This is a genomic window from Pseudomonas sp. S2_A10, assembly GCF_054668465.1.
Window position 1 is genome coordinate 343713 of the sequence record NZ_CP162773.1, and the last position, 461373, is coordinate 805085.

At 59.6% G+C, this 461373-nt stretch carries 398 protein-coding genes, 6 tRNA genes, 5 pseudogenes and 1 riboswitch (1 of these 410 cut by a window edge); of the genes and pseudogenes, 180 read left to right on the top strand and 229 right to left on the bottom strand.

The annotated features are described in order from the left end of the window. Positions 1–239: 239 nt before the first annotated feature. Positions 240–428, top strand: coding sequence for a hypothetical protein (locus tag AB4N41_RS01580; RefSeq protein ID WP_042607160.1), 189 nt, complete (start codon positions 240–242; stop codon positions 426–428). A gap of 68 nt (positions 429–496) precedes the next feature. Here the strand turns inward: AB4N41_RS01580 and AB4N41_RS01585 are convergent, their stop codons facing one another. The 7 genes and pseudogenes from AB4N41_RS01585 to AB4N41_RS01615 all read right to left on the bottom strand — a co-directional run bounded on the left by AB4N41_RS01585 (position 497) and on the right by AB4N41_RS01615 (position 8998). Then, on the bottom strand, positions 497–1039 hold the full coding sequence (locus tag AB4N41_RS01585) for a DUF2058 domain-containing protein (protein WP_016773645.1): 543 nt from the start codon (positions 1037–1039) through the stop codon (positions 497–499). Positions 1040–1065: 26 nt separating this feature from the next. Continuing rightward, positions 1066–1899 (bottom strand): nucleoside triphosphate pyrophosphohydrolase, encoded by an 834-nt coding sequence (gene mazG, locus AB4N41_RS01590; protein ID WP_024013963.1) that lies wholly within the window; start codon positions 1897–1899, stop codon positions 1066–1068. Positions 1900–2032: 133 nt separating this feature from the next. Beyond that, positions 2033–4276, bottom strand: a complete 2244-nt coding sequence (relA, locus tag AB4N41_RS01595; protein ID WP_041479585.1) for a GTP diphosphokinase — start codon at positions 4274–4276, stop codon at positions 2033–2035. Positions 4277–4377: 101 nt separating this feature from the next. Then, a pseudogene (gene rlmD / locus AB4N41_RS01600) lies at positions 4378–5753 on the bottom strand (23S rRNA (uracil(1939)-C(5))-methyltransferase RlmD). Then, positions 5753–6655 (bottom strand): cysteine synthase CysM, encoded by a 903-nt coding sequence (gene cysM, locus AB4N41_RS01605; protein WP_041479583.1) that lies wholly within the window; start codon positions 6653–6655, stop codon positions 5753–5755. The pseudogene rlmD and the gene cysM overlap by 1 nt, the downstream one beginning before the upstream one ends. Before the next feature lie 209 nt (positions 6656–6864). Then, the gene (locus AB4N41_RS01610) at positions 6865–8289 is read right to left on the bottom strand and encodes a sensor histidine kinase (protein ID WP_252876740.1); all 1425 of its coding nucleotides are present in this window, start codon (positions 8287–8289) and stop codon (positions 6865–6867) included. Further along, positions 8276–8998, bottom strand: a complete 723-nt coding sequence (locus tag AB4N41_RS01615) for a response regulator transcription factor (protein ID WP_095181586.1) — start codon at positions 8996–8998, stop codon at positions 8276–8278. Before AB4N41_RS01615 ends, AB4N41_RS01610 begins: the two co-directional genes overlap by 14 nt. A gap of 206 nt (positions 8999–9204) precedes the next feature. Between AB4N41_RS01615 and AB4N41_RS01620 the strand changes: the two genes are divergently transcribed. Beyond that, positions 9205–11958 carry a response regulator gene (locus AB4N41_RS01620; RefSeq protein WP_056788622.1) on the top strand — a complete coding sequence of 918 codons (2754 nt, stop codon included), beginning with the start codon at positions 9205–9207 and terminating at the stop codon, positions 11956–11958. 81 nt (positions 11959–12039) lie between these two features. Next, positions 12040–13029 (top strand): 2-hydroxyacid dehydrogenase, encoded by a 990-nt coding sequence (locus tag AB4N41_RS01625; RefSeq protein WP_252876741.1) that lies wholly within the window; start codon positions 12040–12042, stop codon positions 13027–13029. A 6-nt stretch (positions 13030–13035) separates the two neighbouring features. Here AB4N41_RS01625 and AB4N41_RS01630 read toward each other — a convergent pair whose 3' ends face one another. Then, positions 13036–13494: a hypothetical protein gene (locus AB4N41_RS01630; protein WP_217851845.1), complete on the bottom strand. Its 459-nt coding sequence runs from the start codon at positions 13492–13494 to the stop codon at positions 13036–13038. A gap of 134 nt (positions 13495–13628) precedes the next feature. Here AB4N41_RS01630 and AB4N41_RS01635 point away from each other — a divergent pair, with 134 nt between their 5' ends. Further along, a complete protein-coding gene (locus AB4N41_RS01635) occupies positions 13629–14063 on the top strand; it encodes a hypothetical protein (RefSeq protein ID WP_039757838.1) in 435 nt (144 codons plus the stop codon). Beyond that, positions 14063–14467 (top strand): META domain-containing protein, encoded by a 405-nt coding sequence (locus AB4N41_RS01640; RefSeq protein ID WP_041479578.1) that lies wholly within the window; start codon positions 14063–14065, stop codon positions 14465–14467. Before AB4N41_RS01635 ends, AB4N41_RS01640 begins: the two co-directional genes overlap by 1 nt. A gap of 144 nt (positions 14468–14611) precedes the next feature. On the opposite strand, the gene AB4N41_RS01645 is transcribed toward AB4N41_RS01640, so the two are convergent. Next, positions 14612–15076, bottom strand: coding sequence for a TlpA disulfide reductase family protein (locus AB4N41_RS01645; RefSeq protein ID WP_073472190.1), 465 nt, complete (start codon positions 15074–15076; stop codon positions 14612–14614). A 113-nt stretch (positions 15077–15189) separates the two neighbouring features. On the opposite strand from AB4N41_RS01645, the gene arsC reads away from it, so the two are divergent. The 3 genes from arsC to AB4N41_RS01660 are packed head-to-tail and all read left to right on the top strand — an operon-like array spanning position 15190 to position 16561. Beyond that, positions 15190–15543 carry an arsenate reductase (glutaredoxin) gene (gene arsC / locus AB4N41_RS01650; RefSeq protein WP_150637577.1) on the top strand — a complete coding sequence of 118 codons (354 nt, stop codon included), beginning with the start codon at positions 15190–15192 and terminating at the stop codon, positions 15541–15543. Beyond that, positions 15540–16136: an NAD(P)H:quinone oxidoreductase gene (gene wrbA, locus AB4N41_RS01655; RefSeq protein ID WP_076563848.1), complete on the top strand. Its 597-nt coding sequence runs from the start codon at positions 15540–15542 to the stop codon at positions 16134–16136. Before arsC ends, wrbA begins: the two co-directional genes overlap by 4 nt. Further along, complete coding sequence (locus AB4N41_RS01660) at positions 16136–16561, top strand: DUF2069 domain-containing protein (RefSeq protein ID WP_073472188.1); 426 nt, start codon at positions 16136–16138, stop codon at positions 16559–16561. The genes wrbA and AB4N41_RS01660 overlap by 1 nt, the downstream gene beginning before the upstream one ends. Positions 16562–16649: 88 nt before the next feature. On the opposite strand, the gene AB4N41_RS01665 is transcribed toward AB4N41_RS01660, so the two are convergent. Together AB4N41_RS01665 and ttcA are read right to left on the bottom strand one after the other, a co-directional pair. Then, the gene (locus AB4N41_RS01665; protein ID WP_056788117.1) at positions 16650–17324 is read right to left on the bottom strand and encodes a DNA-3-methyladenine glycosylase I; all 675 of its coding nucleotides are present in this window, start codon (positions 17322–17324) and stop codon (positions 16650–16652) included. A gap of 134 nt (positions 17325–17458) precedes the next feature. Further along, positions 17459–18283, bottom strand: a complete 825-nt coding sequence (ttcA, locus tag AB4N41_RS01670; RefSeq protein WP_056788114.1) for a tRNA 2-thiocytidine(32) synthetase TtcA — start codon at positions 18281–18283, stop codon at positions 17459–17461. A gap of 425 nt (positions 18284–18708) precedes the next feature. On the opposite strand from ttcA, the gene AB4N41_RS01675 reads away from it, so the two are divergent. Both AB4N41_RS01675 and AB4N41_RS01680 read left to right on the top strand, forming a co-directional pair. Continuing rightward, entirely contained in the window at positions 18709–19311 is a 603-nt protein-coding gene (locus AB4N41_RS01675; protein WP_016773629.1) for a Yip1 family protein, read from the top strand. 148 nt (positions 19312–19459) lie between these two features. Then, a complete protein-coding gene (locus AB4N41_RS01680; protein WP_024013976.1) occupies positions 19460–19954 on the top strand; it encodes a SprT family zinc-dependent metalloprotease in 495 nt (164 codons plus the stop codon). Between the two features lie 116 nt (positions 19955–20070). Here the strand turns inward: AB4N41_RS01680 and AB4N41_RS01685 are convergent, their stop codons facing one another. Together AB4N41_RS01685 and AB4N41_RS01690 are read right to left on the bottom strand one after the other, a co-directional pair. Continuing rightward, on the bottom strand, positions 20071–21252 hold the full coding sequence (locus AB4N41_RS01685; protein ID WP_252876742.1) for a CaiB/BaiF CoA transferase family protein: 1182 nt from the start codon (positions 21250–21252) through the stop codon (positions 20071–20073). Positions 21253–21397: 145 nt separating this feature from the next. Further along, positions 21398–22732, bottom strand: coding sequence for a dicarboxylate/amino acid:cation symporter (locus AB4N41_RS01690; RefSeq protein ID WP_024013978.1), 1335 nt, complete (start codon positions 22730–22732; stop codon positions 21398–21400). Between the two features lie 347 nt (positions 22733–23079). Between AB4N41_RS01690 and AB4N41_RS01695 the strand changes: the two genes are divergently transcribed. Next, positions 23080–24078 (top strand): AraC family transcriptional regulator, encoded by a 999-nt coding sequence (locus AB4N41_RS01695; protein WP_252876743.1) that lies wholly within the window; start codon positions 23080–23082, stop codon positions 24076–24078. 205 nt (positions 24079–24283) lie between these two features. Here AB4N41_RS01695 and AB4N41_RS01700 read toward each other — a convergent pair whose 3' ends face one another. The 3 genes from AB4N41_RS01700 to AB4N41_RS01710 all read right to left on the bottom strand — a co-directional run bounded on the left by AB4N41_RS01700 (position 24284) and on the right by AB4N41_RS01710 (position 27058). Then, on the bottom strand, positions 24284–25630 hold the full coding sequence (locus tag AB4N41_RS01700; protein WP_252876744.1) for an ATP-binding protein: 1347 nt from the start codon (positions 25628–25630) through the stop codon (positions 24284–24286). Next, on the bottom strand, positions 25627–26304 hold the full coding sequence (locus AB4N41_RS01705) for a response regulator transcription factor (protein WP_016773623.1): 678 nt from the start codon (positions 26302–26304) through the stop codon (positions 25627–25629). The genes AB4N41_RS01700 and AB4N41_RS01705 overlap by 4 nt, the downstream gene beginning before the upstream one ends. A gap of 148 nt (positions 26305–26452) precedes the next feature. Continuing rightward, complete coding sequence (locus tag AB4N41_RS01710; protein ID WP_252876745.1) at positions 26453–27058, bottom strand: porin family protein; 606 nt, start codon at positions 27056–27058, stop codon at positions 26453–26455. Positions 27059–27201: 143 nt separating this feature from the next. Here AB4N41_RS01710 and AB4N41_RS01715 point away from each other — a divergent pair, with 143 nt between their 5' ends. Together AB4N41_RS01715 and AB4N41_RS01720 are read left to right on the top strand one after the other, a co-directional pair. Then, positions 27202–27993, top strand: coding sequence for a dienelactone hydrolase family protein (locus AB4N41_RS01715; RefSeq protein WP_095181575.1), 792 nt, complete (start codon positions 27202–27204; stop codon positions 27991–27993). Between the two features lie 151 nt (positions 27994–28144). Beyond that, positions 28145–28870: a 4'-phosphopantetheinyl transferase family protein gene (locus AB4N41_RS01720; protein WP_252876746.1), complete on the top strand. Its 726-nt coding sequence runs from the start codon at positions 28145–28147 to the stop codon at positions 28868–28870. Between the two features lie 107 nt (positions 28871–28977). Here the strand turns inward: AB4N41_RS01720 and AB4N41_RS01725 are convergent, their stop codons facing one another. Further along, entirely contained in the window at positions 28978–30588 is a 1611-nt protein-coding gene (locus tag AB4N41_RS01725) for an ATP-binding protein (protein WP_252876747.1), read from the bottom strand. After that, positions 30585–31307: a response regulator gene (locus AB4N41_RS01730; protein WP_056788095.1), complete on the bottom strand. Its 723-nt coding sequence runs from the start codon at positions 31305–31307 to the stop codon at positions 30585–30587. Before AB4N41_RS01730 ends, AB4N41_RS01725 begins: the two co-directional genes overlap by 4 nt. Positions 31308–32166: 859 nt before the next feature. On the opposite strand from AB4N41_RS01730, the gene AB4N41_RS01735 reads away from it, so the two are divergent. Continuing rightward, positions 32167–35061, top strand: a complete 2895-nt coding sequence (locus tag AB4N41_RS01735) for a ribonucleoside-diphosphate reductase subunit alpha (RefSeq protein ID WP_024013986.1) — start codon at positions 32167–32169, stop codon at positions 35059–35061. Positions 35062–36079: 1018 nt separating this feature from the next. On the opposite strand, the gene flgE is transcribed toward AB4N41_RS01735, so the two are convergent. From flgE to AB4N41_RS01765, 6 genes are all read right to left on the bottom strand, one after another. Next, a complete protein-coding gene (gene flgE, locus AB4N41_RS01740; protein WP_041479563.1) occupies positions 36080–37414 on the bottom strand; it encodes a flagellar hook protein FlgE in 1335 nt (444 codons plus the stop codon). Between the two features lie 31 nt (positions 37415–37445). Next, on the bottom strand, positions 37446–38174 hold the full coding sequence (flgD, locus tag AB4N41_RS01745; protein ID WP_016773615.1) for a flagellar hook assembly protein FlgD: 729 nt from the start codon (positions 38172–38174) through the stop codon (positions 37446–37448). Positions 38175–38189: 15 nt separating this feature from the next. Beyond that, complete coding sequence (flgC, locus tag AB4N41_RS01750) at positions 38190–38633, bottom strand: flagellar basal body rod protein FlgC (RefSeq protein WP_016773614.1); 444 nt, start codon at positions 38631–38633, stop codon at positions 38190–38192. Positions 38634–38636: 3 nt separating this feature from the next. Next, positions 38637–39047, bottom strand: a complete 411-nt coding sequence (flgB, locus tag AB4N41_RS01755; RefSeq protein WP_016773613.1) for a flagellar basal body rod protein FlgB — start codon at positions 39045–39047, stop codon at positions 38637–38639. 359 nt (positions 39048–39406) lie between these two features. Then, entirely contained in the window at positions 39407–40234 is an 828-nt protein-coding gene (cheR, locus tag AB4N41_RS01760; protein WP_016773612.1) for a protein-glutamate O-methyltransferase CheR, read from the bottom strand. Between the two features lie 46 nt (positions 40235–40280). Then, positions 40281–41213, bottom strand: a complete 933-nt coding sequence (locus AB4N41_RS01765; RefSeq protein ID WP_016773611.1) for a chemotaxis protein CheV — start codon at positions 41211–41213, stop codon at positions 40281–40283. 82 nt (positions 41214–41295) lie between these two features. Between AB4N41_RS01765 and flgA the strand changes: the two genes are divergently transcribed. The 4 genes from flgA to AB4N41_RS01785 all read left to right on the top strand — a co-directional run bounded on the left by flgA (position 41296) and on the right by AB4N41_RS01785 (position 43901). Continuing rightward, positions 41296–42057: a flagellar basal body P-ring formation chaperone FlgA gene (gene flgA / locus AB4N41_RS01770; protein WP_073472167.1), complete on the top strand. Its 762-nt coding sequence runs from the start codon at positions 41296–41298 to the stop codon at positions 42055–42057. A gap of 162 nt (positions 42058–42219) precedes the next feature. Beyond that, positions 42220–42546, top strand: a complete 327-nt coding sequence (gene flgM, locus AB4N41_RS01775) for a flagellar biosynthesis anti-sigma factor FlgM (protein ID WP_016773609.1) — start codon at positions 42220–42222, stop codon at positions 42544–42546. Positions 42547–42594: 48 nt separating this feature from the next. Continuing rightward, on the top strand, positions 42595–43062 hold the full coding sequence (locus tag AB4N41_RS01780) for a flagella synthesis protein FlgN (protein WP_041479278.1): 468 nt from the start codon (positions 42595–42597) through the stop codon (positions 43060–43062). Between the two features lie 92 nt (positions 43063–43154). Further along, a complete protein-coding gene (locus tag AB4N41_RS01785; protein WP_041479276.1) occupies positions 43155–43901 on the top strand; it encodes a flagellar brake protein in 747 nt (248 codons plus the stop codon). Positions 43902–43974: 73 nt separating this feature from the next. On the opposite strand, the gene AB4N41_RS01790 is transcribed toward AB4N41_RS01785, so the two are convergent. The 4 genes from AB4N41_RS01790 to AB4N41_RS01805 all read right to left on the bottom strand — a co-directional run bounded on the left by AB4N41_RS01790 (position 43975) and on the right by AB4N41_RS01805 (position 49269). After that, positions 43975–45357, bottom strand: a complete 1383-nt coding sequence (locus AB4N41_RS01790) for an MFS transporter (protein WP_252876748.1) — start codon at positions 45355–45357, stop codon at positions 43975–43977. 69 nt (positions 45358–45426) lie between these two features. Continuing rightward, the gene (locus AB4N41_RS01795; RefSeq protein WP_172834031.1) at positions 45427–46668 is read right to left on the bottom strand and encodes a glutamine synthetase family protein; all 1242 of its coding nucleotides are present in this window, start codon (positions 46666–46668) and stop codon (positions 45427–45429) included. A 307-nt stretch (positions 46669–46975) separates the two neighbouring features. Then, the gene (locus AB4N41_RS01800) at positions 46976–47668 is read right to left on the bottom strand and encodes a sensor histidine kinase (protein WP_016773604.1); all 693 of its coding nucleotides are present in this window, start codon (positions 47666–47668) and stop codon (positions 46976–46978) included. Further along, a complete protein-coding gene (locus AB4N41_RS01805; RefSeq protein WP_252876749.1) occupies positions 47665–49269 on the bottom strand; it encodes a response regulator in 1605 nt (534 codons plus the stop codon). Before AB4N41_RS01805 ends, AB4N41_RS01800 begins: the two co-directional genes overlap by 4 nt. 217 nt (positions 49270–49486) lie before the next feature. Between AB4N41_RS01805 and AB4N41_RS01810 the strand changes: the two genes are divergently transcribed. Next, positions 49487–50839 (top strand): lysozyme inhibitor LprI family protein, encoded by a 1353-nt coding sequence (locus AB4N41_RS01810; RefSeq protein WP_252876750.1) that lies wholly within the window; start codon positions 49487–49489, stop codon positions 50837–50839. Positions 50840–50988: 149 nt separating this feature from the next. Here AB4N41_RS01810 and AB4N41_RS01815 read toward each other — a convergent pair. After that, positions 50989–51065 (bottom strand) — tRNA-Arg (locus tag AB4N41_RS01815). A 298-nt stretch (positions 51066–51363) separates the two neighbouring features. Here AB4N41_RS01815 and AB4N41_RS01820 point away from each other — a divergent pair. Together AB4N41_RS01820 and AB4N41_RS01825 are read left to right on the top strand one after the other, a co-directional pair. Next, entirely contained in the window at positions 51364–51597 is a 234-nt protein-coding gene (locus AB4N41_RS01820) for a hypothetical protein (RefSeq protein WP_252876751.1), read from the top strand. A 20-nt stretch (positions 51598–51617) separates the two neighbouring features. Then, positions 51618–51797 (top strand): PA3371 family protein, encoded by a 180-nt coding sequence (locus AB4N41_RS01825; RefSeq protein ID WP_016773599.1) that lies wholly within the window; start codon positions 51618–51620, stop codon positions 51795–51797. Here AB4N41_RS01825 and phnN read toward each other — a convergent pair. Next, positions 51772–52341, bottom strand: coding sequence for a phosphonate metabolism protein/1,5-bisphosphokinase (PRPP-forming) PhnN (gene phnN / locus AB4N41_RS01830; protein ID WP_252876752.1), 570 nt, complete (start codon positions 52339–52341; stop codon positions 51772–51774). The two genes, AB4N41_RS01825 and phnN, sit on opposite strands and share 26 nt — an antisense overlap. Positions 52342–52729: 388 nt before the next feature. Between phnN and AB4N41_RS01835 the strand changes: the two genes are divergently transcribed. Continuing rightward, positions 52730–53056 carry an Arc family DNA-binding protein gene (locus AB4N41_RS01835; protein ID WP_003178899.1) on the top strand — a complete coding sequence of 109 codons (327 nt, stop codon included), beginning with the start codon at positions 52730–52732 and terminating at the stop codon, positions 53054–53056. A gap of 256 nt (positions 53057–53312) precedes the next feature. Here the strand turns inward: AB4N41_RS01835 and mgtE are convergent, their stop codons facing one another. Continuing rightward, positions 53313–54755: a magnesium transporter gene (gene mgtE / locus AB4N41_RS01840; protein ID WP_016773597.1), complete on the bottom strand. Its 1443-nt coding sequence runs from the start codon at positions 54753–54755 to the stop codon at positions 53313–53315. Positions 54756–55076: 321 nt separating this feature from the next. On the opposite strand from mgtE, the gene AB4N41_RS01845 reads away from it, so the two are divergent. After that, positions 55077–55589, top strand: a complete 513-nt coding sequence (locus tag AB4N41_RS01845; protein WP_252876753.1) for a cell envelope protein SmpA — start codon at positions 55077–55079, stop codon at positions 55587–55589. Positions 55590–55608: 19 nt separating this feature from the next. On the opposite strand, the gene AB4N41_RS01850 is transcribed toward AB4N41_RS01845, so the two are convergent. The 7 genes from AB4N41_RS01850 to ltaE form a co-directional block, all read right to left on the bottom strand. Continuing rightward, positions 55609–55685 (bottom strand) — tRNA-Arg (locus tag AB4N41_RS01850). A 72-nt stretch (positions 55686–55757) separates the two neighbouring features. Continuing rightward, positions 55758–55834: transfer RNA gene (locus AB4N41_RS01855), tRNA-Arg, on the bottom strand. Between the two features lie 107 nt (positions 55835–55941). After that, a tRNA-Ser gene (locus AB4N41_RS01860) sits at positions 55942–56032 on the bottom strand. Between the two features lie 62 nt (positions 56033–56094). After that, positions 56095–56283, bottom strand: coding sequence for a carbon storage regulator CsrA (gene csrA, locus AB4N41_RS01865; protein WP_002554426.1), 189 nt, complete (start codon positions 56281–56283; stop codon positions 56095–56097). Between the two features lie 187 nt (positions 56284–56470). Beyond that, the gene (locus tag AB4N41_RS01870; protein WP_016773595.1) at positions 56471–57712 is read right to left on the bottom strand and encodes an aspartate kinase; all 1242 of its coding nucleotides are present in this window, start codon (positions 57710–57712) and stop codon (positions 56471–56473) included. A 90-nt stretch (positions 57713–57802) separates the two neighbouring features. Then, the gene (gene alaS / locus AB4N41_RS01875; RefSeq protein WP_056788068.1) at positions 57803–60418 is read right to left on the bottom strand and encodes an alanine--tRNA ligase; all 2616 of its coding nucleotides are present in this window, start codon (positions 60416–60418) and stop codon (positions 57803–57805) included. Between the two features lie 146 nt (positions 60419–60564). After that, positions 60565–61569, bottom strand: coding sequence for a low-specificity L-threonine aldolase (ltaE, locus tag AB4N41_RS01880; RefSeq protein ID WP_150637551.1), 1005 nt, complete (start codon positions 61567–61569; stop codon positions 60565–60567). 276 nt (positions 61570–61845) lie between these two features. After that, a riboswitch (FMN riboswitch) is annotated at positions 61846–62017 on the top strand. Between the two features lie 103 nt (positions 62018–62120). On the opposite strand from ltaE, the gene AB4N41_RS01885 reads away from it, so the two are divergent. Beyond that, complete coding sequence (locus tag AB4N41_RS01885) at positions 62121–62630, top strand: 6,7-dimethyl-8-ribityllumazine synthase (protein ID WP_252876754.1); 510 nt, start codon at positions 62121–62123, stop codon at positions 62628–62630. Positions 62631–62782: 152 nt separating this feature from the next. Here the strand turns inward: AB4N41_RS01885 and astE are convergent, their stop codons facing one another. The 7 genes from astE to AB4N41_RS01920 form a co-directional block, all read right to left on the bottom strand. Beyond that, a complete protein-coding gene (gene astE, locus AB4N41_RS01890) occupies positions 62783–63790 on the bottom strand; it encodes a succinylglutamate desuccinylase (protein WP_095181526.1) in 1008 nt (335 codons plus the stop codon). 12 nt (positions 63791–63802) lie between these two features. Then, the gene (locus AB4N41_RS01895; protein ID WP_016773591.1) at positions 63803–64093 is read right to left on the bottom strand and encodes a hypothetical protein; all 291 of its coding nucleotides are present in this window, start codon (positions 64091–64093) and stop codon (positions 63803–63805) included. 57 nt (positions 64094–64150) lie between these two features. Then, positions 64151–65497: an N-succinylarginine dihydrolase gene (gene astB / locus AB4N41_RS01900; RefSeq protein ID WP_252876755.1), complete on the bottom strand. Its 1347-nt coding sequence runs from the start codon at positions 65495–65497 to the stop codon at positions 64151–64153. A gap of 163 nt (positions 65498–65660) precedes the next feature. Beyond that, positions 65661–67130, bottom strand: coding sequence for a succinylglutamate-semialdehyde dehydrogenase (gene astD, locus AB4N41_RS01905; RefSeq protein ID WP_236168387.1), 1470 nt, complete (start codon positions 67128–67130; stop codon positions 65661–65663). Further along, positions 67127–68152, bottom strand: coding sequence for an arginine N-succinyltransferase (astA, locus tag AB4N41_RS01910; RefSeq protein WP_024014014.1), 1026 nt, complete (start codon positions 68150–68152; stop codon positions 67127–67129). The genes astD and astA overlap by 4 nt, the downstream gene beginning before the upstream one ends. A gap of 51 nt (positions 68153–68203) precedes the next feature. Beyond that, positions 68204–69223, bottom strand: a complete 1020-nt coding sequence (aruF, locus tag AB4N41_RS01915; protein WP_252876756.1) for an arginine/ornithine succinyltransferase subunit alpha — start codon at positions 69221–69223, stop codon at positions 68204–68206. Between the two features lie 246 nt (positions 69224–69469). Continuing rightward, positions 69470–70690, bottom strand: coding sequence for an aspartate aminotransferase family protein (locus tag AB4N41_RS01920; protein ID WP_150743490.1), 1221 nt, complete (start codon positions 70688–70690; stop codon positions 69470–69472). Between the two features lie 304 nt (positions 70691–70994). Between AB4N41_RS01920 and AB4N41_RS01925 the strand changes: the two genes are divergently transcribed. Continuing rightward, positions 70995–72626, top strand: a complete 1632-nt coding sequence (locus tag AB4N41_RS01925; protein WP_460138323.1) for a dermonecrotic toxin domain-containing protein — start codon at positions 70995–70997, stop codon at positions 72624–72626. Continuing rightward, complete coding sequence (locus tag AB4N41_RS01930) at positions 72541–78756, top strand: leucine-rich repeat domain-containing protein (RefSeq protein ID WP_460138324.1); 6216 nt, start codon at positions 72541–72543, stop codon at positions 78754–78756. The genes AB4N41_RS01925 and AB4N41_RS01930 overlap by 86 nt, the downstream gene beginning before the upstream one ends. Before the next feature lie 14 nt (positions 78757–78770). On the opposite strand, the gene argR is transcribed toward AB4N41_RS01930, so the two are convergent. The 7 genes from argR to acs form a co-directional block, all read right to left on the bottom strand. Then, positions 78771–79751, bottom strand: coding sequence for a transcriptional regulator ArgR (argR, locus tag AB4N41_RS01935; protein WP_041479242.1), 981 nt, complete (start codon positions 79749–79751; stop codon positions 78771–78773). Positions 79752–80000: 249 nt separating this feature from the next. Continuing rightward, entirely contained in the window at positions 80001–80765 is a 765-nt protein-coding gene (locus tag AB4N41_RS01940; protein ID WP_007912705.1) for an ABC transporter ATP-binding protein, read from the bottom strand. Between the two features lie 27 nt (positions 80766–80792). Then, positions 80793–81905 carry a succinylglutamate desuccinylase/aspartoacylase family protein gene (locus AB4N41_RS01945; protein WP_252876758.1) on the bottom strand — a complete coding sequence of 371 codons (1113 nt, stop codon included), beginning with the start codon at positions 81903–81905 and terminating at the stop codon, positions 80793–80795. Between the two features lies 1 nt (position 81906). Continuing rightward, entirely contained in the window at positions 81907–82605 is a 699-nt protein-coding gene (locus tag AB4N41_RS01950) for an ABC transporter permease (protein ID WP_122507650.1), read from the bottom strand. Then, entirely contained in the window at positions 82602–83291 is a 690-nt protein-coding gene (locus AB4N41_RS01955) for an ABC transporter permease (RefSeq protein ID WP_016773583.1), read from the bottom strand. Before AB4N41_RS01955 ends, AB4N41_RS01950 begins: the two co-directional genes overlap by 4 nt. Before the next feature lie 91 nt (positions 83292–83382). Then, positions 83383–84156: an ABC transporter substrate-binding protein gene (locus AB4N41_RS01960; RefSeq protein WP_041479236.1), complete on the bottom strand. Its 774-nt coding sequence runs from the start codon at positions 84154–84156 to the stop codon at positions 83383–83385. A 694-nt stretch (positions 84157–84850) separates the two neighbouring features. Further along, positions 84851–86806 (bottom strand): acetate--CoA ligase, encoded by a 1956-nt coding sequence (gene acs, locus AB4N41_RS01965; protein ID WP_056788049.1) that lies wholly within the window; start codon positions 86804–86806, stop codon positions 84851–84853. 442 nt (positions 86807–87248) lie between these two features. On the opposite strand from acs, the gene AB4N41_RS01970 reads away from it, so the two are divergent. From AB4N41_RS01970 to AB4N41_RS02000, 7 genes are all read left to right on the top strand, one after another. Further along, entirely contained in the window at positions 87249–87509 is a 261-nt protein-coding gene (locus AB4N41_RS01970) for a DUF2790 domain-containing protein (protein WP_024014021.1), read from the top strand. Between the two features lie 550 nt (positions 87510–88059). After that, a complete protein-coding gene (locus AB4N41_RS01975; RefSeq protein WP_016773579.1) occupies positions 88060–89310 on the top strand; it encodes a ribonucleotide-diphosphate reductase subunit beta in 1251 nt (416 codons plus the stop codon). Positions 89311–89467: 157 nt separating this feature from the next. Next, positions 89468–90325, top strand: coding sequence for a sce7726 family protein (locus AB4N41_RS01980; RefSeq protein WP_143497988.1), 858 nt, complete (start codon positions 89468–89470; stop codon positions 90323–90325). A gap of 28 nt (positions 90326–90353) precedes the next feature. After that, positions 90354–91310 carry a sce7725 family protein gene (locus AB4N41_RS01985; protein WP_252876759.1) on the top strand — a complete coding sequence of 319 codons (957 nt, stop codon included), beginning with the start codon at positions 90354–90356 and terminating at the stop codon, positions 91308–91310. A gap of 418 nt (positions 91311–91728) precedes the next feature. Then, entirely contained in the window at positions 91729–92262 is a 534-nt protein-coding gene (locus AB4N41_RS01990; RefSeq protein ID WP_095181519.1) for a BRO-N domain-containing protein, read from the top strand. 113 nt (positions 92263–92375) lie between these two features. Further along, positions 92376–93110, top strand: a complete 735-nt coding sequence (locus AB4N41_RS01995; protein WP_095181518.1) for an HNH endonuclease — start codon at positions 92376–92378, stop codon at positions 93108–93110. 162 nt (positions 93111–93272) lie between these two features. Then, complete coding sequence (locus tag AB4N41_RS02000) at positions 93273–94259, top strand: hypothetical protein (RefSeq protein ID WP_252876760.1); 987 nt, start codon at positions 93273–93275, stop codon at positions 94257–94259. Between the two features lie 3 nt (positions 94260–94262). Here AB4N41_RS02000 and AB4N41_RS02005 read toward each other — a convergent pair whose 3' ends face one another. Beyond that, positions 94263–94952, bottom strand: coding sequence for a DUF6933 domain-containing protein (locus AB4N41_RS02005; protein ID WP_252876761.1), 690 nt, complete (start codon positions 94950–94952; stop codon positions 94263–94265). 77 nt (positions 94953–95029) lie between these two features. Continuing rightward, positions 95030–95851, bottom strand: coding sequence for a sulfite exporter TauE/SafE family protein (locus tag AB4N41_RS02010; protein ID WP_252876762.1), 822 nt, complete (start codon positions 95849–95851; stop codon positions 95030–95032). Positions 95852–95963: 112 nt separating this feature from the next. Between AB4N41_RS02010 and AB4N41_RS02015 the strand changes: the two genes are divergently transcribed. Then, complete coding sequence (locus tag AB4N41_RS02015) at positions 95964–96731, top strand: AraC family transcriptional regulator (RefSeq protein ID WP_056788036.1); 768 nt, start codon at positions 95964–95966, stop codon at positions 96729–96731. A 93-nt stretch (positions 96732–96824) separates the two neighbouring features. Continuing rightward, entirely contained in the window at positions 96825–97142 is a 318-nt protein-coding gene (locus AB4N41_RS02020) for a helix-turn-helix domain-containing protein (RefSeq protein WP_056788034.1), read from the top strand. A 37-nt stretch (positions 97143–97179) separates the two neighbouring features. Here AB4N41_RS02020 and AB4N41_RS02025 read toward each other — a convergent pair whose 3' ends face one another. Then, entirely contained in the window at positions 97180–98235 is a 1056-nt protein-coding gene (locus tag AB4N41_RS02025) for an MBL fold metallo-hydrolase (protein WP_252868128.1), read from the bottom strand. Between the two features lie 210 nt (positions 98236–98445). Between AB4N41_RS02025 and AB4N41_RS02030 the strand changes: the two genes are divergently transcribed. The 3 genes from AB4N41_RS02030 (at position 98446) to AB4N41_RS02040 (ending at position 101242) form a co-directional block, all read left to right on the top strand. After that, the gene (locus tag AB4N41_RS02030; protein WP_252868129.1) at positions 98446–99054 is read left to right on the top strand and encodes a TetR/AcrR family transcriptional regulator; all 609 of its coding nucleotides are present in this window, start codon (positions 98446–98448) and stop codon (positions 99052–99054) included. 232 nt (positions 99055–99286) lie between these two features. Then, the gene (locus tag AB4N41_RS02035) at positions 99287–100606 is read left to right on the top strand and encodes a methyl-accepting chemotaxis protein (RefSeq protein ID WP_122704239.1); all 1320 of its coding nucleotides are present in this window, start codon (positions 99287–99289) and stop codon (positions 100604–100606) included. A 114-nt stretch (positions 100607–100720) separates the two neighbouring features. Beyond that, a complete protein-coding gene (locus tag AB4N41_RS02040) occupies positions 100721–101242 on the top strand; it encodes a DUF1003 domain-containing protein (protein WP_252876764.1) in 522 nt (173 codons plus the stop codon). A 108-nt stretch (positions 101243–101350) separates the two neighbouring features. On the opposite strand, the gene AB4N41_RS02045 is transcribed toward AB4N41_RS02040, so the two are convergent. After that, positions 101351–101677 carry a DUF2025 family protein gene (locus AB4N41_RS02045; protein ID WP_460138325.1) on the bottom strand — a complete coding sequence of 109 codons (327 nt, stop codon included), beginning with the start codon at positions 101675–101677 and terminating at the stop codon, positions 101351–101353. 219 nt (positions 101678–101896) lie between these two features. On the opposite strand from AB4N41_RS02045, the gene AB4N41_RS02050 reads away from it, so the two are divergent. Beyond that, positions 101897–103024 carry a glycerophosphodiester phosphodiesterase gene (locus AB4N41_RS02050; protein ID WP_041479218.1) on the top strand — a complete coding sequence of 376 codons (1128 nt, stop codon included), beginning with the start codon at positions 101897–101899 and terminating at the stop codon, positions 103022–103024. A 156-nt stretch (positions 103025–103180) separates the two neighbouring features. Next, entirely contained in the window at positions 103181–103486 is a 306-nt protein-coding gene (locus AB4N41_RS02055) for a PepSY domain-containing protein (protein WP_016773566.1), read from the top strand. A gap of 321 nt (positions 103487–103807) precedes the next feature. Here AB4N41_RS02055 and AB4N41_RS02060 read toward each other — a convergent pair whose 3' ends face one another. Next, on the bottom strand, positions 103808–105430 hold the full coding sequence (locus AB4N41_RS02060; RefSeq protein WP_252876765.1) for a methyl-accepting chemotaxis protein: 1623 nt from the start codon (positions 105428–105430) through the stop codon (positions 103808–103810). A gap of 276 nt (positions 105431–105706) precedes the next feature. On the opposite strand from AB4N41_RS02060, the gene AB4N41_RS02065 reads away from it, so the two are divergent. After that, the gene (locus AB4N41_RS02065; protein WP_039758494.1) at positions 105707–106729 is read left to right on the top strand and encodes a transporter; all 1023 of its coding nucleotides are present in this window, start codon (positions 105707–105709) and stop codon (positions 106727–106729) included. A 140-nt stretch (positions 106730–106869) separates the two neighbouring features. On the opposite strand, the gene AB4N41_RS02070 is transcribed toward AB4N41_RS02065, so the two are convergent. Continuing rightward, positions 106870–107766 carry a LysR family transcriptional regulator gene (locus AB4N41_RS02070; RefSeq protein WP_252876766.1) on the bottom strand — a complete coding sequence of 299 codons (897 nt, stop codon included), beginning with the start codon at positions 107764–107766 and terminating at the stop codon, positions 106870–106872. 121 nt (positions 107767–107887) lie between these two features. Between AB4N41_RS02070 and AB4N41_RS02075 the strand changes: the two genes are divergently transcribed. Then, positions 107888–108646, top strand: a complete 759-nt coding sequence (locus tag AB4N41_RS02075; protein WP_252876767.1) for an SDR family NAD(P)-dependent oxidoreductase — start codon at positions 107888–107890, stop codon at positions 108644–108646. Between the two features lie 61 nt (positions 108647–108707). On the opposite strand, the gene AB4N41_RS02080 is transcribed toward AB4N41_RS02075, so the two are convergent. Beyond that, positions 108708–109145: a multidrug/biocide efflux PACE transporter gene (locus AB4N41_RS02080; protein ID WP_252876768.1), complete on the bottom strand. Its 438-nt coding sequence runs from the start codon at positions 109143–109145 to the stop codon at positions 108708–108710. Positions 109146–109234: 89 nt separating this feature from the next. Between AB4N41_RS02080 and AB4N41_RS02085 the strand changes: the two genes are divergently transcribed. Further along, complete coding sequence (locus AB4N41_RS02085) at positions 109235–110089, top strand: LysR family transcriptional regulator (protein WP_056788010.1); 855 nt, start codon at positions 109235–109237, stop codon at positions 110087–110089. A 749-nt stretch (positions 110090–110838) separates the two neighbouring features. Here AB4N41_RS02085 and AB4N41_RS02090 read toward each other — a convergent pair. From AB4N41_RS02090 to AB4N41_RS02100, 3 genes are read right to left on the bottom strand one after another with little or no spacing between them, the layout of a single operon-like run. Further along, a complete protein-coding gene (locus AB4N41_RS02090) occupies positions 110839–112074 on the bottom strand; it encodes an RNA polymerase sigma factor (protein WP_252876769.1) in 1236 nt (411 codons plus the stop codon). Continuing rightward, positions 112067–112411 carry a YciI family protein gene (locus AB4N41_RS02095; RefSeq protein WP_039758054.1) on the bottom strand — a complete coding sequence of 115 codons (345 nt, stop codon included), beginning with the start codon at positions 112409–112411 and terminating at the stop codon, positions 112067–112069. The genes AB4N41_RS02090 and AB4N41_RS02095 overlap by 8 nt, the downstream gene beginning before the upstream one ends. A gap of 40 nt (positions 112412–112451) precedes the next feature. Beyond that, positions 112452–112877 carry a YybH family protein gene (locus AB4N41_RS02100; RefSeq protein ID WP_056788004.1) on the bottom strand — a complete coding sequence of 142 codons (426 nt, stop codon included), beginning with the start codon at positions 112875–112877 and terminating at the stop codon, positions 112452–112454. Between the two features lie 142 nt (positions 112878–113019). On the opposite strand from AB4N41_RS02100, the gene AB4N41_RS02105 reads away from it, so the two are divergent. Continuing rightward, a complete protein-coding gene (locus AB4N41_RS02105; RefSeq protein ID WP_150637515.1) occupies positions 113020–113505 on the top strand; it encodes a GNAT family N-acetyltransferase in 486 nt (161 codons plus the stop codon). A 142-nt stretch (positions 113506–113647) separates the two neighbouring features. On the opposite strand, the gene AB4N41_RS02110 is transcribed toward AB4N41_RS02105, so the two are convergent. From AB4N41_RS02110 to AB4N41_RS02120, 3 genes are all read right to left on the bottom strand, one after another. Further along, complete coding sequence (locus AB4N41_RS02110; RefSeq protein ID WP_150741966.1) at positions 113648–114136, bottom strand: GNAT family N-acetyltransferase; 489 nt, start codon at positions 114134–114136, stop codon at positions 113648–113650. 88 nt (positions 114137–114224) lie between these two features. Then, entirely contained in the window at positions 114225–114710 is a 486-nt protein-coding gene (locus AB4N41_RS02115) for a GyrI-like domain-containing protein (protein WP_252876770.1), read from the bottom strand. 69 nt (positions 114711–114779) lie between these two features. After that, on the bottom strand, positions 114780–115442 hold the full coding sequence (locus tag AB4N41_RS02120; protein ID WP_041479200.1) for a LysE family translocator: 663 nt from the start codon (positions 115440–115442) through the stop codon (positions 114780–114782). A gap of 138 nt (positions 115443–115580) precedes the next feature. Here AB4N41_RS02120 and alaC point away from each other — a divergent pair, with 138 nt between their 5' ends. Then, positions 115581–116798 (top strand): alanine transaminase, encoded by a 1218-nt coding sequence (alaC, locus tag AB4N41_RS02125; RefSeq protein ID WP_122507677.1) that lies wholly within the window; start codon positions 115581–115583, stop codon positions 116796–116798. A 179-nt stretch (positions 116799–116977) separates the two neighbouring features. On the opposite strand, the gene AB4N41_RS02130 is transcribed toward alaC, so the two are convergent. Both AB4N41_RS02130 and AB4N41_RS02135 read right to left on the bottom strand, forming a co-directional pair. Continuing rightward, entirely contained in the window at positions 116978–118330 is a 1353-nt protein-coding gene (locus AB4N41_RS02130; RefSeq protein ID WP_016773551.1) for a GntP family permease, read from the bottom strand. Positions 118331–118412: 82 nt separating this feature from the next. Then, complete coding sequence (locus tag AB4N41_RS02135) at positions 118413–118946, bottom strand: gluconokinase (protein WP_071173330.1); 534 nt, start codon at positions 118944–118946, stop codon at positions 118413–118415. A 216-nt stretch (positions 118947–119162) separates the two neighbouring features. On the opposite strand from AB4N41_RS02135, the gene gntR reads away from it, so the two are divergent. Further along, the gene (gene gntR / locus AB4N41_RS02140; RefSeq protein WP_252876771.1) at positions 119163–120194 is read left to right on the top strand and encodes an HTH-type transcriptional regulator GntR; all 1032 of its coding nucleotides are present in this window, start codon (positions 119163–119165) and stop codon (positions 120192–120194) included. Positions 120195–120333: 139 nt separating this feature from the next. Here gntR and AB4N41_RS02145 read toward each other — a convergent pair whose 3' ends face one another. After that, on the bottom strand, positions 120334–121206 hold the full coding sequence (locus tag AB4N41_RS02145; RefSeq protein WP_252876772.1) for a LysR family transcriptional regulator: 873 nt from the start codon (positions 121204–121206) through the stop codon (positions 120334–120336). A 128-nt stretch (positions 121207–121334) separates the two neighbouring features. On the opposite strand from AB4N41_RS02145, the gene AB4N41_RS02150 reads away from it, so the two are divergent. Continuing rightward, on the top strand, positions 121335–121775 hold the full coding sequence (locus tag AB4N41_RS02150) for a PACE efflux transporter (RefSeq protein ID WP_076563910.1): 441 nt from the start codon (positions 121335–121337) through the stop codon (positions 121773–121775). 125 nt (positions 121776–121900) lie between these two features. Continuing rightward, positions 121901–123325, top strand: a complete 1425-nt coding sequence (locus tag AB4N41_RS02155) for an MFS transporter (RefSeq protein ID WP_236168338.1) — start codon at positions 121901–121903, stop codon at positions 123323–123325. A 135-nt stretch (positions 123326–123460) separates the two neighbouring features. Here the strand turns inward: AB4N41_RS02155 and AB4N41_RS02160 are convergent, their stop codons facing one another. Both AB4N41_RS02160 and AB4N41_RS02165 read right to left on the bottom strand, forming a co-directional pair. After that, positions 123461–124000: a methyl-accepting chemotaxis protein gene (locus AB4N41_RS02160; RefSeq protein WP_223259141.1), complete on the bottom strand. Its 540-nt coding sequence runs from the start codon at positions 123998–124000 to the stop codon at positions 123461–123463. A 54-nt stretch (positions 124001–124054) separates the two neighbouring features. Then, positions 124055–124780: pseudogene (locus AB4N41_RS02165) on the bottom strand (PAS domain-containing protein); the annotation flags it as partial. Positions 124781–125499: 719 nt separating this feature from the next. Here AB4N41_RS02165 and AB4N41_RS02170 point away from each other — a divergent pair. Next, positions 125500–125922: a GNAT family N-acetyltransferase gene (locus AB4N41_RS02170; RefSeq protein WP_252876773.1), complete on the top strand. Its 423-nt coding sequence runs from the start codon at positions 125500–125502 to the stop codon at positions 125920–125922. A gap of 115 nt (positions 125923–126037) precedes the next feature. Here AB4N41_RS02170 and def read toward each other — a convergent pair whose 3' ends face one another. The 3 genes from def to AB4N41_RS02185 form a co-directional block, all read right to left on the bottom strand. Beyond that, positions 126038–126577: a peptide deformylase gene (gene def, locus AB4N41_RS02175; RefSeq protein WP_076563914.1), complete on the bottom strand. Its 540-nt coding sequence runs from the start codon at positions 126575–126577 to the stop codon at positions 126038–126040. Further along, a complete protein-coding gene (locus AB4N41_RS02180; protein ID WP_041479188.1) occupies positions 126574–127530 on the bottom strand; it encodes a YihY/virulence factor BrkB family protein in 957 nt (318 codons plus the stop codon). Before AB4N41_RS02180 ends, def begins: the two co-directional genes overlap by 4 nt. A gap of 163 nt (positions 127531–127693) precedes the next feature. Continuing rightward, positions 127694–127885, bottom strand: a complete 192-nt coding sequence (locus AB4N41_RS02185; protein ID WP_041479186.1) for a CsbD family protein — start codon at positions 127883–127885, stop codon at positions 127694–127696. Between the two features lie 194 nt (positions 127886–128079). Here AB4N41_RS02185 and AB4N41_RS02190 point away from each other — a divergent pair, with 194 nt between their 5' ends. After that, positions 128080–128457 carry a hypothetical protein gene (locus AB4N41_RS02190; RefSeq protein ID WP_016775519.1) on the top strand — a complete coding sequence of 126 codons (378 nt, stop codon included), beginning with the start codon at positions 128080–128082 and terminating at the stop codon, positions 128455–128457. Positions 128458–128711: 254 nt separating this feature from the next. Here AB4N41_RS02190 and fadD1 read toward each other — a convergent pair whose 3' ends face one another. Both fadD1 and fadD2 read right to left on the bottom strand, forming a co-directional pair. After that, positions 128712–130409 carry a long-chain-fatty-acid--CoA ligase FadD1 gene (gene fadD1, locus AB4N41_RS02195; protein WP_024014053.1) on the bottom strand — a complete coding sequence of 566 codons (1698 nt, stop codon included), beginning with the start codon at positions 130407–130409 and terminating at the stop codon, positions 128712–128714. A 348-nt stretch (positions 130410–130757) separates the two neighbouring features. Beyond that, entirely contained in the window at positions 130758–132446 is a 1689-nt protein-coding gene (gene fadD2, locus AB4N41_RS02200) for a long-chain-fatty-acid--CoA ligase FadD2 (RefSeq protein WP_024014054.1), read from the bottom strand. A gap of 225 nt (positions 132447–132671) precedes the next feature. Here fadD2 and AB4N41_RS02205 point away from each other — a divergent pair, with 225 nt between their 5' ends. Next, a complete protein-coding gene (locus AB4N41_RS02205; RefSeq protein ID WP_252876774.1) occupies positions 132672–133616 on the top strand; it encodes an alpha/beta hydrolase in 945 nt (314 codons plus the stop codon). A gap of 44 nt (positions 133617–133660) precedes the next feature. Then, on the top strand, positions 133661–134131 hold the full coding sequence (locus tag AB4N41_RS02210) for a MaoC family dehydratase (RefSeq protein WP_003227420.1): 471 nt from the start codon (positions 133661–133663) through the stop codon (positions 134129–134131). Positions 134132–134268: 137 nt separating this feature from the next. Here the strand turns inward: AB4N41_RS02210 and AB4N41_RS02215 are convergent, their stop codons facing one another. Then, a complete protein-coding gene (locus AB4N41_RS02215; protein ID WP_252876775.1) occupies positions 134269–134736 on the bottom strand; it encodes a ferritin-like domain-containing protein in 468 nt (155 codons plus the stop codon). Between the two features lie 206 nt (positions 134737–134942). Here AB4N41_RS02215 and AB4N41_RS02220 point away from each other — a divergent pair, with 206 nt between their 5' ends. Both AB4N41_RS02220 and AB4N41_RS02225 read left to right on the top strand, forming a co-directional pair. After that, positions 134943–135179: a DUF3820 family protein gene (locus tag AB4N41_RS02220; RefSeq protein WP_003227425.1), complete on the top strand. Its 237-nt coding sequence runs from the start codon at positions 134943–134945 to the stop codon at positions 135177–135179. 30 nt (positions 135180–135209) lie between these two features. Further along, positions 135210–136391 (top strand): aminotransferase class V-fold PLP-dependent enzyme, encoded by a 1182-nt coding sequence (locus tag AB4N41_RS02225; protein ID WP_252876776.1) that lies wholly within the window; start codon positions 135210–135212, stop codon positions 136389–136391. Here the strand turns inward: AB4N41_RS02225 and AB4N41_RS02230 are convergent. The 4 genes from AB4N41_RS02230 to zwf all read right to left on the bottom strand — a co-directional run bounded on the left by AB4N41_RS02230 (position 136388) and on the right by zwf (position 139981). Continuing rightward, positions 136388–136960 (bottom strand): peptidase associated/transthyretin-like domain-containing protein, encoded by a 573-nt coding sequence (locus tag AB4N41_RS02230; protein ID WP_150637501.1) that lies wholly within the window; start codon positions 136958–136960, stop codon positions 136388–136390. The genes AB4N41_RS02225 and AB4N41_RS02230 overlap by 4 nt on opposite strands. A gap of 171 nt (positions 136961–137131) precedes the next feature. Next, on the bottom strand, positions 137132–137797 hold the full coding sequence (locus tag AB4N41_RS02235) for a bifunctional 4-hydroxy-2-oxoglutarate aldolase/2-dehydro-3-deoxy-phosphogluconate aldolase (RefSeq protein WP_252876777.1): 666 nt from the start codon (positions 137795–137797) through the stop codon (positions 137132–137134). 17 nt (positions 137798–137814) lie between these two features. Then, positions 137815–138528, bottom strand: coding sequence for a 6-phosphogluconolactonase (gene pgl / locus AB4N41_RS02240; RefSeq protein ID WP_252876778.1), 714 nt, complete (start codon positions 138526–138528; stop codon positions 137815–137817). Then, positions 138515–139981: a glucose-6-phosphate dehydrogenase gene (zwf, locus tag AB4N41_RS02245; RefSeq protein ID WP_016773537.1), complete on the bottom strand. Its 1467-nt coding sequence runs from the start codon at positions 139979–139981 to the stop codon at positions 138515–138517. Before zwf ends, pgl begins: the two co-directional genes overlap by 14 nt. A 226-nt stretch (positions 139982–140207) precedes the next feature. Here zwf and AB4N41_RS02250 point away from each other — a divergent pair, with 226 nt between their 5' ends. Continuing rightward, positions 140208–141068 carry a MurR/RpiR family transcriptional regulator gene (locus AB4N41_RS02250; protein WP_169842436.1) on the top strand — a complete coding sequence of 287 codons (861 nt, stop codon included), beginning with the start codon at positions 140208–140210 and terminating at the stop codon, positions 141066–141068. A 208-nt stretch (positions 141069–141276) separates the two neighbouring features. Here AB4N41_RS02250 and AB4N41_RS02255 read toward each other — a convergent pair whose 3' ends face one another. The 11 genes from AB4N41_RS02255 to edd all read right to left on the bottom strand — a co-directional run bounded on the left by AB4N41_RS02255 (position 141277) and on the right by edd (position 155290). Further along, positions 141277–142131 carry a D-hexose-6-phosphate mutarotase gene (locus AB4N41_RS02255; protein ID WP_252876779.1) on the bottom strand — a complete coding sequence of 285 codons (855 nt, stop codon included), beginning with the start codon at positions 142129–142131 and terminating at the stop codon, positions 141277–141279. A gap of 323 nt (positions 142132–142454) precedes the next feature. Then, entirely contained in the window at positions 142455–143804 is a 1350-nt protein-coding gene (locus AB4N41_RS02260) for a carbohydrate porin (RefSeq protein WP_016773536.1), read from the bottom strand. A gap of 193 nt (positions 143805–143997) precedes the next feature. Further along, positions 143998–145158: an ABC transporter ATP-binding protein gene (locus AB4N41_RS02265; protein ID WP_041479770.1), complete on the bottom strand. Its 1161-nt coding sequence runs from the start codon at positions 145156–145158 to the stop codon at positions 143998–144000. 2 nt (positions 145159–145160) lie between these two features. Then, positions 145161–146006 carry a carbohydrate ABC transporter permease gene (locus AB4N41_RS02270; protein ID WP_039758116.1) on the bottom strand — a complete coding sequence of 282 codons (846 nt, stop codon included), beginning with the start codon at positions 146004–146006 and terminating at the stop codon, positions 145161–145163. After that, positions 145999–146907 (bottom strand): carbohydrate ABC transporter permease, encoded by a 909-nt coding sequence (locus AB4N41_RS02275; protein ID WP_016773533.1) that lies wholly within the window; start codon positions 146905–146907, stop codon positions 145999–146001. Before AB4N41_RS02275 ends, AB4N41_RS02270 begins: the two co-directional genes overlap by 8 nt. Positions 146908–147121: 214 nt before the next feature. After that, complete coding sequence (locus tag AB4N41_RS02280) at positions 147122–148423, bottom strand: ABC transporter substrate-binding protein (RefSeq protein WP_024014061.1); 1302 nt, start codon at positions 148421–148423, stop codon at positions 147122–147124. Positions 148424–148541: 118 nt separating this feature from the next. Continuing rightward, entirely contained in the window at positions 148542–149801 is a 1260-nt protein-coding gene (locus AB4N41_RS02285) for a D-mannose isomerase (protein WP_252876780.1), read from the bottom strand. A 335-nt stretch (positions 149802–150136) separates the two neighbouring features. Continuing rightward, the gene (locus AB4N41_RS02290) at positions 150137–151606 is read right to left on the bottom strand and encodes an ATP-binding protein (RefSeq protein ID WP_056787959.1); all 1470 of its coding nucleotides are present in this window, start codon (positions 151604–151606) and stop codon (positions 150137–150139) included. Then, entirely contained in the window at positions 151596–152327 is a 732-nt protein-coding gene (locus tag AB4N41_RS02295) for a response regulator (RefSeq protein WP_236168331.1), read from the bottom strand. The genes AB4N41_RS02290 and AB4N41_RS02295 overlap by 11 nt, the downstream gene beginning before the upstream one ends. Before the next feature lie 180 nt (positions 152328–152507). Beyond that, entirely contained in the window at positions 152508–153467 is a 960-nt protein-coding gene (locus AB4N41_RS02300; protein ID WP_056787957.1) for a glucokinase, read from the bottom strand. Next, the gene (gene edd, locus AB4N41_RS02305; protein WP_252876781.1) at positions 153464–155290 is read right to left on the bottom strand and encodes a phosphogluconate dehydratase; all 1827 of its coding nucleotides are present in this window, start codon (positions 155288–155290) and stop codon (positions 153464–153466) included. The genes AB4N41_RS02300 and edd overlap by 4 nt, the downstream gene beginning before the upstream one ends. A 220-nt stretch (positions 155291–155510) precedes the next feature. On the opposite strand from edd, the gene gap reads away from it, so the two are divergent. From gap to AB4N41_RS02350, 9 genes and pseudogenes are all read left to right on the top strand, one after another. Further along, complete coding sequence (gene gap / locus AB4N41_RS02310) at positions 155511–156512, top strand: type I glyceraldehyde-3-phosphate dehydrogenase (protein ID WP_016773526.1); 1002 nt, start codon at positions 155511–155513, stop codon at positions 156510–156512. A 199-nt stretch (positions 156513–156711) separates the two neighbouring features. Then, positions 156712–157239, top strand: a complete 528-nt coding sequence (locus AB4N41_RS02315; protein WP_095181483.1) for an RNA polymerase sigma factor — start codon at positions 156712–156714, stop codon at positions 157237–157239. A 101-nt stretch (positions 157240–157340) separates the two neighbouring features. Then, positions 157341–158306, top strand: coding sequence for a FecR family protein (locus AB4N41_RS02320; protein ID WP_150637495.1), 966 nt, complete (start codon positions 157341–157343; stop codon positions 158304–158306). Between the two features lie 122 nt (positions 158307–158428). Then, the gene (locus tag AB4N41_RS02325) at positions 158429–161014 is read left to right on the top strand and encodes a TonB-dependent receptor (RefSeq protein ID WP_252876782.1); all 2586 of its coding nucleotides are present in this window, start codon (positions 158429–158431) and stop codon (positions 161012–161014) included. 109 nt (positions 161015–161123) lie between these two features. Next, the gene (locus AB4N41_RS02330; RefSeq protein ID WP_252876783.1) at positions 161124–161720 is read left to right on the top strand and encodes a biliverdin-producing heme oxygenase; all 597 of its coding nucleotides are present in this window, start codon (positions 161124–161126) and stop codon (positions 161718–161720) included. Positions 161721–161882: 162 nt separating this feature from the next. Continuing rightward, positions 161883–162293, top strand: a complete 411-nt coding sequence (locus AB4N41_RS02335) for a YbaN family protein (protein ID WP_071173352.1) — start codon at positions 161883–161885, stop codon at positions 162291–162293. A 441-nt stretch (positions 162294–162734) separates the two neighbouring features. Then, a pseudogene (locus AB4N41_RS02340) lies at positions 162735–163694 on the top strand (methyl-accepting chemotaxis protein); the annotation flags it as partial. Between the two features lie 378 nt (positions 163695–164072). Further along, a pseudogene (locus AB4N41_RS02345) lies at positions 164073–164600 on the top strand (methyl-accepting chemotaxis protein); the annotation flags it as partial. Between the two features lie 191 nt (positions 164601–164791). Beyond that, a complete protein-coding gene (locus tag AB4N41_RS02350; RefSeq protein WP_252876784.1) occupies positions 164792–166141 on the top strand; it encodes a CoA transferase in 1350 nt (449 codons plus the stop codon). 195 nt (positions 166142–166336) lie between these two features. On the opposite strand, the gene arcD (AB4N41_RS02355) is transcribed toward AB4N41_RS02350, so the two are convergent. Next, a complete protein-coding gene (gene arcD / locus AB4N41_RS02355) occupies positions 166337–167764 on the bottom strand; it encodes an arginine-ornithine antiporter (protein ID WP_150637483.1) in 1428 nt (475 codons plus the stop codon). Positions 167765–168201: 437 nt separating this feature from the next. On the opposite strand from arcD (AB4N41_RS02355), the gene arcD (AB4N41_RS02360) reads away from it, so the two are divergent. The 12 genes from arcD (AB4N41_RS02360) (at position 168202) to AB4N41_RS02415 (ending at position 183022) form a co-directional block, all read left to right on the top strand. Then, positions 168202–169629 (top strand): arginine-ornithine antiporter, encoded by a 1428-nt coding sequence (arcD, locus tag AB4N41_RS02360; RefSeq protein WP_252876785.1) that lies wholly within the window; start codon positions 168202–168204, stop codon positions 169627–169629. 35 nt (positions 169630–169664) lie between these two features. Further along, on the top strand, positions 169665–170921 hold the full coding sequence (arcA, locus tag AB4N41_RS02365; RefSeq protein WP_016773516.1) for an arginine deiminase: 1257 nt from the start codon (positions 169665–169667) through the stop codon (positions 170919–170921). Positions 170922–170989: 68 nt separating this feature from the next. Further along, positions 170990–172000 carry an ornithine carbamoyltransferase gene (locus tag AB4N41_RS02370; RefSeq protein ID WP_041479782.1) on the top strand — a complete coding sequence of 337 codons (1011 nt, stop codon included), beginning with the start codon at positions 170990–170992 and terminating at the stop codon, positions 171998–172000. Between the two features lie 191 nt (positions 172001–172191). Continuing rightward, a complete protein-coding gene (arcC, locus tag AB4N41_RS02375; protein ID WP_056787936.1) occupies positions 172192–173121 on the top strand; it encodes a carbamate kinase in 930 nt (309 codons plus the stop codon). Between the two features lie 62 nt (positions 173122–173183). After that, positions 173184–173546: a DUF5064 family protein gene (locus AB4N41_RS02380; RefSeq protein ID WP_041479784.1), complete on the top strand. Its 363-nt coding sequence runs from the start codon at positions 173184–173186 to the stop codon at positions 173544–173546. 248 nt (positions 173547–173794) lie between these two features. Next, entirely contained in the window at positions 173795–175303 is a 1509-nt protein-coding gene (locus tag AB4N41_RS02385) for a sigma-54-dependent transcriptional regulator (protein WP_095181474.1), read from the top strand. 451 nt (positions 175304–175754) lie between these two features. Continuing rightward, positions 175755–176138, top strand: coding sequence for a glycine cleavage system protein GcvH (gene gcvH, locus AB4N41_RS02390; RefSeq protein ID WP_039758162.1), 384 nt, complete (start codon positions 175755–175757; stop codon positions 176136–176138). An 11-nt stretch (positions 176139–176149) separates the two neighbouring features. After that, positions 176150–179002, top strand: a complete 2853-nt coding sequence (gcvP, locus tag AB4N41_RS02395) for an aminomethyl-transferring glycine dehydrogenase (RefSeq protein ID WP_252876786.1) — start codon at positions 176150–176152, stop codon at positions 179000–179002. Positions 179003–179208: 206 nt separating this feature from the next. After that, positions 179209–180585, top strand: a complete 1377-nt coding sequence (locus tag AB4N41_RS02400) for an L-serine ammonia-lyase (RefSeq protein WP_016773512.1) — start codon at positions 179209–179211, stop codon at positions 180583–180585. Between the two features lie 110 nt (positions 180586–180695). Further along, positions 180696–181820: a glycine cleavage system aminomethyltransferase GcvT gene (gene gcvT / locus AB4N41_RS02405; protein WP_252876787.1), complete on the top strand. Its 1125-nt coding sequence runs from the start codon at positions 180696–180698 to the stop codon at positions 181818–181820. Positions 181821–182223: 403 nt separating this feature from the next. Beyond that, positions 182224–182436 carry a cold-shock protein gene (locus AB4N41_RS02410; protein ID WP_003227496.1) on the top strand — a complete coding sequence of 71 codons (213 nt, stop codon included), beginning with the start codon at positions 182224–182226 and terminating at the stop codon, positions 182434–182436. A 97-nt stretch (positions 182437–182533) separates the two neighbouring features. Beyond that, positions 182534–183022, top strand: coding sequence for an RDD family protein (locus AB4N41_RS02415; RefSeq protein ID WP_016773510.1), 489 nt, complete (start codon positions 182534–182536; stop codon positions 183020–183022). Positions 183023–183200: 178 nt separating this feature from the next. On the opposite strand, the gene nadA is transcribed toward AB4N41_RS02415, so the two are convergent. From nadA to AB4N41_RS02510, 19 genes are all read right to left on the bottom strand, one after another. Next, on the bottom strand, positions 183201–184259 hold the full coding sequence (gene nadA / locus AB4N41_RS02420; protein ID WP_016773509.1) for a quinolinate synthase NadA: 1059 nt from the start codon (positions 184257–184259) through the stop codon (positions 183201–183203). A gap of 271 nt (positions 184260–184530) precedes the next feature. Further along, a tRNA-Lys gene (locus AB4N41_RS02425) sits at positions 184531–184606 on the bottom strand. Between the two features lie 63 nt (positions 184607–184669). Then, positions 184670–185362: a 7-cyano-7-deazaguanine synthase QueC gene (gene queC / locus AB4N41_RS02430; protein WP_056787919.1), complete on the bottom strand. Its 693-nt coding sequence runs from the start codon at positions 185360–185362 to the stop codon at positions 184670–184672. Between the two features lies 1 nt (position 185363). After that, positions 185364–186011 (bottom strand): 7-carboxy-7-deazaguanine synthase QueE, encoded by a 648-nt coding sequence (gene queE, locus AB4N41_RS02435; protein ID WP_041479789.1) that lies wholly within the window; start codon positions 186009–186011, stop codon positions 185364–185366. 167 nt (positions 186012–186178) lie between these two features. After that, a complete protein-coding gene (gene ybgF / locus AB4N41_RS02440) occupies positions 186179–187018 on the bottom strand; it encodes a tol-pal system protein YbgF (RefSeq protein ID WP_024014085.1) in 840 nt (279 codons plus the stop codon). Positions 187019–187024: 6 nt separating this feature from the next. Further along, positions 187025–187522: a peptidoglycan-associated lipoprotein Pal gene (gene pal / locus AB4N41_RS02445; RefSeq protein WP_003178634.1), complete on the bottom strand. Its 498-nt coding sequence runs from the start codon at positions 187520–187522 to the stop codon at positions 187025–187027. A gap of 52 nt (positions 187523–187574) precedes the next feature. Beyond that, on the bottom strand, positions 187575–188855 hold the full coding sequence (gene tolB, locus AB4N41_RS02450; protein WP_164488347.1) for a Tol-Pal system beta propeller repeat protein TolB: 1281 nt from the start codon (positions 188853–188855) through the stop codon (positions 187575–187577). Positions 188856–188872: 17 nt separating this feature from the next. Next, entirely contained in the window at positions 188873–189931 is a 1059-nt protein-coding gene (tolA, locus tag AB4N41_RS02455) for a cell envelope integrity protein TolA (protein ID WP_252876788.1), read from the bottom strand. Continuing rightward, on the bottom strand, positions 189931–190383 hold the full coding sequence (gene tolR, locus AB4N41_RS02460; RefSeq protein WP_160767866.1) for a protein TolR: 453 nt from the start codon (positions 190381–190383) through the stop codon (positions 189931–189933). Before tolR ends, tolA begins: the two co-directional genes overlap by 1 nt. Positions 190384–190406: 23 nt before the next feature. Continuing rightward, the gene (gene tolQ / locus AB4N41_RS02465) at positions 190407–191102 is read right to left on the bottom strand and encodes a protein TolQ (RefSeq protein WP_008080223.1); all 696 of its coding nucleotides are present in this window, start codon (positions 191100–191102) and stop codon (positions 190407–190409) included. Continuing rightward, positions 191092–191559, bottom strand: coding sequence for a tol-pal system-associated acyl-CoA thioesterase (ybgC, locus tag AB4N41_RS02470; RefSeq protein WP_252876789.1), 468 nt, complete (start codon positions 191557–191559; stop codon positions 191092–191094). Before ybgC ends, tolQ begins: the two co-directional genes overlap by 11 nt. A gap of 127 nt (positions 191560–191686) precedes the next feature. After that, the gene (gene ruvB / locus AB4N41_RS02475; protein WP_024014087.1) at positions 191687–192748 is read right to left on the bottom strand and encodes a Holliday junction branch migration DNA helicase RuvB; all 1062 of its coding nucleotides are present in this window, start codon (positions 192746–192748) and stop codon (positions 191687–191689) included. Next, a complete protein-coding gene (gene ruvA / locus AB4N41_RS02480) occupies positions 192749–193357 on the bottom strand; it encodes a Holliday junction branch migration protein RuvA (RefSeq protein ID WP_024014088.1) in 609 nt (202 codons plus the stop codon). 114 nt (positions 193358–193471) lie between these two features. After that, a complete protein-coding gene (gene ruvC, locus AB4N41_RS02485) occupies positions 193472–193999 on the bottom strand; it encodes a crossover junction endodeoxyribonuclease RuvC (RefSeq protein WP_016773501.1) in 528 nt (175 codons plus the stop codon). 155 nt (positions 194000–194154) lie between these two features. Then, positions 194155–194901 carry a YebC/PmpR family DNA-binding transcriptional regulator gene (locus tag AB4N41_RS02490; protein WP_024014089.1) on the bottom strand — a complete coding sequence of 249 codons (747 nt, stop codon included), beginning with the start codon at positions 194899–194901 and terminating at the stop codon, positions 194155–194157. A gap of 119 nt (positions 194902–195020) precedes the next feature. Further along, positions 195021–196796, bottom strand: coding sequence for an aspartate--tRNA ligase (aspS, locus tag AB4N41_RS02495; protein ID WP_041479793.1), 1776 nt, complete (start codon positions 196794–196796; stop codon positions 195021–195023). A 98-nt stretch (positions 196797–196894) separates the two neighbouring features. Then, positions 196895–197116 carry an FmdB family zinc ribbon protein gene (locus AB4N41_RS02500; RefSeq protein ID WP_016773499.1) on the bottom strand — a complete coding sequence of 74 codons (222 nt, stop codon included), beginning with the start codon at positions 197114–197116 and terminating at the stop codon, positions 196895–196897. Positions 197117–197245: 129 nt separating this feature from the next. Then, complete coding sequence (locus AB4N41_RS02505; protein WP_024014091.1) at positions 197246–197584, bottom strand: ribbon-helix-helix domain-containing protein; 339 nt, start codon at positions 197582–197584, stop codon at positions 197246–197248. Positions 197585–197765: 181 nt separating this feature from the next. Beyond that, on the bottom strand, positions 197766–198236 hold the full coding sequence (locus AB4N41_RS02510; protein WP_041479794.1) for a Dps family protein: 471 nt from the start codon (positions 198234–198236) through the stop codon (positions 197766–197768). 311 nt (positions 198237–198547) lie between these two features. Between AB4N41_RS02510 and AB4N41_RS02515 the strand changes: the two genes are divergently transcribed. Next, positions 198548–199150, top strand: coding sequence for a cold-shock protein (locus tag AB4N41_RS02515; protein WP_016773496.1), 603 nt, complete (start codon positions 198548–198550; stop codon positions 199148–199150). 65 nt (positions 199151–199215) lie between these two features. Here the strand turns inward: AB4N41_RS02515 and AB4N41_RS02520 are convergent, their stop codons facing one another. Both AB4N41_RS02520 and AB4N41_RS02525 read right to left on the bottom strand, forming a co-directional pair. Continuing rightward, positions 199216–199422, bottom strand: a complete 207-nt coding sequence (locus tag AB4N41_RS02520; RefSeq protein ID WP_041479795.1) for a SlyX family protein — start codon at positions 199420–199422, stop codon at positions 199216–199218. A gap of 3 nt (positions 199423–199425) precedes the next feature. Next, the gene (locus AB4N41_RS02525) at positions 199426–199851 is read right to left on the bottom strand and encodes an HIT family protein (protein ID WP_056787907.1); all 426 of its coding nucleotides are present in this window, start codon (positions 199849–199851) and stop codon (positions 199426–199428) included. Between the two features lie 892 nt (positions 199852–200743). Here AB4N41_RS02525 and AB4N41_RS02530 point away from each other — a divergent pair. Beyond that, positions 200744–202096 (top strand): OprD family porin, encoded by a 1353-nt coding sequence (locus AB4N41_RS02530; protein ID WP_056787902.1) that lies wholly within the window; start codon positions 200744–200746, stop codon positions 202094–202096. A gap of 225 nt (positions 202097–202321) precedes the next feature. Here the strand turns inward: AB4N41_RS02530 and AB4N41_RS02535 are convergent, their stop codons facing one another. Beyond that, entirely contained in the window at positions 202322–203164 is an 843-nt protein-coding gene (locus tag AB4N41_RS02535; RefSeq protein WP_016773492.1) for a mechanosensitive ion channel family protein, read from the bottom strand. 152 nt (positions 203165–203316) lie between these two features. Further along, on the bottom strand, positions 203317–203802 hold the full coding sequence (locus AB4N41_RS02540; RefSeq protein WP_056787899.1) for a YajQ family cyclic di-GMP-binding protein: 486 nt from the start codon (positions 203800–203802) through the stop codon (positions 203317–203319). A 140-nt stretch (positions 203803–203942) separates the two neighbouring features. Here AB4N41_RS02540 and AB4N41_RS02545 point away from each other — a divergent pair, with 140 nt between their 5' ends. From AB4N41_RS02545 to AB4N41_RS02555, 3 genes are read left to right on the top strand one after another with little or no spacing between them, the layout of a single operon-like run. After that, positions 203943–204860: a putative 2-dehydropantoate 2-reductase gene (locus tag AB4N41_RS02545; RefSeq protein ID WP_252876790.1), complete on the top strand. Its 918-nt coding sequence runs from the start codon at positions 203943–203945 to the stop codon at positions 204858–204860. A 45-nt stretch (positions 204861–204905) separates the two neighbouring features. Further along, positions 204906–206942, top strand: coding sequence for a sensor histidine kinase (locus tag AB4N41_RS02550; RefSeq protein WP_076563949.1), 2037 nt, complete (start codon positions 204906–204908; stop codon positions 206940–206942). Between the two features lie 3 nt (positions 206943–206945). Beyond that, positions 206946–207530, top strand: coding sequence for a cob(I)yrinic acid a,c-diamide adenosyltransferase (locus tag AB4N41_RS02555; RefSeq protein WP_122746771.1), 585 nt, complete (start codon positions 206946–206948; stop codon positions 207528–207530). Between the two features lie 113 nt (positions 207531–207643). Here AB4N41_RS02555 and AB4N41_RS02560 read toward each other — a convergent pair whose 3' ends face one another. The 4 genes from AB4N41_RS02560 to secA form a co-directional block, all read right to left on the bottom strand. Next, complete coding sequence (locus tag AB4N41_RS02560) at positions 207644–208591, bottom strand: Nudix family hydrolase (RefSeq protein WP_252876791.1); 948 nt, start codon at positions 208589–208591, stop codon at positions 207644–207646. After that, complete coding sequence (locus tag AB4N41_RS02565; RefSeq protein ID WP_024014096.1) at positions 208588–209220, bottom strand: glutathione S-transferase family protein; 633 nt, start codon at positions 209218–209220, stop codon at positions 208588–208590. The genes AB4N41_RS02560 and AB4N41_RS02565 overlap by 4 nt, the downstream gene beginning before the upstream one ends. Positions 209221–209379: 159 nt before the next feature. Further along, positions 209380–210597 carry a bifunctional glutamate N-acetyltransferase/amino-acid acetyltransferase ArgJ gene (gene argJ / locus AB4N41_RS02570; RefSeq protein WP_041479803.1) on the bottom strand — a complete coding sequence of 406 codons (1218 nt, stop codon included), beginning with the start codon at positions 210595–210597 and terminating at the stop codon, positions 209380–209382. Positions 210598–210719: 122 nt separating this feature from the next. Next, positions 210720–213461 carry a preprotein translocase subunit SecA gene (secA, locus tag AB4N41_RS02575; RefSeq protein WP_460138326.1) on the bottom strand — a complete coding sequence of 914 codons (2742 nt, stop codon included), beginning with the start codon at positions 213459–213461 and terminating at the stop codon, positions 210720–210722. Between the two features lie 309 nt (positions 213462–213770). On the opposite strand from secA, the gene AB4N41_RS02580 reads away from it, so the two are divergent. Further along, positions 213771–214226 carry a DUF721 domain-containing protein gene (locus AB4N41_RS02580; RefSeq protein ID WP_095181464.1) on the top strand — a complete coding sequence of 152 codons (456 nt, stop codon included), beginning with the start codon at positions 213771–213773 and terminating at the stop codon, positions 214224–214226. 90 nt (positions 214227–214316) lie between these two features. Here the strand turns inward: AB4N41_RS02580 and AB4N41_RS02585 are convergent, their stop codons facing one another. Continuing rightward, positions 214317–215804 (bottom strand): helicase HerA-like domain-containing protein, encoded by a 1488-nt coding sequence (locus tag AB4N41_RS02585; RefSeq protein WP_252876792.1) that lies wholly within the window; start codon positions 215802–215804, stop codon positions 214317–214319. 330 nt (positions 215805–216134) lie between these two features. Here AB4N41_RS02585 and AB4N41_RS02590 point away from each other — a divergent pair. The 5 genes and pseudogenes from AB4N41_RS02590 to AB4N41_RS02610 form a co-directional block, all read left to right on the top strand. Next, positions 216135–216974, top strand: a pseudogene (locus AB4N41_RS02590) (HAMP domain-containing protein); the annotation flags it as partial. A gap of 141 nt (positions 216975–217115) precedes the next feature. Continuing rightward, the gene (locus AB4N41_RS02595) at positions 217116–217880 is read left to right on the top strand and encodes a methyl-accepting chemotaxis protein (RefSeq protein WP_425375757.1); all 765 of its coding nucleotides are present in this window, start codon (positions 217116–217118) and stop codon (positions 217878–217880) included. Positions 217881–218096: 216 nt separating this feature from the next. After that, entirely contained in the window at positions 218097–219188 is a 1092-nt protein-coding gene (locus AB4N41_RS02600; protein ID WP_172834033.1) for a glycosyltransferase family 4 protein, read from the top strand. Then, positions 219181–219951: a DUF2334 domain-containing protein gene (locus AB4N41_RS02605; protein WP_460138327.1), complete on the top strand. Its 771-nt coding sequence runs from the start codon at positions 219181–219183 to the stop codon at positions 219949–219951. The genes AB4N41_RS02600 and AB4N41_RS02605 overlap by 8 nt, the downstream gene beginning before the upstream one ends. Then, positions 219948–220946, top strand: coding sequence for a lysylphosphatidylglycerol synthase transmembrane domain-containing protein (locus tag AB4N41_RS02610; RefSeq protein ID WP_076563957.1), 999 nt, complete (start codon positions 219948–219950; stop codon positions 220944–220946). The genes AB4N41_RS02605 and AB4N41_RS02610 overlap by 4 nt, the downstream gene beginning before the upstream one ends. Here the strand turns inward: AB4N41_RS02610 and AB4N41_RS02615 are convergent. Together AB4N41_RS02615 and purU are read right to left on the bottom strand one after the other, a co-directional pair. Continuing rightward, positions 220930–221106 (bottom strand): hypothetical protein, encoded by a 177-nt coding sequence (locus AB4N41_RS02615; protein WP_016773478.1) that lies wholly within the window; start codon positions 221104–221106, stop codon positions 220930–220932. The two genes, AB4N41_RS02610 and AB4N41_RS02615, sit on opposite strands and share 17 nt — an antisense overlap. Positions 221107–221187: 81 nt before the next feature. Then, positions 221188–222036, bottom strand: a complete 849-nt coding sequence (gene purU, locus AB4N41_RS02620; protein WP_041479808.1) for a formyltetrahydrofolate deformylase — start codon at positions 222034–222036, stop codon at positions 221188–221190. A 337-nt stretch (positions 222037–222373) separates the two neighbouring features. Between purU and mvaT the strand changes: the two genes are divergently transcribed. Then, positions 222374–222751, top strand: a complete 378-nt coding sequence (gene mvaT / locus AB4N41_RS02625; protein ID WP_150637448.1) for a histone-like nucleoid-structuring protein MvaT — start codon at positions 222374–222376, stop codon at positions 222749–222751. Positions 222752–222849: 98 nt separating this feature from the next. Here the strand turns inward: mvaT and sbcB are convergent, their stop codons facing one another. Then, positions 222850–224280 (bottom strand): exodeoxyribonuclease I, encoded by a 1431-nt coding sequence (gene sbcB / locus AB4N41_RS02630; RefSeq protein ID WP_252876795.1) that lies wholly within the window; start codon positions 224278–224280, stop codon positions 222850–222852. Between the two features lie 267 nt (positions 224281–224547). On the opposite strand from sbcB, the gene AB4N41_RS02635 reads away from it, so the two are divergent. From AB4N41_RS02635 to AB4N41_RS02660, 6 genes are read left to right on the top strand one after another with little or no spacing between them, the layout of a single operon-like run. Next, the gene (locus tag AB4N41_RS02635) at positions 224548–225264 is read left to right on the top strand and encodes an RDD family protein (RefSeq protein WP_150741936.1); all 717 of its coding nucleotides are present in this window, start codon (positions 224548–224550) and stop codon (positions 225262–225264) included. Next, entirely contained in the window at positions 225261–226238 is a 978-nt protein-coding gene (locus AB4N41_RS02640; RefSeq protein ID WP_252876796.1) for a stage II sporulation protein M, read from the top strand. Before AB4N41_RS02635 ends, AB4N41_RS02640 begins: the two co-directional genes overlap by 4 nt. Next, positions 226225–227763 (top strand): DUF4129 domain-containing protein, encoded by a 1539-nt coding sequence (locus AB4N41_RS02645; RefSeq protein WP_252876797.1) that lies wholly within the window; start codon positions 226225–226227, stop codon positions 227761–227763. Before AB4N41_RS02640 ends, AB4N41_RS02645 begins: the two co-directional genes overlap by 14 nt. Beyond that, positions 227760–228923: a DUF4350 domain-containing protein gene (locus AB4N41_RS02650; protein ID WP_460138328.1), complete on the top strand. Its 1164-nt coding sequence runs from the start codon at positions 227760–227762 to the stop codon at positions 228921–228923. The genes AB4N41_RS02645 and AB4N41_RS02650 overlap by 4 nt, the downstream gene beginning before the upstream one ends. Next, the gene (locus AB4N41_RS02655; RefSeq protein ID WP_041479813.1) at positions 228920–229921 is read left to right on the top strand and encodes an AAA family ATPase; all 1002 of its coding nucleotides are present in this window, start codon (positions 228920–228922) and stop codon (positions 229919–229921) included. Before AB4N41_RS02650 ends, AB4N41_RS02655 begins: the two co-directional genes overlap by 4 nt. Then, positions 229918–231246, top strand: coding sequence for a DUF58 domain-containing protein (locus AB4N41_RS02660; protein WP_460138329.1), 1329 nt, complete (start codon positions 229918–229920; stop codon positions 231244–231246). Before AB4N41_RS02655 ends, AB4N41_RS02660 begins: the two co-directional genes overlap by 4 nt. A 9-nt stretch (positions 231247–231255) precedes the next feature. On the opposite strand, the gene AB4N41_RS02665 is transcribed toward AB4N41_RS02660, so the two are convergent. The 7 genes from AB4N41_RS02665 to AB4N41_RS02695 form a co-directional block, all read right to left on the bottom strand. Then, entirely contained in the window at positions 231256–235317 is a 4062-nt protein-coding gene (locus AB4N41_RS02665) for an Ig-like domain-containing protein (protein WP_460138330.1), read from the bottom strand. Further along, positions 235310–239407 carry a Tc toxin subunit A-related protein gene (locus AB4N41_RS02670; protein WP_252876801.1) on the bottom strand — a complete coding sequence of 1366 codons (4098 nt, stop codon included), beginning with the start codon at positions 239405–239407 and terminating at the stop codon, positions 235310–235312. The genes AB4N41_RS02665 and AB4N41_RS02670 overlap by 8 nt, the downstream gene beginning before the upstream one ends. Before the next feature lie 65 nt (positions 239408–239472). Then, entirely contained in the window at positions 239473–243117 is a 3645-nt protein-coding gene (locus AB4N41_RS02675) for a Tc toxin subunit A (protein WP_252876802.1), read from the bottom strand. A gap of 150 nt (positions 243118–243267) precedes the next feature. Beyond that, a complete protein-coding gene (locus tag AB4N41_RS02680; RefSeq protein ID WP_460138331.1) occupies positions 243268–245178 on the bottom strand; it encodes a hypothetical protein in 1911 nt (636 codons plus the stop codon). 32 nt (positions 245179–245210) lie between these two features. Continuing rightward, positions 245211–246476, bottom strand: a complete 1266-nt coding sequence (locus tag AB4N41_RS02685) for a hypothetical protein (RefSeq protein WP_460138332.1) — start codon at positions 246474–246476, stop codon at positions 245211–245213. Between the two features lie 192 nt (positions 246477–246668). Then, the gene (locus tag AB4N41_RS02690; RefSeq protein WP_252876804.1) at positions 246669–248885 is read right to left on the bottom strand and encodes a hypothetical protein; all 2217 of its coding nucleotides are present in this window, start codon (positions 248883–248885) and stop codon (positions 246669–246671) included. 110 nt (positions 248886–248995) lie between these two features. Then, entirely contained in the window at positions 248996–249868 is an 873-nt protein-coding gene (locus AB4N41_RS02695; RefSeq protein ID WP_252876805.1) for a hypothetical protein, read from the bottom strand. Positions 249869–250325: 457 nt separating this feature from the next. Between AB4N41_RS02695 and AB4N41_RS02700 the strand changes: the two genes are divergently transcribed. Beyond that, a complete protein-coding gene (locus AB4N41_RS02700) occupies positions 250326–250703 on the top strand; it encodes a DUF6124 family protein (RefSeq protein WP_252876806.1) in 378 nt (125 codons plus the stop codon). 93 nt (positions 250704–250796) lie between these two features. Here AB4N41_RS02700 and AB4N41_RS02705 read toward each other — a convergent pair whose 3' ends face one another. Further along, positions 250797–251156 carry a PilZ domain-containing protein gene (locus AB4N41_RS02705; RefSeq protein ID WP_236168306.1) on the bottom strand — a complete coding sequence of 120 codons (360 nt, stop codon included), beginning with the start codon at positions 251154–251156 and terminating at the stop codon, positions 250797–250799. A gap of 230 nt (positions 251157–251386) precedes the next feature. Next, the gene (locus tag AB4N41_RS02710; RefSeq protein ID WP_095181453.1) at positions 251387–251773 is read right to left on the bottom strand and encodes a tetratricopeptide repeat protein; all 387 of its coding nucleotides are present in this window, start codon (positions 251771–251773) and stop codon (positions 251387–251389) included. Positions 251774–251945: 172 nt separating this feature from the next. Here AB4N41_RS02710 and pyk point away from each other — a divergent pair, with 172 nt between their 5' ends. Next, positions 251946–253397 (top strand): pyruvate kinase, encoded by a 1452-nt coding sequence (pyk, locus tag AB4N41_RS02715; RefSeq protein ID WP_024014116.1) that lies wholly within the window; start codon positions 251946–251948, stop codon positions 253395–253397. Between the two features lie 170 nt (positions 253398–253567). Here pyk and AB4N41_RS02720 read toward each other — a convergent pair whose 3' ends face one another. Genes AB4N41_RS02720 through AB4N41_RS02730 form a run of 3 tightly spaced genes read right to left on the bottom strand, consistent with a single transcriptional unit; the run spans position 253568 to position 256374 of the window. Further along, positions 253568–254311, bottom strand: coding sequence for an enoyl-CoA hydratase-related protein (locus AB4N41_RS02720; protein ID WP_056787833.1), 744 nt, complete (start codon positions 254309–254311; stop codon positions 253568–253570). Positions 254312–254339: 28 nt separating this feature from the next. Next, the gene (locus tag AB4N41_RS02725; RefSeq protein ID WP_252876807.1) at positions 254340–255275 is read right to left on the bottom strand and encodes an iron-sulfur-binding ferredoxin reductase; all 936 of its coding nucleotides are present in this window, start codon (positions 255273–255275) and stop codon (positions 254340–254342) included. Continuing rightward, positions 255268–256374 (bottom strand): GGDEF domain-containing protein, encoded by a 1107-nt coding sequence (locus tag AB4N41_RS02730; RefSeq protein ID WP_252876808.1) that lies wholly within the window; start codon positions 256372–256374, stop codon positions 255268–255270. Before AB4N41_RS02730 ends, AB4N41_RS02725 begins: the two co-directional genes overlap by 8 nt. Before the next feature lie 572 nt (positions 256375–256946). Here AB4N41_RS02730 and AB4N41_RS02735 point away from each other — a divergent pair. The 8 genes from AB4N41_RS02735 (at position 256947) to AB4N41_RS02770 (ending at position 274221) form a co-directional block, all read left to right on the top strand. Next, positions 256947–258470, top strand: a complete 1524-nt coding sequence (locus tag AB4N41_RS02735; protein WP_016773454.1) for a fumarate hydratase — start codon at positions 256947–256949, stop codon at positions 258468–258470. A gap of 199 nt (positions 258471–258669) precedes the next feature. Then, positions 258670–263151 carry a SpvB/TcaC N-terminal domain-containing protein gene (locus tag AB4N41_RS02740; RefSeq protein ID WP_252876809.1) on the top strand — a complete coding sequence of 1494 codons (4482 nt, stop codon included), beginning with the start codon at positions 258670–258672 and terminating at the stop codon, positions 263149–263151. 26 nt (positions 263152–263177) lie between these two features. Beyond that, positions 263178–265874, top strand: coding sequence for an RHS repeat domain-containing protein (locus AB4N41_RS02745; RefSeq protein ID WP_252876810.1), 2697 nt, complete (start codon positions 263178–263180; stop codon positions 265872–265874). A gap of 54 nt (positions 265875–265928) precedes the next feature. Further along, positions 265929–268544 carry an RHS repeat domain-containing protein gene (locus AB4N41_RS02750; RefSeq protein ID WP_460138333.1) on the top strand — a complete coding sequence of 872 codons (2616 nt, stop codon included), beginning with the start codon at positions 265929–265931 and terminating at the stop codon, positions 268542–268544. 125 nt (positions 268545–268669) lie between these two features. After that, on the top strand, positions 268670–270430 hold the full coding sequence (locus tag AB4N41_RS02755) for an ATP-binding protein (RefSeq protein ID WP_252876812.1): 1761 nt from the start codon (positions 268670–268672) through the stop codon (positions 270428–270430). After that, positions 270430–271758: a sigma-54-dependent transcriptional regulator gene (locus AB4N41_RS02760; RefSeq protein WP_252868184.1), complete on the top strand. Its 1329-nt coding sequence runs from the start codon at positions 270430–270432 to the stop codon at positions 271756–271758. The genes AB4N41_RS02755 and AB4N41_RS02760 overlap by 1 nt, the downstream gene beginning before the upstream one ends. Before the next feature lie 378 nt (positions 271759–272136). Beyond that, positions 272137–273456 carry an MFS transporter gene (locus tag AB4N41_RS02765; RefSeq protein WP_024014128.1) on the top strand — a complete coding sequence of 440 codons (1320 nt, stop codon included), beginning with the start codon at positions 272137–272139 and terminating at the stop codon, positions 273454–273456. 135 nt (positions 273457–273591) lie between these two features. After that, entirely contained in the window at positions 273592–274221 is a 630-nt protein-coding gene (locus tag AB4N41_RS02770) for a flavin reductase family protein (RefSeq protein WP_252876813.1), read from the top strand. Here AB4N41_RS02770 and AB4N41_RS02775 read toward each other — a convergent pair whose 3' ends face one another. Both AB4N41_RS02775 and AB4N41_RS02780 read right to left on the bottom strand, forming a co-directional pair. Further along, complete coding sequence (locus tag AB4N41_RS02775) at positions 274222–274464, bottom strand: hypothetical protein (protein WP_041479831.1); 243 nt, start codon at positions 274462–274464, stop codon at positions 274222–274224. It lies immediately after the preceding gene. Positions 274465–274507: 43 nt separating this feature from the next. Next, positions 274508–274861 (bottom strand): putative quinol monooxygenase, encoded by a 354-nt coding sequence (locus tag AB4N41_RS02780; RefSeq protein WP_041479832.1) that lies wholly within the window; start codon positions 274859–274861, stop codon positions 274508–274510. A 397-nt stretch (positions 274862–275258) separates the two neighbouring features. Between AB4N41_RS02780 and AB4N41_RS02785 the strand changes: the two genes are divergently transcribed. Then, positions 275259–276188: an AraC family transcriptional regulator gene (locus AB4N41_RS02785; RefSeq protein WP_016773445.1), complete on the top strand. Its 930-nt coding sequence runs from the start codon at positions 275259–275261 to the stop codon at positions 276186–276188. 431 nt (positions 276189–276619) lie between these two features. Here AB4N41_RS02785 and AB4N41_RS02790 read toward each other — a convergent pair whose 3' ends face one another. Together AB4N41_RS02790 and AB4N41_RS02795 are read right to left on the bottom strand one after the other, a co-directional pair. Continuing rightward, positions 276620–278068: an aldehyde dehydrogenase family protein gene (locus AB4N41_RS02790; protein ID WP_252878189.1), complete on the bottom strand. Its 1449-nt coding sequence runs from the start codon at positions 278066–278068 to the stop codon at positions 276620–276622. Beyond that, entirely contained in the window at positions 278068–279705 is a 1638-nt protein-coding gene (locus AB4N41_RS02795) for a 5-guanidino-2-oxopentanoate decarboxylase (protein ID WP_252876814.1), read from the bottom strand. The genes AB4N41_RS02790 and AB4N41_RS02795 overlap by 1 nt, the downstream gene beginning before the upstream one ends. Before the next feature lie 218 nt (positions 279706–279923). On the opposite strand from AB4N41_RS02795, the gene AB4N41_RS02800 reads away from it, so the two are divergent. Continuing rightward, positions 279924–280805: a LysR substrate-binding domain-containing protein gene (locus AB4N41_RS02800; RefSeq protein WP_252876815.1), complete on the top strand. Its 882-nt coding sequence runs from the start codon at positions 279924–279926 to the stop codon at positions 280803–280805. A 452-nt stretch (positions 280806–281257) separates the two neighbouring features. Here AB4N41_RS02800 and AB4N41_RS02805 read toward each other — a convergent pair whose 3' ends face one another. Continuing rightward, positions 281258–281872 carry an NAD(P)-dependent oxidoreductase gene (locus AB4N41_RS02805; RefSeq protein WP_252876816.1) on the bottom strand — a complete coding sequence of 205 codons (615 nt, stop codon included), beginning with the start codon at positions 281870–281872 and terminating at the stop codon, positions 281258–281260. 45 nt (positions 281873–281917) lie between these two features. Further along, entirely contained in the window at positions 281918–282796 is an 879-nt protein-coding gene (locus AB4N41_RS02810) for an MBL fold metallo-hydrolase (RefSeq protein WP_056789950.1), read from the bottom strand. Positions 282797–282909: 113 nt separating this feature from the next. Between AB4N41_RS02810 and AB4N41_RS02815 the strand changes: the two genes are divergently transcribed. Then, positions 282910–283815, top strand: a complete 906-nt coding sequence (locus tag AB4N41_RS02815; RefSeq protein WP_218192304.1) for a LysR family transcriptional regulator — start codon at positions 282910–282912, stop codon at positions 283813–283815. A gap of 218 nt (positions 283816–284033) precedes the next feature. Next, positions 284034–284210, top strand: coding sequence for a hypothetical protein (locus tag AB4N41_RS02820; RefSeq protein ID WP_016773438.1), 177 nt, complete (start codon positions 284034–284036; stop codon positions 284208–284210). A gap of 130 nt (positions 284211–284340) precedes the next feature. Here AB4N41_RS02820 and AB4N41_RS02825 read toward each other — a convergent pair whose 3' ends face one another. Then, positions 284341–285231: a helix-turn-helix domain-containing protein gene (locus tag AB4N41_RS02825; protein ID WP_024014136.1), complete on the bottom strand. Its 891-nt coding sequence runs from the start codon at positions 285229–285231 to the stop codon at positions 284341–284343. 175 nt (positions 285232–285406) lie between these two features. On the opposite strand from AB4N41_RS02825, the gene pobA reads away from it, so the two are divergent. Both pobA and AB4N41_RS02835 read left to right on the top strand, forming a co-directional pair. Then, the gene (gene pobA, locus AB4N41_RS02830; protein ID WP_252876817.1) at positions 285407–286600 is read left to right on the top strand and encodes a 4-hydroxybenzoate 3-monooxygenase; all 1194 of its coding nucleotides are present in this window, start codon (positions 285407–285409) and stop codon (positions 286598–286600) included. A 78-nt stretch (positions 286601–286678) separates the two neighbouring features. Further along, complete coding sequence (locus AB4N41_RS02835) at positions 286679–288196, top strand: MDR family MFS transporter (protein ID WP_252876818.1); 1518 nt, start codon at positions 286679–286681, stop codon at positions 288194–288196. Positions 288197–288319: 123 nt separating this feature from the next. Here the strand turns inward: AB4N41_RS02835 and AB4N41_RS02840 are convergent, their stop codons facing one another. The 4 genes from AB4N41_RS02840 to AB4N41_RS02855 all read right to left on the bottom strand — a co-directional run bounded on the left by AB4N41_RS02840 (position 288320) and on the right by AB4N41_RS02855 (position 292256). Next, a complete protein-coding gene (locus tag AB4N41_RS02840) occupies positions 288320–289168 on the bottom strand; it encodes a cache domain-containing protein (RefSeq protein ID WP_095181439.1) in 849 nt (282 codons plus the stop codon). Between the two features lie 134 nt (positions 289169–289302). Further along, positions 289303–290160, bottom strand: coding sequence for an ATPase (locus AB4N41_RS02845; protein WP_236168291.1), 858 nt, complete (start codon positions 290158–290160; stop codon positions 289303–289305). A 116-nt stretch (positions 290161–290276) separates the two neighbouring features. Beyond that, positions 290277–291269 (bottom strand): NAD-dependent epimerase/dehydratase family protein, encoded by a 993-nt coding sequence (locus AB4N41_RS02850; RefSeq protein WP_252876819.1) that lies wholly within the window; start codon positions 291267–291269, stop codon positions 290277–290279. Between the two features lie 99 nt (positions 291270–291368). Continuing rightward, complete coding sequence (locus AB4N41_RS02855; protein WP_150637405.1) at positions 291369–292256, bottom strand: LysR family transcriptional regulator ArgP; 888 nt, start codon at positions 292254–292256, stop codon at positions 291369–291371. Positions 292257–292352: 96 nt separating this feature from the next. Between AB4N41_RS02855 and AB4N41_RS02860 the strand changes: the two genes are divergently transcribed. The 9 genes from AB4N41_RS02860 (at position 292353) to AB4N41_RS02900 (ending at position 306028) form a co-directional block, all read left to right on the top strand. Further along, on the top strand, positions 292353–292955 hold the full coding sequence (locus tag AB4N41_RS02860) for a LysE/ArgO family amino acid transporter (protein ID WP_016773432.1): 603 nt from the start codon (positions 292353–292355) through the stop codon (positions 292953–292955). Between the two features lie 176 nt (positions 292956–293131). After that, complete coding sequence (locus AB4N41_RS02865) at positions 293132–293728, top strand: superoxide dismutase (RefSeq protein ID WP_016773431.1); 597 nt, start codon at positions 293132–293134, stop codon at positions 293726–293728. 329 nt (positions 293729–294057) lie between these two features. Beyond that, positions 294058–296109, top strand: coding sequence for a putative bifunctional diguanylate cyclase/phosphodiesterase (locus tag AB4N41_RS02870; RefSeq protein WP_016773430.1), 2052 nt, complete (start codon positions 294058–294060; stop codon positions 296107–296109). Positions 296110–296319: 210 nt separating this feature from the next. Then, positions 296320–297672, top strand: coding sequence for an imelysin family protein (locus AB4N41_RS02875; protein WP_252876820.1), 1353 nt, complete (start codon positions 296320–296322; stop codon positions 297670–297672). 277 nt (positions 297673–297949) lie between these two features. After that, positions 297950–299377, top strand: coding sequence for a di-heme oxidoreductase family protein (locus AB4N41_RS02880; RefSeq protein ID WP_252876821.1), 1428 nt, complete (start codon positions 297950–297952; stop codon positions 299375–299377). Positions 299378–299404: 27 nt separating this feature from the next. Continuing rightward, positions 299405–300469 carry an imelysin family protein gene (locus AB4N41_RS02885; RefSeq protein ID WP_252876822.1) on the top strand — a complete coding sequence of 355 codons (1065 nt, stop codon included), beginning with the start codon at positions 299405–299407 and terminating at the stop codon, positions 300467–300469. A 14-nt stretch (positions 300470–300483) separates the two neighbouring features. Then, on the top strand, positions 300484–301584 hold the full coding sequence (locus AB4N41_RS02890; protein WP_056789981.1) for a DUF1513 domain-containing protein: 1101 nt from the start codon (positions 300484–300486) through the stop codon (positions 301582–301584). Positions 301585–301839: 255 nt separating this feature from the next. Further along, entirely contained in the window at positions 301840–302988 is a 1149-nt protein-coding gene (locus AB4N41_RS02895) for an efflux RND transporter periplasmic adaptor subunit (RefSeq protein WP_252876823.1), read from the top strand. A 13-nt stretch (positions 302989–303001) separates the two neighbouring features. After that, positions 303002–306028 carry a multidrug efflux RND transporter permease subunit gene (locus tag AB4N41_RS02900; protein WP_236168287.1) on the top strand — a complete coding sequence of 1009 codons (3027 nt, stop codon included), beginning with the start codon at positions 303002–303004 and terminating at the stop codon, positions 306026–306028. Between the two features lie 177 nt (positions 306029–306205). On the opposite strand, the gene AB4N41_RS02905 is transcribed toward AB4N41_RS02900, so the two are convergent. The 5 genes from AB4N41_RS02905 to colR form a co-directional block, all read right to left on the bottom strand. Then, the gene (locus AB4N41_RS02905) at positions 306206–306433 is read right to left on the bottom strand and encodes a hypothetical protein (protein WP_041479852.1); all 228 of its coding nucleotides are present in this window, start codon (positions 306431–306433) and stop codon (positions 306206–306208) included. A gap of 2 nt (positions 306434–306435) precedes the next feature. Continuing rightward, the gene (locus tag AB4N41_RS02910; protein WP_252876824.1) at positions 306436–307152 is read right to left on the bottom strand and encodes a lipopolysaccharide kinase InaA family protein; all 717 of its coding nucleotides are present in this window, start codon (positions 307150–307152) and stop codon (positions 306436–306438) included. Positions 307153–307155: 3 nt separating this feature from the next. Further along, positions 307156–307824 (bottom strand): class I SAM-dependent methyltransferase, encoded by a 669-nt coding sequence (locus tag AB4N41_RS02915; protein WP_041480029.1) that lies wholly within the window; start codon positions 307822–307824, stop codon positions 307156–307158. 149 nt (positions 307825–307973) lie between these two features. Then, complete coding sequence (locus AB4N41_RS02920) at positions 307974–309257, bottom strand: sensor histidine kinase (protein ID WP_041479854.1); 1284 nt, start codon at positions 309255–309257, stop codon at positions 307974–307976. Continuing rightward, positions 309247–309930: a two-component system response regulator ColR gene (gene colR, locus AB4N41_RS02925; protein ID WP_041479855.1), complete on the bottom strand. Its 684-nt coding sequence runs from the start codon at positions 309928–309930 to the stop codon at positions 309247–309249. Before colR ends, AB4N41_RS02920 begins: the two co-directional genes overlap by 11 nt. A gap of 207 nt (positions 309931–310137) precedes the next feature. Here colR and AB4N41_RS02930 point away from each other — a divergent pair, with 207 nt between their 5' ends. After that, on the top strand, positions 310138–310881 hold the full coding sequence (locus AB4N41_RS02930) for a phosphatase PAP2 family protein (RefSeq protein WP_236168285.1): 744 nt from the start codon (positions 310138–310140) through the stop codon (positions 310879–310881). A 189-nt stretch (positions 310882–311070) separates the two neighbouring features. On the opposite strand, the gene groL is transcribed toward AB4N41_RS02930, so the two are convergent. From groL to AB4N41_RS02950, 4 genes are all read right to left on the bottom strand, one after another. Beyond that, positions 311071–312717 (bottom strand): chaperonin GroEL, encoded by a 1647-nt coding sequence (gene groL / locus AB4N41_RS02935; protein ID WP_016773419.1) that lies wholly within the window; start codon positions 312715–312717, stop codon positions 311071–311073. Positions 312718–312767: 50 nt separating this feature from the next. Further along, positions 312768–313061, bottom strand: a complete 294-nt coding sequence (locus AB4N41_RS02940) for a co-chaperone GroES (protein WP_007916610.1) — start codon at positions 313059–313061, stop codon at positions 312768–312770. Between the two features lie 259 nt (positions 313062–313320). Beyond that, positions 313321–313797: an FxsA family protein gene (locus AB4N41_RS02945; protein ID WP_016773418.1), complete on the bottom strand. Its 477-nt coding sequence runs from the start codon at positions 313795–313797 to the stop codon at positions 313321–313323. Positions 313798–313868: 71 nt separating this feature from the next. Continuing rightward, positions 313869–314594 (bottom strand): HugZ family pyridoxamine 5'-phosphate oxidase, encoded by a 726-nt coding sequence (locus AB4N41_RS02950; protein WP_122880719.1) that lies wholly within the window; start codon positions 314592–314594, stop codon positions 313869–313871. Between the two features lie 163 nt (positions 314595–314757). Between AB4N41_RS02950 and AB4N41_RS02955 the strand changes: the two genes are divergently transcribed. Further along, positions 314758–315516: an SDR family oxidoreductase gene (locus AB4N41_RS02955; protein ID WP_053123391.1), complete on the top strand. Its 759-nt coding sequence runs from the start codon at positions 314758–314760 to the stop codon at positions 315514–315516. A gap of 132 nt (positions 315517–315648) precedes the next feature. On the opposite strand, the gene apbC is transcribed toward AB4N41_RS02955, so the two are convergent. Next, positions 315649–316743, bottom strand: coding sequence for an iron-sulfur cluster carrier protein ApbC (gene apbC / locus AB4N41_RS02960; protein WP_024014150.1), 1095 nt, complete (start codon positions 316741–316743; stop codon positions 315649–315651). 319 nt (positions 316744–317062) lie between these two features. Here apbC and metG point away from each other — a divergent pair, with 319 nt between their 5' ends. The 8 genes from metG (at position 317063) to AB4N41_RS03000 (ending at position 323862) form a co-directional block, all read left to right on the top strand. Beyond that, positions 317063–319114, top strand: coding sequence for a methionine--tRNA ligase (metG, locus tag AB4N41_RS02965; protein WP_252876825.1), 2052 nt, complete (start codon positions 317063–317065; stop codon positions 319112–319114). A 114-nt stretch (positions 319115–319228) separates the two neighbouring features. After that, positions 319229–319798: an Rnf-Nqr domain containing protein gene (locus AB4N41_RS02970; RefSeq protein ID WP_150637387.1), complete on the top strand. Its 570-nt coding sequence runs from the start codon at positions 319229–319231 to the stop codon at positions 319796–319798. Then, complete coding sequence (gene rsxB / locus AB4N41_RS02975) at positions 319795–320799, top strand: electron transport complex subunit RsxB (RefSeq protein ID WP_252876826.1); 1005 nt, start codon at positions 319795–319797, stop codon at positions 320797–320799. Before AB4N41_RS02970 ends, rsxB begins: the two co-directional genes overlap by 4 nt. Beyond that, positions 320786–321769 (top strand): RnfABCDGE type electron transport complex subunit D, encoded by a 984-nt coding sequence (locus tag AB4N41_RS02980; protein ID WP_252876827.1) that lies wholly within the window; start codon positions 320786–320788, stop codon positions 321767–321769. Before rsxB ends, AB4N41_RS02980 begins: the two co-directional genes overlap by 14 nt. Continuing rightward, on the top strand, positions 321766–322371 hold the full coding sequence (locus AB4N41_RS02985) for an RnfABCDGE type electron transport complex subunit G (RefSeq protein ID WP_252876828.1): 606 nt from the start codon (positions 321766–321768) through the stop codon (positions 322369–322371). Before AB4N41_RS02980 ends, AB4N41_RS02985 begins: the two co-directional genes overlap by 4 nt. Then, entirely contained in the window at positions 322368–322940 is a 573-nt protein-coding gene (locus AB4N41_RS02990; RefSeq protein WP_252876829.1) for an Rnf-Nqr domain containing protein, read from the top strand. The genes AB4N41_RS02985 and AB4N41_RS02990 overlap by 4 nt, the downstream gene beginning before the upstream one ends. Then, the gene (gene nth, locus AB4N41_RS02995; protein WP_016773410.1) at positions 322937–323575 is read left to right on the top strand and encodes an endonuclease III; all 639 of its coding nucleotides are present in this window, start codon (positions 322937–322939) and stop codon (positions 323573–323575) included. Before AB4N41_RS02990 ends, nth begins: the two co-directional genes overlap by 4 nt. A gap of 107 nt (positions 323576–323682) precedes the next feature. Continuing rightward, a complete protein-coding gene (locus AB4N41_RS03000; RefSeq protein ID WP_041479865.1) occupies positions 323683–323862 on the top strand; it encodes a PA3496 family putative envelope integrity protein in 180 nt (59 codons plus the stop codon). A gap of 88 nt (positions 323863–323950) precedes the next feature. Here AB4N41_RS03000 and AB4N41_RS03005 read toward each other — a convergent pair whose 3' ends face one another. Then, positions 323951–324577 (bottom strand): response regulator transcription factor, encoded by a 627-nt coding sequence (locus tag AB4N41_RS03005; RefSeq protein WP_016773408.1) that lies wholly within the window; start codon positions 324575–324577, stop codon positions 323951–323953. Between the two features lie 466 nt (positions 324578–325043). Here AB4N41_RS03005 and AB4N41_RS03010 point away from each other — a divergent pair, with 466 nt between their 5' ends. After that, a complete protein-coding gene (locus AB4N41_RS03010) occupies positions 325044–325745 on the top strand; it encodes a hypothetical protein (RefSeq protein WP_150741897.1) in 702 nt (233 codons plus the stop codon). Between the two features lie 115 nt (positions 325746–325860). On the opposite strand, the gene AB4N41_RS03015 is transcribed toward AB4N41_RS03010, so the two are convergent. Together AB4N41_RS03015 and AB4N41_RS03020 are read right to left on the bottom strand one after the other, a co-directional pair. Beyond that, a complete protein-coding gene (locus tag AB4N41_RS03015) occupies positions 325861–327078 on the bottom strand; it encodes an argininosuccinate synthase (protein ID WP_007953201.1) in 1218 nt (405 codons plus the stop codon). A 129-nt stretch (positions 327079–327207) separates the two neighbouring features. Continuing rightward, a complete protein-coding gene (locus AB4N41_RS03020) occupies positions 327208–328122 on the bottom strand; it encodes a flagellar protein MotY (RefSeq protein ID WP_236168279.1) in 915 nt (304 codons plus the stop codon). A gap of 160 nt (positions 328123–328282) precedes the next feature. Here AB4N41_RS03020 and pyrC point away from each other — a divergent pair, with 160 nt between their 5' ends. Both pyrC and rnt read left to right on the top strand, forming a co-directional pair. Continuing rightward, positions 328283–329329: a dihydroorotase gene (gene pyrC, locus AB4N41_RS03025; protein ID WP_016773405.1), complete on the top strand. Its 1047-nt coding sequence runs from the start codon at positions 328283–328285 to the stop codon at positions 329327–329329. Next, a complete protein-coding gene (rnt, locus tag AB4N41_RS03030) occupies positions 329326–330003 on the top strand; it encodes a ribonuclease T (protein WP_041479868.1) in 678 nt (225 codons plus the stop codon). Before pyrC ends, rnt begins: the two co-directional genes overlap by 4 nt. A gap of 74 nt (positions 330004–330077) precedes the next feature. Here rnt and AB4N41_RS03035 read toward each other — a convergent pair whose 3' ends face one another. Beyond that, a complete protein-coding gene (locus tag AB4N41_RS03035; protein WP_003227723.1) occupies positions 330078–330680 on the bottom strand; it encodes a peroxiredoxin in 603 nt (200 codons plus the stop codon). 312 nt (positions 330681–330992) lie between these two features. Between AB4N41_RS03035 and AB4N41_RS03040 the strand changes: the two genes are divergently transcribed. Together AB4N41_RS03040 and bfr are read left to right on the top strand one after the other, a co-directional pair. Continuing rightward, complete coding sequence (locus AB4N41_RS03040; RefSeq protein WP_003227725.1) at positions 330993–331211, top strand: bacterioferritin-associated ferredoxin; 219 nt, start codon at positions 330993–330995, stop codon at positions 331209–331211. Between the two features lie 201 nt (positions 331212–331412). After that, positions 331413–331886, top strand: coding sequence for a bacterioferritin (bfr, locus tag AB4N41_RS03045; protein WP_016773403.1), 474 nt, complete (start codon positions 331413–331415; stop codon positions 331884–331886). A 201-nt stretch (positions 331887–332087) separates the two neighbouring features. Here bfr and grxD read toward each other — a convergent pair whose 3' ends face one another. The 3 genes from grxD to AB4N41_RS03060 form a co-directional block, all read right to left on the bottom strand. Next, the gene (grxD, locus tag AB4N41_RS03050; protein WP_016773402.1) at positions 332088–332429 is read right to left on the bottom strand and encodes a Grx4 family monothiol glutaredoxin; all 342 of its coding nucleotides are present in this window, start codon (positions 332427–332429) and stop codon (positions 332088–332090) included. Positions 332430–332526: 97 nt separating this feature from the next. Beyond that, positions 332527–334632: a molybdopterin oxidoreductase family protein gene (locus AB4N41_RS03055; protein ID WP_252876830.1), complete on the bottom strand. Its 2106-nt coding sequence runs from the start codon at positions 334630–334632 to the stop codon at positions 332527–332529. Between the two features lie 135 nt (positions 334633–334767). Next, positions 334768–335058 carry a hypothetical protein gene (locus tag AB4N41_RS03060; protein ID WP_041479870.1) on the bottom strand — a complete coding sequence of 97 codons (291 nt, stop codon included), beginning with the start codon at positions 335056–335058 and terminating at the stop codon, positions 334768–334770. A 406-nt stretch (positions 335059–335464) separates the two neighbouring features. Between AB4N41_RS03060 and argF the strand changes: the two genes are divergently transcribed. Beyond that, entirely contained in the window at positions 335465–336385 is a 921-nt protein-coding gene (gene argF / locus AB4N41_RS03065; protein WP_252876831.1) for an ornithine carbamoyltransferase, read from the top strand. After that, a complete protein-coding gene (locus AB4N41_RS03070) occupies positions 336382–337491 on the top strand; it encodes an ABC transporter ATP-binding protein (RefSeq protein WP_041479872.1) in 1110 nt (369 codons plus the stop codon). Before argF ends, AB4N41_RS03070 begins: the two co-directional genes overlap by 4 nt. A gap of 120 nt (positions 337492–337611) precedes the next feature. On the opposite strand, the gene AB4N41_RS03075 is transcribed toward AB4N41_RS03070, so the two are convergent. Further along, positions 337612–338394, bottom strand: a complete 783-nt coding sequence (locus AB4N41_RS03075; protein ID WP_252876832.1) for a PhzF family phenazine biosynthesis protein — start codon at positions 338392–338394, stop codon at positions 337612–337614. A 99-nt stretch (positions 338395–338493) separates the two neighbouring features. Further along, the gene (gene ybaK / locus AB4N41_RS03080; protein WP_095181783.1) at positions 338494–338964 is read right to left on the bottom strand and encodes a Cys-tRNA(Pro) deacylase; all 471 of its coding nucleotides are present in this window, start codon (positions 338962–338964) and stop codon (positions 338494–338496) included. A 351-nt stretch (positions 338965–339315) separates the two neighbouring features. Between ybaK and AB4N41_RS03085 the strand changes: the two genes are divergently transcribed. The 4 genes from AB4N41_RS03085 to glpD all read left to right on the top strand — a co-directional run bounded on the left by AB4N41_RS03085 (position 339316) and on the right by glpD (position 344381). Next, positions 339316–340167, top strand: coding sequence for an MIP/aquaporin family protein (locus tag AB4N41_RS03085; RefSeq protein WP_041479875.1), 852 nt, complete (start codon positions 339316–339318; stop codon positions 340165–340167). A 77-nt stretch (positions 340168–340244) separates the two neighbouring features. Further along, entirely contained in the window at positions 340245–341747 is a 1503-nt protein-coding gene (glpK, locus tag AB4N41_RS03090) for a glycerol kinase GlpK (protein ID WP_024014162.1), read from the top strand. A 95-nt stretch (positions 341748–341842) separates the two neighbouring features. Then, positions 341843–342598 (top strand): DeoR/GlpR family transcriptional regulator, encoded by a 756-nt coding sequence (locus tag AB4N41_RS03095; RefSeq protein ID WP_007953179.1) that lies wholly within the window; start codon positions 341843–341845, stop codon positions 342596–342598. 247 nt (positions 342599–342845) lie between these two features. Beyond that, complete coding sequence (glpD, locus tag AB4N41_RS03100) at positions 342846–344381, top strand: glycerol-3-phosphate dehydrogenase (RefSeq protein WP_076564008.1); 1536 nt, start codon at positions 342846–342848, stop codon at positions 344379–344381. 80 nt (positions 344382–344461) lie between these two features. On the opposite strand, the gene AB4N41_RS03105 is transcribed toward glpD, so the two are convergent. Next, complete coding sequence (locus AB4N41_RS03105; RefSeq protein ID WP_252878190.1) at positions 344462–345349, bottom strand: LysR family transcriptional regulator; 888 nt, start codon at positions 345347–345349, stop codon at positions 344462–344464. 105 nt (positions 345350–345454) lie between these two features. Here AB4N41_RS03105 and AB4N41_RS03110 point away from each other — a divergent pair, with 105 nt between their 5' ends. The 9 genes from AB4N41_RS03110 (at position 345455) to AB4N41_RS03150 (ending at position 354538) form a co-directional block, all read left to right on the top strand. Further along, the gene (locus AB4N41_RS03110; RefSeq protein ID WP_252876833.1) at positions 345455–346807 is read left to right on the top strand and encodes an MFS transporter; all 1353 of its coding nucleotides are present in this window, start codon (positions 345455–345457) and stop codon (positions 346805–346807) included. Beyond that, positions 346804–347214 (top strand): hypothetical protein, encoded by a 411-nt coding sequence (locus AB4N41_RS03115; RefSeq protein WP_056790039.1) that lies wholly within the window; start codon positions 346804–346806, stop codon positions 347212–347214. The genes AB4N41_RS03110 and AB4N41_RS03115 overlap by 4 nt, the downstream gene beginning before the upstream one ends. Before the next feature lie 271 nt (positions 347215–347485). After that, a complete protein-coding gene (locus tag AB4N41_RS03120; RefSeq protein WP_095181779.1) occupies positions 347486–348400 on the top strand; it encodes a glutamate/aspartate ABC transporter substrate-binding protein in 915 nt (304 codons plus the stop codon). A gap of 200 nt (positions 348401–348600) precedes the next feature. Next, a complete protein-coding gene (locus AB4N41_RS03125) occupies positions 348601–349347 on the top strand; it encodes an amino acid ABC transporter permease (RefSeq protein WP_056790046.1) in 747 nt (248 codons plus the stop codon). Further along, the gene (locus AB4N41_RS03130) at positions 349347–350069 is read left to right on the top strand and encodes an amino acid ABC transporter permease (protein ID WP_460059047.1); all 723 of its coding nucleotides are present in this window, start codon (positions 349347–349349) and stop codon (positions 350067–350069) included. Before AB4N41_RS03125 ends, AB4N41_RS03130 begins: the two co-directional genes overlap by 1 nt. Beyond that, positions 350014–350748, top strand: coding sequence for an amino acid ABC transporter ATP-binding protein (locus AB4N41_RS03135; protein ID WP_016773390.1), 735 nt, complete (start codon positions 350014–350016; stop codon positions 350746–350748). The genes AB4N41_RS03130 and AB4N41_RS03135 overlap by 56 nt, the downstream gene beginning before the upstream one ends. 228 nt (positions 350749–350976) lie before the next feature. Continuing rightward, positions 350977–352878 carry a two-component sensor histidine kinase AauS gene (aauS, locus tag AB4N41_RS03140; RefSeq protein ID WP_056790048.1) on the top strand — a complete coding sequence of 634 codons (1902 nt, stop codon included), beginning with the start codon at positions 350977–350979 and terminating at the stop codon, positions 352876–352878. 44 nt (positions 352879–352922) lie between these two features. After that, a complete protein-coding gene (gene aauR / locus AB4N41_RS03145) occupies positions 352923–354200 on the top strand; it encodes a two-component response regulator AauR (RefSeq protein ID WP_231507471.1) in 1278 nt (425 codons plus the stop codon). Between the two features lie 8 nt (positions 354201–354208). After that, a complete protein-coding gene (locus AB4N41_RS03150; protein ID WP_177327026.1) occupies positions 354209–354538 on the top strand; it encodes a GlpM family protein in 330 nt (109 codons plus the stop codon). 18 nt (positions 354539–354556) lie between these two features. On the opposite strand, the gene AB4N41_RS03155 is transcribed toward AB4N41_RS03150, so the two are convergent. The 3 genes from AB4N41_RS03155 to AB4N41_RS03165 form a co-directional block, all read right to left on the bottom strand. Beyond that, positions 354557–355465 carry a hypothetical protein gene (locus AB4N41_RS03155; protein ID WP_122507766.1) on the bottom strand — a complete coding sequence of 303 codons (909 nt, stop codon included), beginning with the start codon at positions 355463–355465 and terminating at the stop codon, positions 354557–354559. After that, the gene (locus AB4N41_RS03160; RefSeq protein WP_095181777.1) at positions 355462–356157 is read right to left on the bottom strand and encodes a hypothetical protein; all 696 of its coding nucleotides are present in this window, start codon (positions 356155–356157) and stop codon (positions 355462–355464) included. Before AB4N41_RS03160 ends, AB4N41_RS03155 begins: the two co-directional genes overlap by 4 nt. Before the next feature lie 107 nt (positions 356158–356264). Further along, positions 356265–357299, bottom strand: coding sequence for an alpha/beta fold hydrolase (locus tag AB4N41_RS03165; protein WP_056790057.1), 1035 nt, complete (start codon positions 357297–357299; stop codon positions 356265–356267). A 217-nt stretch (positions 357300–357516) separates the two neighbouring features. Between AB4N41_RS03165 and metR the strand changes: the two genes are divergently transcribed. Further along, the gene (gene metR / locus AB4N41_RS03170; RefSeq protein ID WP_016773382.1) at positions 357517–358434 is read left to right on the top strand and encodes a transcriptional regulator MetR; all 918 of its coding nucleotides are present in this window, start codon (positions 357517–357519) and stop codon (positions 358432–358434) included. Between the two features lie 130 nt (positions 358435–358564). Here metR and AB4N41_RS03175 read toward each other — a convergent pair whose 3' ends face one another. Genes AB4N41_RS03175 through AB4N41_RS03185 form a run of 3 tightly spaced genes read right to left on the bottom strand, consistent with a single transcriptional unit; the run spans position 358565 to position 360160 of the window. After that, positions 358565–359062, bottom strand: a complete 498-nt coding sequence (locus tag AB4N41_RS03175) for a GNAT family N-acetyltransferase (RefSeq protein ID WP_310218148.1) — start codon at positions 359060–359062, stop codon at positions 358565–358567. A 1-nt stretch (position 359063) separates the two neighbouring features. Next, the gene (locus tag AB4N41_RS03180; protein WP_252882610.1) at positions 359064–359702 is read right to left on the bottom strand and encodes a LysE family translocator; all 639 of its coding nucleotides are present in this window, start codon (positions 359700–359702) and stop codon (positions 359064–359066) included. Between the two features lie 23 nt (positions 359703–359725). Further along, complete coding sequence (locus AB4N41_RS03185; RefSeq protein ID WP_305381463.1) at positions 359726–360160, bottom strand: NUDIX hydrolase; 435 nt, start codon at positions 360158–360160, stop codon at positions 359726–359728. Between the two features lie 214 nt (positions 360161–360374). On the opposite strand from AB4N41_RS03185, the gene AB4N41_RS03190 reads away from it, so the two are divergent. Together AB4N41_RS03190 and AB4N41_RS03195 are read left to right on the top strand one after the other, a co-directional pair. After that, positions 360375–360845, top strand: coding sequence for a DUF4234 domain-containing protein (locus AB4N41_RS03190; RefSeq protein ID WP_056790069.1), 471 nt, complete (start codon positions 360375–360377; stop codon positions 360843–360845). A 275-nt stretch (positions 360846–361120) separates the two neighbouring features. After that, on the top strand, positions 361121–362740 hold the full coding sequence (locus AB4N41_RS03195; protein ID WP_252876838.1) for an FMN-binding glutamate synthase family protein: 1620 nt from the start codon (positions 361121–361123) through the stop codon (positions 362738–362740). A gap of 46 nt (positions 362741–362786) precedes the next feature. On the opposite strand, the gene AB4N41_RS03200 is transcribed toward AB4N41_RS03195, so the two are convergent. The 7 genes from AB4N41_RS03200 to AB4N41_RS03230 all read right to left on the bottom strand — a co-directional run bounded on the left by AB4N41_RS03200 (position 362787) and on the right by AB4N41_RS03230 (position 370722). After that, the gene (locus AB4N41_RS03200) at positions 362787–364205 is read right to left on the bottom strand and encodes a glycosyltransferase family 39 protein (RefSeq protein ID WP_056790075.1); all 1419 of its coding nucleotides are present in this window, start codon (positions 364203–364205) and stop codon (positions 362787–362789) included. Between the two features lie 21 nt (positions 364206–364226). Next, entirely contained in the window at positions 364227–365189 is a 963-nt protein-coding gene (locus AB4N41_RS03205; RefSeq protein WP_095181738.1) for a lysylphosphatidylglycerol synthase transmembrane domain-containing protein, read from the bottom strand. Continuing rightward, positions 365186–365926 carry an SDR family oxidoreductase gene (locus AB4N41_RS03210; protein WP_150638615.1) on the bottom strand — a complete coding sequence of 247 codons (741 nt, stop codon included), beginning with the start codon at positions 365924–365926 and terminating at the stop codon, positions 365186–365188. Before AB4N41_RS03210 ends, AB4N41_RS03205 begins: the two co-directional genes overlap by 4 nt. Beyond that, on the bottom strand, positions 365923–367239 hold the full coding sequence (locus AB4N41_RS03215; RefSeq protein ID WP_056790079.1) for an FAD-binding oxidoreductase: 1317 nt from the start codon (positions 367237–367239) through the stop codon (positions 365923–365925). Before AB4N41_RS03215 ends, AB4N41_RS03210 begins: the two co-directional genes overlap by 4 nt. Next, a complete protein-coding gene (locus AB4N41_RS03220; protein WP_224787300.1) occupies positions 367236–368705 on the bottom strand; it encodes a UbiA family prenyltransferase in 1470 nt (489 codons plus the stop codon). Before AB4N41_RS03220 ends, AB4N41_RS03215 begins: the two co-directional genes overlap by 4 nt. Then, on the bottom strand, positions 368702–369064 hold the full coding sequence (locus AB4N41_RS03225) for a GtrA family protein (protein WP_160768412.1): 363 nt from the start codon (positions 369062–369064) through the stop codon (positions 368702–368704). Before AB4N41_RS03225 ends, AB4N41_RS03220 begins: the two co-directional genes overlap by 4 nt. 236 nt (positions 369065–369300) lie before the next feature. Further along, positions 369301–370722, bottom strand: coding sequence for an amino acid permease (locus AB4N41_RS03230; RefSeq protein ID WP_071173458.1), 1422 nt, complete (start codon positions 370720–370722; stop codon positions 369301–369303). Between the two features lie 474 nt (positions 370723–371196). On the opposite strand from AB4N41_RS03230, the gene AB4N41_RS03235 reads away from it, so the two are divergent. From AB4N41_RS03235 to AB4N41_RS03245, 3 genes are all read left to right on the top strand, one after another. Continuing rightward, positions 371197–371655, top strand: coding sequence for an REP-associated tyrosine transposase (locus tag AB4N41_RS03235; protein ID WP_460138334.1), 459 nt, complete (start codon positions 371197–371199; stop codon positions 371653–371655). Between the two features lie 2051 nt (positions 371656–373706). Continuing rightward, positions 373707–376826 (top strand): biosynthetic peptidoglycan transglycosylase, encoded by a 3120-nt coding sequence (locus AB4N41_RS03240; RefSeq protein WP_460138335.1) that lies wholly within the window; start codon positions 373707–373709, stop codon positions 376824–376826. A gap of 186 nt (positions 376827–377012) precedes the next feature. Next, positions 377013–382004: a dermonecrotic toxin domain-containing protein gene (locus AB4N41_RS03245; RefSeq protein WP_460138336.1), complete on the top strand. Its 4992-nt coding sequence runs from the start codon at positions 377013–377015 to the stop codon at positions 382002–382004. A 91-nt stretch (positions 382005–382095) separates the two neighbouring features. On the opposite strand, the gene AB4N41_RS03250 is transcribed toward AB4N41_RS03245, so the two are convergent. The 5 genes from AB4N41_RS03250 to AB4N41_RS03270 form a co-directional block, all read right to left on the bottom strand. Then, complete coding sequence (locus tag AB4N41_RS03250; protein WP_056790095.1) at positions 382096–382611, bottom strand: CS1 type fimbrial major subunit; 516 nt, start codon at positions 382609–382611, stop codon at positions 382096–382098. 33 nt (positions 382612–382644) lie between these two features. After that, entirely contained in the window at positions 382645–383388 is a 744-nt protein-coding gene (locus AB4N41_RS03255; protein ID WP_460138337.1) for a molecular chaperone, read from the bottom strand. 44 nt (positions 383389–383432) lie between these two features. Continuing rightward, positions 383433–384650: a hypothetical protein gene (locus AB4N41_RS03260; protein WP_460138338.1), complete on the bottom strand. Its 1218-nt coding sequence runs from the start codon at positions 384648–384650 to the stop codon at positions 383433–383435. 4 nt (positions 384651–384654) lie between these two features. After that, entirely contained in the window at positions 384655–387177 is a 2523-nt protein-coding gene (locus AB4N41_RS03265; protein ID WP_056790099.1) for a TcfC E-set like domain-containing protein, read from the bottom strand. Between the two features lie 113 nt (positions 387178–387290). Beyond that, the gene (locus AB4N41_RS03270) at positions 387291–387779 is read right to left on the bottom strand and encodes a CS1 type fimbrial major subunit (protein ID WP_041479903.1); all 489 of its coding nucleotides are present in this window, start codon (positions 387777–387779) and stop codon (positions 387291–387293) included. Positions 387780–388274: 495 nt separating this feature from the next. Here AB4N41_RS03270 and AB4N41_RS03275 point away from each other — a divergent pair, with 495 nt between their 5' ends. Then, a complete protein-coding gene (locus tag AB4N41_RS03275) occupies positions 388275–388850 on the top strand; it encodes a PadR family transcriptional regulator (RefSeq protein ID WP_016773362.1) in 576 nt (191 codons plus the stop codon). Next, positions 388847–389632, top strand: coding sequence for a siderophore-interacting protein (locus tag AB4N41_RS03280; RefSeq protein WP_056790103.1), 786 nt, complete (start codon positions 388847–388849; stop codon positions 389630–389632). The genes AB4N41_RS03275 and AB4N41_RS03280 overlap by 4 nt, the downstream gene beginning before the upstream one ends. Positions 389633–389753: 121 nt before the next feature. Here the strand turns inward: AB4N41_RS03280 and AB4N41_RS03285 are convergent, their stop codons facing one another. Together AB4N41_RS03285 and AB4N41_RS03290 are read right to left on the bottom strand one after the other, a co-directional pair. Continuing rightward, positions 389754–390392 (bottom strand): Pr6Pr family membrane protein, encoded by a 639-nt coding sequence (locus AB4N41_RS03285; protein ID WP_056790104.1) that lies wholly within the window; start codon positions 390390–390392, stop codon positions 389754–389756. 1 nt (position 390393) lies between these two features. Beyond that, positions 390394–390624 (bottom strand): VF530 family protein, encoded by a 231-nt coding sequence (locus AB4N41_RS03290; protein WP_016773359.1) that lies wholly within the window; start codon positions 390622–390624, stop codon positions 390394–390396. 298 nt (positions 390625–390922) lie between these two features. Between AB4N41_RS03290 and AB4N41_RS03295 the strand changes: the two genes are divergently transcribed. Continuing rightward, a complete protein-coding gene (locus AB4N41_RS03295; RefSeq protein WP_460138339.1) occupies positions 390923–392290 on the top strand; it encodes a carbohydrate porin in 1368 nt (455 codons plus the stop codon). Positions 392291–392512: 222 nt separating this feature from the next. Next, positions 392513–394924, top strand: a complete 2412-nt coding sequence (locus AB4N41_RS03300; protein WP_095181723.1) for a glucose/quinate/shikimate family membrane-bound PQQ-dependent dehydrogenase — start codon at positions 392513–392515, stop codon at positions 394922–394924. A 205-nt stretch (positions 394925–395129) separates the two neighbouring features. On the opposite strand, the gene AB4N41_RS03305 is transcribed toward AB4N41_RS03300, so the two are convergent. Then, positions 395130–395318, bottom strand: a complete 189-nt coding sequence (locus tag AB4N41_RS03305) for a hypothetical protein (protein WP_041479908.1) — start codon at positions 395316–395318, stop codon at positions 395130–395132. Between the two features lie 396 nt (positions 395319–395714). Between AB4N41_RS03305 and lon the strand changes: the two genes are divergently transcribed. The 4 genes from lon to cmoB all read left to right on the top strand — a co-directional run bounded on the left by lon (position 395715) and on the right by cmoB (position 400630). After that, positions 395715–398129 carry an endopeptidase La gene (lon, locus tag AB4N41_RS03310; RefSeq protein ID WP_460138340.1) on the top strand — a complete coding sequence of 805 codons (2415 nt, stop codon included), beginning with the start codon at positions 395715–395717 and terminating at the stop codon, positions 398127–398129. Positions 398130–398345: 216 nt separating this feature from the next. Beyond that, entirely contained in the window at positions 398346–398738 is a 393-nt protein-coding gene (locus tag AB4N41_RS03315; RefSeq protein WP_024014192.1) for a protease inhibitor I42 family protein, read from the top strand. 195 nt (positions 398739–398933) lie between these two features. Continuing rightward, a complete protein-coding gene (gene cmoA, locus AB4N41_RS03320) occupies positions 398934–399677 on the top strand; it encodes a carboxy-S-adenosyl-L-methionine synthase CmoA (RefSeq protein WP_073473266.1) in 744 nt (247 codons plus the stop codon). Next, positions 399674–400630 (top strand): tRNA 5-methoxyuridine(34)/uridine 5-oxyacetic acid(34) synthase CmoB, encoded by a 957-nt coding sequence (gene cmoB / locus AB4N41_RS03325; protein ID WP_095181720.1) that lies wholly within the window; start codon positions 399674–399676, stop codon positions 400628–400630. Before cmoA ends, cmoB begins: the two co-directional genes overlap by 4 nt. A 166-nt stretch (positions 400631–400796) precedes the next feature. On the opposite strand, the gene tadA is transcribed toward cmoB, so the two are convergent. The 7 genes from tadA to treP all read right to left on the bottom strand — a co-directional run bounded on the left by tadA (position 400797) and on the right by treP (position 410202). Next, a complete protein-coding gene (gene tadA, locus AB4N41_RS03330; protein ID WP_056790123.1) occupies positions 400797–401297 on the bottom strand; it encodes a tRNA adenosine(34) deaminase TadA in 501 nt (166 codons plus the stop codon). Further along, positions 401297–402673: a multicopper oxidase family protein gene (locus AB4N41_RS03335; protein WP_065616645.1), complete on the bottom strand. Its 1377-nt coding sequence runs from the start codon at positions 402671–402673 to the stop codon at positions 401297–401299. Before AB4N41_RS03335 ends, tadA begins: the two co-directional genes overlap by 1 nt. Positions 402674–402791: 118 nt before the next feature. Then, entirely contained in the window at positions 402792–403082 is a 291-nt protein-coding gene (locus tag AB4N41_RS03340) for a PTS transporter subunit EIIB (RefSeq protein ID WP_460138341.1), read from the bottom strand. A 2-nt stretch (positions 403083–403084) separates the two neighbouring features. Next, positions 403085–405613 (bottom strand): phosphoenolpyruvate--protein phosphotransferase, encoded by a 2529-nt coding sequence (gene ptsP, locus AB4N41_RS03345; protein WP_460138342.1) that lies wholly within the window; start codon positions 405611–405613, stop codon positions 403085–403087. 50 nt (positions 405614–405663) lie between these two features. Continuing rightward, complete coding sequence (locus tag AB4N41_RS03350) at positions 405664–406887, bottom strand: maltoporin (protein ID WP_150741874.1); 1224 nt, start codon at positions 406885–406887, stop codon at positions 405664–405666. Between the two features lie 107 nt (positions 406888–406994). After that, positions 406995–408641 (bottom strand): alpha,alpha-phosphotrehalase, encoded by a 1647-nt coding sequence (gene treC, locus AB4N41_RS03355; RefSeq protein ID WP_056790136.1) that lies wholly within the window; start codon positions 408639–408641, stop codon positions 406995–406997. Positions 408642–408759: 118 nt separating this feature from the next. Next, on the bottom strand, positions 408760–410202 hold the full coding sequence (gene treP, locus AB4N41_RS03360) for a PTS system trehalose-specific EIIBC component (protein WP_460138343.1): 1443 nt from the start codon (positions 410200–410202) through the stop codon (positions 408760–408762). A 235-nt stretch (positions 410203–410437) separates the two neighbouring features. Between treP and treR the strand changes: the two genes are divergently transcribed. Continuing rightward, entirely contained in the window at positions 410438–411142 is a 705-nt protein-coding gene (gene treR / locus AB4N41_RS03365; protein WP_056790138.1) for a trehalose operon repressor, read from the top strand. 100 nt (positions 411143–411242) lie between these two features. Beyond that, the gene (locus tag AB4N41_RS03370) at positions 411243–414371 is read left to right on the top strand and encodes a membrane-targeted effector domain-containing toxin (protein ID WP_460138344.1); all 3129 of its coding nucleotides are present in this window, start codon (positions 411243–411245) and stop codon (positions 414369–414371) included. A gap of 77 nt (positions 414372–414448) precedes the next feature. Here the strand turns inward: AB4N41_RS03370 and guaA are convergent, their stop codons facing one another. The 4 genes from guaA to AB4N41_RS03390 form a co-directional block, all read right to left on the bottom strand. Beyond that, entirely contained in the window at positions 414449–416026 is a 1578-nt protein-coding gene (gene guaA / locus AB4N41_RS03375) for a glutamine-hydrolyzing GMP synthase (RefSeq protein WP_016773344.1), read from the bottom strand. Between the two features lie 80 nt (positions 416027–416106). Continuing rightward, positions 416107–417576: an IMP dehydrogenase gene (gene guaB, locus AB4N41_RS03380; RefSeq protein WP_016773343.1), complete on the bottom strand. Its 1470-nt coding sequence runs from the start codon at positions 417574–417576 to the stop codon at positions 416107–416109. 105 nt (positions 417577–417681) lie between these two features. Beyond that, a complete protein-coding gene (locus AB4N41_RS03385) occupies positions 417682–418230 on the bottom strand; it encodes a sugar ABC transporter ATPase (RefSeq protein ID WP_041479923.1) in 549 nt (182 codons plus the stop codon). Between the two features lie 163 nt (positions 418231–418393). After that, positions 418394–419161, bottom strand: a complete 768-nt coding sequence (locus tag AB4N41_RS03390) for a sulfite exporter TauE/SafE family protein (RefSeq protein WP_252876850.1) — start codon at positions 419159–419161, stop codon at positions 418394–418396. Between the two features lie 219 nt (positions 419162–419380). On the opposite strand from AB4N41_RS03390, the gene xseA reads away from it, so the two are divergent. The 3 genes from xseA (at position 419381) to leuA (ending at position 423728) form a co-directional block, all read left to right on the top strand. Beyond that, positions 419381–420760: an exodeoxyribonuclease VII large subunit gene (xseA, locus tag AB4N41_RS03395; protein WP_252876851.1), complete on the top strand. Its 1380-nt coding sequence runs from the start codon at positions 419381–419383 to the stop codon at positions 420758–420760. A 3-nt stretch (positions 420761–420763) separates the two neighbouring features. Further along, positions 420764–421585, top strand: coding sequence for a peptidoglycan DD-metalloendopeptidase family protein (locus tag AB4N41_RS03400; RefSeq protein WP_083353522.1), 822 nt, complete (start codon positions 420764–420766; stop codon positions 421583–421585). Between the two features lie 463 nt (positions 421586–422048). Next, on the top strand, positions 422049–423728 hold the full coding sequence (gene leuA / locus AB4N41_RS03405) for a 2-isopropylmalate synthase (RefSeq protein ID WP_016773339.1): 1680 nt from the start codon (positions 422049–422051) through the stop codon (positions 423726–423728). 177 nt (positions 423729–423905) lie between these two features. Here the strand turns inward: leuA and AB4N41_RS03410 are convergent, their stop codons facing one another. From AB4N41_RS03410 to trmJ, 21 genes are all read right to left on the bottom strand, one after another. Then, complete coding sequence (locus tag AB4N41_RS03410) at positions 423906–424697, bottom strand: amidohydrolase (protein ID WP_122507799.1); 792 nt, start codon at positions 424695–424697, stop codon at positions 423906–423908. After that, a complete protein-coding gene (locus tag AB4N41_RS03415; protein ID WP_252876852.1) occupies positions 424685–425833 on the bottom strand; it encodes a pyridoxal phosphate-dependent aminotransferase in 1149 nt (382 codons plus the stop codon). Before AB4N41_RS03415 ends, AB4N41_RS03410 begins: the two co-directional genes overlap by 13 nt. Positions 425834–426124: 291 nt before the next feature. Beyond that, positions 426125–427597 carry a ribosome biogenesis GTPase Der gene (gene der, locus AB4N41_RS03420; RefSeq protein ID WP_024014210.1) on the bottom strand — a complete coding sequence of 491 codons (1473 nt, stop codon included), beginning with the start codon at positions 427595–427597 and terminating at the stop codon, positions 426125–426127. Between the two features lie 135 nt (positions 427598–427732). Next, positions 427733–428884 carry an outer membrane protein assembly factor BamB gene (gene bamB, locus AB4N41_RS03425; RefSeq protein ID WP_252876853.1) on the bottom strand — a complete coding sequence of 384 codons (1152 nt, stop codon included), beginning with the start codon at positions 428882–428884 and terminating at the stop codon, positions 427733–427735. Continuing rightward, positions 428877–429518: a tetratricopeptide repeat protein gene (locus AB4N41_RS03430; protein ID WP_056790153.1), complete on the bottom strand. Its 642-nt coding sequence runs from the start codon at positions 429516–429518 to the stop codon at positions 428877–428879. Before AB4N41_RS03430 ends, bamB begins: the two co-directional genes overlap by 8 nt. A 41-nt stretch (positions 429519–429559) precedes the next feature. Continuing rightward, complete coding sequence (gene hisS, locus AB4N41_RS03435) at positions 429560–430849, bottom strand: histidine--tRNA ligase (protein ID WP_252876854.1); 1290 nt, start codon at positions 430847–430849, stop codon at positions 429560–429562. 22 nt (positions 430850–430871) lie between these two features. Continuing rightward, positions 430872–431981 carry a flavodoxin-dependent (E)-4-hydroxy-3-methylbut-2-enyl-diphosphate synthase gene (gene ispG / locus AB4N41_RS03440; protein WP_016773332.1) on the bottom strand — a complete coding sequence of 370 codons (1110 nt, stop codon included), beginning with the start codon at positions 431979–431981 and terminating at the stop codon, positions 430872–430874. Positions 431982–431984: 3 nt separating this feature from the next. Continuing rightward, positions 431985–433004 (bottom strand): RodZ domain-containing protein, encoded by a 1020-nt coding sequence (locus AB4N41_RS03445; RefSeq protein ID WP_236168945.1) that lies wholly within the window; start codon positions 433002–433004, stop codon positions 431985–431987. Next, a complete protein-coding gene (pilW, locus tag AB4N41_RS03450; protein WP_252876855.1) occupies positions 433004–433762 on the bottom strand; it encodes a type IV pilus biogenesis/stability protein PilW in 759 nt (252 codons plus the stop codon). Before pilW ends, AB4N41_RS03445 begins: the two co-directional genes overlap by 1 nt. A gap of 12 nt (positions 433763–433774) precedes the next feature. Beyond that, positions 433775–434923, bottom strand: coding sequence for a dual-specificity RNA methyltransferase RlmN (gene rlmN, locus AB4N41_RS03455; RefSeq protein ID WP_003227893.1), 1149 nt, complete (start codon positions 434921–434923; stop codon positions 433775–433777). Positions 434924–434951: 28 nt separating this feature from the next. Next, on the bottom strand, positions 434952–435377 hold the full coding sequence (gene ndk / locus AB4N41_RS03460) for a nucleoside-diphosphate kinase (RefSeq protein ID WP_024014216.1): 426 nt from the start codon (positions 435375–435377) through the stop codon (positions 434952–434954). Positions 435378–435465: 88 nt separating this feature from the next. After that, positions 435466–435666, bottom strand: coding sequence for a Fe-S cluster assembly protein IscX (iscX, locus tag AB4N41_RS03465; RefSeq protein ID WP_252876856.1), 201 nt, complete (start codon positions 435664–435666; stop codon positions 435466–435468). Between the two features lie 14 nt (positions 435667–435680). Continuing rightward, positions 435681–436022: an ISC system 2Fe-2S type ferredoxin gene (fdx, locus tag AB4N41_RS03470; RefSeq protein WP_016773327.1), complete on the bottom strand. Its 342-nt coding sequence runs from the start codon at positions 436020–436022 to the stop codon at positions 435681–435683. Further along, positions 436022–437887, bottom strand: a complete 1866-nt coding sequence (hscA, locus tag AB4N41_RS03475) for a Fe-S protein assembly chaperone HscA (RefSeq protein WP_039761433.1) — start codon at positions 437885–437887, stop codon at positions 436022–436024. Before hscA ends, fdx begins: the two co-directional genes overlap by 1 nt. Positions 437888–437937: 50 nt before the next feature. Next, the gene (gene hscB, locus AB4N41_RS03480; protein ID WP_056790165.1) at positions 437938–438459 is read right to left on the bottom strand and encodes a co-chaperone HscB; all 522 of its coding nucleotides are present in this window, start codon (positions 438457–438459) and stop codon (positions 437938–437940) included. A gap of 8 nt (positions 438460–438467) precedes the next feature. Continuing rightward, the gene (iscA, locus tag AB4N41_RS03485; RefSeq protein WP_003227904.1) at positions 438468–438791 is read right to left on the bottom strand and encodes an iron-sulfur cluster assembly protein IscA; all 324 of its coding nucleotides are present in this window, start codon (positions 438789–438791) and stop codon (positions 438468–438470) included. Between the two features lie 34 nt (positions 438792–438825). Further along, complete coding sequence (gene iscU / locus AB4N41_RS03490; RefSeq protein WP_003227907.1) at positions 438826–439212, bottom strand: Fe-S cluster assembly scaffold IscU; 387 nt, start codon at positions 439210–439212, stop codon at positions 438826–438828. Between the two features lie 101 nt (positions 439213–439313). Then, positions 439314–440528 (bottom strand): IscS subfamily cysteine desulfurase, encoded by a 1215-nt coding sequence (locus AB4N41_RS03495; protein WP_016773324.1) that lies wholly within the window; start codon positions 440526–440528, stop codon positions 439314–439316. Positions 440529–440578: 50 nt separating this feature from the next. After that, complete coding sequence (gene iscR, locus AB4N41_RS03500; RefSeq protein WP_016773323.1) at positions 440579–441070, bottom strand: Fe-S cluster assembly transcriptional regulator IscR; 492 nt, start codon at positions 441068–441070, stop codon at positions 440579–440581. A gap of 240 nt (positions 441071–441310) precedes the next feature. Further along, positions 441311–442087 carry a serine O-acetyltransferase gene (gene cysE, locus AB4N41_RS03505; protein ID WP_024014221.1) on the bottom strand — a complete coding sequence of 259 codons (777 nt, stop codon included), beginning with the start codon at positions 442085–442087 and terminating at the stop codon, positions 441311–441313. Between the two features lie 3 nt (positions 442088–442090). Continuing rightward, positions 442091–442861, bottom strand: a complete 771-nt coding sequence (gene trmJ / locus AB4N41_RS03510) for a tRNA (cytosine(32)/uridine(32)-2'-O)-methyltransferase TrmJ (protein WP_041479930.1) — start codon at positions 442859–442861, stop codon at positions 442091–442093. A 145-nt stretch (positions 442862–443006) separates the two neighbouring features. On the opposite strand from trmJ, the gene suhB reads away from it, so the two are divergent. Next, a complete protein-coding gene (suhB, locus tag AB4N41_RS03515; protein WP_016773320.1) occupies positions 443007–443825 on the top strand; it encodes a type III secretion system regulator SuhB in 819 nt (272 codons plus the stop codon). Positions 443826–444053: 228 nt separating this feature from the next. On the opposite strand, the gene AB4N41_RS03520 is transcribed toward suhB, so the two are convergent. From AB4N41_RS03520 to queA, 6 genes are all read right to left on the bottom strand, one after another. Further along, positions 444054–444602 carry a glycine zipper 2TM domain-containing protein gene (locus tag AB4N41_RS03520; protein WP_039761427.1) on the bottom strand — a complete coding sequence of 183 codons (549 nt, stop codon included), beginning with the start codon at positions 444600–444602 and terminating at the stop codon, positions 444054–444056. A gap of 121 nt (positions 444603–444723) precedes the next feature. Beyond that, positions 444724–445638, bottom strand: coding sequence for a protein translocase subunit SecF (gene secF, locus AB4N41_RS03525; protein WP_041479932.1), 915 nt, complete (start codon positions 445636–445638; stop codon positions 444724–444726). 9 nt (positions 445639–445647) lie between these two features. Continuing rightward, positions 445648–447516 carry a protein translocase subunit SecD gene (gene secD, locus AB4N41_RS03530; protein ID WP_016773318.1) on the bottom strand — a complete coding sequence of 623 codons (1869 nt, stop codon included), beginning with the start codon at positions 447514–447516 and terminating at the stop codon, positions 445648–445650. 65 nt (positions 447517–447581) lie between these two features. Next, positions 447582–447920: a preprotein translocase subunit YajC gene (gene yajC / locus AB4N41_RS03535; RefSeq protein ID WP_016773317.1), complete on the bottom strand. Its 339-nt coding sequence runs from the start codon at positions 447918–447920 to the stop codon at positions 447582–447584. Positions 447921–447963: 43 nt separating this feature from the next. Then, positions 447964–449079 carry a tRNA guanosine(34) transglycosylase Tgt gene (tgt, locus tag AB4N41_RS03540; RefSeq protein ID WP_160768392.1) on the bottom strand — a complete coding sequence of 372 codons (1116 nt, stop codon included), beginning with the start codon at positions 449077–449079 and terminating at the stop codon, positions 447964–447966. Positions 449080–449093: 14 nt separating this feature from the next. Continuing rightward, complete coding sequence (gene queA / locus AB4N41_RS03545; RefSeq protein ID WP_016773315.1) at positions 449094–450158, bottom strand: tRNA preQ1(34) S-adenosylmethionine ribosyltransferase-isomerase QueA; 1065 nt, start codon at positions 450156–450158, stop codon at positions 449094–449096. Positions 450159–450266: 108 nt separating this feature from the next. On the opposite strand from queA, the gene AB4N41_RS03550 reads away from it, so the two are divergent. From AB4N41_RS03550 to AB4N41_RS03580, 7 genes are all read left to right on the top strand, one after another. Then, positions 450267–450351 (top strand) — tRNA-Leu (locus AB4N41_RS03550). Between the two features lie 66 nt (positions 450352–450417). Further along, complete coding sequence (locus AB4N41_RS03555; RefSeq protein WP_252876857.1) at positions 450418–450984, top strand: hypothetical protein; 567 nt, start codon at positions 450418–450420, stop codon at positions 450982–450984. 609 nt (positions 450985–451593) lie between these two features. Next, entirely contained in the window at positions 451594–451800 is a 207-nt protein-coding gene (locus AB4N41_RS03560) for a hypothetical protein (RefSeq protein WP_252876858.1), read from the top strand. Then, a complete protein-coding gene (locus AB4N41_RS03565) occupies positions 451793–452959 on the top strand; it encodes a DNA adenine methylase (RefSeq protein ID WP_252876859.1) in 1167 nt (388 codons plus the stop codon). The genes AB4N41_RS03560 and AB4N41_RS03565 overlap by 8 nt, the downstream gene beginning before the upstream one ends. Then, a complete protein-coding gene (locus AB4N41_RS03570) occupies positions 452956–453678 on the top strand; it encodes a hypothetical protein (RefSeq protein WP_252876860.1) in 723 nt (240 codons plus the stop codon). The genes AB4N41_RS03565 and AB4N41_RS03570 overlap by 4 nt, the downstream gene beginning before the upstream one ends. Then, positions 453671–454654 carry a beta-ribofuranosylaminobenzene 5'-phosphate synthase family protein gene (locus AB4N41_RS03575; protein ID WP_252876861.1) on the top strand — a complete coding sequence of 328 codons (984 nt, stop codon included), beginning with the start codon at positions 453671–453673 and terminating at the stop codon, positions 454652–454654. The genes AB4N41_RS03570 and AB4N41_RS03575 overlap by 8 nt, the downstream gene beginning before the upstream one ends. Then, positions 454647–456314: a non-canonical purine NTP pyrophosphatase gene (locus tag AB4N41_RS03580; RefSeq protein WP_252876862.1), complete on the top strand. Its 1668-nt coding sequence runs from the start codon at positions 454647–454649 to the stop codon at positions 456312–456314. The genes AB4N41_RS03575 and AB4N41_RS03580 overlap by 8 nt, the downstream gene beginning before the upstream one ends. 26 nt (positions 456315–456340) lie before the next feature. Here the strand turns inward: AB4N41_RS03580 and AB4N41_RS03585 are convergent, their stop codons facing one another. Continuing rightward, complete coding sequence (locus AB4N41_RS03585; protein ID WP_252876863.1) at positions 456341–457048, bottom strand: restriction endonuclease; 708 nt, start codon at positions 457046–457048, stop codon at positions 456341–456343. Between the two features lie 214 nt (positions 457049–457262). On the opposite strand from AB4N41_RS03585, the gene AB4N41_RS03590 reads away from it, so the two are divergent. Further along, positions 457263–457850, top strand: a complete 588-nt coding sequence (locus AB4N41_RS03590) for a hypothetical protein (RefSeq protein ID WP_252876864.1) — start codon at positions 457263–457265, stop codon at positions 457848–457850. A gap of 293 nt (positions 457851–458143) precedes the next feature. On the opposite strand, the gene AB4N41_RS03595 is transcribed toward AB4N41_RS03590, so the two are convergent. Both AB4N41_RS03595 and AB4N41_RS03600 read right to left on the bottom strand, forming a co-directional pair. Next, positions 458144–458500, bottom strand: coding sequence for a DUF7079 family protein (locus AB4N41_RS03595; RefSeq protein WP_136493028.1), 357 nt, complete (start codon positions 458498–458500; stop codon positions 458144–458146). A gap of 171 nt (positions 458501–458671) precedes the next feature. After that, on the bottom strand, positions 458672–458890 hold the full coding sequence (locus AB4N41_RS03600) for a DUF6429 family protein (protein WP_224787299.1): 219 nt from the start codon (positions 458888–458890) through the stop codon (positions 458672–458674). Positions 458891–459110: 220 nt separating this feature from the next. Here AB4N41_RS03600 and AB4N41_RS03605 point away from each other — a divergent pair, with 220 nt between their 5' ends. Next, a complete protein-coding gene (locus tag AB4N41_RS03605; protein ID WP_016773313.1) occupies positions 459111–459440 on the top strand; it encodes a hypothetical protein in 330 nt (109 codons plus the stop codon). 34 nt (positions 459441–459474) lie between these two features. On the opposite strand, the gene AB4N41_RS03610 is transcribed toward AB4N41_RS03605, so the two are convergent. Next, positions 459475–460224 carry a hypothetical protein gene (locus tag AB4N41_RS03610; RefSeq protein WP_252876865.1) on the bottom strand — a complete coding sequence of 250 codons (750 nt, stop codon included), beginning with the start codon at positions 460222–460224 and terminating at the stop codon, positions 459475–459477. A 115-nt stretch (positions 460225–460339) separates the two neighbouring features. On the opposite strand from AB4N41_RS03610, the gene AB4N41_RS03615 reads away from it, so the two are divergent. Both AB4N41_RS03615 and AB4N41_RS03620 read left to right on the top strand, forming a co-directional pair. Continuing rightward, positions 460340–460705 carry a hypothetical protein gene (locus tag AB4N41_RS03615; RefSeq protein ID WP_252876866.1) on the top strand — a complete coding sequence of 122 codons (366 nt, stop codon included), beginning with the start codon at positions 460340–460342 and terminating at the stop codon, positions 460703–460705. Positions 460706–460805: 100 nt separating this feature from the next. Further along, positions 460806–461373, top strand: partial view of a hypothetical protein gene (locus tag AB4N41_RS03620; RefSeq protein ID WP_252876867.1) — the 5' portion only. It continues 167 nt past the right edge of the window; the window shows 568 of its 735 coding nt (coding positions 1–568); it begins with the start codon at positions 460806–460808; the stop codon falls past the right edge of the window.

Consider the following 461373-nt stretch of genomic DNA (forward strand, 5'->3'; position numbering starts at 1 on the left):
ACCGAATTCGCGAGCAGGCTCGCTCCCACAGTGGGTTTCCGGGTGTCGGGAGATGAAACTTCTGTCATGAAACTTACCGCCCTGCGACCGAATGTCGCGGTTTACGCGGCCTGCAGCTTTGTTGCGAAATTCGCAACAACACCTTGCGCCAATTGGCGGTTTACTTAGCTGGCTACCAAATCCTATAACAGAGTCCTGCACATGCCTTGGTGCAGTAACTTGAGATCTGGAGCTAGCAGATGACTGTAAAAGTAACTGAACGCGACGATTCACACATGTCCCACGAAGGCCTGGCCGCCGGCATCCGTATCTGGGATGTGCATCAACAAGACTTGCTGGTCGGCATGTTCCACAACGAGATCGATGCGCATAACTACAAGGCCGAGTTGGAAATGCAAGAACAGCAACGAGAGCTGAAGTCTGCCTGAGGCAACCACAGCATTGAAAACGACAAACCCCGCCATGAGCGGGGTTCGTCGTTGTTACAGCCGAGGCTTTACCACATCAGATCATCAGGGATCTGGTACGCCGCATACGGATCGTCCTCAGCGTTGACCTCTTCGGTCTGCACGTTGAGCTGGACAATGCGCTGCGGGTCGCGCTCCTGGATCTTCAGCGCCGCTTCACGGGGAATCACTTCATAGCCGCCATTGTGGTGCACGATCGCCAGCGAACCGCTGCTGAGCTTGTTGCGCATAAGCGTGTTGACCGAGATGCGCTTGACCTTCTTGTCGTCGACGAAGTTGTAGTAGTCCTCGGTGGTCAGCTTGGGCAGACGCGAGACTTCGATCAACTGCTTGACCTGCGCAGCGCGGGCCTTGGCCTCGGCCTTCTCCTGCTGCTGACGGTTAAGCTCCTGGTCGCGCTTGACCTTCTCGGCCATGGCTTCCTGGGCGGCGCGCTGCTGCGAATCGTCCAGCTCGGCCTGGCCTTTGTGAGCCAGGCGCTGTTGCTTCTGCTTGTCTTTGCTGACCTGCTTGGCCTGCTTTTGGTTGACCAGGCCTGCTTTGAGCAACTGGTCGCGAAGGGAAAGGCTCATCAATGCTTACTCACTTGGGCAACGGCTCAGCCGCAGCTGGGCTCATTCTTTTCCTGGCGTTTGGCTTCGCCCCACAGGGCGTCCAACTCTTCGAGGGTGCAATCTTCCATGGGACGGTGGGTGTCGCGCAATGCCTGTTCGATAAAACGGAAACGTCTTTCAAACTTGCCGTTGGCGCCGCGCAAGGCGGTTTCCGGATCGACCTTCAGATGCCGGGCCAGATTGACCACGGAAAACAGCAGATCGCCGATCTCGTCGGCCACCGCCACCGGATCGTTTTCGGACATGGCTTCGAGCACTTCATCGAGCTCTTCGCGAACCTTGTCGAGCACCGGCAAAGCGTCCGGCCAGTCGAAACCGACCTGCCCGGCGCGTTTTTGCAACTTGGCCGAGCGCGACAGTGCCGGTAAGGTGGCCGGCACGTCGTCGAGCAAGGACAACTGCTCGGGCGCCGAGGCTTTCTCGGCACGCTCTTCGGCCTTGATCTCTTCCCAGCGCTGCTTGACCTGCTCTTCGCTCAAGCGCGGCACGTCGAGCGGCGCGTACAGGTCGCCCGTCGGGAACACATGCGGATGACGGCGGATCAGTTTACGCGTGATGCTGTCGATCACCCCGGCAAATTCGAACCGCCCTTCTTCCTTGGCCAACTGGCTGTAATACACCACCTGAAACAACAGATCGCCCAACTCGCCTTGCAAATGGTCGAGATCGCCACGCTCGATGGCATCGGCCACTTCATAGGCTTCTTCGAGGGTGTGCGGGACGATGGTCGCGTAGGTTTGCTTGATGTCCCACGGACAACCGAACTGCGGATCGCGCAGACGGCTCATCAAGTGGAGCAGGTCTTCGAGGCTGTACATCATTTTTCTGTCTCACCACAAAACCATTGTGGGAGCGAGCCTGCTCGCGAAAGCGCTGTGTCTGCAACAAAGATGTCGACTGACACGCCCTCTTCGCGAGCAGGCTCGCTCCCACAGGGAACAATCAATTGCATCACGGGGTACGGTTACGCCGCGTTTCGATGATGTTCGGCAATTGCGAAATCCGCCCCAGCAACCGCCCCAGCGCATCCAGACCGGGGATCTCGATGGTCAGCGACATCAGCGCAGTGTTGTCTTCCTTGTTCGAGCGGGTGTTGACCGCCAGCACGTTGATGCGCTCGTTGAGCAGCACCTGCGAGACGTCACGCAGCAGCCCGGAACGGTCGTAGGCGCGAATGATGATGTCCACCGGATAGGTGAGCACCGGCACCGGGCCCCAGCTGACCTGGATGATCCGCTCCGGCTCGCGCCCGCCCAGTTGCAGCACCGAGGCGCAGTCCTGGCGGTGAATGCTCACACCACGGCCCTGGGTGATGTAACCGACAATCGCATCGCCCGGCAGTGGCTGGCAGCAACCGGCCATTTGCGTCATCAGGTTGCCGACGCCCTGGATCTGGATATCGCCGCGCTTGCCCGGCTTGTAACCGGTCGCCTTGCGCGGGATCAGTTCCAGTTGCTCGTTGCCGCGCTCAGGCTCGACCAGTTGCTGCGCAAGGTTGACCAGATGCGCCTGACGCAGGTCACCGGCACCGAGGGCGGCGAACATGTCTTCGGCGGTTTTCATGTTGGCCTTTTCGGCCAGCTTGTCGAAATCCACCGCCGGCAGGCCGAGGCGATTGAGTTCGCGCTCGATCAGGGTTTTACCGGCCGCAACGTTCTGATCGCGAGCCTGCAATTTGAACCAGTGAACGATCTTCGCCCGCGCGCGCGAGGTGGTGACGTAACCGAGGTTCGGGTTCAGCCAGTCGCGGCTCGGCGTGCCGTGCTTGCTGGTGATGATCTCGACCTGCTCGCCGGTCTGCAGGCTGTAGTTCAACGGCACGATGCGGCCGTTGATCTTCGCGCCCCGGCAGTTGTGGCCGATTTCGGTGTGTACCCGATAGGCGAAATCCAGCGGCGTTGCGCCTTTCGGCAAGTCGATGGCGTGACCGTCGGGAGTGAAGATGTAAACCCGATCGGGCTCGATATCGACGCGCAGTTGTTCGGCCAGACCGCCGATATCGCCCAGCTCTTCATGCCATTCGAGCACCTGACGCAGCCAGGAAATTTTCTCTTCGTAATGGTTCGAGCCGGATTTGACGTCGGTGCCCTTGTAGCGCCAGTGCGCGCAGACGCCGAGTTCGGCTTCTTCGTGCATGGAGTGGGTGCGGATCTGCACCTCGAGGACCTTGCCTTCCGGGCCGATCACCGCCGTGTGGAGCGAGCGGTAGCCGTTCTCTTTCGGGTTGGCGATGTAGTCGTCGAATTCTTTCGGGATGTGCCGCCACAGGGTGTGGACGATACCGAGCGCGGTGTAGCAGTCGCGCATTTCCGGCACCAGCACGCGCACGGCGCGAACGTCGTAGATCTGGCTGAATTCCAGACCCTTGCGCTGCATTTTGCGCCAGATCGAGTAGATGTGTTTCGCCCGGCCGCTGATGTCGGCATCGACACCAGTGGCCTGCAGTTCGTCCTTGAGCTGGGTCATCACGTCGCTGATGAAGCGCTCGCGATCCAGCCGCCGCTCGTGGAGCAACTTGGCGATCTGTTTGTATTGATCGGGTTCCAGATAACGGAAGGACAAGTCCTCCAGTTCCCATTTGATGTGACCGATGCCGAGGCGATGCGCCAGTGGCGCATAGATGTCGAAGACTTCGCGAGCGACGCGGTTGCGCTTTTCATCGTCAGCGGTTTTCACCGCACGGATGGCGCAGGTGCGTTCGGCCAGTTTGATCAGCGCAACGCGCACGTCATCGACCATGGCCACGAGCATCTTGCGCAGGTTCTCGACCTGCCCTTGGGTGCCCATGACCATCGATTGCCGTGGGCTGAGACTGGCGCTGATGGCCGCCATGCGCTGCACGCCGTCGATCAGCTTGGCCACCACCGGACCGAAGCGCTGGCCGATGGCCGCCAGCTCGATCTGGCCTTCGCGCACGCCGCGATACAAAACGGCGGCGACCAGCGAATCCTGGTCGAGCTTGAGGTCGGCGAGGATCTCGGCGATCTCAAGGCCAGTGCTGAAACTGCCGGAGCCTTCGGCCCACAGATTCTTCTTCGCATTGGACTGCTGTTCGGCCTCGCGAGCGAACTCGCAGGCTTCTTTCAAGGCCTCGCGATCCAGTGCCAGATCGACACTGACCGCGTGATCGAGCCAGGCCTCGAGATTGATACTGCCGTCGGTGTTGATCGGCTGGTGTGCTCTCACCTGTACCATGCTGCTTTACCTTCCCTACGACGCAGATTCAATGCGTCAAATCGCTGATCCTCAGTGTCCGTTCGCGCTCGCGGGGCTCAGGCGAGCGCTGCGCGGACAGATCAGACGGATTCAGACGAGCCGTCCTGGCTCGCTTCAAATAACGCCATGGCCTCGACATGTGCCGTCTGAGGAAACATATCGAGAATCCCGGCACGTTTTAACCGGTAGCCCTGCTTGATCAATTCCTGCGTGTCGCGCGCCAGCGTGGCCGGGTTGCACGACACATATACCAACCGCTTGGCACCCAGGGTCGCGAGCTTGCGCACCACCTCGAAAGCACCGTCACGCGGTGGGTCCAAGAGTACCGCAGAAAAGCCGTTTCCGATCCACTGGGCATCGCTCAAAGGCTGGGATAAATCGGCTTGAAAAAACTTTGTGTTATGCAAATTGTTACTGACGGCATTTGCAGCGGCACGCTCGACCATGGTCTGCACACCCTCCACCGCCACCACTTGACGGACGCTTTTGGCCAGCGGTAGCGCAAAATTTCCCAACCCGCAAAACAGGTCGAGCACGCGTTCTTCAGCCTTCGGTTTAAGCCAGTCCAGCGCCTGAGCGATCATCGCTTCGTTGACCCCGGCGTTGACCTGAACGAAGTCACCCGGCCGGTACGCCAGCTCGAGATCCCACTGTTCCAGGCGATAGCCGAGGCTCTGACCGGCTTCGACCGGTTGCGGTTCACCTTCGCCATGCAGCCACAACTGCGCTTCATGGAACTGGCAGAAATCCTTGAGAATGGTCAGATCCGCTTCGGACAACGGCGCCATGTGCCGCAGCAATAGCGCCAGAGATGAGCCGCTGAACAACTCGACATGGCCCAGCGCCTGCGGTTTGCTCAAGCGCCGCAGCATCTCTGGCAAGCGGGTCATGATCGGTTGCAAGGGCTGTACCAGCACCGGGCATTCGCTGATCGCGACGATGTCCTGACTGCCGGCAGCGCGGAAACCCACTTCGAGTTTTTTGCCTTCATGTCCCAGCGCACGGCGATGCGCGCGCGCCGACGGTAGCCGAATTCCGGGCCGCTCAGCGGCGCCGCCCACTCTTCAGGTTCGACACCGGCCACCCGCGACAATTGCTCGGCGAGCATGCGCTGTTTCAGGGCGAGTTGTTCAGCGTGGGGCAAGTGCTGAACGCTGCAACCGCCACAGCGGCCGAAGTGTGGGCATGCTGCCGGGCGCCGCAATTCGCTGGCCTTGAACACGCGCTCGGTACGAGCCTCGACCACTTTGCCGTGGGCGCCGAGCACCCGTGCTTCGACCTCTTCACCGGCAAGGGCGCCGAGGACGAACCAGGTTTTGCCTTCGAAAAACGCGATACCGCGACCGTCATTGGCCAGGCGCTCGATACTCAAGCGCTGCTTTTTGCCGGTCGGGATCTGTGGCGCCTTGCTGCCGCCGGTGGGCTGGAAGCGCAGGCCTCGTTCGTGCTTGGCCATCAGTTCGGCGCGTCGAAAATGCCGGTCGACAGATAACGGTCGCCACGGTCGCAGATGATCGCAACGATCACCGCGTTTTCAACTTCTCTGGACAGGCGCAGCATCGCTGCCACCGCACCGCCCGAGGACACGCCGCAGAAGATGCCTTCTTCGCGGGCCAGACGCCGGGTAACGTCTTCGGCTTCGCTTTGCGCCATATCGACGATGCGATCGACGCGGTCAGCCTGGTAAATCTTCGGCAGGTATTCCTGCGGCCAGCGGCGGATGCCGGGAATGGCCGAGCCTTCCATCGGTTGCAGGCCGACGATCTGTACGCTGTCGCTCTGTTCTTTGAGGTAGCGCGACACGCCCATGATGGTCCCGGTGGTGCCCATCGAACTGACGAAATGGGTGATGCTGCCCTGGGTCTGACGCCAGATTTCCGGACCGGTGGTGGTGTAGTGCGCTTCCGGGTTGTCGCCATTGGCGAACTGGTCGAGCACCTTGCCACGGCCTTCGGCTTCCATACGCTGGGCCAGATCGCGGGCGCCTTCCATGCCCTCTTCCTGAGTCACCAGAATCAGCTCGGCACCGTAAGCGGTCATCGCCGCTTTACGCTCGGCGCTGGAGTTGTCCGGCATGATCAGGATCATCTTGTAACCCTTGATCGCAGCGGCCATCGCCAGCGCGATGCCGGTGTTGCCGGAGGTCGCCTCGATCAGCGTATCGCCGGGATTGATCTGCCCGCGCAACTCGGCGCGAGTGATCATCGACAACGCCGGGCGGTCCTTGACCGAACCCGCCGGGTTGTTCCCTTCGAGCTTGAGCAAAAGGGTGTTGCTGGTGGCGCCGGGCAGGCGCTGCAAACGCACCAGCGGCGTGTTGCCGACGCAATCGGCGATGGTTGGGTACTGCAAGGTCATGGCGTATTCGCAATCCAGACGTGCGGGGGCGCCTATCATACCGGCAAACCCGCGCAGGCCATATCACGCAAAGTGCGGTGCTTATGGTTTATGGGAATAAGCAAATAAAAGTCGCGCCAGTGGTGCGACTTTTATTTGAGTAACACTCAGTTCTTGTGGTGATGCTTGAATTCGCGAGCAGGCTCGCTCCCACAGGGGATGAATTTTGCTTATGCGATCTGCGGTGAATGCACAGCCATTGTGGGAGCGAGCCTGCTCGCGAAGGCGTCCGCATGGGCGACGCCATCATCCGCCAGCAAGCGCAAATTCAACCGCAGCCCCGCCCCGGTGTTTTGCGCCCAGAGCAACCCGCCCTGGCGCTGCACCGCATTACGCGCAATGCTCAAGCCCAGGCCAAAGCCACCATCCCCGGGTCTCGATCCGTCCAATCGAATGAACGGCGAAAAGATCCGCTGCAGATCTTCGTCAGCCACGCCGCCGCCCTGATCCTCCAGCCACAAATGCCAATACTCGCCATCGCGCCGTGCATCGAGACGCACGATGCCGCCCTCGGGCGAGTGACGAATGGCGTTGCGCAGGATGTTTTCCAGCGCTTGCGCGAGGGTATTGAGGTTGCCGCGCACCCAACACGAAGCTTCGACCGAGCATTGCAATTGCAGGCTCGGCCAGCCGCTTTCATAACAGGCGTTGTCGGTGAGCATTTCCCACAGTGCCTGAATCTGGATCGCTTCATTTGGTAACGGCGAGCGGTCGGTGTCGAGCCAGGCCAGTTGCAGGGTGTCTTCGACCAGCCGCTGCATGCCGTCGACCTCGCGGCCGATGCGCTCGCGAAGCTGCGGCAGACCTTGTTCGCTTTCGCTGGCCACACGCAGACGGCTCAGCGGCGTGCGCAGTTCGTGGGACAAGTCGCGCAATAACTGCTGCTGCAAGGCGACGGTGGTTTGCAGGCGCTCGGACATGGAATCGAAGGCCCGCGCCAGTTCACCGAGTTCATCCGGGCGCTGGGTGATGCCGCTCGACAGGCGCACATTCAACTGGTCGGCGCGCCAGGCGTTGGCCTGTTCGCGCAGGTTGTTCAGCGGCACCACCAGCAGGCGATACAGGCCGACACAGAGCAACAGGGTGAACAGCCCGGGAATCACGCCGTTGGTGATCACCCGCCAGAACACCCGGTACTTGCCCGGAACAAAGCGCTCGGGCAACTCGATGACCAGAATGCCGGCGGCCGGATCCTGCGGGAACGGCACCCGCAGCCAAGGTCGGCCCTTCTTGTGGATCGGCCAGTCGAGGCCGCGCAGGAAGGTCAGGTGCTGCACCTCCGCGGCGTTCAACGGCTGATTGCTCAGCGACTGCAAATCAGCGCCGATCACCCCGACCCAACTGGCCTCGCGCAATTCCATGCTCTGCAACCAGTCATCGACGCCATTGCGCCCGCCGCGCTGCCACGCCTGTTCGGCTTGCGCGGCGTAACGGCTGAGGGTGCTGCGGGCGTCACTGGAGAGGAACTGATTGCGCTCCTCCATGTAGCGGCCCCACGACCAGCTCAACCAGATCATCAGCAGACAGAACGCCACCAGCAGGCACGCCAGTTTCCAGAACAGCGAATGCCGCCCCGGCAGTTCAGACAGTTTCATCGGCGCCGCTCAAGACATAGCCCTTGCCCCACACCGTGCGCACTTCGCGCTCGGTGTAACCGATGGCTTTGAGTTTGCGGCGGATCTGGCTGATGTGCATGTCGAGGCTGCGGTCGTGCGCCGCAAAGCCGCGTTGCAGGACGTGCTGATAAAGGAAGGCCTTGCTCAACACTTCCTCGGTGTTGCGGTGCAGGGTTTCCAGCAGACGGAATTCGCTGCGGGTCAACCCGGCCGCTTGCTCGCCGAAGAACACGTCGCAGTGTTCGTCATCGAAACGCAGGGTGCCGCTGACCACCGCAGCGGTAACCGCAGGCGGGCGCCGATCCAGCGCCACCCGGCGCAGGATCGCTTCGATGCGCACATGCAACTCGGCCATGCTGAACGGCTTGGGCAGATAGTCATCGGCACCGAGGCGGAAACCGCTGATGCGATCGGCCTCGGCACCCAGCGCCGACATCAGCAGCACCGGCGTCGAATGGCTCTGCCGCAATTGCGTCAACAACTGCAGACCATCGAGCCCCGGCAGCAGAATATCCATCAGCACCACGTCGAAAGGCTGACGCTGGGCGATGTTCAGACCTTCCTGGCCGTTCTGGCACCAGGTCACCTGAAAACCGCTGCGGCCCAGATGCTCGTGCACATACGCGCCGAGGACCGGGTCGTCTTCAATGGAAAGGATGCGTGGCTGGCCAACGGAAACAGGAGTCATGAGTATCTGCAAGTAATTCTCAGTTGGCGGATTATTCAAGATTGTCCGACAGCGGGCAACACAAGCTTGGCCTGTCGGACGAACGAGTGCGTCGGCGGCGCTGCATTTTCCGCAAGATTGCCCGCCTGCAAATCGCTACACTGCGCCCATGTCGCGTGCCGGATGCACGCATGTGTCAACAGATCAGCGGGATGCGGGAGATAGGCGTGCTCAAGAAACTGGGAATCAAAGGTCGCGTGCTGTTGCTGACCTTGTTGCCGACCAGCCTGATGGCGCTGGTGCTGGGTGGCTATTTCACCTGGACGCAGCAGACCGACCTGCACAGCCAATTGATGCAGCGCGGCGAAATGATCGCCGAGCAACTGGCGCCGCTGGTGGCGCCGGCGATGGGTCACGGCGACGCCGATCTGCTTGAACGCATCGCCACCCAGTCCCTTGAACAACCCGATGTGCGCGCGGTGACCTTCCTCGCGGCGGACCGCTCGCCACTGGCCCACGCCGGCCCGACCATGCTCAATCAGGCCCCGAGCGGCGACAGCGCGCTGTTGCAACGACGCAGCGGCAATGACGCGACGCGCTACCTGATGCCGGTGTTCGGCAAGCACCGCAACCTCGCCGGTGAAATCATTCCCGAAGAATCCGAACGCCTGCTCGGCTGGGTCGAGCTGGAGCTGTCGCACAACGGCATGTTGCTGCGCGGCTATCGCAGCCTGTTCGCCAGCCTGCTGCTGATCGCCGCCGGACTTGCCGGCGCCGCCCTCCTCGCGTTGCGCATGGGCCGCACCATCAACCGTCCGCTGAGCCAGATCAAACAGGCAGTCGCGCAGCTCAAGGACGGTCATCTGGAAACCCGCTTGCCGCCCCTCGGCAGCCAGGAGCTGGACGAACTGGCCTCGGGTATCAACCGCATGGCCGGCACCTTGCAAAACGCTCGCGAAGAATTGCAGCACAGCGTCGATCAGGCCACCGAAGACGTGCGGCAGAATCTGGAAACCATCGAGATCCAGAACATCGAACTGGACCTGGCACGCAAAGAAGCGCTGGAAGCCAGTCGGATCAAATCCGAATTCCTCGCCAACATGAGCCACGAGATCCGCACGCCGCTGAACGGCATTCTCGGCTTCACTCACCTGTTGCAGAAAAGCGAACTGACCCCGCGCCAGCTCGACTATCTGGGCACCATCGAAAAGTCTGCCGACAGCCTGTTGGGAATCATCAACGAGATTCTCGACTTCTCGAAGATCGAGGCCGGCAAACTGGTGCTCGATCACATTCCGTTCAACCTGCGCGACCTGCTGCAAGACACCCTGACCATTCTCGCCCCGGCCGCGCACGCCAAGCAGCTTGAGCTGGTCAGTCTGGTCTATCGCGACACGCCGCTGTCGCTGGTCGGCGATCCGTTGCGTCTGAAGCAGATCCTCACCAATCTGGTCAGCAACGCAATCAAGTTCACCCGCGAAGGCACCATCGTCGCCCGGGCGATGCTCGAAGACGAACACGAAGACAGCGTGCAACTGCGCATCAGCATTCAGGACACCGGCATCGGCCTGTCGAATCAGGATGTGCGCGCGCTGTTTCAGGCTTTCAGTCAGGCCGACAATTCGCTGTCGCGCCAACCCGGCGGCACCGGCCTGGGGCTGGTGATTTCCAAGCGCCTGATCGAGCAGATGGGCGGCGAGATCGGCGTCGACAGCACGCCGGGCGAAGGTTCGGAATTCTGGATCAGCCTGAGCCTGCCCAAGACTCGCGACGACGCCGAAGACCTGCCCGCCGCGCCATTGCTCGGACGCCGCGTGGCAGTACTGGAAAATCACGAACTGGCGCGTCAGGCCTTGCAACATCAGCTGGAAGACTGCGGACTGCAAGTTACGCCGTTCAATACCCTGGAAAGCCTGAGCAATGGCGTTACCGGCGCGCATCAGACCGATCAGGCGATCGATCTGGCGGTGATCGGCATCACCAGCAACGACATGCTCCCGGAACGTTTGAATCAGCACATCTGGGACCTTGAACATCTGGGCTGCAAAGTGCTGGTGCTGTGCCCGACCACCGAACAGACGCTGTTTCATCTGTCGGTGCCCAACCCGCACAGCCAGCTGCAAGCCAAACCGGCGTGTACGCGCAAGCTGCGCCGAGCGTTGTCCGATCTGGTCAATCCGCGCCAGACCCGCAGCGAACCGGGCGAGCCGCTGTCCAGCCGTGCGCCGCGCGTGCTGTGTGTCGACGACAACCCGGCCAATCTGTTGCTGGTGCAGACCCTGCTCGAAGACATGGGCGCTCGAGTGCTCGCGGTCGAAAGCGGTTACGCGGCCGTCAAAGCCGTGCAGAGCGAATCTTTCGACCTGGTGCTGATGGACGTGCAGATGCCGGGCATGGACGGTCGCCAGACCACTGAAACCATTCGCCAGTGGGAAAGCGAGCGGCATTGCACGCCGCTGCCGATCGTCGCCCTCACTGCCCACGCCATGGCCAACGAAAAACGCGCGCTGCTGCAAAGCGGCATGGACGACTATCTGACCAAACCGATCAGCGAGCGGCAACTGGCGCAGGTGGTGTTGAAGTGGACCGGGCTGGCCCTGCGCAATCAGGCGCCGGAGCGCAACGGCGACAGCGCGGCGAGTCAGCAGGAACTGCCGGTGCTCGATCACGAAGAAGGCTTGCGCCTGGCGGCGGGCAAAGCGGATCTGGCGGCAGACATGCTCGCCATGCTGCTGGCCTCGCTGGAAGCCGACCGCGAAGCGATTCGCGCCGCCCGTGACAGCCACGACCAGAATGCCCTGCTCGAACGCGTGCACCGTTTGCATGGCGCCACCCGTTATTGCGGCGTGCCACAACTGCGCGCCGCCTGCCAGCGCAGCGAAACCCTGCTCAAGCAGGACGATCCGAAAGCCGCCGCCGCGCTGGATGAACTGGAGCGCTCGATCAATCGACTCGCGGCGCAGGCGCGCATCAGCGCCTGATCCACGGCAAGGCGCTGCACGCGCAAAGCGCTACAGTTGTCGCGGGCCATTGCGGCCCGCGTCGATGTTCCAGGAGGATTCATGCGCACAATCTTTTTCAGCAGTCAGACCTACGATCGCGACAGCTTTCTCGGCGCCGACTGCCCGGCCGGGCTTGAATTGCATTTTCAAGCGGCGCGACTGAGCCTCGATACGGCGGCGCTGGCCGAGCAGCACGAAGTGGTCTGCGCGTTCATCAATGACGACCTCAGCGCCCCGGTGCTCGAACGCCTCGCGGCTGGCGGCACGCGGCTGATTGCCCTGCGTTCGGCCGGTTACAACCATGTCGACCTGCCGGCGGCGAAACGCCTCGGCCTGGCCGTGGTTCGTGTGCCGGCCTACTCGCCGCATGCCGTGGCCGAACATGCCGCGGCGCTGATCCTCGCCCTCAATCGTCGCTTGCACCGTGCCTACAACCGCACCCGCGAAGGCGATTTCAGCCTGCATGGCCTGACCGGTTTCGATCTGGTCGGCAAAACCGTCGGCATCGTCGGCACTGGGCAGATTGGTGCGACCTTCGCGAAAATCATGCACGGCTTCGGCTGTGAATTGCTGGCCTACGATCCGTATCCCAATCCCGAGGTGCTGGCCTTGGGCGCACGTTATCTGAGCCTGCCGGAATTGCTCGCGCAGTCGCGGATCATCAGCCTGCATTGCCCGCTCAACGAGCAGAGCAAGCACCTGATCAATCGCGACTCACTGGCGCACATGCAGGCGGGGGCGATGCTGATCAACACCGGGCGTGGCGGGCTGGTGGACACGCCGGCGCTGATCGACGCGCTGAAGGACGGTCAACTCGGGTATCTGGGGCTGGATGTTTACGAGGAAGAGGCGCAGCTGTTTTTCGAGGATCGCTCCGACCTGCCGTTGCAGGACGATGTGCTGGCGCGTCTGCTGACGTTTCCCAACGTGATCATCACCGCGCATCAGGCGTTTCTGACCCGCGAAGCATTGGGCGCGATTGCCGCGACCACCCTGCACAACATCGCGACCTGGGCGGCAGGTGCGCCGCAGAACCAGGTCGAGGGTTGAACGGTTTTACTTGGACAGCGAAGACGCCAGGATCAGCAAGCCCAGCCAGCCGAACCCGAGCAGGCGCTGCTTGCTGGAGTGGCCGTTGCGCAGCAGGAACCAGACGAAAAACGCCGGTAGCAGAAACACCATGATTTTCAGCCAGCCCTCCACCGGGCGGCTGCCATCGGCGTTGAGCGGTTGCTGCTCCTCGCGGGCCTGTTCTGCGGCCTGCTGACGACGGCGACGCCCTGCTGCTGCCGGCATCACTTTGGGTAAAGGCTCGGACACTGGCGGCGCAACCGCCTCGGGCACTGCGTTGTTGCGTGGCAGGCTGCCGAAGGAAATCGTCGCGGCTTGCACCGGTGCCGCCGTCGATTGCGCCTGCATGGCGGCGTGCTCGGCCATCGGCGCGCCGCAGTGAATGCACACCAGCGCTTCGGAACTGATGCTCCGCTTGCATTCATAACATTCGATCAGCGCCATGTTCCGTTCCTTCAGATTCGGGGGCCGGCAGTGTGCCATGACTGTCGGCGCATTTGAACCGGATCGAAGGTCGCACGCGTGCATCATTCTGCAATCGAGCCCGTGCTAGCATGTCGCGCATATTTGGAGGACCCATGGTCGAACACGATTTCCGCTACACCCTGATGAACCCGCAACACACCCTCACCGAATGCCGCGCCCTGGTTCCGGGCCGCTATCAGGTGACCGGTAACGGTGGCTCGATCCGCATCGGCGATGCCCTGTTGGTCACCCTCAAAGGCAGCAAGGATTTGTCCATGCGCCTGACCGTCGACACGGTCCGCCACTTGATCAATCCGCCAGGCCAATGGACCGCAATGACCACAGGCCCGGTGTTCGGCGAACTGGCCATTCACACCTGGCAGGTCAACTGCGACAGCTGCGCGAAAGAGCTGAGTTTCGAATTCGCTGTGGATGCCAAACTCGGCAAGACCGCCGAGAAACCCGCCGCCACCGCGCGCATCGCCGAGCTCGGCTGGAAAGCCGTCGGCGACAAGCACCTGTGCCCGAAATGCCAGGAGCCTGCATGATGAAACGCCTCGCCCTGACCGCACTGATCGGTGTCGGCCTGGCTGGTTGCGCCGCAGAGCCGGTGCAACTGCAGCACAACCGCAGCTACATTCTGGAATGGATCGGCGAGCGACCGCTGATGGATTACAGCCATCTGACCGTGACCCTCGGCGATGACGGCCGCGCCTACGGCAACGGCGGCTGCAACCATTGGTTCGCGCCGTACACGCAGGACGGCGACAAGCTGAGCTTCGGCAAGATCGGCAAGACCCGCAAGCTCTGCGCCCCGGCGCTGATGGAGCAGGAACAACGCTTCTTGCAGGCGCTGGAAAAAGTCGAGCGCTGGGACATTTCGCCCATCGAGCAGATACGCTTCTGGCCGGCTGAAGGCAAACCGTTGCGCTGGTGGCTCGAAGAGGGCTAAGCCCCTTCTGTGCCCACAGGGGTTACCTGTGGCGAGGGGATTCATCCCCGTTGGGCTGCGTAGCAGCCCTGAGTTTGCAGTTCGCCTGGAACTGCGCATGGGGCCGCTTCGCGACCCAACGGGGATGAATCCCCTCGCCACAGGTTACTTGTTCCGCAACGCCTCCAGCTTCGCCATCACCCCCGCCGCCGTCTGCTCACCCAGCAACTGCTCACGCACCTTGCCCTTGTCATCAATGATGAACGTCACCGGCAGCGCCTCACTGCGCGGCAGGTCGAACAGCTCGGCCGGATCCTGCGCCAGCACGGTGAACTTGATGCCGAGTTTCTCGCTTGCCTCTTTCAGCTCCGCGCCCTGCACGTTGTCGAAATTGACCCCGAACACCCCGACGTTCTTGCTCTTGAGCTCATCAGCCAAATGATTCAGCTCGGGAATTTCCGTGCGGCATGGGCCACACCATTCGGCCCAGTAATTGAGCACCACCCACTGCTTGTCCAGACGTTCGGACGCTACCTTCTGGCCGTTCTGGTCGATGCCGTAATCATTACCGCAGCCCCCCAGCATCAACGCCCCGATTATCGTCAATGCCGCTGCCAATCGCCGTGTCATGTCGTGTTCCTTGTGAAAATTCGAAAGCGCCTGCGACCCATCGCCTCTGACGGTTCTGGATTGCGCGCCGCACAGTTAGAATAGCCGCCACTTTACGCCAGAAGCGACCCGCCATGACCGATCTGACGCTTTATCACAATCCGCGCTGCTCGAAATCCCGCGGCGCGCTGGAACTGCTCGAAGCCCGCGGCTTGCATCCGAATGTCGTGCGCTACCTGGAAACGCCGCTCAGCGCCGCGCAGATCAAGGCCCTGCTCGGCAAGCTCGGGATCAGCGCGCGACAGCTGCTGCGCAGCGGTGAAGAGGAATACAAAACCCTGAATCTGGCCGACGCCAGCCTCAGCGAGCAGCAGCTGATCGACGCCATCGCCACGCACCCGAAACTCATGGAGCGGCCGATTCTCGAAGTCGGCGACAAGGCCGTCATCGGTCGCCCACCGGAAAACGTGCTGGAGTTGTTGCCATGAGCACGCCGTACATTCTGGTTCTCTATTACAGCCGCAACGGTTCGACCAACGAGATGGCCCGGCAGATCGCCCGTGGCGTCGAGCAGGCCGGAATGGAAGCGCGTCTGCGTACGGTGCCGGCGATTTCCACCGAGTGCGAAGCAGTGGCGGCGGACATTCCCGCTGAAGGCGCGCTCTACGCCAGCCTCGATGATCTGAAGAACTGCGCCGGCCTCGCCTTGGGCAGTCCGACGCGTTTCGGCAACATGGCCGCGCCGCTCAAGTACTTCCTCGACGGCACCAGCAACCTCTGGCTGACTGGCGCGCTGGTCGGCAAACCGGCCGGCGTGTTTACCTCCACCGCCAGCCTGCACGGCGGTCAGGAAACCACGCTGCTGTCGATGATGTTGCCGCTGTTGCATCACGGCATGTTGATCACCGGCCTGCCCTACAGCGAATCGGCCCTGCTCGAAACCGAAGGTGGCGGCACGCCTTACGGGGCCAGCCATCACGCCGGTGCCGACGGCAAGAACGGTCTTGATCAGCACGAAGTGGCGCTGTGTCGCGCACTCGGTCTGCGCCTGGCGAAAACCGCACAGAAGCTGGTGGGCTGATGGCGAAGAAGCCGAAAGTCCTGCCCTCGATAGAGTGGCTAGAGCCACGGGTGAAGGCGATGCGCGTGCTCAGCCTGCTGAGCTTTTTCGCCCTCGCCGGTTTGCTGGCGGCTTATTACCTGCTGTTCGCCGATCTGCATGGCGCGCGGCCTTGGGTGATTCTGCTGGTCGAGCTGATCCCGTGGCTGGTCCTCGCCCCGGCGATGATCATGGGCAGCGCCCGTGGCCATTCGTGGATGTGTTTTGTGGTGAACCTGTACTTCATCAAAGGCGCTCTGGCGGCGTACGACCCCAACCGGCAGTTGTTCGGCCTGCTGGAAATGGCCGCAAGCCTGGCGGTGTTCTGCTCGGCGCTGCTGTATGTGCGCTGGCGCTATCAGTTGAATCGCAAATTGGCTGGCGAAGGCGAGATCAGCGTCGCCTGACCAACCGCTTTCGCGAGCAGGCTCGCTCCCACAGGGAATGCATTCCAGAGGTGGGAGCGAGCCTGCTCGCGAATGCAGCGACGCGGTTTTAATGGTTGACGGTGTAGGCGAGCATCATCGAAATCTGGCTCATCGGCCGTCCGCCGCTCTGTTCGTGCCATTGGTTGAACGCGTTCTGCACCGTCGCCAGATCGCGCTGGCTGGTCGGCACTTTGTCGACGATCTTCTGCGCATTCAGCGCCGCGACCACGTCGTAGCTCGGCACGAACGTGTCCTTGCCGACCATGCGCAAAAAGCGTGGCGCCGACAGCCCGCCAAGTTGGTGGCCGTGCTTTTTCAGGTACGTCCACAGGCCGACGATATCGGTCACCGGCCAGTCGGCGATCAGCGCGCCGAAGCTGCCCTTGTCCTTTTCCACATCGAGAATGAACTGCGCATTGCGCGGCACACTTTTCAGCTTGCCCAGATGGCGGATGATCCGCGCATCCTGCATCAGCCGCTCAAGGTGCTCGGCGCTCATCAGCACGACTTTTTCCGGATCGAACTTGAAGAACACTTCTTCGAACGCCGGCCACTTGGCGTCGACCAGGCTGTGCTTGAGCCCGGCGCGAAAAACCCGCAAGGCCATGGTCGAGAGATAGCGGTCATCGCGGATCTTGCGCAGTTGCGTGGGGGTCTTGGGAACGGGCAGATGGGCTTCCAGTTCAGCCGCCGAACCGAAACGGTTCAGACAGTATTCGTGCAGCCACTTGTAATCGCGCATGCCCTCTCCTATTGAATGAAGCGAAGAAACCAATGTGGGAGCGAGCCTGCTCGCGAAGAGGGAGTCTCAGTCAACCAATCAGTTGAATGACACACCGCTTTCGCGAGCAGGCTCGCTCCCACATTTGAAGGTGTTTACAGATTGACGACATTGACGAAACGCGAAGCCGCGGTCTCGTCGATCTTCAGGCTGGTGAAGTCGAACAGGTTGCGGTCGGCCAGTTGCGACGGCACCACGTTCTGCAGGCTGCGGAAAATCGATTCGGTGCGGCCCGGGGTCTTGCGGTCCCAGTCCTGGAGCATTTCCTTGACCACCTGGCGCTGCAGGTTTTCCTGTGAGCCGCAGAGGTTGCACGGGATGATCGGGAATTGCTTGAGGTCCGAGTAGGCCTGAATGTCCTTCTCGTTGCAGTACGCCAGCGGGCGGATCACCACGTTGCGGCCATCGTCGGCGCGCAGCTTCGGCGGCATCGCTTTGAGGGTGCCGTTGAAGAACATGTTGAGGAAGAACGTTTCGACGATGTCGTCGCGGTGATGACCGAGGGCCATTTTCGTCGCGCCGATTTCGTCAGCGAAGGTGTACAGCGTGCCGCGACGCAGGCGCGAGCACAGCGAACAGGTGGTCTTGCCTTCCGGCACCAGTTCCTTGACCACCGAGTAAGTGTCCTTCTCGACGATGTGATACTCGATGCCCAGTTCTTTCAGGTAGGCCGGCAGCACGTGCTCGGGAAAGCCCGGCTGTTTCTGGTCCATGTTCACCGCGACGATGTCGAACTTGATCGGTGCAACCTTCTGCAGGTGCATCAGCACGTCAAGCATGGTGTAGCTGTCCTTGCCCCCGGACAGGCAGACCATGACCTTGTCGCCGTCTTCGATCATGTTGAAATCGGCGATCGCTTCGCCGGCCAGGCGGCGCAGGCGCTTTTGCAGTTTGTTCTGGTTGACCGTAAGAGTGCCCATGACGCGAAATCCGTGAGGTGTGACGAAAGGCCGGCATTTTACGCAAAAACCCCGGTAGCGCGAAGCATCTGTGGCGAGGGGATTTATCCCCGCTGGGTTGCGAAGCAGCCCCAAAACCTGAGAACTCGTATTGCCTGACACTGCGCGGTGTATGGCTTGGCGACTGCTGCGCAGCCGAACGGGGATAAATCCCCTCGCCACAAAAGTGTTTCAACCCCAAAAATGCCTTCCCCTCAAGACCCCGAGGCGATTACCTGCAATGTTTACAGCGCGATTTGCTCTAAGCCCGGCATACCGGTGCGCTGGACTCCTTTCTATACTGCGACATAAGGTCGCACACATCTGAAGACCTGTATTTGCTCGGCCATCTTGGCCCGTAGGCGCTCCGTTGGGGGGCGATGGCAATGACAAGAGGAGTGAATGGCATGATCCATCACGTAGTGGGACTGTTTACCCACCCCGATCAGGAATGGAAGGAGATCCGTGGCGACCAAGAGGAAAGCATCAGCCACATGTACCTGACGCATACGCTGATTCTAGCGGCGATCCCCGCTGTTTCGGCGTTCATCGGCACGACCCAGGTCGGCTGGGTGATCGGCAACCGCGCGCCGGTAATGCTCACGTTTGAAAGCGCTCTGTGGATGACCATCATGTCCTACCTGGCGATGCTCGGCGGGGTCGCGGTAATGGGCGCCTTCGTGCACTGGATGGCGCGCACCTATGACGCCAATCCAAGCCTGGCCCGCTGCGTGGCATTCGCCACTTACACGGCGACACCGTTGTTCGTCGGCGGTCTGGCGGCGCTGTATCCGCACATGTGGCTGGGGATGATCGTCGGTACGGCGGCCATCTGCTACACGGTCTATCTTTTGTATGTCGGCTTGCCGACGTTCATGAACATCCCTTCGGATGAAGGCTTTCTGTTTTCCAGCTCGGTGCTCGCGGTTGGGCTGGTGGTGCTGGTGGCGATCATGGCGTTCACTGTGATTGTCTGGGGCCTGGGTGTCGGGCCGGTCTATACCAACTGACCTGTTTCCTCCCTGAGAAAAACAACATCTGCCAATACAGGCCGCCGCAAGGCGGCCTTCTCGTTGGGGCGACGACCATTCGGCAGGTCGGCGATTCGCAAGTCGCCGGGGTTGCGGCATACTCGGCGTCTCTGGAGATCCATCAAGCATGCCCGAGCAACTCAATACCCGCGTCGAAGATTGTTACCAACTCGCTGAATCCTTTTTCAAACGTTCCTTCAAACGCCCCGTGGTCAGTCTCAAGCTGCGCGGGCAGAAAGCCGGTGTCGCGCATCTGCACGAGAACCTGCTGCGCTTCAACCCGCAGCTGTACCGGGAAAACACCGAACACTTCCTCAAGCAGACCGTGGCCCACGAAGTCGCCCACCTGATCGCTCATCAACTGTTCGGCGACCGCATCCAGCCCCATGGCGAGGAGTGGCAACTGATCATGCGCGGCGTCTACGAACTGCCGCCGGATCGCTGCCACACCTATGAAATCAAGCGGCGCAGCGTGACCCGCTATATCTACAAATGCCCGTGCCCCGACAGTGATTTCCCGTTTACCGCCCAGCGTCACGGTTTAGTGCGGCAAGGGCGGCGGTATCTGTGCCGGCGCTGCCGCAGTACGCTGGTGTTCAGTGGTGAAATGCGGGTGGAATAGTCAGTTTCTGCGGTGCCCTGACTGGCCCTTTCGCTGGCAAGCCAGCTCCCACAGGTTTTGTGAACACCTGGGAACCTGTGGGAGCTGGCTTGCCAGCGATGAGGCCGTTACAGGCGCTAAAGAATGACTTTGGCGCGACGCAGGTCTTCAATTTTCGAAGGGCTAAGTCCCAACTCCCCCAACACCTCATCCGTATGCTGCCCCAACCCCGCGCCAACATGCCTTGGCGCCGGCAACGCCTCGGAGAATTTCAACGGACAGGCCATCTGCGCCTGCGTCGTGCCATCGCCGCGCGGCACCTGGGTCACCAGCTCCCGCGCCTGTAACTGCGGATGGCGCAACGCCTCGCCCAAACTCAACACCGGCTCGACACAGGCGTCGACCCCGGCGAACAACTCACACAGTTCGGCAAAATCGTGCCGCTCGAATTCGATGCGCAACGCCTCTTTCAAGGCTTGTTGTTGCTCGGGCCTGGGCGATAACCCTTGCGCCGCCAGCTCCGGCCGGCCCAGCGCCGTGCACAATTGCTGCATGAACGCTGGCTCCAGACTGCCCACCGACATCCAGCGCCCATCCCGGGTGCGGTAATAGTCATAGAAACTGCCGCCGTTGAGCATCTGATCTTCGCGGCCCGGTTCCGCGCCGCAGGCCAGATAGCCAGCGCCGGCCATGGCGTTCAGGCTGAACGCGCAGTCGGTCATGCTCACATCCAGATGGGTGCCCTGCCCGGTTTGCTGACGGGCAATCACCGCTGCCAGCAAGCCGATCACGCCGTGTAGCGAGCCGCCCGCCACGTCTGCCACCTGCATGCCCAGCGGCAACGGCCCGCTGTCGGCGCGTCCGGTGTAACTGGCGAGCCCCGCCAGCGCCAGATAATTGATGTCATGTCCGGCGCGCTCCTTGTACGGCCCGCTCTGGCCGTAACCGCTGATCGACACATAAATCAGCTTTGGATTGATCGCTTTCAACGCTTCATAACCCAGGCCCAGACGCTCCATCACCCCGGGGCGAAACTGCTCGAGGACGATGTCGTATTCGCCCAGCAGTTGCTTGATGATCTGCAGCGCTTCGGGCTGTTTCAGGTCCAGCGCCAGACTGCGCTTGTTGCGGTTCAGATAGGCGTGGCTGGCTGAGACCCCGCCATCATGCGGCGGCAGCACCCGCAGCAGATCCATACGCGTCGGCGATTCGATGCGCAGCACCTCGGCGCCCATGTCCGCCAGCAGCAACGAGGCGAACGGCCCCGGCAGCAAGGTGGAGAAATCGAGAATCTTCAGTGAGGCCAGCGGTGCAGACATGGGTGAACTCCTTGGGCGATGTACTCAGCCTAGGCAGCCATTGCCGATGCGGCAATCACCGCAAATGTCAGCAGGTGTGACCGTTGCGCTCAAATTCCGGGCAAGAAAAAACCCGCCGAAGCGGGTTTTTCTGTGCAAGCGATGCTTACTTCACATTGCTCGGGGTTGGGCCTTCAGCCACACCCAGGTCGTCTTCTTCACGCTCATCGGAGATACCGCGACCGCCGGAAGCCAGCTCGGTCTGCAGTTGATCGGTGTCCAGCTCCTTGACCCACTTGGCCACTACGATGGTCGCTACAGCGTTACCGACCAGGTTGGTCAGTGCGCGGGCTTCGGACATGAAACGGTCGATACCGAGGATCAGCGCCAGACCGGCAACCGGCAGGTGACCTACTGCCGACAGTGTCGCGGCCAGGACGATGAAGCCCGAACCGGTCACACCTGCCGCGCCTTTGGAGGACAGCAGCAGCACCAGCAGCAGAGTGATCTGGTGGGTGATGTCCATGTGCGTATCAGTCGCCTGAGCGATGAACACGGCGGCCATGGTCAGGTAGATCGAAGTACCGTCGAGGTTGAACGAGTAACCGGTCGGGATCACCAGACCCACGACGGATTTCTTCGCGCCCAGACGCTCCATCTTGATCAGCATGCGTGGCAGTGCCGATTCCGACGAGGACGTACCCAGTACGATCAACAGCTCTTCACGGATGTAGCGCACCAGTTTGAACACGCTGAAACCGTGAGCCCGGCAGATCGCACCCAGCACCAGCACGACGAACAGGACGCAGGTGATGTAGAAGCAGATCATCAACTGGCCCAGTTGCACCAGCGAGCCGACACCGTAGGCACCGATGGTGAACGCCATGGCACCGAACGCACCCAGTGGCGCCAGTTTCATGATCATGTTGATGATGTTGAACATCACGTGGGCGAAGCGATCGATCATGTCCAGCAGCGGACGGCCGTACGAGCCGAGGCGATGCAGGGCGTAGCCGAAGATCACCGAGAACATCAGCACTTGCAGGATGTCACCGGTGGCGAACGCGCCGACGATGGTGTTCGGGATCACATTGAGGAGGAAACCGACAATGCTCTGGTCTTTACTGGCCGTCACGTAGGTGGCGATTTTCGAGGCGTCCAGGGTGGTGACGTCGATGTGCATGCCGGCGCCCGGTTGCACAACGTTGACCACGACCAGACCGATCAGCAGGGCAATGGTCGAAACGATTTCGAAGTACAGCAGCGCGTAGCCGCCGGTCTTGCCTACCGACTTCATGTTCTGCATGCCGGCGATGCCGCTGACAACAGTACAGAAGATGATCGGGGCGATGACCATTTTGATCAGCTTGATGAAGCCGTCACCCAGTGGCTTGAGGGCCACACCGGTCTGCGGATAGAAGTGACCGAGCAGGATGCCGATGGCGATGGCAACGATCACCTGGAAATACAGGGATTTGTACAGTGGCTGACGAGTCGTCATTGCAGGTTTCCTCAAGCGTCCAGCGGCAACATCCATCTGTCGAGCGCCGAACCTTAATTGCGAACCCTCCTGCACTGGAGGGATTTGTTGTTGGAACGGCATCCTCCCGGGCGGAAGAAGTGCACGCTTCTGTGGCTTGTATCGCAAACGTCGTGCCAGATTGGTGCAAATGGCAGCAAGCCTTTTGATATCAGGGCCTGCGGGAGTTCCCTGTCACCAATCAGCGACTTGAGGCATGGCGGATTTCCGCCAACTGAGCGTTCAGCGTCCTGCAATTTGGCGGAAATCCGCCTTGTGGCGTTGCCGGCCCGCCATTACGATCGGTGCCTGAACAAGGATTGCCGCTTATGCGCGAACGCACCATCGCCAGCCATTTCGCCCGTGCCGCCCTTGGCGGTGCGCGCCGGCGCGGCCTGGATTATTCAGGCCTGTTACAGCAACTGGGGATCAGCCCGGAGTTGCTCGACGAGCCCCGCGCGCGGATTGCCCCTGAGCAGTTCACCCGGCTGATTCAAGGGCTGTGGCTGGCGCTGGACGACGAATACCTGGGTTTCGGTAACGCCCCGAGCAAGCCCGGCAGCTTCGCCATGATGTGCCACGCCTCGATTCACTGCCGTAACCTGGAGAAAGCTCTGCAACGTGGCTTGTTGTTTTACAGCCTGTTCCCCGACGCTCCACGCCTGACCCTGCGTCGCGAAGACGAATGGGTGCGTTTGAGTCTGGACGACGCGCAGTGGTGGGACCCGGATCATTTTCTCAGCGAGAGTTTGTTGGTGATCTGGCACCGCCTCGGCAGTTGGCTGATCGGCCAGCGCATTCGCCTGGAGCAGGCAACCTTCAGCTATCCGCGCCCCGAGCACGGCAGCGAATATGACCTGCTGTTCCCCTGCCCGCTGACCTTTGATGCCGAGCAAAGCAGCCTGCTGTTTCACAGTCGCTATCTGGCCATGCCGCTGTTGCAGGACGAACGCACGCTCAAGCATTTTCTCGAACGCTCCCCCGCCGACCTACTCTCACGCCCGGACGACGGCGACAGCCTGAGCAGCCGTCTGCGCCGCTTGCTCAGTCGCGACGCTGCGAGTTGGCCGGATCTGGAAACCGTCGCCGCGCATCTGCATATCAGCCCGCAAACCTTGCGCCGGCATTTGCGCGAGGAAGGCAGCAGTTTTCAGGAACTCAAGGATCAGCTGCGGCGGGATATCGCCATCTACCATCTGGGTCGGGCGGAGCTGTCGTTGCAACAGATTGCCGAGCAGCTCGGGTTCTCTGAGCCTTCGGCGTTTCATCGGGCGTTCAAGAAATGGACGGGGCTGACACCGGGGGCTTATCGGGCGCAGGAGCAATGAGGCGCTAAATCAAAAGCCCCTCACCCTAACCCTCTCCCGGAGGGGAGAGGGGACTGATTGGGGGATGCTTGAGAAATACGCCGACCTGCAAGCTCTCTATTGAATCCATATTCGCTGCAAATCGCTCAGGTCGATAATTTTCCAAAGACACTTCGGTCAGTCCCCTCTACCTCTGGGAGAGGGTTAGGGTGAGGGCAGCTCGCAATCACACCGCAGGAAAATCAATCCTGAACGCCGCCCCGCCCATCGGTGAATCACCCAAGGCCAAACGGGCGTTGTAGCTTTCGATGATGTCCTTGACCACCGCCAGCCCGATGCCCTGCCCCGGATGCTGGGCATCCAGGCGTTCGCCGCGTTCGAGAATCCGCGCGCGCTGATCGAGTGGCACACCCGGCCCATCGTCCTCGACGCACAATTCGATCCCGGCCAAGGACTCGCGCACGCTGACCCGCACTTCGCCGAGGCACAGGCGATAGGCGTTTTCCAGCAGGTTGCCGAGCATTTCCAGCAAGGCGCCCTGCTCGATCGGCACGTAGCAGTGCTCCGGCAGATCAAAGGTCACGCGCACGTGTTTGTCGCGGTAGACCTTGTCCAGCGTATCGCACAGGCTTTTGAGCACCGGTCGCAGGCGCACCTGATGGCGGACCAGGCCGCTTTTGCGCAGGCTGGCCCGTTGCAGTTGGTAGCTGATCTGCTGGCTCATGCGTTCGATCTGGCTTTGCAGAACCCAGGCCTGGTCGCGGTCTGCGGGACGCTGGGCCATGTCTTCGCTGACGCCTTGCAGCACCGCCAACGGGGTTTTCAGGCTGTGGGCGAGGTCGTCGAGGGAGTCGCGGTAGCGGCTGCGTTGCTGGCGTTCGCTGAGCAGCAAGCGGTTGAGCGAGCCGGTCAGGCGCAGCAGTTCACGCGGGTGTTTTTCCGTCAGGCTTTCGCGGGTACCGCCTTCGATTTCGTCGAGTTCCTGGCTCAATCGGCGCAAGGCCTTGAGGCCCCAGGTCAAGCCGATCCATAGCAGCGCCAGCAATACCAGCAACGCCGCACCGAAGCCCAGATAGAGATTTTCGCGCAGGCCTTCCAGGGTGGTTTCGTATTCACGTACCGGTTGCAGAGCGACGATGCTGAACGCTGCGCTTTTGCCGCCGAGCAATTTGACTTCGACGTCGTAGACGAAGAATTCTTGACCGCTGGCTTCACGGATGCGCGCGAACTCATTGCCGAGGCCGTCGTAGCGCGGTTTGTAGTTGATCTGTTCTTCCTGGGTGGCTTTCGAACGCCACACCAACTTGCCGTCGCGGTCGTAGATATAGCCGAGCAAACGGAAGTCGGTGAGGTTGAAGCGTTCGTCCGGCAATTGCGACGGCATCACCAGCCGACCGTTTTCCACCCGGGCGGCGGAGATCAATGTGGTGACATCGGAGGCCAGACGTTGCTCGATCGAGTCCTGCAAGGCAAGGCTGAAGGCACCCTGCATCGCCGGCAGCAAGGCAAGCATGAACAACACCGCCAACGTGGTGGCGGCGAGCATCAAGCGAACGCGAAGGGAACGGATCAAGTGCAGCGCTCATTGAACAGGTAGCCGAGGCCGCGCACGGTGTCGATCGGCTTGAACCCGGCCGGGCCTTCGAGCTTGCGGCGCAGACGGCCGACCAGCACTTCAATGACATTAGGATCGCGCTCGTCGTCATCCGGATACAGCTGCTCCATCAAGCGATCCTTGGGCACCACCTGCTGATGGTGGCGCATGAGGTATTCGAGGATGCGGTATTCGTAAGCAGTCAGCGCCAGCGGTTGCTCATCGAGGCTGGCCTGTTTGCGATTGAGGTCGAGCAGCAACGGCCCGGCGACGATGGTCGACTGGGTGAAACCGCTGGAGCGGCGCAGCAATGCGTTCAGGCGTGCGTCGAGTTCTTCGAACTGGAACGGCTTGACCACGTAATCGTCGGCACCGGCGGCGAGGCCTTCGACCTTGTCCTGCCAGTTGCCGCGCGCGGTGAGTATCAGGATCGGGAAGGTCTTGCCGCCCGAGCGCAACTGGCGGATCAGGTCGAGCCCGCCCATGCCCGGCAGGCCGAGATCGATCACCGCGAGATCGAAGTTGTACTGGCCGGTCTGGTACAGCGCCTCCTCGGCATTGGCCACGGACTCGACCACATGACCGCTCTCCGTCAGACGGGTTTGCAGGTGATGACGCAACAGCGCCTCGTCTTCGACGACCAACAGTTTCATGCTTTTCTCCCTATCTCTTGAACTCTCCAGGCAACTACCTGTGGGAGCGAGCCTGCTCGCGAATACGGTGGATCAGCCAAGCAAGTGTCGGCCGATACACCCATTTCGCGAGCAGGCTCGCTCCCACACTTCAAACTGCGACAACCGCTTAGAAATAGTAGTTGGCCGACAGGTAGGTCTGCGCGCTGCTGGTCAAGTCCAGCGAGCCCTGTTTGCTGCCGCCGCTTTCTTTCATTTCGGTGCTGGCGTTGCTGCGCAGGTAACGGTAACCGAGTTCCACCGAGGTGTTCTGCGAAACTTGCTGCAACACACCGACCTGGCCACCGATGGCGTAACCGATGTCGCTGTCACGGCTGAAGCCGGGCGAATCCTGCGTCAGCTTGGTCAGACCGGCCGTGGCGCCGCCGAACAATTTGGTGCTGCCGCCCACTGGATAGAACAGGTCATAGCTGCCGAGCAGATTTTCCTGGCGCAGTTTAACGCCATTGTGCGAGCCGGAAACGTTGTCATAGGTGGCGTAGTAGCGGCCCTGGCTGTTTTGCTGACCGAGGCGCATGCCGTAGGTGTTGTTGCCGTCGATGGCCCCAGTGACGTTGGGGTTGCCGAGGTTGTTGTTGAGCGCGTGGGACTTGTCGATCTTGTCGCTGGTCTGGCCGAATGTCAGGCTGGCGAAGTTGCTGGTGTCGTCGGCATTCGCCGCGATGCTGGAGCCTAACAGGGTAAAAGCCAGCAGCAATTTGTTTAAACGAGTCATGGGTATTTCCTCTTTCACAGTGCTGTTTGGGTATGGCGCAAGGTTACTGAGCCGCCCCTGTACGGCCCCTGAACCGTCTCTGAACCTGACCTGAACCAGATCGACTAGGCTGTTCTGACCACTTTCAATAAGGACACCCGACCATGCGCCTGTTCCTCGCCCTCACTTTGCTGGCGGTCAGCAGCCTCACCCAGGCTGCGATCAAGACTGAAGAAATCCCCTACCAAAGCGCCGACGGCAGCAAACTGATCGGCTACTACGCCTACGACGACGCGATCAAAGGCCCACGCCCCGGCGTTGTCGTGGTCCACGAATGGTGGGGGCTGAACGATTACGCCAAGCGCCGCGCGCGGGATCTCGCCGAACTCGGCTACAGCGCGCTGGCCATCGACATGTATGGCGAAGGCAAGAACACCGAGCACCCGAAAGACGCCATGGCCTTCATGCAGGCGGCGACCAAGGATGCCGATGCCGCCAGTAAACGCTTCGCCGCCGGGCTCGATCTGTTGAAGAAGCAAAAGCAGACCGACCCGAACAAAATCGCCGCCATCGGCTATTGCTTCGGTGGCGCCGTGGTGCTCAATGCCGCGCGTCAGGGTGTGCCGCTGGCCGGTGTGGTGAGTTTCCACGGAGCGCTGGCGACCAAGACCCCGGCGACTCCGGGCAGCGTCAAGGCGAAAATCCTCGTCGAGCATGGGGCGCTGGACAGCATGGTCACTCAGGACAATGTCACCGCGTTCAAGGCAGAAATGGACAAGGCCGGGGCGGACTACAAGTTCGTCAGTCTGGATGGCGCCAAGCATGGTTTCAGCAATCCGGATGCCGATCGTTTGAGCCATGGCGAGCATGGCGGGCCGGACATTGGTTACAACAAGGCGGCGGATGAGAAGTCGTGGGCGGATATGCAGGCGTTCTTCAAGAAGATTTTCGGTTGAGTCAGTAACGCCGAGGCGCGGCTTTCGCGAGCAGGCTCGCTCCCACACTGGATATCTGTCGCGCAGAAGATCCCCTGTGGGAGCGAGCCTGCTCGCGAAGGCTTCACCGCCGATCTCGACCTCGCCCCGACTAACCGGCAAAATGCCCGCCATGCATACCACCCCCGCCCTGCCCGCCTGCTGCACTGCGCTCGACAGCCACTGGCCGTTGCCGACGGTCCTGGCCGATACCGTGCTGCTCAGTACTCACTTCGACCCGGCCCGACTGCTTGGCGATGACTTCCAGCGCAGCGCTGTGCTGGCGCCGCCGAGCATTCAGCGCTCGGTGGCCAAGCGTCAGGCCGAGTTTCTCGCTGGACGCATCTGCGCCCGGGCCGCGCTGCAACAACTCGAAGGTCTGTATATCGTCCCGCCGATCGGCGAAGACCGCGCCCCGGTGTGGCCGGCGCATATCTGCGGTTCGATCACTCACAGCACCGGCCGTGCGGCGGCGATTGTTGCCAACAAGCAGCACTGGCGCGGCTTGGGCATGGATCTGGAAAACCTGTTGAGCCATGAGCGCGCCGAACGCTTGGCCGGGGAAATTCTCACCCCGGCGGAATTGCAGCGCATGGCGGCGGGTTCTCAGGAGCAACTGGCGCTGCGGGTGACCCTGACGTTTTCGGTCAAAGAGAGTTTGTTCAAGGCGCTCTACCCGATCGTGCAGCAGCGCTTTTATTTCGAGCATGCCGAAGTGCTGGAATGGACTGAGGCGGGACAGGTCAGGCTGCGGTTGTTGACGGATCTGTCGAGCGAATGGCGCAATGGATCGGAGCTGGAGGCGCAGTTCGGCGTGCAGGATGGGCAGTTGTTGAGCCTGGTCAGTATTCCTGCCTGAAGTTTTGCATTGCCTGTAATGGCGCCTTCGCGAGCAGGCTCGCTCCCACAGGGGATTGCATTTCAAATGTGGGAGCGAGCCTGCTCGCGAAGGCGGTATACCGAATCTCAGCGGCGCTCCTGATTCCTCGGCCAACTCAGACTGAAACACGCCCCGCCCAGGCTCTTGCTCTTGCCAATGATCGCGCGGCCGTCGTGCCAGTGAATGATCCGCCGCACAATCGACAACCCCAGACCATGCCCGCCCGAGGCGCGCGTGCGGCTATCGTCGAGGCGCAGAAACGGCGTGAAGATCCGCTCCCAAGCCACTTCCGGCACGCCCGGCCCGTCATCCTCGACGTCGATCCGGCAGCGCAACTGGCCGACCTGATAACTCACCGTCACCTGCGAATGCGCATGGCGCATCGCGTTGCCCACCAGATTCTGCAGCGCTCGGTGCAGATAACGCGGTTCGGCCTCGACCCAGGCGCCGTCATTGTCGGCAGATGAAAGACACAAACCGCGCTGCACCGTGACCTCGGCGCGCAGCGGCGCCAATTCTTCGATCACCTGATTGACCAGCGCATCCAGATCGACTCGCTGGAAAGTCAGCGCCGGCGAGCCTTGCTCCAGTCGTGCGTAGGTGAGCATTTCGTCGACCAGCTTATCGAGGTCTTCAATGTCGTGATCCATGCCTTCACGGTATTTCTCCAGTGCCTGCGGGGTGGTGGCCGTGCCGATCATTTCCAGCCCGAAACGCAACCGTGCCACTGGGGTACGCAGTTCATGAGACACCGCGCGCACCAGTTCACGCTGGATCGCCAGCAACTGTTGCAAGTGCTCAGCCATGCCATTGAACGCCGACGCAAGCCGCCCGACAGAGTCAGCGCCGCGCGCCGGCACACGAGTTTCCAGGCTGCCCTTGGCAATGCGCGTGGCCGCTGCTTCGAGACCGCGCAAACGCCGCTCAAGCTGACGCACCAGCAGATAAACGATGAGACCGATCAGCGTCAGACCGAGCGCGGCAATCAATACCAGCCATTCCGGCGGGTAAGGATTCATCTGATACAGCGGGCCGATTTCCAGCACCCACGGCGTGCCGACCATGCCGGCAAACACGCGGATCGAATCGCCGCCCTTGCCCAGCGCCATCACCGTGTCGCCCTCGGCCACGCGACGACTCTGGTCTTCGTCCATGTCGGCGTCATTTACCGTGACCAGACGCAGATCGAAGCCGAAGCCCTTTTCCTGCTTTATCTGCGCCAGACGTTTGGGCTGCTCACCCACCGGCACCCGCACCAGTTCATCGGCCAGCAGGTAAATAGTCGCCCTAGCCAGTTGCTCGCTGATCTGCTGCACCTCTCCTACCAGTACAAGCTGCTCTTTTTCACTGATCAGCCGATAGACCTTGGCCGCGTGTGGCCCGGTCTGCTCGACCAGCGCCTGACCGCGCAGGACACGGGTGCGCTGGGCCAGATCGAGGTCGGTTTCGGCGAATTTCTTCAGTGTCAGCGGAATACCGAGCAGCCGCTCCCACACCAGAAGCGCGCGATGACGCTCGGTCTGGTTCATCGGTTGCAGGTTGTCGGCCATCAGCGAAAAGGTGCCGTGGGCCAGGCGTTCACGATATTGCTCGCTGCGCACCTGATTGAGCAGGTTCAGCGCCAGCACGCCGAGCACCGCCACCAGAATCAGCGCGGCGCACATGCCGCCGTAGATGCGCAGGAAGATCGAATTCACAGCGCCAGGTCTGCGCAGGCCTCAGGGACGAACAGGTAGCCTTTGCTGCGAATGGTCTTGATCAGGCGCGGATGATCGGGGTCGTCGCCGATTTTCGGGCGGATGCGCGAGATGCGCACGTCGATCGAGCGGTCCTGGCCGTCATAGCCGATGCCGCGTAATGCAGTGAAGATTTCTTCCCGGGAAAGAATCCGCCCGGCATTGGACACCAGCAGCCAGAGCAGGTCGAACTCGGCGCTGGTCAGCTCGATGCCGTTGTCGCTCAGCCAGGCTTCGCGCAATGCGTTGTCGACCACCAGTGGACCGAATTGCAACCGCCGGGATTTTTCCGCGACCGGCTCCGGTGTGTCACTGCGTCGCAGCAACGCCTGGATGCGCGCCAGCAACAAGCGCGGGCGCACCGGTTTGCACACATAGTCGTCGGCACCGAGGTCGAGGCCGTGGATCTGATCAGCGTCATCGGTGCGCGCGGTGAGCATCAGGATCGGCCCGTCGTACTGGCTGCGCACCTTGCGGCAGATGCTCAGGCCATCTTCGCCGGGCAGCATCAGATCGAGGATCACCAGATCCGGCTGCTCCTTGATGATCCGCGCCGCCGCCAGCGCACCGTTGCCTTCGATCTCGACGCGCAGGCCATTGGCTTGCAGGTAATCGCGGGTGAGCTCGGCCAGTCGCTGGTCATCCTCGACGATCAATACCTGCCAGGTTTGTTGCTCCACCGGTGACCTCTGCTTGCTGTTTTTATTAAAAGAAGAAAGACAATCGCCTGACACGGACAAAACCTGTGGGAGCGAGCCTGCTCGCGAAAGCGTCTGTTGCTTCAACCTGAATGCTCAGTGGTCAACCGATTCGCGAGCAGGCTCGCTCCCACAATCCTGCGTGTATCTCCCGATCATCTGTCATGTTTCAGGAGGATAAAAATGCCCGTGCACCCAGCGATTGTATAAACGCCGATCACCCGGAAAACAAGTCGGTAAATGCGTTCGGACAAGGCGGAATTCTGTGATAGGGTTCGCGCCCTTAAAAAACCGCTGAAGCGTTTTTCCAGGCAAAAAAACAGTGACAAACGGTCTGGCTCAGCAGGTTCGCGGCCTACACGCGTTTTACCTGTTTCTTACACAAATTACGCACAGGCTTATCCACAGGTAGTACGTTGCAATCCCCCCCTGAAACGCATTATCTTGTAGCACGGCGAAAACGGAGACCCTACATATAGGGTTTTCACCTAAAACGCCCAACCACATTTCAGACCTGAAACTCAAGCGCTTTATGGCCGGTTTCCGGTAGAACAAGCGAGTTTTTTCAAGCCCAAACCGCACTGGCGGATGGCACCGTTTTATTTGGTCCGAAACGGACAAAACGGTATGGGTGTTGCAGTCATGACTGCCACCCGCGAAGGAATCCGGTGGCGAGCTTCGGCTCGTAACCAAAACTTCGGCAAGGATGCGGCGTTGCAGCCTTTTTCCTACTGTTCCGAAGTTTGTAATGCCGACGCCCGTCGGTTGCAGTGCTTCGGTACAGAACGGTGAGCACCATGACGGTGCCAAACAAACATAGAGAATGTGGAGACCACCCCCCATGCAAACCGACACAACTCGCGAGAACCCGCAGGGCACCTTGCCGCAGGCCGCCGATTCGACTTCGGATCTGGCAGCCACCGCGCCTGGCCAGCTGCGCGTGATCAAGCGTAATGGCACTGTCGTTCCTTACACCGATGACAAGATCACCGTCGCTATCACCAAAGCGTTCCTCGCAGTTGAGGGCGGCACCGCTGCCGCTTCGTCGCGAATCCACGACACCGTTGCGCGCCTGACCGAACAGGTCACTGCGACCTTCAAGCGTCGCATGCCATCGGGCGGCACCATCCACATCGAAGAAATCCAGGACCAGGTCGAACTGGCCCTGATGCGTGCCGGCGAGCAGAAAGTTGCACGCGACTACGTGATCTACCGTGACGGCCGTTCGAAAGAGCGCGCAGCTCACGCTCCTGCCGAAGCAGCAGTCAACGCGCACCCGTCGATCCGCATCACCCGCGCCGACGGCAGCCTCGCGCCGCTGGACATGGGCCGCCTGAACACCATCGTTACCGAAGCCTGCGAAGGTCTGGAAGAAGTCGACGGCGACCTTATCCAGCGCGAAACCCTGAAGAACCTGTACGACGGCGTGGCCCTGACCGACGTCAACACCGCGCTGGTGATGACCGCCCGTACCCTGGTTGAGCGCGAGCCGAACTACTCGTTCGTTACCGCCCGCCTGCTGATGGACACCCTGCGTGCCGAAGGCCTGAACTTCCTCGAAGTCGCCGAAAGCGCCACCCATCACGAAATGGCCGACCTGTACGCCAAGGCACTGCCGGCCTACATCGCCAAAGGTATCGAGTTCGAACTGCTGAACCCTGTGCTGGCCACCTTCGACCTGGAAAAACTGGGCAAGGCGATCAACCACGAGCGCGATCAGCAATTCACCTACCTGGGCCTGCAGACCCTGTACGACCGCTACTTCATCCACAAGGATGGCGTGCGTTTCGAACTGCCGCAGATCTTCTTCATGCGCGTGGCCATGGGCCTTGCGATCGAAGAGAAGCAGAAAGAAGACCGTGCGATCGAGTTCTACAACCTGCTGTCCTCGTTCGACTACATGGCTTCGACCCCGACCCTGTTCAACGCCGGTACCCTGCGTCCACAGCTGTCGAGCTGCTACCTGACCACCGTGCCGGATGACCTGTCGGGCATCTATCACGCGATCCACGACAACGCCATGCTGTCGAAATTTGCCGGCGGTCTGGGCAACGACTGGACGCCTGTTCGTGCGCTGGGTTCGTACATCAAGGGCACCAACGGCAAGTCGCAAGGCGTTGTGCCGTTCCTCAAAGTAGTGAACGACACCGCTGTGGCCGTGAACCAGGGTGGCAAGCGCAAAGGCGCGGTGTGTGCCTACCTGGAAACCTGGCACATGGACATCGAAGAGTTCATCGAGCTGCGCAAGAACACCGGTGACGATCGTCGTCGTACCCACGACATGAACACCGCCAACTGGATCCCTGACCTGTTCATGAAGCGCGTCTTCGATGACGGCAAGTGGACCCTGTTCTCGCCATCCGAAGTACCGGACCTGCACGACCTGACCGGTAAAGCCTTCGAAGAGCGCTACGAGTACTACGAAGCGCTGACCGAGTACCCGGGCAAGGTCAAGCTGTTCAAGACCATCCAGGCCAAAGACCTGTGGCGCAAGATGCTGTCCATGCTGTTCGAAACCGGCCACCCATGGCTGACTTTCAAGGACCCGTGCAACCTGCGCAGCCCGCAGCAGCACGTCGGCGTGGTCCACAGCTCGAACCTGTGCACCGAGATCACCTTGAACACCAACAAGGACGAAATCGCCGTTTGCAACCTGGGCTCGATCAACCTGCCGAACCACATCGTCGACGGCAAGCTCGATACCGCCAAGCTGCAACGCACCGTGAACACCGCCGTGCGCATGCTCGATAACGTGATCGACATCAACTACTACTCGGTGCCGCAAGCGAAGAACTCCAACTTCCGCCACCGTCCGGTCGGTCTGGGCATCATGGGCTTCCAGGACGCTCTGTACCTGCAGCACATCGCCTACGGCTCCGACGCGGCCGTCGAGTTCGCCGACAAGTCGATGGAAGCGGTCAGCTACTACGCGATCCAGGCTTCCTGCGACCTGGCCGACGAGCGCGGCGCCTACGAGACGTTCAACGGTTCGCTGTGGTCCAAGGGCATCCTGCCGCTGGATTCGCAACAGATCCTGATCGAACAGCGTGGCGAGAAGTACATCGACGTCGACCTGAAGGAAACCCTCGACTGGGCACCGGTTCGCGCCCGTGTACAGAAAGGCATCCGTAACTCGAACATCATGGCCATCGCACCGACCGCGACCATCGCCAACATCACTGGCGTTTCGCAGTCGATCGAACCGACCTACCAGAACCTGTACGTGAAATCGAACCTGTCGGGCGAATTCACCGTGATCAACCCGTACCTGGTTCGCGACCTGAAGGCTCGCGGTCTGTGGGACTCGGTGATGATCAACGACCTGAAGTACTACGACGGTTCGGTGCAGCAGATCGAGCGCATTCCGCAAGAACTCAAAGAGCTCTATGCGACCGCGTTCGAAGTGGACACCAAGTGGATCGTTGACGCCGCCAGCCGTCGTCAGAAGTGGATCGACCAGGCCCAGTCGCTGAACCTGTACATCGCCGGCGCATCGGGCAAGAAGCTCGACGTGACCTACCGCATGGCCTGGTACCGTGGTCTGAAAACCACCTACTACCTCCGTGCCCTGGCCGCGACCAGCACCGAGAAGTCGACCATCAACACCGGTAAGCTGAACGCTGTTTCCAGCGGCGGCAACCACGGCGACGATTCGGTTCTGGCCGCTCCGGCAGGTCCGGCGCCAGTGCCAAAGGCCTGCGCGATCGACGAGCCGGATTGCGAAGCTTGCCAATAAGCTGAGCTGAGATCAGGCGTTGCGAGACGCCTGGGATCTCGAGACAAAAGAAAACCCCCGACAGACTTCAGGTTTGTTGGGGGTTTTGTTTTTTGGCGGCCTTGGCGGCCTCTGGGCCGACCAGGCTCTTGGGGTTTTGGGTGAATATCCGTTTTCTCGGTGCTGCGGCTGGCGGTTTCGCTCTTACAGCGAGTCACCTTTTTCAGACGCCAAAAAGGTAACCCAAAAGGCTTTGCCCCGGCGTACGGCCCGCTCGCTGGAGCTCGGGGTACCTTCGTTACGGGACCGTTCCGGGCGCAGCGGCTCCGGTTGGCTTCGCTGCACCTACACTCGCTGTGTACGACTGCGTCGTACGGTCGCTGCGCTCCCACCCCCGGATCGATCCCGTAACGAAGCCTGCCGAAGGGGCAAAAGATCAAAAGCCGGATCAAAAGCCAGAGCAAAAGCAAAAGCAAAAGCCAGATCAAAAGATCGCAGCCTTCGGCAGCTCCTACAGTTGGATTGGGTACCACTTCAAGAACAGGTCGGCTGACAGGCCGCCTTCGCGAGCAAGCTCGCTCCCACAAAAAGGCAAAAGCAGCGCAGCTGCCCGCGGCGAAGCCGCCCCACTCAACAATGAGCGCAAGCTCGAGTGCTCTTGATCTTGATCCACCGGCGACGTCGGAAGGCTGAGCGGAGGGATTGATCCGGGCGTGGGAGCGCAGCGACCGTCTGGCGCAGCCAGACACAGCGGAAGGAGGTGCAGCGAAGCAAACCGGAGCCGCTGCGACCGGATCGATCCCGCAGCGAAGGAACCCGAGCCTGCGAGGGCCGAACGCAGGAGCTAGCGTTTTTTGCTTACTTTTTTAGGCGCTTGTAAAAAAGTAAGTCGCCGTCAGGCGAAACCGCCAGCAGCCGCTACCGAAGCAACGGATATTCACCCAAAACCCAACAGCCTGGTCGGCCCAAAGGCCGCCACGGCCCCAAAAAAAAAGCCCCTCAAAACCGAGGGGCCCAAAAAACCAGTCAGAAACCCGAATCAGGTCATCTGAATAATGGTCTGCATAATCGTGCTCTGCGTCGAAATGGTCTTGGCGTTCGCCTGATAGTTGCTCTGACCCTTGATCAGATCAACCAGCTCATTGGTCAGGTTAACGTTCGACTCTTCCAGCGAGTTGGACACCACCTCACCCAACGTACCGGTCTTCGGCGCGTCGTAGCCTGGAATACCCGAAGCGAACGTCTCTTTCCAGCTAGTGCCACCGACAGCCTGCAAGCCCTGCTCGTTGGTGAAACTGGCCAGTGCAACCTGACCAATCGCCTTGCTCTGGTTGTTGCTGAAGTTGGCGAACAGCGTACCGGTGCCGTCGATGGTCAGGTTAGTGATCTGGCCAGTGGCGTAACCATCCTGAGTCGGGATCGTACGCGAGGTATCAGCGTTGTACTGAGTGGTGTTGGCCATCGAGATGGTCACGCCATTCGGGTTCGCTGCCGCGCCGTTAGGCGTAAACACGCCATTGGTCACAGTGCCCGGCACCCAGCCGGTCATCTTCAGATCGCTGCTGATGATCGGGTTGGCTGGATCCGCCGGGTTAGGCGTGCTCACCTGAACCAGCTTGCCGGAGCTGTCGAACGACAATGTCGAGGCAACCGGCGCAGTGGTCACAGGGTTGCTGCCGGTAGCGTCCGGGTTACGGCCATCGACCAGGGTGTAAACCTTCCAGGTGTTCCCGCCAGTCTTGACCATGTACTGGTCCATGACGTGGGCGTTGCCCTGGGTGTCATAGATCGGTGTGCTGAAGGACTTGGTGTAAGTCTCAGGCTTCGACGGATCAAACTTGACGGCGCTGGCGCCGGTATCAACGATCACTGGCGAAGACGAATTGAGGTTGATGCTCGAGGTCACCGCAGAAGACGACTTCGGCGCCAGGTTCGAAGTGTCGATCTTCAGATCGGTCAACACGCCGTTGATGATCTTGCCGTTGGCATCCACACCGTAACCCTGCAGACGCGAGGTGTAGTCGGTGTTGGTGATGTAACCGGCGTTGTCGACCTTGAACGTACCGGCACGGGTGTACGAAATCGAGCCGTTGTTGCTCATGGTGAAGAAACCGGAACCGTTGATGCCCATGTCCAGCACGTTGCCAGTGTTGTTGATGTCACCCTGGGTGAACTGCTGGGAAACGTTGGCCAGGCGCACGCCGTTGCCGATCACTTTGCTGCCGCTGCCCAGACGAGTCGACGAATAGACGTCTTCGAATTCTGCGCGCGAGGATTTGAAACCGGCGGTGGCGACGTTGGCGATGTTGTTGCCGGTTACGTCGAGTTGTTTGTTGGCGGCATAGAGACCGCTAAGGCCGATGTTAAAAGACATGTTCCACTCCTTCGTGCCGGGTTAGTCGGCTCTATATACCAATGGTTTGTACTTTGGACAGGGCAACGGTGCCCTTGCCGGCCAGGTTGAGCATCAGCTCGCCACCGGTCTGGCTGATCGTCACGCTGTTGACGGTCGCTGGCAGGTAAGTCGCCAGGTCGGTCGCGGTGCCGTTGATCGGTGCGTTGGCCTTGAACGTGTAAGTGCCGACCGGAACCACGGTGCCGGCGGTGTCCTTGCCGTCCCAAGTGAAGCTGGCATCGCCGGCAGCGCGGCTGCCCAGGTCGATGGTGCGCACGGTTTTGCCGTCCTTGTCGGTGATCGTCACGGTGCCGCCGGCAATCGACGAAGGCACGGTGACCGAACCGGTCAGGCCTTTGCTCGGGTCATCGAGCTGGGCGGTGTTGGTCTGCACGATCACGTTGCGACCGACCAGCGACGACGCTTGCAACGCCTGCGACGAGTTGTAGTTGCCGGCAAGGCCACTGACAGTGGAGTTCAGCGTGGTGATGCCTTCAAGGCTGCTGAACTGCGCCAACTGCGCGACGAAGGCGCTGTTGTCCTGCGGGTCGAGCGGATTCTGGTTTTTCAGCTGGGTGACCAGCAATTGCAGGAAAGCATCCTTGCCCAGCGCCTGGCCGCCGGTGGCACTGTTGGTCGCCGAAGCGATGCCGCCCGACGTCGTGCTGCTGGCCTTCTTCGACGAGTTGGCCAGGATGTCGTTCATGCTCAGGCTGCTGGTGGTATCCGTAACGCTCATGGCAGTCGCCCCTTATTACTGACCGAGGGTCAGTACCTTCTGCATCATGGTTTTGGCGGTGTTCATCATTTCCGCGTTGGTCTGGAACGAGCGGCTCGCGGAAATCATGTCAGCCATTTCTTCCACCACGTTGACGTTCGGGTAGTAGACGTAGCCCTTGGCGTCGGCGGCCGGATGGTTCGGCTCGTAGCGCGCTTCGAGGTTGCTCTGGTCTTCGACGACGCCGAGCACCTGCACGCCCTGCCCGGCCGCGTCCTGGTTCTGGAACAGCGAATTGCTGCCGCCGGCCTGGCCGCCCTGGAACATGGTGGCGAACACCGGATGACGGGCGCGGTAGGTCTGGTCGATGCTCGACGAAACGGTTTCGGCGTTGGCGATGTTCGAAGCCACGGTGTTCAGACGCGTGGTCTGCGCGCTCATGCCGCTGCCGGCAATGTTGAAAACGCTGGACAGGGACATGGATTATTCTCCGCGCAGGGCTGACACCAGCCCTTTGAATTTGCTGTTGAGCAAGGTGAAGCTGGCCTGGAAGCCGACAGCGTTTTCCGCGTAGTTCGACTGTTCCAGTTGAGCGTCGACGGTGTTCTGGTCGATCGAAGGCTGCATCGGCGTGCGATACATCAGCGACTCGTCGCCGTTGCCCAGCCCTTCAGCCTCGATGTGCCGGCTGTTGGTCATGTTCAGGGCAAAGTGGCCGCCGGTCTTGGTCTTCTCGGTCTGTGCTTCGAGCACTTTGGAGAAATCCAGATCCCGCGCTTTGTAGTTCGGGGTGTCGGCGTTGGCGATGTTGTTGGCCAGCACTTCGGCACGCTGGGCGCGGAAGCCCAATGCCTTTTCGTGAATGCCCAGCGCTTTGTCGAAGCTGATGCTCATGTCGGGAACCTTCAGGTGACCGGTTTTTCGTATCTGAGCTTTAGCAAGCGCCGTGCCAAATGAACAAAGCCCCGTATTCCGGGGCTTTGCGCCTGACAGGCAAAGCGGCAATGCCAGAAAAGCGGCAACCGGTTACCGCCGGATGCCGCTTTTCTGCCGCTTGCCGTCGTTGCCAGGTCAGCGCAGATCCCTGTGGGAGCGAGCCTGCTCGCGAAGGCGGCGTGTCAGGCGCCAACTGTCTTATGGACAGACCGCTTCCGCGAGCAGGCTCGCTCCCACAGGGGATTCGTGGAAAATAATTCGGGCATAAAAAAAGGAGGCCTTTGCGGGCCTCCCGTTTTTGTATCAGCGCAAACCGCTTATTTCGCCTTGTAAATAATCCCCGGGCTGCACTGAACCATCTGGTAATGATCCGGCAATCCGTTCAGCGCTTCCGAAGCGCCAAGGAACAGATACCCGCCCGGCTTCAACGTGCTGTGAATGCGCAACAGGATGTCCTTCTTCACTTCGGCAGAGAAGTAGATCAGCACGTTGCGGCAGAACACGATGTCGAACTTGCCCAGCGCCGCGTAGCTGTCGAGCAGGTTGAACGAGCGGAATTCCACCCGGCTCTTGATCGGCGCCTTGACCACCCAGCGCCCCGGCCCTTTCGGGTCGAAGTAGCGTTGCAGGCGTTCCGGCGACAGACCGCGACCGATCGCCAGGCTGTCGTACTCGCCGGTCTTGCAGTTGTTGAGCATCAGGCCCGACAGATCGGTGGCAACGATCTGCACACCCATCTTCAACTGACCCAGGTTGCTGCGCTCGAACTCGTCGATCGACATCGACAGCGAGTACGGTTCCTGTCCCGACGAGCAGGCCGCCGACCAGATCCGCAGACGCTGGTTGGGGCTGGCCTTGATCGCTTCCGGCAGTACCTTGTTCTTCAAGACTTCAAACGGATAGGTGTCGCGAAACCACAGGGTTTCGTTAGTCGTCATGGCATCGACCACCTGCTCGCGCAAACCGCTGCGCGGCTGGGTCTGGATGCGCTGCACCAGCTCACCCAGGGACTTGATGCCTTGCTGCTCCATCAGTTTGTTGAGACGGCTCGAGACCAGATACTGCTTGTTTTCACCGAGCAGAATGCCACAGGCTTTTTCCAGGAAGACCCGGAACTGTTCGAAATCCAAATTACCCGTAGACAATGATGCCGCCTCTTAAATCGTGTTGACCGCCAGGGACAGAAGGTCCCTAGCTGATATCTGCTGCTTTGATCCGGTCGACTACCCGGGATGCGAGGTCATCAGGACGGAATTTGGCCAGAAAGTCATCAGCACCGACTTTCTTCACCATCGCCTGATTGAATACCCCCGACAACGAAGTATGCAGGATGATATGGAGCTTTTGCATGCGTGCGTCGCCGCGGATTTCCGCCGTCAGGGTGTACCCGTCCATCTCCGGCATCTCGATGTCGGAAATCATCATCAGGAACTCTTCTTCCGGCTTCTTGCCCTCGTCGACCAGCTTGCGCAGGTAATCCAGCGCCTGCTTGCCGTCGTTCAGCGCCACCACTTCGACACCGATGGTCTGCAGACAACGCGTGACCTGCTTGCGCGCCACCGACGAGTCATCGACCGTCAGCACCCGCAGCGACAATGCCTTGGTCTGCGTCTCGACATCGACCACGCCCACCGAAATCGCTTCCGGCGTCGGCGCCACTTCGGCCAGCACCTTCTCGACGTCGATGATTTCGACCAACTGGTTGTCGACCCGCGTCACAGCGGTCAGGTAGTGATCGCGACCGGTACCCTTGGGTGGCGGATGGATCTCTTCCCAGTTCATGTTGACGATGCGCTCCACCGAGCGGACCAGGAAACCCTGGGTCTTGGTGTTGTACTCCGTGATGATCACGAACGGACTGTTCTTGTCTTTCAACGCACCGGAGCCCGTTGCCATTGCCAGATCCAGGATCGGAATGGTCGCTCCCCGTATATTCGCTACCCCGCACACGACAGGACTGGATTTGGGCATCAACGTCAGCGACGGGCATTGCAACACTTCCCGTACCTTGAACACGTTGATCCCATAGAGCTGCGGCCCGTCGAGACGGAACAACAGCAGCTCGAGGCGATTCTGCCCTACCAGTTGCGTGCGCTGGTTCACCGAATCCATTACACCAGCCATGCCCAGACTCCTACACCAACGCCAAGTGTTGTTGCGACGCACATTCATTGCTAAACGGCACGGCGCTTGCTTTTTAACTCGTATGAACGCTCAAACGACATTTTCCCGACGCCTGACATCTTCCCTTCGCAAAGGGCTTTGCGCGGTGTCCGCCGTTTGCTGCTTGCTTGCTGGCAGTCCTGCCCATGCAGATGCGGTTACCTTGCCTGATATGCTTATCGGCGTGACTCAGGGCTTTCTTGAATTCACCGTAGAAGACTATTTGGCTTCCAGTCAAACCGAAGGCCGCTACGAAATCGAAGTCAACCAGCTCGACCCGCGCATGCGCATGCCCATGTGCGACAAGGAATTGACAGCCACGCTGGAGAGCCCGGCACGCCCGCTGGGCCGCGTCACGGTGAAGGTTCGCTGCGAAGGCAGTTCGCCCTGGACGGTGTTCGTACCCGCTCAAGTCCGCCTGTTTCGCGAGATCGTGACGACCACTCGTCCGCTGAAACGCGCCGGCATTATCGAGCCGCAGGACGTGACCTTGCGCGAGCGCGACGTCAGCACGATCAACCAGGGTTTCCTGACCTCGGTCGACGAAGCGATCGGGCAGAAACTTACCCGACCAACGGTCGCCGATCAGGTCATCACACTGGTGCATCTGGAACAGGCCGAAGTGGTCCGCAAGGGTGATCAGGTGGTGATCACTGCGCGCAGCGGCACCCTTGCCGTACGCATGCCGGGGGAAGCGCTCTCCAATGGCGGGATGAAAGAACAGATTCGAGTAAAAAACCTTAATTCTCAGAGAGTTATCAAGGCGCAGGTGATTGCGCCGGGACAGGTCGAAGTGGCCATGTAAAAGCCTCGTGGAGAAAACTGGCGCCGATCCCGTCGCTTCCCTAAACTGTGCCGCAGCAGGTCTCGCAACGGCGCATGCAAGCTTATGGTTGATTGGGCCTAAAGTTTTTCAGGGGATAGCCGAAAACATGGCAAGCGTCCAAATTCCCAGAGGTTTTTTATCATGGTTATCGATTTCAACCGATTGAACAGTTCCTCGTCACTAACCGGCAGCACACGTACCAGCAACGCCAAGGAAAGCGCTGAAAACAGCCCCTCCGCGCCGCTGAATACCCAGGCCGAACAGGCCAATGTCGCCAAAAGCGGGGAGTCGGTACACCTCAGCAATGAGGCTCAACAGTTGCAGAAGGTCACTGACAAGCTGCGCGATCAGCCTGCTGTCGACAAAGCCCGTGTGGCCGAGTTGAAAGCCGCGATTGCCGATGGCAGCTATAAAGTCGACAGCAACCGTGTAGCCAGCAAACTGCTCAACTTCGAAGCCCAGCGCTAGGCTTTTGCCGGCGCCAGGCTTTTGGACGCTTAAACCCCAAGGCCAGCCATGCACGACACTAACTTATTGCAACTGATCAACGACGACTTTGCTCCAGCGCAACAATTGCTGGAGTTATTGCAAACCGAATCCCTCGCTTTGCATGGTCGCGACATGCCGTTGCTGGAAGAAATTCTGGCGACCAAGCAAGCGTTGATCATTCTGCTCGAGCAGCATGGCCGCAAGCGCAGCGAAATCCTCGCCAGCCTCAACCTGCCGACCGATCGCACAGGTCTTGAGCAACTGGCCAGCCAGTCGAGCATTGGCGACCAGTTGCTGACCCAGGGCGATGCCCTGACCGCGCTGATCGCCCAATGCCAGGCAGCCAACGTCAAGAATGGCCAGTCGATCCAGATCCAGCAGGCGACCACGGCCAACCAGCTGAAGATCCTCACCGGCGGTGAGCCGCCAGCGCTGTACGACGCCAGCGGCACCTTTGCCAAACCGGTCAAGCCGCGAACGCTCAGCCAGGCATGAGCCATTCGCTGACCCTGCACTATCCACTCGCGCAACATGCTGGCAAAATACTGGCCAGTCGTAGTCTTATTTTGTCTGGAGATTGAAGAACCGTGTCCAACACCCTAAGCGCGGATGATGCTCCGCAGCCTCCGAAGGTGCTCACCACGCCACTGGAAATCTCCAGCAACCTGCGCCAGCTGCAAGACAGCCACGATCCACTGATCATCACCTTCCATGAACGCAGCCAGCGTTTTCAGAGTTACCTGATCAAGGTCGACCGCGAAACCGCGACGATCGCCCTGGACGAAATGATCCCGCGCGATGGCGAGCGCTTCCTGCAAGCGGGCGAACCGTTCAAGGTCGAAGGCTTTCATGACGGCGTGCGCATCGCTTGGGAATGCAACGGCACGCTGAACATCGAAGAATCCGACGGCGACCGTTTTTACACCGGCGACCTGCCGAGCGAAGTGGTCTACCACCAGCGCCGCAACGCCTTCCGCGCTGCGTTGAAACTCACCGACCTGGTCAGCGTTGAACTGGGCGGCGAAAAGCTCAAGGTTCCTCTGCACGGCAAGCTGCTGGACATCTCCGCCACCGGCTGCAAATTCCGTTTCGAAGGCGACATCACTGATCGCCTGCAACTGGGCCAGGTCTACGACCGCCTGATCGCCCCGCCGCTGTTCGGCAATCAGCCAACATCGGTCGAGCTGCGCTACCTGCACTTCGAAGAAAAACTCAACATCACCTTCGCCGGTCTGCGCTTCCACAACATCAGTGGCCAGGCTGCGCGCAACGTCGAGCGTTTCGTTTACCAGTTGCAGCGTGAAGCACGGCGTTTCGACAAAGACGATCTCTGAGTCGCAGCGACAAATAAAAAGGGCAGTCGTGTGCGGGACTGCCCTTTTTTATGCGCCGGTGTTTATCTTCGGCTCAGGGCCTGCCACCACTGATATCCGGCGCAGGCTTGTCGTCATCGCCGCTGTCCTGCTCGGTTTCAACGACTGCATCCGGCTGCACTTCGGGCTCAGGCTCAGGATTGACCGGCGCCGGATCCTGCACCATCTGCTCCTGCACGACCTGCTCATCAACACGCGGATCGAGCGCCGCCACCAGCGGCGAACTCGACATGCTGTCCGGCATTGCCACGTGATGCAGCGGTGCGTCGTCGACCTGATGCAGGTTGGTCACTGCTTTCGGACGAATCCGCCAGACCAGCACCAGCGCGAAGAAACTGAAGAACGCATACAGGCTCTGACTGCCGAGAAACTTCATCAGCACACCCGCGAGCAGCGGCCCGATGCTCGCACCAACACCATAAGTCACCAGCAGCATGGCGGTCAGCGACACGCGGCGATCGCCTTCGACGTGGTCGTTGGAAAACGCCACCGCCAGCGGATACAGGCAGAATTGCACCAGCGAACAGAAGAAGCCAACGACGAACAGCACCTCCAGCGGCACCTGCGGCATGATCGCCAACGGCAACGCCGCCACCGCCAGAAACCCGGCAAAGCAGCGAATCAGCAATGCGCGGTCATAACGGTCGGACAACCAGCCCAACGGCCACTGCACCAGCAAGCCGGCAAAAATGCAGCTACCCATGAACAGACCGACCTGCTCGGTCGTCAGCCCCTGTTGCGAGGCGTACAGCGGCGCCAGACCGTAGAACGAACCGATGATCAAACCGGCGCCGAGCACCGTGCTCAGCGATTGCGGCACACGTTTGATAAAGAAGCGCGGCTCCATCGGCGCGGGGTGCAGAGGCGCCGGGTGAATCCGTCGAGTCAGCGTCACGGGCACCAGGCACAGGGCAAAGCACAGCGCCACCAGCATCAGCAGTTCCAGCCCGAGGCCGGGATGCATGACCAGAATCAGCTGGCCCAGCACCAGGCCCAGATAAGAGGCGATCATGTAACCGCTGAACACCAGGCCACGCTGATTGGCATCGGCCTGCTCGTTGAGCCAGCTCTCGATGACCATGTACTGACACATCATGCCCAGACCGACGATCGTCCGCAGCACCAGCCACGCCGGCAGCCAGTCCACCAGACCATGACCGAGCACCGCCGCGCCGACGATCCCCGCACACGCCGAGTAGGCACGGATATGCCCGACCCGGGCGATCAGGCGATGGCCGATCTTGCCGCCCAGCACCAGACCGAAATAGTTGGCCGCCATCAGCGCACCGACCCACAGCCCGTCGACATTGTCGGCGGCCAGACGCAAAGCCAGATAAGTAGAAAGAAGGCCTGAGCCGATCAACATCATCAGCGAGGCGAAATACAGCGCTCGAAAGGATTTCCAGATTTGGCGCATCGGCGTTCCGAGCGGCTCCTTGCAGTAAATACCGGGCGGTCAGATCGACAGCCCGGCAGCAGCGATACGTCAGGCCTGGGCGGCCAGCACACGGCGCTCCCAGGGAGTGATTTCATCAAAGAAGCTGGTCAACTCCATGGTCTTCGAAGCGATGTAGCCTTCGATGAACTCCGACCCGAACAGTTCCCTCGCCAACTGGCTACGTTTCAGACGCTCCAGCGCGGCGTGCAAGGTACACGGCAAGGCCAGATTATCCGGCACGGCGAACTCACCCTGGATTGCCGCGCTCGGCTCCAGTTCCTGTTCGATGCCATGCAAACCCGCAGCCAGACTGGCGGCGATCGCCAGATAAGGGTTGGCGTCGGCGCCCGGCAGACGATTTTCGACCCGACGTGCGACCGGCGAGCTGGCGGGAATACGCAAGCCGGCGGCGCGATTGTCATGGGACCAGCAGGCATTGTTGGGCGACGCGTACGGATGACACAGGCGCTGATAGGAATTCACGTTGGGCGCAAACAGTGCGGTGAAATCGGCGAGGCCTGCCTGTTGCCCGCCGATGAAGTGGCGGAACATCGACGTCGGCTCGCCGTTCGAGTCAGTGAAGACATTCTTGCCGCTGCCGATCTCAACGATGCTCTGGTGAATATGCATCGAACTGCCCGGCGTGTGCGCCAGCGGTTTGGCCATGCACACCACGCTCAGGCCATGCTTGAGCGCGACCTCCTTGAGCAGATGCTTGAACAGGAACGTCTGATCGGCCAGCAGCAGCGGATCGCCGTGCAGCAGATTGATCTCGAACTGGCTGACGCCCATTTCATGCATGAACGTGTCGCGCGGCAGGCCGAGGGCGGCCATGCATTTATACACTTCGCTGAAGAACGGCCGCAGGCCGTTGTTGGAACTGACGCTGAAGGCCGACTGGCCATCCTCGCGGCGGCCGTCGAGGCCCACCGGCGGACGGAACGGCTGAGTCGGATCGGTGTTCGGTGCGAAGACAAAAAATTCCAGTTCGGTCGCCACCACCGGCGCCAGACCGTGCGCGGCGTAACGGGCGATGACCGCTTTGAGCTGGCCACGGGTCGAGAGACTTGAGCTCCCCCCGCTCAGTTCGTCGGCGTCGCAAATCGCCATGGCACGTGGCTCGTCGCTCCAGGGCAAACGGTGAATCTGCGCAGGATCGGCGACCAGCGCCAGATCGCCGTCATCGCTGCCGTAGAACCGCGCCGGCGGATAGCCGCCCATGATGCATTGCAGCAGCACACCCCGCGCCAACTGCAAACGCCGCCCCTCGAGGAAACCCTCGGCGGTCATCACCTTGCCCCGTGGCACACCGTTCAGATCCGGGGTGACACATTCAATCTCATCAATGCCGGTCAATCGCTGCGCGAGTGAACCCTGGCCATCGGTTGTCATGACGCAATCCTTGTTGTTGTGCGAGCCGCGAACGGCGACCCGGACAAAATAGGCTGCGGCTGTTCGGAATATCAAGCAGCGCCCACAAAAATCCCGATCTTGTGCAGGAGACGTAGGAGCTGACGAGTGCAACGAGGCTGCGATCTTTTGATCTTGCTTTTTAAAATCAACAGATCGCAGCCTTCGGCAGCTCCTACACCAGACCTCAGGGCAAGTAGAGGCTGAACACCCCACCGCCCAACGGCCCGCCATTGCTGATTTCGGTGCGCCCTTCCACGCCGTTGCGCTGATGCAGCGCCGCGATGCGATTGGCGAAATACAGACCGAGGCCGGTGCTGCCGCTGCTGTGATTGATGCCCTGCACATAATCGGCCTGACGCTCGAGCATCTCTGCTGGATAGCCGTCGCCGTCGTCGTTGATGCTCAGCACCAATTGCCCGGCTTCGTCGCTGACGGTGATCAGCAGCGACTCGCGGGCGTAACGGATCGCATTGTTGATGCAGTTGCCGAGCACCGAGGCGATCAGCTCGCGATCGAAGAAACCCAGCGGGCTCAACGGGTCGACTTCATAAGTGGCGATGATGCCGCGACTGGCAAACACTTCCTGATGCGCGGCCAGTTGCGCCTCGATGAAATCGTCGAGTTCGTGATACGCCGGCTGCAGCGGCAACTGATTCACGCCAAGTTTGTACAGCCCCAGCAACTGCACGAGCATGCCGTTGAGGTGGGCGAACTCGAAGTCGATCACGCCCTGCTCCGAGCCGTCGCGCAGCTCTTTCGGCAGACGCGCCAGCCATTGGCTGTGCGCCTGCATCAGCATGGCCAGGGAGTTCTTCATGTCGTGAACGGTGGAGGCAATCACCGTGGAAAAATCCAGCGCCGGATCTATTGGGTTCATTCGCCAAACGCCTTGCTTTTCAGCTTCTGATAACGCGCAAACCGCGCGTCGGTGTCGGGCATCAGGCCCACCAGTTTCAGGCAGGCCCGACATTCTTCCAGCTCCGCCGACGGCACACTGGTGTCGGTGCCGTGCAGCAGCGACTGGGCCAGGTTCAGCGCGATACTGATGTTTTTCGGTTGCAGCTTGAGCGCCTTGCGGAACACTTCGCGGGCCTCGACCAGATTGCCGGTCTTGTACACGCGCACGCCCTGGCGGTTGAGGTCGGCCGCAGCGTTGCTCGAACTGAGAATCGTCGGATCGTCGGTGAGCTTGGCGATGTCTTTCATCACCGCCGGGTCATCACCGTAAATCTCCGCGCAGCTCTTGAGCATCGAAGTGCCCGCCTCGGCCTGACCGAGCATCTGCAACTGCTTGGCCACCAGCAACGCCGCCTCGGGACTCATGAATTGTTCCATGCCATCGAGGCGCATCAGTGCTTGTTCGGTGAGTTTGTCGGCGGTTTCGGCGTCGTTGAGCAACAGGCTGGTGGCTTTCATCAAACGCGCGCGAATTTGCAGGCCGGGATCGCTCGGGTTTTCTTTGGCCACGGCGCTGAGGGTGGTATTGATCTCCAGTCGCGTACGCGTGTCGAGCCCGCGATCGCTGCCCTTGCTGATCAGCGCGTGCGCCAGGCCGAGATTGCTTTCCGGGTCCTTGAAACGCGACTGCGCGCCCTGCGCCACGGCCTGACGATAAGCACGCGAGGCGGTTTCGAAATCTTCGTTGGCCATGGCCAATTTGCCGAGCAGCGCCTGGCGGCGCACCGCCAGCGGCGACAGACGGATCGCTTCTTCGAGCACCCGCTGCGCGCCTTTGCTGTCGCCTTCGGCCACCAGCACATCGGCCATGCCGTCATACAGCGCCGGCATCATCGGGAAGACTTTCAAGGCCTTTTCATAGACATCTTTGGCCTGCGAGACCTGCCCGCGCCTGAACAGCAACTTGCCCAATCCAGCGAAGGCCCACGGCAACGGCCGGTCGGCAATGATGCCGTCATAGAGCCGCTCCAGCGCTTCGTTCTGGTTCATGTCACGCAGGGCGTCGGCGCGGTAGCGCAGGCACAGCGGCGAATAGCGGATGTCCTGTTTGCACAACGCAATACAGGCATTGAGCACCTCGACCGGCTTACCGCGATCGAGGGCCTGCAGAATCGGTTTGAGCAACGTCTTGCGTTGCTCCAGACGCTCAAGCCGCTGGGCCAGCCCGGAACGGTTGAACGGCTTGGTCAGGTACGCATCCGGCTCGTGCTCCAGCGCGCTGAGCACCATCGCCTGACTGGTCTCAGCGGTGACCATGACGAAAACGGCTTCGTGACTGATGAGCTTTTCCGACATCAGGTCTTCGAGCACCTGCTGGCCGTTCTTCTTGCCGTCGCCGAGGTGGAAGTCCTGAAGAATGAAATCGTAGGACTTCTGCGAACACATCTTCAGCGCCTGCTCGCCAGTGTCGGCAGTATCGACATCCTTGACGCCGAGCTCACGCAACATCGAACGCACGGAACTGCGGAAATCGGAAAAATCATCGACGATCAGAAAGCTTTTTTGGTGATACGACGACATCGAAGATTTCCAGGCAATTGAAGAAAACGAACCGAGGCGATTTCAGGCGCGCAGATGATAGCTGGAGGCCATGCGCCATCAAGCGATTTCGCGCGAGCCTGAACTCACCGTTCGGGTTATCGGCCAAAAGTGCCGGGGCCTGAGGGTGGAGCTTCAAGAATGTTGCCTGGAGTATTACTCTGCGCGCCTGCTCAAGGATTTGCATAAGGACTGAATCGTGTACATCAAGGGACACTACATCCTGTCAGCGTGTTTGCTTGTCTTTATCCAGCAAGCGACAGCGGCGGCGATGGATTGCAAAAAAGCGGCGAACGACGTGGAAAACATGATTTGCGCGAATAAATCGCTGTATGAGCTAGACGCGCAGATGGGCACGCTGTATCGCCAACTGATGACAACTGCCACAGCGACGCAACCTGAGCTCAAGCGCACCCAGCGCGCCTGGCTAAAAACCCGCAATGCCTGCGCAGTCGATGTCGCTTGCCTGGATGGCAGCTACCGCCAGCGCCTGCAAGCATTGCAGGCACAGTGGACGCAAGCCGCAATGTGGCAGCCGGACGCCGTGGATGTTCAGGCGATGAACGATCTGCAGGAAAGCATTCGTGCCGAGAGCAAAAACCACCCGGAATTTGCCCTGGAACATGCCTTGGCCGCACGGGCTTTCGAGTCTTCGCAGACATCTTTCGCGGGCGATCCAGTCGACAGCTACGGCGAGCAAACCAGCTTCCCCAAGTCGCGTCCCAAAGGCGTGAGCGAGGACGAATGGAAAGCATTGAACGCCTCAAGCATCGACGGCGCCGCCGAGACCGGACGGTCTTCCTACGCACTGCTGGATCTGGACAATGATGGCCAGCGCGACCTTATCGTCGACACATACGCAGGCGGCACCGGCTTGTTCACCTACGTGGAAACCTGGCGCCGCACGGGCGAGCGGTTCGTCAAAAGATCGGTCGAGCCGGAAAGCTCGCTGTTCTACACCAACGACCGTGGCGCCAATCAGGCAATCAGCTGGATCAAGCTTCACGACAGAATCTATGCCGCCTACCGAAACGGCGCCTACGGTGTCGACAACCTGTATCTGCTCAATCCGCTGAAGGTCAACCGTCAGGTGCCGACGGTGTCCGTGCGTTACAGTTACGCCCTGCAGGTGCCCACGACTCAACATAAAGAGGATGGCACCAGCACCTACGAGCTTGACGCGGAACTGCACGGGGCACTCGAACACGCCATCACCCAGGCAATGAAAGTCGCATCGGAATCAACCGCTAACGCGCCCCTTTGCCCTATTCCTCCCACGGGTGCCGGAGACGACGATTACTACAGCTACGGTCCAGGGCACTACACCATCGAAAAGATCGCTGATTTGCCGGTAATGATCGGCGGCGAATGCTACATCGGAGCGCTGATTGACTGGTTCGGCAGTTACAGCGAAAAGACGGGGTTATTCGCTCAACTGGCCGTGCGCAAGCCGGGCGTCGAGGCGAGCGGGACTACTTACGAAGTCCACGGCCGTCGGCATGTCACCGACGTCAGCAGCACTCTCGGCAAAGTCGAACTGAACGGCGACTGATCGTCAGTCAGCACCGGCGCAAATGCCCCGATGCAACGGCAGAGGTGGGACCCCGGAGTTTGTAACAGTGCAAAACGCCTGTTCGTCGACCAAACCAAAAAGCCCCGTCGCAATGGATAAATGCGACGGGGCTTTTCGTTTTCAAGAAGTGGTGTCCCAGGCGGGGTTCGAACCTGCAACCTTCCCCTTAGGAGGGGGATGCTCTATCCAATTGAGCTACTGAGACACTGATTGAAGCGCGCTGTACGCGGGGCGACAGACGGCGTGCATGTTAACGGCCGGCCCCTGTTTTGTCATGTCGTCCGTAGGGCTTTTTAAGTGTAGGCAGGCGCCGTGCAAGATTGCGGGAACTTTTACCGGGCAATTTGCACTACGCGAAAAAGCGGTCATTGCAGTTTGCAATCAGTGCCGCCCGAAAAACCTTACCAAACCCTTGTTTTTAAAGGACTTATCAGCCGTTACACTGTTGGCACGGCGACTGCTATGGCTGTTCTATCAAAAAGAACAATTTGGAGCGTCGTGCCATGAACAGCACCCTCTTGCTTGCAAACGCAGCGGCATTGGCCTTCTTGCTCGGATCGCATTTTTTTCCCAAGGCGGACATCGAGCAGCCAGTGGCGCAGCGCATGCCGCATTACTTGCAGGTGCAGAAAGCGCCGCAGTGGGCGGTGCTGAGTGAGCGCAGCGACGCTTCTACACAAATGGTCAGCGAGCCTGAGCAAGCCTCGGCGCCAATCACCGAACGTCTGGTTTTTTGAAATATCTTCAGGAGTACAACATGTCCAAATCGGCGACAGGATTTCTCATCCTCGCTTTACTGAGTGGCGTTACCCACCTGGCGCTGTTCGAGGAGACAGAAGTCACCTTGCCTCTGGTTGGCTGTGGCGTGTTTGCGGTGCTGTTTGTGCTGGCGCTGATTGCAGGGCGCAAGATCAAGTTCGATCCGGTTCTGCGTTGAGCCGAACCAATTCCAATAGCGAAGAGACCGCGATAGCAAGGTCAACAGAGTTGTCGATCTGATGAACGGGGCTGTCGCTGGATCTTCGGTCTTTGAACAACGCATTGCGAGCCAGCCTCGCATCGATTTGCTCAGGGGTCTCCCGACCACGGCTGAGCAAGCGCTTGCGCAGGACCTCATCGTTGACTGTCAGCAGAATCGGCACCAGGGTTGGATATTTCTCCATTGCTTGACGCAGGTTCGCTCTCGACCCGTTAACCAATACGTGCCGGCCCGCTTGCAACCATTCATCCATTTCCCTTGGAATGCCGTAAGAGAGGCCGTTGGCTTGCCAGGCTAAGGAAAAAGCGCCAGCGTGCTGTCGCCGGTCGAACTCTTCAGGCGTCACGCCGATTGCATCTTCGCCGACTGACTCCGCCGATCGGGTAATCACCCGGCGCATCACTTCACAGTTCAACTCACGCAGTGGCTCACGCGCTGCTTCGATCAGGCTGTCCTTGCCCGAACCGGACGGCCCCATCAGGTAAAAAAGCTTGCCATCCATCCCGAAAACGCCCTCCGACGGGTCCTGCCTCTAGTAAATCGGCAAATTGCCACTATCCTGTACACATAGGGATCAAGAATAGCGAGCCGCATAGCATGCACGTTCTAAGGTCTTCGGACATCAACAGATGTGCATGCGAAAGCGGGCAGCGATACGGAAGGATGGAAAGTTTTCCAACCAGTCCGCATTTCTGACAACTGGTGCTGGCATTACGCCTTTACCCGGCTCAATATTTGTCACAGAATTGACGCCAATGATCTGGCAATTTTGAGGCATGATGCCGGCCTCTTAACAATTCAGGTTGAACCAATTGGTCCGGATGCTTGTCCTACCACACATCCTGCGGCCAATCCCGAGAACCGCTCCCCTGAACTAACCGGTTAAATATATGCGCCCATTGAAACAGGCAATTTATTCCAGCCGTACGGCTGACAAGTTTGTCGTACGTCTGCCAGACGGAATGCGTGAACGCATTGCCGAGGTGGCTCGCAATCATCATCGCAGCATGAACTCCGAAATCATTGCGCGCCTTGAGCAGAGTCTTATTCAGGAAGGCGCACTGGGCGAAGAGCTGAGCATGCGCCTGGACAGCCCGGAGCTGTCGCTGCACGAGCGCGAGCTGTTGCAGCGCTTCCGTCAGCTGTCGCACCGTCAGCAGAACGCCCTGGTGTCGCTGATCGCCCACGACGCTGAAATGGCCGCAGACGCGTCCTGAGTTATACCGAACATATTGAAGCCAGCATGATTGCTGGCTTTTTTTTGCCCGCGATATGACAGATGGCCGCTTGGCAATGGAGTGTGGCGAGGGGATTTATCCCCGCTGGGCTGCATGGCAGCCCCAAAAACAATGGGACTGCTGCGCAGTCCAGCGGGGATAAACCCCCTCGCCACCGTTACTTGTACTTGCGCCCGTATTTGTTTGGCAGGCACAAAAAAGCCCGTCGATTTGACGGGCTTTTCATTGCACAAGGTCAGAGCAGGAAGATTGTCGCCAACCCGAGGAAGATGAAGAAGCCACCGCTGTCGGTCATTGCGGTGATCATCACACTGGCACCCATCGCCGGATCGCGGCCCATCTTCGCCAGCGTCATCGGAATCAACACCCCCATCAACGCCGCCAGCAACAGGTTGAGTGTCATCGCCGCCGTCATTACCACGCCGAGTGACCAACTGCCGTAGAGCATGTACGCGACCACACCGATCACCCCGCCCCAGACCAGACCATTGATCAAACCGACCGCCAGCTCTTTGCGCATCAAGCGCGAAGTGTTGCCGGTGCTGACCTGATCCAGCGCCATGGCGCGCACGATCATGGTGATGGTCTGGTTACCGGAGTTGCCACCGATACCCGCCACGATCGGCATGAGCGCCGCCAGTGCCACCAATTTCTCGATCGAACCTTCGAACAGACCGATCACCCGCGATGCCACAAATGCAGTGATCAGGTTCACCGCCAGCCACGCCCAACGGTTACGCAGGGATTTCCACACCGAGGCGAAGATATCTTCCTCTTCGCGCAGACCGGCCATGTTGAGGACTTCGCTTTCGCTTTCCTCACGGATCAGGTCGACCATTTCATCGATGGTCAGACGCCCGATCAGCTTGCCGTTCTTGTCGACCACCGGCGCGGAGATCAAGTCGTAACGCTCGAACGCCTGAGCAGCGTCGTAGGCATCTTCGTCCGGGTGGAAGCTCACCGGATCGCTGGCCATCACTTCCGCGACCTGCTTCTCCGGATCGTTGACCAGCAGACGTTTGATAGGCAGCACGCCCTTGAGCACGCCGTCGTAATCGACCACGAACAATTTATCGGTATGACCGGGAAGCTCTTTGAGGCGACGCAGATAGCGCAGAACCACTTCAAGACTGACGTCCTCACGGATCGTCACCATCTCGAAGTCCATCAGCGCACCGACCTGATCCTCGTCATAGGACAGCGCCGAGCGCACGCGTTCGCGCTGCTGGTTATCCAGACTCTCCATCAACTCATGGACAACGTCTCGCGGCAGCTCGGAGGCCAGGTCAGCGAGTTCGTCGGCGTCCATGTCCTTGGCGGCAGCCAGGAGCTCGTGATCGTCCATGTCGGCGATCAGCGTTTCACGGACGGAATCGGATACTTCGAGAAGAATGTCGCCGTCGCGGTCGGCCTTGACCAGTTGCCAGAGCGTCAGACGATCGTCCAGCGGCAAGGCTTCGAGAATGTAGGCGACGTCGGCGGAGTGCAGATCATCGAGCTTGCGTTGCAGCTCGACGAGGTTTTGCCGGTGAACCAGGTTTTCCACGCGGTCGTGGTGCGGACCTTCCTGGCGATGAGTCAGGTCTTCAACGACACGCTGGCGCTGCAGCAACTCGACGACCTGAGCCAGGCGGTCCTGCAGGCTTTCCTGTGTTTTCTTTACTTCGATTTCGGACATAGGCGAACTCCACTCCCAGCAGCGGGGCACGCCGGAAGGATCAATCAGTCAATTCATGATTGGTGAAACGGTTTACTGAACAACTACTGGGTAAGTCCATGGAGGTTTTCCATAAGCCCCGGCGGGGCTGACGGGCGCAATGATACACGCCTGACGGTTTAAAACGTTGAAAAAATCACGGCTGAAACAAGCGCTTGCGAAACAAACCTGAGCGCCTGCCTGACCCGTGCAAATGCGACGACTCATCTTGAAAAGAAAACACACCGGCAATGCAAAAAGCAGCGACTACCCTTGAGCTTAGATCGTCATGGAGGACATCGAATGCCAGCAAAACCAGCGCTTTTTCTACTGACCGCCCTGCTCCACATCACGCCTGCCCACGCCACCACACTTCATCGCTGCCAGGCTGCTGACGGCAGCGTCACGTTTACGTCGATGAGCTGCGCAACTGGCGAGCAACTCTCAACTCAGGAGGTCCACCCGTATTCACCCGGCTGGGTCGCAATCATGCCGGAGTTCAATCACGAAGCTGTGACCGGCATGAAAGACAGCGGACGCGAACCGGGCATCGTCGGCGGCACTGAACATAAATGTGGAAACCTGATCGACAACAGACAGCGGCGCGAAGCGATCATCAACCGTCGAGTGATTGCCGGCATGAGTCAGCGGGACGTCGAAAGCGCACTGGGCAAGCCCGACAAGATCAACACCCGCACATCGACCACGAGCTATCGTTACGACCTCAAGCGAGGCCGCAGTGCTCAAATTGATTTTGATGAAAGAGGCTGCGTGAAGGGAAAAGCCAAATCCCGGACAGCAAAAAGCCCGCGTTAAACGCGGGCTTCTTGGTATATGGTGCACTCGACAGGATTCGAACCTGTGACCGCTCGGTTCGTAGCCGAGTACTCTATCCAGCTGAGCTACGAGTGCATTTTGTGTTTTTAAACCAGACCACAACTGGCTGAAGCCGAGTTACTCACCTTACAGCAAATAACTCTTAAATGGTGCACTCGACAGGATTCGAACCTGTGACCGCTCGGTTCGTAGCCGAGTACTCTATCCAGCTGAGCTACGAGTGCATTTGTTGCCGCGCATTATAGGCCGTCTAATCTCTATGTCAAACACTTTTTCTAGTAATTTCAACAACTTACAGAAGAAGCCAGATTACGACGTACTAAGCAAATAATGGCGGAGAACGGGGGATTCGAACCCCCGACACCCTTTTGAGGTGTACTCCCTTAGCAGGGGAGCGCCTTCGGCCACTCGGCCAGCTCTCCGCAACACGGGGCGTATATTAACCAGCTTCTTCCCCGTTTGCAAACATAAAAATCGATAAAAATTAATGGCTTGGTTCTTCGTCCTTCTCTTTCTTTATACGCAGGTAAATTTCCTCACGGTGCACCGCAACCTCTTTCGGAGCGTTGACGCCGATACGCACCTGGTTTCCTTTGACGCCGAGCACGGTCACGGTGATTTCGCCGTCACCGATAATCAGGCTTTCCGCGCACCGACGAGTCAGAATCAGCATACCTTTCTCCTTACGCCATTCATTTCAGGGACAACAGTCTGCAAAAAAAAGGCACCCGACCTACAACCGCAGCGATCGTAGCCCTACATGCCTGAGTATTGACCAGCGCGAGCAAAAGAACAGTTCCGGGGCTCGCGCCATTCAAAAATAAAGGGCGCGGTCAGACCGCGCCCTTCACAGAATCGGATTACTCGCCCTGACGGGCCGGAGCATCCAGTTCGAAAGCCGTGTGCAGCGCGCGCACGGCCAGTTCCAGGTACTTCTCTTCGATCACCACGGAAACCTTGATTTCCGAAGTCGAGATCATCTGGATGTTGATGCTTTCTTTCGCCAGGGATTCGAACATGCGGCTGGCCACGCCTGCGTGAGAACGCATGCCGACGCCGACGATCGAGACCTTGGCGATCTTGGTGTCGCCAACTACTTCACGGGCACCGATTTCGCGAGCGGTGTTTTCCAGCACGGTCTGTGCAGCCTGGTAGTCGTTGCGGTGCACGGTGAAGGTGAAGTCGGTGGTGTTATCGTGCGCGACGTTCTGCACGATCATGTCGACTTCGATGTTCGCGGCACTGATCGGGCCGAGAATCTTGAACGCCACGCCCGGGGTGTCTGGCACGCCACGGATGGTCAGCTTGGCTTCATCGCGGTTGAAAGCGATGCCGGAAATGATCGGCTGTTCCATGGTTTCCTCTTCATCAATAGTAATGAGGGTGCCCGGACCCTCCTTGAAGCTGTGCAGTACGCGCAGCGGAACGTTGTACTTGCCGGCGAATTCCACCGCACGGATCTGCAGGACCTTGGAACCGAGGCTGGCCATTTCCAGCATCTCTTCGAAGGTGATCTTATCCAGACGCTGAGCGACCGGCACCACACGCGGGTCGGTGGTGTAGACACCGTCGACATCGGTGTAGATCTGGCATTCATCCGCTTTCAAGGCCGCAGCCAGTGCCACGCCCGTGGTATCGGAACCGCCGCGACCGAGGGTGGTGATGTTGCCGTGCTCGTCGACGCCCTGGAAACCGGCGACAACCACCACACGGCCAGCCTTCAGATCACCGCGAATCTTCTGGTCATCAATCTGCAAGATACGCGCTTTATTGTGCGCACTGTCGGTCAGGATCCGTACCTGATTGCCGGTGTACGACACCGCCGGCACACCGCGCTTGATCAGCGCCATGGCCAACAGGGCAATCGTCACCTGCTCACCGGTGGAGACGATCACGTCCAGCTCGCGCGGAACCGGTTGCGCCTCGCCACTGATTTGCTTGGCCAGATCGATCAGACGGTTGGTTTCGCCGCTCATTGCAGACAGCACAACCACCAGGTCATCGCCGGCATCGCGGAATTTCTTAACCTTGTCGGCGACCTGCTCGATTCTCTCGACAGTGCCGACCGAGGTGCCTCCAAATTTCTGTACGATCAAAGCCATTTCAAAGCCGCCTCTGCCCATGAAGGGCGCCCAATAATCTTTCGAACAGTCGCCAGGCCCGCCACTAGACTGCGGGCCTGGCGAGCCGTCTTATAAAGCCTGCTCGACGAATGGAACGGTCAGCGCCAGTGCGCCATCCAGCGCAGCGGCATCGACACCACCGCCCTGCGCCATGTCCGGACGACCACCGCCCTTCCCGCCCACTGCCGCAGCAGCCTGTTTCATCAAATCACCGGCTTTGAGTTGGCCAGTCAGGTCCTTGGTTACGCCTGCAACCAGTACGACCTTTTCCTCATGGACACCGCCGAGCAGGATCACTGCGCGGCCGAGTTTGTTTTTCAGCTGATCGACCAGCGCCAGCAGCGCCTTGCCATCCTGACCGTCCAGACGGGCAGCCAGCACCTTCACATCCTTGACGTCCACCGCCGAGGCCGACAGATCGTCGCCCGCAGCGCTGGCTGCCTTGGCCTGCAACTGCTCGAGTTGTTTCTCCAGCAGACGGTTGCGCTCCAGTACCGCCGAGAGCTTGTCGATCAGGTTGTCGCGGCTGCCCTTGACCAGGCTGGCCGCTTCCTTGAGTTGTTCTTCCGCCGCGTTCAAGTAGGCCAGCGCCGCAGCACCGGTGACTGCCTCGATACGACGCACGCCCGATGCCACACCGCCTTCGCTGATGATTTTCAGCAGGCCGATGTCGCCGGTACGGTTGGCGTGGATACCGCCGCACAGTTCGACCGAGAAGTCGCCCATGCTCAGCACGCGCACGCTGTCGCCATACTTCTCGCCGAACAGCGCCATGGCGCCTTTGTTCTTCGCGGTTTCGATGTCGGTTTCTTCGGTTTCAACGGCGGAGTTCTTGCGAATCTCGGCGTTGACGATGTCTTCCAGCTGCTTGATCTGCTCTGGTTTGATTGCTTCAAAGTGGCTGAAGTCGAAACGCAGACGCTGACTGTCGACCAGCGAACCTTTCTGCTGTACGTGCTCACCGAGCACCTGACGCAGCGCGGCGTGCAGCAAGTGCGTAGCCGAGTGGTTCAGCGCGGTGGCGTGACGCACTTCGGCGTCGACGTGGGTTTCCACCGGCGCGCCGATGGTCAGGCTGCCCGAGGCCAGCACACCGTGGTGCAGGAATGCGCCGCCGGTCTTGGTGGTATCGCGCACGTCAAAACGGCTGCTGCCGGCCTGAATGAAACCGCAGTCGCCGATCTGGCCACCGGATTCGGCGTAGAACGGCGTCTGGTTGAGCACGATCACGCCTTCCTGACCTTCGCTCAGCACGTCGACCGACTGGCCATCCTTATAGATGGCAACGATTTTCGCCGAGCCGCTGGTGGCGGCATAGCCGGTGAACTCGGTGGCCACGTCGACCTTGACCAGGGTGTTGTAGTCCAGACCGAACGAGCTGGCCGAACGCGCGCGCACACGCTGCGCTTCCATCTCGCGCTCGAAGCCGGCTTCGTCGACGGTCAGGCCGCGTTCGCGAGCGATGTCGGCGGTCAGGTCCATCGGGAAGCCGTAGGTGTCGTAGAGTTTGAACACCACGTCGCCTGGCACCACGGTGCCTTTGAGTTCGGCCAGATCCTGCTCGAGGATTTTCAGGCCGTGTTCCAGGGTCTTGGAGAATTGCTCTTCTTCAGCCTTGAGCACGCGCTCGATGTTGCTCTGTTGCTTCTTCAGTTCCGGGAAGGCCTCGCCCATTTCGGCAACCAGTGCGGCAACAATTTTGTAGAAGAAGCTGCCGGTGGCGCCCAGCTTGTTACCGTGACGGCAGGCCCGACGGATGATCCGGCGCAGCACATAACCGCGACCTTCGTTGGACGGCAGCACGCCGTCGGCGATCAGGAAACCGCAGGAACGGATGTGGTCGGAAACGACTTTGAGCGACGACTGATCGCCGTTTTCGCAGCCGATCGCTTCAGCCGAAGCCTTGAGCAGGTTCTTGAACAGGTCGATGTCGTAGTTGGAGTTGACGTGCTGCATCACCGCACTGATCCGCTCCAGGCCCATGCCGGTGTCCACCGACGGCGCTGGCAACGGATGCAACACACCGTCGGCGGTGCGGTTGAACTGCATGAACACGTTGTTCCAGATTTCGATGTAGCGATCGCCATCTTCTTCCGGCGAGCCCGGCGGGCCGCCCCAGATGTGCTCGCCGTGATCGTAGAAAATCTCGGTGCACGGGCCGCACGGGCCGGTATCGCCCATGGTCCAGAAGTTGTCGGAAGCGTACGGCGCACCCTTGTTGTCGCCGATGCGGATCATGCGCTCGGCCGGCACACCGATTTTCTGTGTCCAGATGTCATACGCTTCGTCGTCGGTAGCGTAGACGGTGACCCAGAGCTTTTCCTTCGGCAGCTTGAGCACGCCAGTCAGGAAGGTCCAGGCGAAGGTGATCGCGTCGTGCTTGAAGTAGTCGCCGAAGCTGAAGTTACCGAGCATTTCGAAGAACGTGTGGTGACGCGCGGTATAACCGACGTTTTCCAGGTCACTGTTCTTGCCGCCGGCGCGCACGCATTTCTGGCTGCTGGTGGCACGGGTGTACGCACGTTTTTCCTGGCCCAGGAAGCAGTCCTTGAACTGGTTCATCCCCGCGTTGGTGAACAGCAGGGTTGGGTCGTTGCCCGGAATCAAAGAGCTGGAGGCTACACGGGTGTGGCCTTGCTCTTCGAAGAAGCGAAGGAAGGCTTCACGGATTTCTGCGCTTTTCATTAGGTTCTTCCACGGAGGCTGCGGCCAAAGGCCTGTTCGAAACGTCATGAGACGAAGCGACGGCAAAGGGCCGCATTATATCGGCCCTGCGCGCGGGGTACAGCGTGTTTATACGATAGAAACGGTCAATTGGACGGCTGACGCTGTCACTTGCGTGAAAACTCGACGAATGTCGCGATCACTTGCTCGATTTGCGCGCGGCTGACGTCCATGTGCGTGACCATGCGCAAGCGCGCAGCGGCGCTGAGCCTGATCCCGCGTTCGCCGGCAAAGTCCTTGAGTGCTGCGGCCCTGTCGCCCATTTGCACATAAACCATGTTGGTTTGCACTGGCTCGACGATGAAACCGGCTTCACGCAAGCCCTCGGCCAGCAACTGTGCGTTGGCATGGTCGTCCGCCAGCCGTTCGACGTGATGATCCAGTGCGTACAAGCCAGCCGCCGCGAGCAACCCGGCCTGACGCATGCCGCCACCGACCATTTTGCGCAAACGCCGAGCCTTGCCGATCAACTCGGCCGAACCGCACAACACCGAACCCACCGGCGCGCCAAGACCTTTGGACAGGCACACCGATACCGAATCAAAGTACTGAGTGATTTCCCGCGCATCAACCCCGAGCTTGACCACCGCGTTGTACAGCCGCGCGCCGTCGAGGTGCAATTGCAGGCCATGCTCCTGCGTAAAGCGTCGGGCGCGCGCCAGATATTCCAACGGCAGCACTTTACCCTGCATGGTGTTTTCCAGCGCCAGCAAACGCGTGCGGGCGAAATGGAAATCGTCCGGTTTGATCGCGGCGGCGACCTGATCCAGATCCAGCGAACCGTCGGCCTGCACCTCCAGCGGCTGCGGCTGAATCGAGCCGAGCACCGCCGCCCCGCCACCTTCGTACTTATAGGTGTGCGCCTGCTGACCGACGATGTATTCGTCGCCACGCTCGCAGTGCGCCATCAGGCCGAGCAGGTTGCTCATGGTCCCGGTCGGCACGAATAGCGCGGCGGCAAAGCCCAGACGCTTGGCCAGTTCGGCCTCGAGGCGATTGACCGTCGGATCTTCGCCGTACACATCGTCGCCGGTGTCCGCTGCGGTCATCGCGTCGAGCATGGCGGGAGTCGGTTGGGTGACGGTGTCGCTGCGAAGATCGATAACGCTCATGAACCTGGCCTCTGGTCAGATGGGAAATCCCTTTGTGAAGTGGGATTACTGCGGTCATCGCACAGATTAATCAACCCTAGAACGAGGAAAAATCCCATTCTTCCTCGAGAAGACAAAGCCCATGTGGGAGCGAGCCTGCTCGCGAAAGCGGAGTAACAGTCAGCATCTTCGTTGAATGTGAAGCCGCTTTCGCGAGCGGGCTCGCTCCCGCAGTGTCATGTGCATGGCCGGGAAATATGTGTTACAAACTTGCCGCCGCCCGCCTATGGGCGGCGAAAACGTTCTCAGGGCGGGGTGCAATTCCCCACCGGCGGTAATTGCGCGCAATGCGCATAGCCCGCGAGCGCTTGGCGCTGCACACGGCTTGGATCGGGTGCATCGGCAAGGTCAGCAGACCCGGTGTGATTCCGGGGCCGACGGTCATAGTCCGGATGAAGAGAGAACGGGATCGACGCCAAAGGGCCGTCCGCGTGCATCCGTGCCTGCGTTCGCACCCTTGCATCCCTTTCGATTCATAACGCCCTGTTTTTCACACAAACAGGAGTCAGAACATGCAACCCACCGCAATCGACAGCAAAAGCAAACACCCCCAGGGCGAGCGCGTCGCGTTCATCCAGGCCTGCTGGCACAAGGAAATCGTCGACCAGAGCCGTAAAGGCTTCGTCGCTGAAATGCTGGTGCAGGGTTATCAGGAATCGGACATCGACTTTTTTGAAGTCGGCGGCGCCTTTGAAATGCCGCTGCACGCAAAGCTGCTGGCCAAGTCAGGCCGTTACGCTGGTATTGTCGCCGCCGCTTTGGTGGTGGACGGCGGCATTTACCGTCACGAGTTCGTTGCGCAATCGGTGGTCAACGGCCTGATGCAGGTGCAGCTGGAAACCGAAGTGCCGGTGTTCTCGGTGTCGCTGACCCCGCATCACTTCCATTCGGGCGAAGAGCATCAGAAGTTCTTCTTCGAGCACTTTGTGCACAAGGGTCAGGAAGCGGCGCGGACTTGCGCGGATACGTTGCAGAAAGTTCGTGCGCTGCGTCGAACCGAGCCGCGTGCGGTAGCCGTGTAACGTCGAGTGAGTTTTTGACCTCACTCAAATCAAATGTGGGAGCGAGCCTGCTCGCGAAGAGGGACTGCCAGCCGACGACAAGTTGACTGGTAGACCGCTTTCGCGAGCAGGCTCGCTCCCACATTGGTTTTGTGCCGATTCAGATGTCGCTATCAGGCGAGGTTTTCGTCGGTAGTCGGGACGATCAGAATGCCGGCGCGCAGGCCGTTCTTGACCTTGGGGTTGGGGAAGATGATTCGTGCGCCCTGCTCTTCGATCACCCAGCGGGTATTGGCCAGATCCTCGGCCAGCACATAACCCGGCTCCAGCTCGGAAAAGTTTTCGATGTCCGCCGGCAGGTTCAGGCGGAACGCATCGCTGTGCTTGATGATTTCCCGCGCCACGCTGAACAGCTGCAAACCATCCAGCCCTTCTTCTGTCTCCGGCTCAGCGCCTTCGATGATCTGCTTCAGGCGGGTTTCCAGCAGTGAAACGTTAACGCCGTCGTTCTGCCCGAACGGCCGCGCCTTGCCCAGTTCCAGAGTGAAAGCCTCGGCGTCGAGTTTGTCGTAGGTGTACGAGCTGAAGACGATGGATGGCTTGTTCTGCAACAGCACTGCTTCCATGCCGGCGGCGCGCAGGCGCGCCAGTTCGCGACGGGAATGCTGGCGCCCTTCCTTCCACGGGTACAAGGCGAACTGTTCGATCTTCGACCCACGAATCGCCGTGTGCAGGTCGTAGTGCAGACGCTGGCGCTCGGGCTTGCTGAAGAAACTCGCCGCCAGCCGTTCCAGCTCACAGGCGCGCAACGCTTCCGAGCCGCTGCTTTGTTCGTGGCGACCGTTGAACAGTCGATTGACGTCCTGCTCGACGAAACGCTCGCCCTTGCGAATCGCTTCCGGGTTGCCGAACAGGAACAGAATGCGTGCGCGCGGCTTGAGATCGCCGCGCGCGATGTCGTGCAGCAGCCGATCGAGCAACTCGATCGGTGCCGTTTCATTGCCATGGATGCCTGCCGACAGCAGCAGGTCCAGGCCATTGTCGCGCGCTTCCGGGGGCCGCACTTCCAGCGCCCCTTCGCTCAACCAGCGCATGCGCACGCCTTCGACAGTCAGTTGAGTCTTCTCCGCCGGTTCGCGGCCGGCGAGGGTCAGTTCAAGCAGTTTGCCGAGGGCGAGCATAGAGCGGTTTCCTTAGTGGTCGTGGTTGCAATCCGGGCCGTGTACGTGATCCTCGTCAGCGCCGAGGTCAGCCGGTTCCATTTCCAGTTGCAGACTTACCAGATTAGTCGCCAATGGGCGCAGCAGCAGGTTGGCGTACTCTTCGTCACCTTCCTCGACGTCCACGCCGATCAGCAGCTGGCCACGGCCGTCCTGCTGGATCCACAGCTCTTTGCCTTGCCACATGACCGCAACGCGGGTGCACGAGGTTTGCAATTGCGTGCCGTCGGTGTCTTCAAGGATCAGCTGCAGGGAATCGCTCATGTTTTTACTCTCTTGGGGTGACACGCCGCGCGCCACGTTCAGGCAGCGCGCTGGCGATCAATTGATCTGGAAGGGATAAACCGCGCCCAGTTTAAGGATTTGCGTCAGTTCATCCAGTGCCGTCCGGCATTCAAGCAACAATTGCGGGTCCGCCAGATCGGTTTCGCTCAGGCGGTCGCGGTAGTGCTTTTCAACCCATGCGGTCAACGAACCGTACAACGGGGCCGTCATGATAACGCCTGGGTTGACCGCCGCCAGTTCGGTTTCATTCAGCGCCACGCGCAGACGCAGGCACGCCGGGCCACCGCCGTTCTGCATGCTTTGCTTGAGATCGAAGACTTTAACTTCGCGGATCATTCCGCCGGAGCTGGTCAGGCTTTGCAGATAAGCCCAGACGCGTTCGTTGGCCTGGCATTCCTGCGGCACGATCAGCAGCATCGAGCCATCGGCACGCGACAGCAACTGGCTGTTGAACAGGTAGGAACGCACCGCGTCATCCACGGTGACTGCCGAACGCGGCACGCAAACGGACTGGAAGTTACCGCCGACCTTGGCCAGTTTGCCTTGCAGTTCGGCGAGCATCTTGTCGGTCTCGAGGAACGCGTCCTCGTGATAGAACAGCACTTCACCGTTGCCCACGGCGATCACGTCGTTGTGGAACACACCCTGATCGATGACGTTGGGATTCTGCTGCGCGTAGACCACGCCTTCGTCACGCAGACCGTGCAAACGCGCGACGGCTTGCGAGGCTTCGAGGGTCTGGCGTGCAGGGTATTTCTGCGGCGCCGGGAAACGGTTGTCGAACGCACTGCGGCCGAACACGAAAAACTCGACGCCCGCCTCGCCGTACTCACGGCAGAAACGCGTGTGGTTGGCCGCGCCTTCGTCGCCGAACTGCGCCACCGCCGGCAATGCGGCGTGATGGGCGAAGTACTGTTGATTGGCGAACATCGCGCCGAGCACGCGGCTGGTGGTCGGGTGTTCGATGCTGCGGTGGTATTTGCAATTGAGGTTGGCAGCGGTGAAGTGCACGCGGCCGTCAGCGGTGTCGGCACTCGGGCTGACCGTGGCAGCGTTGGCCACCCACATGCTCGACGCCGAGCAACTGGCGACCAGCAGCGGCATCGCTTCTTTGGCGGCGCGCTCGATCACCTGCGCGTCAGTGCCACTGAAGCCCAGACGACGCAGCGCGGCCACGTCGGGACGCTCCTGCGGAGCCAGCACGCCTTGCTGAAAGCCCATGTCCATCAGCGCTTTCATTTTTGCCAGACCTTGCAGCGCCGCTTCCTTCGGGTTCGAGGATTGCTGACTATTGCTCTGCGAGGCGACGTTGCCGTAGGACAGACCACCGTAGTTATGGGTCGGCCCCACTAGACCGTCAAAATTGACTTCATAGGATTTCATCAGCGAGGCTCCACGAGAATCTGTTGTTATAGGCTTCAGTAACTATTCTTTGCGACCGCAGTGCGGCCTTCGCGAGCAGGCTCGCTCCCACAGGATTTAGGTTGGACACAAAATGTGTGAACACCACTGAACCTGTGGGAGCGAGCCTGCTCGCGAATGGGCGCTACGCCATTTTCACGCCAGGCGTCAGAGCCGATGGCAACACCAGGCTCGGGGTTTCCAGCGACGCCACCGGGTATGCGCAGTAGTCCGCTGCGTAATAGGCGCTGGCGCGGTGGTTGCCCGAGGCGCCGACACCGCCGAATGGCGCGCTGCTCGCGGCACCAGTCAGCTGTTTGTTCCAGTTGACGATGCCGGCGCGGCTTTCCAGCCAGAACTGCTGGTAACGCGCTTCGGAATCGGAGAGCAAACCGGCGGCCAGTCCATAAGCGGTGTTGTTGGCTTCAGTGATCGCCGCGCCGAAATCGGCATAGCGGATCACTTGCAGCAGCGGCCCGAACAGTTCTTCGTCCGGACGCTCAGCCACGGCCGTCACATCGACAATGCCCGGGGTCAGCAAAGCCGACTGCGCCTGTGGCTGAGTCATTTCCAGCAGCGCCACCGCGCCGTTGGCCAGCAATTGCTCTTGCGCATCCATCAGCGCTTTCGCCGCGCCGAGGGAAATCACCGAGCCCATGAACGGTGCCGGTTGCTGATCGAACGCACCGACTTCAATGGTCGAACTGACTTCCACCAGACGCTTGAGCAGGCTGTCGCCCCACGCGCCTTGCGGCACCAGCAGACGGCGGGCGCAGGTGCAGCGCTGGCCGGCGGAAATGAATGCCGACTGAATGATGGTGTACACCGCCGCGTCCAGATCAGCGACCTGATCGACCACCAGCGGGTTGTTGCCGCCCATCTCCAGCGCAAGAATCTTGTCCGGACGCCCGGCGAATTGCTGGTGCAGATGATTGCCGGTGCGGCTCGAACCGGTGAAGAACAGACCGTCGATGCCCGGATTCGCCGCCAGCGCGATACCGGTTTCCCGCGCGCCTTGCAGCAGGTTCAACACGCCTGCCGGCAAACCGGCTTCGATCCAGCACTTGACCGTCAACTCGGCGACTTTCGGCGTCAGTTCGCTGGGCTTGAACAGCACACTGTTACCGGCCAGCAGCGCCGGGACGATATGACCGTTAGGCAGGTGACCGGGGAAGTTGTAAGGACCAAACACCGCAACCACGCCGTGGGGCTTGTGGCGCAACACGGCGGTGGCGTCGCCCAATGGGCCGCTCTTTTCCCCGGTGCGCTCGCGGTAGCTCTGCACCGAAATCGCGATCTTGTTGACCATACTGGTGACTTCGGTCGCAGCTTCCCATAGCGGTTTGCCGGTTTCTTCGCCGATGGTGCGAGCCAGTTCGTCAGCGTGGTTTTTCAACGACGCGGCGAAAGCTTCGAGGACGCTGATGCGCTCTTCGAGCGTACGGCGCGCCCAGCCGGGAAAGGCCTGACGAGCGGCCTGCACCGCCGATTCGACCTGCGCGACAGTGGCGCCCTCGCCCGCCCACAGCACTTGCTGGGTCACCGGGTTCAAAGATTGAAAGGCCTCGCCCTGACCGGCCAGCCACTCACCTGCGATGTATAGCGAATTCATTATTTCGACTCCCGTGCAGCGGACAACGCCACGGCGCGAACCTGATCGCCGGCGCTGAGTTGAAGACGTTTCGCGGTCTGCGGATCGACCACCAGGGTGCCCGCAGCCAAGCGCGCTGGGGCAGCCGTGATGCGGCAATCCTCGCGCTTGCGGTTGTGGATGATGAACGGCGTGGCGTCATCGCCCGGCGTGCCGACGGCCAGCACCAGCGCTTCGCTGTCACGCACCGCGCGGATCTTGCTGGTTTCGCATTCGATGGCCGGCCCGGCGTCGAAGATGTCGACGTAACCCTGATAGCTGAAGCCTTCGCTCTTGAGCATGGCCAGTGCCGGCTCGGTGTCCGGGTGCACCTGGCCGATGACGTTGCGCGCGTCCGGCGAAAGGAAGCAGGTGTACAGCGGGAATTTCGGCATCAGTTCGGCGATGAACGCCTTGTTGCCGACGCCGGTCAGGTAATCGGCCTGGCTGAATTCCATCTTGAAGAAGTGCCGACCGAGGCTTTCCCAGAACGGCGAGCGCCCGGCGTCATCGGACACGCCACGCATTTCGGCGATGATCTTGTTACCGAACAGCTCCGGGAACTCAGCGATGAACAGCATGCGCGCCTTGGACAGCATCCGGCCGTTGAGGCCGTTGCGGTAATCAGCGTGCAGGAACAGCGAGCACAGCTCGGAATTGCCGGTCAGGTCGTTGGCCAGAAACAGCGTCGGGATTTCGCGGTAGATGTTCAGCTCTTGCGAAGCGCTGACCGTCAGACCGACGCGGAAGTTGTACCAGGGCTCACGCAGGCCGACCGCGCCGGCGATGGCGGAAATCCCCACCACGCGGCCGTCATCGTCTTCGAGCACGAACAGATAGTCCGCATCGCCACGCCCGGCTTCGCCGCGAAAGGTCTTCTCGGCCCAGCCGACCCGGTGGGTCAAGCGCTCTTCGTTGGCCGGCAATGTGGTCAGGCCGGTGCCGGTGCTGCGGGCCAGGTCGATCAGCGCGGATAAATCGCTGCTGCGTACGGGACGAACAATCATGCTATCTCCTCAAACGGGCCGCTCGCGCCACCCGTGAAACTCGCTAAGGCGTTAAACCGCCACCAGGCGCACGCTGGCACCTTCACCGACGCCCAGGGCTTCGGCCGCTTCCATATCCAGCGTCACCGGTTTGCCCGGCGCGTAGTCCAGCTCGAGCAACACCGCGCGGTAATCCTGCAACTGCGCATTGGCCACCAGGTACTGGCGCCCGGCACCTTTGCCCGGCTCGCCGATCTTCACCGGCACTACGCGGCTCTGGGCGATCGAACGGATCCCGGAAACCCGTGCATGCAGGGTCGGGCCGCCGTCGAAGATGTCGATGTAGTGATCGGTTTCGAAGCCTTCGCGCATCAGGATGTCGAAAGTGATCTGCGCACGCGGGTGCACCTGGCCCATCGCCTCTTGGGCGGAATCCGGCAGCAGCGGCACGTAGATCGGGTAATGCGGCATCAGCTCGGCGAGGAAGGTGCGGCTTTTCAGCCCGCACAGGCGCTCGGCCTCGGCGTAGTTGAGGTCGAAAAAGTTACGCCCGATCGCATCCCAGAACGGCGAGTCGCCATTCTCGTCGCTGTAACCGACGATCTCGGTCACCACCGAATCGGCAAAACGCTCTGGGTGGCTGGCGACGAACAGCAGACGGCCACGGGAATTGAGCTCGGCCCACGGCGATCCGACCAGCTCGCGCTGCACATAGAAACTGGTCAGCAGGCTGTTGCCGGTCAGGTCGTGGCACTGCGAGAGCACGTGGATCTTGTTGTGAATCTTCAGCTCGCGGGAGGCGTGGACGAAGGTCTCGTTGCGGAAGCTGTAGAACGGCTCCGAATAACCGGCGGAAGCGACGATGGCCGAGCAGCCGACCAGTTTGCCGGTGCTCGAGTCTTCGAGGACGAAGAAGTAGCTCTCTTCACCGTTGAAGCTCACTTCGGCGGCAAACGAAGCTTCGCTCGCGGCGATCTTGTCGCTCAGACGTTCCACGTCATCCGGCAAGGAAGTGACACCAATCGGGCTGTCCGCAGCCAGACGCTGTACCTCGCCCAGATCAGCCATTTGCGCGGGGCGCATCACCAGCATGGTGTCACTCCTTTCTCTTCAATATTCACAGAAAAAACCGGGCCCACATAAAGATCGATGCAGGAATGGGACTTGTGGCGAGGGGATTTATCCCCGCTGGGGGGCGAAGCACCCCCAAAAATCTGGGGCCGCTGCGCAGCCCATCGGGGATAAATCCCCTCACCACAGGTTCAATCCAACAGGTGGATGTGCCCGGTATCAAAAATTGGTTCGGCGCCGGAAAAACTCCAGGCGCCGAAAGGTCCATCAGGCTTGCGTCAACTTCGCTGCAGCACGTTCGAAGCGGTCGAGACCGGCGTCGATATCGGCGTCTTCCACCACCAGGCTCGGGGCGAAACGGATTACGTCCGGGCCAGCCTGGAGAATCATCAGGCCTTCCTGTTCGGCGGCGTTGAAGATGTCCTTGGCCTTGCCTTTCCACGCTTCGCTCAGCACGCAACCGATCAGCAGACCGAGACCACGCACCTGAGTGAACAGGCCGTATTTCTCGCCGATCTGTTGCAGGCGGGCCTTGAACTTGTCGTGCTTGGCGTTCACGCCGTTCAGCACCTCAGGGGTGTTGACCACGTCGATCACCGCTTCGGCGACGGCGCAGGCCAGCGGGTTGCCGCCGTAGGTGGTGCCGTGGGTGCCGACGACCAGATGTTTGGCCAGCGCTTCAGTGGTCATCATTGCCGCGATCGGGAAACCACCGCCCAGGCTCTTGGCGCTGGTGAGGATGTCCGGGGTCACGCCGTAATGCTGGTAGGCGAACAGCTTGCCGCTGCGGCCCATGCCGGTCTGCACTTCGTCGAACACCAGCAGCGCGTTGTTCGCGTCGCACAGTTCGCGGGCGCCTTGCAGGTAAGCCAGTTCGGCCGGCAGTACGCCGCCCTCGCCCTGGATCGGTTCCAGCACGACCGCGCAGGTCTTCTCGGACACCGCGGCTTTCAGCGCGGCCAGATCGTTGTAGGGAACGTGGGTGATGCCAGTGATTTTCGGGCCGAAACCGTCGGAGTACTTCGACTGGCCACCGACGTTGACGGTGAACAGGGTACGGCCGTGGAAGCTGTTCAGCGCGGCGATGATTTCGTATTTCTCGGTGCCGAAACGGTCAAATGCGACGCGACGGGCCAGCTTGAACGCGGCCTCGTTGGCTTCGGCGCCGGAGTTGCAGAAGAACACGCGCTCGGCAAACGTGGCGTCGATCAGCTTGTGCGCCAGACGCAGGGCCGGTTCGTTGGTGAACACGTTGGACACGTGCCACAGCTTGTTCGCCTGTTCGGTCAACGCGCCGACCAGCGCCGGATGCGCATGGCCCAATACGTTGACGGCAATCCCGCCGGCGAAGTCGATCAGCTCGCGGCCGGCCTGATCCCAGACCCGGGAACCGGCGCCACGCACCGGAATGAAAGCGGCAGGCGCGTAGTTGGGAACCATTACCTGGTCGAAATCGGCGCGTTGTACCGCAGCGTGCTCAACGGACATCGGAGTCTCCTGAAGAGGAACACCCGCCTGGAACTGGCGAGCGATGAGGGGATTGTAAGGACAGTTGGGTGCCCGGCCTTGTCGCCAAGCGACAACTTCTTATAGCGCAAACCCCGGATTTTCCCGGGTTTACGGCAATGCGACATATAGCGTCGCAAAGGCGCAGTTTACCGGGCGCGGCCGATTTGCGGCAGGCCGCGCAGGATACCAAGTCAGCCCCCACGGCAGAGACATAAATATCTACCGCACGGTGGTCGCTCGCCGCTGATTTGCTGAGGGTTCTTCCCAACGCCAAGGAATGGCCATGCATTTGTCTGAAGCACCCCCATCGGCAACCCCGGATGCCGCACATGACGCGCAACATGCGGACGAGCATTACCAACCACTGAAAAACGCGATTCCGGCCTGGCTGGGCGACACCTCAGCCACGCGGCGCGAAGCGCTGAAGAACAGCGTCCCGCAACAGCCGGCCGCGCTCCAGGTCGCGCCAGCCGAACAGCATGCGTTGATGAAAAGTCTTGGGGCGGCGCATATCACCGCGCAGAGCCGGGTCGACAAGAGCCTTGAGCACTTGCAGGACGCCGCGGCCTTCGCCGAGCCCCTGCTCAAGGCCGAGCTGAAAAGCTGCTTCGATCTGGAACTGGATGTCAGAAACACCTACGTGCGCCTGTACATTCCCGCCACCACCCCATGGTTTCCGATCCGCACCGGCGCCCGCGCCTGGTCCGTGTCACTGCTTGAGGCGGCGCTGCATAACTTCGAAGAAAGGGAAACCGAAGACGACGCCTTCGAAGCCGAGTCGACATTCACTAGCGCACCTTCGGCTACAGGACAGTTTGAAACCCTGCCCGAGATCAAGGCGAAACTGAGCATTTCCGCTTTCACAAAACTGTGCCGTCGACTGGATATCGGCGCGAAATACAAAGCCAGTCTGGAAGACAATCTGGGCTACTCCGATCCGATGGTCGCGTCGGTCTTGCGCGGCAAGATCGACGCCAGCCAGAAGGCCGCGATGAAGTCGGCCCTGCAATGGGCGCGGATGAACCGCGACGTGTCGGAAAACGCGGTGCGCCTGATCGAAGCCATGCTCGACGGTGTGAAAGGCCTGCATGTGTACGGCGCCCCGCTGCTGTGTCATGACATGACGATGCTTTGCGCACCGCTCACCGGCATCGTGGTATTCGCCCCGGACCTGTACATGACACGCAATGCAGCGCGCGTCGTCGCCTACGTCCCGGATGACCCCGAACATCCGTTCAAGGAGTACGCCTCGCCATTGGAAATGGTCGTGGAACTGACGCGCCAGTTGCGCTCCAGGGACTATCAGCAGTTCTTCAGCCGCTTCGTCAATCACGACCAGCGCGGCTTCTTCTTCAGCACCCTCAACAGCCGGCTGAGTGAAATCCGCTGGCACCCGCACGAACCCGGCGACCCTCGGCCGGCGTGGCGCGAAGCCGCAGTGGAGCGGCCCGATCTGCAGACTGCGCTGACGCCGTTTTACGACGATGTGTGGCAACACCTGTACCAGGCAAAACTGAACAAGATTTTCAATGACGCCCGAACCATTGCCGTACCGACTGCGTTAGTCGATCAAAGGGCGCGCTGGGCGTTCTGGGATTCGCTGCTCAACATCCTCTCTTCCATCGCCCAGACCGCCGCAATGATCGTCGCGCCGTTCGTGCCGGTGCTCGGTGAAGCGATGATGGCGTACATGGCCTATCAGATGCTCGATGAAGTATTCGAAGGCATTGTCGAGTGGGCGCAGGGGCGCACGACCGAGGCGGTCGAACACCTGATGGGAACCGTGGAATCGATGATCCAGTTGGGCATGTTCGCCGTCGGCGGTGCAATTGGCGCGGCCGAGTTCCGTAAGATATTGCCCAAGGAAATCGTGGCGTTCATCGACCGCTTCACCGGTACAACTGGCCAATGGTGACACCCGCTACTGGCAACCGGATCTCGAACGCTACAAACATCCGCAGCGCCCGAGTGCCGATTCGCAACCCGATGCCCTGGGTTTGCATGCGCATGAGGACAAGCTTCTGCTGCCCTTGGAGGACGCGCACTTTGCGGTCACGGAAAGTCAGGTGCCGGGGCAGTACCGCATCGAACATCCGAGTCGCCCCGACGCATACCAACCGGTGCTGCGCCACAATGGCGAAGGTGCCTGGCACACTGAACTCGAGCAACCGCTGGAATGGGATGGAGCAACCGCGCTGCGCCGTATCGGCCCTGCGGTCGAGAGCTTGTCCGCGAGCGAGCGCGAAACCGTGCTGCAGATCAGCGGAACCAGCGAAGACGCGTTGCGCAAAATGCATGTCGAGCAGGAAAAGGTCCCGCCTCTGCTGGCCGACAGCATCCAGCGCTTCAAGATTGATCAGCAGTTGCAACGCTTCATCGACCAGCTCGACAGCGCTGACGCTGAAGTTTTTTTGCGCGCCGACCCGGTCATGCAGCTGCAGGTGCTCAGCGAATACGGCCGCTGGCCAGGCGACCAGTGCCTGCGTCTGCTCGATCGCCAAGGCGAGCAACTGTGGCAATCGTCTGCCGACACAAGCCTGCCGGTAATCGAACTACGCCACGACACGCTGGCCGGTGGCGACGTGCTCAAAACCCTGCTCCAAGCCCTCGACGAGACGCAGATCAAAACCTTGCTGGACGAGCCCTTCGCGGGACCGACGCCGTCCATCGAGGTCCGCAGCCACAACCTGCGCAAACAAGTGGCCGACCTCGCCAGACGCAACACCAGCGCGCTGTTCGAGTCGCGCTATCAAGCCCTCCAGCACCTCGACGACCCGCTGGCTGCACGACTCAAGATTCACCCTCCGCAATTGCCGGCCAGCATTACCCGCGAACTGCTCGATACCGCGACCGGCAGCGAACTGTTGCAGATCAGCGAAGGACGATTGCCCCCGCGCCAGCAGGCACTCATGCAGATGGCCAGTGACGAGGTGCGCCTTACCCGCGCGTATGAAGGCCTTGAGCTGGCCTCGGTGAGCAATCCCGACTCTGATTCTCTGGCGCTGCACAGCCTCAAATTGTTGCCGGGCTGGAGCGGCGATGTACGCATCGAAATCCGTGACGGGCGCTACGAGGGCCGGTTACTGGACACGATCGGCCGTGACGATGCGCCCGAATACAAGGTGCTGGTTCGCCGCGACGATGGCCAATACCAACCTTATGACGATCGTGGGCAGCAGCTGCATTCGTTCGCTGATTTCTATTCCAGCCTGTTGTACGCATTGCCCGACAGCGAGCGCCAGAGCCTGGACATGCGGATCGGCCAGGGTCAGGCGCTGAAGGCGGCCATTCGTGAACGCACGCTCGAGCGCAACGAGTGGCGTCAGGTGATTACCGATACGCCGTCCCGAGCGCCGGCTGTCGACACCCTGCGCCTGCTCGGTACCGACGGTTACGCCCATGCTCCGCGTCCGCCACGCCCCGCTTACCAGCCGCACACCCTCGAAGAAGACATCCGGGTGCTCTATCCACGCATGTCGAACCATGAAGTGCGCTTCCTCGCCGAAAGCATGCGAAGCAGTCCCGCAGGCGCGCGCGCCGAAATGCTTCGTTTGCAAAATGACTACCTGCAATTGCAGAACGAACTGCATGTCTGGGCCAACAATCCGCCCGCCGTGCACCCGGAAACCGGCACGGCGCTCACCTCGCTGGAGAAGCGCGCCGAAATCCAGAATCGCAGGCTGCTCAGGGAGCAATTGCTCAAAGCCTGGAGACGGGAGCACGTCACGGGTATCAATCACCAGGGCTTTGCCGCCGGATACGCCTTGCGCCTTACACCTGCGGTGATGGGCGACTTGCCCGTGTTGTCAGCAGACTTCAGTCATATCACCTCGCTCGCCATTGATGGCAGCCCGATGACCACCTCCGTCGACAGCTTTCTGCAGTCCTTCAGCCAGTTGCAGAATATCGATGCGCGCAACCTCAATCTATCGAGCCTGCCGCAAGCACTGACTTCGATGCGCTCGCTGCGCGAATTGCGCTTACGCAATTGTCGGATCAGTCTGACGACGGTCACAGAGTCGGTGCTCGCAGCCATGCCGCAGCTCACCCTGCTCGATCTGCAAGGCAATGCGCTGGGCCTGCCTCCGGACCTGCATACACTGCCTTCGTTGCGCTACGTGAACCTGTCGGATACCGGCATTCACACGGTGCCCGACGATCTGCTGGATCATCCGCGCCTGATTTCGGCGCAATTCGATCGCAACCGCATCACGCGGATACCGGACAGTTTTTTCAACCTGGCAAGCTCCCTCAGCGATGGTTATACCTTCGCCGACAATCCGTTGACGGCGGCTTCTCGCGAGCGGGTAAAAGTGTTCTACGAGCACACCGGAAGGCACTTCGGCGTCCGGCCCGTGCAGGAGGATCTGCAACGCACCATCGCCTTGTTTCCATCCCTCGACACGGAAGGCGCAACACAGGTGTTGTACCGATTGCCCGGGCCATTGGCGGAGTGCGGCGCACAGTTGTCCCGCTGGGAAAACGAACTCGGCGTGCTGAATCTCGAACTCAGTCAATGGATCAACCAGGCCACCGTGACCGCCTCTGAGTCGGGGGAACGTCTTCCCCTCGAGGCACAGGCCCGCGAACTGGAGGCCCGGCGATCCTTTGCGCAACAGATCGAGCAATTCTGGCGCAGCCCGCCCCTGTACCCGCGCCTTGAAGAACTCAGGGCAACGGCGACGTTCAGTGGGGATATGCCGATACTCAGCGCCGGTCTCGAGCGCGCGACGCGGCTGAACCTCACCGGCACCGCCAATAGCACCGCCGCCCTGCGCTTCGTGGAGTGCTTCCCCAACCTTGCCAAGCTGAAAATGAACGGTTTCGAACTGGGACCGCTTGCGCTGGGCGAAGCAAAACTGCCTCAACTGAGCGATCTGGAGCTGAAAAATTGTGGCGTGGTCATGACCCCGGAAAACCAGGCTGCGCTGCTGTCACTTGGCAGCCTCGACTCACTGGACCTGAGCGACAATCCGTTGGGTACGTTCCCCGACCTGAATTTGTTGCCCGAATTGATCTATCTCGATCTGTCCAACTGCGGGCTGACCGTCGTGCCTGAAGGACTGGCCAGCCATCCGGGGTTGCGAACCGCAGTGCTCGCAGGCAACCGCATCACGCAACTGCCCGAGGCGCTGTTCGACCTCCCCGCCGAGCGCAGTGACGGCATTGACCTTGCCGACAATCCGCTATCGATCGCCACCCGCGACCAGATCAAAAACTACTACCGCCTCCATCGCAACGACTTCGACGTATTGGCGGCCGAGCCGGACGTGAGCCTCGCCCGGCAGTTGTTTCCCGGTTTGAACAAGCAAGAGGCCAGCGAGATGATTTACGACTTGCCCGGCGACCTGGCCGACGGTCGCCAACAGCTGCTTCGCTGGCAAGCAGAACAGCAACAGATGCGCGATGACCTGACCCGCTGGGCCTTGGCAACGCCGTCTGCGCACCCGGTTACCGGTCAGGCCTTGAGCGCAAGCGAGCGTTTGGCGCAACGATCCGCACGCTCGGACTTCAAGCAATTGATAAAGGATTTCTGGGGCGAAAGATCGATGGGAACCGGCAAGCGCGCTCGTTCTTTTGCGGCAGACCTTAAGTTCCTCGGCGAAATGCCGCGCCTGACGGTCAACTTCGATCACGTTACCAGCCTCAAGCTGGCGGGCAACGTGACGATCGCGGGACTGGAGCCGTTCGCTGCCTTGTTCCCGAATCTTCAGATGCTGGAACTGAAAGCTTTCACACTCTATGACATCCCTTCATTCGTCAGCCGTCTGCACTATCTCAAAGAGCTCAAACTCAATGACTGCGCGCTGACGCTTACCCCTGCCGGGCAGCAGGTTCTCGGCGCGCTGCCCGAGTTGCGGTTGCTCGATCTGAGCCATAACCCACTGACAAACGCGCCAGACCTGACAATCCTGCCCAAGGTGACGAACTTCTCACTCGGCCATAGCGAACTGACGAGCGTGCCGAAGGGCATCGCCGAGCATCCGCTGCTGCGAGAGCTCCATCTCAATAACAACCAGATAACCGTGCTGCCCGACGCTGTTTTCAGTTTGCATCCCGAGCGGGCCGACAGCGTCTATCTGAACGACAATCCTCTGTCCATGAATGCCCGCGAGCGCGTCAAGCGCTACTACGCCGCACAAGGGCGCAACTTCCGGATCAAGCCGGCATCGGCTGACATTGCCATGGCGCAGAGACTGTTCCCGCGACTGGGCGAAAACGCTGCGATCAACATGATTTATCGCCTGCCCGGGACATTACAGACCGGCACGGCGCAACTGATCAGATGGGAGGCGGAAATCGCCCGCATGATCATTGATCTCAATACATGGAGCGCGCGCCTGCCGGTCAACAACCCTTCGACAGAGCTGCGCTGGACTGCGCCGGAAAGATTTGCAGAACTCGCCGCCAGACAAAGATTCAGCAGCGACCTTGAGAAACTCTGGCGCGGCCGGCAAAACGAAAACTCAGCCCTGCGGTTCAATACTTTCGAAGCCGATGCGACATTCACCGGCGAATTGCCGGAACTGACCGCTGACTTCAGCCACATCACGCATCTCAACCTTCAGGGCAATCCGGGGCTGAACATTCCCGATGGTTTTTTCCGAAGCTTCAGCGGGCTGCGCGGACTGGAACTGCAGGATTTCGCCTTGGGCCGGATACCCCAATCGTTGCCAAGCCTGCCGTTGCTTGAGAGATTGATGCTGAGCAAGTGCCAGATCACTCTGGATCCTGCCGGACAAGCGATCCTGTCCACGATGACCCGATTGAAATCTCTGGACTTGTATAGCAACCCTCTGCAGGTGACGCCCGATCTATCGACCCTGCAGAACCTGACGTTCATCGACCTGATCAACACCGGCATCGATAGTGTTCCCGCCGGGCTGGAACAGCTGCCGCACCTGGAAGTCGCGTTGCTGAGCGACAACAACATCAGCGAATTGCCGGCGCAACTGACGCAGTACTCCGATCGCGGCATTGAACTGGGCGGCAACCCGTTGTCGGTTGCTTCCAGAGAACGGATCAAGGCCGCATTCCAGGCCAAGGCTGACAACTTCGGTGTCTGGGTCCAACAGCAAGACATCGATCTGGCGCAAAGCCTTTATCCATCGCTGTTCGGCTTCGATGCCAACGATCTGGTCTACAAGCTTGCGGGCACGCTGGCCGATGGACGTGTTGAGCTGATGCGCCGCAAAACCGAACTCACCAGCCTGCTCGAACGCCTGGATAGCTGGGCCAACGAGACTCCCAACGATACTGACACGCAGATGCCGCTTGCGACCGACGCGGCAGCCAGGGAAAGACTCAACCGCCAGCACTTCAGGCAAAACCTGGAAGACGAGCTGCGCCGCGCACCCTCGTACCTGACAGGGCCAAGGGTCAGCTGCGAATTGTCGTTTACCGGTGAGCTGCCGCCGCTGACCGCGCGTTTTGACCACATCGAGCAATTGGAACTGAGCACCACAGCATCCGCTGCGCCTCGGATCGATCGACTGCTGGAGCTGTTCCCGAAGCTCAAAGGCGTCGACATCCGCAATTGCCCGCTGGGCGAGATTCCCAACCCGATCTTCGCCATGGACAGGCTGCGCAGCCTCTATCTGCCTGACTGTGAGATCACGCTGACTGCGCAGACCGCGCAAGCATTCGCAACGCTGAGAAACCTGAGATCGGTGGACCTGAGCGACAATCCGCTCAACATCGCTCCGGATCTGAGTCATTTCCCGCAGATGACCGATGTGCGTCTGGGCAACTGTGCCTTGAGCAAGGTGCCTGACGGCCTGTTCGAACTGCCTCGATTGATGTACGCGGACTTGTCCGGAAACGCGATCACCGAGTTGCCGGGCGAGTTTCCTTTACAGCCCGGCGACGTGCTGACCGAATACGACTTCAGCGACAACCCGCTGACTGCCGAAAGTTTGCAGCGCCTGCAGCGGTATGAGGCGGCGTATCAATTGCGCCTGCTGGAGCAGCAGTCGAGCAACGACACCGCGTATCAGACGATTGAGGATTTCCATGATTTCTCCGGCGGCATGGAAATCGATTGAGGGTCGATCCGCGCTCAGCCACGCTCCGGCGGCACTGACGACAATTCGAACGGGCTGCTGCTGCGCCGCTGGTTGCGATCTTCGCGCGGCGTGGCACCGAAGAAATTGCGATAGGCGCTGGAGAAATGCGGCCCCGAGGAGAAGCCGCACGAGAGGCCGATCTGGATGATCGACTTGCTGGTCTGCATCAACATCTGCCGGGCCTTGTTCAGGCGCAATTCCAGGTAGTACTGGCTCGGCACGCGGTTGAGGTATTGCTTGAAGATCCGTTCCAGCTGCCGACGGGATACGCACACGTGCTGGGCGATTTCGTCGGTGGTCAGCGGCTCTTCGATGTTGGCTTCCATCAGCAACACCGCTTGGGTGAGCTTCGGATGACTGGAGCCGAGGCGATTCTGCAACGGGATGCGCTGACGTTCACCGCCCTCGCGGATGCGCTCAACGACAAGTTCTTCCGACACCGCACCGGCCAGTTCCGCACCGTGATCGCGAGCCAGCACCGCCAGCAACAGGTCGAGCACCGACATGCCACCGCAGGCGGTCAGACGATCGCGATCCCAGTCGAACAGATGACTGGTGGCGATGACTTTCGGGAAGCGCTCAGCGAAATCGTCCTGCCAGCGCCAGTGCACGGCGGCGCGATAACCGTCGAGCAAACCGAGCTGGGCCAGCGGATAGACACCGGCCGACAGACCACCGATCACGCAACCGGCACGCACCAGTTGCTTGAGCGCACTGCTCAGCGCCGGCGCCAGGGTGGTCGGCGGCTCGTCGGCGAGCAGGAACAGTTTCTGGAAATTCTCGAGCTTGCCGGCCCAGGGTTCGCCGGGCAATTGCCAGGCCCCTTCGGTCTGCGGCTCGGCCTGCAGGAACGACAGTTCGTAAACCACGTCCGGGTGCACCCGCTGCGCAACACGCAAGGCCTCCTCCGCCAGCGCCAGCGTCAACGCTTTAGTGCTGGGCCAAATCAGGAAACCAATTCGATGGGCAGTCATGGGCGGGCAATCCGAAACGAACAACGGTGATGAAGGCATGGGCCAATGCTAGCCCGGAAATGAACACAAATCCTGAAACCGGTGAAGATCAGAATGTGGGAGCGAGCCTGCTCGCGAAGGCGGTGTACCAGTCAACATAATTGCTGGCTGTTGTACCGCTTTCGCGAGCAGGCTCGCTCCCACAGGGATCTGAGCCAGCCAGAAGATCGCGAAGCATGACCTAATCTGGTGCACAACGGCAGCCCTGATTTATTTCAGGCTGCCCGACAGAAACTGCTGCAAGCGCTCCGACTGCGGGTTGACCAGCACTTCGCGCGGGTTGCCGCTTTCTTCGACGACGCCTTTGTGCAGGAACACCAACTGGTTCGACACTTCACGGGCGAAGCCCATTTCGTGGGTCACCACGACCATGGTGCGGCCTTCCTGCGCCAGCGCCTGCATGACTTTCAGCACGTCGCCGACCAGTTCCGGATCGAGGGCCGAGGTCGGTTCGTCGAACAGCATCACTTCCGGTTCCATCGCCAGCGCACGGGCGATCGCCACGCGCTGCTGTTCGCCGCCGGACATGTGCCCCGGGAACGCGTCTTTACGATGGGCCACGCCAACCTTGTTCAGGTAGTACTCGGCTTTTTCGCGCGCTTCGTACTTGGGTACGCCGAGCACGTGCACCGGTGCCTCCATGATGTTTTCAATCGCGGTCATGTGCGACCACAGATTGAAATGCTGGAACACCATCGACAGGCGCGAACGCATGCGTTGCAGCTGTTTTGGATCAGCGGCTTTCAGCGCGCCATCCTTGTTCGCCACCAGTTTCAGCTCTTCGTTGTTGAGCAGGATCTTGCCGGCGTGCGGCTGCTCGAGCAGGTTGATGCAACGCAGGAAAGTACTTTTGCCGGAGCCACTGGAGCCGATGATGCTGATCACATCGCCGGCGGCGGCTTTCAGGGACACGCCCTTGAGCACTTCGTGACTGCCATAGCGTTTATGCAGGTCTTGGACTTCAAGTTTGTACATGCGGTCGGTTCTCACAAAAACAGTCAGTCAGTCGTTGAGCAAGCGCCCGTGACGCAGCGCTTCGCGCCCCGCCACCTTGGCCAGCCAGAAACCGGGTTGGGCATAGCGCAGCCGTTCAATGGCAAACAGCACCCCGGACGTACCAGCACATACCGTGCTGACCCGATCGGACACAGGGTCGATCACTTGAAAAATCTCATCGCCCGCCTCGACCCATTCGCCAGGCCTGCGGGAAAAACTCACCACACCGGGGTGCGGTGCGAACAACAATTCGGTGCCTTCGAACGGCATGCCTTCGCACGGTTCGAAGGCCGGGTCCGGCCACTCGCCGGTGATCAGACCTTGCTCGGCAAGGAACGCCAGAATGCCTTCAGCATAAGCCTCGGCTTCGACGCGGCCGGTGTCGGCCTGCCCGCCCAGCTCGATCGTCGTCGCCAGACACGCCAGCGGAATCTGCGCCTCGGGGAACTGCCGCGACAGGCGCAGCCAAGGCAACGAGCAGGCTTCATCGAAGGAGCTGCCGCCGGAATCTTCCGCGAGCAAACCTACCTTGACGTTCAGGTGTGCCGACAGCGAACGCCACTGCGGCCAGTGCTGTGGCAGCGCATACATGTGCAGCGCGGCTTCGGCATCGCAGTGCAGATCCAGCACTACATCGGCGGTGCAGGCGTGGCTGAGCAGCACACGTTGCATGCCTTGCAACTGGCTGGTCGCTTCAGGCAATCCGGCCAGGTGGTCGGCCATTGCCTGACGGATCAGGCGCACATTGGCGTGCGGATCATCACCGAGTTTTTCGCCCAGCGCCGCCGCGACCGGCGCGCTGAGCTCGACGAAATCACGATTGAAATTCTTGCCGCTGCCCGCCTCGAAGCGGCCCTGGAAATTGCCTTGCAGCAATTGCCCGAGGCCGATCGGATTGGCCACCGGCACCAGCTCGATCACGCCGTTGAGCAAGCCTTGGGCTTCGAGTTCGCCGAGGCGCTTTTTCAGCTCCCAGGCGGTGCGCATGCCCGGCAGTTCATCGGCGTGCAGGCTGGCCTGGATGTAGGCCTTGCGCTCGCCCTCACCGAACCGGAAAACCGAAACCTTGCGCTCGCTGCCCAGGTGGCTCCACGGCAATACGTGGTCGATGCGTTGCATATCAGTGCTTCCGTGGCGCGAGGTAGCTCAACCAGCGACGCTCGGCCAGTTTGAACAGCTTGACCAGAATGAAGGTCAGGCACAGGTAGAACACGCCGGCAGTGATGTACGCCTCGAACGGCAGGTAGAACTGCGCGTTGACGGTACGTGCCGCGCCAGTGATGTCGATCAGGGTCACGATCGACGCCAGACTGGTGGTCTGCAGCATCATGATCACTTCGTTGCTGTACTGCGGCAGCGCCCGGCGCAGGGCCGACGGCAGCAGGATGCGCTTGTACAGCTTGAAGCGCGACATGCCCATGGCCTTGGCCGCTTCGATCTCACCGTTCGGCGTGGCCTTCAGGCTGCCGGCGATAATTTCCGCGGTATAGGCGCTGGTGTTCACGGCAAAAGCCAGGCAGGCACAGAACGTTGCGCTGGACAGCCACGGCCACAGGAAGCTTTCGCGTACCGCTTCGAACTGGGCCAGACCGTAGTAGATCAGGAACAGCTGCACCAGCATCGGCGTGCCGCGAATCACGTAGGTGTACAGCCACGCGGCGCCGTTGACGAACGGGTTTTTCGAGACGCGCATCAGCCCCAGCGGCAACGCCGCGAGCAAGCCGAAGAACAGCGACAGCGCGAGCAGTTTGAGGGTGGTCAGCAGGCCGCCGAAGTACAGCGGCAGTGCCTCCCAGATGACGTTGTAGTCGAAGATCATAGATCAGCCGCCCTTACGCCTACCGAGTAGCGCTTCTCAAGGTGACGCAATGCCAGCAACGAAACACTGGTGATCACCAGGTACATCGCCGCCACTGCGAGGAAGAAGGTGAAAGGCTCGCGCGTGGCATCCGCCGCCTGCTTGGCCTTGAACATCATGTCTTGCAGACCGACCACGGAAATCAGCGCGGTGGCCTTGGTCAGTACCAGCCAGTTGTTGGTGAAGCCGGGAATCGCCAGACGAATCATCTGCGGCACCATCACCCGGAAGAACACCTGAAAACTGCTCATGCCGTAGGCCATGCCCGCTTCGGCCTGGCCCTTAGGGATCGCCATGAACGCACCACGGAAGGTTTCCGAGAGGTACGCACCGAAGATGAAACCGAGGGTGCCGATACCGGCGGCCAGCGGGTTCAGGTCGATGTAGTCGTCATAGCCGAGCATCGGCGCGACGCGGTTGAGCAAGTCCTGACCGCCGTAGAAGATCAGCAGGATCAGCACCAGGTCGGGAATGCCGCGGATCACCGTCGAATACAGATCGCCCAGCCACGCCAGCCAGCGCACCGGCGACAGGCGCAACGCGACACCGATCAGCCCGAGAACGATGGCCAGAGCCATGGACGACAAGGCGAGCTGAAGCGTCAGCCATGCGCCATCGAGGATGACAGCCCCGTAGCCTTTCAACATGATTCAGGTCCTCGAAAGTTGGGATGAAAAAATGGCGCAAACCGCAGAGATTCTGTTGCTTGCGCCATTTCGGACTTGTCGCAGAGACGTCTTACTTGCCGTAGATGTCGAAGGCGAAGTACTTGTCCTGGATTGCTTTGTATTTGCCGTTTTCGCGGATGGCCGCGATGGCAGTGTTGATCTTGTCTTTCAGGGCGTCGCCCTTGCGCACTGCGATACCTACGCCGTCGCCGAAGTATTTGACGTCGGTGAAGGCCGGGCCAACGAATGCGAAGCCTTTGCCGGCGTCGGTTTTCAGGAAACCGTCGTCCAGCAGGGTGGCGTCAGCCACGGTACCGTCGAGGCGACCGGCAGCCACGTCGAGGTAGATTTCGTTCTGCGAGCCGTACGGCTTGATCTCGGCGCCCAATGGGGCCAGAACTTCGCGGGCGAAACGCTCGTGGATCGAGCCACGCTGTACGCCGATGTTCTTGCCTTTCAGCTCAGCCAGACCCTCGCTGACCTGAGTGCCGGCCTTCATGACCAGACGCGCCGGGGTGTTGTAGTACTTGTTGGTGAAGTCGACCGACTTCTTGCGATCTTCGGTGATCGACATCGACGACAGGATCGCGTCGATCTTGCGCACTTTGAGAGCCGGGATCAGACCGTCGAACTCTTGCTCGACCCACACGCACTTGACCTTCATCTCTTCGCACAGCGCGTTGCCGATGTCGTAGTCGAAACCGACGATGCTGCCGTCCGGTGCTTTCGAAGCGAATGGAGGGTAAGCCGCTTCGATGCCGATCTTCAGCGGTTTTTCGTCAGCGAAGGCATTCATCGACAGCACGGACAGTGCCAGGGCGCCAAGCAGCACAAGTTTCTTCATCTTGGGACTCCATCGGTAAAGGGCAAAAACGGCAGAGTGAGCGACAGCCCAATATGCGAATGGGTGAATCGGAAATCGGTTGCGCATCGGAGGAAATTTCCCATTGGAACCGCAGGCGATTTCAACGTCAGCCACGATGAGCGAGTGATCGGCATTCTAACGACAGGCCCGAAGCCGATATTTCTTCAATGCGACAACTAATTACAGATGCACCGAGAAAGCGGTTTGAGCTCATTGACAGCCCTGCAAATTCATGCAAGAGCGAAAGACAGTGAACCGATACATATTGCAAGTTGCGGGCCTATTATTCGTAAACCCTTCTAATCCGGCAAGCGCAGCGTTATGTCTTATTTTTCAGCAGGGCTTTGGAGGCTCTAAAACAGCGCACCGCGTTTCCCTTCGCCCCGGTTTGGCGCGGGCGGTTACACATTGGGTTGTGGCGGGTAACAGCGGGAAAGGTCTGACGGTGCAGATCGATAATTATTGGTTGGGGTGTTGCGGTTTCCTACAGCTGACTACTGCGGTGTCTGACAGATCGCCTTCGCGAGCAGGCTCGCTCCCACATTTGAAATGCGCCCGTTTCCTTGTGGGAGCGAGCCTGCTCGCGAAGAGGCCAGCCCGATCAACACAAATCCACTAGGCACAAAAAAGCCCCATCCGGCATTACCGGACAGGGCTCCTATGCTTCTAACGCTTAAGCAACATTCATGGTCTTGTGCGTATCAATCAAATGCTGCACCACACCCGGATCCGCCAGGGTCGAGATATCGCCCAGCCCGTCGTATTCCGCCGTGGCGATCTTGCGCAGGATGCGGCGCATGATCTTGCCCGAACGGGTCTTCGGCAGCCCCGGTGCCCACTGGATCACGTCCGGCGAAGCGATCGGGCCGATCTCCTTGCGCACCCAGTTCTTCAGCTCAAGGCGCAACTGCTCGGTCGGCTCCTCGCCGTTCTTCAAGGTCACATAGACATAGATGCCCTGCCCCTTGATGTCATGCGGCACACCCACCACCGCAGCTTCGGCAACCTTCGGATGCGCGACCATCGCGCTTTCGATTTCGGCGGTGCCCATGCGGTGGCCGGAGACGTTGAGCACGTCGTCTACGCGCCCGGTGATCCAGTAGTAACCGTCGGCATCGCGACGCGCGCCGTCACCGGTGAAGTACATGCCACGGAAGGTCTTGAAGTAGGTATCGACGAAACGATCATGATCGCCGTACAGCGTACGCGCCTGGCCTGGCCACGAATCGAGAATCACCAGATTGCCTTCAGCCTCGCCCTCAATGATGTTGCCGAGGTTGTCGACCAGCGCCGGCACCACACCGAAGAACGGACGCGCCGCCGAACCCGGCTTCAGCGCGTGAGCACCCGGCAGCGGGCTCATCATGTTGCCGCCGGTTTCGGTCTGCCACCAGGTATCGACGATCGGGCAACGCGACTTGCCGACATTCTTGTAGTACCAGTCCCAGGCTTCCGGGTTGATCGGCTCGCCCACCGAACCGAGCAGACGCAGGCTGCTGCCATCGGCGCCTTCAACCGCCGCCTGACCCGAAGCCATCATCGCGCGGATCGCGGTCGGCGCGGTGTAGAGGATGTTGACCTTGTGCTTGTCGATGATCTTCGCCACCCGGGTGATGTCCGGGTAGTTCGGCACACCTTCGAACAGCACGGTGGTCGCGCCATTGGCCAGCGGGCCGTAGACGATGTAACTGTGGCCGGTGACCCAGCCGACGTCGGCGGTGCACCAGTAGATTTCGCCCGGACGGTAGTCGAACACGCGCTCGTGGGTCATTGCCGCATAGAGCAGATAACCTCCGGTGGTGTGCTGCACGCCCTTCGGCTTGCCGGTGGAGCCGGAGGTATAAAGGATGAACAGCGCCTCTTCAGCGCCCATCTCTTTCGGCGCGCAAACGGTGCCCGCGACCTTCATCAGGTCTTCGTACCAGATGTCGCGATGCTGGTTCCACTTGATGTCGCCACCGGTGCGCTTGCACACGATGACCTTCTGGATGCTGCTGGTTTCCGGGTTGGTCAGCGCGTCGTCGACGTTGGCCTTGAGGGAAATCTTCTTGCCGGCGCGAATACCCTCGTCAGCGGTGATCACCACTTTCGATTTGCAGTCGATGATGCGACCGGCCAGGGCTTCCGGCGAGAAACCGCCGAACACCACCGAGTGAATCGCGCCGATCCGGGTGCAGGCCAGCATGGCGACCACGGCTTCGGGAATCATCGGCATGTAAATGGTCACCACATCGCCACGGTGCACGTCCTGACCGCGCAGGGCGTTGGCGAGTTTGCACACTTGTTCGTGCAGTTCGCGGTAAGTGATGTTGCGGCTCTCGGAAGGATCGTCGCCTTCCCAGATGATCGCGACTTGATCGCCGCGCTCGGCCAGATGACGGTCGAGGCAGTTGTAGGAAACGTTCAGGGTGCCGTCGGCAAACCACTTGATGTCGACATGGTGATCGTCGAACGAGGTCTGTTTCACCGTGGTGAAGGGCTTGATCCAGTCCAGACGCTTGGCTTGCTCGCGCCAGAAGCCGTCAGGGTTGACGACCGACTGCTGGTACATGGCTTTGTAGGTCGCCTCGTCAGTCAGCGTGTTTGCCAGAACCTCGGGACGAACGGGATACAGAGAAGCCGCACTCATCTTTCCTACCTCGGTGTAATAGTTGTTTTTGTATGACCCCGTTGTAGCCGGGTGGGCCCCATAGAACCATTCGACGATGGTAGTAACAACCCTCCCCCTGCGCACGCGCCCCTGTAGGAGCTGCCGAAGGCTGCGATCTTTTGATCTGTTTTCAAGATCAAAGTCAAAAGATCGCAGCCTTCGGCAGCTCCTACAGGGAATGGGGTGTTTGGGGGATTGTTACCAAATATGCCAAAAGTGTTTATCAAAACCCGCTCTGTTTACCCCGGCCCCACCGCCCTAAAATTCACCTCGCCAACAAGGCAACCGCGATTAACAACGTTACAGCCCCCACGAAGGCCGTTAATCCAGCGCTCCAAGTAACGCATCAACTACTCAAGCTCCACACGCAACCCTAAAAAGGTTGCGTGACCCCACTCGACCTCAAAAAGGTGAATTAGAAATGAAAGCTTTATTGGTTCTGGCCCTCAGCAGTCTGTGCGCAACCGCCATGGCAGATGAGGTCCCGACTGATGTCGCACAGCAACAACCGGTCATCGAGGAATACACTTACTCCACGCATCTGGACATCGCCAAAGTTGTATCGATGAGCGACGTTCCGAATGTCTGCGAAGTAGTACCGGCAAAAATGGAATACGACGACTCCAAAGGCCAACGCCACATCCTGCGCTACAGCATCATGGGCAACGGCTGCACGAACTGAACCAGACTGCACCGAATCGGATCGCTCAGCGCTACATTGAGGGTCGATTCCAGCCCGGCTACGGTCGGGCTCAGTTGTGTCTGGAGCCGTGAAAAACGCTTGCAAAACACTAGATATAGTGAAAAACCCGCTTTTCTGGCTATTTTTTAAACAAAAAACCACCTGGCAAAAAATTAACGAAAAAAAATCTGCCGGGGCCGATTCCGCGCAAAGCCCTGTAATCCCTCGGTCGGACCGAAATCCACCCCCTCCTCGGCCTCGCCATGAGCCGATTCGCCGCACCACGCCGGTAAAAATTTCCCTATAATGCCGCCCCATACGGGTCAGCAATATTCCCTTACAGGGAGCAAAAGCCATTCTGAAGCCCCGCAACAGTGCCAGACGCTGATTGCGCCCATCAGAGGCTCTCGGAACCCGTCAAAATTTCTGTTTATTTGCCTGCGTGCAGCGCTGCAAAAAACGACATCCAACGCGGCTTGTTTGGCCGTGTGAAAAACCAACCCTTCAGGTTTCACACGGGCACAAGCCCTCACGCAGGAGACGACACGTCATGCTGAGCTGGGACGAATTCGATAAAGAAGACAGTGAAGTCGCAACCGTGAAAGGCGCCAACGCCGGCCACGCAAGCGAAGCCAACATGGACCGCCTCGACAACGCTGGCGGCGCCGCAGCGCTGGAAGCCCGCGCCGTCACCGCCGACGACTCGGCCGCCGTGGCCCGCGCCAAGGCTGCACTGAACTCCCTCGACGTCGCCGAAGGCCTCGCCGAACTCGAAGGCGCCTCCGCTCGTGTCGCCGTTGACGAAAAGCGCATGATCAACTGCCGCGCCGACCTCAACCAACTCGTGCCATTCAAGTACGACTGGGCCTGGCAGAAGTATCTGGACGGTTGCGCAAACCACTGGATGCCGCAAGAAGTCAACATGACCGCCGACATCGCCCTCTGGAAAAACCCGGAAGGCCTGACCGACGACGAGCGCCGCATCGTCATGCGCAACCTCGGCTTCTTCTCCACCGCCGACTCCCTGGTTGCCAACAACCTGGTCCTGGCCGTGTACCGCCTGATCACCAACCCGGAATGCCGCCAGTACATCCTGCGCCAGGCTTTCGAAGAAGCGATCCACACCCACGCCTACCAGTACTGCATCGAATCGCTGGCCATGGATGAAGGCGAAATCTTCAACATGTACCACGAGATTCCATCGGTCGCGAAGAAAGCAGCCTGGGGCCTGAAGTACACCCGTTCGATCTCCGATCCAAAGTTCGAAACCGGCACCCCGGAAACCGACAAAGAGTTGCTGCGCAACCTGATCGCCTACTACTGCGTTCTGGAAGGCATCTTCTTCTACTGCGGCTTCACCCAAATCCTCTCCATGGGCCGCCGCAACAAAATGACCGGCGTCGCCGAGCAGTTCCAATACATCCTGCGCGACGAATCCATGCACCTGAACTTCGGCATCGACGTGATCAACCAGATCAAAATCGAAAACCCACACCTGTGGGATGCCGAAATGAAGGAAGAAGCGACCCAGATGATCCTGCAGGGTACGCAGCTGGAGATCGAATACGCGCGTGACACCATGCCTCGCGGGGTGTTGGGTATGAACGCGGCGATGATGGAGGATTATCTGAAGTTCATCGCTAACCGTCGTTTGTCGCAGATTGGTTTGAAAGAAGAGTACCCAGGGACCACCAACCCGTTCCCTTGGATGAGCGAGATCATGGACTTGAAGAAAGAGAAGAATTTCTTTGAGACGCGCGTGATCGAATACCAAACTGGTGGGGCGTTGAGCTGGGATTGATCCGCTGCTACGCTGAAACACCTCAAGGGCTACCACTGGTAGCCCTTTTTTTTAGATTTTCTATTCAGTACAACCAGCTCGTCGACTATGCCCTTATCTCTTCAATTCTCACCTGCTAGACTGCTCTCGCATCACCACCATTTTTTCGGAATTCGGCATGCAACCTGATATAGATCACGCACGATTCCTAGCAAGGATTCTCAATCGTACAACATTTACGTCGCTCGCCCGTGGAGAGGATCCACGCGACATTTTCAAACTTTATCTAGATAAAGTCGACCACACATACATTAGTACAGCTAATGAATTATACGCTTTTGCCTACAATTCAATTCAAAAAAATTACAGAAATGAATACATATACAAATCCGCCATTGCAGACCGCATAATTTTTGGCCGGCACAGCCCAAGCTCTTCAGCACTTTCTATAGAGCTGCCAGTAGGAAGCTCCATTGTAGACGCCGCCGTATTTAACGGAACGTCCACAGCATATGAGATAAAAACCGAGTTCGACAGCCCAAGAAGATTAACTTCCCAAACACCAGACTACACAAAAGCCTTTGATAAAATCTACATTGTCGCCCATCCACAGCAAGCAAGGCGTTATGCTGAAAAAGCCGACACACATATTGGAATATTATCACTGACATCAAAAGGAAGTCTTTCAGAAGTAAAGCCAGCGACTAGCAACATTTTAAACATCGACCAAAGAATCATATTTAGAATGCTGCGAAGAGATGAATACCTACCAGCCCTTGAAAAAATAACAGGCAAAAGAATTCAGCTGCCCAATGGCATCATCAGGAACCACTGTGAAAAAATATTCTTAGACATTGAAAAACAAACAGCACACAAAATCTATATTAATGCAATGCGTCAACGGACAACCAAACCTGAAATAGTTGATTTCATGAGGAGCCTCCCTAGCCATTTAAGAGTTCTCGGATACGCCACCCCTCTATCAAGACCTCAAAGAGCTCGATTACTTACAGCACTTGAGGAAAAATTTAATTAGCCACACCTATATCAGCAAGGAAAGCAATATGTATAGCCCGTATCTTTACGCACGCGCATCAGAGTTACTAGCTCTAAGATCCCTAATCAGTGAAAAGACAGACTTGACAGGACTGTTACCGGTCATAGAGCCGGTAATTTCTGATACTAGTGGTATACATCGCTGCATGGACGCTTTTGGAAACGATAAAAAACCCCTGATAGTCGTCACAAACCCAAACCAGCACCAATATTTAAACAACCTTGCAACGCAAGCAAATTTCGTAAAAGTTAGTCAAAACCTATTCAACAGTCATACAACGCTGTTACCAGGTTACTGTATAGGTTCCACGACCACGCAAAAAGATGTAGGTGCGTTTCTAAACCAGTATCCAGGTAAGAACGTCGTACTCCTCTACAACAATCCAGCTCTCAGCGAAGTAGAGATACAGACAAACGTCACTTTCAATCAAATTTTATTCCATGTTGTTCTTAACGACAAAATCTCCACCGCACAGCTATCCAAATTACCAAAAAACAAAACTATAATTACTCAAGATTTTTTCAACAAGCTTGATCGAAACGCAGACTATAGTGGAAAAGAGTTTTTTACGGACAAACACAAATCCGTAGGGAAAGACTTCTATGCAATTGGCGATTACACAATTACGGGAAAAAAACTTGAAATGGGTGGCGGTAAACCTGGTGCCGTGGCAAGCCATATAACCTATAAAAACTCAAACACTTCAGACATCTGGGTTGAGCACTTCGTATCCGATGAAACTGATAGAAACATCAGCGACGCAGAAACAAAATTCTTAGAGATGGCGCGCAAACTCGTCCGTCAAGTGAGAAGCTTGCCAGCTGAGTTTGGGTGGAACAGTAGTTTAAAAGCTTACGATGATCACGTGAACCAGAGCACATGGTCAGGACTACCAAAGAACAAAGAATATCAAATAAAACACCATATCAACCTCATGCTTGATGTTTTAAACAAAAGACTATAAACAAGAAGACCGAGCGATGAAAATCGTTCGGCCTACAAACCGTATGTTTATCCCTGTGTATTCAGTCATAAATCTAGCTCTTGACCACGAGAACAAATGCCCATAGGCTTTTGTTTCCGGTGCCTAAGAAACGCCTCAAGTAGCGGCCTGGCCGCTCCCGAAAGATGCGTCTTTTTTGTGCCTATGGATTTATCGTGGACACAAAACACCTCTGCCATGTCGGGAGTGGGCTAATACAAGACCCGTAAGGGGAATATGTCCGGCCTTCTACTTGGGGTTTCTTAACTCCCGGCGCCTTAGCCCTAAGAAAGCTATCAAGTAGAGGTAATGGATATGCCTACGTATTTTCCCTTCTATATGAAGGAAAACGCCTACAGCTTTACTGCTGAAATTATGCTTCCTGTTCGGGAGGCTGCTCATGTCTGAGTCACACACCCCCACAGTTTTTATCCGCCATAGCCTTTATCTTCACGGCCTCCTTCACGAAAGCGAACCATGGTTCAGCGTCCGCGACATCGGTCGCTTGATGGGCGTCCATCTCAGTGATCGCATGGTCGCCAAGCTGGACAAAGATCAACATCGTTTTTTGTGGATTGATTATTACCGGCAGCCTGAAAAGCTGTTGATGCTCAGCGAGTCCGGCGTATATGCGCTACTTGTGTATCACTATGTCCCGGAAAATCGGTTGTTACGTGAGTGGCTTACTCATCTGGTTGTGCCGACGTTGCGCGACGCGGAACGCTCGGTAAATACAGATCAGCCGATGTTGAGTTTGCTGAACTGGCCCGAAATGTCGCTTAGCCTGCTGCATTGGCAGGATGAGAGCTGGATTAGGCTTCGGGATATGCCCTACCTGTTGAACGATCAGTCCCAACGGCGCGCTACTGCATCGGTTCCTTGGTGGCGGAGGATTGCGCAGGTGTTTCAGTCTTCGAAGCATTCGATGGGTTAGCGACGTGGTTGTCGGATCTCGAGAGATTCTTCGCTATTAACTGTAAGAATTTTCCTAGACAGCCGTGATGGCCACTCAGTATCGTCCGAGGGTTTTCGACCCTCGGCGATTTTATGAGCGACAAGAAAAAAGACACTGACTGGACTGTTGCTGAGATTGAGGCAGCGGTTGATGCCTACCTGAAGATGTTTGAGCTTGAGCGAATCGGCCAAAAATTCAACAAGGCGCATGAGAATCGCGTGCTGCGTGCATCTGCGTTGCACAACCGCACTGAAGGCTCAGTTGAATTCCGCATGCAGAACATCTCTGCCGTTTTGCTGAGAATGCATAGGGAACACATCAAAGGGTACAAGCCAGCCAGAAACGTTGGGACTAACGTTGAGCCAGCCATCCGAGCAGTGTTGATTGCCAAAGGGGTGACGCTTGGGGATCCAACGGTTGCGACTGCGGATGAAGAAGCACTAGAGCAGAGAGCTCTGGCGCTAGAGAAACTGCCTCTTGAAGACGAACCTGCGGGGATTGTGAAGCCGAAGCGCGCTCCCGCCCAAAGCACTGCATTTATACGTGACCCGAAGGTTAGAGCCTGGGTCCGTAAGAAAGCCAAAGGGATATGTGAAGGGTGCGGTGAACCGGCTCCATTCACTAAAAATGACTCTCCTTACCTTGAAGTTCATCACGTGAGGCATTTGGCGAATAAGGGTTCTGATCGAATCAGCAACGCTGTAGCTCTTTGTCCGAACTGCCATCGGCGCTGCCATCACTCGAATGACAGCAAGGAGTTCACCGAGTCGCTCTATGACAGGGTTAAACGGTTGAAGCGTGAGTACCCGAACCGAAAAACGATGTGACGAGAGGGCTTGCCCTCGCTCGGCCGTGAAATCTGGTTGATGCCATCAATCGCCAGCAGGCTGACTCCCACAGATTCCGCATCATCCTGAAAACAATCAGTGCAACCCGCGCCGCCTCCCGCTATTAATACCCCTCCCCCACTCAAGGATCCGAGCCCCACCATGAAATTCGATCTCGCCTACTGCCTCAGCCTCGACGACAAGTTGTCGATCTATGATGTTCGCGATCTCAATTTCGATGAGACGGTGGCGTTTGATTCCGCGAAGGAACACTTCCAGTGCCCCAACGATGCCTGTCGTTCGGCGTTCGAAGCTTCCAACGAGCTGGGCACGTTCAACGCCAAGAACGTGAATTACGTGCGCACGCCGCACTTCAAGAATCTGCCCACTACGCAGCATGTGGCGGGTTGTCCGTATGTGAGTTTGAAGGCTTCAGCGTCTGGCGTTGAGACGGCGGATGGCGAGGTGGATGACGGGCGTGAGGAACACTTCCCATCGGAGTTGTTACTGACCCGGCGTGAGTATGTGCGCAAGCCTGTCGCGCCAGCGGGGGCGGCGGATGTGTTGCGGGATGATCCGGTGCGGGTGGCGGCGGACAGTGGTAAAGAGTCGGCGGGTCGTGAGTCGGCGCCGGATAAGACCAGTGTGTTTGCGCATCCGGTGGAGTGTTTTGTTTCGAACTTCGCCGACAAGGAGTTGCTCAAGCGCATGCCGTTGAAGATTGGTGAGCATACGGCGCCGTACAGTTCGTTCTTCAAGAAGATCGAATATCTGACGGACAACAAGGGGCTGATCTACTGGGGGCGGATCAAGAAGATCGAGGACTTCCACAGTGCCAGTTTTCGTATCGATTTCGAGGACAAGGTCTGGTTCAAGAAGCCCGAAGACAACAAGAAAAAGCCGTATCCGGTCAGCGTTTATCTGAACAAGAAGCTGATCGACAACTACCGCAAGCGCAAGGCGTTTCTGGAAGAGATCAAGCACGCGGTGGATAGCGACAAGGCGTTGTTCTGTTTCTTCTATGGCGTAACGCCGGAGTTGAAGCAGGTGCCCGGCAAGAAAAACCCCGAAAAGCCTTTCGAGGTCTTCAATGCCAATATCGAGAACTTGGATCACTTCATTATTCGTGAAGCGCCGGGGTTGGAATGACGCTCAGTTGATGCGTGCCCCTTCTTCAAACGCTCGAATCTCCCGCTCCGCCTCCCTGCGTCGCTCAACTGCAGCCTGAACGCCCAGATCTTCCACTCCGCAATACTGGCGCAGCCAATGAGCGAGCATTTCTTCATCGGGGCGAAAGTAATCTTCTCGGTCCTTGGTGTTTCGAATTTGCGAGTTCATCCGCGCATCGAAACCGATAGCTGCACGTTCGCCTTGGGGCAAACAGCCCCACTCTGCCGCGCAATCCTCGAAAAACCAGGCGACTTGTTCGATGTGCTTTTGTGCGCTGCGATGGCCACGGCGATAAAAACGATACTCGCGACTCAGCTCGAGACGATCGGTCATTGTCCCCGCATCAACCCATTGCATGAGGTCATGATTGATTGCATCGCGGATCAGACCTTCGCGCCAACGCTCGTTAAACCACGCTACAAACCCTTCGGCGTCGGCCTTTTTGGCATCAGCCAGGATCACGCAATAGCGGGTTTTGATGTGCAGGACCAACAACGCATGTTTGCGCTGCACAGTGATCGCATGAACCAACCACTGTTCGTCCGCGCCGTTCAGCTCATCATCCTCAATAACTGATGACGGCGGTTTGGTGTCCACCGGCGTGATCGTTTGGCCTTTATGAACACGGCTGAAAAACTTGCTGGCGGCTTCGGTGCAATTGAAGATCAACATCCTGGTTCTCTGCTGAAGACTGGAGGGCAACGCTCTGCCGCCGATTCTGATTTCTTTCACCCGCGTCAATCAACGATTCATTTGAGCGACATGCTCAGCAGCACCACGATGAGCAAAACAATATAGATCCAGGCATGCACCCGATCCGGTATCCGCCCAATCCACCGCGCAGCCAATCTGATCCCCAGCAACGAACCAACCGTCAGCAGCGCAAACGCCAGCACATCGACATACCCGATATACCAACCCCCCAGATCAGCCTCGGTGAAACCGGCCAGCGCCATGTACGTCAGCGTCCCGGCCAGCGCTACCGGCACGCTGAGCGGATTGGCCATGGACGTCGCTTGCGACATGCTCAGCCCGCAGCGGCGCAGCAGCGGAACGGTCATGATGCTTCCTCCTTCACCTAGGAAGGTCGCGATGGCGCCGATGCCTACGCCGCCGGCGGATGTTTCCGTCGTGGTCAGTCGCCGTGGGATTGTCGTCTGGGACTGGGTGAGAAATCCGCGACGCAGCAGGCAATCGACGATGGTCACGCCTAGGTAGGCGATGAAGGCGTAGCGGATCACTTGACCGCTGACCCACATCGCAGCGATGGCGATGGCGCCGACGACCGCGCCTACGCCGATAAACCCGCCCAATGGCCAGAGGTAGTCCCGGAGCAGATTGCCGGCGCGTTGGTGTTTGCGTGTGGCGATCAGGGCGTTGACGATCATCACGCAGGTCGAGGTGGCCACGGCGATGTGCATGGCCGATTGCGCGATGGGGTCGTCTGCTGCGTGGCTGGCGGTGAGCATGCGATAGAGCAGCGGCACGATTACGAAGCCGCCGCCGAAACCGAAGAGCACGGCGCTGATGCCGGTGAGGCAACCGAACAGCGTAAGCAGGAGGTAGAACATGGTGGGCGTCCAGGATCGGGGGAGCCCAGGACATTAGAGCGTGATGCACTGGCCGGCTTCAGTAGTTGGGCCAATAATGTTCGCGTTTACGCCAATCGCTGGAACACGCCTGATGCGCAATATTTCGATCAATCAGCTCGATGATACGCCTCGCCCGGTCGTGGCCATCGGTACCGATTATTCCCACGGCCACCTACTCCCGTTTCATACGCATCGCCGTGGGCAATTGCTCTACGGCGCCACCGGCGTGATGCAGGTCAGCACTCAGAACGGTAATTGGGTGGTTCCGCCGCAACGCGCAGTGTGGATTCCGCCGGGCGTGGCCCATGAGGTATTGATGCTCGGGGTGAGCACGCGCAGCGTGTATATCGAGCCGGGAAACGTGGAATTGGGGCCGGACTGCCAAGTGCTCAACGTGTCGCCGCTGCTGCGGCATTTGTTGATGGACGCGGTGGACGTGCCACTGATGTACGACCAGGGCGGACGCGACGGTGTGCTGATCAACTTACTGTTGCATGAACTGGCACGCAGCGCGCCCCTTGCCCTACACATTCCCATGCCCGCCGAAGGAAAGCTCCTCAGTCTGTGTCAGACCTTTCTGAACATGCCCAATACCCATCAATCCCCGCAGGATTGGGCCGATCAGTTACACATAAGCTTGCGTACCTTTAACAGATTGTTTCGGCAGCAGACCGGGCTCAGCTTTCGTCAGTGGCGCCAGCAGGCGTGCGTCGTGCAGGCGTTGGCACGGTTGGCGGCGGGGGAAGCGGTGACGCGGATTGCCCTGGACTTCGGCTACGAGAGCCCGGCGGCGTTTTCGACGATGTTTCGGCGTGTGCTGGGACAGGCACCGTCCGTCTGGTTGGAGCCGACGAACTAGGCAAATTTGAAAAATGCGTTTGATCCCGGCCGAAAACAACTGTACAAAAACACAGTACATTTTCAATCAGCACTTTTGAGCCCGGAGCACACCATGGCCTCTCTTGCGATGAACCACGTCCTCGAACGCATTGCCCTTTTCCAGTTCACCCCGACCCACTGCGTCCAGGCCCGCGCCATGCTGGGCTGGAGCGTTGAACAACTGTCGCGCGAGGCCGAGGTGGCGGTGGCAGATATCCAGCGGTTCGAAGCGCAGCAGGACGTAGCGGACGCCGCGAGACTGGCACTGGCTTATCGGTTTGAAGCGCAGGGGTTGGTGTTCTTTCCGGGGTTCGCACCGGGGCGCAGTGTCAGGGCGCAGGGTATGGCAGGGGAATCGGTGGGGCGTGGGGATTTTGCGATGGCTGATTAAGCTGGCGAGGGGGACGCCCCTCACCAACTGAACGGATTCATGCGTTCTGTACCACCGCATCACTCTCCTCTTCAACCGCCATCCACCACGCACTCCCCCGTTGTGGATGCGCAAGGTTGAATGCCTCCCCCATCCGCGGTGTGGTAATCGCAATACTGCGTTCCCATGCAAGCGCAAGGATGCGGTCAAAAGGTTCGTGCCAGGCGTGCATGGCCAGGTCGAAGGTGCCGTTGTGGATCGGGAAGAGCCAGCGGCCCTTGAGGTCGATGTGGGCTTGCAGGGTTTCTTCCGGTTGCATGTGCACGTGGGGCCATTCGACGTTGTAGGCGCCGGTTTCCATCAGGGTCAGGTCGAACGGGCCGTATTGTTCGCCGATGCGTTTGAAGCCGTCGAAGTAACCGCTGTCGCCGCTGAAAAAGATTCGTGTGTCGGCGTCGATCATCACCCACGACGCCCACAGCGTGCTGTTGCCGTCGAACAGGCCACGGCCGGAGAAGTGCTGCGATGGGGTTGCGATGAAGCGGACACCGGCGATTTCGGTGCCCTGCCACCAGTCGTACTGGCGCACCTTGCTGGCGTCGATGCCCCATTTGATCAGGGTGTCGCCCACGCCCAGCGGAGTCAGGAAGTAAGTGGTTTTGGCGGCGAGTTTGAGTACCGCTTCGTAGTCGAGATGGTCGTAATGGTTGTGCGAGAGGATCACCGCTTCGATCGGTGGCAGTTCGTCGATGCTGATCGGTGGCTGATGAAAACGTTTCGGACCCGCCCATTGCACCGGCGAGGCGCGCTCGGCGAAGACCGGGTCGGTGATCCAGAATTTGTCGCGCATCTTAAGCAACAGCGTCGAGTGCCCCAAGCGGTAAACGCTGTGATTGGGCGCTGCGAGCAGATCTTCACGGGTCAGCGGCTGCACAGGAATGGCGGCGGTCGGACGGGTGTTGCGCGGTTTGTGGAAAATCATGCTCCACATGATCCGCAGCATTTTGCGTAGCCCTTCGCGCTGCACCGGCGCATGATTGCGAAACAGCCCTTGATCCTGCCGCGAGGCTTCAGGTGTGGGAGTGTTATCCGGGAGAGAGACTGGATTGGCCATGACTGAACGACTCCGAAAAACCGTGTGCTGCACGGTATTCCACGGGAAATGAAAATGGCCAAGCTGCACGCTAGGGCCAAACGCTCTGGTTTGTAAGGTGCGAGGATTAACGCAACATTACACTGAGCGGTGTAGTTTCTAGGTTGCATCAAAGCCGACGCCAAGTAAACTGCCGAGTGTAATTTCATTCCTCTCTGCCGAAGCCCGCTCATGACCGCTCCACAACGCCTCACTGACCGCAAACGCGAAGCCATCATCCAGGCGGCGATCGCCGAATTCCGTGCCCACGGTTTCGAAATCACCAGCATGGACAAGATCGCCGCTACGGCCGGCGTGTCGAAGCGTACGGTGTACAACCACTTCCCCAGCAAGGAAGAGCTGTTCGCCGAGATCCTGAATCAGTTGTGGGCGCGGATCATCGCCGAGCCATCGGTGCGCTACGACCGCGAGCAACCGCTGCATGAGCAGCTGCGCCTGATGCTGCGAGAAAAAGTGCAGATGATGGCTGACGAGAATTTTCTCACCCTCGCCCGGGTGGCGATTGCCGCAACCATTCATTCCCCTGAACGTGCGCAGAATATGATCGAGCGCATGGGCGAGCGCGAGGAAGGCCTGACCGTCTGGATACGCGCGGCGCAAGCCGACGGACGGCTCAAACCGGTGGATCCGGAATTTGCCGCGCATCAAGTACAAGGTTTGCTCAAGGCATTCGCGTTCTGGCCGCAGATCTCGCTGGGTCGCGCGGCCCTTGATCCAGACGCGCAGAATGCAGTTGCCGAGTCGGCGCTGGAGATGTTCCTGGCACTGTATCAGCGGTGAATCACCGGCTCGTCGAGCCGTGTACAACTAATTTCGTAAAAAGTTATACAACCTCGCGAAAAATTCCTTTCTTGTACAACTTTATTAAGTTTTGTATAAGTAGCCATCTGCCAGTAACGGAACGTTGGCATTGAGCAGTCACCACCGAATGCCGCCTGTGCATTTCGGTTTGCCGGCGCAGGAATAGGGACTGAATCCTTTTGATTTTCCCCACTTCCCGAGTATCGCAAGCATGTTTTTCAATCGCCAGAAAGCCGCCCTCGCTGAACTGCAACACACCGTTTTTGACCAAGCTGCGATGCTCGAAGCGATCAACCGTTCGATGGCGGTGATCGAGTTCGATCTTGATGGCGTGGTGTTGCGTGCCAATGACAATTTCCTCAAGACCATGGGTTACACGGCTGCCCAGGCGATTGGCCAGCCGCACCGGCATTTCTGCACACCTGAGTTCGGTCGCAGTGCCCAATACACTGAGCTGTGGTCGCGCCTGAAAAACGGTCAGTTCCAGTCCGGCACCTTTGAACGGGTCGACAGCAAGGGCCAGCCGATCTGGCTGGAGGCCAGTTACAACCCGATCAAGGATGCGTCGGGACGGGTGATCAAAGTGGTCAAGTACGCGATGGATGTCACCGCCAAGGTGCAGCAGGAGAACGAGGCCAACGCCAAGCTGCAGGCGATCGATCGCGCGATGGCGGTGATCGAGTTCGATCTCGACGGCAACATTCTTACCGCCAACCAGAATTTTCTCACGCGCATGGGTTACAGCCTCGCAGAGCTCAAGGGCCAGCATCACCGCCTGTTCTGCACGCCGGCGCTGGTCAACAGCGGCGCCTATCAGGATTTCTGGCGCCGCCTGAATCAGGGCGAGTTCTTCCACGGGCAGTTCGAGCGCGTGGATAAACGCGGTCAGATCGTCTGGCTGGAGGCCAACTACAACCCGGTCTACGACGCTTCGGGGCGTTTGTACAAAGTCGTGAAGTTCGCGTCTGACGTTACCGCCCGTGTCGAGCAACACGAGCAGGACGCACGCAGTGCCAGCACCGCTTACCACATCTCGGTAGCGACGCGAAAAGTCGCCGAGCAAGGTACGCAGGTGATTCAACAGGCTGCCAGCGAAATGCGCGAAATCGCCGAGGACATCAGCCAGTCCTCAACGCTGATCGCACAACTGGGTGACCGCTCCGAGCAGATCACCGCCATCGTCAACACCATCCGCGCAATCGCCGATCAGACCAACCTGCTCGCCCTCAACGCCGCCATCGAAGCCGCGCGCGCCGGTGAACAGGGCCGCGGCTTTGCCGTGGTGGCCGATGAAGTACGGCAACTGGCCGCGCGCACCAGCGGTTCCACCGCCGAGATCTCCACCATGATCAGTCTGATCCAGAGCGAAACACGGCAGGCGATCAAGAGCATGCAAGGCACCCGCGACCGCGCCGCAGAAGGCGTGGAACTGGCCAATCAGGCCGGCACGGTGATTCTGCAGATTCGCGATGGCGCCAGTGAGGCGGTGGATGCGGTGAGCATGTTTGCCAATGAGCGGGTGCCGAATTGAGGTTTGTGCAGGGTCGATAGGACGAGTCGCAACCTTCGTGGGCAGCCCGCGAAGGTCGGCCGCCACCACGCAGAGCTATAGTGACGACACGTCCCAAGCCCCGCCGAGTGCCCCATGAATAACGAAAAACCCGGAATATCCAACGCTCCCATCGATCACCTGCGCTTCCACCGCCCCCACGCCCACCTGAATACGACCTTCGGCAACGATGCCTTCGCCCTGCGCGCCGAAGCCTTTGCGCGGTTCTTCGGCACGCCGCTGTTCCTTGGCGCGCAAACCTTGATCGTTGCGGTATGGATCGGCCTCAACGTATGGGGCGTGACTCAATTCGACGTCTACCCGTTCATCCTGCTGAACCTGGCCTTCAGCCTGCAGGCGGCCTACGCCGCGCCATTGATCCTGCTTGCACAAACCCGTCAGGCCGCGCGCGACAAAGCGCAGGCCGACGCCGATGCGCAGCACCGCGAAGCTCTGGCATTGGCCAATACCGAACGTCAGGCAGAGGCGGCGAAGAATTCCGCGCAATTGCTGGCATTGCTGGAACAAAACACCCGCCTTACCGAAATGACGAAAACCCTCACCGAACGCATCGAAAGCCTGACCAGCGAGTTGCACGCTCACGTGTGCCAGAACTAAGGCCGCCTTCGCGAGCAGGCTCGCTCCCACATTGGATCTGTGGCGTTCACGAAATCCCTGTGGGAGCGAGCCTGCTCGCGAAGAGGCCCGCAACCACACAGCAAAACCTCAACCGCGCACCAGACTCCGCACCGCCACAATCTCCGGCACTTCAACCTTGCTCATGTAAACCCGCAACGGCTCGGTGATGTTGATGCGGTCGTCGATGTGTTGATCGAGCAGCAACTGAATCAACTCGCGCTTGAGCGTCATGGTGGTTTCCGACGCGCTCGCCCAGACGAATTCACTGGCCGGGATGATGCCGTCGTCGGCCACGTCCATGCCGAACGAATCTTCGCTGAAGCGCACGATGTATTGGCCGGTCTTGCGATTGAGGCCGACGAAGCCTTTGAGATCGTCGGCGGCCTGGCAGATGAGTTGGGAGGTGATGCGCATGGTAAACCTCACGAAAGATGATGATGGTTTACACGCAGGGCAATGTAGCGGCGCGCCCTCTGCCGGGGCATATGCCGTGGGCAAGCGTACTGCAAACAGCGCCACAAAAGTGCAGGAAATTTCCGTTTTGCTCGCTTTATGTCGGTCTGGCGATAGCCCTGCGGCGCGTCAATTGTTAAAAGGTACGTCTCGAAAAAAACCTGCGAAAGGAACTCGACCATGCCTGCCACTTTTACCCGAAGCGCTCTGGTGCTGAGTCTGTTGTTCGGCCTCGGTCAGGCGCATGCCGCCAGCCACCCCGAGCCCAAGGCAATCGCTGCCGCCCATGGCATTCCGCATCCGGCGGTGATTGCCCACCGTGGCGCGTCGTTCGATGCCCCGGAATCCACCGCTGCGGCCTACAAACTGGCCCGTGACCTCGGCGCCGATTACCTGGAAATGGATTTGCAGCGCAGCAAGGACGGCGTGCTCTTCGCCCTGCACGACGACAACCTGCAACGCACCACCGACGTCGCCAGCAAATTCCCCGAGCGCAAGGACAGCCCGGCCACCGCGTTCACCATGGCCGAACTGAAAACCCTCGATGCCGGCAGCTGGTTCAACACTAAATACCCGGATCGCGCGCGACCTTCCTACGCCGGACTGAAAATTCTTACCCTCGATGAAATCATCGACATCGCCCGCGCCAACCCGCAGCACAAGCCGGGCCTGTACATCGAAACCAAAGAGCCGCAGCTGTTTCCCGGCATCGAACATGACCTGAAGGAAAAACTGCAGGATCGCGGCTGGCTCAGTCCGGCCGGCTCGAAACTGGCGAAAAGTGCGCTGGGCGTCGGTCAGGGCAAAGGCAAGGTGATCCTGCAGACCTTCGATAAGAACAGCCTGCAATTGCTGGAGAAGGAAATGCCGCAAGTGCCGAAGATCCTGCTGTTGTGGGTCGGCGAAGGCAGCATCGAGCCTAAATCTGCGGTGACGTTTGCCGCGTCCGGCGAGAAAGACAAAAACGTTTTCTACGGCAAGCAGGAACCGAAGTCAGAAGCGGAATTCAAGCAATGGGTCGATTACGCCAAAGCCCAGGGCGCGATCGGCACCGGCCCTTCGGCGAAGCTGACTCATGGTGGTGATCAGAGTTACTCCGACCTGGTGCAGCCATGGATGAATCAGTACACCCACGATCAGGGCATGCTGGTGCACGTTTATACGGTCGACGAGCCGGTGGACTACGAAAAAGTCATGGCAGCGGGTGTCGACGGCATCTTTACCAACCGCGCCAGTGAACTGTTGAAGTTTTATAAGCGTCCGGCGGCTGGCAGCATTGACGATGTTTTGAAGAAGAACGGTTTCTGACTTGTTATCGAGTCGCCTGCTTCACGATCAGGCTCGCTCCCACAAAGAGCAGTTTTATCGCGAAGCAGAGATTTAAGGGTGAATTAAGTTGCGCTGGTTAATCTGAACCCACTTACACAGATCAACCACTTCAACGCACTGCCAAGGAATGAACCGATGAAAACTTTGACTGCCCTGTTTACCGCCGCTGCCCTGACCCTCACCGCTGGCCTGGCTCAGGCTGATGTTCGCATCGACCAGATCCCGCAACTGGTCAAGGACGGCAAGATCAAGTCGCTGGAATCGATGAACGCCGAAGCACTGAAACTGCACCCGGGCGCAACGATTACCGACACCGACCTGGATAACCACTTCAATGGTTATGAGTATGAAGTTGAACTTAAAACTGCTGACGGCAAAGAGTTCGACGTGGACTTTGATGCCACCACCGGTAAAGTGCTGAGCGACAAGCAAGACACTTGATAGACCGCTGTTAAAGAGCCGCACGATTTAGGATCGTGCGGTTTTTTTATGATTTGCGTTTGGCTTTGTTGATGAGTTGTCAGTGAAAACTTTACCCCCTCACCCCAGCCCTCTCCCCAAGGGGGCGAGGGGGAAAGGGAGCAGATCGGGGAAATTTCGGAGCCTGAGTACGCCTCAAAATTAAAAAGCCATCACAAACGACTACCAGCCTGAGTACGCCTCGGCATTTCAGGTCGGCGAATCTCGAACAATCAACACGGTCAGTCCCCTCTCCCTCTGGGAGAAGGTTAGGGTGAGGGGCTGACAAACCGCCAGCCAAAATCAGGCACTGAGCCGCGCCGTCACCTCATTCAACTGCCCCGACAACCCATGCAAATTCTGACTGGCACTTTCGGTGCGCTGCACGTTGTCCAGGTTGGTGCTGGCAATCGCGGTGATTTCAGTCAGGTTGCGCGAGATATCCTCGGCCACTGAAGTCTGCTCTTCTGCCGCTGTGGCGATCTGACGGTTCATGTCGCGAATCGCCTCCACCGCCAAGGTGATGCGCTCCAGCATCGCGCCGGCCTGGGTGACTTGCTCGACACTTTCATCACTGCGCGCCTGACCGCTCTCGATAGCCTGCGCGGCATCGACAGCGCCGGTCTGCACGTTCTGAATGATCTGGTTGATCTCGATGATCGACTCCGCCGTGCGCTGAGCGAGGTTGCGCACCTCATCGGCGACGACGGCAAAACCACGCCCGGCCTCACCCGCCCGCGCCGCTTCGATGGCCGCGTTGAGCGCCAGCAGATTGGTCTGTTCGGCGATGCCACGAATCACTTCCAGCACCTTGCCGATACGACCGCTGTCGGCTTCCAGTCGACGGATCACCGTGGCGGTGTTGGCGATTTCGCCGCGCATCTGCGTGATCGAGTGAATGGTGGTTTGCATGACCTTTTCACCCTGCTGCGCCGACTGATCGGCATCGTCGGCAGCACGTGCGGCATCGGCGGCGTGACGGGCGACTTCCTGGGCCGTGGCGGACATTTCGTTCATCGCCGTGGCCACTTGATCAGTGCGGTTGAATTGCTCGCTGGTGCCGCCGGCCATGGTCGTGGCAATGGCGTTCAACTCGCCGCTGGCGCTGTCCAGATCACCGGCGCTGCGTTGCAAGCGAGTGAAGGTGTCCGCCAGAAAATCGCGCAGAGTGTTCGCTGCGGCAGCGAGGTTGCCCAGTTCATCGCGACGCTCGCTGACAACACGTTCGGCCAACTGGCCACGGCTCAAGCGGGTGACGTAATCGATGAGGTTGCGGATCGGCTCGATCAGGTTGCGGCTGACCAGCCACAGGCTCAGCAGACCGATCAACAAGCCTGACGCGAGCATCACCAACAGCCCCAGCCACACGGTGCGCTCAGCGCTGGCACTGATCAACGCCGATTGCGCGGTGCCCTGCTCGCGCAGCTCGGCAACCAATGCACTCATCTGCTCGCTGGTGGCGCGGTCGACGCCTTTGACAGCAGCGTCGCCGGCGCTCGGATCACCACCGGCAGCCACGTAGGCATCGCGGCCTTTCTGGTAGGCAGTACCCAACTGGCGATGCTCTTCGCGCAAGCGTTCGATGCGGGATTTGAGAGTTGCCTCGATGCCTTTCTGGCCGGCCAGTTCGCCGAGAATGTTCTGCACGTCGCGCTGACGCTCTTCGAACTGGCTCCAGTATTTCGCCAGGTCCGCTGGTTGCTTGCCGCGCAGCAAGACGTTTTTCCACTCTTGCACCTGCACCTTGAATTGCAGGTTGGCTTCATCGATCAGTTGCGAAGTGTGCAACGGGCCGGCGATCAACTGGCTATAGCTTTGCACGCCGTTGGAGAGGAAATGAAAGCAGGCCAGCGCGATCAACAATATCGCCAGCAGACTGCCGCTCAACAGGGCGAGAATTTGCGCTCTCAGGGATTTTTGCAGCATTGCAAGGTACTCGAAGCAGGGATGAGGCACGCCCGAACGGACGTGAAAAATGGCCGGACTTCCCTGTCGACGTACCATGGCCATAGGCCAATGGCGCGCAACCTAACTCACCTGAGATCGGCGCGCCAGAGCCTTCCTTGAGAAACTTCCGACAGCCGGTAACGCTTTGATTTGCCGTCATTTTGCTGTCACAAAACGGTCATGTGAGCTTGCGATGATGCCGCTCCGGTGAACCTGAAAATCCTGCCCCAGACACCCTCCTCGCAGCGAGCCGCCATGAACCACAGCCTCGATATCAGCCATCGCGACCCGGACCTGTTTGGCTTGCTCTACGGCTTTCGTTTTCTGCCCGGGGAGCGCGGTCGCGAGATCGATTCGGCGACGGCTTTGCGCTGTTTGCAGGACGACAGCGACAGTGGCGAATTCCTCTGGCTGCACCTGAACCTGGCCCATGCCGCGTGCGAGCGCTGGATGAAAAGTCATCTGCAATTGCCCGAGGAATTTTTCGAGGCGTTGCACGAAGGTTCGCGTTCGACACGCATCGAGCATGTCGATTCGGCGCTGCTGGCGGTGGTCAACGATGTGGTGTTCAACCTCAGCAGCATGGTCTCCTCCGACGTGTCGACGCTGTGGGTCTGCGTGCGCAGCAAACTGATCGTCAGCGCGCGCCTGCAACCGCTGCATTCGGTAGATAAATTGCGCTCGTCGGTAAAGGCCGGCGAGTGCTTTCGCTCGCCCTCGGAATTGCTCGTGCATCTGCTGCGCGATCAAGGTGAGGTGCTGACGCAGATCGTGCGCAAGACCAGCCTGAGTGTCGATCAGGTCGAAGACGAATTGTTGTCTTCACGCCTGTCGACCAACCGCGCCGAACTTGGCGCCAACCGTCGCGTGCTGGTGCGACTGCAACGGCTGCTGGCGTTGGAACCGGGGTCGTTGCTGCGCCTGCTCAATCGTCCGCCGCCGTGGTTGCAGAAGGAGGACGTCAAGGAGTTGCGCAAATCCACCGAGGAGTTTGCGCTGATCATCAACGACCTCACCGCCCTCGGCGAGCGGATCAAATTGCTGCAGGAAGAGATCGCCGCCAACCTCAACGAACAAAGCAACCGCACGCTGTTCACCCTGACGGTGGTAACGGTGCTGGCCTTGCCGATCAACATCATTGCCGGTTTTTTCGGCATGAATGTGGGGGGTGTACCGCTGTCGCAGGACCCGCATGGATTTTGGGTGCTGGTCGCGCTGGTGGCGACGTTCACCGTGATTGCCGGGCGTTGGGCGTTTCGCAAGCGTGGGGATTACTGAGCGCAAATCCCACACACAACACAGCCCTCACTGTGGGAGCGAGCCTGCTCGCGAAGTCGGTGTGTCAGATAAATCAATGTTGAATGACATGGCGCTTTCGCGAGCAGGCTCGCTCCCACAGTTCTGGCCAAGGTGAGAAGTCAGAGCGTTGAACGAACGACATCGCCGAGCCAATCCATAAACACCCGCACCCGCAGCGGCAAATGCCGTTGCCGTGCGTACAGCAAGGAAATCGCCATCGGCGGTGCGGTGTATTGCGCGAGCACTGTCACCAGTTCGCCATTTTCCAGATGCGGCTGCATGCCGGTACGTGGCACCTGGGTCAGCCCGAAGCCGCCCAGGCACGCCGCTTCATAGGCGTCGGTGCTGTTGACCGTGACACTGCCGGCCATCGCCACGCGCCGCACTTCGCCACCCTCCTCATAGACAAACCCTTCCGAACGCGAGCCCAGTACGCCGACGTAATGCACCAGCCGATGCTGCGCCAGATCCTCGATGGTCTGCGGCACGCCGTAACGTTGCAGGTAAGCCGGGCTGGCGCAGTTGACCATCGGGAAGTCGCCAAGATGCCGGGCGACCACCGACTGATCCGGCTGCGCGCCGATGCGTAACACGCAGTCGAAACCTTCGCTGAGCAGATCGACACGGCGATCGGTGCTGCTGATTTCCATCTGCAGATTCGGGTGGCGATCCATGAATTCCGGCAGGCGCGGCAGGATCAGCCGTCGCGCGAGGATGTTCGGCATGTCGACACGAATACGCCCGGTCAGCGACGCCTCGTCCTGACGAAACAGCCCCTCGATTTCATCCATGTGCGAGAGCAGATCCTTGCTGCGCTCATACAGCACCAGTCCATCCTGAGTGGCCTGCACCTTGCGCGTGGTGCGCTGCAACAGCCGCGTGCCGAGCAAGGCTTCGAGCGCCTGCACCTGTTCGGACACCGTGGAGCGCGGCAGGCCGAGGCTTTCACCGGCGAGAGTGAAACTCGACAGTTCGCTGACCCGGACGAAGGTGCGCAGCAGTTCCAGTTTGTTCATGACAAGCCCCGGTGATTGTTCGGCTGAGCCGATCAGTGATTCCGCTTTTGCCGTGTTTATCACCTCAGGGCGGATAAATAAACTTCTTCCATCCCCACTCAACGCAATCGAGGAAGTCAGCATGAACCGCAAAATCGCACTGATCACTGGCGCCAGTCGTGGCCTGGGCCGCAGCGCCGCCCTGCACCTCGCCGCGCAAGGCATCGACATCATCGGCACCTACAACAGCCGCGCCGACGAGGCGCAAACTCTGGTCAGCGAATTACAGGCACGCGGCGCGAACGCGGCGATGCTGCAACTGGACGTCGGCCGCAGCGAAAACTTCGCCGCGTTTGCCGAGCAGGTTGAACAAGCACTGGAACAGACTTTTCAGCGCCAGCGCTTTGACTTCCTTATCAACAACGCCGGGGTCGGCGTGCATGCGCTGTTCAGCGAGACCACCCCTGAGCAGTTCGATCTGCTGATGAACGTGCAGTTGAAAGGACCGTTCTTCCTGACTCAGCAACTGCTGCCGCTGATCAATGATGGTGGGCGCATCGTCAATATCTCCAGCGGCCTGACCCGCTTCAGCCTGCCGGGGTACGGCGCCTATGCGGCGATGAAAGGTGCGATGGAAGTGCTGACGCGTTATCAGGCGAAAGAGTTGGGTGCGCGGCAGATTGGCGTGAACGTTCTGGCGCCGGGCGCGATTGAAACCGATTTTGGCGGTGGCACGGTGCGCGATAACAGCGCGGTCAACGCGATGGTTGCCAGCAACACTGCGCTGGGTCGCGTCGGCCAACCAGATGATATTGGCGGTGCACTGGCGCTGCTGCTGTCAGAGGGTGGACAGTGGATCAATGGTCAGCGGGTCGAGGCATCCGGCGGCATGTTCCTCTGACTTTGTGTGCGATGACTCACCTTTGTGGTGAGGGAATTTATCCCCTCACCACAGGTTTACCTCAGCTTTCACATGTGCGGCGGGTCATGAAGCGCTCGCGCAGTACGTCATAACCCCAGTGATAGACATAGGTGTACGGCAGGAAGAACAGCAACACGCCAATGTCGAGCAACAACGCCTGCCACAGGCTGACCGACAGCCACCAGGCTATCAGCGGCACGCCCATCACGATCAGTCCACCTTCGAACAACAGCGCATGCACCACCCGCACCCAGGCGTTGTGCGGCAGATTCATCCGCGCCAGAGCACGGTCGAAAAAACGGTTGAACACCACGTTCCACGCCAGTGCCAATATCGCAATCAGCACGGTGACCGCGCCCATGTCGAGCAGCGGTTTTTGCATGATCCACGCGAGCAGCGGTGTGCAGATGAGGATGGCAAGAAACTCGAAACCAACAGCCTGGAAAACACGTTCGGTGAGCGACTTGTGGGCGGTCATGGCCTGACTCCTTGTTTGACGATGGTTGCCATGATCCAACTGAATACCGATACTTCATAACCAATAACCATCGATCAAGGCGATAGTTCATGGCTTCGCAGGAAGTGCTGTTGGCATTTGTCCAGGCAGCGACGCAAGGCTCGTTCTCAGCGGCGGCGCGCAAGTTGGGGCGCAGTCAGTCGACCATCAGCGCGGCAGTGGCAAGCCTGGAGATCGATCTGGATCTGCAGCTGTTCGACCGCAGCAGCCGCAAGCCCACGCTCACCCCCGCCGGCCACGTGATGCTGCAGAAAGCCGAGGCGATTCTGGCCGCCACCAGTCGCCTAGAGATGAGCGCACGGCAATTGGCGCAGGGCGTCGAGCCGAAGCTGACCGTGGCGATTTCCGACACTTATCAGTCGTATCGTTTCGAGGCGGCACTGGTGGGTTTCGAGCAGCGTTATCCGGAGCTTGAGCTGGAATGCCTGATTGCCGAATGCGAAGACCTGATCGAACTGGTCCAGCGTGGCCGGGCGCATCTGGCCTTCGCGGAAATGCAGGACAGCTACCCGCCGGACCTTGTGACCTCGACGGTGGCCGAGCGCACGGAGATTGCCTTGTTCGTCAGCCGTGAGCATGCGTTGGCGAAGCTTGAGCATGTCGATCAGCAGATTCTCGAGCAACATCGCGAGCTGCGCCTGGCAACCATCGTCAATCCGTATGACAGCCGTGGCAAAGGCCGGGTGTGGTCGGCGCCGAGTTATCTGATGCTGCTGGAAATGGCTGAAAAGGGTTTTGGCTGGGCACCGTTGCCACGGTGGCTGGTGCAGCGTTATGCCAATGATTTGCTGATAGAGCTCGACGTGCGCGGCTGGCCGAAACCGGTGTTTGTCGACGCCTTGTGGTCGCGCTTGTATCCGCCGGGGCCGGCGGGGAGCTGGTTGCTCAGCAAGATGCTCGAATAAGATCAAAAGCCCCTCACCCCAGCCCTCTCCCGGAGGGAGAGGGGGCCGACCGAAGTGTCTGGCGTTATGCATCGACCTGAAAAACCTTATCGATTATGGATTCAAGACAATTCGTTCAAGTCGGTAATCCCTCCAATATCCACCCAATCAGTCCCCTCTCCCTTTGGGAGAGGGGGCCGACCGAAGTGTCTGGCGTTATGCATCGACCTGAAAAACCTTATCGATTATGGATTCAAGACAATTCGTTCAAGTCGGTGAATCCCTCCAATATCCCCAATCAGCCCCCTCTCCCTTTGGGAGAGGGGGCCGACCGAAGTGTCTGGCGTTATGCATCGACCTGAAAAACCTTATCGATTATGGATTCAAGACAATTCGTTCAAGTCGGTGAATCCCTCCAATATCCCCCCAATCAGCCCCCTCTCCCTTTGGGAGAGGGGGCCGACCGAAGTGTCTGGCGTTATGCATCGACCTGAAAAACCTTATCGATTATGGATTCAAGACAATTCGGTCAATTCGGTGAATCCCTCCAATATCCCCCCAATCAGCCCCCTCTCCCTTTGGGAGAGGGGGCCGACCGAAGTGTCTGGCGTTATGCATCGACCTGAAAAACCTTATCGATTATGGATTCAAGACAATTCGTTCAAGTCGGTGAATCCCTCCAATATCCCCCGATCAGTCCCCTCTCCCTTTGGGAGAGGGTTAGGGTGAGGGCAATCCACAGACTGCCCCCAATCGCCAGAGCGCCAAGGTCAGAGCATTTCCAGCGCCATGATCCGTCCTCGAATAAACCGCCGCTCCGGCTCCTGCCGCGTCAGCTCCAGCGCCCGCTGATACGCTGCCCGCGCCTGCTCCACTCGGCCCAATTGCCGGCAAAACTCCGCCCGCGCCGAATGCGCCAAGTGGTAATCCTGCAACTCCCCTCGCGCTAAAATCCCTTCAATCAACAACAATCCCGCCAACGCCCCATCCCGCTTGGCCACCGCCACCGACCGGTTCAGCTCGATCACCGGCGACGGCACTGCACGCAGCAACACGTCGTACAGACCGACAATCTGCTGCCAGTCCGTTTCCGCCGCCGACGGCGCTTCCGCATGCACCGCTGCAATCGCCGCTTGCAGGCAATATGGCCCGAAGCGTCGCGTACTCAGGGCGCGCTCGACCAGCGCGCAGCCTTCGGCCATCAACCCGGCATCCCACAACGAGCGATCCTGATCGTCGAGCAATACCAGTTCACCGCTCGGCGAAGTGCGCGCCGGTCGACGTGATTCGTGCAGCAGCATCAGCGCCAGCAGACCCATGACTTCCGGCTCAGGCAGCAACTCCATCAACAAGCGCCCGAGGCGAATCGCTTCGCGCGTCAGATCCTCGCGGGTCAGCTCAGTGCCGACCGATGCCGAATAACCCTCGTTGAACACCAGATAAATCACCCGCAACACGCTGTCCAGGCGCTCGGGCAATTCGTTCAGCGTGGGTACTTGATAAGGGATTTTCGCGTCGCGGATCTTGGCTTTCGCGCGGACGATACGCTGGGCAATCGCCGCCGGCGCCGAGAGAAAAGCACGGGCGATTTCCTCGGTGGTGAGGTCGCAGACTTCACGCAAGGTAAGCGGCACCTGCGCATCCGCCGCCAGTGCCGGGTGGCAGCAGGTGAAGATCAGCCGCAAGCGATCGTCTTCCACGTCTTCGCCACTCCAGTCAGCCTGTTCCAGCTCATCGAGTTGTGCCAGCAGCAACGGTTGCGACGCCTTGAACCGGGCGCGCCGGCGCAGCACATCGATGGCTTTGAAACGTCCGGTCGAGACCAGCCAGGTGCGCGGGTTGTCCGGCACGCCGTCGCGCTGCCAGCGCTCGACCGCGACGAAGAACGCCTCGTGCAAGGCTTCTTCGGCGAGGTCGAAATCACCGAGCAGGCGGATCAGCGTGGCCAGAATCCGCCGCGAATCCTCGCGGTAGACCTGCTCGACCCGCGCCCTGACGTCAGACATTCAACTGCCGCACCGGGCGCACTTCAACGCTGCCCACCCGCGCTGCCGGAATATTGCCGGCGACCTGGATGGCTTCGTTGAGATCCTTGGCATCGATCAGGTAGAAACCGGCCAGTTGCTCCTTGGTTTCAGCGAAAGGCCCGTCGGTGATCGACACCTTGCCGTTGCGCATGCGTACCGTGGTGGCGGTCTCCACCGATTCCAGCGCTTCGGCGGCGATCATCCGCCCGCTGCCCTGAATCGACTCGGCGTAGGCCCAGCATTCGGCGTCCTCCGGGCTGTCGGGCGAGGTGTGCAGCAGGCGTTCATCGCTGTAGACCAGGCATAGATATTTCATGGCGATCTCCTGATTCGAACGGATCAACTATGGCTGAAGATCAGGGCTGCACATCGAACAGCGTCGCGCCGCTCATCGGATCGAACGGTGCCGACCAGTGCTCGTGGGCAATCTTCCACGCCCCGCCGATTTGCCGGTAACAGGCGGTGACACGCATCCAGCAACTCTGGGTTTCGCCTTTGTCATTGGTGCCGCCGCAGTTGGCTACCCAATGGGCGAAAGCGATGTTGTCGGCACTTTCGATGGCGATTTCATGGAACTCGAAGATGTGCGGGCCGGGGCACATTTCCATGCACTCGACCCAGTGCGCGCGGTACGCCGCTTTGCCTTTGAATTGCAGGGCCTTGATCGCATCGAACGAGACGATGTCGTCGGCGTACAGGGCCATGACTTTCTCGACGTCCTTGGCCATTACCGCTTCGCGATAGGTGTTGATCAGAGTCTGGATCTCGCTTTGTGCGCTCATGGTGTTCTCCGTGGTTTTTGTTGTGAAGACACCCTTAGTCGTTTGCCCAATGCGCGGATCGACAGGGCAAACAAAAAAATTTCGCCGACGACAATCTCGCTAGAATCCGAGGCTCACTCTTTGTAGGAAAAAGGAAATTCCCGTGTCAGCCCAACTCGTGCCTTACGACAGCCTCAGCCCTTTACAGCGTCAGCAAGTCGAGGCCATTGAAATCCACCCCGAGCAGATCAAATTCTCCGGCGACATCCACGGTGCCTTGCACACCCTGCTGTCGAAACCCGGCCCCGGCGTAAAGGGTTTTGCCCTCCTGGCGGACGACGTACCGGTAGCGTTTCTGCTGCTCAAGCGCCCGCCGGTGTTGCCCGACTGGGCCGACGAACACAGCGCCACGTTGCATGCGCTGCAGGTCGATCGCCGAGCGCAGGGCAAGGGTTACGGCAAGGCTTGCCTGCAAGCGCTGCCCGCTGTCGCCCGTGAAGCGTGGCCGGAAATCAAAGGACTGGAATTGTCGGTGGACGCTGATAACGAGGCGGCGATTGCGCTGTACGCCAAGCATGGCTATGTCGACAGCGGCGAAGCGTACAAGGGCCGGATCGGTTACGAGCGGCGGATGGGGCTGTTCTTCTGAGTATCCCCTGATCGTTCCCACGCTCCGCGTGGGAACGCCTCTTTGTGACGCTCTGCGTCACGCTTTTGGGACGCGGAGCGTCCCCGGCTGCATTACCACGCGGAGCGTGGGAACGATCAGGCAGTTTCGATAGGTGTTGGCTTCAGAGGGTCAGGATCATCTCGTGCCACGCCATGCCGCCGTGGTCGGACTCCGACGGTTTGATGTAAGCAAAGCCAAACCCGGCGTACAACGCAATGTGTTGCTCTTTGCACATCAGATGAATTGTCGCTTTGTCCATCGCACGCATGCGCTCGATGAATTCGCCGAGCAGGCGCTTGGCCAGGCCCTGCCCTTGGTAATCCGGGTGCACCACCACCGACATGATCACCACGTTCGGCCCTTTCGGGTCGTGGCCGATCAGCTCCTTGAAGGCCTCGTCGGACATCTGCACGTCGAACGCCGCGCCGGAATTGATGAAACCGGCGACCACACCGTCCACCTCTGCGACGATGAAGCCGTCCGGCCAGGTGGCGATGCGCGTGGCGATCTTTTCGCGGGTAGCGGCTTCGTCGCCTTCATAGGCGTCGGTTTCGATGGCGTAGCAGCGGTCGAGGTCGGCGGCGCTGACGTTGCGGATCACGGTGTTCATGGCAGCTCAAAAATCTGTGGAAACAAGGCCCGCCAGCATAAAGCAGAACCACCGGGGCGGACATGCTCCGCCTCGATTGTTACACCGCTCAAGCCTTGATCGGCAGCCAGATTTCCAGGGTGCCGGTATTGAGTTTCGGGTTGTAATCCTCGCTGTAGCGCTCGAATTCCGGCGCATCCGCCGCTTCGTAAGCGGACTGCGGCAGCCAGGTGTTCCAGATGTACTGGAAGGTGTCAGGGAGTTGCGCCAGTGACCCTTTGTGCTCGAACACCGCATATTTCTGCGGCTGGATTTCAACCCAGCGGTACTTTTCCGGCAGGTCGTCGAGCTTGTCGATCTGCACCCCGGCGATGTATTCGAAACCGCCCTCGCCGTCCGCGTTGCAGCAAACGCCGTAGGTCACTTCATTGACTTGCGCGGGGATTTTTCCCAAGTGCGGGATCAGTTTTTTCCACAACGCGGGAATGTTGTCGGTGGTCCCCTGAGTGAATCGCCCGCCGAAACCGGCAATCAGCAGAAATTGCCCGTGTTCGAAGCGCGGCCCAGCCAATTCGACGCGTGGTTGTTCATCCATGACGCGACTCCTCAGAACGCAAAAGTGGGTTCGGCTGGGAGTATAGAAAGCCCGATCCGTTTCGCACGTTTACAGCGCATGCAACTGCTCGACGGCGCCCGAGCCGACAAACTCGTTGTACCCGGAAACGATCACGTAGACCGCGAAATAGCAGAAGATCGCCGCCGATGCCAAGTAGGAGTAACGCAGCAGCTTGTCGCCCAGCAGCTTGCCGCCGTGGCTTGCCGCGAAGCACAGACCGGCCGACCACAGCAGCCCGGCGCAGAGAAAGCCGCCCAAAAACAGCGCCGAACTCAACGGACCACCGCCACCGGATCGCGCAATCAACGTGCCGCCAACCGCAGCAAACCAGAGAATCGCACTCGGCGACGACATGGCGAGGAAGATGCCGCGAAAGAATTCCTTGCGATGGGAGTTCTGCCCCACTTCCGCGGTTTCCGCCAGCAGCGCTTCGTGGTGAATTGCCGAATAAATCATCTTGGCCGCGAAGTAGATCAGCAGCGCCGAACCGCCAATCCATAGCACCCAGCGCACGGTTTCGTATTGCAGCAGAACGGTCATGCCGGCCAGTGCCAGCACCGCGTAGATCAGGTCGCCGACGCAGGTGCCCAGGCCCAGGGCGAAGCCCTGAAAGTAGCCGCGCTGCATGGCCAGGGTGATCATTGCGATGTTGGCTACGCCGATATCCAGGCACAGCGAAAGGCTCAGCAAGAAGCCGCTGGTGAATTCCATTGACCGATTTTCCTTGAAAAAAATGTTTACAACCGCGCTGGACAGTATGCCATCACTGCCCTTATCTTCCGCCACAGGTCACCGCAGTGACCAGCGTCGCTCGGACGGTTCCGGGCGCTTACGTTATCCGAGGCAACAATGGCCGAACAAGGTTCGCCGCGCCGCTTTGCGCGCATAGATCGACTCCCCCCTTACGTTTTCAACATCACCGCCGAGCTGAAGATGGCCGCTCGCCGCCGTGGTGAAGACATCATCGACCTGAGCATGGGCAATCCCGACGGCGCCACGCCGCCGCACATTGTCGAAAAACTGGTGCAGGTCGCCCAACGTGAGGACACCCACGGTTACTCGACGTCCAAAGGCATTCCACGCCTGCGCCGGGCGATTTCCAATTGGTACAAGCAGCGCTACGAAGTCGATATCGACCCGGAAAGCGAAGCCATTGTCACCATCGGCTCCAAGGAAGGCCTGGCGCATTTGATGCTGGCGACACTGGACCAGGGCGACACCGTGCTGGTGCCGAACCCGAGCTATCCGATCCACATTTACGGCGCAGTGATTGCCGGCGCTCAGGTGCGTTCGGTGCCGCTGGTGCCGGGGGTGGATTTCTTCGATGAGCTGGAGCGCGCCATTCGCGGTTCGATCCCCAAGCCAAAAATGATGATCCTCGGCTTCCCGTCGAACCCGACTGCACAGTGTGTGGAACTGGATTTCTTCGAGCGGGTGATCGCCCTGGCCAAGCAATACGACGTGTTGGTCATCCACGACCTGGCGTACGCCGACATCGTCTACGACGGCTGGAAAGCACCGTCGATCATGCAGGTGCCCGGGGCCAAGGACATTGCGGTGGAGTTTTTCACCCTGTCCAAGAGCTACAACATGGCCGGCTGGCGCATCGGTTTCATGGTCGGCAATCCAGAACTGGTCAACGCCTTGGCGCGGATCAAGAGCTACCACGACTACGGCACTTTCACCCCACTGCAAGTGGCGGCGATTGCCGCGCTGGAAGGCGATCAACAGTGCGTGCGCGACATCGCCGAGCAGTATCGTCAGCGCCGTAACGTGCTGGTCAAAGGCCTGCATGAGCTGGGCTGGATGGTCGAGAATCCGAAGGCTTCGATGTACGTCTGGGCGAAGATTCCCCAGGCGTATGCGCATCTGGGTTCGCTGGAGTTCGCCAAGAAACTGCTGGCCGAGGCCAAGGTCTGCGTCTCGCCGGGGGTGGGTTTTGGCGAGTACGGCGATGATCATGTGCGCTTTGCCCTGATCGAAAATCAGGACCGCATTCGTCAGGCCGTGCGCGGGATTCGCGGGATGTTCCGCGCGGATGGCTTCAATCCGAAATCTCCTGCCTGACACCTGCCCCCTGTGGGAGCGAGCCTGCTCGCGAAAGCGGTGGGTCAGTCAGCATATTGGCTGGCTGACCTGGCCCCTTCGCGAGCAGGCTCGCTCCCACATTGGTTTTGGGTGAACCACGAAATCCACCCACAAAAAAACCGCATCACTGCGGTTTTTTTGTGCCTGCAAACTGCCGTTTAAACGAACAGCGACAACAGCAGGATAAAGCCCAGGCCCACTACCGACAGAATGGTTTCCATCGCGGTCCAGGTCTTGAAGGTTTCGGCCACAGTCATGTTGAAGTACTGCTTGACCAGCCAGAAACCTGCGTCGTTGACGTGGGACAGAATCAGCGAACCGGCGCCGGTGGCCAGCACCAGCAGCTCACGGTTGACGCCCGGAATCATGCCGACAACCGGCACCACAATGCCGGCGCCAGTGATGGTCGCCACGGTCGCCGAACCGGTTGCGATACGGATCACCGCCGCCACCAGCCAGGCCAGCAGGATCGGCGAGATCTGTGCGCTGACCGCCATGTGGCCGATCACATCACCCACGCCACTGGTCACCAGCATCTGCTTGAAGCCACCGCCCGCACCAATGATCAGAATGATCGCAGCGGTAGGCGCCAGGCTTGCGTCGAGCCATTTGAGCATCTGGTTGGAACCGATGCCCTGCTTGTAGCCGAAGGTGTACAGCGACAGCAGCAATGCCAGCAGCAATGCGGAGATCGGGTGGCCGATCATGTCCATCCAGATGCGGAAGAAATTGCCGTCCGGCAGCGCTACGTCAGCGAAGGTTTTCAGCAGCATCAGGAACACCGGCAACAGCACGGTGACCAGAGTGATGCTGAAGCTCGGCAGGTTGGCCGAATCGTTTTCGCGGGCCAGTTGATCGACCAGCTCCTGATTCGGGTGGCCAGGAATGTGCTTGGCGATGAAGGTACCGAAGATCGGACCGGCAATGATGGCGGTCGGCAGCGCAACGATCAGACCGTAGAGAATGGTCTTGCCGATGTCAGCGCCGAACACACCGATGGCCAGCAGCGGGCCTGGGTGCGGCGGTACCAGACCGTGCACCGCAGAGAGGCCGGCGAGCAGCGGGATACCGATCTTGATGATCGATACGCCAGTGCGACGGGCGACGATGAACACCAGCGGAATCAGCAGCACGAAGCCGATTTCGAAGAACAGCGGGATACCCACCAGGAACGCAGCGAACATCATCGCCCACTGCACCTTGTCCTTGCCGAAGGCGCGGATCAGGGTCTGGGCGATCTGATCGGCGCCGCCGGATTCGGCCATCATTTTGCCGAGCATGGTGCCGAGGGCGAGGATGATGCCGACAAAACCGAGCACGCCACCGAAGCCGTCCTGGAACGCCTTGATGATGGTATTGATCGGCATGCCGGAAGTCAGGCCGAGGAAGGCGGCGGCGATGGTCAGGGCGATAAAAGGGTGAATCTTGAATTTGGTGATCAGGATAATCAGGCCGATTACCGTGACCACTGCATCGAGCAGCAGGAACGTCTCGTGGGACATGCCAAACATGGGGGGTGTCTCCTGGATTGTTGTTGTTATTAAAGCGGGTTGAACAGAAGTCGGGAGGACAGCGCTGTCTTTTTCAACATGCTCATATCGCCTGTTTCAGGCCGTTGGCCTGCCACCAGACGTGAGCCTGCAGGGCCAGCTCTTCAACGCTGTGAATCGAGGCATTGAGCGGCAGAGTCAGCGGCTCGCCCTTGGGCGATTCGAGGGTGGCGAACTGGCTTTCGATCAACGTCGCCGGCATGAAGTGGCCCGGGCGGTGCGATACGCGCTCGGCGGCGACTTCCGGAGTCAATTCAAGAAACACGAAACCCAGGCCCGGCAAGGCACTGCGCAGACGTTCGCGGTAACTGTGTTTAAGGGCCGAGCAGGTCAACACCGGGCGCTGGCCTTGGGCATCGACGCGACGCAGTTCATCGCACAGGCTGTCGAGCCAGCCGGCGCGGTCTTCGTCGTTCAGGGGGATCCCCGCGCTCATCTTTTCGATGTTCGCGGCCGGATGAAAAGTATCGCCTTCAATGGCAGTGGCGCCGCTCAATTGGCACAGGGCCTGGCTGACGCACGTCTTGCCGCAACCGGCAACGCCCATGATGACCAGGGCGGTGATGGGATGACTCATATAACACCTCAGCGCGCAGACAGCGCTACCTTTGCTAGCTATGACTCTAGTGCACAGGCAGAAGTTGCCGACGCCTTCTTGTCGTTTTTTTGGGTTGCAGCAGGTTTGTTCCCGACGCCAAAGAGCACAGATCAGGCAGGACCGCGCTCACGCATTTGCAGCTGCATCAGGACAGCGCTACCTTAGTGCCTTGATTTTTGTTTGGCAAGCCGCCCGATGACCTCCCCCAAGAACGATAAAAATACCCGCACCACCGGCCGTCCGACCCTCAACGAAGTAGCCCGCCTGGCCGGCGTCAGCCCGATCACTGCCTCGCGCGCCTTGCGCGGGGTAAGCACGGTGGCCACCGAACTGGTGGAAAAAGTGCAGAAAGCTGCGCTTGAACTCAACTATGTAGTCAACCCCGCCGCCCGCGCACTGGCCTCGGCGCAGAGCCATTCGGTGGTGGTGCTGGTGCCGTCACTGTCCAACCTGCTGTTCATCGACACGCTGGAAGCCATTCATCGGGTGCTGACGCCCAAAGGCTTCGAAGTGCTGATCGGCAACTTCCATTATTCGCGCGATGAAGAAGAAAACCTGCTGCGCAATTACATGGCTTATCAGCCGCGCGGGTTTCTGCTGACCGGTTTTGATCGCACGGAAAGTTCGCGGCGGATGATCGAGGCCAGCAACATTCCTTGCGTGTACATGATGGAGCTGGACAGTGCTGCCGGAGTCAATTGCGTGGGTTTCTCGCAGTTGAGCGCCGGGGAAACTGCCGCCGAACACCTTCTGTCTCGCGGACGCAAGCGTCTGGCGTACATCGGCGCGCAGCTGGACCAGCGCACCCTGCTGCGCGGTGAGGGTTTCCGCAAAGCATTGCAGAAGGCAGGCCGTTACGACCCGGATCTGGAAGTGCTGACGCCACGTGCTTCGTCGGTGGGCTTGGGCGGCGAGCTGTTCCTGCAATTGCTGGCGGCGCATCCGGATGTTGATGCGATTTTCTTCGGCAACGATGACCTGGCCCAGGGTGCGATGCTGGAAGCGTTGCGTAACGGCATCAAGATTCCCGAGCAGGTGGCGATCCTCGGTTTCAATGATTTGCCGATGTCCGAACACATGGTGCCGCGCCTGAGCAGCATCAACACCCCGCGCGAGGCGATCGGCCGGCGCGCGGCGGAGCAGATGCTCACGTTAATGGCGGGCAACAAAGTGGCGCGGCCGGTGGAGGATATGGGGTTTGAGCTGAAGGTGCGCGAGAGTACCTGACCCTTCACAAATGCTGAATTGAAACACAACCCTTGTGGGAGCGAGCCTGCTCGCGAAAGCGGTGGGTCAGTCAGCATTGATACAGCTGACACGACGCCTTCGCGAGCAGGCCCGCTCCCACAGGGGATCTCTACCAAACTCAATGGCTGAGCAGGTCGACCAACGCCTGGGCGCCCTTCTGCAAGGGCTGGCTCTTGAGCCACACCGCATGCACCGGCAGCACCAGGCCATTTTCGATGTTGCGAAAATTCAGCCGCTTCAAGCGTCCCGCGTCCAGCCACGGCTGCACCACCGACAGCGGAAAATTCCCCCAGCCCAATCCCGCTTCAACCATTTCCATCGCCGTCTCGAGATTGTCCGTACGCCAGTAGGATTCAGCCACCAATGGCCGCGTCTCGCTGATCGGCAAGTCGCGGCTGGCGACGATGATCTGCCGCACCTGCACCAGATCTTCGAGAAACACATCCCGCCCTTGCAACAACGGGCTGTCCGCCGCCAGCGTGGCGATCATGCGTTCGCTGCCGACAAACTGAAACCGCTCCAGCGCATTCACGCTCAAACCGGCGAACGCCAGACACACGCTGACCCGGCCACTCTGCAACATCGCCAGCACATCATCCTGCGGCGCAGTCAGCACTTCGATGTCGAGCAACGGATGCCGCTCGGCAATCACCTTGATCGCTGCCAGCAAGCGCCGCCGATCAATGTCCGCGACCACGCCGATCGACAACCTGCTTTCCAGCCCCAGCGACAGCTCCACCGCGTGCACCTGCAGCTGCTTGAGCTGCTCGGCGATCAGTCGCGCGTGCGGCACCAACGACTGCGCCATCGCCGTGGGTTGCGGCTCGCGATGACTGCGGTCGAACAGCGGGTAACCGAGTTCCGCTTCAAGATTGGCAATGCCCATGCTCACCGCCGACGGCACCTTGCCCAACTGCCGCGCGGCGGCGGAAAACGAGCCGCGCTCGATCACCGCGAGAAATAATTCGATGCTGTCGCTGTTGAAATTCAAATGCCTCACCTATCCCTATCAATAAAACTGAAAGCTACCGACTTTTTCTGTCAGGTCTATTGAAGCTATCTTTGCTCGCCTTCGCCAGCCCCGCTGGCCAACATTCGGCAAGAAAGAGGCAAATCTGCATGCAAGGCGTGAAACGCAAACTGGTCTACGTGTCGCTCTATGAAGTGATCGGCATGACCTTCTCGGCCCTCGGTCTGGCGTTGCTGTCGGGCACGTCGCCGGGCAGCACCGGGCCGCTGGCGGTGATCATCACCAGCATCGCCGTGACCTGGAATTTCATCTACACCTCGTTGTTCGAGCGCTGGGAAAGTCGCCAGGTCTCGCGCACCCGTACGGTCAAACGGCGCATCGCCCACGCCGTCGGCTTTCAACTGACGCTGATCGTGTTTCTGATTCCGTTGATCGCGTGGTGGATGAACATCAGTCTGGTGCAAGCGTTCCTGCTGGATCTGGCACTGATCATTTTCATCCCGTGCTACACCTTCGTGTTCAACTGGCTGTTCGACCGGATCTTCGGCCTGCCGAACTCGGCGCTGCCGGATTCTGCCGCTGCGGCATAAATCGCTAATTCGTAAGCAGATATTGCGAGAAATCAGCGGTTTGACCGGGTAAACCGCTGATATTCACAATCCATCAATTCCGATAGCAGGCTAAGCTTTTCCATCAATAAAAAATGGATCAGCTTATGACTGCTCACGCTTCCGCCGCCGCGCACAGTGACGGTATCGACCCGGTACGCGCCGCCGAGATTTCCGCCCGCATCGACCGTCTGCCCGCCGTCGCCACCATCTGGCGTCTGGTGGCGCTGCTGTCGATCGGTGGATTTTTCGAACTCTACGATCTGTTCCAGACCGCCTACATCAGTCCCGGGCTGATTCGCGACGGCCTGTTCGCCACTGGCAGTCAGGGGGTGTTCGGCTTCTCCGATCAGGCGGCGTTCGCCTCGGCGACGTTCCTCGGCCTGTTCCTCGGCGCCAGCCTGCTCAGTCCGTTGGCGGATCGCTTCGGTCGCCGGGCAATCTTCACCTTCGCGCTGATCTGGTACACGGTGGCGACAGTCCTGATGGGGATTCAGACCTCAGCACTGGGCATCATTGGCATGCGTTTTCTGGTCGGCATCGGCTTGGGTATCGAATTGGTGACGATCGATGCCTACCTCTCGGAACTGGTCCCTAAACGCATGCGCAGCTCGGCGTTCGCCTTTGCGTTTTTCGTGCAGTTCCTCTCGGTGCCGGCGGTGGCCTTGATGTCGTGGTGGCTGGTGCCGCAAGCGCCGTTCGGGGTGTCCGGCTGGCGTTGGGTGGTGCTGGCCAGCGCGGTGTTTGCGCTGTTTATCTGGTGGCTGCGCAAGCGTCTGCCGGAATCGCCGCGCTGGCTGGCGCAACACGGTCGCTTCGATGAGGCCAATCGGATCCTCGACCATCTCGAAGCGCGCTGCGCCAAGGATTACGGCAAAGCGCTGGATGCGCCGGAACCGGTGCCGGTCGATGTCGAAGGCAAGGGCCGTTTCGCCGATATCTGGCAGCCGCCCTACCGCCGCCGCGCGTTGATGCTGATCGTTTTTCATATCTTTCAGGCGATCGGTTTCTTCGGTTTCGGCAACTGGTTGCCGGCGCTGCTTTCGGGCCAAGGCGTGAGCATCACCCACAGTCTGATGTATGCGTTCATCATCACCCTCGCCTACCCGCTCGGGCCGTTGCTGTTTGTGAAGTTCGCCAACCGTTTCGAGAACAAATGGCAAATCGTCGGCTCGGCGCTCGGCGCGATGACCTTCGGCACCCTGTTCGCCCTGCAGACCAGCGCCTTCGGGCTGATTTTCTGCGGCGTAATGATCACCTTCTGCAACGCCTGGCTGAGCTTCAGTTATCACTCCTATCAAAGCGAGCTGTTCCCGACCAACATCCGCGCCCGCGCGGTCGGGTTCTGCTATTCGTTCAGTCGCTTGTCGACGGTGTTCAGCAGTCTGCTGATCGGCATGTTCCTGGATAACTTCGGCACGCCGGGGGTACTGGCGTTCATCGTCAGCAGCATGCTGATCGTGATGCTGACCATCGGCTGGTTCGGCCCGCGTACGCGTAATCTGGCGCTGGAGAACATTGCCCATCGCTGACGGCCAACACGGGACTCACCTGTGGGAGCGAGTCTGCTCGCGAAGGCGTCGTGTCAGAAAGGCATGTGCTGGCTGACATAACGCTTTCGCGAGCAGGCTCGCTCCCACATTGGTTATTGGTGACGTTGAAACAGCTCAGTTCAATTGCAGGGTTTCATTGAACTGGCTGATCGCATCCACCACATGCCGCGAGCCTTGCTGAATCTCGAGGATCACCTCGCCCGCCTCGTTCGCCAGCTCCACGCCCAACCCGGTTCGGCTCAGGCTCGACTGCATGCTCGACACTGCGCTCAGCGACAGGTCGTGGTTCTTGCGCACCACGTCGACAATTTCCAGAGTGGCCTGACTGGTCCGCGCGGCGAGGCTGCGCACCTCATCGGCGACAACCGCGAAACCGCGTCCATGTTCACCGGCGCGCGCCGCTTCGATCGCGGCGTTGAGCGCCAGCAGGTTGGTCTGATCGGCAATGCCGCGAATGGTCTGAACGATGGTGCCGATGATGTCCGACTGTTTGCTGACCGCATCGATGCTCACCGCCGCTTCGTTCAGATCGCGGGAAATGTCCTGAATGATCTGCACGGTCTGCTGCACCACCTGTGAACCTTTCTGCGCGCAGGCGTCGTTTTGCACCGAGGTACTGTGGGCCGATTCCGCAGCGTTCTGCAGAGTGGTCATCTGCCGGGTGATGTCGCTGGCGAACTTGACCACTTTGTACAAGCGGCCCTTGGCGTCGAACAGCGGGTTATACGAAGCCTCCAGATAAACCATCTGCCCGGACTTGTTCTTGCGCTCGAAACGGTGCGAGTGATATTCGCCGCGATTGAGCGAAGCCCAGAACGCCTTGTACTGCGCGGATTCGGCTTCGGCGCGGTGACAGAACAGGCTGTGGTGCTGGCCGACAATTTCAGGGTGCGCGTACTGCATGGTCTGCAAAAAGTTGTCGTTGGCGCGGATGACATTGCCTTCGGGGGTGAACTCGATCACCGCCATGGAACGGCCGATCGCCGCGAGCATGGCTTCTTCTTCATGTTCTTTGTTGATGCGTGCGGTGATGTCCGCCGCAACCTTGATCACACTTCTGACCTGTTTGTCGGGACCGAATACCGGCATGTAACTGGCTTCAAGCCAGATCTCCCGGCCACTCTTGTTCAGACGCAGGAAAGTGCCGCTGAGCGGTTCACCACGGGCCAGGTCGCGCCATAACTTCGCGTAGTCCTCGCTGCGATAAAAGCTTTCTTCGCAGAAGATCCGATGGTGTTTGCCGCGCACTTCTTCGGCGCTGTAGCCCATGGTCTTGCAGAAGTTCTCGTTGGCGTCGAGAACGATGCCGTCCGGAGTGAACTCGATCATCGCCATCGAGCGGCTGATCGCTTCGATTTTCGCGTTGGCCTCAGTCAGCGCACAGCTGAAGCGCTCGATTTCCCGCAGGTCAGCCTTGTGATGTAGGTTGAACATGGTTGTATCACCTTCCGCGCGTTCTTTTGATTTGATGAAAGTTCAGGTCTTGCAAGATCCATCACTACGTTCCACAGAACAGGCACACGTCTTCCCCCACGGGAGGAAGTTGTCAGGTGATAAATGATGATCAATCGGATGCGCCGTGCAGCGACGCTCTGATCAAGACATCCTTTTCTTGATAGCCCGCATGCGGGCCAGCCCTAACGCGTAGAAGAACTTCCATTTAAGTGACGCTCCTTGTTGGTTCAGTGTTGGTGCCTTGAATTGCGCACTCTGGCAGCATGAATCACGGACCAACCTGTGCCGTCGGCCTGGTGGCATGACGGTCGACATGGTTAGTTACCTGCAAGCATAGCCAGCCGAACGCCGGGCGCAAGGCCACTAGTCGGCCAGTATCTGGCATTTTTTGCACAAGAAACGGTTCAGCGCGGGAAACAGTGTGGTGAAAACGGACGTTTTCGCCAGCGAGGCGGGAGCCCGTGAACCGGGCTTCCGCATGGTTTGATCAATGGCCGAAAATATCGACCTTCTTGGCTTTCTTCTCTGCGCGTTTTTCAATCGCGGTCTTGGCCGGCTTCTTCTTCGCGGCTTTCTTTGAATCCATACCTTTGGACATGATCGGTACTCCACTCACAGGGGTGTGAGTTCAGGTATACACCTATCCCGAAGCGTGCGTTCTTTTATAATCGGCGCTTTTCGCAGCGACAGCCCGAACCATGTCCGATATCCACTACAGCCAGCTCGACGAATCGTTGTGGCCGCTGATGAACAAGTTCTACCGCAGCCACCAATCCTCGATGAAAGCCGTGCGTGAGGCGCAGTTGTGGGTGGCAAGGCGCGGCGAGATCGTTGCGGCGCTGTGTCTGCGGCCGGTATCCGGTGGGCACTGGCTGACGGGGTTGTTTGTCGATCCGCAGTGTCGGGAACAAGGTGTCGCTGCGCAGTTGATCGCAACGGCGGTTGCCCAGGTGGACGAGCCGGTGTGGCTGTTTTGCCATCCGGATTTGCGCGGGTTTTATGAGCGGCGTGGGTTCAGCTTCGATCCGCCGCTGCCGCAGGCGATGGCCGAGCGGTTGAGCCGGTATGCGCGGAGCAAGCCGATGATTGCGATGGGACTCAATCCCGCAGATTTACGCTGAAACCCTGTGGGAGCGAGCCTGCTCGCGAATGCGGTGTGTCAGCGCCGAATTTGGTTCTGATACTCCGCGTTCGCGAGCAGGCTCGCTCCCACAGGGGTTGATGGTGTTCTGACAATCAGTCGTCAGCGTTGGGATCAAGATCCGGAAACAGCACTTCGGTAAAGCCGAACTTGCTGAAATCGGTAATCCGCGACGGATACAGCCGGCCGATCAGGTGATCGCATTCATGCTGCACCACCCGTGCATGAAACCCCGAGGCCACACGCACGATCGGCTCGCCCTTCGGATCAAAGCCTTCGTAGCGAATCTGCTGATAACGCTCCACCGCGCCGCGCAGGCCCGGCACCGACAGACAACCTTCGAAGCCCTCTTCCATCAACGGATTCAACGGCGTGATCAGCGGATTGATCAGGATCGTCTGCGGCACTGCTTCGGCGTCCGGGTAACGCTCGCTGTGTTCGAAGCCGAAGATCACCAGTTGCAGGTCGACTCCGATCTGCGGCGCCGCGAGGCCAACGCCGCCGACGCTTTCCATGGTCTGGAACATGTCATCGATCAGTTGCCAGAGCTCGGCGCTGTTGAACATTTCCGGTGGTACCGGCGCGGCGATGCGCAGCAGGCGCTCGTCACCCATTTTGAGAATTTCACGAATCATGGTCGCGCTTCATCAGTGTCCGGCTTGAGCGAATGATCGCGGCCCAGGCCCGAGACGTGTTGTTTGGGGGATTCGTCAGGCTCGCCAGGGGCTTTTTCGCCCTTTTCCTTGCCTTCGGCGGACATGTGCTCGATCACTGCATTCATTTCCGCGCCGAGCAACAGGACTGCGGAGGAAATGTAGAAATACAGCAAGAGCACGATGATCGCCCCGATGCTGCCATACATCGCGTTGTAGTTGGCGAAGGTTTTCACGTAAAAGGCAAACCCCAACGAGGCGAGGATCCACACCACCACGGCCAGCACCGAACCCGGGGTGATGAAACGGAATTCCTGTTTGACGTCGGGCATCACGTAATAGATCAGCGCCACCGCGACCATCATCAGAATCACGATCACCGGCCAGCGGGCGATCGTCCACACCGTGACGATGAAGTATTCCAGCCCCACTTGTGCGGCAATCCAGCCCATCACCTGCGGCCCGAGCACCATCAGCGCAGCGGCGATCAGCAGCATGCCGGCGATGCCGACGGTGTAGACGATCGACAACGGGAAGCGCTTCCAGATCGGCCGGCCTTCGACCACGTCGTAGGCGGCATTCATTGCGCTCATCATCAGGCGCACGCCGGCGGACGCGGTGTACAGCGCAATAACGATACCGATGGACAGCAGGCCACCCTTGGATTGCTGCAACTGGTCGATCACCGGGTTGACCTGCTCCAGTGCCTGCGGTGGCAGCACCAGTTCAGATTGCAGACGCAGCCAGGAAAAGAAGTCCGGCAGGTGCAGGAAACCGATTAGGGCAATCAGGAAAAGAATGAACGGAAACAGCGAGAACAGCATCTGGTAAGCCAATGCCGAGGCATAGGTCGACATTTCGTCATCGACGAACTCAGTGACCGTGCGCACCATCACCCGGTGCAGGGGCAGACCTTTCATGTCCGGAAATATCATTCGCGTCTCCTTGCGCCGCAAAAGGTTGAAGTCGTGGCGACTCAGGGGCCGTTTTTTACCTCAAGGTAGCCTACTTGGCGATCCTTTGGCGGATGACCGCAGGGTTCTGATACAAAAACGGCCATCCTTGGATGGCCGCTCGTGTGATTCGTTCAAGGCTCGCTTACGCCTTGTCGACGCCTTTTTTCACCGCGTCCTTGGCGTTGCCAACCGCTTGCTGGGCTTCGCCTTTTTTCTCTTGAACCTTGCCTTCGGCGCGCAGCTTGTCGTTGTCAGTGACCTTGCCGACGCCTTGCTTGACGTTACCGACGGCTTCGTTGGCCATGCCTTTTACTTTATCGCCTGTGCTACTCATGGTGTTTCTCCGTGATGCATATAGGGAAGAAAAGTCATTACGTAACGATTGACCGGTGCGCTTTGCGCCGAGTTTCATTTATTTTGCCGGCATTTCGTCGTGGCGCGCAGGTTGCGCTTTATGTTTGCCGGCGTTGCCCCGAGAATGCTCAGCCTACGGGCGTCGCGCCCGGCACACCGATTCGCAGGAATGTCATGAAGCTCAATAAAACCCAGGCCATCGCCCGTCGCAACCAGGAACTGGGCGGCGCCGTGCTCGGCACCAACAACTGCCACTTCGCCGAACTGAACCGTAACCGCAATATCTGGTGGTTCGACCTGCCGGTGTCGCGCTTGGCCATCGGTCAGTACGAGTGGATTCACTTGCTGCTGCACACCCCGGCCACCGATGAGTTGCTGCACCTGAAAGTGCCAACGGTATTCCTGCGCGAAAAGCTCGAAGGGCTGGTGATTCGCAACGAAGGCAAGCGCAAGGCGGCGCTGAGCCTGGAATTGAGTGCGGACAAGGATTCTTATCTGCAGGACATGCGACCGGCGGGGACCAACGTGAATTTTGCGCCGTTTCGTCAGTAGGATTTGTGGCGTCAGCCCTTCCCCTCACCCTAGCCCTCTCCCCAGAGGGGAGAGGGGACCGACCGGGTTGTTCTTACGGAATACGCCGACCTGAAATATCGAGCCGAACTCAGGTTCTGAAAAGCTTGAAGATCGGCTCCCTTCCCCCTCGCCCCCTTGGGGGAGAGGGTTGGGGTGAGGGGGTAGAATTTACCAGACGCTGCAAATCACCAATCTTTCCCAACAAAAAGCCCCGCATCTGCGGGGCTTTTTATTTACGCGGCAGACTTGGCCTTGATCTTCTTCAGTTCTTCATCCCGCAATTCGCGGCGCAGGATCTTGCCGACGTTGGTGGTCGGCAGCGCATCGCGGAATTCCACCGAGCGCGGCACTTTGTAGCCGGTAACGTTGGCGCGCATGTGGTCCATGACCTGCTCTTTGGTCAGGGTCACGCCCGGTTTGGCGACGATGAAAATCTTGATCGCCTCACCCGATTTCTCGTCCGGCACACCGATCGCCGCGCACTGCAACACGCCGGGCAAAGTCGCCAGCACGTCTTCCAGTTCGTTTGGATAGACGTTGAAGCCAGACACCAGAATCATGTCTTTCTTGCGATCGACGATGCGCATGTAGCCGTCCGGCTGGATCAGCGCGATGTCACCGGTTTTCAACCAACCGTCGCTGTCGAGCATTTCATCGGTGGCTTCCTGACGCTGCCAATAGCCCTTCATCACTTGCGGGCCTTTGACGCACAGCTCGCCGATTTCGCCCAGCGGCTGCTCGACACCGGCATCGTCGATGACTTTGCACAGGGTCGACGGCACCGGAATGCCGATGGTGCCGATCTGGATGTGCTGGATCGGGTTGACCGTGGCCACCGGGCTGGTTTCGGTCATGCCGTAGCCTTCGCAGATGGCGCAACCGGTCACGGCTTTCCAGCGCTCGGCCGCCGCCAGTTGCAGGGCCATGCCGCCGGACAGGGTAACTTTCAGCGCGGAGAAATCCAGCTTGCGGAAACCTTCGTTGTTGCACAGCGCCACGAACAGCGTGTTCAGACCGACGAAACCGCTGAACTTCCACTTCGACAGTTCCTTGACCATCGCCGGCAGGTCGCGCGGGTTGCTGATCAGGATGTTGTGGTTGCCGATCAGCATCATCGCCATGCAATGAAAGGTGAACGCATAGATGTGATACAGCGGCAGCGGCGTGATCAGGATCTCGCAGCCTTCGTTGAGGTTGGAGCCCATCAGCGCCTTGCATTGCAGCATGTTGGCGACCAGGTTGCGGTGCGTGAGCATCGCGCCCTTGGCCACGCCGGTGGTGCCGCCGGTGTATTGCAGCACTGCGACATCGCCGCTGTCCGGATTGGCTTCGGCCACTGGCTGGCCGTGGCCTTTGCTCAGGACGTCGTTGAACTTGATGGCTTTGGGCAGGTGATAGGCCGGGACCATTTTCTTCACGTACTTGATGACGCTGTTGATCAGCAGGCGCTTGATCGGCGGCAGCAAGTCGGCGACTTCGGTGACGATGACGTGCTTGACGCCGGTCTTCGGCACCACGGCTTCGGCCAGGTGCGCCATGTTCGCCAGGCACACCAGGGCCTTGGCGCCGGAGTCGTTGAATTGGTGTTCCATTTCCCGCGCGGTGTACAGCGGGTTGGTGTTGACCACGATCAGCCCGGCGCGAATGGCACCGAAGACCGCGACCGGGTACTGCAGGACGTTGGGCAGTTGCACGGCGATTCGATCACCGGGCTGCAAGTCGGTATGCTGTTGCAGATACGCGGCAAAGGCACCGGACAGCTCGTACAGCTCACCGTAGGTGATTGTCTTGCCGAGGTTGCTGAAAGCCGGTTTGTTGGCGAAGCGTTGGCAGGATTGCTTCAACACTGCCTGAATGTTCGGATACTCGTCTGGATTGATCTCGGCTGCGATTCCAGCCGGGTACTTATCCTTCCAAAAGTCTTCGATCATGGAAGCCCACTCCTCAGCAACGCGAATTCTTCACCGCATTTGATGCGATTATTATTGGTGTGTGTTTTGTATTGGTGAATCCGGCGTTTTACAGGCCGAGAAGTCACAAAGCGCGCCGAGAGTAGCAGCTTTGCCAAGGGTCGACCAGAGCCAAAAGAGGCCCCTACAGTCATATTGATGACTCAAGACTTGCCAGCGGTCATTTTAGAGCAAAAATCCTATTACCCTGTGAAAGCCCCGTAGTCATGGGGTGTAAAAGCAAAAGAACGCAGCCTTCGGCAGCTCCTACATTTGGAATGCGTTTCCTGTAGGAGCTGCCGAAGGCTGCGATCTTTTCGCTCGTAACCTTTATGCGATATCCCGCAACTCGCGCCGCAGAATTTTCCCTACAGGCGTCATCGGCAACGACTCACGCAACACGATGTGTTTCGGCACCTTGTAGGCCGTGAAATTCTCTTTGCAGTAAGCCTTCAGCTCTTCCAGGCTGACCCCGCTCTCCCGCGCTACCACAAACAGCTTCACCGCCTCTCCCGAACGCTCGTCCGGCACGCCGATCACCGCGCAGTTGGCGACTTTCGGGTGGGCCATGACCACGTCTTCAATTTCGTTGGGGTACACGTTGAAGCCGGAGACAATGATCATGTCCTTCTTGCGATCGACGATGCGCACGAAACCGTCCGGGTCGATCACGGCGATGTCGCCGGACTTGAACCAGCCCTCGGCATCGAGCACTTCGGCGGTGGCCTCGGGTTTGTTCCAGTAGCCCTTCATGATCTGCGGGCCTTTGATGCACAGCTCGCCGCGTTCGCCCAGTGGCTGTTCGACGCCGTCATCGTTGATGATTTTCACCAGCGTGCCCGGCACCGGCAGGCCGACAGTGCCCAGGCGCGACTGATCGCCGTATGGGTTAGTGCAGGCCACCGGCGAGGTTTCGGTCAGGCCGTAGCCTTCGGTGATGCGGCAACCGGTCATCTGCTCCCAGCGCTCGGCGGTGGCTTTGACCAGCGCGGTGCCGCCGGAATTGGTCAGTTTCAGGCTGGAGAAATCCAGCGTCTTGAAGTCAGGGTGATCCATCAGCGCGACGAACAAGGTGTTCAAACCCAGCAGCGCCGAGAAGCGCCAGTTCTTCAGTTCCTTGATGAAGCCGGCGATGTCACGCGGATTGGAGATCAACACGTTGTGGTTGCCCGAGACCATCATGCACATGCAATTCGCGGTGAAGGCATAGATGTGGTACAGCGGCAGCGGCGCAATCATCACTTCCTGGCCTTCGCGCAACAGCGGCTGACCGTCCGGGCCGAGCTGAGCCAGACAGGCGCGCACCTGCTGCATGTTCGCCACCAGATTGCCGTGGGTGAGCATCGCGCCCTTGGCCAGGCCGGTGGTGCCGCCGGTGTATTGCAGCACGGCGATGTCATCGAGGCCGACGTTCAGCGGCTTGATGCCCAGACCACGCCCCATGCGCAGCGCACTTTTGAACGAAGTGGCTTGCGGCAGCGAATACTCGGGAACCAGTTTCTTCACTTTGCTGACCACGGTGTTGACCAGCCAGCCTTTGGCGGTGGGCATCAGGTCGCCCATCTTCGCTTCGATCAAATATTGGATGTCGGTGTCGGGCAGCACTTCCTGGACTTTCTGCCCGAACAGATTCAGGTAGACCAGTGCGCGTGCGCCGGAATCCTTGAACTGGTGGCGCATTTCCCGTGGCGTGTAGAGCGGGTTGGTGTTGACCACGATCAGCCCGGCGCGCAGCGCGCCGAACACGGCAATCGGATAATGCAGGACGTTGGGCATCTGCACCGCAATGCGATCCCCGGGCACCAGATCGGTATGGGCCTGCAGGTAACCGGCGAACGCCGCGCTCTGGCGTTCGAGTTCGGCGTAGGTCAGGGTGATGCCCATGCTGCTGAACGCCGGGCGGTCAGCGAACTTCTTGCAGGAACGCTCAAACACTTCGATGACCGACTTGAACTCGCCCATGTCGATGTCCAGCGGTACGCCGGCCGGGCGTTTGTCATTCCAGAAATCAGGTTGCATTGTTCTTGTCCTCTTTACCTGAGCCGATCCGGGAGCCGCTTTCTGTCGTTTCTGCTTCGTCCATGGAAGGCGAAAAGCACAAAGCGGAGCTTCACGGACACTAGCAGCTATGGCCATTGAGGCAAATATGACGCAAGCCCTCATTGATCCCGTGAATCTTCCTGCCGTGGCGTGAGCTGATCAGACGCGCTATACACTGTGGCGATGCTGAGCAAAGGAATCGCCATGACCCACGACACCTTCTGGCTGGACGCGAGTGACCGCAGCCGCCTGTACGTCAACCGCTGGCTGCCGGCCACGCCATTGAAAGCGGTGATTCTGCTGGCCCATGGCATGGCCGAACACAGCGCTCGCTACATGCGGCTCGCTGACACGTTTTGCGACAAAGACTATGGCGTCTACGCCCCGGATCTGCGCGGCCATGGTCGTACCGCCGACAACGGCACCCTCGGCCATTTCGCCGATGACGATGGCTGGTGCAAGGTGGTTGGCGATCTGGCCAGTCTCAACCAGCATATCGGCCAGCAACATCCCGGCGTGCCGATTATCCTGCTCGGCCACAGCATGGGCAGCTACATCGCCCAGGGCTATTTGTTGCACCACAGCGCCAGTCTGCACGGGGCGATTCTCAGCGGCTCGAATTATCAGCCAGTGACCCTCTATCGCATGGCTCGACAGATTGCCCGGCTGGAAAAACTGCGCCAGGGCGGCAAGGGCCGCAGCGCGTTGATCGAGTGGCTGTCGTTCGGCTCGTTCAACAATAAATTCAAACCGGTGCGCACCCGTTTCGACTGGCTGAGCCGTGATCCGGCCGAAGTCGACAAGTACGCCGCCGACCCGTTATGCGGCTTTCGCTGCACCAATCAGCTGTGGGTCGACCTGCTCGGCGGCTTGCAGCAAATCAGCAAAGCGTCCAATCTCGCGCAGATCGATCCGGGCCTGCCGCTGCTGGTGATTGGTGGCGAATGTGATCCGGTGAGCGAGGGCAAGCGTCTGACAGATCTGGCCAATGCCTTGCGCAGGGCCGGCAGCCAGCACCTGCAACTGAAGATCTACCCGCAGGCCCGGCACGAATTGTTCAATGAAAGTAATCGCGACGAAGTGACCACCGATGTGCTCGCCTGGATCGACCAAGCCCTGAGCCACCGGCGCCCGCAGCGCAGCGAATAAATTTTTTGTGGATTGACTGAAATCCGTCACAGGAATCGAAACCGATGACCCAGGTTACCAACATCCCTTACGAAGCCCTTGAAGTCGGCCAGACCGCCAGCTACAGCAAGACTGTCGAAGAGCGCGACATTCAGCTGTTCGCCGCGATGTCGGGCGACCACAACCCGGTGCATCTGGACGCCGAGTTTGCCGCCGCCAGCATGTTCAAGGAACGCATCGCCCACGGCATGTTCAGCGGTGCGCTGATCAGTGCAGCGGTGGCCTGTGAATTGCCTGGGCCGGGCACTATTTATATCGGTCAGCAGATGAGCTTTCAGAAGCCGGTGAAGATCGGCGACACGCTGACAGTGCGTCTGGAAATTCTCGAGAAACTGCCGAAATTTCGCGTGCGCATTGCCACTCGCGTATTCAATCAGCGTGATGAGTTGGTGGTGGATGGCGAGGCGGAGATTCTCGCGCCACGTAAACAGCAGACGGTGACGTTGCCGACATTGCCGGCGATCAGTATCGGTTGATCGAAAAGATCGCAGCCTGCGGCAGCTCCTACTTTATTCATTCCCCTGTAGGAGCTGCCGCAGGCTGCGATCTTTGCTTTCCAGACGCGCACAAAAAACGCCAGACAAGCTGGCGTTTTTTTTCAGCCGACTAACTCTTACGAGCTCGCACGAGCCTGGTTGCGCAGGGCTTTCACCTGGTCGTGGTTGCGTTGTACGCCGTGATATTGGCGTTCAACCAGATCACGAATACCCACCAGGTTGTGCTTGGTGATTTTCTCGAGGGCTTCTTTGTAGGCCTTCAGTGCGTGGTCTTCACCGCGCTCTGCTTCGTTCAGCACAGCCTCTTCGTCTTTACCGGTGAACATGGATTTGACGTCGACCCAGCGACGGTGCAGATCACCGGCAACGCTGGTCGAGGTTTCCGGATCGCCGCCCAGCGAACGTACCTGAGCCTGCAGCTCGGCTGCTGCGGTGGCGCAATCAGCGGAGCGAGTCACGAACAGGGTTTTCAGTTCTGGGTGCTTGATGTCTTCAGCGCAAGTCTTGAACCCTTCCTGACCGTCCTTGCAGGTTTCAATCAGGTCGTTGAGTACAGAAATGGCTTCTTTTTTCATGTCGGTCATTTTTCAATTCCTTGCGATGGGTTGAAGATGCAAGGGATATTGCAGTGTGCGTGCCAGCTTTTTGATCGGATAAAAAACCTTTATTTTCAACAACTTACAAAAGATTGAACCATCTGTATGCTGGTTTTTTGCATGATCTGTCATTTGGCCTGCATGCAGAATGCCTGTATTTTCCAGGCTGTGATGTGAATCGATGAAGCGTGCTGATGAATCCGGAAAAACTCGAACTGCTGATCACCCGCGAAATGCCCTTCGGCAAGTACAAAGGGCGGATCATTGCCGACCTGCCTGGCCCCTATCTGAACTGGTTTGCCCGTGAAGGCTTTCCCCACGGTGAACTCGGTGGCCTGCTGGCGCTGATGCAGGAGATCGACCATAACGGCCTGTCCGACCTGCTCGAGCCGCTGCGCGCAAAACACGGCAAACCCGCCCCGCGCCACTGACGCGCCCTTCCCTCTTGAGCCTTGCCGACCATGCCTGACAACACCCGCCGCGCCCGTGACGAAGCCTTCTGGCAAACCTTTGCCGATCGATACGATGTGCAGCCCGGTCCGGTCAATCTGGAAAACGGTTACTTCGGGCGCATGTCGCGCACAGTGATCGAGGAGTACCAGCGCAATATCGAGCTGATCAACGCCAGCAACTCGATTTATGCACGCCAGCGCTTTGAACAGCACGACAACCTTGAGATCCGCGCGCAACTGGCCGAACTGATTGGCGTGCGCGCGCAAAGCGTGGCGCTGACGCGCAATGCCACCGAAGGCCTGCAATCGCTGATCCGCAATTACAATCGTCTGCAACCGGGTGATCAGGTACTGATCTGCGACCTCGAGTACGACACGGTCAAGGGCGCCATGCGCTGGCTGGCGAAGCAGCGTGGCGTTGAGGTCATCGAAATTGCCCACCACCATCCCGCCAGTTTCGACAGCCTGCTGGAAAGCTACCGCGAGGCGTTCGTCCGCCATCCAAAACTCAAACTGATGGCCCTGACCCACGTCACCCATCGCACCGGTCTGGTTATGCCCGTGCAAGCCATCGCCGCGCTGGCCAAAGAGCATGGCGTCGACATCATCCTCGACGGTGCCCACGCCCTCGGCCAGATTGAATTCGACCTGCAAGCGTTGGGCATCGCTTTCGCCGGTTACAACCTGCACAAATGGATCGGCGCACCGCTGACCCTCGGCTTTATCTATATCGCCCCGCAGCGTCTCGCCGACATCGATCCGGACATGGGCGAGATGCATTACCCGGTCAGCGATATTCGCGCGCGGACCTCGTACAGCACGCCGAACATCCCGGCACTGATGACCTTGCCGCTGGTGTTCGAAGAGCACGACGCGCTCGGCGGCGCCGCAGCCAAAAGCCCACGCCTGAGTTACCTGCGCAACCTGTGGGTCAGCCGGGTCCGGCACCTGCCGGGCATCGAGGTGCTGACGCCGGACGACCCGCAACTGTATTGCGGGATCACCGCGCTGCGCTTCACCCGGCATGCCGATCAGCAGGCCATGGCCGAGCGTCTGCTCAGCGAATTCAACCTGTTCACCGTGGTGCGCACCGGCGCCGCGTGCGGGCCGTGCATTCGCATTACCCCGGGGCTGACCACCACGGCTGGCGAGATGGAGCAGTTGGTTCGGGCGCTGGACCAACTGCGCTAGAACGGCGCTCCGGAGTTTTTTTCGTAGCCTTCCAGGCCAAGCTGCGACGACACGGCGAAGGTGTCGATGCCGAGGGTCTGGCAGGCGAAGGCACCGTCTTCAAGATCGGCGCCGGCGATCGGCTGCAACACCAACCGCAAGGCGTCCTCGGCGGCACCTTCACAGCCGCAGCGGCCTGGGACGTGCAAGGTGCCGGCCCAAGCCTCGTGGTGAGCTTGCGCTCCTGCTTCGTCGCCGGGAATGAATACGTTCAGCTTCAGGCAAGCAGCGCCGTGCGCCAGTCGGTCCGGATAGACACTGGTGAAACGGACGATGCCATGGCTGTCGGTCGATTGACTGCCGCCCAGGCTGGTGTCGCCATCGACACGCTGTTGAATGCGCACCAGCGCGCCGATGACCGGCTCGCTGGTCATCGCATCGACCAGCGACAGACGCAGGACCAGCGGCAAGCCTTGGACACCTTGGCTGATATTGCGCACTTGAGATTCAGCTGCGGGCCGGCCGAGGGGAAGTTGCTTCGGTTGATAACGGGATTGTGGCGTAAGGGTCAGAGACTGAAGGTCGTCCATGAGGCGTTCTCTCTTCCATAAGATGGACGCAGATTAACCCCGTGAAAAAGTCAGCGTGCAGTAACTATGTATCGCCGCATGTACCGGCAATTTTTTTCAGCGCAAAAAAAAGGTGCGCCGACCAAGCGCACCATAAAGCCGTAAAGCACACAACGAAGTGTCGGGTAACGATCAGTCCAGCAGCGCCAAGGCTTCGGCAGTGCATTCCTGAATGCGGGACCAGTCGCCGTTCTTGATCCACTCCGGATCAAGCATCCAGCTACCGCCCACGCACATGACGTTTTTCAGCGCCATGTAGCTCTTGATATTGGCCGGGCCGACGCCGCCAGTCGGGCAGAATTTCACTTCGCCGAACGGGCCGCCGAGGGCCTTGATTGCCGCCACGCCACCGCTGACTTCCGCCGGGAACAGCTTGAAGCGGCGATAGCCCAGACCGTAGCCTTCCATGATCCCCGAGGCGTTGCTGATGCCCGGCAACAGCGGAATCCGGCTGTCGACGCTGGCTTCGAGCAGGTCGCGGGTGATGCCCGGGGTGACGATGAACTGCGAGCCTGCCGCTTCCGCCGCTGCGAGCATGTTGCGGTCGAGCACGGTGCCGGCACCGGTCATCAGTTCCGGGCGCTGTTCGCGCAGGATCTGAATGGCCTTGAGGCCGAACTGCGAACGCAGGGTCACTTCCAGCGCAGTCAGGCCACCGGCGGCGAGGGCGTCGGCCAGCGGCAGCACGTCCTGTTCGCGAGCGATGGTGATCACCGGCAGGATCCGCGCCTTGGCGCAGAGACTGTCGATCAGGGCAACTTTGTCCGCCATGGAAACGGTCGGGGATGGGGTTGTCATAGCGGCTGTTCCTTGGCTCATGGGCACCAGTAAATCTCTAACGTAGGTTGCAGAAACGCGCGCACCGGCATGGCCGCAACGTCATCGGATGCCAGCGCGGCATTCAGGGTGGTCAGTTTCGATTGACCGGAAATCGACAGAATCTTGTGCCGGGCCGAGGCCAGCAGCGCGCGGCTCATGGTCAGGCGCTGACGCGGCACGCTTGGCGCCAGCATCGGCCAGCAACGGCGCGTGCCATCGGCTTGCAGGGCTTCGGCGAGGTTCGGGCTGTCGGGGAACAGCGATGCGGTGTGACCGTCATCGCCCATGCCCAATACCAGCACGTCGATCGGCGGCAATTCCGCGAGCAAGCGATCAGCCTGTTCAGCAGCCTGCTCGACGTTGGCCGCCGCGCTGTAGAGGCTGAGGAACTGTGCCTTGGCTGCCGGGCCTTTGAGCAGATACTGCTTGAGCAGACCGGCATTGCTGTCGGCGTGTTCGACCGGCACCCAACGCTCGTCAGCGAGGGTCACAACGACCTTCGACCAGTCCAGCTCCTGCTTGGCCAGGTGCTGGAAAAACGCTACCGGGCTGCGCCCGCCGGACACCACCAGTACCGCGTTGCCGCGCGCGGCAATGGCCTCGCTCAATTGCTTGGCAACGTTCAGCGCCAGGCCTTCGGCGAGCAGCACCGGGCTGTTGAATTCGCGGGCAGTCACGCCCGTCGGCAGTTGCACATCAGATATCGCCATACCACGACCTCCCGTCCCGCGTGATCAAAGCAATGGAGCTCATCGGCCCCCACGACCCGGCCGCATACGGCTTGGGCGCGTCACCGGATTTCTTCCACCCGGCGATCAGCTGGTCACACCACTTCCACGCGGCTTCGATTTCATCTTTACGGACAAACAGGTTCTGATTGCCGTTCATCACTTCCAGCAACAACCGCTCGTAGGCATCGGGGATCCGCGCGCTACGCCAGGTGTCGGAGAAATTCAGTTGCAGCGGGCCGCTGCGCAGTTGCATGCCCTTGTCCAGGCCCTGCTCTTTGGTCATCACGCGCAAGGAAATGCCTTCGTCCGGTTGCAGGCGGATGATCAGTTTGTTGCTGATCTGCAGACGCTGCTCCGGGGCGAAGATGTAGTGCGAGGGTTCCTTGAAGTGGATGACGATCTGCGACAGCTTTTGCGGCATGCGCTTGCCGGTACGCAGGTAGAACGGCACGCCGGCCCAGCGCCAGTTGCGGATGTCGGCACGCAGGGCGACGAAGGTTTCGGTGTCGCTCTGGGTATTGGAATTCGGTTCTTCGAGGTAACCCGGAACGGATTTGCCTTCGCTGTGGCCGGCGATGTACTGGCCGCGCACCACTTGTGTGGTCAGGCCTTCCGGACTGATCGGCGCCAGCGCCTTGAGCACTTTTACCTTTTCGTCACGGATGCTGTCGGCGGACAGGTCGGCCGGCGGGTCCATGGCAATCAGGCAGAGCAGCTGCAACAGGTGATTCTGGATCATGTCGCGCAGCTGGCCGGCCTTGTCGAAATAGCCCCAGCGGCCTTCGATGCCGACCTTCTCGGCCACGGTGATTTCCACGTGGGAGATGTAATTCTGGTTCCACTGGGTTTCGAACAGGCTGTTGGCGAAACGCAGGGCGATCAGGTTCTGAACGGTCTCTTTGCCCAGATAGTGGTCGATGCGGTAGGTGCGGTCTTCCGGGAAGAACTGCGCTACTGCGTCGTTGACCTTGCGCGACGACTCCAGGTCAGAGCCGATCGGTTTTTCCAGCACCACGCGAGTATTTTCGGCCAGACCGACTTTCTCGAGGTTCTCGCAGATCGCGCCGTACACCGCCGCCGGGGTGGCGAAGTAGGCAATCATGCGCTGGCTGCTGCCGGCCAGTTCCGCCAGCGCCACGTAATCCTCAGCCTTGAGGAAGTCGACATGCAGATAGGTCAGGCGCGCGAGGAAGCGCTCGGCCACGGTTTCGTTCAGCTCTTTGCCGACATAACGGCGCAATTCGGCGGCGATGAACGCCATGTGCTGCTGCTCGCTGCCGGGCTCACGGGCCAGCGCGATGATGCGCGTGTCCTCGTGCAGCAGGTCGGCACCGTCAAGGTGATACAGGGCAGGAAACAGCTTGCGCAGGGCCAGATCGCCAAGCGCGCCGAACAAGGCAAAGGTGCACGGTTCAACCGTAATGGAAGGCATGATGTTTGTTCTTTTATCAAGTTAAGCTACAAATACCTTTTTTCAAGGCATCACTCAAGGGAAAATGTAGTAATAACCACAACATTTTCGCAGAATACTCAATCCGAGTGGTGGTCGCCCGGACGCATCAGTAGGATAGGCCACCGTCACGGGCCATATCAAAGGCCCAATTTGCATAGCCCGACGCAACTCTGCGTCGGTGAATCAGGAATTCCATATGGACCGCGTGCGAAATTTACTGGAACAGATCCAGAGTCGCCTTGAAGAGCTGAACAAGGCCGAACGTAAGGTCGCCGAGGTGATTCTGCTCAACCCGCAGCAGGCCACCCGCTTCAGCATCGCCGCCCTCGCCCAAGCCGCCTCGGTGAGCGAACCGACGGTCAACCGTTTCTGCCGCTCGTTCGGTGTCAGCGGCTACCCCGAACTCAAGCTGCAATTGGCCCAGAGCCTGGCCAGTGGCGCGGCGTATGTCAGCCGCGCGGTCGAGGCCGATGACAATCCCGAGGCGTACACGCAGAAGATCTTCGGCAGCGCCATCGCTTCCCTGGACAGTGCTTGCCAGGCGCTCGACCCGAACCTGATCAGCCGCGCCGTCGACCTGTTGATCCAGGCCCGGCAGATCCACTTCTTCGGCCTCGGCGCTTCGGCCCCGGTGGCGCTGGATGCGCAGCACAAGTTCTTCCGCTTCAACCTCGCTGTCACTGCCCACGCCGATGTGCTGATGCAGCGGATGATTGCCTCGGTGGCGCACACCGGCGAGCTGTTCGTGATCATTTCCTACACCGGGCGTACCCGCGAACTGGTGGAAGTGGCGCGAATCGCCCGGGAGAACGGTGCTTCGGTTTTGGGCCTGACAGCGGAGAATTCACCACTGGCCAAAGCCAGTACCCTGAGCCTGAACATTCCACTGCCGGAAGACACCGACATTTATATGCCGATGACCTCGCGGATCATTCAGTTGACCGTGCTGGATGTGCTGGCAACGGGAATGACCTTGCGCCGTGGCGTGGATTTCCAGCCGCATCTGCGCAAGATCAAAGAGAGTTTGAATGCCAGCCGGTATCCGGTTGGGGATGAATTCAACTAAAGATCAAAAGCCCCCTCACCCCAGCCCTCTCCCGGAGGGGAGAGGGAGCCGACCGAGGTGTCTTGCGCAGTACATTGACCTGAAATATCCAGTCGATTATGGATTCAGAACTGCACTTTCACGTCGGCGTAATTCTTGAGCATCCCCCATTCGGTCCCCTCTCCCTCTGGGAGAGGGCTAGGGTGAGGGTATCGGTGTACTTGACGCACTAAGCCGCCGCCCACGCCTGCAAACTCAAATGCGCCTTCTCCCCCGGCGCCAGGTGCAGACTGTCCGTGCCGCCCGCCGCTGCTTCCACGCAGACGAATTCGGAAATCTCGTCCCAACTCACCCCCAGCAACGGCCGCGCGCCGGGATGCCAGACGACGGTGTCGCCGCTGTCACCGGTATCGATGCACAACTCGCGCTGCCAGGCGTGATCCTTGAGCTGCAATTCGCCGTCATGCTGGAACACCCGCTGACAGCCGCCATCGACCCGCAACTCGCCTTCCTGCTGGCAAACCCGACGATTCAACTGGTCATAACCCTGAGCGCCTTCGAGCCCAGACAGCGCTATCTCACCAACATCGCCTATACGCCAGTAAGCGTGCAAAGCCTGGCTCAACTGGCACGGCATGTCGTCCTGATGCTCGGTGCTCAGCCGTAATTCCATGCGTTCGCCCAGGTGCGCGTGCAGGTCGACCTGCCAATCGCACAACTGCAATTGCCAGTGCAGGCGCACGCCGTCTTCGGCGCTGCTGCTGTCGAGCAGTTTCCAGTCGAGCAGTCGCGCCCAACCATGGGACGGCCAGGCGTTTTCGCTCGGATGACGGCCATACCACGGCCAGCACACCGGCACGCCACCGCGAATCGCGCCGACATGCGGCCACTTCGCCGCGCACCACAACCACGGCTTCTGCCCACGCGGCTGAAAGTGCAGCAACTGCGCACCCTGCCGACTGAACACCGCCTGACACAGCGGATGATCGATCACCAACACGTCGCGCATCTGATAGCGCTCCCAGGCGAACACCGGTCGCTCGCGCAGGGATTTGAAGAAGCGTTGCAGCGGATGCTCATGCATTGGCTACGGTCCTGAAAATCATGGGGGTACAATTACCTTTGTGACCCTTGAATACTGTGGCGAGGGGATTTATCCCCGTTCGACTGCGAAGCAGTCGCAAACCTGGAAAACGGCCTCTCGCTGATACACCTCAGTGGATGGTTTTGGGGCCGCTTCGCAGCCCAGCGGGGCGGTGCGACGTTTCGCTAAATCCCCTCGCCACAAAAAGCTCTCCAGCCACAAAAAATCATCAAGCAACACATCTGACCTGTGTCACAAAAAAAAGCGGACAGCCTGGGCTGTCCGCAAAATGCGCACATAGAGAGGAGCTTATCGCAGACGCGTTAGAACGTTGACTGAATTTTCAGGCCAGCGACCAAAGCGTTATCGACTTCATCCACACCGCCCGGATGGGTGATGTATTGCAGGTTGGGACGCACGGTCAGCCAGTTAGTGACGTGGATGCCGTAGTTGAGCTCGTAGTTGTACTCGGTCTCACGAATCGGCGAGAACGCGGCGTTGTCGTAGTCGGACACACCGTTGGCAGCGTTCAGCAGTTCAGCGTTGCGCTTGACATCCTTGTTGACGTGGATACGCGCCGCGCCGATACCGATGTCATCCTTCGGACGCGCGTCGAACGGGCCTTTGTAGACAAACATCACCGACTGGTAGTTGTCGATGAAGTTGGTGTCCTTGTCGTGGAAGGTCGCGTTGGCGGCGATGTTCAGACCACGAGTCGCATCACCGTTGTGGCTGGTGAGTTGCTGTTGCGCAACGAACCAGTAACCGCTTTTGCTGTTGTGCGACTTGTAGTCATCACCGGTGGTTGCCGCATCGAGACCGTTGACGTCTTCGCGAACGTCGTCGGCATCGGCCGTGCTCTTGTAGTAACCGACGCGGTATTCGCCCGGCAGGCTGTTGACCTTCGGCGACCAGACCAACTCAACCGGCAGCACGGTACCTTTGGTGCCGCTGCCGCTGAGCTTGAAGCCGTTGCCGTGTTCCAGTTGCGACGGGTTCTGGTTGTACGCACCGATCTGCGCGTAGAGCTCGTCGTTGATGTTGTACTTCACACGGATCGCGGCCTGGCTGACGGGCCAGTTGTACCAGATGTTGGTCGCCCAGTTACCCACTTGCGAACCGCAGAACGCCAGGTTCTGGAAGTCGCACGGGAAGGTGTTGAAGTCTTCGCCTTCGCCGAAGTAACCGGCCTTGACGTCGAGTTTGTTGTCGAAGAACTGGTGCTGAATCCACAGTTGGGTCAGACGCACCATGTGGCCACGGCCGTAGACTTCCTGCGAGGAGCTGAGGGTGCCGGCACGCGGATCGCCAACGCGGTCGTTGGAGATGTTGTAGCCGTTACGATTGGTCAGCTGGATCTTCGCCTGGGTGTTGTCCCAGCCCCACAGCTTCTGCAGGTCGAGGGCCACGCCCAGACCGAACTGGTCGGCATAACGCGCAGTCTTGTCGTCGTTGTAACCGCCGTTCAGGTTGGCGCCCATCTCGCCAACGTAGTCGGCCTTGATGTCGATACCCTGCTCGATCAGCTTGGTGCGCTCGCCGCCCCAGTCGCCGGTCATCCACTTGGAGTCGGAGCTGAACGCATCCGCCGCCATTGCATTACCGGCCAGCACCAGTGCAGCTGCCGCTGAAACCTGGCAGATCAACCGGGCATTGACGTGTTTCTTTTTCATCCCTACATCCTCGTCTTTATTGTTATTAACTGTTTTTATCTAACGCGGTTTACATAAAGTGCAGTGCTCGACAGGCCGGGCACTGCTTGCCCCCTGTGGGAGCGAGCCTGCTCGCGAATGCGGTGTATCAGGCGACATCAATGCTGGATGTCAGACCGCTTTCGCGAGCAGGCTCGCTCCCACATTTTGTACTTCAGCGGCCTTTGAACTGCGCCACATTCGCCGACCGGGTCTCTGTCTGCACCTGGCCCGCAACGCCCAGACGCTCGCCGGTATTGGCGTCGAACAACAACACTTTCGATGGATCGAACTGCAGCGTCAGGCTTTCGCCCACCTGCGGTGCCACGTCCGGCGCCAGTCGGCAGCAGACCTTGGTGTCATTCAGATTGACGAACACCAACGTGTCCGGACCGGTCGGTTCAGTGACCTGCACTTCGGCACGGATGCTCGGCAGACCATTGCCCTCGCCATTCGCCAGAACAATCTGCTCCGGGCGCAGGCCGAGGATCACTTCGCGGTCTTCGAGGCCGGCGTCCTGCATGCTCATCGGCAATTCGCAACGGGCCTGACCGCTGTCGAGCAGCGCCAGCAGGCGACCGTCCTTGCGCTGCAAACGCAGGGGGATGAAGTTCATCGGCGGCGAACCGATGAAGCTTGCGACGAACAGGTTGGCCGGGTCGTTGTAGATGTCTTTCGGCGTGCCGAACTGCTGAATGATGCCGTCCTTCATCACCGCCACCTTGTCGCCCAGGGTCATCGCTTCGATCTGGTCGTGGGTCACGTAGACCGTGGTGGTTTTCAGACGCTGGTGCATCAGTTTCATTTCGGTACGCATCTCGACGCGCAGCTTGGCGTCGAGGTTCGACAGCGGTTCGTCGAACAGGTAGATCTTCGGCCGCCGCGCCAGGGCACGGCCCATCGCCACGCGCTGTTGCTGACCACCGGAGAGCTGGCCCGGCTTGCGATTGAGCAGGTGTTCGATCTGCAACAGCTTGGCGACACGGGCGACTTCTTCGTCGATCGCTGCCTGCGGCATCTTGCGGATCTTCAGGCCGAACTCGATGTTCTCGCGCACGCTCATGGTCGGGTACAGCGCGTAGGACTGAAACACCATGGCGATGTCGCGATCCTTGGGGCTCATGCCGCTGACGTCCTGATCACCGATCATGATCGCGCCGCCGGTGATGGTTTCCAGACCGGCGATGCAGTTCATCAAGGTCGATTTGCCGCAGCCCGACGGGCCGACGAGGATCAGGAATTCACCGTCCTTGATCGACAGTTCGATGTTCTTCAGGGTGTCCGGCAGGCCGGCCCCGTAGGTCTTGTTTACGTTGCGAAGTTCAAGCGTAGCCATGATTACCCCTTGACCGCGCCGGCCGTCAGCCCGCGCACGAAATACTTGCCTGCGACCACATAGACCAGCAGGGTCGGCAGGCCGGCGATCATCGCCGCTGCCATATCCACGTTGTATTCCTTGGCGCCGGTGCTGGTGTTGACCAGGTTATTGAGCGCCACGGTGATCGGTTGCGAATCACCGCTGGAGAACACCACACCGAACAGGAAGTCGTTCCAGATCTGGGTGAACTGCCAGATCAGGCAGACCATGATGATCGGCGTCGACATCGGCAGAATGATGCGGCGGAAAATCGTGAAGAAACCCGCGCCATCCAGACGCGCAGCCTTGACCAGCGCATCGGGAATGCTCACGTAGTAGTTGCGGAAGAACAGTGTGGTGAACGCCAGACCGTAGACCACGTGCACGAACACCAGACCGGTGGTGGTGCTCGCCAGGCCCATCTTGCCGAGGGTGAACGAGGCCGGCAGCAGCACAGTCTGGAACGGCAGGAAGCAGCCGAACAGCAGCAGACCGAAGAACAACTGCGAACCACGGAAGCGCCACATCGACAGCACGTAACCGTTCAACGCACCGATGGCGGTGGAGATGATGACGGCCGGTACGGTGATCTTGATCGAGTTCCAGAAGTAGCCGTCAACCGTGGCCCAGGCCTTGACCCAGCCGATGCCGCTGACCACGGTCGGCCAGCTCAGCAGGTTGCCGGTGCTGATGTCTTCCGGGGTCTTGAAGCTGGTCAGCAACATCACCACCAGCGGCACCAGATACAGAAACACCGCAAGGATCAGCACCGCGTAGATCGCGATGCGGCTCAAGCTGATGGCGGGTTTGGCAGCAAGACTAGTCATGACGCTTGGTCCTCAGCTCGGAATACAGGTAAGGCACGATGATCGCGAGGATCGCACCGAGCATCAGAATCGCACTGGCCGAGCCCATGCCCATCTGGCCGCGACTGAAGGTGAAGGAATACATGAACATCGCTGGCAGGTCGGAGGAATAACCAGGACCGCCGGCGGTCATTGCCGCAACCAGGTCGAAGCTCTTGATCGCGATGTGCGCGAGGATCATCACCGCACTGAAGAACACCGGACGCAGGCTTGGCAGCACGACTTTCCAGTAGATGCGCGGCATGCTCGCGCCGTCGATCTGCGCGGCACGGATAATCGATTGATCAACGCCACGCAGGCCGGCGAGGAACATCGCCATGATGAAGCCCGAGGCTTGCCACACAGCGGCGATCACCAGGCAGTAGACCACGCGATCGGGGTCGATCAGCCAGTCCAGACGGAAGCCTTCCCAGCCCCAGTCACGCAACAATTTGTCCAGGCCCATGCCCGGGTTGAGCAGCCATTTCCATGCGGTACCGGTGACGATCATCGAGAGCGCCATCGGGTACAGGTAAATGGTGCGGATAAAGCCTTCGCGACGGATGCGCTGGTCGAGGAACACCGCCAGCAATACGCCGATCACCAGGGTAATGCCGATGAACATGCCGCCGAACACGGCGAGGTTCTTGCTCGCCACCCACCAGCGATCGTTGTCGAACAACCGCGCGTATTGCGCCAGACCGGCCCACTTGTAGTTGGGCAGGAAGGTCGAGGTGGTGAACGACAGAATGAACGTCCACAGGATGTAGCCATAGAAGCCCACCAGCACGATGAACATGCTCGGCGCCAGCACCAGTTTCGGTAGCCAGCGCTGCAATGCATCGAACGGCGAGGCCTTGCTGAACACAGCAACAGAACTCATGGGGAAATCCACAATAAGGGTTTACGAAAGCATTCCCTTGCAGGAGTGAGCCCTGTGGCGAGGGGATTTATCCCCGATCGACTGCGCAGCAGTCGCGAAATCATTACATGCGGTATTTCAGACACTGCACCGCTGCAACTTTCCGGGGTCGCTTCGCAACCCATCGGGGATGAATCCCCTCACCACAAAGGCTCACTCCTACAGGGGCCAAGCATTACTTGGCCGACTGAACCGCCGCGCCGAGTTTCTTCGCCGCATCGGCCGGGTCGGCTTTCGGGTCGTTGATGTAGTTGGTGACTACGTCAAAGAACGCGCCCTGCACCGCCAGCGTGGTCGCCATGTTGTGCGCCATGCTTGGTTGCAGGCCGCCGGACTTGGCGTCCGCGAGGAAGTCCTTGGCAGCGGTCTGCGCGCAGGAATCGAAGCCGAGCTTGTCCATGTTGTTCAACATGTCGTTGCGCACCGGAATCGAGCCTTTGTTGATGCTGAAGACTTTCTGGAAGTTCTCACCCAGCACGACTTTGGCGATGTCCTGCTGACCGGCCGCAGTGCCTGCGTCCTTCTGCTTGAACACGGCCAGCGAGTCGATGTTGTAGGTGAACGCCTTGTCGGTGCCCGGGAACGCTACGCACTCGTAGTCCTTGCCGGCGACTTTCTTGGCGGCGGTCCATTCGGACTTGGCCCAGTCACCCATGATCTGCATGCCGGCCTTGCCGTTGATGACCTTGGCCGCTTCGAGGTTCCAGTCCTGGCCTTTGCCGTCCGCGTCCATGTAGGTCGCGACTTTCTTGAGCTCAGTGAGCGCCTTGACCATTTCCGGGCCGGTCAGCGCTTTGTTGTCGAGATCAACCAGGGCTTTCTTGTAGCCATCCACGCCCATGACCGAGAGCACCACGGCTTCGAACACGGTGCTGTCCTGCCAAGGCTGACCGCCGTGGGCGAGCGGAATGAAACCCGCCGCTTTCAGCTTGTCGCCGGCCGCGTAGAACTCTTCGAGGGTGGTTGGATTCTTGGTGATGCCGGCTTTCTTGAAGACTTCCGGGTTGATCCACAGCCAGTTCACGCGGTGAATGTTCACCGGCACGGCCACGTAATCACCGTCGTACTTCACGGTATCGGAGACTTTCTTGTCGAGCAGGCTGTCCCACTTTTCCGACTTGGCGACGTCTTTCAAAACGTCGGTGTCGAGCAGGCCGGTCGACGCCCATTCCTGGATGTCCGGGCCTTTGATCTGCGCTACGCCTGGCGGGTTGCCGGCAACGGCACGGCTTTTCAGCACGGTCATGGCAGTCGCACCGCCACCACCGGCAACAGCGCCGTCCTTCCAGGTGAAACCGTCTTTTTCGACTTGGGCCTTGAGCACATCGACAGCGGCTTTTTCGCCACCGGAAGTCCACCAGTGCACGACTTCGACCGAACCTTTGGAATCGGCGGCGGAGACACTGAGCGGCAGGATTGCGAGCGGGAACAGGGAGGCGACAGAAATGACAGTAGCGAGGCGAGAAATCGCATTCATTCGAGATGTACCTTTCTTGTTGTTATGCATTGCAAGTCTGGTGCTTGCGCTGCACGGAGTTTAAACAGAGCGTTTCGCTTCGCAGGTAACGAAGGGACGCGTAAATGTCACGACATGGTTACACAGCAACAGGCCGGGACGACTGCGCCAAAGCCGTGGCCATGCTTGGCGCCAGCGGCAATCGTGGAATCAGCACAGCCTGCCAGGCGTGATACAGATCGGGCTTGCCCGGCCAGATATCGGCACTCGGCACATTCTGCGGATTGAGTTCGTGGTGCCAACTGCCGTTGCAACGATCGATGAAATTCGTCTCACAGAATTCCCAGAACAGTCGGTACCAGGTTTCGTATTGCGCATCGCCGGTGCGTTTGAGCAAGGCGCTGGCGGCGGCGCTGGCTTCGGCGTGCGTCCAGTGCAGGCGATGGCGAACCACGGCCTGGTTATCCCAGTCGAGGGTGTAGACGATGCCCGGCGCGCCATCGACATTCCAGCCGTGGCGGCAATTGTTTTCGAAGAGTTTTTGCGCATCGAGGGCCAGCCAGCCCGGCGTGAGCATGCCGGCCTGCACTCGCGCGGCTTCAAGATGCAGGAGCAAGCGCGCCCATTCGAAACCGTGGCCCGGCGTGGTGCCGTAAGGACGGAAACCGTCGGCGGGGTTGTCGTGGTTGTATTCGCGCAGCGGTTGCCAGTCGCGATCGAAGTGTTCGATGACCATGTAACCGTTGGCCGCAGCGTGGCCATGGATCACCCGCTCGACGATGCGCTGGGCGCGCACCAGCCAGCGCGGATCTTCAGTGACATCGGCCAGCGCGAGGAATGCTTCGGTCGCGTGCATGTTGCTGTTGGCGCCGCGATAGGCTTCTTCTTCGCTCCAGTCGCGGTTGAAGAATTCGCGCATGGCGCCCTCTTCTTCGCTCCAGAAATAAGTGTCGATGATGTCGATTGCGTCATCGAGCAAAGCCTGGGCGCCGGGCCGTTGCGCGACCACGGCAGAGCTGGCGGCGAGTGCGACAAAGGCGTGCAGATAGGCGTTCTTGCCGGTGTTGTCGTCACGATGCTGGGCAACCGCAAACCAGCCGCCATGCAGCGCATCACGCAGCGGCCCGCGCAACGCGGCGATACCGTGGTCGACCAGTTCGGCAAACCCCGGCAGGCCCTGAATGTGCGCCATGGCGAAGCTGTGGGTCATGCGCGCGGTGTTCATGGTTTCGGCTTGTGCGTGCGCAGGCAAATGGCCGCGTTCGTCGAGGTTGCCGAAGCCTTCGGGCAGTCGTGATGCCTTGGCAAAATCCAGCAGACGCAGGCCTTCGGCGGCTAGCCATTGCTGGTGGGCAGGGGCGTTCAGCCAACTGCTGAAGTCTGGGTGAAAGGTGTCCATGGCGTGACCCTTTTTTGTTGTTAGGACTGCGGGCAGTCTAAACAACGGGCCGGGGCGGGCTTGTAACGAAGGGGACGGGGTTTGTCACTGGCTCGTGACAAAAGAGAAGAGCAAAAGCACCCTCACCCCAACCCTCTCCCGGGGGGAGAGGGGGCCGACCGAGGTGTCTTGCGTCCTCCGTCGACCTGGAACCACTGAGTCGATTATGGATTGGGTAATGCCCCGAACCGATTTGGGATTCGATATTGCACGTTCAGGTCGGCGTATCTCTCAAGCATCCCCCAATCGGTCCCCTCTCCCTCTGGGAGAGGGCTAGGGTGAGGGGCTTTTCGGGGCTAATCCACAGACCGAGGCAACTGCAACGTCACCCGCAACCCGCCCTCACGCAGATTCTGCAACGTCACCTCGCCGCCATGGCTATGGGCAATGTTGCGCGCAATGCCAAGGCCCAAGCCATAACCCTGCTGCTGCCCCGCCAGGCGGAAGTGCGGCTCGAACACTTGCTCCAGCCGCTGCTGCGGCACACCCGGCCCTTCATCGTCGACGTGCAAAACGAACGCGCTGTCATCGTCATCGATGTGCAGATGCGCGTTCTGCCCGTACTTCAAGGCGTTGTCGATCAGGTTGCCGATGCAGCGCTTGAGCGCCAGTGGTTTGCCCGGATACGCCGACAGCGCGCGGCCATGCTGAGTGACGCGGCCATTGCCGTTCGGCGCCAGATATGGCTCGACCAGACAATCGAGGACATGATTGAGATCCACCGGCTCGATGTTCTCGTGGATGTCGGTGTCCTTGACACATTGCAGCGCGCCTTTGACCAGCAACTCCAGCTCATCCAGATCGCGGCCGAACTTGGCTTGCAGCTGTTCGTCCTCGAGCAGTTCGACGCGCAAGCGCAGGCGGGTGATCGGCGTGCGCAGGTCGTGGGAAATCGCGCTGAACAACTGGCTGCGTTCGGTCAGGTAACGGCTGATGCGTTCGCGCATGGTGTTGAACGCGCGGCCAACTTCGACCACTTCACTGCCACCGCCCTCCGCCACTGGCTCGACGTCCGCGCCCAGCGACAGATCCCGCGCCGCCCGCGCCAGACGCTTGAGCGGCCGGCTCTGCCAGTGCACCAGCAGGCCGATGAACAACAACAGAAAGCCGCTGGTGAGGACGATAAACCACACCTGCTGCGCCGGCAGGCCTTGTTCTTCGAGACTGGTATACGGCTCGGGCAGCAACGAGGCGATGTACAGCCATTCGCCCGGGGCCATTTGAATCTGCGTGACCAGCACCGGCGGATTCACCGGTTCAAGCGTCAACGCGTAGTGCGCCCAGGAGCGCGGCAATTCATCAAGTTTCAGCCCGGCGTTGAAAATGCGCAGGTCTTCGGGACTGACGAAGGTCACCGAAATATCCGTGTCATGGCCCAGAGACTGGCGCAGCACTTCGTCCACCGCTTGCATCACCGCAGCCTTGCGCGGCGTCACCGGCAGCACGTCCATGCCCAGCGGCTTGTCGTTCAGCGTCACGACAAACCGGGTGCCACCCATGCTGCGCAACTGATCGAGCACCAGCGGTCGATAGGCCACTGGCAAGGAACGGAAATAGCTGACGCTGGCAGTCATCGAATGCGCCAGGCTGCGGGCACTGGTGACGAGGCCTTCGAGTTGAGTGGCGCGCAACTGCGATACCCAGATCACGCTCGACAGCGTCTGCGCGAACAGCACCGCCAGCAGAGTCAGCAGCAGCATCCGCCCGAGCAGTGAGCGCGGCACCGGTATGCGACTGGCGAATTTGCGCAGCGACTCAGTGAGCATTGCCGGCAACCACATTGGCTGCCAACTGATAGCCGCTGCCGCGCACGGTGCGGATCAACCGTGGCGGTTTTTCGGTGTCGCGCAAGCGTTGGCGCAAACGGCTGACGGCCATGTCGACAATGCGATCGAGCGGCATCAGATCGCGGCCACGGGTGGCGTTGCCGATGGTGTCGCGGTCGAGGATTTGCTGCGGATGATCGAGGAACAGTTTCAGCAGAGCGAAATCGGCGCCGGAAAGGATCACTTCCTCGCCGTCAGTGTGGAACAGCCGATGGCTGACCGTGTCCAGGCGCCATTCGTCGAAGACCAGCACTTCGCTGCCGCTACGTTCGTGGGCGAACTGTGCGCGGCGCAGCAGGGCCTTGATCCGCGCTTGCAGTTCGCGCGGGCTGAACGGTTTGCCGAGGTAGTCATCAGCGCCAAGTTCGAGACCAATCACGCGGTCGGCTTCGTCGGAACTGGCAGTCAGCATGATGATTGGCACCTGTGCCTGACGCGGGTGCTGGCGTACCCAACGGCACAGGCTGAAGCCGTCTTCGTCGGGCAGCATGACATCGAGGATCACCAAATCGCTCGGCGCCTCGTTGAGCGCCTGACGAAAACCGGCACCATCGGCGGTGGCCCGCACCTGGAACCCGGCGCGGGTCAGGTAGGTTTCCAGCAACTCGCGTATTTCCTGGTCGTCATCGACCAACAATATCGACTTGTTGACTGAGCTCACTTCGAAGGCATCCTTGTTGTTGGAGTTGGGGCGGATTATGCCTTAAGCATCAAACTAACAGACACTACAGAAACCCTTGTGGGAGCGAGCCTGCTCGCGAATCGGTTTTAACATTCAACAGATCTGTTGACTGACACACCGCTTTCGCGAGCAGGCTCGCTCCCACAATTGGATTGCATTTCAGGTCGGGATTGATTGATCCAGCGCCACACCGGCACCAACGAGGCCGGAGTACGGCGCCGTCACCAGCCACACCGGGATGCCTTTGAAGTAATCGCTCATGCAGCCTTTGTCGGCGAAGCAGCGGGCGAAGCCGCTGGCGAGGAAGAAATCGGCGAAGCGTGGAATCACCCCGCCAACGATAAACACCCCGCCGCGCGCGCCGGTGGTGAGCACGTTGTTGCCGGCAACGCGGCCGAGCCAGCAGCAGAATTGCTCGAGCACTTCCAAAGCGATCGGGTCACCGGCAAGGCCAGCGGCGGTGATCGCTTCCGGCGTTTCAAGCGTAGGCTCATGACCATCCACCGCGCAGATCGCCCGGTACAGTCGAGGCAGGCCGCCGCCGCTCAACGCGGTTTCCGCGCTGACATGGCCGATTTCGTTGTAGATGTGTTGCCACAGTTGCGTTTCGCGTGGACTGCTCAGCGGCAGGTCGACATGGCCGCCCTCGCCCGGCAACGCCGCGAAGCGCCCTTCGCCGAGATCGAGCAAGGTGCCGACACCCAGGCCAGTGCCGGGGCCGATCACCACCGCCGGGCGCAACGGCTCCGGCGTGCCTTCGCAGACCACGCGGAATTCGCCCGGCTGCAAGCGGGTCATGCCCAGCGCCATCGCCGAGAAGTCGTTGGTCAGCAACAACTGCTCGACCTGCAAGGTCTTGCAAAACGCGCTGCGGCTGAGCCGCCAGTGGTTGTTGGTGAACTTGAATTCATCGCCACTCACCGGACCTGCCACCGACAGGCACACTGAACCGATCGAACCCGGCGCCAGGCCGAGCCCGCTCAGGTACAGAGCGATTGCCTCTTCCGGGCTGGCGAAGTCGGCCGTGGCCAGCACCTGAACCGATTGCAGTTGCTGGTTTTGCCACAACGCGAACCGCGCGTTGGTGCCTCCGATGTCGCCGACCAAAGCCAGTTTCAATTAAGCGTCTCCAGGGCAGAAGTGAAGGCGCTGGCGCCCTGCTCCGCCGAGCTGAAGGCCATGCGCATGAAGCCAAACAGCTCGCGGCCGCTGCCAATGTTGTTGCCCAACAGGCCCTTGGCAGGTTCGCGCGCTGCAAATTCGGCGGCGTCGACCTTCAGTTCCAAGGTGCCTTTGACGCCATCGACGCGGATGATATCGCCCTCTTGCACGCGCGCCAAAGCGCCACCGACATAAGCTTCCGGGCTGACGTGAATCGCTGCGGGGATTTTCCCCGACGCGCCGGACATGCGCCCGTCAGTCACCAATGCCACTTTGAAGCCGCGATCCTGCAGTACGCCGAGGAATGGCGTCATCTTGTGCAGCTCGGGCATGCCGTTGGAGCGCGGCCCTTGAAAGCGCATCACGGCGACAAAATCCTTCTCCAGCAGACCGGCCTTGAATGCGTCCGCCAGGTCTTGTTGATCCTGGAAGACCATCGCCGGTGCTTCGACGATCTGATTTTCCAGCGCAACCGCAGAAACCTTCATCACGCCGCGACCGAGGTTGCCTTCCATCACCCGCAAGCCGCCCTCCTGCGAGAACGCACGGGACACCGGACGCAGAATGTTTTCGTCGAGACTGTCAGTCGGGCCTTCGCGCCAGACCAGCTCACCGTTATCGAGGAACGGCTCCTTGGTGTACTGGCTCAGGCCATGGCCGAGCACGGTGTTGACGTCTTCATGCAGCAGGCCTGCGCCGAGCAGTTCGCGGATCAGGAACGACATGCCGCCCGCTGCCTGGAAGTGGTTGATGTCGGCTTTGCCGTTCGGGTAGACGTGGCTCAGGGTCGGGACGACTTCGGAAAGGTCGGCCATGTCCTGCCAGGTCAGTTGAATGCCAGCGGCCATGGCGATGGCCGGCATGTGCAGAGTGTGGTTGGTCGAGCCGCCGGTGGCGTGCAGGGCAACGATGGAGTTGACCAGCGCCTTTTCGTCGACGATTTCGCCGATCGGCATGAAGTTGCCGTTCTGCTTGGTCAGGCGCGTGACCTGATGCGCGGCTTCGCGGGTGAGCGCGTCGCGCAGCGGCATGTTCGGGTTGACGAAAGAGGCGCCCGGCAAATGCAGGCCCATGACTTCCATCAGCAACTGGTTGGTGTTGGCGGTGCCGTAGAAGGTGCAGGTGCCCGGGCTGTGGTAGGACTTCATCTCCGATTCCAGCAGCTCTTCGCGGGTCGCCTTGCCTTCGGCGTACTTCTGGCGGACGTCGGCTTTTTCCTTGTTGGAAATCCCCGACACCATCGGCCCGCCCGGTACGAAAATGGTCGGCAGATGACCGAAACGCAGCGAACCCATCATCAGGCCCGGAACGATCTTGTCGCAGATGCCGAGCATCAGCGCGCCGTCAAACATGTTGTGCGACAGCGCCACGGCGGTGGACATCGCGATCACTTCGCGGCTCGGCAGGCTCAGTTCCATGCCCGGCTCGCCTTGGGTCACACCGTCGCACATTGCCGGAGTGCCGCCGGCGAACTGACCGACCGAGCCGATTTCGCGCAGGGCGTTCTTGATCTGTTGGGGGAAAACTTCGTACGGCTGGTGCGCCGAGAGCATGTCGTTATACGAAGACACAATGGCGATGTTCGCCGAGTTCATCATCCGCAGGCTGTGCTTGTCTTCAGTGCCGCAACCGGCCACGCCGTGGGCGAAGTTGGCGCATTGCAGCTTGCCGCGCATCGGGCCGTCGGTGGCGGCGCCGCGAATCAATGCAAGGTAAGCCTGACGCGTGGCGCGGCTGCGGGCGATAAGCCGTTCGGTGACCTCAAGAACGCGGGGATGCATGTGTAGAACTCCAGGCTAACGGATGTGGCGACCTGATTGTCTATGCTGATCAAACGCCGTTGTTGTTGGAATGACAGACGGCTTTTTTGACCATTCGGACCAGTTGATTCAGGTCACTCGTTGTAGATAAAACAAAATATTGCCACTAAAAAGGCTTGTTTTCTATTTTTATGCGAATAATCTTGTAATTCCAACAACAAAACGACGGCGGCGCTGTTCCATGACTCTTCGAATCGCAATCAATGGTTTTGGCCGCATCGGCCGTAATGTCCTGCGCGCACTGTATACCCAAGGCTATCGTCAAGACCTGCAGATCGTCGCGATCAACGATCTGGGTGACAGTTCGATCAATGCCCATCTGCTCAAATACGACACCGTCCACGGCACTTTCGACGCCGAAGTGGCGCACGATAACGAAAGCCTGACGGTCAATGGCGACCGCATCGCGGTCAGCGCCATTCGCAACCCGGCCGACCTGCCGTGGGCCGCAGAAAAAATCGACGTAGTGTTCGAATGCACCGGGCTGTTCACCGACCGTGCCAAAGCCGCCGCGCATATCAGCGCCGGCGCCCGCAAGGTGATCATTTCTGCCCCGGCCAAAGGCGCGGACGCCACCGTCGTTTATGGCGTCAACCACGACATTCTGCGTCAGTCGCACCAGATCATTTCCAACGCTTCGTGCACCACCAACTGCCTCGCGCCAGTGGCGCAGGTGCTGCATCGCGAGTTGGGGATCGAAAGCGGCCTGATGACCACCATCCACGCCTACACCAACGACCAGAACCTCACCGACGTCTATCACAGCGACCCGTACCGCGCCCGTTCCGCCACGCAGAACATGATCCCGAGCAAGACCGGCGCAGCCGAAGCGGTAGGCCTGGTGCTGCCGGAACTGGCGGGCAAACTGACCGGCATGGCTGTGCGCGTACCGGTGATCAACGTGTCGCTGGTCGACCTCACCGTGCAACTGAAGAAAGAAGCCAGTGCCGACGAAGTCAACGCCCTGCTGAAAGCGGCGAGCCAGCATTCGAAAATTCTCGGTTACAACACCTTGCCGCTGGTTTCCAGCGACTTCAACCACAACCCGCTGTCGTCGATCTTCGACGCCAACCACACCAAAGTCAGCGGCAAGTTGCTGAAAGTGCTGGCCTGGTACGACAACGAATGGGGCTTCTCCAACCGCATGCTGGATAACTGCCTGGCGTTGTGTAACGCCGAATAAACCCGGCCGGTCCCCAATCCCTGTGGGAGCGAGCCTGCTCGCGAAAGCTGTCTGTCAGTCGATATGGAATTGACTGACACGACGCCTTCGCGAGCAGGCTCGCTCCCACAGGAGATCCGATTTCAATTCGAAATCAGCACTTGACCATTTAGCTGGATGATAAGCATTATCATTCGCTCGAAATGGATCAGGTCCTCCCGTGAGTCAATCGCGCTTCAACCACGTCTTCCTCGCCCAGCGCACTTCCCTGCTGCGCACGCTGGAACGGATGGTCAACAATCACAGCACCGCTGAAGACCTGTTGCAGGAGACCTACCTGCGCGTCACCCGAGCGTTGAGCGAACGGGCCATCGATCACCTTGAACCCTTTGTCTTCCAGACCGCGCGCAATCTGGCGCTGGATCATTTGCGTGCGCGCAAGATTCATGCGCGGACCATGGTCGACGACGTGCCGCAAGATGTCGTGCAGAGCATCGCCGCGCCGGCCAGCAGCGCCGAAGACGCCGCCCACGCCGAACAACTGCTGGAGCGTTTGAACGTGAGCCTCAGCCAACTCAGCCCGCGCCAGCAACAGATCTTCATCCTCAGCCGCCTGCACGGGCACAGCTATCAGGAAATCGCTGATGAACTTAATGTTTCGCTGAGCACCGTGCAGAAAGAACTGAAACTGATCATGTCGATCTGCATCGGTGTTGCCGAACGACATAACGGCAGCGGCAAGCTTTGAGCTGCAAGCTACAAGTAAAAACAAAAAGCGGTAACGCATCCGGCTTGCAGCTTGCAGCTTGAAGCTAGAAACTGCTTCGCCAGAAGCCCTGAGGAACCACCGTGACGGACACCCACCGCTCGCCTTCGCCCGATTCGGCGCGGGACGCTGCAGCTGCAATGGACCAGGCGCTGGACTGGCTCATCGTGCTCGGCAGCCCGGATGAGGAACAGACCCGGCAATTTCATGCCTGGCTGGCGGCTGATCCGTTGAATGCCGAGGCGTTCGCCAAGGCCCAGGCCATCTGGGACGGCCCGCAAGTCGCACTGTGCGCCGAGGCTCTGGCGACAAAACCGGTAAAAATCACCTTCCTCAAACGCTTGCGCCCACACTGGAAACCGCTGGCCACCGCTGCGGTGCTGATCCTTGGGCTGTTCAGTTTCAGTAATTTGCCGATGCGCATTCAAGCGGATCACCTGACCGTGGTCGGCGAGCGTCAGCGACTGCAACTGGAGGACGGCTCGAAGGTCCTGCTCAATACCAACTCGGCGTTTTCCAGCACCATCAACGATCAACAGCGCGTGGCCCGGCTGTTTCAGGGCGAGGCGTTTTTCGAGATCGCCAGCGGGCGCAATCAGCCGCTGGAGATCGACGCAGGTCCGGTAACGGCCAGCGTCCACGACACCGCATTCGCCGTGCGCTACCTCGACGGGGTCGCGCAAGTGAATGTGCAGCGTGGCGATGTCGATCTGCGCGCCACCCACAACGATGCCAGGGTGCGCCTGCGCGCCGGGGAGAGCATTCGCATCGGCCCCAACGGTTTTGATCGCCCGGCCAAGCTCGACGCCAATGCCGATCTGGCCTGGGTTGAAGGCCGCCTGGTGTTCGAGAACTGCCCGCTGAATCAGGTGCTGGCCGAGCTGCGCCGCTACTACCCGGGCTGGATCATCAACAACAACGAGCAACTGGCCGACGTCGCCGTCACCGGCAATTACCGTCTCGACCAGCCGCTCGACGTGGTCCGCTCCCTCGCCCACATCACCTCGGCGCGCCTGCAGGAATTCCCGGCGCTGGTGATCCTTAACTGAATGAGAATTATTTTTACTCGATAGCCAGCGACAGTACGTCTCGTTATAGCCAATGCAATTGATTCGCATCTAACCATGCCGATCAGCACCTATAAAGATTCGTGCGACACGGAGCGCTATCGATGTCCTCACGCCTTACCCGCCAGACTGCTTCCCCTTCCCGCGTACTGTCGCTGCTGACTGCGGCCATCCTGATGGCTGGCACCGCACCGCTGCTGGCGGCCACCGAGCAACCGACGCGCAACATGGGCCATTACGCGTTCGCCATCGGCCAGCAACCACTGGTTTCGGCACTGAATGCCTTCACCGCCGTGACCGGTTGGCAGGTCGGCTTGCCGGCAGAGTTGGGGCAGAACGTTTCGTCGCCGGGCGTGCGCGGTTCGCTGCCGCCGGAGAAAGCCCTCGAGCGCCTGTTGGTGGGGACCAACCTGAGCTTTCGCAAGCTGAGCAACAACAATGTCGTGCTGGAAAAACGCAACAGCAGCGGCACGCTCAATCTCGATCAGGTGACCATCAGCGCCACTCGCCAGGAACAGTCGGTCAACAGCGTGCCCTCGACCGTCAGCGTGCAGGAGCGCCAAGCGCTTGACCGCAACAACGTCAACACCATCAAGGATCTGGTGCGCTACGAACCGGGCGTTTCCGTTGGCGGTGCCGGTCAGCGCGGCGGCATCAGTGGCTACAACATTCGCGGTATCGACGGCGACCGCATCCTGACTCAAGTCGATGGCGTGGAAATCCCCAACGGCTTCTTCAACGGCCCCTACGCCAAAAGCCAGCGCAACTACGTCGACCCGGAAATCGTCAAACGCGTGGAAATTCTGCGTGGCCCGGCCTCGGTGCTGTACGGCAGCAACGCTATCGGCGGCGCGGTCAGCTACTACACGCTGGACGCCGACGACATCATCAAACCGGGCAAGGACGTCGGCGCGCGTCTGAAAAGCGGTTACAGCTCCGCCGACGACAGCTGGCTGAAATCCGCCACCGTCGCTGGCCGCAGCGGTGAGTTCGACGGCTTGCTGCATTACAGCCAGCGCGACGGTCACGAAAGCGAATCGTTCGGCGGCAACAATGGCACCGGCCTTGCGCGCACCGCCGCCAACCCGGAAGACGTGCGCGCAACCAACGTCCTGGCCAAGCTCGGCTGGAACTACAACGACGATTCGCGCCTGGGCCTGACCTACGAAAAGTACAAGGACGATCGCGACACCGATCAGAAAAGTGCCTACGGCGGCCCGTACTTCAATGGCGCGCCGACCATTCCGAGCAGCGTCCTGCCCGGCGGCATGTACCAGTGGCGCACCGGTAACGACACCATCACCCGCGAGCGTTTCGGCATCGAACACGCGTTCGCCCTCGACAGCCTGCTGGCCGATAACGCCAAGTGGAGCCTCAATCACCAGATCGCCAAGACCGACCAGAGCACCGAAGAGTTGTACTACCCGATCACCCGTAAAGTGCAGCGTACCCGCGACACGCTCTACGAAGAAAAACAGTGGGTGTTCGACGCGCAACTGGACAAGGCTTTCGCCATCGGTGACACCGATCACCTGCTGACTTACGGCACCACGATCAAACAGCAGAAAGTCACCGGCTCACGCAGCGGCGACGGCACCTGTGTAGCCGTCGGTCGCGGCTGCACGGCGATTGGCGCGACGAGTCCGGCGGACGTACTGGCCAAGGCCTCTGATTTCCCCGATCCGACCATCAACACCTACAGCCTGTTTGCTCAGGATCAGATCAGCTGGAACGACTGGACCTTCCTGCCGGGCCTGCGCTACGACTACACCCAGCTCAAGCCGCACATCACCGAGGAATTCCTCAACACCGTGAATGCCGACGGCCAGGGCACGGTCAGCGACAAGAACAAGACCTGGCACAAAGTCTCGCCGAAATTCGGCCTGACCTATGCACTGACGGACAACTACACCTGGTACGGCCAGTACGCCGAAGGCTTCCGCACGCCCACGGCAAAATCGCTGTACGGGCGTTTCGAGAACAACACGACCGGCTACACCGTAGCGCCCAACTCCGACCTTGAGCCGGAAAAGAGCAAAGGCTTCGAAACCGGCCTGCGCGGGAATTTCGAGCAGGGTTCGTTCGACGTCGCAGTGTTCTATAACAAGTACCGCGACTTCATCAACGAGGACGCGGTCAAGCCGGGCGACGATCAGTTGACCTTCCAGAGCAACAACATCAAGCGCGCCACCATCAAGGGCGCGGAAGTCAAAGGTCACTTGAACCTGGATGCGCTGGGCGCGCCGCAAGGCCTGTATACCCAAGGCTCGATCGCCTACGCCTACGGTCGCAACAACGACAGCGGCGAGCCGATCAACAGCGTCAATCCGCTCACCGGCGTGTTCGGTCTCGGTTACGACCAGGACAACTATGGCGGTTTGCTGAGCTGGACCGTGGTGAAGAAAAAGGACCGCGTCGACGACAGCAACTTCAAGTCGCCGGACGGCGTCAGCAGTCAGTTCAAGACCCCGGGCTTCGGCATTCTCGATCTGGCCGGCTATTACAAGGTGACCGACGACGTCACCGTCAGCGGCGGCGTCTACAACCTGACCGACAAGAAGTACTGGCTGTGGGATGACGTGCGCGGTTACGACAGCGTCGGCGAAGCCTCGGTGACGCAACCGGCCAACCTCGATCGGCTGACCCAACCGGGACGTAACTTCGCGATCAACCTGATCTGGGACATCTGATCCGCCCGGCCTCACTGCGCGAGTTCTCGCCGCGCAGTGAGGTTTTTTTACTGTCCGGCGCCCGCCCGTACGTCTTGTTATCAAGCGCCTCATTTATCAAGGACACCCCATGACTGCCTCGGAAAAAACCCTGCGTTCGCAACGCCTGAACCAGATCACCCACGAGCCGCACAGCAAACTCGATGCGCTGGTCAAAGCCCACGCACCCTTCGAAACCCGCGCCAGCTTCGCCCGTTTCGTCGTAGCGCAATACCTGTTCCAGGCGGAACTGGTCGAGCTGTACAACGATGCCGAACTGACCGCGATCGTCCCGGATCTGCCGGCCCGTTGCCGCGCCCAAGCGGCCAAGGCTGACCTCGCCGACCTCGACACCGAAGTCCCGGCGCCGGTGGCCGGCGCGCTTAAAAACCCGAGCAAGGCGCGGGCGCTGGGCTGGATCTTTGTTTCCGAGGGTTCCAAGCTCGGCGCGGCGTTCCTGATCAAGCGCGCGGTGGCGCTGGAGTTGAGCGAAAGCTTCGGTGCCCGGCATCTGGCTGAACCGCAAGGTGGCCGCGCCGAGGGCTGGAAAAGCTTTGTGCGCACCCTCGATGCGTTGCCGTTCACGGCAGAGGAAGAGGCGGAAGTTGAGCAAGGTGCACTGGATGCGTTCAACCGCTTTACCGTGCTGCTGGAACGGGCTTATGCCATAGAAGCCGAAGTGGCCTGAAGCAACTCTTATCACTTGTGGGAGCGAGCCTGCTCGCGAAGACGGCAGCACATTCAACATCAATGTGCCTGATCAACCGCTTTCGCGAGCAGGCTCGCTCCCACAGAGCTCACCACAAATCTGTAAGATCCCCGTTCCGCTTCAGAAGCCGCCGCTGAGCCCATGCCCGCACCCGCCCCATCAAAACTCGCCCGTCTGCTGTTCGGCCTGCTGGCCTATGTCAGCCTCGGCATTGGCCTGATCGCCATCGTCGTGCCCGGTCTGCCGACCACCGAGTTCATCCTCCTCGCCGCGTGGGCCGCGACCCGCAGTTCGCCGCGCTTGAGTGCGTGGCTGGAAAATCATCGCCTGTTCGGGCCGATCCTCAGTAACTGGCGCAACGGCAGGATCATCGCGCGCAAGGCCAAGCTCAGTGCCACCGTCAGCATGCTGCTGTGTGCGACGTTGATGCTGGTGATGCTCGACCACGGCTGGCCGATCTATCTGGCGATTGCCGGCATGGGCCTGGGCAACCTGTGGATCTGGTCGCGCCCGGAGACGCCCGTCGCGGTAGTGAAACATCCCTGTAATTAAAGCCTTTTCAGCACTTTCCCCTGCGCAAACGTTTAGCAGCGACCGTCCGTCGGCAAGCGCCTCATGCCGTCTCGCTCGACGCCGATGAGGATTGAATGGCGCTGAATGGATTTGGCAAACCGGGCTCCCGGCCCAGCCACCTGTTTATTCCATTCGCGAGATCGCCCCATGTTCGACTCTCTTTCCATTCGCCTGAAAATCGTCCTGCTCTCCGGCCTGTGCCTGCTCGGAGTGGTGGTGCTGATTGTCAGCATGAACATCTACCAGACCAACCAGAACGACGCGCTGGTCAGTCAATCCAGCAACCAGTTGCTCACCGCCAGCGTGCAGAACCTGCTGCAGGCCAAGGCCGCCGAACAAGCGGTGCGGGTGCAGAAAACCTTTGGTGAAAGCCTGCTGGTGGTTACCGCCCTCGCCGACCAGATCAAGGATCTGCGGACGATGGCGGCCAAGCGTTCGCTCGAAGCCGGCGCTGTTCGTGAAGAGTTGAACCAGAGCCTGAAAACCGCCTTCGAGCGCAACGATAAAGTCCTCGGCATCTGGCTGGCCTTCGAACCCAACGGCCTCGACGGCAAGGACAGCGAATTCGCCAACGATGCCGCGCGGCAGTCCAACGAAGCCGGGCGCTTCGCCTCGTACTGGAGCCGTGCCGCCGGCGCCGCGCTGAATACGATCATGGTCGAGGACGACCTGACCAAGACCACCCTCAGCGTCAGCGGCACGCCGTACAACAGTTGGTACACCTGCCCTCGCGATAACAAACGCACCTGCCTGCTTGACCCGTATGCCGACACGGTCGGTGGCAAGGAAATGCTCATGACGACCATTTCCGTACCGCTGCTGGTGGATGGCAAAGCGATCGGTGTGGTCGGTGTCGACATCGCGCTCGACGCCCTGCAAGCCGCCGCCGTCGACTCGCAGCGCAGCCTGTTCAACAACGCCGGGCACATGCTGATCGTCTCCGGCAGCGGTGTGCTGGCGGCCGACAGTGCTGACGCGACGCGGGTCGGCAAAAAAATCGGCGACACCCTCGGCGCTGACGGCAAGGATGTATTGCAACTGGTCGGCAGCGGTACGGCGAAAATCCTCGAACAGGGCGACCTGATTCGCGCGGTTTACCCGGTCGACCCGATCGGCAATTCGCGCGCCTGGGGCGTGGTCATCGACCTGCCCGAGCACGTGCTGCTGGCCGACTCGGTGAAACTGCAAGCGGTGCTGGATGACGCGCAACAAACCGGCGTCATCACTGCCCTGCTAGTGGCGGGCGTGGCCGGTCTGGTCGGCCTCCTGCTGATCTGGCTCACCGCCTCCGGCGTCACCCGTCCGATCAACAGCGTTGCTGAGATGCTGAAGAACATCGCCAGCGGCGAAGGCGATCTGACCCAGCGCCTGAACTACAGCAAGAAAGATGAACTGGGCGAACTGGTGAACTGGTTCAACCGCTTCCTCGACAAGCTGCAACCGACCATCGCGCAGATCAAACAGAGCATCACCGAAGCGCGCGGCACGGCCGATCAGTCGTCGGAAATTGCCCGCCAGACCAGCGAAGGCATGCAGGTGCAGTTCCGCGAAATCGATCAGGTCGCCACCGCGTCCAACGAAATGAGCGCCACCGCCCACGACGTCGCCAACAGTGCCTCGAACGCGGCCAACGCCGCCAAGGGTGCCGATCAGTCGGCGAAGGACGGTATGGCGATCATCGAGCGCAGCACCCGCGACATCAATCAACTGGCCGATGAGGTGAGCAAAGCAGTTACCGAGGTCGAAGCGCTGGCAGTGAACAGCGAGCAGATCGGCTCGGTGCTGGAAGTGATTCGCAGCATCGCCGAACAGACCAACCTGCTGGCCCTCAACGCCGCCATCGAAGCCGCCCGCGCCGGCGAAAGCGGCCGCGGTTTTGCCGTGGTCGCCGACGAGGTGCGCAACCTGGCCAAACGCACGCAGGATTCGGTGGAAGAAATCCGCATCGTCATCGAGCGCATCCAGACCGGCACCCGTGGCGTGGTCGCGACCATGCATTCGAGCCAGACCCAGGCGCACAACAATGCCGGGCAGATTCGTCAGGCCGTTGATGCACTGGGCAAGATCAGCGACGCGGTGACGGTGATCAGCGACATGAACCTGCAGATCGCCAGTGCCGCCGAAGAACAGAGCGCCGTGGCCGAAGAGGTCAACCGCAACGTCTCGGCGATTCGCACCGTGACCGAAACCCTGACCGAGCAGGCCACCGAATCGGCAGCGATCAGCAGCCAGCTCAACAGCCTGGCGAGCCAGCAGATGAAATTGATGGATCAGTTCCGCGTGTAACAATCCAGCATAAATCCCTGTGGGAGCGAGCCTGCTCGCGAAGCGGTCGTCATATCCAACATCCGTGTTGACTGACACGACGCCTTCGCGAGCAGGCTCGCTCCCACTGGGGAAACGGGTTCACATCCTGGTTTCATCTAAACCGCGATTCTTTTGCACTATCATCGCCCTCTCGTTCCGGAGGGCCTTCGATGACTGATCTGCTCACGTCCATCCAAACCGCACTCGACCTGCCCCACACGCCGATCCCCTTCAACGGTGACGGCGCGTTGCCCTCGGCGTTCGCCGTGACCGAACTGGCCTGCGCCAGCATCGCTGCCGCCGGGCAAGCGCTCAGCGAATTGCTTCACCAGCAAACCGGGCACTTGCCTGCGGTTGCAGTCGACCGCCGTCTGGCCTCGTTGTGGTTTTCCACCTCGCTGCGCCCGATCGGCTGGCAGGTGCCGCCGCTGTGGGATCCCGTCGCCGGCGACTATGCGACCCGGGACGGCTGGATCCGTCTGCACACCAACGCCCCGCACCACCGCGCCGCCGCTGAACGCGTGCTCGGTGCCTGCACCGACCGCGCCGCAATGGCGGCAAAAGTCGCGCAATGGGACAGTGCGGATCTGGAACAAGCAGTGGTCGACGCCAAGGGCTGCGCCGCCGAGATGCGCAGTTGGGCGCAGTGGCAGCAGCATCCGCAGGGGCTGGCGGTGAATGCCGAAGCGCTGGTGCAATTCAGCGAGCAGACGGACGAGAAACGCACCGCCTGGCAAGGCTCGATCGCACGACCGCTGGCCGGGATCAAGGTGCTCGACCTGACCCGCGTGCTCGCCGGTCCCAGCGCCAGCCGCTTCCTCGCTGGGCTGGGCGCCAACGTGCTGCGCATCGATCCACCGAGCTGGAACGAACCCGGCGTCGTTCCGGAAATGACTGTCGGCAAGCGCTGTGCGCGGCTGGATCTGCAAGTGCCAGCGGATCGCGCAGTGTTCGAAGGTTTATTGCAAGACGCCGACATCTTGCTCCACGGCTATCGCGCCGATGCGCTGGAACATCTGGGGTTTGGTATTGAACGCCGAAGGCAACTGGCACCGGGGCTGATCGACGTCTGCCTCAATGCCTACGGCTGGAGCGGCCCCTGGCAGAACCGCCGGGGCTTCGACAGCCTGGTGCAGATGAGCAGCGGCATTGCCGAGGCCGGACAGCGCTGGAAGCACAGTGATAAACCGACGCCACTGCCGGTGCAGGCGCTGGATCATGCGACCGGGTATCTGATGGCGGCGAGTGCGATCAGATTGCTGACTGAACGACTGGCCAGCGGTCGCGGGGGTTCGGCGCGGTTGTCGCTGGCACGGACGGCGAAGCTGTTGCTTGAGCATGGGCCGGGGATGCTTGACCCACTGCGGGCTGAAGACGCACTGGATCAGGATCCGGCGATTGAACACACCGCGTGGGGACCGGCGCGGAGGTTGCGCGTGCCGCTGCAGATCAGCGGGACGGCGATGCGGTGGAATTGGCCGGCGACGGAGTTGGGCTCGCATCCTCCGTGTTGGCCATGAGAAGCCCCTCACCCTAGCCCTCTCCCAGAGGGGAGAGGGGACTGATTGGGGGATATTGGAGAGTTACGCCGACGTGCAAGATTTTCGTCGAATCCATAATCGACTCGATCGCTCAGGTCGATGTATAGCGCCAGACACCTCGGTCAGTCCCCTCTCCCTCTGGGAGAGGGCTAGGGTGAGGGGCTGCTTTTCAGATCACAACGACAACACCCCGCTATACAACCCATACGCCGCCAGCCCCGCCCCGATCACCACGCAAGCAAAAATCCCCTTTTCCACCGTAGTGAAAACCGGTTGCCCCTGTTCACGCTTGGCCTTGGCAAACAGGATCACCCCCGGCGCATACAGCAGCGCCGACAGCAGCAGATACTTCACCCCACCGGCATACAACAGCCACACCGCGTAAACCAGTGCGATGCCGCCAATCAGCAGATCCTTGGTACGTTCCGCCGAGGCGTGTTCGTAGGTTTCGCCGCGCCCGCTGAGCAGCACCGCATAGGCCGCCGACCACAAATACGGCACCAGAATCATCGACGACGCCAGGTAAATCAGACTGGTGTAAGTGCCCGCCGAGAACAATGTGATCAGCAGGAAAATCTGGATCATCACATTGGTCAGCCACAGCGCGTTGACCGGCACGTGGTTCTTGTTTTCCTTCTTCAGGAACGCCGGCATGGTTTTGTCTTTGGCCGTGGCGAAGAGGATTTCCGCGCACAGCAAGGCCCATGACAACAACGCGCCCAACAGCGAAATCGCCAGCCCGACGCTGATCAGCAACGCACCCCACGGCCCGACGATGTGTTCGAGCACCGCTGCCAGTGATGGGTTTTGCAGATTGGCCAGTTCCGGCTGACTCATGATCCCCAGCGACAGCACGTTGACCAGCACCAGCAGCGCCAGCACGCCGATAAAACCGATCACCGTGGCACGGCCGACGTCGCTGCGTTTTTCTGCGCGAGCCGAATAGACGCTGGCGCCTTCGATGCCGATGAACACGAACACGGTGACCAGCATCATGTTGCGCACCTGATCCATCACCCCGCCGAAGTTCGGGTTGCTGCGGCCCCAGATGTCACGGGTGAAAATGTCAGCCTTGAATGCCACGGCAGCGATGACGATGAACATGATCAGCGGCACGACCTTGGCCACGGTGGTCAGCTGGTTGATCAGCGCCGCCTCCTTGATCCCGCGCATCACCAGAAAATGCACCGCCCACAACAGCAGCGAGGCGCAGCCGATGGCGATCGGCGTGTTGCCCTGGCCGAATACCGGGAAGAAATAACCGAGGGTGCTGAACAGCAACACAAAATAGCCGACGTTGCCCAGCCAGGCGCTGATCCAGTAACCCCACGCCGACGAAAAGCCCATGTAATCGCCGAACCCGGCCTTGGCGTAGGCGTAGACGCCCGAGTCCAGCTCCGGTTTGCGATTGGCCAGGGTCTGAAAGACGAAGGCCAGCGTCAGCATGCCGATTGCGGTGATGCCCCAGCCGATCAGGATCGCCCCGGCATCGGCGCGCGCCGCCATGTTTTGCGGCAACGAGAAAATCCCCCCGCCGATCATCGACCCCACCACCAGCGCGATCAACGCACCAAGGCGCAGCTTTTGCGTCGGTTGCGACATGCAGATCTCCTTGAAAGAGCCGTTGTTGTTTATTTGTAACAACAGCCGACTAAAAGCCTAAGGGTAGATGACGTTTATCAGGTAATGGCCAATTTCGCACCGTTATATATAGCCGACCACGATAACGCTTAGCACGTTAAGTCAGTTTTGTGCGCCAATCTTGATTATTCAATTCTGTACTGAAAACAGATGACGGACATTTGCCAAACGCGGAAAAGCAACTAGCGTGATAGTTCGAAAGCATTAATTGCTATTCCCAATTGCGTCAACGAAACGGCTCTGGGACGGGCCTTCCAGAGCACAGTGTTATGCCCGCAACGGGTGGATAAGTCATTCATTAACAATGGAATGTGGCCATGCACTGATCCAAGTCAGCTATTCGAACAGACAACGGTACTAGGCTGTGAGCTCTCCTTTCCTGCAATGGAGTCATGCAAATGTCTGAAGCGCCCGGAAAACTAAGACTCGGTGCACTGGTTGCACTGGTAGTCGGTTCAATGATTGGCGGCGGGATATTTTCGTTGCCACAAAACATGGCCGCCAGCGCCGACGTCGGTGCAGTGCTGATCGGCTGGGCCATCACCGCAGTCGGCATGCTCACCCTCGCATTTGTCTTTCAGACCCTCGCCAATCGCAAGCCTGATCTGGACGGCGGAGTCTACGCCTACGCCAAGGCCGGATTCGGCGACTACATGGGTTTCTCATCGGCCTGGGGCTACTGGATCAGCGCCTGGCTGGGCAACGTCGGTTACTTCGTTCTGCTGTTCAGCACCCTCGGCTATTTCTTTCCGATCTTCGGCGAAGGCAATACCCCGGCGGCGGTGATCGGCGCGTCCTTGCTGCTGTGGGGCGTGCATTTTCTGGTGTTGCGCGGGATCAAGGAAGCGGCGTTCATCAACCTGGTGACCACCGTCGCCAAGGTCGTGCCGCTGCTGCTGTTCGTGTTGATCGCAGTCTTCGCGTTCAGACTGGACATCTTCACCGCCGACATCTGGGGCGTGAAAAACCCTGACCTGGGCAGTGTGATGAACCAGGTGCGCAACATGATGCTGGTCACCGTCTGGGTGTTCATCGGTATCGAAGGCGCGAGCATCTTCTCCGCCCGCGCCGAGAAACGCTCGGATGTCGGCAAGGCCACCGTGATCGGCTTCATCACCGTGCTGCTGTTTCTGGTGCTGGTGAACGTGCTGTCGCTGGGCATCATGACCCAGCCGGAACTGGCGAAACTGCAGAACCCGTCGATGGCCGCCGTGCTTGAGCATGTGGTTGGTCACTGGGGTGCGGTGCTGATCAGCGTCGGCTTGATCATCTCGCTGCTCGGTGCGCTGCTGTCGTGGGTGCTGCTGTGTGCGGAGATCATGTTCGCCGCCGCCAAAGACCACACCATGCCGGAGTTTCTGCGCAAGGAAAACGCCAACCATGTGCCGGTCAACGCCCTGTGGCTGACCAACGCGATGGTGCAGGTGTTCCTGATCATCACCCTGTTCTCGGCCAGCACTTACCTGTCACTGATCTACCTCGCCACCTCGATGATTCTGGTGCCGTACCTGTGGTCCGCGGCCTATGCCCTGCTGCTGGCGGTGCGCGGCGAGAGCTACGAAGGCTTTGCCGCCGAGCGGCGCAAGGATCTGATCATCGGCGGTATCGCCCTGATCTACGCGGTGTGGTTGTTGTACGCCGGCGGGGTCAAGTACCTGCTGCTGTCGGCCCTGCTCTACGCGCCCGGCGCGATCCTGTTCGCCAAGGCCAAGCTGGAACTCAAACAACCGGTTTTCACCAACGTCGAGAAGCTGATTTTCGCCGCAGTGGTCATGGGCGCCGTGGTGGCGGCCTATGGTCTCTACGATGGCTTCCTGACGCTGTAACCCCTGATTGAATTGTCATCTGGAGGAACACAGAAATGACCACGGAAAAAGTGAAGTACGGCGTCCACTCCGAAGCCGGGAAACTGCGTAAAGTCATGGTTTGCTCCCCAGGTCTGGCCCATCAGCGGCTGACCCCGAACAACTGCGATGAACTGCTGTTCGATGACGTGCTGTGGGTGGCGCAGGCCAAGCGCGATCACTTCGACTTCGTCACCAAGATGCGCGAGCGCGGCATCGACGTGGTGGAAATGCACAACCTGCTGACCGACATCGTCGCCATCCCCGAAGCGCTGGACTGGATTCTTGAGCGCAAAGTGACGGCCGACTCGGTGGGCCTGGGCCTGATCAGCGAAGTGAAATCCTGGCTGAAAAGCCTCGAGCCACGCCACATCGCCGAATTCCTGATTGGCGGCGTGTCGGCCGATGATCTGCCGGACAGCTTCGGTGGCAAGACCATCCAGATGTTCCGCGACTTCCTCGGCCACTCCAGCTTCATCCTGCCGCCGCTGCCCAACACCCAGTTCACCCGCGACACTACCTGCTGGATCTACGGTGGCGTGACGCTGAACCCGATGTACTGGCCGGCGCGCCGTCAGGAAACCCTGCTGACCACCGCCATCTATAAATTCCATCCGCAATTCACCAACGCCGAATTCGAGATCTGGTACGGCGACCCGGACAAGGACCACGGCAACTCCACCCTTGAGGGCGGCGACGTCATGCCGATCGGCAACGGCGTGGTGCTGATCGGCATGGGCGAGCGCTCATCGCGGCAGGCCATCGGCCAACTGGCGCTGAACCTGTTCAACAACAAAGCGGTGGAAAAAGTCATCGTCGCCGGCCTGCCGAAGTCCCGCGCAGCAATGCACCTGGACACCGTGTTCAGCTTCTGCGACCGCGACCTGGTGACGATCTTCCCGGAAGTGGTCAACCAGATCGTCGCCTTCACCCTGCGTCCTGACGAAAGCAAACAGGGTGGCATCGACATCCGCCGCGAAGAAGGCAGCTTCCTCGACACCGTCGCTGCGGCGCTGAATCTGCCGAAACTGCGCGTGGTGGAAACTGGCGGCAACAGCTTCGCCGCCGAACGCGAGCAATGGGACGACGGCAACAACGTGGTGGCCATGGAACCGGGCGTGGTCATCGGCTACGACCGCAACACCTACACCAACACTCTGCTGCGCAAGGCTGGCGTGGAGGTCATCACCATCAGCGCCGGCGAGCTCGGCCGAGGCCGTGGCGGCGGCCACTGCATGACCTGCCCGATCATCCGCGACCCGATCGACTACTAATCTTTGAGCCTTCGCCGCGACTTATCGAGCGCGGCCAAGGGGATAACCGAAACCCAAGGAGATCCATCATGGCTTTTAACATTCACAACCGTAACCTGCTCAGCCTGGAACACCACACCCCACGTGAGCTGCGTTACCTGCTCGACCTGTCCCGTGATCTGAAACGCGCGAAATACACCGGCACCGAGCAACAACACCTGAAGGGCAACAACATCGCCCTGATTTTCGAGAAAACTTCGACCCGCACCCGTTGCGCCTTCGAAGTGGCGGCCTATGACCAAGGCGCAAACGTCACTTACATCGACCCGAACTCCTCGCAGATCGGCCACAAGGAAAGCATGAAGGACACCGCCCGCGTGCTCGGGCGCATGTATGACGCCATCGAGTACCGTGGCTTCAAACAGGAAATCGTCGAGGAGCTGGCCAAGTTCGCCGGCGTGCCGGTGTTCAACGGCCTGACCGATGAATATCACCCGACCCAGATGATCGCCGACGTGCTGACCATGCGTGAGCACGCCGACAAGCCGATCCATGAAATCAGCTACGCCTACCTGGGCGACGCGCGCAACAACATGGGTAACTCGCTGCTGCTGATCGGCGCCAAGCTCGGCATGGACGTGCGCATCTGCGCACCGAAAGCGCTGTGGCCGCTGGACGATCTGGTGGCGCGTTGCAAAAAATACGGTGAGGAAAGCGGCGCACGCATCACCCTCACCGAAGATCCGAAAGAAGCGGTCAAAGGCGTGGACTTCATTCACACCGATGTCTGGGTATCGATGGGTGAACCGGTGGAAGCCTGGGCCGAGCGCATTCAGCAACTGCTGCCGTATCAGGTCAACGCCGAGCTGATGAAGGCCACCGGCAACCCGCGTACCAAGTTCATGCACTGCCTGCCGGCGTTCCACAACAGCGACACCAAGGTCGGCAAACAGATCGCCGAACAATATCCGCACCTGAAAAACGGTATTGAAGTGACCGATGACGTGTTCGAGTCGCCGGCCTGCATCGCGTTCGAGCAGGCGGAAAACCGCATGCACACGATCAAGGCGATTCTGGTTTCGACCCTGGCTGATCTCTGACGCCACAGCGCTCCCACTGAAGGAACCGGAAACCCAATGTGGGAGCGAGCCTGCTCGCGAAAGCGGTGGGTCATTCAACAGCGATGTCGACTGATCTGACGCGTTCGCGAGCAGGCTCGCTCCCACAGGGATATCGGTTCCAGCAGGGAGATCGAATCGTTTGTCATTCCTCTGCTTAGAAGGATTGCACCATGCGTATCGTCGTAGCCCTGGGCGGTAACGCCCTGCTCCGCCGTGGTGAGCCGATGACCGCTGACAACCAGCGCGCCAACATCCGCATCGCCACCGAGCAAATCGCCAAGATCCATCCCGGCAACCAACTGGTCATCGCCCACGGCAATGGCCCGCAAGTCGGCCTGCTGTCGCTGCAAGCGGCGGCCTACACCTCCGTCACCCCCTACCCGCTGGACGTGCTCGGTGCCGAAACCGAAGGCATGATCGGCTACATCATCGAACAGGAACTGGGCAATCTGCTCGACTTCGAAGTGCCGTTCGCCACCCTGCTGACCCAGGTTGAAGTCGACGCCAACGACCCGGCTTTCAAGAAGCCGAGCAAGCCGATCGGCCCGGTCTACGAGAAAGCCGAAGCGGAAAAACTCGCCGCCGAAAAAGGCTGGGCGATTGCCCCGGATGGCGACAAATTCCGCCGCGTCGTAGCCAGTCCACGGCCGAAACGCATCTTCGAAATCCGCCCGATCAAGTGGCTGCTGGACAAGGGCAGCATCGTCATTTGCGCTGGTGGCGGCGGCATTCCGACCATGTATGACGAAAACCGTAACCTCAAGGGTATCGAGGCGGTGATCGACAAGGACCTGTGTTCGTCGTTGCTCGCCGAGCAGTTGGAAGCCGATTTGCTGGTGATCGCCACTGACGTCAACGCAGCGTTCATCGACTATGGCAAACCCACCCAGAAAGCCATTGCCGAAGCCCACCCTGACGAACTCGAACGCCTTGGGTTCGCCGCCGGCTCGATGGGGCCGAAGGTTCAGGCAGCCTGCGAATTCGCGCGCCATACTGGCAAGGTCGCGGTGATCGGTTCGCTGGCCGATATCGAAGCCATCGTCCAGGGCACCGCCGGTACGCGGGTCAGCACGGCGAAGCCGGGGATCAGCTACCGATAACAATAAACGCCGGGGCAGGCTCAAGACCTGCTCCGCTTCCATGCCTTGAAAGGAGTAGCTCAATGGCCCAGTTCGAACCTGGTCATCTGCACATCGAGCGGCACGCGTTGACCGACGATGACGTCAATTACAACGTGCATCTGGACTATGAAGTGTTCACCGACCCGCAGAAAGGCAAGGGGATTCAGTTCACCCTGCACGGCAGCATGCAGGGCAAGGACATGAAGGAGGCGTTTTTCCTGCCCAAGGAAGAGGCCTACAACTTCGCCCGCGATGTCACGCGGATCGCCGAGAAGTACGGCATACCCAAGACCCACAGCCAGATCGGCTCGGTGCACAAGCATTACGATCTGATGTTTGAAGACATTCGGCAGAAGTTGAATATGCAGTCGGGGGATCCGGTGAACCTCGAGCATTTCGAATAAAAATCAAAAGCCCCTCACCCTAGCCCTCTCCCGGAGGGGAGAGGGAACCGATTGGGGGATGCTGCAGCATTGCGTCGACCTGATCCTGCATCACTGAATCCATAATCGCCCGGTACTTTCAGGTCGATGCATAACCCCAGACACCTCGGTCGGCTCCCTCTCCCCTCCGGGAGAGGGCTGGGGTGAGGGGGCTTTTGATTTAAGGCATACTTGCCTCCCTCCGCTCTGCAGATCACTGAACCGCCCCCATGCGTATCCACGTCAGCTTCATCGACCGCGTCGGCATCACCCAGGAAGTCCTGGCTATCCTCGGTGGGCGCAATCTCAATCTGGATGCGGTGGAGATGATCCCGCCGAACGTCTACATCGACGCGCCGACCCTCAGCCCGCAAGTGCTCGAAGAACTGAAAGATGCGCTGTTTCGCGTGCTCGGCGTGGAAGCGGTGACCGTGGTCGATATCCTCCCCGGCCAGCGCCGGCACTTGCAGCTAGATGCCCTGCTCGCGGCGATGACCGACCCGGTGCTGGCCCTCGACAGCGCCGGCAAGGTGCTGCTGGCCAACCCGGCGTTGATTGCCCTGTACGGTCGCGAACCGGCCGGTGAAAGCGTCTCGGCGCTGTTCAATGATCCCGGCCTGCTCGATACCCTGCTGGAAAACGGCTTTCGCCTGCCGCTGCGCGAGATCACCGTCAACGGCCAGACCCTGCTGCTCGACGCCACGCCGATCACCGACGCCGGCGCCCTGCTGACCCTGTATCAACCAAATCGCATCGGCGAACAACTCTCGGCACTGCACCACGATCACGCCGAAGGCTTCGACGCGCTGCTCGGCGAGTCTCCGGCGATCCGCACACTCAAGGCCCGCGCGCAACGCGTCGCCGCCCTTGATGCACCGTTGTTGATTCAAGGCGAAACCGGTACCGGTAAAGAACTCGTCGCCCGCGCTTGCCATGCCATCAGTGCACGGCACAGCGCTCCGTTTCTCGCCCTCAACTGCGCGGCGCTGCCGGAGAACCTCGCCGAGAGCGAACTGTTCGGCTATGCCCCCGGCGCCTTCACCGGTGCGGCGCGTGGCGGTAAGCCAGGGCTGATGGAGCTGGCCAACCAGGGCACGGTGTTTCTCGACGAAATCGGCGAGATGTCGCCGTACTTGCAGGCCAAATTGCTGCGTTTTCTCAACGACGGCAGCTTCCGCCGCGTCGGTGGTGATCGTGAAGTGAAGGTCAATGTGCGCATCCTCAGCGCTACCCACCGCGATCTGGAAAAAATGGTCAGCGAAGGCTTGTTCCGCGAAGACCTGTTCTATCGCCTCAATGTGCTCAACGTCGAAGTGCCGCCGCTGCGTGAACGCGGTCAAGACATTTTGCTGCTGGCTCGCTACTTCATGCAGCAGGCCTGTGCGCAGATCCAGCGCCCGGTCTGCCGCCTGGCGCCCGGCACTTATCCGGCGCTGCTCGGCAATCGCTGGCCGGGCAACGTGCGGCAACTGCAGAACGTGATTTTCCGCGCGGCAGCGATTTGCGAGAGCAGCCTGGTCGATATCGGCGACCTCGACATCGCCGGCACCTCCGTCGCGCGCCAGACCGACACTGAGGTGGAAAGTCTCGAACAAGCGGTCGAATCGTTCGAACGAGCGCTGCTGGAAAAGCTTTACGTCAGCTATCCCTCGACCCGGCAACTGGCGAGCCGATTGCAAACCTCGCACACCGCCATCGCCCATCGATTGCGCAAATACGGCATTCCCAATAAACCCTGACTCACCGCGCATCCCTTTTGCAGGAAATTCCCCATGTGGGAGCGAGCCTGCTCGCGAAAGCGGTCTATCAGCGAAATAGCTGGCGCCTGACACACCGTCTTCGCGAGCAGGCTCGCTCCCACAGGGTTTTATGGCGGATTCAAAATCCGTTCAAAAACGACCTCTATCTGTACCGAAAGCGCTACAGCGGAACGATATCGCTACACCCGCCTGTGACCAGCGCTGCGCAACGCTTTGATCCGATTAAGCTTTTCTCCTCGCCCCAAGCTGTAGCGATTTCGCTACAGGCGCAACCTGCCGACACCCACCTAAAAAATCCAAGCCATTGATTTATATAGATAAATCAACCTTGGCCGCATTCTTGCTACCTGCCTCCTCATCTATTAAGGGCTTCCCCGCCCCAAGCTTTCCACCGCGTCCACCAGACGAGTCTGGCCCCTGAGGAGTTTCCATGAGCGAGTTGCGTTTTACTGAAGATCACGAATGGCTGCGCACCGAAGCCGACGGCAGTGTCACTGTCGGCATCACCGCATTCGCGCAGAACGCCCTGGGCGACGTGGTGTTCGTGCAACTGCCTGAGTTGCAGGCTTACGAAAAAGGCGCCGAAGCCGCCACCGTGGAATCGGTGAAAGCCGCCAGCGGCGTGTACATGCCGCTCGATGGCGACGTGCTGGAAGTCAACCCGGCGCTGCAAGACGCCCCGGAACTGGTCAACGAAGATCCACTGGGCGAAGGCTGGTTCTTCCGCTTTCAGCCTAGCGATGCCGCCGCTGTCGGCAAACTGCTCGATCAGGACGCTTACGACCGTCTGATCAAAGCCCAAGCCGAAGCCTGAGGAATTACCCGATGACCGCCATCAATCTCGGCACTGCCAACGAATTCATCGCCCGTCACATCGGCCCGCGCGCCGGTGACGAGCAAGCCATGCTCAACAGCCTCGGCTTCGATTCACTCGAAGCCCTGAGCGCCAGTGTCATCCCGGAAAGCATCAAGGGCACCAGCGTGCTCGGCATGGACGACGGCCTCAGCGAGGCCGACGCCCTGGCGATGATCAAATCCATCGCCGGCAAAAACCAGCTGTTCAAAACCTACATCGGCCAGGGCTACTACAACTGCCACACGCCGTCGCCGATCCTGCGCAACCTGCTGGAAAACCCGGCCTGGTACACCGCTTACACTCCGTACCAGCCAGAAATTTCCCAGGGCCGTCTCGAAGCGCTGCTGAACTTCCAGACCATGATCAGCGACCTCACCGGCCTGCCGATCGCCAACGCCTCCCTGCTCGACGAAGCCACCGCCGCTGCCGAAGCCATGACCTTCTGCAAACGCCTGAGCAAGAACAAGGGCAGCCACCAGTTCTTCGCCTCGATCCACAGCCACCCGCAAACCCTCGACGTGCTGCGCACCCGTGCCGAGCCGCTGGGCATTGACGTTGTGGTCGGCGATGAGCGTGAACTGACTGACGTGACGCCGTTCTTCGGCGCACTGCTGCAATACCCGGCGAGCAACGGTGATGTGTTCGACTACCGCGATCTGACCGAGCGCTTCCACGCCGCCAACGCTCTGGTGGCCGTGGCCGCCGACCTGCTGGCCCTGACCCTGCTCACCGCACCCGGTGAATTCGGCGCCGACGTCGCCATCGGTTCGGCGCAACGCTTCGGCGTGCCGCTGGGCTTCGGTGGCCCGCACGCTGCTTACTTCTCCACCAAGGATGCGTTCAAGCGCGACATGCCGGGCCGTCTGGTCGGCGTCTCGGTTGACCGTTTCGGCAAGCCGGCCCTGCGTCTGGCGATGCAGACCCGCGAGCAACACATCCGCCGCGAAAAGGCCACGTCGAACATCTGCACCGCGCAAGTGCTGCTGGCCAACATCGCCAGCATGTACGCCGTGTACCACGGCCCGAAAGGTCTGACGCAGATCGCCAACCGCGTGCATCACCTGACCGCCATTCTGGCCGAGGGCCTGACCGCTCTCGGCGCTAAAGTTGAACAAGCCAGTTTCTTCGACACCCTGACCATCGCTACCGGCGCAGACACCGCTGCGCTGCACGACAAGGCGCACACTCAGCAGATCAACCTGCGCGTGATCGACTCCGAACGTCTGGGCCTGTCGGTCGACGAAACCACCACGCAGGCTGATATCGAAACCCTGTGGGGCCTGTTCGCTGACGGCAAGACCCTGCCGGACTTCGCTGCGCTGGCCGCCTCGGTGCAGAGCACCATCCCCGCTGCGCTGGTGCGCCAGTCGCCGATCCTCAGCCACCCGGTGTTCAACCGTTACCACTCGGAAACCGAGCTGATGCGCTACCTGCGCAAACTGGCGGACAAGGACCTGGCACTGGATCGCACCATGATTCCACTGGGCTCGTGCACCATGAAACTCAACGCCGCCAGTGAAATGATCCCGGTGACCTGGGCCGAATTCGGTGCGCTGCACCCGTTCGCCCCGGCCGCACAAAGCGCCGGTTACCAGCAACTGACCGATGAGCTGGAAGCGATGCTCTGCGCCGCCACCGGTTACGACTCGATCTCGCTGCAACCGAACGCCGGTTCGCAAGGTGAATACGCAGGTCTCCTGGCGATCCGCGCCTACCACCAGAGCCGTGGCGACGAGCGCCGCGACATTTGCCTGATCCCGTCGTCGGCCCATGGCACCAACCCGGCCACCGCGCAAATGGCTGGTATGCGTGTGGTCGTCACCGCGTGCGATGCCCGTGGCAACGTCGACATTGAAGACCTGCGTGCCAAAGCCATTGAGCACCGCGAACACCTCGCCGCGCTGATGATCACCTACCCGTCGACCCACGGCGTGTTCGAAGAAGGCATCCGGGAAATCTGCGCGATCATTCACGACAACGGCGGCCAGGTGTACATCGACGGCGCCAACATGAACGCCATGGTCGGCCTCTGCGCACCGGGCAAGTTCGGCGGCGACGTCTCGCACCTGAACCTGCACAAAACCTTCTGCATCCCGCACGGCGGTGGCGGCCCGGGCGTTGGCCCGATCGGCGTCAAATCGCACCTGACGCCGTTCCTGCCGGGCCACGGCCAGATGGAACGCAAGGAAGGCGCGGTCTGCGCGGCACCGTTCGGCAGCGCAAGTATTTTGCCGATTACCTGGATGTACATCCGCATGATGGGTGGCGCCGGTCTCAAACGCGCTTCGCAGCTGGCGATCCTCAATGCCAACTACATTTCCCGTCGCCTCGAAGAGCATTACCCAGTGCTGTACACCGGCAGCAACGGCCTGGTGGCGCACGAGTGCATCCTCGATCTGCGTCCACTCAAAGACAGCAGCGGCATCAGCGTCGATGACGTCGCCAAGCGCCTGATCGACTTCGGCTTCCATGCGCCGACCATGTCGTTCCCGGTCGCCGGCACATTGATGATCGAGCCGACCGAAAGCGAATCCAAGGAAGAACTGGACCGCTTCTGCGACGCCATGATCCGCATCCGCGAGGAAATACGCGCAGTGGAAAACGGCACGCTGGACAAGGAAGACAACCCGCTGAAAAACGCCCCGCACACCGCAGCGGAACTGGTCGGCGAATGGACCCACCCGTACAGCCGTGAGCAAGCCGTTTACCCGGTCGCGTCGCTGATCGAAGGCAAATACTGGCCGCCGGTCGGCCGTGTCGACAATGTCTTCGGCGATCGCAACCTGGTGTGCGCCTGCCCTTCGATCGAAAGCTACGCTTAATGGAATGAGGGGCTGAATATCGGCCCCGATTTCAGCAATACCCTAGATCCCCCTGTGGGAGCGAGCCTGCTCGCGAAGGCGCCATTTCAGTCAACGTAAATGGTGGCTGATCCGACGCTTTCGCGAGCAGGCTCGCTCCCACAAGGGATCTGCACCGATCTCAAAAACTGCGCCAATCCCTATAACAAGAAACCGGAGAACCACTCATGTCGTTAAGCGTGTTCGACCTGTTCAAGATTGGCATCGGTCCCTCCAGTTCCCACACCGTCGGCCCGATGCGCGCCGCTGCGCGCTTCGCCGAAGGTTTACGCCGTGAAAACCTGCTGACCAGCACCGCCAGCGTGCGTGTCGAGCTGTACGGTTCGCTCGGTGCTACCGGCAAAGGTCACGGCAGCGATAAAGCCGTGCTGCTCGGCCTTGAAGGCGAGCACCCGGACACAGTCGACACCGAAACCGTCGCCGCGCGCCTGCAGGAAATTCGCGGCAACGGCCGCTTGAACCTGCTCGGCGAACACAGCATTGCGTTCAACGAGAAAGAACATCTGGCAATGATCCGCAAACCGTTGGCCTATCACCCCAACGGCATGATCTTTCGCGCCTTCGATGCGGCGGGGATTCAGATCCGCAGTCGCGAGTACTACTCGGTTGGCGGTGGTTTTGTTGTCGATGAAGATGCGGCCGGTGCCGATCGCATTGTCGAAGATGCAACGCCACTGACCTTCCCTTTCAAAAGCGCCAAGGACTTGCTCGGTCATTGCGCTACGTACGGGCTGTCGATCAGCCAGGTGATGCTGACCAATGAAAGCGCCTGGCGCCCGGAAGCCGAAACCCGTGCCGGCCTGCTGAAAATCTGGCAGGTGATGCAGGACTGCGTCGCTGCTGGCTGTCGGAACGAAGGTATCTTGCCGGGCGGTTTGAAGGTCAAACGCCGGGCGGCGGCGCTGCATCGGCAATTGTGCAAGAACCCGGAATCGGCCCTGCGCGATCCGTTGTCGGTGCTCGACTGGGTCAATCTTTATGCACTGGCGGTCAACGAAGAAAACGCCAATGGCGGACGCGTGGTCACTGCGCCCACCAATGGCGCGGCGGGGATCATTCCGGCGGTGCTGCATTACTACATGCGTTTTATCCCCGGGGCGAATGACGACGGTGTCGTGCGTTTTCTGCTGACCGCTGCCGCAATCGGCATTCTTTACAAGGAAAACGCTTCGATCTCCGGCGCCGAAGTCGGTTGTCAGGGTGAAGTCGGTGTGGCCTGTTCAATGGCGGCCGGCGCTCTGTGCGAAGTGCTCGGCGGCAGCGTGCAGCAAGTCGAGAACGCCGCGGAAATCGGCATGGAACACAACCTCGGTTTGACCTGCGACCCGATCGGCGGCCTGGTACAAGTCCCGTGCATCGAGCGCAATGCGATGGGTTCGGTGAAAGCCATCAATGCCGTGCGCATGGCCATGCGTGGCGACGGCCAGCATTTCGTCTCCCTCGACAAAGTCATCCGCACCATGCGCCAGACCGGCGCCGACATGAAAAGCAAATACAAGGAAACCGCCCGCGGCGGCCTGGCGGTCAACATTATCGAATGCTGATTACGAACTCAGCCAAACGTAACTAGCTCCCTCTCCCTCCGGGAGAGGGCTGGGGTGAGGGGCTCTTGATCTTGCCTCTCACCCGCAACCCAAATTCAAAGGAGCCACGCATGTCCACCGAACAACTCTCGAAAACCCCGCTGCACGCACTGCACCTCGAACTCGGCGCGCGCATGGTGCCGTTCGCCGGCTACGACATGCCCGTGCAATACCCGCTCGGGGTGATGAAAGAACACCAGCACACCCGCGAACAGGCGGGGCTGTTCGACGTCTCGCACATGGGCCAGATTCGTCTGACCGGTGCCAATGCGGCCAAAGCCCTGGAAACCCTGGTGCCGGTGGACATCATCGACCTGCCGGTGGGCATGCAGCGTTATGCGATGTTCACCAACGAAAGCGGCGGCATCCTCGATGACCTGATGGTTGCCAATCTGGGCAATGACGAGTTGTTCCTGGTGGTCAACGCCGCGTGCAAGGATCAGGATCTCGCGCATCTGCAAAAACACATCGGCGATCAGTGCACCATTACGGCGCTGTTCGAAGAGCGCGCCCTGCTCGCCCTGCAAGGTCCGGCAGCCGTCACGGTGCTGGCGCGTCTTGCGCCGGACGTGACGAAGATGACCTTCATGCAGTTCAACCGTGTGTCGTTGCTGGGCGTGGACTGCTTTGTCAGCCGTTCGGGCTACACCGGTGAAGACGGTTTCGAAATCTCTGTACCGGCCGCCGACGCGGAAAAACTCGCCCGCGCCCTGCTCGCCGAACCAGAGGTCCAGGCCATCGGCCTCGGCGCCCGTGATTCGCTGCGTCTGGAAGCCGGCCTGTGCCTGTACGGCCACGACATGAACACCGAGACCACACCCATTGAAGCCAGCCTGCTTTGGGCGATCTCCAAGCCACGCCGCGCCGACGGCGCACGGGCCGGCGGTTTCCCGGGCGCCGAGCAGATCTTCGCGCAACAACAGAACGGCGTCGCACGCAAACGCGTCGGCCTGCTGCCACAGGAGCGCACCCCGGTACGTGAAGGCGCAGACATCGTCAACGAGGCCGGCGAGACCATCGGCAGCGTCTGCAGCGGCGGCTTTGGTCCGACCTTGGGCGGCCCATTGGCGATGGGTTACCTCGACAGCGCCTACGTCACGATCGATACACCTGTGTGGGCCATCGTCCGTGGGAAAAAGGTGCAAATGCTTGTAAGCAAAATGCCATTTGTTCCACAACGCTACTATCGCGGTTGATCGACTGTTTCTATAAGTAACGCGATTGCGTTATGCGTGCACTAATGTGTAACGCAATCGCCATAAAACAGTGCGTTTTTTAACATCTGTTTCGAATATGAACGTGGCTTATAACGACTGCAAAAAACTGAACCAGACAATCGTCTAAGACTGCTCTAGTGAACTGACTAATTGCCGCGAAGAGCAGTAAAACCGGGGCCTTCGCAGGGCTTGTTTTTTCTCCCGTAGTTGGCGTAGAGTTTGTCCACTGTGTTTGCATGGGTCAGCTTGGAATCGTGACCTGGGCAGTAGCCTACAAGTTAGCTACATCCCGCTCGACGTCTTCTTACTCCTTGCAACCAGCTCCAGTACTCTTTCATGTGAAAGAGGCTGTCATCAATTTATGCGTCAAAGGAAATAAGAAATGTCCACACGTCAGAGCGGTACCGTCAAGTGGTTTAACGACGAGAAAGGTTTTGGTTTTATCACTCCAGAAAGCGGTCCGGATCTGTTCGTACATTTCCGCGCCATTCAGGGCAACGGCTTCAAGAGCCTGAAAGAAGGCCAGAAAGTGACTTTCGTTGCTGTGCAAGGCCAGAAAGGCATGCAGGCTGACGAAGTACAAGCAGAAGCCTGATCTTCTGATACGAAAAAGCCCCTGATATTGATATCAGGGGCTTTTTTGTGCGCGCTTATCCGTAAAATGGCGCTTCCATTCGCGTCCCGAGGCTGCCATGTCGAAACACCTGCTCACGCCGCAAGGGGACTTTCCTCCCGTTGCTCTCGGTCGTCGTCTGGCGGCGATGTTCTACGACTTCCTGCTGTGCACCGCCCTGCTGATCGTCACCGGATTCATCTATAAGTTGATCCAGGCGGCGATCATTGGCGAAGAGCGTCTGCGAGTGATGACCGACGCCGGCCAGCTGGATGGTGATCCGCTCTACTCCACGGTGCTGCTGTTGGTATTGTTCGGCTTCTTCGCCAAGTTCTGGACCCACGGCGGGCAGACACTGGGCATGCAGGTGTGGGGGATCCGCGTGCAGAACGCCAACGGCACAGCGATCAGCCTGTGGCAGGCGCTGCTGCGCTTTATGGTGTCGATCGCGTCGTGGTTGTGTATCGGGCTGGGGTTCTTCTGGTCGCTGTTCGACAAGCAGAAACGCACCTGGCATGACATCTATTCGGATACGCGTGTGGTGCGGATCCCGAAGAAGAGCAAATAATTTCCATGCTCAAGAGTCGGCCTGTGGTGAGGGGATTTATCCCCGTCCGGCTGCGTAGTAGTCGTAAAGGAGCCCACGCGGTATCCCTGATATGCCGCGGTGTTTGATTTAGGGCGGCTTCGCCACCCAACGGGGATAAATCCCCTCACCACAGGGCTCACTCATACAATGGGTTCTCTCAGGCGTTACCCGCCAATTTCATCCGCGCTGCCTGGGTGAAGTCGAGCATGCGCTTCAACGGGCGGATCGCTTGGGGAATCAGCGCCGGATCGACAAAGATCTCGTTGGTGCCTTCTTTCAAGCTCTTGAGCGTGCGCTCAAGGGTGTTCATGGCCATCCACGGGCAATGTGCACAACTGCGGCACGCGGCGCCATTACCGGCGGTAGGCGCCTCGATAAAGACCTTGTCCGGGCACAGCTGCTGCATCTTGTAGAAGATGCCACGGTCGGTAGCGACGATCAGGGTCTTGTTCGGCAGGCTTTGCGCGGCCGCGATCAACTGACTGGTGGAACCGACGGCATCCGCCAGCTCAATCACCGAAGTCGGCGACTCGGGATGCACCAGAATCGCCGCGTCCGGGTACAGCGCCTTCATGTCTTCGAGCTGCTTGGACTTGAATTCTTCATGGACGATGCAAGCACCGTCCCACAGCAGCATGTCGGCGCCGGTCTTGCGCTGAATGTAGGTGCCCAGATGCTTGTCCGGGCCCCAGATGATCGTCTCGCCGTTGTCCATCAGGCTTTCGACGATTTCCAGTGCGCAGCTCGAAGTCACCACCCAGTCAGCCCGAGCCTTCACGGCGGCGGAAGTATTGGCATACACCACCACGGTGCGTTCCGGGTGCTGGTCGCAGAACGCCGAGAACTCATCGACCGGGCATCCCAGGTCCAGCGAGCACGTCGCCTCCAGGGTCGGCATCAGCACGCGTTTTTCCGGGTTGAGAATCTTTGCCGTCTCGCCCATGAACTTGACGCCGGCGACCACCACGGTCTTGGCCGGATGGGCATTGCCGAAGCGGGCCATTTCCAGGGAATCGGATACACAGCCGCCGGTCTCTTCGGCCAGGGCCTGAATCACCGGATCGCAATAAAAGTGGGCAACCAGCACCGCGTCCTGAGCCTTGAGCTCGGCGGCGATGGCGGAACGGTAATAAGCCTCCTCTTCTGCCGTCAGCGGTTTGGGCTGTTTGGCGTCGAGGTGGGCTTGAACCAGAAGGCGTTCGGAAATCTGCGTCATGTTCGCAAGACCTGCAGGCGCATTCGCGCGAAAGTCGAGTATACACCCGGCTCCGGACCGTTAGAGGGTACCGCCGGGAGAGTGAGTATCATCAGGCACGGACAGCGTTGAAGCTGCGCAAGGCTACAGAATATCCCGTTGAGACAAAAGATGATTCTGACCTGTATCAGGTCGGGTCGCACTGAAACATCGAACGCCCGAATTGCAGGCAAAAAAAAACCCGGAAATCCTCACTTTCGTGGGCCTTCCGGATTTTCTAAACCGCAAAATATGGTGGGTCGTGTGGGATTCGAACCTACGACCAATTGGTTAAAAGCCAACTGCTCTACCAACTGAGCTAACGACCCGCTGTGTGGTGGCGCGTATAATACTGATTTTTAAGGACTATTCAACACCTTTTTTGAAAAAGATTAAAAATAAGGAGTTGGATCGCTCACACCCGCCGCCGCGAAGCCTTCAGCACGCAGGCGGCAGCTGTCACATTTGCCGCAGGCGCGGCCGTCATCGTCTGCCTGATAGCAGGAAACCGTCAGGCCATAATCCACGCCCAGCTTCACGCCAGCCTGGACGATCTGCGCCTTGCTCAGGTTTTGCAGTGGCGCCTGAATGCGGAAGCCATTGCCTTCCACGCCCGCTTTGGTGGCCAGGTTGGCCATGCGCTCGAACGACTCGATGAACTCGGGACGGCAATCCGGGTAGCCGGAATAATCCACTGCATTGACGCCGATGAAGATGTCGCGCGCGCCGAGCACTTCGGCCCAACCCAATGCCAACGACAGGAACACCGTGTTGCGCGCCGGCACGTAAGTCACCGGAATGCCTTCGCCCAGCTCTTCCGGAATATCGATGCTGGTGTCAGTCAGCGCCGAGCCGCCCATGCCGTTGAGATTCAGGCCAATGACCTTGTGCTCGACTACTCCCAGATCGCGAGCAACGCGGGCGGCGGCATGCAATTCAGCATGGGAGCGCTGGCCGTAATCGAAGCTCATGGTATAGCAGGCGTAGCCTTCGGCGCGTGCCATCGCCACCACGGTGGCCGAGTCGAGGCCGCCCGAAAGCAGGATAACGGCACGTTTTTCGGTAGTGTTCGGTTGTTCAATCATCTCAGCGCCCCGGCTCATCATTCCATAGATATTTATGCAACTGCAGTTGCAGCCGCACTGGCAGGTTATCTGCCACCACCCAATCCGCCAGATCCCTGGCATTGAGGTCATGATGACTTGGGGAGAAAAGCACTTCACCCGCACGTCTATCAAGCCCGTACTGGATCAGTTTCGATACCGCCCAGTCATAGTCTTCCCGCGAGCAGATGACAAATTTCACCTGATCGTTGCGGGTCAGCAGTTCGATGTTCTCGTAACGGTTGCGATGGGCTTCTTTCGAGCCCGGCGTTTTCAGGTCGACGACGCGACTGACACGCGGATCGACGGCGGACACGTCGAGGGCGCCGCTGGTTTCCAGCGACACCTCGTAACCGGCATCACACAACCGTTCAAGCAAAGGAATGGCGTTCGGCTGAGCCAACGGCTCACCGCCGGTGACACAAACGTAACGCGGACGATAACCGGCCACTTGCTCAAGGATGTCGTCGAGGGTGCGGACGGTGCCGCCGCTGAACGCATAAGCGCTGTCGCAGTATTGGCAACGCAACGGGCAACCGGTCAGGCGCACGAAAACCGTGGGCAGCCCGGCAGTCCGAGTTTCCCCCTGCAACGAGTAGAAAACTTCGGTGATTCTCAATGTGTCTTGCATAGTCGCCACGGGCGTAACAGCTAAACAGGCTGTCCGCCTCCGTCAGGCACTTCAGGCAATCCCGCCAACGCGTAGACCACAAGAAGCGTGTTTCAGAAAAAGGGCGTGAATTCTAACGAAAAAACCCGCGACAAGCGCGGGTTTCTTCAAAACACGGATGAACAGGCTTACATGCGCTGCAAATCACGCTGGGCCAGCTGCGCGGCGGAAGTGCCCGGATATTGCGACACCACCTGCTGCAGAATGCCTTTGACCTTGTCGGTATGACCGAGGCGGCGTTCTACGTCAGCCAGCTTGTACAGCGAATCCGGCACTTTGTTGTGCTTGGGATACAGCTGCGAAACCTTGGCAAAGGCCTGACCTGCACCTTGCAGATCACCCTTGGCCAGGTTCACTTCGCCCAACCAGTATTGAGCGTTGCCCGCGTACTGGCTGTTGGGGTATTTGCGCAGGAAAGCGGCGAAGGCCTGGCTGGCCTTGTCGAAATCCTTGGCTTTGATCAGGTCGAAAGCGGCATCGTAATACAGCTTTTCCTTGGCCGGATCAGCCGGCTCGCTACCCGCAGCAGGGGCCTGGGCTGCCGCAGCAGCACCCGCGCCTGCGGCAGCACCGGCAGCAGCACTTGCATCGCCACCGGCAGAAGAATTCTCGGGAGTCGCGGCTGGTGCAACGCCGGATCCTATGCGCCGATCAAGATCCTGGTATCGCTCCAGGGATTCCTGCTTCATGCGCGAAACCTGATTCTGCAGTTCTTCGATCACGCCCTGTTGGCGCGAGATCTGATCCTGCATCTGTTGCAATTGGTTGAACAGCATGCCTTGTGCCGAGGCAGGGGCCGAAGCCGCTCCCCCGGCATAGGCGCCGTTCGTACCGTAACCCGCAGGCGGATAACTGCTCCCGCTATTGTTATAACCGGAGTTGTCATCGACCACAGGAACCGCAGCCCACGCCGCAAGCGGCGCGAGGCTGAGAGCCAGAACAGTTACAGCACGACGGCACGTTCGCATATCGAATTACTTACGCAGTTCGACGCGACGGTTCTGGGCCCAGGACTGCTCGTCGTTGCCGGTAGCAACTGGACGCTCTTCGCCATAGGAAACCAGTTCCAGCTGAGCTGGGGAAACACCTTGCAGTACCAGGTAGCGCTGAACGGCTTTCGCACGACGCTCGCCCAGTGCCATGTTGTACTCACGAGTACCACGTTCGTCGGTGTTGCCTTCCAGAACAACGCGAGCGCCGTTTGCTTTCAGGTCTTTGGCGTGAACGTCCAGAGCGCGCATGGCTTCTGGCTTCAGGTCCGAGCTGTCGTATTCGAAGTAGAAGGTGGTGATTGCGCGCAGAGCAGCTTCTTCGCTCAGGGAACCGTCAACGGCACCGGTGTTTGCGCCGTAACCAGCGTTTGGATCAACAGCGCCTTCACCGGCGTTGTCGCCGCCTTTGGACGAGCAACCTACAGCTACAGCCATGGCCAGAGCCAGCGCAGCAAATTTACCAAACTTCAGCATTTCCATCGTGAAACTCCTAATGAACCCCAGTGTGTTAAGTAAAACGTGTAGCGCCCGCTCACTTCAGGTAAGGGGACCAGGACGGTTCTCTGACTTCGCCTTGAGCGGTAGGAAGCGGGAGCCTCACGCGTCCATTAATGGACACGAGCATCAAGACTCCCCGGCCCTGTTGGCGGGTGGCGTAGATTACCATGGTGCCGTTGGGCGCAACAGTAGGTGACTCGTCCAGAGTGCTATCAGTGAGGATCTTTACACTACCTCGCTGCAGATCCTGAGCTGCCACCTTGAAATTGGTGAAGCCATCCTGACGATGAATCATCACCAAAGTCTTTTCATCAGCCGAAAGTTTCGGGTTGGCGTTGTAGTTGCCCACGAACGTCACACGCTCGGCACCACCGCCACCGACGCTGGTTTTATAGATTTGCGGCTTGCCGCCACGGTCCGAGGTGAAATAGATGGTCGAGCCATCCTTGCCCCAGAACGGTTCGGTATTGATGCCCTGACCATTGGTTACGCGGCTGATCTGGCGCGAACCGAGGTTCATCACGTAGATGTCCGGGTTACCGTCTTTCGACAGAACGAACGCCAGGCGATTGCCATCCGGCGACCAGGCTGGCGCGCCATTGAGGCCTTCGAAGTTGGTGATCTGCTCACGGCGACCGGTGTCGATGTTCTGCATGAAGATACGCGGACGCTTCTGCTCGAACGACACGTAGGCGATACGCTTGCCATCCGGTGCAAAACGCGGCGACAGGATCGGCTCGCGCGATTGCAGCAGAGTCACTGCGCGGGCACCGTCATAGTCGGAACGTTGCAGGGTGTAACGCGTGTTCTTCTCGGAAAAACGCTCGGCCGTCACGTACAGCAGGCGCGTCGAGAAGGCACCTTCAATGCCGGTCAGCTTCTGGAACGACTGATCGGAAATGAAGTGCGCCATGTCACGGATCTGGTCGGTCGTACCGGAAACACTGCCGTCCGCCACTTTCTGCTCGGTGGCGACGTTGAACAGTGCCCACTGCACCTGCAGGCGACCGCCCGCTGGAGCGATGCTGCCGACCATCATGTACTGAGCACCCACCGCCTTCCAGTCACGGAAGATGATTTCGCTCGGCTGGCTTGGCTGGCTGATCATGTTGGCTTTCGGAATCGGCGAGTAATAGCCCGAGTTGCGCAAATCGTTGCCAATGATTTCAGCCATGTCGTCAGGCAGCACGGCGCCGCCCTGCATGCCGAACGGTACGACGGCGATCGGGGTGGCCCGATCGCTGCCGCTGGTGACCAGAATGTTCTTTTCATCTGCCGTCGCGATCCCTGCCATGCAGCAGATCACGACCAGCATTCCTCGAAGAAGGTTTCTCACAAGGCTAGATCCTCAGGTGTGAATGTCATCTTGAATGAACGATACGGAGCGAAATCGCTCGGCTTCATTCCCTGCATTTCTGTCAAACGTCCAATATTCTTCACTGCCGCGACTGCCGAAGCATCGAACGGACCGTCACCACTGGACTTGGCGACGCTGACCGAAGTCACCGTGCCGTCCGGCAACATGCCGATTTGCAGCACGACCGTCATGCCTTTGCGCGCCGAAGGAGGACGAGCCCAGCCTTCCGCTGCACGAGCGCGAATCAGGTCATCGAAACTGCCGGCAACTTCGTCACCCTGCTCATCTGCCAGGGCCTGCTGACGCTGCGGCGTGTCGGAAAGCAGATCTGCCAGGGCCTGGGCCTTTTTGTCTTCGGCGGATTTGCGTGCCGCTTCCTGCGCTTTCTTCTTCGCAGCATCGGCAGCAGCTTTCTTCTTCGCGTCTTCGGCGACTTTCTTCTTCGCCTCTTCAGCTTCAGCTTTCTTCTTGGCGTCTTCTGCGGCTTTCTTCTTCGCGTCTTCGACGATCTTCTTCTTGGCTTCTTCGGCAGCGGCCTTCTTCGCCTCTTCCTCAGCAGCCTTTTTCGCTTCGTCTTCGGCCTTCTTCTTGGCTATATCAGCCAATTGTTTCTCTTCGGCCTTTTTCGCTTCGGCTTTCTTCGCGTCGTCGGCTTTCTTGGCTTCATCAGCCTTTTTCGCCTCGTCGGCCTTCTTGGCTTCCTCGGCCTTTTGAGCCGCTTCCTCTTTCTTTTGTTCCGCCGCCTTCACCGCTTCCTGCTCGATCTTTTTCTGCTCCATCTGTTCGACTTCGGTCTGGCGCGCGGCGGATTTCTTCGCCTCACCCGCAATCTTCTGATTGGTCTGGGTGGTCGCCTGACTTTTCGATTTCAGCTGGTACAGAGTCGCCTGGACGATCGGCTTGGCCGGCGGCAGTTCGGGCGTGAAGGCAAAACTGACGAACAGCATGCCGAACACCAGCACGTGCAGGACGATTGCCAGAACACTAGGCCAGAAGTAGCTTTCCGAGGCGGACGGCTCTCGCTGTTGCTGCATCAGGGGGCCTCGGTAATCAGACCAACGTTACCGACCCCGGCTTTCTGCAACCCGCCCATGGCGCCCATGACGGCGCCGTAGTCGACAGTCTTGTCACCACGAATGAACACCTGGGTGCGTTTGCCGCCCTCGGTGCCGGCGCGGATGATCTTGGTCACCGCGTCAGTCATCTGTGGCAGGGTCATGGCCCTGTCCTGTTGCTTCTCGGTGTCGACTTCGCTGCCAAGGTTCCAGTAGTAGGTCTTGTCAGCCTTGATCGAAATGGTCAGGACCTGAGTGTTGTTGTCCTGCGGCAAGGCTTCGCTGGAAACCTTGGGCAGATCAACTTTCACGCCCTGATTGAGCATCGGCGCGGTCACCATGAAGATGACCAGCAGCACCAACATCACGTCGATGTAGGGCACCACGTTCATCTCGGCGACCGGCTTGCGCTTTTTGCGAGCTCGAGCGATTAAAGCCATCGGGAAATACCTGCTTATTCTTCGCTGGTGTGCACTTTGCGGTGCAGGATCGCCTGGAATTCATCGGCGAAGGTGTAGTAGCGGCCCAGCAAGGTTTCGCTGCGCGCAGCAAAACGGTTGTAAGCGATGACCGCCGGGATCGCAGCGAACAGGCCGATCGCGGTGGCGATGAGGGCTTCGGCGATACCCGGGGCAACGGTGGCCAGGGTCGCTTGCTGGGCGCTGGCCAGACCGCGGAAGGAGTTCATGATCCCCCACACGGTACCGAACAGACCGATGTACGGGCTGACCGAACCGACGGTGGCGAGGAACGGCAGGCTCTGCTCGAGTTTCTCTTCTTCGCGCGAGATGGCCACACGCATGGCACGGGCGACACCTTCCATCACGGCTTCAGGATCGACACCTGGCTGCTGACGCAGACGGGAGAATTCCTTGAAGCCGGCACGGAAGATCTGCTCCACGCCCGAATCCGGATCAGGATTGCTGCCAGCCTGACGGTACAGTTTGGACAGGTCGATACCCGACCAGAAGCGCTCTTCGAAGCTCTCCAGGGCGCGTCGACCGGCGCGCAGCAAGTTGCTGCGCTGAAAGATCATGATCCATGAGGTCACCGATGCGGCCACCAGGGTCAACATTACCAACTGCACCACGATGCTGGCATTGCTGACCAGGCTCCACATGGAGGAATGGTCGACGACGTTAGCTTCCACGCTTTATCTCCTGCTTTGAGTGTGTACCCGGGCCGACCGCGTCGGCGAAGGCCGCACGCAGGTCTTCGGGAAGGGCCCGGGGTTTCAAACTGTCGGTGCGCACGCAGGCCACCAAAAACTGCCCTTCGCAGAGCAGCACATTATCCGTGGCCCGCCTGACCTGCTGTCGGAAGCGCAGGCTGGCACGGTTCAATTCGATTACATCAGCGCTTACCAGCAGTTCGTCATCCAGTCGCGCCGGCGCGTGGTAGCGCGCTTCGCTGGAATGCACGACGAACAACACGTCCTCTCCGGCAAGCACAGATTGGGCAAAACCCAGTTCCCGTAGCCGCTCGGTTCGAGCCCGTTCCATAAACTTGAGGTAATTAACGTAATACACGATGCCGCCCGCATCGGTGTCCTCGTAATAAACGCGACAACGATGTGCGAACGGCTCAAGCCCGTTTTGCGCGCGCATACTCTAGTGCTTACTCCTCAGGTTGCCAATCCGGCCAGACAACTGTTTTTCGTGGTTTCAAAGCTTTAACGCAAAAGTACCGTCGTCTGACAGTACAAACCCTGAATAAATCACCAGCAAATGTGTATCAATCGTCGACGGCGTCGAGAAACTCGTCTGCCACGGGCATCTCGCCCATGCGTGACGGAACATTCAAACCGAAATGCAGATAGGCATGCCGCGTCACCACCCTGCCCCGTGGCGTGCGCATGATATAGCCCTGCTGAATCAGATACGGTTCGAGCACGTCTTCAATGGTGTGGCGTTCTTCACTGATCGCCGCCGCCAGACTGTCGATACCAACCGGACCGCCGTCGAACTTCTCGATCATGGTCAACAGCAGGCGCCGGTCCTGGTGATCGAAACCGTGTTCGTCGACATCCAGCAGATTCAGCGCCAGATCCGCCACCGCTTTGGTGATGTGACCCTTGGCGCGTACTTCGGCGAAATCGCGCACCCGCCGCAGCAGACGGTTGGCGATTCGCGGTGTGCCACGGGCGCGACGGGCGATCTCGAACGAACCTTCCGGATCCAGCGGCAGACCGAGAATCGCCGCCGAACGACTGACGATCGTTGCCAGATCCGCCGTGCTGTAGAACTCCAGGCGCTGGACGATACCGAAGCGATCACGCAACGGATTGGTCAGCATGCCGGCGCGGGTGGTGGCGCCGACCAGAGTGAAAGGCGGCAGGTCCAGTTTGATCGAGCGCGCCGCCGGCCCCTCGCCAATCATGATATCGAGCTGGAAATCTTCCATCGCCGGATACAGCACTTCTTCAACGATCGGCGATAGACGATGGATTTCGTCGATGAACAACACATCGTGCGGCTCAAGATTGGTCAGCAACGCGGCCAGATCACCCGGGCGTTCCAGCACTGGCCCGGAGGTGCTCTTGATCGACACGCCCATTTCCTGGGCAATGATGTTCGCCAGCGTGGTCTTGCCCAGCCCCGGCGGGCCGAAGATCAGGGTGTGATCGAGGGACTCGCTGCGGCCACGGGCAGCCTGGATGAACAGCTCCATCTGCTCGCGCACGGTCGGCTGGCCAATGTAGTCGGCCAGGCTGACCGGGCGGATGGCCCGATCCTGGACTTCTTCGCGCTCGCGCGGGCTGTGCGCGGCGGCGATCAGACGATCAGCTTCAATCACTTAAATCATTCCCTTCAGAGCGCGGCGGATCAGGTCTTCGCTGCTCAGGTTCTTGTCTTTTATCGCGGAAATCGCCTTGCTCGCTTCCTGCGGCTTGTAGCCCAGGGAGATCAACGCGCTGACCGCATCGGTCTCGGCACTGTTGACCGGCGCCGGGCCGTCCGGCTGATTCGGCACCAGCGCGAACATCGCCGGCGAAGTTTCCCAGGCCTTGAAGCGATCTTTCAATTCCACCAGCAAACGCTCGGCGGTTTTCTTGCCAACCCCCGGGACCTTGGTCAGCGCCGAAGTGTCCTGAGACTGCACGCAGCGCACCAACTCGTCGACTTCCAGGCTCGACATCAACGCCAGCGCCAGTTTCGGTCCGACCCCGTTGAGACGGATCAGCTCGCGAAAGAAGTCTCGCTCACGCTTGCCGGCAAAACCATAGAGCAATTGCGCATCTTCGCGTACGACCAAATGGGTGTGCAGGGTCAGCGGTTCGCCGACCGACGGCAGACGATAAAGGGTGGTCATGGGCACTTCCACCTCATAGCCAAGGCCGTTCACATCGAGAATCAGGTGCGGCGGCTGTTTCTCAGCCAGGGTGCCGCGCAAGCGTCCAATCACGTTTTGAATCCTTGAGCGCTGGCCAGCCGTGGGCTGGCGACGATTGAAGGTGGCTTGCGCGCCGACAACACAGGCACCGCGAAGTCACTTTCGAGAAAATTGATGCTGATGCTATCAGAGACGCAGGCGCCCGCCACGACTGCGTGCGGTTCCCAGCCCGTGCGGCAGCAGGCTTGAGCGCGTGTGCGCATGGCAAATGGCAATCGCGAGGGCGTCGGAGGCGTCGATCTGCGGCTTGCTGGTCAACTTGAGCATGTGCATGACCATCATCTGCACCTGCTCCTTATTGGCCGCACCGGTGCCGACCACCGCCTGTTTGACTTGCGTGGCGGTGTACTCGGCGATTTCCAGACACTCTTCGGCGCCGGCGACAATCGCAGCCCCGCGCGCCTGCCCGAGCTTCAGCGCCGAGTCGGCGTTTTTCGCCATGAACACCTTTTCGATGCCCATTGTCACCGGGCCGTAGGTCTTGATGATTTCGCGCACGCCGCGATAGACGATCTGCAGACGCTCATGCAGCTCGCCGGAACCGGTGCGAATGCAGCCCGAGGCCACATAGATGCAGCCACCCCGCCCGGTATCGCGAACGATCCCGTAACCGGTGATGCGCGAACCGGGGTCGATACCAAGGATTAGAGTCATAACGCCTGCAGATTCATAAAACGATTTACCTGACAGCCAATAGCAAATGTGGGAGCGAGCCTGCTCGCGAAGGCGGTATGTCAGCAGATACAGGTGCTGAATGACACACCGCTTTCGCGAGCAGGCTCGCTCCCACAAGGAAGACTAGTCGCTTATCAGCCAAGCTGAGCGGCGACGTCTTCCGGGATATCCGCGTTGGAATAGACGTTCTGCACGTCGTCCAGGTCCTCAAGCATATCGATCAGCTTGAGCACCTTCTCCGCACCTTCCAGATCCAGCTCGGCGCTGGTGGTCGGCTGCATGACGATTTCCGCGTCGTCGCCCTTGAACCCGGCCGCTTCCAGCGCGTTGCGCACCGCATAGAAACCGGTGAACGAGGTGAACACGTCGATCGAACCGTCTTCGTGGGTGACCACGTCATCGGCATCGGCTTCCAGCGCCGCTTCGGTCAGTGCGTCTTCATCGACGCCCGGAGCGAAGCTGATCTGGCCCTTGCGCTCGAACAGATACGCCACCGAACCATCGGTGCCGAGGTTGCCGCCACACTTGCTGAACGCGTGACGCACAGCCGCCGCAGTGCGGTTGCGGTTGTCGGTCATGCACTCGACCATCACCGCCACACCGCCCGGGCCGTAACCTTCGTAGGTCAGTTCTTCAACGTTGTCCGCTTCAGTGGCGCCGGCACCGCGCGCGACGGCACGGTCGATGATGTCGCGACTCATGTTCGCGCTCAACGCCTTGTCCAGAGCCAGACGCAGACGCGGGTTGGAACCCGGATCACCGCCACCCTGACGGGCCGCAACGGTCAGTTCACGGATCCACTTGGTGAAGATCTTGCCCCTCTTGGCATCCTGACGTTCTTTGCGGTGCTTGATGTTTGCCCACTTGGAATGACCTGCCATAACTTGCTCCGAATGCTCTTTGAAACCTTGCCCGCCCCGCAGAGGCAGCGGCCGGCAATTGAAAAATTCGACCTGAGAAAGAAAAAAGGCGCATCCGAAGATGCGCCTTCAGGCCCGTCTTACTCAGCCTTTGGCGTTTCGCGCAGGCGAATGTGCAGCTCGCGCAATGCCTTGGCATCCACTACGCCCGGAGCCTGCGTCATCACGTCGGCAGCACTCTGGGTTTTCGGGAAGGCGATCACTTCACGGATCGACTGGGCGCCGGTCATCAGCATCACCAGACGGTCCAGACCGAAGGCCAGACCACCGTGCGGCGGTGCGCCGTACTTCAGCGCGTCGAGCAGGAAGCCGAACTTCTCTTCCTGTTCCGCTTCGTTGATGCCCAGCAGGCGGAATACCGCTTGCTGCATTTCCTTGCGGTGGATACGGATCGAACCGCCGCCCAGCTCGGTGCCGTTCAAGACCATGTCGTACGCACGGGACAGTGCGCCGGCCGGGTTGGCTTCGAGCTCCTGCGGGGTGCACTTCGGTGCAGTGAACGGGTGGTGCAGCGCCGAGAAGCTGCCGTCGTCGTTCTCTTCGAACATCGGGAAGTCGACGACCCACATTGGCGCCCACTCGCAGGTCAGCAGCTTCAGGTCGTGACCGAGTTTGATACGCAGCGCGCCCAGGGCTTCGCTGACGATCTTGGCCTTGTCGGCACCGAAGAACACGATATCGCCATCGACTGCGCCAACGCGATCAAGGATCACGTTGAGCTTGTCTTCCGGGATGTTCTTCACGATCGGCGATTGCAGACCTTCAACACCGGCGGCACGCTCGTTGACCTTGATGTACGCCAGGCCCTTGGCACCGTAGATGCCGACGAACTTGGTGTAGTCGTCGATCTGCTTGCGCGGCATGCTCGCCCCGCCTGGAACACGCAGTGCGGCGATGCGGCACTTCGGATCGTTGGCCGGGCCGCTGAACACCTTGAAGTCGACTTCTTTCAACTGGTCGGCAACGTCAACCAGTTCCAGCGGAATACGCAGGTCCGGCTTGTCCGAACCGTAGCGGCGCATGGCTTCTTCGAAGGTCATGTGCGGGAATTCGCCGAACTCCAGGTTCAGCACTTCCTTGAACAGGTTGCGGATCATCTGCTCGGTCAGGCCCATGATCTCTTTTTCATCGAGGAAGCTGGTCTCGATGTCGATCTGGGTGAATTCCGGCTGACGGTCGGCACGCAGGTCTTCGTCACGGAAGCACTTGGCGATCTGGTAGTAACGGTCGAAGCCGGCCACCATCAGCAGTTGCTTGAACAGCTGCGGCGATTGCGGGAGGGCGAAGAACGAACCGGCGTGGGTACGGCTCGGCACCAGATAGTCACGCGCACCTTCCGGAGTGGCCCGGGTCAGGATCGGCGTTTCGACGTCGAGGAAGCCGTTCTCGTCGAGGAAGCGACGGATGCTGGTGGTCATGCGCGAACGCAGACGCAGCTTCTCGGCCATTTCCGGACGACGCAGGTCGAGGAAGCGATAGCGCAGGCGGGTTTCCTCGCCAACGTCGGAAAACTCGTTGAGCGGGAACGGCGGGGTTTCCGACTCGTTCAGCACTTCCAGTTCATAACCCAGCACTTCGATCATGCCCGAGGCCATGTTGGCGTTGGTCGCGCCGGCCGGACGCAGACGCACCTTGCCGGTGATCTTCACGACGTATTCGCTGCGCACGCGGTCGGCGGCGGCGAAGCTCTCGGCGCGATCCGGATCGAACACCACCTGAGCCAGACCATCACGATCACGGATATCGAGGAAAATCACCCCGCCGTGGTCGCGGCGACGGTGAACCCATCCGCAAAGGGTAATTTCCTGGCCTTCCAGGCTTTCGTTCAGTTGGCCGCAATAGTGGCTGCGCATCATGGTGTGGTTCGCTTCTCGTAATTCGAAATTCGGTGGAGATCCCGCCGCCATCAAGCAGGGCGGAAACTCACGCGTGTCGTTCGTTCAGGGTTTGAACCCTAGTCAGCTTTGTCGCCACCGGCCAGATTCTTCTTGGCTCCGGTCTTGAAGTCGGTCTCGTACCAACCATTGCCGCTGAGGCGAAAACCCGGCATGGACAGCTGCTTCTTCAGTTCGGGCGCCTGGCAGGCAGGGCAATCGACCAACGGTGCGTCGCTGATCTTCTGAATGGCTTCCAACTGATGACCACAGGAAGCACATTGGTAATCGTACATTGGCATGGAGGTGTCTCGGCGATCAGATTGCTGCCGCGCGCAGGGCTTTGCGGCGAAAGCGCGGGATTATATCGATTAAATGCGGGCTGTGCAGCCGTAACGCTGCACAGCCCGCAACCTCGTTGCACCCGCCGTTCAGCGCGAAACTGCGGGTGCGAGATCTTTGATCCCGTTCATGACGCAAACCACCCGCACCAGCGCACTGAAATTCTTCACTCCGCCGTAACGCAGATGCACCTCACGATCAACGTGGGATAGCAGTGTGCTGATCGAGCAATGATTGTCCTCGGCCATGCCGCCGAGGATGTTCCAGTAGACCTGCTCGAGTCGCAGGCAGGTCGCAAAACCATTGAGGCGAATCGACCGCGACAGCGGCCGGATCAGATTCATGTCGAACTCGCTGACGAACGGATCGACCTTTATTACATGCCGCGAAGCCGACATCCTGTCGCTTCGCCTGTCTCCTTCTACCATAGCGTTGACACTCCTTTGCCATGACTGCTGATTTATAAGGCAACATCCTGCGCCTTCATAAAAACCCAGTGACAAAGTTAGCGCCATACGACTTGTTGACCAGCCTCGTAGGATAAGCCAACGACAACGGTAAGAGTCTGGAGAGCATGCGGACGACCTCACGCCGTCCGCAGCGTCTGGATCATTCCTCGAGCAGTGCGCGCAGCATCCACGCAGTTTTCTCGTGCACTTGCATGCGTTGGGTCAGCAGGTCAGCGGTCGGCTCGTCGCTGACCTTGTCCAGCAGCGGGAAAATGCCGCGCGCGGTACGGGTCACCGCTTCCTGGCCTTCGACCAATTGCTTGATCATGTCTTCGGCGCTCGGCACACCGACTTCTTCTTTAATAGAAGAAAGACGCGCGTAGGTCGCGTAGGCACCCGGCGCCGGGAAGCCCAACGCACGGATACGCTCGGCGATCAAATCGACGGCCAGCGCCAGCTCGTTGTATTGCTCTTCGAACATCAGGTGCAACGTGCGAAACATCGGGCCAGTGACGTTCCAGTGGAAGTTATGGGTTTTCAGATACAGCACGTAGGTGTCCGACAGCAGTCGCGACAGCCCTTCGACGATGGATTTGCGGTCTTCTTCACTGATACCGATATCAATTGCCATGCTTGCCCCCTAACAGTGATTGAATTCATCCAGCAGGTTCGGTCCCACTGTAGCAAGGCAAGAGCCGGCTCGCAGCTATGAATCCGTGGTCAGACTGCGACAAATCGACCGTTTTTCTGCCGCTGGCCGGGCTGATTTGAGTAGCCGCAGGCTTTGCTGTTAAATAGGCAGTGTGTCGCCATGCCCTATTTTCCGGGGTGTTGCGCATAGGCTGATGCCGTGTACGTGTCCACCGCCTCTTATTTTGTCCTGAAGCGAACCGTGCGCCTTCAGCTCTTCCTTGTGAGCCGTCATAACGTGAGCCAATCAAAATGTTGAAAATCGTCCACCTGCTAATGGGCGCAGCAGCCTTGCTGCTGTCGTTCATACCCAGCCTGAAAGCCGAAGCCGTTCCTTACCTGCAACAGCCCGATGCACTTTACCTGGCCTTTTTCGGCCTGCTGAACCTGGTCATCGCTCCAGTGATTCCGTACTGGAACAAAGGCCCGCGCCAGCATCTGCAAAATCTGGTCAGCGCCCTGCTGGTGCTGACTGTCGTCCTGCAAACCCTGACGCTGATCGCACCAATGCCGGTCATCGCTGGCCAACCGGCGGTGTTGTTCAGTCTGGTGATCGCCCTGGTTGCCGTGCTGCTGCATTTGGCCGTGAGCTTTTACAAATCGTCACCGGCCGCTGCGCCGACCACCTATGACATGAGCAATCGCGATACCGGCACCGTGAAGTGGTTCAACACTTCCAAGGGTTTCGGGTTTATCTCCCGGGACTCCGGCGATGATATTTTCGTGCACTTTCGCGCCATTCGTGGCGAAGGCCACCGTGTTCTGGTCGAAGGCCAGCGCGTCGAGTTCTCGGTGATGAACCGCGACAAAGGCCTGCAAGCCGAGGACGTGATCGCCGCTCTGCCGCGTCGCTGATCCAAAGCAAAAAAAAACCGCGAACAGCCTGTCTGTTCGCGGTTTTTTTATGCCTGCCGAATGGCTCAATAATGCGGCGGCGGTGCATCTTCCTCAAAAGCACCGAACTGCCCGACCATCTCTTCGTGACGCTTGATCAGCGCTTCCATCTGCAATTGCAAGCGCTCGATGACCTTCTGCTGCGCCACCAGCACATCGTTCAATGCCTGAATGGTGTCATCCTGAAAGGCCAGACGGCTTTCCAGATCGGTAACGCGTCCTTCAAGGCTCATGACTCAGCCCTCCAAAAAAGTGAATTCATCGGTCAGCACCAGACGCAAGCGCTCGCGAATGGCTGCTACCTGTTCCGCGCTGTACGGCTTGGCCGGGTGCCTGCCCCAGACCGGAGCCGGCCAGGCGACATCGTCACGCTTACGCACGATCACATGCATATGTAACTGGCTGACAACGTTACCCAGGGTTGCCACGTTCAGCTTGTCCGCGTCGAACGAATCCTTGAGTAACTCGGCAAGGGTGGTGGTTTCCTGCCACAGTTGCTGCTGATCGGCGACATCCAACTGAAACAACTCGCTTATATCCTCGCGACGAGGTACCAGGATGAACCAAGGGTAATTGCTGTCGTTGGACAGCAACAGCCGGCACAACGGAAAGTCGCCGATGACCAGGGCGTCCTGTTGAAGTCGTGAATCCAAAGCAAACACTGTGAGCACTCCCGCTGATCCTCTAACTCAGCTTAGCGGCGGCCCATTCGAAGCAGCGCGCCAAGCGACAGAACGGCAGCATACCTGCGAATGCAGCGAGCTTCACGCCGCTGCCGGCAGTAAATCGCCAGGCGCTCCGACATGAAACATTTATCCCGGCCGCGCACCAACACAGGCCCCGACATGAGCCTTGACGTGAAGAGCTGCACGAAAATCCTTGATCTGCCGTACCTCAGGTCAATCGCCGCCAGATTGGCCAAGGCTGGATTCATGATTTTTTTGCACCAAAACTGCACAACACGACTACGCTCACTGGGTCGGGCATCCGCTAAATACTCAGTACGGGGTGAACCGGTAACGTTTTTTGCTGTCCTGCGCACCTTGGGTGCGCTGCAACACCATTGGGAGAACCTCGTCAAGCCCGCAGAAAAAAAGGCTCCGGAGCCCCGTTTTCACACGGTTTTCACATCTGCGAGCGGCCCACAGAAAAATAACCGCAGCGTTTTCGCGGTTTGTGCACGCTTGTTGCATTAGTAACCGTATGGACTATAAGCGCACCGCTGGAAGTGGTCGCTTGAAGCCAATAAAAACAGTGGCAGGGTTGCCCGATGGAGATTCAAGTGTTTTGCCAGGGACTCTTTTTTAGCGATGCAAAAAAGGCCCGGAAACAGCGATAAAGTTGTCAGTCCGGCTGCATCGGTACTGTGAATTTGCGACATCCAGCGCTCCTTTTGCGACAACGCCGTAAAGAAGCTGAAAGGTTGATTTCGCAAGTATCGCCAACAATGTCGGCGTGATATAAGTTTGCGCCGACACAAAAAGAAAGAGCCGCCCAGATAATAAAACAGGTGGGACGGCAGTACTCTTCTAAAAACCAAAGGAGCAAATCACGATGCGCGTGATGAAGTGGAGCATGATCGCCCTGGCTGTTGCAGCAGGCACCTCGCAGTTCGCAATGGCGTCTTCTCAGGATGAAGCCAAAGGTTTCCTGGAAGATCAGAGCCTGAAACTGAAGACTCGTTTCGAATACATGAACCGCGACTACAAAAATGGCGCGGGCAACGTTTCCAACGGTGACGGCACTTTCAAAAGTGGCTATCGCCAGGATAGCGGTCTCAGCCAACTGCTGACTTACGAGTCGGGCTTCACTCAAGGCACCGTAGGCTTCGGTCTCGACGCCATGGCCATGGGTTCGGTAAAACTGGACGGCGGTTCGGGTCGTCGGGGTAACGGCTTGTTCGCCAACGACAGCGATGGCAACCCTGAGAAATCCCAGGGCAAGGTCGGCGGCGCAGTCAAATTCCGTGTATCCGACACCGTTCTGAAATACGGTCAGCAATTCGTTGCCAGCCCGGTTTTCGCCACTGACGACAGCCGTCTGCTGCCAGAAGTCGCCACCGGTACCCTGATCACTTCCAAAGAGATCAAAGGTCTGGAACTTAGCGCAGGTCGCTTCACAGCGCTGAGCAAGCAGACCGGCATGGGCCGCGACAGCATCGCCGGTCTGCCGGATGAAGATGGCAATGGCGGCAAAGGCCTGACCAGCATCAACATCTTCGGTGCCAGCTACGCCTTCACAGACAATTTCACCGGTGCATTGGCTGCTTCCGACGCTGAAGACTACTTCAAGAAGTACTACGTCAACCTCAACTACACCTTGCCGATCAACGACGAGCAGTCGCTGAACTTCGACTTCAACGGTTACCACACCAAAGGCGACAAACGCGGCGACTTGGTCAGTGCAATTGGCGACGAGACCGACGACAACGATACCCGTGGCGTAGACAACAACCTGTGGTCCTTGGCAGCAGCTTACAGCTTGGGCGCCCACAAGTTCACCGTTGCTTACCAGCAGTCGAGCGGCGACAACGCTTACTACTATGGCGTTGACGGCAACAGTACAATTTTCGTGGCCAACTCCATCCAGATTTCCGACTTCGTGGGCCGCGAAGAAAAATCGTGGCAGGCTCGCTATGACCTGAACATGAAGACTTACGGCGTACCTGGCCTGAGCTTCATGACCCGTTATGTGATGGGTGACAACATCAAGACCAACGGTCTGGGTGAAGGTAAAGAGAACGAGTGGAACGCCGAGTCCAAGTACGTGGTTCAGGAAGGTCCGGCCAAAGACCTGTCGTTCCGTCTGCGTTACGCCATGTACCGCTCCAACGGTGCCTACAGCGGTTACTCGTCTGATAACAACGACACCCGTCTGATCATCGAGTACCCACTGAACATCCTCTAATAAGGATGCGAAGCTGACGTACTGTAGAGCTCTGGTCTAACAAAACCGCCCGCCTGTATCAGGTGGGCGGTTTTTTTATGGATGAATAACTGATCAAACAGAAAAAACATTAGCCAGCTACTTATTAGCCAGCATAGTTTTATCGCGCCGATAAAAAACCCGAGAGTGTGCACACTGCTCGGGTTTTATATTAGTTGCTGACTGCCAAGCCAACTTCAAAGACGCTTACTGCGTGGCAGATTCCTGCACTACGCGTATAACCCGCTGTGGAAACGGAATATCAATCCCGGCAGCCTTCAAACGATCCCGCGCCTGTTCATTGAACATGAACATCACATCCCAATAATCCGCAGTTTTAACCCAGACACGCAGGGAAACCGTGATCGAACTGTCGCCCAATGTCGAAATCACTGCCTGTGGCTCGGGGTCCTGCATGACGCGGGGATCCTTGGCCAGATCCAGCAATACCTGACGGGCCTTCTGCAGATCCGCTTCGTAATCCACGCCCACATCGAACACGACTTTGCGGGTTGGCTGGCGGTTGGTGTTGGTGATGATGCCGTTCGACAGGTTGCCGTTGGGCAGGATGATGGTCTTGTTGTCGCCGGTACGCAGCACGGTGTGGAAAATCTGGATGCTGTCGACGGTACCCGCTACACCTTGGGCTTCGATCCAGTCACCGATACGGAACGGGCGGAACAGCAGAATCAGCACGCCGCCAGCGAAGTTCGCCAGGCTGCCCTGCAAGGCCAAGCCAATCGCCAGACCCGCAGCACCGATAGCCGCGACGAACGAGGTGGTTTCGACGCCGATCATCGACGCGACGCTGACAATCAGCAGCACCTTGAGAATGATGTTGGCCAGGCTGCTGATAAAGCCTTGCAGCGCGAGGTCGGCATTGCGCAGGGCCAGCAGACCGCCGAGTTTTTGCGTGACCTTGTTGATCAGCCACCAGCCGATCGCCAGGGTAATCACTGCCAGCAGTACGCGGCTGCCGTATTCCATGATCATCGGGATCCACGCCTGGGACGCCTTGACCAGGTGGTCCACTTCCGCATTCAAATCCATGTTCTATCTCCTGATTTCCGGCTTCCCGGGGTGTATTCAAAACAACTGTGGGAGCGAGCCTGCTCGCGAATGCGGCGTGTCAGTCAACTTTTCGCTGAATGAAACACCGCATTCGCGAGCAGGCTCGCTCCCACATAGCCTTCAGACCAAGCTTAGTCGCGGAAGTTGTTGAACTGCAGCGGCATGCCGAATTCCCTGGCACGCAGGGCCGCGATGGCTTCCTGCAAATCGTCGCGCTTCTTGCCGGTGACACGCACCTGCTCGCCCTGAATGGCGGCCTGAACCTTGAGCTTGGCTTCCTTGATGTGGCCGACGATTTTCTTTGCCAGCTCCTTGTCGATGCCTTCCTTGAGGATGGCGTCCTGCTTCATCAGCTTGCCGGACGCGTAAGCATCCTTGACCTCGAGGCACTGCACGTCGATCTTGCGCTTGGTCAGCGCCAGCTTGAGGATTTCGATCATCGCTTCGAGCTGGAAAGCAGCTTCGGCGGTGAGGCTGACGGTCAGGTCTTTTTCCTTGAACTCGAAGCTGCCCTTGCCTTTCAGGTCATAACGACGATCGAGTTCCTTCACGGCGTTCTCGACCGCGTTGGTGAGTTCGTGTTTGTCCAGTTCGGATACCACGTCGAACGACGGCATGTAATCTCTCCAATAAAAAGGCGCGCTCGATGTGGATGGAGCGCGCTTGGCTTGCGGTTAAAATCGGGCTCATTATAACGGGTCTTTTCCTACCGATACGGCGAGCCGCACATGCCTGCAAGCAATCGAGCAAAAAACTGATGTCGACCACCTGGCACGTACTTGGCGCCGGCAGCCTCGGCACACTCTGGGCGACACGTCTGGCTCGCGCCGGCTTGCCTGTGCAACTGATCCTGCGCGATGCGGCGCGCTTGCACAGCTACGAGGCAGTGGGCGGCTTGACCCTGGTAGAAAACGGACAAGCTCATACCTATGCAGTTCCCGGCGAAACCCCGGACAGCCCCGAGCCAATTCGCCGTTTACTGGTCGCGTGCAAGGCCTATGACGCCGAAGAGGCCGTCGCCCGCCTCGCTTCACGCCTCGCTCCGGATGTCGAACTGATTCTCCTGCAAAACGGCCTTGGCAGTCAGGACGCCGTCGCCGCGCGGGTGCCACAGGCGCGCTGCATCAGCGCCTCCAGCACCGAGGGCGCGTTCCGTGATGGCGATTGGCGCGTGGTGTTCGCCGGTCACGGGTTCAACTGGCTGGGCGATGGTGCAAATCCGCTGGCGCCGGTCTGGCTGGACGACCTGCAAGCGGCGAACATTCCCCATGAATGGAGCGCTGACATCCTCACTCGACTGTGGCGCAAACTGGCGCTGAACTGCGCGATCAACCCGCTGACCGTGCTGCACGATTGCCGCAACGGCGGGCTGAGCGAGCATCACTGCGAAGTTGCCACGCTCTGCGCCGAACTGGCTGAACTGCTGGAGCGCTGCGGCCAGCCGGCTGCGGCGGAAAACCTGCAAGCGGAAGTCGAACGGGTGATTCACGCCACCGCCGCCAATTACTCTTCGATGTATCAGGACGTCGCCAATCAGCGCCGCACCGAGATCAGCTATCTGTTGGGCCACGCCTGCAAAGTTGCCGAGCGCCATCAGTTGCATCTGCCGCATCTGCAGCAGTTGCAGCAACGCCTGATCGCTCATCTGCACAAGCGTGGATTGCCCAGCGACTGAGCAGCCGCTAGGCTGACGACTTGTTCCCCTGCTGCGATAAACCTGATGCCATTGCGCCAGCGCCTTGAAAACCTGCCGGTCGGCCAGAAACTGCTGGCGGCCCTGCTGGTGTTGTTGACCACGGTTCTGCTGGTCGCCAACCTGACCTTTATCAGCGCCGCCTACTACATTTCCCAGGAAAGCATGGCGCCACAGGCCTTGCAGACCATCGGCCGGCTGATCGCCAATCCGAGTCTGGTCAGCGATGCGCTGGAGTCGCCGCGCAGCGCCGAGCGCCTGCTCAAGGAGCTCGACAGTTATTCACCGCTGCGCGCCGCCGCCCTGTACGACGGCAAGGGCGAACGCCTGGCGCAAGTGCAGCGCGGCGAAAAACTCAGTCTCCCTGAGCGCTACCGCCATGTCGAAGCCTGGCAACTCACCGAGTTTCGCAGCAATCAACTGATCACCCTGCCCCGCCCCGGCGCCGCACCGGGGCATCTGTTGCTGGTGGCCAGCAGCGAACTGCCGATGGCGTTCTACACCGGCACTCTGACCGCCAGCCTCGGCATCCTGATCTTCAGCGTACTGCTGTGGCTGGTGATTGCCCGGCAGATCAAGCGCCTGATCACCCGGCCGATTCATCAGCTGGAGGAATTGTCCCGGCAGGTCACTCGCGAAGAGAACTACGCCTTGCGCGCCGCGCGCGGCAACCACGACGAAATCGGCAGTCTGGCCGAGGCGTTCAACACCATGCTCTCGCGCATCGAAGCCCGCGAGCAGCAGCTCAAGCGTGCCCGCGACGACTCGCAGGCCGCATACGATCAGGCGCAAGGCCTGGCCGAGGAAACCCGCCACACCAACCGCAAGCTGGAGCTGGAAGTCCAGGTGCGCAGCAAGATCGAAAAGAAACTCACCGGCTTCCAGAATTACCTCAACAGCATCATCGACTCGATGCCCTCGGCGCTGATCGCCCTCGACGAGCAGCTCTACGTCACCCAGTGGAACCAGGAAGCCAGCGCGCTCTCCGGCACGCGCCTGGACGAGGCGCTGAACCAGCCGATCTTTCTCGCCTTCGAACCGCTCAAGCCGTTTTTGCCGCAGCTCAAGGCCACCGTCGAACAGCACACCGTGGCCAAAGTCGACCGGGTAACCTGGTTCAAGGACGATGAACCCAAGCATTACGCGCTGACGTTTTACCCACTGATGGGCGGTGCCGGGCGTGGCGTGGTGATCCGTATCGACGACATCACTCAGCGTCTGTCGCTGGAAGAAATGATGGTGCAGTCGGAGAAGATGCTCTCGGTCGGTGGCCTCGCGGCCGGCATGGCCCACGAAATCAACAACCCGCTCGGCGCGATCCTGCACAACGTGCAGAACATTCGCCGGCGTCTGTCGGCGGATCTGCCGAAGAACATCGAGACTGCCGAACAACTGGGCATCGAACTGGACACTGTGAACCGCTACCTGCAAGGCCGCGAAGTCCCGCAACTGCTCGACGGCATTCAACAGGCCGGCGCCCGCGCAGCGAAAATCGTCACGCACATGCTCAGCTTCAGCCGCCGCAGCACCCGGCAAATGGCGCCGTGCGATCTACCGGCGCTGATCGATCAGGCCGTTGAGATCGCCGGCAACGATTTCGATCTGGCCATCGGCTTCGACTTCAAGGGCCAGGCGATCATCCGCCAGTTCGACCCGGCACTGGGTCCGGTGCCGGGCACCGCCAACGAACTGGAACAGGTGCTGCTCAATCTGCTGAAAAATGCCGCGCAGGCGATTCATCAGCGCGAAGACGACAGCGAGCCGGGCCGGATCATTTTGCGCACCAGGCTCAATCCGCCGTGGGCCGAGATTCAGGTCGAGGACAACGGCATCGGCATGAGCGAGAACGTGCGCAAGCGCACTTTCGAGCCGTTCTTTACCACCAAGGAAATCGGCCAGGGCACCGGCCTTGGCCTGTCGGTGTCGTACTTCATCATCACCAACAATCACAAAGGCCAGATGGAAGTGCAGTCGGCGCCCGGCCAGGGCACTTGCTTCACTCTGCGTCTGCCGCTGGTGCAGCCTGCGCCGTTGACCACCGAAACCAATTCACTACCGAGGTAACCCATGGGCTTTCGCTTGTCGAAGATCTACACCCGCACCGGCGACAAAGGCGAAACCGGCCTCGGTGACGGCCGTCGCGTCCCCAAGGATCACCCGCGCATCGAGGCGATCGGCGAGGTCGATACGCTGAACAGTCAGGTCGGCGTGTTGCTGGCGGGTCTGCTCGCCGAGCGTGAAGTGCATCCGGGGCTCAACGAGATCATTGAGGTGTTGGCGCCTTGTCAGCATCGCCTGTTCGACCTCGGTGGCGAATTGGCGATGCCTGAATATCAGGCACTGAACGAGGCTGAAATCGAGCGTTTGGAAGCGGCGATTGATGTGTGGAATGAAGAGCTGGGGCCGCTGGAAAACTTCATCTTGCCGGGTGGTTCGATGTTGATTGCGCAGGCACATGTCTGCCGCAGTCTGGCGCGCAGTGCCGAGCGGCGCTGTCAGCATTTGAATGCGCTGGAGCCGTTGGCCGGGGTTGGCCTGGCGTATATCAATCGGTTGTCGGATTTGCTGTTTGTTGTGGCGCGGTTGATTGCGCGGCGGCAGGGGGTGGCGGAGATTTTGTGGCAGCCGGCGGCGAAACCTGAAGGAAAGTAGCGCCTGTCAGGGCGCCTTCGCGAGCAGGCTCGCTCCCACATTTGACTGCATTCTGACTGGAGAAATGCAATCCACTGTGTGAGCGAGCCTGCTCGCGAAGAGGTCGGTAGCCCTTACACTGGATCAGGCCAGAACGCCCGAATCCCCGCGACACCCTGAGCCCCAGTACCCCAAGCCTTCTCGCGTTCCGCCGGCCCTACTCCACCGAGCAGAAACACCGGTTTACTGAAACCGTCAATCAACGCCTGTGCTCGCTCCCACCCCAACGGCTGCGCATCCGGGTGCGTCAGCGTCGGCTGCACCGGCGACAGAGTGACGAAATCAACGCCCATCTGCTCGGCCAGCGCCAGTTCTTCGGCGTCATGGCAGGACGCCGCGAGCCAGCGCTCGGCCGGCAACGGACGTCCTGCCGCTGCGTATTTACGCAGTTGGGCAGCGGTGATGTGCCATCCGGCAGACGGGAAATCGCCCAGCCATTCGAACGGCCCTTTGATCATCAACTGCGCCTTGCCGGCGCACAGGCCCACCGCGTCGACCGCCAGATCACGGTATTTCGGGTCGTAGCCGTTGGGTGCGCGCAGCTGGATCAATTTGATTCCGCCGGCAATCGCTTTCTGGATGCCGCGCAACAAGGCCGGGCCTTCCAGATCTTCGGGAGTGATCAAGTATTCGGCAGGCAAGCGCGCCGCCGCGACGATCGGCTGATTGGCCGCCGGGAACTCGTAGTTGATCAATTCCCTGGCAGTGACCCAGGCCAGTGGCTGGCCTTCAGCGCCGTGGGGTTCGCCACTGAACGCCGAGACTTCCCAGACATCCAGCAAGACCTGTTTGTCCGGGTAATCGTGGCGAACCTTGATCAGCGGCCGCGCAGCATCAACGACGATGCCCAGCTCTTCGTGCAGCTCGCGAGCCAGTGCCGATTCGACAGACTCGTCAGCCTCGACCTTGCCACCGGGAAACTCCCACAAGCCGCCTTGATGCTGGGTGTCGGCACGGCGGGCGATAAGGATTTTGCCGGCGCCGTCACGAATGACGGCAGCGGCGACGTGGACGCGTTTCACGGGTTCAATTCCTCCAGTCCAGCCTTTTGCCACGCTTTGAAGGCGGGCCATTGGTAGATGGTTTCAACATAGGCTTCGTCGACCGCCGGCAGCTTCACCTGATAGGTGCGCAAGCGCACGGCGATCGGCGCGAAAAAGGCATCGGCAAGGCTGACACGACCGAACAGGTACGGCCCCTCTTCCGTCGCTGCCGCGCGGCATTCGGCCCACAGCGCGAGCATGCGTTCGATATCGACCTTCACTTCTGGCGGCACCGGGTTGAGCGGTGCGTCCTGGCTCAGGTTGAACGGCATGTGGTTACGCATGGCGAAGAAGCCGCTGTGCATTTGTGCGCAGGCCGAGCGGGCCTGGGCGCGGGCGAAGGTATCGCTCGGCCAGAGTTGCTCGGACGGAAACTGTTCGGCGAGGTACTCAGCAATGGCCAGCGAATCGGCGATGGTGCCACGGGTGGTTTGCAGCAGCGGCACCTTGCCGGTCGGCGAGTGCTTGAGCAGGCGCTCGCGGGTGTCGGGTTTGCCGAGCTTGATCAGCTCTTCGCTGTAGGGTGCGCCGGTCAGGTCCAGCGCCAGTGCCGCACGCAGGGACCAGGAGGAAAGCAGTTTGTCGCCGATGATCAGGTGCAGGGACATGGTGTGGCGCCTTTTCGTCAGAGGAATGCTTCTGAATGGGTTGTGTCTGGACCGCCGCTTTCGCGAGCAGGCTCGCTCCCACAGAGAACCGAGCTGCAGCGAGAATACCCTGTGGGAGCGAGCCTGCTCGCGAATGGAGCGGCTCGGTCCCGGACCAGGTCAAGTACGGTATTCAGCGTTGATCTTCACGTACTCATGCGACAGGTCGGTGGTCCAGATGGTTTCGCTGCAATCACCGCGGCCCAGTTCGATGCGGATGGTGATTTCTTCCTGCTGCATCACTGCCGAGCCCTGGGCTTCAGTGTAGGTCGCGGCGCGGGCGCCACGGCTGGCGATGCACACGTCGCCGAGGAACACGTCGATCTTGCTCACGTCCAGATCCGGCACGCCGGCACGACCCACGGCAGCGAGGATACGGCCCCAGTTCGGGTCAGAGGCGAACAGCGCGGTCTTGATCAGCGGCGAGTGGGCCACGGTGTAACCGACGTCCAGGCATTCCTGATGATTGCCGCCGCCATTCACTTCAACGGTAACGAATTTGGTCGCGCCTTCGCCGTCACGCACGATGGCCTGGGCGACGTCCATGCACACTTCGAACACCGCTTGTTTCAGCTTGGCGAACAGCTCGCCTTCAGCGCGAGTGATCTCGGGCAGCGCGGCCTTGCCTGTAGCGATCAGCATGCAGCAGTCGTTGGTCGAGGTGTCGCCGTCGATGGTGATGCGGTTGAACGACTTGTTGGCGCCGTCGAGCATCAGGTTGTGCAGCACCTCGCGGGAGACTTTGGCGTCGGTGGCGATGTAACCCAGCATGGTCGCCATGTTCGGGCGAATCATGCCGGCGCCTTTGCTGATGCCGGTGACAGTGATGGTCACGCCGTCATGCTCGAACTGGCGGCTGGCGCCCTTGGGCAGGGTGTCGGTGGTCATGATCCCGGTGGCCGCGGCTTCCCAGTTGTTCTCCGACAGATCATCCAGCGCGGCTTGCAGTGCGCCTTCGATCTTCTCGACCGGCAGCGGCTCGCCGATCACGCCAGTGGAGTACGGCAGAATCTGGCTGGCATCGACGCCGGTCAGCTCAGCCAGTTTAGCGGTGGTGCGCTCGGCGGCGGCCAGGCCCGGTTCGCCGGTGCCGGCGTTGGCATTGCCCGTGTTGGTCAGCAAGTAACGCACGGCATTGTGCACGCGCTTTTTCGCCAGGATCACCGGCGCGGCGCAGAACGCGTTCAGGGTGAACACGCCAGCCACGGTCGAACCTTCAGCACAGCGCATCACCACTACATCCTTGCGCCCCGGGCGCTTGATGCCGGCCGAGGCGATACCGAGTTCAAAACCGGCAACCGGGTGCAACGTTGGCAAAGGACCAAGACCAACAGCCATGAATGCGCTCCTTACTCAATGATGTCAGCACCGCCACGGGAAAGGACGGTGGGATAAATGGCAAAACGCCGCGACGGCAGGAGCCGGTCGCGGCGCGGGGTGTTCAGCGATTGAAACGGGTTTTACTGGATCTGCCCGTGGCAATGCTTGTATTTCTTGCCCGAACCGCAGTAGCACAGTTCGTTGCGGCCCAGCTTCTGCTCGTTGCGCACCGGGGCAGCGGCAGTGGCGAGAGCCACATCGACCTCTTCACCCAGCGCTTCCGGCTGATCCAGGCCAGGCGCTTCGGCGTGTTCGAACTGCATGCGCGCCGCCAGTGCTTCGGCTTCCTGACGCAGGCGTTGCTCTTCGGCTTCCGGATCTTCGCGACGAACCTGAACATGCGAGAGCACGCGGATCGAGTCGCGCTTGATCGAATCCAGCAGCTCGGAGAACAGTGTGAACGACTCGCGCTTGTATTCCTGCTTCGGGTTCTTCTGCGCATAGCCACGCAAGTGAATGCCGTGACGCAGGTGATCCATGGTCGACAGGTGATCTTTCCACAGGTCGTCGAGTACGCGCAGGACGATCTGCTTCTCGAACGAGCGCAGCGCCTCGGCACCGGCCTGATCTTCTTTCTCGTTGTAAGCCGCCATCAGCTCGGTCATGAGCTTCTCGCGCAGGGTTTCTTCGTACAGGTGATCGTCTTCTTCGAGCCATTGCTGGATCGGCAGTTTCACGCCGAAATCGCTTTCGATCGACGCTTCCAGACCGGCCACGTCCCACTGCTCTGGCAGCGATTGCGGCGGAATGTGCGCGCTGACGGTAGCGTTGAGCACGTCCTGACGGAAGTCGGCGATGGTCTCACCGATGTTGTCAGCGGCCAGCAACGTGTTACGCATGTGATAGATCACTTTACGCTGTTCGTTGTTGACGTCGTCGAACTCGAGCAGTTGCTTGCGGATGTCGAAGTTGCGGCCTTCAACCTTGCGCTGCGCCTTCTCGATCGCGTTGGTCACCATACGGTGCTCGATCGCTTCGCCCGGCTGCATGCCCAGGGCTTTCATGAAGTTCTTCACGCGGTCGGAGGCGAAGATGCGCATCAGGCTGTCTTCCAGCGACAGGTAGAAGCGGCTCGAACCGGCATCGCCCTGACGACCGGCACGGCCACGCAGCTGGTTGTCGATACGGCGCGATTCGTGACGCTCGGAAGCAATTACCTGCAAGCCGCCGGACTCCAGCACTTGCTGGTGACGCTTCTGCCAGTCGGCCTTGATCTGCGCGATCTGCTCAGGAGTCGGGTTCTCCAGCGAAGCGACTTCCACTTCCCAGTTGCCGCCCAACAGGATGTCGGTACCACGACCGGCCATGTTGGTGGCGATGGTCAGCGCACCCGGACGACCGGCCTGAGCGATGATCTCAGCTTCTTTTTCGTGGAACTTGGCGTTGAGAACCTTGTGTTCGATGCCTTCTTTGACGAGCAATTCGGACATGTGCTCGGACGTCTCGATGGTCGCGGTACCCACCAGCACCGGACGACCGGCGGCCATGCTTTCCTTGATGTCCGCGACGATCGCAGCGTATTTCTCTTCGGCGGTGAGGAACACCAGGTCGTTGTAGTCTTTACGCGCCAACGGTTTGTTCGGCGGAATGACCATGACTTCCAGACCATAGATCTGGTGGAATTCGAACGCTTCGGTGTCGGCGGTACCGGTCATGCCGGACAGCTTGGTGTACAGACGGAAGTAGTTCTGGAAGGTGGTCGAGGCCAGGGTCTGGCTCTCGGCCTGGATGTTCAGACCTTCCTTGGCTTCGATAGCCTGGTGCAGGCCTTCGGACAGACGACGACCCGGCATGGTACGACCGGTGTGTTCGTCGACCAGTACGACCTGACCGTCCTGCACGATGTATTCAATGTTGCGATTGAACAGCTTGTGCGCACGCAGACCGGCGTAGACGTGGGTCAGCAGGCCAAGGTTGTGCGCCGAGTACAGGCTCTCGCCTTCGGCCAGCAGGCCGACGCGGGTGAGCATTTCTTCGATGAACTGGTGACCGGCTTCGTTGAGTTCGACCTGACGGGTCTTTTCGTCAACGGTGTAGTGGCCGGCCTTGGTGACCTGGCCTTCGACTTCCTCGACGTGCAGTTCCAGCTGCGGGATCAGTTTGTTGATCTCCATGTACAGCTTGGAGCTGTCCTCGGCCTGACCGGAAATGATCAGCGGAGTACGCGCTTCGTCGATGAGGATGGAGTCGACTTCGTCGATCACGGCAAAGTTGAGTTCGCGCTGGAATTTTTCATCCATGCTGAACGCCATGTTGTCGCGCAGGTAGTCGAAACCGAATTCGTTGTTGGTGCCGTAGGTGATGTCGGCGGCGTAGGCGGCACGCTTTTCTTCCGGCGGCTGGAACGGCGTCACGACGCCGACAGTCAGGCCGAGGAATTCATACAGCGGACGCATCCAGTTGGCGTCACGGCGGGCCAGGTAGTCGTTCACGGTCACAACGTGCACGCCCTTGCCGGACAGTGCGTTGAGGTAAACACCCAGGGTGGCCACGAGGGTCTTGCCCTCACCGGTGCGCATTTCGGCAATCTTGCCTTCGTGCAGAGTCATGCCGCCGACGAGTTGCACGTCGAAGTGGCGCATGCCCATCACACGCTTGCCGGCCTCGCGGGCTACGGCGAAGGCTTCAGGCAACAGCTTGTCGAGGGTCTCCCCTTTGGCGATACGGGCCTTGAACTCGGCGGTCTTGGCGCGCAATTGATCGTCCGAAAGGGCCACCATTTGCTCTTCGAAGGCATTGACGAGCTGCACCGTCTTGAGCATGCGTTTGACTTCACGCTCGTTCTTGCTTCCAAAAAGTTTCTTTAACAAAGGCGCAAACATATCGGCAGGATCTTCCACACTAAAGGGATGGAGGGCGGCCCCGTGAGTCGCCCGTGCAGCCCTCATGGCCGCATGCGAACGAGCATTCTACCCGGAAACGGTGGTGAGGAAAGTGGCGATGTTCCACGATGCTGGCACTGCGCTTTGACGGGGCTCACTTAAAATAGGGGCGTTTTGCTCAACTTCAACCCGTCGGGGGAAAGAAGTCAGGCGTTGATTTAATGAGCAAATCAGGGACAAAAGCAATGGCCCAGAGGTTCCGCAGCTTTCTGCTACCATGGCGCCTCTGTGACTTTCAGGTGTTCGATCATGGCGTTTCGCCCTCTCACGGCCAGAGCACCCGCCGTTCTGTTACGTGAAGCCAAACCGCTCAAAGCCATCCTCGGCCATGCCCAGCGCCTGGAGCATTTGCAGCGTCTGCTCGAAAGCCAGTTGCAGCCGGCCGCCCGCGAGCATTGCCGCGTGGCCAAGTGGCGCGAAGGCGAGCTGTCACTGGTGGTCACTGACGGCCATTGGGCGACGCGCCTGCGCTATCAGCAGAAACGCCTGCAACGGCAACTGCAACTGTTCGAAGAGTTCGCCAACCTGACGCGGATCAAATTCAGCGTACGCCCGCCGATCGTGCAGCATCGGGCAGTTGGGCACTCGATGGATCTGTCGAGCAGTGCGGCAGAGACGATTCAGTCGACGGCCGACGGGATCAGCGATCCGGGATTGCGCGCGGCGCTAGAGCGGCTGGCGGCGCATGCCAAGGGGAAAGCCTGAAGCAAAATCAAAAGATCGCAGCCTTCGGCAGCTCCTACAGAATGAATGCATTTCAACTGTAGGAGCTGCCGAAGGCTGCGATCTTTGCTTTTAGCGGCGCTTGCTGCCGCCGAGCAGCGACCCCATCAACCCGCGCACCAACTGCTTGCCGAGATTATTGGCCGCCTGGCGCATTGCCGACTTCAGCGCCTGCCCTGCCGCCGTGCCGAGGAATTCTCCCGCGCGGTCAGCCAGGCTCGGCTCTTCGGCCGCCGCTTTGCCCGCTGGTGTTTCAGCCTCGGGCTCCAGCCCTTTGCGTCCCATCAGGATTTCATAGGCCGACTCGCGATCGATCGGCTTGTCATAACGGCCCTTGAACGGTGAGCCGGCGATCAGCACGGTGCGCTCGGTTTCAGTCAGCGGGCCGATCCGCGATTGCGGCGGCGCCACCAACCCACGCTGGACCATTTCCGGCGTGCCCTTCTCGGTCAAGGTGCCCACCAACGCCTCGCCAATCCCCAGTTCAGTCAGTACCGACAGACTGTCGAACGCCGGATTCGGCCGAAAGCCATCCGCCACGGCGCGCAGGGATTTCTGCTCTTTGGCGGTGAACGCACGCAGACCGTGTTGAATGCGCAAGCCCAACTGCGCCAGCACGTCATCCGGCAAGTCCGCTGGCGACTGGGTGACGAAATACACGCCAACGCCTTTGGAACGAATCAAACGCACCACTTGCTCAAGCCGTTCCTGCAGAGCTTTGGGCGTGTCGCCGAACAGTAAGTGCGCCTCGTCGAAAAACAGCGCCAGCAGCGGTTTGTCGGCGTCGCCGCGCTCGGGCAGTTGCTCGAACAACTCGGCCAGCAGCCACAGCAGGAACGTTGCGTAAACCTTCGGCGCCTCGTGCACCAGCCGACTGGCATCGAGCAGATGGATACGTCCACGGCCATCGGCGCCCGGTTGCAGAATGTCTTCGAGTTGCAGCGCCGGCTCGCCGAACAGGGCTTCGGCGCCCTGCTGTTCCAGCGTCGCCAACCGGCGCAGCAGCGCCTGGCTGGAACCGGTGGTCATCAGCGCGGCGTCTTCGCCGAGCAACTGTGGATTGTCCTTGAGGTGATTGAGCAGCGCTTTCAGATCCTTGAGATCCAGCAGCAACAGCCCTTCGCGATCCGCCACCTTGAAGGCCGCGTACAGCGCCGACTGCTGACTGTCGGTCAGCTCGAGCAAGCTGCCGATCAGCAACGGGCCCATTTCGCTCAACGTGGTGCGCAGCGGATGTCCGGATTCACCGTGGATGTCCCACAGCGTGACGGGATAAGCCTGGGGCGTGTGACCGAGCCAGGGCATGCCGGCGATGCGCTCGGCCACTTTGCCCTGCGGGTTGCCGGCAGCACCGAGGCCGCACAGGTCGCCCTTGATGTCGGCAGCGAACACTGCCACACCGGCGTCGCTGAAGGCTTCGGCCAGGCGCTGCAAGGTCACGGTTTTACCGGTGCCGGTGGCGCCGGCGATCAGGCCGTGGCGGTTGGCCAGGCGCATGGCCTGAGCGATGGGTTGCGCGGCCGGATCAGCGCCGATAACGAGTTGCGAGGAGTCAGGCATTTTCTCACCCAATGGTTAATCTTTGATGACACATGGCCGATACATAAATTGGACAGACCCGCCAGAAAACCGGGTCGGACATTTCCCTAAGGAGAGCCGGAAATATCAATTTTTCAACCTTGCCCATAGTGCGCGTCTCTATCAAAGCACGCCCAGGACATTAAGACCTTAGCGGAACCCCAAGCCATGAACAAAAACCTGCGCTTCAGCCATAAAATTTTGCTTGCCGCCGCTCTCATCGTCATTGCCGCTTTTGCCTCGTTCACGTTGTACAACGACTGGCTGCAGCGCAATGCGATCCGCGATGATCTGAACAACTACCTCAATGAAATGGGCGAGGTCACCGCCGGCAACATCCAGACCTGGCTCAGCGGGCGCATTCTGCTGATCGAGAACGCCGCGCAGAACATCGCCATCAACCCGGAACCTGCCACGGTCGCCAGCCTGCTGGAACAGAAAAGCCTGACCACGACGTTCATGGCCACCTACCTGGGCGATGCCACCGGGCATTTCACCATCCGCCCGGACGTGAAGATGCCGGACGGTTTCGATCCGCGCGTACGTCCTTGGTATAAAGGTGCCGAAAGCAGCAGCACCTCGACCCTGACCGAACCCTACATCGATGCGGCCACCGGCCAGTTGATCATCTCCATCGCCACCGCGTCGAAAAAGGCCGGGCAGAGCGTCGGCGTGGTCGGCGGCGACCTCAGCCTGCAATCGCTGATCGACACCCTCGCCGCGCGGGATTTCGACGGCATGGGCTATGCGTTTCTGATCAGCGCTGACGGCAAGATCCTCGTCCACCCGGACAAGGCCCTGGTAATGAAGTCGCTCAAAGAAGCCTACCCACAAGACACGCCGCGCATCAGCAGCGATTTCAGCGAAGTGACAGTTGATGGCAAAACCCGCATCGTCACCTTCGCTCCGATCAAAGGCCTGCCGTCGGTGAACTGGTACATCGGTCTGTCGATCGATAAAGACCAGGCCTACGCGATGCTCAGCGAATTCCGCACCTCAGCGGTAATCGCAACCATCATTGCCGTGGTAATCATCATTGCCCTGCTCGGCATGCTCATCCGCCTGCTGATCCAGCCGCTGCACGTGATGACCCGCGCCATGGAAGACATCGCCGACGGCGAAGGCGACCTGACCAAACGCCTGAACATCATCAATAACGATGAATTCGGCATCCTCGGCACCGCATTCAACCGCTTCGTCGAGCGCATTCACGGCTCGATCCGCGAAGTGTCCTCGGCCACCGGCCAGGTCAACGAGGTCGCCCTGCGCGTGGTCGCGGCGTCGAACTCGTCGATGTACAACTCCGACCAGCAAGCTTCGCGCACCAGCAGCGTTGCTGCCGCGATCAATCAGCTCGGCGCCGCCGCCCAGGAAATCGCCCGCAACGCCGCGCAAGCGTCGAATCAGGCCAGCGATGCCAGGGGTCTGGCCGAAGATGGCCAGCAAGTGGTGGAGCGCAGCATCAAAGCGATGAACCAGCTGTCGAGCATGCTCAGCGCGTCGAGCACCAACATCGAGTCGCTGAACAGCAAGACCGTCAACATCGGCCAGATTCTCGAAGTGATCACCAGCATTTCCCAGCAGACCAACCTGTTGGCGCTGAACGCGGCGATCGAAGCGGCACGCGCCGGTGAGGCCGGTCGTGGTTTTGCCGTGGTGGCCGACGAAGTGCGCAACCTCGCGCACCGCACTCAGGAATCGGCCCAACAGGTGCAGACCATGATCGAGGAGCTGCAAGTCGGCGCCCGGGAATCGGTGAGCACCATGAGCGACAGCCAGCGCCACAGCCAGGACAGCGTGGAGATCGCCAACCTCGCTGGCGAACGCCTGAACAGCGTGACCCTGCGCATTGGCGAGATTGACGGGATGAACCAGTCGGTGGCGACGGCGACCGAAGAACAAACCGCTGTGGTCGAGTCGATCAATGTCGATATCACCGAGATCAACACGCTGAACCAGGAAGGCGTGGAGAACCTGCAAGCGACGTTGCGCGCTTGTTCGGATCTGGAGCAGCAGGCTTCGCGTCTCAAGCAGTTGGTTGGCAGCTTCAGGATTTAAGCTGCGACGACTGGCCGCTTCGCGAGCAGGCTCGCTCCCACAGGGAAAATGCATTCCATTGTGGGAGCGAGCCTGCTCGCGAATATCTACCTTTCAACAAAACCCGACTGACACCCCACCGCGCAATCCCGACCGAACATCTATTCTGGATAAAGGTCAATCAAGGGAGAACAGCACAGCGGAGGGTTGCTCACCGTGCATATCGCCGACATCACCATGTTCTACGCCCCGGCCAGCGGAGGCGTGCGAACTTATCTGGATGCCAAACACCGTCGCCTTGGCGAGCGCAACGCCATTCGCCACAGCCTGCTGATCCCCGGCGCGCGACTGGGTGAACATGACGGCATTTATACGGTTCCAGCGCCCGCCCTGCCCTTTGGCAAAGGCTATCGCTTCCCGCTGCGGCTGGCGCCATGGCGAAACGTCCTGCAGGATCTGCAGCCGGATCTGATCGAAGTCGGCGATCCCTACCTCACCGCATGGGCAGCGCTGGATGCGCGGCGGCAGCTGGATGTGCCGGTGATCGGCTTTTATCACTCGGATCTGCCGCTGCTGGCGGGCAATCGCATGGGCCATTGGGTCACGCCGAATGTCGAGGCTTACGTGACTCGTCTGTACGGCAATTTCGATCGTGTGCTCGCGCCGAGCCAGGTCATGGCCGACAAGCTCATCGGGCTTGGTGTACGCAATGTCCATGTGCAACCGCTGGGCGTGGATCTGCACACTTTCCATCCCGACGCCCGCGACCCTGGCCTGCGGGCTGAGCTGGGCATTGCCGAAGACACGCGCCTGCTGATCTTTGCCGGGCGCGGTTCCAAGGAGAAAAACCTGCCGGTGCTGCTCAAGTGCATGCAACGCCTCGGTCCGCGCTATCACTTGTTGTTGGTCGGCTCGTCGATGCCTGCGGCGGTGCCGGACAACGTCAGCGTCATCGACGAATTCTGCCCGGCGCCGAAAGTCGCGCGGCTGATGGCCAGCGCCGATGCGCTGCTGCATGCCGGCGACCAGGAAACCTTCGGCCTGGTCATCCTTGAGGCCATGGCCTGCGGCATTCCCGTGGTGGCGGTGGCGGCCGGGGCGTTTGAAGAGATCGTCAACGATTCCTGCGGCCTGCTCTGTGCGCCGAACAATCCGCAGGCCATGGCCAATGCCGTGCGCGAGCTGTTCAGTCGCGGCTGCGCCCGCCTCGGTCAACAGGCGCGCCAGCACGTCGAACGTCATTATGCCTGGGACACCGTGGTCGACAGCCTGCTCAGCCACTACCACGCCGTGCTCGGCCATACGCTGCCACGGGTGGCCAATGGTTGAACACATGAAAGCCGTATGTCTGGTGTTGCATGATGTGGCGCCCTCGACGTGGGCGGATTACCAGCCCTTCGTCGAGGCTGTCGATGCCTTGGGCGATGTACCAATGACTTGGCTGGTGGTGCCGGATTTCCATCGCCACGATGCGCTTGACGCCAACCCGGCGTTTCGCCGAGTGCTCGATGCCAGGGTCGCCCGAGGCGATGAACTGGCGCTGCACGGCTACTACCACGACGATCAGGAATCCATGCCAAACACCCCGCGCGACTGGTTCATGCGCCGGGTCTACACCCACGAAGGCGAGTTTTACCGCCTGTCCCGCGAAGCTGCCCTTGCCCGCCTGCACGCAGGTCTGGACATGTTTCAGCGCTACGACTGGCCGGTTCGGGGTTTCGTCGCCCCGGCCTGGCTGATGAGCGACGGCACCCGCCAGGCCTTGCGCGAATTGCCGCTCAGCTACACCAGCGATCCGCAGCATCTTTATCGCTTGCCCGACTTCAGCGCCATAGATGCACCGGGGCTGGTGTGGAGTGCGCGCAGTGCCTGGCGGCGCGGCTTGTCGAAAATCGTCAGCGACCAGCGTGAACAGCGCTGGCGCGAGGCATCGGTGATTCGTCTGGGGCTGCATCCGGTGGACATGCGTCACCGCTTTTCTCGCGATTACTGGTGGCACACGCTGCAACGCCTGCTGGCGGAGGGACGCGTGCCGCTGACCAAGATCGACTGGCTGGCCCGACAGCGCGGTCAGCTGGAACGCGCAGCATGAAGCGCAGCCTGTTGTTGCTGATCGGCCTGCTCGCGGCGGTGCTGATTCCGGTACTGCTCGGCGGCGGCGAGACCTGGTCGCGCCTGCGCAGTTTTCCGCTGAACTGGCTGTTGATCATGTTCGGCATGATTCTGCTCTGCTGGGGGATCAATACGCTGCGCTTGCGTTTGTTGCTCGGCGACCAGCGAGAAAAAGTCGCGCCCTTGAAAAGCCTCGGCGTGGTGATGGCGGCCGAGTTCGCGTACTGCGCCACGCCCGGCGGTAGTGGCGGACCGCTGACGATCATGGCATTGCTCGCCCGGTGCGGCGTGCGTCCGGCGCGGGGCAGCGCGGTGTTTGCCATGGATCAGCTCAGCGATCTGCTGTTCTTTCTCTGCGCACTCAGCGGGATTCTGATCTATGCGCTATTCCAGCACCTGAGCGATCGCCTCGAGTGGCTGCTGACCGTCAGCGCCGTTTCGCTGTTTGGGGGGTTGTTCAGTTGCGTATTGATCGCCCGTTATCACCGAGCGTTGATTCGCCTGAGCGGGCGGCTGTTGGCGGGGATGAACATCACGACAAGTACTCGCCGTCGCTGGGCGCGCAAGTTGCTGCACTTTCTCGCAGCGTTTACCGATACCTTGAAGTTGCCCTGGCAGACGCTGGTTCAGGTGTTCGCCCTGACCTGCGTGCACTGGCTGCTGCGCTACAGCGTGCTGTATCTGGCCCTGCGCGGGCTCGGCGCGGATTTGCAGTGGGCGTGGAGTTTTCTGGTGCAGATGCTTTCGCTGGGCGCCGGCCAATTCAGCCTGTTACCCGGCGGCGCTGGGGCGGCAGAGCTGACCTCGGCTGCGCTGCTCGCGCCGATGGTGGGCAAATCCACCGCAGCGGCGGCGATCCTGATCTGGCGCGTGGTGACGTATTACTTCTATCTGCTGGTTGGCGGCCCGGTGTTCGTGTTGATGCTGGGCAAGCCGTTGCTGAAGAAGTTGATGAACGTCAGGCAGGCTTCTTAGGTTCGTCCTGCTCTTGCTGGAGCTGCTCCCAAAGCTCGGCGGCACCGGGGAATTCGGTGCCGTCGTCCGGGCTCATGTCATCCGGGTCGTAACGACTCAGGCAACCCTCGCCGAGAGTGGCGGGCGCTTTGGAAGTGGCTTTGTCCAGCGGATCGCTCATGACTTTTCCTCGGGCTCAAATGACAAGGGCCTGAGCGATTCAACGCCCAGGCCCTTGGTTTTTCAAGCGTGGCGTGCTCGATCAGAACACGACTGTCTTGTTGCCGTGCACCAGCACGCGGTCTTCCAGGTGATAACGCAGACCACGGGCCAGCACCATCTTCTCGACGTCACGGCCGAAACGCACCATGTCTTCGATGCTGTCGCTGTGGCTGACACGCACCACGTCCTGCTCGATGATCGGGCCGGCGTCCAGCTCTTCAGTGACATAGTGGCAGGTCGCGCCGATCAGCTTCACACCACGCAGCGACGCCTGATGATACGGCTTGGCGCCGACGAACGATGGCAGGAAGCTGTGGTGAATGTTGATGACTTTGTGCGCGTACTCGCGGCACATGTCCGGCGGCAGGATCTGCATGTAGCGCGCCAGCACCACCACTTCGGCGTCGTGCTGTTTGACCAGCCGCGATACTTCGTCGAATGCCGGCTGCTTGTCCTGCGGATTGACCGGCACGTGGTAGTAAGGGATGCCGTGCCACTCGACCATGCTGCGCAGGTCGTCATGGTTGGAGATCACGCAGGCGATTTCGCAATCCAGTTCGTCGCTGTGCCAGCGGTGCAGCAGGTCGGCCAGACAGTGGGATTCGCGGCTGGCCATCAGCACCACGCGTTTTTTCTGTTCGGTGTCGGTGATGCGCCAGTCCATCGAGAACTCTTCGGCGATCGGCGCGAACTTCTCGCGCAACTCTTCAATACCGAACGGCAGCGAATCGGCACGGATTTCGTGACGCATGAAGAACCAGCCCACTTGATTGTCAGAGTGGTGGCTCGCTTCGGTGATCCAGCCATTATGAGAGGCCAGAAAATTACTGACTTTGGCAACGATGCCAACGCGGTCCGGGCAAGAGATCACCAGCCGAAAAGTGCGCATGAGGGGGAAACTCCAGAACTTCACAAAGGCCGCCATTCTAGCGACTGCGCAGAAAAACTGCAGTACGCATACGCGCCGGGTGGGACAAAGCATGGTCAAACGGCTTTCTGGCGCAGGTCTTACGTCAAGACAGTGACGCTTTAGCGGGGCTTTTGTCAGACAACTGTAAATATCTGTGCTGACTGCATCACATTATTTAACGGAACATTCAAAGCGCGGCTAATTCCTGTAACTCATTTAAATAAAAAGCCGATCTAAATGTTTACTTGATGAAACAGCCTGACTATTATTGCGGCACTGTCCCCTGTCATTCAGCATTCTACAAAAGGTAGTACTCATGTCCTTGATCAACGAATATCGCGCCACCGAAGAAGCCATCAAAGAGCTGCAAGCCCGTCTGAAGAACCTGTCCGAAGACGACAAACTGCAAGCCGAACTGGAATTCGAAGGCAAACTGCGCACGCTGATGGGTGAATACTCCAAGTCCCTGCGTGACATCATCGCGCTGCTGGATCCAGAAGCCAAATCCAAGGCTCCACGCGGCGGCACAGTGAAAACTACCGGCACCAAGCGTGCACGCAAAGTTAAGCAATACAAAAACCCGCACAATGGTGAAGTCATCGAAACCAAAGGTGGCAACCACAAGACTCTGAAAGAGTGGAAAGCCAAGTGGGGCGGCGACGTGGTTGAAGGCTGGGCTACCCTGCTGGGCTAAGCCGCAACGCCTTCGCAGAGCGATCCGCGAACAAAAGAACGCCAGCTAGCGCTGGCGTTTTTTTATGCCCGTAATTTATTGTCCGGGCATGTTCGATTTCACAGATTCAAACGTTTGCGTAATGCCTGGACATAATTCTGCCAGTCATTGAGCACCTCTCGCTGCATCGGTGACGCACTAAGCGACCATTGCTCTGCCGCCTCGATAAATGACTGCACGGTATTCGGCGCACCTGCCTCGGGTTGCGTCAGGCGTTGCTGACAAAATAATTTCCAGCGCTCTTGCTCGGCCACATCCAGGGTGTCCGGAAAGTTGCGTGCTCGATATCGAAAAAGTAATTCAGGCAAACGTTCATCATCGAAAGGCCACTGCTCTTGCGCCAACTGCGCAGGATCCGCCGTTCGAACTTGTTCGCATAAACGACGATCACGATCACCGATAAATCCATCGTACAACTGCTGCTCGGGATCTTCGTTGGGCGTGAAATCTTCGCTGGCATAAATCGCCGCGACTTTATCTTTCCAGACTTGTTGTGCGTCAGTTAGTCGCACTGCCCGCTCATGATAAAGCGCCATGTCCAGCCCAAGGCGCTGCTGGTCTTGCTCGCGCAATACCGCCAACGGCGCCACTACCGGGCAACGATTGATATGAATCAGCTTGAGCGGTACCGGTAACTCACCTTCGGCCAACTCATCGCGACGGGTATAAAGACGCTGACGCAGGGCTTGCGCATCAAGGTCCAGCAACCCCTGCGGATCAAGATGCAGATCACAGACGATCAAGGCGTTGCGATTTTTCGGGTGCCAGGCCAGCGGCAACACCACGCCGACATAACTGCGCGCCGCCGAGAATCGCCCGGACACATGCACCAGTGGCTGCAACAGGCGGATCTGATCCATCACCTTCTGTTTGCTGCGCAACTGGAACAGCCACTCGTAGAGCTTGGGTTGTTTCTCGCGAATCAGCCGCGCCAACGCGATGGTGGCGCGCACATCCGACAGCGCCTCGTGGGCATGGCCGTGATCGATATTGTTGGCCGCCGTGAGACGTTCGAGCTTGAGGGTCACGCGGCCTTCATCATCGGTCGGCCAGACCAGACCATCGGGGCGCAATGCGTAAGCGGCGCGCACCACATCAATCAGATCCCAGCGACTGTTGCCACCCTGCCATTCACGGGCATAGGGGTCGAAGAAATTGCGATACAGGCTGTAGCGGGTCATTTCGTCGTCGAAACGCAAGGTGTTGTAACCGGCGCCACAGGTCCCCGGTGCGGCCAGTTGCGCATGTACGCGAGTCATGAAGTCGGCTTCGCTCAGGCCTTTTTCAGCGAGCTGGCCCGGGGTGATGCCGGTGATCGCGCACGCCGCCGGGTGCGGCAGGATGTCCTCGCTGGGCTGGCAATAGAGATTGACCGGCTCGTCGATTTCGTTGAGCGCATGGTCGGTGCGAATCCCGGCCACCTGCAGCGGTCGGTCGTTGCGCGGATTGATGCCAGTGGTTTCGTAGTCGTACCAGAAGATTGAAGTCACGGGCGAATCCTGAACAGAAGATCGGCGAAGTCTAGGCGTTTCAGGGTTGCCACGGCCAGCCTGGTCGCCCTCGAACAGCAATTTCTCCAGATTCCTACAACTGAAATGCATTGCCCTTGTGGGAGCGAGCCTGCTCGCGAAGGCTTTCCGTCAGTTGCACATAGGCTGACTGATCCACCACATTCGCGAGCAGGCTCGCTCCCACACCCGAGAGGCTGCTAGCATCAGGCGCACTTGCATCCCGAACAGGCGAACATCAGGTAGCCCATGCTCGAGCCCACAGCACCGCGAAGGAAAGCACCGCTGGATACCCGGCATCAGGTCGAAACGCCGGAAGGCATCGATCTGCCACTGCGCCCCGCCGGGTTGATGGTGCGCGCCGTGGCGTTTGCCATCGATCTAGGCATTCGCGGCTTGATCCTCGGCGTGCTGTTTATCGCGCTGGCATTTCTCGGCAAGCTCGGCATGGGCCTCGGTTCCTTGCTGCTGTTTGCCATCAGCTGGTGGTACATGGTGCTGTTCGAGGTGCTGCGTCAGGGCCGTTCGCCGGGCAAGCAATGGCTGGGTTTGCGCGTGGTGCACGATGACGGCACGCCGATCGGCTGGTCGGCCTCGCTATTGCGCAACCTGCTGCGCTTTGTCGATCTACTGCCCTTCGGCTATTTCCTCGGTGCGCTCAGTTGCCTGCAACACCCAACCTTCAAACGCCTCGGCGACATTGCCGCCGGCACCTTGGTGGTTTACAGCGAACGCCCGCTGAGCCGCCCGCAACTGCCTGACGCTGAACCTCGCCGCTGCCCCGTTCCACTGACCTTGAGTGAACAACGCGCGGTACTCGGTTTCGCCGAGCGTCAGGCCGAGCTCTCTCCCGCACGGATCAACGAGCTGGCGGCATTGCTGGCGCAGCCGCTGCACATCTCTGCGCCCAAAGCCGTGTCTGAACTCAACGGCATCGCGCGCGGCCTGTTGGGGCCGACCCCATGAAGCAGAGCCTGTTCGAAAGTCGCCACAAGGCCGAATGGGAGCGCTTCGCCGTGGCGCTCGAACGCCTCGAACAAGGCAAGGAGACGCCGCAAGTCAGCGATTTCCCCAAGGCCTATCGGCGTCTCTGCCAACATCTGGCTCTGGCCCAGGCGCGCGGCTACAGCAGTTTTCTGATCGATTCGTTGCAACAACAAGTACTGCGCGGCCATCAACAGCTCTATCGGCATCGCAGTCGGCTCGGGGCGCAAATCATCAGCTTTATCCTCGCCGACTTCCCGCGACTGGTGCGCGAACAGTGGCGTTTCGTTGCGGCCGCCAGCCTGTTGTTCTTCGGCAGCCTGATCGGTTTCGGCGTGCTGGTTTATCTGTTCCCGGAACTGATCTACAACCTGATCCCGGCCGAGCAGGTGCGCGAGATGCAAGGCATGTACGACCCCGTTGCCGGCCACCTCGGCCGCTCGGCGGAACGGGCGGCCAGCGAAGACTGGGTAATGTTCGGCTATTACGTGATGCACAACACGGGCATCGCCTTTCAGACGTTCGCCAGCGGTTTGCTGATGGGCGTGGGCAGCGGTTTTTTCCTGCTTTACAACGGCATGATCATCGGCGCGGTGGCCGGGCATCTCAGCGAGATCGGTTTCGGCCAGACCTTCTGGTCGTTCGTGATCGGCCACGGTGCGTTCGAACTGAGCGCCATCGCCCTCGCCGGAGCGGCGGGCCTGAAGCTGGGCTGGGCGCTGATCGCCCCCGGACGTCTGACATGGGGCGAGGCGCTGCGCCTGGCCGCGCGCAAAAGCGTGTTGCTGGTGTGTGGGGCCATGCTGTTCCTGTTGATCGCAGCCTTTATCGAGGCTTATTGGTCGTCGAAAACCAGCGTAACGCCGCTGACCAAATACGCCGTCGGCGCCGCGCTGTGGCTGGCCGTCGCGGTGTATCTGCTGTTTGCCGGAAGGATTCGTCATGCGCCTGAGTGACGCCAGCGTAGTGATCCGCCCGCGCACGACCTGGGAAGCCATGGACCTGGGTGTGTTGATGAGCCAGCAGCATCGGCGGTTGTTGATGACCAGTTGGGCGATCGTCACCCTGCCGCTGTTCGCCCTGCTCAGCCTGTTGCTGTGGGATTCGCCATCGCTGGCGGTGTTCATTTTCTGGTGGCTGAAACCGGCCTACGAACGCCTGCCGCTGTACATCCTCTCCAAAGCGCTGTTCGGTGAAACGCCAACCCTCAGACAAGCCTTGCGCGAGTGGCCGCGCCTGCTCAAGCCGCAACTGCTGGCCAGTCTGACCTGGCGACGGCTGAGTCTGAGTCGCAGCTTTGTGCTGCCAGTGACCCAACTCGAAGGGCTCGACGGCGAGGCCAGACAACAACGTCTGCAGGTGCTGCTGCAACGCAACGGTGGCGCCGCGCAATGGCTGACGATTATCGGCGTGCATCTGGAAACCGCACTGTGGATCGGCTTGATGCTGCTGTTCTACATGCTCTTGCCGCAGCAGATCGAGACCGACTGGGACTGGCAATCGCTGCTGCTCGCCGCCGATCAGGACTGGCGCTGGCTGGAGCACCTGACCAACGTTTTTTATGCGCTGATCCTGGTGGCCTGGGGACCGGTGTATGTCGCCTGCGGCTTCAGCCTGTACCTGAACCGTCGCACGCAACTGGAAGCCTGGGACATCGAGCTGGTTTTCCGCCGTTTGCGCCAGCGTTTGAACAGCAGCGTGCTCGGTGTGTTGCTGGCGGCGTGTCTGCTGCTGCCGAACCTGCAACCGGTATGGGCCAGCGATACGCCGGATGCTCCACGGTTGCTCAATCAGCCGCTGACCAGTCAGGCATCGCGCGACAGCATCCAGTCGCTGCTCGAACAACCGCCGTTCAAGAACAAGGAAAGCGTCACCCGCTATCGCTTCGGAGACGACCCGGCAAGCCCGGCCAAGGACGCGCAACCGGGTGAGGCTCCGCAGTGGCTGAAAACCCTTCTCGGTTGGCTCGACGGTCGACACCTTGATGCCTTGGCGAACGTGATTGAAGTGCTGTTGTGGGGCGCGCTGATTGCCGCGCTGGGCTGGCTGGTCTGGCGTTATCGCGAATTTCTCCGGGCCTTCGTCAGTCGTCGCCCGAACCTGCCCTCGCGCAGCAAACCACCGGCGGCGCCACAAGTCTTCGGGCTGGATCTGAACCGTGAAACCCTTCCCGATGACATCGCCGCCAGTGCCGAACAATTGTGGCTGAGCGAACCTCGCGCCGCGCTGGGCCTGCTCTATCGCGGCCTGCTCAGCCATCTGCTGCATGATTTCAACCTGACGCTCAAAGCCGCCGACACCGAGAGCCAGATCCTCAACCGCATCGAGCAATTGCAACGCCCGGACCTGCTCGCCTACAGCCGCAACCTCACTGTTCACTGGCAGAACATGGCCTACGGGCACCGACTTCCAGCCGCGCACCTGCAAGCAGAGCTGTGTAACGGCTGGCGTGAATTGTTCAGCAAAGGGTCCGGGCATTGAACCGGCGCATTGGCGGGTCGTTGGCTGCGCTGGCGTTTTTGCTGCTTGGCGGCTTGAGTCTGTTCCTCTACCTCAAAGCCCGCCCTTATCAGGAAGTCATCGATCACGGCCCCTCGCCTGCCGCGCAAGCCAATCCTTATCTGGCGGCGGAAATGTTCCTGCGCGAGCGCGGCCTCGCGGTCAGTCACGCCGAGACCCTGGCGGTACTGCCGCAGATCGATCCGCACAGCCACACCTTGTTGTTGTTCGGCGAGCGCGCCCGGATGACACCGCGTGAAGTCGATCAGGTGTTGAACTGGACTCGCGCCGGAGGACGTCTGGTGTTCGTCGCCGAATCGTTGTGGGATGCGCAAACCGGGCAAAGTAATGATCTGCTGCTCGATAAGGTGCAACTGCACCAATCGCTGAGCAAGGACTTGAAAGATCCTCCCGAGGACGGGGAAAAGGACCGCTTCCCGAAACTGACCAAACTGTATCTGGAAGATGAAGACGCGCCGGCCTACGCCGGTTTCGACACCGACTTCCACCTCGACGACCCGAACAATGTCGCGCAAGCCTGGGCCAACAGCGCCAAAGCCACGCACATGATGCAACGGGTGTACGGCCTCGGCACGATCACCGTGGTCACCGATGCCGAGCTGTGGAAAACCCCGGCTATCGGCAAATACGACAACGCCTGGCTCCTCTGGTATCTGAGCGCCGACACCGACGTCACGCTGGTTTACAACACGGCGCACGATGGCTTGTGGACCTTGCTCTGGCGCTACTTCCCGCAGGCCATCGTCGCCCTGCTCGCCTTGATCGGCCTGTGGTTGTGGCAGGCCGGCGTGCGTCACGGCCCGGTGCAAATGCCGGCGCCAGCGGGTCGCCGTCAACTGCTGGAGCATCTGCGTGCCAGTGCCGATTTCCTCCTGCGCCACAACGGCCAGCAGGCGCTGCTCCAAGCCTTGCAACAAGACATCCTGCGCCGCGCGCGCCGCCGCCATCCCGGTTTCGATCAATTGAATGTGGCCGAGCAATGGCTGGCGTTATCGCGCCTGACCCGGCAACCCACCCGCGCCATCAGCCAGGCCCTGAGCCCACGACCGAAGCAGCGTTTGTCCAGTGCCGAATTCAGCCGTCAGGTCGTTCATCTGCAAACCTTGAGGAACGCGTTATGACTGAACAGATCGAGCCCGGCAGCGCGACGCACGCCGCCCAGCAGCGCCAGCGTGCCAGCCAGTTGGCGCAAGCGGTGCGCAACGAATTGAACAAGGCGCTGATCGGCCAGGATGCGGTGGTCGACGCTGTCCTGACCGCGCTGATTGCCGGCGGCCATGTGCTGCTCGAAGGCGTGCCCGGCCTGGGCAAGACCTTGCTGGTGAGGGCCTTGGCTCGTTGCTTTGGCGGCGAGTTCGCGCGCATCCAGTTCACCCCGGACCTGATGCCCAGCGACGTCACCGGTCACGCCGTGTATGACTTGCAGACCGAGCAGTTCAAGCTGCGCAAAGGCCCGCTGTTCACCAACCTGCTGCTGGCCGACGAGATCAACCGCGCCCCGGCGAAAACCCAGGCGGCGTTGCTCGAAGCCATGCAGGAGCGCCAGGTGACACTCGAAGGTCGCGCCCTGCCCATCGCGCAACCGTTCATGGTGCTGGCGACGCAGAATCCGATCGAACAGGAAGGCACCTATCCACTGCCGGAAGCCGAGCTTGACCGCTTCATGCTCAAGGTGCGCATGGATTACCCCGACGCCGATCAGGAGCTGAACATGGTCCGTCAGGTCTGTCGCTCGACCCGCGCCGACATGCTCGATGTGCAACCGCTGCGCACGGTGTTGCAAGCCAAGGATGTTCAAGCCTTGCAGCGCATCGCCAGTGACTTGCCGCTGGACGATCAGGTCCTCGATTACGCCGTGCGCCTGGCGCGCAGCACGCGCACCTGGCCGGGGCTGACCCTCGGCGCCGGGCCACGCGCCTCGATTGCATTGGTTCGCTGTGCCCGTGCCCGGGCGTTGTTGCGCGGCGGCGAGTTTGTAATCCCGGATGACATCAAAGGCTGCGCGCTGGCGGTGTTGCGTCATCGCGTGCGCATCGCGCCGGAGCTGGATATCGAAGGCCTGCAGGTCGATCAGGTGCTCACGCAATTGCTCGATCAAGTGCCGGCGCCGCGCCTGTGAAACCGTCTCGGCTGCTGCTGATCTGGCTGGCCCTGCTGGTGGTTATCAGTATCGTGCTCGGCGCGTTGCAGGCGTTGCAGATCGACCTCCCGTCCAGCCTGATTTCGATCAACTGGGGTTTGCTCCTGGCGCTGCTGGCCTTGGCGGTGATCGACGCTGTGCGCCTCAGACGCCTGCCCTCGCCGCGCATCAAGCGACAGATGCCCGGCAGCCTGGCATTGGGGCGCTGGGCGGAGGTGAAGCTGGAGGTGGCCCATGAATTTGCCGAGCCACTGGCCATTGGACTCTTCGACCACGTTCCCGACGGTCTGGCGTTTGACCATCTGCCGATGCTTGTCGAGCTTCAACCCGGCCATGTCAGCCAGATCAGCTACCGTCTGCGCCCTCTCGAACGCGGGCATTTCAGCTTCGAACAGTGCGAAGTCAACCTGCCCAGCCCTTTGGGATTATGGTCCGGCAAACGCCTGCTCAGCGTCCGCGACGAGACCCGCGTCTTCCCGGACTTCGCCCGGCTTTACGGCGGCGAGTTGCGCGCCGTCGACAACTGGCTCAGCCAGCTCGGCGTGCGCCAGCGACAACGGCGCGGTCAGGGTCAGGAATTCCATCAGTTGCGCGAATTTCGCGAGGGCGACAGCCTGCGCCAGATCGACTGGAAAGCCACCGCCCGTCAGCGCACACCGATTGCCCGCGAGTACGAAGACGAAAGAGATCAGCAGATCATTTTCATGCTCGACTGCGGCCGGCAGATGCGCAGCCAGGACGGTGAGCTGTCGCACTTCGATCACGCGCTCAATGCCTGCCTGTTACTCAGTTATGTGGCGTTGCGCCAAGGGGATGCGGTGGGCATGAGTACCTTTGCCGGTGATAAGCCGCGCCATGTCGCGCCGGTCAAAGGCAGCGGCCAACTGAATGTCTTGCTCAACGCTGTTTATGACCTTGGGAGCACTCAGCGCCCCGCCGATTATCAGGCTGCCGCCAACCAGCTATTGGCCCGCCAAAAGCGTCGGGCGCTGGTAGTGCTGGTAACCAATTTGCGCGATGAAGACGAGCAACTGCTGGCCGCAGTCAAACGCCTGAGCGCACAACATCGGGTGCTGGTGGCTAGCCTGCGTGAACAGGCGTTGGATACATTGCGCCAGACCACGGTGCAAACGTTGCCCGAGGCACTCGCCTACTGCGGCACCATCGATTTTCTCAATGCCCGCTCGCAACTCCATGAGCGGCTGACTGCTCATGGCGTTGCAGTGATGGATGTTCGGCCCGCCGAGTTGGGGGCCGGACTGGTGACAAGTTACATGAGCTGGAAAAAGACCGCTGCGATCTGACAGCTTCGATCAGTTGGTGACTGCAACATACACAGCGCCGCTGTCCGAAGTGCCGTCGCTGTTTTCTACTTTGACGACCAGCGAAATCTGCTCCGTAAGGTTCATCGGCCGCCAGTGAGCCTGGTATCGCCCTTTGTGATCGGTAAACGACTCAGTGAACGGTGCTCCATTAGTGGAAACAAGGATTTTCCGTCTGGGCATGGGCTCTCGCCCCTCCTTGGCCACAATCAGCGCGGTCATGGAGACGTAGGTCTGCAAGGGAACCGGATTAGGCGACGCAACAACGGATTCCACCGCTGCTGGACACTCAGTGACGGTCAACCAGAGCGTTTTTACCACCCAGCCAGCCAAACCACCCTTTACCGACGCCCGCAATGCAGCCTCGCCTGCTCCTCCCAAGACAATGCGCGCCGTTGCCTTGCCTTCGGCATCCGTCAGGGTTGTCGGCAGCGAGGTGCGGTCGTACTCCCACATCACTTCGACATTGGCCAAGGGTTGCGCGGTACTGGCTGAAACGACCAGGACTTGCGCGGTCATCACCTGCCCCGGATACCCGCTCGGATCAGCGCTGATCAGTTCCTTGATTTCCCGGGGCTCGTGCAGAACAAACGGTAAAGAAATCGATTCCGAATACAGCGCATCGCCCACCGTAGCGGTCAGTTGCGCCGCACCCGGTGTTGTCGGCACAAACCGTATCCGCGCTTCACCGTAGAAGTTGGTAGTGGTGGTCACCTCACCAAGGTCCGGACTGCACCAGACAACCTTCATCCCCACCATTGGTCTGCCACTGATGCCCGACACAATGGTGATCTGCTCAGATACAGCCTCGCCCCAAAACAGCGTCTGACTGCTGCGCGAACGATCCGCAATTTTTACCACCTGCGCGCCTTGCCCCAGCGACATTGCAATAACCGGAGAAAGCCTGGCCAACCGCGCCGAGGAAAAGCGCAGGCCGAAACGCCCGTCCTTGATGTCGCCCGCGTTGAACCGATAGGTCATTCCAGCGCTCGAGAAAAGCCTGGGGTCACCCAGACGTGGCTCCTCGAAGCGCATGCCCAATTCCGTCGGCCCGGTGCCGGTCATGCCCAGCGTCAGGTGCTGGTCAAACAACGCGCTGCCCGCCGGGGCACTCACGCGCAATTGGTGCTGCCCCTTGCGCCGAGGGAACTCAGCGCTTTGACCCAGTGGCTGAAACGGTTGGGAGTCGAAACTGTATTCAAATCCGGCCCAGGGATCCCCTTCCAGCGCTAGAACCTTCATGGTTCGGCGCTCTTCAAAACGGTCATAAGGGCTGATAACCGCCGCTGTCACCACATGTTCACCTGCGGTGGATGGCGCAAAGGGAAAACCACTCCAGCCGTCGGCAGCCGTCCTGTGCTCTTCGGTGCTGCCGTCGCCTGTCCATTGAACAGGCACTTGATCCAGAGCGAGGTCGGGACGATAAGGGGAGCGTACCTTCAGCCACATCCACGCAGGATCCTGCCCAATGACCGGATCCACCGCAGATGCACGGGCGTCTTCGATAGTGATTTTATTGTGGCCCAGGGTCATCGTATTGATGTCGCTGAAACCATGGGTATCGATAACGAACCGAAGTGCGAAGACACCGGGTTTGGTACTTTTTGAACAGTCCAGCGTCCAGATAAACCCGCTGTCATCCACAAAATTTTCGCTTCCGCGGGGTGGACTCAATTCGATTCCGAGCTCTGCCGCCGGGCTTCCACTCCATACCAGATCCATGGCAATACCCACTAAAGGGCTTAGCGCATTGGTGCGGAAGATATAGCGATGTACAGCGCCGATACACGGAAAGAGTGGCTGGCCCCTGAGATCGGTCATCTGATCCAGGACCACGGTCATTTCTTCATGGAGGTCAGGTGATAACAGTCGGCAAGAAAAATCCTTGTTCGTGAGAATGTCGGTGCGCAAACTCACCTCGAAAATACTGCTGGTACTTTCGATACGATCAGAGCTGAACAACCAACTCAAATCTTCCCCTTCGCGCAATATTCTCGGTACGTCAAGGTCGCTCACCGCCAGACCGTTCTCTGGATTTTCGTTCCGCCATCCGAGCGTAATTGCCTCGCCAATCAACGGGCTGCCCGCTAATGCCCGGACCGTCAGGATATGCCTCTGGCCGCGCTTGCATGCGATTCCGTCATGGGCAATCGGAACGGCATCAAACGTGATGCTGACCTTGTCCTTCCATTCGTCTCGTGCAAACGCCGTGACCGAAAATGAGTGTTCATCTGCCGGCCCGCCTTCGTAGGCACTCACACTGGCGGTAATCGTCTCGTTGCTCAAAGCCGTCAACGGTCGGTAATACAGGCTGGCCCAGCCCCCACTGCCGGTACGAGACTCGACAATGCCCTCGGGGGTTTGCCAGTCGACGATCGCATCAATCACTGGCTCACCGGCACCTTTGTCAGTGACATGCACCACCTGCACCCGCATCAACGTCTTTTCGGAGTTCTCGACGACCGGTGAAATATTCGGGCCGCGCGTGTCAGCGATCCTGACCTTGTTGCGCGCCAGCGACATGGGTTTACGCGGCGATGGCAGTAACAGCTTCGAGCAGACCAATGACAGTTCGAAGCGACCGTCCAGCCAGTCCTCGCAGGCCAGCGTCCAGAGACTATCGTCCCCATCGAAAGCGACCGGTTGCTGGAGTGGCGGGTTGACCGTGACCTTCAGCTCTTCATGCCCGACGCCGCTCCAGTGCAGCGATAGATCAGTCGCCAGCAAAGGGCTGTCGGCGGGCAAGCGCACAATGAAGGGGTAATCAGTGCCGCGATTGGGATAACCGGTCGCGCTCCACTGGGTTACCTGCCCTTCGACAACGCAACGCAAGTCCATCCAGGGATCGGTCGCCAGCACCGTGACCGAAAACTCGAGAGTCACCTCGCCACTTGGGTAATAAGGACTGTCGACCGAAGCTGTGAGAATGAAATCGCCTGCTTGCTCAGGAACGAAATCGAAGTAGACCAAGCCTTGTTCATCGGTAGTGCCGGTGCCGAGCACACCTTGCCCGGCAGTCGTCCACCTGACTTCCCGGCCATCAATCGCCTGGCCGGTGTAGTACGAGAGAACCTGCACACCCAAACGGACGCTTTGCGCACAATCCAGGACAGGGTAATAAGCCGCGCTCTGTACTTCGCGAAGCGCTAATCGGTGATGCCCCAACGACACGTCAATCGTGTAAGGCTCGGCGTTGTACTGGTTCACCAGACTTATCGTGAAGTCATGAGCCTTTTCCTCCTGCATATCCGGGCAATCGAGCGACCACTGCGACAATAGCGGTTGATAGGCGCCCCAGTCGGGGGTCACCTTGACTGACTCCATCGGGTTGCCGTGAATGATCAATGCGATATTCGTATCCAGCCAGGCGCTGCCGTCTGCCGGAATAAAAGACAGGCCGTGGGGAATGAACAGAGAGTCGTCCGGGTCATCGCCAAGGGAAGCGCCCAGGCAAAGGTATAACGTCTGGCCTGGTGGCAGATCTTCGCTATCCAGTCGCACCGTCTGCAGTTGCAGCGGTTCAAGCTTCAGTTGCAGGTCGATTCGAGTGATGCAGATTGCCGAACGATTGTCGCCCGTGTTGTCAGGGACACCGCTGACCTCGAAGCTCAATGCGTCATCGCTCACGAATTCCAATTGATCCAGCGACCGTTGATACGCGCGCGGCTTGAATTCAAGCGGCTGTCCCGCCAGCCGTCGGGCGTTTTCGAGCTCCGGATTCCGACCTTCTGGCGCCGTGAGCTCGATGCTCATCAACACTTCACCGCGCTTGCGGATGTGCAACCAGCCCGATTCGCCCGACCATGAAACGCCGGGCCGCAGTTCAGATAAAAACGTCAGTTCGTAACCGGCTTGTGCACCGGGGGTTTTGGGAGCTTTGACTTCCTGTGTGGCCGAAGCCCCGACACCGACCTCCATGAAATTGACTAACTCGCCATCATAAAACTCGCTCGCCAGGCCAACCCTACCGCTGGTACGCCACTCTTTGAGTCGATCATTGAAGTCACCATTGAGCAGCAGGCTTTCATTTTTTTGCACGACGGGCTCATTCATGATCGCTGGCTCCGTTGCGTTGGCGCGCCAGGTAGGTGTTTTCAGCCTCGGTCACCAGGTCTGTGACCTTTTGGACGTACGTCGGCTCGCCGGCCTTGATGGAGTACCGCACGCGAAGAATGATATTGGTCAAGGATTTGAGCATTGCAGCTTGCGGCTGATTAAGCGGGCGAGGAAAACTCAGCCGCCAATGGGAAACGGCACCCGTGTATTCAAACGGGTTGAGCAATCCTTCGTCGGGTTTCTGGTGGGTCTGGCCATTATCGCCAAGCCCGACCGACAAAACGATCTGCTGACCGCTGCGCAGGTTGAACAGCAGATCGCCAGGTGCGATTGCGGTGGGCTTATGCAAATACTGCACAGACTGTGTGGTCGGTCGGGTCGCGGTCACGCTACTGATCTGCAGCAACGTTGCCCGCACATCCTCGTAGGGACCGGCCAGCACAGGCAGATCGACTTCCACCGAACTGATCTGCCGGCAGAAATGGCCAGGATGATCACGGTCGAACAACAACTGGGTCAGTCTGAACTCCAACACACCTGTTGCCATCAATTGCGCGTGTGCATCTGCCCAGCTGGTTATGCCCTCTTGAGGCTCGATTCTGTCGTCGAACAACTGCCGCAAGGAAATGGTTTTGATCAGTTCCGGCCGCCGCTCGTAGCTTTGCAAGCGCCTGCGCTCCTGGTCCAGCAGGTACATATGCAGTTGTTCACCCGAGCCCAGACCATAACGGTGATCGAGCCAGGCCTGAGGCAAAGGGACGGGGGCATCATAATCCCCGGTTTCGGCAGCCAGTGAAGCCTGAGCACTAAGGCACAGGCTGACGACTGCGTCGTACGCCTGATAGTGCAGAGCCTTGAGCTGGCCAAGCATCCAGCCGAACAGCTCGGCATTGCTCGCGCGTTTTTTAAGGAAGTTGTACATGGTCAACGCTTGGCTGTTGGCCCTGAGCGTCTGTTCAAGGCTGGATCTCGCCGCGTTGATCGCATGGCTTTGCGCTTCGATCTGCGCATCGATTGCGCCCACCTCCGCCAGCGCCTGATCGCGTTGCAGCGCCCACTCACTGCGGCGACGGCGATAACCTTCAGTGGTGGCCTGTCGGTCGGCGTCGATTTGCAGCAATGACGAAGAAACCTCCAGGCCGAAAGCCACCGCATCGAAAGTGTGTTCGGGTTTGAAGCCACCGTTGGAAGTACCATAGATTTTTGGCAACGCCGCGATGACGCCCCCTGCCACCCTGACAACTTTGGCCTGCAGTGCTGATGTCTTCGACTGCTGCAGACTGGCCATGACCTGATACTCGATCGGCGAAACGTTTTCGCTGTAACGCATTGCATAGGCGTCGGCCCGGTCCTGCGCCATTGCCCGACTCTGCTTCAGCGCTGTGACATTCGCCTCCAATTGGGCGATGGATTGTTCCTGTACCGTTTCGGCATAGCGACCCAGCTCAAGCAAATGGTTCTGCTGCGATTCTTCCTGCTCGGCACGGTCGCGTTGCTCGAGCAGACGCAGCACCAGACTGCCGAAATCCCGCAGGCTCTGTACCCCGCGCAACGCGACTTCGAACGTGACCCGCCAGCGATACGCATTGACCACCAGGCGCCCGCCCATCGGTCTGGGCCCGGCCGCGCTACCAGCGGCCAGATCGCGGAGCAATTGCCTGGGATCGGTCATCGGGCTGAACAGCAACACGTCCAGCGGTTTGCCATCGATCGTGAGATTGTTGCGCAGGTTATCAAGGCGTTGCTGCGGCTTTGCGAACAGGTCGAGCAGCGATTGATTGATCGGAATTCTAAAAGGTTCGCAGGCCAACAAACCCAGGATCGGCGGGGTGTCGGAAGCGATCGGGTAATCTGCCAGGTTGAAATCCAGCGTTTTTTCAAGCGCTTCAAGCAGGGGTCGCGATTCGCAATTGTCCAAGAGGTTTTCCACGGTGTCGGTCTGCCAACGAGTCGCTGTGTCGGCGGTGGGCGCCTTGCCCATCAGAAACCCGGCCTGGACATAGCAAAGCTTGGCGGCCACCAGACTGTCACGGGTCAATTGTCGGTAATACCAATCGCCCCACGCCATCAGGTTTTCTACGTAGTCGGTGAACATCAGGATCTGAAAATGTGCGGGTGCGGCATAGCCAATGGCATCCGGATCGAGGGGATTCTGGATTTCCCACCCTGGATTGCCCGGCGCTGTTGCGATATCCAGAGGCCGGCAACGCCAATACGCCGGTTTCGGGTTCGCGATCGGAACCGGCGGATTGGCCGGATCTGCGGTGGCCTGTGGATCGAATACGTAATGCAGCCAGCTCTGCGCTTCCTGAAAGCGTTCTTCGTCGCGCAACCGGGTGGCAATCAAATGCGGCAGGTGAAAAAACAGCTCCCAGAAGTTCAGACCATTGGCACCGTCGAAGGCACCATTGGGTGGTTCAACGAACTCTGCGCCGATCGGCGACGGTTCGCGAATGAACTGGTTGGACCAGTCCAGCACGGCGTCCACGGAAATATTCGAGCATCTCACCAGTTCCGAGCCAAACAAGGAATTGAGCCGAATGAATTTCAACGCCAGTCCAGTTTGATTGAATGAAAGAAACTGTGCCCCGTCGGTACTGTTCTTGTGCAGAGCTGGCGGGACGAAATCCATGAGATCGACAATCGTCAGGTCGAACTCTTTCTGTCCTGTCGGGGAAGTGGGAGAGGCGAATGAAAAAGTGACTGGCGTGGGCCAGGTGCCTTTCGTCCGCGAGGAAGTCCACGACTGAGTTACCCAGCCCCCGCCTGCATCCTGTTCTTCGAGGATCGGCGGCGGGTCACTATCAGAAGGCAGACCTGCAATTTGCAGCTCCATTTTCAACCGAGCGCTGTCCAGGCCCGTGGGGCTGCAAAAACCCTGCACCGTCAGCACATCTTTGTCATCCGCGCGCGTTGCCATAACGTGCAGGTCGAGATAGGGCGTCAGGGAACCATGGGGCTGTATGCGAGTGACAACAGTCACCTGACTGTTCAGTGGGTGCTGAACCGTATCGTTGCTGACAAATCGCTCTTCAAGCGCCAGATCCAGCCATGCGCCACCGTCCAGAAGGGGGCGCATCAGAACGTCGTAGACACCATGCACCCGCAGACTGCCGGATGGCGAAGATAGGTTGCCCGTCAGTAAAATCCCCAACTTGCCCTTCGGATTCAGATAATCGACCTGCACCGTCGCAATCAGTCTGGAGCTCGCCAAACCCTCGTCCTTGTGTTCTGAACTGTGCACACACAACGGCGCAGACCACTGCCCGTTCTGCTTCATGAATGCCAGATTGATCACCAGTTTGCTCGGGCTGAGCGACTCCGCTGCGCTCGCGACTACCGCGTCGCGCCATTCGGCCCAGACCACACACAACCGGCCATTCCAGAACACGGGGCGGATATCCAGCACCTGATCGGCGGTCGGGATTTCCACGGCCTGCCATTCACTCCAGACCGCCGGATTGACCGAAACGCTGGTTGCGCCCAGTTCGATCTCGGCCTTGCGCCAGAAATACTGAAACGGCTGCACCCGCTGCCGCCCCAGAAAGTAGTAATCAGCTTTGGCCGGTGTCACGCCGTCCATGAAACAGCTGATCACATCGAGATCGCAGACTTGTTCGAATGCCTGCAAATAATCCTGCAGCGCCGCCTGCACGGTATCTTTGTCCAGACGGGCCTGGTTCAGGTTGTTTTCCAGATTCTTGAACAGACTGGTTTTGCGCAATCGCACCGATGGAACGATGAAGTTTTCCGCATAGCATGAAATCTGGTGGGGCACGGTCCAGTCGGGATAATTGCTGAAAATCTCCCATTCGCGCAGATGACGCTTGTCGAACTCGTGATCCCGGAATCCTGGTTCCAGCTTTCGATACACCGCATGGATGTACTGCTGCACACAACTTATCGCTTCGGCAACTCTGGAACTCTTGACCTGATAAGTATCCAGAGGATCCATGCGCAGCAATTCAAACAAGTCTTCAGGTGTTTTCAGAAAAGGGTATTTATCATTGGCCACTTGACCGATGCAGTACTCAAGAAGTGCCGAGCGACGTTTTTCCAGCAGCCCGCCAATATTACTCAGTGCCATGATCTTGCTCCTTGGAATATGGCCCGGGGAAAAACGTTCGCCAGGCAGTACGCAACGCCCTGCCGCTACTCCCTGGCAAAGGTAATGGCATGGGGGAATATTCTTTCGTTTTCCCCAGACTGAGAGCGAACGCTGAACACGAATGTGCCGCCCGTCTTGCTTGAGACAAAAACCCGGGTAAGCCCCTGCTGATCTGTGAACCCCTGCGCCGGCCGAATGGTGACGGCATCCATCTTCGCGGGCGGAACGTTCTTGCCGAACCACTCCACGAGCGAGTTTTGTCCGCGGTTTCCGTAGTTGTCCTCCAGCACCGCATACAGTTCTACTTCATGACCGTGTTTCACTGTTTCCAAAGGCGTAGGTGAAAGTTCTGCAATAGGGAACGACAACGTACTGAAGTCGGCGGTGACTTCTATGGGAGGGGCGTATTGCGGCTCGAACAAATCCAACCAAAGCAGTGGCGTGTCGCGGCCCATGACCTTGCCGGGGATAAACTCGGCCAAAAGTGTTCCGTCCGTTCCCGTCGCCTTGTATTCAATGGTGCCCAATGTCGCGCGCCAATAAACATTGACGCCACTCAGCGACTTTCCATTGGCGTCTTTGAGGGTCACTTTATAAATGACTTTTTCGTCTGGCTTGTTAGCCACGACGGTGCTGTCACCCACCACTTCGCACGTGATTGTGACCAGCCCGTTGACGTCGCCTGGAACATGCACGATCGGGGCACGAGTATCGGACTCGCCGAGCAGGGCATGTTCGGCGGCATCGGCATAGGATTTTTTGTCGACGGTTTCGGGCAGATTGCCAATGAGAAAAATCGTTAACGCATCCATGCCGGTCTCGGTGGACAGCGCCAGCACGCGCATCAACAAATCGAGCTGGGGAAGGTTTTTCAACACCTTCAGGTCGGGATCGATGCGGCTCACACATTCGCGCACTTCCTGAACGCTCCAGCCAAAAAAATCGGCCAGTTTGATCGCCGCCGCCTGTTGTGCCAGCCATCTCGCATCTCCGGTGACATCCGGCAATGCGTTGACCTGGCGCAGGTAGTCCAACAGCTTCTGTGGCGGTTGGCCGCTCGAGGCTGAGGCGAGGGCAAAAGCGCGAGTGAGCATGGTCAGGTAATAAAGCGTGCGCACCGTCAACGCATGCTTGTCGTCCTGAACCAGCCAGTCCTTGTAGCCGCTATCCAGATAATCCTGCAACAGCGCCGCGCTTAACCCCAGGGTCGACACCACCTCACTGCGCCGGCGAACTTCAGCCAGTAGATCGAATGATGTGTCGGCAACTCGGGGGCGAGTTCGGCCGCCCCCTTCGCTCCCCGCATCCGCTTGCTCCAGCACATGCAGCAGTAACTGATGCACCGTGACGTCTGCCCAGTTCAGGACCGGCAATGCCTGATCCACGCCAACGCCGGCGTATGCCGCCAGCGTCTCCTTGACCAGCGAAGTCTGCGCATCGCGCATCTGTAAAAACGCGCTGACCATGCTGTCGATGATGCTCTGCCGCAACGCTGGCTCGATCTCACCCAAGGCGCTGTCGACCGCCCAGGCGATTTTTTTATGGACGGAGGCCAGATACATCTCAGCGCTTCCCTCCGGAGGCAGGATCAAACCATGCCCGTCGGTTATCGGCCCCAGGCTGTCGGCGGATGTCGCGAGAAATTCGATCCAGTCCGCGGCCCCGGCTGCCGGAACGCCTGCCATGAGAAACGTACTATTGGACAACTGTGCAGTCGGCAGCAAATTGCGAACCTGCTCGAAAAACTGCTCATCCTGTTCGGATGGATCCTGAGCCGCTGGCGCAGCGACCGCATGCTGCAACACCCACAACACCGGCAGATTGTTTTGCGCGCACCACTGCACGCAACTTTGCATAGCCTCGATCAGTTCCAGCGCATCCGGTGAACCGTCCGGTACATCGTGGATGACAGGAGTACCGGCCAAGCCATTGACCCAGTCATCGCCGCCCAGGATCGATAGCATCAGCACGCCTTCAACCGGAGTGATGTTCAACAGCCGGGCCAGCCTCACCAAACGGTAGAAGCTCGAGATGATCGCTGCGTTGCGCTTCAATTTGTCGGTCAAGCCATGAGCCTTGGCCACAGCGTTCGCCAGCACGTAATAAGTCTGCGGATCAATCGCCAGACCACTGCAGAGCTGGCTGATCGTCAGATCCACCACGCCCGGTATCGGCGCCACCGCAAACTCATCGTTGTCGAGCTTGAAAGGCTCGCGATAACCGGTTTGAAAATTGAACACCTGATCGAATTGCGAGAGCGCTTCACCGCGGCCATAAACCGACAGCTCACCCACAAACACAGCAAAGTCCGCGGCGGTGCATTCGTAGCGCTCGCGCAACGTCTGGAACAACCCAAGCGCATGGACCGCGCCACTGGAGATGTCCATCTCGTTGCTGTGACCTTTCGTTGAATTGCCGCGCCCTGTTGCCCGGATGACCGATGTCAACACTGCGTCCAGCTGTTCGAACGGCAATCCTGTCCAGTTGGCCAGACGCACCATCTGATTCATCCGGGTATAGCGGTTGAACCCGATGAGTTCGTCGGGGATTGCCGTCATTCGAATGCGAGGCATGGTTGCAGGATCGAAACCCACCGCCGGCGCAGTACCGTCATTGATGTAAACCGAACCCGAGCGCTCGCTTTCAGGCTGCTTGGGCGTTTCATCCGGGTAGGTCACATTGGCCGAGCGCACGGGAGCAAAGTCGCCAATCGACAGAAGAGCCTCGATCTGTCGGCTGTCGAGCTTGGTGCGCTGACCGAAAAACTCCACCTGATTGAGATTCGAATACATCTCGGTATAGGTACCAAAGTTGTGCGCAAAAAAATCTTCGCGAAGGGCGAAATCCGCACGCGGTTCGGTCAGCAACTGGCGCTGATAAGGGCCAAGCCGCGAGGCATGGGCGAAACCCTGTGCAGTATTGGCACCTCGAGCATTGGCTTGCAGAAAATAGGGATAAGCCAGGTCGACCCGGTGCTCGAAGTCGCCCACCGACAAGTCATGAAACTGCGCGATACCATCAATTGTGACCCAATGCTGGTAATAAGGCAGACCATTGGGGTAGCGGGCTGCGATCAGCGCGTCTTCGATGGATTCGATATCCGTTTGCGCCGCGATGAATTTCTCCAGCACCTCAACGATGATGTCCACAGAAGAGATCGATTGATAAACCGCATTGAAGTCGACCTTCAGTGCCAAGAGATCTGTGCGCCGGTTATGCAGCGAGAAATCGTCTTCCTCTCTGATACCCTCCAGACGGTCACGAACCCAGCGCAACAAGTCGATCAGATACGCCACTGGCGACCAGATGGACTCCAGTGCATCTGGCGGGCACAACGCGGAAAAATCGGTACCGATCAGAGCGTGATAATTGGGACCGTCCACGATCGATAACAAACCGCTGGAGCTGCGCTTTGGCGCGGGCCTGGTGCCCCTCAGCGTCTGCTCGATAAATTGGCGCCGCTGAGACGTGGCTATGCTATTGGCGCCGCGCCAATATTGTTGCGCTTGCTCAACGCTGAGCTGATGCTCCTGGACCATGCATTGAACACCTCTTTCAACCAGTGGATAAATTGATCCACCGTTTTGCAGGTATGTCTCGAGGTTCTGCAGTCCGACGTTCTGTGCTCGTTGTTCCTCGCTGAACAACTCATCGAACAGTTGCAGGGCGGGACGGCGCGAATCAACCATGATCAGATTCCTTTAGGCGACAACTGGCCCGCGCAACCTGACGTCCTTCGTCAGGCTGCACATTCAGTGAGTACGATTGAGCGCTTCGAACGCCGTCAAGTCCACTGTCAGTTCTGACAGTTTTGATAGCCGTTCGTCGGAAGCTGGATTTCAGGAGTCGGCGTGGGGCAAGCGCGCAGCTTCGACTTCAAAACGCGCGCTGTCAGCCCAATCGGACATCGTTGCGTCATCCGCCGCGTCAGTCAGCGTCTGCCGGAATCGGTACCAGTTGCCCGCCAGAGGCAGTGCCCTTGTCGCCGCCCCGCGCCAGTGCTCATCGACCACGGGTACCTGAGCCAGCCACTGCACATCCGGGTTGTACCAACTCACGATGGCGCCCACGCCCGGACGGCCCTTGCCGCTGAACTGCACTGGATGACTGACCCAGCGTCCGGCTGCAGGCCCGTCGAGCACAGGTCGGAAAGTACCCAGAATGACCGAGCGCAGGGTTTCAAATGATTCGAACCCGTCCAGAGATGCGACTGCCTCGAGCCGGTAAAGCCCCCCGCCGAGCAGACTTGCATCGAGCATCACTGACCAAGTGCGATTTTCCTGCACGACGGCGCTTGCCGGCTCGGAACGCGCGGCACCTACCAGCGTCACCGTAACCGTATCGCCCGGCACGCCAAAACCGCACACCACCACCTGCTGCCCGATGGCATCGCCCTCGATCGGGGTTTCAATGAAGGGTGCCGCTGGCACAATGTCAAAGTGCAGCGGCTCGCTGTCTTTCGACTCCTGCAGTTTGCCGCTTTCATCCATGAACCTCTGCCGGGCCCAGATCGTTTTGCTGCCCACCGGCAACGTCACTTCGGCTTGCCAATTGCCCGTCCAATCCACAATGACATCACTGAGCAGAGGTTCGGCAAGCCCTTGCAGACAGACGTCGACAACCCCGCCCCTCATGCCCGTACCCTTGAGCAACGCGGTTCGTGGCAACTTGCCGTGTTGTATCGGCTGGAGAAATTCTGGCGGTAGCAGCACCACCGTCAATTCATGCTCGTCACTGTGTAGCGACGGTCGACCGTCCAGTGTCTGCTGGGCGTCAAAGGTGTAGAGCCTGAATTGCTCGAGGCTCAGGTCAATCGACCAGTCGCCATCCTGGCTCAATATTTTCGGATCGCCCAAGGGACGATCAAACTGCTTGTCGCGCAGTTGCAAAGTGGCGCCCACCATCCCCATCGTGCCCTCGACCGTTACAGCACGACCGACTTCCGAGCCGTCCGGCGGCTGGGTAATCACTGGCGTGACCATCGCTCTCCTGACTATGAAGGTCGTGGACGTCGGCTGCGAAGTTTGCTGCGCGGCGACTTGGGTTACCGTGACGGTATGTGTGATATCCCGGGCAAATTCTTTGTCGCGCCTGAACTGCCACGTGTCAGCACTGACGATGCCCTTGTGCACAATGCCGCTTTCGTCGCTGTACTCAATGTTCACGGTTGCACCCGGCCAGCACGTTCCGCTGAACCTGGGCGAAAGTCCGTCATCTTCAGGCTCGTTCAAGCCAGGGGCCTGCGGCGGGATGGTGACTTTGAGGACAAACCAGTTTGGCGACTGGTGCCCGTCGAGATATTGCTTTATGTGTACTTCACGTTCGAAAGAGGGTCCCCAAACGCTCGAGGCCTGGGTGGACCACCGCCCGCCGACGACCTCCACTTCAGGCGCTTCAAGATATGGGCTATTGGGCCTGCGTGGCTGTACCAAGGCTCTGTTGAAACCTTTGCCGCTGAAGGTCGGTTGGTAGTCGTTGGTGAATTGCACATCACTGACATCGGGGAGAATATTTTTTACTTCGAAGGTCAGCGGCAGCGAGTCGATCCAGCCGCTGGCGTTGTCGGCAATTTTTTGAATGACAGAGACGTTGTAGGTACCCAAAGGCCACTGCGCTGCGGTTTCCCAGATGCCTCCCGGCATCACTTCAGCATTTGCAGGCGCGGGAACTTGCACCGCGCCCCCGCTGACGGTGAACTGGATTTCAGATTTGAGATCGCGATCGTAATAACCGTTACCGGCAAAGGTCACCGTGGTGCCGGAGATGGTGACGTTGGGCTGTTTCAGAGTGGGGGGCGAATCCTGAAGGCTTGTGGTGCACTGCGTCCGGATGACACGTCATCCAGATCCTGTTCGACGACCAGGCTGATCGGCCCTGGCGGCACGTTGATCATCCCCTCCCACGCCCCGTCTGCATTGCTAACGACTTCCCAATCACGAACAGGATCATTCGTCAGATCAAAAAATGCTCTCAATCGCGCCCCAGCCAAGCCGTTGCTTCCTGTCAGAAGGAAGTCTTGTTCATAAACTGTTCCCGCAGGTGGCTTGGATATTAACGGCAGCCCCATGACTCTGAAAGTTATGGCATCGGTATAAAAATGATTGATATTGGGTGATTTAAGTTGGGCGACAACCGAGAACGTCCCGCTGCCAGAGACCTTTATTGCCGGAGCCTCCCAAGTCGTATCGGACTTTCCGACAGTAATAACCTCACTCCAGTTTTCATAATGATCCAAATGCCCAACCACTCTGATAACAGTACCCGGCGCAGCCATACCTCTGAAACAAACCAGATCCTTTGCCAACACCAAAGCATTAGCTGCCGGGAAAGTAATTCGAGCGCGGTAGACTGTTACATAAGCCGTCCGCTCGGAAACCTTACCGGCATACATTTGATATGCTTGAAAACTTAGAGAATTCTTGTTGTCTGCCACGGTGACGGGCACTGACCAAGGATCGTAGAAAGCCTCTTCTGCCCCAATCGTACCGCGCCCATCATCCAAGACAACAGTATAACGGTATATTGCTCCCGTGCCCTTGACAGCGAAAGTTGAAGATGTGAAGTTTCGGATTGCATTGATAGTTGGTACAGGCATCCGATAATTGGCAACCTTGTAGGTTTTCAGAACCGGATCGCTTGCGTTACCCACATCATAAATATAATCAAACCCCACTGTTACGTTTCTCTGATTGGCGATAATCATTTCTCGATAGGGTTCATCAAGATCGATCCACTCACCGGTCTGGCGAGCACTGCCCGTCAGTTCTCTTACATCACCTTCACCGCTAACCAAAGAAAGATAGAATTTTACATTCCCTTCATAACGTCGATTCTCTTTTGCTCTGTACGCTGACACGATGCAAGTAAATGTCGAACCATCGTAGGAGTAGGCATAGCTCACTCGAAGCTGCGCCCACCTACCGTCTTCTTCCGCGTGAAGCTCATGGGTTACAAATGTCACATCCGTTCCGATCTCCTCAGCGCAGACTACCTCTTGTTTCGGGGGCAAGCTGTCGGAAGGATCTTTAATACCATCATCTTGTTCCATGGCCGGATCTCAGAAAGGGCAAGGTGGCTGATTGATGCAACAGGTAAATTCATTGAATACCGGTGCCTCACATCGCTACACCTGTAAAACCTGACAGTCCCGACCAGCGGTAACTATTCCACGCCTTAGTATCCTTGCGTCCTTCAGCCATTAAACGCGACTGCATCAGCTTGCGTCGTTGCCACACATCACTCAGAGTCCACCAGCTTGTACACCTGAGTAACGCCGCCCGGCATGGCTGATCAGGCGCGCGGCTTCGACTTCAAAACGCGCACTGTCGGCCCAATCGGACATCGTTGCGTCATCCGCCGCGTCAGTCAGCGTCTGCCGGAATCGGTACCAGTTGCCCGCCAGAGGCAGTGCCCTTGTCGCCGCCCCGCGCCAGTGCTCATCGACCACGGGTACCTGAGCCAGCCACTGAATATCCGGGTTGTACCAACTCACGATGGCGCCCACGCCCGGACGGCCCTTGCCGCTGAACTGCACTGGATGACTGACCCAGCGTCCGGCTGCAGGCCCGTCGAGCACAGGTCGGAAAGTACCCAGAATGACCGAGCGCAGGGTTTCAAATGATTCGAACCCGTCCAGAGATGCGACTGCCTCGAGCCGGTAAAGCCCCCCGCCGAGCAGACTTGCATCGAGCATCACTGACCAGGTGCGATTTTCCTGCACGACGGCGCTTGCCGGCTCGGAACGCGCGGCACCGACCAGCGTCACCGTAACCGTATCGCCCGGCACGCCAAAACCGCACACCACCACCTGCTGCCCGATGGCATCGCCCTCGATCGGGGTTTCAATGAAGGGTGCCGCTGGCACAATGTCAAAGTGCAGCGGCTCGCTGTCTTTCGACTCTTGTAGTTTGCCGCTTTCATCCATGAAACTTTGCCGGGCCCAGATCGTTTTGCTGCCCACCGGCAACGTCACTTCGGCTTGCCAATTGCCCGCCCAATCCACAATGACATCACTGAGCAGAGGTTCGGCAAGCCCTTGCAGACAGACTTCGACAACCCCGCCCCTCATGCCCGTACCCTTGAGCAACGCGGTTCGTGGCAACTTGCCGTGTTGTATCGGCTGGAGAAATTCTGGCGGTAGCAGCACCACCGTCAATTCATGCTCGTCACTGTGTAGCGACGGTCGACCGTCCAGTGTCTGCTGGGCGTCAAACGTGTAGAGCCTGAATTGCTCGAGGCTCAGGTCAATCGACCAGTCGCCATCCTGGCTCAATATTTTCGGATCGCCCAAGGGACGATCAAACTGCTTGTCGCGCAGTTGCAAAGTGGCGCCCACCATACCCATCGTGCCCTCGACCGTTACAGCACGACCGACTTCCGAGCCGTCCGGCGGCTGGGTAATCACTGGCGTAACCATCGCTCTCCTGACAATGAATGTCGTGGACGTCGGCTGCGAAGTTTGCTGCGCGGCGACCTGGGTCACCGTGACGGTATGTGTGATATCCAGGGCAAATTCTTTGTCGCGCCTGAACTGCCACGTGCCAGCACTGACGATGCCCTTGTGCACAATGCCGGTTTCGTCGCTGTACTCAATGTTCACGGTTGCACCCGGCCAGCACGTGCCGCCGAACCTGGGCGAAAGTCCGTCATCTTCAGGCTCGTTCAAGCCAGGGGCCTGCGGCGGGATGGTGACTTTGAGGACAAACCAGTTTGGCGACTGGTGCCCGTCGAGATATTGCTTGATGTGGACCTGACGCTCAAACGAGGGTCCCCAGACCGTTGAAGCCTTGGTAGACCACCGCCCGCCAGCAACCTCCACTGCTGGCGCTTCGAGATCTCCGCTATTGGGCCTGCGTGGATTCACCGTGGCGCCGTTGAAGCCTTTGCCGCTGAAGGTCGGTTGGTAGTCGTTGGTGAATTGCACATCACTGACATCGGGGAGGACATTCTTTACTTCGAAGGTCAGCGGCAGCGAGTCGATCCAGCCGCTGGCGTTGTCTCTGATCTTCTGGACGGCGTTGATTTTATAGGTGCCTAATTTCCAGCCCGTTACGGTGGTGCTCCAAGTGCCGTTGCGCTGTACTTGTGCATTTGGAGGCGCGACCGGCATTGGGTCGGCTGGACTTTCGAGGATAGTGAACTCGATTTCGGTTCTGAGCTTCTCGTCGAAATGTCCGGTGCCGGAAAATGTGATCGTTTCATTGGCTTGCGTATATGTGACCGTCGGCTTGCCCGTGCGTACTCGTATGCCGAAGGGTTGGCTGGTCAGTGATGTCGTTCCCAAATAGGTATGCGTGCCGACAATTGAATGCGGACCAGGTGTCAGCGTGAAAGATGCAGACCATGCGCCTGTGGCGGCATCGGTTGGGGTGCTGATTTGAGCTTGGGTGTTTTCCGAACGCACAGCAACAGCACTGGAGATCCCGGCGACGACAGTGCCTGTGAACGTCGATGTCATGTCCACCGTCTGCGTCAATCCAGGAGACGTTATTCGGGGGGGGTCAATGACATAAAAATTTCGTTGGACTGACGGCACAGATGTTGCGCCATCGTATCTTTGACTGGCGACTAGAGAATAATTTTTGCCGAACGCAAACTTATAAGTGCTGGTACCACCCATGACCCATCAATTTCGATCTTTGCGTAGGCCAATACTTTGATCGATGTGTCTTTGATGTAAACATCCACTCTTGTCAACTCTTGGTGCAGACCGCCTGTACCCGCAAATTGCGGCGTTTGTGTACTTATAACCTGCGGCAACGGACTGAGCGTTACAGGCTTGAGTACGGTCAGTGACGCTTTCCCCGCGTAGCGCCCCTGCGTATTTCCATACTCCTCACGGATAATGAAATCCTGTAAACCCTGAGGGACATTATCAAGGAGCGTGACAGTCCAATTTCCGTAGCCATTGGTAATGGCCGTTGTGCTCAGTACAGTGCCTGAATTGGGACGCACAAGCGTGATTTTGCTGCCTTTACCGGCGAGGCCTGGAACCGTTGTAGTCACAGTACGATTGCTGGCAATGCGAGCAGCCTTTCTGACCAGCAAAGTCCGCGGTGTCCACCTTGACCATTGATCAATGTAATCCCATCTTCCATCAACTCTGACTTGCAGGTCACTCTCGGGAAGGTCTTCGACTCGAATACTGTGCCAGACGCCCCCCAACCATGCACTTTCAGTGATACGTCGGTAGTAATTATCGGCTCCGTGAAAATCCAGATGAACGTTGTGATAACGGCCATCGTTTACCGGTATACGAAACTTGAAGTCCATCGTGGTATCTACTAACAGTGACTCGGAGCCGGCCTCATACTCCAAATCCGCGACCAGGATTCCCGGCTCTTCGGAAATCGGATCATCGGATTTTTGGGAAGGGCGATGGTCCTCAGGAAACGGGCCATCTTCTGGAGGATTGGAGCCTGGGTTCTCATGGTCGGACATGATCGAGCTTCCTTATACCGTCGGTACCTGGGTGCCTCATTGAAGAACCGTAAGCACGAAATGACACCTGTAAAACCTGACAGTCCCGACCAGCGGTAACTATTCCCACGCTGCAACATGCAGACGTCCTTCAGCCATTAACACGCGGCTACATCGGCTTGCGCCGTTGCCTACACATCACTCAGAATCCGCCGGCTTGTGCGCTTTGAAGCTGCCCCGTAACGTGATCCGTGCCGCTGCCAATCAGTGGTCGGGTTTAGTCGCCCGGGGGTTTGTCATCAAGGTGTATAAGCGTCATCAAGTCGGGTAATCCCTATCCCCGCACTCGATGGTGGCTGTACGCAGGGCGCTTCGGCGCGCCGGTTTTTGGTGATACCCCCGGTCGACTAACCTGCGTCCAGCCGCCACCCTTTCGTTTAGTCGCGAGGGGTGAAGGCCCCAACCAAGGGTTATCACCATGATCAAACCAACACCCAATCCCCCCGAAACCGAAGACTCGACCTCCCCCTACGCTTCCCCCGATTCCACCAGACTCCACGAGGCCACTGAAAAAGCCCTCGATCACTACCTGAAAAAACCCGCCGCTGCGCCGTCGTGCAATTCCGTCGATCGCGGCATGCAGATGTTCATGGTCGCGCCCGACATCAACCCCGAAGCGATGGCCATTCAAACCTACGAAACCTTTTCTTCGGTCAGCATTCTGCTGCTCGACCTGGCGGACAGCCTCGAGGACAAGCCGCGACATCTGGCGATGGCGATCTATCAGTTGAGCGAGATGGGCTTATTGCTGGCGGAAAAGGCGCTGGATCAGGAGCGGGCGATCGCGGTGGCGTGACGTAAAAATCAAAAGATCGCAGCCTTCGGCAGCTCCTACATCTGGAATGCGTTCCCCCTGTAGGAGCTGCCGAAGGCTGCGATCTTTTGCTGTTCAGGCAGAAGCGGGCAGCGGCTGAAAACTGAAATACTGCTTCAGCGCCAGCACCAGTTGGCCAAACTCCGGCGGAGCGCGGCGCAGGATGAAACCGGCGTCGTAATGCAGCGGCGTGGCGTCTTCATGGCACCACACGCAACAGGCGCTGAAATCGATGACTTGCTGGCTGCCATCGCGGGCGGGGACCTTGAGGCGTAACTGAAAATCCACCCCGATCATCATCGGCAACTGGCTGATCAGCATCAGCCCGTCCGCAGACACATTGCCGAGAAAGCCGACGGGTTTGTCGGTGACGCTGTTGAACACTCTGAGGTAATACGGCAATTGATGCCGTTCGATCCGGCGGTCGGTAAACATGATGTGCTGTTCGCCATGCAGGGCTCCGTCACGGAGCCGCACCTGTGCTTCGGAACGAACCTGTGCGACAGGCCCGCTCTCCCCGCTTCCGGTGTGACGGTCGCAACAATCGCCGTCACCTTGTAACTGCCAGTCGCAGGTGTTGCGCCGTTATCGAGACACGGCTCGAAACGGTTTCCTTGACTATAGCGGAGCTTGTACAGACGGCCAGATTTTGTACGAAAACCGCGTCAGAAGCGCGTCGGCCGAACCACCGCAGCGGCGCTGCGTGTCGGGTAATGGCCCAGGCTCTGCAAAGTTTCCAGACGCGCGCGGGCGCGGTAGGCGTATTCGCTGTTGGGGTACGAAGCGATAATGAACTGGTAGGTCTGCACCGCGTCGATGTAGAGCTTCTGCCGTTCCAGGCACTGACCGCGCATCATCGACACTTCCGGCCACACGTACGGGCGGGCGCGGCTGGCGCGTTCGACCTTGGACAGTTCGAGCATGACCTGCTCGCAGTTGCCGCGTTCATAGGCGCTGTAGGCGTTGTTCAAATGGTGGTTCATCGACCAACGGGTGCAGCCCGTCGCGGCGAGGGCGCTGAGGGCAAGGGCGGCAATGGGCAACAATCGCATGGGGGTTCTCCTGTCTTGTGCTCTGTATCGACCCCAGGTCAGAAAACTTCAGACGCGCTGGTCGCAAAGTTGCCGCGTTCAATAAAGAAAACGATAAGTAGTGCATTCGAACAATGACTACACCCTTCGAGCATAGTAGCCTCTGCCTGCGCTTGAACTCAGGAGTCTTTGCATGTCCGTCCGTCGTACCAAAATCGTCGCTACCCTTGGCCCGGCCAGTAACTCGCCGGAAGTTCTCGAACAGCTGATTCTGGCTGGTCTGGACGTCGCCCGTCTGAACTTCTCCCACGGCACCCCCGACGAGCACAAGGCTCGCGCGAAGCTGGTGCGTGACCTCGCTGCCAAGCACGGCCGCTTTGTCGCCCTGCTCGGTGACCTGCAAGGCCCGAAAATCCGTATCGCCAAATTCGCCAACAAGAAGATCGAGCTGAAGATCGGTGACAAGTTCACCTTCTCCACCAGCCATCCGTTGACCGAAGGCAACCAGCAGGTGGTCGGCATCGACTACCCGGATCTGGTCAAGGACTGCGGCGTGGGCGACGAGCTGCTGCTCGACGACGGCCGTGTGGTGATGCGCGTTGAAACCGCCACCGCCACTGAACTGCATTGCGTGGTGACCATCGGCGGCCCGCTGTCCGACCACAAAGGCATCAACCGTCGCGGTGGCGGTCTGACCGCGCCGGCCCTGACTGAAAAAGACAAGGCCGACATCAAGCTCGCCGCCGAAATGGAAGTCGACTACCTCGCCGTATCCTTCCCGCGCGACGCCGCCGACATGGAATACGCCCGTCAACTGCGTGATGAGGCCGGCGGCACTGCCTGGCTGGTGGCGAAGATCGAACGCGCCGAAGCCGTGGCCGACGACGAAACCCTCGACGGCCTGATCAAGGCCTCCGACGCGGTGATGGTTGCCCGTGGCGACCTCGGTGTGGAAATCGGCGATGCCGAACTGGTGGGCATTCAGAAGAAAATCATTCTGCACGCACGTCGCCACAACAAGGCCGTGATCGTCGCGACGCAGATGATGGAGTCGATGATCCAGAACCCGATGCCGACCCGCGCCGAAGTATCCGACGTGGCCAACGCCGTGCTCGACTACACCGACGCCGTGATGCTCTCGGCCGAATCCGCCGCTGGTCTCTACCCGCTGGAAGCCGTGCAGGCGATGGCGCGCATCTGCGTCGGCGCCGAGAAACACCCGACCGGCAAGACCTCCAGCCACCGCATCGGCAAGGAATTCAGCCGCTGCGACGAGAGCATCGCGCTGGCGACCATGTACACCGCCAACCACTTCCCGGGCGTCAAAGCGATCATCGCGTTGACTGAAAGCGGCTTCACCCCGCTGATCATGTCGCGGATCCGCTCCTCGGTGCCGATCTACGCGTTCACCCCGCACCGCGAAGCCCAGGCCCGCGCAGCAATGTTCCGTGGCGTCTACACCATCCCGTTCGACCCGGCCTCGCTGGAACCGCACGAAGTCAGCCAGAAAGCCATCGACGAACTGACCAAGCGCGGCGTCGTGGAAAAAGGCGACTGGGTCATCCTGACCAAGGGCGACAGCTACCACACCACTGGCGGCACCAATGGCATGAAGATCCTGCATGTCGGTGATCCGCAGGTCTGAGTGACCGGCAGCTGAAACGCAAAAGCCCCGCCATGTGAATGGCGGGGCTTTTTTGCTTATGATTCAACAGATATTTTGTCTGGTAAGGCCCTTTTGCGAGCAGGCTCGCTCCCACACTTGAAATGCAATCTCCTGTGGGAGCGAGCCTGCTCGCGAAGGCGTCTTGACACTCAGCGAAAGAACCCGCTCAACGCCGCCACCGCCTCTGGCGAACGCAGCCGCTGGGTAAACAATGCGCCCTCCTCCTCGATCACTTTGCGCAGCAGCTCGCGATCGGGCGCTCGCATCAGTTGCTTGCTGATGTGCACCGCTTCGGCCGGCAGCTCATCAAAACGCAGCGCCATTTCCCGGGCCTTGCTCAACGCAGCCGCGCCACTGTCCAGCGCGTCTGTGGCAATTCCCCATTGCGCAGCCTGTGCGCCGCTAAAGCCTTCGCCGAGCAATAACAACTCAGCCGCTTTCGCTTGCCCGAGCAAACGCGGCAGGATCAGGCTGGAGCCGAATTCCGGGCACAATCCGAGGTTGACGAACGGCATGCGCAGCCGGGCGTCGCGGCTGACATAGACCAGATCGCAATGCAGCAGCAGGGTCGTGCCGATACCCACCGCAGCACCGGCCACGGCGGCGATCACCGGTTTGCGGCATTCGAGCAGATTGAGCATGAAGTGAAACACCGGGCTGTCGAGGTCGCTCGGCGGTTGTTCGATGAAGTCGGCGATGTCATTGCCGGCGGTGAAGCACTCGGCGCTGCCGCTGATCAGTACGGCATTGATTTCGGGGTCGCTGTCGGCCTGTTTCAGTGCTTCGGCGAGGCGGCTGTACATGGCGCGCGTCAGGGCGTTTTTCTTGTCCGGGCGGTTGAGGCGCAGGGTCAGCAAACCGCGTTCGCGTTCCAGCAGGATGGCTTCGGTCATGGCGTGTCTCGCGTCTGAAAATCAGCGCTCAACCACGGCTCACAAACACGTCGGCCAGCAGTTGATTGCGCGGCAATCCGGCCAGGTACAGACGCTTGGCGAATGCGTCGACACTGGTCGTCGAGCCGCAGACTAAGGCCAGGGTCTGCCGGGAAACAAGGCGCAGTTGCGCCAAAGCGGCGGCCGAGTCGGCCGCTGCCCACAGCTCGACACTGAGGTTTTCGCGCTGCGCGGCCAGTGCGGCAAGGGGTTTGGCCAGATAGTGTTCGCGTTCGTCATGGGCCAGGTGAATGACGCGGATGGCGCCTTGGTGATCCTCACGCAAGGCCTCACGCAGCACCCCGAACAACGGACCCAAACCAGTACCGGCAGCCAGCAGCCAAAGCGGCCGGGCGTGCCAGTCCGGATCGTAATGCAAGGCACCGCCGCGCAGTTCGCCGAGGCGGATCGAGTCGCCGATCTGCAGCTGGCGTGCGGCATCGATGAATTCGCCGGGCTGGCGGCAATCGAGGTGAAACTCGAGGAAGCGGTCTTCTTGCGGCAGGCTCGCCAGCGAGTAAGGGCGGGCGATGTGGCCGATCCACAACACCAGATGCTGGCCGGCGCTGTAGCGCAATGGCCGCTGCGGGGTCAAGCGCAGGCGCAGAACGCTGTCGCTGAGCCAATCCAGCGCTTCGACCACGGCCGGGCGGCCGTCGCTGATCGGGTCGAAGGTGTGTACCTGCAAGTCTTCGACCACCTGACACTGACAAGCCAGGCGCCAACCGTCCTGACGTTGCTCGGCACTCAAGGCATCCGGACGATTGTCGGCGGGCAGGCCCTGGATGCATTGCACCAGACAGGCATGGCAACTGCCGGCGCGGCAGCTGTAGGGCACGGCGACGCCGTTCTGATTGAGACTCTCGAGCAGGTTGCTGCCCGCCTCAACCGTCCACTGCCGATCACCGACGCGCAATTCAGGCATCAATGTTCTCCCACGCGGCGGCACAACGATTGCGCCCGTCACGCTTGGCCCGATACAGCGCCTGATCGGCACGCTGCAACGCCTCATCCAGATCATCGCCAACGGACAGCAGGGTCATGCCCGCCGACAGGCTCAGGTTGCGCACTTGCAGGCCCATCAATTCCACCTCACTGAAGGCGATGCGCAAACGCTCGCAACACGCGGTCAGGCGTTCGGCATCGCAGTCGGGCACCAGCACGACGAATTCCTCGCCACCATAACGCGCCAGCACGTCACCGTCGCGCAGACAGGCTTGCGCCACCCCGGCAAACGCCTGCAATACCTGATCGCCGGCGGCGTGGCCGTGCAGGTCGTTGATGCGCTTGAAGTGGTCCAGATCGATCAGCGCCAGCCCGTGCATCACGTCGCTGTCCAGCGCGTTCAGCTCGCGGGAAGCGATGCGCAGGAAATGCCGGCGATTGAACAGCCCGGTCAGTTCGTCGGTGGCGACCAGATCTTCAAGCTGGCGCATCATCCCGCGCAGGGTGTCCTGATGCGCCTGCAAGGCAAACCGACGCTGGCGCTGACGTTGTCGGGAAACCTGGACAAAACGTGCGTAAAGCACCAGCCACGCCAAGACCATCGCCAGAATGCACACCTGCAAAGCTGCGAGCGCAGGCTCGGCCAAGCGGAAGTGGTAGGCGTCCCACAGGGTAATCGCGGAAAAACTGAAGAACACCAACAGCGCACAGCGGATGAACACCCGTCGGGTGAGATGGAACAGGCCGAACAGCAGAATCAGCACATAGAACACCAGAAACGCACCGCGCGCCTCGTCGACATGGGCGATCAGCCACGTCTGCCAGCCCAGACCCATCAGCACTTGCGCTTCGGTCAGGCTCGGGTCGGCGAAGCGCTGGTTGCGCCCGGTCCAGAACATCGCGAAAAGGCTCGCCTGACTGATCACCACCAGCGCGCTGCCGATGGCCACGCCACTGAGCGATTGCTGGTAATGCCCGGTGAAAAACGCCAGCCACAGCAGCAGCAGAGCCAATCCGTAGGTGGCCGCAGCGAGGGCGAAGCGTTTGAGCAAAAGGCGTTGAATGGCGTTATGGGTCAATCGTTGACTCACCGTGCGATAGGAGGCTGACCGAGTGTCCTACTCTACAGACCGGATGCCACTTTAGAGGGCCGGTCGCTAAATGACCACCGATTTTCGGGCTCGAAAATTGACGTCAAAAGTGTGGCCCACTGACACCGCCAAAAGCCCCTCACCCTAGCCCTCTCCCAGAGGGGAGAGGGGACTGACCGGGTTGTTTATCCGAGTTACACCGACTTCAAACATCGCGCCGAACTCGAGTCTGGAAACGGCACAAAACAGCTTCATTTTCCTGAGCCGGACTTAGTTTTTGAACAAGATGAAGATCGGCTCCCTTTCCCCCCTCGCCCCATCTGGGGGAGAGGGCTGGGGTGAGGGGGGCGATCCTGAAGTGCAAACCCGCTGTCCGATATTCGCCCACCCATGCGACCAACGAATGACTGCCGGCGCGTGTACGCCCCACCGAGGCGCGGTATACTGCCGCGCCTTTTTAGCGTCGCGCCAGCAGCCCCGGCGTGCCAGAGGATCAGCTGTGAGCCGAAAGCCTCAAGCTGCCCCATAGAATGTTCCCGTGTTTCAGAGGAGCGCGACTCATGACCGTGATCAAGCAAGATGACCTGATTCAGAGCGTTGCCGACGCCCTGCAGTTCATTTCCTATTACCACCCCGTGGATTTCATCCAGGCGATGCACGAAGCCTACCTGCGCGAAGAGTCGCCAGCGGCCCGTGATTCGATGGCGCAGATCCTGATCAACTCGCGCATGTGCGCCACCGGCCATCGCCCGATCTGCCAGGACACCGGTATCGTCACCGTGTTCGTCCGTGTCGGCATGGACGTGCGCTGGGATGGCGCCACCATGGGCCTGGACGACATGATCAACGAAGGCGTGCGTCGCGCCTACAACCTGCCGGAAAACGTCCTGCGTGCCTCGATCCTTGCCGACCCGGCAGGCGCTCGCAAGAACACCAAGGACAACACCCCGGCGGTAATTCACTACTCCATCGTCCCGGGTAACACCGTGGAAGTGGACGTGGCGGCCAAGGGCGGCGGTTCCGAGAACAAGTCGAAAATGGCCATGCTCAACCCGTCCGACTCGATCGTCGACTGGGTCTTGAAAACCGTGCCGACCATGGGCGCCGGCTGGTGTCCGCCGGGCATGCTCGGCATCGGCATCGGCGGCACCGCCGAGAAAGCCGCGGTGATGGCCAAGGAAGTGTTGATGGAATCCATCGACATTCACGAGCTCAAGGCCCGTGGCCCGCAGAACCGCATCGAAGAAATGCGTCTGGAGCTGTTCGAGAAGGTCAACCAGTTGGGTATCGGCGCCCAGGGCCTCGGCGGCCTGACCACCGTGCTCGACGTGAAGATCATGGACTACCCGACCCACGCCGCATCCTTGCCGGTGTGCATGATCCCCAACTGCGCCGCCACCCGTCACGCACACTTCGTGCTCGACGGTTCCGGCCCGGCCTCGCTGGAAGCGCCACCGCTGGACGCCTACCCGGAAATCGTCTGGGAAGCCGGCCCGTCGGCGCGTCGTGTCAACCTCGACACCCTGACCCCGGAAGACGTGCAGAGCTGGAAGCCGGGCGAAACCGTGCTGCTCAACGGCAAGATGCTCACCGGTCGCGACGCCGCGCACAAGCGCATGGTCGAGATGCTGAACAAGGGTGAAACCCTGCCGGTGGATCTGAAAGGTCGTTTCATCTATTACGTCGGCCCGGTTGATCCGGTCGGTGACGAAGTGGTTGGCCCGGCGGGTCCTACCACCGCAACGCGGATGGACAAGTTCACCCGCCAGATCCTCGAGCAGACCGGCCTGCTGGGCATGATCGGCAAGTCCGAGCGCGGCCCGACCGCGATCGACGCGATCAAGGACAACAAGGCTGTGTACCTGATGGCAGTCGGCGGCGCTGCGTACCTGGTTGCGCAAGCGATCAAGAAGTCCAAGGTGCTGGCATTTGCCGAGCTGGGCATGGAAGCGATCTACGAGTTCGAGGTCAAGGACATGCCGGTCACCGTAGCGGTGGACAGCAAAGGTGAGTCGGTACACATCACTGGCCCGGCGATCTGGCAACAGAAGATCAGCGAAAGCCTGGCGGTAGAAGTGCAGTAAGCCTCTGGCGTCATCAAAACGGCCGGTGCATCCGCAAAGATGCCCCGGCCGTTTTTGCTTGTTCAAACCAATCGCGATAACAGAATTTCCCATGCACAGAAAATGATCTTGCGCACCTGTCAGATCTGACAGGTCCATCTCCGGCCCACTCCTGTTAGCGTCTATCCATACGCCCTATGTAGCGCGAATGGACTCGACCATGGCCGATCAAGACCTCAGCATCACAGCTCCTTCCATCGCCAAAAGCTCATCGATCGCCACCATCGGCAAGAGCTGGAGCGCCGTCGGGCCGACCGCCTCGGCTGGATGCGAATTGCTGATCCCGCTATCGAGCGGTCGTGGCTACGGTCCGCAAATACCCTTGGCAATCAACAGCCAGAGCGGTAACGGTCCGTTTGGCCTTGGTTGCCACCTGGGCCTGAGCCAGATCAGTCGCCGCACCAACAAAGGTGTTCCACGGTATACCGAGCACGATGAAATCATCGGGCATGACGGCGAGGTGTGGATGCCGGAGTTCGATGATGCCGGAGACTTGAAGTCGCGCACGGAACACAGCTACAGAGACCGCCCCATTCCCGAACACAACGTCGTGTCTTACCGGACGCGGATCGAAAGTGATTTTTCCCTGCGCGAATGCTGGCATCCGGCTAACGGTGGTGCCCCGTTCTGGTTGGTACATGGTGCCGACGGCACGTTGCATGTCTACGGCAAAACCAGCGCCTCACGCCGTGCCGACCCCGACGACGAATCGCGCATCAGTAGCTGGCTGCTGTGTGAAAGCATGAACGCCCATGGCGAACACATCTGCTACGAGTACAAGCCCGACGATCAGCCTGACGAGCACGATCCGATTCACGACTACCGCGCCCAGCGTTATCTGCGCCGGGTGTGTTATGGCAATGCCACGGCGAGCGATCGTCTCTATAGCTGGGACACCGACCGGGCGACGGATTTGCCTTGGCATTTTCAACTGGTGTTCGATTATGGCGAACGCAGCAGTTCGCTGACGGAGACCCCGAGCTACGAAGAAGTGAACCGCTGGCGGCTGCGACCGGATCCGTTTTCCACCTATGGCCAGGGTTTTGAACTGAGCACCCGCAGGCTGTGCCAGCAAGTGTTGATGTTTCATCACTTCCCCGAAGGGCTGGCGACAGAGGCGAAGCTTGTACGTCGCCTGCTGCTGGAATATCGACCTATCCAGAACTCTGCGCCGTGGGCCTACAGCCAGATCAGCGCGGCGCACTATCAGGCCTTCGATGCGCAGGGCAATGTCGAGCATTCACCGCCGCTAGAGTTCGAATACTCGCCCTTCGAGATCAACAAGACAGCTGCACGCCTGTTGGAAAACGAGACTCAACCGGGCATCGAAGACGGCGGGTTCTACCAATGTGTCGATCTGTATGGCGAGGGCGTGCCGGGTTTTCTCTGCCGCTATGACAACGCCTGGTACTACCGCGAGCCGCTGCGCGCGGCGCCTGGTACCGAACTGATCGGTTACGGCCCATGGGCTCTGCTGGACAAGATCCCGGTGGCAGATCGTAACCGCGCCGTGGCGCAACTGCTGGATCTGACCGGCGATGGGCGCCTGGACCTGATCATCGCCCGGTTGGGTTACTGCGGGTTCCATGCGCTGAATGCGCAGCGACAATTCGAATTGTTCAGCGCGTTCGACACGTTTCCCCGGGAACACCAGGATCTGACTTTGACCATGGGGGATTTCAGCGGGGACGGCCTGATGTCAGCGGCCAGCATCAGCCACGATCGTGTGAGGCTCTATGCCAGCCTGCGCGAAAAAGGCTTCGCCGCCGCACAGGAAATCCCCCATGCATACGAAGACGACCGTCTGCCGGTATTCAGCAACTCGCGAACCGAACTGGTGCTTCTGGGCAATCTGCTCGGCAGCGACATGCCCGAGCTGTGTCGCATCCGCCATGACGAAGTCCGCTGTTGGCCGAATCTTGGTCATGGCAAATTCGGTCAAGGTCGCAAGATCAGTGCCCTGCCCTTCACCTACGACGAATTCGACGCCGCACGAGTGCGCCTGGCCGACCTCGATGGCTCCGGCGCGCCCGCGCTGATCTATCTGCGATCCGAAGGATTCGACATTTACCTGAACCGGGGCGGCAACGGCCTGGAGCAGATTCCCGTCAGCGTGGCGTGGCCTGAAGAGGTGCGTTATGACCGCTTGTGCCAGGTCAGTTTCGCCGACCTGCAAGGCCTCGGTTGCGCCAGCCTGATTCTGACGGTGCCGCATATCCAGCCTCGGCATTGGCGCTACGATTTTGTTGCAGCCAAGCCCTACCTGCTGGTCAACAGTAACAACAACATGGGCTGTTCCAGCAGCGTGACTTATCGCAGCTCGGCTCAGGAATGGCTGGATGAAAAGGAGCGGCTGCTGGCACTTGAGCGTGCACCGGTATGTCACCTGCCATTTCCGCTGGCCGTGGTGAAAAAACAGGAGCAGCACGACGAGATCACCGGCAACCGGTTGACCCAGTCGTTCACTTGGCGCGAAGGGTTCTACGACGGCAGGGAGAGGGAATTTCGCGGGTTCGGCTACTTGCAGCAACTTGACTGCGAGGTTGGAACCGATCCTTCAGAGCCTGGCTTCAGCGAGCCGGTGCAAACATGCACCTGGTTTCACAACGGTCAGGAAATCAATCGCTCCCGCGACGATTATTTCAGCGCGGATGTGGACGCCTGCCCGTTGGGCGAAACCCTGTTCAGTCGTTACCACCCCAAAGGTGAAATCGATGAGCCCGTCACCCCGGAGGGCTCCGACAGTCGCTATCGGATTGCGCAGGCACTGGTTGGCTCGGTCGCTCGAACAGAAATTTTTCCCTACCGCGCCGATGCGCAGGCGCCCGGTGCAGCCGCACTGTACTCGGTAGAAGAGAAGCGCTATCTGGTTCGCGAGGTGCGGCCGCAGGGGCCATATGCCGCAGCCGTTCTGCTGCCCCTTCAGGTCGAAGCCATCAGCTATCAGTACGACGGTTTTATCAACGACCCGCTGTGCCGCCACGATGTCACCCTGCGCTGGAACGCTTATGGCGCCGCGACCCACGCACTTACGGTGAGCTATGCGCGCAGGTTGACCGCCCAGAGCCCGCCCCCCTTCACCGAAGACCATCTGAATCAATGGTGGTCCGACGCTCACGACGAGGCGCAGCAATACTTTTACATCAGTGAAACCCGTGCACGTCTGATCAATCTGCCAGAGCCGCAGCAATGGCGACTGGGCTTGCCCTATCAGGAACGGGGCGACGCGCTGAAATTGGCCAAAGGTACGCTACCCGGCGAGCTGAACCCGGCACAGATATCTTTCGAATCGTTGAGAAAGCTGCAGGATTCGCAAGAATGGGCCATCGAACGGGTACTGACTTCCCAATCCATACAGCACTATGTGGACGTAGAGGGTATTGAACTGGAAGACGGCGTCGCCGGATTCGAAGCCCTGTCGCATTCTCTGGAGCTTGCCCTGCTGGACAAGACCGCGCTGGACGCTTACAGCATTGTGCCGGATCTGAACATTCGCGAGGCCCTCAAGGCAATTGGTTACTCGCCCATGCCGATGCTGTTCGAAACGCCGCCGAGCGAGGAACAAAACCTTTGGTCATCGCGGTTCAATCTGGCTCGGTACGGCGACTTGCAAGCGTTTTATAAAGTGCTCGATTTCAACGAAACGCCAAGCCATGGCGTGACCAAAGCCGAATACGATCAACACTGGCTGACGGTCATGCGCATGGAGTTGCCCGACGGTTGTGCCGTGCAGGTCGCGGAATTCGATTACCACGCCCTGAAACCCAAGCGAATCACCGACGCCAACGACAACACTGAAGAAGTCATCCATGAGCCTTCCGGTCAGCCGCTGGTCATCAGCTTTCACGGTACCGAGAATGGCAAACCTGCCGGATTCGACAAGCTGACCGATGACTGGACCTTGCCGGCCCCCAGTCCGGAACAGGCCATCCAGTATCCGGAGGACACTGTAAAAAACGCAGCCAGCACCCTGCACAAAAACCTGTTCAGCTGGATGGGCCTGATACCCGCCTCCACGCTTCAAACCCTGTCAATCAAGCAGGACGATCTGTTGCCCGGCGGGCAGATCCGCGCCAGCGCAAGACGCCGGCTTGCGCAAAATCACGTCCTGACGCCTGAAGACCAGCAATTGCTCGAGGCAATTGAACTGGCGTACCGAGAGCCGGTACACACCGTGGTGCTCAGTGCCGACCGCTATCCCTATGACACCGTCAAGGCACAGATCCAGATCGTCAAAACCTGCATCGATGGCTTTGGTCGGGTACTGCAAACCCAGCAGAAGGTCGACCCCGGACTGGCTTATGTGGTGGGTGAGGATGGTCAATTGCTGATCGAAGAAGGTGAGCAACCGACGCAGACACGCTGGCGTATCAGCGAACGCGTCGAATACAACAACAAAGGTCTCGCGCAGCGCCAATACCGGCCGTTTTTCGCTAACACGCACCGCTACGTCAATGATCAATCGCTGCGCCAACTCGGGCTCTTCGATCAGCTGTTCTATGACGCAACGGGACGTCCGATCAAGCTGATCAACGCCAAGGGCGACTTTTCCCGCGAGACGTATCATCCCTGGTATCACACCAGCGAAGACTTCAACGACACCGCTGAAGAGGTGGTGTCTACGCGTGGGTCAGGCGCATGAGCGCCTCCACACATTGGCGCACGCCTTTGCTGACCGTCAGCGACGGACGTGGCCTGCCAGTCCGTCAGGTCGCTTATTTGCGTACCGTGGCAGAGGACGCGGTCACCGCTGTTGTGACGTTTCAGGAACACGATGTGGCCGGACATCCGGTCGCGCAACAGGATCCGCGCCTGCCCATTGCAAACACCACCACTGTTTATTCCATCAATGGCGATGCGGTGTTCACCGACAGTGTCGATAGCGGCTGGCGTTTGCTGCTGCCGGGGCCGGCCGGGGAGCCTCGGCAGCAATGGGACGCGCGCGGCCATGTCTGGCAATCGACCTTTGACGGGCAATTGCGCGTGGTGCAGCTCGAAGTGTCGGGAAACGGCGAAAATCAGCTCGATACCTTCACTTACGCTCCGGGCTCTGCCGGAGCAGACTCCAACCTGCGCGGCCGGTTGATCCAGCAGACAGATCCGTCAGGCTCGCTGGATATCACCAGCTATGCCCTCACCGGACAGGCACTGGTGGAAAAGCGCACATTTGATGATCACCAAGCGTTCACCAGCCATCAGGTGTTCAGTCCGCTTGGCGCCGTGCTTGAACAGACCGACGCCGGCGGCCATCGCAGAACCTCGCGCTATGGGCTTGCCGGGCAACTCAGGCAAATGCACTTGCAAGTGAAGGCGAACATCACGCAAGTCCTGGAGGATGCGCACTACAACGCCAATGGCCAGCTCATCGAGCAACAGGACGGCAACGGTGTGCTCAACGAATGGACCTACGATCCAGCCGACGGACGCTTGCGCACGCGGATCAGTCATAAGCCCGGCCAACCCGCATTGCAGGATCTGCAATATTTCTACGATCGCGTCGGCAATATCATCCGCATCGAAGACCACGCCTTCGAGCCCACCTGGTTCGCCAATCAACGGGTCGACGGCCACCGTGAATTCAGCTACGACTCCCTGTATCGCCTGATCCGTGCGACCGGTCATGACGACGCCCTGCCCCCGGACATTCCCGGCCTGCCGCGACCGCCCGACGAGCGAAACCGCCTCAATTACACCCAGACGTATAGCTACGACGATGGCGGCAATCTGACCGAGTTGCGTCATCAGCGCGACGGCAACAGTCGCACCCGCACGATGCGCATCGACGACAAAAGCAATCGCGGGGTGCGTTGGCAAACAGGTGACGAGCCGCCGGACTTCGACATCTGGTTCGACCCGCACGGCAATCAACGCAAGCTGCGCCACGGTCCGTCATTGCACTGGAACAGCCGTGACGAGCTGGAGCGCGTGGATCTGGTTATCCGTCAGGACAGCGATAACGATGCCGAGTATTACCAGTACAGCGCGGGCCAGCGGGTCCTCAAATGTCATGAATGGTTCACCGACAAGGTCCGCCACTTCCAGCAGGTGCGTTACCTGCCGGGGCTGGAAATTCGCAGCAAGGACAACGGCGAAGAGCTGCACATCATCAGCCTCGGTAACGCGCGTTGCCTGCATTGGGCGCAACGTTCAGCGCCGATAGACGACCAGATGCGCTACACCCTCGAAGACCACCTAGGCTCTTGCGTGATGGAGCTCAATGAAGACGCTGTGGTCACCAGCGCAGAAGGCTATTACCCGTTCGGCGAAACCGCGTGGATGGCGCCGGAATCGGAAATCGAATACCGCTTTATCCGTTATTCCGGCAAGGAAATGGATGTCAGCGGTTTGTACTACTACGGCGCCCGTTATTACGCGCCGTGGTTGCAGCGCTGGGTCAGTGCGGATCCGGCGGGGGATGTGGATGGGTTGAACCTGTATGGTTTTGTCGGTAACAACCCGATTCTGTTCATCGATAACGACGGTAACAAAAAAGACTTGCCGTCTGACGTCAGGCAGGACATCGCGACCTACGCAAAAGTCCTGGATAACCTGGGCAATGAGCTGCAAACGTACAATCGGCAATTGAACGGACTGTTCAGCGCTACGGACATTTCCAAACGCATGGCCATAAACACCGGCTTCAACATTGGCAAGGGAGTTGCCACCACGACAGCAGGGAAAGGCGGCGAAGCACTTGGGACGCTGATATTGCCCGGAGTCGGGACATTTATCGGAGGGATCGTCGCCTCAAAAATCTCCGGCGCGGCAATCGACAAACTCGGCGAAATTACAACTGTTTCCACTCCCGTCCTGCCCGATGCCAAAAAACTGAACCCCGAGAGCATTCACAGCAATGCCACAACAAGCATTTTAACCCCTCTGAGATACGCAAAAAAAATAGCCAGATCTTATGATCCTCGGACTTCCGAGGGAGCAAATAAGCTGATCGGAACAGTAGCCGAGAAAACGCTCAGCAAGTTTGCGCAGGTACCCGCTGCGAGTGACATGATGGCCATTGCTTACGCGGGGAAGGACACAGCCACAGCGCTGGCCGGTTTAAGGGATATCGAAATTGATGACCTCGAGACAGCGTTGGGTTTGATTATCGACATGCTTGAACAGGACCAAAGCGACATCAATGCGGCTTTCAGTGAAATCGGAGTCAACGAATTTTATGACCAAGGCCTGGTGGGCTCATTCGGTTTTGCGCTGGACCTTGCAAAAGGTAGCGTCGGAACCCAGAACTCCAGCTCAATCAGCCGGGATCGGATCAAGAAAGAAATTTCCGTGCGCATGGCTGAAGCAAGGCGCGGTATTGAGTTGATTGGCAGATATCGCCAATACAGCGGTCAAAAGACGGCGTAAACAAGTTCGCCTACCTTCAGGCAGTTTTGCCGTGGTTCTGCGCCTGGATAAATCATGAGCACCTGGCCCTTGAATAGATCAACGCATATCCATACGCCAAGCGTGCAGGTCAAGGATCCTCGGGCTTTGGTTGTCAGGCATATTGCCTATCTGTGTGCAACGACGCATGGAGAAATCAAGCCCCTGATCACCTGCCAGACTCACAACCCTGCCGGGCGCCTGCTAGAAAAACGGGATCCGCGCTTATCTGCACCCAACCTCACTACTCACTACTCGCTCAACGGCACCGTGTTGAAAATCGACAGCGTCGATGCCGGCTGGCGTTTGGTACTGCCGGGACTGGCCGGTGAGCCTCGGCAACGTTGGGACGAGCGCGGCCATGTCTGGCGATCGACCTTTGACGACCAGCTGCGTGTCGTCAGACTCCAGGTCACCAGAAAGGATGAGGAGGAAGAGGAAGAGGTCGAAACCTTCCTCTACGCCGGTGGCGCCGACACCACCAACCACAACCTGCGCGGACGGTTGATCAAGCAAACCGATGCGTCTGGTGTTCTGGCGATATCCAGCTATTCCCTCGCCGGCCAGCCGATGCAGGAAACCCGAACTTTCCAGGACACACAGGCTTTCACCAGCCATCAGGTGTTCAGCCCGCTGGGCACGGTGCTGGAGCAAACCGATGCCGGCGGCCATCGCAGAGCATCGCGCTATGGGCTTGCCGGGCAACTCAGGCAAATGGAGCTGCAAGTCGAGACGAAAGTCACGCAGGTCTTGCTGGATGCGCAGTACAACGCCAACAATCAGATCATCTCGCAACTGGCCGGTAACGGTGTCCTGAGTCAGTGGACGTATGACCCGGCCGATGGACGCCTGCATACGCGCACCAGTCAGAAAACCGCTCACCCCAGATTGCAGGATCTGCAATATTTCTACGATCGCGTCGGCAATATCATCCGCATCGAAGACCATGCCTTCGAGCCAACCTGGTTCGCCAATCAACGGGTCGACGGCCACCGTGAATTCAGCTACGACTCCCTGTATCGCCTGATCCGCGCGACCGGTCATGACGACGCCCTGCCCCCGGACATTCCCGGCCTGCCGCGACCGCCCGACGAGCGAAACCGCCTCAATTACACCCAGACGTATAGCTACGACGATGGCGGCAATCTGACCGAGTTGCGTCATCAGCGCGACGGCAACAGTCGTACCCGCACGATGTGCATCGACCAGAAAAGCAATCGCGGGGTGCGTTGGCAAACAGGTGACGAGCCGCCGGACTTCGACATCTGGTTCGACCCGCACGGCAATCAACGCAAGCTGCACCACGGTCCGTCATTGCACTGGAACAGCCGTAATGAGCTGGAGCGCGTGGATCTGGTTATCCGTCAGGACAGCGATAACGATGCCGAGTATTACCAGTACAGCGCGGGCCAGCGGGTCCTCAAATGTCTTGAATGGTTCACCGACAAGGTCCGCCACTTCCACCAGGTGCGTTACCTGCCAGGGCTGGAAATTCGCAGCAAGGACAACGGCGAAGAGCTGCACATCATCAGCCTCGGTAACGCGCGCTGCCTGCATTGGGCGCAACGTTCAGCACCGATAGACGACCAGATGCGCTACACCCTCGAAGACCACCTCGGCTCTTGCGTGATGGAGCTCAATGAAGACGCTGTGGTCACCAGCGCAGAAGGCTATTACCCGTTCGGCGAAACCGCATGGATGGCGCCGGAATCGGAAATCGAATACCGCTTCATCCGTTATTCCGGCAAGGAAATGGATGTCAGCGGTTTGTACTACTACGGCGCCCGTTATTACGCGCCGTGGTTGCAGCGCTGGGTCAGTGCGGATCCGGCGGGGGATGTGGATGGGTTGAACATGTATGGTTTTGTCGGTAACAACCCGATCGTCCACGTCGACCAGACCGGTGCCTTCAAAGTGGTGTTTGACCTGGTCAGAAAAGCGGTCGGTATTTTTGATCAAGCGCAAACTGCGGCGGAGCAATTGCACAACCTGACCACCGAGTTCGATGGCCTGATTCCTGAAGGCCAGAACATCGAGGAGGTGCGCAAAAGCATGACGTTCGGCAAATTCATCACCTCCCGGGCCGGCATCAAATCGGTCTTTTACGGTATCGGCAAAGGCATCGCCATCGGCAGTGTCATCGGCACCGTGGTACCCGGAATCGGCAACGCCATCGGTTCCGGCGCAGGGGCAATCGCGGGGGCAATAGTGTTTCCGGTATTGCGTTACCACTTTTTCAAGAAGGGTTTGAAAGCAGCGCAGACACTGCACACCCAAGAGCTCAAGGACGGGCTGAAAACGCTGGGCGACGGCGCTGCAAAAGCCGTAGACGGCGCGAGGGCTCTTCTCGATGGAGGTGCTGCGCTTATCGACAGCATCAAGACTTTCACGGATAACCTCAACAGCTACTCCGAGCACATCCAGAAGATGTTCTACGCCCAACTGGACGCACTGGATGCAGAAAAACAGCGTCAGGTCATGAAGCTGTCCAGGAATGGTGTAGACCCGTTCGAAGCCATCGACAAGGTCATGCAAACCGCCCAGGCGACTATCGAAGCGCCAAGCGAGGCGCAAGGCGTGACAGAACGCCTGCAGCAACTGGAGCGCTCGCTGCCGAACCTCAGGCAAGACCGGTGCCGAAGCCGAGGTTGAATCTTGTGCATCGACGTCAGGTACAGGAGACAGCTGTCTAGCAGACACGGCCGGCGCGAACAGCGCGCCCGGCCACCTCGGCCCATGCTATCGTGCCCGCCCGTCCTGCCGACCTTTCATCCAGCATGCTGCCGACTTCCCGTACCCTGCGTCTGTCGTTGTATTCCCTGCTGATCATCGCCGGCACGGTCATTGCCGCGACGCTCGCGATGCGCCACGCGGAACGTCAGGCGCTGGAAGAAGACGCCGCCCGCGCCAATCAGCAACTGGGGTTGTACGCCAACTCCTTGCACACCCTGATCGACCGCTATCGCGCCCTGCCCGCCGTACTGGCGCTGGATCCGCAATTGCGTTCGGCCCTCGCCGGCCCGGTCGATGCAGCGCAGCAAGCGGCATTGAATGTGAAGCTGGAAAAGATCAACGGCGCCGCGCAATCCTCGACCCTTGAACTGCTCGATCGCACCGGCCTGGCCGTGGCCGCCAGCAACTGGCGCTTGCCAAGCAGTTACGTTGGCCACAATTACGGCTTCCGCCCCTATTTCAGCCAGACCCGCACCCAAGGCACCGGGCGTTTTTACGCGGTAGGCGTGACCAGCGGCATTCCCGGGTATTTCCTTTCCAGCGCCGTACTTGGCGACAACGACGAGTTTCTCGGCGCGATGGTGGTCAAGCTGGAGTTTCCCGAACTGGAGCGCGAATGGAGCCAGGGCAGCGACACGCTGCTGGTCAGCGATGCACGCGGGATCATCTTTATCGCCAATCAGCCGGGCTGGCGTTATCGCGCCTTGCGAGCATTGAGCGCTGATGATCTGGCCGAGATCAAAACCACCCGCCAGTACGACAAGCAATCGCTGGTTCCGCTGACCCATTTGCCGCTGCGGCGCTTCGATGACAACAGCGATCTGCGCCGGGTCGAAGGTCCGCAGGGCACGGCGGATTATCTGTGGGAATCGCTGCCGCTGGCGACCGAAGGCTGGACCCTGCACCTGCTGCGCCGTCCGCAAGTGGCCTTCGAGGATTTGCGCAACGCCGCGCTGGCCGCCGCTGGCGTGTGGCTGGCGCTGGTGTTCCTGTTGTTGTTCCTCAATCAGCGCTGGCGGCTGGCCAAGGTCCGTCAGCGCAATCGTGAAGAACTCGAGCGCTTGGTCGAGGAGCGCACCCGCGACTTGCGTACCGCGCAGGAAGGTCTGGTGCAGTCGGCCAAACTCGCCGCGCTGGGGCAGATGTCTGCGGCGCTGGCTCACGAAATCAATCAACCGCTGACCGCCCAGCGCATGCAACTGGCAACCCTGCGCCTGCTGCTCGAACATGGCCGCGTCGATGACGCCTACAAGGCGCTGAAACCGGTGGACGACATGCTCACGCGCATGGCCGCCCTCACCGGCCACCTCAAGACCTTCGCCCGCAAAAGCCCGAGCGGCTTGCGCGAACGTCTGGATCTGGCGACGGTGGTCGATCAATCGCTGCAACTTCTCGATGCGCGACTGCGTGACGAACAGGTCAGTCTGGTGCTGCATCTGACCCGCCCGGCGTGGGTACGCGGTGATGCGATTCGTCTGGAACAGGTGCTGATCAACCTGCTGCGCAATGCGCTGGATGCGATGCACGGCAAAGCCTGCAAGCGTCTGGAAATCCGTCTGGAGGCTGATGAACAATTGTGGCGGCTGAGCGTCAGCGACAACGGCGGCGGCATTGCCGAGGAACATCTCGGCCAGGTGTTCGATCCGTTCTTTACCACCAAACCGGTGGGTGACGGTCTGGGCCTGGGGCTGGCAGTATCCTTCGCCATCGTGCATGAATCCGGCGGGCGCCTGAGCGCCGAGAACGGCGACCACGGCGCGGTGTTCAGCCTAACCCTGCCAATCGATCTGGAGGCACATATCTGATGCTCAATTCGGTGATGGTGGTCGACGATGAAAGCAGCATTCGCGACGCCGTTGAACAGTGGCTGAGCCTGTCGGGGTTTCAGGTGCAATTGTTCAGCCGTGCCGAAGAATGCCTCGCCGCGCTCCCGGAACATTTTGCCGGGGTGATCCTCAGCGACGTGCGCATGCCCGGCATGGACGGTTTGCAACTGCTCGCCGAAGTGCAAAAGCGCGACAGCGATCTGCCGGTGATTCTGCTCACCGGCCATGGCGATGTGCCGATGGCGGTCGAAGCCATGCGCGATGGCGCCTACGACTTTCTGGAAAAACCGTTCAGCCCGGAAACCCTGCTCGGCAGCCTGCGCCGGGCGCTGGACAAACGCCGCCTGGTCCTGGAAAACCGCGCCCTGCACGAACTGGCCGACAATCGCGCGAAGCTCGATGCAACATTGCTCGGCGTGTCCCGTGGCTTGCAGACATTGCGTCGGCAAGTGCTGGATCTGGCGACGTTGCCGGTCAATGTGCTGATCCGGGGCGAAACCGGCAGCGGCAAGGAACTGGTCGCGCGTTGCCTGCATGATTTCGGCCCGCGCGCCGGCAAACCGTTCGTGGCGCTGAACTGCGCGGCGATCCCGGAGCAACTGTTCGAGGCCGAGCTGTTCGGCCATGAGAGCGGCGCGTTTACCGGCGCCTCGGGCAAGCGCATCGGCAAGCTGGAATACGCCGATGGCGGCACGCTGTTTCTCGATGAGATCGAAAGCATGCCGCTGGCCCAGCAGGTGAAATTGCTGCGAGTCTTGCAGGAGCAAAAGCTTGAGCGGCTGGGGTCGAACCAGAGCATTCGCGTTGATTTGCGGATTGTCGCGGCGACCAAACCGGACCTGCTCGACGAAGCTCGCGCCGGGCGTTTTCGTGAGGACCTGGCGTATCGCCTGAACGTCGCCGAACTGCGCCTGCCGCCGCTGCGCGATCGCCGCGAAGACATTCCGTTGCTGTTTGAAACCTTCGCCCACAATGCGGCCCAACGTCTGGGCAGAACATTTCCGCCGCTGACAGGCGCGCAGTTGAGCCATCTGCTCAGCCATGACTGGCCGGGCAATGTGCGCGAACTGGCCAACGTCGCGGAACGTCAGGTATTGGGGCTGGATGAACCGGTCGCCGGAATCGATCCGGGGCAATCGCTGGCGGCGCAGCAGGAAGCGTTCGAAGCGCAATGTCTGCGCGCGGCGTTGACCCGGCACAAAGGTGATGTGAAAGCCGTGCTCGAAGAACTGCAACTGCCGCGCCGCACGTTCAATGAAAAGATGCAGCGGCATGGGTTGAGTCGGGAGATGTTTCTGGCGGAGTGAGGCAGAGATTTGTGGTGTAGCTGAAATCCATCCCCCTCACCCCAGCCCTCTCCCCCAGGGGGGCGAGGGGGAAGGGAGCCGATCTCCATGCTCTCCCGAATCTGTATTCGACTCGATATTGCAGGTCGATCTAACCCACAAGAACACCTCGGTCAGTCCCCTCTTCCTCTGGGAGAGGGCTAGGGTGAGGGGCTTTTGATCTTCACGCGGTAAGCGGAAATCCGCTCACTCAGCCCAATCAGTCGGCACAAATCCGCTCACTCCTCCCCGCTACCCCCTCTAAACCGGCCCCTCACCCCTTGGCACACCTCCTGCTATAGCCCTGGCAGGCTGCGTTCCGACGCGCTCCACAAAAACAATTAAACGAAGGATCCTTCAATGGATAACTCCAACGCCCTGCCCCTTGGGTCGGCTGCCGTGCCGGCCAAACCGAGAACCACCGCCAGCCGGATCAAATCGATCTTCAGCGGCTCTGTCGGCAACATGGTCGAGTGGTACGACTGGTATGTGTATGCCGCCTTCTCCCTGTACTTCGCGAAAACCTTTTTCCCCGCCGGCTCCACCACTGCGCAACTGATGAACACCGCAGCGATCTTCGCCGTGGGTTTCCTGATGCGTCCGATCGGTGGCTGGCTGATGGGCATGTACGCCGACAAGGTCGGGCGCAAGAAAGCGCTGATGGCCTCGGTGTACCTGATGTGCTTCGGCTCGCTGCTGATCGCCCTGAGCCCGAATTATGAAACCATCGGCATCGGCGCGCCGATCCTGCTGGTGTTCGCCCGCCTGCTGCAAGGCCTGTCGGTCGGCGGCGAGTACGGCACCTCGGCGACTTATCTGTCCGAGATGGCGACCAAGGAACGTCGCGGCTTCTTCTCCAGCTTCCAGTACGTGACCCTGATCTCCGGGCAGCTCATCGCCCTCGGCGTCTTGATCGTGCTGCAAAACATGCTGACCACTGAACAGCTCTACGCGTGGGGCTGGCGTATCCCGTTCGCCATCGGTGCGCTGTGTGCGGTCGTGGCGCTGTACCTGCGTCGCGGCATGGAAGAAACCGAGTCGTTCACCAAAAAAGAGAAATCCAAGGAAAGCGCAATGCGCACCTTGATGCGCCACCCGAAAGAGCTGTTGACCGTGGTCGGCCTGACCATGGGCGGCACCCTGGCGTTCTACACCTACACCACCTACATGCAGAAATACCTGGTGAACACGGTCGGCATGAGCATCTCCGACTCGACCACCATTTCCGCCGCCACGCTGTTCCTGTTCATGTGCCTGCAACCGATCATCGGCGGCCTGTCGGACAAGATCGGTCGTCGCCCGATCCTGATCGCGTTCGGCGTGCTCGGTACGATTTTCACCGTGCCGATCCTGATGACCCTGCACACCATCCAGACCTGGTGGGGCGCGTTCTTCCTGATCATGGCGGCGTTGATCATCGTCAGCGGCTACACCTCGATCAACGCGGTGGTCAAAGCCGAATTGTTCCCGACCGAAATCCGCGCCCTGGGCGTCGGCCTGCCGTACGCACTGACCGTGTCGATCTTCGGCGGCACTGCCGAATACATCGCGCTGTGGTTCAAAAGCATCGGCATGGAAACCGGTTACTACTGGTACGTCACCGCGTGCATTGCCGTGTCGCTGCTGGTGTACATCACCATGAAAGATACCCAGAAGCACTCGCGGATCGTCACTGACTGATCGCACCGCATCGCTGGCAGGCCACAAAATCTGTGTCCTGCCACGAACCCTACGGGGTCTCGCGTCTGGCTGGAAATATGCGCTGGGTCCTTGCACTATGGCTGCATCCGAATGCAGCTCAGGAATCCGCTCCCCATGCCCGATGACATCCACTTCTACGAACCCGCCAACGGCCACGGCCTGTCTCACGATCCGTTCAACGCCATCGTCGGCCCGCGCCCCATCGGCTGGATTTCCTCGCAGGATGCCGAAGGCCGACTCAATCTCGCGCCGTACAGTTTCTTCAACGCCTTCAACTACGTGCCGCCGATCATTGGTTTTTCCAGTGTCGGGCGCAAAGACAGTCTGAACAACATCGAGCAGACCGGTGAGTTCGTCTGGAACCTCGCCACCCGCCCGTTGGCCGAGCAGATGAACCAGAGCTGCGCGATGGTCGCGCCTGAGGTCAACGAGTTTGAACTGGCGGGGCTGACGACCGTGGCGTCAAAGGTGATTTCGGTCCCCCGGGTCGCCGAGAGTCCAGTGTCCTTCGAGTGCAAGGTCACGCAGATCATCCAGCTGCAACGCGCCGATGGCGAAACCGTGCCGAGCTGGCTGATCCTCGGCGAGGTGGTCGCGGTGCACATCGCCAAATGGCTGCTGAAAGACGGCATCTACGACACCGCCGCCGCACAACCGATTCTGCGCGGCGGCGGGCCGGCGGATTATTTCCAGCTGGGGCCTGAGGCGCTGTTCAAGATGTGGCGCCCGGGGGCGCAGAAGTAATTACCAGATCAGCTCGGCGTCATCGGTGACGCCCTTGAGCTTGTCCAGTTCGTTGATGGCTGCGTCATCGGCAGCAATGGCGCCGGGGAACACCTGCTCATTGAGCAATTTGTGAAAGCGTGGGGCGCCGCCATCGACCAGGGCCTTGACCGCGATCGCCGCGTAATAACCCTTGTTGCCGCCCAGCTCGACGGGGACGACTGCGGAGACTGCTTCGAAGCGTTCAAACTCTTTACGTGCCATGTCGCGGATCCTGGCTCAATCAAATAAGCCGGACATTAAACCCTCAACCGGCGAGTTTGTGTATCGGCGCCGCGCATTGACCGAGGGCCTGCGCGGCGGAAACGTCCCTGAACGTGTGGAAGTCGAGGCTGTTGACCACCAGGTCCTGCACCAGCTCAGCGAAGACTTCCATCGACGGACTGTTGAAATACGCCGTCATCATTTGCTGACTGCTCCAGTAGCCGCTGACCAGCCACAGGTCGGCGTCGCACTGCGATTGTTGCAAGGAAAAACTCAGGCAGCCGGGCGCCGCGCGCGAGACTTCGATCAATGCGCTCAGGCGCACACCGAGTTCCGCCGAGCGCCCGGGCTGGGCACGAACGAAGGCCATATGACTGACAGGCATCTGCTTGGACATGATCAACCCTCCATGAAATCGCGTGGCAGCCGGGGGACGGGCTGCGACTGAAGCAAAGGTTAAGGGCCGGGGCGGCTGCGCCGTTAGTCGATTCCTGCCTTCGCGTTGCACAATCCTGCGAGACTGCGCAGACGACCTGTAACAACCTGTAAACCCGCGCAACACGTCTGTCATACGCGTTTTGTGTAGGAGCTGCCGAAGGCTGCGATCTTGTGCTTTTGCTTCGAAGATCAACGGATCGCAGCCTTCGGCAGCTCCTACAGAATCGTATGGCGGGAGACCTGTGCGCACCTGCGGGCAGAATCAGGCAAGCATTTGGCAGAATGTGTCTACCGCCGCCGCTTGCACAAACATATGCTCTGCTGCATTCCCCCCTCACTTGCCGAGGATGCCGTGCATGACGTCATTCGATCGTTTTCAAGCCGAACCCAGCGCCGACATGGAAAAGCAGCGCGCGGAGCTGGCGGCGATCATCCGCCGCAACACCAGCGACGATGGCAGCTACCAGACCGCGATCGGTTCGCTGGTGATGTCGCGCCACACCCAGTCCCATGACTTTGCCCCGGTGCTCGCGCAGCCGGCGCTGTGCATCATGGCGCAGGGGCGCAAAGAGGTGCGCCTGGCCGACGAGTTCTTCAACTACGACCCGCTGAATTATCTGGTGGTGTCGGTCTCGATGCCGCTCAGCGGGCGCGTGGTCAATGTCTCGCCGGAAGAACCGATCCTCGCCGTGCGCCTCGACATTGATCCGACCGAAATCACCGCGCTGATCGCCGACGCCGGCCCGATGGGCGTACCGACGCGGCCGACCGGACGCGGTCTGTACGTGGAAAAAATCGACAGCGCCATGCTCGACGCAGTGCTGCGGCTGGCGCGGCTGCTCGACGCGCCGAAAGACATCGCCATGCTCGCGCCACTGATTCGCCGGGAGATTCTCTATCGCCTGCTGCGTAGTCCGCAGGGTCATCGTTTGTATGAGATTGCGATTGCCAATAGCCAGAGCCATCGCATCAGCCAGGCCATCAAATGGCTCAACGGCAATTTCGAGCAACCGCTGCGCATCGATGATCTGGCGCGGGAAGTGAACCTCAGCGTGTCGACGTTGCATCATCGCTTCAAGGCGATGACTGCGATGAGTCCGTTGCAGTATCAAAAACAGTTGCGCCTGCAAGAGGCGCGTCGGCTGATGTTGACCGAAGGGCTGGAAGCGTCGGCGGCGGGGTATCGGGTGGGCTATGAAAGTCCGTCGCAGTTCAGCCGTGAGTACAGCCGACTGTTTGGTGCGCCACCGTTGCGGGACCTGGCGCGGTTGCGGCTGTCGGTGTAACTCCATAGAAGCCCCTCACCCTAGCCCTCTCCCAGAGGGAGAGGGAACCGATTGGGGGATATTGGAGAGGTTCAGCGACTTGCGATATCGGTGCTGAATCCGGAATCAGCCAAGCCAGGCCAACCCGGCGTTGGGTTGATGACCTTCAAATCCATAATCGACTCGGTTTTTCAGGTCGACGGAGAACGCAAGACACCTCGGTCAGCTCCCTCTCCCCAGAGGGAGAGGGAACCGATTGTGGGATATTGGAGAGGTTCATCGACTTGCGATATCGGTGCTGAATCCGGAATCAGCCAAGCCAGGCCAACCCGGCGTTGGGTTGATGACCTTCAAATCCATAATCGACTCGGTTTTTCAGGTCGACGGAGAACGCAAGACACCTCGGTCAGCTCCCTCTCCCCCCGGGAGAGGGCTGGGGTGAGGGCAGGCTTCTACACCGCGCGCACGACGTGCTTGATCTCCAAAAACGCCGCCAACCCCCAAGGCCCCAGTTCGCGGCCGACACTGCTCTGCTTGTACCCACCCCAAGCCGTCTGCGGGAAGATCACCTGCGGAGCATTGATCCACACCAGCCCTGCCTGCAAGGCATTGGCCACACGATCTGCTGCGGTGGCATCGCGTGTCACTACGCTCGCGACCAGGCCGAACTGGCTGTCGTTGGCCAAGGCAATCGCTTCAGCCTCGCTGCCGAAACTGCGCACACACACCACCGGGCCGAAAATCTCTTCACGCCATAAGGCGCTGTCCAGCGGCACGTCGGTGAACACCGTCGGTTGCAGGAAATAACCGCGCGGCAAATGCGCCGGACGATTACCGCCGCACACCAACCTCGCCCCGGGGCTCAAACCGCGATCAATATGCCCAAGCACCCGTTGGTACTGCGCCTGATTGACCAGCGCGCCCATCTCCACGTCCGGATCGAACGGATCGGCCACTCGAATCGCCTCTGCGCGCTTTTGCAGGCGCTGAAGAAATTCATCCATCAATTCCTCGGCAACCAGCACCCGACTGGTGGCCGAGCACATCTGCCCGGCGTTGAAGAACGCTCCACCACAAGCCAGTTCCACCGCCAGCTGCAGATCGGCATCCGCCAGCACCAGCAACGATGATTTGCCACCCAGCTCCAGACTCACACCCTTCACGGTTTCAGCAGCGCGTTGCATTACCTGCACGCCAACCGCATTGCTGCCAGTGAAGGAAATCTTGGCGATGCGTGGATCCGCCGACAACGGCGCGCCCACCGCCAGACCAGTGCCGCAGACCAGATTGAACACGCCGTCGGGCAAACCGGATGCAGCGATGATCGCGGCCAGTTCCAGCTCCGGCAACGGCGTCACTTCAGAAGGTTTCAGCACCACGCAGCAACCGGCGGCGAGCGCCGGGGCGAGCTTCCAAGCGGTGGTGACCATGGGGAAATTCCACGGCACGATCAGCCCGACCACACCGCATGGCTCACGACGCAGGCGTGCGCTGAAGTCATCGCTGGGCAGCGGCACGTTGCTGTCCTGCCCGGCGTCGAGGCCTTCGGCGAGTTCGGCGTAATAGTCGAAAGTGGCGATCACGTCATCGACATCGATGGCCGCTTCGAACTGCGGTTTACCGTTATTACTCGACTGCAGATTCATCAAGTGATCGCGACCGTTGCGCACGCCGTTGGCAATGTTGCGCAGGATCGCAGCGCGTTCGGCGCCGGTGGTTGTCGACCAGTGTTTGAACGCCTCGGTCGCCGCGCTGATCGCCTGGTCGACGGCCTGTTCGTCACCGCCATTGACGGTGGTCAGCAGCGCTTCGGTAGCGGGGTTGATCACCCGCAGATGTTCGCGGCCCGACGACCATTGACCGTTGATGTAGAGCCCGTCGAGTGTGGTTGGAAAGCTGATCATTGGGCCACCGCCTGCATCCACTGGTTCTGGTCGATTTCAATCAGCGTCGGGCCTTGGCGGTCCGTCGCTTTACGCAACGCTGCGCGCAATTCGTCGATGCTGCTGATGGCTTGCGCGGCGCAACCGAGGCCCTTGGCCACGGCGACGAAATCCGGGGTGTAGATGTCCACGCCGACCGGTTCGATGGCGCGGTTGACCATGTACTTTTTGATCTCCTCGTAACCCTGGTTATTCCACAGCAGCACGATCACCGGCACCCGTGCTTCAACGGCGCTGGCCAGTTCCGGCAGGGTAAATTGCAAGCCGCCGTCACCGATCAGGCACACCACTGGCGGGCGCGCGCCGTTGTCGAGTTGGCCGCCGAGCCACGCACCAATCGCCGCCGGCAACGCATAGCCGAGGGTGCCGTAACCGGTGGATGCGTTGAACCAGCGACGTGGACGCTCGGGGTTGAAAGTGAGGTTGCCGGTGTACACCGGTTGCGTGGAGTCGCCGACGAACACCGCGTCAGGCAGCTCGTGCAGCACGGTTTCGAGGAAACGCGTCTGCGCCAGCGTCGGCGCATCCCAGCTCGCCGCCAATTCATCACGCAGACGCGCGGCGCGAACCTGGCCCCAATCATTGCGGCGCTCGGCCAGAGGTTGGTGCGACAAGGCGCTGAGCAATGCTTGCGCGGCATTGCGCGAATCAGCGACCAGTGCGACGTGCGGCGGGTAGTTGCGCACGGTCTGATCGGCATCGATGTCGATGCGCAGCAGCTTGCCGGGAATCTCGAAGCCGCCGGCGAAAGTGACGTCGTAATCGGTCTCGGCCAGCTCCGTGCCGATCGCCAGCACCACGTCGGCTTCAGCGACCAGTGCGCGGGTGGCGACCAGGCTTTGCGTCGAACCGATCAACAACGGATGGCTGGTCGGCAGCATGCCTTTGGCGTTGATGGTCAGCGCCACGGGAGCGTCGAGCAATTCGGCGAGTCGGGTCAGCTGCGGCGCCGCGTCGATAGCACCGCCGCCAGCGAGAATCAGTGGACGTTGCGCGCTGGCCAGCATTTCGCTCATGCGGCTCACGGCAGCCGGTGCGGCGCCGGCGCGATCGATATTCACCGGCAGGCTGGCGAGCAATTCATCGGCCTCTTCCACCAGCACGTCCAACGGAATTTCGATGTGCACCGGACGCGGTCGCCCGGCCTGGAACAGCGCGAAAGCGCGAGCAAGCACCACCGGCAATTCGGCAGCCGACATCAGCGTGTGCGAGAACGCTGCGACGCCGCCGACCAGTGCGCTCTGGTTCGGCAGCTCATGCAACTTGCCGCGCCCACCGCCCAACTGACTGCGCGACTGCACGCTGGAGATCACCAGCATCGGAATCGAATCGGCGTAAGCCTGGCCCATGGCCGTGGTGATATTGGTCATGCCCGGGCCGGTAATGATGAAACACACACCGGGTTTGCCGCTGGTACGCGCATAGCCGTCAGCCATGAACCCGGCGCCCTGTTCATGACGAGGCGTGACGTGGTTGATGCTTGAGCGGGCAAGGCCTCGGTACAGCTCAACGGTATGCACACCGGGAATGCCGAACACCTGCTCGACCCCGTAATTTTCCAACAGCCTGACCAGTACTTCGCCGCACGTTGCCATGTTGATTGCCCTTTCATTCACTGAACACTCCCTGTGGGAGCGAGCCTGCTCGCGAATAAGCGGTCCAGCCAACATCCGTGTCGAACCTTGAACCGTCTTCGCGAGCAGGCTCGCTCCCACAGGGTCCGTGGAGTGCCCATTGGAACGGTGCGCAACTGGCAGCAACAATCGATTAAAAGTCATACTAGCCATGTCGCCACGTCATACCTCGGATCGCCATGAAACGCCTGCCACCCCTGCCCGCTCTGCATACGTTCTGGATCACCGCGCAATGCTGCAATTTCACTCGCGCCGCCGAGCAGTTGCACATCACTCAGGGCGCGGTGAGCCGGCAGATCGCCGGGCTGGAAGAACAGCTCGGTTATCCGCTGTTCATCCGTCTGGCCCGAGGTCTGGCGCTGACGGCCGAAGGCCGCGAATGGCTGCCGCGAGTGGAAAAGGTCTTCGGGCTGATCAGTGAAGCGACCGAGCAGATCGGTCAGACGCGGCAAACCTTGCAACTCAAGGCACCGAGCTGCGTGATGCGCTGGCTGCTGCCGCGTCTGCTGCAATGGCAGAAGGAACGCCCGGACGTGCCGGTGAAACTGACGGCCTCGCTGCAACACGGTGTGGATTTCCAGCGCGAGCAATTCGACGCCGCGGTTATCTACGGTCCGCCGCCGGACAATTCGCCAGGCGCACTGCATCTGTTCGACGAGCAACTGACACCGGTCTGCTCACCGCAACTGCTCAAAGGCTCGCCGGCGCTGAATTCACCAAAGGACCTGCAGGAACACTTGTTATTGCACCCGACCCACGACATTCAGGACTGGTCGGTGTGGCTCGACGCGGCGGGATTGCGACTGGGCAACCTTGGCAGCGGGCAGCATTTCGAAACGCTGGATCAGGCGATGTCGATGGCCTCGCACGGCACGGGGGTGGCGATCGGGGACTGGTCGCTGATTGGTGATGATCTGAACGCTGGACGACTGGTGATGCCGTTTGCGTTGAAGGTGAAGACGGGGTTGGCGTATTACGTGGTGGTGCCTGCTGGAGCCGAACCCTCGCCGCAACTTGAGGAACTGATGCTCTGGCTGGTTGAGCAGGCTCATTTGCGCTGAAGCCTCTCCCCTCACCCTAGCCCTCTCCCCAGGGAGAGGGAACTGATTGGGGATACTCAAGAAATTCATCGACCTGACACAGCCACGCCGAATCCATAATCGACACGGCCGTTCAGGTCAATGCGTGACCCAAGACAACTCGGTCGGCTCCCTCTCCCCCGGGAGAGGGAACTGATTGGGGATACTCAAGAAATTCATCGACCTGACACAGCCACGCCGAATCCATAATCGACATGGTCGTTCAGGTCAATGCGTGACCCAAGACAACTCGGTCGGCTCCCTCTCCCCAGGGAGAGGGAACTGATTGGGGATACTCAAGAAATTCATCGACCTGACACAGCCACGCCGAATCCATAATCGACACGGTCGTTCAGGTCAATGTGTGACCCAAGACAACTCGGTCGGCTCCCTCTCCCCCGGGAGAGGGCTGGGGTGAGGGGAAAAGGCTTGACTCAATACCCGACGGTATAACGCTGGCGCGAATGCTTCGGCGTTTCCACTTCGTCAATCAGCGCAATCGCGTAATCGGCAAATGTGATCCAGCTGCGTCCTTCGGCACTGACCAACAGATGATCCTTGCCGACGCGGAATGTGCCACTGCGCTCACCCTCGACGAACTCCGCCGACGGCGACAAAAAGGTCCAGTCCAGTTCCTGCTCGTGACGCAACGCATCAAGAAACTCAGCACCTGCGCTCGCCTCGGCTTTGTATTCGGCCGGGAAACCGGCACTGTCGATCACTCGCGTGTCATCCGGCAGCAACAGCGAACCGGCGCCGCCGACCACCAGCAAGCGCTTCACGCCCGCCTGTTTTACCGGTCCGACAATCGCCGAGGCCGGGACGGTGGCGAAATGCGCTGCGCTGATCACTGCGTCGTGACCGGCCACCGCCGCTTGCAGCGCCGCCGAATCCAGCACGTCGAGGCTCTTGCTGACGACACCGGCACGGCTGCCGATCTTCGAAGTATCGCGGGCAATGGCGGTGACGCTGTGGCCGCGACGCAGGGCTTCTTCCAGCAATTGGCTACCGGCACGGCCGGTGGCGCCAATGATTGCGATCTTGCTCATGACATTCTCCAGTTGGCTTGAAAATGCTGCGTGTTCAGGTTCGGCTTACCACTGCATCTCGCCCTTGGCGACTTTCGCGCTGAGCTCCAGCGAGCTTTCCTCGCCCAGCTGCGGGTAGCGTTTTTTCATCGCCGCGATCAGTGCAGCGGAGTCTTTGGCCTTGGCGGTTTCGGCATCGAAGGCCTTGATGTAATCGGCGGTGAATTTCACGCTGGCCAGCGAGCGGCTGCTGTCACCCAGGTAATGACCGGGCACCACGGTTTGCGGTTTCAGGCTTTCGATGGTGTGCAGGGTGTGCAGCCAATCGGCGTGGGATTGCGCGGTCTGGGTGTCGGCCATCCACACATGAATGTTCTCGGCGACCACTACGCCACCGACCACTGCTTTGAGCGACGGGATCCATACGAAGCTGCGATCCGGTTGCTTGCCGTCGAGGCCGATCACCTGCAATTGCTTGCCTTCGAGGGTCAGGCTGTCGCCCTTGAGCACGTCCGGGACGATGGTTTTCGCCGGCACGTCGGCGCCCATTTTCGGCCCCCAGTAGGCCAGTTTGCCGTCGACGGTGTGCTTGATGTGATCGACAGTCGGCTGCGAAGCCAGCACTTTCGCCTGCGGGAATGCCTTGGTCAGGGTGTCGAGGCCAAAGTAGTAATCCGGGTCGCCATGGCTGATGTAGATGGTGGTCAATTGCTTGCCGCTGGCGCGGATCTTTTCCACGACCTGCTCAGCCTGGGATTTGCCGAATTGCGCGTCGACCAGAATCGCTTCTTTCTCACCGCTGACCAGCACCGAGCTGACCGGGAAAATCGCCTGGGTGCCCGGGTTGTAGACATCAAGGCTCAGCTCGGCAGCGGATGCATGGGCGGCAAAGCCGAAAAATGCTGCGGCGAGCAGAACGCGTTTGAAGGGGGTAAAGCCGATCATGTGTTGCTCCGGATTGCGAATGCCAGTCTGGCGATGCAACAGAGCTTAGTTGCCAGACTCAGTACAAAAAATGCGATGCTTGGACATAGTTTGTTTCTGAAAGCGGGCAAATCATGGATCGGCTTCAAGCAATGCGGGTATTCGTCACGGTCGTGGACCTGGGCAGCCAGTCGGCGGCGGCCGACCACCTCGACCTGTCGCGGCCGGTGGTGTCGCGCTATCTGGCGGAGCTGGAAGACTGGGTCGGCGCGCGGCTTATGCACCGCACCACGCGCAAATTGAGCCTGACCGCCGCCGGCAGCGAAATCCTCCCGCGCTGCCGGCAGATGATCGACCTGTCGCACGACATGCAGGCCGCCGTCAGTGAACCCCATGACGCGCCGCGCGGATTGCTGCGGATCAGCGTCAGCACCTCGTTTGGCCAAGCGCAACTGGCCGATGCGATGGCGGCATACGTCAAGCTTTACCCCGGCGTGAGCATCGATCTGCAGATGCTCGACCGCACGGTGAATCTGGTCGATGAGCGCATCGATCTGGCGATTCGCACCAGCAATGATCTTGATCCGAATCTGATCGCCCGGCGCCTGACCGTGTGCCGCTCGGTGGTCTGCGCAGCACCGGCGTATCTGCTTGAGCATCCGGCGCCGCTGCGGGTGGAGGAACTGAGCCGACACAACTGCCTGACCCATTCCTATTTCGGCAAGAGCCTGTGGCATTTCGAGGAGGATGGCGAACCGGTTTCGGTGCCGGTGCAGGGCAATATCAGCGCCAACGAGGCCAGCACCCTCCTGCGCGCAACCCTGGCCGGCGCGGGCGTGGCGATGCTGCCGACCTACCAGGCTGGCGTGCATATTCACAGCGGCGAACTGCTGCGTTTGCTGCCACACGCAGAACCGCGCCAGATGAATATCTACGCGGTGTACGCCTCACGCAAACACATGCCGGCGGCACTGCGCAGCATGCTCGACTTTCTTGTGCAGCGCTTTCCCGAGGCCCCGGCCTGGGATGCCGGCCTGTAAACCCGATCCCTTGTGGGAGCGAGCCTGCTCGCGAAGAGGCCAGTACATTCAACATTGATGTCGCTTGGACCACCGCCTTCGCGAGCAGGCTCGCTCCCACATAGGCATCAATTCGCTGAATGGCCGGCTAAATCCTCAAGCGCACTCGCTGGCAAGTACGCGCCGCTGACCTATGCTCAAAGTAATACCGCAAGGTAGACGTTCAGAGGTCGAACACCATGAACATCAAAACAAAAAGATACGCCGCCATCTTCATCACCTGCGCCGCCACGCTGGCGCTGTACGGCACCGCTGCCTGGCGGGTCGAGCAGTTGCGCCAGCTGCCGCGTGAGTATGCGAGCTGCAACTATGAGCGGTGTATTCCGCACAATGCCACGCTGAACGCATTGCGCTGATAGACCTGCGCTGGAATGCAACTGCTGTGGGAGCGAGCCTGCTCGCGAATGCGCTGTGTCAGCCAGCCTAGTTGCTGAATGAAAGACCGTATTCGCGAGCAGGCTCGCTCCCACAGGGCTCATCAGCGCATCAGGATTGTTGCTCGGCCTTCAAGCGGTCGCGGAATGCCTTTGGCGAAATCCCCACCCGGCGACGGAACAGGCGCGTGAAGTTGGTCGGATCGGAAAAACCGAGCAGCTCCGACATCTCGTAAATCGTCATGCTGGTGTAGGTCAGCAGGCGCTTGGCTTCCAGCAACTGACGCTCGTGCATGATCTGCAACGCCGGTTGCCCGGCCAGTTCACGGCAGGTGCCGTTGAGATGCGACACGGAGATGCCCAGGCGATGGGCGAGGTCTTCGACCTTGACGTGCTGGCGGTAAGTCTCTTCCACCAACTGAATGAAACCGTTGAGGTATTCGCGCTGGCGTTGCGGCCGTTGGCTGGCCTTGTGGCGGACGATCGCCTGACGGCTGACCCAGACCATGATCACACTGACCAGCGAATGCATGAGCATTTCCCGCGCCGGTTGATGACCGTTGTACTCGGCCTGCAAGGCTGAAAACAGGCTGTTGAGATAATCGCCATCCTTACCGGCCGGGTAATTTTCCGCCCGGGCCAGCGCGTGTACCGAATCGCCCAATTGCGCCTGCAAATGATTGATCAGCGGCGTGGCCAAGGTGACGATGAAGCCTTCAACATCCTCGGAAAAACGAAACCCGTGCACCGATAACGGTGGCAGCACCTGTATCGCCGGAGTCTCAAGCTGCGTGCGCTGGCCTTCGATTTCGAGCTCTGCCTGACCTTTGAAAACGAACAGCAGCTGGCACAGATCCGCATGGCGGTGAGGTTTGATTTCCCATTGATGTTCGCGACTGCGCGAGGAAATGGTTTCACAGTGCAGCAAGTCCGGGGTCGGCCAGTCCAGGCTTTCACCGTAGAGCTTGAACACCGGAATAGAAGGCAGGGCAGGCTTGTTCATACTTCAATCCAGGCCTCTGGTTTTTGGGCGATAATCGCACCGATTGGCAGAATGTACAGGTATCGGCTCAGTTTTCACCTTCAATTGACAGACCCGCAAGGGAAAAATGCAAGCACTCGATCCATAAAATCATTCACCGGCTGTTGCTGCGTGAAGCTTGCGAGTCATAAAAACAATGAAACCCCTGAAAACCCAAGTCGCCATTATCGGCGCCGGTCCTTCCGGACTGCTCCTCGGCCAGTTGCTGCACAACGCTGGCATCGAAACCCTGATCCTCGAACGCCAGACGCCTGATTACATTCTTGGGCGCATCCGTGCCGGTGTGCTTGAACAAGGCATGGTAGAGCTGCTGCGTGAAGCCGGCGTCGGTCAGCGAATGGATGCCGAAGGTCTGGTTCATGGCGGCTTCGATCTGGCGCTGGACGGGCGTCAGGTGCACATCGATCTGCACGCTCTGACCGGCGGTAAAACAGTAATGGTCTACGGTCAGACCGAGGTCACCCGCGACCTGATGGCCGCTCGTCGGGACGCGGGGGCGCCGACAATTTATCAGGCGAGCAATGTCGTTCCCCACGGCATGAAAAGCGACGAAGCTTTCGTCACCTTCGAAAAGGACGGTGAAAGCTGGCGCGTCGATTGCGATTACATCGCCGGTTGCGATGGTTTCCACGGCGTCGCGCGGCAGTCGATTCCGGCCGATTGCCTGAAGATCTTCGAGCGGGTCTACCCGTTCGGCTGGCTGGGCATTCTCGCCGACACGCCGCCGGTTCACGACGAATTGGTCTATGCCCGCCACGAGCGTGGCTTCGCTTTGTGCAGCATGCGTTCGGCCACGCGTACCCGCTATTACCTGCAAGTCCCGGCGGATGAAAACGTCGATGACTGGAGCGATCAGCGTTTCTGGGATGAGCTGAAAAAACGCCTGCCGGATGCCCTCGCGGAAAAACTGGTGACCGGCCCTTCGATCGAAAAAAGCATCGCGCCGCTGCGCAGTTTTGTCGTCGAACCGATGCAATACGGCCGGATGTTCCTGGTCGGCGACGCCGCCCACATCGTCCCGCCCACTGGCGCCAAGGGCTTGAACCTGGCGGCCAGCGATGTCAGCACGTTGTTCAATATTCTGCTGAAGGTCTATCGCGAAGGCCGCACTGATCTGCTGGAAAAATACTCGGAAATCTGCCTGCGCCGGGTGTGGAAAGCCGAACGGTTTTCCTGGTGGATGACGTCGATGCTGCATCGCTTCGACGAGCACGATGAATTCAGCCAGCGCATCTGCGCTTCGGAACTGGACTATTTTGTCAGCTCGCAAGCCGGGCAAAAAACCATTGCAGAAAATTACGTCGGGCTTCCGTACGAGGCTATCGAATAGCTTCCTACCGACTTACACTGCGAGCATCCACCCGCGCGCGATGGCCGCGCGGGTCCATCAATGCCCGCAGGCTCGCCCGTGACCACTCTCAATCAACCTGAAACGCCCAAACCGGCCATTCGCAGCGTGCTGGTCGCCTTGATGATGGCGATCTTCCTCGGTGCGCTGGACCAGACCATCGTCGCCGTATCGATGCCGGCGATCTCCGCGCAATTCAAGGACGTCAGCCTGCTGGCCTGGGTGATTTCCGGTTACATGGTGGCGATGACCGTGGCGGTGCCGATCTACGGCAAACTCGGCGACCTGTACGGGCGGCGCAAACTGATGTTGTTCGGCATGGGCCTGTTCACCCTCGCCTCGCTGTTCTGCGGCATGGCGCAGAGCATGGAGCAACTGGTGCTGGCGCGGATCCTTCAGGGCATCGGCGCCGGCGGCATGATCTCGGTGAGTCAGGCGATCATCGGCGACATCGTCCCGCCACGTGAACGCGGGCGCTATCAGGGTTACTTCAGCAGCATGTACGCCGTGGCCAGCGTCGCCGGCCCGGTGCTCGGCGGCTACATGACCGAATACCTGTCGTGGCGCTGGGTGTTTCTGATCAACCTGCCGCTGGGGCTTGGCGCGTGGTGGGTGGCACGGCGCAACCTGCGCGGCTTGCCGATTCCGCAGCGCAAACCGGTGATCGATTACCTCGGCACGGTGCTGATGATCATTGGTCTCACGGCGTTGCTGCTCGGCATCACCGAAGTCGGCCAGGGTCATTCATGGCGCAGCGGCGAAGTGCTCGGCCTGTTCGCCTGCGCCGTGGTGGTGCTGGCGCTGTTCGTCTGGCATGAACGCCGTGCACGTGAGCCATTGCTGCCGATGCACTTGTTCACCAATCGCAGCGCGCTGCTGTGCTGGTGCACGATCTTCTTCACCAGTTTCCAGGCCATCTCGCTGATCGTGCTGATGCCATTGCGTTTCCAAAGCGTCACCGGCGCTGGCGCCGACAGCGCAGCGCTGCACTTGCTGCCATTGGCGATGGGCTTGCCGATCGGTGCCTATTTCGCCGGCCGCCGCACCTCGATTACCGGACGCTACAAACCGCAGATTCTCACCGGGGCGATCCTCATGCCGATCTCGATTCTCGGCATGGCCTTCAGTCCGCCACAAGCAACGCTGCTCAGCGGTCTGTTCATGCTGCTCAGCGGCATCGCCGGCGGCATGCAGTTCCCGACCTCGCTGGTCGGCACGCAAAACTCGGTGGAACAACGCGACATCGGCGTCGCCACCAGCACCACCAACCTGTTCCGCTCACTGGGCGGCGCGGTGGGCGTGGCGTTGATGTCGGCGCTGCTGCTGGCGTTGCTGCACGATTCCAGCTTCGCCCACCTGGCGAACAGTTCGCTGATCAGCGAAGGGCATTCGGGCAACGTCCTGCTCGATGGCCTGAACGCCGCACCCGGTGAAGCGCAGAACGCTTTGCGCGCGGAGCTGCTGGTGACCTTCCGCCACTTGCTCTGGGTCAGCACGGCAGTGTCGTTGCTGGGGCTGGCAGCGGCGATTGCCATGCCGAACAACCTGCTGCGCGGACGGGAGCACGGCGCGAAATAATTGCCGCAACAAATACCACTGTGGGAGCGAGCCTGCTCGCGAATGCGCGGTGTCAGCCGACACATAGCTGAATGACACACCGCTTCGCGAGCAGGCTCGCTCCCACAAGGGAACGGTGTTCTCTCAAGGGCTGTAGTAACCCACCGCGACGAGGAAATGCCCGACCTTTTTCAGGTACGCATGCTTGTCCTCGATCTTGCCGGTTACCGGGTTTTTCCAGCGGTATTCATATTCGCCTTCATCCTGCTTGCCGATCAGCGCCAGAATCGGCTCGCCCACCGGTTTGCCTTCCGGGTCCTTGACCTTGCCAAAATCAGTGTTGATCAAGCGCAGATTGGTGCCGTGGGCGACATAACGCTGGTTGTTCAGATCGACCACGAAGACATACAGGTCATCCTGCAGATATCCGCCCTTGAGCGAGTTGATCGCAACCAGCGTGCCCTTCTCGTCCTTGCCCAGATCCGTCGCGGCTTTGTCCAGCAAGGCCTTGGCCTGCTCAGCCGAAGCCCGTGGCAAGTAGTAACCCACCGCGAGAATGCGCTGCCCGACGCGCTGATAAAACACATGCTTGCGCTCGACCTTGCCGTCGGCCCAATTCTGCCAGCGGTATTCGGCCTGCTGGATGCCGTTGCCTTCCGGCACTTTCAGCGCATCCTTGAACGCCTTCTGCAGATCCGGCCCGAGCACTTCGCTGACATCACGGCCGATCAGCGCCGATGACGGCCCGCCACTGGCAAGCATGACGCCTTTGGTGTCGAGGACGAACACGTAGCGATCCTTGTCGACGAACTCACCCTGGCGGCTGAAGGCGGCGAAGGCCTTGTCGCCATTGTCGTGGTAGTAGGCCAAGGCTTTTTCCAGCAGGGCGATGGCCGCCTGACTGTCATCCTTGGCGGCGGTGGCGGCGCTGGCCTGGCCGAAACCGGCCAGCAGAATCAGGCCGAGCCAGGCCACTTTATGCAAAAACCCCATAGCGCATCCCTCGTTCTTTTTGGTGTCTCAAGAGCGTAGACGGCTTGGGCTGATGTACGAGTATTCAGAATGATGCAGGGGATTACAGGCCCCTGTGGTGAGGGGACAAAGCCCTCCGGGCGACAGATCAGTCGCTACGGGCGGGAATTGATCTGCTGCTGGAGATTCTGGATCTGCGCCTGCAAGGTATTGAGGTTGCGGGTCATCTGCGCGCGGAACGCATCGAACTCGGCAGTATTACCGCCACCCTGTGGCGCTGCCGGGCGATTGTCCTGCTGACTTTTCAGCACCACGATGTCCTGCTCCAGACGATCGATCGCCGCGCTCGGGTTGCCCTGTTTCTTCAGCGCGGCGATATCGGCACCGAGGCTTTTGAACTGGGCGTCGAAGGCTTTCAACTGCGCATCGACCTTGCTGGTATCGGCCGGGGTGCTTTTGATGGTCGCCAGCTCGGCGCTCAAGGCTTTGACCTGAGCCTGCAACTGCGTATTGGCGTTCTGCTGTTCGGTGGTCTGCGCGGTCATTTGCGCCAGCCGCTTGTCCAGCTCGCTGGTCTGCCCGGCCACGCCTTGCTGCTGCTTGCTCTGGTCGAGCAGCTTGCCTTCGAGTTGTTTGATCTGCAGCTTCAGCGCTTCGCTGTCACTGTTGACGTTGCTCTGGCTGGCGACAACCTTGCCGGAAATATCCTGCAGGCGCCCCGCCGCTTCTTCGCTGATGCGGGCGAAGCTTTCCTGGGTGGCGACCAGTTGCTGTTCCATCAGCGAGATCTGCTGGAAGCTCCACCAGGCCAGACCGATGAAGGCGAAAAACAACGCACCGACCAGCGCCCACAGCGGCCCGGTGCTGGCGGCCTTGACCTTGACCACTGGCGCGCTGCGCGAATGCACGGAAGTACGGGGGCTGGGCGCGATGTCATCGTCGTCGAACGGGTCAGCGCGCAGGCTTGGCACGTTATCGAAATCGTCGTCGTGGGCATCGTTTCGCATGGACATTGAGGCAACCTTTGGCAAACGCGGTGATGGCTAAATGCTGCGAAGTATAACCGCCGCAGCCGCAGGCATTGACCCTCAACCCGCAAGGCGGTTCATTGCCGCCCGGCCGAATCGTTTCAACGGATGTCCTGGGCTTTCCACCACGCACAGAACTCATCGAGGGCAGCCCAGAGGCTGACTTTCGGATCGTAGTCGAGATAATGCCGGGCGCGGCTGATGTCGAGGGTGAAATTTTTCTTCATGACCTGCATGCCCAGGCGCGACAGGGTCGGCTCCGGGCGTCCCGGCCAGAGCATGCACGCGCCTTCGTTGAGCGCCGCGACGCTGTACGCGAGACCGTAGGAGCGATATTTGCGCACCTGATCGACGTTCATCCGGCGCATCACGTAATTGACCACGTCCCACAGCGGCACCGGCGTACCGTTGCTGATGTTGTAGGCCTTGCCCAGCGCAGAACCTTGCGCCAACAAGCTGCTAAGCATGGCTTCGTTGAGATTTTGCACGCTGGTGAAATCGACCTTGTTCAAGCCGTCGCCGATGATCGCCAGCCGCCCCTTGCGTTGCATCTTCAGCAGGCGCGGAAAGATGCTCATGTCGCCGGCACCGGTGACGAAACGCGGGCGCAGGGCGATGGTTTCCAGACCGAATTCCTGGGCACCGAAGACTTTCTGCTCGGCCAGATATTTGGTCGCGGCGTAGGGATGCTTGAAGCGTTTGGGCACTTGCTCTTCGGTCAGACCGAGATGGTCGCGGCCATCGAAATAGATCGACGGCGACGACAGATGCACCAGCCGCCGCACCCGCTGCTTGAGGCAGGCTTCGACAACGTTTTCGGTGACTTCGACGTTGCCCTGATGAAAGTCCTGATAACGCCCCCACACACCGACAGCACCAGCGCAATGCACCACGGCCTCGACATCGCTGCACAGGTCGCGCACCAGATCGGCGTCGGTCAGATCGCCCGGCACGAACTCCGCGCCCCGGCGCACCAGATGTTCGACGCTCTCGGCCCGGCGACCGTTGACCCGCACTTCAAGGCCCTGCTCCAGGGCGAAACGCGCAAAGCGCCCGCCAATAAAGCCACTGGCGCCGGTAACCAAAATCTTCATCAAAAACTCCAGGGAAGCAGCTGCAAGCTTCGAGCTTTCAGCTGCAAGTTGAAACGGTACGTATTCTTGCCGCTTGCAGCTTGACGCTTGTTGCTGCGTTCAAGCCACTAGCCATTGCTTTGAGGAGCGCAGCAGTTGTTCGGTCAGTAGATTGAGCAACTGGCCGCCATTGCGCCAATGATGCCAGTACAGCGGCACGTCGATCGGTTTATCTGGCAGCAATTCGCGCAGCACCCCGCGTTGCAATTGCTCGTGCACCTGCAGTTCCGGCACCAGGCCCCAGCCCAGACCGGCTTCGGTCAGGCGGATGAAGCCTTCGGAGGACGGGCATAAATGGTGCTCGAACGCGCCGTCGACGCCCAACAGCGCCAGATAGCGATGCTGAAGGAAATCGTCCGGACCGAACACCAGCGCCGGGGTGCGCGGCAGCTGTTCGGCGCGCACGCCTTCGGGAAAATGCCGAGCAAGGAAGGCTGGACTGGCCAGCGCCCGATAACGCATGGCGCCGAGCAACACGCTGCGGGCTCCCGCCACCGGCCGCTCGCTGGCACACAGGCATGCGGCCACTTCACCCGCACGCATGCGCTTGAGACCAACGGTCTGGTCTTCGACGATCAGGTCGAGCAACAAATGCTGCTCGGCGCAGAAATCGCCGACGGCCTCGGCCCACCAAGTGGCGAGGCTGTCGGCGTTGAGGGCGATGCGCAGGCGATCGGGCAGGCCTTCTTCGTCCAGCGCCGGCACCACTGATTGCAAGTCGCGCTCGAGCAGACGCACCTGCTGCACATGGTTGAGCAAGCGTCGGCCGATCTCGGTCGGCGATGGCGGTGTTTCGCGCACCAGCACTGGCTGGCCGACCCGCGCTTCAAGCAATTTGATGCGCTGGGAGATCGCCGACTGCGACAGGCCGAGCACCTGTGCGGCGCGATCGAATCCGGCCTGCTCGACCACTGCGGCGAGCGCGGAAAGCAATTTATAGTCGAACATCAGTTTTCCTAATGGGCGATCAGCACTATTGGTTTTTCTTATACAGCGTCACACCGGAGAATAGCCAGCAAGCACTCTCTTTCAAGGATCTCTCCCATGTGGCAAAGCTACGTAAACGGCCTGTTGGTGGCGTTCGGCCTGATCATGGCGATCGGCACGCAGAACGCTTTTGTCTTGGCGCAAAGCCTGCGCCGTGAACACCATTTGCCGGTGGCGGCATTGTGCGTGGTGTGTGACGCAATTCTGGTCGCGGCCGGGGTGTTCGGCCTGGCGACGATCCTCGCGCAGAACCCGACCCTGCTGGCGATCGCCCGTTGGGGCGGTGCGACGTTTCTGATCTGGTACGGCAGCCAGGCACTGCGCCGGGCCTGCTCGAAACAGAGCCTTGAGCAAGGCGAAAACCAGACCGTGCGTTCGCTGCGCGCAGTGATGCTCAGCGCTCTGGCGGTGACCTTGCTCAACCCTCACGTTTATCTCGATACGGTTTTGCTGATCGGCTCGCTGGGCGCGCAGCAATCGGTGCCGGGCGCTTATGTGGTCGGCGCGGCGAGTGCATCGTTGCTGTGGTTTTTCACCCTGGCCCTCGGCGCGGCGTGGCTGGCACCGTGGCTGGCCCGCCCGAGCACGTGGCGCATTCTCGATCTGGTGGTGGCGTTGATGATGTTCGCCGTCGCCGCGCAGTTGATCATCGCCGGATGATTTATTCGCAAAGGCTCTGGAACCTCTATCCCACACAGTTGTTGCGTGGTTAAGGCGCGACCCCGGTGCTATGATCCGAACCCTGCGCCGCAAAGAGTAAAAACTCGCCGGTGCATTTCCGGCCGCCCGTGATCGGCCTTGCGCTCACCGCAACAGACCTGATTAGGAGAATCATCATGGCTTTCGAATTGCCGCCGCTGCCCTACGCACACGATGCCCTGCAGCCGCACATCTCCAAGGAAACCCTGGAGTTCCACCACGACAAGCACCACAACACCTACGTCGTGAACCTGAACAACCTGGTGCCAGGCACCGAGTTTGAAGGCAAGACCCTGGAAGAAATCGTCAAGACTTCTTCGGGCGGCATCTTCAACAACGCCGCTCAGGTCTGGAACCACACCTTCTACTGGAACTGCCTGGCGCCAAACGCCGGCGGTCAACCAACCGGCGCACTGGCAGATGCCATCAACGCAGCGTTCGGTTCGTTCGACAAGTTCAAGGAAGAATTCAGCAAAACCTCGATCGGCACCTTCGGTTCCGGCTGGGGCTGGCTGGTGAAAAAGGCTGACGGTTCCCTGGCCCTGGCCAGCACCATCGGCGCCGGCAACCCGCTGACCAGCGGCGACACCCCGCTGCTGACCTGCGACGTCTGGGAACACGCTTACTACATCGACTACCGCAACCTGCGTCCGAAGTACGTTGAAGCGTTCTGGAACCTGGTCAACTGGAAGTTCGTGGCCGAGCAGTTCGAAGGCAAAACCTTCACCGCTTAAGCTGCGCGCCAGATGAAAAACCCGGCTTCGGCCGGGTTTTTTTATGCCTGGCGCTTGGCGTTTCTCGCACGGTAAAAGCAGCTTCGCGCCGTTTGCCGCCAGCCCCCAGCGGTCTACCATCACAGACAGGAAAAAATCTTTGGCCCAGTGCTCAAGTTGAAGGCAATTGCAACCGACACAGTTAATTCAGAGCTATTACTCAAATGACGACATTGCGGCCAGGATCACGGCGACTTTTCCCGTGCCCGATTGTCCCTTTGACTGCCAACCCGGGATTGCCAATACTCATGGCAACTTGACGCTACCCGCACGGAACAAGGAATAACCCTTTGAAGCTGGAACTCAAGAACAGCTTGTCGGTGAAGTTGCTCCGGGTCGTGCTCCTGTCGGCATTGATCGTAGGCGTAGTCTTGAGCTGCGCGCAGATTGTCTTCGATGCCTACAAGACCCGTCAGGCGGTTGCCGGCGACGCCGAGCGCATCCTCGACATGTTCCGCGATCCATCGACCCAGGCCGTGTACAGCCTGGACCGGGAAATGGGCATGCAGGTGATCGAAGGGCTGTTCCAGGACGACGCCGTGCGTCAGGCCTCCATCGGCCACCCCAACGAAGCCATGCTCGCGCAGAAATCCCGCGAACTGCAGCATTCCAATAGCCGTTGGCTGACCGACCTGATTCTCGGTCAGGAACGCACCTTCACCACGCAACTGGTCGGCCGCGGCCCCTACAGCGAATACTACGGCGACCTGAGCATCACCCTCGACACCGCCACCTATGGCGAAGGGTTTATCGTCAGCTCAGTGATCATTTTCATTTCCGGGGTGTTGCGCGCACTGGCGTTGGGGCTGGTGCTGTATCTGGTCTATCACTGGCTGCTGACCAAACCGCTGTCGCGAATCATCGAGCACCTCACCGAAATCAACCCGGATCGTCCCAGCGAGCACAAGATTCCGCAGATCAAGGGCCACGAAAAAAACGAACTGGGCCTGTGGATCAACACTGCCAACCAGTTGCTCGAGTCCATCGAACGCAACACCCACCTGCGCCACGAAGCGGAAAACAGCCTGCTGCGCATGGCTCAGTACGACTTCCTCACCGGTCTGCCGAATCGCCAGCAATTGCAGCAGCAACTGGACAAGATTCTCGTCGATGCCGGCAAATTGCAGCGCCGCGTCGCGGTGTTGTGCGTCGGCCTGGATGACTTCAAGGGCATCAACGAGCAATTCAGCTACCAGACCGGCGACCAATTGCTGCTGGCCCTGGCCGATCGTTTACGTGCCCACAGCGGTCGTCTCGGCGCCCTCGCCCGCCTGGGCGGCGATCAGTTCGCGCTGGTGCAGGCCGACATTGAACAGCCTTACGAAGCAGCAGAACTGGCGCAGAGCATTCTCGATGACCTCGAGGCACCCTTCGCCCTCGACGATCAGGAAATCCGCCTGCGCGCGACCATCGGCATCACCCTGTTTCCGGAGGACGGCGACAGCACCGAGAAGCTGTTGCAGAAAGCCGAGCAGACCATGACCCTGGCCAAGACCCGCTCGCGCAATCGCTATCAGTTCTATATCGCCAGCGTCGACAGCGAGATGCGCCGTCGTCGCGAGCTGGAAAAAGATTTGCGCGATGCGCTGATCCGCGACCAGTTCTACCTCGTCTATCAGCCGCAGATCAGTTATCGCGATCACCGCGTGGTCGGCGTGGAAGCGCTGATTCGCTGGCAACATCCGGAACACGGGCTGGTGCCGCCGGACCTGTTCATTCCGCTGGCCGAACAGAACGGCACGATCATCGCCATCGGCGAGTGGGTGCTCGATCAGGCCTGCAAGCAATTGCGCGAATGGCACGATCAGGGTTTCGTCGATCTGCGCATGGCGGTCAATCTGTCCACCGTGCAACTGCACCACGCCGAGCTGCCACGGGTGGTCAACAACCTGTTGCAGATGTACCGCCTGCCGCCGCGCAGTCTGGAACTGGAAGTCACCGAAACCGGCCTGATGGAAGACATCACCACCGCCGCCCAGCATTTGCTCAGCCTGCGCCGCTCCGGTGCGCTGATCGCGATCGACGACTTCGGCACCGGCTACTCGTCCCTCAGTTATCTGAAAAGCCTGCCGCTGGACAAGATCAAGATCGACAAGAGCTTCGTGCAGGACCTGCTCGATGACGACGATGACGCGACCATCGTTCGCGCGATCATCCAGCTGGGCAAGAGCCTGGGCATGCAGGTGATTGCCGAGGGCGTGGAAACCGCCGAGCAGGAAACCTACATCATTTCCGAGGGTTGCCACGAAGGTCAGGGCTACCACTACAGCAAACCGCTGCCGGCGCGGGAGCTGGGTATTTACCTCAAGCAGGCGCAACGCAGCAACGCGGCTATTTTATAAGATCGCAGCCTTCAGCAGCTCCTACATTTGAAATGCGTTCCTCCTGTAGGAGCTGACGAGTGAAACGAGGCTGCGACTTTTGATTTTCATGCGCAAATAAGAAATATTTCCAAGCACGCCTTTACACATAATGCGAAAGATTTGCATTATGTCGCAGTTTTGCGCGCCCCCGGCGCCAGTCCATTCAACTACCGAAGCAGGATGTTCGCCATGATTCGTATGCCTCTGGCTACCGCCAGTCTGCTGGCCATCGCTATTTCCCTCGCCGGTTGCGGCGAAGGCAAGGACAAAGAAAAAGCCTCCGAAATGACTCCGGCTTCCAGCAGCGCTGCTCCAGCCCCTGCCGCTGCACCGGCTCCTGCTGCCGGTAAAGTTGACGATGCTGCCGCCAAGGCCGTGGTCGCGCACTATGCCGACATGGTCTTCGCCGTTTACAGCGATGCCGAATCCACTGCGAAAACCCTGCAAACTGCGGTCGACGCGTTCCTCGCCAAGCCGAATGCCGACACCCTCAAAGCCGCCAAGGCTGCCTGGGTCGCCGCGCGCGTGCCGTACCTGCAGAGCGAAGTGTTCCGCTTCGGCAACACCATCATTGACGATTGGGAAGGTCAGGTTAACGCCTGGCCGCTGGACGAAGGCCTGATCGACTACGTCGACAAATCCTACGAGCACGCACTGGGTAACCCGGGCGCCAGCGCCAATATCATTGCCAACACCGAAGTGCAGGTTGGCGAAGACAAAGTCGACGTGAAAGAAATCACCCCGGAAAAACTCGCCAGCCTCAACGAGCTGGGCGGCTCCGAAGCCAACGTCGCCACCGGCTACCACGCGATCGAATTCCTGCTCTGGGGCCAGGATCTGAACGGCACCGGCCCTGGCGCTGGCAACCGTCCGGCCTCGGACTATCTGGAAGGCGCCGGCGCCACCGGTGGTCACAACGAGCGTCGTCGCGCCTACCTGAAAGCCGTGACCCAACTGCTGGTCAGCGATCTGGAAGAAATGGTCGCCAACTGGAAGCCGAACGTGGCCGACAACTACCGCGCCACCCTGGAAGCCGAGCCAGGCGAAACCGGCCTGCGCAAAATGCTCTTCGGCATGGGCAGCCTGTCCCTGGGTGAACTGGCGGGCGAGCGCATGAAGGTTTCCCTGGAAGCCAACTCCCCTGAAGACGAGCAGGATTGCTTCAGCGACAACACCCACTACTCGCACTTCTACGACGCCAAAGGCGTGCGTAACGTTTACCTGGGCGAGTACACCCGTGTTGACGGCACCAAGATGACCGGCGCCAGCCTGTCGTCGCTGGTGGCCAAGGCCGATCCGACTGCCGACACCGCGCTGAAAGCCGATCTGGCCGCGACCGAAGCGAAGATCCAGGTCATGGTCGATCACGCCAACAAGGGTGAGCACTATGACCAGTTGATCGCTGCCGGCAACACCGCTGGCAACCAGGTCGTTCGCGACGCCATCGCCGCGCTGGTCAAGCAGACCGGCTCGATCGAAGCCGCTGCGGGCAAACTGGGCATCAGCGACCTGAACCCGGACAGCGCCGATCACGAATTCTGATCGCAGCGTCCGCGTTAAAAAGAGGCGACCTTCGGGTCGCCTTTTTCATTATTGGCACACCACTATCCCTGTGGGAGCGAGCCTGCTCGCGAAGGCTTGATCCGGCGCAGCATTTTCAGCGCGTCGGGCATCGCTTTCGCGAGCAGGCTCGCTCCCACAGTGTTGGCATGCGCTTAAAGGCTTGCGCGATATCAAGCAAACGATAATTCCTCTTATTCAAACTCCCTCGCCCTGTTAGACTTTGCGCCTTCATTTTTGCCCGTCCGCAGGATGTCTGATGCCCTCGCTGCCTCTTCGCTTGTCCGCACTGTTGCTGGCCCTGGGCCTGAGTGCCTGCGATGACGCCCCGCGTTTCACCAAGGCCGAGCCGGGGGAAGCGCGTTCGGGCGGTGCTGCGACTGTGCGCAAGAGCGATCAGAACGCCTTTTCCCTGCCATCGGCCAACCTGCCGCCCTCGCGGCGGGTGGACTTCAGTGTCGGCAACAGTTTCTTTCGCAGCCCGTGGGTGATCGCGCCGTCGACCACCACGGCCCGCGACGGTCTCGGCCCGTTGTTCAATACCAACGCCTGCCAGAATTGCCACATCAAGGACGGTCGCGGCCATCCGCCGACACCTGATGCATCCAATGCAGTGTCGATGCTGGTGCGCCTGTCGATTCCCGACGCGCCGCCCTACGCCAAAGTCATCCAACAGCTCGGCGTGGTGCCGGAGCCGGTGTATGGCGGGCAGTTCCAGGATATGGCCGTGCCCGGCGTTGCCCCGGAAGGCAAGGTGCGGGTGGACTACACGCCGGTGCCGGTACGCTTCAAGGACGGCACTGAAGTCGAGCTGCGCAAACCGACCTTGCAGATCACTCAACTCGGTTACGGGCCGATGCACCCGGACACGCGTTTTTCCGCGCGGGTGGCGCCGCCGATGATTGGTCTGGGCCTGCTCGAAGCGATCCCTGAAGAGGCGATCCTCGCCAACGCCGCCGCCCAGGCGAAAGAGAGCAACGGCATCAATGGCCGACCCAACCAGGTCTGGGATGACCAGTTGCAGAAGAGCGTTATCGGCCGGTTCGGCTGGAAAGCCGGGCAACCGAATCTCAATCAACAGAATGTTCACGCGTTCTCCGGTGACATGGGCCTGACCACCAGCCTGCGGCCGTTCGACGATTGCACCGAGGCGCAGACTGCCTGCAAACAGGCGCCGAACGGCAATGGCCCGGACGGTGAACCGGAGGTGAGCGACAACATCCTGCGGCTGGTGCTGTTCTACAGCCGCAATCTCGCAGTGCCGGCGCGCCGTGGCGTCAACGATCCACAGGTGCTGGCCGGCAAGAATCTGTTTTTCCAGGCCGGTTGCCAGTCGTGCCACACGCCGAAATACACCACTGCCGCCGATGCCGCCGAACCGGAATTGGCCAATCAGGTGATTCGTCCATACAGCGACTTGCTGCTGCATGACATGGGCGAAGGCCTGGCGGACAACCGCACGGAATTCAAGGCCTCCGGCCGCGACTGGCGCACGCCGCCGTTGTGGGGGATTGGTCTGACGCAAGCGGTCAGCGGTCACACCCAGTTTTTGCATGACGGTCGCGCACGCAACCTGCTCGAAGCGGTGCTCTGGCATGGCGGCGAGGCGACGGCGGCGCAGCAACAGGTTTTGTCTTTCAATGCCGAGCAGCGCGCTGCGTTGCTGGCTTTTCTGAACTCACTTTAAATACTGTAAAAGCATCGGGAGCCCGACATGTTCCGTCCCAAGTTACTGTTCACCAGCCTTGCCGCGCTCGCCCTCGGCGCCTGCTCGCCGCAGGACCCGCAAGCGGTCACTTCGGCGGCGATCGCCAAATCGGTGATCCTGCCGACCTACACTCGCTGGGTCGAAGCCGACCGGCAACTGGCGGTCAGCGCCCTCGCCTACTGCCAGGGCAAAGAGACCCTGGAAACCGCCCGTGCCGACTTCCTTCACGCGCAGAAAGCCTGGGCCGAGTTGCAACCGCTGTTGATCGGGCCGCTGGCCGAGGGCAATCGCTCGTGGCAAGTGCAGTTCTGGCCGGACAAGAAAAACCTCGTCGGCCGTCAGGTCGAGCAACTGGTCGTGGCCCAGCCGCAGATCGATGCCGCAGCGCTGGCCAAATCCAGCGTCGTGGTGCAGGGCCTGTCGGCTTACGAATACATCCTCTTCGACGCCAAGCCTGACGTCGCCAACGACGCGCAAAAAGCCAAATACTGCCCGCTGCTGATCGCCATCGGCGAACGCCAGAAGCAACTGGCGGAAGAAATCCTGCAGGGCTGGAACAACACCGACGGCATGCTCGCGCAGATGAGCAAGTTCCCTAACCAGCGCTACGCCGACTCCCACGAAGCGATCGCCGATCTGCTGCGCGTACAAGTGACGGCACTGGATACCCTGAAGAAAAAACTCGGCACGCCGATGGGCCGGCAAAGCAAAGGCGTGCCGCAGCCATTCCAGGCGGATGCGTGGCGCAGCCAGTCGTCGCTGTCGGCGTTGGAAGCCAGCCTTGCCGCAGCCAAAACCGTCTGGGAAGGCGTCGACAACAAAGGCCTGCGCGGTCTGCTGCCGGCCGAGCAGAAACCGTTGGCGGACAAGATCGACGCTGCTTATGCCGCCTCGCTTAAACTGTTCGACAGCACCCAGCGTTCGCTCGGCGAAATGCTCGAGGACGACGCCGGTCGACAGCAACTCAACGATATCTACGACAGCCTCAACGTCGTCCATCGCCTGCATGAAGGCGAGCTGGCCAAGGCGCTGGGCATCCAACTGGGCTTCAACGCCAACGACGGTGACTGATGAGGGCGAGTGCCATGCTGCGACGTCAGGTTCTGACTTTAGGTAGTGCACTGCTGGGAGCAGTGACGCTGGGCGGCTGGACGCTGTTCAAACGCAAGGATCAGAGCCCGCTGCTGCTGTCGGCGCGCGACGATACTGACGGCAAGCATTACGCCGTCGGCTATCGGCTCGACGGTACGCGAGTGTTCGCCACCCACGTCGGCCAGCGTTGTCACGACATCATCAATCATCCGACGCAGCCGCTGGCGCTGTTCGTCGCGCGGCGTCCGGGAACCGAGAGTTACCTGATCGACCTGCGCGACGGCAAGCTGCTGCAGACCGTGACCTCGCAGCCGGACCGGCACTTCTACGGCCACGCCGTGGTGCACAAGGACGGCGAATACCTGTACGCCACCGAGAATGACACGAGCGATCCCGGCCGTGGCCTGCTCGGCGTGTACAAGTTCGAAGGCGAACGGCTGGTGCACACGGGCGAGATTTCCACTCACGGTCTCGGCCCGCATCAGGTGTCCTGGATGCCCGACGGCGAGACGCTGGTAGTGGCCAACGGTGGGATTCGCACCGAGGCGGAAAGCCGCGTCGACATGAACCTTAACGCCATGGAACCGAGCCTGGTGTTGATGCAGCGCGACGGCACGTTGCTGAGCAAGGAAACCCTCGCCCAGCAGATGAACAGCGTCCGCCACCTGGGCATCGCCAGTGACGGCACCATCGTCGCCGGTCAGCAATTCATGGGGCCGTCCCACGAGCGTTCGGAGCTGTTGGCGATCAAGCGACCGGGACAAGCGTTCGTGGCGTTCCCGGTGGCCGAGCAGCAGTTGCAGGCGATGGGGCACTACACCGCCAGCGTCGCGGTGCACAGCGATCTGCGTCTGGTCGCGTTGACGGCGCCGCGCGGCAATCGTTTCTTTATCTGGGATCTGGACAGCGGCGAACTGCGCCTCGATGCGCCTTTGCCTGATTGCGCCGGCGTCGGTGCGGTAAAGGATGGCTTTGTCGTGACCTCGGGGCAGGGCCGTTGCCGTTACTACGATTGCCGCCAGGAACAACTGCTGGCCAAGCCGCTGGAATTGCCGGCGGGGCTCTGGGACAACCATCTTCATCTGATGGCCTGATACCCCCCATTTTTGAGACGGCCCCCCATCCTGTGGCGAGGGGATTTATCCCCGTTGGGTGGCGCAGCCGCCCTTAAAACTGCAATTGCGGTATGACTGAAGGATTCAGGGGGCCGCTTCGCAGCCCAACGGGGATAAATCCCCTCGCCACAGGGTTCATATCCGGCCTTCACGTAATAACTGCCAGTTGGAATCCCCACCTGACTCGGAGTAATGTGCCCGCCTGTCTCATGATTTATCCAAGGAAATGGAAATATGCTGCGTCGCCGCATGCTGATCATGTTGGGTGTTGTTTTGCTGATCGTCCTGGTACTGGGCGGATACAAAGCCTTTTCGATCTACACGATGATCCAGGGCTTTTCCAAGCCCAAGCCGCCGATCAGCGTCGCCGTGGCCACTGCCGGCGAACAGCCGTGGCAGATGCGCCTGCCCACCGTCGGCACGCTCAAGGCCCTGCAAGGTGTCGACTTGAGTCTGGAAGTCGCCGGCACCGTCACTGAACTCAAATTCGAATCCGGGCAGAAGGTCAAGGCCGGCCAACCGCTGCTGCAACTCGACAGCGCCGTCGAATCCGCCCTGCTGGAAACTGCCCGCGCCGACCTCGGCCTGGCGCAACTGGACTTCGGCCGTGGCGCGCAACTGGTCGACAGCCGCGCGATCTCCAAAGGCGAGTACGACCGCCTCTCCGCCGTGCTGCAAAAGAACAAGGCCACGGTCAATCAGCTCAACGCATCGCTGGCGAAAAAGCGCATCCTCGCGCCGTTCAGCGGCACCATCGGCATCCGCCAGGTCGACGTCGGCGACTACCTCGCCAGTGGCACCAAAATCGCCACGTTGCAGGACTTGAGCAGCCTCTACGCCGACTTCTACGTGCCCGAACAAGCGGTGCCGAAACTCGCTATCGGCCAGCCCGTGCAGTTCACTGTCGCCGCGTATCCGGGACAGAACTTTGCCGGCAAGATCAGCGCGATCAACCCGATCGTCGAAAGCACCACGCGTAATATTCTGGTCCGCGCCACCCTCGCCAACCCCGACGGCAAGCTGCTGCCGGGGATGTTCGCCAGCCTTGAAGTGCTGCTGCCAAATCCGCAGAAGCACATCGTCGTGCCGGAAAGCGCGATCACCTACACCCTGTACGGCAACTCGGTTTACGTGGTCGGGAAAAAGAAAGCCGAGGACGGCAGCGTCGCCAAGGATGACAACGGCCAACCGCTGCTGATTGCCGAGCGGCGCTTCGTCGAGACCGGCGAACGCCGCGATGGCCTGGTGATGATCAACAAGGGCGTGCAGAGCGGCGAACAAGTGGTGACGGCTGGCCAGATCAAACTGGACAACGGTGCCCCTATCGCCATCAGCGACGACAAGACCCTCGGCGAGCAGAACAGTCCGCCTCGCGCCGACTGATCAAGGAATCCCCATGGCTTTTACCGATCCGTTCATCCGCCGCCCGGTGCTCGCCACCGTGGTCAGCCTGCTGATTGTGCTGCTGGGCTTTCAGGCCTGGAGCAAGCTGCCGCTGCGCCAGTACCCGCAAATGGAAAACGCCCTGATCACGGTGACCACCGCTTATCCCGGGGCCAACGCCGAAACCATTCAGGGCTACATCACCCAGCCGATGCAACAGAGCCTGGCCAGCGCCGAAGGCATCGATTACATGACCTCGGTCAGCCGGCAGAACTTCTCGGTGATTTCGATCTACGCGCGCATCGGTGCCAACACCGACCGCTTGTTCACCGAACTGCTGGCCAAGGCCAACGAGGTAAAGAACAAGCTGCCGCAGGACGCCGAAGACCCGGTGCTGAGCAAGGAATCCGCCGACGCTTCGGCGCTGATGTACATCAGTTTCTTCAGCGAGGACCTGAGCAACCCGCAGATCACCGATTACCTGTCGCGGGTCATCCAGCCGAAACTGGCGACGCTGCCGGGCATGGCCGAAGCGGAAATTCTCGGCAACCAGGTGTTCGCCATGCGCCTGTGGCTCGACCCGGTGAAACTCGCCGGCTTCGGCCTCAGCGCCGCCGACGTGACCGCAGCGGTGCGCCAGTACAACTTCCTCTCCGCTGCCGGCGAAGTGAAAGGCGAGTACACCGTCACCAGCATCAACGCCAACACCGAACTGAAATCCGCCGAGGCCTTTTCGGCGATTCCGCTCAAGGTCGATGGGGACAGCCGCGTGCTGCTGCGTGATGTGGCGCGGGTGGAAATGGGCGCGGAAAACTACGATTCGATCAGCTCGTTCGGCGGCACGCCGTCGGTGTACATCGGCATCAAGGCCACCCCCGGCGCCAACCCGCTGGACGTGATCAAGGAAGTGCGCAAGCTGATGCCCGAGCTGGAAGCGCAGCTGCCGCCGAACCTGAAAAGCGAGATCGCCTACGACGCCACGCTGTTCATTCAGGCCTCGATCGATGAGGTGGTGAAGACCTTGTTCGAAGCGGTACTGATCGTCATCGTCGTGGTGTTCCTGTTCCTCGGCGCGTTGCGTTCGGTGGTGATCCCGGTGGTGACCATTCCGCTGTCGATGATCGGCGTGATGTTCTTCATGCAGATGATGGGTTACTCGATGAACCTGCTGACGCTGCTGGCGATGGTGCTGGCCATCGGTCTGGTGGTGGACGACGCGATCGTCGTGGTGGAAAACATCCACCGGCACATCGAGGAAGGCAAGACGCCGTTCGACGCAGCCCTGGAAGGCGCCCGGGAAATCGCCATGCCGGTGGTGTCGATGACCATCACCCTGGCGGCGGTGTATGCGCCGATCGGTTTTCTCACCGGGCTGACCGGAGCGCTGTTCAAGGAGTTCGCCCTGACCCTGGCCGGCGCGGTGGTGATCTCCGGCGTCGTCGCCCTGACGCTGTCGCCGATGATGTGCGCGTTTCTGCTGCGCCACGAAGAGAATCCCGGCGGCCTGGCCCATCGTCTCGACCGAGTCTTTGAAGGCCTCAAGCGCCGTTATCAAAGCATGCTGCATGGCACGCTGAATACTCGGCCGGTGGTGCTGGTGTTTGCGGTGATCGTGCTGTGCCTGATTCCGGTGTTTCTCAAGTTCACCAAGTCGGAACTGGCCCCGGACGAAGACCAGGGCATCATTTTCATGATGGCCAGCGCGCCGCAGCCGACCAACCTCGACTACCTGAGCACCTACACCGACGAATTCATCACCATCTTCAAGGAGTTTCCCGAGTACTACTCCTCGTTCCAGATCAACGGCTACAACGGCGTGCAGGCCGGTATCGGCGGCTTCCTGCTCAAGCCATGGAATGAGCGTAGCCGCACGCAGATGGAAATCCTTCCCGAGGTGCAGAGCAAACTGGAGAGCATTCCCGGCCTGCAGATCTTCGGTTTTAACCTGCCCTCCCTGCCCGGCACCGGTGAAGGCCTGCCCTTCGAATTCGTGATCAACACCGCCAATGACTACGAGCTGCTGCTGCAAGTCGCCGAGCGCATCGAGAAACGCGCCATGGAGTCGGGCAAGTTCGCCTTCGTCGACCTCGATCTGGCGTTCGACAAGCCGGAAGTAGTGGTCGATATCGACCGCGACAAGGCTGCGCAGATGGGCGTGTCGATGCTAGACCTCGGCAGCACGCTGGCGACCTTGCTCGGCGAGGCGGAGATCAACCGCTTCACCATCGACGGGCGCAGCTACAAGGTCATCGCCCAGGTCGAACGGGCCTACCGCGACAACCCGGACTGGCTGAACAATTACTACGTGAAAAACACCCAGGGCGAATTGCTGCCGCTGTCGACCTTGATCAAGGTCAGCGACCGCGCACGGCCGCGCCAGCTCAATCAGTTCCAGCAGCTCAACGCAGCGAAGATTTCCGGTTTCCCGCTGGTGAGCATGGGCGAAGCCATCGATACCGTGCAGCAGATTGCCCGCGAAGAAGCACCGGCCGGGTTTGCCTTCGATTACGGTGGTGCCTCGCGCCAGTACGTGCAGGAAGGCAGCGCATTGTGGGTCACGTTTGCCTTGGCGCTGGCGATCATCTTTCTGGTGCTGGCCGCACAGTTTGAAAGCTTCCGCGATCCGTTGGTGATTCTGGTCACCGTACCGCTGTCGATCTGCGGCGCGCTGATCCCGTTGTTCCTCGGCTGGTCGAGCATGAACATCTACACCCAGGTCGGGCTGGTGACGCTGATCGGCCTGATCAGCAAGCACGGCATCCTGATCGTCGAATTCGCCAACCAGTTGCGCAAGGACAAGGGCCTGAGCGCCCGTGACGCGGTGGAGGAAGCGGCAGCAATTCGCTTGCGCCCGGTGCTGATGACGACGGCGGCAATGGTGTTCGGTATGGTGCCGCTGATTCTGGCAACCGGCGCGGGCGCCGTGAGCCGCTTTGATATCGGCATGGTGATTGCCACGGGGATGTCGATTGGCACGTTGTTTACGCTGTTCGTGCTGCCGTGTGTTTATACCTTCCTTGCTAAGCCAGATGCCAGATAAGCACATTTCCCTGTGGGAGCGAGCCTGCTCGCGAATGCGGTATTTCAGTTGCATTGATGTCGACTGACACACCTTCGCGAGCAGGCTCGCTCCCACAGAGGACGATATGTATCTTGAAAGTTGTGGAATAAAAAAGGCCTCGCAATTGCGAGGCCTTTTATTTGGGCTTGAAGCGTGTCAACTGGCTGGCCTCATCCCTTGGGACAGTCCGAACATGAACAACAGCAGATCATGATCGGGCTGGGTTGCCACAGAGGCTTTCGCCACCCGTGGAACCGAACAATGAGCGTCGTTCCCGGACGCCCCTATGACCTGCATGCGCGGCTGCTCCCAGGCAGCCACCGCCAGTGAAGCAACTGCCAAGGCCCCGATCAGGAACAAACCTCGTGCAATTTCGAGTTTCATCGCTATAAACCTTTGATAGCGCTGCCAAACGCCGTCTCATAAAAGTAGACGAGTTTCTTCCAGTCGGCATCGCGGAACGACGAATGGCGACGCAGTTGCTTCATGTCATGCTGCGCGGCGCGATAGGGGGTCAGACGCTGGCGGCACTTCTCCAGATCGATCAACGCCACTTCAACCTTTGCCGCTTCGCCTTCGCCGGTGACCCGAACGAAAACGTGCTTGATGTAAATGCAGCTGTGCTGCCAGCGGCCCTTGTGCATGCGCGCCAGGTTCTCGGCGAGGTCCTTGAGGACTTTCTCGTAAACCACGTCGCCACACTGATCGCGACCACCGGCAGCGGCCAGCCAGTGTTCCAGTTCCTGGAAACCATCGAGCGATTTGGTGACAAGCAGCGCGCGCCATTTGTGCTGCGGATCCGGCTGGGCGCCGCAAAAGACGATCTGCGGTACGCGCACGCCGAGTTTGCTAACGCCAGTCAGGGCGTCGAGTTCACGCAATACGGTCGGGCGACCGAAGGGGTGCAACCAACTGCGATAGATGTGTCCGGTCTGGCGCTTGGCGTACAAAAGCTGCCCGTCACGGTCGACGATGCGCTGCACCCCGCTTTCGCCACCACGGCGCACATTGGGCTCTTCAACCCATTCGCCGCGCTGGTTCCAGTAATAATCGAAACGATCCTGGGGAGCGACATCCGCTTCAACCGCTGCTTGCACTGCCATCCTCTACCTCTTGCGTAATACGTAAACTCGCCACATCGCATAGAGCGGTATGAAGTCCAGTTGTTCCTGAATGCGGAAACCCGCCTGTTCAAATTCTTTCTCGATCGTCGCCGCCGGAATCAGAAACCGATTCTGGTAATCATGACTTGGCCGATCCCGCTCGGCACGCTTGCGCTTCCAGGCCTTGAAATTGCCGTCGACCCACAACGAAACAATCACGCTGTCGCGGGTCACCCGCTCGAACTCGCGCAGGATCACCCGGCGGTGCTCGGCCTCGCCGATGTGGTGCAACAGACGCATGCAAAAGATGCTGTCGACCGAGTTATCCGGCAGAGCGATATCGAATGCCGAGGTGTGCAGCGGTTGTACACGCTTGACCACCTCGGCCGGTTGTCCCTGCATCGCGGTCTTGATCATCGACTCGGAATTGTCCGCGCCGATGATCACCCGGTTGGGTTTCTCCGCGAGCATTGGCCAGAAACGCCCGGCACCGCAGGGCAGATCCAGCACCAGCCCGGGATCTCCCGCCAGCGCCAAGGCCTTGCGACCGACTTGCTCATCGCGCAGGTGCGACAGGCGGCGACCAAGGCTTTGCTGGTGCTTGCGCAGATATCGTTGTGCGTGTTGGTCGTCGTACTTTTCGGAAAAATCGAGCTTGATCGGGCCGGCCATCATCTGGACTCCTGTTCTGATGACGCCACCTTAAACAGCGGCGTGTCAGCGTCAGGTCATCCAATTGTGAAAAATCTGTCAGGTAAATCCGTAAATTATTACAACGTTATACAGGATTCAGACAGGTGTACGGGAGTAGCCTCGAGCCACTATTTGCTGGCATTCACGCCAAGATCTACCTCGAATCGGCAGCCATTGGGGTCCATCGTGCTCAAGCTGACCGTCCAGCCCTGGTTTTCGCAGATACGCTGCACCAGCGACAAACCCAGGCCCAGCCCTTCGCCACGCTTCTCGCTGCCGCGCACAAATGGCTCGAACATCGCCTCGCGTTTTTCCTCGGGAATGCCCACGCCCGAATCCTCAACGACGAAACCGTTGGCGGTGAGCGTCAGGCGAATGAAACCCTGTTCGGTGTAATGCAGTGCGTTACGCAAAAGGTTACCCATCACCGCGTTCAGCAAGGTCGCGTTGTAGCGAGTATCCGCTGGTGTGCCCGGCTCGAATATCAGTGTCAGCCCCTTGCGCTCGATCGGCTCACGCCACAGGCACAGCAGGCTCTCGGCCACTTGTGTGAGGTTCTGCTGGGGCGCCGCTGCGGCCTCTTCGTTCTGCGTGCGCGCCAGCATCAGGAAGGTCTGTACCAGTTCGCGCATCTCCTCGCTGGCCCGGGCAATGCGCTCGACCTGGGCGCGACCGCGCTGATCGATTCCGGGGTTTTCCAGCAGCAGTTCGCAGGAACTGGCCAGGACCATCAGCGGCGTGCGCAATTCATGGCTGACGTCGCTGGTGAACAGACGTTCGCGGGTCAGTGCCTGACGCAAGCGCCCCAGGGTGGCATCGAACGCCACCGCCAGTTCACCGACTTCATCCGCCGCGTAGTCCGGCGCCAAGGGTGGCGCCAGCCCGAGCAGCTGGTCGCGATGCCGGACCTGCCGCGCCAGGCGCACCACCGGCGCCATCACCTTGCGCGCGAGCACCCAGCCGAGAAATACCGCCAAGGCCAGACTGAGCACGAAGCCCACCAGCACCACCGCAAACAGCACGCGCTCGCGCTCTTCGAAATCGCTTTGGTCCTGCAACAGCACGTAGCGTCGACCATCCACCACTTCGACCATGGCGTGATAGGACAGCTGCTCGCGAAAGACCTCATGGAAACCGGCATCGAGGTGACGCAGATCCTTGGGCAGGTCGAAATCACCCGGCCCGCCACTGAAGTAGAACAACTGATCCGGCTCGGGCCGATGGCTCCAGTCGGAGACATTGTCCATCAGCAGCAAACGTTGCAGGTCGCCGCCCAGCCCTGCGGAAATCAGTTTCTCTTCCACCAGGTGCACCGTCGCAACGATGCCCATGGCGAAAGCGCCGGCGACCAGTGCGCTCATCAGCGCAAAGGCGATGATGATCCGCTGGGAAAGACTCTGCTTAAACTCCATCTCGCCCCTCGGCCAAGCGATAACCGACACCGTGCACGGTGTGCAGCAGTGGCTTGGCGAATGGCTTGTCGATCACCTGGCGCAATTGGTGGACATGGCTGCGCAGGCTGTCGCTGTCCGGGCAGTCATCGCCCCACAGCGCTTCTTCAAGAATCTCCCGACGCAGCACGTGCGGGCTCTTCTGCATCAACACCGCGAGCAGCTTGAGGCCGACCGGGTTGAGCTTGAGCAGCTTGCCTTCGCGGGTCACTTCCAGGGTGTCGAGGTCGTAGCTCAGGTCACCGACCTGCAACGCCCGGCGACCGCCGCCCTGAGCACGGCGCATGACCGCTTCGACGCGGGCCGCTAGCTCGGACAGCGCAAACGGTTTGATCAGGTAATCGTCGGCGCCGGACTTGAAGCCTTGCAGCCGGTCGTCGAGTTGATCACGGGCGGTCAGCATGATCACCGGCGTGTCACGCCGGGCGTCTTCGCGCAGGCGTTTGCACAAGGTGTAGCCGTCGATGCCAGGCAGCATGATGTCAAGCACGATCAGATCGTAATGCTCGGTCGCCGCCAGATGCAGACCGGACAAGCCGTCTTGTGCGCAATCGACGGTATAGCCCTTGAGGCCCAGGTAATCGGCCAGATTGGCCAGGATGTCACGGTTGTCTTCGACCAGCAGAATTCGCATGGACATCTCCTCCGAACGGGGTAACGGCCGTCTTGGCCCGCGCAGCTTACGGCCAAGAGCGGCTGAGGGCTAGGGGCGTTTTTCGATAAACCTGCGCTGCGCGCTGCGACGTTTTTTTCACTTTCGGTTAACAAATCGCCGACGCCAGCGCGCGCAGACTCCGCGCGATTACGCTCTCTCCTCCGTTCATCGACCAAGGAACCTGCCATGGTGTCGACCTCTGCCCTTCCCGCTTCAAGACCGCTGAACTGGTGGTTGTGTCTGGGCATTCCCGCAGCGGCGGCGATCATTCTGCTGTTGCTCGAACTGACCGATCTGGACATGGTTCTGGCGCAAATGTTCTACGACCCGGTCGCGGGGGATTTCATCGGGCGGCACAGCTATGTGCTTGAAGACATCCTGCATGACCGGGCAAAACAGCTGGTGATCGGCTTCTCGGTGTTTGCCATTCTGGGTTTCATCGGCGCGTTTTTTATTTCGAGGCTGAAACCGTTCAAGCGCGAACTGGGCTGCCTGGTGCTGTCGCTGGGGCTGGCGACTTCATTTGTCACTCCGGTCAAAGCCGTCACCGCTGTGCAGTGCCCATGGAGCCTGGAGCAATTCGGCGGCCACGAGACCTACAGCAAACTCATGGAACATCGCCCCGCCACGGACAAGCCGGGACGTTGCTGGCCGGGTGGCCATGCGGCGACCGGGTTCACCCTGTTTGCACTGTTCTTCGTGCTGCGCGACCGCCGCCCGCGACTGGCGCGGCAGGCGTTTGTGTTCGCCTTTGCACTGGGCTCGGTGTTCTCGATCAGCCGCATGATGCAGGGCGCGCACTTCTTCTCGCACAACGTGTGGACGGCGATTTTCTGCTGGCTGATTTGCCTGGGGGCTTATTACTGGGTGCTGTATCGCCCGGCTGGCAAGACTTCGACGGCGATGAACACACAGCCGATCAATGCCTGAAATAAAGCACCTGTGGGAGCGAGCCTGCTCGCGAATTGTCGGCTCAACTGGATTGCATGTCGGATGACAGACCGCTTTCGCGAGCAGGCTCGCTCCCACAGGGGCTACCAGTGAGCTTCGAAATCCGGGTAATAAAAAACCCCGCTGACTTTCGCCAGCGGGGTTTTGCATTACAGGGCCAGGGCTGGCTTACATCATGCCGCCCATGCCACCCATGCCGCCCATGTCTGGCATACCGCCGCCAGCTGCACCTTCTTTCTTCGGTGCGTCGGCAACCGCTGCTTCGGTGGTCAGGATCAGACCGCCGATCGAGGCTGCAGCTTGCAGAGCCGAACGGGTTACCTTGGTTGGGTCCAGGATGCCCATTTCGATCATGTCGCCGTATTCGCCGGAAGCAGCGTTGTAACCGAAGTTACCTTTGCCGTTCTTCACTTCGTTGACGACTACGCTTGGCTCGTCACCGGAGTTGGCAGCGATCTGACGCAGCGGCGCTTCAACAGCGCGACGCAGCACAGCGATACCGACGTTCTGGTCAGCGTTGTCGCCGGTCAGCTCGGTCAGTGCTTCCAGAGCACGGATCAGCGCCACGCCACCGCCAGGTACCACGCCTTCTTCAACGGCTGCGCGGGTTGCGTGCAGGGCGTCTTCAACGCGGGCTTTCTTCTCTTTCATTTCAACTTCGGAACCAGCGCCAACCTTGATCACTGCAACGCCGCCGGACAGCTTGGCCAGACGCTCTTGCAGTTTTTCACGGTCGTAGTCCGAGGAAGTTTCGGCAACCTGGGCGCGGATCTGGGCGATACGGCCTTCGATGTCTGCCTGCACGCCAGCACCGTCAACGATGATGGTGTTTTCCTTGGACAGGGTTACGCGCTTGGCGTTACCCAGGTGCTCCAGGGTGGTGCTTTCCAGGCTCAGACCGATCTCTTCGGAGATAACGGTACCGCCGGTCAGAACAGCGATGTCCTGCAGCATGGCCTTGCGACGGTCGCCGAAGCCCGGTGCCTTGACGGCAGCGACTTTGACGATGCCACGCATGTTGTTCACAACCAGAGTCGCCAGGGCTTCGCCTTCAACGTCTTCGGCCACGATCAGCAGCGGGCGGCCGGCTTTGGCAACGGCTTCCAGCACTGGCAGCATTTCGCGGATGTTCGAGATCTTCTTGTCGACCAGCAGGATCAGCGGGCCGTCGAGCTCGGCAACCATGGTGTCCGGCTTGTTGACGAAGTATGGCGACAGGTAGCCACGGTCGAACTGCATGCCTTCTACAACCGACAGTTCGTTTTCCAGGCCCGAGCCTTCTTCAACGGTGATCACGCCTTCTTTACCGACTTTTTCCATGGCTTCGGCAATGATGTCGCCGATGGAGTTGTCGGAGTTGGCCGAGATGGTGCCTACCTGAGCGATGGCTTTGAAGTCAGCGCATGGCTTGGACAGGGCTTTGAGCTCTTTGACAATGGCGATGGTCGCCTTGTCGATGCCGCGCTTCAGGTCCATCGGGTTCATGCCGGCAGCGACGGCTTTCAGGCCTTCGTTGACGATCGACTGAGCCAGAACGGTAGCGGTGGTAGTACCGTCACCAGCGTCATCGTTGGCACGGGAGGCAACGTCTTTGACCAGCTGCGCGCCCATGTTTTCGAAGCGGTCATCCAGTTCGATTTCTTTGGCGACGGAAACGCCGTCCTTGGTGATGGTCGGAGCGCCGAAGCTCTTCTCGATAACCACGTTACGGCCTTTCGGGCCCAGGGTCGCTTTTACCGCGTCAGCCAGAACGTTGACGCCTTTGAGCATCTTGGTGCGGGCGGCATCGCCGAACTTAACTTCTTTAGCAGCCATGATCGATATTCCTTAAATACTTTGTAGTAGCGGGAAAATGAACGGGGATATCAGCCTTCGATAACCGCGAGGATTTCGTTCTCGCTCATTACCAGCAGGTCTTCGCCATCGACTTTCACAGTGTTGCTGCCGGAGTAAGGACCGAACACAACCTTGTCGCCTTCCTTCACGGACAGTGCACGCACTTCACCGTTTTCCAGAGCTTTGCCCGGGCCTACAGCGAGAATCACACCGTGGTTGGCTTTTTCAGCAGCCGAACCTGGCAGGACGATACCGCCAGCGGTTTTCTTTTCTTCTTCGCTGCGACGGATGACGACGCGGTCATGCAGAGGACGAAGCTTCATTGTCGATCTCTCCTAATTGTGGTTTTCATCGGCCGGTGTAGTCCCGGCGGGTTTAACGAATCCGGCCTGCGCCGGTTGCGGTCCGTCGAGCGAACCGCGCAAGTCTGTCCGGTTTGAAAACCGGAAACCTTTCGGTGACCGATACATAGGGGCGTACAAGCCGATTACAAGGGCTGGCGGAAAAAATTTTTCATCGCCACCCAGTAAAAAAGCGCCATAAACGAGCACGGCACCCGAGGGTGCCGTGTCGATGCTGATATCACTTGTTGTCGCGGTGTTCGAACTCGCCTTCGATCACATTCGGCTCTCGACCGAGCGGCTCGCGCGGGGCCGGGCCGCCACGGGGTTGCAGGTCGTCGGCGAAGGCGCGCTGACGCATGGCCTGATCTTCGGCGCGCTGGCGCATCTTGTTCGCCAGCAGACGACGGGTGACCGGCAACAGCATCACCAGACCGACGACGTCACTGATGAAGCCGGGAATGATCAACAGGCCACCAGCCAGCGCCAGCATCAGGCCTTCGAGCATGGTCTGCGCGGGCAACTCGCCGCGATTCAGGCTTTCCCGGGCACGCAATGCGGTGGCCAGACCGGCGACGCGCAGCACGAACACACCGAACATCGAGCCGAGAATGATCAGCAGCAGGGCCGGGAAGAACCCGATAGAGCCTGCCACTTTGACGAATACGAACAGCTCCAGCACTGGAAACAGCAGAAAGAGCAACAGAAAAGGGCGCATCAAAGTTTCCTCAACGCAAGAAATGCCTTGCAGTAAGCCCTAGATGACGTCGCCCTTGCGTGAATTCAAGCTTAACTTTGCGCTTTTTTCGGCCAGGACTGGGCGTGAGCCAGAGAAACCAAGGCCTCGCGCACTTGTGTCGGCGTATTACATGGCGCCGCGAAGGGCAACCAGTAGACGGCCTGACCGATGCGCAGGTGCATGCCCTCGCTGTCGATGCCGGCCAGTTGCGCCGGCACACTGTTCGGCAGCCCGGCCAGCTCGACGTAATGGGCGATGGCCTTGGCATGATCGCTGTTCATGTGCTCGACCATGCTGATTTCAGCCTTGCCGGCGAACGGGTTGGCCAAGGTCAGATCGTCGATCCAGTGGATCGCACCAAAGCCGCCGATGTAGCGATGGCGCACCGGATCGAGCACCCAGAAGTCGAAGTCGTGGGCCTGGTGATAATTCTGCGAGTCGGGGAAATAGCGGTAGTAGCGTTCGGCGGCAGCCTCAATCGCTGCCGGTTCTGCGAGCTTCTGCGCTTCGGCCAGATAAGTCAGCCGCCCGACCGCCTGCACATCGTCGGCCTCGCGCTCGCCCACCAGCATCGAACACTTCGGATCTTTCTGCAGGTTATGCGTGTGCTGGGCGATGCGGCTGATCAGGATCAGCGGCCGGCCCTGCTCGTCCAGGCAATACGGCACAACCGAGCCAAAGGGAAAACCCGGCATCGATTTGGAGTGGGTCGACAGCACTCCTCGGTATTCCTTGAGAAGCAATTCTCGGGCATTCTTCGCCACTTCAGCGCTCAATTTGTGACTCCTTAAATGGGTTCCGTCTAGAAAACGGACAGGCGCGCAGCGAAAAGTAACCGGCGCGCATCGGGCAAATGTTCGTGTGCTACCAGGCCTGACCGGTGCCGATCGAGCGTTGCCGACAACAAAAACAACTCAGACCTGCCAGCGGGACATGCGAATGCAACTCAACGACAAAGTAATCATTATCACCGGCGGTTGCCAGGGTTTGGGCCGTTCCATGGCCGAGTATTTCGCCGGCAAGGGCGCGAAGCTGGCCCTGGTCGATCTGAATCAGGAAAAACTCGACGACGCCGTGGCCGCCTGCAAAGCCAAAGGTGTCGAAGCGCGCAGCTACCTGTGCAACGTCGCCAATGAAGAACAGGTCGAGCACATGGTCGCGCAAGTGGCCGCAGACTTCGGCGCCATCCACGGCCTGATCAACAACGCAGGCATTTTGCGCGATGGTCTGCTGTTGAAGGTCAAGGACGGTGAGATGACCAAGATGAGCCTGGCCCAGTGGCAGGCGGTGATCGACGTCAACCTGACCGGCGTGTTCCTCTGCACCCGTGAAGTCGCGGCGAAGATGGTCGAGCTGAAGAACAGCGGCGCGATCATCAATATTTCCTCGATCTCCCGCGCAGGCAACGTCGGCCAGACCAACTATTCCGCAGCCAAGGCCGGCGTCGCAGCGGCGACCGTGACCTGGGCGAAGGAGCTGGCGCGTTACGGCATTCGCGTCGCGGGCATCGCACCGGGCTTCATCGAAACCGAAATGACTTTGGGCATGAAACCGGAAGCGCTGGAGAAGATGACGTCGGGGATTCCGCTCAAGCGCATGGGCAAGCCCGAAGAGATTGCCCATTCGGCGGCGTATATCTTCGAGAACGACTACTACACCGGGCGGATTCTGGAGATGGATGGCGGGTTGCGTATCTAAGTCCCATTACACAAGCCAATGTGGGAGCGAGCCTGCTCGCGAAGGCGTCGTATCAGGCAACTGATGAGCTGGATGACACACCGCTTTCGCGAGCAGGCTCGCTCCCACAGGTTTTTCAGCGCTGCCGATGGATCAATCGTCGCTGATGGTGATGTTCGGCATCGCCGGTGTCGCCGCTTCCTGCAACACGATCCGCGCGCCGACGTGGCGGGCCAGTTCCTGATAGACCATGGCGATCTGGCTGTCCGGCTCGGCGATCACGGTTGGCTTGCCGCCATCGGCCTGTTCGCGGATCAGCATCGACAGCGGCAGCGAGGCCAGCAGTTCGACGCCGTACTGGGTCGCCAGTTTCTCGCCACCACCTTCACCGAACAGATGCTCGGCATGCCCGCAGTTCGAGCAGATGTGCACGGCCATGTTTTCCACCACGCCCAGCACCGGAATGTTGACCTTGCGGAACATTTCCACGCCTTTGCGTGCGTCGAGCAGTGCCAGATCCTGCGGCGTGGTGACGATCACCGCACCCGCCACCGGGACTTTCTGCGCCAGGGTCAGCTGGATGTCGCCGGTGCCTGGTGGCATGTCGATGACCAGATAATCCAGATCGCCCCACGCGGTTTGCGTGACCAGTTGCAGCAGCGCCCCGGAAACCATCGGCCCGCGCCAGACCATCGGCGTGTTGTCGTCGGTCAGGAAGGCCATCGACATGACTTCCACGCCGTGAGCCTTGAGCGGCACGAACCACTTCTGATCCTTGACCTCGGGCCGGGTGCGCTCGGGAATGCCGAACATGATGCCCTGGCTCGGGCCGTAGATATCGGCGTCGAGGATGCCGACCTTGGCACCTTCCCGGGCCAGCGCCAGCGCGAGGTTGGCAGCGGTGGTGGATTTGCCCACGCCGCCCTTGCCGGAAGCGACGGCGACGACGTTCTTGACGTTGGCCAGCCCCGGAATCTGAGCCTGGGCCTTGTGCGCGGCGATCACGCTGGTGACCTCGACACGGGCGATGACCACGCCGTCGAGGTTTTCGATGGCCAGTTGCAGCAATTGCGCCCAACCGCTCTTGAACAGTCCGGCGGCGTAGCCGATTTCCAGCTGCACATTGACGCGGTCACCGATGATCTCGATGTTTTTCACGCAACCGGCGCTGACCGGGTCCTGGTTGAGGTAAGGGTCGGTGTATTGGCTGAGGACGGCTTCCACCGCTGCGCGAGTGACGGCGCTCATGGGCAACTCCGATAACAAGACTGGAAAGAATGGCGGCTATCGTACGCTGGACACCGATTTGAGGCGAACAGATTACTTGCGCTGAAAAGCCACCGTGGTGAGGGGATTTATCCCCGTTGGGCTGCGCAGCACTCGTAAAGCCATTGCACTCGGACTGTCTGATGCATCGAAGTTTGTGGTTTTGGGGCGGCTTCGCCACCCAGCGGGGATAAATCCCCTCGCCACAAGAACACTCAAAGTACCCAGTGGCGCAGGGGTGAAAAATATGCGCCGGCGCTTTATAGTGGCCGACCTCCGTTTCATCAAGTAGCGAAGCCCCATGTCCGAGCCACGCAAGATCCTCGTCACCAGCGCCCTGCCCTACGCCAATGGTTCGATTCACCTTGGCCACATGCTGGAATACATCCAGACCGATATGTGGGTGCGCTTCCAGAAGCATCGCGGCAACCAATGCATTTATGTCTGCGCCGACGACGCCCACGGTTCGGCGATCATGCTGCGCGCAGAAAAGGAAGGCATCACCCCGGAACAACTGATCGCCAACGTGCAGGCTGAACACAGCGCCGACTTTGCCGACTTCCTTGTCGATTTCGACAATTTCCACTCCACTCACGCCGAAGAAAACCGTGAGCTGTCGAGCCAGATCTACCTCAAGCTGCGTGACGCCGGGCACATCGCCCAGCGCTCGATCACGCAGTATTTCGACCCGGAAAAGAAAATGTTCCTGGCCGACCGCTTCATCAAGGGCACCTGCCCGAAATGCGGCACTGAAGACCAGTACGGTGACAACTGCGAAAAATGCGGTGCGACCTACGCGCCGACCGATCTGAAGGATCCGAAGTCGGCCATCTCCGGCGCCACCCCGGTGCTCAAGGATTCCCAGCACTTCTTCTTCAAGCTGCCGGATTTCCAGGAAATGCTTCAGGCCTGGACTCGCAGCGGCACCCTGCAGGACGCCGTGGCCAACAAGATCGCCGAATGGCTGGATGCCGGCCTGCAGCAGTGGGACATCTCGCGCGATGCGCCGTACTTCGGCTTCGAGATCCCGGACGAGCCGGGCAAGTATTTCTATGTGTGGCTGGATGCGCCGATCGGTTACATGGCCAGCTTCAAGAACCTCTGCAACCGTACGCCGGAGCTGGACTTCGACGCGTTCTGGGGCGAGGACTCGACCGCCGAGCTGTATCATTTCATCGGCAAGGACATCGTCAATTTCCACGCGCTGTTCTGGCCAGCCATGCTCGAAGGCGCCGGCTACCGCAAGCCGACCGGCATCAACGTGCACGGCTACCTGACCGTCAACGGCCAGAAAATGTCCAAGTCGCGCGGCACCTTCATCAAGGCCCGCACTTATCTGGATCATCTGTCGCCGGAATACCTGCGCTACTACTACGCGGCCAAGCTTGGCCGTGGCGTCGACGACCTCGACCTGAACCTCGAAGACTTCGTGCAGAAGGTCAACTCCGACCTGGTCGGCAAAGTGGTCAACATCGCCAGCCGTTGCGCCGGGTTTATCCACAAGGGCAACGGCGGCCTGCTGGTCGGCAACAATGCCGCGCCGGAGCTGACCGAGGCTTTCCTCGCCGCCGCGCCGAGCATTGCCGACGCCTACGAGGCCCGCGACTTCGCCCGCGCCATGCGTGAAACCATGGCCCTGGCTGACCGTGCCAACGCCTGGATCGCCGACAAGGCGCCGTGGTCGCTGAACAAGCAGGAAGGCAAGCAGGATGAAGTCCAAGCGATCTGCGCCACCGGCATCAACCTGTTCCGCCAGTTGGTGATCTTCCTCAAACCGGTACTGCCGCTGCTGGCCGCAGATGCCGAGGCGTTCCTCAACGTCGCGCCGCTGACCTGGAATGACCACACCACCCTGCTGGCTAATCACCAGCTCAACGAATTCAAGCCGTTGATGACCCGCATCGACCCGGTAAAAGTGCAAGCCATGACCGACGCATCGAAAGAAGACCTGACCGCCAGCCAGACCGACACTGGCGAAGCCAAGCCTGCGGGCAACGGCGAACTGGCCAAGGATCCGCTGTCGCCGGAAATCGATTTCGACGCCTTTGCCGCCATCGATTTGCGCGTCGCTTTGATCGTCAAGGCCGAACACGTCGAAGGCGCCGACAAGCTGCTGCGCCTGACCCTCGACATCGGTGACGAGCAACGCAACGTGTTCTCCGGGATCAAGAGCGCCTACCCGGACCCGTCCAAGCTCGACGGTCGCCTGACCATGATGATCGCCAACCTCAAGCCACGGAAAATGAAGTTCGGTATTTCCGAAGGCATGGTGATGGCGGCGGGCCCTGGTGGTGAAGAGATTTACCTGCTGAGCCCGGACAGCGGCGCCAAGCCGGGTCAGCGCATCAAGTAAGAGGTTGCCGTAAAACGATCCCACCGACGTGCTCTGCATGCCGGTGGGATTTTTCATATCTGGCCCGATAGTGCCTACCCTTAAGAGACACCCGCCCGTTTCGCTGGCAGAACCATGACCGAACTCGTGTTAACGCTGATCAGTGCTGCGCTGCTCAACAACTTCGTGTTGCACTGGCCGCTGGGCGTCGCTCCGCTGCTGGCGGGCAGCCGACGCCAGGTCCATGCGCTGGGGTTGGCGACGTTGTGCCTGATGGTGGTGGTCGGCGTTATCGGTCAGGCGATCTGGCAGTGGATATTGGTGCCGTTGCAGCTTGAAGCGCTGCGCCTGTTCGTGTTTCTGCCATTGAGTGTGTTGTTGATCGCGCCGCTGCTGAAACTGCTGGCGCGCGGCCTGCCCGATTGGCCGTTCGCTGGATTGTGGCCGCTGCTGCTGGGCAATGCCGGGGTACTCGGGCTGGCCTTGATCAATGCGCAAAACGATCATGGCCTGCTGCACGCGACAGCTTTGAGTCTGGGTGCAGGGCTGGGTTTCTGGCTGGTGCTGAGCGTGTTCTGCGACCTGCGCGAGCGCACGGTCGACAACGATATTCCCCTGCCCTTTCGCGGCCTGCCGATCGATCTGATCAGCGCCGGACTGGTCGCAGTGATTTTTCTCGGATTCAGTGGATTGATCAAAACATGAGTCTGATTCAACGCATCGATGCCCTGCTGCCGCAGACCCAATGCGGCAAGTGCGGCCATCCCGGATGCAAACCGTATGCGCAAGGCATTGTTGACGGCGAGCCGATCAACAAGTGCCCGCCGGGCGGCGAGGAGACCATCGTCGCCCTGGCCGAGCTGTTGAAAATACCGGTCCTGGAACTGGACATCAGCCGTGGCCCGGCACCGCCGCAAATCGCCTTTATCCGCGAGGCCGAATGCATCGGCTGCACCAAGTGCATTCAGGCGTGCCCGGTCGACGCCATCGTCGGCGCGGCAAAACTCATGCACACGGTGCTGATCGACGAGTGCACCGGTTGTGATCTGTGCGTTGCGCCGTGCCCGGTTGACTGCATAGAAATGCATCCTTTGCCTGCGAACACGATCCCAGTGGTTGGCGGTCTCGCATTCGATCTCGAAGAACAGCGCGCCCGCGCTGAAAAGCGTGACCATGCGCGCCAGCGTTTCGAGCGCCGCAACCAGCGCTTGCTGCATGAAGAACAGCAAAAGCAGGCTGAACGTGAAGCGCGAGCCGCGCGTGCGGCACAACCGCAAGTATCGACCGCCGACCCGATGCAGGCTGCGCTGGAGCGGGTGCGTGCACAAAAAGCCGCGAACGCTGATGCGGCGCTGAAGAAGGCCAAGGTCGATGTGGCGATGAGTCGAGCGCAACTGCACAAATCGCTGAAAGCCTTCGGTCACCCGCCGACGTTCGAGCAGCAGTCGCAATTGATCGTCCTGCAGCAACAATTCGAAGCCGCCGAGCAGGCGCTGGCGAATCTGGAAAGCAGCCAAACGGTGATTCCCGCCGTTCCCGCAACTACCAACGACGCCGAACTGAAGCGAGCCAAGATCCAGTTGGCCATGCGCCGCGCCGAGTTGAAAAAGGCTCAGGCAGCGGAGGCTGCGCCGGAGCAGATCGCAGCACTGGAGCAAGCCGTGAGTGACGCCGAGCGCCGGGTGCAAGACCATGCCGCCCCTTGAGCCAGTGGACGATCGCCTGCAACAGGCGATGAACACCGTGCTGCTGGCCGCTGTGCCGGGTCTGCTCGCTTTATTCTGGCTGTATGGCTGGGGCGTGTTGATCAACCTTTCCCTGGCGGTTGTCAGTGCTTTGCTCGTCGAAGCGGGCGTCGCCTGTCTGCGTCGGCAAGCGGTGCAAGCGGCAATGCTTGATGGCAGCGCGCTGGTCAGTGCGATGTTGCTGACCGCCGCGCTGCCGGCTTATTGCCCTTGGTGGCTGACGGTCATTGCGACCGCTTCAGGTCTGTTGTTCGGCAAACATCTGTATGGCGGCGTCGGCAAAAACCCGTTCAACCCGGCGATGCTTGGCTTTGTCCTGAGCATGGTGCTGTTCCCGCAAGCGATGACCCATTGGCCCGCTCATGGCCTGGACTTTCTTGCGGCGCTGCAACAGGTTTTCAGTCCAGCGCAGGCGCCGGACGCGTGGGTGCAAGCCACGGCACTGGACAGTCTGCGCATCAATAAAAGCCTGACCATGCAGGAGCTGTTCGCCAGCAACCCGGCCTTCGGCCGCTTCGGCGGGCGCGGTGTGGAATGGGTGAATCTGGCGTTTCTGCTCGGCGGCCTATGGCTGTTGCAGCGGCGGATGTTTTCCTGGCACGCACCGGTGGGCATGCTCGCCAGTCTGTTCGTCATCAGCCTATTGTGCTGGAACGGCTCTGGGTCGGATTCCCATGGTTCGCCGCTGTTTCACCTGCTCAGCGGCGCGACCATGCTCGGTGCATTTTTTATTGTGACCGAGCCGGTGTCCGGCGCGAAAAGCGCCCTTGCCCGCCTGCTGTTCGGTGTTGGCGTCGGCCTGCTGACTTATCTGATTCGCACGTGGGGTGGTTACCCGGACGGCGTCGCGTTTGCGGTATTGCTGATGAATCTTCTGGTGCCGGCACTCGAACGCTTCGCCCTCAGCCGCCAGTCGAAGGTGAACGCGTGAACCGCTCAGCGAGTGTCGCGACGGTGGTGCTGCTGGCACTCGTTGGCATGAGTGCGACATACGTGTTGCAGCGCAGCAGTGCACCGCAGATTGCCAGCGAGCAGCGCTTGCTCGACAGCCGCAAATTGCTTGATGTCATGCCTGCCGCGCTCTACGACAATCAGCCGCTGGAGCTACCGCTGACGCTCGCCGAGCCTGCTTTGCGCCATAGCACGCTGTCAGGCGGCTATCGAGCGACCCGCTCCGGTCAGACAGTTGCGGTGCTGTTGCGCAGTCGCAGTGAAGGTTACGCAGGTACTCTGGAACTGCTGATTGCCATTGATGCTAATGGCAAACTTTTAGGCGTGAAAACCCTTGAGCAGCGCGAAACGCCAGGATTGGGTGGTTACATCGGTGCATGGCCGAATGCCTGGCTTCAGGCCTTCATCGGCAAATCCCGTACTGAGCCCACAGACGCCGGCTGGGCGCTGAAAAAGGATCAGGGGCAGTTCGATCAGATCGCTGGCGCGACCATTACCTCCCGTGCCGCCATTGACGTAATTCATGACGCACTGCGTTATTTCGATGAGCATCGGGCGCTGCTGTTGGGGACTGGCCCATGAAGCGCACGGTGAATTTATTGATGCTGGTGCCCCTACTGGGCGCCACACCAACATTCAGCGCTGCCCTGGGGATAACCTTGATGCTCAGCGCGGTACTCGGTGTATTTGCCGTCTGCATGTCGCCGCTGCGCGAGCGCCTCACGGGCACCCGTGCATTGCTCGCCAGCCTGATAATCGCCGCGACGTTGACCAGTTGCGCGGATATTGTGGCGCAACGCTGGTTTTTGCCATGGCAGCAGACGTCTGAGCTCTACATAGGGCTGATCGCCTTGCACTGCGTCGTGTTTGAATACCACGGTGCCTTCCGCGAGCCCGTCGCTGTCAGCTTCAAACGCTGCGCAATGTTCGGCGCGCTCATGCTGGTAGTCGGCGGGCTGCGCGAGATCATCGGTTGTGGCAGCCTTGGCCGAGGCCTTTCGGGGCATTGGCCAGGTCTGGTTTTGTTCCCCGAAGGGCTGCGTCTGATTACGCTGGTTCCCGGCGCTTTCGTTTTACTGGGCCTGCTTCTCGCCGCCCGTCAGGCGTGGACACGCCGCAATTCTGTCATCAAGGAAACGCATCGCCCATGAATGCTGCAAAACGTCTTGAGATATTTCGCCGACTGCACGAAGACAATCCCGAGCCGAAAACCGAACTGGCCTACTCTTCGCCGTTCGAGCTGCTGATTGCGGTGATTCTTTCGGCGCAGTCCACCGATGTCGGCGTCAACAAGGCGACTGCCAAACTCTTTCCCGTCGCCAATACACCCGCCGCGATTCATGCGCTGGGTGTCGAGGGGCTGTCCGAGTACATCAAGACCATCGGCCTCTACAACAGCAAGGCGAAAAACGTCATCGAAACCTGCCGTCTGCTGGTTGAGCGTCATGGCGGTGAAGTCCCGCAAACCCGGGAAGAACTGGAAGCCTTGCCGGGCGTCGGGCGCAAGACCGCCAACGTGGTGCTCAACACCGCTTTCCGTCAATTGACCATGGCGGTCGACACGCACATTTTCCGCGTCAGCAATCGCACCGGCATCGCGCCGGGGAAAAATGTGGTGGAAGTAGAAATGAAGTTGATGAAGTTTGTACCGAAAGAATTCCTGCTCGACTCTCATCACTGGCTGATTTTGCACGGCCGTTATGTTTGCCTGGCGCGTAAACCGCGCTGCGGCAGCTGCCGCATCGAAGATCTATGCGAATACAAACATAAAACTTCTGACGATTGAGCGGTCATCGGTTTTTCGCATCCATCGATTGAAAAAATCTTTTTTACCCGCCGCAGTAATGTCGATATAAGGAGCGCCAAAGGCAGTCTTAGCCGGGAGTTGACTTCATGAGTACCGACACAGAGCAACTGGATGTAGAAGAGGATCTTATTGCCACCGACGCCGATGAGGTCGAACCGGTGGTTGAAGTGGCCAAGACCAACCTTAGCAAGCGTCGCACAATCGACAACCTGCTTGAGGAGCGCCGACTGCAAAGGCAATTGGCCGACTACGATTATGATCTGTGATATCTGAAGGCCTCCCTAGACGGAGGCTTTTCATTTTCTGCGACAACCGAGCTTGATCGGCCCATGACGTTCTCAGCTGTCGAATCGTTCAAACCAGGCCGTTGCGCTGCGCCAGCTCGATCAGATCAACCAGAGAGCGCGCATTGAGTTTCAGCAACAGGCGAGTCTTGTAGGTACTCACAGTCTTGTTGCTTAAAAACATGCCATCGGCGATTTCCTTGTTGGTCTTGCCGCGCGCCAACTGCTGCAACACCATCATTTCCCGCCCGGACAGACGATCAACCATGTCCGCTTCACTCGCATTGCCCAGACTGGTGCGCACGGTGTGCAGCGCCTGATTGGGAAAATAACTGTAGCCGGACAGTACTGCCTTGATCGCACTGAGCAATTCGGTCAGATCCTGCTGTTTGCACACGTAGCCCGCTGCGCCCGATTGCATGCAACGCATTGAAAAATGCCCGGGAGCCTGGGAAGTCAGCACCAGCACTTTCACCGGCATGGCAGTGGAGGTCAGGCGCGCAATAACTTCCAGCCCGTCGAGTTTGGGTATTCCAATATCCAGGATGACAAGATCGGGTATTTGTTCACGAGCAATTTGTAGTGCATCAACGCCATTATCCGTTTCTGCAATGACTTCGTAGCCATGCCGTTCCATCAGCATACGTACCGCAAGTCGAATGACGGGGTGGTCATCCACGATCAGCACTTTATTCATGGGCAAGTCCAGTTTTCGCTGTTCGAATTTTTAGAACACGCACGATATCCCAGTCACTTGCTTCAAGGCATGGCAACTTTTACACGCATTTGCATCCAGAGACATTCCCTACAGGCATTGAGGATAATTCCCACAAATTCGCTGCCCTTGCCCCATTGCAACCGCCTTCCGATCTTTCATACACCGGCGGAGTTTGATCTTCATGCAGTCGAGTCCTACGCCATGGTGGGTCGTTGGAAAACTTCAACAGGCGCAATTACGAACCTTCATACACGATGATTTACCTGTCAAATTGGCCTTGGGCAAGCACTGGGACATACGACGTAACGAACCGACACAACCACCTGTTCGACACAACATCGTTGATTCTATAAAACTTTAGTTAACAGCCGCGCACTTACACAAGCGCCTTTACTATCGCTGAAACAACCAACTTAAACTAGACAAACCATGTAGAAGCAAAACAATGCTAAAGATAAAAAACAAAATCACCAACCCCATGACAGTCATCGCCATATTTGCAATTCTTTCGGAAACCTCGGCGGCGGTATCGTTACCATTTCTCGATAACAAGGACCGGGAAATTTACGTCTGGTTTCTGATCAGTTTCCCCTTTTACTTGTTATTCCTGTTCTTTATCACTCTCAACTTCAATCATCGCTCGCTTTACTCGCCTTCAGACTTCGGCAAAGACAAAAGCTTTTTGAAAACCACTCAAAATAACCAGAGGGATGAATCCTTTCGCGAAGCAGGCGAGCGTTGTGCTTTTGAGCTGACCAGTTGCATCGTGTCGGGCAAAACCGGACCAGGCCGAGTGCCGATTCCCTGCAGAGTTCACAACGCGCCGGACCCACCGCTCGGTCCACGCGACCCAACCCATCCGGTTATGCAGAATATCAAGCTGTCACCCTGGGTAAGTGAACTGAACATCATTGACGCAAGAGAAGTTGATGCAGCGAAGGAATTCGATGCCATCTTCGAAACGCTAAAAGGCGTCGATAAAAAGCACGCGCGGGTTCTCGTATTTCTTTGTAATCATGCGTCGGACGCGCTTGCCCACTCCGCATTGCAGCAGATCAGGCAGGCCAAGAAAGGCTCAGGAGCCACACTGTGCATCGTATATAACCTGTGTTCGCAGACGGTGACATTACTGGGACGAACCAGCTGAACCGGGTCAAGACTGCGCGCAGATACACGAGGGAGCCTGATGAACCAGAAAAAAAGATGAAAAAAAGGCGGCCCTGAACAGGCCGCCTTTTTTATTGCGCGTCGGTCTGAGCCACTCAGAACAACTTGCGGCCCTTGTTGGCAGCAATGCGCATGCGCAGCGCGTTGAGCTTGATGAAGCCCGCCGCATCGGCTTGGTTGTAAGCGCCGCCATCTTCTTCGAAGGTGGCGATGTTGGCGTCGAACAGCGAATCGTCGGACTTGCGGCCGGTCACGATGACGTTGCCCTTGTACAGCTTCAGGCGCACTACGCCGTTCACGTTGACCTGCGAAGCGTCGATCATCTGTTGCAGCATCAGACGCTCAGGGCTCCACCAGTAGCCGGTGTAGATCAGGCTGGCGTACTTGGGCATCAGCTCGTCTTTGAGGTGAGCGACTTCGCGGTCCAGAGTGATCGATTCGATGGCGCGGTGAGCGCGCAGCATGATGGTGCCACCCGGGGTCTCGTAGCAGCCACGGGACTTCATGCCGACGTAACGGTTTTCGACGATGTCGAGACGACCGATGCCGTGCTCGCCGCCGATCTTGTTCAGCGTCGCCAGTACGGTGGCCGGGGTCATTTCGACGCCGTCCAGCGCGACGATGTCGCCGTTGCGGTAAGTCAGTTCCAGGTATTGCGGGGTGTCGGGAGCCTTCTCCGGGGAGACGGTCCAGCGCCACATGTCTTCTTCGTGCTCGGTCCAGGTGTCTTCCAGCACGCCGCCTTCATAGGAGATGTGCAGCAGGTTGGCGTCCATCGAGTACGGGGATTTTTTCTTGCCGTGGCGTTCGATCGGGATCGCGTGCTTCTCGGCGTAGTCCATCAGCTTCTCGCGCGACAGCAGGTCCCACTCGCGCCAAGGGGCGATCACTTTCACGCCTGGCTTGAGCGCGTAGGCGCCCAGTTCGAAGCGCACCTGGTCGTTGCCCTTGCCGGTGGCGCCATGGGAAATGGCGTCGGCGCCGGTTTCGTTGGCGATTTCGATCAGGCGCTTGGCGATCAGCGGACGGGCGATGGAGGTACCCAGCAGGTACTCGCCTTCGTAAACGGTGTTGGCGCGGAACATCGGGAACACGAAATCACGCACGAACTCTTCGCGCAGATCGTCGATGTAAATTTCTTTGACGCCCATGGCCTGAGCCTTGGCGCGGGCCGGCTCGACCTCTTCGCCTTGACCGAGATCGGCGGTGAAAGTCACCACTTCACAGTTATAAGTATCCTGCAGCCACTTGAGGATCACCGAAGTGTCCAGGCCGCCGGAATACGCCAGAACGACCTTGTTTACGTCCGCCATGCCATCACTCCACGGGGTTCTACGGAAAGCCGGGGAGTCTACCGCTCAAACGCGATAATTTACAGAGGCGCGACAGCTTAAGACGACAAAGCGACAGAATCTGTCGAGAGCGCGACGATGACCGGCGAGTCAGGAAGTCGCTGCGGCGGTGGCTGGCGTACTCGCTTGCGGCGCTGGCGCAGGGGCTGTGGTCGGTGCCACACGCGACAGTTTCACGTTGACCCGGCGATTCTTCGCACGATTGGCCTTGCTGGTGTTCGGCACGATCGGATACTGCTCGCCGTGGAAACGCACGGTGATCTGCGATTCCTGAATGCCGTTGGCCTTGAAGAAATCGACTACCGCCAGCGCGCGGCGGCGCGACAATTCGCGGTTGGTCAGACGATTGCCGCTGTTGTCGGAATGGCCGTCGAGGTCAATGTGGTTCACCGTCGGGTCGGCCTTCATGTATTCGAGCATCACTTGCAGCTTGGCCTTGGCAGCCGGGTCCAGCTCAACGCCTTCGCCGGGAAAGCCTATCTGCGACTGCTTGATCTGGTCGAAATTCTGCGGCAGCAATTTCGCCACGCAGCCTTGATAGTCGTTGAACGCCTTGCTGAATTTCACCGGCAGCAAACGCACTTCCGACACCCGGCCATCGCCAGACGCACGGCGAACTACCGGGCTACGGCCGTCCAGCAGACCGCTGATCAGCCCACCGGCCTGGGATTGCGAGCTGTTGAACAACACATTGCCACTGCCCAGCCGTACCGAGCCCAGATTGATATCGCCGCGCCCCGGTTGCCACGGTGCAGCGGCAGCGAGCAACGTCGCCGAGCCGCCACCAAGCATGGCGTTGTAGGCATTCAGGCGAAAGATCGCCTGCTCACCGGCCTTGCGCACGAATTCGCCCGAGCCGAAATCAGTGATCGGTTGCGTCAGGCGGCATTCGAACTTGTCGCCGGCGACCGTCCACTCAATGTTCTCCAGACGGGTCTGGTAAGTCAGCGCCATCGCGGGAAGGCTGGCAAACACACTGAGCAGGGCTAAATAACGCTGGCGCACGGGAGGCTCCATTGGCTTGTGAAACACAAACACCGATTCACACAATGTTTACGGCATACCTTCGGGATATCGGACGCTTGTGGCAAAACTTGATAGCGGGTGCCTGCAAGAGTCTTTTCCGGTAGCATTCGCCTCAGTTTGACCCGCCTGGAATCCCCTCATGTCCGACCGCCTGACCCTGCTGCGTCCCGACGACTGGCACATTCATCTTCGCGATGGTGCCGTGTTGACCAATACCGTTGCCGATGTGGCCCGCACCTTCGGGCGCGCGATCATCATGCCGAACCTGGTACCGCCGGTGCGCAACGCCGCTGAAGCCGACGGCTATCGTCAGCGCATTCTCGCTGCCCGCCCGGCCGGCAGTCAGTTCGAGCCGTTGATGGTGCTGTACCTCACCGACCGCACCCAACCGGAAGAAATTCGTCAGGCCAAGGCCAGCGGTTTCGTCTACGCCGCCAAGCTTTACCCGGCCGGCGCGACCACCAATTCCGATTCCGGCGTGACCAGCATCGACAAGATCTTCCCGGCGCTGGAAGCCATGGCCGAAGTCGGCATGCCGCTGTTGATCCACGGTGAAGTCACCCGTGGCGACGTCGATGTGTTCGACCGCGAAAAAATCTTCATCGATGAGCACATGCGCCGCGTGGTCGAGCGCTTCCCGACGCTGAAAGTGGTGTTCGAGCACATCACCACCGGTGACGCCGTGCAATTCGTCAACGAGGCTTCGGCCAACGTCGGCGCGACCATCACCGCGCACCACCTGTTGTACAACCGTAATCACATGCTGGTGGGCGGGATTCGGCCACATTTCTATTGCTTGCCGATCCTCAAGCGCAACACCCATCAGGAAGCCTTGCTCGATGCCGCCACCAGCGGCAGCGCCAAGTTCTTCCTCGGCACCGACTCGGCGCCCCACGCCCAGCACGCCAAGGAAGCCGCCTGCGGTTGCGCCGGTTGCTACACCGCCTACGCCGCCATCGAGATGTATGCCGAAGCGTTTGAACAGCGTAATGCGCTGGACAAGCTCGAAGCCTTCGCCAGCCTCAACGGCCCGCGTTTCTACGGCCTGCCGGCAAACACCGATCGCATCACCCTGGTTCGCGAAGAATGGACTGCCCCAACCAGCCTGCCATTTGGCGAGCTGACCGTTATCCCGCTGCGCGCCGGTGAAAAACTGCGCTGGCGCCTGCTGGAGGAACACGCGTGAGTGAAGAGCATTTCGACGATGAGCTGGACGGTCAAAGTGGTGGCGGCGGTTCCCGTCACCCGATGGCAGCGCGTTTTCGCGGCTACCTGCCGGTTGTCGTCGACGTAGAAACCGGTGGCTTCAACGCAGCCACCGATGCCCTGCTGGAGATTGCCGCGACCACCATCGCCATGGATGAAAAGGGTTTCGTCTACCCGGATCACACCTACTTCTTCCGCGTCGAGCCATTCGAAGGTGCGAACGTTGAAGCGGCAGCGCTGGAGTTCACCGGGATCAAGCTTGATCATCCGCTGCGCATGGCCGTCAGTGAAGAAACCGCGCTGACTGATATTTTCCGTGGCATCCGCAAGGCCCTGAAAGCCAACGGCTGCAAGCGGGCGATTCTGGTCGGGCACAACAGCAGCTTCGATCTGGGCTTTCTCAACGCCGCAGTCGCGCGGCTGGACATGAAGCGCAACCCGTTCCACCCGTTCTCCAGTTTCGACACGGCGACTCTGGCGGGTCTGGCGTACGGTCAGACCGTGCTGGCGAAAGCCTGTCAGGCCGCCGGCATCGATTTCGACGGTCGTGAGGCGCACTCGGCGCGCTACGACACCGAAAAGACCGCTGAGCTGTTCTGCGGCATCGTCAATCGCTGGAAACAGATGGGCGGCTGGGAAGACTTCGACGACTGATCGTCGGCAAACAAATCCCGCGCATAAAAAAACCGGCCACATGGGCCGGTTTTTTTGTACCTCGACGTTGCGCCTTACAGGGCCGCAGCGTTCTCGGTCAGGTAAGCCGCAACGCCTTCTGGCGAAGCGTTCATGCCTTTGTCGCCTTTCTTCCAGTTGGCCGGGCACACTTCGCCGTGCTCTTCGTGGAATTGCAGCGCGTCGACCAGACGGATCAGCTCTTCCATGTTACGGCCCAGCGGCAGGTCGTTGATGATCTGCGAGCGAACCACGCCTTTGTCGTCGATCAGGAACGCGCCGCGGAAAGCCACGCCGCCTTCGGATTCAACGTCGTAAGCCTTGGCGATGTCGTGCTTCATGTCGGCAGCCATGGTGTATTTCACCTGGCCGATGCCGCCATTGTTCACTGGAGTGTTGCGCCAGGCGTTGTGGGTGAAGTGCGAGTCGATCGACACAGCGATCACTTCAACGTTGCGCGCCTTGAAGTCAGCCATGCGGTTGTCCAGAGCGATCAGCTCGGACGGGCAGACGAAGGTGAAGTCCAGCGGGTAGAAGAACACCAGGCCGTATTTGCCTTTGATGGCCGAGGACAGGGTGAAGCTGTCAACGATCTCGCCATTGCCGAGTACGGCCGGGACGGTGAAGTCTGGGGCTTGTTTGCCTACGAGTACGCTCATTGATATCTCCTGGTGTAGAAACTTGAAGTTCAGGGTCCGGGCCAGCCTGTCACCCTCAGGCGACAGCCCTGTGACACGAACCCTCTTCGCAAGGGACGACCATCATACACTGCGTGTTTGGCCTGTCCGTAACGGATTTTCCCTGTTCGGTTATCCACTGCGTATTCATGGGGTCAGACGCGCATTTGGAAAATACCGTTCGTCAGTCGCTGGGAAATTGGCTGGGAAGCGTTCCGAAAGCACTTTGACAATCATTCTCGTTAACATTAAGATCCATCGCAATTGAGTCACAACCAGCGACGGTTCTTACTTATGTATGTTTGCCTCTGCACTGGCGTCACCGACGGACAGATCCGCGAAGCGATCTATGAAGGTTGCTGCAGCTACAAAGAAGTTCGCCAGGCCACCGGCGTCGCCAGCCAGTGCGGCAAATGCGCCTGCCTTGCCAAGGAAGTGGTCCGCGAAACCCTGACCAAGCTGCAAACCGCCCAGGCCGCGATCCCTTACCCTGTAGAATTTACTGCTGCGTAAATGCCCCCATTTCAAAGAACCGGACTTCGCGTCCGGTTTTTTTATGCCTGAAAATCAATTGCTTAGCGTCCAGACGCGGAACACAAACATTCTTATTCCGATTAATTTTCATTTATTATTCAATAACTTAGGTTTGACACTTATAAACACCAAGCTCAAACTCCGCCTTATATACAGTTAATACAGGGCAGGACTCCGATCATGAAAGGCGACATTACAGTCATCCAGCATCTCAACAAGATCCTTGCCAATGAGCTGGTCGCGATCAATCAGTACTTCCTGCATGCGCGCATGTATGAAGATTGGGGTCTGAACAAGCTCGGCAAGCACGAATATCACGAATCCATCGACGAGATGAAACACGCGGACAAGCTGATCAAGCGCATCCTGTTCCTTGAAGGCCTGCCGAACGTTCAGGACCTGGGCAAGCTGCACATCGGCGAACACACCCGCGAAATGCTCGAATGCGACCTGCGCATCGAAAAGACCGGCCACGCTGACCTGAAAGCCGCCATCGCCCATTGCGAAACCGTTGGCGACTTCGGCAGCCGTGAACTGCTCGAAGACATTCTCGAGTCGGAAGAAGAACACATCGACTGGCTGGAAACCCAGCTCGGCCTGATCGACAAGATCGGTCTGGAAAACTATCTGCAGTCGCAGATGGGCGAAGAGTAGGCGCTGTCGAGTGAAACGAGGCTGCGATCTTTATCGATTTCAGCCTTGATACTCAGTCAACTCATATAACCAACAAAAAGCCCCGCCCTCTTTCGAGGTGCGGGGCTTTTTGCTGGCCGAAGATCAAAAGATCGCAGCCTCGTTTCACTCGACAGCTCCTACGGGAGACGCGTCGTCGAGCGAAACTCTATGAACGTAGAATCAGGCTTCGGACTTGTTCGCCGCTGCCGCTTCGACAGCCGCCTTGATGGTGCTTTGCAGCGAACCGTCTGCAGCCATCTCGGTCATGATGTCGCTGCCGCCGACCAGCTCACCGCCGACCCACAGTTGCGGGAAAGTCGGCCAGTTGGCGTACTTTGGCAGGTTGGCGCGGATTTCCGGGTTCTGCAGGATGTCCACGTACGCGAACTTTTCACCACAGGCCATCACGGCTTGCGCAGCTTTTGCGGAAAAGCCGCACTGCGGGGCATTCGGCGAGCCTTTCATGTAAAGCAGAATGGTGTTGTTGGCAATCTGCTCTTTAATCGTTTCGATGATATCCATGGAGCACCTCGGCTGAACTTTCCGACTCAGAGGTCGGCACGGTGGCGCATTGTAACGGAATCCCGAGCGCCATGCTCGGTCTCCCCGACAGACCCGCTCAAGCCGCCGCCACTGTCACCGGCACACCGTTCAACGCCGCGTTGCCCGACAGTTCGTCAAGCTGGCACTCGTCGGTCAGGTCGTTGGCGCTCGACCCCGGCTGGCCGCTGGCGATCGCCATCTGCACGCCCGGGCGCGCGTGGCCCCAACCGTGGGGCAGGCTGACCACGCCTTTCATCATGTCGAGACTGGCGAGCACTTCCACCTCGATCTGCCCGACCCGCGAACTCACCCGAACCCGTTGCCCGTCGGCCAGGCCACGGCTGGCCAGATCATCCGGGTGCATCAGCAACTGATGCCGCGGCTTGCCCTTCACCAGTCGATGGAAGTTGTGCATCCACGAATTGTTACTGCGCACATGGCGGCGGCCGATCATCAACAATTCATCGGCAGCCGGCGCCTGCAACGCGGCAAAGCGAGCGAGGTCAGCGAGAATTTCCGGCGGTGCGGCCTGGATACGCTGATTCGGCGTTTTCAGACGTGATGCCAGATTCGGTTTCAGCGCACCCAGATCCACGCCATGCGGATGATCGAACAGCGTCGCCAACGACAACTTGTGCTCGGACGCATCGCCGTAGCGGCCCATGCGCAGGCCCATGTCGATCATCTTCGCCGGCGGCATCGTTGGTTTCAGCTCCTTGCCGGTTTTCTCGGCGAAGGCCTTGGCCAAGCCGACGAAGATCTCCCAGTCGTGCAGCGCACCCTCGGGCTTGGCGAGGATGGCGCGATTGAAGCGGGTCACGTTACGCACCGCAAACAGGTTGAAAGTGGTGTCGTAGTGATCGTTTTCCAGCGCCGAGGTCGACGGCAGGATCAGATCGGCATAGCGCGTGGTTTCGTTGATGTACAGGTCGATGCTGAGCATGAAGTCGAGGCCGTCCAGCGCCTGTTCCAGTTGCCGGCCGTTGGGTGTCGACAACACCGGGTTGCCGGCGACGGTGATCAGCGCGCGGATCTGTCCCTCCCCGTCGGTGAGCATTTCTTCGGCCAGCGCCGAGACCGGCAACTCGCCGCCGTATTCAGGACGACCGGAAACCCGGCTCTGCCATTTGTTGAAATGCCCGCCCGAGGTCGACGCCACCAGATCCACAGCGGGTTCGGTGCACAGTGCACCACCAACGCGGTCGAGGTTGCCGGTGACCAGGTTGATCAACTGCACCACCCAATGACACAAGGTACCGAAGGCCTGGGTCGAAACGCCCATGCGTCCATAGCAGACGGCGCTTGGCGCGGCAGCGAAGTCGCGCGCCAGTTGGCGGATCTGTTCGGCAGGCACTGCGCAAAGCGGGCTCATCGCTTCGGCGCTGAATTCAGCCACGGCGTTTCGCACTTCGTCGAGGCCATCGACCGGCAAATGGCTGTCGCGGGTCAGGCATTCGCTGAACAGCGTATTGAGCATGCCGAACAACAGCGCCGCATCGCCGCCCGGGCGAACGAATACATGTTGATCGGCCATCGCTGCGGTTTCGCTGCGCCGCGGATCGACCACCACCACTTTGCCGCCACGTGCCTGAATAGCCTTCAGGCGCTTCTCGACATCCGGCACGGTCATGATGCTGCCGTTGGACGCCAGCGGATTGCCGCCGAGAATCAGCATGAAATCGGTGTGGTCGATGTCCGGGATCGGCAACAGCAGACCGTGGCCGTACATCAGATAGCTGCTGAGGTGATGCGGCAGTTGATCGACTGAAGTGGCCGAATAACGATTGCGGGTTTTCAGCAACCCCAGGAAGTAATTGCTGTGGGTCATCAGGCCGTAGTTGTGCACGCTCGGATTGCCCTGATACACCGCAACGGCGTTCTGGCCGTGACGTTCCTGAATCGCCGCGAGTTTCTCGGCCACCAGCGCAAACGCCTCGTCCCATTCGATCGGCAGCCATTCGCTGCCGACGCGGCGCATTGGCTGACGCAGCCGGTCGGGATCGTTCTGAATATCTTGCAGGGCCACGGCTTTCGGGCAGATATGGCCGCGGCTGAAGGTGTCGAGGGCATCGCCCTTGATCGAGGTGATCGCGACATCGCCATCGATTTCCGTAGTTTCGATGGTCAGCCCGCAAATGGCTTCGCACAGGTGGCACGCACGGTGGTGAAGAGTCTTGGTCATGGCCAGTCTCTGTCTTGTTCGGGGGCAGGCAATCACGCCCGCGGGAACAAAACTATGGCCCGTGCGCGGAGCAGGCGCCAGCGACGTTCGTCTCGTGAATCGACGGTTATCAGGGCAGCCGATAAACCGTCGCGATCAGTTCGAAGGCAACTGCGGCGGTGCGGCCAGCTGGATTTCCTGGATGGTTTCGATCTGCTCGTGGGCGACGTGGACGCCGGTGAGCTCGCCGATCAACCGCCAGTGCTCATCGAGCCCGGCGCTGATGGTGGCCATGCGATCGATCATGTGTCGGCCGGCGGATTTGACCACTTCGTCGTCACTGCGCAGCAACTCGAAAGACATCGAGGTGACTGACGCGGTGAGATGGGTCAGAGAGCGAGCCGTGTGGCCCAGCAGCTCCATTAACAGTTGTTCTTTCGATTCCATGCGGAGGCTTCCTGCGTCGCTCGAAACTTATTTATAACCCAGCACTTTGCTTTAGCAAATGTTTCAGTCTGAACATCCGACCAAGCGAATCGGTGGCGCAGCGTTCGCAAACCGACCAGGACCGCTGCGTTGCCGTCGCGGCGCATTGCCAAGCGCGGCGGCGCCAGTGTACAAAGAGGCTCACCGCTGTACTGAATCCGGCTTCAATATGCGTGATCGAAATGCTCGGTCCGCGCTCCGAATCCCGCAGACAAAAGTACCCTATTGGAAAAACGCGACATTTAGTGTCAATATCGCGCCTTCCCCTATTTCGTCGCCCCGTGCGGCTTACGCCGCAGGTCTCGCCCGTTGTTCCGTTAAACAAGGCTTTGAGCATCTGCGGTCTGTAGCAAAAAGGTAGTCAATGATGAGCGCAAGGCACTTTCTCTCCCTGATGGATTGCACGCCCGAAGAGCTGGTCAGCGTGATCCGTCGAGGCGTTGAGCTCAAGGACCTGCGTAACCGCGGCGTACTGTTCGAGCCTCTGAAAAACCGCGTGCTGGGGATGATCTTCGAAAAATCCTCGACCCGTACCCGGATCTCCTTCGAGGCCGGCATGATCCAGCTCGGCGGCCAGGCAATCTTCCTGTCCCCGCGCGACACCCAACTGGGCCGTGGCGAGCCGATCAGCGATTGCGCCATCGTCATGTCGAGCATGCTCGATGCGGTGATGATCCGCACCTTCGCCCACAGCACCCTCACCGAATTCGCCGCCAACTCGCGCGTGCCGGTGATCAACGGCCTGTCCGATGATCTGCACCCGTGCCAGTTGCTCGCCGACATGCAGACCTTCCTCGAACACCGTGGCTCGATCCAGGGCAAGACCGTGGCCTGGATCGGTGACGGCAACAACATGTGCAACAGCTATATAGAAGCGGCGATCCAGTTCGACTTCCAGTTGCGCGTTGCCTGCCCGGAAGGTTACGAGCCGAACCCGGCATTCGTCGCTCAGGCTGGCGATCGCGTGACGATTGTCCGCGATCCGCAAGACGCCGTACGCGGCGCGCATCTGGTCAGCACCGATGTCTGGACTTCGATGGGTCAGGAAGAGGAAACTGCCAAGCGCCTCAAGCTGTTCGCGCCGTTTCAGGTCAACCGTGCCTTGCTCGACCTCGCTGCCGAGGACGTGCTGTTCATGCACTGCCTGCCGGCGCACCGTGGCGAAGAAATCAGTCTCGACCTGCTCGATGACCCGCGCTCCGTCGCCTGGGATCAGGCAGAAAACCGTCTCCACGCACAGAAGGCCCTGCTCGAGTTCCTCGTCGAACCGGCATATCACCACGCATGAGCCATGAATTACTGCTGAACCTGCGCAACCTCGCTTGCGGCTACCAAGATCAACGCGTGGTGCAGAACCTCAATCTGCACCTCAACGCCGGCGACATCGGCTGCCTGCTCGGCTCGTCCGGCTGCGGCAAGACCACCACCCTGCGCGCAATCGCCGGTTTCGAACCGGTGCATGAAGGCGAAATCACCCTCGGTGGCGAAACCCTGTCCAGTGCCGGTTTTACCCTGGCGCCGGAGAAACGCCGGATCGGCATGGTGTTTCAGGACTACGCGCTGTTCCCGCACCTGAGCGTGGCCGACAACATCGCTTTCGGCATTCGCAAGCACCCGAACAAGGCGCGCGTGGTCGAAGAGCTGCTGGAACTGGTCAACCTGAAAAACCTCGGCAAGCGCTTCCCCCACGAATTGTCCGGCGGTCAGCAACAGCGCGTCGCCCTCGCCCGCGCCCTGGCGCCGGAGCCGCAGTTGCTGCTGCTCGACGAGCCGTTCTCCAACCTCGATGGCGAACTGCGTCGCAAGCTCAGCCATGAGGTGCGCGACATCCTCAAGGCCCGTGGTACCAGTGCGATTCTGGTCACCCACGATCAGGAAGAAGCCTTCGCCGTCAGCGATCACGTTGGCGTGTTCAAGGAAGGTCGGCTGGAACAGTGGGATACGCCCTATAACCTCTATCACGAACCGGCGACGCCGTATGTCGCCAGTTTCATCGGTCAGGGCTATTTCATTCGCGGCCAGCTCGTCACCCCGGAATCGGTGCAGACCGAACTCGGTGAACTGCGTGGCAACCGTGCTTACACCTGGCCGATTGGCGGTGCGGTGGATGTGCTGTTGCGTCCGGATGACATTGTTTACGCGCCGGACAGCGCGTTGAAGGCGCAGATTGTCGGCAAGACATTCCTCGGCGCGGCGACCTTGTATCGCCTGCAACTGCCGACCGGCGCGCAGCTGGAATCGATCTTCCCCAGCCACGCCGATCATCTGGTTGGCGCGCAGGTCGGGATTCGCGTAGCGGCGGATCACCTGGTGCTGTTCCAGGCTTCGGGCAGCACGGCGGCGCAGATTCCGGCGGTGGAAAACGGCGTCCGTCGGTTCAGCACCAGCTTCTGATCGGCGCGGGATCAAAATTGTGGGAGCGAGCCTGCTCGCGAATGCGGTGTTTCAGTCGCCGAAGATGTTGACTGAAAGACCGGTTTCGCGAGCAGGCTCGCTCCCACAGTTGGTTTTGCGTCAGCCTAAAAACAGCGTACCGCTGGCCACCAGCGTCGCATTGCCGCCAATCTTCACCCGCTCACCTTCCAGCCGACAAAACAACTCGCCGCCCCGCGCCGAGCGCTGGCACGCGGTCAGATTCGCTTTGCCCAGACGCTTGGACCAGTACGGAATCAGGCTGCAATGCGTCGAACCAGTCACCGGGTCTTCATTGATACCGATCGCCGGGGCGAAATAGCGCGAGACGAAGTCGTGCTGATTGCCACGCGCGGTGACGATTGCACCCAGCCATGGCAGTTTCGCCAGCGCCGCCATGTCCGGTTTGCAGTCGAGCACGGCCTGCTCCGATTCCAGCACCACGAACAGTTCGTTGGAGCCGAGCACATCAACAGCCTCGACACCCAGCGCCCGCTCGACATCCAGCGTCACGCCGATTTCCGAAGGCACGATGGTCGGGAAATCCAGCCACAGCCGGTCGCCTTCGCGGCTGACACTCAGCGGCCCGGACTTGCAGATGAAGTCGATGCGCTCGGCGCTTTCCTTATAGATTTCGAACAGTACAAACGCGCTGGCCAGGGTCGCATGCCCGCACAGCGGCACTTCGGTGGTCGGGGTGAACCAGCGGATATGCCAGGCCTGCCCTTCGCGCACCAGAAACGCAGTCTCCGCCAGGTTGTGTTCGGCGGCGATCTTCTGCATCAAGTCATCGGCCAGCCAGCTGTCGAGCCGATAGACCATCGCCGGGTTGCCACTGAACGGCCGATCACTGAACGCGTCGACCTGATGAAACGCAAGCTGCATGATTTTCTCCCTGAATTGGTCGACCGAGCATGCAACGGCGGCCCGGATCAGTGCCAGTGACAGAAGCGCAATTTTTTCTTCATACAGCTGGCGCGCATTTTAAGCCCGGCCGATATCGGCGAACTGCGCCTGGGTGTGCTCGGCTAGCACCGCCGGTGCCAATTCCACTTCCAGTCCTCGCCGCCCGGCACTCACATAGATAGTCGCGAACCCCTGAGCGGAATTGTCGATGAAGGTGCGCAGGCGTTTCTTCTGCCCGAGCGGGCTGATGCCGCCCAACAGGTAGCCGGTGGAGCGTTGCGCGGCAGCAGGATCAGCCATTTCGGCTTTCTTCACTCCAGCGGCATGGGCCAGCCCTTTGAGATCAAGCGTTCCGACGACCGGCACCACAGCCACCAGCAGTTCGCCTTTTTCACTGGCGGCCAGCAAGGTTTTGAACACTTGCGCCGGTGCGAGCCCGAGCTTCTCCGCCGCCTCCAGCCCGTAGGACGCGGCCTTCGGATCATGTTCGTAACTGTGCACGCGATGTTCGGCACGAACTTTTTTCAACAAGTCCAACGCTGGGGTCATGGCAGCTCCGGGTTCGGCAATCTTTGAAAAAACCTGCGGCGGATTCTAGGTCATCGTTGGGCAAAAGGCTCTATTCCAAGCCGCGAATCCCGTGGCTTCGCGCTGCATTCAAGCTGATCGCCGCGCTGATCATTCACATGGCGAATAGTTTTATTGTGACCGACAGTTCACTTTCGACCTTTGACAGGTTTGTTTCTTGTCTATATTTTTTCGAATCTGAATAATGTAAGAATCATGCTCAACGCAGTACCCAGCAGTAACCCGGGAACCGAATGGGGATTCCGACCCGGTGAAGATCGCGCCCTGCTCCGTTGGCAAGGCGCCACACAAGAAAAAGAACCGAGGTTTTCAATGACAGCTGCTTTACCGCAACCATCGCTTTCCGGCCAATGCATGGCCGAGTTTCTGGGCACCGCCCTTCTGATCTTCTTCGGCACCGGTTGTGTCGCCGCGCTCAAAGTCGCAGGTGCCAGCTTCGGCCTGTGGGAGATCAGCATCATCTGGGGCGTCGGCGTGAGCATGGCGATCTACCTCACCGCCGGGGTTTCCGGCGCGCACCTGAACCCGGCAGTGAGCATTGCTCTGGCAATCTTCGCTGACTTCGAAAAGCGCAAACTGCCGTTCTACATCCTTTCGCAGATTGCCGGCGCCTTCTGCGGCGCATTGCTGGTCTACACGCTCTACAGCAATCTGTTCTTCGATTACGAACAAACCCACCAGATGATTCGTGGCTCGGCCGCCAGCCTTGAATTGGCGTCGGTGTTCTCCACCTACCCGAACCCGGTGCTGTCGACGGCCCAGGCATTTCTGGTCGAGATGATCATCACCGCGATCCTGATGGGCGTAATCATGGCCCTGACCGATGACAACAACGGCCTGCCACGCGGCCCCATGGCGCCACTGCTGATCGGTCTGCTGATTGCCGTGATCGGCAGTGCGATGGGTCCGTTGACCGGTTTCGCGATGAACCCTGCGCGTGACTTCGGTCCGAAACTGATGACTTTCTTTACCGGTTGGGGTGAAATTTCCTTCACCGGTGGTCGTGATATTCCGTATTTCCTGATTCCGATTTTTGCACCGATTGTCGGTGCCTGCCTCGGCGCTGCCGGGTATCGCGGGCTCATCGCCCGTCACCTGACCGGCGCCACACCTGCTACAAAGGATGCAGAACCGGCCATTGACGGCAAACCAAGAACTTCTTGAAACAGTCGGCGCCGGCTCCTGCCCATCCGAGCCGGCGCCACGGCCCACTCTCGTTTTTTTCGTCCAAGGCAATCGACATGACCGACATTCAGAACAAGAACTACATCATTGCCCTTGATCAGGGTACGACCAGTTCGCGCGCGATCATCTTCGACCGCGACGCGAACGTAGTCTGCACCGCGCAGCGCGAATTCGTTCAGCATTACCCGCAGGCCGGTTGGGTCGAGCACGACCCGATGGAAATCTTCGCCACCCAGAGCGCGGTGATGGTTGAAGCGCTGGCCCAGGCCGGCCTGCACCATGACCAGGTTGCCGCGATCGGTATCACCAACCAGCGTGAAACCACCGTGGTCTGGGACAAGACCACCGGCCGCCCCGTGTATAACGCGATCGTCTGGCAGTGCCGCCGCAGCACCGAGATCTGCCAGCAGCTCAAGCGCGATGGCCACGAAGACTACATCCGCGACACCACCGGCCTGGTCACCGACCCGTACTTCTCCGGCACCAAACTGAAGTGGATCCTCGACAACGTCGAAGGCAGCCGCGAGCGTGCGCGCAACGGCGAGCTGCTGTTCGGCACCGTCGATAGCTGGCTGATCTGGAAATTCACCGGCGGCAAGGTGCACGTCACCGACTACACCAACGCCTCGCGCACCATGCTCTTCAATATCCATTCGCTGGAGTGGGACTCGAAGATGCTGGAGATCCTCGACATCCCCCGCGAGATGCTCCCGGAAGTCAAAGCGTCCTCGGAAATCTACGGTCGCACCAAGAGCGGCATCGCCATCGGCGGTATCGCCGGCGACCAGCAAGCGGCACTGTTCGGGCAGATGTGCGTCGAGCCGGGCCAGGCGAAAAACACCTACGGCACCGGTTGTTTCCTGCTGATGAACACCGGCGACAAAGCGGTGAAATCCCAGCACGGCATGCTCACCACCATCGCCTGCGGCCCGCGCGGCGAAGTTGCCTACGCACTCGAAGGTGCCGTGTTCAACGGCGGCTCGACCGTGCAATGGCTGCGTGATGAACTGAAAATCGTCAACGACGCCCACGACACCGAATACTTTGCCAACAAGGTCAAGGACAGCAACGGCGTGTATCTGGTGCCGGCGTTTACCGGTCTCGGCGCACCGTACTGGGACCCGTATGCCCGTGGCGCACTGTTCGGCCTGACGCGCGGCGTACGTGTGGATCACATCATCCGCGCCGCGCTGGAGTCGATCGCCTACCAGACCCGCGACGTACTCGACGCCATGCAACAGGATTCCGGCGAACGCCTCAAAGCCCTGCGCGTGGACGGCGGTGCGGTGGCGAACAACTTCCTCATGCAGTTCCAGGCCGACATCCTCGGCACCCAGGTCGAACGCCCGCAAATGCGCGAAACCACCGCACTCGGCGCGGCTTATCTGGCCGGTCTGGCCTGCGGTTTCTGGGGCAGCCTGGAAGAACTGCGCGGCAAGGCAGTGATCGAGCGCGAGTTCGAACCGAGCCTTGACGAAACCGAGAAAGAGAAACTCTACAAAGGCTGGAAAAAAGCCGTCAGCCGCACCCGTGACTGGGCGCGCGAGGACGCCGAATAAGCCAACGTGCAGTTCCAGAAGGGTATCTAACTGGTAGGGAGCAGATTCCTGCGGCATCATGGGCAAATTTTGCTTGGCAGCCCAAAGGAAGCCCCATGAATCTGCCTCCCCGTCAGCAGCAAATCCTCGAGCTGGTCCGCGAACGCGGCTATGTGAGCATCGAGGAAATGGCCACGCTGTTCGTCGTCACCCCGCAAACAATCCGCCGCGACATCAACCAGCTCGCGGAAGCCAATCTGCTGCGTCGCTACCACGGTGGCGCCGCTTACGATTCCAGTGTCGAAAACACCGCGTATGCCATGCGTGCCGATCAGATGCGTGATGAAAAGCAACGCATCGGTGAAGCCATTGCCGCGCAGATCCCCGATCACGCCTCGCTGTTCATCAATATCGGTACCACCACCGAATCGATCGCCCGCGCCCTGCTCAATCACAGCCACCTGAAAATCATCACCAACAACCTGCACGTCGCCTCGATGCTCAGCGCCAAGGATGATTTCGATGTGCTGCTGACCGGCGGCAACGTGCGCCGCGACGGCGGTGTGGTCGGTCAGGCGAGTGTGGACTTCATCAATCAGTTCAAGGTCGATTTCGCCTTGGTCGGCATCAGCGGGATCGATGAGGACGGCAGCCTGCTCGACTTCGACTATCAGGAGGTCCGGGTCAGCCAGGCGATCATCGCCAACGCGCGACAGGTGATTCTGGCAGCGGATTCGAGCAAGTTCGGGCGTAACGCGATGATTCGACTGGGGCCGATCAGCCTGATCGATTGTCTGGTCACCGATCAGCAGCCGGTACCGGCGCTGGCACAGTTGCTGAGTCAGCACAAGATTCGTCTGGAAGTCGTTTAACGCTTCCAGGCATCAAAAGATCGCAGCCTTCGGCAGCTCCTGCATCTGGAATGCATTCCTCCTGTAGGAGCTGCCGAAGGCTGCGATCTTTTGCTTTTAATGTTCGGATATTTTCCTTTCTCGGCCCTTCGATGAGTTTTTTCAATCGAACGCGACTGGCTGCGCGCGTGTTTATGGGCTACCATTTTCGCAAATGAACATTTATGTTCGATTTCCAATACAAAATCAAAAGAACCGAGGCCAGCCGATGTCCACCTCTACCTTGCGTACGCCCCCTCTCTCCGAGATCTATGACGTTGCCGTGATTGGCGGCGGGATCAACGGCGTCGGGATCGCAGCGGATGCCGCCGGTCGCGGTCTTTCGGTGTTCCTTTGCGAAAAAGACGACTTGGCCAGCCACACCTCGTCGGCCAGCAGCAAGCTGATCCACGGTGGCCTGCGCTATCTGGAACATTACGAATTCCGTCTGGTGCGTGAAGCGCTCGCCGAGCGTGAAGTGTTGCTGGCCAAGGCGCCGCATATCGTCAAACCGATGCGTTTCGTACTGCCACACCGCCCGCACCTGCGTCCGGCGTGGATGATTCGTGCCGGCCTGTTCCTCTACGACAACCTCGGCAAACGTGAAAAGCTGCCAGGTTCGAAAAGCCTGAAGTTCGGCGCCGACAGCGCGCTGAAAAGCGAAATCAAGAAAGGCTTCGAATACTCCGATTGCTGGGTCGATGACGCCCGCCTCGTGGTCCTGAACGCCATGGCCGCCCGTGAAAAAGGCGCGCATGTGCATACCCAGACCCGCTGTGTCAGTGCCCGCCGCACCAAAGGTTTGTGGCATCTGCATCTGGAGCGCGCCGACGGCAGTTTGTTTTCGATCACCGCCAAAGCACTGGTCAACGCCGCCGGCCCATGGGTGGCCAAGTTCATCCGTGACGACCTGAAGATGGAATCGCCGTATGGCATCCGTCTGATCCAGGGCAGCCACATCATCGTGCCGAAACTGTACGAAGGCGAACATGCGCATATTCTGCAAAACGAAGATCAGCGCATCGTTTTCACTATTCCGTACCTGAACCACTTCACTCTGATCGGCACTACCGACCGCGAATACACCGGCGACCCGGCGAAAGTAGCGATCACCGAAGGCGAAACCGATTACGTGCTGAAAGTGGTCAACGCCCACTTCAAGAAGCAGCTGAGCCGCGAAGACATCCTGCACAGCTACTCGGGCGTTCGGCCGCTGTGCAACGACGAATCCGACAACCCGTCTGCGGTCACTCGCGATTACACCCTGGCGCTGTCGGGCAACGCCGAGGAAGCGCCGCTGCTGTCGGTGTTCGGCGGCAAGCTGACCACTTACCGCAAGCTCGCCGAGTCGGCGATGGCGCAGTTGATGCCGTTCTTCACCCAGATGCGCCCGAGCTGGACCGCGACCGCCACCCTGCCCGGCGGCGAAGACATGACCACGCCAGAGGCCCTGAGCGCGCGGATTCGCGACAAGTTCGATTTCGTCCCGACCGAAATCGCCCGGCGCTGGGCCGTCACCTACGGCAGCCGCACCTGGCGCATGCTTGAAGGCGTGGAAAGCCTGGCCGACATGGGTGAGCACATCGGCGGCGGGCTCTACACCCGCGAAGTCGATTACCTGTGCAGCGAAGAGTGGGCCACTACGGCGCACGACATCCTGTGGCGCCGCACCAAGCTAGGCTTGTTCACCACAGCGGAGGAACAGCAGAAGCTGTCGACGTATCTGGGCAAGGTTGAGCAGAACCGGAAGATCGAGGCGGCTTGATCTCACCGTTCAAACGAAAGCCCCTGAATCGAGAGATTCAGGGGCTTTTTGCTATGCCCGCAAGGCCCGGCTCCACTCCCTCACGAGCCTAAATGTGCCAAAAGAAAATCGATAAACACCCGCGACTTGGGCGGCAGGTGCGGCGTGTCCGCAAACACCAGGCTGATCGGCTGTGAGGGCAGCGAGTATTCCGGCAGCACACGTACCAGATGCCCACGGGCCCTATCGTCTTCAACCATCCACGCCGGCAGCACCGACACGCCCAGCGACGACAAGGTCATCGAACGAATCGCAGTCGATGAATTCGACTGGAAATGACGGCTACCATTGATTTCGACTGCTTCCCCCACACCATCGCGTAAAACCCACTGCGTCGGCGCCAACAGATTGCTGTTGGCAATCCACGGCACGGCATTGAGATCCTGCGGTGTTTTTACCGGGTAGCGGAGCAGAAAACCTTCAGTAGCCACCAGCACAATTTCATAGTCGGCCAGTTTCCGGCTCTTGAAAGCCGAGTCCGCCAGGTTGCCCAGGCGAACCACCAGATCGAGCCGGTCGGCAAGCACATCATTGAGCGAGGAGTTGAAGTCGTAGCACAGGCGGATGTCGGGATAACGCTCGGCGAACAGCGGAATCAGCGGCAGGATGAATCGCTCGCCGTATTCACTGGTGGAACTGATCCGCAGCGTTCCCGAAACGCGGTTTGTGCGGTGCAATACCCTGTCAAACGCTGTGTCGATATCGGCAACGATGGTTTTGAATTCGTTGTAAAAGCTTTGCCCAGCCTCGGTCAGGGTCACGGCACGACTGTTGCGCAGCAACAGGCTGGTCGACAACGCTGCCTCCAGGGCCTTGATGTGCAGACTGACCATGGCCCGGCTGAGATTCAGATGGCTGGCAGCCTTGGTAAAAGAACCCAGTTCGGCAATCGCCAGAAACGTCTGCACCCGGTTCAAGTGCGTGTGCAGAGCGCCCTGAGTCACGGTTCAATCCCTTCAAACATTGTGTTCAGCTCCATTGCATCGACGATCGGAGTCTATCGCCCCTATGCTCGACGACAAAGGGGAAACACCATGAGTTACCGCTATAAAGTCGCGTCGATTTTCCTGCTCGGCTTCTTTATCGATTGCATCAACATCTTCATGTCGGCGGTGACGCTGCCCAGTCTGTCAGCTACCTTGCAGGTCAGCAGCGCTTCGGTGGCGTGGGTCGCCAACGCGTACATCCTCGGACTGACGTTGATCATTGCGCTGAGCACCTGGCTGGCCGCGCGTTTTGGCAGTCGTGAAATCCTCACCGCTTCAATGCTGGTATTCAGTGGCTCGGTGTGGCTGTGCGGCCAGGCCGACAGCTTCCATGAACTGGTGATCTGGCGCTTCGTTCAGGGCATCGGCGGCGGCTTGTTGATCCCGGTCGGACAGGCACTGACGTTCAATCTTTTTCATGGCGAGCAACGCGCGAAAATATCCACGCTGATCATGGCCGTTGCCCTGATTGCCCCGGCGATGTCACCCACCGTGGGCGGCCTCATTGTCGACATCAGCTCCTGGCGCTGGGTGTTCTACAGCACCCTCCCGTTTTCGCTGCTTGCCGCCGGGCTGTCGTGGTGGTGGATCAGGGAAGGCAAAGCCGCCGAGCTTCAGCGTCCGGACATCAAAGGCCTGTTGCTGGTCAGCGCGGTGCTCGCCAGTTTGCTGATGGGTATGTCGCTGTACGGCGGCGATTACCCACCGCTCGCAGCGCTGGGTTTTGTCATCGCGGGCCTGACATTCATCGCGCTGTATCTGCTGCATTACCGCCGCTGCAGTAACGCGATCATCGACTTGAGCCTGCTCAGGAGCAGAAAACTCAGCACCTCGATCTTCATCTATTACGCAATTCCGGGGGTATTCACCGGTGTCAACCTGATGAGCATTTTCTTTTTGCAGAACACCCTGCACTTCAGCGCCCGGCTGACCGGAATGTTCATGATCCTCTATGCCATCGGTGCGTTCATCGCAATGATCCTTTGCGGTCGCGTCTACAACCGGATCGGCGCCAGACGCCTGTTCACCCTCGGCATGCTGTTGCACAGCGCCGGCATCGCCACCCTGGTGCTGGTCAATGCGCCAACTGATCTTTGGCTCATCATGATCGCCTACAGCCTGATGGGCATTGGCGGTGGCATCGGTGCCAATACCGCGCAAACTACCTCACTGATGGACTTCACCGGCGGCGATACGCACAAGGCCAGTGTCATCTGGAACATCAATCGGCAGATGTCTTTCAGCCTCGGCGCCGCACTGTTTCTGATGATCTTCAACGTGCTGCTCCCGACGCTCGGCACCACGCCGGCCTATCACGCGACCTTCGCAATTGCCGCGCTGGTCGGGCTGCTGCCGTTGCTGCAGATGAATCAACTGCCCCCTGCGAAGGAACGCCCATGACATACGATCTGATCGAACAAGCCGAACACAGTATCCACCACGTCCACGAGCTGATCCTTCGGGTATTCACTGATGCCGACGGCGCTGGCGCCGCGAGCATCGAGCCGTTGATGCAGGCATTTGCTGAGGATTTCAGCATGGTTGGTATTTCGGGGGACGCATTGACCCGCGTCGAAGTAGAACAACTGTTCAAAGGAGCCGTAGGCGCCAAGGCGGGACTCGATATCGAGATCAGCGATTTGCACACGGTGTGGCAGGAGGACGACATGCTGGCTGTGAGCTACGTCGAAACCCAACGCTTGGACGGCGCTCAACACTCGCGGGTCGCAGTGGCGATCCTGAGCGGGCAGCCTGAAGGGGTGAAGTGGGTGTATTTGCATGAAACGCCACTGAGCCGGCAAGTCTGAGACCAGGCCACAAGATATTCGGTTTTCCGAACGCGACTCTACAGTCGATTCGGTTAACCGGATCATGCCTTCATAAAATTACCGCCATAAAACTTTAATAACGTTATAAAACAATCGCTTAACGGACTTCGACTGCTCTGGCACGAGTCATGCTCTACACTCTCTCGACGAATGCCTGCTGTGCCAACACTTCAGGAGCCGTCAGGCATTCGAAGCACAAAAAGGGCCGACAAACTGGCTCCATAAAAAAAACAATGTCGAGGAAAATTTGATGCGCATCGTTCCCCATATCCTGGGCGCAGCCATTGCTGCCGCTCTGATCAGCACGCCAGTTTTCGCCGCCGAACTCACCGGCACCCTGAAGAAGATCAAAGAGTCCGGTGTCATCACCCTGGGCCACCGTGACGCCTCCATTCCGTTCTCCTACATCGCTGATGCGTCCGGCAAGCCGGTCGGCTACTCGCACGATATCCAGCTGAAGATCGTCGAAGCGATCAAGAAAGACCTCGACCTGCCGAACCTGCAAGTCAAATACAACCTCGTCACCTCGCAGACCCGTATCCCGCTGGTGCAGAACGGCACCGTGGACGTCGAGTGCGGTTCGACCACCAACAACGTCGAGCGTCAGCAGCAGGTCGACTTCTCCGTCGGCATCTTCGAAATCGGTACCCGTCTGCTGTCCAAGAAAGACTCCAAGTACAAGGATTTCGACGATCTGAAAGGCAAGAACGTCGTAACCACCGCCGGCACCACCTCCGAGCGCATCCTCAAGGCGATGAACGCCGACAAGCAGATGGGCATGAACGTCATCTCCGCCAAAGATCACGGCGAGTCCTTCCAGATGCTGGAATCGGGCCGTGCCGTTGCCTTCATGATGGATGACGCACTGCTGGCCGGCGAAGCCGCCAAGGCCAAGAAAGCCGCCGATTGGGAAGTGACCGGCACGCCACAGTCGTACGAAATCTACGGCTGCATGATGCGCAAAGGCGACGAGCCGTTCAAAAAGGCTGTGGATGACGCGATCAAGGCCACTTACGCTTCGGGCGAAATCAACAAGATCTACGAGAAGTGGTTCATGCAGCCGATTCCGCCAAAAGGCCTGAACCTGAACTTCCCGATGAGCGACGAGCTCAAGACCCTGATCGCCAATCCGACCGACAAAGCGGCTGACGACAAGAAGTCCTGATTTTCTGACTAACCTTATCCCCTGAGGAGGCGCCTGCCTTTTCAGGGGATGGTCACTCCCTGCTGGCATTTTTCTGGAAACACTCGAACCGGTGGCTGTCGAGCCGATCGCGTGTGCCCGGTCTTTGAAAAAAGACTGGGGAGGGAACGGAGTTCCCCAGGCGGGCACTTGTACATCGATCGAATCGAGGGGAGACCCTAATGAATTACAACTGGGACTGGGGCGTGTTCTTCAAGTCCACCGGTGTGGGCAGCGAGACCTATCTCGACTGGTTCATCTCCGGTCTGGGCTGGACCATCGCCATCGCCGTCGTGGCGTGGATCATCGCCCTGCTGCTCGGCTCGCTGCTGGGCATCATGCGCACCGTGCCGAATCGCATCGTATCGGGCATCGCGACCTGCTACGTCGAGCTGTTCCGTAACGTGCCGCTGCTGGTGCAGCTGTTCATCTGGTACTTCCTGGTGCCCGATCTGCTGCCGCCGGATCTGCAGGAGTGGTACAAGCAGGACCTCAATCCGACCACCTCGGCCTACCTGAGCGTTGTCGTCTGCCTCGGTCTGTTCACCGCCGCCCGTGTCTGCGAGCAAGTGCGCACCGGTATCCAGGCACTGCCTCGGGGTCAGGAATCCGCCGCCCGCGCGATGGGTTTCAAGCTGCCGCAGATCTACTGGAACGTGCTGCTGCCCCAGGCCTACCGGATCATCATTCCGCCGCTCACCTCGGAATTCCTCAACGTGTTCAAGAACTCCTCCGTGGCGTCCCTGATCGGTTTGATGGAATTGCTGGCGCAGACCAAACAGACCGCCGAGTTCTCGGCCAACCTGTTCGAAGCGTTCACCCTGGCAACCCTGATCTATTTCACCCTCAACATGAGCCTGATGCTGCTGATGCGCCTGGTCGAGAAGAAAGTCGCGGTGCCCGGCCTGATCTCCGTGGGGGGTAAATAATGGAATTCGATTTCAGTGGCATCGTCCCGGCCATTCCCGGTTTGTGGAACGGCATGGTGATGACCCTCAAGCTGATGGCCATGGGCGTGATCGGCGGGATGATTCTCGGCACGATCCTCGCGCTGTGCCGTCTGTCGCACAACAAGCTGCTGTCGAGCATAGCCGGCGCCTACGTCAACTATTTCCGCTCGATTCCGCTGCTGCTGGTGATCACCTGGTTCTACCTGGCGGTGCCATTCGTGCTGCGCTGGATCACCGGCGAAGACACGCCGATCGGCGCGTTCACCTCGTGCGTCGTGGCGTTCATGATGTTCGAAGCGGCGTACTTCTGCGAAATCGTCCGGGCCGGTGTGCAGTCGATTTCCAAGGGCCAGATGGGTGCTGCTCAGGCACTGGGCATGAACTACGGGCAGATGATGCGCCTGATCATCCTGCCGCAGGCGTTCCGCAAGATGACCCCGCTGTTGCTGCAGCAGAGCATCATCCTGTTCCAGGACACCTCGCTGGTCTACACCGTGGGCCTGGTGGACTTCCTCAACGCCTCGCGCGCCAGCGGCGACATCATCGGCCGCTCCAATGAGTTCCTGATTTTCGCCGGTCTCGTGTACTTCATCATCAGCTTCGCCGCCTCGCGGTTGGTCAAGCGTCTGCAAAAAGGTTCGCCGTATGATCTCTATCAAAAACATCAACAAGTGGTATGGGGACTTCCAGGTGCTGACTGATTGCAGCACCGAGGTCAAGAAAGGCGAAGTGATCGTGGTCTGCGGCCCGTCGGGTTCCGGCAAGTCGACGCTGATCAAATGCGTCAACGCCCTGGAGCCGTTCCAGAAAGGTGATGTCGTGGTTGACGGCACGTCGATCGCCGACCCGAAAACCAACCTGCCGAAACTGCGTTCGCGCGTGGGCATGGTGTTCCAGCATTTCGAGCTGTTCCCGCACCTGACCATCACCGAAAACCTGACCATCGCGCAGATCAAGGTGCTCGGCCGCAGCAAGGAAGAGGCGACCAAAAAAGGTCTGCAGTTGCTTGAGCGCGTCGGCCTGTCGGCGCACGCCCACAAGCATCCGGGGCAACTGTCCGGTGGTCAGCAACAGCGTGTGGCGATTGCCCGTGCGCTGGCGATGGACCCGATCGTCATGCTGTTCGACGAACCGACCTCGGCGCTCGATCCGGAAATGGTCAACGAAGTGCTCGACGTGATGGTGCAACTGGCTCACGAAGGCATGACCATGATGTGCGTGACCCACGAAATGGGCTTCGCCCGTAAAGTGGCCGACCGGGTGATCTTCATGGATCAGGGCAAGATCATCGAGGACTGCCCAAAAGAGGAATTCTTCGGCGACATCAGCGCCCGCTCCGAACGCGCGCAGCACTTCCTCGAGAAAATCCTGCAGCACTAAAAGCAACACACCCGCACCCTGTCTGTGGGGTGCGGGCAGCCTGACAATGAGATCCCTTGTGGCGAGGGGATTTATCCCCGTCCGGCTGCGCAGCAGTCGTAAACCCTGTGCATGCGGTCTTTCAGTTAAACCGCAGTGATGGTTTTGGGGCCGCTTCGCGGCCCAACGGGGATAAATCCCCTCGCCACAGGCACAAACAAGTGTTGTGGTTGACCCAAGGCATCTGTGATGAAATGCGACCCCACTCTTTATCGCGCTGCAGAGCCATCACTTGCCGTGAAGCCCCGTCTGATCCGTCATCTGTTCCTGCCGCCGCTGATCATCGCCCTGATGGTCGGACTGGGTTTTATCGGCTTCTGGACCAGTGAACACTTCGGCATCCGCAGCCTCGGCGAGAACGGTCAGCGTCAGTTGGAACTGCACGCCCGCGCGGTCGAAAGCGAGATCAGCAAATACACCTACCTGCCCAGCCTGCTGGAACTCGAAACCAGTGTGCCGCAGTTGCTGGCCGATCCGACCCCGGAGCACCGGCAGACGGTCAACGATTACCTCGAAGGCCTGAACCGCCGCAGCCGCAGCCGCGCCATCTACGTGATGGACACCACCGGCCGGGTCATGGCCACCAGCAACTGGCGCGATGTCGACAGTTATCTGGGTGAAGACTTGTCCTTCCGCGCCTATTTCAAAGACGCCGTGCGCGGCCAGCCCGGGCGCTTCTACGGCATCGGCAGCACCAATGGCGAACCCGGTTACTACCTCGCCCACGGCCTCGAAGAGCACGGCAAGATCATCGGTGTCGCGGTGGTCAAGGTGCGTCTGGAAGCCATGGAAGAGCGCTGGCAACGGGCGCGTCTGGAAGCGTTCGTCAGCGATGAGAACGGCATCATCATTCTGTCCAGCGATCCTGCCAGGCGGCTGAAATCGGTGATCCCGCTCAGCGATGAGGTCAAGGAAAAACTCGCTCGCAGCCTGCAGTATTACTGGTTCCCGCTCAACGAACTGCAACCACTGGCCCGCGAGACGCTGGCCGAAGGCGTGGAGAAACTGACTTTCCCGGCCAACAGCGAATTGCAGCCCGACGAAGACGACATCAGTTATCTGGCGCAAACCCGACTGCTGAGCGACACGCCGTGGAATTTCACCCTGCTCACGCCATTGCAGGACCTGCGCCGCGAAGCCATCAACCAAGGCATTCTGGTGGCCGTTGCGTTTGCCCTGTTCGCCTTCCTGCTGATTGCCTGGAACGAGCGGCGCAAAGTCCTCGCCACCCGCCTCGCCGCCCGCGAAGCGCTGCAGGAAGCCAACAGCCAACTGGAGCGTCGGATTACCGAACGCACCGCCGATCTGCGCGCCAGCAACGAACGTCTGAAGAGTCAGATCCGCGAGCGCCGTCAGGCCGAGGAGACGTTGCGCCGCGCTCAGGATGAACTGGTGCAGGCGGGCAAACTCGCGGCCATCGGCCAGATGTCGACCAGCATTGCCCATGAACTGAACCAGCCGCTGGCGGCGATGCGCACGCTGTCGGGCAACACCGTGCGCTTTCTCGAGCGCGGCCAGCTCGACGTCGCCAGCACCAACCTCAAGACCATCAACGACCTGATCGACCGCATGGGCCGGATCACCGCCAGCCTGCGTTCGTTTGCCCGGCGTGGTGACAACAAGGGTCAGGCCAGTCTCGGCAAAGCCGTCGACGCCGCGTTGCAAGTGCTCGGCGCGCGCGTGGAAAACACCGCGCTGCAGATTCACCGGCAGTTTGCCGATGTGCAATTGCTGATCGATCAGACCCGTCTCGAACAGATCCTCGTCAACCTGATCGGCAACGCCCTCGACGCCATGCACGCGCAACCGCAGCCGCAGCTGTGGCTGGAGGGTGAAGAATTCAACGGCAAGTACCGCTTGCGGGTGCGCGACAACGGCCACGGCATCGACGCCGAAGCGCGCAAGCATCTGTTCGAACCGTTCTTCACCACCAAGCCCGGCGAGCAAGGCCTGGGACTGGGCCTGACCCTGTCCGCCAGCCTCGCCGCCGCCACCGGCGGGCACCTGGGTGTCGAACACCCGGCCGGCGGTGGCACCACTTTCGTCCTCAGTTTACCGTTGGTAAGCCCTCTTTCTGCCGAGCCAATATGAACCCTGAACTCAGTGTGCTGATTGTCGAAGACGACCCCCATGTGCTGCTCGGCTGCCAACAGGCGCTGACCCTCGAGGACATTCCGTGCATCGGCGTCGGCAGTGCCGAAGAAGCACTGGCGCAGGTCGGCGACAACTTTGCCGGCATCGTCATCAGCGACATCCGCCTGCCGGGCATTGATGGCCTGGAATTGCTCACCCGCCTCAAGCAGCGTGATCGCAGCCTGCCGGTGGTGCTGATAACCGGCCACGGCGACATTTCCATGGCCGTCGGCGCGATGCAGAAAGGCGCCTACGACTTCATGGAAAAACCGTTCTCGCCGGAACGCCTGGTCGATGTCGCGCGGCGGGCGCTGGAGCAACGCAGCCTCGCCCGTGAAGTGTCATCGCTACGTCGGCAACTGGCCGAACGCGATTCGCTGGAAGGGCGGATTATCGGCCGCTCACCGGCGATGCAGAACCTGCGCGAGCTGATCGCCAACGTCGCCGACACCTCGGCCAACGTCTTGATCGAAGGCGAGACCGGCACCGGCAAGGAACTGGTCGCTCGTTGCCTGCACGATTTCAGTCGGCGCCACAGCAAACAGTTCGTCGCGCTGAACTGCGGCGGCCTGCCGGAAAACCTTTTTGAAAGCGAAATCTTCGGCCACGAAGCCAACGCCTTCACCGGCGCCGGCAAACGGCGCATCGGCAAGATCGAGCACGCCGACGGCGGCACGCTGTTCCTCGATGAAGTGGAAAGCATGCCGCTGCCGTTGCAGATCAAGTTGCTGCGCGTACTGCAGGAACGCACCCTTGAACGCCTCGGCTCGAACCAGAGCGTGGCCGTGGATTGCCGGGTGATTGCGGCGACCAAATCCGACCTTGATGAGTCGAGCAAGGCCGGGGAATTTCGCAGCGACTTGTACTACCGCCTCAACGTCGTGACCCTGGAATTGCCACCGCTGCGCGAACGCCGCGAAGACATCCTGCAACTGTTCGAGCATTTCACCCAGCAGTCGGCGCTGCGCTTCGACCGCGCGCTGCCGGAGCTGGATAACCAGACCCTGTCGAACCTGATGAGCCACGACTGGCCGGGCAACGTGCGCGAACTGCGCAACGTCGCCGAACGCTTCGCCCTCGGCCTGCCGGCTTTCAAGAAATCCGGGGCCAGCGCCGGCCAGGGTCTGGCGTTTGCCGAAGCGGTGGAAGCGTTCGAGCGCAATCTGCTGGTCGACGCCTTGCAACGCAGCGGCGGCAACCTGACCCAGGCCAGCCAGGAATTGGGCATGGCCAAGACCACGCTGTTCGATAAAGTCAAAAAGTACGGGCTGAGCCACTGATGGATCTGATTCTCAAAGCCGCGATCGGCGCCGCAGTGGTGCTGATCCTCGCGGCACTGTCCAAGACCAGAAACTACTACATCGCCGGTCTGGTGCCGCTGTTCCCGACCTTTGCCCTGATTGCGCACTACATCGTCGGCAAGGGCCGCTCGGTCGACGATCTGAAAACCACGATCGTGTTTGGGATGTGGTCGATCATTCCCTACTTTATCTATCTGGCAACGCTGTACGTGATGGTCGACCGCATGCGCCTGGAAGCGTCGCTGGCCGTGGCGGCGGTGGCGTGGCTGATGGCGGCGACGGTATTGGTGAGCGTGTGGGTCCGGCTGCATGCCTGAACCCACGCGCATCTGCCTCTATCGACCGTAGACTCGGGCCAGTTGCGCGGACGACAAGGCATCCTCGAACGGCACCGGCACTGACTTCACCGCACCGTAGAGATTGCGGTAGCGCCAGTAGTTGCCGTTCTGCGCCAATTGATAACCGCGCTCGACCACGCGCTGGCCGTCGAGCACGTAACGCAGGGTTTCCTGCGCGGCGGGCGGTGGCGTCGGTTGCATCAGGTCGGCGCTCAATACGCGCATGGATTCATCAATGCATTCATCCAGCACGGCGGTGACCTTGGCCAGGTCAAGGGCGCCGTCATCGATACATTGCTTGCCGCAACGACGAATCGGCTGACTGGCCACTTCGATGCGCATGCGGTACAGCGGCGAGCCGGCGATATCCTGTAATTGCACCTGATTGACCAGCACGAAACTGCCGCGATCGGGCGTCAGCATCAGCTTCGGTTCGATCAGCAACCGTGCCGTGACCGCACCTGCCCCCTGCTTGAATCCGGAGACTTGCGACGCCGCCTGAAAACGCTGTTGCAAGCGCTCCTGCAACGGCACGCCGGCGAGCAGGTCGGCCAGCGGCCGCGATTCGTTCAGCGCGGCTTTTTCGGCATCGCGCTGTAACGTACCGGAACCCATTTGCGTATTGATCAGACTGGCCACCAGAATGCCCGCCAGCCCGGCGCCCGCACCGGAGCTCGACACCAGCGTGTAACTGGAATTCGCCGCGTTCACTGCCGCCTTGCTGTCGATCACCGTGCTGGCGCCGACAAACTCCGCCGGCAGTTGCACGTCGACCTTCAGTCCGTGTGCCTGCACATAGCTCATGGCCGCCTGATCCTTGAAACCGGCCTCGGGTGCCGGTTTCTGCGCACAGCCAGGCAACGCCAGCAGCGAGATCGCCGCGAGGGTCAGCGCCAGACGTTTCATTGCGCGAACGGGGCGATCATTTGCTGACGGCTGTTATCCATCGCTTGATAAAACGCGTTGGACAGGTTGGTGTAAGACGGCTCGTCCCACTCACCTTGCGCGGCTTGTACAGCGGCGAATGGCTGGTACCACAAGAGTCTGTTGTCCGACAGATCGATCACCATGCCCTGGCCGCCGACCTGGGCCATCGGCACGCTGGTGGGCACGATGCTGTAGTAGCTGCGGGTGGCACCGGTGGCATAGATCGACACCAGCAACAGACGGTCGATGCCGTGGGCAGCTTTCATCGGCGACAGGTCCTTGGTCATGTAGCCCTCGCGGAAATCGACTTCCTTGAAGGTCTTCAGATCGACCTTTTCATCAATGCGCTTGGCCTTGTAGCCCTTGGCTTGCAGCTTGGCGACGATGGCGTCGGGCAGGGTTTCCAGGTCGCGCACCTGCCAGGTCTCGACGTTGGCGCTGAGCTTGCTGTTGACGCCGGCATTGATGGCGTAATCGAGGATGCCCTGATTGCCGGTCAGCGCCAGCACCGGCGACGGTACGACGGTAATGGCCACACCGATGGTCGGCTCTTTGGCATCCCAGAACTGTTTGTCCAGGGCCACGGGCGGTTGCACATGGGCGCAGCCGGTGAGAGTCAGTACGGCGAGCAGGGCCAGCGCGGCCCATTGACGTGTAGCGCGAAAAATCATGGATCAAGTCCCTATGTCTGAAAACGTTCCTGCGCCTTATCGGCAACAACGCGGCAAACAATAGTGGCACATTGATATTTTTTTGGCGACAGGATGCTGGCGCACTCTTACAGCAGATTGTTCGGCGCCGGCGGATCGACCCGAGCCCAATGCGAAGTGTCCTCGCGATGCGCCTGCAAATACGGCAGCACCGCCGCCAGCAACGGCTCCTTGAACGCCTCCTGAAAGCGATGCGCCAGTCCCGGAATCAGTTTCAACTGACTGCCCTGAATGTGCGCCGCCAGATGCACGCCGTGCATCACCGGCAGCAGCGGATCTGCCGTGCCGTGCACCACCAGGGTCGGCACGCGCAGCTGATTGAGCAATGCCACCCGGCTCGGTTCGGCAAGGATTGCCATGATCTGGCGCTTGACGCCTTCGGGGTTGAACGCGCGGTCGTAGGATGCCGCCGCCTGTTGCAGCAAGGCCTGTCGATCATCCGTCACCGCCGGGCTACCGAGTGCCGCGAGCAGATCGGCCTGTTGCTCCAGCGCTACCTCGCGGTTCGGCGCACCTCGGCGCGAGAGCAACTGCACGAGCGCCGCACTCGGTGCCGGCAGGCCTTCAGCGCCGGAAGTGGTCATGATCAGGGTCAGGCTTTCCACCCGCTGCGGCGCCATTGCCGCCATGTGCTGGGCGATCATCCCGCCCATGCTCGCGCCGAGCACGTGGAATTGCTCAACCTTCAGCGCCGTCATCAAACCCAACGCATCGTCGGCCATGTCGGTCAGGCTGTACGGTGCCGACACCGGTAAACCGAGCTTGTAACGCAGCACTTCGAAGGTCAGATTGGCCTCGATCGGCGCTTGCCGCCAGGTCGACAGGCCGACGTCGCGGTTGTCATAACGAATCACCCGAAACCCTTGCTGACACAGCGCGACCACGACTTCGTCCGGCCAGTGGATCAACTGCCCACCCAGGCCCATGACCAGCAACAGCGCCGGGTCTGATGCACGGCCGATACTTTGATAGGCAAGACTGACCTGCGCCAGCTCGGCGTGCTCGGTCGGCACGTTGACATCACAGCGCCCGGCTGCAAACGAGCCGGCCCCGAACAAAAGCGCGGCCAACGCGGCCGCGACTGAAAAAACTCTCTTGAACATGAAAAACACCAAAACGCAGCACCCCAGTAGAGCGCGAGTCTGATGAAGTTCGTGCGAGCGCGCTGCCACAGTTGCATGACAGTTTGATGAAGAGTGCCGAGCGGTCGTCTGTCGATTACCCCGCCGGATCCTGGCCGCCAGATCGACAAAGCCACCGTCATGAGACAAACTCACCTTCCCCGCATTCGTCACAAGTTTTCTTCATGGAGCCCCGCCGGTGCTTGAAATCCGACATCTGAAAACCCTGCATGCCCTGCGCGAGGCCGACAGCTTGGTGGATGCCGCTGATCGCCTGCATCTGACGCAATCCGCTCTATCGCATCAATTCAAAGAGCTGGAAGAGCGCATGGGCATGCAGTTGTTCGTGCGCAAGACCAAACCGGTGCGCTTCACCAGCGCCGGTCTGCGCCTGCTGCAACTGGCCGACGCCACCCTGCCGCTGTTGCGCGCCGCTGAACGGGACATCGGTCGGCTGGCCGGTGGCACCGCCGGGCGTCTGCACATGGCTATCGAATGTCACAGCTGCTTTCAGTGGCTGATGCCGACCATCGACCAGTTCCGCGATGCCTGGCCCGAAGTCGAGCTGGACCTGGCTTCGGGTTTCGCTTTCGCCCCACTGCCGGCACTGGCGCGCGGCGATCTGGATCTGGTGGTGACCTCCGATCCGCTGGAAATTGCCGGCATCACTTACGTGCCGCTGTTCACTTACGAAGCCATGCTCGCGGTGGCCAATCAGCATGCGCTGGCGAGCAAGCCGTACATCGTGCCCGAAGATTTGTTGACGGAAACGCTGATCACCTACCCGGTCGAGCGTGATCGTCTGGACATCTTCACCCGCTTCCTCGAACCGGCCGACATCGAACCTGCGCAGGTGCGCACTTCGGAACTGACGGTGATGATGATGCAACTGGTCGCCAGCGGCCGTGGCGTCTGCGGGATGCCGCACTGGGCGCTGCATGAATACAGCTCGCGCGGCTATGTGAAGGGCAAACGGTTGGGTGAGAAAGGCTTGTTCGCGACGCTGTACGCGGCGATTCGCACGGACATGCTCGACGCGCCGTACATGCGCGATTTCCTGCTGACCGCCAAGGACACCTCGTTCTCGACCCTCGATGGGGTCAGTGCCGTACGCTGATTTTTCCGAGCAAGAGTTCCCCCTGTGGGAGCGAGCCTGCTCGCGAAAGCGGTGGATGATTCAGCGATGATGTCGGCTGGACGGACGCCTTCGCGAGCAGGCTCGCTCCCACAAGGATTGTCGTGGTGGGTCAGAGCTGGCGCCACATGTGGATCTTGTCGAAGTAGTCTTCGCCCACCCGCACGGCGAGTGGTTCGAGGCCGTACTGAATGAAGCCGCAACGCTGGTACAACTGAAAAGCCGCGTCATTGCCGGCAGTCACGGTGAGCTGCAGCAATTTCAGCGCCGGATGCTTTTGCGCTTCGACCAGTGCCGCCTGCACCAGATCAAAGCCCAGCCCCTTGCGACGAAAATCCGCCGAGACATACATGCCGAACAGCGTGGCCTTGTGTCGTGCCTTCTCGCGCGGTTCAAAGGCCAGGCCGACAATCCCGGCCAACGTCCCGGCATCGAATGCCCCCAGCACCACATCGAGCTTGCTGGTCAGGCGCCCTTCCCACCAACTCAATGGCATCACCGCGCGCTCGCGTACGCTGGAGGTGAACGCCTGCGGATGACGGTCGTAGGCTTGCAGCATCAGTTCGCGGTAAGCCAGGGCGTGGCTGGCGTCCAGCCGTTCGATCCACATGTCAGGCAGTCCGCCGTTGTTCGAGCATCAGCCGTACGGCGAGGCCGCCGAGCACCATGCCCATGAAATAGCGCTGCATCGCCAGCCACGTCGGGTTGCGCACAAACCATGAGGCGATGCCTGCGGCGAACAGCGCGATCAACAGATTGACGCTGAAGCTGACGCTGATCTGCGTCAGGCCGAGGACGATGCTTTGGGTGAACACCGAGCCGTGCTCAGGGCTGATGAATTGCGGGAACACCGACAGATAGAACACGGCGATTTTCGGGTTCAGTGCGCTGGTGAGAAAGCCCATGGTGATCAGCTTGCGCGACGAGTCCGGCGGCAATTGCTGCGCTTCGAACGGCGAACGCGCGCCGGGTTTCAGCGCTTGCCAGGCCAGCCACAGCAGGTACAGCGCACCGGCCCACTTCAACACTTCATAAGCCATCGGCACGGCGAGAAACACCGCCGTCAAACCCGCCGCCGCGGCGAACATATGCACGAAGAACCCGCCGACCACGCCGAGTAGCGAAGTCACCCCCGCGCGGCGCCCCTGACAGATCGAACGCGAGATCAGATAGATCATGTTCGGCCCCGGTGTCAGCACCATCAGCAACGCGGCGGCGGCGAAGATCAGCAGGTCTTGCAACGGGATCATGGCAACGTCCTTTGCGGGAATGATCAGGCGAGTGCAGTCAGTGAACGGCGATAAAACGGCAGGATGTGTTCGCGTGTCAATGGCGCCAGCTCGAGCGCCGGATCAGTGGCCGGATCGACCCAGATCACCTCTTCGATTTCCGCCGCCGGGCAGACGTCGCTATCGACGGTCAGTTGAAAGATTTCCGCATGGACGATGAAGCCCGGCTCGTTGGCGGCGGGGGCGGAAAAACTGTTGAGGAAAATCGCTTGCGCCGGGTCGATCTGCAGCCCGAGTTCTTCTTCCAGTTCACGGGCCAATGCGTGTACTGGCAACTCGTGGGCCTCAATCTTGCCACCCGGTTGCATGAAGGCCGTGGTGCCGCGCTTGCGCACCAGCAGAGTCTGGCCTTGGGCGTTGAGCAACAGCGCGGCGGCGATATGGATGATGCAGGGCGAAACGGCGGATGTCGGCGTCATGAGTCGAAAAATGCCTTGTGCGAAAAGATCGCAGGATCCCACGCCCGACGCGCCTGCGTCATCAGAAGATCCCTACAAGGAGCATCAGTGATCAGCCTGACTCTGACGACAAGTCCGCCCAAAGGCTCGGAAATTTCCCACTCGCGAATTTGGTAGCGTTATTCATCGCTGCCCGGCAGCCATTCGCTACATCGCCTAAGAGGGAAAACGCTGCATGTCTGACATTTCGACGCTCAAGGAAAAGAACAATCTCAAGACGCTCCATTTCATTCTCCTGACCGTAGTCACCATGGGGCTCTACTCGGTTGTATGGCTGCACAAAACAACAACCGTGGTTGAGGAGGTCACTCAAATCAAGACACTGAGCCAGACCGGTCTGGTCGTTTATCTGGCGCTCTGTGGTATCGGAGGGATCTTTTTCACCGTGTCTGATCCGCGGTTCATAGCCACGGGGTATGCGATGACGGTCATTGCCCAGCTCATCGCCATTGCTTGGTGCTTTCGAGTTCGCAGAGCCTTGCGCGCCTACACGCTGACCAAACACAACTTCGAACCGCGAATGAACCGCTTGTATTCAGTCCTGTTCACCTTCTATCACATCAATTACTGCATCAACGATATGGCCAGGGCCAAGCACAAACATGACCAGAAACGGCAAACGCCTCAGGAATCGGTCGCGGCATAAACAAAAAGGTAATCGTCGATTTCGCGTGCAAGTTAGCTTCCACCTTTCACTGCAATTCCTTGTGCGAGCTTGCTCGCGAAGGCGTTCGTCAATGCCACAAGTTTGCCCACCAGTATTGCTGCATGGCTGCTTCTCGCGGTCAACAGCCAAGTCAACTGGCATCGTAAGCGAGACGGCTCCGATGTAGGCGAGGAGAGGGAAGTCTGCCTGTTCACGGTTCCGTCGTTGGCGCAATATGCCTGCCAGCCACAAACAATCCGAACCAAGGAAACCGTATGAGCCTGTCGCTGCTGAGCCGCTACGCCTTCTTTGCCGTCTGCGTGATTTTCACCCTCGCCAGCCTGCCCTTTCTCGAACATGACTGGCTGTGGCCGATCACCGCCGCCACCGCTGTGCTGAGCCTGCTCGGCGTGTTCGACCTGTTGCAGACGCGCCATGCAGTGCGCCGCAATTATCCGATTCTGGGCAACATCCGTTATCTGGTCGAAGGCATCCGCCCGGAGATTCGCCAGTACCTGCTCGAGTCCGACAGCGATGCCCTGCCCTTCTCCCGCGCGCAGCGTTCGCTGGTGTACTCGCGAGCGAAAAACGAAACTGCCGACAAACCGTTCGGCACGCTGATCGACGTCTACCAGTCCGGCTTCGAATTCATCGGCCATTCGATGCGCCCGGCGCCGTTGAGTGACCCGAACGGTTTCCGCGTCATTGTCGGCGGTCCGCAGTGCACGCAGCCGTACTCGGCGTCGATCTTCAATATCTCGGCAATGAGCTTCGGCTCGCTCAGCGCCAACGCCATCCGCGCCTTGAACCAGGGCGCGAAACTCGGCAACTTCGCCCACGACACAGGCGAAGGCAGCATCAGCCCGTATCACCGCGAACATGGTGGTGATCTGACCTGGGAGCTGGGCAGCGGCTATTTCGGCTGCCGCACCAGCGACGGCCGTTTCGACCCTGAGCGCTTCGCCGTGCAGGCGCAGAATCCGCAAGTGCGCATGATCGAAATCAAGATGAGCCAGGGCGCCAAACCCGGCCATGGCGGGATCTTGCCCAAGCACAAGGTCACCAGGGAGATTGCGGAAACACGCGGCATCCTGATGGGCGAGGACTGCGTCTCGCCGTCGCGCCACAGTGCGTTTTCAACGCCGATCGAGATGATGCAGTTCATCCAGCAACTGCGCGAATTGTCCGGTGGCAAACCGGTGGGCTTCAAATTCTGCCTCGGCCATCCGTGGGAATTCATGGGCATTGCCAAGGCCATGCTGGAAACCGGCATTCTTCCGGACTTCATCGTCGTCGATGGCAAGGAAGGCGGCACTGGCGCAGCCCCTGTCGAATTCACCGACCACATCGGCGTGCCGATGCGCGAAGGCCTGCTGTTCGTGCACAACACGCTGGTCGGCCTGAACCTGCGCGACAAGATCAAACTCGGCGCCAGCGGCAAGATCGTCAGCGCCTTCGACATCGCCAGCGTGCTGGCCATCGGCGCTGACTGGGCCAACTCCGCGCGCGGCTTCATGTTCGCCATCGGCTGCATCCAGTCGCAGTCGTGCCACACCAACAAATGCCCGACCGGCGTTGCCACCCAGGACGCCTTGCGCCAACGCGCTCTGGTGGTACCGGACAAAGCCCAGCGCGTCTACAACTTCCATCGCAGCACGCTCAAAGCACTGGCGGAAATGCTCGCTGCAGCAGGCCTTGAGCATCCCTCGCAACTGTCGGCCAAGCATCTGGTACGACGCATGTCGGCGACCGAGATCAAACTGTTCTCGCAGTTGCACGTGTTTTTGAAACCGGGGGAATTGCTCACCGGTGAAGTGAATGGCGAGTTCTATTCGCGGATGTGGCAGATGGCGCGGGCGGATAGTTTTGAGCCGAGCGAGGTCGTCGCTGCGTAACTGCTCAAAGGTGTGCATTTCCATTCGGAATGCCCACCGCTACCGATCATGGTTCAAATGTACGGATCTTGAATAATCGCACATGACCTATTTCTTCCTTATCGATAATTTTTGCTTCGTACCTTTCTAGATTTTTGATTCCCTGAGCAAAACCAGGACCATAGTTCGTCTCCAGAACATAAAATTCTTTCGGGTGACTGGGCAACGACAAATCAGTTTTCAGCTTCTCTAAATTACTAACAAGCAGCGGAGATCCCAGCAACTTGAAATAGACACCAAACTGAATCGCATCAAGCGAATAGATTGGCAACACGTTTGACTTATTCATTACAGAGATGACGATATCTCTCATGTGCGTCTCGCGTGAGTACGGATTTTCAGGATCCCTCAGATAACTGATATCCCTGAATAAAGGCGTAGCAGAAAATGTCATCAATACCACCAGCATTAACACTTTTACTGGCACATCTCTTATATTGCCAACTGCGTACGCAGCCACCAGCAATACGGCGGGCAGAAGAAAAATAAAATTGCGTTGAGTTGTCACCGGGCGTAAGTAAACAGAACAGACATAGGGCACCACAATTCCTACTACCCCCCAGAACACAATCAGCCTGCAAGCAATTGCGCTTTCAGGATTTTGAGCCATCGACGCCAGCCCTGAAATTAAAATTACAGCGAGCAAAGCGGCCAGAAACGTATCTCCGAAATACAACAGGAAAACCTTGAAGAAAAAAACAGTTTCGGGTGGTTGAATCCAGAAATCCCGTGAAAAGCTACTCTCAGCGTACGATAAACCAGGAATTACGGTTAATGCGGCAAAAAATCCGGCGCAAATGAACCTGTATATAACTTGGCTGTGGACCTCGCTGCGCAAGATCATGTGAAGCAACACAAGCACTTGAGCAAAGACCGGCAGATAACCGAAGTAATGAGTATTTATCAGCGCGGCGGAAGTCAGCCAATAGCAAAAAAAATCCTGCCCTCTGCCTCGACTTAAGCAGCGCAAGAAGATCACAAAAGACAAAACGGTAAGCAACGACAGAAGCGCATAAGAGCGAGTCTCTTGCGAATACTGAACCAAGAAACTATTGACCGCTGCCAACCACGCAACGATGAGACCTACTTGTTCATCAAACAATTTGCGCCCGAGGAGGAATACAGAGGGAATCAACAGCACGCCGATTACCGCAGAGAGATACCGCCCTGTGTGTTCGCCAAACCCGACAGCCTGATAATAAGTCCACAGTAAAATCTGATAAAAGGGAGGATGAACGTCACTCAATGTAGTTCGATACACGTCAAAGAATCCATTTTGCGGATCGCTTACCGATACACTGAAGGCCTCATCCAGCCACAGGCCAGTAGCATCGATGTTGCGCAACCTTACATACAGGCCAAATCCAATTGCGCCAATCAGACACAGGTACATTGCCAATTTGTACTTTCGCGACGCAGTGTCCATTGTCATCTCCTCAGTAGTTACTCAGCCATGATCAAAACCGGCTACCGACCTCTTCCATAAAAGTGCAAGCATTCCCACCCCGACCGCCAACCACAACGTTACCAGCCGTAACAAAACCGTCGCCGCGATCGCATCTGCCAACCCGACTCCGCCTGAAACCAGCAGCGCTAGCATCGCTGCTTCGGCACTGCCCAAACCGCCCGGCATGAAACTCAGAGCCCCCGCCAACATGGCCACCGCATAAATAAAGATCGCCAACGTTAGGCCCACGTCCGCGCCCATCGCCTGCAAAATCCAGTAAAACGCCAATGCTTCAAGCCCCCAGGCCAGCAGGCTCAATAGCGTTGCGCCCATGAAGCGACGAGGGGAATGACAGCGGCGCGACTGACGCAATACCTGAACGGCATGCCCCAGCAACCGCGAGAATCTGTCGTGCCGTTGCTCAGTGCGACGATCAATCGCGCTGACAAGGCTTGGCGAAAACATCATCGATGTACCGCATACCAAGAGGACGAAACTGGCAATGATCATCGACAACCATTCCGGATGCGCGCTCAAGCCGAACAATGCCAGGCCCACCATCGCCAGCAGGTCCGCAAGCCGCTCACTGAACAGCGCGGCAAAGCTCTGTGCGTAAGGCACCTCCAAACGTTTGAGCAAAACACCGCGCAACGCCTCCCCGGCCTTGCCGGGAGTCGTCGTCAGGGCGAATCCGGCCAGGTAGATGTTCAAGCTCGGCCGCCAAGGCAACCGGTGACCCAAGGCAGACAGATAACCCTGCCAACGCAAAAAACGCAGACCGTATCCAAGCAAAACCACGCAGACGATTTGCCCGCACTGCCACCAACCCACTCGACTGACCGCCGCGCTCACCGCCGACCACCCACCCCACAGGGAAACAGCGAGATAAGCGAGGGCGGAGCAAATCACCGAGCCAATCAAAACGCGGTAACGCCACCCGGATAACCTCAGTGTCTGATTCACAGGTTCAGCCTCTTGAACAGCGGCTGCGGCATCACCCGAATCAGCCACATGATCACCGCCCAAAAGCCGGGCACATACAGCACCGCCACCTGTCGATTGATCCCTCTGACTATTCGCCGGGCAACCGTATCCGGTTGCGCTACAAGCACGGAGGGCAGCGCCAACCCTCGCGTCATGGGCGTGTCGACTAACCCAGGCTTTATCGTGATCACATGCACACCCGCTTTGAACAAGCGTACCCGCAAGCCTTCGCAGAACGTGGAAACCGCCGCCTTTGCCGCGCCGTACAGGTAATTGGAAGGTCGTCCTCGATCCCCGGCCACCGAGGAAATGACCGCCAGCGTGCCGTGCTGCTGGACAACCATGCGATTTGCCAACAGCGTCAACAGCGCGATCATTGAACTGCCGTTATTGGCGAACTGCTCCATAGCCTGTTCAACGTGTTGTTCGCACGCGTACTGATCTGGCAGCGAGCCATAGGCAATCAGACAGATATCCACCGTCTGCAACGTCGCCAGGCATTTCTCGTACATGACCGGATGTGCGGCGATATCACTGGCGTCCATGACGTACGTGGTCACGGCTCTGGCACCTCGAGCCTGAAGATCGACGCTGGTTTGCTGGAGTTTTTGCGCATCCCTGCCGACCAGGAACAATTCGCTGCGATCAGCCGCCCACAATCGTGCGCAAGCGCAGGCAATCGCCGAGGTGGCGCCCACAATCAGTATTTTTTTCATCGAGTGACTCGCTGCCAGAAACGGGACATCAGGGTCGGATCGCGCATCGCTTCCAACTGCTCCCAGGCGGGATAGGCCTGGCGAAAATCGCTGCCGCTCATGTGAGCGTCCTTGGCTGGATACAAGCGCCCCCCGGCTTCACGGACGATGGCATCGAGACGCGACAGAAGTTTTCTCGTCAGTTCATTGTTCTGTGGAAAGTCCAGCGCCAATGAAGTACCGGGCATAGGAAAGGAAAGCCATCCCGGCGAAGGAATGTCGCCACAACGCTTGAGCACCGCGAGGAAGGAGCCACTGCCGCTACGCGCAATCGACTTGAGTAATTCGGCCAGTGCCACGGCTGCAACCGAGGCCGGCAATACGCACTGAAATTGCTGGAAACCTCTGCGTCCGTAGATGCGATTCCAGTTTTCGATACGGTCCAACGGATAGAAGAACGAGCTGTAGGCAACCTTTTGATGTTGTCCGTTCGTTGGCTGCCGTTTCCAGTAGTGATCGTTGAACAGTTTCAAGGTGAGCGAATTGATCAGCGATACCGGAGGGCGGATCGGGACAGACAGAGAACGTGGTGCAGCGACCTCAAGGGGCCCCGCCTCGCAATGATCCCCAGCCGTGAAGCATCCGCGCCCTAGCGCATTGCCCTTGGCCAGGCAATCGATCCACGCGACGCTGTATTCATGCCGCGCATCCATGTCGACCGACAGGGCAAAAAAGTCATCCAGACAGTCAAAACGCACCCGTGTGCTGTCGATCAGGCTGGACTGGATTTTGCGCAGACGAATGCGCACCCAGGTAATCACGCCCGTCAGGCCGAGCCCGCCGATGGTGGCGGCAAACCACTGTGGGTTTAGCGTCGCCGAGCACACCATCGGCGATTGCATGGAACGGTGCAGCCCGAAACACACCAGCGAATGGGCAAACGTGCCGCAGCGATGGTGATTTTTCCCGTGGACGTCATTGGCCACCGCCCCACCCAGCGTTACATGCCGCGTACCGGGTGTGACGGGCAAAAACCAGCCACGGGGAATGGCGAGTTGTAAAATCTCGCCCAGTGTCACGCCGGCCTCAGCGCAGATCTCACCCTTTTCCCAGTCGGCTTCGATGAAGCGGTTCAGGGGACGTAATTGCAGCACATGATCGCTTGCGGCCATGCAGCTATCGCCATAGCTGCGCCCATTGCCAAACGGCAAAGTTGTCCCGTGTGATTCGATCAACTGCTGCCACTGCGGTCCGATATCCGCTTGCCAGTGGCAGGGACGACCACTCTGCGGGGCATAGGGATAGTTTCCCCAGGAAGCCAGCGAGGCCATCATGCCGCCACCCAGAAAATCAGACAGAACACTGTTCCCATCACCAGACTCAAGCGATCACGCAGTGCGAAAACCACCGGATCCTCATTCATGCGGCCGCGATGCGTCAGCAGCCAGATACGAGTGATCCAGAACAGCATCAATGGGCAGGCAAACCAGAGCCATCGGGGATATGCATACAACTCGGTAGTTGCGCTGTCATGGATGTAAAGCGCCAGCACCAGGACAGCGAGATAACCGGATGCGGCCCCCAAAGAGGAGAGCATTGCCAGGTCCGCAGGAAAGTAGTCGCGGCCGCCGGTCTTACCGGTGATGCCGCCGTGCAGCGCCAGCAACAGCTCGGCATAGCGCTTGACCAGCGCGAGGCTCAAAAACATGAACATGGAAAAAGCCAGCATCCACCCCGTCAGGTCGAGCCCGAAAGCGGCGCCACCGGCAATGATGCGCAAGGTGTAAAGCAGCGCCAAAGCGATGACATCCAGCGCCATCAACCTCTTGAGCAACAGCGAATACACCAGCGTCAGGCCGTAATAGCAGGCCAGCACGGCAATGAATGGGTGAGGCAGCCACAACCACGCGCCGATGAACGACACTGACAACAGCAGGGGGAAAATCAGCAGACCGGACTGGATGGATAACGAACCATTGGCGAAGGGTCGATTGCGTTTGCTCGGGTGCCTGCGATCATCGTTCAGGTCGAGCAAGTCGTTCAGAAGATAGACGCTGGATGCACACAAGCCGAAAAGCATGAAGGCCAGCAAGCCGCGCCCCAATAGCAGCGGGTTGGCCACTTGATGCGCTGCAAGCAGGGGAACGAAAATCAGCACATTCTTCATCCATTGATGAATGCGCAAGGCTTTGTACAAACTTCTGAAATACGTAACGCGAGAGTGAACCACCTGGACTACGTTATCCAGATGCCGGGCGGCACGTTGGACGCCCGCTAGCGGATTGACGATATAAGCTTGCCTGGCCGACCGCCAGATCGGCAGATCGTCCAGCGAATTGCCGATGTAATCGAAACTTTTCTCCCCATATAACGCCACCAGCGCATCACGTTTGTTCGTTCCCGAAAGGTTCTGCTCGAGGGTTGAACCCAGAACGTCATCAAACACCTGCAGATGCTCGGCGATCCGCACTGCCAATGTGTAATGACTGGCTGTGGCGAGAACAATTTTCCGACCGGCGTTGCGCTGTTCCTCGATCATCCGGAGTACGTCGGGATCATAGGGCAAAGTCGCGAGATCGACGTCCGATGTCATTGCCAGTCGATCTTTCAGATAAGCCTTGCCGTGCCAGAGCCAGGGAAAGAGTTTCAGGCAGTGCAATGGTTTGCTGCGGACAAAGGACATCACGCATTCGAACAGCAGATCAGATTTGACGAGGGTACCGTCCAGATCAACTACGAAGGGCATTGAAGCAGCGCAGGACGCTGACATCGGCAGTACGTCAGGCGGAGAGACGTTCATGCCCGTCGCCCTCGAAAAAGGACAAAGCGGAAAACGCAGTACCCTAAAACAATATTCACCAGCGAAAACGAAGCGACCGTCACAAGCCCCGACAAGCGCCAGACGTCCCCGATGACACCCACGCCAAAACTGACGCCGCCCATCAGGCCGATGAACATCAGATAGGGAAATACCGGCGTTTCCCTTTCAAAGATATAAAGCATGTTCAGATAGAAAGAGAGCGCAGCAGCTACGCAGAACGCCGCAAAGTTGCTGGCCGCCTGACTCAGGGCGGCCGCCTGACAAAGCACGAAAAATATTTGCCAATGGATGAGCGCATCGGCCAGTCCGATAACGGTAGTTGCAGAGAATCCTTTCATGGTGGTTGCCAGCCGTTTCCAGAGGACGGACCTCCAAGCTAGGCCGGAGCTTGAAAACGGTCTACTGTCAGAAATTACAGGTCGAGGGCTGTATCCGACCAGCGGTCATCTTGTCGTACTCACGTGTCAATTGCTCATCGCGTGCGATTTCAATGCGTTCACCGTTAATCGCCGTGCCCATAAAACCAAAAGCCCCAATCTCTCGATCAGGGCTTCGTTGTTTACGCACTTACGGTTCAAGAAACCGAACGCACCGAACCTTGCGACACTTGCGTCGGCTGCAACTTGAACACGTAAAACAACACCGTCAGCAACACCAGAAACGCCGGCCCGACATACAGTGCCACGCGGGTGTCGGGGAAGTACGCCATCAGGCCGACCACCAGTACCAGAAACGCCAGGGCGAAGTACGAACTGACCGGGTACAGCCACATCTTGTACTTGAGGCCGGCACGTTCGCTGGCGCTCAGGCCTTGGCGGAATTTCAGCTGGGCGAGAAGGATCATCACCCAGGTCCAGATCGCACCGAAGGTGGCAATCGAGGTGACCCAGACGAAGACTTTTTCCGGCACCAGATAGTTAAGCACTACACCCAACAGCAACACCGCAATCGACAGCAACAACGCGCGGCGTGGCACGCCGTTGTTCGAGGTCTTGGCGAAACCGGCCGGGGCCTGGCCGTTCTGCGCCAGGCTGTAGAGCATGCGCCCGGTGCTGAAGATGCCGCCGTTGCACGACGACAGCGCCGCAGTAATCACCACGAAGTTGATGATACCGGCGGCGGTCTTGATGCCCAGCCGCTCGAAGGTCATCACGAACGGGCTGCCCTGGGTGCCGATTTCGTTCCACGGGTAAATCGACAGAATCACGAACAGCGCACCGACGTAGAACAGCAGAATCCGCCAGAACACCGAGCCGATCGCGTCAGGAATGGTCTTTTGCGGGTTCTTAGCTTCACCGGCGGTCAGGCCGATCATCTCGACACCGAGGTAGGCGAACATGACCATCTGCAGCGACATCAGCACACCGGTCACGCCGTTGGGCATGAAACCGCCGTGGGCCCACAAGTTGGAAATGCCCAGCGCCACGCCGTCATTGCCGAAACCGAAGGCGATGATGCCGACGCCGCCGATGACCATGGCAATGATGGTGACAATCTTGATCAGAGCGAACCAGAATTCGAACTCGCCGAAGGCTTTCACCGCGATCAGGTTGATCGAGCCCATGCTGATCAACGCCGCCAGGGCCCAGATCCAACGCGGCACATCCGGGAACCAGATACCCATGTACACCGCCACCGCAGTGATTTCTGCGACGCAGGTCACCAGCCACAGAAACCAGTAATTCCAACCGGTGAGAAAGCCTGCCAGCGGACCGAGATAGTCCTGCGCGTAGCGGCTGAACGAACCGGCCACCGGGTTATGCACGGCCATTTCACCGAGGGCGCGCATGATCACCAGGATCGCCAGACCGCCAAGGATGTAGGAAAGCATGATCGCCGGACCGGCCATCTGGATGGCTTTGGCCGAGCCGAGAAACAGGCCGACGCCGATACAGGCACCGAGCGCCATCAGGCGGATATGCCGTTCGCCGAGTTCTCGTTTGAGCGGACCGCCCGAAGCGGTGTCGCCGTGCGGCAGAGGATTGCCAACTGGCATAGGGGTACAACCTCGTCTTGTTATTGGATATGACCACCGGGTTTCGAAGCATCGGCCGATAGGCCTTGGCTGGGCAGGAAACCGCGTCGGCTTCGTGGGCAGACGCGTCTTGCAGGGCAGGCCTGAAAGATCAGCGGGGCGTGCAGTATAAAAAGCTCAGGGCAGGATTTTTCACTCTAAAAGTCACAACATTCAGCGACAACTCTCGGCAATAGTGGGTTCTGCGGAGAGGCATTACCTGCATTACGTAGGAAAAGTCGCCACTGAAAAAGCCGCGAAGTATTGCACAGACATGGTGCAGCGTCATGTTCCAGCCCCGGTGCATTTGATTCACCGCGCGATGTCTCCCCTCGCGCTTGATCACGGATAAATCGCCCGGCGGATTCAGAAATTTCGCTCAACAGTTGCAGCGCCGACCGGGGCGGCCAACCACTAACCTTTGAAAAAGTCAGGAGCATATGCAAGGAAGCTCACATGCCAGTTCGTCCCAATTCCCACCGTTTGCGCCAAGGTCGTTTCTCGGAAAACGGTCGTGCCTACTTCATCACCTCTGTCATCCACGAACGCCAGCCTGTATTTGCAGATTGGCAGACCGGCCGGTTACTGGTTGCAGAACTGCGCCGGGCTCATGAGCAAGGAGTCGCGCAGTCCATCGCCTGGGTTGTCATGCCTGACCACTTTCATTGGCTGATGCAATTGCAACGCGGCTCACTTGGTGAAGTCATTGGCGGTGTAAAGGCTCGCTGTACGCATGCGGTTAACAGAAAAACCGGACGTCACGGACCGCTGTGGCAAACCGGCTACCATGACCGAGCGATCCGTGACGGCGAGGACCTGGAGCCCATCGCCCGCTATATCATCAATAATCCCTTGCGAGCCGGGCTGGTCGATAACCTCGGTGATTACCCGCTTTGGGATGCCTGCTGGCTCTGAGCGCAACAGCTCTCTGGAATAAGTGGATCTATTGTGGCGAGGGGATTTATCCCCGCTCGGCTGCGCAGCAGTCGCAACTTGCTCACATGCGGTGCGCCTGTAGAAACCGTGCTGGCAGGTTTTGGGGCTGCTTTGCAGCCCAGCGGGGATAAATCCCCTCGCCACAGGGAGTCCTCGCATGACTGATAAATCTGCTAGCCACAGGGAATCCATTGCTCGCACAGACACATCATGAGGATGTGAACAGCATCCTTGTGGCGAGGGGATTTATCCCCGCTCGGCTGCGTAGCAGGCGCAACTTGCTCACATGCGGTGTGCCTGTAGAAACCGTGCTGGCAGGTTTTGGGGCTGCTTTGCAGCCCAGCGGGGATAAATCCCCTCGCCACAGGGAGTCCCCGCATGACTGATAAATCTGCTAGCCACAGGGAATCCATTGCTCGCACAGACACATCATGAGGATGTGAACAGCATCCTTGTGGCGAGGGGATTTATCCCCGCTCGGCTGCGTAGCAGGCGCAACTTGCTCACATGCGGTGCGCCTGTAGAAACCGTGCTGGCAGGTTTTGGGGCTGCTTCGCAGCCCAACGGGGATAAATCCCCTCGCCACAGGGAGTCCCTGCAAGACTGATAGATCTGCTAGCCACAGGGAGTCCATCGCTCGCACAGACACATCATGGGGATGTGAGCAGCCTTTTTGTGGCGAGGGGATTTATCCCCGCTCGGCTGCGCAGCAGTCGCAACTTGCTCACATGCGGTGCGCCTGTAGAAACCGTGCTGGCAGGTTTTGGGGCTGCTTTGCAGCCCAGCGGGGATAAATCCCCTCGCCACAGGGAGTCCTCGCATGACTGATAAATCTGCTAGCCACAGGGAATCCATTGCTCGCACAGACACATCATGAGGATGTGAACAGCATCCTTGTGGCGAGGGGATTTATCCCCGCTCGGCTGCGTAGCAGGCGCAACTTGCTCACATGCGGTGCGCCTGTAGAAACCGTGCTGGCAGGTTTTGGGGTTGCTTCGCAGCCCAGCGGGGATAAATCCCCTCGCCACAGGGAGTCCCCGCATGACTGATAAATCGGCTAGCCAACTGAATCCATGCCCACACAGACACATCATGAGGATGTGAACAGCATCCTTGTGGCGAGGGGATTTATCCCCGCTCGGCTGCGTAGCAGGCGCAACTTGCTCAGACTCGGTGTGCCTGTAGAAACCGTGCTGGCAGGTTTTGGGGCTGCTTCGCAGCCCAACGGGGATGAATCCCCTCGCCACAGGGAGTCCCTGCAAGACTGATAAATCGGCTAGCCACAGGGAGTCCATCGCTCGCACAGACACATCATGAGGATGTGAACAGCATCCTTGTGGCGAGGGGATTTATCCCCGCTCGGCTGCGTAGCAGGCGCAACTTGCTCACATGCGGTGTGCCTGTAGAAACCGTGCGGGCAGGTTTTGGGGCTGCTTTGCAGCCCAGCGGGGATAAATCCCCTCGCCACAGGGAGTCCCTGCAAGACTGACAAATCTGCTAGCCACAGGGAGTCCATCGCTCGCACAGACACATCATGGGGATGTGAACAGCATCCTTGTGGCGAGGGGATTTATCCCCGCTCGGCTGCGCAGCAGTCGCAACTTCCTCAGACTCGGTGTGCCTGTAGAAACCGTGCTGGCAGGTTTTGGGGCTGCTTTGCAGCCCAACGGGGATGAATCCCCTCGCCACAGGGAGTCCCCGCATGACTGATAAATCGGCTAGCCGCCTGAATCCCTCACACTGACAACATCCCGGCATGTGAACAGCCTTTTTGTGGCGAGGGGATTTATCCCCGCTCGGCTGCGTAGCAGGCGCAACTTGCTCACATGCCGTGTGCCTGTAAAAACCGTGGCGGCAGGTTTTGGGGCTGCTTTGCAGCCCGACGGGGATGAATCCCCTCGCCACAGTGTTCGTTTCAGTTTTATTCAGACAAGCCGTCTCCACCGCTCTGCACATTTTCTTCACCGGCTCCAACCACCGTCTAAGCTTCAGACAAGTCCGATCAATCTGCGTGAATGGATCAGTCGACTATGGGCGCTTTGTGGCAAACCGATTCGAGTAAAACCGTGGTTCAGACTGAACGTGTGAATGAAGCGCCTGTCCCTGAAAAACCCCGTCGTCAGCGGCACGGGTGGAAGGCTTTCTGGTTGCTGTTTTTGATCATTGCGGTGGTGGTGGGACTCGCCGCGTCCAAGGAAATGCGCACTTCGCGCTTTCAGGCGCGGGAGCTGAGCCAGTACGCCGCTTCGCTGACCTACAAACTGGAACCCGGTCCCAGCGAAGCGATTCGTTATCCGGGCAACGGCCCTTTCGATCTGCGCCTGGGTTACAGCTCTCTGGACGAATTCCTCCCGCGCCTGCTCAAGCGCAATTACGTGATCACCGAGCAAACGCGCTTCTCCCCCGCCCTGCTCGGTTACACCGACAAAGGCCTGTTCGTGCCGTACTCGGAAAAGATCCAGGCCGGGTTGTCGATCACCGACTGCCGAGGCGCGCCGCTGTATCGATACAACTATCCGCAGCAACTGTATGCCGACTTCGCGGCGATTCCGCCGGTGGTGGTCAGCAGCCTGCTGTTCATCGAAAACCGCTTTCTCCTCGACCCGAAACAGCCGCTGGCCAACCCGGCGGTGGACTGGCCGCGCTTCGGCATGGCCGCGTGGTCGCAAGTGGCGAAGTTGCTGCACCTGCCCGGGCAATCGGCCGGCGGCAGCACCCTGGCAACGCAACTGGAGAAGTATCGCCACTCACCCGATGGCCTGACCGTGTCGGGCGCGGAGAAGATCCGCCAGATGATTTCCGCCAGCGTGCGCGCCTATCAGGATGGCCCAGAGACCCTCGGTTCGCGGCAGAACATCGTGCGCGACTACCTCAACAGCGTGCCGCTCTCGGCAGTACCCGGCCACGGTGAAGTGCACGGCATGGCCGAAGGTTTGCGGGTCTGGTACGGCAGTGATTTCAACAAGGCCAACGAGCAACTGAACAGCCCGAAGACCGACCCGCAGACCATGGCCGCCAAAGGCCTGGCCTTGCGTGAAATGCTCTCGCTGATGATCGCCCAGCGCCGCCCTTCGCATTACCTGACCAAGGGTCGCGACGAATTGGCCAGCCTCACCGACAGCCACCTGCGCCTGCTCAAGCAGAACGGCGTGATCGACAGCGCCCTCGCTGACGCTGCGCTGGCGAGCACCGTGTCGTATCGCGACTGGCAGACCCAGCCAACGATGCAGCCGATTGAAACCAACAAGGGCATAAGTGTTGCCCGCAGCCGCCTGGCGAGCATGCTCAACCGGCCGCTGTACGACCTTGATCGCCTCGACCTGTCGGCCACCAGCACCCTGCAGGGCGACCTGCAAACGCAGGCCACGGCTTATCTGAAAAAACTCGCCGATCCGGCCTACGCTGCCGAAATCGGCCTGCTCGGCGAACGCCTGCTGACGCCGACCAGCACCACGCAAGTGCGCTACAGCTTCACCCTGTTCGAACTGACCCCGGACGGCTCGCGGGTGCGCGTGCAGACCGACAGCACTGATCAGCCGTTCGACATCAACGAAGGCAGCAAGCTTGAACTCGGCTCGACGGCGAAAATGCGTGTGCTGACCACGTACCTGCAAATCGTCGCCGAGCTGCACGACAAATACGGCGCGATGGGCGTGGCAGAATTGAAAAAAGTCGAAGTGCCCGATCAGGACCGCCTCAGCCGCTGGGTCATCGACTACCTGATCCAGAACAAGGATCACGACCTGTCGAAGCTGCTCGGCGCCGCGCTGGATCGCAAATACTCGGCCAGCCCCGGCGAGGCGTTTTTTACCGGCGGTGGGCTGCACAGATTCAACAACTTCCGCAAAGAGGACAACGGTCGCCTGCCGACCCTGCGCGATTCGCTGCGCGAGTCGATCAACCTGCCGTTCATTCGCCTGATGCGCGACATCGTCCGCTACACCACCTACTCAGGCCCCAACGGCGAATTGCTCAAGGATGATCGCGATCCGCGCCGTCAGGAATACCTGGCCAGTTTCGCCGACCGCGAAGGCACCTCGTTCCTGCTCAAGTTCTGGAAGAAGTACAAGAACAAGGACACCCAGGCGCGCCTGGAAACCTTCCTCGACAGCATCCGCCCGACGCCGATTCGCATGGCGGCGGTGCATCGCTATCTGCTGCCGGAGGCCAGTCAGGAAGACTTCAACCGCTTCGTGCGCTCGCACCTCAAAGGCGCCAAGCTCAACGAAAAACTCACCGACGACCGTCTGATCCGCCTCTACGACTCCTATGGCCCCGGCAGTTACGATTTGCCTGACCAAGGCTTCATCGCCAAGGTGCATCCGCTGGACCTGTGGATGATGGGTTACCTGCTGCATCACCCGGAAGCGACCTTCAGCGAGATCGTCAAGGCCAGCCATTTTGAGCGCCAGGAAGTCTACAGCTGGCTGTTCAAGAGCCGGCACAAAGGCGCGCGCGACAGCCGCATTCGCACCATGCTCGAGATCGAAGCGTTCCTCGACATTCATCAGCGCTGGCAGAAAGTCGGCTACCCGTTCGATCACCTGGTGCCGTCACTGGCCACGGCCATTGGCAGTTCCGGCGACCGTCCCGCCGCGCTCGCCGAGCTGATCGGCACCATCCTCAATGACGGCGTGCGCATGCCGACGCTGCGCATCGACAGCCTGCACTTTGCTGCCGATACGCCGTATGAAACCAGGCTGATCAACGACCCGCACGTGGGCAAACGGGTGATGCCGGTGGAAGTGGCCCGGGCCATGCGCGAGGCGCTGTCGCAAGTGGTCGACGCCGGTACCGCCAAACGGCTGTCCGGCAGTTTCAAACTGCCCGACGGCACACCGCTGGCCATGGGCGGCAAGACCGGCACCGGCGACAACCGCATTGCGGCGATCGGGTCTGGCGGGCGGATCATCAGTTCGAAGTCGATCAACCGCACGGCGACCTTTGTGTTCTACATCGGCGACCACCATTTCGGCACCCTCACCGCGTTCGTCCCGGGGCGCTCGGCGGAGAACTTCAAGTTCACCTCGGCTCTGCCCACGCAGGTACTCAAAGGCATGGCGCCGATTCTCACGCCGTATCTGCAACCGGGCAGCGACTCACAGTGCCAACCGCCACAGGCACCCGTGGTGGCATCGACGCTGCACTGACCGAACGTGGTCTGCACGTCGCGCCGAAGGCCATCGGCGCAAAAGGTGGTATTCGTGCATTGTTCCGATTCGAATTCTTGTCGCATCGCTGAGGCGATCACACGTTTGGCTCCCGATCTTTGAACTTTTGTTTTGCCCTGCCGCCGGTACGCTGATCATTCCTCAAACAATCAAGGATGATTGGCCATGTCTGACTCCCCTCAGCCTGCCGCAGCCGCCGACAAAGGGCGGCATTACGCGTTCATCGAATCGGCTGTCAGCGCGCCGTTCAAAACTGCAACGCTCAGCCGCAGCCTGGCACTCGCCGCTACGCCACTGAAGCGCGAACCCTGGTACAGCGCACCCGGTACGTATGCGAGCAGACTCGCCGCCGCCAATCTCAAGGCCTGGGACTCGCAGAACAAGGTCGATCATCTGCTGGCCAGAACCGACCTGTACGCCTTCGCCGAGCCGCTGCTCAAAGCAAGGATCAAGCAATGCCATGGCATCGAGCCGGACGTCAGGAAGACCTGGCTGCGCCTGTATATCCCCGCCAGCAGTCCCTGGTATGCAATCGACGTGGTCGACGGTTCGACGACCCGTACGGTCTCCCTGCTTGACGCCGCTCTGCACAACTTTGCCGCCAACGAGACGGTCGGCGCAGGCTCGGACTACATCAGTCAGCCTGATGCGCGCGGCCACTTCGACGTCTTGCCGCTCAAAAACCAGATGCCCATCAGCCAGTTCCAGACACTGTGTCGCGACCTCGACCTGGGCGGGCAATATGCCAGGCACTTGCAGGGCTACTTGCTGCCCGGCGAAGCGCTGGCCGAGAGCCTTCTGCAATACAAGATCGGCACCAGCCTCAAAGACGCCCTCGCCGTCGCGGCGCACATCGCCTTGCTCAAGGCAGAGATCCAGTACGACACCTTCAGGATGGTGCTCAGCTTCAGCACAGAGGAAAACCCGCGCTTGCGTCTCAACAACCGTTCGATTCGCTGCAATGACCTGTCCATGCTCGGTACCCGCCTGACCGGCATTCTGTTGCTGATGCACGGCCACCCCGACAGTCGTGGGGTTCGACGCCTGATCGTCTACGTGCCGCACGATCCGGATCATCCACTCAAGGAGTACGAGTCGCTGGCGGCGTTTCGTGACGAACTGACCCGCCAGTTGCGCGAGGACCGCCTGAGCGCCTCGACCGGGCATACGTACCGGCAATTCTTCAGCCAGTTCGTCGATCAGCAGCAACGTGGGCATTTTTTTGCCGAACTCGAACAGCGGTTGTTCGTCGTCCGCCATCACGAACGCGAGCAGAGCACCGACCAGCGCCCGGTGTGGCGCAAGGACCCGGTGGAAAAGCCCAGGTTGCAGTTCACGCGCTTGCCGTTGCAGGGCGATTACTGGCGGCACGTCTATCAGCAGAAACTCAACAAGGTCATCAATGATGCGCGGCAAATCGCTGTCTCGACCGCCGATGCCGATAGCAACGCACGCTGGGCATGGTGGGACAACTTCAAGCGGATCGTCTCGGACATCTTCAACGTCGCCCTGCTGATTGCCACGCCCTTTGTGCCTGGTCTGGGCGAGGTGATGATGGCCTATACCGCCTATCAACTGACCAGCGATGTAATTGAAGGCATCGTCGATCTGGCCGAAGGCGTCTGGGAGGAAGCTGCCGGACATGTCATCAGTGTGGTGACCGATGTCATTCAACTGGCGGCGTTCGCCGCCGGCGCGCAGATTGGCGAAACGTTGCGGATAAAACTCTCACCGCAGGTCGATGCCATGCAACAGGTCAAATTGCCCGACGGCAAACCAAGCCTGTGGCATCGCGACCTCAGCCCCTATGCACGTGACGAGCTGAGCCTGGCAGCGCAATCGAAGCCCGATCGTCACGGTCTGCATCGACATGCCAGCGCCAGCGTCCTGCCGCTGGAAGGCAAGCTCTATGTGGTGGAAAAAGCCTCCGCCGATGCCACCAGCAAAACCCACCGGATCAAACATCCGAATCGAGAAAATGCCTACCAGCCAAGGATCGAACACAACGGTCACGGCGCCTGGCTGCATGAAGCAGAATCGCCAGGCGACTGGCCCGACGCCCGGCTGATGCCTCGCCTGGGCCACAGCGTCGAGCGCTTTACGCCTGTGCAACTGGAGGACATCCGGCGCAGCAGCGGCACCAGCCACGATGAACTGCGTCGCATGCACAGCGACAACAGCCCGCCACCGCCGCTGCTGGCCGACACGGTCAGGCGCGTCAGTGCATACGAGGATGTCATCGAGGCTGCGCAGAACCTGCGTAACGGCAAGCCGATCGATGCCGATGCGGTATGGCTGGAGCCGATGCTGACCAGCCTGCCGGGCTGGCCGCCGCGACGCGCGCTGGAGGTTTTCGCGCGTCAGGACCTGACCGGCTACTCGCATAAATACGGCAACCCGCTGGCGTCCGAAGCCGACACGTTGCGCATCAGCCAGGCTGATCTCAACGCCGGACATTTGCCCGAGCGGGTCGCCGGGTTCCTGCGCGACGACGAGTTCAATCATCTGCTCGGCCCGATGGTCACTGCCGAGCAACGGGTCGAGGTCCTGCGCGGTCAACTGGCCGACGCACTCAATCAGCAGCGCAGCGCCGTCGCCCGCCATCTGTACCAGGCCGGGCAGCGCAGCGGCGACGCCGACATAGCGGTGATCAGACAGTCGTTTCCGGATCTGCCGTTGCCCTTGGCCGAGACGGTTCTGAGCCAGGCTCGCGTCGCCGAACGGCAACGCATCAGCGACGAACAGCATTTGCCGCTACGCCTGAAGAATCAGGCCCGAGAGCTGGATTTCGAGGCGTCGGCCAGTCGCGCGTACGACGGTTTTTATCGGGACGATCTGATGACCGAACAAACCGAACGCCTGGCGCTCAATACGCTGAAAATCCACACCGACACCTTTGCCGACCTGCGCATCGAAGTGTTCGACGGCAGCCCGCACGGTCCGTTGCGCTGCAGTGTCGGGCCGCAGGACGCCAGTACTGTAAGGCAGCTGCTGAGGCGTGGCGAAGGCCGTTATGAAGTGCGCGACGCCAAGGGTCAGTTGCTGCATGACAGTAGCGACTTCCACGAAGCCATCCTGCGCGCCGTACCGCTCGAAACGCTGGCGAGTACCGGTTATCAGCGCGGTCAGGGCCGCGCCTTGAAACTGTGGATCATGGAACAAAGCGCCCCGCCAGCCGAACGCCGTATTGCTCTGGCGCAACCGCCGATCCGAACGGTCGCCCCCCGCGAGACGGAGATTCTTCTACGCGGCTGGCCCTGGGCGGCAAAGACCCCGGAACAGCGGCTCAGACAGTTGTACCCGAAACTCAACGACAGAGAGGTCGCGGGTTTCCTGACGGCGCTGGAAAAAAAGGGCAACAGCGAACGCGCCATCGCCGACCTTGAGCGCGAACGCGAAGTGCTCGACAACGCCCTCGACAGCTGGCGCAGCAGTTACACCCCCGTCATTGAAGACAACGGGGAACTGATCGCGCTGCCAACGGATTTCGTCCGCGAGGGCGGCTTGTACATCGAGCAGCAGTTGAGGAAGTGCTTCAAACGCGAGAACGAACGGCCCGGCGCACGCAATCCCCATCCGGAACACGGCTATACGCTGGACCTTTCAGCCGAACTGCCGCTACCGAACCTTGAGTCATGGTGGCGCGACTTGCGACGGCGTCGCGGGATGCAGCAATACTTCGACCGGATTACCGGACTGAACATCGCCAACGTTGCGCTTTCAACCACACCGGACAGCCTGCTGGCGAGTTTCCCGAATCTGCGGCAATTGAGCGCCCAGCGCTGCGGTTTCAAGGAGGTGCCGGCTGCCCTCGGGAAAATGCATCAGTTGCAGACACTGGATCTGTCGCACAACAGCATTGAACTGACCTATGACTCAAGCACGCGCCTGAGCAATCTCACCCGCCTGCACAGCCTGAATCTCAATGGCAACAACCTGCGTGTGCCGCCGGATATCGGGCGCATGGAGCAACTGGTCGAACTGAACCTGGTCAATACGCGCATTCGCGATTGGCCGGCAGGATGGCTTGAAGTCGATGGACAGATACGGCAGCGCCCGAAAGGCTTCTACCTGGACATGCGAGACAATCCGCTGGACACCCTGCCCCGGGTCGAACCCGGTAGCGATCAGGCGCGCCTGCTGGCTCGCGCACGGATCAGTGTTGCCAAATTCGACAGTGACCAGTTGCGGCGTCTTGGCGAGTATCGCCAGTCGGTAGGGTTGAGCGTCGTGCCCGGTTATTCATCCGCCGCCGCCGATGAGCTTGATTACTGGAAGTTGATGCCCGCCAATGCTGATCCGTCCCACCCCTCGGCAGCCTTCAGCCGATACCGCGAGCAGTCCTGGCATGACCTGATGGCCGAGCCTGATTCCGCCGGCTTTTTCAGCGTGATCCGCAAGCAACGCGAATCCGCCGATTACGGGACTGACGCGGGGCGGCGGAATTTGACCGCACGGGTCTGGGACATGGTCGACGCGGCGGCGCTCGACGAACATCTGCGCAAAAAGCTCTTCGAGCAGAACGTGTCTGCACAGGATTGCGCTGATCTGGGCCAGCAGCTGTTCAATTCACTGGGGCTCAAAGTCCTGGTATCCAAGGCCTACAACGAAACGGCATCGGCCTCGCAGCTGGAAGACAGACTCGTGCGTCTGGCGCGCAGCGCGGCGCGCCTTGATCGGGTCAGCGATGAGGCCGCCATGGAGGTCAGTCGCCAGCAGCAGCAACACCTGATTGATCCGCGCCTGCCGGCCCCGGACGAAATTCAGATTCATCGGGCGTTCGAAGCGGGCCTGGGCGAGCGTCTGGATTTGCCCTGGCAAGCGGGGGGCATGCCTGTGCAGCCTCGGGCCGGGGTAAGCGAGGAAAAGCTCAACGCTGCCTACCAGAGAATCATCCAGCGCGAACAGGGGGATGGCCTGGTCAACGGCATGATCGATCTCTATACCGATCCTTTCTGGGAGGATTACCTGCGCAATACCTATCCTGACCGTTATCAGGAGAACCTGCGCCTGTACGAAGAAAAATTCCGTCAGCTCGACAGCCAGGTGTTCAGCAGCGACCGGGAGTACAGGAAGCTGGCCGACAAAATCAGCTACGAGCGCAACGAGCTATCCCGCGCCTTGAGTCGCGAAGCCCTCGACAGGGCCGGACTCTGAAACCATCACACGGCATTCGGCGAGCGTTTCAGGCTGGCCGAATCTGCCGACGGACCCTGGTCGTGCTTGCGATACCCACCGCGTAAGACATTCAGGCATCAGCGTCATTGCCGTTTGGCGCGCTGGCGCTGAACAACAGCACGACGTTGCCGCTGTAATGACCGGGGCGGTAGCCACCCGGCGGTTTGATGGGTTCGATTTTCAGCAGCACACGTTTACCGACAGCCGCCTCTTCTTCCGAAAGCACTTGTTGCGGAATGATGTGCGAACTCAGCACGACGTCATTGAACGTCACCCGCAGCTCAATCACTTCACCCGTTGTGCCGGTATCAAGGAATGGCTCGGTGGCCAGACGCGCCTCGATGGCGCTGCTGTCATGCCGCATGTCAAAAGATTTTTCCAGATTGCCCAGGCTGTCCGTGGCATGGTGCCAGGCCAGCACCTGCGGACGGTGAATCCAGTCCGGTTGTGCCGGAATGATGTAGAAGGGCCGACTGGGAATGGTCAGCGACACTTCGAAGGTGTGCTCCTCCCGGGCGGCCCACGTCACAGCCGCGGTCAACGCGGCGGCGACCGCCAGCAGGGCGGCGGTGCATTGCTTGATCATGTTGGCTACCTGATGCGTGAATGGAAAACCGGCCTAGCGGCTGGCGACTTTCATGGTTTTCTTGTCGCTGCCTTCGATCAGAAAGAAGCGGTACTCACGGCCCTTTTCCTTGTTGAAGGCAAAGGACTTGCCCGCCAGCACATGGTGTTTGGTGGTCGCCCCGCAATCGCTTTCCTTGCTGAGCGAACAGCTCTTGAACTCATCGACGATCACCACGGTATTGCCGTTGTTGCGCAGTTCGTAGCGACCTTCGGTTTCGTTGATCGCCGTGGCGTAACGCGCGTCTCTTGGGCGGACAAAGAAGATCGTGCCAAACCCGGTCATGACGTTGACGCCGGCCGACAACGACTTTTTGTAATCCTCCCGCTCTTCACCGGTGACGACAAAATCGTCTTCCTTTTCCGGCACCACGGGCACGAAGCGCACGCGGAAATAGCGTTCTCGATCCCGTTCGCCCATGTACAGCAAGCGTGTGCCCTGCATGCCTTGCGCCGGGACGATCAGCCGCGCCGGGCTGGCCATCAGGCCGTTGCGCGAGGCGCCATCGGCGGCGTTCTCGACAGCAATTTCCTTGGGCGTGCCGGCGTCGTCGTAAACGATTTCGAGCACATTGATCTTGACGAATGCGGTGGCGTCGCCGCTGTTGAAAACCCGTTTGAGATAGGTGCTCTTGTCGGCTTCCAGATAGTCGTAAACGGTGCCGACATTGATCTGCGGCCCGGCCTGCGCCGTCAGGCAAAAAACGCTGAGCAGGCCCAGCAAAAGACCATGGTTCATCGTGTTGAACTCCATGAACGTTGAGTGAAAGCGGACCGGGACGCTCATACTTCCGAATCCCAGATAATGGTGACGTTGCCGCGCAAACGGTCGTTCTTGCCCGGCCTGAGCAGGAAGTCGATGTCTTTCGATGTCATATCAAAATGAAGATAGCCAGGCTTGCGCTCGACATACACGCCAGGCTGAAACGGCGCTGACCAGCGATTGAAATCCAGGGAAATCCGGTTAACCGGACCGCCGCCGGGGCCGCTGATGCCCGAAGGCAAACTCATCGAGACATGAACCGGGGCCGTATCGCCCTTCGGGCTACCCAGGTTGCAGACGTTTCCGCCGTAGGAATTGCACAACATCATGACCTTGAAACGCGATGAGGCCGAAATGTAGAAGACCTGGTCGGCAAATATCCGCGTGGGTTTGCGTCCACTGTTGATCCATGGCTCCCAGCCACCCACGGGCTCGAGCGTGACCCGAGTGCCGCCGGGGGGCAGGTCGACCTTGAGGGTGTGTTGCACGTCGAGGACGAAATCCAGGGTCAGCGTGGGGTCGTCCGGCTGCAGCAAGAGGCCGCCCAGAACAAAATCGCGGCCGCCTCCCAAGGTGTAAGTAACCGAGCCGGTATATTGCCCGGTAGACATGCCCAACGGATTGGGAGTCCTTAATTCATAAGCAAAATCCATCTTGTCGAAAGCTATTGACGGGAGACGGTAAGCGGCGTTTTTGGAGCAGCCAGCTTGCACCGGGGTCTTCCAGAAGAAGCGATAACTGTGCGTACCGTAGGACGCCACACCGCTGTAACGGCAGGGTTCCGGCACATAAACCCAACCGCTGGAGTCCCATAATTTGTCATGCGCTTCAGCCACGTCTGACACGCCGGTGATGCTGGTCGCGGAATCGCCCAGAATGTACGTGGAGCCGATACCGATGATGCGCACTTCGACGGTTTCGGTTTCCTGCGTTTGCATATTGGTAACTGTCAATTGTCGCCAGTCGGCCGGGGCTTTCACCAGCATCGGTTCACCACGTGAGATGAAGCGTGTGGAGTCGAACCGTACAGGCATCTCGATGCTGAAAATGTTGTGGTCGGCGCATTGCGCCGGGTAGCTTGCGCAGTAGCCGGTGTTGGGGGTTTTGTTCACGAACAGATTCTTGCCTGGCTGCGTCGGGTCAGGCTGAAACGTCGCACGGATTTCCTGATTGAACCCATGGGCGGTGGACATGGCCAACGCCAGCGTCAGCGCGCAGCCTGCCTGGAAGATTTTCATATGCTCAGCCTGCCTTCATTTCGGTGGTAGTGACGTCGGCGAGGGTGTCTGGGGTGCAACGCAGATCGCCGATCATCAACACGTCGTTTTCGCTGCGGTGGTCGGCCTCGTTCAAGCGGAACTGGCACAACAACTGGTTGCCCTGGCGCACTTCCAGGGTGGGTGAACCGGCGTTCATTTCCATCGAGAAGAAACCGTCGACTTCGGTCACGCCACGGCTGGCGTGGTTGATCACGTGGTGGCCCTTGAGCGGCCGCCCGCTTGCATCGACCAGGCGACCGAGCACGGTGAGGGTTTTCATCACGCGAACCTTGCGATACTCGATGCCGCCCTTGTTCAGGTGATAGCGGGTTCGCGCCGGTTCGATGGTGGCGGCCGGTACGGTGTTGCCTTCGAAGTCGAAGCTCACCGAGCTGTTCTGATAAGCGGTGATCGGAATGAAATTGCGCCCCGGCTTCAGCGCGGCACCGCCGCCGCTGTAGTCATCGGCCCGCAGGACGATGTCGTCGATATCCGACTCGACGTCGACGATCATTCCCGCACCGCGCACGTCGCTCTGGCTGGTCAGCAGCATCTTTTCGCCGCCGACCACCAGTGTGCTGTCGAGGTTGAGCCCGCCAGTGAAGTTGCCGTTGTAGGAAGAGCGCTGGACGAAGGCGTCGCCGTTTACCGCGTCGGTGCGGAAATTGGTCAGGCTCGACATGCCCAGGCCGTAAGTGTCGGTAAGCGCCGTCACCGAGACGCTTTGCAGCACGTGATCCTTGAAATCCTTGCGCCAGCCGAGCGAAGCATTGTTGTCGCGTTTGCCGTCGCGGGCCGTGCGTGAACCGATGCTGCCGGTGAGCTGCTGACCGGGAGCGCCCAACGCCAGGTTGATGCTCAGATCGACGCCGCGATTGCGCGCATCGCCACTGCTGAAACTGCCCGGGCGATCAAAGACCGACAGGCGCCAACTGGCATCACTGCCCAGCAATACGGCGCGCTGGGTCCAGCCCAGATCCACGCCCACGCCTTCGACATTGCCTTCGCTGTGCGAGACCCGGGCATTGACCGAACTCTTGCTGCTCAGCCGATGGTTGAGCGCCAGCGACGAATTGCTGGTCTGGCCGACAAACACGTTACGTGGACGAACGCGCGTGCCGTCCGGCAGCGTGTCGTAGGTGTTGGTGGTGTCGAGCCAGCTGCGGTTGTGGCTGATCACCAGACTGCCCGCGCCATAGTTGTAAAGGCTTTGCAGGTCCAGACCGGTGCCGTAATCCTCGGTCTTGTAGACATTGGCATACAGGCTGACGTGGTTGGCCAGGGTCCAGTCGATGGAAGTACCGTATTGCAGTTTTTCGCGGATCTGCCGCGCCGACGCGCCGACAATCACCCGTGGGTGCAGCAGGTAATTGACCGCCGCACCGGCGGTGGGACTGCCGCTCGATTGCGTGTCCCAGTTGCTCAGCAGTTTGCTTTCTTCACCGGCAAACACGTTGTAGCGCCAGCGTTCGTCAAGGTTGCGCCAGTTGCTGGGCTTGTACACCAACTCCTGGGTGGTGGAGGTGATCTGGCCGTCTTCGATCAGGCGCACTTCCACTTCATAAATACCGCCGGGCAGCGGCCGGGTGTCGAGGGTCTGCAAACCGGCCGGCACCGATTGGGTATTGATCAACAGACCGTCGCGCCAGATCTCCACCGAACCCTGCCGGTTGGCTGTCACGTAGATCGGGTAAACGCTGGGCATCGGGCTGTTGATCGCGAGGCTGTCGGAGCTGCCGTACATGAGGCCGACCGCCGTATCGGGGCTGGTGCCAAACGTGCGCGGCTGGCGCGTCAGTCCTTCGGAATTGGGGGTGAAATAACCCAGGCGCAAGAAACTGCCTTGCAGTTCGCGCTGGGTGTGCAGCTCGTGCACGGCGTGGTAGAGCTTGTCGTCGGGGCCGCCAAGCCGGGCCAATTGCAGATTCAGCGTCTGGCTCCAGTTGCCCAGGCTTGAACTGGCTTCCAGGCCAAAGCGTCCGCCGAGGTCCTGATCCTGGCCACCGTTGAGGTTGAGCTGGTTGCGCACCATCAGGCCGCTGCTACCACCGCTCGGTTGCTCGTAATAACGCTTGGCTTGAAGGTCGCGTTCGGCGTTTTCGGTGACGATCGATACCAGCGAACTTTCCAGGTTGTAATGCACCGCGAGAAACTGGTCGGGGCAGGAACCGCTGCACGCACCTAATGGCACGCCGGGTTTGAGGTAGCTTGCCCATTTTTCCCGTTCAGCGGGGCCGAAGCGGTTTTCGCTGGTGTCGGTGAATTCGAGAAGGGTGATGCGATCATCGCGGGACAACACCACCATGGCCTCACCCAACGGCTGTTGGTCGACTTCGACCCGCACCGCCAGAGGCACATCAAAGAAATGCTCCTCGAAATCCGCTGGCAAGCCTTTGGCCTGCGCCAGCAAACTGCGTGGCGTCGTACCGGCGGTGTTGGATGCGACGGCTGCGCTGGCACAAAACAACAGCGCAAGCGCAGCCGCGATGGGTGTCATCGGGAACATGAACTCGTACTCTGATTGACTGACAATGAAAGTCCGTCGGGGCAAACATCACTGCCTGCCCCGTCGGTTGACGCCACTGCTGAAAAGCGAGCGTTTTGGACCTGATCAGTCGATCAGTTGCCGCCAACCGGTGGCACGGCGTCGAAGATCATCGCCACGGAACCGGTGTAGTCACCCGGCTGAAAGTTGCTGCCTTTGGCGGAGATTTTCAGCGGGGCGCGGTAGTTCACATCCGATTCGGATTCACCGACGACCATTTGCGGGGTCAGGGTCAGTTCCTTGTTGTTGAGCATGACCTGCAGGTCGATCGAGGTATTGCCGGCAACCAGTTTCGGCAGGCTTTCCAGACTGGCGTGAACCGAACCGTTGTTATTGCGCACGTCGAAGAAACCGTTGACGTCGGCCATCTTGCCGGTGGTCGGCTGATAGCTCATGTCCTGGTCCTTGTTGACCAGATCCGGATCAGTCGGCACCACATAGAAACCGTTGGTTGGCACATGAGCGATCAGGCTGATGGAGTGCGACGCTTCGCCCGCAGCGAAGGCAGTGGAGGACATTGCCAGAAGAGCCAGTGGAGCAGCGATTGCGATTTTCTTGAACATCGTTCAGTACCTGTTTGCTTTATATAGGGGGTGTCATTGAAAGTTCACAAACCATTTGCTCATCGACCGCCAGAGCAACTTGAACTTTCAATGGCGGGCATCATCGGCTGTTGCCTCTGGAATGTAAGCAGGCAACTTCCGACAAACTCGTAGTTAAACAACCTCACACCCCGCCAGAAAAAAGAACAAAAAACAGATACTTGCAACATTCGCTGTAAGTTGCGCCCTACACACAGTTACAGGCAAAAAACCATACAGCAACTTAGCCGCTTTAAGGCGGCAACTTGCGAGGAATTAGAACATATACTCAAGTACAACTAGAGCGATAACTTTAACTTTACGGTCACCGCTTTGATTTATTGATCAAAAAACTTTTTCCGGCTCTTTTTCGCTTTGACCGCTCGTCCGTCAAGCTCAGGACAAGGCCAAAAACGTCTTGCGTAACGCTTAAGATATATCTTAAGTTGTATCTAAATACGACGAGAGAGAAGCGAAATGAGAGACCATCATTCCCCCCATCGCGAGCACGGCGATGGCCGCGACGGCTTCGAGAAACGCCCCGGTCGCGAACGCGGCGGTCGCGGCCCGCGAGTTTTTGCCCCCGGCGACTTGAAATTGCTGTTGCTGGCGCTGATCGCCGAGCAGCCCTGCCACGGCTACGACCTGATCCGCCAGATCGAAGGCATGTTCGATGGCGCTTACAGCCCGAGCCCCGGGGTGATCTACCCGACCCTGACCTTTCTGGAAGAGAGCGATTTGATTGCCGGTGATGCCGAGGCCGGCAAAAAGCGTTACAGCGTCACCGACGCCGGTCGTTTGTCTTTAAGTGAACAAGCGGTGGCGCTCGACGGCGTACGCATGCGCATTGACGTCAGCAAGCGCTCGCTGCGCGGCCATGATCGTCCGCCGGAAATCCACGAAGCGGTGCACAACCTGCGCCATGCCTTGCAGCTGCACCACGGGCGCTGGAGCGCCGAGGAAATCCTGCGCGTGCGCGACCTGCTCAACGACACCGCCAAAGCCATCGTCGACGGCCCTGCCGTTCAACCTGCCACGGAGAAAGCCGAATGACTGCAGTCGATACTCAAACCATTCACCGCGTGATGCACGAAATCAAACGGCGCAAGCTTGAAGTGCTGCGCGTCACCGACCTGACCCCACGCATGCGCCGCATCACCCTCGGCGGGCCGGAACTGGCCGGGTTCATCAGCCTGGGCACGGACGATCACGTCAAACTGCTGTTCCCGCAGAACGCCGAACAAGCGGCGGCGCTGGAGACGATGCAACTGGGCGCCGGCAAGGACAACGGGCCGATGCCCGAGATGCGCGACTACACGCCGCGTCGTTACGACCTGGAAAAAATGGAGCTGGACATCGATTTCGTCCTGCACGGCGACGGCCCTGCCTCGACCTGGGCCGAGCAGGCACAACCGGGGCAGTTCCTGCACATCGGCGGGCCACGCGGGTCGATGATCGTGCCGGACATCTTCGACAGCTATCTGCTGATCGGCGACGAAACCGCCCTCCCCGCCATCGCCCGCCGCCTCGAACACCTCGCGGCGAATCGCAAGGCGCTGGTGGTGATCGAAGTGGAAAACGGCGCTGAGCAGCAAGTGCTGGAAAGCGCAGCGCCGTTCAATGTGATCTGGGTCCTGCGCGAAGGCGGCAAGGACAACCTGCTGGCTACCGTCAAGCAATTGCAGGTGCCCAAGGGCAATCTGTACGCATGGGTGGCGACCGAAACCAAGGTCTCACGGCAGATCCGCCGGGTACTGATCGATGAGCATGGGCTCGATGAACAGTTCATCAAGGCGGTCGGCTACTGGCGCGCCGAGGGCTCTGAGGAAGAGTGATCTCTTCCTGACCCATATCACCCTTGTGGGAGCGAGCCTGCTCGCGAAGGCATCGGCACAGTCGAAAGATTTGCTGGCTGACGCACCGCATTCGCGAGCAGGCTCGCTCCCACACTGGATCTCAACTTCGTGCGGACAATTTGCGGTCGAGGCCGATAATCAGCACCCCCACCAACACAAACCCCACCAATATCCCCCCGGCATTCGCCAGCACCTGTGGATAACCCAACGCCGCCACATCAATGAACGGATACGCATAAGCGCCGAGCAGATGCCCGCGCAGCAAGGCATAGATGAAGTACACCAGCGGATAGATCAGCCACAGCGGCAGATGCCACAGGCGCAACGTGCCTTTGGGGACGCAGCGCCACCAATAGCCGAGAAACAGCAATGGCATGACGTCGTGGAGCAACTCATCGGCAACAAACTGCCAGCCTTCGGGGTGCCACAAATGCCGTAACAGAATGCTGTAGGCCAGACCGACGACGGCGATACTCACCGCGATTCCACTGCTGACCCACGGCTGCAGAAACCAGCGCCGTGCGGCGGATTCGCGCTCGGTGACCGCGCAGGTCAACACCGTCGCCACCAAGGTGTTGGTCAATATGGTGAAGTAGCTGAAGAAACTCACCAGCCCGCCCAGCAGGCTGGCGCCGATGCTCAATCGTGCGAAGAAGATCAGGTACAGCTGAATCGTCAATCCGGCCCAGCCCAACACGGCCAGGCCGGTGATCAGGCGTCGGCGCCTCGCGCTGTCCATCTCAGAGCGGTCGCTTGGTGCGCATCAGCTTAACGTACAGGCGCTCGACCTTCTCCCGCGCCCACGGGGTTTTACGCAGGAAGGTCAGGCTCGACTTGATGCTCGGATCGCTCTTGAAGCAACGGATGTCGATACGCTCGGCCAGCCCCGACCACTCGTAGTGAGTCACCAGTGCATTGAGGATCTGTTCAAGGGTCACGCCGTGCAGCGGATCGGGGGATTGTTCGTTCATGCCGGGCCTTTGGGCGAAGTGATATGCAGAAGCCGCGCACCTTAGCCGAGGGGCCGGGCGGGTGGAAGGCCTGTCTTCAAATGTAGGCCAACCTAGGAAGATCGCAGGCTGTGGCCCGACTCACAATGCGCCCGTTTGCCGCACTGTTACCGAATCCGAAACGCTGCATGTCTGCAAAAGCGCTTTCTCAATTTGTTACAGATCATTATCCTGCCGCCCTTCCGCTGAAACGCTTCACTGCCTGCGACAATCTGAAGCGCTCGGCCTGCACCTGAAAACATCAAAAAAAGACTTCTTCATGCCTGACTTTTCCTTCTCCCGAGACAGCGCTATCTCTGCCCTGCGCACCCTTGGCGGCTGCACCGCCCTCGGCCTTGCCACTTGCGCCCACGCGGCGCCGGCCTTCGACAGTGAATCACCGTACATGCTTGGTGACTGGAACGGCACGCGCACGGAACTTGCGGAAAAAGGCTACGACTTCAAACTCGATTACACCGGCGAAATGGGCAGCAACCTGCACGGCGGCTATGACCACGACCGCACTGCCCGCTACAGCGACCAGTTCGGCCTCGGCACCCATCTGGATCTGCAGAAGATCCTCGGTTGGAACGACGCTGAATTTCAGCTGACCATCACCAAGCGCAGCGGCAACAACATCAGCAACGACCGCATCAACGACCCGCGCGTTGGCGGCTTCACTTCCGCCCAGGAAGTCTGGGGCCGTGGCCAGACCACGCGCCTGACGCAGATGTGGTATCAGCAGAAATTCTTCGATCAGAAACTCGACATCAAGGTCGGCCGTTTCGGCGAAGGCGAAGACTTCAACAGCTTCCCTTGCGACTTCCAGAACCTCGCGTTCTGCGGCTCGCAGGTCGGTAACTGGGTCGGCGGCATCTGGTACAACTGGCCGGTCAGCCAGTGGGCACTGCGGGTCAAATATCACCTGACGCCCGAGCTGTATGCGCAGGTCGGCGCCTACGAGCAGAACCCGTCGAACCTCGATCGCGGCAACGGTTTCAAACTCAGCGGCAGCGGCACCCAGGGCGCGATCCTGCCGGTCGAACTGGTGTGGACGCCGAAGCTCAACGGCCTGCCGGGCGAATACCGCGCCGGTTATTACTACAGCAATGCCAAGGCCTCTGACGTCTATAAAGACCGCAATGACCAACCGGCAGCGCTGAGCGGCGAAGCCTATCGCAGTGCCTCGAGCAAGCACGGCGTATGGCTGGGCATTCAGCAGCAGGTCACCAGCATCGCCAGCGACCACTCGCGCGGCTTGAGCCTGTTCGCCAACGCGACGATGCATGACAAGAAAACCAACGCCATCGACAACTACGTGCAGGCCGGCCTGACCTACAAAGGCCCGTTCGACGCCCGCGCCAAAGATGACATCGGTTTCGCCCTCGCTCGTGTGCACGTCAACCCGGCCTATCGCAAGAACGCCGAGGCGAGCAACCGCGCCAACGCCGTCTACGACTACGACTACGACAATCCGGCGTTCCTGCCACCGCAGGACACCGAATACAGCGCCGAGCTGTATTACGGCGTGCACGTGACCAACTGGCTGACCGTGCGCCCCAACCTGCAATACATCCGCCACCCCGGTGGCGTGAACGACGTCGACGACGCCCTGATCGGCGGGATCAAGATCCAGTCGTCGTTCTAAAAAACGCCACAAGGCCCTGTGGGAGCTGGCTTGCTAGCGATAGCAATCTGTCTGGCGCTTTCAGTGTTGGATGTGCAATCGCCATCGCTGGCAAGCCAGCTCCCACAGGGATCCATGAAATTCGTTAGCCGAACAAGTTTTTATCTGAACCATGCCTGCGCCAGATCGTCATCTAAAGTGACTACAGCGCGGGACTACATAAACGTCACGGAGAATCACACTATGAGCACCGAAAGTGCTTCGAGTCGGGGCCGTCTGCTACCGGGCCTGCTCGGCATCCTGCTTCTACTGATGGGCCTGGCCATGCTGGCCGGGGGAGTCAAGCTGAGCATGCTCGGCGGCTCGCTTTACTATCTGCTGGCCGGTATCGGCATCGCGCTGAGCGGCATTCTGCTGCTGATGCGCCGCCGCGCTGCACTGGGCCTGTACGCCATCGTGCTGTTTGCCAGCACGGTATGGGCATTGTGGGAAGTCGGTCTGGACTGGTGGCAACTGGTGCCGCGTCTGGCGCTGTGGTTTGTCCTCGGTTTCGTGATGCTGCTGCCGTGGTTCCGTCGTCCGCTGCTGCTCAACGGCCCGGCGAAAATCGGCACTGGCGGCCTGACCGTCGCTGTGATCCTGGCCGGCGTTACCGCTCTGGCCAGCCTCTTCACCCACCCGGGCGAAACCTTCGGTGAACTGGGCCGCGACACCGCCGACATGACCAGCACCGCACCGGCCATGCCGGATGGCGACTGGCAAGCGTACGGTCGCACCGAGTTCGGTGACCGCTACTCGCCGCTCAAGCAGATCACCCCGGAAAATGTCGGCAAGCTGCAAGAAGCCTGGCGCATCCAGACCGGCGACCTGCCAACTGCGGATGACCCGGTCGAGCTGACCAACGAAAACACCCCGCTCAAAGCCAACGGCATGGTCTACGCCTGCACCGCGCACAGCAAAGTGCTGGCACTGGACCCGGACACCGGCAAGGAAATCTGGCGCTTCGATCCACAGATCAAGAGCCCGGTCGGCTTCAAGGGCTTCGCCCACATGACCTGCCGTGGCGTGTCGTACTACGACGAAGCCGCCTATGCCAAGTCTGAAAATGCCGGTTCCGCTGTCATCTCTGAAGCCGGCCAGGCCGTTGCTCAGGCCTGCCCGCGTCGCCTGTACCTGCCAACCGCCGATGCCCGCCTGATCGCACTGAACGCCGACACCGGCAAGATCTGCGAAGGCTTCGGCACCAACGGCGTGGTCGACCTGACCCAAGGCATCGGCCCGTTCACCGCCGGCGGCTACTACTCCACCTCGCCAGCAGCGATTACCCGTGATCTGGTGATCATGGGCGGTCACGTCACCGACAACGAGTCGACCAACGAGCCATCGGGCGTGATCCGCGCCTTCGACGTGCGCGATGGGCACCTGGTATGGAACTGGGACAGCGACAAGCCGGACGCCACCGAGCCATTGGCCCCGGGCGAAACCTACAGCCGCAACTCGGCGAACATGTGGTCGCTGGCCAGCGTCGATGAAAAACTCGGCATGGTCTACCTGCCACTGGGCAACCAGACCCCTGACCAATGGGGCGGCAATCGCACCCCCGGCGCCGAGAAATTCAGCGCCGGCCTCGTCGCGTTGGACCTGGCTACCGGTAAAGTGCGCTGGAACTACCAGTTCACCCACCACGACCTGTGGGACATGGACGTGGGCAGCCAGCCAACCCTGCTCGACATGAAAACCGCCGACGGCGTGAAACCTGCGCTGATCGCCCCGACCAAACAGGGCAGCCTGTACGTCCTCGACCGTCGTGACGGCACGCCGATCATTCCGATCAAGGAAATCCCGGTTCCGCAGGGCGCCGTGAAAGGCGACCACACCGCACCGACCCAGGCCCGTTCGGACCTCAACCTGCTGGCCCCGGAACTGACCGAAAAAGCCATGTGGGGCGCGAGCCCGTTCGATCAGATGCTGTGCCGCATCCAGTTCAAGGAACTGCGTTACGAAGGCCAGTACACCCCGCCATCGGAACAGGGCAGCCTGATCTATCCGGGTAACGTCGGCGTGTTCAACTGGGGCGGCGTCTCGGTCGACCCGGTTCGCCAGCTGCTGTTCACCAGCCCGAACTACATGGCCTTCGTCTCGAAAATGGTGCCACGCGAGCAAGTCGAAGCCGGCAGCAAGCGCGAGAGCGAAACCTCGGGCGTGCAGCCAAACACTGGTGCGCCATACGCGGTGATCATGCACCCGTTCATGTCGCCACTCGGCGTACCGTGCCAGGCCCCGGCCTGGGGCTACGTCGCCGGTATCGACCTGACCACCGGCAAAGTCGTGTGGAAACGCAAGAACGGCACCAGCCGCGACAGCTCGCCAATCCCGATCGGCTTCACCCTCGGCGTACCGAGCATGGGCGGTTCGATGGTCACTGCCGGCGGCGTCGGCTTCCTCAGCGGCACCCTCGACCAGTACCTGCGCGCCTATGACGTGAATACCGGTAAAGAACTGTGGAAATCGCGCCTGCCAGCAGGCGGCCAAGCGACTCCGATGACCTACACCGGCAAGGACGGCAAGCAATACGTGCTGCTCGTTGTTGGCGGTCACGGCTCGCTGGGCACCAAGATGGGTGACTACATCATTGCGTACAAACTGCCGGAATAAGCGGTAGCGGCGGTAAAAAAGAAGGCGCCACCCTGTGAGGGGTGGCGCCTTTTTGCATGGAGGCGTGCCCAACATGCTCCATTCGCACCAAGGTGTATGGCATCAATGAAGTCTGTCCACTTCGCCTTGGGCAATTCGGTGCTTTCAAGAAAAAATCAAAAGATCGCAACCTTCGAACGCTTGTCGTCAGCGTGACCCGACAGAATCAAAAGGCTTTTCCTCCATTTGCCATCCGTTGCAATCGATCGATGATCAGTTGCTCGGCATGCTTGCGGGTTTCCAGCAACAAACTCTTATCCGTTTCGCTGTAGATCACCTGGAAACGCAAACCCGGCGTGTCGGAAGAATATTCGCGAATGATGAAATCCCTGTATTTCGTATCGGTATGACTCATGGTTCGATTCCTTGACGTTGGTAAATTCTCGAACACCTCTCTGTCGTTCGAGATTGAACCGCAATCTTCGGCCGATTGAGTCAGTTGTCTACTGTCAGAAATTACAGGGACTCAAGGCCAGTTCGAAATAAGCCGAACGGAATCCATCAAAACTCCATTTAATAGTTAAAGCTAACCAACACTCGCGTTTTTCGCTAGTTATGCACAGACATTGTTAGATTCCACTAGGCATCCGTGCCGACCTGAAGGATCTTGCCACCGGCCCAACGGCCGCCAAGGTTAACAAGGTCAAAAACTTTGCAAACCTGAACACACAAGCAGAAACACACCCGCCCCATTGAAACCACCCCACCCCTGCCCCATCTAACACCCCATACCCCATTGCGCAGGTGCCCCATGACCGACCAGCAAGATCGCCCGGACAACCACGACGATTACGAAAACGACCACATCGAACACACCTCCTCCGGCACCGGCCTGGCGCTGCCCGGGCAAAACCTGCCGGACAAGGTCTACATCATCCCGATCCACAACCGTCCGTTCTTCCCGGCCCAGGTCCTGCCGGTCATCGTCAACGAAGAACCGTGGGCCGAAACCCTCGAACTGGTCAGCAAATCCGAACACCACTCCCTGGCCCTGTTCTTCATGGACACGCCCCAGGAAGACCCGCGCCACTTCGACACCGGCGCCCTCCCCGAATACGGCACGCTGGTCAAGGTGCACCACGCCAGCCGCGAAAACGGCAAACTTCAATTCGTCGCCCAGGGCCTGAGCCGCGTGCGCATCAAGACCTGGCTCAAGCACCATCGCCCGCCTTACCTGGTCGAAGTCGAATATCCGCACCAGCCGACCGAGCCGACCGACGAGGTCAAGGCCTACGGCATGGCGCTGATCAATGCGATCAAGGAATTGTTGCCGCTCAACCCGCTGTACAGCGAAGAGCTGAAGAACTACCTCAACCGCTTCAGCCCCAACGACCCGTCGCCGCTGACCGACTTCGCCGCCGCGCTGACCTCCGCCACCGGCCCCGAGCTGCAAGAAGTGCTCGACTGCGTGCCGATGCTCAAGCGCATGGAAAAAGTCCTGCCGATGCTGCGCAAGGAAGTCGAAGTCGCGCGCCTGCAGAAAGAAATTTCCGCCGAAGTCAACCGCAAGATCGGCGAGCATCAGCGTGAGTTCTTCCTCAAGGAGCAACTCAAGGTCATCCAGCAGGAACTCGGCCTGACCAAGGACGACCGCAGCGCCGACCTCGAACAGTTCCAGCAGCGCCTCGAAGGCAAAACCCTGCCGGCGCCAGTGCAGAAGCGCCTCGAGGAAGAAACCCACAAACTGTCGATCCTCGAAACCGGCTCGCCGGAATACGCCGTCACGCGCAATTATCTGGACTGGGCAACATCGGTGCCGTGGGGCGTGTACGGCGAGGACAAACTCGACCTCAAGCACGCACGCAAAATCCTCGACAAGCACCATGCGGGTCTGGACGACATCAAGGATCGCATCCTCGAATTCCTCGCCGTCGGTGCGTACAAAGGCGAGATCAGCGGCTCGATCGTGTTGCTGGTCGGCCCACCGGGCGTGGGTAAAACCAGCGTCGGCAAATCCATCGCCGAATCCCTCGGGCGGCCGTTCTACCGCTTCAGCGTCGGCGGCATGCGCGACGAGGCCGAAATCAAGGGCCACCGCCGCACCTACATCGGCGCCCAACCGGGCAAACTGGTGCAGGCGTTGAAAGACGTCGAAGTGATGAACCCGGTGATCATGCTCGACGAAATCGACAAGATGGGCCAGAGCTACCAGGGCGACCCGGCCTCGGCGCTGCTGGAAACCCTCGACCCGGAGCAGAACGTTGAATTTCTCGACCACTACCTCGACCTGCGTATGGATCTGTCGAAGGTGCTGTTCGTCTGCACCGCCAACACCTTGGATTCAATTCCCGGCCCGTTGCTGGACCGGATGGAAGTGATTCGCCTGTCCGGCTACATCACCGAAGAAAAAGTCGCCATCGCCAAGCGTCACTTGTGGCCGAAACTGCTGGAAAAGGCCGGCGTATCAAAAGGCAGCCTGAGCATCAGCGACAGCGCGCTCAAAGCACTGATCGATGGCTATGCCCGCGAAGCCGGCGTGCGTCAGCTGGAAAAGCAGATGGGCAAACTGGTGCGCAAAGCGGTGATGAAGCTGATCGACGATCCGAAAGCGGTGATCAAACTCGGGCCGAAAGATCTTGAAGCCTCGCTGGGCCATCCGGTGTTCCGCAACGAACAAGTGCTGTCTGGCACCGGCGTGATTACCGGTCTGGCCTGGACCAGCATGGGCGGCGCGACCTTGCCGATCGAAGCCACGCGGATTCATACGCTTAACCGGGGCTTCAAGCTCACCGGGCAACTGGGCGATGTGATGAAAGAGTCGGCGGAGATCGCCTACAGCTACGTCAGTTCGCACCTCAAGCAATTTGGTGGTGATGCGAAGTTCTTCGACGAAGCCTTCGTCCACCTGCACGTACCGGAAGGCGCAACACCGAAGGACGGCCCGAGCGCTGGCGTGACCATGGCCAGCGCCCTGCTCTCGCTCGCACGCAATCAACCGCCGAAAAAAGGCGTGGCGATGACCGGCGAACTGACCCTGACCGGGCATGTACTGCCGATCGGCGGCGTTCGCGAAAAGGTCATCGCAGCGCGCCGGCAGAAGATTTTCGAACTGATTCTGCCGGAGCCGAACCGGGGTAACTTTGAGGAATTGCCGGATTATCTGAAGGAAGGGATTACCGTGCACTTTGCCAAGCGGTTTGCGGACGTGGCGAAGGTGCTCTTCTGACAATCATGTAGTGCCTGATGTACCGCTATCGCTGGCAAGCCAGCTCCCACAATGTTCAATGTGCCCACAAATCTTGTGGTCAACCGAGAAACCTGTGGGAGCTGGCTTGCCAGCGATGGCTTCAGTGCTGCCAACACGGAACTCCCTGACCGTCACACTTTGTCCCATCTTCAGTTATGCTCGCCGTTCGTCGTAACCGCCGGAGCTGCTGACCTTATGTCCCCCACTCGCCTGTTTCTCCCCCTCGCCCTTTCCTTGCTGGCGGCCTGCGCCACGCAACCGAAACACAACGTGACCGTGGAAAAACAAAGCGAATGTCCCGTGCGGCTCAACGTCGGGCAAAACCTGATCATCAGCCTGCCAAGCAACCCGACCACCGGCTACCGCTGGGCGATTCAGGATTCAGCTGGCGGCGTGTTGCGCGCCCTCAGCCCCGAGGTTTACAGCAATCCGGAAGATGCCGGCGTGGTTGGCGCAGCGGGGGTTTCGACCTGGCGCTTCCAGGCCTTCGCAGCAGGCACCGGGCGTTTGCGCCTGACCTCGCAACAACCGTGGGCACCGGAAGTGCTGCCTGTTGAGACCTTCGACTGCGCCATTTCGGTGAACTGACTGCAGCTTCTTCGCGAGCAGGCTCGCTCCGACAGATCACCGCGCCCCCCCTGTGGGAGCGAGCCTGCTCGCGAAAGCCATATCCCAGACGGCGAAAATTACACCCGGTTCGGTGCTTTATCAGACAACCCAAGCATCCCCGCGCCAGTTTGGCTAAAATGCCGGCCTTTTCCACCGACACCGCCGGACGCCGCCGTGAGCAAAGAACCCGATCGCCTATTCGCCCAGCCTTTGGCCCAGGTGCCTGACTTCGCCTTCAATGAAGACGTGGTGCGGGTGTTCCCGGACATGATCAAGCGCTCGGTGCCGGGTTACCCGACCATCGTCGAAAACCTCGGCGTGCTCGCGGCGCAGTTCGCCCAGCCGAACAGCGTGCTCTACGACCTCGGCTCGTCGCTCGGCGCAGTGACTCAAGCCCTGCGCCGCCATGTGCGCACCGACGGTTGCCGGGTCATCGCTGTGGACAACTCGGCGGCGATGGTCGAGCGCTGTCGCGAATACCTCAACGGTCAGGATTCAATGTTCCAGGAACTGCTGCCGGTCGAGGTGATCGAGGGCGATATCCTCGCGCTGGAGTTTCAACCGGCCTCGGTGGTGGCGCTGAACTTCACTCTGCAATTCATTGCCCCGGCCCAGCGCACCGCGTTGCTCTCGCGCATTCGCCAATCGTTGTTGCCCGGCGGCGCGCTGATTCTCTCGGAGAAGCTGCGCTTCAACGATGCCGAAGAGCATGCGCTGCTCACCGATCTGCACGTGGCGTTCAAACGCGCCAACGGCTACAGCGAACTGGAAATCGCCCAGAAGCGCAGCGCCATCGAAAACGTCATGAAGCCCGACAGCCTCGAAGAACACCGCGAACGCCTGCTGGCCGCCGGGTTCTCGAAAGTCGTGCCGTGGTTCCAGTGTCTTAACTTTGCCTCGTTGATTGCCTTGCCATGATTGATCTGTCCCCCCTCGCCCGGCGTCTGGCCGGTACTCCGCTGGCCGAATGGGCCAACACGCTGCAAGCGCAACTCGACAAGAAAATGGACAAAGGCCACGGCGATCTGGAGCGCTGGCAAAGTGCGCTGGACGCCTTGCCGAAGATCCAGCCAAGCGAAGTCGACCTGCTCAACGGCCTGAAACTCGACACCGATTGCGACGACGACACTCGCGCGCAGATGCGCACCGCGCTGATGGGTCTGTCGCCGTGGCGCAAAGGGCCGTTCGACCTGTTCGGTGTGCATGTGGACACCGAATGGCGCTCGGACTGGAAGTGGTCGCGGGTCTCCCCGCACCTCGACCTGAAGGGCAAACGCATCCTTGATGTCGGTTGCGGCAACGGCTACTACATGTGGCGCATGCTCGGCGCCGGCGCCGACAGCGTGATCGGGGTCGACCCGAACTGGCTGTTCTTCTGCCAGTTCCAGGCGGTGCAGCGTTACTTGTCCGAGCCGAATGCCTGGCACCTGCCGTTCCCGTTCGAAGACCTGCCGCCGAATCTGGAAGGCTTCGACACGGTGTTTTCCATGGGCGTGTTCTACCACCGTCGCTCGCCGATCGAGCATTTGCTGGCGCTGAAGGATTGCCTGGTCAAGGGCGGCGAACTGGTGCTGGAAACCCTCGTGGTCGAAGGCGACAAGCATCAGGTGCTGGTGCCGGAAGATCGCTACGCGCAGATGCGCAACGTGTGGTTTTTGCCGTCGGTGCCGGCGCTGGAATTGTGGCTGCGCAGAGCCGGATTCAGCGATATTCGTTGTGTGGATGTCAGTACCACGACGGTGGAAGAACAACGCGGGACGGAGTGGATGAAGTATCAGTCGCTGAGCGATTTTCTGGATCCTGAAGACCACAGCAAAACCATTGAAGGGCTGCCGGCGCCGATGCGGGCAGTTATCGTCGCCAGGAAGTAAGCGTATTTTCCCATGACCGCGGTGGGCCTCCCCCTCACCCCAGCCCTCTCCCCAGGGAGAGGGAGCTGATTGTTGAGCTTTTCAAAACTTGAGTCCGACTCGGTATTTCAGGTCGGCGGACTTGGTCCATTCAACTCGGTCGGTCCCCTCTCCCTCTGGGAGAGGGTTAGGGTGAGGGGTTTTTAGTGCGTCTGGCGCGGAAAAACTCGGTCAGCACCGCACCACATTCTTCAGCCAACACCCCGCCCTCATACAACACCCGGTGATTCAAAAAGCCCTGGGTAAAAAACTGTCCCTGACTCTGCACAATCCCGGCCTTGGGTTCCAGCGCGCCGTACACCACCCGCGCCACCCGCGAATGCACGATCAGCCCGGCGCACATGCTGCAAGGCTCCAGCGTCACATACAGCGTGCTGCCCGGCAGGCGATAGTTATCCACTGCCTGCGCGGCGGCGCGGATCGCGACCATTTCGGCGTGGGCACTCGGGTCGCTGGTGCTGATCGGGCAATTGAAGCCGCGACCGATGATCACGCCATCCTGCACCAGCACCGCGCCCACCGGCACCTCACCGAGGGCGGCGCCCTGCGCGGCGAGGGTCAAGGCTTCGCGCATGAAGTCGCGGTCGCGGCTGCGGTCGATGATCGCCGCCGGGCGGATCTGGCGCATCACTTCACCTCGATCGCGGCCATCAGGCCGGTTTCCATGTGGTCGATGACATGGCAGTGGAACATCCACACCCCCGGGTTATCCGCCACCAGCGCCACTTGCGCACGCTCGTTCTTGCCCAGCAGATAGGTGTCGGTGAAATACGGCACGACTTTGTGCCGGTTCGACGCGATCACCTTGAAGCTCATGCCGTGCAGGTGGATCGGGTGCTGGTACTGGGTCATGTTCTTCAATTCGAAAATATAGCTCTGGCCCAGTTTCAGGCTGGCAATCGGTCGGTCAGCACAGGTCTTGTCGGTGATGTCCCAGGCCTTGCCGTTGATCTGCCACAGGCTCGGCGGCTTGCCGTTTTCGGTGTTCACCGAGACCGAGCCGACCCATTCGAAATTGAAGTTGAGTTTCTCGGCATTGGCCAGATCCGGCTCGGCCACCGGGTTGGCCGGCAGGGCCTTCGGCCAGTCCGTCGGCGCATCGGTGTTGGCGACTGAACGCAGCGTACCCAGACGCACCGGGCCGTTGCGCAGCGACAACTCTTCACCGGCCGCCGGCGCCTTGATCGCCAGGCAAATGCGCATGCCGGGGCCGAGCCAGTATTCCTTGCCCAACGGGCGCGGCTCGACCGGGTTGCCATCCAGCGCGTAGATCTTCGCTTCGACACCGGGGATGTTGATGCGATAGGTCAGGGTGTTGTCGAGGTTGAGCAAACGCACCCGGGTGATCTGCCCGGCCGGCAGATCAATCACCGGCAGCGGCACACCATTGATCGTCGACAAGCGCCCGGCGGTACCGCCACGGGCCGCTTCGCGGGGGATGCTGAATTCGACGAACTGACCTTGCTCGTCGACATGCCAGTTCTTCAGGCTCAGGGTTTTCTCGTACTTGAAACCGGTCGGCTCGCGTTCCTCGATGATCAGCGGCCCGACCAGACCACGTCCGAGTTCTTCGCTGCTGCTGACATGCGGGTGATACCAATAGCTGCCGGCGTCCGGCACGCGGAATTTATAGTCGAAGTATTCGCCCGGCAGCACCGGCAACTGCGATACGTAGGGCACGCCGTCCATTTCCAGCGGCAGACGGATGCCGTGCCAGTGAATGGTAGTCGCCACCGGCAGGTGATTGATGAAGCGCACCCGCAACCATTCACCCTGGCGCACACGCAACTCGGTGCCCGGCGCCGACGGGCCGAACGCCCAGGCCTCGGTCTTGTGGCCCGGCACCAGCTCGACATCGAGCGGCGCGGCGATCAGTTCATAGTCGTGGCCGGCCTCGGCGTCGGCCATCTTGCCCAGCCAGTAACGCGACGCGCCTCCCGCGCCCACGCCAACGACAACAAGACCGGCCAGGCCACCGAGGATTTGGCGACGGGTAAAGGACATGAACTCAACTACCTCACGTATCAGCGACAGACCCCGAGGGATCCGCAAAAAGGCGAATACGATACACCCGCAGTTGAGAAACAGTAAGGGCGACCTGCGGCCGCACGTCTTGTCGGCCTTATGCGCGCAGCCCGGTAATCAGGTGCAGCACGCCGCCCTCAAGGCACATGACGCCCGACACACCGGCCATACTCAACGCCTGACGGTCGACCCGTGCCTCGTCATGCAGCGCCACGCGCACCCGAGTCAGCGCCACCGGTTGCTGCGACTTGAGGTTATCCACACCGCCCAGCGCCGCAACAATCTCGGCGCTCAGGCCGGCAATCGGTTCGGCGACGGCTTTCACCTCATCCGGGACCAGATCCGGCGTCAGTGCTTTCCAGAATGCCTGCTGCAATTTGTCGAACATGTTCAATTCTCCATTACCGGCGAGGCATCGACTTTCGCCTCATGAAACCGCTGCAAGGCTTCGCGCACGTCGTCGGCACTTTCCAGGTTCGAAACCTGTTCGGCGATGATTCGACAGTCGGCCAGATCCACTTCGCGGACCGCCGACTTGATCGCCGGAATCAACGGCACGCTCACCGACAGCTCATCCACACCCAGCCCCAGCAGCAACGGCACCGCAAGGCGTTCAGACGCCATGGCGCCGCAGACGCCGACCCATTTGCCGTGGGCATGCGCAGCCTTCACCGTCATGGCAATCAGGCGCAGGACTGAGGGATGAAAACTGTCCGCCTGACTGGCCAGACGCGGATGGTCACGATCCATGGCCAGGGTGTATTGGGTGAGGTCGTTGGTACCGATGGAGAAAAAATCCACGTGCGGCGCCAGCACATCGGCCATCAGCGCAGCGGCAGGCACTTCGATCATGATTCCCAGCTTTGGCAGGTGCGCCAGGCCCAGCACCCGCGCTTCTTGCTCGAGAATCTGCCGCGCCAGACGCAGTTCGGCCAAATTCGTGACCATCGGCAACATGATGTGCAGACGCGTCAGTTCACAGCAGGCGAGGATTGCACGGAACTGCTCGCGCAACAGTTGCGGTCGCTCAAGGCACAGACGAATGCCACGCAAACCGAGGAAAGGATTGGTTTCGCTGTCCATCGGCACATAAGCCAGCGGTTTGTCGCCACCGACATCGAGGGTGCGCACCACCAGATTGTGTGCCGGCCCGATGGTGCGGGCGATGGCGCTGTAAGTGGCCACCTGTTCGTCATGGCTCGGCGATTGCTGACGGCCCAGGTAGAGAAACTCCGAACGCAGCAGCCCCACGCCATTCGCGCCCAGCTCCATGGCCTGGGCGGTTTCTTCCTGCGAGGCAACGTTGGCGGTGACTTCGATGTGCTGACCGTCACGGGTGCAGGCCGCCTCGCTGGCCTGCGCCAGTTCCTGCTGATGACGCTGGCGCTGGCGCTCATGCCGCGTGCGCAATTGGTCAATGGACTCGGCGTCCGGGTGCAACTGCAATTCGCCTTTGTCGGCATCGAGCAGCACCCGCGTGCCGTTGCCGAGCCCGAGCATTTGCGCCGGCATGCCGCAGATCGCCGGTAAACCGCAGGCTCGCGCGAGGATCGCGACATGGCTGGTGGCGCCACCGCCGACGGTGGCAAACCCGAGCACCTTGCGCGTATCGAGCCCGGCGGTCTGGGACGGGGTCAGCTGATCGGCGATCAGAATGGTGTCGTCCGGCAACTCCAGCGTCTGCTCGTGAACACCGAGGATCAGCTTCAGCACGCGCTGGCCGACATCATCCAGATCCGCCGCGCGCTCAGCCAGTAAGGCATTGCCCAGCGAGCGAAACATCGCCGCCGTTGCGTCGGTGCTGGTCTTCCAGGCAAACGCCGCGCTGTTGCCCGCGTCGATCAGCGCCCTGGCCTGATCCAGCAGGCTCGGGTCGGCGAGCAGTTCCTGATGCGCCTTGAAGATCTCCGCCTGCGCCTGGCCGCTGGCGGTGTCGCGCAGATGTTGCAGGGCCATGTCGGCTTCGATCAGTGCTTGGCTCAACGCCTCCAGTTCAACTGGCGGCTCGGCGCCGAACTCGTTGACCATGAGCGACGCTTCGACAATCTGCATGACTTGCCCCAACGCCGAACCGGGCGAGGCGCAGACACCGCGCAGGATGTTCGGCATTTCTGCTGCATCGACTTCGACCGGCGCGGGCGCTTTGACCGCTTCGCCACAGCCTTCGCTCAGCAAGCGTGTCAGCGCATCGACGGCGGCTACGGCATCTTCGCCTTCGGCGCTGACCTGCACACTGTCGCCATGAGCCGTTTGCAACGCCATGATCGCCACCAGGGATTTGCCGTTGGCTTGAGCTTGCAGCTTGTGCAGATGGATGGTCGCTGAAAATGCTTTGGCCGCTTGGGCGAATACTGCCGCCGGCCGCGCGTGCAGGCCATTGGGATTGGGCAGATGGATCGGCTGCGAGAACACCGCGTCGCCCGGCACCGGCGCAGGATGTTCGCCAACGGCTGCGCCGACCACGACGTCAAGCACTGGCTGGCCCACCTCGACCAACCCGGTTGAGCCAACGAGTGAATCGAACGGCTCGCCGCTGACCACCAGCATCAAGGTCAACAAACTGCGCGCGTGCAGGGCAATGTAGTCAGCATCGAAGTCGATCAGCGCCTGCCCCGCTTCGACCCGCTGCCCCGCGTCAACGCGGCGGGTGAATCCTTCGCCGGCGAGATTCACCGTGTCCAGGCCGATATGCATCAACACCTGAACACCCGCATCACTGGTGATGGTGAGCGCATGCCCGCTGGCCTGCACATCGCTGACCACACCGGCCAACGGTGCGCAGAGCGTTGACGAAGTCGGGTCGATGCACAAACCGTCGCCGATGATCCGCCCGGCAAATACCGGGTCGGGCACCTGGTCCAGCGCCATCAGCACGCCGGATAAAGGAGCCAGCAGCTGCAATTGTTGGGGTGTGGCCATGACATCACCTGAGCTTGTATTGATTGAATGAGCGGTCGCAGCCGCTTTGCTTATTTCCACCAGTATTCAACCTGCAAGCCGACATTGGCGCCGTGCCGTGCGTTGCCGAAGGCGCCGGTGTCGGACAGCGCCGAACCTTTGGCCAACAGGTTGGCGGCACGCTTGGCTGCCTGGTTCCAGCTGGCATAGGTGTAATAAAGACGTACTTCGGGCCGCGCCCAGAATTCCGGGCCTTTTGGTGACCAGGTCGGTGCAAAGGTGAACTTGCTCAGCTTGCGCGTGCCGTCCGCCGCCTCGACCTGATCGTGACCCAGTTCGGTCACCAGTTTGAACTGCTCGCTCAGTGCATAGGCCGGGCGCACACCGAGTGACAGCCAGTTCTGGTCGGCGCCGCCCTGACGAATATCTTTCTGATACACCGCCTGGAATTGTCCGCCAAAACGTGGCGTCAGTTGCCAGTCGAAGAACTCGACGATCCGATAACTCTTGTTGCGGTCATCGAGCCTGACGTTACCGGTATAGCCCAATCCGGTGCCCGGCCCTTCACCGTATTGCAGCGCCAGTTTGTTCTTGCCGCCGAGAAAGTCCTGCTGCACGTGCTGAGTGGTAATCGCCCAGCCACGGTGGGCGTCGCGACTGTCGGGCTTGTCGATGTAACTCAGGCCGAACTCAAGTTCACCGCCCGGGTTACTGTTGAAACCGCCGACATTGAAGTCGTGGCGGTTGATGTAATCCTTCTGATAAAGGTTGTCCTTGCGTGAAAAGGCGTAGCTGTATTTCAAGCCACCGAGCAACACGTCTTCAATGCCTGCCCCGGTGGCGCTCTGGTTCCAGTAATAGAAATCGGAAATATGGATGTCGTTACGTTTGTAGTAGCGCCGACCGGCCCACAGCGAGCCGCCGTTGAGCGCGGGCATCGCCGACCATTGCGCGTAAGCCTGCGGCAGGCGAATCGAGCCGTTGTCTTCCTTGAACGTCAGGCTGCGGTCGTAGCGGTTGTACAGCGATGCCATGCCGTCGACGCTCAGCACCGAGCCGTCTTCGAGGGTGTACAGATCCTGGCGCAGCTCGAGCTCACCGTACTGCTCGCACTCGTTACCGAGGCGATATTTGGTCTGCGCGCCGGGCAACTGGAAACACGACTGGCTGCTGCTGTTTACCGAGGTTCCGACACCGCTGCGCAGATAGCCGCCGAACTCCAGCGCCTGTGAGGACGTGGGCATTGCCAGACAAATCCCCGCGACTGCCAGGCTGTAATTTATGGTTGCTCTCATATATGCCACCCGTTGTTTTTATTGTGTGGTTGCAGGAATTCAGCGCGCACAAATCCCCCGCGCAGCGTTCTGCGTGTTTTTTCAAAGGTTGTTATTCAGTTAAAAAATCAGGGGTCGGTCAGGTGCAGCACGAAGGATTCGTAAGGTCGCAACTGCAGCAAACTCGTGCGTTGCGGGCAGTCCGGGTAGTTGCTGATCAGCAGGCGCTGCTCCTGGGCTTCGTCGATCAGCGCCGGTAGCTCGACCTCACATGCGGTGCCATAGAAATTGTTCACCACTAACAAGCGCTCTCCCGTCCCCTCGCGCAGGTACGCCCAGACCTGTGGATGCTCCGGCAGTAGTTGGCGATAGATGCCATCGGAGATCAACGCTTCAGTGCGGCGCAAAGCGATCAGGCGCCGATAGTGATGCAGCACCGATTCCGGGTCGTGCAGTTGATGCGCGACATTGATCTGTGCAGCATTGGCCGGCACACCGATCCATGGTTCGCTGCGAGTGAAGCCGGCGTTGTGCCCGGCGTGCCAGTGCATCGGTGTGCGCCCGTTATCGCGGGACTTCTGCATGATCGCCGCCATGTTGTCGAGGTCGCTTGCCCCGGCTTCACGCTTGAGGCGAAAGATATTCAGGGTCTCGACGTCACGGTATTGCTCGATGCTCTCGAACCCCGGATTGGTCATGCCCAGTTCTTCGCCCTGATAGACGAAAGGCGTGCCCTGCAGAAAGTGCAGCGCGGTACCAAGCATCTTCGCCGACAGCTCGCGGTATTCGCCGTCATTGCCGAACCGCGAGACCACGCGTGGCTGATCGTGGTTACACCAGAACAGCGCATTCCAGCCGCCACCCGCCTGCATGCCGGTCTGCCAGTCGGAGAGAATCTGCTTGAGCTGGAGGAAATCGAAATCGGCGCGCACCCATTTCTGCAGATTCGGGTAATCGACCTTCAGGTGATGAAAGTTGAAGGTCATCGACAGCTCTTTCGACTGTGGATTGGAGTAACGAATGCAGTGTTCCAGACGTGTCGAGGACATCTCGCCGACATTGATCAGCTCATGCCCTTCGAAGACTTCGCGGTGCATCTGCTGCAAGTAGGTGTGCACGTTCGGCCCGTCGGTGTAGAAGCGCCGACCATCGCTGTCGTCCTCGGGGAAGTCCGCCGGTTTCGAGATCAGGTTGATCACGTCCAGACGAAAACCACCCACACCCTTGTCGCGCCAGAAGCGCATCATCTTGAACACTTCGTCGCGGACCTTGGGGTTGTCCCAATTGAGATCCGCCTGGGTGTGGTCGAACAGGTGCAGATAATACTGGCCGGTCTGCGCTTCGTACTCCCAGGCCGAACCGCCGAACTTGGATTCCCAGTTGTTCGGCTGGTCGCGCCAGATATAGAAGTCGCGGTAAGGGTTGTCGAGGCTGCTGCGCGCCTGCTGGAACCACACATGCTCGATCGAGGTGTGGTTGACCACGATGTCGAGCATCAACTTGATTCCGCGTTTGCCCGCTTCGGCGATCAGCAGTTCACAGTCGGCCATGCTGCCGTAGCTCGGATCGACCGCGTAGTAGTCGCTGATGTCGTAGCCGTTATCGCGCTGCGGCGAGCGCAGGAACGGCGTGATCCACAGGTAATCGACCCCCAGCCATTGCAGGTAATCGAGCTTGGCGACGATGCCGAGCAGATCGCCGGTGGCGTTGCCGGCATGGCTGTGAAAGCTCTTCGGGTAGATCTGGTAGATCACCGAACGTTGCCAGTCTTGCATGGCGGATTTCCCTCTTGAATTTTACGATCTCTGTAGGAGCTGCCGGAGGCTGCGATCTTTCGATTTTGAAAGGCAAGATCAAAAGATCGCAGCCTCCGGCAGCTCCTACAGTTCAATTTCAGGCAACCCGGTAACCCGGGCGGACGATCTTCATGCTCAGCACGCAGGTCAGGGCAAACGGCACGAGCATGGCGATCAGCATCCCGATGACGAACATCGGGATGAACTGCGGAATGATCGAGATGAAACCGGGCAGGCCACCAACGCCAATGGCCGAGGCCTGGATCTTGTTCAGCGAGAGGAACATGCAGCCCAGCGCCGAACCGGCCAGCGCGGCGTAAAACGGGAATTTGTAGCGCAGGTTGACGCCGAACATCGCCGGCTCGGTGATGCCGAAATACGCAGAAATCGCCGAGGTAGAAGCCATGCTCTTGTCCCGCGCATTGCGCGTCATCCAGAACACCGCCAGGGCCGCACTGCCCTGCGCCAGATTGGACATGACAATCATCGGCCAGATGAAGGTGCCGCCCTGGCTGGAGATCAATTGCAGATCCACGGCGAGGAACATGTGGTGCATGCCGGTGATTACCAGCGGCGCATACAACAGGCCGAAAATCAGACCGCCCACCAGCGGCGCCAGATCGAACAGCATCACCAGCCCTTCGGTGATGTAGATGCCGATATGCCGGGTCACCGGGCCGATGATTGCCAGCGCCAGCACGCCAGTGACAACGATGGTGGTGATAGGCACCACCAGCAACTGCATGGCGTTGGGCACTCGCGCGCGCAGCCATTTTTCGATGACGCTCATCACGTACGCCGCCAGCAGGATCGGCAAGATCTGCCCCTGGTAGCCGACCTTTTCCACCTGGAACAGGCCGAGGATGTCGAAGTACGGCAGTTGCTGCCCATCCAGCCCGGCCACGGCCTTGCCGTAATTCCAGGCATTGAGCAGGTCCGGGTGTACCAGCATCAGACCGAGGACAATGCCGAGGATTTCGCTGCCGCCGAAACGCTTGGCCGCCGACCAGCCCACCAGCGCCGGCAGGAACACGAACGAGGTGTTGGCCATCAGGTTGATCAGACTCCACAACCCGTCGAGGTTGGGATAGGCATCCAGCAGGGTCTGGCCCTCGATGAACATGCCCTTGGCACCGAGCAGGTTGTTGATGCCCATCAACAGGCCGGCAATGATCAGCGCCGGCAGGATCGGCATGAACACATCGGAAAACACCCGCACCAGCCGCTGCATGGCGTTTATCTTCTCGGCGCTTTTCTGTTTAACGTCGGCGATGGTCGATGCCGCCAGGCCCGTCTGCTGGCGCAGTTCGGCATAAACCTTTTCAACATCACCCGGGCCGATGACCACTTGATACAAGCCGCCGGTGAAGAACGAACCCTTGACCAGATCGACGCCATTGAGCGCGGCCACATTCACCAGCGCGGGGTTCTTCAGCGCCAGGCGCAAACGTGTGACGCAATGCGCCGCCTGCTCGATGTTGTCGCTGCCACCGAGGCTTTCCAGCAGCTCCCGGGCGATGTTCGGATAGTCATGGCTCATGCTTGTTCTTCCGTCGTGGATTGTTGTTATTGGCAGCACGCCGAGAGGAAAAATACTCGTCTGTACGAGTTAATGCAACAACTCGTCTGTACGAGTTTGCATCCGTGGATGAACGTCAGAAAAACGCGGATTCTTCCTACTCTGACCTAAGATGTTTTCCTTCGTCCGCATGGACAAACCCCTACCCTGCCCTTAAGGTTCGGGGTTTTGAGCACCGTCGGCACAGAGTCCAGCCATGAGCAAATACAACCAGATCTACAGCGATTTGCTTGCCAGCATCACCACCCAGCGCCTGGAGCGCGGCGCCCGGCTGCCTTCCGAAACCGAACTGATGGACACCTATCAGGCCAGCCGTGGCACGGTACGCAAGGCCATCGACCAGCTGCAGGAACGCGGTTTCGCTCAGAAGATTCACGGCAAAGGCGCGTTCGTGCTGTCGACCAACCCGATCGAATTCCAGCTCGGCGGCATCGTCAGTTTTCAGGAGACCCACCCGCGACTGGGCAACGACGTCAGCACCGAAGTGGTCGAGATGTGTCAGGTGCCGCTTGAAGGTGCATTGCTTGAACATATCAATGCCGAGCCCGGCAGCCCGATCACCCGGATCAAACGGGTGCGGCGCATCGACGGCAAACGCGTTATCCTCGACATCAACCACTTCGTCAGCGAGGTGATTCCCGACCTGTCTGCAGACATCGCCGAACATTCGATCTACGCCCACATCGAACAGACCCTGCAACTGCAGATCGCCTACGCCCAGCGCACCATCGAAGCCGTGCCGTGCAGCAAGGACGACCACCACCATCTGGACCTCGACGGCCAGAGCCATGTCATCGTGGTCAGCAACCAGACCTTCCTGCAGGACGGCCGCCAGTTCGAGTACACCGAATCGCGGCATACGCTGGACAAGTTCTATTTTTCCGATGTGGCGCGGCGCTGAGGCATATCTTTCGATACGCAACACGCAATAGCCGAGTAACACCCTCCCCTTGAGCGCATGGGCCATCTTCTGCCTTTGTGTCTCAAGGATGAACACCCGAATGACCACTGCCGAACGTCGTCTGCTGCCAAACGCAGCGGACAAAACCGCCCTCAAAGCCATCGCCACTACCATTGTGCAGAACTGCCCAAGCTTGCTGGATGAGGCCCGGCTAGTCGCGATCGAACTGCTGACCGCCAAGGGCCTATCTGGCCTTGATCCCGACCAGGTTTATTTCCATCGTTTCAAAACGGCGCAAAGCAGCACGCTGACCTTTACCGGTTGGGAGCACTTGCTCGAAAAGCCTTATGAAACGCTCACCCTCACGCAACTGGTCGTCCATCGATTTCGCGCCACCGACCAAGACAACGCAGATTTGCTGGGCCTTTACTGCGGCTTCTACTCGGATGGCCCGGGCGCGGAGAATTTCAATCAGAGCAACGAAGTGCGACTGCTTGGCAGCGATGTGCTGAAGTCATTCTGGGCCGTTGATTTCAGCACGCGTTACAGCGGTCAATTGACCAAATTCTGGCAAACCTCGGCGGACGATTTCCGCGCCATGGCCAAGTGCAATTTTCTCAGTCAGGCGGTGCAGGCGCTGCAACAGGGGGACGTTGACGGCAATGACTTTCAACGCATCGTCACCTCGTTGATCGGCCCCGTTACCTGGCCGGTAACCCTGCAAATGCTCCGATCGACGTACCCGGTCGGCGCGCAGGTGCGCACGCTGGATCTGGACGGTCACGTCGCCACCAACGTGCTGCGTCTGGTCGAAGACAGTGGCCGACAGACCCTTTACCTGCCGGGACAGGCCCAGGCCTTTCGGCTGATGGACACTGCCGCGGATCTGCACTGGTGGCTGCTTGAGCAGATGAATTCAGAGCAGAAACGCTCTTTGTTTCTCAAGCACTTCTCGCTGGCTGACAGCAATCACATCACCGAGAACCTCACTGATCTGATGAACCGTTTGGTGAGCACCTGGGGCCACAGCGATCATCGGATGATCAACCGCAGCAACGTTGCGATCAGCGGTGACGCCTTCACGTGGTTAAGCGAGTCGACCCGCACGGGCATGGTTGCCGAGGCGCATCTGGTGCTCACGTCCAACAGTGACCTGCGCAAGAAACTCTGGACCGGCTATCTGAGCGCCGGGCTGAAAGTGTTCGGCCCGATGGCGGCCGTGGGCTGGCCTGCAGCTTTGCCGTTGATTGGGGCGGGCGTCGTCAACACGGGGCTGAACATCGATCAGGCGATCAACGGCATTACGGCGACCGAGCGTAGAGCCGGGGTTATCGGTGCGGTGCTCAGCGCGATCGAAACCGTATTCAATGTTCCGTTCCTGATTGGCACTGGCGCGCAGTTGGAAGTTGGGCCACAGGTCGAGTATGCCGAGGCTGAAGAGATGCGCGGGCTGATCGAACTTACTTCGGCTGACTCACGGTTATTGCCGCCTCTGGATCCCCCGCCCGTCAGGTCGTCCAACGAAACTGCCAGCGAATTGGCAAACGAAATCCCCGGCGAATCGACATTCGTCGACGTCACTGAGCCATTGATTACGCCTGCTCCGCGGCAAGGTTCGACTTTTGCGCAAGTACCGGCCAGCTATCGATGCAACGAGTTACTTGCGCAACACGCTGTAGAGGCGACGCCGGGGAAATACGAAGGCATCTACCGCCTCGACAAAGAACCCGGTCATGCCATCGAAATGGATGGCGCCGCCTATTACGTGCGCTACTTCGCCGACTCGCAGGACAGTGGCAACTGGGCAATCATCAATCCCGAGCGTCCCAATCAGTTCGCTTACTCGTTGCCGGTCCGCCTGGGAAGCGCCGGCAAGTGGGAGCGCATGCCAGCGCTGCGGCTGCGCGGAGGCGGTCAATGCGTGGGCAAGGCATGTTTGCCGGAGACTGATGTGAGCTCAACCGAGGCAACACCGTCGGTCGACCTGCCACGCGTCGAACCGCTTCCAGGCGTTCCGTGTCCGCTACGCCCGGTTACGAAGCTCAAGGGTATCTCAGAGACGGAAATACCCGGGATGAGAAGATGGGCAATGAACTTGCCCAACGCCTCCGCCGAGACCACAAGCGCCGGGCGCCGCTATCTGCTGGCGACCGACCGCTACGTGGCCCATTTCGGCGAACAACGCACGGCTCTGCTGAACGACGCCGAAGCATTCTACCGGGAGTTGAAATGGATCAACCTGCCCCAGCGCCCGGTCATTCCGCCCGTCAGTCCGCAGATGGAGATCAATGAGTTGATTGATCTCATCTTTGCCAGTACCGATGGACTGGCCGTCGGTGAAACCCTCGATCGCATCGCCAGCACGCGCTTCATGATCGAGAACATGCCAACGTTCGCGCGGCATATCAAAACGCTCTACGTGCGTGGGTTGCTGAGTGATTTCGCCCAGGATGACCTCAACCATTTCTACCTGTCGGGTGACATGTCAGAAGACCTCAGTACCTATTTGTCCAGCCTGGGCACTGACCCTGAGAACCGGTTCAACATGCTCGAATTGATCCGGGCTGCCCAAGCCAATGGCGTCCGGGTTCATGGACTGGATGCAGCAGAAACCTGCACGCTGAAAGTCCCGCTCACGTCGATCGAAGAGCAGATGATCAAGACCCGCCTGGCAACGCAGATCATGGAGCGTGACAAGCTGCTCAACAGACCCGGCAAGTGGGTGGCTCTGGTCGATGCCACGAATACCAATACCTTCAGAGATCTGGCAGGCATAAGCGAACTCCGGGGCGGCATCGGTTTGCGCATCGAAGAAGTCTGGCCCGACGAGGTGGCCGACCTCAGGATCGACCCGGGAGTGGAAGTCGCTCGCGGCCCGTTTTACAACGGGGCGACGACAAACAGCGCCTTCGACCCTCTGTTCGCTGACCTGCGATTGCAGGTCAAGGCCCCCGTGCCGCCATGGAATGATGCAACGCTGGAAAAGCTTCTGCCTCGCAATGGCATGTTCGTGATACGGAAAACAGAACCAAGCACATACACACTCGTGCGGCGCAACAGCGCCAGCAACATCGTGCAAACAAGGGTGCATTGCACCGCAGATGGCCGGTTTTATATCTGGGACCAGTCGATGCGCCGCATCACCGGCATGGTCTTCCGCGACATCGCCGCAGTAGCCGAGCGCCTGATCGAGCTCGGCATGACCCTGCAAAGTCGTTTACCCGCCTGATCAGTTATCAGGGCTCTGAAACGAAAAAACCCTTGGCTTCACGCCAAGGGTTTTTCGTTATTCGAACCGCAGCAGGATCATTCCCACTCAATCGTCGCCGGCGGCTTGCTCGACACGTCGTAAGTGACGCGCGAAATGCCTTCGATTTCATTGATGATGCGGCCGCTGACAGTTTCCAGCAGTTCGTAAGGCAGGTGTGCCCAACGCGCGGTCATGAAGTCGATGGTTTCCACGGCACGCAGGGCCACGACCCAGGCGTAACGACGGCCGTCACCGACCACGCCGACCGATTTCACTGGCTGGAAGACCACGAACGCCTGGCTGACCTTGTGGTACCAATCGGCCTTGCGCAGTTCTTCGATGAAGATGTGGTCGGCGCGACGCAGCAGGTCGGCGTATTCCTTCTTCACTTCACCAAGGATGCGCACGCCCAGGCCCGGGCCTGGGAACGGGTGACGGTAGACCATGTCGTACGGCAGGCCCAGTTCCAGGCCCAGACGACGGACTTCGTCCTTGAACAGTTCGCGCAGTGGCTCGACCAGTTTCAGGTTCATCTCTTCCGGCAGGCCGCCCACGTTGTGGTGCGACTTGATCACGTGGGCCTTGCCGCTTTTCGCGCCAGCCGACTCGATCACGTCCGGGTAGATGGTGCCCTGAGCCAGGTACTTGATGTTGTCCAGCTTGCAGGATTCGGCATCGAACACGTCGATGAAGGTACGGCCGATGATCTTGCGCTTCTTTTCCGGGTCGGCTTCGCCGGCCAGGTTGTTGAGGAACTGCTCCTCAGCGTTGGCGCGGATCACCTTGACGCCCATGTTCTCGGCGAACATGGCCATCACTTGCTCGCCTTCGTGCAGACGCAGCAAGCCGTTGTCGACGAAGACGCAGGTCAGCTGATCGCCGATGGCCTTGTGCAACAGCGCGGCAACCACCGAGGAGTCAACGCCGCCGGACAGACCCAGCAGCACGTTGTCGGTGCCGACCTGGGCGCGGATGTTGGCGATGGCGTCTTCAGCGATCTTCGACGGCGTCCACAGGGCTTCACAGCCGCAGATGTCGAGCACGAAGCGCGACAGGATGCGCCCGCCCTGCTTGGTGTGGGTCACTTCCGGGTGGAACTGCACGCCATAGTAAGCGCGGTCGTCGTTGAACATACCGGCGATCGGGCAGCTCGGGGTGCTGGCGAGGATGTGGAAGTCTTCCGGCATCTTCGTGACTTTGTCACCGTGGCTCATCCACACGTCGAGGCCGAACAGGCCGTCGGCATCGATGTGGTCTTCGATGCCGTCGAGCAGGCGGCTCTTGCCGACCACGTCAACGCGGGCGTAACCGAACTCACGCAGTTCGGAACCTTCAACCTTGCCGCCCAGTTGCTCGGCCATGGTCTGCATGCCGTAGCAGATGCCGAACACCGGAACGCCGAGGTCGAACACCGCCTGCGGGCAGCGCGGGCTGTTGGCTTCGTGCACGGACTCGGGGCCGCCGGCGAGGATGACGCCTTTAGGAGCGAATTCGCGGATCGCATCTTCGTCCATGTCGAACGGGTGCAGTTCGCAGTACACGCCGATCTCGCGCACGCGGCGGGCAATCAGCTGGGTGTATTGCGAACCGAAGTCGAGGATCAGGATGCGGTGAGCGTGAATGTCGAGGGCCATGACTCATTCTCATGTAGTGAATCAGAAACAACTCGGGGCTGAATGAACAGCCCCGGTGATTTAACGTTTTGCTGGAAGCCTCAACCTACGCGGTAGTTCGGCGCTTCCTTGGTGATCTGCACGTCGTGAACGTGGGACTCGGCCATGCCGGCACCGGTGATCCGCACGAACTCGGGCTTGGTACGCATTTCTTCGATGTTGGCGCTGCCGGTGTAACCCATCGAGGAACGCAGACCGCCCATCAACTGGTGAATGATCGCGCTCAGGGTGCCTTTGTACGGCACACGGCCTTCGATGCCTTCCGGAACCAGTTTCTCGGCGCCTGCCGAGGAGTCCTGGAAGTAACGGTCGGACGAACCTTGAGCCTGGGACATGGCGCCCAGCGAACCCATGCCGCGATAAGCCTTGTACGAACGGCCCTGGAACAGTTCGATCTCGCCCGGGGCCTCTTCGGTACCGGCGAACATCGAGCCCATCATCACGCAGGACGCACCGGCCACGATGGCCTTGGACAGGTCACCGGAGAAACGGATACCGCCGTCGGCGATCAACGGTACGCCAGTGCCTTCAAGGGCAGCGGCGACGTTGGCGATGGCACTGATTTGCGGTACGCCGACACCAGCGACGATACGGGTGGTGCAGATCGAGCCAGGGCCGATACCGACCTTGACTGCGTCGGCGCCCGCTTCGGCCAGGGCCTTGGCGGCAGCGCCGGTGGCGATGTTGCCGCCGATCACCTGCACTTCAGGGAAGTTCTCTTTGACCCAGCGTACGCGGTCGATCACGCCTTTGGAGTGACCGTGTGCGGTGTCGACCACCACCACGTCCACGCCGGCATTGACCAGTGCAGTCACGCGATCACCGGTGTCTTTACCGGTGCCGACCGCAGCGCCAACGCGCAGACGACCTTGATCGTCCTTGCTGGCCAGCGGGTAGGCCTTGGCTTTTTCGATGTCGTTGACGGTCATCATGCCTTTGAGGGCGAATTTGTCGTCGACGATCAGCACGCGCTCGATGCGGTGCTTGTGCAGCAGTTCGCGTACGTCGTTCTTGTCGGCGCCTTCCTTGACCGTGACCAGACGCTCTTTAGGCGTCATCACTTCGCGGACAGTGGCTTCCAGACGGTTTTCGAAACGTACGTCGCGGGAGGTGACGATGCCGACCAGGTCGCCATCGTGCAGGACCGGAACGCCGGAGATATTGTGCAGACGGGTCAGTTCGAACAGATCACGCACCGTGGCATCGGCCTCGATGGTGATGGGATCCTTGACCACACCGGCTTCGAACTTCTTGACCTTGCGCACTTCGGCAGCTTGCTGCTCGATGGTCATGTTCTTGTGGATAATGCCGATGCCACCTTCCTGAGCCATGGCGATTGCCAGACGGGCTTCAGTAACGGTGTCCATGGCGGCAGAAACCAGAGGAATATTCAGTTCGATGCCACGGGTAAGACGGGTCTTGAGACTGACTTCGTTGGGAAGTACCTCGGAATAACCGGGCACTAGGAGAATGTCGTCGAATGTCAGAGCTTCTTGGCTGATACGCAGCATCGCGGGGGCTCCCGAGCGGGAAAATGGAAGCGCGCCATTATAGTCAGACACCCCCTGCTGTTCAATGTAAAACTCAGCCTAATTGATAGATGGAAAAGCCCGGCCCTACAGCTCCACCTTGACCCAAGAGACAGGTTGATCGAGCCAATCGGCGAACTCGTCGATAAAGCTCTGCTTGAACCCCGCCTCCAGCCAATTGTTGAAAATGAAGCCGAGGTTGGAAAACGCGCATTCCTGCAGAAACAGGAAGCCGTTGATGTCGTCCTCATGCCCGCATTCGGGGCAGGTGAAATTGTCGGTGCGGCCTGGAAACCAGTCTTCAAGACTCTCGAACAGCGCCTCGCCCACTTCGCGGCGGCACTCGGCGCAACCAGCCTCCTCGAGAAAGCCTTTGGCCGGGGTGTAGATGCAGCGCTTGGTGACGATCTCCAGGCCATTGACCGGCTCGCCGAACGGCAGCGCTTGCGGGTGCAGCACCACGGCGCGAGCACCATCAGCGATGGCGTGGGCCATACGGTTGCCGGTGCGGCCGCAGGTGGTCAATTGTTCTTCGATGATGTTCTTGCGCACCAGCCAGCGCACGATCGCCCGCGCCCGGGGCTCGTGCACCGGCAGGGTGGAGATTTTCGGGACGATGATGCTTTGCGAGTTCATGGTGGAGCCTGCTGCCAGTATTTAAGATTTCCAATGTGGGAGCGAGCCTGCTCGCGAAAGCGCAGTGTCAGGCTGCATTTTTGTTGCTGACCCACCGCATTCGCGAGCAGGCTCGCTCCCACAAGGAACTGCGGCCGGCAGCTTAATCCCTGAAGAAATCCGGTCAAGTGCTGAAATAGCGCACCATCAACGCGATCCCGCTGGCCAGCACCAGCCAAGTCACCAGCCGCACAAACGCCTCACGGGACAACCTCATGGTCAGCCGCCGGCCGATCCACAAGCCCAGCGCCATGGCCGGCAACAGACACAGCGCCAGCATCAACAAGGGTAGCTCGGCATACACACCAGCGATAACAAACAGACTCAAGCGCACCACGGTGCTGCAACTGATCAACGCACTTTGCGTGGCCCGCGCCGCTTCCTTGGGCAGGCGGCTGTTCAGATAGATCGCGTAAAGAAAGCCGCCACTGCCAAACAACGCGCCGAACAACCCACCCACCGTGCCCATCGGCACCGCCCACGCCGCTGACAACTGCGCGGGCCGCGCTTTGACCCACAGGCTGTAAACCGCATAGGCACTGATAAACAGCCCCATCAACAACAGCAACAGATCGGATTTCAGATTCAGCAGGAAGATCACCCCCAACGTGCAGCCGATCGCCATGCACGGCAGCAGCCTGAGCAATTCCGGCTTGGCGACGTCGCGCCGCGAGGGCAGCAGATTGCCGAATGCCGCGACGAAATCCAGCAGCACCAGCAGCGGCACGATTTTCGACAGTGGCATGAACAGGATCAGCATCGGCCCCGCGACCAGCGCCGTGCCGAAACCGGCGATGCCGAAGACGATGTAGGCCAGGGCAATGGCCAACCCCATGACCGCCCAACCGCCAGCGCCCCACGACCACGCCCCCAACAGCTCCATCATGCTCATCGTCCGCATCCTTTATAAGACCGCGCTGACTGTAGCCAGTAGCGGGCAGCACGACCAGATATCAAATTGATCCCATGTGGGAGCGAGCCTGCTCGCGAAGGCGGAGTGTCATTCCCGTTGTTGTCCGCTGACACAATGCTTTCGCGAGCAGGCTCGCTCCCACAGGGTTTTGTGCGGCGTCATGGTGATTGGCGGGCAAATGCCTTTAAACTGCGCCCCATGATTAAAGATCCCTTTGCAAGACTTGGCCTGGACCGTGAAGTCCTGACCGTCAGCCAGCTCAACGGCCGTGCGCGGGTGTTGCTTGAAGACGTGTTCAGCAACATCTGGGTCGAAGGCGAAATCTCCAACCTCGCGCGCCCGGCGTCCGGCCACGTCTATTTCACCCTCAAGGACAGCGGCGCGCAGGTGCGTTGCGCGCTGTTCCGGCAGAACGCCGCGCGGGTGCGTCAGGCGTTGAAGGATGGTCTGGCGGTCAAGGTGCGCGGCAAGGTTTCGCTGTTCGAAGGCCGTGGCGACTATCAGCTGATCCTCGACACCGTGGAGCCGGCCGGTGACGGCGCGCTGCGTCTGGCCTTCGATGCGCTGAAGGAAAAGCTCAGCGCCGAAGGCCTGTTCAGTGCCGAACGCAAAGTGCCGCTGCCAGCCCATCCACAGCGCATCGGCATCATCAGCTCGCCGACCGGCGCGGTGATTCGCGACATCATCAGCGTATTCAGCCGCCGTGCGCCGCAAGTCCAACTGACCCTGATTCCAACCGCTGTGCAGGGCCGCGAGGCCACCGCGCAGATTGTCCGCGCGCTGAAAATGGCCGATGCCCGTGGCTTCGACGCGCTGATCCTCGCCCGTGGCGGCGGCTCGCTGGAAGACCTCTGGTGCTTCAACGAGGAAGCGGTGGCGCGCGCGGTCGATGCCTGTGTCACGCCGATCGTCAGCGCCGTCGGCCATGAAACCGATGTTTCGATCAGCGATTTTGTCGCCGACGTCCGCGCACCGACGCCCTCGGCCGCCGCCGAACTGCTCGCTCCGGATTCCAGCCATCTGATCCGTCAGGTCGAAAGCCTGCACCGGCGTCTGGTGATGCGCATGCGTGACCGCTTGATGCGTGATCGCCTGCGTCTGGAAGGCATGGCCCGACGGCTGCGGCATCCCGGCGAACGTCTGCGTCAGCAGGCTCAGCGTCTCGATGATCTGGACATGCGCATGCGCCGCGCTTTCGAGCGCAGCCTCAATACGCGTCGAGAACGCCTGATCCGTCTGGAAACCCGTCTCGCCGGGCAACATCCGGGACGCCAATTGGCGATGCTTCGTCAGCGCCTCGACAGCCTCGCCGAACGTTTGCCCCGAGCCATGCGCGATGGTCTGAAACAGCGTCGTCAGCTATTGCACAGTCAGATGCAGACCCTGCATGTGGTCAGTCCATTGGCGACCCTCGGTCGCGGTTACAGCATCCTGCTCGACGAGCGTGGCCACGCGATCCGCAACGCTGCGCAGACCCACACCGGCCAGCGCCTGAAAGCCAAACTCGGCGAAGGCGAACTGCAAGTGCGCGTCGAGGACAATCACCTGACGCCCGTCACCCTCTCTTTACTGGACTGATCCATGCCGCGTTTTCTCGCTCCGCTGCTGTTGCTCTGCCTGACCTTCAACGCCCACGCCGACAGTTACATCACTCGGCTGCTGAACAAACCGGTGCCGGGCGGCGTCGCCGTGGTGGATCTGGGCACCGCCGCGCAGGCGCCGAAAGCCACCTATCAAGGCAAACCGGTGCTGGTGGTCAAAGAGCAGAACAACTGGCTGGCGATCGTCGGCGTGCCGCTGACGGTCAAGCCTGGCGCGCAGCAGATCAGCAGTGGCGGGCGTAACCTGCCGTTTACCGTGGGCAGCAAGAAATACCCGGAACAGCACATCACCCTGAAGAACAAACAGCAGGTCAATCCGAACGCCGACAACCTCAAGCGCATTGAAGGCGAACTGGCGGAACAGATCGCGGCTTATCGCAGTTTCAGCCCGAACACGCCGAGCAATCTGCTGCTGGACAAACCGGTCAACGGGCCGCTGTCGAGCAAGTTCGGTGTGCGTCGTTTCTTCAACGGCGAAGAGCGCAATCCTCACGCCGGCCTCGATTTCGCAGTGCCGGCGGGCACGCCAATCAAGACCCCGGCGGCGGGCAAGGTGATTCTGATCGGCAATTACTTCTTCAACGGCAACACGGTGTTTGTTGACCACGGCCAAGGCTTTATCAGCATGTTCTGCCACATGTCGAAGATCGACGTGAAAAACGGCCAGCAACTGGCCCGTGGCGCGGTGGTGGGCAAGGTCGGCGCGACCGGCCGCGCGACCGGGCCGCATATGCACTGGAACGTCAGCCTGAATGACGCGCGGGTGGATCCGGCGATTTTCATTGGGGCTTTCCAACCTTGAATATGGGTTGAGGCGACCGGCCTCTTCGCGAGCAGGCTCGCTCCCACACTGGATCTTATTCACAACAAAGATCCCCTGTGGGAGCGAGCCTGCTGGCGAAGGCGGCCTATAAAACACCGCCATACTCAATGATTCTCAAAAAACTCAATTGCGCCCCAATCTAGCCTTACGCAAACATCAATAACTTCCACGGCCTTAGGCGCAATAAATTCCTGCAAAATCCCGCTTTTCGGGTATTCCTCTCAATTTTTTTCGACTGCTTGCCATCCTTTCCCCTCGCGGTTAGGGTTGAAGCCATGAAAACCTCTCACACCCTCATTCAGCTTCGCCAGCACCGCAGCCTGTGCCTCGTCAGCGCACGACTGCCAGGCTGAATCGCTGCGCCTCGTCCCACGCTTTTCCAAGAACATTCGTTCAACCGGCAGGCCGCCTCTTTTCGGCCCAGACAACAAGGAATTTCCCGATGAGCATGCTCAAAGACCCGTCTTCGAAATACCGCGCGTTTCCCGTCATCAACCTGCCGGATCGTACCTGGCCGTCGAAGACCATCGACGCCGCGCCGATCTGGTGCAGCTCCGACCTGCGTGACGGCAACCAGTCGCTGATCGAGCCAATGGACGCGGCGAAGAAGCTGCGCTTCTGGAAAACCTTGGTGCAGGTCGGCGTGAAGGAGATCGAAGCGTCGTTCCCGGCCGCGTCGCAAACCGACTTCGACTTCGTGCGCACGCTGATCGAAGAAGGCCACATCCCGGACGACACCACCATTCAGGTACTGACCCAGGGCCGTGAAGACCTGATCGAGCGCACCTTCGAATCCCTGCGCGGGGCGAAGAAAGCCATCGTTCACCTGTACAACGCCACCTCGCCTTCTTTCCGTCGCATCGTCTTCAACCAGGACAAGGACGGTATCAAGGCCATCGCCGTCAACGCTGCCAAGCTGTTCGTCAAATACGCAGCCATGCAGCCGGAAACCGAGTGGACCTTCGAATACTCGCCGGAAACCTTCAGCGCTACCGAGCTGGAATTCGCCAAGGAAGTCTGCGACGCCGTGATCGAGGTGTGGAACCCGACGCCTGAGCACAAGATGATCCTCAACCTGCCGGCCACGGTTGAATGCGCGACGCCGAACGTCTACGCCGACCAGATCGAATGGTTCGGCCGCAACATCAATCGTCGTGACAGCGTGATCATCAGCCTGCACACCCACAACGACCGTGGCACCGGCGTCGCCGCCACCGAGCTGGGCCTGATGGCCGGCGCCGACCGCGTCGAAGGCTGCCTGTTCGGCAACGGCGAGCGCACCGGCAACGTCGACCTCGTCACCGTCGCGCTGAACATGTACACCCAGGGCGTCGACCCTGAGCTGGACTTCTCCGACATCGACGGCGTGCGCAAGGTCGTCGAAGAGTGCAACCAGATCCAGGTGCACCCGCGTCATCCGTACGTTGGCGACCTGGTTCACACCGCGTTCTCCGGCTCGCACCAGGACGCAATCCGCAAGGGCTTCGCCCAGCAGAAACCGGACACCCTGTGGGAAGTGCCGTACCTGCCGATCGACCCGGCCGACATCGGTCGCAGCTACGAGGCGGTGATCCGCGTCAACAGCCAGTCGGGCAAGGGCGGCATCGCTTACTTGCTGGAGCAGGAATACGGCATCAGCCTGCCACGGCGCATGCAGATCGAGTTCAGCCAGGTCGTGCAGCGTGAGACCGACCGTTTGGGCCTGGAGATGACGGCCAAGCAGATTCACTCGCTGTTGATCAGCGAATACCTGCAGGCCAACACTCCGTATGCGCTCGTCAGCCATCGTCTGCAGGAAGAAAACGGCAACAGCGCCGTCGAAGTGGAAGTGGCCAGCAAAGGTCAGGGCGAAACCAACCTGCACTGGCGCGGCAAGGGCAACGGCGCGCTGGAAGCGCTGGTCGCCGGCCTGCCGATTCCGGTGGAAATCATGGACTACAACGAACACGCGATCGGCGCAGGCACCAATGCCAAAGCGGCGGCCTATATCGAATTGCGGGTGAACGGTGAACGTGCGGTGCACGGCGTGGGTATCGATGAAAACATCACCACGGCGAGTTTCAAGGCACTGTTCAGCGCGCTGAACCGCTCGCTGAGCCAGCCAGAGGCGAAAGCGGCGTAATCCGACCACTGAAATGCGAAAGGCCCCGGAGTGTGAGCTCCGGGGCCTTTTTTTGCCTTCAGGTTTCTGGCTGACTTTTATGGCCCCTTCGCGAGCAGGCTCGCTCCCACATTTGGAATGCATTTCCCTGTGGGAGCGAGCCTGCTCGCGAAGGCGTCCTGACAGGCGCTGGGAGTATCAGGTGAACTCGAAAGTGTCGGCATCAAGATTCGCCGGAAAGCGCTCGCGATACGCCGCCAACGGCGCCGCTTCCACAATCACCTTGAACACGCCATCCGCCTCCCCCGCCGCCAGCAACGTCTCGCCCTGGAAATCCAGCACCTGACTGTCGCCGGTATACGCGAAGCCTTTGCCATCGCTGCCCACCCGATTTACCGCTGCCACGTAGCAGAGATTTTCAATCGCTCGTGCCGGCAGCAGGCGGTTCCAGTGCAGACGCCGTGCGCCCGGCCAGTTGGCGGTGTACAGCAGCAGATCGGTGTCCTGCGCGTCGCGGCTCCACACCGGGAAACGCAGGTCGTAGCAGATCAGCGGACGAATCCGCCAGCCCTTGAGCTCGAACTGCACCTGACGCTCGCCCGGCGTGTAATGGTTGTGCTCGCCGGCCATACGAAACAGGTGACGCTTGTCGTAATGCAGCACTTCGCCGTCCGGCCGCGCCCACAGCAGGCGGTTGCGATGGCTGCCGTCAGCCGCCTGGATGATCACGCTGCCAGTGATGACCGCATCGAACTTGGCCGCCTGCGCCCGCAGCCATTTGCTGGTCGGGCCGTTTTCGGCTTCGGCGAGGGTTTCCGATTCCATCGAGAATCCGGTGGTGAACATCTCCGGCAGGATGATCAGATCGGCGCCCCGGGCCTGCTCCAGCAGCAGCTCGAAATGCTCGAGGTTGGCCTGGCGGTCGTGCCAGGCCAGGCTGGTCTGGATCAACGCCAGAGTCAGGTCTGGCAATGCACTCAGATCACGCATAGTTTCGCCGCCGCTTCACGCAGCGTCTCCTCGCGTTTGGCAAAGCACAGGCGTATCAGGCGCTGGCCTTGCGGTGGATTCTGGTAGAACACCGACACCGGAATGCTCGCGACACCGTGCTCGCGAGTCATCCACATGGCCATGTCGACATCATTGAGATCCGGGCGGATCTGCGAATAATCGACCAATTGGAAATAGGTGCCGGTGACTCGGGTAAAACTGAAGCGCGACGGCGCGAGCAGATCGCAGAACAGATCGCGCTTGGCCTGATAGAAACCCGGCAGCTCTTCAACGTGCTCCGGGTGCTCGGCCATGTAATCGGCCAGCGCGTATTGCAGCGGTGTGACGCCACAGAAGCTCACGTACTGATGCACCTTGCGCAGTTCGGCTGTCAGGGCTGGCGGGGCGACGACATAGCCGGTTTTCCAGCCGGTGACGTGGTACGTCTTGCCGAACGAGCTGACCACGAAGGCGCGCTGATACAGCTCTTCATGGGCCAGCACGCTGACATGCGGCACGCCGTCGAAGACCAGGTGTTCGTAGACTTCGTCGCTGATCAGATAGATGTCGCGATCACGGATCAACGCCGCCAGTTGATCGAGCTCGGCGCGGCTGATCAATGCGCCGCTGGGGTTGTGCGGGGTGTTGATGACGATCATTTTCGTGCGCGGGCTCAGGGCCGCGGCGAGCTGGTCGAAATCGATGGTGAAATCGTCCGGGTTCAGTTGCACATGCACGCAACGGCCACCCGCCAGCTCCGTTGCCGGTGCGTAGCTGTCGTAGCACGGATCGAAGACGATGACTTCATCGCCGCTGTGAATCACTGCCTGAATCGCGCAGAAGATTGCCTGAGTCGCACCGGGCGTTACCGTCACTTCATGATCGGCATCGACAGTCACGCCGTAGCTGCGCGCGATCTTGGCCGCGATCTGCTGACGCAACGCCGGCAAACCGGTCATCGGCGAATACTGGTTATGGCCACTGGCGATATGCCGCCCGACCGCATCACGCAACGACTGCGGGCCGTCGAAATCCGGGAAACCCTGGGACAGGTTGATCGCGCCGGTCTGCGCCGCGAGCTGAGACATCTGCGTGAAAATAGTGATGCCGACATTCGGCAGCTTGCTGGTGATCATCGGGGGTTCTCTGCTCAACACCCGGCTCTGACGACGGCGCGGGAGAGCCCGAGGATAGCCCATCCGGCGCCCATAAAAAAAGGGCGCCAAACGGCGCCCTTCTCTCATTGAACAAACCCAATCCTGTGGCGAGGGGATTTATCCCCGTTCCGGCTGCGAAGCAGTCGCAAACCCGTTGAATGCGGTTTGACTGATACACCGCGGACACAGGTTTTGGGGCTGCTGCGCAGCCCATCGGGGATAAATCCCCTCGCCACAAAAGCCCCACACAAAATTGTGCAGGGCCTCGGATCACTTCTTGTCGCGGCGCTTCTTGCTGGCTTTCTTGTTGTGCGACATCAAGCGACGCTTCTTGTTGACCTGGCGGTCGGTCAGCGTGTTCTTGTTGCCTTCGTACGGGTTCTCGCCGCCCTTGAACTCGATGCGGATCGGCGTACCGACCAGCTTGAGTACACGACGGTAAGTGTTCTCCAGATAGCGCACGTACGACTTCGGCACTTTCTCGATCTGGTTACCGTGGATCACGATGATCGGCGGGTTCGCACCACCGAGGTGAGCGTAACGCAGCTTGATCCGACGGTTGTTGACCATCGGCGGCGCGTGCTCGCCCACCGCATCTTCGAGAATCTGGGTCAGACGGTTGGTCGGCCAGCGGGTAACAGCGGACTTGAACGAGTTCTGCACCGAAGCGTAGAGGTTGCCCACGCCCGTGCCGTGCAACGCCGAGATGAAGTGAATGTCGGCGTAGTCGACGAAGAACAGCCGACGTTGCAGCTCGACTTTCACGAAGTCGCGCTCGCTCGGCGTCATGCCATCCCACTTGTTGATCGCGATGACCAGCGCACGACCGGATTCGATCGCGAAGCCCAGCAGGTTCAGGTCGTGATCGACCACACCCTCGCGGGCGTCCATCACGAAGATCACCACGTTGGCGTCTTTGATCGCCTGCAGGGTTTTGACCACGGAGAACTTTTCGACTTCTTCGTGGATCTTGCCGCGCTTGCGCACACCGGCGGTGTCGATCAGCGTGTACTTCTCTTCATTGCGCTCGAACGGAATGTAGATGCTGTCGCGGGTGGTGCCCGGCTGGTCGTACACGATGACCCGGTCTTCACCAAGCATGCGGTTGACCAGGGTCGACTTGCCGACGTTCGGACGACCGATGATGGCGATCTTGATCCCGTCTTTTTCGCTCGGACCAGGAATGCGCTTGGCTTCCTCGCCTTCGGCAACGACTTCTTCCTCTTCACCTTCAGCCGGCTCGTCATCATCGCGCGGGAATTCGCTCAGGGCGGCTTCCAGCAGTTGCGTGATACCACGGCCGTGGGCGCCGGCGATCGGGATCGCGTGGCCCATGCCCAGCGGGGCGAATTCGGCGCGGGCCATTTCCGGGTCGATGTTGTCGACCTTGTTGGCCACCACGTGGGAACGCTTGTTACGTTTGCGCAAATGCTCGGCGATCATCTGGTCGGCAGCGGTAAAACCGGCCTTGGCATCTACCAGAAACAGCACCACATCGGCTTCTTCGATGGCCAGCAGCGACTGCTCGGCCATTTTTTCGTCCATACCATGTTCGTCACCGGAGATACCGCCGGTGTCGATCAGAATGTAGGAACGCCCTTGCCACTTGGCCTCACCGTACTGGCGATCACGGGTCAGACCGGACAGGTCGCCGACGATGGCGTCACGAGTCCTGGTCAGGCGGTTGAACAAGGTGGACTTGCCGACGTTCGGTCGGCCCACCAGGGCGATTACGGGAACCATGCGGCTCTCCACTTCGTTATTTCAGAAAATACAAAAGCCGCTGCGAGGCAGCGGCTGGTGCTCGGGGCAACACCCGGGGGCGCTGCAAACCCTGCTGATGCAGGGCCGCTTGGGGATGAACCCCAAGCATAGTTGTTACTTGATGGTCAGGGCTTCCAGTTTGCCGCTGTTGCCATACACATAAATCGTGTCGCCCACCACCAGCGGACGGGCACGCAGGCCGTCGCTGTCGATGCGCTCACGGCCGACGAAACGACCGTCGACCTGACTCAGCAGATGCAGATAACCTTCCAGGTCACCCACAGCTACGTAGCTGGAGAACACTTCCGGAGCCGACAGTTGACGGCGAGCCAGCGAGTCGTTGCTCCACAGTGCGGTGGTGGAACGCTCATCGACGCCTTCAACGGTGCCCGAGGACAGGCTCACGTAGACGCTGCCGAAACCTTGAGCGATACCGGCGTAGCTCGACGCATCGCGCTGCCACAGTTGACGACCGCTTTCCAGGTCCAGTGCCGCAACGCGACCCTGATAGCTGGCCACGTACAGCGTGCCGCCCGACAGCAGCAGACCGCCGTCGATGTCGACGACGCGCTCCAGCTCCGAACGACCCTGTGGAATGGCGATGCGTTGTTCCCACACCGGCACGCCGTTGGAGATGTCCAGCGCGACCACTTTACCGGTCGACAGGCCAGCTACGGCCAGACGGTTGGTCGCCAGCGGAGCACTGGTGCCACGCAGGGTCAGGACCGCCGGGGTGCTGTCATACACCCAGCGCTGGTTGCCGGTGGCAGCGTCCAGACCGATCAGACGATCGTCCTGGGTCTGCACCACCACCACGTCGCCATTGTTGGCCGGCGGCGCGAGCACTTCACTGTTGACGCGGGCACGCCACTTCTCTTCACCGTTGCTGGTGTCCAGAGCGACGACTTCGCCACGCAGCGTACCGATCAGTACCAGACCATAACCCACGCCGACGGCGCCGGAGACAGGCAGTTCCAGATCCTGGTCCCACTTCACGTCGCCGTTGCTGCGATCCAGCGCCATCACCACACCAGTCACATCGGCGGCGTAGATGGTGTCACCGTCGATCGCCGGCACCAGCATGTTGTAGGTTTCGCCCTGACCGTCACCGATCGAGCGGCTCCACTGCTTCTGCAGAACGACTTCTTCTTTGAAGTCGGTCAGTTCGGCCGGTGGCAATTCTTTCTTGCTGTTGCTGCTGCAACCCGCGGCCAGAAGGGCCAGAGCCAGCAATGCTGCATGCTTCCAACGGATCACGTCACGCATCCCCTTTGGCCAGGTCGTCGAGCTTGATTTGAAGGCCACCGACCGCCGCTTCATCCGACAGTGCCGCCTTGGCTTTTTGATACGCCTTGTTCGCGTCATCGGTACGGCCCAAGCGCACCAGCAGGTCGCCCTTGAGTTCTTCGCGAGTGGCCAGGAACGCTTTGTCGGCATCGCCGTCGAGCAGTTTCAGGGCGTCTTCGGCCTTGTCCTGCGCGCCCAGCACCTGCGCCAGACGCTGACGGGCGATTTCGCCCAGCGCCGGGTTGGCCGGTTTGTCGACGATGGCTTTGAGTTCGGTTGCCGCGTCGTCCAGCTTGCCGCTGTCGACCGCCACTTTGGCGACGAACAGGCTGCCGTATTGCGCATAGGCAGAACCGCCGTACTCGCTGTTGAGCTTGCCGGCCAGATCCGCAACGCGGGCGGCATCAGGCTTGCCGTCAGGCGTCAGCGTGGTTTCCAGCAATTGCTGATAGAGCACCGAGGCGCCTTGCGACTGGTTGCTCTGGTATTTGTGCCAGGCCTGCCAGCCGAACACGATGACCAGCGCCAACAGGCCGCCGGTGACCAGAGGTTTGCCGTTGCGTGTCCACCAGTCCTTCAAATCCGCCAACTGTTCGTCTTCGGTACTCGACACCCCAATACTCCTTAATCGCTAAATCGGCTGTTAAGACAGCTTCAACCCTGCACGACGCAGGTGGCCAGGTGAGCGGCAAGCGCATCCCAGGCAATGCTTTGTTGTTCGCCCTGGCCACGCAGGGGTTTGAAACCTACCACTTGCTGGGCCATTTCGTCGTCACCGAGGATCAATGCGTACAGCGCACCGCTCTTGTCGGCCTTCTTGAACTGGCTTTTGAAGCTGCCGGCGCCGGCATTGACTTGCAGGCGCAGGTTTGGAAGTTCATCGCGAACCCGTTCGGCCAGGGCCAGACCGGCCAGCTCGGCCTCTTCACCGAAGGCGCAGAGGTAGACGTCGACCTGACGGGAAATTTCCTGCGGAATCTGCTCAAGGGTTTCGAGCATCAACACCAGACGCTCGATGCCCATGGCGAAACCGACGCCCGGGGTTGTCTTGCCGCCCATCTGCTCGACCAGGCCGTCGTAACGGCCGCCCGCGCACACGGTGCCCTGGGCGCCGAGCTTGTCGGTGACCCATTCGAAAACGGTTTTGCTGTAGTAATCGAGGCCACGCACCAGTTTCGGGTTGAGCACGTAAGGAATGCCGACGGCATCCAGACGCGCCTTCAGGCCTTCGAAGTGAGCGCGGGACTCGTCGTCGAGGTAATCGGCCATTTTCGGCGCATCGACCAGCACGGCCTGGGTGTCGGCATTTTTCGTGTCGAGCACGCGCAGCGGGTTGGTTTTCAGGCGACGCTGGCTGTCTTCGTCGAGCTTGTCGTGGTGCGCCGAGAGGTACTCGACCAGGGCTTCACGATAGCGACCACGGGATTCGCTGGTGCCGAGGCTGTTGAGTTCGAGCTTGACCGCATCACGAATGCCCAGCTCGCCCCACAGGCGCCAGGTCATGATGATCAGCTCGGCGTCGATGTCCGGACCGTCGAGGTTGAACACCTCCAGACCGATCTGGTGAAACTGACGATAACGGCCTTTCTGCGGACGCTCGTGGCGGAACATCGGGCCGATGTACCAGAGTTTCTGCACCTGACCACCGCCGGTGATGCCGTGCTCAAGCACGGCGCGCACGCAGGCCGCAGTGCCTTCCGGACGCAGGGTCAGGGAATCACCGTTGCGGTCTTCGAAGGTGTACATCTCTTTTTCGACGATATCGGTGACTTCGCCGATCGAGCGCTTGAACAGCTCGGTGAACTCGACGATCGGCATGCGGATCTGCTTGTAACCGTAGTTATCCAGCAGACGCGCCACAGTGCCTTCGAAATAACGCCACAGCGGGGTCTGTTCGGGCAGGATGTCGTTCATGCCACGAATGGCTTGCAGAGACTTGCTCACAAAATTTCCTTAATTCGTTCGATCAGCCGCGCGCGATAACGGCAGCGTCAGCTTCGACCTTTTCGGCCGCTTTCTGGCGGATCAGCTTTTCCAGCTCGTCCACCAGATTGTCATTCGTCAGCTTCTGCGACGGCTTGCCGTCGATGTAAATCAGGTTTGGCGTGCCGCCGGTCAAGCCGATATGGGCTTCCTTGGCTTCGCCGGGGCCGTTGACCACGCAACCGATGACCGCGACATCCAGCGGCACCAGCAGGTCTTCAAGGCGCCCTTCCAGCTCGTTCATGGTTTTCACCACATCGAAGTTCTGCCGCGAGCAGCTCGGGCAGGCGATGAAGTTGATGCCACGGGAACGCAGATGCAAAGACTTGAGAATGTCGTAACCGACCTTCACTTCCTCGACCGGGTCGGCCGCCAGCGAGATGCGGATAGTATCGCCAATCCCTTCGGCGAGCAGCATACCTAGGCCCACGGCGGATTTCACCGTGCCCGATCGCAAACCGCCGGCTTCAGTGATGCCGAGGTGCAGCGGCTGGACAATTTCTTTCGCCAGCAAACGGTAGGCTTCGACGGCCATGAACACGTCGGAGGCTTTCACGCTGACCTTGAAGTCCTGGAAATTCAGGCGTTCGAGGTGTTCAACGTGGCGCAGCGCGGATTCGACCAATGCGGCCGGGGTCGGCTCGCCGTATTTCTTCTGCAGGTCTTTTTCCAGGGAACCGGCGTTGACGCCGATGCGGATCGGAATGCCGCGATCACGCGCCGCATCGACCACGGCACGCACGCGGTCTTCGCGACCGATGTTGCCCGGGTTGATACGCAGGCAATCCACACCCAGTTCGGCCACGCGCAAGGCGATTTTGTAGTCGAAGTGGATGTCAGCCACCAACGGCACTTTGACCAGTTGCTTGATCTTGCCGAACGCCTCGGCGGCGTCCATGTCCGGCACCGAGACGCGAACGATGTCGACGCCGGCGGCTTCCAGACGATTGATCTGCGCCACGGTCGCAGCGACATCATTGGTATCGCTGTTGGTCATGCTCTGCACAGCGATCGGCGCGTCGCCGCCCACCGGTACGTTGCCGACCCAGATCTTGCGCGATTCGCGACGTTTGATTGGAGATTCGCCGTGCATGACTTATTGACCCAACTTCAGGCGAGCAGTCTCGCCACTGGTGAACGGAGCGATATCGACCGGTTGGCCGTTGTAGCTGACCTGTGCCGCGCGGGCAACGCCCAGACGTACGGCGAGCGGCGGCTTGCCGGAAACACTCACGCTGTCGCCTTTATGCTTCAGGCCGCTGAAAATCACTTTGCCACGGCCATCGGTCACCTGTGCCCAGCAATCGCCGGTGAACTGCAACTGCACCTGGCCTTCGCCGGCGACCGGCGCAGCTGCTTCAGCGCTTGGCGCTTGAGCAACCGGCGCGGTCGGGGCAGGTGTCGCTGGGACATTCGGCGCTGGAGTGGCCGGAGCCGCCACCACTGGCGCAGGCGTCGGTGCCGGAGCGCTTGGCGCAACTGCCGGGGCAGCCGGCTCGGTTGCTGGCGCTGCGGACTCGGCACCGGTGGATTCAGCACTGGTTTCCGACTGCGGCAAGGCCAGCGATGTCGAATTGTCAGCCTGATTTTCGGCGACAGCCTGATCTTCCGGCTCGTCGATCGGGTGGATCTGCGTGGTGCCGTCCGCGCCTTCGACTTCGACGTGTTCAGGCGCCAGGCTGGTCAGATCGCGGGTGCGCTGCGAGGTCTGATCCTGCCACCAGACGAAACCGCCACCGATGACCGCGATCAGCAGCAACAGGCTGACGATACGCAAAATGGTGTGGGAAACGCGCACCGGCTCTTCGATACGACCGAGGGCATGAACGTTGCTGCCCTGGGAATCGGTGCCGGTGGACTGGTCGAATTGCTGAACCAGAACGGTCTGGTCCATGCCGAGCAATTTGGCATAGGCGCGAATGTAACCGCGAGCGAAGGTATGCCCCGGCAGCTTGTCGAAAGCGCCGGCTTCAAGATTGCTCAGGGACGTCACGGTGAGGTTGAGCTTGAGGGCCACTTCGGCCAGCGACCAGCCATTGCTTTCGCGGGCCTGGCGCAGGGTCTCACCGGGATTTACGCGATTCGCTGCTACAACTTCGGGATGCGCCGCTTTCATCATTGCTCCGACAGGTATTGCTGATATTCCGGCGTACCGGGATAGAGTCGTTTTAATTGCAGACCGTAACTGGCTGCCTTGTCGCGATCTTCAAACACTTTTGCCAGCCGAACGCCGAGCAATAGACTACGTGCATTTTGTTCGGTGAGCTGGCTGAAACGGTCGTAATAGTCACGCGCGGGCACATAATGCCTGTCTTCGAAGGACAACTCAGCCATTTCCAGCAATGCGCGCGGTTGTTGGCGATTCAGGCGCAGGGCTTTTTCCAGCTGTTGCTGGGCCAGATCACGCTGGCCGAGCTTGGCGGCGGTCATGCCGAGATTTTCGAAGACCCGCGAGCGCTCAGGATACAGGGTATCGGCGGCCGCTTGTTCAAAACGCTCGTAGGCTTCCTTGTAGCGCTGTTCTTCGTAGAGAAAACTGCCGTAGTTGTTGAGGATGCGCGCATCGGCGGGACGTGAGGACAGGGCCTTGCGAAAGTGCTCGTCGGCAAGTGCCGGTTCCATTTCAGCTTGGAACACCAGACCGAGGGCCGCATTGGCGTCGGGGTCGGAACTGTCCAGCTCCAGCGCTTTCTTCAATGGCACCTTGGCGCGCTCGGTCATGCCTTGCTGCAGATAGCCCAGCCCCAGCTGCACGTAGGCAGCCCGCGCTTCATCGCGGCCCTTGCTGGTCTTCATCGGGTTGTAGTCACCCGACAGGACACAGCCAGCGCACAGGCTGGCCAACAGCAACAGCAGCGCAAAGCGCAGGGACATAGAGATCCTCTCTTAGTTAGTGTTCGCGGCGTTCTGTGCCAGATCGCTGTCGGCGCTCAACTCGCGCACGGCGATGTAACGTTCGCTGCGACGGGTGCGATCCAGCACCTGCCCTACCAATTGACCACATGCGGCGTCGATGTCTTCACCACGGGTGGTGCGCACGGTGACGTTGAAACCGGCCTGATGCAACTGATCCTGGAAGCGGCGGATGGCATTGTTGCTCGGCCGCTCGTACCCGGAGTGCGGGAACGGGTTGAACGGGATCAGGTTGATCTTGCACGGGATGTCTTTAAGCAGCTCGATCATTTCCACTGCGTGCTCAAGCTTGTCGTTGACGTCCTTGAGCAAGGTGTACTCGATGGTCAGCACACGTTTCTCACCAAGGGCGGACATGTAGCGCTGGCACGACTCGAGCAGCATCTTAAGCGGATATTTCTTGTTGATCGGCACCAATTGGTTACGCAATGCGTCGTTCGGTGCGTGCAGGGACAACGCCAGGGACACGTCGATGTGCTTGGCCAGCTCATCGATCATCGGCACCACACCCGAGGTGGACAGGGTCACGCGGCGCTTGGAGATCCCGTAGCCGAGGTCATCCATCATCAGATGCATGGCGGCGACGACGTTGTCGAAGTTGAGCAACGGCTCGCCCATGCCCATCATCACCACGTTGGTGATGGCGCGGTCGATGGTAGCCGGGACGCTGCCGAAAGATTTGTTGGCAATCCACACCTGACCGATGACTTCGGCGGCGGTGAGGTTGCTGTTGAAGCCTTGCTTGCCGGTGGAGCAGAAACTGCAATCCAGGGCACAGCCTGCCTGGGACGAAACGCACAAGGTGCCGCGTTTGCCCTGGGGAATGTACACGGTCTCGACGCAGCTGCCGGACGCCACGCGCACCACCCATTTACGGGTGCCGTCGCTGGAGATGTCCTCGCTGACCACTTCCGGACCACGCACTTCAGCAATGGCCTTGAGCTTGTCGCGCAAGGCTTTGCTGACGTTCGTCATGGCGTCGAAATCATCGACGCCAAAGTGGTGAATCCATTTCATTACCTGACCGGCACGGAAACGCTTCTCCCCGATTGAGTCGAAGAATTTTTCCATTTCCGGCTGGGTCAGACCCAGCAGGTTTGTTTTAACAGTCGATGTAGTCATGGATTCACCTTCACTCTGCAAGCAATGCTTAGCGAGTGGTTACTTCAGTAGCTGCGAAGAAGTAAGCGATTTCGCGAGCGGCAGCAGCTTCGGAGTCCGAACCGTGAACGGCGTTGGCGTCGATCGATTCAGCGAAGTCAGCACGGATGGTGCCGGCAGCAGCTTCTTTAGGGTTGGTAGCGCCCATCAGCTCACGGTTGCGAGCGATAGCGTTTTCACCTTCCAGAACCTGAACGACAACCGGACCGGAAGTCATGAAAGCAACCAGGTCACCGAAGAAACCGCGCTCGCTGTGCTCAGCGTAGAAGCCTTCGGCTTCGGCTTTGGACAGTTGCTTCAGTTTCGAAGCTACAACGCGCAGGCCAGCGTCTTCGAAGCGAGTGGTGATCTTGCCGATCACGTTTTTAGCAACGGCGTCAGGCTTGATGATGGAGAAAGTACGTTGAACAGCCATGGTGTAACTCCAGAAACGGTAATTTGCGAAAAATTAAACCCGCGAATTATACGCGGGTTCTTTGGTATTGCCTAACCTGCGAGGACGATCAGTCGACTTCTTCGATCCAGAGCGCCTGAACCGCTTCCAACACCTTCTCGCCGACACAGCCGGAGGTGTTGTCGAAGTCAGGCAGTTCCATGATCCATCGCTGCAAGTCGACGAAATTGACATAAACCGGATCTACATCCGGCTTGGCTTCCGCCAATTCTTCTGCAATGCGTTGAACATCATTCCAACCGTAGCTCATGACAGTCTTACCAGTCAGTGCGGCGCTTCGGCCGCATGGTTAAGCGAATATTTCGGAATCTCGACGGTGAGGTCTTCCTCACCGACGATGGCCTGGCAAGCCAGACGCGATTGCGCCTCAAGGCCCCAGGCACGATCAAGGAAATCCTCTTCCAGCTCGTCAGCCTCTTCCAGCGAGTCAAAACCCTCGCGGATGATGCAGTGGCAGGTGGTGCAGGCGCAGACGCCGCCGCACGCGCTTTCCATCTCGATATGGTGTTCGTGGGCCAGTTCGAGAATCGATGTGCCGGGCGCAGCCTCGACCACCATGCCTTCAGGGCAGAACTTCTCGTGGGGCAGAAAAATGACCTGCGGCATCAGATATCCTCGATTTCATTCAGGTTGCGTCCCGACAGAGCGGCTTTCACCGTCAGATCCATGCGGCGGGCAGCAAAAGCATCGGTCACTTGCGACAGACGCTTGGTCTGCTGCTCGATGGCGTAGCCATCGGTACCTTTCATCAGTTCGGCCAGTTCCTGCATTTGCAGTTCGATGACCATGCGCTCTTCGGCGTCGAGCAGACGCTCGCCATCGGCCTCCAGCGCGCCCTGCACCGCTTCGAGCAGGCGCTGGGCATCGACTTGCTGCTCACGCAGAACGCGGGCGACCTTGTCGTCATTGGCGTGCTGGAACGAATCCTTGAGCATCTTGGCGATTTCGCCATCGGTCAGACCATAGGAAGGCTTGACCTGAATGCTCGCTTCAACGCCCGAGCCCAATTCACGGGCAGACACGCTGAGCAGACCGTCGGCGTCGACCTGGAAGGTCACGCGAATTTTCGCCGCACCGGCCACCATCGCCGGAATGCCGCGCAATTCGAACCGTGCCAGAGAGCGGCAGTCGCTGATCAGCTCGCGCTCACCCTGCAACACGTGGATCGCCATGGCCGACTGGCCGTCTTTATACGTGGTGAAATCCTGAGCGCGCGCGACGGGGATGGTGGTGTTGCGCGGAATAACCTTCTCCATCAGCCCGCCCATGGTTTCCAGCCCCAGGGACAGCGGAATCACGTCGAGCAGCAGCAGTTCGCCGCCATCGCGCTTGTTGCCAGCCAGGGTGTCGGCCTGGATCGCGGCCCCGATGGCAACCACTTGATCCGGGTCGATTTCCGTCAATGGCTGACGACCGAAGGCTTCGGCAACGGCTTCACGCACGCGCGGCACGCGGGTCGAACCGCCGACCATGACCACGGCGTGGACGTCTTCCAGCTCGATACCGGAATCGCGAACCGCGCGGCGGCAGGCTTTCAGACTGCGCGCGACCATTGGCTCGATCAGCGCATCGAAGGCTTCGCGGGTCAGTTGCGCTTTCCAGTCGCCGTAAGCCACTTCCACACTGGCCGCATCGGTCAAAGCCTCTTTGGCCGCGCAAGCGGTTTGCAGCAGATTGCGTTGTGCGCCCGGGTCGAGATCGGCGGACAGGCCAGCACTCTCGATGATCCAGCCGGCAATCGCATGATCGAAGTCATCGCCGCCCAGCGCGCTGTCGCCGCCAGTGGCCAGAACTTCAAAGACGCCGCCAGTCAGACGCAGAATCGAAATATCGAAGGTACCGCCGCCAAGGTCATAAATTGCAACCAGGCCTTCAGCATGTTGATCCAGACCATACGCCACAGCAGCAGCGGTCGGCTCATTGAGCAGACGCAACACGTTCAGACCGGCGAGTTTGGCCGCATCTTTGGTGGCCTGACGCTGCGCATCGTCAAAGTAGGCAGGAACGGTGATTACCGCGCCAACCAGTTCGCCACCCAAGGTCGCTTCAGCGCGCTGACGCAGGACCTTGAGGATATCCGCGGAGACTTCAACCGGGCTTTTCGGGCCTTGCACGGTGTCGATGAACGGCATGTGCGATTCGCCGCCGACAAAGCGGTACGGCAGTTGCTCGCCCAATTGCTTGACGTCGGACAGACCACGACCCATCAAGCGCTTGACCGAGAGCACGGTGTTAAGAGGATCGGAGGATGCCGCCAGCTTGGCGGACTCACCGACTTCGACGCGGTCGGCGTGATAACGCACGGCGGACGGCAGGATGACCTGCCCGTTGGCGTCGGCCAGCGGTTCGGAAAGACCACTGCGCAGCGCAGCGACCAGCGAATTGGTAGTACCCAAGTCGATGCCCACAGCCAGACGGCGCTGGTGCGGTTGAGGACTTTGGCCGGGTTCGGCGATCTGCAGTAGAGCCATGGTGATCAGGTCTTGTCTGTCTGTCAGCGTGCAATCAGGGCAGCACTGGGTTAATCGTCGAGGCGCTCTTCCAGCTGGCGCACTTCGTAGGTGAGCTTGTCGAGGAACTGCATGCGCCGCATCAGGCGTTCGGCCTGTTCACGTTGCGCTGCATCATCCCAACAGGCTGCGAAGCTTTCGTTGAGCTGTTCCTGAGCCGTCTTCAAACGACGCTTGAATACCGCGACACCGTCGAGGTCAGCGCTGTCCTGCAGATCTTCGAGCTCTTCGCGCCATTGCATCTGCTGCAGAAGAAACTCGGGATCGTGGACGGTGACTTCCATCGGCACTTCATGCCCGCTGATTTTCAGCAGGTAGCGTGCGCGCTGGGCCGGGCTCTTGAGCGTCTGGTAGGCGTCGTTGAGCCGCGCCGATTGCTCGAGCGCCGAGCGCTGCTCGCGTTCGGATGCATCGGCAAAACGGTCAGGATGGACGCCGCGCGCCAACTCACGGTAGCGCGTGGCCAACTGCTCGAGATCCAGGCGGAAGCTCGGTTGCAGCTCAAATAAAGCGAAATGACAAGGAATACCCACGACCAGCCTCAGATGTTGAAGCTTTCGCCGCAGCCACATTCACCGCGCACGTTGGGGTTGTTGAACTTGAAGCCTTCGTTCAACCCTTCCTTGACGAAGTCGAGCTCGGTGCCGTCCAGGTAGGCCAGGCTTTTCGGGTCGATGATCACTTTTTCGCCGTGACTCTCGAACACCTGATCTTCCGCCACCACCTCGTCGACAAACTCCAGCACGTAGGCAAGGCCGGAACAGCCTGTGGTGCGAACACCCAGACGAATCCCTTCACCTTTGCCGCGCCCATCGAGGGAGCGCCGCACGTGTCGAGCAGCCGCTTCTGTCATGCTGATAGCCATCGTTGACTCCTTACTCGTCGCCGAATCTTGAAATTCAGATCAAGCCTTTCTTCTGCTTGTAATCGCGAACAGCCGCTTTGATAGCGTCTTCAGCGAGCACGGAGCAGTGGATTTTCACTGGCGGCAGGGCCAGTTCTTCGGCCAGCTGAGTGTTCTTGATGGTTTCGGCTTCGTCCAGGGTCTTGCCCTTCATCCACTCGGTGGCGAGGGAGCTGGAGGCAATGGCCGAACCGCAACCGTAGGTCTTGAACTTGGCGTCTTCGATAACGCCCTGATCGTTGACCTTGATCTGCAGACGCATCACGTCGCCGCACGCCGGAGCGCCGACCATGCCGGTGCCGACATCAGGATCTTCCGCGTTCATCTTGCCGACGTTGCGCGGGTTTTCGTAGTGGTCGATGACCTTTTCGCTGTAAGCCATGATTCTCAATCCTCACTCATCAGGGCCGCTCTTGAGACCCTGCAACTGCGCTGCGTTAACCGCCGCGTCGCTACAGGATCTGTATCCGGCGGCTTCTATAGTTAGTGTGCCGCCCACTCGATTTTCGAGATATCGACGCCGTCTTTGTACATGTCCCACAGCGGCGACAGAGCGCGCAGCTTGGTAACGGCCTCGCAGACTTTCTGCGCGGCGTAGTCGATTTCTTCTTCGGTGGTGAAACGGCCGAAGGTAAAGCGGATCGAGCTGTGTGCCAGTTCGTCGTTGCGGCCCAGGGCGCGCAGTACGTACGAAGGCTCCAGCGACGCCGAGGTGCAGGCCGAACCGGACGATACCGCCAGATCCTTGAGCGCCATGATCAGCGACTCGCCTTCAACGTAGTTGAAGCTCAGGTTCAGGTTGTGCGGAACGCGGGCGGTCAGGCTGCCGTTGACGTACAGCTCTTCCAGGTGCTCGACCTGCTTGTAGAAGCGATCGCTCAAGGCTTTGATGCGCACGTTTTCAGCGGCCATGTCTTCCTTGGCTACGCGGAACGCTTCGCCCATGCCGACGATCTGGTGGGTCGCCAGGGTGCCGGAACGCATGCCGCGCTCGTGACCGCCGCCGTGCATGGTCGCTTCGATGCGCACACGCGGCTTGCGGCTGACGTACAGCGCGCCGATGCCTTTAGGGCCATAAGTCTTGTGGGCGGAGAACGACATCATGTCGACTTTCAGCTTCTGCAGATCGATTTCGACCTTGCCGGTGGACTGAGCCGCGTCGACATGGAACAGCACGCCTTTGGCGCGCAGCATCTCGCCGATGGCAGCGATGTCGTTGATGGTGCCGATTTCGTTGTTGACGTGCATCACCGACACCAGAATGGTGTCTTCGCGCAGTGCGGCGTCAATCATTGCCGGGGTGATCAGACCGTCTTCGGTCGGCTCGAGGTAGGTCACTTCGAAGCCTTCACGCTCCAGCTGGCGCATGGTGTCGAGGACTGCCTTGTGCTCGATCTTGCTGGTGATCAGGTGCTTGCCCTTGGAGGCGTAGAAATGTGCCGCGCCCTTGATCGCCAGGTTGTCGGATTCGGTGGCACCGGAGGTCCAGACGATTTCGCGCGGGTCGGCATTGACCAGATCGGCCACCTGACGACGAGCGTTTTCGACGGACTCTTCAGCCTTCCAGCCGAACACGTGGGAGCGGGACGCCGGGTTACCGAAGTTTCCGTCGACCAGCAGGCATTCACTCATTTTCTGCGCAACGCGCGGATCAACCGGGGTGGTTGCAGAGTAATCAAGGTAAATCGGCAATTTCATGGACTATCTCCTAAATCAGGGCTGGCGTGCCGCGGGTAGCTCTTCGGCTGTCATTCGACGGCGGACGCTTCAATCTTGTCCAGGCGTGGCGCCTTGCTGCTGCATCGGCGCTGGTCCTGACGCTGGGCCACTTCTTGTACCTCACGGCGAGTCACAAGGTCGGCCAAGCTGATACCGCTCAGAAATTCGTGAATCTGCAGGCTCAAGTCGCACCACAGATGATGGGTCAGGCAGGTATCACCGGAATGGCAATCGCCCTGGCCCTGGCACTTGGTGGCATCGACCGATTCGTTCACCGCATCGATCACCTGGGCGACCTGGATGCCCTGCATGTCGCGGGACAACTGGTAGCCACCACCCGGACCGCGAACGCTGGAAACCAGGTTGCTGCGGCGCAGCTTGGCAAACAGCTGCTCGAGGTAGGACAGGGAGATGCCTTGGCGCTCGGAGATATCGGCCAGAGACACCGGCCCGTGCTGCGCGTGCAACGCCAGGTCAAGCATGGCGGTCACGGCGTATCGGCCTTTTGTAGTCAGTCGCATGGACAGTTACCACGGAGTTCGGAATGGGCGGGAGTATGCAATTCCCGAGCATTTAAGTCAACTATAAGACCTAGTGCTTTAGTCGGGTTTACCCGCAAAAGAGCGCGCGCACTATAGCAAAGACGGGCTGCGGACAGCCAGCGGAACCGCGTGATCGTTCTTCGCGAGCAGGCTCGCTCCCACATTGGAATGCATTGCTCTTGTGGGAGCGAGCCTGCTCGCGAAAAGCAGCGCCGCGGTTCAGCCGGCTTTCGATTCGTCCTTGCCTTTGACGCAAGCGAAGTCTTCTTCGCGCAGCTCAGGCAGATCTTTCGCACAGTAATTGCTGCCCAGATCCTTCAGCGCGCCGCACATGCCTTCCAGGCGCCCGTCCACTGCTTGCAGATGATCGAGCAACTGGCCGATGGCGCGAGCCACCGGGTCAGGCATGTCTTCGCTGACACCGTAGGCGTCGAAACCGATCTTTTCCGCCATGGCTTTGCGCTTGGCGTCCTGCTCTTCATCGGTCTTGACGATGATCCGCCCCGGAATCCCCACCACCGTGGCGCCCGGCGGCACTTCCTTGGTGACCACAGCGTTGGAGCCGACTTTGGCGCCGGCACCCACCGTGAACGGGCCAAGCACCTTGGCGCCAGCACCAACCACCACGCCGTCACCCAGTGTCGGGTGGCGCTTGCCTTTGTTCCAACTGGTGCCGCCGAGGGTCACGCCTTGATAGATGGTGACGTCGTCGCCGATCTCGGCGGTTTCACCAATGACGATGCCCATGCCGTGATCGATGAAGAAACGCCGACCGACCTTGGCGCCCGGATGAATCTCGATCCCGGTCAGCCAGCGACCGAAGTTCGACACCAGCCGCGCCAGCCACTTCAATTCGTTGCGCCAGAGCATGCCGGCCAGTCGATGAATCCAGATCGCATGCATGCCGGGGTAGCAGGTCAGGACTTCAAAAGCGTTACGTGCCGCCGGGTCTCGATGGAATACGCTCTGGATATCTTCACGCAAACGCTCAAACATCATTCAATCCTTCCGCTTTAGAAGCTCGCCACGGGCCGCTTTCTGGGTTTCCGTGAGGATGCCACGCAAAATATTCATTTCCGCCCGGCTGACCGAGCTGCGTCCGTACAACCGGCGCAGGCGCGCCATCAAGTGGCGTGGCTTTTCCGGGTCGAGGAATTCGATGGCAACCAGCGTCTGCTCCAGGTGCTCATAGAATCGCTCCAGCTCATCCATGGTCGCCAGCTCGGCGCTTTTCACCGAGGCCACTTCTTCTTTCTCGACCTTGCTCGGCTGACCCTGTGCGGCCAGCCAGGCCATGCGCACTTCATAACTCAACACCTGAACCGCCGCCCCGAGGTTCAGCGAACTGAACGTCGGGTCGGAAGGGATGTGCACGTGAAAATGACATCGCTGCAGCTCTTCATTGGTCAGGCCGGAATCTTCACGGCCGAACACCAAAGCAATCTCGGCGCCCTGCCCGGCTTCCTCGACCACCTTGTTGCCGCATTCGCGCGGATCCAGCAGCGGCCAGGGAATACGCCGGTCGCGGGCGCTGGTGCCGAGCACCAGATTGCAGCCGACCAGAGCATCTTCCAAGGTGGCGACGACTTGCGCGTTTTCAAGGATGTCACCGGCACCGGAGGCGCGGGCATCGGCCTCGTGGTGCGGGAAGACCCGCGGATCGACCAGCACCAGTCGCGACAGACCCATGTTTTTCATGGCGCGCGCGGCCCCGCCGATGTTGCCGGGGTGGCTGGTGTTGACCAGGACGACACGAATGTTCTGCAGCAAGGGAGGCGCTCTCGGACACAGGAAAGGGGGGCAAATCTTACAGAACAGCCTACCGTTAAGCTATGAAAGCGAACAGCGTCCTTCACCTGAAGAAAAGTTCTGATAGAATGCGCGGCTTTCTTTAACAACCTTAGGTGACACATCCATGCAGCCCATGCTGAATATCGCGCTGCGCGCCGCCCGCAGCGCCAGTGAACTGATCTTCCGCTCCATCGAGCGCCTGGATACCATCAAGGTCGACGAAAAAGACGCCAAGGATTATGTATCCGAGGTCGATCGCGCCGCTGAACAGAAAATCATCGATGCCCTGCGCAAGGCTTACCCGAATCACTCGATTCAGGGTGAAGAAACCGGCCTGCACGCTGGCACCGGCATCGAAGGCGAAGAGTACCTGTGGATCATCGATCCGCTGGACGGCACCACCAACTTCCTCCGTGGCATTCCGCACTTTGCAGTGAGCATTGCCTGCAAATATCGTGGCCGCCTGGAGCACGCAGTGGTTCTGGACCCGGTTCGCCAGGAAGAATTCACCGCCAGCCGTGGTCGCGGCGCTCAACTGAACGGTCGTCGTCTGCGCGTCAGTGGTCGCACCAGCCTCGACGGCGCCCTGCTCGGCACAGGCTTCCCGTTCCGTGACGATCAGATGGACAACCTCGACAACTACCTGGGCATGTTCCGCGCCCTGGTTGGCCAGACTGCCGGCATCCGCCGCGCCGGTTCGGCGAGCCTGGACCTGGCTTACGTGGCTGCCGGTCGTTTCGATGCGTTCTGGGAGTCGGGCCTGTCCGAGTGGGACATGGCTGCAGGCGCCCTGCTGATTCAAGAAGCCGGCGGCCTGGTGAGCGACTTCACCGGTGGTCACGACTTCCTTGAGAAAGGCCACATCGTTGCCGGCAACACCAAATGCTTCAAGGCAGTGCTGACGGCGATCCAGCCGCACCTGCCGGCTTCGCTGAAGCGCTAAGCTTTCCGCGAAACCAAAAAGCACCCTCCGGGGTGCTTTTTTTATGCCTGCGATCCTAAACAGCACAATTCCCTGCTCGCGAATGGGGCGTGTCAGCAAAGAAAATATCCACTGTTAGACCGTATTCGCGAGCAGGCTCGCTCCCACAGGTGAGAATCGCGCGCTGCCCTGAGTCGCGGGTACAAAAAAAGCACCCCGCAGGGTGCTTCTTTTCACAACTGTGGAGCCTTACTGTCCCGGCTCATTCTGCGACAGGATCAGCTTGCCTTCCTTGTCGACCGGAATCTGGTTGCCCGGATCGCGATCCATCCGCACTTTGCCTTCCTTGCCATCGAGCGAGTAACGCACGTCGTAGCCGACGACCTTGTCGCTGATGTCATTGACCGTGTTGCAACGGGTTTGCGTGGTGGTGTAGGTGTCGCGGTTCTGCATACCTTCCTGCACCTTGTTACCGGCATAACCGCCGCCAACTGCACCGGCCACAGTGGCAATCTTCTTGCCGGTACCGCCGCCCACCTGATTACCCAACAAACCACCGGCTACGGCACCGATCGCCGTGCCGAGAATCTGGTGTTGATCCTTGACCGGCGCCTGCCGGGTCACGGTTACATCCTTGCATACTTCACGTGGAGTCTTGATCTGTGTCTTGACCGGCTCAACGGCTAATACTTGCGCATACTCAGGGCCGCTTTTAACCAGGCTGTAGGTGGCAACAGCACCCCCGGCTGTGACACCGACAGCACCCAATACCGCACCAACCAGCAACGACTTGTTCACATGAACCTCCTGACCATCACATGCGGGACGCGCCCGCGCTTCTCCCAGCCTTGGAGCACAAAAAAAGGCGCGAGTTCAACTCGCGCCTTTTGTTGGCTGACAGCCGGGAAATCGCTGGCCGTTATGGACGGTCGTCGACTTCCTTGTCCGTGTTGGCCGGAGGAATCAGATCCTCGGTGGTCAGGTTCAGCCAGATCAGCACCACGTTGGCGATGTAGATCGACGAGTAGGTACCCGCCAGTACACCGATGAACAGCGCGATGGAGAAGCCGAACAGGTTGTCGCCGCCGAAGAACAACAGTGCCGCGATGGCCAGCAGCGTGGAGATCGACGTCGCCATGGTGCGCAGCAGGGTCTGGGTGGTCGAGATGTTGATGTTCTCGATCAGCGTCGCCTTGCGCAGCACGCGGAAGTTCTCACGCACCCGGTCGAAGACCACGATGGTGTCGTTCAGCGAGTAACCGATGATCGCCAGCACCGCTGCCAGCACTGTCAGATCGAAGGTGATCTGGAAGTACGAGAGGATACCCACGGTCACGATCACGTCGTGGATCAGCGACACAATCGCGCCGACCGCAAACTTCCACTGAAAGCGGAACGCCAGGTAGATCAGGATGCCGCCGAGCGCCAGCAGCATGCCGAGGCCGCCCTGGTCGCGCAGTTCTTCACCAACCTGCGGGCCGACGAATTCGACACGCTTGACCGTCGCCGGGTTGTCGCCGCCGACTTTCTGCAATGCGTCTGCGACCTGATGGCCCAGCTGCGGGTCTTCACCCGGCATGCGCACCAGCAAGTCAGTAGTGGCGCCGAAGTTCTGCACCACAGCTTCGTGATAACCGGAAGTCGCCAGTTGCTCGCGCACCTTGGTGACATCGGCCGGACGCTCGTAGGTCAGCTCGATGAGCGTACCGCCGGTGAAGTCCAGACCCCAGTTCATGCCCTTGGTGGCGACACTGAACAAGGCAATGACGGTAAGCAACACGGTGACGCCGAACGCGAAGTTGCGAACGCCCATGAAGTTGATTGTACGTAACATGGCAGCCCCTTAAATCCACAACTTCTTGAAGTCACGTCCGCCAAAGATCAGGTTGACCATTGCGCGGGTCACCATGATGGCCGTGAACATCGAGGTAAAGATCCCGAGGGACATCGTCACTGCGAACCCCTTCACCGGGCCGGTGCCCATGGCGAAGAGAATGCCGCCGACCAGCAACGTGGTCAGGTTGGCGTCGAGAATCGCGGTGAATGCCCGGCCGAAGCCTTCGTTGATTGCCCGCTGCACAGTCATGCCGGCGGCGATCTCTTCACGAATCCGCGAGAAGATCAGTACGTTAGCGTCGACCGCCATACCCATGGTCAAGACGATACCGGCGATACCCGGCAGGGTCAGAGTGGCACCCAGCAACGACATCAATGCCAGCAGCAGCACCATGTTCACCGCCAGCGCAACGGTGGCGATGACGCCGAAGAAGCGGTAGATGGCGATGATGAACAGCGATACGAACAACATGCCCCACAGGGAAGCGTCGATACCTTTGGTGATGTTGTCAGCACCCAGGCTCGGACCGATTGTGCGCTCTTCAGCGAAGTACATCGGTGCAGCCAGACCACCGGCACGCAGCAGCAGCGCCAGCTCGGACGACTCGCCCTGACCGTTCAGGCCAGTGATGCGGAATTGCGCACCCAGCGGCGACTGAATGGTCGCCAGGCTGATGATCTTCTTCTCTTCCTTGAACGTCTGCACCGCGACGTCTTTCTCGACGCCATCAACCACTTGCTTGGTGTAAGTGGTGACCGGACGCTGTTCGATGAAGATCACCGCCATGCTGCGACCGACGTTGGAACGGGTCGCGCGGCTCATCAGCTCGCCACCATGACCATCCAGACGGATGTTCACTTCAGGCGTACCGTGCTCGCCGAAACCGGCCTTGGCGTCGGTGACCTGGTCACCGGTAATGATCAGACCACGCTCGATCTGCGCAGGAGGACGGTTGCCTTCGCGGAATTCGAACGATTCGGAAGTGGCTTTCGAAGCGCCCGGCTCGGCGGCCAGACGGAACTCAAGGTTGGCCGTCTTGCCGAGAATACGCTTGGCTTCGGCAGTGTCCTGCACGCCCGGCAGCTCAACCACGATGCGGTTGGCGCCCTGACGCTGCACGATCGGTTCGGCAACACCCAGCTCGTTGACGCGGTTACGTACCGTGGTCAGGTTCTGCTTGATGGAGTATTCACGGATTTCCGCCAGCTTGGCCGGGGTCATCGCCAGACGCAGCACCGGTTGACCGTTGAGGTCGGCCGGAACAATGTCGAAATCGTTGAAGTTCTTGCGGATCAGCGCACGGGCCTGTTCGCGGGAATCTTCATCGCTGAAGCCCAACTGAATGGCACCGCCCAATTGCGGCAGGCTGCGATAGCGCAGCTTCTCTTTGCGCAGCAGGCTCTTGACGTCGCCTTCGTAGACTTTCAGGCGTGCATCGAGGGCTTTGTCCATGTCCACTTCGAGCAGGAAGTGCACACCACCGGACAAGTCCAGACCCAGCTTCATCGGGTGCGCACCGAGGTTGCGCAGCCATTGCGGAGTGGTCTGTGCCAGGTTCAGCGCGACGACGTAGTCATCACCCAATGCCTTGCGTACTACGTCCTTGGCCGGCAGCTGGTCTTCAGCCTTGCTCAGACGGATCAGACCGCCCTTGCCGCCAGCCGTCAGCGTGGCCGCCTTGACGTTGATGCCGGACTCTTTCAGCGCTGTGCTGACGCGAGCCAGATCGGCGTCATTGACCTGCAGAGCCGTGCTGGCGCCGCTGATCTGAATCGCCGGGTCATCAGGGTAAAGATTGGGAGCGGAATAAATCAGACCGATCGCCAGCACCGCCAGGATCAGAATGTATTTCCACAGAGGGTATTTGTTCAGCATCACGCCGCCCGTTATGAACGCGGGGCGCCTTGCGCGCCCCGTCGATTGAGTAGAAGTTGTTGCTCTTAGATCGCTTTCAGCGTGCCTTTTGGCAGCGTGGCGGCGATGGCGCCTTTCTGGAACTTCATTTCCACGGTGTCGGAAACTTCCAGAACCACGAAGTCATCGGCAACCTTGGTGATCTTGCCGGCGATGCCCCCAGTGGTCACGACTTCGTCGCCCTTCTGCAGGCTGCTCAGCAGGTTCTTCTGCTCTTTGGCGCGCTTGGCCTGTGGACGCCAGATCATCAGGTAGAAGATGACCAGGAAGCCGACCAGGAAAATCCACTCGAAGCCGCCGCCCATTGGGCTTGCAGCAGCCGGTGCAGCTGCGTCAGCCATGGCGTTAGAGATAAAAAAGCTCATTTAGCACTCCAGTTGCAAATGTTGAATCTTGGGGTCAGAAAACTCAGTCCAAAGGCGGAACGGGAAGTCCGCGTTTGGCGTAGAAGGCATCGACAAAGGCGGCCAATGTACCCTGTTGAATAGCCTCGCGCAAACCAGCCATGAGCACCTGATAATGGCGCAAGTTATGGATGGTATTGAGCATGCTGCCGAGCATTTCGCCGCACTTGTCCAGGTGATGCAGATAAGCGCGCGAGAAGTTCTGGCAGGTGTAGCAATCGCAGGTCGGATCCAGCGGCGATTCATCATGGCGATGGAACGCGTTACGGATCTTCAGCACACCGGTATCGATGAACAGATGCCCATTGCGGGCATTACGGGTTGGCATCACGCAATCGAACATGTCCACCCCGCGGCGCACACCCTCAACCAGATCTTCCGGTTTGCCAACGCCCATAAGGTAACGAGGTTTGTCAGCGGGCATCTGGCCCGGCAGATAATCCAGCACCTTGATCATTTCGTGCTTCGGTTCGCCCACCGACAGACCGCCGATGGCGAGGCCGTCGAAGCCGATCTTGTCGAGGCCTTCGAGCGAGCGCATGCGCAGGTTTTCATGCATGCCGCCCTGGACGATGCCGAACAGCGCTGCGGTGTTGTCACCGTGGGCATTCTTCGAACGCTGCGCCCAACGCAACGACAGCTCCATTGATACCCGCGCGACGTCTTCGTCAGCCGGATACGGCGTGCATTCGTCGAAGATCATCACAATGTCGGAACCGAGATCGCGCTGCACCTGCATCGACTCTTCCGGTCCCATGAACACTTTGGCGCCGTCGACCGGAGAAGCGAAGGTCACGCCCTCCTCCTTGATCTTGCGCATCGCGCCGAGGCTGAACACCTGGAAGCCGCCGGAGTCGGTGAGGATCGGGCCTTTCCACTGCATGAAATCGTGCAGGTCGCCATGTTCCTTGATCACTTGAGTGCCGGGACGCAGCCACAGGTGAAAAGTGTTGCCCAGAATGATTTCCGCGCCAGTGGCGACGATGTCGCGCGGCAGCATGCCCTTGACCGTGCCGTAGGTGCCGACCGGCATGAACGCCGGGGTCTCGACGGTGCCACGGGGGAAGGTCAGGCGACCACGACGAGCCTTGCCATCGGTGGCCAGCAGCTCAAAGGACATTCGACATTCGCGACTCATTCTGTTTCCTCTGGGCCTGTCTGTTCAGGGGCAGTTGGAGCGGGATTGCGGGTGATGAACATCGCATCCCCGTAACTGAAAAAGCGGTAACCGTTTTCGACGGCGGCCTTATAGGCGGCCATGGTTTCGGGATAACCGGCAAACGCCGAAACCAGCATCAACAGCGTGGATTCCGGCAAATGGAAATTGGTCACCAGGGCATCGACTACATGAAACGGCCGGCCCGGATAGATAAAGATGTCGGTGTCGCCACTGAACGGCTTGAGCACACCATCGCGCGCCGCGCTTTCCAGCGAACGCACGCTGGTGGTGCCGACCGCAATCACCCGACCGCCACGCGCCCGGCACGCAGCGACCGCATCGACCACATCCTGGCCGACTTCCAGCCACTCGCTGTGCATGTGGTGATCTTCGATCTTCTCGACACGCACCGGCTGAAACGTCCCCGCGCCGACGTGCAATGTCACGAATGCAGTCTCGACGCCCTTGGCAGCAATCGCCTGCATCAGCGGCTCATCGAAATGCAGCCCCGCCGTCGGCGCCGCCACCGCACCCAAACGCTGGGCATACACGGTCTGATAACGCTCGCGATCCGAGCCTTCATCCGGGCGGTCTATATAAGGAGGCAACGGCATGTGCCCGACACGGTCGAGCAGCGGCAACACTTCCTCGGCAAAACCCAGCTCGAACAGCGCATCATGACGCGCGAGCATCTCGGCTTCGCCACCGCCGTCGATAAGGATCTTCGAACCCGGTTTCGGCGACTTGCTGGAGCGCACATGGGCCAGCACGCGGTGCGCATCGAGCACGCGCTCGATGAGAATTTCCAGCTTGCCGCCGGACGCTTTCTGCCCGAACAGCCGCGCCGGAATCACCCGGGTATTGTTGAACACCATCAAATCGCCCGGGCGCAAATGCTCAAGCAAATCAGTGAATTGACGGTGTGCCAGGGCGCCGCTCGGCCCATCAAGGGTCAGCAGGCGACTACCGCGACGCTCGGCCAACGGATGGCGGGCGATCAGCGAATCAGGAAGCTCGAAAGTAAAGTCAGCAACGCGCATGATGGGGTTCGTCTAGCAGGGCCGGAAAGTCTAGCGGAAATATCGAAAATTGACCATGAAACGTGATTGACCAACGGTAATCACCTCTCTATACTTCGCCGCCATTGAGCCCTGATGGCGGAATTGGTAGACGCGGCGGATTCAAAATCCGTTTTCGAAAGGAGTGGGAGTTCGAGTCTCCCTCGGGGCACCAACACAGAGAAAAAGGTCTTGCGAAAGCAGGGCCTTTTTTTTCGTCTGGTGGAAAGTGGTTGGTGCAATGCCGAGCACTATCACCTCGCAGATTCATCTTATTCAATCGCCAAATGATTCAGACCGTCGGCATTGTCGGCGAATAAAACGAGCCGAAGTCGAGAAGGCCCAATATGCGGAGAAACAAGCCGCGGCGAGTTATGCGGTAGCTCTCAGTGACGGAGACGACGCAGATGAGCAGCGTGCGGAGAAGGTGCTGCGTCTCGCCTCCGAAGCACTGGCAATGGTGACACGTGGCAAGCGAGGATTGGCAGCGACCGCGCAGGCCTTGAAAAACGAAGTCGAGAAGCTCGATGTGGAAATTGCAGAAGTCAGAGAGGTTTTGAAAGATCTTCGTCAGCGCCAGCTACGCGTAGCGCGGATCATGTGGGCTGACCGCATGGACAAGGCCGCTCAGGAATTCGCCGCCGTCGCGGCACACTTGGAAGCCACCGAGAAAGCCTTGGGATGGACAAGCTCGTTGAGTGAGCTCTATGTGCCCTTGCAAACCCCGCATGGGGCTTCGTGCATCAGCGAGAAGACAATCCGAGATAAAGCCTATGCACTGTCCTTGGAGCAGTTGCTAGCCGCCTGACTCACCGAATCGCCGATACCTACGGCGATGCTTTCCACCTATAACCGGATCACCAAATCGCGGAACACCAGACGTGTTCCGCGTAACTGGTGTTCCGGTTATTCGCATTTGGTGTTCCGCCTCTGAAAGCCTCGTATTCCGTGGCCTCCGACGTTTATGGAACACATGGAACACGTGGAACACTGCCTTTTCGCTACCTACGGATTAGCTTTCCCCTCGCCCCTTTTCACGGCGGGAACCTTCAGCGCGAATGGACGCGACGGATAGCTCCGGATCTGCCGATTGCTGTGTGCGACTAGTCCCAGGCAAGGAGCCGTAGCGGCAGGTTTTACGGGTCCTCCTGAAGGGGGGGCCCCTACACGGGTTATCAGACTCGCAGGTTTCCTCTAGCTGAGTTTTTTGCATGAACGTCCGTCTTTGCAAATAGCCCCTACCTCTTCCAAAAGTAGGGTCCCTCGGCCTCCGCATTTGGTCTCATTATCCCGCTGCCAACATGCTTTATGCTGCTCTCCAAATGTGATTTGCTCCGAAGCAGTAGCAATAGGAAAAGCCTCGGGCGATGATGGCTCGGTCAGCTAGGCTAAGCGTAGAAAATCAAAGGACTGGTCCATGCCGTACTCAACCGAAACCTACATGCCAAGATTCAGCTACCCGACCAATGGCTCTGTAAAAGACTCCCAAAAAAAACGTAACCAGTCCAAAAAAATGAAACAGGCACGCTTGATCACCCAGTTCCTATTGAAAGAAGAAATGCCGAAAATTCTAACGCTCTTAAAGCAAAGAATATTAAAAGCCTCCGGAGCGCTAAATGCTTGATCCTCAACTGAACGAGATAAACCATAAAAACTTCGCCAAAGAGGATTGGCGCGAACTGAGTGGCGATTCAGAACTTCCACTTCCGAAGTTGGAGCAACCCTGCTCGACATCATTTGTCGCAGACGAAATATCCCTACCACAAACACGATATTATGGAAGTAAACGTCGCCTAGCGAAGTGGATGATTAACGAATTCAAGAAATACAACTTCCTTTCAGCAATAGACATATTCGGTGGAACTTCAACAGTATCGTTAGCATTGAAGCATCTCAACAAAAAAGTCACCTACAACGACATCCTAGAATCTAACCGCATTGTTGCGACAGCCTTACTATCTAATGGACCATGCGCGACGACTGATCAAGATCTAGAATCCTTCATATGCAATGTATACCCGGAACGCGGCTTTATCTTTAGAAACTTTAAAGACATCTATTACACAGACAAAGAAAATGAATGGCTAGATGGTGCGCTAACGGCTCTTTCAAACATCGAAAACCCATTGAAAAAGGCTGAGATCACTTACTGCCTGATTCAGGCATGCTTACAAAAAAGGCCATTCAACCTCTTTCACCGAAAAAATTTATATTTAAGAATTAACAATAAAAAAGATACAAAGTTTGGTAACTGGGCAACTTGGGAAAGACCATTTTCCGCATTAATGCTCCGTGCACTGAGTGAAATAAGGAAAACGAGATACGACTCCGTACATGCGCCGATAATCATGCCATGCACTGATGCAATGGATGTACCGAATTCATATGACTTTGTCTATCTTGACCCCCCTTATGTCCCTCAGAAAAAACAAGATATATCTTATATGGATAGATATCATTTTCTGGAGGGGCTCTGTTCGCCTCAGCTATGGGACCAGCGCATTGATCGCTCGAAGAAAAACCACCCCATACCAAGTCCTGACGAAATGCTGAAATGGAATACCAAGGCGCATTTTAAAGACAATCTATTTAATTTGATTGAAAAGCATAAAAAATCAATTGTTTGTCTCTCATATGTCCATGATGCATATCCGAGCATTGAAGAAATACAGAATTTTTTTTCGTCGACCTTTAGAAAAACTTCTTTACTAGAATATGAAATGCCTCATGCACTTAGCAAAAAAACAAAAAAGGAAATTATAATAATAGGGACACCACGATGAAACTGATCAAACACAACTTTGTAGTTAATACGCCTCGACTTTACCTCGCAGCACTTATTATTGGAGCTTTGTCTTTCTGCGTGGTGCTATATCTAACTGATGAAAAGGCAGATGCGCGGCTATTGGGTGTTTATAGCGGCTTAGCATCAGGCCTGGTGATAGCATCGCTACAGTTCCTCACACAGTATTTAGAACAGAAAGCCTTATCAGAATACAAAGAATACGGGCTACTCGAGTTCCTAGCCAATAGAAAAAACACAGAATACTACCGAAAGCTTATAGACAACACCAAAGTTGGCGACAACATAATCGTTGCCGGAGTGACATGTAATAGATTGCTAGATGATTTTGCAAACTTTAAGACACCACAATCTCAAAACCTACTAGAAGCATTAGCAAGAGGAGTAAAAGTTACATTATTACTCCCTAAAACTTCCTACTTAGAAGAACCAAACCTCTCCGACTTCAAAAATAAAACATTGCCAAGATCCGAGGAAATTAAAAACAAACATTCAAACTTTGAAATACTTTACTATGACTTTGAACCTTCACACAGCATATTTTTAGCAGGCTCCCGGTGTCTTGTTGGACCAATTTTCAAGAACAAAAGCAGTAAAGACACTCCTGCCATTAGCTTCGAAAAGGATGGCCTGTATATCAAGCCATATTTGGACTACATCCAAGAAACATTAGCCGGGGCCTCTCTGAATCATGATTAAATCTCTTAGGATTACAGCCCCTGCCCGGCTGCATGTTAACTTATTCGATATGAGTGATCATGGTTATAGACAAAATGGCGGTGTAGGCTTCTGCGTTCAAGGGTTCGATACCGTAATTGAGTTTGTGAGCAGCTTAGATTTTAAGATAACTGACAACCGTGAAGTTGGTTTATCACAAGAAGAACAGAAAGCCTTTATCCATTTCTTGCAAGGGCTTTACAAAGCGAATAATTATTCGCAGAAAATATGCGTTACGTTTTTATCTGGACCGCCTCCTCATAGCGGGTTCGGAACCGGCACGGCATCAAAATTGGCGTGCGCAGAAGCTGCAAGTATTTTGAATCACGTTGCCTGTAGCGAGACTGACTTGATAACAGCATCAGGACGAGGTGGCACTTCTGGGGTAGGTATAAACACCTATTTCAAAGGCGGGCTGAATGTTGACCTTGGAGTGAAAAATGAAGGCTTACAGCTAGGGCCCTCCTCCTCCAGGACAAAAGTTTCTCAGCAACCGATCAATTTATTAAACATTAAACTACCTGATCATTGGAGCTTTGGCGTAATAATCCCGCCTGATGCTCACAGAATTTCCGCAAAAGAAGAAATCGACTTCTTCGATCGAGTTTGCCCTATACCGGCCACCGCGGTTTATGAATCCATCTACCACGCCGTTTCTGGAATGGCCTGCGCCGCGCTTGAGAAAGATCACTCTATTTTCTGCGCATCGATCAATGCCATTCAAGATACACGCTGGAAAAAATCTGAGTGGGATGCACAGTCAACTCCTGTTAATAAATTAAAGATAGACCTATATGCGGCAGGTGCACAATGTGTAGGCCTATCCAGTCTCGGGCCCGCGGTTTATTTTATGACATCAGAATTTGAGAAGTTAAGAAATAAGCTCAACCTATCACACGCCCATGTTTTAGAACACTGCTTACCAAACAACACGGGAAGAGAGTTAGAAATTGATTAGGCTCATTTTTTTATCATCTAACCTCACAAAGATCGCTCATTTTGAGTATTTACTCAGAGAACAACCTATTTTACTGCTCCCACCACCAAATTATGGAAAACCCTATTATGAACCTCGTATAGAGGACAGAGAAAAACTTTTAGAAGAAAGCATATTAAGCGCCAACTTAAAATTAGCAAAAAACTTAAACAGCATTGACCAAGCAATTCAAAGTGGAATCTTCACCAACAACGGTATTGAAGACACTGCTCTTCTAGAACGATATGCTTCAATGCATCAAAATAAGCTATTCTTTATTGAAGACACATCAATTGCTATCGAAGCACTCAGCACTGAGGGAGAGTTCCCTGGGGTAAATGTAAAGTATTGGATGCGAGAAACATCTTTCTCCCAGCTAGACGAACTACTGAAGGCGCATGGCAACAACAGAAGAGTTACCGTCAGATCTGACATAGTTTTATATTTACCTCCAAACCTAAGGTCCAACCCAAGCGAGACCTACAAAGTTTTTGTCGGAAAGACTCAAGGCACCATAGTAGAAAAAGAAGAGCCCTTTGAAACTAACAGAATCTATCCCTGGCTTGACAACAAAACATTCAACAAATGGTTTGTTCCCAAAGGGGCAAGAAAACCAATCAGCAGACTACAGGTCAACACAGCTTTAAGGTATGACTTTAGAAACCTAGCATTGCAGCAACTTATAGAGTTCCTAAAATCCAAAGACCTTGTAGACGATAGAAAGTACCAAGACAAGCCCTTGCAAGGAGAGTTATTTCCTAGGAGAAACTACATAATATGCGGTTCAACTTGTGCTGGAAAAACGGTTTTAGCTTCCGCCTTGACTAGACTTCATGCATATAGACATATTGAAGCAAGCGACTTCATGAGGTGCGCCCTGTATACAAGGCACGGGTACTCTAGCAATATGAAGACACAAGACTTTGCAAAGAATGCTTTGGAGACGGATCCGGGAATCGTAGCGAGACAAATCTCTGAATATATCAAGGACACCCCAAAAACAGGGCTAGTAATAACTGGATTTCGCTCTCCTAAAGAAATTGAAATATTGCAGGAGGAGCTATCAGAAATAGAACTTGAAGTTCTATTCATCGAAAGCAGCCTTGAAACCAGATATCAGCGCAATATAAAAAGAAATAGATCCGATGCGCCAATTAGCTTTTCAGAATTTGAAGGAAAAAATGAGATACAAAATGCTATGGGTTTGTCCGCAATAGCTTCCGAGGCAAAAGTGATAGCAAATGAAAGCAGCCTGACAACATACATTAGATCAGCTGTCACTTCTTTAACCAACGAAGCGCAACTCATCCCGTTCGTTTGCGACATATCTACGACGACTTACTTTTTACCACTTGAGCAAGCAATTCTTGTTTCAATGCTAATCGACCACAAAAATGGCGTATTACCTCTAACAACTACACAGATCGCAAAAAACATGAAAGACAACTTGAGAAATCTTAGACGTAAGGGCAACAAAACTCACCCCGTAGATAAAAACAACGTCAGCAGATTTTTCAACCAACGCTTCAGCGCTCACTTTGAAGCCCATGCAAAGAATGAAAAAATTCACTTTAGCCTGTCTCATACGGGTATAAGTGCAGCGATAGCTCTCATAAGAAAGATAATGAGCGATAACGCTTGAGTGACGCCTCGCTAATTTTTCTCAATTTATTGACTCAGCGCGGAAACACAACGAGCTAACTTGTCTTCTAATACCGACAACATGCCCACAATTAAAATTAGCAAATCTTCCAGGCAACCAATTTCATTTGGTAATTGTTGACCAGCGAGATTATGAGATACTGAAACATGTAAGTCTGTAGGAAATATTGGATAAACGCCACGAAAGCCCTTAGCCGCGAGATCCTCAAGTATTTCAATAACATTGTTACCAGAGTATCCGACCTCGCAAACACCTGGTCGTAAATCATGCTCAATTCTTAGCCGCTTAGGAAGATCCCAATAAAGGGTCTTACAATCTAAAATCCGGTCATATGCTTCTCGCAACCTCATTGACATTACGTCATGACTTGCTGTAAGCATAACATTACGAAGCGACGTCAAGTGTACATTTGTCAGAGAACATGCCTCACCAGCACCACTTTGAAAGCCATTTTCCGCCAGTAATATTCCTCTGTCAGCACCTATATCACTCACAATTTCCCGCAGTGCAAGCACATGCAACTTCGTCACTTTAGTATTCCAAAGTTTGCACTCGACTATCCAAGTAACTTCAAATCCCGCATGTTTTGATTTTACGAGTACATCGATGTCGTGCGTTGTTCTTACTCCTTGTACAGTCACATCTGTTTCAGCCTCTAGACCTAAAGACCTAAAAAAAATTGCTGCGTCCTCTTGATACTCTTTCCAGTTCAAATTTGACTCCTATTTGGACAGTTTTTAATTTTCTGTCTGTTTAACGGGATACCGTTGTTTTCAGCGCCAACCATCGTAACAGGTGCTTAAACGCTAAAAAATCCATCCTAAACCTCTGGCCCAATAATTCGTGTCTCCCTCCCATGAACGCGATCCGACGCTCCCGAAGAAGTGGATTAGACTGACAGCAGGGAAGAATCTTAGGTATCTGCACATGGATCCATTCAATATTCAGGAAAAGCTCCTCAGCATTCGGGCGAGTGCTCAGCACGAGGCCGCACATTATGTGGCAGCTTTGGCACTAGGCTTTGAAGGAACCGACATCAACCTACATGTTCAGTTTGAGCCGTACGCGCATCATGGGAAGGCGCGCGCCGATTACAGCGTACGCTGCGAATCAATTACTGAACTACATGAGCTGATGACCAGCAGAGTCATAGTCGTGCTATCAGGCGCAATGGGAGAGGCGATTGATCGTTCCACCTTCAGAGTGAACGCCTCGTCGGCATACAAGATTCTCAACGAGGGTTCAACTGCCGGCCAAGATTTCGCGATCGCAAAGGAGCTTGTCAATTTGATACACAACTCCTCGCCGATGAAAACAGATCTGGAGGTCGGAAGAGATCAGTCCTCTGGTGACAGACTCACCAGCCTTCTCGGCAATGCGCTCGCATTGGTAGAGTCGAATGCTAAACCGATTTGCGTTATCGCTGATGCTCTCGTAAAAAAGGTAGTGGAAGGCAAAGGCATCGGCGAGCTGAAAAGTGTCGATGTCAGAAAATTATTAGCGGCTACTACCTAATTAACTATCCTAGCCTCCCGATCCTTGTATCCCAGGCTGCATAATCTTTCTGCAAGCCCCGTATCATATGGTGCCCGACAGTCCCCCTCGGGCACCAAAATAGAAAAAAGGTCGTGCGGAAGCAGAGCCTTTTTTTCGTCTGGAGGAAATAGATTGGTGTAACGCCGATCATTAAAGCCTCGTGCTGAGTCGCAGTTGAAGCACTCGGAATCACTGCATCGCAGATACCTAAGATGCTATTTCCCCACAGGCGCGGGACACCAAACGTTACCTACCTAACGCGTGGCCCGACCTCACAGCCTAGAGGCTATCTCCTTCCACATGTAGTCATAGTTGTACTCCAACCAACGCACCAACAATCTGTCGTACTGCCTGCGAAACCAATTGCGCCGTCGCGCCGCGAGCCTCTCCTCTATCTCGGATCTGAGCCAGTCAGGGTCGAACCCAGTCCATACAGTGGGCAGAACTGCAGCAATGTTTGTGAAACACACTGGTGCTACTTCTGAATAAAAAATCTTGTAGAGCACCGCTGGATCAACGCCCTTGAGCTGACGAACGACGTAGTCGTAATCAGTGGGGAAATGATTGAAAGGCTCTGATAAGGCATCTCTGACCCTAGTCAGTTGTGGTTCATTCAGAAGATGTCCCAATGCAAAAATCCTCCGATTCCTTATCCAGTAACTCGCTACCGTTTCGTCTGCAGATCTGCGTGTAACCGCGCCGACGACAATCGTATGCATATCGCTATGGCGAGCCATGGCCAAAACTGACGTCATCTTGCCGAGCAACAGCTCAAGTCCAGAATCGGGCGCTTGCCCAACCTATTCCTTAGCCCCAAACATCCGCCCAGCAATCTCCCGCCCCCGTTCCATCCCTTCCTTCGTCAACCATATCGACTTGTTCCTGTTAACCGGATTACTGATCAAACCCTGTTCGTGCAAGCGGTTCATGATTTCGAAGTCATAGCCCTTCCACGCATTGCCGTCGTCGGAGCTATAGGCAGCCAGGAGAGCAAGGACGGCGTCGTCGATCAGTTTCATGTCGTATTCCATGGTGATCACTCCGCTGATGTTCAGTTTTTGTAATCAAAGCGTCGTATCAAAGTGGATGTCAATGCTGCGCGAGCTTGAGAGTTTAGATGGCCGATTGCTGGTTGCCTCGCATGCGATGACCGCCCGTATAATCGCGCCCGCAAAATAGACTTCCGCTGGTGCTTCGCGCATCGGGCTCAAGCCCTTCACTTCACTGACAGACATCCCCATGGAAACCTCACTGGAAACCGTCGCCCTCTTCTCCCTCAAACTTGCCTACGAAGAAGAGGGCCTGAGCCCGATCCTGCGCGATGACATGGTCATGGGCGATTATCAGAAAGACGTTTTCGAGTTACTGGTGAAACGCGGCGATGTCGAGGCCATTCAGTTCAAGATGAACGAATGCCTGAACCTGGCGCTGGATGCCTTGGGTGGGGTCGAGAAGCCGTTGGGGCGGGAGTTGCGCAAGTTGTCGGCGGAGTTGGCTCAGGCGCGGTCGGTGGAGCAGCTGGGGCAGCCGCTGCTCGCACTGAAGGGGTATCTGCGCGACATTCTTTGAATGCCGCGCTACAGCCACGCCAGTATCTCTCCTGTCAGCGACGTGCTTTCAGCACTCGAATATCTGTTGGGAAGCCGTCAGCGCCCACCAGTTTTTTCCAGCCCATGTATTGAAATTCGCCATTGGGATCAATGTAGTCGCCCTTCTCTGGCTGCCCTCCGCCAACTATCGCAACACGCTTCACTTCGCCACAGCCGCCATCCGACGGTCGCACTGTGTAGATCACATACGGCTTCACGTATTGCGTGGCGCGGAAGTATTGGCCGCAGATTTCGTCGACGGTGATGAGCATGGTTTTCAGACGGGCTTCGCCGTCGGTGTCTTCGTGCAGTTTCAGGAAGGAGATGTCGCCGACGTCGCTGTAGCCGAGGGAACGGGCGCGTTGATAGGCGGGGGAGTTCTGGTGCGCAATTCGGCCCTCCTCCACACCGCGTTGCATTTGCGCGGCGAACTCGGCTTTGCCTTGGGCCAGGGTTGCCTCGGCATGGCCCGCGACGTTTTCGCAGTGGGCATACTCGCTGGAGTCGAGGTGTTGCGGTAGCAGGTTAAGGCGGCGCTCGTTCATGGAGGCGAGGCTGTCTTGCAGGCCGGACGTTAGTGCATAGGCAGCGGAGACGCGACCGCTCTGGACGTCGGCGATTGTCTCCTGCATCCGCTGGCAATTGGCGAGGTAGTAATCCCAGCTGGCTTGCGGGTGTTCTTTCGCGAAGCAGAAGGCTGGGGTAATGGAGACGGCAAGGGTGAGAGCGCCGAGCAGTTGCAGCAAACGGGTTGTGGAAAACATGGGTAGTCCATTACAGAGAAGGCATGGCGCGACGCTACTATTTTGCTATCGTTCCGTCCACTCTCAACAGGCGACCAAGTTGTCGCCTCTGTCTCGTGGCAAGGAAAGAAATCCGATGGATGCTGTGTTGTGTTTAGTGGTCATGGCGGCAATGTGGTTCTGGGTGGTGCGACAGCGCGGGCACTGGAATCTGTTGTTGGCAAACCTCGCCGGAGCGGGCAGCGCTGTGGTGGCGGGCATTGTCTTCACACTGCTTTATGACGGGCTGTTCGGCACCACCATGGCAGCGCCGGGACTGCACAACAGCCTGGTGGTGTTCATGACCAGCGCGGGCGTCCTGGCGGGTGTGTGGTTGTGGATCGCCAAGCGTCGTCAGCCGGCGCATCCGGTTGCACGTCAACTGCTCGCGGGGGTCTGTGGCGTTGCCGCCGGCATGGTCATGTTGATTTTTCTGGCGGCGAATTATTTTCCGCAGCCGTAGCCGGACGGCGCGTCTATTTTGCTATCTTGCCGCGCATCGTCGGTGCTCGCTGATCGTCTCGCGCCGCGCTTGGATTGTTGAAAGGTAAGGAAAGGATCAAATGGAGTTTTTGCGTTTTCTGGCGTTCGTCGCTGTCTGGGGTTTCATGTGGCGCTGGGTGGTGAAGAACCGCGGCAGCTGGAACATTTTCTACGGCAACATCGTTGGCGCGGCGGGTGGGTTCATTGTCGGGCTGGTGATGTTGTCGATCACCTTTTCGCTGTTTCCTTCGTCGTTCGATCACGAGGCGCAGGCGCAAAACACGCCAGTCGTCGAGTCGACCTCTGTACTGCCTGAAGCCGAGGCAGTCACGCCCGCCACCGAACTGAAAGATGCGCCGGTTTTTGCTGCCATCGAAGCGGACGACAAGCCTTCCCCCCCGGACTCCGCACTGTTGCCGAATAACGTCAGCCGGGCACCGAAATCAATGGCGGTACAGACGGTGCTGAATCAAAGCGACTACGAGGGTCGCATGGCCCTCGCCGCGCTGAACAAGAAGTTGCGCGGCGACGCACAGGCCGACAAGTCGATGATCGCGTATGTCATGTGCAGCCCGTTTGTCACCAGCACCCTGCGTTATCCCGCTTCGGCGCGTTTTGCTGACAGCAAAGCGCTGGTCAGTCATCGCT

Excerpts from the sequence above, each read along its gene's own strand:
- AB4N41_RS01580 (WP_042607160.1), top strand. The coding sequence starts at position 240 with ATGACTGTAAAAGTAACTGAACGCGACGATTCACACATGTCCCACGAA.
- AB4N41_RS01585 (WP_016773645.1), bottom strand. The coding sequence starts at position 1,039 with ATGAGCCTTTCCCTTCGCGACCAGTTGCTCAAAGCAGGCCTGGTCAAC.
- mazG (WP_024013963.1), bottom strand. The coding sequence starts at position 1,899 with ATGTACAGCCTCGAAGACCTGCTCCACTTGATGAGCCGTCTGCGCGAT.
- relA (WP_041479585.1), bottom strand. The coding sequence starts at position 4,276 with ATGGTACAGGTGAGAGCACACCAGCCGATCAACACCGACGGCAGTATC.
- cysM (WP_041479583.1), bottom strand. The coding sequence starts at position 6,655 with ATGACCTTGCAGTACCCAACCATCGCCGATTGCGTCGGCAACACGCCG.
- AB4N41_RS01610 (WP_252876740.1), bottom strand. The coding sequence starts at position 8,289 with ATGAAACTGTCTGAACTGCCGGGGCGGCATTCGCTGTTCTGGAAACTG.
- AB4N41_RS01615 (WP_095181586.1), bottom strand. The coding sequence starts at position 8,998 with ATGACTCCTGTTTCCGTTGGCCAGCCACGCATCCTTTCCATTGAAGAC.
- AB4N41_RS01625 (WP_252876741.1), top strand. The coding sequence starts at position 12,040 with ATGCGCACAATCTTTTTCAGCAGTCAGACCTACGATCGCGACAGCTTT.
- AB4N41_RS01630 (WP_217851845.1), bottom strand. The coding sequence starts at position 13,494 with ATGGCGCTGATCGAATGTTATGAATGCAAGCGGAGCATCAGTTCCGAA.
- AB4N41_RS01635 (WP_039757838.1), top strand. The coding sequence starts at position 13,629 with ATGGTCGAACACGATTTCCGCTACACCCTGATGAACCCGCAACACACC.
- AB4N41_RS01640 (WP_041479578.1), top strand. The coding sequence starts at position 14,063 with ATGAAACGCCTCGCCCTGACCGCACTGATCGGTGTCGGCCTGGCTGGT.
- AB4N41_RS01645 (WP_073472190.1), bottom strand. The coding sequence starts at position 15,076 with ATGACACGGCGATTGGCAGCGGCATTGACGATAATCGGGGCGTTGATG.
- arsC (WP_150637577.1), top strand. The coding sequence starts at position 15,190 with ATGACCGATCTGACGCTTTATCACAATCCGCGCTGCTCGAAATCCCGC.
- wrbA (WP_076563848.1), top strand. The coding sequence starts at position 15,540 with ATGAGCACGCCGTACATTCTGGTTCTCTATTACAGCCGCAACGGTTCG.
- AB4N41_RS01660 (WP_073472188.1), top strand. The coding sequence starts at position 16,136 with ATGGCGAAGAAGCCGAAAGTCCTGCCCTCGATAGAGTGGCTAGAGCCA.
- AB4N41_RS01665 (WP_056788117.1), bottom strand. The coding sequence starts at position 17,324 with ATGCGCGATTACAAGTGGCTGCACGAATACTGTCTGAACCGTTTCGGT.
- ttcA (WP_056788114.1), bottom strand. The coding sequence starts at position 18,283 with ATGGGCACTCTTACGGTCAACCAGAACAAACTGCAAAAGCGCCTGCGC.
- AB4N41_RS01675 (WP_016773629.1), top strand. The coding sequence starts at position 18,709 with ATGATCCATCACGTAGTGGGACTGTTTACCCACCCCGATCAGGAATGG.
- AB4N41_RS01680 (WP_024013976.1), top strand. The coding sequence starts at position 19,460 with ATGCCCGAGCAACTCAATACCCGCGTCGAAGATTGTTACCAACTCGCT.
- AB4N41_RS01685 (WP_252876742.1), bottom strand. The coding sequence starts at position 21,252 with ATGTCTGCACCGCTGGCCTCACTGAAGATTCTCGATTTCTCCACCTTG.
- AB4N41_RS01690 (WP_024013978.1), bottom strand. The coding sequence starts at position 22,732 with ATGACGACTCGTCAGCCACTGTACAAATCCCTGTATTTCCAGGTGATC.
- AB4N41_RS01695 (WP_252876743.1), top strand. The coding sequence starts at position 23,080 with ATGCGCGAACGCACCATCGCCAGCCATTTCGCCCGTGCCGCCCTTGGC.
- AB4N41_RS01705 (WP_016773623.1), bottom strand. The coding sequence starts at position 26,304 with ATGAAACTGTTGGTCGTCGAAGACGAGGCGCTGTTGCGTCATCACCTG.
- AB4N41_RS01710 (WP_252876745.1), bottom strand. The coding sequence starts at position 27,058 with ATGACTCGTTTAAACAAATTGCTGCTGGCTTTTACCCTGTTAGGCTCC.
- AB4N41_RS01715 (WP_095181575.1), top strand. The coding sequence starts at position 27,202 with ATGCGCCTGTTCCTCGCCCTCACTTTGCTGGCGGTCAGCAGCCTCACC.
- AB4N41_RS01720 (WP_252876746.1), top strand. The coding sequence starts at position 28,145 with ATGCATACCACCCCCGCCCTGCCCGCCTGCTGCACTGCGCTCGACAGC.
- AB4N41_RS01735 (WP_024013986.1), top strand. The coding sequence starts at position 32,167 with ATGCAAACCGACACAACTCGCGAGAACCCGCAGGGCACCTTGCCGCAG.
- flgE (WP_041479563.1), bottom strand. The coding sequence starts at position 37,414 with ATGTCTTTTAACATCGGCCTTAGCGGTCTCTATGCCGCCAACAAACAA.
- flgD (WP_016773615.1), bottom strand. The coding sequence starts at position 38,174 with ATGAGCGTTACGGATACCACCAGCAGCCTGAGCATGAACGACATCCTG.
- flgC (WP_016773614.1), bottom strand. The coding sequence starts at position 38,633 with ATGTCCCTGTCCAGCGTTTTCAACATTGCCGGCAGCGGCATGAGCGCG.
- flgB (WP_016773613.1), bottom strand. The coding sequence starts at position 39,047 with ATGAGCATCAGCTTCGACAAAGCGCTGGGCATTCACGAAAAGGCATTG.
- AB4N41_RS01765 (WP_016773611.1), bottom strand. The coding sequence starts at position 41,213 with ATGGCTGGTGTAATGGATTCGGTGAACCAGCGCACGCAACTGGTAGGG.
- flgA (WP_073472167.1), top strand. The coding sequence starts at position 41,296 with ATGAACGCTCAAACGACATTTTCCCGACGCCTGACATCTTCCCTTCGC.
- flgM (WP_016773609.1), top strand. The coding sequence starts at position 42,220 with ATGGTTATCGATTTCAACCGATTGAACAGTTCCTCGTCACTAACCGGC.
- AB4N41_RS01780 (WP_041479278.1), top strand. The coding sequence starts at position 42,595 with ATGCACGACACTAACTTATTGCAACTGATCAACGACGACTTTGCTCCA.
- AB4N41_RS01790 (WP_252876748.1), bottom strand. The coding sequence starts at position 45,357 with ATGCGCCAAATCTGGAAATCCTTTCGAGCGCTGTATTTCGCCTCGCTG.
- AB4N41_RS01795 (WP_172834031.1), bottom strand. The coding sequence starts at position 46,668 with ATGACCGCCGAGGGTTTCCTCGAGGGGCGGCGTTTGCAGTTGGCGCGG.
- AB4N41_RS01800 (WP_016773604.1), bottom strand. The coding sequence starts at position 47,668 with ATGAACCCAATAGATCCGGCGCTGGATTTTTCCACGGTGATTGCCTCC.
- AB4N41_RS01805 (WP_252876749.1), bottom strand. The coding sequence starts at position 49,269 with ATGTCGTCGTATCACCAAAAAAGCTTTCTGATCGTCGATGATTTTTCC.
- AB4N41_RS01820 (WP_252876751.1), top strand. The coding sequence starts at position 51,364 with ATGAACAGCACCCTCTTGCTTGCAAACGCAGCGGCATTGGCCTTCTTG.
- AB4N41_RS01825 (WP_016773599.1), top strand. The coding sequence starts at position 51,618 with ATGTCCAAATCGGCGACAGGATTTCTCATCCTCGCTTTACTGAGTGGC.
- phnN (WP_252876752.1), bottom strand. The coding sequence starts at position 52,341 with ATGGATGGCAAGCTTTTTTACCTGATGGGGCCGTCCGGTTCGGGCAAG.
- AB4N41_RS01835 (WP_003178899.1), top strand. The coding sequence starts at position 52,730 with ATGCGCCCATTGAAACAGGCAATTTATTCCAGCCGTACGGCTGACAAG.
- mgtE (WP_016773597.1), bottom strand. The coding sequence starts at position 54,755 with ATGTCCGAAATCGAAGTAAAGAAAACACAGGAAAGCCTGCAGGACCGC.
- AB4N41_RS01845 (WP_252876753.1), top strand. The coding sequence starts at position 55,077 with ATGCCAGCAAAACCAGCGCTTTTTCTACTGACCGCCCTGCTCCACATC.
- csrA (WP_002554426.1), bottom strand. The coding sequence starts at position 56,283 with ATGCTGATTCTGACTCGTCGGTGCGCGGAAAGCCTGATTATCGGTGAC.
- AB4N41_RS01870 (WP_016773595.1), bottom strand. The coding sequence starts at position 57,712 with ATGGCTTTGATCGTACAGAAATTTGGAGGCACCTCGGTCGGCACTGTC.
- alaS (WP_056788068.1), bottom strand. The coding sequence starts at position 60,418 with ATGAAAAGCGCAGAAATCCGTGAAGCCTTCCTTCGCTTCTTCGAAGAG.
- ltaE (WP_150637551.1), bottom strand. The coding sequence starts at position 61,569 with ATGAGCGTTATCGATCTTCGCAGCGACACCGTCACCCAACCGACTCCC.
- AB4N41_RS01885 (WP_252876754.1), top strand. The coding sequence starts at position 62,121 with ATGCAACCCACCGCAATCGACAGCAAAAGCAAACACCCCCAGGGCGAG.
- astE (WP_095181526.1), bottom strand. The coding sequence starts at position 63,790 with ATGCTCGCCCTCGGCAAACTGCTTGAACTGACCCTCGCCGGCCGCGAA.
- AB4N41_RS01895 (WP_016773591.1), bottom strand. The coding sequence starts at position 64,093 with ATGAGCGATTCCCTGCAGCTGATCCTTGAAGACACCGACGGCACGCAA.
- astB (WP_252876755.1), bottom strand. The coding sequence starts at position 65,497 with ATGAAATCCTATGAAGTCAATTTTGACGGTCTAGTGGGGCCGACCCAT.
- astA (WP_024014014.1), bottom strand. The coding sequence starts at position 68,152 with ATGATTGTTCGTCCCGTACGCAGCAGCGATTTATCCGCGCTGATCGAC.
- aruF (WP_252876756.1), bottom strand. The coding sequence starts at position 69,223 with ATGCTGGTGATGCGCCCCGCGCAAATGGCTGATCTGGGCGAGGTACAG.
- AB4N41_RS01920 (WP_150743490.1), bottom strand. The coding sequence starts at position 70,690 with ATGTCCGTTGAGCACGCTGCGGTACAACGCGCCGATTTCGACCAGGTA.
- AB4N41_RS01925 (WP_460138323.1), top strand. The coding sequence starts at position 70,995 with ATGCATTTGTCTGAAGCACCCCCATCGGCAACCCCGGATGCCGCACAT.
- argR (WP_041479242.1), bottom strand. The coding sequence starts at position 79,751 with ATGACTGCCCATCGAATTGGTTTCCTGATTTGGCCCAGCACTAAAGCG.
- AB4N41_RS01940 (WP_007912705.1), bottom strand. The coding sequence starts at position 80,765 with ATGTACAAACTTGAAGTCCAAGACCTGCATAAACGCTATGGCAGTCAC.
- AB4N41_RS01945 (WP_252876758.1), bottom strand. The coding sequence starts at position 81,905 with ATGCAACGCATCGACCACGTATTGCCGTGGAGCCACCTGGGCAGCGAG.
- AB4N41_RS01950 (WP_122507650.1), bottom strand. The coding sequence starts at position 82,605 with ATGATCTTCGACTACAACGTCATCTGGGAGGCACTGCCGCTGTACTTC.
- AB4N41_RS01955 (WP_016773583.1), bottom strand. The coding sequence starts at position 83,291 with ATGTTGAAAGGCTACGGGGCTGTCATCCTCGATGGCGCATGGCTGACG.
- AB4N41_RS01960 (WP_041479236.1), bottom strand. The coding sequence starts at position 84,156 with ATGAAGAAACTTGTGCTGCTTGGCGCCCTGGCACTGTCCGTGCTGTCG.
- acs (WP_056788049.1), bottom strand. The coding sequence starts at position 86,806 with ATGAGTGCGGCTTCTCTGTATCCCGTTCGTCCCGAGGTTCTGGCAAAC.
- AB4N41_RS01970 (WP_024014021.1), top strand. The coding sequence starts at position 87,249 with ATGAAAGCTTTATTGGTTCTGGCCCTCAGCAGTCTGTGCGCAACCGCC.
- AB4N41_RS01975 (WP_016773579.1), top strand. The coding sequence starts at position 88,060 with ATGCTGAGCTGGGACGAATTCGATAAAGAAGACAGTGAAGTCGCAACC.
- AB4N41_RS01980 (WP_143497988.1), top strand. The coding sequence starts at position 89,468 with ATGCAACCTGATATAGATCACGCACGATTCCTAGCAAGGATTCTCAAT.
- AB4N41_RS01985 (WP_252876759.1), top strand. The coding sequence starts at position 90,354 with ATGTATAGCCCGTATCTTTACGCACGCGCATCAGAGTTACTAGCTCTA.
- AB4N41_RS01990 (WP_095181519.1), top strand. The coding sequence starts at position 91,729 with ATGTCTGAGTCACACACCCCCACAGTTTTTATCCGCCATAGCCTTTAT.
- AB4N41_RS01995 (WP_095181518.1), top strand. The coding sequence starts at position 92,376 with ATGAGCGACAAGAAAAAAGACACTGACTGGACTGTTGCTGAGATTGAG.
- AB4N41_RS02000 (WP_252876760.1), top strand. The coding sequence starts at position 93,273 with ATGAAATTCGATCTCGCCTACTGCCTCAGCCTCGACGACAAGTTGTCG.
- AB4N41_RS02005 (WP_252876761.1), bottom strand. The coding sequence starts at position 94,952 with ATGTTGATCTTCAATTGCACCGAAGCCGCCAGCAAGTTTTTCAGCCGT.
- AB4N41_RS02010 (WP_252876762.1), bottom strand. The coding sequence starts at position 95,851 with ATGTTCTACCTCCTGCTTACGCTGTTCGGTTGCCTCACCGGCATCAGC.
- AB4N41_RS02015 (WP_056788036.1), top strand. The coding sequence starts at position 95,964 with ATGCGCAATATTTCGATCAATCAGCTCGATGATACGCCTCGCCCGGTC.
- AB4N41_RS02020 (WP_056788034.1), top strand. The coding sequence starts at position 96,825 with ATGGCCTCTCTTGCGATGAACCACGTCCTCGAACGCATTGCCCTTTTC.
- AB4N41_RS02025 (WP_252868128.1), bottom strand. The coding sequence starts at position 98,235 with ATGGCCAATCCAGTCTCTCTCCCGGATAACACTCCCACACCTGAAGCC.
- AB4N41_RS02030 (WP_252868129.1), top strand. The coding sequence starts at position 98,446 with ATGACCGCTCCACAACGCCTCACTGACCGCAAACGCGAAGCCATCATC.
- AB4N41_RS02035 (WP_122704239.1), top strand. The coding sequence starts at position 99,287 with ATGTTTTTCAATCGCCAGAAAGCCGCCCTCGCTGAACTGCAACACACC.
- AB4N41_RS02040 (WP_252876764.1), top strand. The coding sequence starts at position 100,721 with ATGAATAACGAAAAACCCGGAATATCCAACGCTCCCATCGATCACCTG.
- AB4N41_RS02045 (WP_460138325.1), bottom strand. The coding sequence starts at position 101,677 with ATGCGCATCACCTCCCAACTCATCTGCCAGGCCGCCGACGATCTCAAA.
- AB4N41_RS02050 (WP_041479218.1), top strand. The coding sequence starts at position 101,897 with ATGCCTGCCACTTTTACCCGAAGCGCTCTGGTGCTGAGTCTGTTGTTC.
- AB4N41_RS02055 (WP_016773566.1), top strand. The coding sequence starts at position 103,181 with ATGAAAACTTTGACTGCCCTGTTTACCGCCGCTGCCCTGACCCTCACC.
- AB4N41_RS02060 (WP_252876765.1), bottom strand. The coding sequence starts at position 105,430 with ATGCTGCAAAAATCCCTGAGAGCGCAAATTCTCGCCCTGTTGAGCGGC.
- AB4N41_RS02065 (WP_039758494.1), top strand. The coding sequence starts at position 105,707 with ATGAACCACAGCCTCGATATCAGCCATCGCGACCCGGACCTGTTTGGC.
- AB4N41_RS02070 (WP_252876766.1), bottom strand. The coding sequence starts at position 107,766 with ATGAACAAACTGGAACTGCTGCGCACCTTCGTCCGGGTCAGCGAACTG.
- AB4N41_RS02075 (WP_252876767.1), top strand. The coding sequence starts at position 107,888 with ATGAACCGCAAAATCGCACTGATCACTGGCGCCAGTCGTGGCCTGGGC.
- AB4N41_RS02080 (WP_252876768.1), bottom strand. The coding sequence starts at position 109,145 with ATGACCGCCCACAAGTCGCTCACCGAACGTGTTTTCCAGGCTGTTGGT.
- AB4N41_RS02085 (WP_056788010.1), top strand. The coding sequence starts at position 109,235 with ATGGCTTCGCAGGAAGTGCTGTTGGCATTTGTCCAGGCAGCGACGCAA.
- AB4N41_RS02090 (WP_252876769.1), bottom strand. The coding sequence starts at position 112,074 with ATGTCTGACGTCAGGGCGCGGGTCGAGCAGGTCTACCGCGAGGATTCG.
- AB4N41_RS02095 (WP_039758054.1), bottom strand. The coding sequence starts at position 112,411 with ATGAAATATCTATGCCTGGTCTACAGCGATGAACGCCTGCTGCACACC.
- AB4N41_RS02100 (WP_056788004.1), bottom strand. The coding sequence starts at position 112,877 with ATGAGCGCACAAAGCGAGATCCAGACTCTGATCAACACCTATCGCGAA.
- AB4N41_RS02110 (WP_150741966.1), bottom strand. The coding sequence starts at position 114,136 with ATGAACACCGTGATCCGCAACGTCAGCGCCGCCGACCTCGACCGCTGC.
- AB4N41_RS02115 (WP_252876770.1), bottom strand. The coding sequence starts at position 114,710 with ATGGATGAACAACCACGCGTCGAATTGGCTGGGCCGCGCTTCGAACAC.
- AB4N41_RS02120 (WP_041479200.1), bottom strand. The coding sequence starts at position 115,442 with ATGGAATTCACCAGCGGCTTCTTGCTGAGCCTTTCGCTGTGCCTGGAT.
- alaC (WP_122507677.1), top strand. The coding sequence starts at position 115,581 with ATGGCCGAACAAGGTTCGCCGCGCCGCTTTGCGCGCATAGATCGACTC.
- AB4N41_RS02130 (WP_016773551.1), bottom strand. The coding sequence starts at position 118,330 with ATGTTTGGCATGTCCCACGAGACGTTCCTGCTGCTCGATGCAGTGGTC.
- AB4N41_RS02135 (WP_071173330.1), bottom strand. The coding sequence starts at position 118,946 with ATGAGTCATCCCATCACCGCCCTGGTCATCATGGGCGTTGCCGGTTGC.
- gntR (WP_252876771.1), top strand. The coding sequence starts at position 119,163 with ATGACCTCCCCCAAGAACGATAAAAATACCCGCACCACCGGCCGTCCG.
- AB4N41_RS02150 (WP_076563910.1), top strand. The coding sequence starts at position 121,335 with ATGCAAGGCGTGAAACGCAAACTGGTCTACGTGTCGCTCTATGAAGTG.
- AB4N41_RS02155 (WP_236168338.1), top strand. The coding sequence starts at position 121,901 with ATGACTGCTCACGCTTCCGCCGCCGCGCACAGTGACGGTATCGACCCG.
- AB4N41_RS02160 (WP_223259141.1), bottom strand. The coding sequence starts at position 124,000 with ATGACCACTCTGCAGAACGCTGCGGAATCGGCCCACAGTACCTCGGTG.
- AB4N41_RS02170 (WP_252876773.1), top strand. The coding sequence starts at position 125,500 with ATGTCCGATATCCACTACAGCCAGCTCGACGAATCGTTGTGGCCGCTG.
- def (WP_076563914.1), bottom strand. The coding sequence starts at position 126,577 with ATGATTCGTGAAATTCTCAAAATGGGTGACGAGCGCCTGCTGCGCATC.
- AB4N41_RS02180 (WP_041479188.1), bottom strand. The coding sequence starts at position 127,530 with ATGATATTTCCGGACATGAAAGGTCTGCCCCTGCACCGGGTGATGGTG.
- AB4N41_RS02185 (WP_041479186.1), bottom strand. The coding sequence starts at position 127,885 with ATGAGTAGCACAGGCGATAAAGTAAAAGGCATGGCCAACGAAGCCGTC.
- AB4N41_RS02190 (WP_016775519.1), top strand. The coding sequence starts at position 128,080 with ATGAAGCTCAATAAAACCCAGGCCATCGCCCGTCGCAACCAGGAACTG.
- fadD1 (WP_024014053.1), bottom strand. The coding sequence starts at position 130,409 with ATGATCGAAGACTTTTGGAAGGATAAGTACCCGGCTGGAATCGCAGCC.
- fadD2 (WP_024014054.1), bottom strand. The coding sequence starts at position 132,446 with ATGCAACCTGATTTCTGGAATGACAAACGCCCGGCCGGCGTACCGCTG.
- AB4N41_RS02205 (WP_252876774.1), top strand. The coding sequence starts at position 132,672 with ATGACCCACGACACCTTCTGGCTGGACGCGAGTGACCGCAGCCGCCTG.
- AB4N41_RS02210 (WP_003227420.1), top strand. The coding sequence starts at position 133,661 with ATGACCCAGGTTACCAACATCCCTTACGAAGCCCTTGAAGTCGGCCAG.
- AB4N41_RS02215 (WP_252876775.1), bottom strand. The coding sequence starts at position 134,736 with ATGACCGACATGAAAAAAGAAGCCATTTCTGTACTCAACGACCTGATT.
- AB4N41_RS02220 (WP_003227425.1), top strand. The coding sequence starts at position 134,943 with ATGAATCCGGAAAAACTCGAACTGCTGATCACCCGCGAAATGCCCTTC.
- AB4N41_RS02225 (WP_252876776.1), top strand. The coding sequence starts at position 135,210 with ATGCCTGACAACACCCGCCGCGCCCGTGACGAAGCCTTCTGGCAAACC.
- AB4N41_RS02230 (WP_150637501.1), bottom strand. The coding sequence starts at position 136,960 with ATGGACGACCTTCAGTCTCTGACCCTTACGCCACAATCCCGTTATCAA.
- AB4N41_RS02235 (WP_252876777.1), bottom strand. The coding sequence starts at position 137,797 with ATGACAACCCCATCCCCGACCGTTTCCATGGCGGACAAAGTTGCCCTG.
- pgl (WP_252876778.1), bottom strand. The coding sequence starts at position 138,528 with ATGGCGATATCTGATGTGCAACTGCCGACGGGCGTGACTGCCCGCGAA.
- zwf (WP_016773537.1), bottom strand. The coding sequence starts at position 139,981 with ATGCCTTCCATTACGGTTGAACCGTGCACCTTTGCCTTGTTCGGCGCG.
- AB4N41_RS02255 (WP_252876779.1), bottom strand. The coding sequence starts at position 142,131 with ATGCATGAGCATCCGCTGCAACGCTTCTTCAAATCCCTGCGCGAGCGA.
- AB4N41_RS02260 (WP_016773536.1), bottom strand. The coding sequence starts at position 143,804 with ATGAAAAAGAAACACGTCAATGCCCGGTTGATCTGCCAGGTTTCAGCG.
- AB4N41_RS02265 (WP_041479770.1), bottom strand. The coding sequence starts at position 145,158 with ATGGCTACGCTTGAACTTCGCAACGTAAACAAGACCTACGGGGCCGGC.
- AB4N41_RS02270 (WP_039758116.1), bottom strand. The coding sequence starts at position 146,006 with ATGACTAGTCTTGCTGCCAAACCCGCCATCAGCTTGAGCCGCATCGCG.
- AB4N41_RS02275 (WP_016773533.1), bottom strand. The coding sequence starts at position 146,907 with ATGAGTTCTGTTGCTGTGTTCAGCAAGGCCTCGCCGTTCGATGCATTG.
- AB4N41_RS02280 (WP_024014061.1), bottom strand. The coding sequence starts at position 148,423 with ATGAATGCGATTTCTCGCCTCGCTACTGTCATTTCTGTCGCCTCCCTG.
- AB4N41_RS02285 (WP_252876780.1), bottom strand. The coding sequence starts at position 149,801 with ATGGACACCTTTCACCCAGACTTCAGCAGTTGGCTGAACGCCCCTGCC.
- AB4N41_RS02290 (WP_056787959.1), bottom strand. The coding sequence starts at position 151,606 with ATGCTCACTGAGTCGCTGCGCAAATTCGCCAGTCGCATACCGGTGCCG.
- edd (WP_252876781.1), bottom strand. The coding sequence starts at position 155,290 with ATGCATCCCCGCGTTCTTGAGGTCACCGAACGGCTTATCGCCCGCAGC.
- gap (WP_016773526.1), top strand. The coding sequence starts at position 155,511 with ATGACTCTTCGAATCGCAATCAATGGTTTTGGCCGCATCGGCCGTAAT.
- AB4N41_RS02325 (WP_252876782.1), top strand. The coding sequence starts at position 158,429 with ATGTCCTCACGCCTTACCCGCCAGACTGCTTCCCCTTCCCGCGTACTG.
- AB4N41_RS02330 (WP_252876783.1), top strand. The coding sequence starts at position 161,124 with ATGACTGCCTCGGAAAAAACCCTGCGTTCGCAACGCCTGAACCAGATC.
- AB4N41_RS02335 (WP_071173352.1), top strand. The coding sequence starts at position 161,883 with ATGCCCGCACCCGCCCCATCAAAACTCGCCCGTCTGCTGTTCGGCCTG.
- AB4N41_RS02350 (WP_252876784.1), top strand. The coding sequence starts at position 164,792 with ATGACTGATCTGCTCACGTCCATCCAAACCGCACTCGACCTGCCCCAC.
- arcD (WP_150637483.1), bottom strand. The coding sequence starts at position 167,764 with ATGTCGCAACCGACGCAAAAGCTGCGCCTTGGTGCGTTGATCGCGCTG.
- arcD (WP_252876785.1), top strand. The coding sequence starts at position 168,202 with ATGTCTGAAGCGCCCGGAAAACTAAGACTCGGTGCACTGGTTGCACTG.
- arcA (WP_016773516.1), top strand. The coding sequence starts at position 169,665 with ATGACCACGGAAAAAGTGAAGTACGGCGTCCACTCCGAAGCCGGGAAA.
- AB4N41_RS02370 (WP_041479782.1), top strand. The coding sequence starts at position 170,990 with ATGGCTTTTAACATTCACAACCGTAACCTGCTCAGCCTGGAACACCAC.
- arcC (WP_056787936.1), top strand. The coding sequence starts at position 172,192 with ATGCGTATCGTCGTAGCCCTGGGCGGTAACGCCCTGCTCCGCCGTGGT.
- AB4N41_RS02380 (WP_041479784.1), top strand. The coding sequence starts at position 173,184 with ATGGCCCAGTTCGAACCTGGTCATCTGCACATCGAGCGGCACGCGTTG.
- AB4N41_RS02385 (WP_095181474.1), top strand. The coding sequence starts at position 173,795 with ATGCGTATCCACGTCAGCTTCATCGACCGCGTCGGCATCACCCAGGAA.
- gcvH (WP_039758162.1), top strand. The coding sequence starts at position 175,755 with ATGAGCGAGTTGCGTTTTACTGAAGATCACGAATGGCTGCGCACCGAA.
- gcvP (WP_252876786.1), top strand. The coding sequence starts at position 176,150 with ATGACCGCCATCAATCTCGGCACTGCCAACGAATTCATCGCCCGTCAC.
- AB4N41_RS02400 (WP_016773512.1), top strand. The coding sequence starts at position 179,209 with ATGTCGTTAAGCGTGTTCGACCTGTTCAAGATTGGCATCGGTCCCTCC.
- gcvT (WP_252876787.1), top strand. The coding sequence starts at position 180,696 with ATGTCCACCGAACAACTCTCGAAAACCCCGCTGCACGCACTGCACCTC.
- AB4N41_RS02410 (WP_003227496.1), top strand. The coding sequence starts at position 182,224 with ATGTCCACACGTCAGAGCGGTACCGTCAAGTGGTTTAACGACGAGAAA.
- AB4N41_RS02415 (WP_016773510.1), top strand. The coding sequence starts at position 182,534 with ATGTCGAAACACCTGCTCACGCCGCAAGGGGACTTTCCTCCCGTTGCT.
- nadA (WP_016773509.1), bottom strand. The coding sequence starts at position 184,259 with ATGACGCAGATTTCCGAACGCCTTCTGGTTCAAGCCCACCTCGACGCC.
- queC (WP_056787919.1), bottom strand. The coding sequence starts at position 185,362 with ATGATTGAACAACCGAACACTACCGAAAAACGTGCCGTTATCCTGCTT.
- queE (WP_041479789.1), bottom strand. The coding sequence starts at position 186,011 with ATGCAAGACACATTGAGAATCACCGAAGTTTTCTACTCGTTGCAGGGG.
- ybgF (WP_024014085.1), bottom strand. The coding sequence starts at position 187,018 with ATGCGAACGTGCCGTCGTGCTGTAACTGTTCTGGCTCTCAGCCTCGCG.
- pal (WP_003178634.1), bottom strand. The coding sequence starts at position 187,522 with ATGGAAATGCTGAAGTTTGGTAAATTTGCTGCGCTGGCTCTGGCCATG.
- tolB (WP_164488347.1), bottom strand. The coding sequence starts at position 188,855 with ATGCTGGTCGTGATCTGCTGCATGGCAGGGATCGCGACGGCAGATGAA.
- tolA (WP_252876788.1), bottom strand. The coding sequence starts at position 189,931 with ATGCAGCAACAGCGAGAGCCGTCCGCCTCGGAAAGCTACTTCTGGCCT.
- ybgC (WP_252876789.1), bottom strand. The coding sequence starts at position 191,559 with ATGCGCGCGCAAAACGGGCTTGAGCCGTTCGCACATCGTTGTCGCGTT.
- ruvC (WP_016773501.1), bottom strand. The coding sequence starts at position 193,999 with ATGACTCTAATCCTTGGTATCGACCCCGGTTCGCGCATCACCGGTTAC.
- AB4N41_RS02490 (WP_024014089.1), bottom strand. The coding sequence starts at position 194,901 with ATGGCAGGTCATTCCAAGTGGGCAAACATCAAGCACCGCAAAGAACGT.
- aspS (WP_041479793.1), bottom strand. The coding sequence starts at position 196,796 with ATGATGCGCAGCCACTATTGCGGCCAACTGAACGAAAGCCTGGAAGGC.
- AB4N41_RS02500 (WP_016773499.1), bottom strand. The coding sequence starts at position 197,116 with ATGCCAATGTACGATTACCAATGTGCTTCCTGTGGTCATCAGTTGGAA.
- AB4N41_RS02505 (WP_024014091.1), bottom strand. The coding sequence starts at position 197,584 with ATGGTAGAAGGAGACAGGCGAAGCGACAGGATGTCGGCTTCGCGGCAT.
- AB4N41_RS02510 (WP_041479794.1), bottom strand. The coding sequence starts at position 198,236 with ATGGCAATTGATATCGGTATCAGTGAAGAAGACCGCAAATCCATCGTC.
- AB4N41_RS02515 (WP_016773496.1), top strand. The coding sequence starts at position 198,548 with ATGTTGAAAATCGTCCACCTGCTAATGGGCGCAGCAGCCTTGCTGCTG.
- AB4N41_RS02520 (WP_041479795.1), bottom strand. The coding sequence starts at position 199,422 with ATGAGCCTTGAAGGACGCGTTACCGATCTGGAAAGCCGTCTGGCCTTT.
- AB4N41_RS02530 (WP_056787902.1), top strand. The coding sequence starts at position 200,744 with ATGCGCGTGATGAAGTGGAGCATGATCGCCCTGGCTGTTGCAGCAGGC.
- AB4N41_RS02535 (WP_016773492.1), bottom strand. The coding sequence starts at position 203,164 with ATGGATTTGAATGCGGAAGTGGACCACCTGGTCAAGGCGTCCCAGGCG.
- AB4N41_RS02540 (WP_056787899.1), bottom strand. The coding sequence starts at position 203,802 with ATGCCGTCGTTCGACGTGGTATCCGAACTGGACAAACACGAACTCACC.
- AB4N41_RS02545 (WP_252876790.1), top strand. The coding sequence starts at position 203,943 with ATGTCGACCACCTGGCACGTACTTGGCGCCGGCAGCCTCGGCACACTC.
- AB4N41_RS02550 (WP_076563949.1), top strand. The coding sequence starts at position 204,906 with ATGCCATTGCGCCAGCGCCTTGAAAACCTGCCGGTCGGCCAGAAACTG.
- AB4N41_RS02555 (WP_122746771.1), top strand. The coding sequence starts at position 206,946 with ATGGGCTTTCGCTTGTCGAAGATCTACACCCGCACCGGCGACAAAGGC.
- AB4N41_RS02565 (WP_024014096.1), bottom strand. The coding sequence starts at position 209,220 with ATGTCCCTGCACCTGATCATCGGCGACAAACTGCTTTCCTCCTGGTCC.
- argJ (WP_041479803.1), bottom strand. The coding sequence starts at position 210,597 with ATGGCTGTTGGTCTTGGTCCTTTGCCAACGTTGCACCCGGTTGCCGGT.
- secA (WP_460138326.1), bottom strand. The coding sequence starts at position 213,461 with ATGTTTGCGCCTTTGTTAAAGAAACTTTTTGGAAGCAAGAACGAGCGT.
- AB4N41_RS02580 (WP_095181464.1), top strand. The coding sequence starts at position 213,771 with ATGGCGTTTCGCCCTCTCACGGCCAGAGCACCCGCCGTTCTGTTACGT.
- AB4N41_RS02585 (WP_252876792.1), bottom strand. The coding sequence starts at position 215,804 with ATGCCTGACTCCTCGCAACTCGTTATCGGCGCTGATCCGGCCGCGCAA.
- AB4N41_RS02595 (WP_425375757.1), top strand. The coding sequence starts at position 217,116 with ATGTACAACTCCGACCAGCAAGCTTCGCGCACCAGCAGCGTTGCTGCC.
- AB4N41_RS02600 (WP_172834033.1), top strand. The coding sequence starts at position 218,097 with ATGTTCTACGCCCCGGCCAGCGGAGGCGTGCGAACTTATCTGGATGCC.
- AB4N41_RS02605 (WP_460138327.1), top strand. The coding sequence starts at position 219,181 with ATGGTTGAACACATGAAAGCCGTATGTCTGGTGTTGCATGATGTGGCG.
- AB4N41_RS02610 (WP_076563957.1), top strand. The coding sequence starts at position 219,948 with ATGAAGCGCAGCCTGTTGTTGCTGATCGGCCTGCTCGCGGCGGTGCTG.
- AB4N41_RS02615 (WP_016773478.1), bottom strand. The coding sequence starts at position 221,106 with ATGAGCGATCCGCTGGACAAAGCCACTTCCAAAGCGCCCGCCACTCTC.
- purU (WP_041479808.1), bottom strand. The coding sequence starts at position 222,036 with ATGCGCACTTTTCGGCTGGTGATCTCTTGCCCGGACCGCGTTGGCATC.
- mvaT (WP_150637448.1), top strand. The coding sequence starts at position 222,374 with ATGTCCTTGATCAACGAATATCGCGCCACCGAAGAAGCCATCAAAGAG.
- AB4N41_RS02635 (WP_150741936.1), top strand. The coding sequence starts at position 224,548 with ATGCTCGAGCCCACAGCACCGCGAAGGAAAGCACCGCTGGATACCCGG.
- AB4N41_RS02640 (WP_252876796.1), top strand. The coding sequence starts at position 225,261 with ATGAAGCAGAGCCTGTTCGAAAGTCGCCACAAGGCCGAATGGGAGCGC.
- AB4N41_RS02645 (WP_252876797.1), top strand. The coding sequence starts at position 226,225 with ATGCGCCTGAGTGACGCCAGCGTAGTGATCCGCCCGCGCACGACCTGG.
- AB4N41_RS02655 (WP_041479813.1), top strand. The coding sequence starts at position 228,920 with ATGACTGAACAGATCGAGCCCGGCAGCGCGACGCACGCCGCCCAGCAG.
- AB4N41_RS02665 (WP_460138330.1), bottom strand. The coding sequence starts at position 235,317 with ATGAATGAGCCCGTCGTGCAAAAAAATGAAAGCCTGCTGCTCAATGGT.
- AB4N41_RS02670 (WP_252876801.1), bottom strand. The coding sequence starts at position 239,407 with ATGGCACTGAGTAATATTGGCGGGCTGCTGGAAAAACGTCGCTCGGCA.
- AB4N41_RS02675 (WP_252876802.1), bottom strand. The coding sequence starts at position 243,117 with ATGGTTGATTCGCGCCGTCCCGCCCTGCAACTGTTCGATGAGTTGTTC.
- AB4N41_RS02685 (WP_460138332.1), bottom strand. The coding sequence starts at position 246,476 with ATGGAACAAGATGATGGTATTAAAGATCCTTCCGACAGCTTGCCCCCG.
- AB4N41_RS02690 (WP_252876804.1), bottom strand. The coding sequence starts at position 248,885 with ATGACATCGACGTTCACAGGCACTGTCGTCGCCGGGATCTCCAGTGCT.
- AB4N41_RS02695 (WP_252876805.1), bottom strand. The coding sequence starts at position 249,868 with ATGTCCGACCATGAGAACCCAGGCTCCAATCCTCCAGAAGATGGCCCG.
- AB4N41_RS02700 (WP_252876806.1), top strand. The coding sequence starts at position 250,326 with ATGATCAAACCAACACCCAATCCCCCCGAAACCGAAGACTCGACCTCC.
- AB4N41_RS02705 (WP_236168306.1), bottom strand. The coding sequence starts at position 251,156 with ATGTTTACCGACCGCCGGATCGAACGGCATCAATTGCCGTATTACCTC.
- AB4N41_RS02710 (WP_095181453.1), bottom strand. The coding sequence starts at position 251,773 with ATGCGATTGTTGCCCATTGCCGCCCTTGCCCTCAGCGCCCTCGCCGCG.
- pyk (WP_024014116.1), top strand. The coding sequence starts at position 251,946 with ATGTCCGTCCGTCGTACCAAAATCGTCGCTACCCTTGGCCCGGCCAGT.
- AB4N41_RS02720 (WP_056787833.1), bottom strand. The coding sequence starts at position 254,311 with ATGACCGAAGCCATCCTGCTGGAACGCGAACGCGGTTTGCTGACCCTG.
- AB4N41_RS02725 (WP_252876807.1), bottom strand. The coding sequence starts at position 255,275 with ATGCCTGAATTGCGCGTCGGTGATCGGCAGTGGACGGTTGAGGCGGGC.
- AB4N41_RS02735 (WP_016773454.1), top strand. The coding sequence starts at position 256,947 with ATGACCGTGATCAAGCAAGATGACCTGATTCAGAGCGTTGCCGACGCC.
- AB4N41_RS02740 (WP_252876809.1), top strand. The coding sequence starts at position 258,670 with ATGGCCGATCAAGACCTCAGCATCACAGCTCCTTCCATCGCCAAAAGC.
- AB4N41_RS02750 (WP_460138333.1), top strand. The coding sequence starts at position 265,929 with ATGAGCACCTGGCCCTTGAATAGATCAACGCATATCCATACGCCAAGC.
- AB4N41_RS02755 (WP_252876812.1), top strand. The coding sequence starts at position 268,670 with ATGCTGCCGACTTCCCGTACCCTGCGTCTGTCGTTGTATTCCCTGCTG.
- AB4N41_RS02760 (WP_252868184.1), top strand. The coding sequence starts at position 270,430 with ATGCTCAATTCGGTGATGGTGGTCGACGATGAAAGCAGCATTCGCGAC.
- AB4N41_RS02765 (WP_024014128.1), top strand. The coding sequence starts at position 272,137 with ATGGATAACTCCAACGCCCTGCCCCTTGGGTCGGCTGCCGTGCCGGCC.
- AB4N41_RS02770 (WP_252876813.1), top strand. The coding sequence starts at position 273,592 with ATGCCCGATGACATCCACTTCTACGAACCCGCCAACGGCCACGGCCTG.
- AB4N41_RS02775 (WP_041479831.1), bottom strand. The coding sequence starts at position 274,464 with ATGGCACGTAAAGAGTTTGAACGCTTCGAAGCAGTCTCCGCAGTCGTC.
- AB4N41_RS02780 (WP_041479832.1), bottom strand. The coding sequence starts at position 274,861 with ATGTCCAAGCAGATGCCTGTCAGTCATATGGCCTTCGTTCGTGCCCAG.
- AB4N41_RS02785 (WP_016773445.1), top strand. The coding sequence starts at position 275,259 with ATGACGTCATTCGATCGTTTTCAAGCCGAACCCAGCGCCGACATGGAA.
- AB4N41_RS02795 (WP_252876814.1), bottom strand. The coding sequence starts at position 279,705 with ATGGCAACGTGCGGCGAAGTACTGGTCAGGCTGTTGGAAAATTACGGG.
- AB4N41_RS02800 (WP_252876815.1), top strand. The coding sequence starts at position 279,924 with ATGAAACGCCTGCCACCCCTGCCCGCTCTGCATACGTTCTGGATCACC.
- AB4N41_RS02805 (WP_252876816.1), bottom strand. The coding sequence starts at position 281,872 with ATGAGCAAGATCGCAATCATTGGCGCCACCGGCCGTGCCGGTAGCCAA.
- AB4N41_RS02810 (WP_056789950.1), bottom strand. The coding sequence starts at position 282,796 with ATGATCGGCTTTACCCCCTTCAAACGCGTTCTGCTCGCCGCAGCATTT.
- AB4N41_RS02815 (WP_218192304.1), top strand. The coding sequence starts at position 282,910 with ATGGATCGGCTTCAAGCAATGCGGGTATTCGTCACGGTCGTGGACCTG.
- AB4N41_RS02820 (WP_016773438.1), top strand. The coding sequence starts at position 284,034 with ATGAACATCAAAACAAAAAGATACGCCGCCATCTTCATCACCTGCGCC.
- AB4N41_RS02825 (WP_024014136.1), bottom strand. The coding sequence starts at position 285,231 with ATGAACAAGCCTGCCCTGCCTTCTATTCCGGTGTTCAAGCTCTACGGT.
- pobA (WP_252876817.1), top strand. The coding sequence starts at position 285,407 with ATGAAACCCCTGAAAACCCAAGTCGCCATTATCGGCGCCGGTCCTTCC.
- AB4N41_RS02840 (WP_095181439.1), bottom strand. The coding sequence starts at position 289,168 with ATGGGGTTTTTGCATAAAGTGGCCTGGCTCGGCCTGATTCTGCTGGCC.
- AB4N41_RS02845 (WP_236168291.1), bottom strand. The coding sequence starts at position 290,160 with ATGTCCATGCGAAACGATGCCCACGACGACGATTTCGATAACGTGCCA.
- AB4N41_RS02850 (WP_252876819.1), bottom strand. The coding sequence starts at position 291,269 with ATGAAGATTTTGGTTACCGGCGCCAGTGGCTTTATTGGCGGGCGCTTT.
- AB4N41_RS02855 (WP_150637405.1), bottom strand. The coding sequence starts at position 292,256 with ATGTTCGACTATAAATTGCTTTCCGCGCTCGCCGCAGTGGTCGAGCAG.
- AB4N41_RS02860 (WP_016773432.1), top strand. The coding sequence starts at position 292,353 with ATGTGGCAAAGCTACGTAAACGGCCTGTTGGTGGCGTTCGGCCTGATC.
- AB4N41_RS02865 (WP_016773431.1), top strand. The coding sequence starts at position 293,132 with ATGGCTTTCGAATTGCCGCCGCTGCCCTACGCACACGATGCCCTGCAG.
- AB4N41_RS02875 (WP_252876820.1), top strand. The coding sequence starts at position 296,320 with ATGATTCGTATGCCTCTGGCTACCGCCAGTCTGCTGGCCATCGCTATT.
- AB4N41_RS02880 (WP_252876821.1), top strand. The coding sequence starts at position 297,950 with ATGCCCTCGCTGCCTCTTCGCTTGTCCGCACTGTTGCTGGCCCTGGGC.
- AB4N41_RS02885 (WP_252876822.1), top strand. The coding sequence starts at position 299,405 with ATGTTCCGTCCCAAGTTACTGTTCACCAGCCTTGCCGCGCTCGCCCTC.
- AB4N41_RS02890 (WP_056789981.1), top strand. The coding sequence starts at position 300,484 with ATGCTGCGACGTCAGGTTCTGACTTTAGGTAGTGCACTGCTGGGAGCA.
- AB4N41_RS02895 (WP_252876823.1), top strand. The coding sequence starts at position 301,840 with ATGCTGCGTCGCCGCATGCTGATCATGTTGGGTGTTGTTTTGCTGATC.
- AB4N41_RS02900 (WP_236168287.1), top strand. The coding sequence starts at position 303,002 with ATGGCTTTTACCGATCCGTTCATCCGCCGCCCGGTGCTCGCCACCGTG.
- AB4N41_RS02905 (WP_041479852.1), bottom strand. The coding sequence starts at position 306,433 with ATGAAACTCGAAATTGCACGAGGTTTGTTCCTGATCGGGGCCTTGGCA.
- AB4N41_RS02910 (WP_252876824.1), bottom strand. The coding sequence starts at position 307,152 with ATGGCAGTGCAAGCAGCGGTTGAAGCGGATGTCGCTCCCCAGGATCGT.
- AB4N41_RS02915 (WP_041480029.1), bottom strand. The coding sequence starts at position 307,824 with ATGGCCGGCCCGATCAAGCTCGATTTTTCCGAAAAGTACGACGACCAA.
- AB4N41_RS02920 (WP_041479854.1), bottom strand. The coding sequence starts at position 309,257 with ATGGAGTTTAAGCAGAGTCTTTCCCAGCGGATCATCATCGCCTTTGCG.
- colR (WP_041479855.1), bottom strand. The coding sequence starts at position 309,930 with ATGCGAATTCTGCTGGTCGAAGACAACCGTGACATCCTGGCCAATCTG.
- AB4N41_RS02930 (WP_236168285.1), top strand. The coding sequence starts at position 310,138 with ATGGTGTCGACCTCTGCCCTTCCCGCTTCAAGACCGCTGAACTGGTGG.
- groL (WP_016773419.1), bottom strand. The coding sequence starts at position 312,717 with ATGGCTGCTAAAGAAGTTAAGTTCGGCGATGCCGCCCGCACCAAGATG.
- AB4N41_RS02940 (WP_007916610.1), bottom strand. The coding sequence starts at position 313,061 with ATGAAGCTTCGTCCTCTGCATGACCGCGTCGTCATCCGTCGCAGCGAA.
- AB4N41_RS02945 (WP_016773418.1), bottom strand. The coding sequence starts at position 313,797 with ATGCGCCCTTTTCTGTTGCTCTTTCTGCTGTTTCCAGTGCTGGAGCTG.
- AB4N41_RS02955 (WP_053123391.1), top strand. The coding sequence starts at position 314,758 with ATGCAACTCAACGACAAAGTAATCATTATCACCGGCGGTTGCCAGGGT.
- apbC (WP_024014150.1), bottom strand. The coding sequence starts at position 316,743 with ATGAGCGCCGTCACTCGCGCAGCGGTGGAAGCCGTCCTCAGCCAATAC.
- metG (WP_252876825.1), top strand. The coding sequence starts at position 317,063 with ATGTCCGAGCCACGCAAGATCCTCGTCACCAGCGCCCTGCCCTACGCC.
- AB4N41_RS02970 (WP_150637387.1), top strand. The coding sequence starts at position 319,229 with ATGACCGAACTCGTGTTAACGCTGATCAGTGCTGCGCTGCTCAACAAC.
- rsxB (WP_252876826.1), top strand. The coding sequence starts at position 319,795 with ATGAGTCTGATTCAACGCATCGATGCCCTGCTGCCGCAGACCCAATGC.
- AB4N41_RS02980 (WP_252876827.1), top strand. The coding sequence starts at position 320,786 with ATGCCGCCCCTTGAGCCAGTGGACGATCGCCTGCAACAGGCGATGAAC.
- AB4N41_RS02990 (WP_252876829.1), top strand. The coding sequence starts at position 322,368 with ATGAAGCGCACGGTGAATTTATTGATGCTGGTGCCCCTACTGGGCGCC.
- nth (WP_016773410.1), top strand. The coding sequence starts at position 322,937 with ATGAATGCTGCAAAACGTCTTGAGATATTTCGCCGACTGCACGAAGAC.
- AB4N41_RS03000 (WP_041479865.1), top strand. The coding sequence starts at position 323,683 with ATGAGTACCGACACAGAGCAACTGGATGTAGAAGAGGATCTTATTGCC.
- AB4N41_RS03005 (WP_016773408.1), bottom strand. The coding sequence starts at position 324,577 with ATGAATAAAGTGCTGATCGTGGATGACCACCCCGTCATTCGACTTGCG.
- AB4N41_RS03010 (WP_150741897.1), top strand. The coding sequence starts at position 325,044 with ATGCTAAAGATAAAAAACAAAATCACCAACCCCATGACAGTCATCGCC.
- AB4N41_RS03015 (WP_007953201.1), bottom strand. The coding sequence starts at position 327,078 with ATGGCGGACGTAAACAAGGTCGTTCTGGCGTATTCCGGCGGCCTGGAC.
- pyrC (WP_016773405.1), top strand. The coding sequence starts at position 328,283 with ATGTCCGACCGCCTGACCCTGCTGCGTCCCGACGACTGGCACATTCAT.
- AB4N41_RS03035 (WP_003227723.1), bottom strand. The coding sequence starts at position 330,680 with ATGAGCGTACTCGTAGGCAAACAAGCCCCAGACTTCACCGTCCCGGCC.
- AB4N41_RS03040 (WP_003227725.1), top strand. The coding sequence starts at position 330,993 with ATGTATGTTTGCCTCTGCACTGGCGTCACCGACGGACAGATCCGCGAA.
- bfr (WP_016773403.1), top strand. The coding sequence starts at position 331,413 with ATGAAAGGCGACATTACAGTCATCCAGCATCTCAACAAGATCCTTGCC.
- grxD (WP_016773402.1), bottom strand. The coding sequence starts at position 332,429 with ATGGATATCATCGAAACGATTAAAGAGCAGATTGCCAACAACACCATT.
- AB4N41_RS03055 (WP_252876830.1), bottom strand. The coding sequence starts at position 334,632 with ATGACCAAGACTCTTCACCACCGTGCGTGCCACCTGTGCGAAGCCATT.
- AB4N41_RS03060 (WP_041479870.1), bottom strand. The coding sequence starts at position 335,058 with ATGGAATCGAAAGAACAACTGTTAATGGAGCTGCTGGGCCACACGGCT.
- argF (WP_252876831.1), top strand. The coding sequence starts at position 335,465 with ATGAGCGCAAGGCACTTTCTCTCCCTGATGGATTGCACGCCCGAAGAG.
- AB4N41_RS03070 (WP_041479872.1), top strand. The coding sequence starts at position 336,382 with ATGAGCCATGAATTACTGCTGAACCTGCGCAACCTCGCTTGCGGCTAC.
- AB4N41_RS03075 (WP_252876832.1), bottom strand. The coding sequence starts at position 338,394 with ATGCAGCTTGCGTTTCATCAGGTCGACGCGTTCAGTGATCGGCCGTTC.
- ybaK (WP_095181783.1), bottom strand. The coding sequence starts at position 338,964 with ATGACCCCAGCGTTGGACTTGTTGAAAAAAGTTCGTGCCGAACATCGC.
- AB4N41_RS03085 (WP_041479875.1), top strand. The coding sequence starts at position 339,316 with ATGACAGCTGCTTTACCGCAACCATCGCTTTCCGGCCAATGCATGGCC.
- glpK (WP_024014162.1), top strand. The coding sequence starts at position 340,245 with ATGACCGACATTCAGAACAAGAACTACATCATTGCCCTTGATCAGGGT.
- AB4N41_RS03095 (WP_007953179.1), top strand. The coding sequence starts at position 341,843 with ATGAATCTGCCTCCCCGTCAGCAGCAAATCCTCGAGCTGGTCCGCGAA.
- glpD (WP_076564008.1), top strand. The coding sequence starts at position 342,846 with ATGTCCACCTCTACCTTGCGTACGCCCCCTCTCTCCGAGATCTATGAC.
- AB4N41_RS03110 (WP_252876833.1), top strand. The coding sequence starts at position 345,455 with ATGAGTTACCGCTATAAAGTCGCGTCGATTTTCCTGCTCGGCTTCTTT.
- AB4N41_RS03115 (WP_056790039.1), top strand. The coding sequence starts at position 346,804 with ATGACATACGATCTGATCGAACAAGCCGAACACAGTATCCACCACGTC.
- AB4N41_RS03120 (WP_095181779.1), top strand. The coding sequence starts at position 347,486 with ATGCGCATCGTTCCCCATATCCTGGGCGCAGCCATTGCTGCCGCTCTG.
- AB4N41_RS03125 (WP_056790046.1), top strand. The coding sequence starts at position 348,601 with ATGAATTACAACTGGGACTGGGGCGTGTTCTTCAAGTCCACCGGTGTG.
- AB4N41_RS03130 (WP_460059047.1), top strand. The coding sequence starts at position 349,347 with ATGGAATTCGATTTCAGTGGCATCGTCCCGGCCATTCCCGGTTTGTGG.
- AB4N41_RS03135 (WP_016773390.1), top strand. The coding sequence starts at position 350,014 with ATGATCTCTATCAAAAACATCAACAAGTGGTATGGGGACTTCCAGGTG.
- aauS (WP_056790048.1), top strand. The coding sequence starts at position 350,977 with ATGAAATGCGACCCCACTCTTTATCGCGCTGCAGAGCCATCACTTGCC.
- AB4N41_RS03155 (WP_122507766.1), bottom strand. The coding sequence starts at position 355,465 with ATGAAACGTCTGGCGCTGACCCTCGCGGCGATCTCGCTGCTGGCGTTG.
- AB4N41_RS03160 (WP_095181777.1), bottom strand. The coding sequence starts at position 356,157 with ATGATTTTTCGCGCTACACGTCAATGGGCCGCGCTGGCCCTGCTCGCC.
- AB4N41_RS03165 (WP_056790057.1), bottom strand. The coding sequence starts at position 357,299 with ATGTTCAAGAGAGTTTTTTCAGTCGCGGCCGCGTTGGCCGCGCTTTTG.
- AB4N41_RS03175 (WP_310218148.1), bottom strand. The coding sequence starts at position 359,062 with ATGTGGATCGAACGGCTGGACGCCAGCCACGCCCTGGCTTACCGCGAA.
- AB4N41_RS03180 (WP_252882610.1), bottom strand. The coding sequence starts at position 359,702 with ATGATCCCGTTGCAAGACCTGCTGATCTTCGCCGCCGCCGCGTTGCTG.
- AB4N41_RS03185 (WP_305381463.1), bottom strand. The coding sequence starts at position 360,160 with ATGACGCCGACATCCGCCGTTTCGCCCTGCATCATCCATATCGCCGCC.
- AB4N41_RS03190 (WP_056790069.1), top strand. The coding sequence starts at position 360,375 with ATGTCTGACATTTCGACGCTCAAGGAAAAGAACAATCTCAAGACGCTC.
- AB4N41_RS03195 (WP_252876838.1), top strand. The coding sequence starts at position 361,121 with ATGAGCCTGTCGCTGCTGAGCCGCTACGCCTTCTTTGCCGTCTGCGTG.
- AB4N41_RS03200 (WP_056790075.1), bottom strand. The coding sequence starts at position 364,205 with ATGGACACTGCGTCGCGAAAGTACAAATTGGCAATGTACCTGTGTCTG.
- AB4N41_RS03210 (WP_150638615.1), bottom strand. The coding sequence starts at position 365,926 with ATGAAAAAAATACTGATTGTGGGCGCCACCTCGGCGATTGCCTGCGCT.
- AB4N41_RS03215 (WP_056790079.1), bottom strand. The coding sequence starts at position 367,239 with ATGATGGCCTCGCTGGCTTCCTGGGGAAACTATCCCTATGCCCCGCAG.
- AB4N41_RS03220 (WP_224787300.1), bottom strand. The coding sequence starts at position 368,705 with ATGAACGTCTCTCCGCCTGACGTACTGCCGATGTCAGCGTCCTGCGCT.
- AB4N41_RS03225 (WP_160768412.1), bottom strand. The coding sequence starts at position 369,064 with ATGAAAGGATTCTCTGCAACTACCGTTATCGGACTGGCCGATGCGCTC.
- AB4N41_RS03230 (WP_071173458.1), bottom strand. The coding sequence starts at position 370,722 with ATGCCAGTTGGCAATCCTCTGCCGCACGGCGACACCGCTTCGGGCGGT.
- AB4N41_RS03235 (WP_460138334.1), top strand. The coding sequence starts at position 371,197 with ATGCCAGTTCGTCCCAATTCCCACCGTTTGCGCCAAGGTCGTTTCTCG.
- AB4N41_RS03240 (WP_460138335.1), top strand. The coding sequence starts at position 373,707 with ATGGGCGCTTTGTGGCAAACCGATTCGAGTAAAACCGTGGTTCAGACT.
- AB4N41_RS03245 (WP_460138336.1), top strand. The coding sequence starts at position 377,013 with ATGTCTGACTCCCCTCAGCCTGCCGCAGCCGCCGACAAAGGGCGGCAT.
- AB4N41_RS03250 (WP_056790095.1), bottom strand. The coding sequence starts at position 382,611 with ATGATCAAGCAATGCACCGCCGCCCTGCTGGCGGTCGCCGCCGCGTTG.
- AB4N41_RS03255 (WP_460138337.1), bottom strand. The coding sequence starts at position 383,388 with ATGAACCATGGTCTTTTGCTGGGCCTGCTCAGCGTTTTTTGCCTGACG.
- AB4N41_RS03260 (WP_460138338.1), bottom strand. The coding sequence starts at position 384,650 with ATGAAAATCTTCCAGGCAGGCTGCGCGCTGACGCTGGCGTTGGCCATG.
- AB4N41_RS03265 (WP_056790099.1), bottom strand. The coding sequence starts at position 387,177 with ATGTTCCCGATGACACCCATCGCGGCTGCGCTTGCGCTGTTGTTTTGT.
- AB4N41_RS03270 (WP_041479903.1), bottom strand. The coding sequence starts at position 387,779 with ATGTTCAAGAAAATCGCAATCGCTGCTCCACTGGCTCTTCTGGCAATG.
- AB4N41_RS03275 (WP_016773362.1), top strand. The coding sequence starts at position 388,275 with ATGAGAGACCATCATTCCCCCCATCGCGAGCACGGCGATGGCCGCGAC.
- AB4N41_RS03280 (WP_056790103.1), top strand. The coding sequence starts at position 388,847 with ATGACTGCAGTCGATACTCAAACCATTCACCGCGTGATGCACGAAATC.
- AB4N41_RS03285 (WP_056790104.1), bottom strand. The coding sequence starts at position 390,392 with ATGGACAGCGCGAGGCGCCGACGCCTGATCACCGGCCTGGCCGTGTTG.
- AB4N41_RS03290 (WP_016773359.1), bottom strand. The coding sequence starts at position 390,624 with ATGAACGAACAATCCCCCGATCCGCTGCACGGCGTGACCCTTGAACAG.
- AB4N41_RS03295 (WP_460138339.1), top strand. The coding sequence starts at position 390,923 with ATGCCTGACTTTTCCTTCTCCCGAGACAGCGCTATCTCTGCCCTGCGC.
- AB4N41_RS03300 (WP_095181723.1), top strand. The coding sequence starts at position 392,513 with ATGAGCACCGAAAGTGCTTCGAGTCGGGGCCGTCTGCTACCGGGCCTG.
- AB4N41_RS03305 (WP_041479908.1), bottom strand. The coding sequence starts at position 395,318 with ATGAGTCATACCGATACGAAATACAGGGATTTCATCATTCGCGAATAT.
- lon (WP_460138340.1), top strand. The coding sequence starts at position 395,715 with ATGACCGACCAGCAAGATCGCCCGGACAACCACGACGATTACGAAAAC.
- AB4N41_RS03315 (WP_024014192.1), top strand. The coding sequence starts at position 398,346 with ATGTCCCCCACTCGCCTGTTTCTCCCCCTCGCCCTTTCCTTGCTGGCG.
- cmoB (WP_095181720.1), top strand. The coding sequence starts at position 399,674 with ATGATTGATCTGTCCCCCCTCGCCCGGCGTCTGGCCGGTACTCCGCTG.
- tadA (WP_056790123.1), bottom strand. The coding sequence starts at position 401,297 with ATGCGCCAGATCCGCCCGGCGGCGATCATCGACCGCAGCCGCGACCGC.
- AB4N41_RS03335 (WP_065616645.1), bottom strand. The coding sequence starts at position 402,673 with ATGTCCTTTACCCGTCGCCAAATCCTCGGTGGCCTGGCCGGTCTTGTT.
- AB4N41_RS03340 (WP_460138341.1), bottom strand. The coding sequence starts at position 403,082 with ATGTTCGACAAATTGCAGCAGGCATTCTGGAAAGCACTGACGCCGGAT.
- ptsP (WP_460138342.1), bottom strand. The coding sequence starts at position 405,613 with ATGGCCACACCCCAACAATTGCAGCTGCTGGCTCCTTTATCCGGCGTG.
- AB4N41_RS03350 (WP_150741874.1), bottom strand. The coding sequence starts at position 406,887 with ATGAGAGCAACCATAAATTACAGCCTGGCAGTCGCGGGGATTTGTCTG.
- treC (WP_056790136.1), bottom strand. The coding sequence starts at position 408,641 with ATGCAAGACTGGCAACGTTCGGTGATCTACCAGATCTACCCGAAGAGC.
- treP (WP_460138343.1), bottom strand. The coding sequence starts at position 410,202 with ATGAGCCATGACTATCCGAACATCGCCCGGGAGCTGCTGGAAAGCCTC.
- treR (WP_056790138.1), top strand. The coding sequence starts at position 410,438 with ATGAGCAAATACAACCAGATCTACAGCGATTTGCTTGCCAGCATCACC.
- AB4N41_RS03370 (WP_460138344.1), top strand. The coding sequence starts at position 411,243 with ATGACCACTGCCGAACGTCGTCTGCTGCCAAACGCAGCGGACAAAACC.
- guaA (WP_016773344.1), bottom strand. The coding sequence starts at position 416,026 with ATGGCCCTCGACATTCACGCTCACCGCATCCTGATCCTCGACTTCGGT.
- guaB (WP_016773343.1), bottom strand. The coding sequence starts at position 417,576 with ATGCTGCGTATCAGCCAAGAAGCTCTGACATTCGACGACATTCTCCTA.
- AB4N41_RS03385 (WP_041479923.1), bottom strand. The coding sequence starts at position 418,230 with ATGAACTCGCAAAGCATCATCGTCCCGAAAATCTCCACCCTGCCGGTG.
- AB4N41_RS03390 (WP_252876850.1), bottom strand. The coding sequence starts at position 419,161 with ATGAGCATGATGGAGCTGTTGGGGGCGTGGTCGTGGGGCGCTGGCGGT.
- xseA (WP_252876851.1), top strand. The coding sequence starts at position 419,381 with ATGATTAAAGATCCCTTTGCAAGACTTGGCCTGGACCGTGAAGTCCTG.
- AB4N41_RS03400 (WP_083353522.1), top strand. The coding sequence starts at position 420,764 with ATGCCGCGTTTTCTCGCTCCGCTGCTGTTGCTCTGCCTGACCTTCAAC.
- leuA (WP_016773339.1), top strand. The coding sequence starts at position 422,049 with ATGAGCATGCTCAAAGACCCGTCTTCGAAATACCGCGCGTTTCCCGTC.
- AB4N41_RS03410 (WP_122507799.1), bottom strand. The coding sequence starts at position 424,697 with ATGCGTGATCTGAGTGCATTGCCAGACCTGACTCTGGCGTTGATCCAG.
- AB4N41_RS03415 (WP_252876852.1), bottom strand. The coding sequence starts at position 425,833 with ATGATCACCAGCAAGCTGCCGAATGTCGGCATCACTATTTTCACGCAG.
- der (WP_024014210.1), bottom strand. The coding sequence starts at position 427,597 with ATGGTTCCCGTAATCGCCCTGGTGGGCCGACCGAACGTCGGCAAGTCC.
- bamB (WP_252876853.1), bottom strand. The coding sequence starts at position 428,884 with ATGCGTGACGTGATCCGTTGGAAGCATGCAGCATTGCTGGCTCTGGCC.
- ispG (WP_016773332.1), bottom strand. The coding sequence starts at position 431,981 with ATGCACGGCGAATCTCCAATCAAACGTCGCGAATCGCGCAAGATCTGG.
- AB4N41_RS03445 (WP_236168945.1), bottom strand. The coding sequence starts at position 433,004 with ATGAAAGCGGCGCATCCCGAAGTTGTAGCAGCGAATCGCGTAAATCCC.
- pilW (WP_252876855.1), bottom strand. The coding sequence starts at position 433,762 with ATGTCCCTGCGCTTTGCGCTGCTGTTGCTGTTGGCCAGCCTGTGCGCT.
- rlmN (WP_003227893.1), bottom strand. The coding sequence starts at position 434,923 with ATGACTACATCGACTGTTAAAACAAACCTGCTGGGTCTGACCCAGCCG.
- ndk (WP_024014216.1), bottom strand. The coding sequence starts at position 435,377 with ATGGCTGTTCAACGTACTTTCTCCATCATCAAGCCTGACGCCGTTGCT.
- iscX (WP_252876856.1), bottom strand. The coding sequence starts at position 435,666 with ATGAGCTACGGTTGGAATGATGTTCAACGCATTGCAGAAGAATTGGCG.
- fdx (WP_016773327.1), bottom strand. The coding sequence starts at position 436,022 with ATGCCGCAGGTCATTTTTCTGCCCCACGAGAAGTTCTGCCCTGAAGGC.
- hscA (WP_039761433.1), bottom strand. The coding sequence starts at position 437,887 with ATGGCTCTACTGCAGATCGCCGAACCCGGCCAAAGTCCTCAACCGCAC.
- iscA (WP_003227904.1), bottom strand. The coding sequence starts at position 438,791 with ATGGCTATCAGCATGACAGAAGCGGCTGCTCGACACGTGCGGCGCTCC.
- iscU (WP_003227907.1), bottom strand. The coding sequence starts at position 439,212 with ATGGCTTACAGCGAAAAGGTCATCGACCACTACGAAAACCCGCGCAAC.
- AB4N41_RS03495 (WP_016773324.1), bottom strand. The coding sequence starts at position 440,528 with ATGAAATTGCCGATTTACCTTGATTACTCTGCAACCACCCCGGTTGAT.
- iscR (WP_016773323.1), bottom strand. The coding sequence starts at position 441,070 with ATGCGACTGACTACAAAAGGCCGATACGCCGTGACCGCCATGCTTGAC.
- cysE (WP_024014221.1), bottom strand. The coding sequence starts at position 442,087 with ATGTTTGAGCGTTTGCGTGAAGATATCCAGAGCGTATTCCATCGAGAC.
- suhB (WP_016773320.1), top strand. The coding sequence starts at position 443,007 with ATGCAGCCCATGCTGAATATCGCGCTGCGCGCCGCCCGCAGCGCCAGT.
- secF (WP_041479932.1), bottom strand. The coding sequence starts at position 445,638 with ATGTTACGTACAATCAACTTCATGGGCGTTCGCAACTTCGCGTTCGGC.
- secD (WP_016773318.1), bottom strand. The coding sequence starts at position 447,516 with ATGCTGAACAAATACCCTCTGTGGAAATACATTCTGATCCTGGCGGTG.
- yajC (WP_016773317.1), bottom strand. The coding sequence starts at position 447,920 with ATGAGCTTTTTTATCTCTAACGCCATGGCTGACGCAGCTGCACCGGCT.
- tgt (WP_160768392.1), bottom strand. The coding sequence starts at position 449,079 with ATGTCCTTTGAGCTGCTGGCCACCGATGGCAAGGCTCGTCGTGGTCGC.
- queA (WP_016773315.1), bottom strand. The coding sequence starts at position 450,158 with ATGCGCGTTGCTGACTTTACTTTCGAGCTTCCTGATTCGCTGATCGCC.
- AB4N41_RS03555 (WP_252876857.1), top strand. The coding sequence starts at position 450,418 with ATGCCGAGCACTATCACCTCGCAGATTCATCTTATTCAATCGCCAAAT.
- AB4N41_RS03560 (WP_252876858.1), top strand. The coding sequence starts at position 451,594 with ATGCCGTACTCAACCGAAACCTACATGCCAAGATTCAGCTACCCGACC.
- AB4N41_RS03565 (WP_252876859.1), top strand. The coding sequence starts at position 451,793 with ATGCTTGATCCTCAACTGAACGAGATAAACCATAAAAACTTCGCCAAA.
- AB4N41_RS03570 (WP_252876860.1), top strand. The coding sequence starts at position 452,956 with ATGAAACTGATCAAACACAACTTTGTAGTTAATACGCCTCGACTTTAC.
- AB4N41_RS03575 (WP_252876861.1), top strand. The coding sequence starts at position 453,671 with ATGATTAAATCTCTTAGGATTACAGCCCCTGCCCGGCTGCATGTTAAC.
- AB4N41_RS03590 (WP_252876864.1), top strand. The coding sequence starts at position 457,263 with ATGGATCCATTCAATATTCAGGAAAAGCTCCTCAGCATTCGGGCGAGT.
- AB4N41_RS03600 (WP_224787299.1), bottom strand. The coding sequence starts at position 458,890 with ATGAAACTGATCGACGACGCCGTCCTTGCTCTCCTGGCTGCCTATAGC.
- AB4N41_RS03605 (WP_016773313.1), top strand. The coding sequence starts at position 459,111 with ATGGAAACCTCACTGGAAACCGTCGCCCTCTTCTCCCTCAAACTTGCC.
- AB4N41_RS03610 (WP_252876865.1), bottom strand. The coding sequence starts at position 460,224 with ATGTTTTCCACAACCCGTTTGCTGCAACTGCTCGGCGCTCTCACCCTT.
- AB4N41_RS03615 (WP_252876866.1), top strand. The coding sequence starts at position 460,340 with ATGGATGCTGTGTTGTGTTTAGTGGTCATGGCGGCAATGTGGTTCTGG.